Source organism: Enterobacter cloacae complex sp. 302F9, assembly GCF_050030335.1.
GTDB lineage: Bacteria > Pseudomonadota > Gammaproteobacteria > Enterobacterales > Enterobacteriaceae > Enterobacter > Enterobacter hormaechei_C.
Genome location: NZ_JBLGUC010000001.1, coordinates 1,145,071 through 1,606,443 on the forward strand (window position 1 = coordinate 1,145,071; position 461,373 = coordinate 1,606,443).

Sequence of the window (461,373 nt, forward strand, 5' to 3'; positions counted from 1 at the left end):
GGGAAATGAGCGAAAAGATGGGGAGGCGTTAAAACGGGAAGGCGATCAGTTCGACACCTTCCGGCGTAACTTTGACCATCGATCCTTCGCTGTGCCAGGCGCCTAAAACCACGCGATGGGCGGGCTCGCCGTTGGCGATAAGGGAATGCACATCGGGACGATGGGTATGGCCGTGGATCAGCCACTGAACGCGATGCTTCTCCATCACCTTCACCACCGCCTGCGGATTGACGTCCATGATGGTCATCGATTTGCTGCTGTTGGCGGCCTTGCTGCCCGCGCGCATTCTGGCGGCGATGCGGTTGCGGATAAACAGCGGCAGGGCGAGGAACACTTTCTGGATCCACGGGGTGTGAACTTTGGCGCGAAACGCCAGGTAGCCGGTATCGTCAGTGCAGAGCGTGTCGCCGTGCATGATCAGAATATTGCGGCCATAGAGGTTGAGCACCTGCTCTTCCGGCAGCAGCGTCATACCGCTCTCGCGGGCATAGCGCTGGCCGATCAGGAAATCACGGTTGCCGTGAATGAAATAGCAGGGGACGCCGGAATCCACCAGCACTTTAATGGCCGCAGCCATCTCACGGTGCAGCGGGTTCGGATCGTCGTCGCCTATCCAGGCCTCAAACAGGTCACCCAGAATGTATAGCGCATCGGCGCTTTTCGCTTCACCGCGTAAAAAACGCAGAAAACCGGCGGTTATCGCCGGTTCTTCTGTTTGCAGATGCAGATCCGCAATAAAGAGTGTCGCCACGAATTACTCGCTGACGGTCACGCTTGTGATCACAACGTCTTCTTTAGGAACGTCCTGGTGCATACCGCTGCGGCCAGTAGAAACGGCTTTGATCTTGTCGACCACGTCCATCCCTTCAACCACTTCTGCGAATACGCAGTAGCCCCAGCCTTGCAGACTTTCGCCAGAGAAGTTCAGGAAGTCGTTGTCCGCTACGTTGATGAAGAACTGTGCGGTCGCAGAGTGTGGCGCCTGAGTACGGGCCATTGCCAGCGTACCACGGGTGTTTTTCAGGCCGTTGTTCGCTTCGTTTTTGATCGCTTCTTTCGTCTCTTTCTGGCGCATGCCAGGCTCGAAACCGCCGCCCTGGATCATAAAGCCGTTGATCACACGGTGGAAAATGGTGTTGTTGTAGAAACCTTCGCGGCAGTAGTCCAGGAAGTTTTTAACTGTTTCAGGCGCTTTGTCATCAAAGGTTTTGATTACGATATCGCCATGATTAGTGTGGAAAGTAACCATTTTTGCATCCTGTTCCGTTATTGTGGTGCGTCGACCCGTGCTCGGGTCACATATAGGGGCTTGTTATAGCATAACCACAGGACACGATCACCTTGCATTGTGTGCTGACCGTACTCCGAATTATGGGTATTATAAGGAACAAACAATCCACACACGTGTTTACATGGAATCTTCGATGTTAAAAATCTTTAATACAATGACGCGCCAAAAAGAGGAATTTAAACCTATCCATGCCGGGGAAGTCGGCATGTACGTGTGTGGTATTACGGTTTACGATCTCTGTCATATCGGCCATGGCCGTACCTTTGTCGCGTTCGACGTGGTGTCACGCTACCTGCGCTTCCTGGGCTACAACCTGAAGTACGTGCGCAACATCACCGACATCGACGACAAAATCATTAAACGTGCTAATGAAAATGGCGAAAGCTTTGTCGCGCTGGTGGATCGCATGATCGCCGAAATGCACAAGGATTTTGATGCCTTAAATATTCTGCGCCCGGACAGCGAGCCGCGTGCGACCCACCATATCCATGAAATCATTGATATCACTCAAAAGCTGATCGAGCGCGGTCACGCCTATGTGGCGGACAACGGCGACGTGATGTTCTCGGTGCCAACGGACCCAACCTACGGTGCGCTTTCCCGCCAGGATCTGGACCAGCTCCAGGCCGGCGCGCGCGTGGACGTGGTGGACGTGAAGCGTAATCCGATGGACTTCGTGCTGTGGAAGATGTCCAAAGCGGGCGAACCGAGCTGGCCATCCCCGTGGGGCGAAGGGCGTCCGGGCTGGCACATTGAATGTTCCGCGATGAACTGCAAGCAGCTGGGCAACCATTTCGACATCCATGGCGGCGGTTCGGATCTGATGTTCCCGCACCATGAAAACGAAATCGCGCAGTCCACCTGTGCACACGGCGGCGAGTACGTGAACTACTGGATGCACTCCGGGATGGTGATGGTTGACCGCGAGAAGATGTCGAAATCGCTGGGTAACTTCTTCACCGTGCGCGACGTGCTGAAGTATTACGACGCGGAAACCGTGCGCTACTTCCTGATGTCTGGCCACTATCGCAGCCAGCTGAACTACAGCGAAGAGAACCTGAAGCAGGCGCGCGCTGCGCTGGAGCGTCTGTATACCGCCTTGCGCGGCACCGATAAATCTGTTCCGGCCGCAGGCGGTGAGGCGTTCGAGGCCCGCTTCGTTGAGGTCATGAACGACGACTTCAACACCCCGGAAGCCTACTCCGTGCTGTTCGACATGGCGCGTGAGGTGAACCGCCTGAAGTCAGAAGATATGGCGGCGGCCAATGCGCTGGCGTCTCATCTGCGTAAGCTCTCTTCCGTGCTCGGCCTGCTGGAGCAGGAGCCGGACCTGTTCCTGCAAAGCGGCGCGCAGGCGGACGACGGTGAAGTGGCGGAAATTGAAGCACTGATCAAAGCACGTCTCGAAGCGCGTCAGGCGAAAGACTGGGCGGCGGCGGATGCGGCGCGTAACCGTCTGACCGAGATGGGCATTATTCTGGAAGACGGCCCGCAGGGAACCACCTGGCGTCGTAAGTAGGTCCGTAACGCCCGGTGGCGCTAACGCTTACCGGGCCTACAAAATCACGACCGTAGGCCGGGTAAGGCGTAGCCGCCACCCGGCTTTTCTTTTACCTCCGCCTCCACCACAGCAACCCCATCAGCACCATCCCCGGCAGCCACACCCACAGCAGTTCCGAGATAATGACCTCATGCCCGTAGGGCGTGGCGTAGCGCGACAGCGCAAACGGCGCGACCTTGATCACCTGCCACGGCGCAAAGAAGCGCTCATCTGACCAGGGCCACAGCCAGCCGACGCCTTTCCCGCCTGTCGTTATTGAATCCAGCAGGCTGTGCGACAGCAATGATACGGTTAAAAACAGCCAGCACCGCGTCAGGCTGGCCCTGAACCAACATCGGCCTGCCAGCACGCAGAGTATCGGCACCACCAGGGCAAACAGTAGCGAATGAGTGAAACCGCGGTGGCCGAAAATATTCCCGTAGGCGACACCGAATTTAAACGCCAGTACGTCGGCATCGGGCAGCATGGCGAGGACGATCCCGGCAAACAGCAGGCGGGGTGGGATGACTTTGGTTCCGAGCCCTAAGCCCAGACACAGAGGTACGGCAGCGTGGGTGATAATGGTAGGCATTGCATTTATCCATGGCAAATCATGGGAATATAGCAGCAGATCCGCCGCAGCAAACCTGTGCTAAATTCTGATTTTACGCCGATTCCCGCGCGATAAGCTGCCCGGAGAGGGTAATGCGCTGCGTTTGCAGATCCGGCTCTTTCAGCCTGCGGATCATCAGCCCTGCCGCCTGGCGGCCGGTCTCTTCGCTGGCAGACGAAACGTAAGTCAGTGACGGCGACGTGAGATTAACGTGGAGCATATCTTCAAAACCAATCAGCGCCACCTGCTGGGTTAAAAACACGTCTTTACCCACCGTGCGCCCCACCTGGTGAATACCTGAGATTGAACCGATCATCGCGTCCGGTGAATGGCAGAGCAGGGCGGTAATCGTGTTGTTCTTCTCCAGCAGCTGACGAGTCGCCATGGCCGCCGCCTGCGTGTCATCGGTGCAGGCGGGAGAATATTCCTCACGCCAGACCAGGCCGCTCTGCGTCATCGCGCTGCGAAAACCAAGCAGGCGCTGCTCGCGGATACGGCACCCGTCGCGCCCGCCAATGTAGGCGATGTTACGGTGCCCGCGCTCGATAAGATAACGCGCGGCCAGGTTCGCCGCCTGGCGGTTATCGCGCATCACCAGGTTGCATTTCTCTTCCAGCAACGACTGCGAAACCGCCACAAGCGGCAGCGGGCAGTGACGAATGTGTTCCGGAAGAGAGGCGGCGCGGGTGTCCGACGCCAGGTAGATGACGCCCGCCACGCCCTGCTGCTTAAATGAGAGCAGGGTACGCTCAAGATGTTCGCCGTCGTTCAGCGGCTGACCGAGAAATACCATATAACCCTGTTTCTCCAGCTCCTGAACGATGCTCGCCATCACCTTGATGGAAAAGCTGTCGCTGAAGTCGCGCAGGATCAGGCCGATTAAGTTGGAGGTGTTGGCGCGAAGATTGGCAGCGGCGACGTTATGAACATAGCCCAGCGTTGTGATGGCGGCATTGACCTTCCCGATCGTCGCCTCTGAGATCTTCCCTTTCTGGCGCAGCACCAGCGAAACGGTAGAAACCGACACGCCCGCATGCTTTGCGACATCAATGATGCTGACTTTCTTCAAAACCGCTCCCTGAAATTTCCCGATTATCAGCCAGATAAGAGGCGTCCCCCAGCGTACAGGAGACGCCTCCTTCAGGCATCTTATTATTTGCCAATCATCGTGGACATGGTCTGGGCGATAAACTGTGCTCTGGCCCCGAAAATCACCTGTATTCCGTTATCGCCAACGAACACCACGCCGCGCGCGCCAAGCCCGTTCAGCCCGTCCCGGTCCACCGCTTCGCTCTTCGCCACTTCCAGACGCAGACGCGTGATGCAGGAGCCAACGGAATCAATGTTCTGCGCACCGCCCAGCAGGCCGATGATTTCGGTGGCAAGTTCGGAATCGGACTTGTCATTCGCGCTGGCGGTCACTTCGGTGCGGCCCGGCGTCTTCACGTCGAAGCGACGGATCACGAAGCGGAAGGTGAAGTAGTAGATCAATGCCATTGGAATGCCGATGATAATGGCGCTCAGGAAGTTGGTCTGATAGCCGTTAAACGACGGCAGGATCCCGAACGACAGGTAGTCGATAAAGCCCGCCGAGAACGACTTGGCGATGTGCGCATGCAGCAGGTACATGGTCATGTACGCCAGGCCCGCCATGATGGCGTTGAAGACGTAAAGGATCGGCGCCACGAAGATAAAGGTGAACTCTACCGGCTCGGTGATGCCCGTCAGGAAGCAGGTGAGGGCCGCAGAGAACAGAATACCGGCCGCGATTTTCTTATTCTTCGTGTGCGCTTCGTGGTACATCGCCAGACACGCCGCGGGCAGTGCGAACAGCATCAGCGGGAACTCGCCCTGCATGAATTTCCCGGCGTTCTGGTAGGTGTCGCTGCTGAAGGATTTCACTCCCTCTTCCAGCATCTTGAACCAGATGGTCTGGTCACCGTGGATCACCTGACCCGCCTGGGTAGTGTAATCCCCGAAGGAATACCAGAAGGATGGATACCAGATATGGTGCAGGCCGAGCGGGATCAACGCGCGCTCCACCAGCCCGAAGATAAAGGTCGAGGCCGCCTGGTTATCGCCGTTTACCACCACGGACAGGGCGTCGATCCCGGATTGAATATGCTGCCAGACGTACGGCAGCAGCAGGCCGAGCAGGAACGACAGAAACGCCGTCGCAATCGCCACAAAGCGCTTGCCGGAGAAGAAGCCGAGGAACTCCGGCAGCTGCATGGTGTGGAAGCGGTTGTAACACCAGGCCGCAAGAATACCGCAGATCAGGCCGCCAAAGACGCCCATCTGCAACGTCGGAATGCCAACGACCATGGCGTATTTGCCGCCCTGAGAGGCCATTTCCGGCGTGATGCTCAGCACGGTGCTGATGGTGATGTTGGTGACAAACACGGAGACCGCGGCAGAGAGTGCGGCAATGCCGGATTCCGAAGCCAGTCCGACGGCAGAGCCGATGGCGAACAGCATCGGCAGGTTATCAAAGATAACCCCGCCGGCGTTCATCATCAGCGGCAGATGGAACTTATCGCCGAAGGCCAGCAGCAGGCCCGCAGCGGGAAGCAGTGAAATTGGCAGCATTAAGGCGCGACCAATCATCGATAACTTAGACAGCGATTTAACAAACCCTGATATCAGGCTCATGCTGATTTCCCCCGAGTAGCGCTTTTTTCACGCTGTTATTGTAAGTAGAACGTTTTAGTAGAACGTTCTACTTATCGTGGGGAAAGTCTGAAAATCGCGCAACTTAATTTTCACATTTCGCCAGAGGGAATAGTGATTATTTGAAGTTGATCGATAATTAACCGTGATGGGTGTGAGGGGATTGTGAAAGAAATTGCCGGGTGGCGGCTTCGCCTTACCCGGCCTACAAACGGAGACAGTACGTAGGCCCGGTAAGCGTAGCGCCACCGGGCATCAGACAGCTCAGGCCGTCACGGTCACGCTTTGTCCTGCGAAGCTCACGGTCTGACCCGCGACAATTTTGCAGCGCTTGCGGGTTTCCACCGAGCCGTCTACTTTTACCTGCCCGTCGGCGATGACGATCTTTGCCTGCGCGCCGCTTTCGCTCCAGCCTTCCAGCTTCAGCAGATCGCACAGCTCAACGTGCGGGTGTTTACCTAAAGAAAAAGTTGCCATGATTACGCGTCCTCTACGTCGTGATACTCCTCGCACGCCTGCAAGGTATTCTGAATCAGTGTTGCTACCGTCATCGGGCCTACGCCGCCCGGGACCGGAGTAATATAGGATGCGCGCGCTGCGGCATCTTCATACACCACGTCGCCGACCACTTTGCCGTTTTCCAGACGGTTAATACCCACGTCCACGACGATTGCGCCCTCTTTGATCCACTCGCCCGGAATAAAGCCCGGCTTGCCGACCGCAACGATCAGCAGATCGGCGTTTTCGACGTGGTGACGCAGGTTTTTAGTGAAGCGGTGGGTAACGGTGGTGGTACAGCCCGCCAGCAGCAGCTCCATGCTCATCGGGCGGCCCACGATGTTGGAGGCGCCAATCACCACGGCGTTGAGGCCGTAGGTATCGATGTTATAACGCTCCAGCAGCGTCACGATGCCGCGCGGGGTGCACGGACGCAGGCGCGGCGCGCGCTGGCACAGTCGGCCTACGTTATACGGATGGAAACCGTCAACGTCTTTGTCCGGCGCGATGCGCTCCAGCACCTTCACGTTGTCAATGCCCGCAGGCAGCGGCAGCTGAACCAGGATGCCGTCGATCTCTTTATCGGCATTCAGAGTGTCGATCAGTTCCAGCAGTTCCGCTTCGCTGGTGGTTTCCGGCAGATCGTAAGAGCGGGAGACGAACCCCACCTCTTCACACGCTTTGCGTTTGCTGCCGACATAAATTTGCGAAGCCGGGTTGCTGCCAACCAGCACAACGGCCAGCCCGGGGGCGCGAAATCCGGCGGCTTTACGCGCCTTCACTTTTTCCGCAACCTCAGAGCGCACCTGCTGCGCAATCGTTTTACCGTCAATAATCTTTGCTGCCATCAGAGAGAAGATTCCGTCTGTAACGTTAGAAAGGAGGGATTGCCTGTATTTTGTCAGAAGCGAGCGCCGCTGTCAGTCACCCTTTACGAGATTTCATCGATGTCCCGCAAAATCCCTTCTCACGGCATGGTCAATTTCTTAGGGGTGATTAGGATGTGACCTGGCAAAATGGCAGCGTTTTGACATATTACAAAATAAATTCCTGAGCTACTTTGTCCTCTCCGAAATAAGCCTTCAATTTTTTAATTGATCGTATTTCTTATTCCCGAATATGCGCGGGAAGGGTTATTTACATTTTAAAGGAATAGACATGAAACTCAGCAACATTGCTTCTACTGTTATTGCAACTCTGGCCCTGGTCGCGGGTGCCGCTCACGCAGAAGATCCGGTAGCGCCTGTATCTGTAAACGGTGGTACGGTGCATTTTAAAGGTGAATTAGTGAATGCCGCGTGTTCAGTGAATACTGACTCTTCAGAGCAGACGGTTAATCTTGGCCAGTACCGTACCGCGAAATTCACTAAAGTAGGTGACACCACCTCCAATATTCCGTTCACCATCGAACTGAACGACTGCGATCCTGCGGTAGCGAAAACCGCTGCTGTCGCGTTTACCGGCCAGATCGACGCCACCGACAAAACGCTGCTGGCGGTAAGCTCCGGTAATAACGACAACTCCGCGAAGGGCGTGGGTATTGAGATCCTCGACAGCAAATCCTCCACGCTGACCCCGGACGGCGCCACCTTCTCTGCGGCGCAGAACCTGATTGAAGGGACTAACACCCTGAACTTCACCGCGCGCTATAAAGCCACGGCGGCGACCACCGAGCCAGGCCAGGCAAACGCGGACGCAACATTCGTAATGAAATACGAGTAATGCCTGAGTACAGGGATGTGGCTGGCCTCAGGGAAGAGGTCTTTTGATCGCCTATACCGGGAGCGAAGGATGACAAGGACTGGGATACTGCTGTGTGCCCTTGCGATTGCCTCAGCGGTAAACGCACATACCGTGGTCATAGACGGCGGCAAAGTACACCTCAGGGGAGAGCTGGTTAACGGCGGCTGCGCCGTGGCCCCGGACAGCCAGAATATGCGCGTGGATATGGGGCAATACCGCACAAACGCCTTTTCCGGCGTCGGCAGCTTTTCCACGGTTAATGTGCCTTTCACCGTACGTCTGCTGGATTGTAGCGTGGACGTCTCCCGCACCGTGGGGATCCAGTTCCAGGGAGTGACACCGGCAGAAGACCCGCAGGTTTTCCTGGCGACATCGCGGCCGGGGGAAAATGCGGTCAGCAGTGGTGTCGGGCTGGCGCTTTTTGACGAACAGCAACGTCAGATCATCCCGAACGCGACGGCGGTGAGCTGGTTACCCATTGACACCCGCGAGCTGGTATTTCATTTCAGCGCCCGCTACCGGGCAATTTCCGAACACCTTGTACCAGGCACTATTCAGTCGAATGTCTGGTTTACGTTGATTTATCCCTGACGCCTGCGAACTAATTATTAAAGGTACGGTTGTGATGAACACCCTGATTAAACCTGGACTGTTTTTATCTTTTATTTTGATGATGGTTTCTGCCAGCGCGAATGCGTCCGGCGGAATTGCGCTGGGCGCGACGCGCGTTATTTATCCGGCCGATGCCAAACAAACGTCGCTGGCGATCACCAACAGCAATAAACAAGAGCGCTATTTAATTAACGCGTGGATAGAAAATGCCAACGGGCAAAAGGAAAAAACCTTTGCCGTCACGCCGCCGCTGTTTGTCAGCGAGCCGGCCAGCGAAAACACCCTGCGCATTATCTACGCAGGCCCGGCGCTGCCTGCCGATCGCGAATCGCTCTTTTACATGAACGTCAAAGCGATTCCCTCCGTCAGCAAAAAACATCAGGACGGCAACAACGTCCTGCAACTGGCTATTCTGTCACGCATCAAGCTGTTTGTTCGCCCGGCTAACCTGGCGATGCCGCCGGAAGAGGCGCTCTCACAGCTGCGCTTTGAGCGCGTCGGCAACCATCTTAAGGTGAGCAATGCCTCGCCGTATTACGTCACGCTGGTCAATCTGAAGCTCGGCGGTCAGACGCTGGATAACCTGATGGTTGCCCCTAAAAGCTCGGCGCAGCAGGTGCTGCCTGCCGCTGCGAGCGGCACGCTCTCCTGGCAGAGTGTGAATGACTATGGCGCCATTACGCCGGCGCGTAGCGTCAGCCTGTGAGCAGAGACAGGGCGATGAACACTCAATGGCGTTACTGCCCGGTTGCGCTGGCACTGATGGCAACGCTCTGGCCACTCGCTGGCTGGGGCGAAAGCTACTTTAACCCGGCGTTTCTCTCCGATGACACGGCGAACGTGGCGGATTTGTCGCGTTTTGAAAAAGGCCACCAGCAGGCACCGGGCGTCTATCGCGTCGATATCTGGCGTAACGATGAGTTTATCGGCACGCAGGACGTGCGGTTTGAGCAAGCTGACAACACGCCGCCGGTCGCGGGCGGTTTGTCGCCGTGCATTACGCGCGCGATGCTCGATCGCTTTGGCGTCAATATCGCCGCCTTCCCGGAACTGAGCAACGTGCAGGGCGATACCTGCGTTCCGCTCACCACGGCTATTCCGGGCAGCGAAACGGCGTTCAACTTCGCCTCGTTGCGCCTGAACGTCAGCCTGCCTCAGGTGGCGATGCAAAACAGCGCCCGCGGGTATATTCCACCTGAACAGTGGGATGAAGGCATCCCCGCCGCGCTGCTGAACTACAGCTTTACCGGCAACCGGGGCAGCGACGACGACAGCTACTATCTGAACCTGCAAAGCGGGTTGAACTATGGCGCCTGGCGATTACGCAATAACGGCGCGTGGCGTTATACCGAAAGCAACGGCCAGCGGCACAGCAGCTGGCAAAATATTGGTACCTGGGCGCAGCGTACGATCATCCCGCTGAAAAGCGAGCTGGTGCTTGGCGACAGCAACACCGGTAACGATGTCTTCGACAGCGTTGGTTTTCGCGGTGGTCGCCTCTATTCGTCCGACAGTATGTACCCGGACAGCCTGCAAGGTTACGCGCCTACCGTGCGCGGAATCGCCCGCACCCCTGCCAAAGTGGTGATCCGCCAGAACGGATACGTGATTTACCAGAGCTATGTGCAGCCGGGGGCTTTTGCGATAACTGATCTTAACCCGACCTCCTCAAGCGGTGACCTGGAGGTGACGGTGGAAGAGAAGGACGGCAGCCAGCAGCGCTACACCGTCCCGTATTCCACCGTTCCGCTGCTCCAGCGTGAAGGACGCTGGAAATACGATCTGGTGGCAGGGGACTATCGCAGCGGCAACAGCGAGCAGGACACGCCGTTCTTTACTCAGGGTACGATGATTGCGGGTCTTGCCGACGGCTACACGCTATACGGCGGAACGCAGCTGGCCTCGCGCTATACCGCCATCGCCATTGGCGCGGGTAAAAACCTCGGTGACTGGGGAGCGGTTTCACTTGATCTCACCCATGCCCGCAGCCAGCTTGCCGATGACAGCCGCCATGAAGGGCAGTCCCTGCGGTTCCTGTACGCAAAATCCCTTAACGGATTCGGCACCAACTTCCAGCTGCTGGGCTATCGCTACTCGACCAAAGGCTTCTACACCCTCGACGATGTGGCCTGGCGCACAATGGAAGGCTACCAGTATGGCGACGATCAGGACGATGACGGCGTGCCGGACGTGCAGAGCTATCACAACCTGACGCTGAATAAAAAAGGGCGTTTCCAGCTCAATATCTCCCAGTCTCTCGGCGATTACGGCTCGGTGTACGTGTCGGGCAGCCAGCAGAGTTACTGGGGCACCAGCGAATCCAACGTCTGGTATCAGCTTGGCTACGCGGGCGGGGTGAAAGGGGTCAGCTACGCCTTATCCTGGTCGTGGAACAAGGCCGTCGGCATTGACGGAACCGACCGGATCGCCTCGTTCAACGTCTCCGTCCCGTTCAGCCTGTTCACCCGTCACGGCTACCGTCGCGATAACGCGATCGACCGGGCCTATGCCACAGCCTCTGCCAGCCGTAACAGCGACGGTGATACCAGCTGGCAGACCGGGATCAGCGGAACGCTGCTCCAGGATCGTAACCTGAACTACAGCGTCACGCAGGGTCACACCAGCAATAACGGTGCCAGCGGCAGCGCCAGCGCTAACTGGCAGGCGACGTACGGCACGCTGGGCGTGGGCTACAACTACGCCCGGGATCAGCACGACCTCAACTGGCAGCTCTCCGGCGGCGTGGTAGGGCATTCAGACGGCATCACATTCAGTCAGCCGCTGGGCGATACCAACGTCTTGATCAAAGCGCCGGGCGCGTCAGGCGTGAGCGTCGAAAACCAGACCGGCGTCAAAACAGACTGGCGTGGCTATGCGGTGATGCCGTACGCCACGGTGTACCGTTACAACCGCGTGGCGCTCGACACCAACACCATGAGCAACAACACCGACATTGAAAATAACGTTTCCAGCGTCGTGCCGACGAACGGTGCGCTGGTGCGCGCCAGTTTTGACACCCGCATCGGCGTGCGTGCGCTGCTCACCGTGAAGCGTGATAACCAGCCTGTACCGTTTGGGGCGGTGGTGCGTGAGACGCAGAGCGGCGTAACCAGCATGGTGGGAGATGACGGTCAGATTTACCTGAGCGGGCTGCCGCTGAGCGGAGAACTGCTGATTCAGTGGGGAGACGGGAAACAGTCCCAGTGTCGTGCGCCCTACAGCCTGCCAGAACAAAGCCTGCAACAGGCGATCACACTTAAGGGGATCCGCTGTGAATAAAATCCATTATCTGGGGCTATCCCTGCTGGCGTTTTTTCCGCTATCTGAGGCCTTCGCCACGGTCTGCGTCAATGAAAATGGCGTGCCGACGGAGGTGTATTACGACCTGACGGATAAATTTAACAGCTCCAATAACCAGGTGGGGCAGATTGTCACGCTCAGCGAGAAGTCCCAGTGGGTGGGCGTCAACGCCGTCTGCCCTAAGGGAACGTCCGGGAACACCACCAAGCGCAGCTATGTTACCGATTTCCCTGTTACGGGCACCAGCGATGGCTACCAGTATCTGAAGCTAAACGACTATCTGGACGGGGCGATGAAAATCACCGACAGCTACGCTGGCACGTTTTATCCGCCCAAAAGCTACATTCAGATGGGGAGCCACCCGAATGTGTCTAAAAACAAACCGTTTGGCGTACAGGATTCCAGCCTCGTCTTCCGGCTTAAAGTGACCCGACGCTTTATCAATATGGTGGTGATCCCCCGGGCGACCATGTTCCGGGTTTACGTCACCACGACCTCCTCGGATCCGCTCACCACGCCGGTTTATACCATCAGCTACAGCGGGACTATTCAGGTGCCTCAGAGCTGTGAAATTAATGCCGGGAATGTGGTGGAGTTCGATTTCGGAGACATCGGCGCCTCCCTGTTCAGTAAAGCAGGCATCGGGAATAAGCCGGAGGGGATCTCAGCGCAAAGCAAAACCATCGGCATCAAATGCACCAACGTCGAGGCGAACGCCATGCTCACGATGCGTGTTGAAGCGGAGAAGGTTTCAGGCAGTACGCTGGTTTCCGATAACGCGGATGTGGGTTTTGTGATTGCCAACAGTAATGGCGTGCCGCTGACGCCCAACAACCTGACCAGCAAAATCCCGTTCCGTCTGGACGACAGCGCTCAGGCGCAGGTGGGGATCCGCGCGTGGCCCGTCAGCGTAACCGGTAAAAAACCTGCCGAGGGGCGTTTTACCTCTCGCGGCTATTTACGCGTCGACTACGACTAAGGAGCAGGTATGCGAAACGGAATGCGGTATTTAGCCGTCGCGCTCTTTGCGCTTTGCTCCCCTGCACACGCAGAGACGGCGCTTGGGGAAATTAACATTCAGCTCTACGGCAATATCGTGGATTTTACCTGCGTGGCGGAGGGGGACGACAGCAATAAAACCGTCACGCTCGGCACCTGGCCCACGAAACAGCTTCGCACAACGGGGAGCCGGACGCAGCCTGTACCGTTCACCCTGAAGCTGACCGGATGTCCGCCGGGGGCGGCTTCGGTCACATTTACGGGGAAGATGGACGGGCATGATAATAGCCTGCTGGCGCTGAATGATGCCAGCGCGGCCAGCAACGTGGCCGTAGAGATCCTCGACCGGGATAAAACGCGCCTCGCGTTGCAGCAGACCAGCCAGACGGTGGCGGTAGATGCGCAGGGAAATGCCGAACTGTCGTTTTATGCCAATTATATCGCCACGGCGGATAACCCGCAGCCGGGACGGGCTGACGCCGATGCAACTTTCATGATTAATTATAATTAATCGTATCCACTCTCCCTGTAACGGTTATATGTTGCAGGGAGAGGGTAGGATTATAGTAATTCGTGCGCCTTCGCGTAATCAATTAATTCAACGATACTTTGCACGCCCAGCTTGGAAAAGATATTAGACTTATGGGCGCTAATTGTTTTGTTGCTAAGTAATAATTGATCCGCAATCTCCTTATTAGATAATCCGTTCGCCAGATATCGCAGAACCGTCACTTCACGATTCGATAATGGCATATCCACGGCGGCGCCCGTCCGCGAGCCCAGATGGTTTATAAAACTCAATGTTTCTGAGGGGAAGAAGGAATAGCCCGTCAGGATCATTTCCACCGCGTTATAAATTTCCCCCAGATCTTTTCGCTTACTGACAAAACCATTTGCCCCGGCGCGGATGGCGCGTCCTGCGTAGAAGGCTTCAGATTTCGAAGAGAGGAAAAGAACCTTAATGTCTTTATTTAAGTTCCTGATTCTTTTCAGTAATACGAACCCATCCGTGCCCGTCATTTCAATATCGAGAATGACCAGGTCAATGGGGTGGTTGCGTATACAGTCAAGCACCTCGTGGCTGTCGCCTGACTTCAGTTTGACCTGGATGTTTTTATTTTTCTGTAGCAGGACTTCTATCGACATTCTGACGATAGGGTGTTCGTCCATAATGATAACGGATGCCGGTTTCATTTTTTATGCCTCAGATTGTTAAAAGCGTTATGCTGAGTTTTGTTAAAACTCTCGAAAAGCCGGAAGGATAATTGCGCAGATCCTTGTACGGTAAATGTCCCTGGGAAGAGCGAAAGCATCCTTGTTTACGTAGTGGTGATATCAATGCCTCAGCGCAGTTATCTCATAAGGCTGGTTATGGCAAAATGATTTTTCTTATTCGCGTGTCAAACACGTCTTATTATACCGTTTAAGTATTGTCCGAAAAGCCTGTAAATTAATATCCATATATTGCTGATTATTATGTTCTGGATCTGAATCACTAACTTTTTAAAATTAGCAAAAATGTCCTGATATTGCATTTACCACACACTTTCATCTTTATGTAATAACAAAAAATAAACGATTTTACTGTATGTTAAATGAATGTTAACAGCGAGCAGGCTGTGACAACCAGCATCCCGCCTGCCTGCCATCCCTGAAATCCGCCATTTCGTGCGTCATCTCTCCGTTTCAAACGCCTCCTGGCAAATTGCCGTTCCCAACAACAGAACAGTACTATCTGCTGTTTTCTTCACCTCTCATCGCATTCTTTTACAGGTGAATCGCTTGTTTTTACACCATTATCATCCTGTTAACTGAAGCGCCAGAACCTTAACGCATGGATAAAATCACTCTCGTTGAGCGTACCGGCAGCATTTCGCATGGTTTAAGACCTGGAATTAGGAATAGTTATAAAATCGAAAGTTTTGTTAAAAAACACAAAAATTTAACATACATCCTAAGTAATTTCCTAAAGGTCTTTAGGAATTAAGAAGTTACTGAATACGTTAATACGTGAAATCTGAGAGGTTGTTGAGAAGATGTAGCAACTCATGACGATGATTCAGCCCAAGTTTCGCCAGGATGCAGCTGAGACGGTAAATAATGCGGCTGTAGGGGCGGTTCTGTAACTGCGCGATCTGCCGCAAGGAGCTCCCCTGCGACAGCGCCTGTAAGATCGGCCATTCATCCCGTGAAAACCACTCTTTGCGGTTGCCGGCCGGTGACGGTGCTTCCAGCAAGGTTTGTTGCATAGCCAGCGCCGTTAGCTGGCGTTCAAGCACATGAAAAGGGCCAGCCGCTTTACAAAACAGGCGAGCATCATAATCATCGGCGCGGACGAGCAGGTAGGGTGTCAGGTAGGGGGCGAACAGGTAGGGTGTCAGGTAGGGGGCGAACAGGCTGTGGCGGCGTAATCGGTCCAGCAGGTCGATGAGCGGCGAGGCGCGGCTCTCAATGTCTATTACCAGACGCGATGAAGGCCAGTGATTTAAATCACTGAGGGCGGCTTCCAGCGTGGAATAGTCGCAGCAATTGCTCAGGGGCGACTGCCCGCTCAGTAAACCGGAACGGAAAAAATTATCCTGTGTGACCAGAATGATAAAGGGAGCATCGGTTTTGCGGGTCTGGTTGATTGACTGGCTCAAATATTCGAGACGATCAAAAAATGGGAGAGCAAAAGGCGAGTGCGTAGAACCCAGTGAATCACTTCCTGTCCGACGACGCCGGTAACGGCGCACTGTCATTCGCATAGCTTCCCTCTTGGCGATGACCGTTCAGTCCTCCTGCCATCTCCAGGATGGCCAATAATATCCCTGACCGAAGCGCGCGCCAGCATGAAGCGCGCAAGTACGGTCCCGTTCTGTTTCAATGCCTTCAATAAGCACATTCGCAGCGATTTTTGAACAAAGGGTGACCAGCTGTGTCAGCGCCTGCGTTTCACGTAAACGCCAGAAAGCGATCTTATCGATTTTTATTCCGCTTAATGGCAGGCGGCAGGATAAAAATGCTTGTCCTGACGCTTCATCAATATCATCCAGCCAGATCCGGTGTCCTCGCGCGGTCAACTGCTGAAGCGCACAACTCACCCTCAGACGCGCCGGGTCTGAGAGTGTAAAGAACGAGGCAGGCTCCACGAGTTCAATGTTCAGCGGTGGGCTGTTAAGTTGCAGTAAACGCTGGAACATTTCCGGTATGGTCAGAACGGTTATCGGCAAATTTATGAAAAGGTTGTCACAGGGGCAGGGGTTTTTTAACGCGGCGATCTGTGCTTCCAGCAGCATAAGCGCCCGGGCGGCGGACCAGTCCTTGAAAAAGCTTTCGTTTTGCTGATGCGGCGACAGCACGCTGAGCACTTCGGCCCCCACCGTGCGCGAAGATGAGAGGGCGACAATGGGTTCAAGCTTAATGCCTGTAATATCGTGTGAGATGTGCTGCACGCACGAGGGAAAACCTGTCTGGTCTGGCGCTGTCACTCCGTCGTCCTGTTCACTTCCAGCCTCCAGGCGGCCGGGTTACCGCTGGACAGTGTGAAGGTGAAGTAAACAGGAAAACAGCAGGCGTTACTTAAAAGCGGCTAAGCCTTTTCGCAGCCCGTAAAAGAGGGATAAATGTTGAAAAAACAGCCGTATTTACAATCAGCTAGTCATTATCGCCAGAGAAGGCGGAAAAGGCATTGACTCACTACGCATTGACCGTATAATTCCAGGCGTTTCACCACCGCGAAGTACACTCTTCTCCGTGCGCCCTTAGCTCAGTTGGATAGAGCAACGGCCTTCTAAGCCGTAGGTCGTAGGTTCGAATCCTACAGGGCGTGCCATTTAAAAACAGGCAATTACGCCAGTTTCAAACCAGCCTGATTTTCTCCTTGTGTCGTATTTGTGTCATGGTTGCCAAAAATGGCATCAATTTTCCGTGCGTGTTCGCTTAAATGGTTCGGTGCCAGGTGAGCATAACGACGTACCATTTCGATCGACTCCCAACCACCCATTTCTTGAAGTACTGACAACGGAACGCCGGACTGAATTAACCAGCTCGCCCAGGTATGCCGGAGGTCATGAAAACGGAAGTCCTCTATACCCGCCCTTTCCAGTCCACTGCGCCAGGCGACGTTGTCATCCACTCGCATTTTCGGACAGCCGGAGTGACGGTTTTGTCAGGGCGCGTTGATGGCTTCGTCCACCTTGAGCTTTTCCCGATCTGCTCCCTTAACACCCTGCATGCGGTATCATTCAGAGCCACGCCGATAGCCTTGCCCGCCTTTGCGTTCTCCGGATTTACCCATGCAACTTTTCTCTGCATATCGACCTGCTGCCACTCCAGATCGATGATGTTGGAGCGTCGCAGTCCGATTGCCAGTGCAAATATTACCACTGGCTTTATTGACTCCGGCATGCAGGCGATAAGCCTTTCCGCCTCATCTCTGGTCAACCAGTGGATGCGTTTGCTGATCGGCTTTTTGGTTTTAAGCACGGGGGCTGTCTTTATCCACCCCCAGTCATTAGCCGCAGCCTTGAACAGAGAGCGCATAAAAGAAAGATGCTGGCTCTTTGTGGCCTGCCTAACCGGTTTCTCAATATACGGCGGCGGTTCCTTTCCCTGCCGGATTGCCGCGTCCCTGCGTGACTCCCAGACCTGAATATGCTTACAGTTGACCATCTTCGAAACAGCCTCGTAAGCCTGCTCGGCTGTGATGGTTGAAATATCCCGGCCGGAGAAATGCCGCAGGAAAAATTCGATTTTTGTCTTATTGTCATCAAGTGACCGCTTATGCTCCTTTTCGCGGATCCACCTGATGCAACATTCCTCAAATGTCCTCATCGGAAGCTCCCCAATTTTATCAACCCGCCACGCTTCAGCCTTCAGCTTGTCGTGCAGCTCCCGCGCTTGTTTCTTGTCCCACGCACCAAGAGATCGTCTAATTCTTTTCCCTGACGGCGTAACGAAATGACAGTGCCAGACGCCGCCTCTGAGGGTGATTGACATAAAATTTCTTCTTTATGTTCACCCGCGCTCGCGGAAACAGGATCGCGCGGGTCATGTAAATACGCAATACAGGCGATGTCGGTCGTGCGGTATTTGTTCCCGATCTTCTTCCCGGCCAGCAGGCCTGAGTCGATGAGCCGATATCCGGGACGGTAAGCACGCTGCTGGCCGACGGCCTGATTAGCTGTGAAGGCAAATACGGCCAGCGCTTGTACAGCCTGACCAGCTATGGCATGCGCTTCGCCCCTGACACGATACCTGGTATTAAGCAGGGAAAGTCGAAGTTAATTCAGCGGACGGGCACAAACGTGATCTGCGAGGAGTGCCGCAACAACGCGGCTATGAAGCGAGTAATGATGGTTTGGGGGAGGGTAGGGGTATGAGCAACATCGACAAACAGGCGCTGCGTCAATTAGCCGTGGACGCAAAAGAATTGGCAATCATCAAGCGGTACACGAAAGGTATCGAAGCGCAGAAGAAATTCATCGCTGTAATGACTCCGGACACAGGGCTGGCGCTGCTGGATGAGCTGGAAGCTAAAGACAGGCAGATTGCGTATCTTCAAGAGTACTAAAAAATTGGTGATAGTGAACCGGTTACGATGGTTAAAATGTACTGGAAATAATGATGTATAATCCCCCTTTAATAAAAAGGGGGATTTATGCCTGAATTGAATGCTCAAGAAAATGAACGACTTAACGTAGCGGATGAATTATCGGAATTGATGCGAGGTCGTCCTTTAGACACAATCCAATATGACAACTTATGCAGATTCATGATCTATTTCTCATTATCAGAATCGAAGATCTCCGAAATAGCCGCAGGATTTGGTAGAACTGATGACTTAGCGAGAAAACTGATCACCCATAACGGTTTTAATCAAGATGTTATAGATGATTGTTACGCTTACTTTATTGGGCGTTACAGAGATCAGCCTAACAGCGAAAACAGATTTAATAGGTTGGCACCAGCTCGACATGTTTTCGGTCCCCAAAGACAAAGGTTTGTCGAGTTACTCCAAAAACAGGAACCCTCTCTGGAAGAGAGAATTAGTTTTGTTTTTAAGGTGGTTTTCAGGTTAAGACATAATCTTTTTCATGGCGAAAAATGGTCATACAACTTGCAAGGTCAGGATGCTAATTTTTCTCATGCAGTAACAGTTCTCCTTTCGACGCTGACCCTTACTCGCGGCGAAATTTGGCATCCTTAATCTCGATGAAATCATCTTGTTAAGGTAGCTAGAGATTGGGAGCGCTATGTGCTTAGAAAGAAACAATAAGTTGGACTAAAAATGTCCAAATTCAACATAGCAGTTACATGCCAAGAAGATCGCGACAAGGTTAACGTAGTCCTCGCAGCTTCGGGTGTGGTGTACAGAGAGCGCCTGAACATGCCGGTTATCGCTGAAGTGGTGATGCGCGAGCAGCCTCACGAGTATCAGGAATTCTTACTCGAGAGGCTGTACCATTACCGCGAGCTCAGCTTGCAGTTGCCCAAGGTAAGCGACCCGCGTTATGTAGAGATGGCTGAGAAGAGTTCGAAGATATAATTCTATGTCCATTGATTTTGTGAGCGAGCCATGAATACAAAATATACCGATGATGTTTTGCTCTCGGCCCTTCGAAAATGTATTGCGTTACGTGATGAATTGAACTCTCTTGGTTTTACCGATAATGGTGGGGCCATTCACTCAGTGGAGCGAGTGCTGGAGTTATTGTGCGTAAGACGAAAATATTCCCTCACACATATTAATAGCCTTAAAAAATCACACATTGCTGAACGCACTCTAGGGGCTTCTATGGCCTTATCTGAAGGTAAAAGTGTACGAATAGAGCACGTTCACCCGATAAGGGAATGGACCAGAAGCGTCATTGATAAGGTTAATGCCAATTGCTCTGATGACGAACTACTGTCTTACATTGATGAGAATTACCGATTGGTTCTTGTTTCAAAAGACGAAGCTAGGTCTCTCGACAGAAAAAACAGAAGCAAGATAGAGGTAAACCGGCTGGAAAATGCAGGATTAGTTTTGGATCCAAAATACTCGCCTATGGGACAGAAATAAAGAATATCAATCTTTGATTTTCAGTAATCAACCCGCCAAAATTGAGTCATCGGAGCCTGAACAACTCCGGTGACTTCTGCGCATTTAAGGGGACTTAAATGCGACCACAATATGAACTCCTTACCTTATCACAGATGCAGAAATACACCTGCGATTTTCTGCATTCTGCGGTTTCCGTTAAGGGGGCCGTATGACTCTGTCTGTAGACGGCATCAAACTCTATCGCGGCAACTTTGCGGCCATCGGCCAGCAAATTCAGCCATTGCTGGATGCAGGCCAGTGCTTTCGCCTTCAGGTCAAGCCGTGGCGTGATAAGCGCAGCCTGTCGCAGATCGCGCTCAGCCACATGTGGTACACGGAAATCAGCGACTACCTCATCGCCCGGGGAAAGACCTTCGCTACGCCTGAGTAAGTCACCGCGCTGCTGGAGCGATTCTGGACGCTTGGGATTATCGACCCACCGACCAAAGGTGAGGTCACCATCTTGTGGAGCGACCTGCTTGCGGCAGGCGAGAAAGAGAAGATCGGGAACGCATCTAAGTTGGCCGATATCGTGCAGAAAACCACTGGCTTCTATGGCGGTGAGCCGCCTGTTACAGCCAATGAGATGCGCGAAGTTGTTGGGCTTGACCCGCTTCAGGAGCCAAAAGATCCACCGAAACCGGACGAGAAGGTGACTACCGATGATCCACTGGCCGATGACGCCAGAACAGACGGCAAAGGTGGGGCTGCCGATAGTTCCGCACAGCAAGGTTAACGCACATTTTTCACAGCACAATTGACTGTTATAACAGTATTTTTCTTACCCTATGGCAATTTTGCTATTCCTCTACCATGCTCATATCACCTCACTCTTACTCGTGGGGCTTTTCGTAGTTGCTGATTAATCTCAAGGAAAAAGGTTATGAAAAAAACGACTGCTATTTTGATGGGCGCTGCATTTCTGTTTACCACCAATACCTTTGCGGCTGAACTGCTGACGAAAAACGAGTTTGAGAAAGTGGAATCACAGTATGAAAAAATCGGTACGGTTAGCACTTCCAATGAAGTCTCGGTAGACGACGCGAAAAAAGAGCTGATCGAGAAAGCCGATAAAGAAGGTGCTGATGTTCTGGTGCTGACTTCCGGCAACACCAACAACAAAATTCACGGTACCGCCGATATTTTCAAGAAAAAATAATGCCTTAGCAACCACCCCTGTTTCGGGGTGGTTGCGCGCCATACCTCCCGCCAGCCTTGTTTCTTGTCTCTTCTCGCTCAGAGATGTCCGTTGACACTTGATTACGCATTCATAATGCGTATAGTTCTCATTTGCATTTCTTTTAATAACTTTTAAGGCCCGACAACGGGTCATTTTTGCGCGCACGTTAAGAGCTCATTATGAACAACACCACAATGCACAAAACGCTGCTGGCGATTGCCATCGGCGCGGTTACACACTCCGCTTTTGCGGCGGATGAGAAAAAAGAGGACACCATCGTGGTCCAGTCCACGGCGGGGAGTGATTTCAAACCCGGTGGTGACCAGCTGCTTCCAGCCTTCCTCGACGGCCAGGTGGCGAACGGCGGGCGCATGGGTATGCTCGGTCAGCAGAACGCCATGGACGTGCCGTTCAACATCATCAGCTACACCTCGAAGCTGGTGGAAGATCAGCAGGCAAAAACCATTGCTGACGTGGTTGCCAACGACGCGGGCGTACAATTTGTTCAGGGTTACGGCAACAGCGCGGAAACCTTCCGCATTCGCGGCCTGAAGTTTGACGGCGACGATATGACCTTTGGCGGATTGTCCGGGGTGCTGCCGCGTCAGGTGGTGGATGCCCAGATGGTCGACCGTATCGAGATCTTCAAAGGGGCCAACTCCCTGATGAACGGCGCCGCAAGCTCCGGCGTGGGCGGGATGATCAACCTTGAGCCCAAACACGCGGGCGACACCCCGCAGGCGAAAGTGGGCGTTGACTACACCTCGGATTCCCAGATTGGCACCACGCTGGATGCGGGTCGTCGCTTTGGCGATAACGACCAGTTTGGCGCGCGCGTGAACCTCGTGCATCGCGAAGGGGAAACCGGCGTGCCGAACGACCGCCGCCGCACCACGCTGCTCTCCACCGGCCTGGATTACAAAGGCGACCGCTTCCGCACCTCGCTGGACCTGGGCTACCAGAAAAAAACCTTCCACGGCAGCCCAACCAGCGTCAACATCTCGGCGGTGGACTTTGTGCCTGAACCGCCGAAGAACGATCGTAACTTCTCACAGAAGTGGGCCTACAGCGATATCGAAAACGAGTTCGGGATGTGGCGCAGCGAGTATGACATCACCGATAGCTGGACGGCATATACCGGTCTCGGCGCGCAGCACGCGCACGAAGAAGGGATCTACAGCGCGCCGAAGCTCCTCGATAAGAGCGGTAATGCGACGGTCAGCCGCCTTGATACCAACCGCATCAGCGATTCCGTCAGCGGCATGGCGGGCATTCGCGGTAACTTCACTACCGGCTTCGTCTCGCACAAGGTGAACGTCGGGTATTCGGCGATGACCAAAAACGAAAAAATCGCGTGGAAAATGTCGGCCGCGGCGGATAATCCGACCACCAACATCTACCACAACACCGGCGTGGCTATGCCGGACAGCAGCAACTTCAGCGGCTCTGGCGGCAAATACAGCGATCCGCTGACCAGCGGGCGCACCCGCACGCAGGGCTGGCTGCTGAGTGATACCCTGGGCGTGCTGGATGACAAGCTGCTGTTCACCGCAGGCGCACGTCATCAGAAAGTTGTCATCCGCGGGTACAACAAAATCACCGGCGCGGAAAACGACGCGGACGGTTTCGACGGCAGCCGCTGGATGCCAACCTACGGCGTAGTCTATAAACCGTGGGAGGAAATTTCCCTCTACGCCAACCACACCGAGGCGTTACAGCCCGGTGAAACTGCGCCGAACACTGCTACTAACTACGGCCAGAGCACCGGTATCGTGCACTCTAAGCAGAACGAAGTGGGCGTAAAGGCGGACTTTGGCCGCGTGGGCGGCTCCCTGGCGCTGTTTGAGATCAAAATGCCGTCGGCGATCCTTGACGACAGCGGTCACTACGGCCTGGATGCAGAACAACGTAACCGCGGCGTGGAGCTGAACGTCTTCGGCGAGCCAATGCTTGGGATGCGTCTGAATGCCAGCGCCACCTGGTTGCAGGCCGAGCTGACCAAAACCAAAAACGGCGTCAATCAGGGCAACGATGCGATCGGTATTCCGAGCTTCTACGCCGTGCTGGGCGCAGAGTACGATATCAAGCCGATTGAAGGCCTGACGGCGACCGCACGCGTTAACCACTCCGGCACGCAGTATGCCGATCTTGCGAACACCAAAAAGCTGGACAGCTACACCACGCTGGATCTGGGCATGCGCTATCGCTTCGCGGTGAACCACAATGAAAACCAGATGACCGTGCGGGCAGGCATCGACAACGTGACCAACGAGAACTACTGGTCAAGCGTGGACGATTCCGGTACTTACATCACTCAGGGCGAGCCGCGTACCTTTAAGGTCTCGGTTGGCTACGAGTTCTAAGCGTTCCACCTCGTTATCCGGGGCAGGGACGCCCCAATCCCTTCGTTGTCGTGTTATAAAATTGTAATAAAAGCTTCTTACACTGGTCGCCACATCCTTACCTCTTGGCCAATGACAGGAAGCCGCTATGGGCAGACCCCTCAAATCCGTATTTAAAAAAGAATATCGCGACGATATCAGTAACCGCAGCGCTAACCCGGTATTCTCCGAGGTTGCAGAGGTGTTCCTCTCCCGCCGCCGTTTTCTCCAGATGGGGGCCGTAGCGGGGGCCGCCGTATCATTCCCGTATCTGATCACACCCGAAAATGCCATTGCCGCGGTATCGAAGCCTTCCGCGCTGGCAAAAGCGGTTTCCCTGGGCTTTACCAGCATCGACGTCTCCACGGAAGACACGGTCAGGGTGCCAGAAGGCTATATTGCCCGCCCGTTCTATCGCTGGGGTGATCCGACGGGAATCAAAGACAACATGCCGGCATTTAAGCCGGACGCCAGTAATACCACAGACGAACAGGCTGTGCAGGCGGGCATGCACCACGACGGCATGGCGTGGTTTAGCCTGCCGCAGGGGGCGCAAAACCCGGAGCATGGCCTGCTGGCGCTGAACCATGAATACATCGATAACGGGATGCTGTTTACCGACGGTACGGCGAACTGGAGCCTCGATAAAGCCCGCAAGGGGCAGAACGCGATGGGCGTGTCGGTGGTGGAAGTGAAAAAAACGGGCAGCGGCTGGGAGGTGGTGCGTCCGTCTTCCTTCGCCCGGCGTATTACCGTCAATACGCCGATGCAGCTTACCGGCCCGGCGCGGCATCAGGATTTAATGAAAACCGCCGCCGATCCGCAGGGGGAACGCGTTCTGGGCACCATGCAGAACTGCGCCAACGGCCACACGCCTTGGGGCACCTATCTCACCTGCGAGGAGAACTGGTCGGACATTTTTGTGAAAAAAGCCGATCTCAATCCGCTGGAAAAACGCTACGGCATTAGCGACAGCGATGAGTCCTATCGCTGGAACGAGGTGGATGAGCGGTTCAGCGTCGATAAAACCCCTAACGAACCCAACCGTTTCGGCTGGGTGGTGGAGATCGATCCCTACAACCCGACCTCCACGCCGCGCAAGCACACCGCGCTGGGCCGCTTCAAGCATGAGGGGGCCGCCGTCACGCTCGCCGCCGATAATCGCGTGGTGGTCTACATGGGCGACGACCAGAAGTTTGAGTACATCTATAAGTTTGTCTCCGACAAAAAATACGATCCCGCGAACCGGGAAGCCAATATGCAGCTGCTGACGTCCGGCACGCTGTACGTCGCCAGGTTCAACCAGGACGGAAGCGGCGACTGGCTGCCGCTGATCTTCGGGCAAAATGGCCTGGATAAAAGCAACGGGTTTGAAAGCCAGGGCGATCTGCTGATCAAAACCCGCCTGGCGGCCGACGCGGTGGGGGCAACGAAAATGGATCGTCCCGAGTGGATTGCCGTCGATCCGCACGCCAGCGGCAACGTCTACTGTACGCTCACCAACAACAGCGATCGCGGTAAAGAGGGTAAGGCACCGGTCGATGCCGCTAACCCGCGCGCCAACAACGTGTTTGGTCACATCATGCACTGGCACGAAGAGGGTGCCGATCCTGCCGCCGCACGCTTTAAGTGGGATATTCTGGTTATGGCCGGGCGTACCGACGGCGACGATCCGAAGGCCAAAGGCTCCATGCAGGGCGCGGCATTCGGCAGCCCGGATGGGTTGTCGTTCGATCACCAGGGCGTCCTGTGGATCCAGACCGACGTCTCCTCCAGCACCATCAATAAGAAAGCGTACGAGGGGATGGGCAATAACCAGATGGTCGCCACCATTCCGGGCACCAACGAGTATCGCCGTTTTCTGACCGGGCCGCGCGGATGTGAAATCACCGGCATTGCGTTTACGCCGGACAACCGCACGCTGTTTATCAACATTCAGCATCCGGGGGAGGGCGGGGATGATATTACCGACCCGGCCAATCCGCGCGCTGTTTCCAACTGGCCAGACGCCAGCCCGAACGGGCGTCCGCGATCGTCAACGGTGGTGATTACCAAAGCGGACGGCGGGATCATCGGGTCGTGACGTTTATCCGCCGGGCGCATGCGCTGGCCCGGCGTTAAGCTTGCTACCACCAGCATGAAGTGTTAAAACGTGCCCCTTCTAAAAAAGAGACAGGGGTAGGGCGTGAAAGACGCGTCATCCGCTTCAGGCCATGGTAGCGCTGAAGCTTCGTCGGATCAGAGTCCGACGCTGCAACGTGGTTTGCAAAATCGACATATTCAGTTAATTGCCCTTGGCGGCGCGATCGGTACCGGGCTGTTTCTCGGCATCGGCCCCGCCATTCAAATGGCTGGCCCGGCGGTTCTGCTGGGTTACGCTATCGCCGGGATTATCGCCTTCTTGATCATGCGCCAGCTCGGCGAGATGGTCGTTGAAGAGCCGGTGTCCGGCTCCTTCGCACACTTTGCCTATAAATACTGGGGGCCGTTCGCAGGCTTCCTCTCCGGCTGGAACTACTGGGTGATGTTCGTGCTGGTGGGCATGGCAGAGCTGACCGCCGCCGGCATCTATATGCAGTACTGGCTCCCGGACGTGCCGACGTGGATTTGGGCCGCGGCCTTCTTCATCATCATTAACGCCGTTAACCTTGTGAACGTGCGCCTGTATGGCGAGACCGAGTTCTGGTTTGCGCTGATCAAGGTGCTGGCGATTATTGGCATGATCGGCTTTGGCCTGTGGCTGCTGTTCTCCGGTCACGGCGGCGAGCGTGCAAGCATCGACAACCTGTGGCAGCACGGCGGCTTTCTGGCGACCGGCTGGAAAGGGCTGATCCTGTCGCTGGCGGTCATTATGTTCTCCTTCGGCGGGCTGGAGCTGATTGGCATCACCGCGGCTGAAGCGCGCGATCCGCACAAAAGCATTCCGAAAGCGGTCAACCAGGTGGTGTACCGTATCCTGCTGTTCTATATCGGCTCGCTGGTGGTGCTGCTGGCGCTCTATCCGTGGGTAGAAGTGAAATCTGACAGTAGCCCGTTCGTGATGATCTTCCACGATTTGAACAGCAACGTGGTGGCTTCGGCGCTCAACTTCGTCATTCTCGTGGCGTCATTGTCGGTTTACAACAGCGGGGTTTACTCCAACAGCCGCATGCTGTTTGGCCTCTCCGTACAGGGCAACGCGCCGAAGTTCCTCACCCGCGTCAGCCGTCGCGGCGTGCCGATCAATTCGCTGTTCCTTTCTGGCGCTATCACCTCGCTGGTGGTGCTGATTAACTATCTGCTGCCGAAAGAAGCGTTTGGCCTGCTGATGGCGCTGGTTGTCGCCACGCTGCTGCTGAACTGGATCATGATCTGCCTGGCGCACCTTCGCTTCCGCGCGGCGATGCGACGCAAGGGGCGCGAGACGCAGTTTAAAGCGCTGCTCTATCCGGCGGGGAACTACCTCTGTATCGCCTTCCTCGGCCTGATTCTGGTGCTGATGTGCACCATGGATGAGATGCGCCTGTCAGCGATGCTGCTGCCGGTGTGGGTGGTGTTCCTGTTTATCGCGTTTAAGCTTTCACGAAGGTAAAAGCAAAACGGCAACCTGGTTGCCGTTTTTAGTGTTTGCACCCTCTCCCTGTGGGAGAGGGCCGGGGTGAGGGCACCAGACCGCACCACACTGCCCGCCTTCACGCCCGGTGGCGCTGCGCTTACCGGGCCTACATGTTCGGGGACGTTATTTAGTAGGCCGGGTAAGGCGCAGCCGTCACCCGGCACCTCCCCTTCACCTTTATCGTGACTCCCCTCCCAATTCTGTTTTGATCCACAGGATCTTTGTTTTGTAATCGATTACTTTTCATTTGAACGAATTTGTAATCGATTACTTTTTCCGGGTGAGGCTTATCATGGTGTCAACTGAGAGTAGTGAAAAGGCGATAACGCAGCACCGGCTGCTGGTGCCGCGTCTGTCGCTGATGATGTTTCTGCAATTTTTTATCTGGGGTAGCTGGTCGGTCACGCTTGGCCTGGTGATGACCCGGCACAACATGTCTTTGCTGATTGGCGACGCGTTCTCTGCCGGACCCATCGCTTCCATTCTTTCGCCGTTCGTGCTCGGGATGCTGGTGGACCGCTTCTTCGCCTCGCAGAAGGTGATGGCGGTGATGCACCTCGCGGGCGCGGCGATCCTCTGGTTCGTGCCGGGGGCGTTGATTGCTGAGAACGGCGCGCTGCTGATTGGCCTGCTGTTTGGCTACACGCTCTGCTATATGCCGACGCTGGCGCTGACCAACAACATTGCGTTTCACAGTCTGGCGAACGTGGATAAAACCTTCCCGGTAGTGCGCGTGTTCGGCACCATCGGCTGGATCGCGGCGGGCATTTTCATCGGCGTCACCGGCGTGGCGTCCAGCGTCACCATCTTCCAGGTGGCGGCGGTCAGCTCCGTGTTGCTGGCGATCTACAGCCTGACGCTGCCGCACACGCCCGCCCCGGCGAAAGGCCTGCCGGTAAAGGTGCGGGATCTCTTCTGCGCGGACGCCTTCGCGCTGCTCAAAACCCGCCACTTCTTCGTCTTCTCCGTCTGCGCGATGCTGATCTCCGTCCCGCTCGGCACCTATTACGCCTACACCGCCTCGTATCTGGCGGATGCCGGCATTGCCGACGTCAGCACCGCCATGTCCTTCGGGCAGATGTCTGAGATCGTCTTCATGCTGGTTATTCCTCTGCTGTTCCGCCGCCTGGGCGTGAAATATATGCTGCTGATCGGCATGCTGGCGTGGTTCGTGCGTTATGCCATGTTCGCGCTGGGCGTCAGCGAGGAGGGGCGCATTCTGCTGTATCTCGGCATTCTGCTCCACGGCGTCTGCTACGATTTCTTCTTTGTCGTTGGCTTTATCTACACCGACCGCGTGGCGGGCGAAAAGGTCAAAGGCCAGGCGCAGAGCATGATCGTGATGTTCACCTACGGCATCGGCATGCTGCTCGGCTCGCAGATTTCCGGCGCGCTCTACAACCGTCTGGTGGCAGGGCAGACCGTGCCGCAGGCGTGGGTCACATTCTGGTGGATCCCGGCGGTGGCTGCCGCGGCGATCGCGCTGATTTTCCTTCTCACGTTTAAGTATGACGATGACAAGGCGTAACGTTCAGGAGGTGGTATGAGGACAATGAAAGGACCGGGCATTTTTCTGTCGCAGTTTATTGGCGGGGAAGCGCCCTTCAACACGCTCGACGGGCTGGCAGGATGGGCGGCGGGGAAGGGTTACAAAGCGGTGCAGATCCCCTGCAACCATCCGCATATTTTTGATGTGGAGAAAGCCGCAGAGAGTCAGGCCTACTGCGACGACATCACCGCCAGGCTGGCCGCGCATGGGCTGGTCATCAGCGAGCTGTCGACCCATCTGGAAGGGCAGCTTGTTGCGGTAAACCCGGTTTACAGCGAGGCGTTTGACCACTTCGCCCCTGCTTCCGTGCGGGGTAACGAGGCGGCGCGTCAGGCGTGGGCGACGGAAAAGCTGAAGCAGGCGGCGGTCGCCTCGGCCCGATTAGGCCTCAAAGCACACGCCACCTTCTCCGGATCGCTGGCCTGGCCGTTTTTCTACCCGTGGCCGCCGCACAACGAGCAGCGTTTTCAGGATGCATTCGGGGAGCTGGCAGCCCGCTGGCGGCCGATTCTGGATACCTTCGACGAGCAGGGCGTGGACGTCTGCTTTGAGCTGCATCCGGGGGAAGATCTGCACGACGGCGTCACCTTCGAGCGTTTTCTGGCGCTGGTCGATAACCATCCGCGTTGTAATATTCTCTACGATCCAAGCCATATGCTGCTCCAGCAGATGGACTATCTGACCTTTATTGATATCTACCATGCGCGCATTAAAGCGTTCCACGTGAAGGACGCCGAGTTCCGCCCCAGCGGGCGCAGCGGCGTCTACGGCGGCTACCAGCCGTGGATCAACCGCGCCGGACGCTTCCGCTCGCCCGGCGACGGACAGATCGACTTTAAGGGCATTTTCAGCAAGCTGACCCAGTACGACTACGACGGCTGGGCGGTGCTGGAGTGGGAGTGCTGCCTGAAGGATGGCGATACCGGCGCGAGTGAGGGCAGTGAATTTATCCGCCGTCATATCATCCCGGTTTCCGGACGGGCGTTTGATGATTTCGCCGCAGGGGACAGCCATGATTAACGTCGGGATTATCGGCAGCGGGTTTATTGGCCCGGCACATATCGAGGCGCTCAGGCGTCTCGGGTTTGTGCAGGTGGTCGCGCTCTGTGACGGCTCGCTCGTTAAGGCGCAGGAAAAGGCGCACCAGCTCAATGTGCCGCACGCCTGTGCCAGCGTGGAGGAACTGCTCGCGCTCCCTAATCTGCACGCGGTGCACAACTGCACGCCGAACCACCTGCACGCGGAGATTAACCGCCAGATCCTGCGTGCGGGCAAGCACGTGTTTTCCGAAAAGCCGCTGTGCATGACGCCGGACGAGGCGCGCGAGCTGGTGGCGCTGGCGGAGCAGGCAGGCGTGGTGCATGGCGTGAGTTTTGTCTATCGCCAGTTTGCGATGGTGCGCCAGGCGGCGAGCATGATGCGTGCGGGCAGCCTCGGGCGGCTGTTTGCTTCGCACGGCAGCTATTTACAGGACTGGATGCTGCTGGAAACCGACTACAACTGGCGGGTGGATGCCGCGCTCGGTGGCGCGTCGCGGGCGGTGGCGGATATCGGCTCCCACTGGTGCGATACGGTACAGTATGTGACCGGCAGGCGCATTACCGGGGTGATGGCTGATTTATCCACCGTCTGGCCGACGCGCAAGGCCAGCGCGGGCGGTCATCAGACCTTCTCCCATGACGAGCAGGCGGAGTATGAAGACAAACCGGTCACCACCGAAGACTTTGGCTCGGTGCTGTTCCGCTTTGGCGACGGCAGCAAGGGCAGCTTTAGCGTCTCGCAGGTGAGCGCGGGGCGAAAAAATCGCCTGACCTTTGAAATTAACGGCAGCGAGCAGTCGGTGGCGTGGGATCAGGAAATCCCGCAGCAGCTGTGGGTCGGCCATCGCGCCAGGGCAAACCAGATACTCTGCGACGATCCGGGCCTTATGAACCGTGACGTGGCCGATAGCGCCCACTTCCCCGGCGGGCACATTGAAGGCTGGCCGGATGCCTTTAAAAATATGATGGCGCAGTTTTACCGCGCCGTGCAGGCGGGCGCGATGCCGGATAATCCGCAGTTTGCCACCTTCCACGATGGCGCCTGTGTGATGTATATCATTGATGCGATTATGAAAAGTCATCAGCAGCAGCGCTGGGTGCGCGTGGAATACTGACGCATTGCCCGGTTCGCCGGGCAATCAATTTATGGTAGCCTGCACAAAACGCTAACCGCAGGATGTATCGTCGCTATGTCAATTCAGAAAATCGCTCAACTGGCCGGGGTATCCGTAGCAACGGTCTCCCGCGTACTGAATAACAGCGATACCGTGAAGGCGAAAAACCGCGAGCGCGTTTTGCAGGCGATCCAGGAGAGTAACTATCAGCCTAATCTGCTGGCGCGTCAGCTGCGCACTGCCCGCAGCTATATGATCCTGGTGATGGTCTCGAACATCGCCAACCCGTTCTGCGCCGAAGTGGTGAAGGGCATTGAAGCCGAGGCAGAAAAGAACGGCTATCGCATTCTGCTGTGCAACTCCGGCTCGGATATTGAGCGCTCCCGCTCGGGCTTAAGCCTGCTCTCCGGCAAAATCGTCGACGGCATTATCACCATGGATGCATTCTCGAAACTGCCGGAGCTGGCCGCGCTGATTGGCAACGCGCCGTGGGTGCAGTGCGCTGAATACGCCGATGCGGGCGCGGTCTCCTGCGTGGGGATTAATGATGTTGATGCCTCCCAGCACGTTGTCAGCCAGCTTGCCGACGGGGGACGCAAACGCATTGCGCTCATCAACCACGACCTCAGCTACAAATATGCCCGTCTGCGCGAGCGCGGCTATAAGAGCGTCATACACCTGCGGGATCTGGACTATCAGGCGGTGGAGTACGCCAGTGAGCTCAGCTCTGGTGCGGGCATGGCGGCGATGCAAAATCTGTTAAAAGCAAACCCGCCGGATGCGGTGTTTGCCGTTTCCGATACGCTGGCGGCGGGGGCGCTGCGCGCCATTCAGCAGGCAGGGCTGCGGGTGCCAGAAGATATCGCGGTGGTCGGCTTTGACGGCACTGAGCTGGCGGAGATGATTTCACTCACCACTATTGAACAGCCGTCGCGGGATATCGGGCGCAAGGCGGTCAATCTGCTGTTAAATAAGATCGACAACCCGGATGCGCCCACGGAAAGGGTCATGATGGACTGGCGCTTTATTTCCCGCGCCAGCTCCTGATTATCTGGCGATGACGCCAGCCAGCGAGCGAATATCGTTTCCGGTTGGCGACTGGTGAATACGCAGGCCAAATTCATCTACCACCGCGAAAATATGATCGAAGATGTCGGCCTGAATATCTTCGTATTCCGCCCAGATCACCGTGTTGGTAAAGGCATATATTTCAATCGGCAGCCCGTTGGCATCCGGCGCGAGCTGGCGCACCATCAGCGTCATATCTTTGCGAATGCGCGGGTGGTTACGCAGATATTCATTCAGGTAGGCACGGAAGGTGCCGATATTGGTCATCTTGCGCAGGTTTAATACCGATTCCCCTTCGCCGTTCTGCTGATTCCACAGGTTAATTTCCTCATGACGCGCCGCCAGATACGGCTTCAGCAGTTTCGCCTGAATCAGTTTCTGCTGCTCCTGCTCGTCGAGGAAATGAATGCTGGTGGTATCGATATTCAGGCTACGCTTGATGCGGCGACCACCGGAGGCGGACATGCCGCTCCAGTTGATGAACGCATCGGACACCAGCGCCCAGGTCGGGATGGTGGTGATGGTGTTATCGAAGTTGCGCACTTTAACGGTGGTCAGGCCGATGTCGGTCACCGTGCCGTTGGCGCCGTACTTCGGCATCTCCAGCCAGTCGCCGAGCTTGAGCATGTCGTTGGCGGAGAGCTGAATGCCCGCCACTAAGCCCAGTATCGGGTCTTTAAAGACCAGCATCAGAACGGCGGCCATCGCACCCAGGCCGCTTATCAGAATGGCGGGTGACTGACCGATCAGCAGGGAGATAATCAGTATCCCCACCAGAATGGCACTCACCAGCTTAACGCCCTGGAATATCCCCTTCAGCGGCAGCTGCGAGGCGGTAGCCATTTTCTGCGACAGATTGAAAATCACGTCCAGCAACGAGAAGAAGGAGAGCAGGGCATAAACCATCACCCACAATTTCGCGCAGGTGGTGAGTAATTCCGCCGCTTCGCTGCCTTTTTGCAGCCACAGAACCGCCTGAACGTTGACGATTATCCCCTGGAGGGTAAACGCCAGACGGTGAAATAATTTGTTCTGCGTAATGATCTGCAACCATAAATGGCTGCTGGCCTGGGCGCGTTTCTCGAATGCGCGCAGCACCACTTTGTGCAGAATAAAATGAACGATAATGGCCGTAAGAAAAATAATACCAAAGATAATCACTAAAGAGGTGGTGTGATTAATTTCAATCCCTAACTCTTCAACCTGAGCAATTAATTCCTGCATAACGTCTCCTGTATTGATGCAGCCCCATAATGGCGGCTGCGGATCTATTATGCAAATTCAGGCAGTTTTATTTTGTCGCCGGACAGGCCTTGACGACCGGTAAACACAGACGATGACGCATACGCAGCGTGACCAGCGCCAGCACCACCATCATGGCCGTTTCCACCATCAGGAAGACGTTGACCGCCTGGGTATAATCTCCGTGATGATTTTGCAGCCCGTGCAGCAAAATCGCGCCGAAAATGGCCGGGCCAAGCCCCAGCGCAGCCTGTTGCAGCGTGCTTAAAATCGCGCTCGCGGCCCCCGCGTCGTCAGGCTGAATATCGCGCATCCCGATACGGTAGAAGCTGTTTACAATCAGCGCCTGCCCGTAACCCACCAGCCCGGTGGCCGGGGCCAGCGTCAGCGCGGTATTCTGCATTCCCCAGTGACGGAACGTGGCGATCAGCGCCACCAGGCCGACAAGCTGAATCGCAAGCCCGGTCAGCAGGATGGCGCTGGTGCTGTAGCGGGCAATCAGGCGTGGGGCGAACCAGGCAGAAATAAAATAGGTGACGCCAAGCGCGATAAAGCTGTTCCCGGACTGCCACGGCGCCATTCCCAGACCGCTTTGCATGGTCAGCGCCATGCAGAACATAAACCCGGACCAGACGCTGAAAAAGAGTATCCCAATCAGCACGCCAAAGCGGATGCTGCGCAGCTGTAACAGGCGCGGCGCGATGAGCGGATGGGCATTCTCACGCTCTTTTTTGCGCGCGTTCAGCACCATCAAACAGGCCAGTGGCACAATCGCCAGCAGGGCGGCCTTCAGCGGCCACGACCAGTGCCACTGCGGGCCGAGCGCCATCGGGAACAGCAGACAGCACAGTATCGCCGTCAGCAGGACGGTACCGATCCAGTCAATGCGCGACGGCGTGTCGCGGCGGGTTTCCGGCACGTAGCGACGGCTCAGCGCCAGCACCACCAGACAAATCGGCACGTTGATAAAGAAGGCGTTGCGCCAGCCCAGCCCGGCGATGTCCGCCGACACCAGCCAGCCGCCACCCATCTGGCCGACGATAAACGCAATTCCGCCGATACCCCCGAACAGACTGATCGCTCTGGCGTGTGCCGTTCCTTTTAACGTCACATGCAACGTCGCGAGAATTTGCGGCATGATCAGCGCGGCGCCCGCACCCTGCATAATGCGCGCGCCAAGCAACTGTTCGATATTGCCCGCCATGCCGCACAGCAGGGAGGCCAGGCCAAAACACGCCACGCCCCACATAAACAGGCGACGGCGGCCAAGGTTATCGCCCAGCTTGCTGCCGGGGGCCAGGCAGACGGCAAAGGCCACGCCGTAGAGGGCGACGATCAGCTCCAGTTCGGTGGCGGTGGCGTGTAACGAATGGGTGATGGAATCCAGCGCCACGTTGGTGATTGAGGTATCAATCAGCGGCAGCATCTGGCCGGTTAACAGCAATATCAGGCCCGCACGACCCGGTGAAACAACTGACGTATTCATGGTGACTCCATTGCGTCAAACAGCGTAGAGTCGTAGCATCAACCATCTGATAAACGGGTACCAGTTCTTGCTTATACTGGTACTGACACTACCATGCAGGAGATGTTATGGCGCTGATGTCTGAACCTGTCACCTCTCTCCAGGATGACACCCGCAAGCAGCTGGGCGCGTTTTTGCGTGCCCGGCGCGAAAGCCTCGATCCGCAGCGGCTCGGCTTACCGCGCAGCGGCCGCCGCCGCACGCCGGGCCTGCGCCGGGAGGAGGTGGCGATGCTCGCGGATGTCGGCGTGACCTGGTACACCTGGCTGGAACAGGGCCGGGACGTCAATCCGTCCAGCGCGGTGATGGCCGCCATCGCAAAAGCGCTGCAATGCACCCCGAACGAAGCCCGGCATCTTTTTGTGCTCGCCGGTTTGCCGCCGGGCGAAGCCCCGCAGGCGGTGTGCTGCGAGGGGATCAGCGAAGGCACGCGTCGCCTGCTGGATACCCTGATGCCGAAACCTGCCAGTATTCAGAAACCGAATTTCGATATCGTGGCGTGGAACGACAGCTTCGGCCACCTGATGGGCGTCGATTTCAACGCCATCCCGCCGGAAGATCGCAACTGTATTTACCTGTTCCTCACCCATCCGGCGTGGCGCGCGCGGCTCGGCAAACGTGACGACGTGCTGCCGATTTTCGTCTCCTACTTCCGCGCGGCCATGGCTGAGCACCGTGGCGACCCGCTCTGGGAAGCGAAGCTGGCGCGTTTTTTTGCGGTGTCCGAAGAGTTTAAAACCCTGTGGCACCAGCGTAACGACGTGCGCGGCGTGGAGAACCAGCTCAAGCTGTTCACCCATCCCGAGCTGGGGGATTTTCATCTCCAGCAGATGTACTGGTACTCTGCGCCGCGAAACGGATCGCGGCTGCTGGTCTATTTACCCGTGGATGAGGCAGGGGAGAGGGCGATGGCGTGGCTGGCGGAGCAGGGGAAATAAGTTTTTTCGAGGGGCTTTCAGGGAATCAACGCGTGACTTAGCCTTTAATGCAAATTGCCTTATATGCTAATATCAGGGAGCCTTTTTCTGCCTTCAGGAGTACAGGCGAAGCTGACCGCCAGCTTGATAAATTTCTCGCTAACCCGACGGCGATGGGGATATTTATCAAGAAGACGCAAAAAACGCCCTCTGCTGAACTCCGTCTGGCACTGAAACGACAAAGGAGATGTTGGATGAGCAAAAAGATTATTGACTGGGACGAACTCAGAGCTGAACTGTTAAGCGATTCAGAAGTTCAGGCTTCCTTTGATGCAGAAGAGCGCAAGGAACGCCTACGGGAGATGCTGGCGCAATGGCGCAATCATGCTGGTCTGACGCGCGCCCAGGTGGCGGAGCGGATGGGCGTCAGCGCACCGACGGTATCACGAATGGAAGCAAATATTACCCGGGCGAGTCTCGATACATTAACGCGTTATGCGCTGGTGTGCGGGGTAAAGCATCCGCAGATAACGCTTTACTGAAAACGGGCACGCCGATAGCTGGCGTGCCAGAAGCGCTTAGCATTCAGTCACAATCGTGCTCAGCGGCAGGCGAGATTTCGGCAGCGTGGCGTTGAAATCTTCCACGCTGTGATGCCCGACCGGGACCACCACCAGGCTGGTGAAGCCTTTCTCTTTCAGGCCAAACTCTTCGTCGAGGATCGCGGCGTCAAACCCTTCGATGGGTACCGCATCCAGGCCCATCGCGGCCACGCCCAGCAGGAAGTTGCCGACGTTCAGGTAAACCTGCTTCGCCATCCACTGGTCGTCATCTTTCAGATCCACGCGGTGCATGTCGGCAAAATAGCAGCGGCCTTTGTGGTTCGCGGCTTTTGCTTCTGGCGTGGCGAAACGGCCGTCAGCCTCTTCCTGATCGACAACGCGCTCAAGCCAGGCATCGTCCATCGCGGTTTTCGCGCAGAACACCACCACGTGAGAGGCATCCAGCATTTTGCGTTCGTTAAACACATAGGTGCCCGCCGCGGATTTTGCCACGCGCGCTTTACCCTCTTCAGTGCTGGCAACAATAAAGTGCCACGGCTGGGAGTTGGTGCTGGACGGGCTGTATTGCAGCAGCGTTTTGATTTTTTCCGCTTCTTCTGCGGTCAGTTTTTTGGCTGGGTCGAACGCCTTGGTAGAGTGGCGTTTCAGGGCGACAGAAATAATATCCATAACAACTCCTGGTGATGAAATTCGCCCGCGGGCGGGCGTGAAAGGAAAGCAGATTACCGCGCGAAGCGGGAAAAGATAAGTGCGATTCGAGCGCTTATTCTGTTCGTCTCAGACGAACAATCAGGCTGGCCGAATCCACTTCTGATCTTTTTTCGGCAGTTTATCAACGACCAGATTCCACGAATCCGTAATCAGGTCGGTGACCAGTTCAGGCGTGATGTCGTCCGTGCCATAAAGTGAGATCCAGTGTTTTTTATTCAGATGGTAACCGGGCTCCACGCCACGGTAGATCTGCTGATTGAGCAGCGATTTTTCCGGATCGGATTTCAGGCTGACGTGGGCCCGACCGTGTGCGGTCGCCATCAGCATAAAAATTTTCCCGCCCACCTTAAACACGTCATACTCCGGGCCAAACGGCCAGCAATGTTCGGTAAAAGGCATCTCCAGCGCGACGCGTCTGGCATGTTCCTGCAAGGATTTACTGTCCATGGTTATCTTCCTCAGCAAGCCCGCGCCACATGGCTTCAAAGCCCAGCGCTTTAAAATCGACGGCACGGGACGGATCGCGCGCGGCAAACTCCATGGTGGTTTCAGCCAGCGATAAGAACATTGCATCACCGAAGGTCTTAAACTCGTCAGACATAAACACCGGGCGGATCGAACGACGACACAGTTCATGCAGTTCCGGGAACATGTCTTTCACCGCCTGCTCGGTTTCGGCGTTCAGCTTTTCACTGACGCCAATCTGGCGGATAGCCGCATGCGCCAGGGGGTTACGAATGCCCCAGTCTACATAGCTGTTCCAGATATTGCGGGTATGCTCTTTTGGCTCGGTGATGGTGCGATCGAGATTCGCCAGCATGGTCTGGCAGAGATCCTGCTTCAGATGCAGGTAGAGGGCATTCAGCAGATCGTCTTTGGTAGCAAAGTAGCGAAACAGTGTCCCTTCAGCGACGCCCGCATTACGGGCAATTAACGCCGTTGAGGCGGCAATACCTGACTGCGCAAACGCAGCCGTTGCTGCTTCCAGTAAGGCCTGTTTTTTATCTTCACTCTTCGGACGTGCCACTAAATTTTTCCTCCCGTCAATTGTAAAAGCCCTGATTGAAACACGAGCCTTGATACGCTGCAACGCGGAATGTCAAAGAACGAAAACCTTCTTGACGGCGTAATCATCCTATCTATAATGAGTGCTTACTCACTCATAATCAAGTGTCACCCGCGCAAACCATCGGATGGGGCGCGTAGGCGGGTCAGGAAATGAAAAAGCCTCTATTCATCTGCGTGGTGTTAGTCATGATTATTGCTTCAGCTGCCAGTTTACCGTTTGTACTGAATGCCGGATTTGGTCAGCCACCGCAGGGTGCGCAGCTCTCTGAAGTGGAGGCCTCTCAGCACTATCGCGACGGGCAATTCCATAACACGCTCCCTACGCCGGGCTTTACCGGGCAACAAAATATGCTGGTGGCGTGGTGGCAGTTCCTTACCCGTAAAACCGAAAACGCCCGTCCTGCGCAGCCGCTGCCGCTGGTGAAAACCGATCTGGCGAGCCTGTCGCCTGAACAGGACACGCTGGTGTGGCTCGGCCACTCCTCCTGGTATATGCAGCTGGCGGGGAAACGCATCCTGATCGATCCGGTTCTGAGTAGCTACGCCGCACCGTTCTCCTTCCTCAATAAAGCGTTTGCGGGGGAGTACCCGTGGCGTGCGGAGAGCATGCCGGAGATCGACCTGCTGATTATCTCCCACGATCACTATGACCATCTGGATTACGCCACCATCAAGGCGCTGCTGCCGAAGGTTAAGCGCGTGGTCACCCCGCTGGGCGTGGGGTCGCATCTGCGCTACTGGGGGATGAACCCTGAGATTATCGACGAGCGGGACTGGAACCAGTCGGTGCATATCAGCGATACGCTGACGATTCACGTTCTGCCGGCGCGCCATTTTTCCGGGCGCGGCATTAAGCGTAACCAGACCCTGTGGGGCAGCTTTATGTTTGTCACCCCAGAGCGAAAGATCTACTACAGCGGAGACTCCGGTTACGGCCCGCACTTCAAAGCGATTGGCGAGCAGTTTGGCGGAGTTGACTTAGCCATCATGGAAAACGGCCAGTACGACCAGGACTGGAAGTACATCCATATGCATCCGGCGGAAACGGCGCAGGCCTCGGCAGATCTCAATGCCAAAGCGGTCGTACCGGGACATAACGGGCGTTTTGTGCTGGCGAAACATACCTGGAACGATCCACTGATCCAGCTGGCGAAAGCCAGTAAGGATAAAAACTACCGGCTGCTGACGCCGGAGCTGGGCGAGCCCGTGCGGGTAAGTGATACCACGCAACAATTTCGCGAGTGGTGGGAATAATGTTTAAGCGAGAAGCAGAGGGGGAGAGCAGTATGACGATTTCCGCTCAGGTCATTGATACGATTGTCGAATGGATTGATGACAATCTACACCAGCCGTTACGCATCGAAGAGATTGCCCGCCATGCGGGTTACTCAAAATGGCATTTACAGCGGCTATTTATGCAGTACAAAGGCGAAAGTCTGGGGCGCTACATCCGCGAACGCAAGCTGCTGATGGCGGCGCGCGATCTGCGTGAGTCAGACGAGCGCGTGTACGATATCTGCCTGCGCTACGGGTTTGACTCGCAGCAGACGTTTACCCGCATCTTTACCCGCACCTTCAACCAGCCGCCCGGGGCGTATCGCAAAGAAAACCACGGTCGGGCGCACTGAAAAACATCCCCTCACCCTAACCCTCTCCCCAAAGGGGAGAGGGGACGATTACACCCTCGCCCCTTTGAGGAGAGGGCCGGGGTGAGGGGATCAGACAGCACCATGCTTACCAGCTGTAATTCACCGTCGCCGTCACCGTCCGGCCAATCCCGTAGAAGCACGCCGTATCGCTTGCGCATGACGCCACATACTTCGTGTCTGCCACGTTATTGACGTTGAACTGCACGCTTGCCCCTTTCAGGCTGCGGTTCATCTCGCCCAGATCGTAGCGCAGCATCGCGTCATACAGATCCACCGATGGCACCTTGAAGGTGTTCTTCGCATCGCCGTAGCTGGTGCCGATGTAGCGCATCCCCACGCCAGCGGTCAGGCTCTTCAGCGCTCCGCCCGGAACGGTATAGCTGGCGAACGCCGATGCCATATGCGCTGGAATGCGCGCAGGCGTTTTGCCTTCAGTTCCCGCCACCGTGGTGCTTTCGGTTTTTGCATCGGTGTAAGTGTAGGAGCCAATCAGGTTGATGTTATCCATCAGCGTGGCGTGGATTTCCGCTTCAGCGCCTTTCGAACGCACCTTGCCCGCATTTTCGAACCAGCCTTCAGCGCTGTTATAGGTCGCTACGTTGTCCTGAGTCAAATCGTACAGCGCCAGGGTCATCAGCGTGGTGTCGACCGGCTGATATTTCACGCCAATCTCGGTCTGCTCCCCGGTAGTAGGCCTGAATGGCGCAACGCCCGGCGCACGGTTGGTTTGCAGGTTCGGTTCAAACGAGGTGCTGTAGCTGATGTACGGCGACAGGCCAGAATCAAACGCGTACAGCAGGCCAGTGCGCCAGGTAAATTTGCTGTCGTTCTGCTGGGTTAAGCTGTTATCGGTGAAGTCGTTGGTACGCACTTCGCTCCAGTCGTAGCGCCCGGAAACCAGCCACTCCCAGTTGTTCCAGCTCATCTGATCCTGAAGATACAGGCCCATCTGGTCGAGATTTTGCTGCTCGTCGGACGCCGTATTGAAGGTACTTTCATCCACGTTCACGCCGTAAACCGGGTTTGTCCAGTCGAGGTCATACTGTGAGCCGCTCCCGCGCACCAGCAGCTGTTTATCCTTACTGGTCTTGTAATCAAACCCGCCGAGCAGGGTGTGGTTGACGCTTCCGGTCTCCAGCAGATATTCCAGCTGGTTATCAAGGCCAAATTCGTTGGTCGTGCGCTCTTCACGCTGGGCGCGACGGGTCAACACCGTGCTGTTGGCCGCGCTGTTGGCGTAAACCAGATAACGATATTTCTGCTTGATGGTGGCGTAACGGGCGTTCTGGCGGAAGGTGAGGTTGTCGGCGAACTGGTGTTCCAGCTCGTAGCCAATCATCGTCTGCTCGCGCCAGGATTGATTGTAATTCGGATCGCTGACGTTAAAGTCGCGCGGGATGTACTTCCCGTCGGCACTTTTCACCGTGCCATACGCGGGCAGGAAGTTGCGGTATCCGGCATCCGGATCTTTCTGGTAGCTGGTCAGCAGCGTAAAGCGGGTCTGATCGTTCGGGTACCAGGTGATCGCCGGGGCGATCGCCATCCGCGTCTCTTTATAATCGTCCACCTGATTATGCTGCGTACGGGCGATACCGTTCACGCGATACAGCACGCGGCCGTCGTCGCTCAGCCTGCCGCCGAAATCAAACGCACCTTCGGCGAGATCGTTATTGCCGGTGCGGAACTGCACGTTGTGAATGGCCTCCGCCGTCGGGCGCTTGCTGGTCATGCTGATTAATCCGCCCGGATTCACCTGTCCAAACAACACCGACGCCGGGCCGCGCACCAGCTCCACGCGCTCCAGCAGCCACGGGTCAACTGTGCCCGTCTGTGAGGAAGCCGTTGCGCCAAAGCTTAAGCCGTCGAGGAATTTCGGCACGTAGCTAAAGCCGCGCACAAACACCTCGTCGTTACGGTTAGACGAGCCCCGGTACTCGGTAAACACGCCCGCCGAGTAGCGCAGCGCCTGCGAAACGGAGGTGACGTCCTGCATGTTCATCTGATCGCGGGTGATCACCGATACCGACTGCGGTGTCTTCACGATCTCCGCGCTGGTCTTGGTGGCGGAGAGCGTTTTCGTCGCCACAATGCCTTTTACGGGCGCAGTGGGCTCTTCACTCACGCCCTGCGTCACCGTAATCGTTTCTTCTTTCGTTTCTGCCTGAGCCGCGACGCTGGTCGTCGCCAGACTCAGCAGCCAGAGCTGCATTATCTTATTATTTTTAAACATTTTTATTGAACGTCCTTGGTTGCTATCGCCATAAAAACACCGGTAAAACGCCGTTGATGATATTGCAAATTATTACCATTTGCATTAGCGTTGTTAACAAATTTCGTTGGGGAACAAGCGGTAATGAAGAGGGTATGGAGTGGGTTGCTGTTGGGGATCGGCGCGCTGCCCGCCGTGGCGGCAACGTGCGAGCAGTCGTCCCGGCAGGGCGATGTTCAGGGAAAGTTTGATGCCAGCGGCGAAGTCTGCTTCTCCCTGCCCGAGCTGGATGAAAATTACGTTTCCGCCACGCTGCATGGCGTGACGGATGCGCGCCTGCTGGATGGGCAAAACCGCCGCATCCGTACGCTGATCGAAAACGGTCCTGCGGACGGGGAACACACGCTGCTGTTTGCCCTGCCGGTGAAACAGAACACCTCGCTGGTGCTACACGGCGAAGCCGGCAAGCCGTGGCGTTTTCAGTGGCGGATGAAAGAGACCTCTCCGTTACCACGCGTGCAGATGCTGGCGCCAGAAAGCCCGACGTTGAAGGCGCTGGCAAACGTCATTTCTGCCGGTGGAAGTACCGAGGCGTTCTGGCAGGCGCAGCGTCGACAGGGAACGCCGATGGTGGAGCCGGTAGATGCGAGCCATAAGCGGGTGACCTTTCTGTGGCGCGGCGCGCGGGATAACGTCTTCATTCTCGGCTCTCCGGCGGGGGATCACGATCCGCTGTTCCGTCTGGGCAACAGCGACGTCTGGTTCCGCAGCTACGTGGTCCCCGCTGATACGGTGATGCAGTACAAGCTCGCCCCCGATGTGCCGATCGTTGAAGGCTCTGCCCGCGATCAACGCCGCGCCATCCTGGTAAGCGCGCAGGCCGATCCGCTTAACCCGAATAGCTTTGGGGAGCAGAAGACCGATCGCTGGAATCGCTTTTCTCTGCTCGATCTCAGCCCGGCGCGCTACTGCTCCGTTCGGGCTACGGCACAGCCGCTGGTACACGGGACGCTGAGCCGCCAGAGGCTGAGCAGCAACATCCTCGGCAATGCCCGCGACGTGATGATCTACCAACCGCGCGGCACACAGCCCGCACGCTGGACGCTCATCCTCTTCGACGGACAGGTTTATCAGGACGAATACCATTTTGCCAACGTGCTGGACGGTCTGATTGCCCGGCATCACCTGCCACCGATTAACGTGGTGTTTATCGACAGCCTCGATCACGCCCGTCGCGGCAACGAGCTGCCGCCGAACCCGGATTTTGCTGACTTTATGGCGCACGAGCTGCTGCCGTGGCTGCGGGGGAAGGGCATCGGCATGCAGCGGCAGAAAACCGTACTGGCAGGATCAAGCTACGGGGGAATTGCCTCTTCATGGGTGGCGCTCCGCTATCCGCGCCTGTTTGGCAACGTGCTGAGCCTTTCCGGTTCTTACTGGTGGGCGCCAGAAGGTGACGCTCCCGGCTGGCTGACGCGTCAGTACCAACAGTCTCCACCGTATCCGGTGCGTTTCTGGTTACAGGCCGGGAAGTTTGAAACCACGGGGCCGGGCGGCGGCATCTATCGCACCACGCAGGATTTTGAACAGGTGCTGAGGAAAAAAGGCTATCGCGTCAGCTTTCATCCCTCATCCAGCGGCCACGACTACGCGGCCTGGTGTGAAGCGCTGATCCACGGGATGCGCGATCTCACTGGCTTACGACGCCAGTGAAAACCAGCGGCGCCAGATGAAACGCAGGATAAAGAATTCAATTGCGCCGAGCACCAAAAACCACAGACAGAACAGAATGGTGTACAGCTGATTCAGATCGACCATATGAAAGGTCTGAACCAGCTTCTGCGCCAGCACCAGACCCAGCGATGGCGCAGGTAACAGCAGGCAGGAGAGCAGGGCCATCAGCAAAATGCCCCCTGCGGTGAGCAGCGATTCTAACGGGTGTTTCATCGAAATGTTAATCGTCAGTTAAAAATGTCATTGTCCGGCATCCTGAAACGTAAAGCAATATCATGCCCGCTGGCAAAATTGGGTGAAAGGCCACCGTTATTCTGCGAATTAATAACAGAAAATAGATAATATTTCCGCAGCGATTAAATTAATATCGCGTTATGTAAATAAACGTCTTTCTCATGAAAATAATTTTACAAAGCTATAGGTGCTATATCCAATTAACGTCGCAATAACAATGGCTGCGACAATGTATAACGCCAGGCGCCGTCCGCGATAAATACCAAACATGCTTCCTCCTCGTTTAGTGTTGGTTTAGAAATATTTTGTAAAAATCAACGCGTCGAAATAATTTTAATCAGTTTTGAATAACCGGGTAGTCAATATATTGCGGTAGATCAATTTAACCCGCAACACTTAAAAATGAATTATTTAAAGCCAGAAAGGAATTCCGGCTTCCGTCCACCGGATATTGAAGGAAAAATACCATGACCAAAAAAAATTTCTCGCAGAATATGCCACCCGCAGGCGGGCAGGCGTACCAGCAGACCGTAGAGCAGGTGCTTGCTCAGGCGCAGAGCCAGGCTAATGGCCTGGACCGTGCCGAGGCGCAGGCGCGTTTACAGAAGCATGGCCCGAACGCGCTGCCGGAGAAAAAAGGCAAGCCGGGCTGGCTGCGTTTTCTCGCGCATTTTAACGATGTCCTGATTTACGTCCTGCTGGCAGCCGCCGTATTAACGGCAGTAATGGGACACTGGGTTGATACGCTGGTTATTCTGGGCGTGGCGGTAATCAATGCCTTAATTGGCCACATTCAGGAAAGTAACGCGGAAAAATCCCTGAAGAGTATTCGCAATATGCTCTCCAGCGAGGCGCGCGTTATTCGTAACGGCAACCATGAAACTATCCCGACGACGGAAATCGTCCCGGGCGATATTATTGTGTTGCGCGCAGGAGATCGTATACCGGCGGATATGCGCTTAATCGAAGCGCATAATTTACGCGTGGAAGAGGCAATTCTGACCGGTGAATCCACCGTGGTGGATAAACACACGAACCCGCTGAACGGCGAATTACCGCTGGGCGACCGCACGAACCTGGTCTTTTCCGGTACGACGGTAAGCGCGGGCGGCGGCGTTGGCGTGGTCATTGCCACGGGCCAGGAGACCGAACTCGGCCACATCAACCAGATGATGGCGGGCATTGAAAAACACCGCACCCCGCTGCTGGTGCAGATGGACAAGCTGGGCAAAGCGATCTTCGCCATCATTCTGGCGATGATGGCCGCGCTGTTTGTCTTCAGCCTGGTGTTCCGCGAGATCCCGATGGGCGAGCTGCTGCTCTCCCTGATTAGCCTGGCGGTAGCCTCCGTGCCGGAAGGTCTGCCAGCGATTATCTCCATTATCCTCTCCCTGGGCGTGCAGGCGATGGCGCGCAAGCGGGCGATTATCCGCAAGCTGCCGACGGTTGAAACCCTGGGCGCGATGACCGTGGTCTGCTCGGATAAAACCGGCACCCTGACCATGAACGAGATGACGGTGAAAGCCATCATCACCGCCGACACCTGCTATCGCGTGGACGGCAACAGCTACGAGCCGGTGGGCAACATCTACCTCGAAGGCAGCGACGAGCCGGTGCAGATCCAGCCGGGCACTGTGCTGGAGCAGTACCTGCGCACCATCGACCTGTGTAACGACAGCCAGCTGATTCAGGACGAGCGTGGCCTGTGGGGCATCACCGGCGGGCCAACCGAGGGCGCGCTGAAGGTGCTGGCGGCCAAGGCCCACCTCGAGCCGGTCGTGACCACGCTGGTTAACAAGATCCCGTTCGACTCTCAGTACAAGTACATGAGCACCCACTACCAGATTGGCAGTGAGGAGCAGATTTTGATTACCGGCGCGCCGGACGTGATTTTCGCCCTGTGTGAGCAGCAGCAGACCCGCAACGGTGCGCAAGCCTTTGACCGCGCGTACTGGGAAACGGAGATGGAGCGCTATGCGCGTCAGGGGCTGCGCATGGTCGCCGCGGCGTTCAAGCCAGCGAACGGCGAGCAGGCATTAACTCACGACGACCTGAGTCACGGCCTGATTTTCCTCGGCATTGCCGGGATGATGGATCCGCCGCGTCCGGAAGCGATTGAGGCGATTAACGCCTGCCAGCAGGCGGGGATCCGCGTGAAGATGATCACCGGGGATCACCCACAGACGGCAATGAGCATCGGCCAGATGCTGGGGATCACCAACAGCGAGCAGGCGGTTACCGGCTACCAGCTGGAGAAGATGGACGACGCCGAGCTGGCGGAAGCGGCGGTGAAGTATGACATCTTCGCCCGTACCAGCCCGGAGCATAAGCTGCGCCTGGTGAAAGCGTTGCAGGACAAAGGCGAAATCGTCGGCATGACCGGTGACGGCGTGAACGATGCCCCGGCGCTGCGCCAGGCGGACGTGGGTATCGCGATGGGCATCAAAGGCACGGAAGTGACCAAAGAGGCGGCGGACATGGTCCTGACGGACGATAACTTCGCCACCATCGCCAGCGCGGTAAAAGAGGGGCGTCGCGTTTACGACAACCTGAAGAAGACCATTCTGTTCATCATGCCGACCAACCTGGCGCAGGGGCTATTGATTGTGATTGCGCTGCTGGCGGGGAACATCATTCCGCTGACGCCAGTGCTGATCCTGTGGATGAACATGGCGACCTCCGCCACGCTCTCCTTCGGCCTGGCCTTCGAGGCCGCCGAGCGCAACATTATGCGCCGCCCGCCGCGTCAGACCGGGCAGCACGTGATGGACGCCTACGCCGTCTGGCGCGTGGCCTTCGTCGGCACCATGATTGCCATCGCCGCCTTTGCGCTGGAAGCCTGGCTGGCCCCGCGCGGCCACAGCGCGGAGTTCATCCGCACCGTGCTGTTGCAGATGCTGGTCTGCGCCCAGTGGGTATACATGATTAACTGCCGCAACACCGACGGGTTCTCCCTGAACCGCGGCCTGCTGGCGAACAAAGGGATCTGGCTGGTAACGGGCGTACTGTTCCTGCTCCAGGCGGCGATTATCTACCTGCCGTTTATGCAGATGCTGTTCGGCACCGAAGCGCTGCCGCTGCGCTACTGGTTCGTGACGCTGGCGGTGGCGGGCGTGATGTTCTTCGTCGTCGAAATCGAGAAGCGACTGACCCGCAGGTTCCGTAAGGCTGCATAACCTTTTGCCCTCACCCTAACCCTCTCCCACAGGGAGAGGGAACTCTGACCTCCCTCTCCCTGTGGGAGAGGGCCGGGGTGAGGGAAAACAACGCCGAGGTACTCCCATGAAATTCCCACTCCTGTTCGCGCTCCTCGCCTGCACCCTGCCACCCGCATTCGCCGCGGCCATTCCCGTGCGTGTCGCCACCGTGGAGCAGACTGCCCACGCCGCCGAGCGTCAGATCCCGGGTCGCATTGAAGCTATCCACACCGTTGAACTGCGCGCCCGCACGGAAGGCGTCATCACCAGAATCCACTTCCGCGACGGGCAGTACGTGAAAAAAGGCGACGTGCTGTTCGAGCTGGATGACGCCGAGCCGCGCGCCGCCCTGCGTCTGGCGCAGGGCGAAGTGAGAAGCGCCGAAGCCACGCTGCGTCAGGCGCAGCAGCAGCTTTCCCGCTTCGAAAGCCTGGGCAGCAGCAACGCCATCAGCCGCCACGACGTGGACAACGCCCGCATGCAGCGCGACGTAGCGAGCGCCGCGCTGGAGCAGGCGAAAGCCCGGCTCGACACCCGCAGCGTCACCCTCAACTACACGCGCATTACCTCACCGATTGACGGGCGCGTGGGGCACAGCAACTTTCACGTCGGCAGCCTGGTGAATCCTGCCAGCGGTGTGCTGGTGGAGGTGGTGCAGCTCGATCCCATCCGCATTGCCTTTGCGCTGGAAGAGGGCACGTTTGCCACTAAAGCCGGACAGCATGCGGATATCAGCGCCATGAAGCAGGCCTGGCAGGCGCTGATTGACAGCAACGGCCAGCGCATCAGCGGGGAACTCACCTCCGTGGACAACCGCATCGACCCGCGCACCGCCAGCGTGATGCTGCGCGCCGAGTTCGCCAACCCGCGCCATCAGCTGCTGCCCGGCGGCAACGTGAACGTCTACCTGCGTCCGTCAAGTGAGCAACCAGTGCTGACCCTGCCCGCCGCTGCCGTACAGCAGAATGGCCGCGGGTTCTTCGCATGGGTGGTTAACGCCGAGGATAAAGCCGAAATGCGTCCGCTGAAGGTCGCCGGACAGATCGGCCAGCAGTTCCAGATTGCCTCCGGCCTGAAGCCCGGTGAGCGAGCGATTACTGACGGTGCGCAGCGCGTGCAGCCAGGCGTTGCCGTCCAGATACTGAATTAAGGAGCCATCATGCTGACGTTTTTCATCAAACGCCCGCGCTTTGCGATGGTGATTGCGCTGGTCATCACCCTGCTGGGGGCCATCGCGCTGAGGATTATTCCGGTGGAGCAGTACCCGCAGATCACCCCGCCGGTCGTGAATGTGTCAGCGTCATGGCCGGGCGCCAGCTCGGCTGACGTGGCGGAGGCCATCGCCACGCCGCTGGAAACCCAGCTGAACGGGGTGGATCATATGCTCTATATGGAGTCCACCAGTTCGGACGAGGGTAGCTATAGCCTGAACATTACCTTTGCGGCGGGCACCGATCCGGACCTCGCCGCCATCGACGTGCAAAACCGCGTGGCGCAGGCCGTGGCGCAGCTGCCGACCGAGGCGCAGCAAAACGGCGTGCAGGTGCGCAAGCGCGCCACCAACCTGATGATGGGGGTAAGCCTTTACTCACCGAACAACACCCACACGCCGCTGTTCGTCAGCAACTACGCCAGCACCCAGGTGCGCGAGTCGCTGTCGCGTCTGCCGGGCGTCGGGCAGGTACAGATGTTTGGCGCACGGGACTACAGCATGCGCATCTGGCTGCGTCCGGACCGCATGAACGCCCTGAACGTGACCAGCGATGACGTGGCGCAGGCGCTGCGCGAGCAGAACGTGCAGGGGGCGGCAGGCCAGGTCGGCACGCCGCCGGTGTTTAACGGCCAGCAGCAGACCCTGACCATTAACGGGCTGGGGCGCTTAAATCAGGCCGACGACTTTGCCAACATCATTATCCGCGCCGGGGAGATGGGTCAGCTGGTGCGCCTGAAGGACGTCGCCACCATCGAGCTTGGCTCGCGCAGCTACAGCTCTGGCGCGCAGCTGAACGGGCACGACTCCGCCTACCTCGGCATCTACCCGACGCCGTCCGCTAACGCCCTGCGCGTGGCCGATGCGGTGCGCGCGGAGCTGGAACGGTTATCCACGCGCTTCCCGGACGATCTGGTCTATGAAGTCAAATTCGACACCACCTCGTTTGTGGCCGCCACCATCAAAGAGATTGGCGTCTCGCTGGCGCTGACGATGCTGGCGGTGGTGGTCGTGGTGTCCCTGTTCCTGCAAAGCTGGCGCGCGACGCTGATTGTTGCCCTTGCCATTCCGGTGTCGCTGGTGGGCACCTTCGCGGTGCTCTATACGCTCGGCTACTCCGCCAATACGCTGAGCCTGTTCGCTATCATTCTGGCGCTGACCATGGTGGTGGATGACGCCATCGTGGTGGTGGAGAGCGTCGAAACGCTGATGGCGGAAGGGCAGAGCCGTACGGCGGCGACCGCGCTGGCGCTGCGCCAGATTGCCGGGCCAGTGATTGCCACCACGCTGGTGCTGCTGGCGGTGTTTGTGCCGGTGGCGCTCCTGCCGGGGATTGTCGGCGAGCTGTACCGCCAGTTCGCGGTGACGCTCTCGACTGCCGTCACGCTCTCAAGCCTGGTGGCGTTGACTCTTACGCCCGCCCTGTGCGCGCTGTTGCTGCGCCCGCGACCGGAGAAACCTGCGGCACTCTATCGCGCCTTTAACCACGGGCTGGACGCCACGCGCGGTTTCTACACCCGCATCGTGAACGTTTTAAACCTGCGCCCGTGGCTGGCGCTGCTGGCCACCGCGGGTGCGGCGGCGGTGGTGGTATTCAGCTTCATGTCGATGCCAAAGGGCTTCCTGCCGCAGGAGGATCAGGGCTACTTCTTCGCCAGCGTCCAGCTGCCGGAGGCAGCCTCGCTGGAGCGCACCGAAGCGGTGATGACCACCGCGCGCGAGCTGATCGCTAACAACCCGGCGGTAGAAGACGTGATTCAGGTCTCCGGGTTTAACATCCTCAACGGCACCAGCGCATCGAACGGCGGGTTTATCTCCATCATGCTCAAAGACTGGAGCGAGCGTCCGCCGCTGGATGAGGTGATGGGCACCCTTCAGCGCCAGCTGCTGGCCCTGCCGGAAGCCACCATCATGACCTTTGCGCCGCCGACGCTGCCGGGGCTGGGCAACGCCTCCGGCTTCGACCTGCGCATTCAGGCGCAGGCGGGGCAAAGTCCGGCGGAGCTGGAGCGCGTGACGCGTGAGGTGCTGGCGAAAGCCAACCAGAACCCGCAGCTGAGCCGCGTGTTCACCACCTGGAGCAGCAACGTGCCGCAGATGACGCTCACCGTTGACCGTGAGCGCGCGGCCCGCCTCGACGTGCCGGTGTCACGCATCTTCAGCAGCCTGCAAACCGCCTTTGGCGGCACGCGCGCCGGGGATTTCAGCGTCAACAACCGCGTCTACCACGTAGTGATGCAGAACGAGATGCAGTGGCGCGAGCGCGCGGAGCAAATCAGCGAGCTGTTCGTGCGCAGCAACAGCGGCGAGCGGGTGCGTCTGAGCAACCTCATCACCATCACGCCGACCGTCGGCGCGCCATTTATACAGCAGTACAACCAGTTCCCGTCGGTATCGGTGAGCGGCTCGGCAGCGGAAGGGGTGAGCAGCAGCACCGCAATGGCGGCGATGGGCGAGATTCTGGCGGAAAACCTGCCAGCCGGGTACGACTACGCCTGGAGCGGCATGTCGTATCAGGAGCAGCAGACCGGCAATCAGGCGATATGGATCGTGCTGGCGGCGGTGGTGATGGCGTGGCTGTTCCTCGTCGCCCAGTACGAGAGCTGGACGCTGCCGGCGAGCGTGATGCTCTCGGTGCTGTTCGCCATCGGCGGGGCGCTGGTCTGGCTGTGGCTGGCGGGCTACGCCAACGACGTGTATGTGCAGATAGGTCTGGTGCTACTGATAGCCCTCGCCGCCAAGAACGCAATTCTTATCGTGGAGTTTGCCCGCGCCCGGCGCATGGATGGAATGGCGATTATCGATGCCGCACGGGAGGGGGCATCGCGCCGCTTCCGCGCGGTAATGATGACCGCCGTGTCGTTCATTATCGGCGTCCTGCCGATGATGCTGGCGACCGGGGCGGGTGCCCAGAGCCGCCGCATCATCGGCACTACGGTGTTCAGCGGCATGCTGGTGGCGACCGTGGTGGGGATAGTGTTCATCCCGGCGCTGTTCGTGCTGTTCCAGCGCCTGCGCGAGTGGGGCCACGGCCTTATGGACTCGTCGCCCACAGCTCACAGTGCTTCTGCACCAGAGAAATCAGCGAGCCGCCATCGGCGATAAAGTCCCGCATGCGCTGCGCCTCGCTCTTGCCCTGCTTTAACAGCAGGGCAATCTCATTGATTGCGCTTGTCGCGCCGAGCTTCTCGGCCGACGGCGCAACCTGCTCGAGCAGCCAGGCGATATCTTCCGCCACGGTTTTGTGCTCGCCGGTATGTACGTCCGTCAGAATGCCTTCCAGCCCGTAGCGACAGGCCTGAAAACGGTTAAAGCGATAGAGCAGAAAATCCCGTTCCTGATGCTTATACGGCCGCGCGGTCAGCAGCCAGTGCGACGTCGCCTGAATAAGCCCGGCGATGTTAATGGCGTGGCTGAGCGTCAGCGGCGTATCCATCACCCGCACCTCGACGGTGCCGAAGTGCGGGCTGGGGCGGATGTCCCAGTGCAGATCCTTAATGCTGTCGATCATGCTGGTGGAGCTCAGGCGGCGGAACAGCCCCTCGAACTCCTGCCAGCTGTTGACCCACGGCATCTGACCGTTATCCGGGAAGCCCGAGAAGATGTTGAGACGCGATGAGGCGAACTTCGTGTCCGTGCCCTGCATATACGGTGATGCGGCGGCCAGGGCGATAAAGTGCGGCACAAAGCGCGACAGGCCGTGCAGCAGGTAAATGGCGTCGTCCCCGGTCCGACAGCCGACGTGTACGTGCTGGCCGAACACCGTCGCCTGCAAAATCAGATAGCCAAAGCGCTCCAGCGTGACGTTATAGCGCTCGTCGTCGCACACTTCCTGCCGCTGCCATTTCTGGAACGGATGCGTCCCACCGCCGCAGATCTGGATATGCTGATCTTCCGCCGCGCGCAGGATGCTCTGCTGCATCACTGAAAACTGCGCCGCTGCCTGGTCGATGGTCTGGCACACGCCGGTGGCGATTTCGAGCATGCTTTCGGTGATGTCGTGTTTGACTTCCCCCCCTTTGATGTCGTCTTTGACGGCGGCGATGAGGGCAGAGGAGTCCTGGCTCAGATCGTAACCCGGCGGGTTAACCACCTGGAGTTCGAGCTCAATGCCGAGGGTATAAGGTTCAGAGGATTTGAAGTCGGGTAAAGGCATGGCGCACTCCGTTGTCTGTTATGAGTTGAGTATAGACAATGGGCGTGGCGCGCTCTTTTCAGGGTGGTATAACTGATAGCAGGCTTAGCAAAAGGGGAGTGATCCATGTCTGACTATCCAACCATTGCGCTGACAGGACCCGGTGCGATTGGGACCACCATCGCCGCGGTGCTGCATGAAGCGGGCCGCACGCCGCTGCTGTGTGGGCGCACCGCGCATCCGGAACTGCGCCTGCGTCATGATGAGGGTGAAATTGTGGTGCCCGGTCCGGTACTCACCGATCCCAGCGTCATTACGCGCCCCGTTGACCTTGTTTTTTTTGCGGTCAAAACGACGCAAAATGCCGACAGCGCCGGGTGGCTGCGCGCTCTGTGCGATGAAAACACCGTGGTCTGCGCGCTGCAAAACGGCGTGGAGCAGAAAGCCCAGCTTGCGCCTTTGGTCAATGGCGCAACGGTGCTGCCCTCGGTGGTCTGGTTCCCTGCCCAGCGCGAGCCGGATGCCTCCGTCTGGCTGCGCGCCAAACCGCGCCTTACGCTGCCGGACGTGCCGCAGGCGCAGCGGGTGGTGGAGGCGCTTCGCGGCACGCGCTGTGACGTTGAACTCTCGGCTGATTTCCCCACCGTCGCCTGGCGCAAGCTGCTGCAAAACGCGGTCGCCGGGCTGATGGTGCTGGCCAATCGCCGCGCCGGGATGTTCAGGCGCGAGGATATCAGCGAACTGGCGCTGGCCTACCTGCGCGAGGGGCTGGCCGTCGCCCGCGCCGAGGGGGCGAAGCTGGCCGATGACGTGGCGCAGGAGATTCTGGCGAACTTTCAGCGCGCGCCAGTGGATTTGGGCACGTCGATCCTCGCCGACCGTCAGGCGGATCGCCCGATGGAGTGGGATATCCGTAATGGCGTCATCCAGCGCTACGGCCGCAGGCACGGGATTGCGGTGCCCGTCAGCGATGTGGTGGTGCCGCTGCTGGCGGCGGGGAGCGAGGGGCCGGGGTGAGCCAGGGTCTGGCGAGAAGGAAGACCCGGCCGTTGTGCGCCGGGTAACTCTTACTTACCCTGACGGGCTTTCTCAGCGTTTAGCTCTTCCATTGTTGCTTCCAGGATCCAGAGGCACTGAGCACCCTCAACCGTATCCAGCAGCGCCCGGCGGGTGCGCTGATAGAACGCGTCGACTTCGGCGGGGGATTTCTCTAGAGGCGGCGTGCAGACGATATCGCTGCCAACCATGTGCGGCCACTTTCCCGCGTCAATGGTCTGGAGCGCTTTCAGTGTGGCGCTGGTGTTTGTTGTGAGCGCTGCGGCCAAAGCATCCTCCAGCAGTTGCGCCTGCCTGGCGTCAGCCGTGGCAGCCAGCGTTGGGGCTTGCTCAATCCAGTGTGTGTCACCTGAGGCGATTCCATGAAGTGCTGATGGCCAGTCAGTGCTGGCTGCAATGGCTGGGACAGTGAGCGCACAAAGCAGCAGAACGATTGGGTATTTCATCGCACTACCTCAAGCTCACCGCCGTCACGAAGGATTTTACGTCGCGTTGACAGTGAGAGAATGATGCACCCCTCCGAAGCAAATCCGGCTGGACCGTACTTATGGTCACCATGAATGCGGAACTCTGAACGACCAAAACTCTCTCCCGAAGTTTGCTCAAGGATAATGGTAATGGGTCCTTTAGAATTCGAATGTCCCGCAATTTTATATGTTCCGCGCGGCAATGGACCCAGACCCTTCACATGCTGACGGTCCGGATTATTTTTATTGGTAAGGGCACCGGAATATCCTGTCTCAATTAATTTGCCGTCTTTATACATCTTGCCAGTTGATTGCTCATACTTCCATCCCATAACGTTCTCCTTATGCCGTCTTACGGTCATTCCAGCTATCTGAATGCATGATGTTACCGTCCACGTAGCGCCAGGTAATTTTTTCATAGAGCAGCTCTACCAGCTCAAGATGGTTATGCTTCTCATAGTCAGGATCTTTCATATCAAGCATCATTGGACAGACGCTGGCGATCTTCACGCCTTCCAGAAGGGTGGAAAAATATTCCACTTCCTGACCAGCATCGTTGATACGGTAAAACTTTATCTCTGCGGATTTTAGCTTCTGGCCCGTGCTAACAGCCTTGTACAAATAGGGGCTGGAAGCGTCGATCTCTTTATCGAAAGAATAGGGGGAATGGATGCGAAGACTTGTCGCCTTGCCGTTATGCTTGTCCGTGGGCTGCATTATGGCGTGATTTAAGGCGATAATCTCGATGCTACCTTCACGTCCATATATATCGACAGAGCCTTTTATATCGGCGCCGCCGTCATCTTTAAGCCATAAATAAGCGGGAATAGCCATTTGTTTAAAACTCCATTTAAGGAAATCCTGAAAAGACCTTATGGTTTAGCTAGTTACGTAACTAGTGCAACGCTAGCGCGTACAAAATTGGCCGTCAATTTTGTACAGGGTGGATATAAAACGATCTGCGGTTTCGTTGATGTAAATTAAGAAAGTATGGGGGCTTATGGTTTGGATCTGGATAAATTGTTAATGATTAATACGGTGGTTTTGCTTAAATAATAATTAAGTGAATATTAATTGAAGATGTAATAAATACTTGAATGTTTATTGGGTATTCTGTCTATTTGACTCTTTATTAATTGTTTAAAAACTCATAACGGCTCGTCTGAATATCCACCTATCCGTAGCGACACACCTGAAAACGGTAAAGAGGTACCGCAGAAAATCCCGTTCCTGATGCTTATAAGGCCGCGTGGTCAGCAGCCAGTGTGACGTGGCCTGGATCAGCCAGGCGATATTAATCGCGTTGTTGAGCGTCAGCGGCTTATCCGTCGACCGCACCTGCATGGTGCTAATGTGCGGGCTGGGGCGAATGTCCCAGTGCAGATCTTTAATGCTGTCGATCCTGTCCGACCGTCAGGCGGATCGCCTGATGGAGTGGGACATACGCAACGGCGTGATCCAGCGCTATGGCCGCAGGCACGGGATTGCGGTGCCCGTCAGCGATGTGGTGGTGCCGCTGCTGGCGGCGGGGAGCGAGGGGCCGGGGTGAGAGAGATAGTGGTATTAACGTCTGGGGAATTGGTCTGGGTGAAAACCTCGCATCAGTTCCCTACAAACGCACTCACCGGCAAACCAAAACGCTTCGCCAGCGCGCATATGATCCAGCGTTAACGTGCCTGATCTATCTTGGTCTGAAATATTTGTTTAATTTGCGTAGCGTATTCAGGAATTGCTTGCTGAGAAGAAGTGCAGCGGAGATAGTTTTGCTAACCAGGTTATATAGAAACGTGTAAAAGATGCGTCCGCTATGTGTCAATAACAGGCATTGCGGGATATGTATGAGACTGGCCGCCATTCCCGATAGCACAGCTCTGATGCTACACTGTTTTCAGTCCTCATTACCTCATCAAATAAATTTATGACTACCGCTGATTTCAAACGCCCTAAACTAGAACTCCCAAACGGGGCTGATAAACTGCTGCTGCACTCCTGTTGCGCTCCGTGTTCTGGTGAGGTAATGGAGGCGATCCAGGCCTCAGGGATCGACTACACCATCTTCTTCTACAATCCGAACATTCATCCGCAGAAAGAGTATCTGATTCGTAAGGATGAGAATATTCGCTTTGCCGAACAGCACGGCGTACCGTTTATCGATGCGGATTACGATACAGATAACTGGTTTGAGCGCGCCAAAGGCATGGAATGGGAACCCGAGCGCGGCATTCGCTGCACCATGTGTTTTGACATGCGCTTTGAGCGGACTGCGCTTTACGCCGCTGAAAATGGCTTCAACGTGATTAGCAGCTCACTGGGCATCTCTCGCTGGAAAAATATGCAGCAAATCAACGACTGCGGTCAGCGAGCCGCCGCCCACTATCCGGGTATGGTCTATTGGGACTATAACTGGCGGAAACAGGGCGGTTCGTCGCGCATGATTGAAATCAGCAAGCGCGAGCAGTTCTACCAGCAGGAATACTGCGGCTGCGTTTATTCACTGCGTGACAGCAACCTGCACCGCAAATCCCAGGGCCGTCCTCTCATTCAGATCGGTAAGCTTTACTACGGTAAAGAAGACGACCAGGCCTGATTTTATGTCACGCCCTCTGTGGCGTGACCGCCTTCCTGTGCATTCCTCTAACAATTGCATGCCCCACCCGGCACGAACAGTAATTTTTAGTCATGAGATGGCTGAAAGTCGATCTGGCATCGAAGCCTGCTGAACGCTCTTAACAGTCATTCATCAAACAACGTTGTCCTTTGTGTAAGGCCGACTCAGTGAGCCGTTATATAAGGCTCCTTCACAAACTCCGCTAACAACCCAGCAGTTGCTTACAGAGCGTGGAAAATGTCACCGCATCGTCCGTTTCCACCAGTACGCTCACGTATGCCGCACAGGTGCCAGCCAGTTCAAAGAGATCCGCAGAATCGGGAAGTTGCAGGTGAAGAAGGGATGAAAAGGGATGCCCCTGAATTACATAAGGTTGCTTAAAAGTTTGCGAGGCGGCTTCCAAAGGGCATTGCCGGGTGGCGGCTGCGCCTTACCCGGCCTACAAAACCGCCAACAAGCCAACCAACCCGCGACACGAACCGTAGGCCCGCGCAAGCGCAGCGCCGCCGGGCACAGCCACACCGTAGCTACCCCTCGCTCATCATCGCCAGAAACCGCTTCACCGTCCGCGAACGCTCAAAACGCCGCCAGCAGAGCGCGATATCGGTATAAAGCTCCGGTGAGCGCAGCGCATGGTAGGTGACATTCGGCGGAGAAATAGCGGCCATGGATTTCGGCACCAGCGCGAACCCGCCGCCAGCGGAGACCATGCTCAGGGAAGAGGAAAGTTGTGAAGATTGCAGCGTGTGTTGCATATCGATCCCGGCCCGCTCGCAGCTGCCGTAAACGCGGTCATACAGCCCCGGTGCTACCTCCTGGGGGAACAGCACCACCGGCGTATCCCGCAGCTCATCCAGCGCCAGATCGCCACATGCCGCCAGAGGATGATCGCGATGCAGCGCCACCACCATCGGCTCCCGATCGAGGATTTTTAATTCGAACACCTTACTGCTTTCGCACGGCAGGCGCACAAAGGCGATATCCAGCTCACCCTCCGCCAGCATCGTCGTCAGCGACGACATATTGGCTTCCACCTGGTGAACCTGCACCGCCATGTTCTGCACCTGAAACTGGCGAATCAGGGCGAAGATTTTGGGATGAAAAGCATCTGAACTGGTGATGCCAATCGACAGGCTGCCGTTCAGCCCGCGCGCGATGCCCCGGGCTTTCTCCAGCGCGGCATCGCTCAGCGCCAGTATCTTACAGGCGTCCTCATAGAAGGCCTCTCCCGCTTCGGTCAGCTCCACGCCCCGTGTCAGGCGCCTGAACAGCGGCGTGCCCACTTCCTCTTCGAGCCGTTTGATCTGCTGACTCAGAGGAGGCTGTGAAATACCCAGCGCTTTGGCCGCCCTGGTGAAGTGTCGCTCGCGTGCTACCGCGACAAAATAGCGCAGATAACGAAGTTCCATATCAAAAACGTCTCAAACCAGCATGGATTCTATATTGGAACTCTCTGCTGAATCGGGTCAACATTTATTTAACCTTTATAAATAAAGTTGAAGAGGACGGGCATGATGATGCATTCATCTGCATGCGACTGTGAGGCGAGTTTATGCGAGACCCTGCGTGGGTTCTCGGCTCAGCATCCTGACAGCGTGATCTATCAGACATCGCTAATGAGCGCCCTGCTAAGCGGCGTCTACGAAGGGGAGACGACCATCGCCGACCTGCTGGCACACGGTGATTTTGGTCTCGGTACCTTTAACGAGCTGGACGGTGAAATGATTGCCTTTAGCAGCCAGGTGTACCAGCTGCGCGCCGACGGCAGCGCCCGCGCCGCGAAGCCGGAGCAAAAAACGCCGTTCGCGGTGATGACCTGGTTCCAGCCGCAGTACCGCAAAGCCTTCGACGGGCCGGTCAGCCGTCAGCAGATCCACGACGTGATCGACCAGCAAATCCCCTCCGATAACCTGTTCTGTGCGCTGCGCATCGACGGCAATTTCCGCCACGCGCACACCCGCACCGTACCGCGCCAGACACCGCCGTACCGGGCGATGACCGACGTGCTGGATGACCAGCCGGTGTTCCGCTTTAACCAGCGCGAGGGCGTGCTGGTCGGGTTCCGCACCCCACAGCATATGCAGGGCATTAACGTGGCGGGCTATCACGAACACTTTATCACCGACGACCGTCAGGGCGGGGGCCACCTGCTCGACTATCAGCTGGAGAACGGCGTGCTCACCTTCGGCGAAATCCACAAGCTGATGATTGACCTGCCCGCCGACAGCGCGTTTTTACAGGCCAACCTGCACCCCAGCAACCTTGATGCGGCTATCCGCGCCGTCGAAAACTAACAGGAGAACTACCGTGAACAGTGAGAAACAGTCACGTCAGTGGGCGCACGGCGCCGATATGGTTGTCGGCCAGCTGGAAGCGCAGGGTGTGAAGCAGGTGTTCGGCATACCGGGCGCAAAAATCGACAAGGTCTTTGACTCCCTGCTGGACTCCTCCATCGAGATTATCCCGGTGCGTCACGAGGCGAACGCGGCGTTTATGGCGGCAGCGGTAGGGCGGCTAACCGGCAAGGCCGGGGTCGCGCTGGTCACCTCCGGGCCGGGCTGCTCCAACCTGATCACCGGCATCGCCACCGCCAACAGCGAAGGTGACCCGGTGGTGGCGCTGGGCGGGGCGGTGAAGCGGGCAGATAAAGCGAAACTGGTGCACCAGAGCATGGATACCGTCGCCATGTTCAGCCCGGTCACCAAATACGCCGTCGAAGTTAATTCACCGGACGCGATTGCCGAGGTGGTGTCGAACGCGTTTCGCGCTGCCGAGCAGGGCAGGCCGGGCGGGGCGTTTGTCAGCCTGCCGCAGGATATTGTCGACCAGCCCACCACGGGGGCGATTTTACCCGCCAGCACCGCGGCGCTGATGGGCCCGGCGCCGGAGTCAGCCATCAACGACGTGGCGAAGCTTATCGCGAAGGCCAAAAACCCGGTCATCTTACTCGGCCTGATGGCCAGCCAGCCCGCCAACAGCGCCGCGCTGCATAAGCTGCTGGAGAGAAGCCGTATTCCGGTCACCAGCACCTATCAGGCCGCCGGGGCGGTGAATCAGGAACACTTCACCCGCTTCGCCGGACGCGTCGGCCTCTTTAACAACCAGGCGGGCGACCGGCTGCTGCATCTGGCGGACCTGATTATCTGCATCGGCTACAGCCCGGTGGAGTACGAGCCGTCCATGTGGAACAGCGGCGACGCCACGCTGGTGCACATTGACGTGCTGCCCGCCTATGAGGAGCGCAAGTATGTTCCCGATCTGGAACTGGTCGGGGATATTGCCGCCACGCTGAATCTGCTTGCCAGTCGAATCGAGCACAAACTTGAACTCAGCCAGCGCGCCTCGGAAATTCTTGTCGATCGCCAGCATCAGCGGGACCTCCTCGACCGTCGCGGCGCATCGCTTAACCAGTTTGCCCTGCATCCGCTGCGCATCGTGCGCGCCATGCAGGACATCGTGAACAACGACGTGACGCTCACCGTCGACATGGGCAGCTTCCACATCTGGATCGCCCGCTACCTCTACAGCTTCCGGGCGCGTCAGGTGATGATCTCCAACGGTCAGCAGACCATGGGCGTGGCGCTGCCGTGGGCGATTGGCGCGTGGCTGGTCAACCCGGGGCGCAAGGTGGTCTCGGTCTCCGGGGACGGCGGCTTTTTGCAGTCGAGCATGGAGCTGGAAACCGCCGTACGCCTCAACGCCAACGTGCTGCACATCATCTGGGTGGATAACGCCTACAACATGGTGGCCATCCAGGAAGAGAAAAAATACCAGAGGCTTTCCGGCGTCGAGTTCGGCCCGGTCGATTTCAAAGTCTATGCCGACGCGTTCGGTGCGAAAGGCTTTGCCGTCGAGAGCGCCGATGCGCTCGAACCGACGCTGCGTGCGGCAATGGATGTCGATGGCCCGGCCGTGGTGGCCATTCCCGTCGACTACAGCGATAACCCGCTGCTGATGGGCCAGCTCCATCTCAGCCAGATTTTGTGAATCAATATAAGGACAGAGAAATGCAAAAAGTGGCTCTCGTAACCGGCTCCGGCCAGGGGATTGGCAAAGCGATCGCGCTTCGCCTGGTGAAGGATGGTTTTGCCGTTGCTATTGCGGATTACAACGAAGAGACGGCGAAAGCGGTCGCGGATGAGATCAACCGTAACGGCGGGAAGGCCGTCGCCGTGAAGGTGGACGTCTCTGACCGCAAGCAGGTGTTCGCGGCGGTGGAAAAAGCCCGCACCGCGCTGGGCGGTTTTAACGTCATCGTCAATAACGCCGGGGTGGCGCCGTCCACGCCCATAGAATCCATCACGCCGGAGATTGTCGACAAGGTTTACAACATCAACGTGAAAGGGGTGATCTGGGGCATTCAGGCCGCAATTGACGCGTTTCGTAAAGAGGGGCACGGCGGCAAGATCATCAACGCCTGCTCCCAGGCGGGCCACACCGGTAACCCGGAGCTGGCCGTCTACAGTTCCAGTAAATTCGCGGTGCGCGGCTTAACCCAGACCGCCGCGCGGGATCTCGCGCCGCTAGGGATCACCGTTAACGCCTACTGCCCGGGGATCGTCAAAACGCCGATGTGGGCGGAAATCGACCGTCAGGTCTCCGAGGCGGCGGGTAAACCGCTTGGCTACGGGACGGAAACCTTTGCCAAACGCATCACGCTTGGCCGTTTGTCCGAGCCGGAAGACGTGGCCGCCTGCGTCTCTTACCTCGCCGGGCCGGATTCCGACTACATGACCGGTCAGTCGCTGCTGATTGATGGTGGGATGGTGTTCAACTAAATACACAATACTAAAAAGCTCTGACATGAACTTTCCCCTGCTCCCGTGCAGGGGCTTTTTTTTGTCTCGTCAGCCATTGTGCATTACACTGCGCGCTGCAAAACTTTAGTCTTAAGATCTGACAGGCGGTAACAGCGATGAACGGTACAATCACAACGTGGTTTAAAGATAAAGGCTTTGGATTTATCAAAGATGAAAACGGCGACAACCGCTATTTTCATGTGATTAAGGTCGCCAACCCTGATCTGATTAAAAAAGATGCGGCGGTGACCTTCGAGCCAACCAGCAACAGCAAAGGCCTTTCCGCGTATGCGGTGAAGGTGATCCCGGAGAGTAAGCATCTCTATATTGCGGGCGAGCGCGTGAAGCTCACTTCAATCAAATCCTTCGTGGTGTTCAGTGAGGAAGAGCCCGTTGAGACCAAAATCGACAAAGAGAATGCGGTGCTGTCGGTGGGGCTGCTGATGAACAGCATCAAACCAAAAACCGAGAAAAAGCCGGGCGAAATGCGCACGGTGAAGAAGCTGGCGATCACCACCTTCCAGAACACGACGATGATCTTCACTGAAGATGAGATCGACATTGATGCCACGGTGAAGCTGCTGAAGTAACGTTTTGCCGGGTGGCGGCTACGCCTTACCCGGCCTACGAAATGCGTGCGGCACTCGCCGCCGCACGGTTTACCCCATCCTGTGCTCCCCCCGCAACATTGCTTCACGGTCAAATACCCGCTGGATCTCCCCGTGCGCCATAAATGCCGCCCGGTCGGACATATGCGCAATCACGTCCGCATCGTGGCTCACCAGCAGGTAGGTCATGCCGTGCTGCGCCTTCAGGCGGTTGAGCAGGTTCAGTATCTCCGCCTGTACCGACATATCCAGCGCCGAGGTCGGTTCATCCAGCAGCAGAAGCTGCGGGCGCAGCAGCAGCGCGCGGGCAATGGCCACGCGCTGACGCTGTCCGCCGGAAAGCTGATGCGGGTAACGCCTGCCGGCGTCGGCAGCCAGACCCACCTGTTGCAGCGCATCCGCCACCTTTTCGGCAACCTGGGTTTCGCCGTGGATGTTTAACGGCTCCGACAGGGTGCGGGCAATGGTGTGGTTCGGGTGCAAAGACGCCCACGGATCCTGGAACACCATCTGCACGTTACGGCGAAGCGCGCCTTCAAAACGTCGTCCTGGCCGTAAATTTTCCCCGAGGACGGAAATGTGGCCATGCCACTCGCGCAGCAGCCCCGCCAGCACGCGCAGAAGAGTCGATTTGCCGCAGCCGGATTCACCGATCAGGCTGAAGGTTTCGCCTTTTTCGATCGCAAAACTGGCGGCGGAAACCGCCGTTTTTTCACCAAAACTCACCCGGAGCTGGTTAACCTCAACGAGTGCCATTGTCGGCCTCCTTCCACGGTTGCGAACGGTCGAGCGTCGGCAGCATCTGGCCAAAGGTCCCGGCGTTCGGGCGGCAGGTCCAGAGCGTGCGCGTGTAGGGATGGGTTGCCTGCGGCAACTGGCTCGCCGCCATTTCATCAACTTTCTCACCCTGATACATCACCAGCACGCGGTCACAGTGTTCCGCGACGAGCGGCAAGTCGTGGCTGATTAGCAGCATCGCCATCTGCCGCGCCTCGCACTGCTGTACCAGCAGCTCCAGGATCTGGTTGCGCAGGCGTGCGTCCAGCGCGGAAGTCGGTTCGTCGGCGATCAGCACCTGTGGGTTGTTGACGAGCGCAATGGCGATCATCACGCGCTGGCCCATGCCGCCGGAGAGTTCGCCGGGATAGCGCTGGAGCACGTGCTCGTTCAGCCCCACGGCGCGGATGATATCGTGAATGCGCGCCAGGCGTTCGGCGCGGGGCAGGCGCTGATGGAGGGTCAGCGCTTCATCAAGCTGGGCGGCGACGGTTTTCACCGGGTTTAGCGCGTAGCGCGGGTCCTGTAGAACCATCGCAATGCCGTTGCCGCGCAGCGCCTGCCAGCGGCGGCTGTTCAGGGTCAGCAGGTCGTTGCCAAGCACGTTAAGCCGCTTAGCGCTCACGATGCCGGGCTTGCGCACCAGCCCCATCAGGGCGCGGGCAGACATGGACTTGCCGGAGCCGGATTCTCCCACCAGCGCCAGCCGCTCGTTGCCTAACGTAAAGCTCAGGTTGTTGACCACGCGCGCGGCGGGGTAGTCGATATTTAGCGCATCGACGATGACGCGGTGTTCAGTCATGCTGTGGCTCCAGTACGTCGCGCAGGCCATCGCCCAGCAGGTTAAAGGCCAGGCTGGCAAACAGAATCGCCCCGCCTGGAATGGCGGCAATCCACCACTGGTCAAAAATGACCTGCATGCCGTCGGCTATCATCGCGCCCCATTCCGCCATCGGTGGACGTGCGCCCAGGCCAAGGAAGCCCAGCCCGGCGGCGGCCAGAATGATCCCGGCCAGATCCAGCGCCAGCCGTACAATCGCGGAGGGCTGGCACAGGGGCAGAATATGGCCGACCAGCAGGCGCGGGCCGCGAATGCCCATCATCTCCGCGGCGGCCAGATAATCGCTGTGGCGCAGACGCTGGATTTCACTGCGCGCCTGGCGCGCATAGGCAGGCCAGGTCGTTAAGGCCAGCGCCAGCGCGCCGTTCACCAGACCGGGGCCGAGCATCGCGACAAACGCGAAGGCGAGGATCAGGCGCGGCATCGACATCACCACGTCGGTAAAGCGCATCAGGATGCGCTCCATCCAGCCGCCGTAGTAGCCTGACAAAATCCCCACCAGCAGACCGGCGGGGAGGGTAATAACGGTGACTAAGGCCACCAGCCCCAGTGCCGGACGGGTGCCGTAGATTAATCGGGAGAGCAGATCCCGCCCATAGCTGTCGGTACCCAGCCAGTGCTGCGCGTTGGGCGGTTGCAGACGCGCGGCGGCGTCCTGCCAGTTGGGGTCATGCGGCGCAAGCCACGGTGCTAACAGGGCAATAAGCACCAGCAGCGCGATGGCGATCAGCCCGCAAAACGCGGCAGGGGAGCGGCGCAGGCGGCGTAAGAAGAGATAAAACGGCATTAGCGCACCCTGGGATCGGTCGCCCGCACAAGCAGGTCGGTAAGGTTATTGATCAGAACAAAGCAGACGCCAATCAGCAGCGTGCCGCCCATCACGGCGGTGGTGTCACCGGCGAACAGGGCCGTGGTGAGGTAGCGCCCGATGCCCGGCCATGAGAAGACGGTTTCGGTTAATACCGCGCCCTCCAGCATGCTGGTGTAGGCCAGCGCAATCACCGTCAATAGGGTGCTGCGAATGTTCGGCAGCACGTGACGCAGCAGGATGGTCATCTCTCCGGCGCCCTTGGCGCGGGCGAGCAATATGTACTCTTTGTTCATCTCGCTCAGACAGGCGGAGCGCGTCAGGCGGGTGATACTTGCCAGCGAGTAGTAGGCCAGCAGCAGCACCGGCAGCACCAGGTGGCTGATGGCGTTGCGGAACGCCTCGCGGTCGCCGGAAAGCCAGGTATCAACCAGCGCAAATCCGGTTCGTGGCTCGACGGTGAATTGCCAGATGTCGTCCAGCCTGCCGGGGCCAGCGCTCCACTGTAGTTTCGCGTAGAACAGAGCCAGCATCAGCAGTCCGAGCCAGAATATCGGCACCGAATTGCCAAGCAGGGTGAGCGTTCTGATCGCTAAGTCCAGTGGCGAACCGACGTAGCGGGCGCACAGTACACCCGCAATCACGCCGAGTACCGTGCCGATAATTAGCGCCAGCGTTGCCAGTTCCAGCGTGGCGGGAAAGGCGTGCAGCAGGTCCTGCAATACCGGCTGACCGGTAGCGCTGGCGGTGCCTAAATCCCCGTGAGCGAGGTTTTGCAGGTAGTGCCAGAACTGTACGGGAAGAGGCCGATCCAGCCCAAGCTGGTGGCGAACCTGATCGTAAGTGGACTGGCTGGCGTGATCGCCGACGATCTGCAATACGCGATCGACCGGGGAAAAGGCAGAGAGCGCAAACGTGACCAGCAGTAGCCCGAACAGCGTGAGCAGGAGAGTCAGCAGACCCTGAAGCATGCGGGTGGAAAGATGTGGCATGGGAAATCTCTTTATGCCGGGTGGCGGCTTCGCCTTACCCGGCCTGCAAAAACCAGGAACGTAGGCCGGGTAAGCGCAGCGCCACCCGGCAACAAGGGCTACTTCGTAACGCGATCGTACCAGACCATATCCGCGTTCAGCCCCTGCTGATACCCCTTCACGTTATCGCGCACCACGATCTGGGTTTTGCCCTGGTCAACGAACACATACGGCGAGTTATGCTGTAACTGTTCCTGCATCTTCTTATACAGATCCAGACGTTTTGCCGGATCCGGCTCGGCAACCGCCGCCAGCGTAGCGTTGTTCAGCTCCGGAATTTTCCAGCCGTTAAGCCCGGCCACGGTGCTGGATTTCCCGTCATTCCATGCGAAGGCGCTGGCGTTGGAGTGTGCATCGAAGTAGTCCGGGATCCACAGACGTATGGCCGCCTGATGCTGTTTCGCACGCACGCGGGCGTACACCTGGCTACCCGCCGCGGGCAGCAGATCCACCTTCACGCCGCCCTGAGCGAAGCTCGCCTGCATGGATTGCGCGATGGTGATGAACGGCGGTTTATTCTCTACGTCCAGCGTGAAATGCGCGTCTTTGATGCCCGCCCTGGCGAGGATCGCTTTTGCTTTTGCCGGGTCAAACGTGAACGGATTGTCCTCCAGCGCGCCCGGCAGGCCGACCGGCAGGAAGCTCTGATGAACAAAATACTGGCCTTTCAGCAGGTCCTTGGTGATGCCTTCATAATCCACCAGCCAGCGCGAGGCTTCCCAGAACGCTGGATTATTCAGCAGCGGGTTAGCGCTGTTGCCGGTGTTAAACACCAGATAGTTTTGCTCGGCAGAAGGGATGCTCAGCACCTTCACGCCCGGCTTGCCGCTGAGGGCGCTTATCTGGTCTGCACCCAGATCGCGCGCCACGTCCGCATCACCCTGCTGGATCAGCAGGCGGCGGGAAGCGGGATCGGGGACGTTTTTAATGATGATGCTTTTAAGCTTCGGCGCGCCGCCGGGCGCGGATTCGTTGGCTTCCAGCACGATGGCCTGATGCGGCTGGTAAACGCGCATTTTGAACGCGCCGCTGCCCGCAGAGTGCATTTTTAACCACGCGTTGCCGAAGTCGTTATCCTTCACGTTCGCCGCAACCTGCTTTTCATCGACGATGGAGGCAATCGGCGTGGAGAGTATATTCAGCGCTACCGACGGGCTGACGTCCGCCGTCCAGCGAAGCGTGAGGGTATGGTCGTCCACTTTCTTCAGCTGGCTGGCGATGTTGCTGGCGTCCCAGCCCAGTACGTTGAGGATAAACGCCGGGGATTTGTTCAGCGTCACGGCGCGGGTATATGAGAAGATCACATCTTCCGGGCGCAGCGGGTTGCCGGAGGCAAATTTTGCATCGGGCTTAAGTTTGATGGTCAGGGTTTTTGCTGCCGCGTCCGCTTCCCAGCTTTCGGCCAGAACCGGGGTGATTTTTTCCGGGTTATCGCGGTCCGGCTGTACCAGACGCTGATACAAACTCGGTACGGTCTGGATGCTGGAAAGTTCGTTGGCTTCGACCGGGTCAAGGCTCACGATATCATCCAGACCCTGGGCGACAACCAGCGTGTTGGGCGGGGTAGCGGCGTGAGCAGCGCTTGAGAGCGCAGCCAGCACCAGTAACGGCAGCAGTTTTTTATTCATAGCGATCCCTGAAGAAAATATATTGTGATTGTTTTATGCACCGTTACGGTAGGCTGGCTGAGGATTTCCTCAAAGTCGAAATTCTGCTTTGCTTATGCCCTCCGGGAATAACGCATTCGGTCTGGTTATGAGTCACCTCTCTTTTCGTTCGCTTTTTAACCTGCTATAACAAACTCCTTACCTTTCAGGGAGTCACCGCCGTGCCCGAAATCAATCAACATGGTCAAACCGTTAACGATATTGTCCCGGACTGGAAATGCGCCCGCGCGTTAACCCGTACCCTGCTCACCGGGCAGTATTGCCGCCTGGAGTCGCTGGATGCTGACCGCCATTCGGCTGATTTGTTTGAAGCCTATGCGCTGGGTGACGACAGCGACTGGACGTGGCTTGCCAGCACCCAGCCTGTGAGCGTTGAGGCCACTGCGCACTGGGTGCTGGGAAAGGTGCTGGATGACGACCTGGTGCCCTTTGCCGTTATCGATCTGCGCACCGAAAAGGCGGTAGGGCTGGTCAGCTATATGGCGATAGAACGCTTTCAGGGCTCGGTTGAGATCGGCCACGTCACCTGGTCGCGCAGAATGAAGGGCACCCGCGTGGGTACCGAAGCGGTGTGGCTGCTGCTGAAAAATGCCTTTGAGCATCAATATCGCCGGCTGGAGTGGAAGTGCGATTCGATGAACATCGCCTCACGCAACGCGGCGGAGCGGCTGGGGTTTGTCTGGGAAGGGCGCCTGCGCCAGAAGCTGGTGCGCAAAGGACGCAACCGCGACAGCGATATGCTTTCGATTATTGACGGCGAATGGCCGCAGCGCGATGCAGAGCTGCGCGCCTGGCTGGCGGCGGAGAATTTTGACGGGGAAGGACGGCAGGTTAAGCGGCTTGAAGCATTTCGGCAATAATTTCCCCTCACCCTAACCCTCTCCCAGAGGGAGAGGGGACGATGACACCCTCTCCCTTTAGTAGAGGGCCGGGGTGAGGGGAGAAGTTCGCACTCAGCGGCGAACCGGCGCCCCATCCGCCACATAATACGCCGCCGTGCTCTTCGCCAGCGGCTCGCGCCCGCGAATGGCGTCGGCAATCTTTTCGCCAATCATGATGGTGGTGGCGTTCAGGTTGCCGGTGATAATCTGCGGCATAATCGACGCATCCACTACGCGTAACCCTTCCAGCCCGTGAACCCGGCCTTCGCCGTCGACCACCGCCATCTCGTCGTAGCCCATTTTGCAGGTGCCGCACGGGTGGAAGGCGGTTTCGGCGTGGTTGCGCACGAACTCGTCCAGCTGTTCGTCGGTCTGGCATTCGACACCTGGGCTGATTTCACGACCGCGATACTTGTCCAGCGCAGGCTGGTGCATGATCTCGCGGGTGATGCGGATCGCGTCGCGGAACTCCTGCCAGTCCTGCTCGTGGGACATGTAGTTGAACAGGATCGCCGGATGCTGTTGCGGATCGCGCGACTTGATGCGCACGTGGCCGCGGCTCGGCGAGCGCATGGAGCCAACGTGGCACTGGAAGCCATGTTCTTTCACCGCGTTCGAGCCGTTGTAGTTAATCGCCACCGGCAGGAAGTGATACTGAATGTTCGGCCACTCGAACTCCTCGCGGCTGCGGATAAACCCGCCCGCTTCGAAGTGGTTGCTCGCGCCCACGCCTGTGCCGCCAAACAGCCACTCCGCGCCAATCTTCGGCTGGTTCCACCATTGCAGGGCAGGGTAGAGGGAGACCGGCTCCTTACATTCATACTGAAGGTACATCTCCAGGTGATCCTGCAAGTTTTCACCCACCCCGGGTAAATCATGCACCAGCGGGATATCAAACTGCTTCAGCAGTTCAGCGTTGCCCACGCCGGAGCGCTGGAGGATCTGCGGAGACGCGATGGCGCCCGCGCACAGCAGCACCTCTTTCTTCGCTGTCGCTTTTGACGGAATGGTGCTTTCGCCTTCCAGCCACTCGACGCCCACCGCGCGCTTGCCGTCAAAGATAATGTGATCGGTCATGGCGTGGGTGCGGATGGTCAGATTCGGGCGCGGTTTGGCCTGGTCCAGATAGCCGCGCGCGGTGCTGGCGCGTCGGCCCTGCGGCGTGACCGTACGGTCCATCGGGCCAAAGCCTTCCTGCTGATAGCCGTTAAGGTCGTCGGTGCGCGGGTAGCCCGCCTGCACGCCCGCCTCTACCATCGCTTCAAACAGCGGGTTCACGCCCGGCTTAGAGGTGGTGACGCTCACCGGACCGTCGCCGCCGTGGTAGTCGTTCGGCCCCACGTCGCGGGTCTCTGCCTTGCGGTAATAGGGCAGGCAGTTGAGGTAGCTCCAGTGCTCCAGACCCGATTGTTTCGCCCAGTTGTCCAGATCCATCGCGTTACCGCGCACGTAGCACATGCCGTTGATCAGCGACGAGCCGCCCAGCCCTTTACCCCGTCCGCATTCCATGCGGCGATTGTTCATGAAAGGCTCAGGCTCGGTTTCATACGCCCAGTTGTAGCGCTTGCCCTGCAACGGGAAGGCCAGCGCGGCAGGCATCTGGGTGCGGAAGTCAAAGCGGTAGTCCGGCCCGCCCGCCTCAAGCAGCAGGACGGTGGTGTTCGGATCTTCAGTCAGTCGTGTTGCCAGTACGTTGCCGGCAGAGCCGGCCCCGATAATGATGTAGTCAAATTGCAAATAAACCTCCCGGTTAAAATATGGACTGGAATTTACCCATCTCAACCTGGATGGACTTCACCTGGGTGTAACTCTGAAGCGTCATGACGCCGTTCTCACGGCCAATGCCGGAGTGTTTGTAGCCACCGACCGGCATCTCTGCGGCGGATTCACCCCAGGTGTTGATCCAGCAGATGCCCGCTTCGAGCTGATGAATAGCGCCGTGGGCGCGGTTCAGATCGGCGGTGACGATGCCCGCCGCCAGACCGTAGTCGGTATCATTGGCGCGGCAAATGGCCTCTTCGTCAGTGTCATAGGTAAGAATGGACATCACCGGGCCGAAGATCTCTTCGCGCACGATGGTCATTTCGTCGGTGCAGTCGGTGAACACGGTCGGGGCCACCCACGCGCCGTTGTCAAAGCCGTCACCCTTCAGCACGTCGCCGCCGCACAGCACGCGCGCGCCTTCCTCTTTGCCTTTGGCGATGTAGCGCAGCACGCTGTCGCGGTGCGGGAAGCTGACCATCGGGCCAAAGTTGGTGTTTTCATCGAACAGGTCGCCCGCGCGGATGCGGCCCACGCGCTCAACGATTTTTTGCTCAAACGCGGCTTTGACCTTCGCGGGTACGAACACGCGGGTGCCGTTGGTGCACACCTGGCCGGAGCTGAAGAAGTTCGCCATCATGGCGATATCTGCCGCGAGATCCAGATCCGCATCGTCAAACACTATCAGCGGCGATTTGCCGCCCAACTCCATTGTCACTTCTTTCAGGGACGAGGCCGCCGAGTTCGCCATCACCTTTTTGCCGCTGGCCACGCCACCGGTGAAGGAGACTTTGGCGATGCCCGGATGCTCGGTCAGGAACTGGCCGGTCTCTGCGCCCACGCCCGGCAGGACGTTAAACACGCCGTCCGGCACGCCTGCTTCGGTGTAGATCTCCGCCAGTTTCAGGGCGGTAAGCGGCGTCACTTCGCTCGGCTTGAAGATCATCGCGTTGCCCGCCGCCAGCGCCGGGGCAGATTTCCACAGGGCGATCTGGATCGGGTAGTTCCACGCGCCGATGCCCGCCACCACGCCCAGCGGCTCGCGGCGGGTGTAGACGAACGAGGTGTCGCGCAGCGGGATCTGACTGCCTTCCAGCGCCGGGATCAGTCCCGCGTAGTACTCCAGCACGTCCGCGCCGGTAACGATGTCGACGGTCGAGGTTTCGTAATACGCTTTACCGGTGTCGAGGGTTTCCAGCGTTGCCAGCTCGTCGTTTCGCTCGCGCAGGATATCGACGGCGCGGCGCAGGATGCGCGAGCGCTCCATGGCGGTCATCGCCGCCCAGATCTTCTGCCCGCGCTGTGCGCTTTCCACGGCGCGGTCCACGTCTTCGCGCCCGGCGGCCTGCACGGTTGCCAGAACTTCACCGTTCGCCGGGTTGATGGTCTCGAAGGTGCGACCGCTGGTGGCCGATGTGTAACCACCATTGATATAAAGCTGCTGTTCTGCCATTCGGGACATAAATTCTCCTCGGTTAATCGGTCGGTAAATGCTGGCTGATAAAGTGGCTGGTGAGCGACTGGGCCAGGGTTTTATCCAGCGGTTTGCCGCTGAGCGCAGCGCGCAGCCATAGCCCGTCAATCAGTGCGGCAAGCCCGTAGCCCGCCTCTTCAGCCTGTTCACGCGGCAGCTCGCGGCGGAACTCGTACACCAGGTTAGAGAGCAATCGGCGGCTACTGACCTGCTGCAAACGGTAGAGCATCGGCTGATGCATGCTGCTGGCCCAGAAGGCCAGCCAGGCCTTCATCGCCGCGCCGCTGATCTGGGTTTCATCAAAATTGCCGCCGACAATCGCCTGCAATCGCTGCTCTGCGCTGCCGTCCGGCAGGGCGCGTAAACGGCTTAATACCGCGTCGCGCAGCTGACCCGTGATGTCACGCATGGTCGCTTCCAGCAGACCGTTTTTATCTTTGAAATAGTGGCTGATGATCCCCGTGGATACGCCCGCCCGACGGGCGATTTGCGCGATGGTTGCGTCATGCATTCCCACTTCATTAATTGCTTCCAGCGTGGCATCGATTAGCTGCCTGCGCCGGATCGGCTGCATCCCCACTTTGGGCATTTTTGCCACTCCATTCATCAGCGTTGGTTAACTATTAAAGCGGTTTTTGATTGGACGTTCAATATAAAATGTGTCTTAATTGTTGCGGATTTGGATTTCAATAGTTACAAAAACAGTGGGGATACTGGATGACAGACCTTTCACAGGACAGAGAAAAAGACAAAATCAACCCGGTCGTTTTTTATACTTCCGCCGGGCTGATTTTGTTGTTTTCCCTGACGACCATTTTCTTTCGTGATTTTTCTGCCGAGTGGATTGGGCGCACCCTGAACTGGGTGTCGAAGACCTTCGGCTGGTACTATCTGCTGGCGGCGACGCTCTATATTGTCTTCGTGGTCTGCATTGCCTGCTCGCGCTTCGGTTCGGTGAAGCTCGGGCCAGAGCAGTCTAAGCCCGAATTCAGCCTGCTGAGCTGGGCCGCAATGCTGTTTGCCGCAGGCATCGGCATCGACCTGATGTTCTTCTCCGTGGCGGAACCGGTCACGCAGTATATGCAGCCGCCGGAAGGGGCAGGGCAGACGATGGAGGCCGCGCGCCAGGCGATGGTCTGGACGCTCTTCCACTACGGCCTGACGGGCTGGTCGATGTACGCCCTGATGGGCATGGCGCTCGGATACTTTAGCTATCGTTATAATTTGCCCCTCACTATCCGCTCCGCGCTCTACCCGATTTTCGGTAAAAAGATTAACGGCCCGATAGGCCACAGCGTCGACATCGCGGCGGTGATCGGCACCATCTTTGGTATCGCGACAACGCTCGGAATTGGCGTGGTGCAGCTTAACTACGGGCTGAGCGTGCTGTTTGACATCCCGGATTCGATGGCGGCGAAGGCGGCGCTGATTGCGCTGTCGGTGATTATCGCCACCATCTCGGTGACCTCCGGCGTGGATAAAGGGATTCGCGTGCTCTCCGAGCTGAACGTCGCGCTGGCGCTGGGGCTGATCCTGTTCGTACTGTTTATGGGCGACACCTCGTTCCTGCTCAATGCCTTAGTGCTGAATGTGGGTGATTACGTGAACCGCTTTATGGGAATGACGCTGAACAGCTTCGCCTTTGACCGTCCGACAGAGTGGATGAACAACTGGACGCTCTTCTTCTGGGCGTGGTGGGTGGCGTGGTCGCCGTTTGTCGGCCTGTTCCTGGCGCGTATTTCGCGTGGGCGCACCATCCGTCAGTTCGTGATGGGCACGCTGATCATCCCGTTCACCTTTACCCTGCTGTGGCTGTCGATTTTCGGCAACAGCGCGCTGCACGAGATCATCCACGGCAATGCGACTTTTGCCCAGGAAGCGATGGCGCACCCGGAGCGCGGCTTCTACAGCCTGCTGGCGCAGTATCCGGCGTTTACCTTTAGCGCGTCCGTAGCGACCATTACCGGCCTGCTGTTCTACGTCACCTCGGCGGACTCCGGCGCGCTGGTGCTGGGGAACTTCACCTCGAAGCTCAAGGACATTAACAGCGACGCGCCGAACTGGCTGCGCATCTTCTGGTCCGTCGCCATCGGCCTGCTGACGCTCGGCATGCTGATGACCAACGGTATCTCGGCGTTGCAGAACACCACGGTGATCATGGGCCTGCCGTTCAGCTTCGTGATCTTCTTCGTGATGGCCGGGCTGTATAAATCGCTTAAGGTGGAAGACTACCGCCGCGTCAGCGCCAGCCGCGACACCGCCCCGCGTCCGCTGGGCGCGCAGGACAGGCTGAGCTGGAAGAAACGCCTCTCGCGCCTGATGAACTACCCCGGCACGCGCTACACCAGCCAGATGATGGAGACGGTCTGTTTCCCGGCGATGGAAGAGGTGGCCCAGGAGCTGAAGCTGCGTGGCGCCTACGTTGAACTGAAAAACCTGCCGCCAGAGGAGGGCGAAAATCTGGGGCACCTGGATCTGCTGGTGCACATGGGCGACGAGCAGAACTTTGTCTATCAGATCTGGCCGCAGCAGTATTCGGTTCCCGGCTTTACCTACCGGGCGCGCAGCGGGAAGTCGACCTACTACCGGCTGGAGACCTTCCTGCTGGAAGGGAGCCAGGGGAATGATTTGATGGATTACAGCAAGGAGCAGGTGATCACGGACATTCTGGATCAGTATGAACGGCACCTGAACTTTATCCATCTGCACAGGGAAGCGCCGGGGAATAGCGTGATGTTCCCGGATGTTTGAGGCTTGATCTGAAGAACCTACAAAGGCAGCGCCGCTGCCCTCATGCCGGGTGGCGGCGATGCCTTACCCGGCCTACAAAACCGGTTTATCGTAGGCCTGATAAGCGAAGCGCCATCAGGCGTTTAATGAGCATTGGATCTGAAGGGCAATATTTCCTTTCTTTATATTCACCATTTTATTTTTCTTTATTTACTCGAGCCGCCTCGCATTTCCCTAATATTCGACCCCTGTACATTTATCCATGGCAGTATAATAGCGGCAGTTAAGCCAGCACTGAGATCTTGAAAGAATAGGTAAAAAGGTAAGAAAAGGAATCGCGGTACAAAGGTGTGCGACCACCTTCATACCGCTTACCACAAACAACTAAAAGGGAGTTGATTATGGCTGCGAAGAATTCTATGCCAGAGCGGGCTATTGCCCAAACAGAAAATGCAGATCTAGAGATTCAGCAAGAAAATCGCGAGAAGCTACGCAAAAAACGCATCCGGGCGTTGCATGACGAGCCGGTTCACTCTGCGTATCTTCATGAAAGAGGAGAGGCGGATTCCTCCTGTGTGGAACTTTATACTCGAATGGAGCGCAACTATCTGCCGTTAACCGGCGCGTGGTTAACCCGCGCAGGGTTTAAGGCAGGAATAGCCGTGAAGATCCGCGTGATGCCGGAATGTATTGTGATTACGCCGCAAAATTCCCGTGAGCTGTGGGGCTGTCTGGAAGGCGTCAGTGCAACGTATACCAACAAACTGAAGATGATGAAGTGGCTGGAGACGTTTCCGGGAGCGTTAATTGATACGGGGGATTTGCCCGTGAACGAAAGTGGAAAAGGGTAGCGCTTAAGATTAACCAGGCGATCCAGGGAATGCCAGGATCGCCGTTTCTGAGCAGCAGCATGCATTGATCTTGATGAGCCAGGTAAATTATGCGTTACTCTTCTCTTTCTGAGCTGGTTTCATCCATGCATCGGCATAAAGAATATTACCTTTCACATAATTCCACTGAATGCCCCGGAATCGAAGCCCAACAACTTCATGCATATTCGGGGCTGAGCTGCCTGGGTAATAAACATGCGTGAAATCCAGAGATGAGATCACTACGCTATCAAGCGTAATGGTGTAGATCTCCCTTTCTGCTCCCGCTTCAACAATTTCATAATATTTGATAATGGCTTTTTGCAGCCGTCTGCCCTCGCAGGCGGCAACGGCAAGATAAGGGCTCACTTTATCCAATTGCTTATGCAGAGTAACAGGGCCATGCTGCCGTGTTCCGGTCATATTCCCGGTATGGCTGTCCACTGCCTGTTTTATGCCGTAACTGCTGTTCATAATTTCGATAGCACCTTTCCGGCCTGGCATCATACAGTCGCCCTGAACCTGCATTCCGTTCTCATCGTAGAGAAATAGGTAAGCGGGTAATGACATTATAATTCTCCTAAATTAGTAAGCTGTCCGTCATTATCAATAAAGAATTCGTGATGATAATTTTTATTATTTAAACCATAGCTAATAACATATGTATAGCCATACTCCCAATTAACATCTATGCAACTGTTAGGATAAGACCAACTGATTTTATTCCTTCCCGAACTTGTGATGGTAGTAATGTCGGGGCCTTTGCTGGAATCAATGGTGTAATAGTTCACGACATCTTTTTTATTAATACTAAAGCAAACATGGTTACCCTCAATAAAAGTAGCTCTGGGATGAGACAACGGCGGGCAACCAGGGCACCCCGTCAGGAGAATACATAATGGTGAGATGAGCGTTATAGTTTTCATCCTGGGAATCCTTTCAGAATATTTTTATATTTTTGCAGCAGAGAATAAACGGGTTCATTCGAATTAATATCTCGATATTTTGGCAGGAATGTATATTTTTCAAACCCATAAAACTGTAATAACCAGTAGTCACTTACGATCGATGCTTGCTGTTCTAATCCGTAATGCAACAGATCTGCTTTATCAAAGCTATAGGTGTAGTCAGCAATACCAGAGAATAATCCCCTTGTTCTGACAAACATCCCTTTTTGGGCTTGCCAGACATGCATCATTTCATGCATGAATAGGTGTTTTTTATCTAACAATTTTTCTAATGAAAAATCCGGAGAATATGTGTCTTCTCTAAACCACATTTCCCCGTTGGGAGTCATAGCAACATTTACAGGTTGTAAATTAAAAGGAAGATAACTTTCCCTGTGTATCCACACCAGATGATAACGGATGCTGTAACCGTAAAGCGTCTTAGCAAGGGCGATTTCACCGATCGTGAGCTGTCGGACCCCGCCTGGATTAATTGGGGTTCCCGAAGTGGGGTGGATCCTTTCATTAACAGGCATAACAATTCCATGTTTTTTATGTGGGTATTGGTCTTCAATCATACGCCTGAACGGCAGAGGAAAAAGAACGCACTTTTCCTAAAACTTCCCCGTCACGCCCTTCATTGACACAACTTTAATGATAACTATTTTCATTTAAACATAGCCTATGCTATACCTTATAGCACAGGCTAATTTTGCTTTGAATTTAATCACCTCAGGAGACTTCTGCGATGCATCCACGGCAAGGATTGAAGCGTCTGTTGCTCGGCGCGCTGCTCATGACTGCGACCACGACCGGCGCGCTGGCGGCTGAAAAGTTCCAGGTCATCACCACTTTTACCGTTATTGCTGATATGGCGAAAAACGTGGCGGGGGATGCCGCAGAGGTCACCTCCATCACCAAACCGGGCGCGGAAATTCACGAATACCAGCCCACCCCGGGCGATATCAAACGCGCGCAGAAGGCACAGCTGATCCTGGCGAACGGCATGAATCTGGAGCTGTGGTTCCAGCGCTTTTATCAGCATCTGAACGGCGTGCCGGAGGTGATTGTCACCAAAGGCATCACCCCGATGGGCATCAGCGAAGGGCCCTATAACGGCAAGCCCAATCCGCACGCGTGGATGTCGCCGGACAACGCCCTGATTTACGTCGATAACATCCGCGACGCGCTGGTGAAGAACGATCCGGCCAACGCACAGACGTACCAGCGCAATGCGGAAGCCTACAAGCAGAAGATCACCGCCACTCTCGAACCGCTGCGCAAGCAGGTCACGGAGATACCTGAAGACAAACGCTGGATGGTGACCAGCGAAGGGGCGTTCTCCTATCTGGCGCGGGATTTGGGCCTGAAGGAGCTTTACCTGTGGCCGATCAACGCCGATCAGCAGGGTACGCCCCAGCAGGTGCGCAAGGTTATCGATCTGGTGAAAAAACATCACATTCCGGCGGTGTTTAGCGAAAGCACGGTCTCGGATAAGCCCGCCCGTCAGGTGGCGCGTGAAACCGGCGCCCACTATGGCGGCGTGCTGTACGTCGACTCTCTGAGCGCGGAAAACGGCCCGGTGCCGACCTATATCGATCTGCTGAACGTCACCACCCGCACGCTGGTGCAGGGCATCCGCGACGGGATGAAGGAGTAACCATGCAGAAAGGGATTGTTGTAACCGACGTGACCGTGACCTACCGCAACGGCCACACGGCGCTGCGCGACGCGTCGTTCAGCGTGCCGGGCGGATCGATTGCCGCCCTGGTGGGGGTGAACGGTTCCGGCAAGTCCACGCTGTTTAAGGCGGTGATGGGGTTTGTGCGGGCGGCGAGCGGCACTATCTCCATTCTGGGGTTGCCGCCTCACCGGGCGCTGCGTCAGAACCTGGTCGCCTACGTGCCGCAGTCGGAAGAGGTCGACTGGTCGTTTCCGGTGCTCGTCGAGGACGTGGTGATGATGGGCCGCTACGGGCATATGGGGTTTCTGCGTCGTCCCAAAGAATGCGATAAGCAGATCGTCACCGACGCCCTGAAGCGTGTAGATATGCTCGAGCTGCGCCATCGGCAGATTGGCGAGCTGTCCGGCGGGCAGAAGAAGCGCGTGTTTCTGGCGCGGGCGATTGCCCAGCAGGGCGAGGTGATCCTGCTCGACGAGCCGTTTACCGGCGTGGACGTCAAAACCGAAGCCAGGATCATCAGCCTGCTGCGGGAGCTGCGCGACGAGGGCAAAACGATGCTGGTCTCGACCCATAACCTGGGCTCGGTCACGGAATTCTGCGATTACACGGTGATGGTCAAAGGCACCGTGCTGGCGAGCGGCCCGACGGAAACCACCTTTACCGCCGAGAATCTCGAGCGCGCCTTTAGCGGCGTGCTGCGCCACGTGGTGCTCAGCGGCTCGGAAGATCGCATTATTACCGACGACGAACGCCCCTTCGTCACGCACCGTCAGGAGGCCAAATGAACGTGCTTCTCGAACCCTTCGGCTACGAGTACATGCTCAACGCGATGTGGGTCTCGGCGATGGTGGGCGGGCTGTGCGCGTTTCTCTCCTGCTATCTGATGCTCAAAGGCTGGTCGCTGATCGGCGATGCGCTGTCGCACTCCATCGTGCCGGGCGTAGCGGGGGCCTACATGCTCGGGCTGCCGTTCTCGCTGGGGGCGTTTTTATCGGGCGGGCTGGCGGCGGGCAGCATGCTGTTTCTCAACCAGCGCAGCCGCCTGAAGGAGGACGCCATTATCGGGCTGATCTTCTCCTCGTTTTTCGGGTTGGGGCTGTTTATGGTCTCGCTCAACCCGACCTCGGTGAACATTCAGACCATCGTCCTCGGCAATATTCTGGCTATCGCCCCGGAAGATATCGTCCAGCTGGCGATTATCGGCGTGGTGTCGATAGTTATCCTGCTGTTCAAATGGAAAGATCTGATGGTGACCTTTTTTGATGAGAACCACGCCCGCGCCATCGGCCTGCGTCCTGAACGCCTGAAAATTCTCTTCTTCACGCTGCTGGCGGTCTCTACCGTGGCGGCGCTGCAAACCGTCGGCGCATTTCTGGTGATCTGTCTGGTGGTCACGCCCGGCGCGACCGCGTGGCTGCTGACCGACCGCTTCCCGCGCCTGCTGATGATTGCCGTCGCCATTGGCAGCATCACCAGCTTCCTCGGCGCGTGGGCCAGCTATTACCTGGACGGCGCCACCGGCGGCATTATCGTGGTCGCCCAGACGCTGCTGTTCCTGATGGCGTTCGTCTTTGCGCCGAAGCACGGACTGCTTGCCAGCCGCCGTCGGGCGCGGGAGGAACACCCATGTTGACGCTGCTTCTCGAACCGTTCCAGTTTGCGTTTATGAACAACGCGCTGCTGATTTCACTCCTGGTGGCCGTGCCCTGCGCGCTGCTGTCGGTTTTTCTGGTGCTGAAAGGCTGGGCGCTGATGGGCGACGCCATGAGCCACGCGGTGTTTCCCGGCGTCGTGCTGGCCTGGATGATGGGCCTGCCGCTGGCGCTGGGCGCGTTCGTGGCCGGTCTTTTCTGCGCGGTCGCCACCGGATATCTGAAGGATAACAGTCGCATCAAACAGGATACGGTCATGGGGATCGTCTTTTCCGGCATGTTCGGCGCCGGGCTGATCCTCTATATCGCCGTCAAACCTGAGGTGCATCTCGACCACATTCTGTTCGGCGATATGTTGGGTATTAACGGGATGGACATTCTGCAAAGCGGTCTCGTCGCGGGGCTGATTGCGCTGGTGATTGGCCTGAAGTGGCGCGATTTTCTGCTGTTCTGCTTTGACTATCAGCAGGCGCAGGCGAGTGGCCTGCGCACCCGCTGGCTGCACTACGGCTTACTGTGCATGGTTTCGCTGACCATCGTTGCGACGCTGAAAGCGGTGGGGATCATTCTGTCGATTTCCCTGCTGATTGCGCCCGGCGCCGTGGCGGTGCTGATTACCCGACGCTTTCACATGGCGCTGCTGGTGGCGGTCGCCGTTTCAGCGCTGGTGTCGGTAAGCGGCGTTTATGCCTCGTTTTATCTCGACAGCGCGCCTGCGCCGACCATTGTGGTCCTGTTCGCGATGGTGTTTATCGTGACGTTTGTGGTGACCAGCGTGAAGGCTCGTCGCCAGGAGCGTGTGACAGCAGGGTGATGACCTGTTCGCCGTGCTGCTGCCAGTGCAGGGGGAAGGCGGTGCCTTCTTCAAAGCCTGCCAGTTGACGGGTCAACGCCAGCGTGAGCGTCTTGTCGTCGAGCCTGGTAACGCGGGCGCAGTCAAAACCCATCCAGGCCTGTACCTGCGGAAAGAGGGCCTTAAACAGGCTCTCTTTGGCGCTGAAGACCAGCGTCAGGGCGAGGGCGAACGGGTATCCCTGGCGGGAAAGCACAGGTTCTTCCTGCGTATCAATAATGCCGTCTTTGATTTCCCTGGCTTCGTTTTCGAAGAGGATCGTTTCACAATCGATGCCGATAAGCGCCGGGTATTGCGTGACGACGGCTATCGCCTGCGTGCCGCTGTGGGTGATGCTGCCGGAAATACCTTGCGGCCAGAGCGGTTCCCCGCTGGGGCCGATGGCGGGCATGGTGTGGTCAGGTAAGGCGTGCGCGGCGGCGATGCGGCCTGCCAGGTGGTCGGCCTTGCGTTTGCGTCCGGCGTCAGCGAGCTGGGCGTGATGGGGGAGCCAGAGGAGATCGGCGTCGGTAAAGGTGGCGGGGTCGAAAGTGATGCGGCGGAGGGTGTGGCCCGCGAGAGAAAATGTGCTGTGGGTGGTGTGCATGGTTTTTCCCCTCACCCTGACCCTCTCCCCGGAGGGGAGAGGGAAGGATTGACTTCAGTGCCTTAAAAACGCGTATTCACGCTCATATACCAGGTACGGCCCGGTTCATTATACGTATACGCGCCCGCACCGTACATATACGCACCCGTCGTGGTATTACCCGTGGTCTGGGCGTTACCGGCGCGCCACTGGCGCTTGTCGAAGACGTTGTCCACGCCGCCGGTCAGGCTGACGTTTTTGGTCACGTCCCAGGTCGCGCTCAGGCCCACGATGCTGTACGGGCTGACTTCGTCTTTTTCAGACCCGGTCACCGGCTGACCTTTGTAGTTGTACTTCTTCGGCTGCTGCTTGCCGTACCAGGTGAAGGTCGACTGGAGCGATACGTCCTGATGCACCTGCCAGCTCAGGGTTGAGTTCAGCGTGTACTCAGGAATGATCGACAGACGATCGCCGGTCTCCTTGTTCTTGCTTTGCAGCATGTAGGTGATGTTATTGGTCCAGTTGATGGTATCGCTGACCGGCACGTTCAGGGAGCCTTCCAGACCTTCTACTACCGCCTTCGGCACGTTTTCCCACTGGTAGATATCGGTGGTGACTTTGCCGGTGGACGTCTGGCCAATCGGCGCGTAGCCCGCTTCAATCTTGTTGCGGTAGTCGTTGCGGAACCAGGTCACGCCCGCCAGCCAGCCGTCGCGTTTCCACTCCAGGCCAATCTCTTTGTTGATGCTGGTTTCCGCTTTCAGATCGTCGTTACCCATCATGTAGCAGCCCACGCCGTCGGAACTTGCGTAGCAGCCCTGGCCTTTACTGTACAGCAGATAGTTCGGGTTGGTCTGGTACAGGCTTGGCGCTTTATAGGCGCGCGCGATGCCCATCTTCAGGGTGAAGTCATCCCCCAGACCCTGCGACAGGTTCAGGGACGGGCTCCAGTTATTACCCACAATGGTGTGGTGGTCGAAGCGCAGGGCAGGGGTCAGCATGGTGCTGTCGGTCAGCTCCATGTTGTTTTCGGCAAACAGGGAGAAGATCTCCGCTGAAGTGTACGGGCTACGGTCTTCGCTCATGCCCGGAATGGTGCCCCCCTGTTGGGTTTGCGTGAAGGAGGTCGAGTCCTTCATGCGCTGCTGGTTCCATTCGGTGCCGAGCGTCAGGTTCTGGTTCACAATGAAATCAATCGGCAGGTTGATTTCGCTGTGCAGCATCACGTCGGCCAGGTCGGTGTCGGTGAATTTATTGCTGTTGAACAATCCTTCCAGACCGCCCGCCAGCCCTTCGCCCAGACGGGAGTTGCGGGTGTGTTCGTACTGCGCCCAGTTGCTGGTGGTAATGCCGTTATCCCAGCCGCCGTTCCAGGTCACCGCGAAGTTCTGACGATAGATACGGTTAGTCTCTTTACCGTAGTTCTTCTTCACCAGCCCGCTTGAGCTGTTGTCGTTGTTGGTATTCTGGGTATCGCCCGCGTAAAGGTTGTTCTGGCGGCTGTATCCCGCCTCAAACTCCAGGGACTGCATAGGCGCAAAGTCCCAGCGCACCACGCCGTTGATGTCTTTATTCTCGACCCCTTCACGGCCTGCCGGCAGCGTGTCGGCATATGCGCCGGTACGGTCAGACTGATGGCCCTGGTTAATGTCCCAGGCGTCGGCCTGGGTTTTATCCAGGTTACCGTACATGCGGAAGCTGAAATCCCCGCCCAGCGGGCCGCTCAGGCTGAAGTTAGTGCGTTTGGTGGAACCTTCGTCTTTATGCTCTGGCGCATTCAGGTAGGTGTTCCAGGAGCCGTGCCACTGGTCGTCAAATTTTTTGGTGATGATGTTCACCACGCCGCCCGCCGCACCGTTACCGTAGCGGGCAGCAGCCGGGCCACGGATCACTTCGATGCGCTCGATCATCTCCGGCGGGACCCAGCCGGTATCGCCGCGGGTATCACGCTCGCCGCGCCAGCCCAGACGGATGGAGTTGCGGCTGGTGACCGGCTTGCCGTCGATCAGGATCAGGGTGTTTTCCGGGCCCATGCCGCGAATGTCAATCTGACGGTTGTTCCCGCGCTGGCCGCTGGTGGAGTTGCCGGTCAGGTTAACGCCCGGCATGGTGCGGATGATTTCCGCCACGTCGCGCGCGGGCGGGTTTTTGCGGATCTCGTCGGCGGTGATGGTCGACACGCCCGGCGCCTGCAAATTCTGCTCGGCGGCGGTGATCACCATGGTGTCTTCATGCTGCGCGGAGGCGGTGTTGTCGTCTGCCATGACAGGCAGCGCGACACCATAAATCCCTAAATTGACCAGCAAGGCCAGAGAGTGAATCTTCTTATTCATTGTACGTCCCGCTTTTATGGTTATTTAATGAGCGCGCTTCCCACAGCGCGGGCATTACGCTATTGCAAATGCAAATAGTTATCAATAATATTATCAATAAAATTTGCTCTGAAACAAAAAAGACTGTTAAACATGGGGTTATAAGGGTGACGGCGTTAACAACCGGAAGTGAAGCGTGGTGGCAGGCGAAAGACGGGCCGGAACGGGAACGTCATCAGGAAAACTATCGCGTGACATTCTGGTGGCGGGACCCGGCGGGAACGCAGAAAACGTCGACGGTTAAACGCGTCTGGCTCTACGTCACCGGTGTGACCGATCACCATCAAAATGCCCGTCCGCAGTCCCTTGAACGTATCCCGGATACCGACGTCTGGCAGTGGCAGGGCGAGTTCAGCCCGGAATGGCGCGGCAGCTACTGTTTTATCCCCTCCGACAATGAAAACGATTTTGCCAGCGCAGTGTTTGAAGGCGATCAGCCGGACCGCATGGCGCTGCGCGAAGGCTGGCGCAAACTATTGCCGCACGCGGTGTCCGACCCGCTGAATGCCCAGAGCTGGCGCGGCGGGCGCGGGCACGGCGTCTCGGCGCTGGAGATGCCGGAGGCGCCCGTACAGCCCGGCTGGAACCATCCCGATACCCCTTACAAAAAGCCTGTCTGCATTGAGTGGCACAGCGCGCGTCTGAAGAACCGTCGCCGCGTGTGGATTTTTACCACCGGGGATGAAAGCCCCGAGCGCCCGCTGGCGGTGCTGCTCGACGGGCAGTTCTGGGCCGAAAGCATGCCCGTCTGGCCTGCGCTGGCGTCGCTCACCCTTGAAGGCAAACTGCCGCCTGCGGTCTATGTCTTAATCGACGTGATTGACACCGCACACCGCAGCCGCGAGCTGCCGTGTAACCCTGATTTCTGGCTGGCGGTGCAGGACGAACTTCTCCCGCAGGTGAAAAGCATGGCCCCGTTCAGCGACCGCGCCGACCATACCGTGGTGGCGGGTCAGAGCTTCGGCGGGCTCTCTTCCCTCTATGCGGGCCTCAACTGGCCGCAGCGTTTTGGCTGCATCCTCAGCCAGTCCGGATCCTACTGGTGGCCGCACCGCGGCGCGCAGCAGGACGGGCTGCTCATCGAACAACTCAAAGCGGGTGACAAAACCGCTCGCGGGCTGCGCATCGTCCTTGAGGCCGGGCGCAACGAGCCGCTTATTTTGCGCGCAAACCAGGCGATCCTCGCCGAACTACACACTCAGCAACCGGTTTTCTGGCGTCAGGTTGACGGCGGACACGATGCGCTTTGCTGGCGCGGTGGGCTGACGCAGGGGCTGATGACCCTCTGGCAGCCGCTTATTCAATAACGGAGTCTGTATGGAATTCAGCAATCCTTTCGATAATCCGCAGGGACAGTTCGCCATTTTGCAAAATGACCAGGGGCAGTACAGCCTGTGGCCGCAGCAGTGCGAGTTGCCCGCGGGCTGGCGCGTGGTCTGCGAACCGCAATCTCAGGAGGCGTGCCAGCAGTGGCTGGCGGAACAGTGGCAGTCGCTTGAGCCGTCTTATTTTGCGGGGGAGCGCGCATGAACCGTCTCCCTCTTGTCGCCGCCCAGCCGGGGATCTGGATGGCAGAGCAGCTTTCCTCCCTGCCAAACGCCTGGAGCGTCGCGCACTACACCGAGCTGAACGGCGCTATCGATGCGCCATTGCTGGCAAAAGCCATCGCTGAAGGCATGATGCAGGCCGACACCCTGCGGATGCGTTTTGCCGAAGATAACGGTGAGGTGTGGCAGTGGATCGATGAGGCCATGCTCCTGCCGGAGCCGTCCATCGTGCGCGTTGACTCCCACGACGCCGCCGTGGCGCTGATGGAGGCCGATCTCAACCAGAACCTGCGCGTCGACAGCGGTCAGCCGCTGGCGTTTCACCAGCTGATCCAGGTGGGAGAAAGCCACTGGTACTGGTATCAGCGGTATCATCATCTGGTGGTAGATGGCTTCAGCTTCCCGGCTATTACCCGTCAGATCGCCGCCATTTACGCTGCGTGGCAGAAAGGTGAATCCACGCTGGCCTCGCCGTTCACCCCGTTCGCCGAGGTGGTGGAGGAGTATCAGCGCTATCGCGACAGCGAGGCGTATCAGCGCGACGGTGCTTTCTGGGCCGAACAACGCAAACAGCTTCCTTCTCCGGTCTCGCTCTCTTCCGCGCCGCTGCCGGGACGCGCCGCCACCACCGGTATCCTGCGCCTGAAAATTGCGATGGACGGCCGTGCGTTCAGCCAGCTTGCACAGAAGGCAGGCCAGGCGCAGCGTACCGATCTGGCCCTTGCGCTGGTGGCGCTGTGGCTGGGCCGCCTGACCGGACGGCTGGACTACGCCGCCGGGTTTATCTTTATGCGCCGTATGGGCTCCGCCGCGCTGACCGCGACCGGACCGGTGCTCAACGTCCTGCCGCTGGCGGTGAATATTCGCCCGCAGGAGAGCCTGCCGGAACTGGCGCTGCGCCTGGCGAACCAGCTGAAAAAGATGCGCCGCCATCAGCGTTACGACGCCGAGCAGATCGTGCGCGACAGCGGACGTGCCGCAGGCGATGAAGCCCTGTTTGGTCCGGTGCTGAACGTCAAGGTGTTCGATTATCAGCTGAATATCGACGGCGTGGAGGCCATTACCCACACGCTGGCAACCGGCCCGGTGAACGATCTGGAGCTGGCGCTGTTCCCGGACGAGCAGGGCGGACTGAGCATTGAGATCCTCGCCAACGGGCAGCGTTACGACGAGGCGACGCTGAAGGGGCACGCGGCGCGCCTGAACGCAATGCTGACGCAGTTTGCCGCCAATCCGGACCTGCGCTGTGGCGACGTGGAAACCGTTTCAGAGCAGGAGTACGCCCGGCTGGCGCGCATCAACGATACCGGGCTGGCGCTGCCGTCCACCACGCTGGCGGATCTTGTGGCGGAGCAGGCGAGCAAAACGCCGGACGCCCCCGCGCTGGCGGATGCCCATACTGAACTGAACTACCGCCAGATGCGCGAGCAGGTGGTCGCGCTGGCAAACCTGCTGCGCGCGCGCGGCGTGAAGCCGGGCGACAGCGTGGCGGTGGCGCTCCCGCGCTCGGTGTTCCTGACCCTGGCGCTGCACGGGATTGTTGAAGCTGGCGCCGCCTGGCTGCCGCTGGATACCGGTTACCCGGATGACCGTCTGCGGATGATGCTGGAGGACGCGAAGCCGTCGCTGCTCATTACCACCGACGAGCAGCTTCCGCGCTTTAACGATCTGCCGATCGCCACCTTTAGTTACAACACACTATTACCGGCCACCGATGCTGAACCTCTGCGCCTGGCGAAGCCGGAGCAGACCGCGTACATCATCTTTACCTCCGGTTCGACGGGGCGTCCAAAAGGGGTGATGGTCGGCCATACCGCCATCGTTAACCGCCTGAAGTGGATGCAGGATCATTATCCACTGGCGGCGCATGACGTGGTGGCGCAGAAAACGCCGTGCAGCTTTGACGTGTCGGTGTGGGAGTTCTGGTGGCCGTTTATCGCCGGGGCGAAGCTGGTGATGGCCGAGCCGGACGCGCACCGCGATCCGCAGGCAATGCAGAGTTTCTTCGCGCAGTACGGCGTGACCACCACCCACTTCGTGCCGTCGATGCTGGCGGCGTTCGTCGCCTCGCTGACGCCGGAAAACGTCGACTGTTGCAGGACGCTGAAGCAGGTGTTCTGTAGCGGCGAGGCGTTGCCGACTGCGCTGTGTCGCGAGTGGGAACAGCTCACCCATGCGCCGCTGCACAACCTCTATGGCCCGACCGAAGCGGCGGTGGATGTCAGCTGGTATCCGGCGTACGGCCCCGAGCTGGCGGCGGTGGAAGGCAACAGTGTGCCGATCGGCTTCCCGGTGTGGAACACGGGGCTGCGCATTCTGGACGCGATGATGCGCCCGGTGCCGTTCGGCGTGGCGGGGGATCTGTATCTCACCGGCATTCAGCTGGCGCAGGGGTATCTGGGACGCCCCGACCTTACCGCCAGCCGCTTTATCGCCGATCCGTTTGCCCCCGGCGAGCGAATGTACCGCACCGGGGACGTTGCCCGCTGGCTGGACAACGGCGCGGTGGAATATCTGGGCCGCAGCGACGATCAGCTGAAAATCCGCGGCCAGCGCATCGAGCTGGGCGAAATCGACCGGGCGATGCTCGCGCTGCCGGATGTGGCCCAGGCGGTGGCGCACGCCTGCGTGTTCAACCAGGCGGCTGCCACGGGCGGCGATGCCCGCCAGCTGGTGGGATACGTTGTCTCCGAATCCGGCTTACCGCTGGATCGCGACGCGCTGCTTGCATCACTCAAAGCCCAGCTGCCGCCGCATATGGTGCCGGTGGTGCTGCTGCAAATCAGCGCGCTGCCGTTAAGCGCCAACGGCAAGCTGGATCGCAAGGCGCTGCCGCTGCCGGAGCTGACCAGCAAAACTTCCGGTCGCGCGCCCGAGACGCAAACTGAAGTCACCGTGGCGCAGGCGTTTTCTGCCCTGCTGGGCTGCGCGGTGAACGATATCGAGGCCGATTTCTTTGCCCTCGGCGGCCACTCGCTGCTGGCGATGCGCCTTGCGGCTCAGCTCAGCCGTGCGTTCAGCCGCAAGGTCACGCCGGGGCAGATTATGGTCGCCTCGACGGTGAGCAAGCTTAGCGCCCTGCTGGACTCGCAGATGAGCGACGAGCAGGCGCAGCGTCTGGGGTATGAAACCGTTCTCCCGCTGCGTGAAAGCAACGGCCCCACGCTGTTCTGCTTCCATCCGGCGTCCGGCTTTGCCTGGCAGTTTAGCGTCCTGGCGCGCTACCTCAGCCCGCGCTGGTCAATCGTCGGCATTCAGTCTCCCCGGCCTGACGGGCCGATGCAGCAGTGTGCGGATCTCGATGCGGTGATCGAACATCATCTGAACACGTTGCGTAAGCAACAGCCGCAGGGGCCGTATTATCTGTTCGGCTATTCCCTCGGCGGCACGCTGGCGCAGGGCATTGCGGCGCGTCTGCGCGAGCAGGGTGAAGACGTAGCGTTCCTCGGCCTGCTGGATACCTGGCCGCCGGAAACCCAGAACTGGGCGGAGAAAGAGGCCAACGGTCTTGATCCGGAGGTGCTGGCGGAAATTGAGCGCGAACGTCAGGCGTTTATTGCCGCCCAGCAGGGGCAGGGCTCCAGCGAGTTGTTTAACGCCATTGAAGGCAACTATGCGGACGCGGTGCGGCTGCTCACCACGGCGCACAGCGCGCGGTTTGACGGTAAAGCGACGCTGTTTGTCGCCGAGCGAACGCGAACCCTGGATCCGCAGGCCGCGTGGGCGCCGTGGGTGGATGAGCTGGAGGTGTACAGCCAGGACTGCGCCCACGTGGATATCATTTCACCGCAGGCGTTTGAAAAGATTGGGCCGGTACTGAAGGAAATTTTTGGATAGTGCAAATGCCCGGTGGCGCTGCGCTTACCGGGCCTACGGGAGCTGAATGTAGGCCGGGTAAGGCGTAGCCGCCACCCGGCAATTACCGCCGACCCAACGGCACCACCAACGGCGTACCCTCCACCGGATCCTCAATAATCATGCAGCGCATGCCGTAGATCCGCGCGATCAGATCCGGCGTCACAATTTCCTTCGGCGCGCCCTGCGCCACAATCTCGCCGTCGCGCAGCGCAATCAAATGCGTAGCGTAGCGGCACGCCTGGTTTAAGTCGTGCAGCACTGCCGCCAGAGTGTACCCCTGCGTACGGTTCAGTTCGCTCAGCAGCTCCAGCAGGTCAATCTGATGGCTGATATCCAGCCAGGTCGTCGGCTCGTCCAGCAGCATGATGGAGGTCTCCTGCGCCAGCACCATCGCGATCCACGCGCGCTGGCGCTGTCCGCCGGAGAGGGTATCGACGCTTTGCTGGGCCAGATCGGTGATGCCCGTCGCCTGCATCGCGCGCTTCACGGCCTCGTCGTCCTCCTTGCGCCAGCGGGTAAACAGCGGCTGGTGCGGATAGCGCCCGCGGGAGACCAGCTCCTGCACGGTAATATCCCCCGGCGTGGTGGCGTTTTGCGCCAGCAGCCCAATTCGGCGCGCCACCTCTTTGCTGGCGAAGCGCTGGATCTGCTCCCCGTCGAGGAACACGCTGCCCTCAACCGGCGACATCAGGCGGCTCAGCGTGCGCAGCAATGTCGATTTGCCGCAGCCGTTTGGCCCGATGATGGCGGTGAAGTGGCCGTCCGGAATGGCAACGGATAAGTCCCGGGCAATGATTTTTTTACCGTAGCCGAGGGTCAAGTTTTCGCCGCGCAAGCGGGGTGTTGAATCTGTCATTTCTTGCGTGACTCCTGAACGAGCAAGACGATGAGGTAAATCCCGCCGAGGCTGACGGTCACCACGCCCACCGGCAGTTGATAAGGCGTAAACAGCTGCTGAGCGCAGAGATCGGCGGCCAGCAGTAATACTGCGCCGCACAGCGCTGCCTGGGTTAATCCCCAGCGCGCGGTGCCGCTAAGTCGCCGCGCGATATGCGGCGCGACAAGGGCAATAAACGAGATCGGCCCGGCGATGGCGGTAGACGCTGCGGTCAGCAAGACCGCCACCAGCATCAGCATCAGGCGCGAGCGCTCTACGCTCACGCCCAGCGCGCAGGCGCTGTCGTCGCCCATCTCCAGCAGGCGCATGCGCCTGACCAGCAGCAACGCGCCAATAAACATCAGGATAATCAGCGGCGCGGCGGGCCAGGTTTTTCCCCACGTCAGACCGTTGAGGGAACCGGCGTACCACAGCCCGGCGGAGAGTGCGGTTTCCAGCGACGCCTGTAGCAGAAGCCAGGTGTTAAACGCCATCAGCATCGCGCGGATGCCGATCCCGATGATGATCAGGCGGAAGGTGTCGATGCCGTTGCGCCAGGCCAGGGCCCAGATAAGCAGGGAGGTGAGAATGCCGCCCGCCATCGCCGTAAAGGTAATGGCCATGAGATGCTGCCCGAACAGCACCATCGCCACCAGCACGCCGCTCCACGCGCCGGTATTCAGGCCCATCACGTCCGGGCTGCCGAGGGGGTTACGCATCAGCGACTGGAATATTGCGCCGCTGACGCCGAGCGCCGCGCCAACCAGGATCGCCATCGCCACGCGCGGCAGTCGCCATTCGGTGACCACCATGGTGATGTTACGCGGCGCGCTGCCGGTGAGAGCATGAAAGACCTGCGCGAAATCAAGCGTTACGGCACCGCTTTGCAGGCTCCAGACCGCCAGCAGCAGACTGGCGACGACCAGCAGGGCGACGCTGGTGAGTAATCGACGGGACGGGGCCATCATGCGCCACCCCCGCGTCTGCGTCGTACCAGGAAGATCAGCACCGGCGCGCCGATAAAGGCGCTGACCACCGAGACGCGCAATTCACCCGGCACCAGCAGGCGGCCCAGTACGTCGGCAAACAGCAGCAGGGCAGGGGTCGCCAGCAGCGTGACCGGCAGTGACCAGCGGTGATCCGCCCCCACCAGCCAGCGCGCCATGTGCGGCATCATCAGGCCGATAAAGGCAATCGGCCCGACGACGGCGGTCGCGCTGCCGCACAGCACGGTGATGACAAGCAGGCCCGTCAGCTGCGTGCGCGCCACGCGGTTGCCGAGGGCGGTCGCGGTGTCGCTGCCGAGGCTCAGGCTGTTGAGCGCCCGGCTTAAACACAGCGCTACGGCGGCAGAGATAAACACCGGGAATGCCACCACTTTCAGGGTATCAAGGGTACGGATATCCAGCGAACCGGCCTGCCAGAAGCGCAGCTGGTCATACACGTCCGGGTTGAGCAGGGCGATGCCGTTCGATAAGCCTTCCAGCACCGCCGCGAGCGCCACGCCCGCCAGTGTCAGACGTACCGGGCTGAGCTGTCCGCCGCCCTGGCTGCCGGTAAAGGCCACCACCAGCGAGGCGGCCAGCGCGCCGCAGAAGGCCATCACCAGCTGTTCAGACGGAGAGGTGAAACCAAACAGCGCCGCGCCGAGCACAATGGCGAAACTGGCACCAGAGTTCACGCCGAGAATGCCAGGGTCCGCCAGCGGGTTGCGGGTGAGGGTTTGCATCAGGGCACCGGCAAGCCCGAGTGCGCCACCGGCCAGCAGGCCGGCAAGGGTGCGGGGCAGGCGGGCGTCGAGCACGATAATGCAGTCGGCGCTCTGGCAGGTACCGGAGAGCGCATCGACAATAACGGACGCGGGCAGCGGCTTCGCGCCAACCAGCAAACTGAGTGCAATCGCAAGGATCAACAGCAGCAATAAAACGGGCACGGCTACGGCGCGCACCGCGGAAGAGGAAAACGACATAGCAACGTCCATGATGTGATAATGATAGTAATTATCGTTATCTATCTTATTTGGCTATGTTAGCATGTGCGCCCATGGAAATGGTAGACCGATACCTCAAGGCCTTGTCATGAATCAAAAATCCTGGCTGCTCAACCTCAGCCTGCTGAAAACGCACCCGGCGTTTCGAGCGGTTTTTATCGCCCGCTTTATCTCCATTTTATCCCTCGGCCTGCTCGGGGTCGCCGTGCCGGTACAGATCCAGACCATGACCCACTCCAGCTGGCTGGTGGGGTTATCCGTCACCTTAACCGGCGGGGCGATGTTTATCGGCCTGATGGTGGGCGGCGTGCTGGCGGACCGCTACGAGCGTAAAAAACTGATCCTGCTGGCGCGCGGCACCTGCGGGGTGGGCTTTGTCGGGCTGTGTCTGAACGCAATGCTGCCGGAGCCGTCGCTGATGGCGATTTATGCCCTGGGCCTGTGGGACGGCTTTTTTGCCTCGTTAGGCGTGACGGCGCTGCTGGCGGCCACGCCCGCGCTGGTCGGGCGCGAGAACCTGATGCAGGCGGGGGCGATCACCATGCTCACCGTGCGTCTGGGATCGGTGAATTCGCCGATGGTCGGCGGCCTGCTGCTGGCGACCGGCAACGTGGCGTGGAACTACGGCCTTGCCGCGGCGGGAACCTTTATCACCACCCTGACGCTGCTGCGTCTGCCGCTCCTGCCACCGCCGCCGCAGCCGCGCGAGCATCCGCTGAAGTCCCTGATGGCCGCGATTCGTTTTCTGTTCAGCAACCCGCTGATTGGCGGCATTGCGCTGCTCGGCGGCCTGCTGACGATGGCGAGCGCCGTGCGCGTGTTGTACCCGGCGCTGGCGGGCGAGTGGCAGATGAGCGCCTCAGAGATTGGGGTGCTGTACGCCGCCATTCCGCTCGGCGCCGCGTGCGGGGCGCTGACCAGCGGAAATCTGGCGCAGAGCGCGAGACCGGGGTTAATCATGCTGGTGGCGACGCTGGCCTCGTTTATCGCGATTGGTTTCTTCAGCCTGATGCCGGTGTGGGCGCTGGGGGTGATGTGTCTGGTGATTTTTGGCTGGCTGAGCGCGGTCAGCTCTCTTTTACAGTACACCCTGATCCAGACCCAGACGCCGGAAGGGATGCTCGGGCGCATTAACGGCCTGTGGACGGCGCAGAACGTCACGGGCGATGCGATTGGCGCAGCGATCCTCGGCGGGCTGGGGGCGATAATGACCCCGGTGGCGTCGGCGAGCAGCAGCGGGTTTGTGTTAGCCGTGGTTGGCGTAATTTTATTGGCGGTTTTGGTGGAGTTGCGTCGGTTCAGGCAGAACCTGTAGGTCGGGTAAGGCGTAGCCGCCACCCGACAAAACGCCCGGTGGCGCTGCGCTTACCGGGCCTACGGGAAACGTGCCACTTATTTAAAAATTGAATTCAAACGCTGCAACACCAACAACGCGCTGTAATAATCCAGGCGGAACGTCTCCGTTCCCAGCGCCCAGACGCGCTTGTTCTTGACCGACGGCAGATGCGCCAGCAGCGGATTGGCGTAAATCGCGTCCACGTCTTTCTGGTCGCCGGCAAACACGAACAGCCCTTCGCCGTTCAGCCCCGTCGCCAGGTTTTCCCCGCCCAGCTGAATAATGTCGTGACGCTTGCCCTGGCTTTGCGAGGTGTGCAATCCATCAGGTAACGCCGCCAGCGTGAAGCCCAGCTGGTGCAGCAGCTTGCCCTGAGCCGAGTCTGTCGTCCACAGGTTCGCCGTGTGCGCCGCGGCGGTGTAGACGATGGCGTTCACCGGCTGCGGCGGCAGCTTCATCTGCTGCTTCACCTGGGCGAGCTGTTTATCGAAGGCAGCGATGCGCTCTGCGGCCTGTGTTTCCTGCCCGGTGATCGTCCCCAGCTGGGTCAGCAGTTCCTGCCAGCTTTTGTCGTCGTAGTTAATGATAAGCGTCGGGGCGATGGCGGAAAGCTGATCGTAGAGCGCCAGCGCGGAATCCCCGCCGGTGGCGCTGATCAAAATCAGGTCCGGCATCTGGGCCGCGACCGCTTCGGCGCTCGGCTCGCCGATGTACAGCCGGGCAACCTTACGCTGTTTCGCGATATCGCCCCACTGACGTAAAAAGCCCTGTGCATCCGCCACGCGGTTGTTTGGCGTGGTGGCTCCGCTGGCAATAACCGGGGCGTCAATGGCCAGCAGGGAGCCGGTTAGGGTCACGCTGGTGGAGACAATGCGCGTCGGTTTGCTCTCAAGCGTATGTACGCCGCGGCTGTCTGTGACCTGACGCGGCCAGTCGGCGGCCGTCGCTGAGGTTAGTCCTAAAACAAAAAGTCCTGTTAAAAGAAAGGCATTACGGCAAACGGCAGGGAGTTTCACAGAGCGGCATCCTGTTTTTGTTGAAGTTAATGCTTCTCATTTTCATGATTGCGGGGAAGGTATGCAAGCGTTAGTCGCACAAGTTGTTTGCTCTGCGGTTGACACCAGGGCGATGTGGGATTAGGTTAGCCGACGAAAATATAAATGATAATCATTATTACTGCTTTTATCATTTTAGGAGGATGATATGGATACGTCATTGGCTGAGGACCTTCAGCACACCGCGACCACGCTGCAATCAGACAGCTTTTTCTTTATGTCGCCCTATCGCAGTTTTACCACGTCAGGCTGTTTTGCCCGTTTTTCTGAACCCGCCGTCGGCGGTGACGATCCGGCGGGCCCCTTTCAGCAGAAATTAGCTCAGGCTTTCCAGAATGCGAAAAACAGCGGCATTGCCCATCCGGTGATGGTAGGGGCGATCCCCTTCGATACCCGCAAACCGTCATCGCTGTTTATTCCGCAACGCTGGCAAACCTTCTCTCGCCCGGCGCGTCAGCAGTCCGCACGCTACGCCTCCGGCGCGCAGACGCTGAATGTGCAACAACGCACCGAGATCCCGCCGCAGCCGGTTTTCGAGGAGATGGTCGCCCGCGCCGCGTCGCTCACCGCCACGCCGCAGGTGAATAAGGTGGTGCTGTCGCGCCTGATTGATATCGCCACCGACAAACAGATTGATAGCAGCGCGCTGATGGAGCGTCTTATCGCCCAGAACCCGGCGAGCTTTAACTTCCACGTACCGCTGGAAGACGGCGGCGTGCTGCTGGGCGCCAGCCCGGAACTGCTGCTGCGTAAAGAGGGCGCGCACTTTAGCTCGCTGCCGCTGGCGGGCTCTGCGCGCCGTCAGCCGGACGATGTGCTGGATCGCGAAGCGGGCACTAAGCTGCTGGCCTCCGAAAAAGACCGTCACGAGCACGACCTGGTAACGCAGGCGATGAAAACCATTCTGGAACCGCGCAGCCATCATCTGACCATGCCGGCTTCCCCGCAGCTCATCACCACCCCGACGCTGTGGCATCTGGCGACGCCGGTAGAAGGTGACGCGCGTGAAAACGAGAACGCCCTGACGCTGGCCTGTCTGCTGCACCCGACGCCAGCGCTGAGCGGCTTCCCGCATCAGGCGGCAAAAGAGCTGATTGCCGAGCTGGAGCCGTTCGATCGTGAGCTGTTCGGCGGCATCGTCGGCTGGTGCGACAGCGAAGGTAACGGCGAGTGGGTGGTAACTATCCGCTGCGCGCGGCTGCATCAAAATACCGTTCGCCTGTTTGCCGGCGCGGGTATTGTGCCTGCTTCCTCCCCGGTGGGCGAGTGGCGCGAGACGGGCGTGAAGCTCTCCACCATGCTCAACGTGTTTGGTTTGCACTAAGGAATACTCATGACCATCCCTTTTACCCGCTGGCCTGAGGATTTTGCCCGCCGCTACCGTGAAAAAGGCTACTGGCAGGATCTGCCGCTGACCCACATCCTGACGGACCATGCGGACAACGATGCGGTCGCGATAATTGACGGCGATCGCCGCATCACCTACCGCGCGTTTAATCAGGCGGTGACGAATCTGGCGTCTGTCCTTCAGGCGCAGGGGCTGCATCGCGGTGAGACAGCGCTGGTGCAGCTCGGCAACGTGGCCGAGTTCTACATCACCTTCTTCGCGCTGCTGCAAATCGGCGTCGCACCGGTCAACGCGCTCTTTAGCCATCAGCGCAGCGAACTCAACGCCTACGCGGAGCAGATCAAACCCGCCGTGCTGATTGCCGATCGCGACCACACGCTGTTCGCGGGTGATGATTTTCTCAATACCTTTGTGGATGCGCATCGCTCGGTACGCGTTGTGCTGCTACGCGGCGATAAGGGCGAACACGCGCTGGAGGCGGCGATTGCACGCCCGGCGGACAATTTCATCCCGAACCCGACGCCCGCCGACGAAGTGGCGTTCTTCCAGCTCTCCGGCGGCAGCACCGGCACGCCGAAGCTGATCCCGCGTACGCACAACGACTACGACTACAGCATCCGTCGCAGCAACGAAATCTGCGGTATCACTGCGCACACCCGCTATCTGAACGCGCTTCCCGCGGCGCATAACTACGCCATGAGCTCGCCGGGATCGTTAGGCGTTTTCACGGCGGGCGGCTGCGTGGTGCTGGCTAACGATCCGAGCGCCACGCTCTGCTTCCCGCTGATTGAGCAGCATCAGATAAACGTCACCTCACTGGTGCCGCCCGCGGTCAGCCTGTGGTTGCAGGCGATTGCCGACGGCGCGGGGAACGCCCAGCTGAAATCCCTCGAACTGCTCCAGGTAGGCGGCGCACGTCTCTCCGCCACGCTTGCGGCACGTATTCCGGCGGAAATTGGCTGCCAGCTTCAGCAGGTGTTTGGCATGGCGGAAGGGCTGGTGAACTACACCGCCCTCGACGATGCGCCGGAGCGCATCATCAATACCCAGGGCCGCCCGATGTGCCCGGACGATGAAGTGTGGGTGGCGGACGAGGACGGCAACCCGCTGCCGCGCGGGGAAGTCGGGCGTCTGATGACGCGCGGCCCTTACACCTTCCGCGGCTATTTCAATAGCCCGGAACACAACGCCAGCGCCTTTGATGCCAACGGTTTCTACTGCTCGGGCGATCTGATCGCCATCGATGAGCAGGGTTACATCACCGTGCAGGGGCGCGAGAAAGATCAGATCAACCGCGGTGGCGAGAAGATCGCCGCCGAAGAGATCGAAAACCTGCTGCTGCGCCACGACGCGGTGATCCACGCCGCGCTGGTGAGCATGGAGGACAGCCTGCTGGGCGAAAAAAGCTGCGCGTACCTGGTGGTGAAACAGCCCCTGCGCGCGGTGGAGGTGCGCCGCTTCCTGCGCGAGCAGGGCGTCGCCGAATTTAAGCTGCCGGACCGCGTGGAGAGCGTGGATGCGCTTCCGCTCACGCCGGTCGGCAAAGTTGATAAGAAACAGTTGCGCCTGTGGTTTGCTGAACGCGCCCGGGGCTGAGGAACAGAGAATGGCCATTCCAAAATTAACCGCATACGCGCTGCCAACCGCCGCCGAACTGCCGACCAGTAAAGTGAACTGGGCGTTTGAACCGGAGCGCGCCGCGCTGCTGATCCACGATATGCAGGAGTATTTCCTGAACTTCTGGGGCGAAAATAGCGACATGATGCAGCAGGTAGTGGCGAACATCGCTAAACTGCGCGCGTACTGCAAAGAGCACAATATTCCGGTGTACTACACCGCGCAGCCGAAAGATCAGAGCGACGAAGACCGCGCCCTGCTGAACGATATGTGGGGGCCGGGCCTGACTCGCTCGCCGGAGCAGCAGCGCATCGTCGCTGAGCTGACCCCGGACGAAGCGGACACCGTGCTGGTGAAGTGGCGCTACAGCGCGTTTCACCGCTCGCCGCTGGAGCAGATGCTTAAAGAGACCGGGCGCAACCAGCTTTTGATCACCGGCGTGTACGCCCACATCGGCTGCATGACCACCGCCACCGACGCCTTTATGCGCGACATCAAACCGTTCTTTATCGCCGACGCGCTGGCGGATTTCACCCGCGACGAGCACCTGATGTCGCTGAAATATGTGGCAGGACGTTCGGGCCGCGTGGTGATGACCGACGAACTGCTGCCGTCCGTTCCGACAACGAAAGCCGCGCTGCGTGAGCTGATCCTGCCGCTGCTGGACGAGTCCGACGAGCCGATGGATGACGAAAACCTGATCGACTACGGTCTGGATTCAGTGCGCATGATGGCGCTGGCCGCCCGCTGGCGCAAAGTGCACGGCGACATTGATTTCGTGATGCTGGCAAAAAATCCGACCCTCGATGCCTGGTGGGCGCTGCTCTCCCGCGAGGTGAAGTGATGGCTTTTGATTTCACCGGTAAAACGGTCTGGGTGACGGGCGCGGGTAAGGGCATTGGTTATGCGACCGCGCTGGCATTTGTGGAGGCCGGGGCGCAGGTGACCGGGTTCGATCTGGCTTTCCCTCACGGCGAATATCCGTTTGCCACCGAAACGCTGGACGTGGCGGATGCGGCGCAGGCGAGTGACGTCTGCGGGCGTTTGCTCAGCAGCCTTGAGCGGCTCGATGTGCTGGTTAACGCGGCGGGCATTCTGCGTATGGGCGCGACGGATCAGCTCTCGCAGGAGGACTGGCAGCAGACCTTTGCGGTCAACGTCGGCGGCGCGTTCAACCTGTTCCAGCAGACGATGGGCCAGTTCCGTCATCAGCAGGGGGGGGCGATTGTGACGGTGGCCTCTGACGCGGCGCACACGCCGCGCATCGGCATGAGCGCCTACGGCGCGTCGAAAGCGGCGCTGAAAAGCCTGGCGCTGACCGTCGGGCTGGAACTGGCGGGCAGCGGCGTACGCTGTAACCTGGTGTCGCCGGGTTCAACGGATACCGACATGCAGCGCACCCTGTGGACCAGCGATGATGCGGAACAGCGGCGCATTCGCGGCTTTGGTGAGCAGTTCAAGCTCGGCATTCCTCTCGGTAAAATTGCCCGTCCACAGGAGATTGCTGCGACCGTGCTGTTCCTGGCATCCGATGCCGCCAGCCATATCACCTTGCAGGATATCGTGGTGGACGGCGGTTCCACGCTGGGGGCGTAATGATCTGGAAACGTCATTTAACGCTCGAGGAGCTGAACGCCACCAGCCTGAATACGATGGTGGGGCACCTTGGCATCGTCTATACCCGCCTCGGGGACGATACGCTGGAAGCAGAGATGCCGGTGGATGCCCGCACCCACCAGCCGTTTGGCCTGCTGCATGGCGGCGCCTCGGCGGCGCTGGCGGAAACGCTGGGCTCAATGGCCGGTTTTCTGATGACCCGTGACGGGCAGAACGTGGTGGGCACGGAACTGAATGCCACGCACCACCGCGCGGTCTCTCACGGTAAGGTACGCGGCGTGTGTCAGCCGCTGCATCTGGGCCGTTCCAGCCAGAGCTGGGAGATCGTGGTGTTCGACGAGCAGGGGCGGCGGTGCTGTACCTGTCGGTTGAGTACGATGGTGTTGGGGTAAGTCATTCAGCTGAAAGTGATCGGCTTAACACTGTGGTGTAAATCTCTGGTTTGACCACGCATTATTGCGTTTCAAAGTTGTTAAATTTTATCCGTTGTTCTAGAAACAAAATGTAACATCTCACTGTTTCACAACAACGGACAACAACTATGAACAACTCAGGGAAATACCTTACGTGGGCGGTGCTCTCCGTGGTGGGAGCCTTTGCCCTGGGCTATATCGCCCTCAACCGGGGGGAGCAGATCAACGCGCTGTGGATCGTCGTCGCCTCCGTCTGCATTTATCTGATCGCATACCGTTTTTATGGCCGCTATATCGCTAAGACGGTACTGGGCGTAGACGGCACGCGCATGACGCCGGCCGTGCGTCATAACGACGGTCTGGACTACGTGCCGACCGATAAAAAAGTGCTGTTCGGTCACCATTTCGCGGCGATTGCCGGGGCAGGCCCGCTGGTGGGGCCGGTACTGGCCGCGCAGATGGGCTACCTGCCAGGGATGATCTGGATCCTCGCGGGGGTGGTGCTGGCGGGCGCGGTGCAGGACTTCATGGTGCTGTTCGTCTCCACCCGCCGCGACGGTCGTTCGCTGGGTGAGCTGGTGAAAGAGGAGATGGGCGCAACCGCCGGGGTGATTGCGCTGGTGGCGACCTTTATGATCATGGTGATCATCCTCGCGGTGCTGGCGATGATCGTGGTGAAAGCCTTGACCCACAGCCCGTGGGGAACCTATACCGTCGCCTTCACCATTCCGCTGGCGCTGTTTATGGGGATCTATATCCGCTATCTGCGTCCGGGGCGCATTGGTGAAGTTTCAGTTATTGGCCTGGTGTTCCTGGTGTTTGCCATTATCTCCGGCGGCTGGGTAGCGGAAAGCCCGACCTGGGCGCCGTTCTTCGACTTCACCGGCGTGCAACTGACCTGGATGCTGGTGGGCTATGGCTTCGTGGCGGCGGTGCTGCCGGTATGGCTGCTGCTGGCCCCGCGTGACTACCTCTCCACCTTCCTGAAAATCGGCACCATCGTCGGGCTGGCGATCGGCATTCTGATTATGCGCCCGACCCTGACCATGCCTGCGCTGACCAAATTTATTGACGGCACCGGCCCGGTCTGGACCGGCAACCTGTTCCCGTTCCTGTTTATCACCATCGCCTGCGGCGCGGTGTCGGGCTTCCACGCGCTGATCGCCTCCGGAACCACGCCGAAGATGCTGGCGAATGAAAATCAGGCCTGCCTGATTGGCTACGGCGGCATGCTGATGGAATCCTTCGTGGCGATTATGGCGCTGGTTTCGGCCTGTATTATTGACCCGGGCGTTTACTTTGCGATGAACAGCCCAATGGCGGTACTGGCCCCGGCCGGCACCGTTGACGTGGTTGCCTCTGCCGCGCAGGTGGTCAGCGGCTGGGGCTTTGCGATTACCCCTGAAACGTTGACGCATATCGCTAATGAGGTCGGCGAGCAGTCAATTATCTCCCGCGCAGGCGGGGCGCCAACGCTGGCGGTGGGCATGGCCTACATTCTGCACGGCGCGCTGGGCGGGCTGATGGATGTCTCGTTCTGGTATCACTTCGCCATTCTGTTCGAGGCGCTGTTTATTCTGACGGCGGTGGATGCCGGTACGCGTGCGGCGCGCTTTATGTTGCAGGATCTGCTGGGGGTGATCTCCCCGAACCTGAAGCGTACCGATTCACTCCCGGCTAACCTGCTGGCGACGGCGCTGTGCGTGCTGGCGTGGGGCTACTTCCTGCATCAGGGCGTGGTCGATCCGCTGGGCGGGATTAACACCCTGTGGCCGCTGTTCGGTATCGCCAACCAGATGCTGGCGGGCATGGCCCTGATGCTCTGTGCCGTAGTCCTGTTCAAGATGAAGCGCCAGCGTTACGCATGGGTGGCGCTGGTGCCAACGGCGTGGCTGCTGATCTGTACCCTGACCGCGGGCTGGCAGAAAGCCTTCAGCCCGGACAATAAGGTGGGCTTCCTGGCGATCGCCAACAAGTTCCAGGCGATGATCGACAGCGGTAAGATCCCGGCACAGTACACCGAATCTCAACTGTCGCAGCTGGTGTTTAACAACCGTCTGGACGCCGGGCTGACCATCTTCTTTATGGTGGTGGTTGTGGTGCTGGCGTTGTATTCTCTGAAAACCGCGCTGGCGGCGTTGAAAGTCGACAAACCGACGGCGAAAGAGACGCCGTATGAGCCAATGCCTGAGAACCTGGACGAGATTGTCACCCAGGCGAAAGGGGCGCATTAACCCGTGTGCCGGGTGGCGGCTTCGCCTTACCCGGCCTACATTTCCTGTGAGATCAGAACTATGTTCGACACCCTTTCCAAAGCAGGTAAATACCTGGGCCAGGCCGCTAAAATGATGATTGGCGTGCCGGATTACGACAACTACGTCGAGCATATGCGCGTCAACCACCCGGACCAGACGCCCATGACCTACGAAGAATTTTTCCGCGACCGTCAGGACGCCCGCTACGGCGGCAAGGGCGGGGCGAAGTGCTGTTAACCCTCTTTTGGTAAATAGAGGCTGATCTGCTCCTGTTTACAGCCGTAAATTGCCGCCAGCTTTTCGCGGGTGCGCTTTTGCGGTCGGGAGTCCAGCGCCTCAAGCTGTGATACGGCGGACTGGCTGATGTCAAGCTTCTCCGCCACCTCCTGCTGGGACATGCCGCGTAAAATGCGCCAGGCGGCCTGTAGGCTGACGTTCTCGCTATGCATGATGTCGCATACTTCACCAGGTAATCCTACGTCATCATAACAATCGTGTTCGACTTCAATATCCTCTAGATCATCATCGGTTTCGTCGTCAATTTCTGCCATCTGTAAGCACATACGAAAGTATTCATCATAGGGAATAACGACGTACTGCGCTTTTCCGTCATCGTCCTTAATTAGCTGAACAGCCATAGGGGGCTTTCTCCTCGTGAAGGTAGGTCGTTGATGTTCTGCGCTTGACGGCCAAAACATAACAATGGTTATCGGGATCGTCCCGAAGTGTAATCAGAATGCGGTAATCGCCAACGCGTAGCCGGAAATGATTTTCTGTTGCCGATATTTTTTTGATATCGGGCCGGGGAGCTGAGCGATCGTCCAGCTCAGCAAGTTTTGCTTTGATTCTTCGCTGATATCGGCCATCGATTTTGGAAAACTCTTTCTTTGCATTCTTTGACCAGACAATCTTCATCCGTACCTCCACTGTACGCCCACACAAATTATAAGGAAATAATAAGACTATTAGATAAATTCCGAATTTCTTATGGGGTACTGTAGAGCGGAGAAAAACCGCGAGAAAGCGGCAAAACGCGAATCGTCGAGGCGGCTCGAACAGGCCTCTGCCGGGCGACAGAGGCATACAGTAAATTTGCGATCAGGCGTTCAGACCGCCGTCGACATCCAGACCGGTGCCGGAAATTTGCCCCGCAGCCGGGCTGGCGAGGAAGGTGACCGCCGCTGCGATATCCTCCGGCTGGCCGTAATGGCCCAGGGCAATAAGCTGACGCTGAGAGTCAGCCTGTTCGCCGTCTTCCGGGTTCATATCGCTGTTGGTCGGGCCGGGGTGCACCAGGTTGACGGTAATGCCGCGCGGGCCTAAATCGCGGGCCAGACCTCGGGTGAGGGAATTAAGGGCAGACTTGGTCATCGAGTAGACGGCGATCCCCGGCTGTGCCACGCGGTTCGCCAGACAGCTACCGATGTTGATGATGCGACCGCCGTCAGACATGTGCACCAGCGCTTCCTGAATGGCGATCACCACGCCGCGGATGTTGACGTTCATCAGAGCGTCGATGTCCGCCAGGGTCATGGACTCCAGCGGGCCGCCGCGCGCAATCCCGGCGTTATTGACCAGAATATCCAGCCCGCCGAGGGAGCGCGCCGCCTGCGTGACCGCATCCTGAATCGCCTGCGCGCTGGCGCTGTCGGCCTGAATCGCCTCGCCGTGTCGCCCCAGCGCGTTGATCTCATCGACAACCTGCTGGGCTTTATCGACGGATTTTTCGTAGGTGATAACCACATCGGCACCGGCGCGTGCCAGCGACAGCGCAATCGCCCGACCCAGCCCACGACTGGCGCCGGTAACCAGCGCCTTTTTACCTGTTAAATCGATCTGCATGATGACCTCGTTACGAGAGTGGAGAGAATCATCATTAGGTATAGTCCGTCGGCGCGATTAACGGCTGAAGGATTCCACCTTCTCAAACGCGGCGCGCAGAACCTCAGGCGTTAACGTAACCGGCAGAAGATGAATCGACTCCACCGGGCGCAGGGTGTGGGCAATGACCTTATCCAGCTCGTCGCGGTTGTGAATATCGACGTCCAGCTCGCGAAGCGTGGTCGGCAGATTGAAGCGCTGGTACGCCGCCACCAGCTGCGCCAGCACGTCGTCCTGACCGAGCAGGGCGCTCTGCACCAGAATGCCGTAGGCCACCTTGGTGCCGTGCAGGTATTTTTCCGTCTGCGGCAGCACGGTTAAGCCGTTGTGCACCGCGTGCGCCGCCGCCACGCGGGTATAGCGCTCACCCAGACCGCCGACCATTCCGCCTCCGGCAATAATCGCATCCACCACGTCCCGGAACGCCTGCGTCTGTTCGCCGCGCTGCTGATCCGCAAGCGCCTCTTCGCTGCGTTCCAGCAGCACGTCACGGATCGCCAGCGCACCGTTCAGGCCAAGACGCACGGTCAGCGGCAGACTATCAGGTTGAGGGGCGAGCACCGCCGCTTCGTACCACTTCGCCAGCGTATCGCCGATGCCCGCCAGCAGATATTCCGCCGGGGCGTTAAGGATGATCTGCGGCTCCACCAGCACCAGAAAGTTGGCGTCGTCAAAAATCTCAAACTGTAGCGCCTGACCGGCATCGTTGTACCAGACGGAGAGCGGGGTCCACGCCGCGCAGGTGGCGGCGATAGTGGGAATGCCTACGAACGGCACGCCCAGACGACGCGCCACGGCCTTGACGGTATCCATTACCGCACCGCCGCCCACGCCAATCACCACGCTGGTTTCACTACCAGACTCGTTCACCAGATGGGTGACGTCACTCTCGCTGCAATGGCCCTTAAACAGCAGATGTTTTGCCCCCGTCGCGTTAAAACTCTGCGGCAGATAAGGGCGTGCGCCCTCGATTGCCCGCTCGCCGTAGATCCACACCGCGCGGGAAAGCTGTTCCGGAGTAAAGAAATCATCCAGGTGGGCAAGGCTTCCCGGATGAGAGAAGTAGTTCGCCGGGCCGGGCACGACGCGGATATCGGTGTTGCTCATGAAGTTGTCCTTTTTTAGCAAGCGCTAACCCGATGTTATGTCTGGACATCCGGATGGCTAATAATATTTTGCTTTAACTTATGCCTTTTACGTCGTTGTCAGTCAACAAGAGCTGTGAAAAATTCGCTAAATCAGAAGAGTAATGAAGGATTTACGCGGATGGTTTCCAGTCGCCTTGAGATGCGCGGTATCAGCCTGGCCTTTTCCGGCTTTCAGGCCCTGTCGCGCGTGGATTTCACCCTGAACGGCGGGTCGGTGCATGCGCTGACCGGCGCCAACGGCGCGGGGAAATCGACGCTGATGGCGGTGCTGTGCGGGACGCACGATCGTTATGAAGGCGAAATCTGCATTAACAACCAGCCGGTAAGTATCCGCGAGCCGCTGGACGCCAAACGGCTGGGTATCCACCTTGTGCAGCAGGAGGTGGATGTGGCGCTCATCCCCGGGTTAAGCATTGCCGAAAACATCATGCTCGACCAGCTGGCGCATCCGGGGCACCGCTACAGCTGGCGCGCGGTTCGTCAGCAGGCGCGGCAGGCACTGGCGCAGCTGGATGTTTCGCTCGACGTACGCCGCTCCATCGACAGTTGCACGCTGGCTGAAAAACAGCAGATTTTGCTGGCGCGGGCGCTCTCGCACCACTGCCGTTTTCTCATTCTTGATGAGCCCACCGCGCCGCTGGACGCGCACGAGAGTGAGCGTCTGTTTGCGGTAGTAAGACGTCTGCAACAGCAGGGTATCGGCGTGGTGTTTATCTCTCACCGCATTCACGAGCTGAAGGCCATCTGCGACACCCTGACGGTGCTGCGCGACGGCAGGCTGATTGAGTCCGGCCCGATGGCGGATCTGAGCGGCGAAGCGATTGTTGAGAAGATGCTCGGCCACGAGCTGAGCGATATCTATCCGCCCCCGCGCCCGCCGCACGGTGAGGAGACGCTGCTGCGGGTGGAAGGGCTGCACGACGATGCGCTGCTGAAAGATATCTCCCTGCACCTGCGCAAAGGTGAAATCCTTGGCATTGCCGGGCTGGCGGGGGCGGGGAAAACGGAACTCTGCAAGGCGCTGTTTGGCGCCAGCAAAAGCCGCGTCGCGCGCGGCGAGCTGAACCATCAGGCCTGGAAACCGCGCGATCCGGCAGACTCGGTACTGCGCGGTCTGGCGCTGGTGCCGGAGGAGCGGCGCAAAGAGGGCATTTTTATCGACGAGCCGGTGAGCATGAACCTTGCCGTGTGCGCCGATAACAGCTTCTCGCGCTGGAGCCTGTTTGGTCATCGTCAGGCGTGGCGCTGGGCAGAAGAGGTGATTGCCCGCGTCGGTGTGCGCACGCGCGGGCCGGGGCAGGTGCTGCGTCGGCTTTCCGGCGGTAACCAGCAGAAGGTCGCCATCGGCAAATGGCTGCGCAATGACGCCAGCGTGCTGATATTCGACGAGCCGACCAAAGGCGTGGACGTGAAGGCCAAAACCGATCTGTTTCAGCTGATCGACGGCCTGGCGCGCGAGGGCAAAGGGGTGATTTACGCCTCGGGCGAGTTCGCCGAGCTGGTCGGGCTGTGCGACCGCATCTGCGTACTGTGGGACGGGCGCATCGTGGCGGAAATCGCCGGGGCCGAGGCCCGGGAAGAGACACTACTTTATTATTCAACCGGAGGAACGGCGTCGTGAGCAAGGCCCTTTCAGTGAATGCGGCGGCGTCTGGCCGTCAGCAGATTTTCGATTTTCTCTACAGGTGGGGCATGCTGCTGACCGTCGTCGCGCTGGTGGCGGTGTTTGGCCTGGCGTCGGACAGCTTCCTCGATCCGAACAACATCATCAACATTCTGCGCTCGATTGCCATCGTGACGGTGATTGCCATCGGCGTCTCGATTTCGCTGACCGTCGGCGGGTTCGATCTCTCGGTGGGGTCAACCGCGTCGCTGGCGAACGCGCTGGTGATTTCGCTTTTCGTCTGGCACGGCTTCGGCACCACCGAGTCGATTCTGCTGACCCTTGCGCTCTGCACGCTGGTCGGTCTGTTTAACGCCTTTCTGATCGTCATCCTGCGCATTCCGGACATGCTCGCAACCCTTGCCAGCCTGTTTGTCATCCAGGGCGTGGCGATGACCTACAGCTACGGCGGGTCGATTACCGAGAACATGGTGCTGCCGAGCGGCGACATGGCGGAAGGGACCATTCCGGCGGCGTTCAGCCTGCTGGGGCAGGTGCCGACCATTGTGATCGTCATGCTGGTGGTGACGATTCTGGCGCAGCTTGGCCTGTCGCTGACCACCCACGGACGCCGGATGTACGCCATTGGCGGCAACCCGGAAGCCGCGCGTCTCTCCGGTATTCGCACCACGCGCTACAAGGTGGCGGCCTACGTGATCGCCTCGCTGCTGGCGGGACTGGGTGGAATTTTGCTGGCTTCGCGTATCGGTTCATCGCAGGTGAATGCGGGGGGCGGCTACCTGATGGATGCGGTGGCGGCGGCGTGGATCGGGTTCTCGCTGGCCGGGTCCGGCAAGCCGAACGCGCTGGGCACGCTGGTGGGGGCGGTGATCCTCGGCGTGCTGTCGAACGGGCTGGTGATGCTCTCCGTGCCGTATTACGCCATGGACATTATAAAAGGGCTGGTGCTCGCGATGGCACTGGCGATTACTTACATACAAAAACGCTGACAACACAACGGGATAATAAATGAAAAAGATTGCGCTCTCTTTGGTAGCTCTTGGATTACTCACTTCTTTGCCGGGCCTGGCGGCTACCCCCGCGCCGGTTCCGGCCGCCATTGCCAGCCATGACGGCCCCATTCGCATTGCGGTGATCCGCAACCTGGGCTCGGACGACAACACCACGCAGTTTGTTGCCGGGGCGATTCAGGAAGGGAAAAAGCTCGGCTTTAAGGTCAGCACGTTTTTAAGTAACGGGGACGACGCCAGATTCCAGGATTTCGTGAACCAGGCCATCAGCCAGAAATACGACGGGATTATTCTCTCTCAGGGGCGCGATCCGTACTCCACCGCGCTGGTAAAGAAGGCGGTGGATGCCGGGATTAAAGTTTCGGTGTTTGATACCGCCGTGAACGGCGAGATCCCGGGTGTAACCGTTACCCAGCAGGACGATGCCTCCCTGACCAACCTCTCTTTTGGTCAACTGGCGAAAGATTTCAACGGCAAGGCCAATATCGTCAAGCTGTGGGTCGCGGGCTTCCCGCCGATGGAGCGCCGTCAGGCGGCGTATAAAGAACTGCAAAAGCAGTATCCGGAGATTAAAGAGCTGGAGTCCATCGGCGCGGTCTCCTCTGACGTGCAGGGCGACACCGCCAACAAGGTGGGGGCGATCCTCGCGAAATACCCGAAAGGTAAAATCGACGCCATCTGGGGGACCTGGGATGCCTTCAGCCAGGGCGCGTATAAGGCGCTGAAAGAGAACGGCCGCACCGAGATCAAGCTCTACAGCATCGACATCTCCAACCAGGATCTCCAGCTGATGCGCGAGCCGGGTAGCCCGTGGAAGGTGAGCGTGGCGGTAGATCCGAAGCTGATTGGCGCGACCAACGTACGCCTGATCGCCAATAAGTTTGCCGGAGAAGCGACGCCTGCCACCTACGATTTCAAGGCGGCGGCTATTCCGCAGGCGCTGCTGACCGCCCAGCCGGGTGCGGTGAACGTGGCGTCTCTGGGGAAAATCATTCCGGGCTGGGGCCAGACGGAAGATTTTATCGCGCCGTGGTTTGCGACGCTGGAAGCCAGGTCAAAATAATGCCCGGTGGCGCTTCGCTTACCGGGCCTACGGTGTTGTAGGCCGGATAAGGCGCAGCCGCCATCCGGCGAAAGGACTTATACATGTCTGCATTACCTCAACCCGAATACAGCCGCAATATGCGGCTGATTGGCCATAGCGACCAGGGCGGTCGTCCGGACGGTGTACAGCTGATGGTGCACCGTGGTTTCGCCTATATCGGTCATATGGTGTCGCAGGGCTTTTCCATTGTCGACGTGCGCGATCCGAAAAAACCAAAAGCCGCAGGTTACGTGCCCGCGCCGCCGGGTACCTGGAACGTACACCTCCAGGCGCACGACGATTTGCTGCTGGTGATCAACGCCCGGGATCTGTTTGCCGATGCGCGTTTTGCCGATGAGAAGGTCTACTACACCCGCCAGGTGGGGGAGACCGTCAGCGACGTGCAGGATAAAGGCTGGAGCGCCGGGCTTCGCGTCTTTGATATCTCCACGCCGGACAGGCCACGCGAAATCGGCTTTCTGTCGCTGAGCGGCATCGGCATTCACCGCATCTGGTACGTCGGCGGCCGCTGGGCCTACGTTTCAGCGCTGATCGACGGCTTTACCGACTACATCTTTCTGACCATCGATCTTGCGGACCCGCGTAAGCCTGAAGTCGCGGGGCGCTGGTGGCTGCCCGGGATGAACCAGGCCGAAGGTGAGAAGCCGGACTGGCCGGAAGGAAAACGTTACGCCCTGCACCATGCGATTATTGCCGGCGACACCGCGTATGGCAGCTGGCGTGACGGCGGCCTGACGCTGCTGGACGTGAAGGACCGCGCGCAGCCGAAGCTGATTAGCCATCGCAACTGGAGCCCGCCGTTTGGCGGCGGAACGCACACCGCGCTGCCGCTGCCGGACCGCGACCTGCTGGTGGTACTGGACGAGGCGGTGCTGGATAACCAGCAGGACGGCGAAAAGCTGATCTGGCTGTTTGATATCCGCGAGCCGTCGAATCCGGTAAGTATTGCCACCTTCCCGCAGCCGGATGAAACCGACTACGTGGCGAAAGGGGCGCATTTCGGCCCGCACAACCTGCACGAGAACCGGCCGGGAAGCTTCGTCAGCTCAACGCTGATCTTCGCGACGTACCAGAACGCGGGCGTGCGCGCGTATGACATTTCCAATCCGTATCGCCCGGTGGAAACGGGGGCGCTGGTGCCCGCGGCGCCGGAGAGGATGATGGATACGCGGCCGAATCGCCCGCAGGTGATCCAGTCGTGCGACGTGTTTGTGGATGCGCAGGGGATTATTTACAGCACGGATTATAACGGCGGGTTGTCGGTGATTGAGTATTTGGGGTGAGTGCGGTTTGATGCCCTCACCCCGGCCCTCTCCCACAGGGAGAGGGAGAAAATCAGCTGTACTGCCGCACCCGTGCCACCAGCTCTTCCGCGCTGTCGATGCGGTCGGCAATGACAATCAGCGCTTTACCGAGGGATATTGCATGGCGGAGGCATTCGTGGCGCATGGCTTCATCCTGGATGGTATCGATATCCGCCACGTGTGAAAGCCCGACGCTGCGGCGAATCAGCTCGGTGCCGCAGAACCCGATGGCGTCATGCCAGACCTTTTTCAGGAACGCGGAGGCATAGCCCGGCGCGCTGAGTGCGGCGTCGCGGGCTTTCTCGTTTGCCAGCGCCTGGAAGCGCTCCGCGAAGGTGTTCCACAGTTCCTGAATATCGTTCAGGCGCTGCTCGCGCGCGGCGGCGGCATCGCGAATGCCGAGGTGCCCAGGCAGGCCGCAGAAGTTCAGCAGCAGGTTGCCGATGGCGGTGCCAACGTCAAAGCCAATCGGCCCAAAATAGCCGAACTCAGCGTCGATGGCCTTCAGGCTGCCGTCGGCCACAAAAATCGAACCGCTGTGAATGTCTCCGTGCAGCAGGGCTTCGGCGTGCGAGAAAAAGCGGTGCTTGAGGGAGGCCACGGCGATTTTAAGCTGGGCGTCGTCGCGCAGGGCGGCAACGTCGTTTTCCAGATCGGCCGGGTAGCTGTTGCGCGCGTGGATCTGGTACGGATCGTTAAAGAACAGATCTTCGGTGATCTCGCACATCTCCGGGTTGATGAATTTCGCTACCTGCGCTTTTTTATCGTGCGGATGCAGATAAAAATCGCTGGTGTGGAACAGGGTGTGAGCCAGATATTCCCCCAGCTGACGCGCCGCCTGGGGGTAGTAAATGTTGTTAATCAGCTCGCCGCGCCAGATGCGATGGCTGGAGAGATCTTCCATCACCATCACCGCCAGTTCCGGGTCAAAGTGGTGGATTTTCACCGTGTGCTGCGGGCTGTGCTGGTAATGCTCGACCAGGGTTTGCGCTTCAAGACGGGCACGATCCAGCGTCAGCGGCCAGGATTCGCCGACGCAGCGTACATAGGGCAGCGCCTGCTTAACGACGATGCGGCTCACGCCCGCGCGGTCGAAAATTTTAAAGACCAGGTTGAGGTTGCCGTCGCCGATTTCCTGCGCCTCTACCAGCGATGAAGGATCGTCAAGTCCGCCAAACTGCCTGGCATACTCCACGGCGTCCTGAGCGGTAAAGGTACGGTATTGCGACATGGCCTGCTCCTCAGTTTTGCTAATTAAGACATGTAGACGTCTATACATCTGGATTTCATCCTGACACAATGTGCTACAACAACGCAACAGGGAATTAACGACATGCAGACATTACAGACGACCAGCCTGCGGGTGGCGGATAATCAGCTCTTTATTCTCGACCAGCAGGCGCTTCCACAGGAGAAACGCTGGCTGGATGCCTCGACGGTCGAGGCGCTGGTCGGGCACATCCACGCCCTGCGGGTGCGCGGCGCGCCGCTGATTGGTCTCTCTGCAAGCCTGCTGCTGGCGCTGTTAGCGGAAAGCGGCAAAAGCCGCGACGAGCTGGCGGTGGCGCTGGAAACCCTGCGCGCCTCCCGCCCGACGGCGGTGAACCTGATGAATAACCTCGATCGCATGAAGATTGCGCTGTGGCAGGAAGATTATATTCCGGCGCTGGTGGCTGAAGCGCTGCGGCTGATTGACGAAGACAAACGGCTCTGTGACGCTATTGCCAGTGCGGGCAGCGCGCTGGTGAAGCGCGGCAGCCGTCTGCTGACCCACTGCAACACCGGCGGGCTGGCGACGGCGGGCGTCGGTACCGCGCTGGGGGTGATTGCCCGCGCGCATCAGGAAGGCAAGGTAAGCAACGTCTGGGTGGATGAAACCCGTCCGCTATTGCAGGGCGGCAGGCTGACCGCGTGGGAACTCGGCGAGCTGGGCGTACCGTATCAGCTGATTACCGACTCCATGGCCGCCAGCCTGATGGCAAAAGGGCAGGTGGACGCCGTGTGGGTGGGTGCAGACCGCATTGCCGCCAACGGCGACGTGGCGAACAAAATCGGCACCTATTCCCTGGCGGTGCTGGCGAAGTTTCACGGCATTCCGTTCTACGTCGCTGCCCCGCAAACGACCCTAGACCCGGACTGCCCGAACGGGGATGCGATCCCGATTGAGCAGCGCGCCGCCAGCGAAGTGACGGGCGTGGCGGGAAGCTTTGGCGCGGTGCAGTGGGCGCCGCAAGAGGCGCAGGTTTATAACCCGGCGTTTGACGTCACGCCTGCCTCGCTGATTAGCGGCTGGGTGCTGGATACTGGCGTGGTCACACCGGACGAGGTAGCGAAAGGGAAATTTGCCTGAGTCCGGCTATCCTTTAAGGGCGTTCCCTGAGAGGACAACATCGTGACGCTCGATCCTGACACAGACTTAAAACTGGAGCGCGTGGTGGATGCACCGCGCGACCTGCTGTGGCTCTGCTGGACCACGCCGGACCACATCAAAAACTTCTTCATCCCTGCACCGCATAAGGTGATCGACTGCGACCTCGATCTGCGCGTGGGTGGGCGGTTCAATACCATATTTGAGGTGGATGGGCAGCGGATGGATAACCGGGGCGTGTTTCTTGAAATCGACCCGGGGAACAAGCTGGTCTTTACCGACGGTTATACCGAGGGCTGGAAGCCTGCCGAAAAGCCGTTTATGACGGCGATCCTGCTGCTGGAGGACGTTGGGGAGGGCAAAACCCGCTACACAGCGATTGCGCGTCATCCGACGAAGGAAATCCGTGAGCAGCATGAGCAAATGGGCTTCCACGAGGGGTGGGGCGTGGTGCTGGATCAGCTGGTGGGGTATGTGAAGTCTCTTCAACCCCCTCTCCCTTGAGGGAGAGGGTTGGGGTGAGGGGGAGAAGGCGTTGATCATGTTGAAGACAGATTTCTCTTTTTTGTATTCCTCATCTGACGAAATACTGGCGCTCCCTTTTCATCAAAATATCTTTCCGGCCATATCACATCAGGCGGAATGTCTAGCGCCTGAGCGATAAGCAATTCACCTTTAGGCCATGGTCGGGTAAGCGCATTTGCCAGTGTGGATGATGAAAGCCCAGCCTTTCGAGACAAGGCTGCGAGGCTTGTTCCATGTTTCTTTAGTGCGGCGATAATATCGGCTGAGTGCCAGTTCTGCTGACGCATTTTGTCCTCCTTAGGTGTGTTTGTTACGCACTCAATTATCCTGTTTTGGGATAAAAACACAACGGGAGGATATTCGATTTCAGGATATTTGTATGGAATCGGAACAATGGCCTCAGTTTACTCGGATGAATACCAGCGTGTTATCAATGCGTTGAAGAAAGCTCGTAAAGAGAAGGGGATTACTCAGGCCCAGCTTGCGGAGGCTTTAGGGAAACCCCAATCGTTTATCGCTAAAGTGGAAAGTGGTGAACGCAGGTTAGACGTGGTGGAGTTTGTGCATCTGGCGAGATTACTTAGCTTAAGTAACGAAGAGGTCCTTACTATTTTACAATCTTTAATATGTTAAAATTATGGGCGCATTATATTTTTAGCGCCCTAACTCAAAAATTACTCAATCTATCTCGTCATCTCTATCATCTTTATTATAAATATCAGATATCGCAATTTTTATATCTAATGCTTTATGCAACATTTTATGTACTTTGATATGACTTGCCCTCTTTATTTCAGCTTTATTTACAGGACCACTATCTCTGAAAGACCATTTATATGGAGTTAAGGGGCTAACTTTGAATCCTATCGCACTAATATTGTATAAGCATAAAAATATCTCGTTAATGACATCAGATTCTCTTACTTCGCTATTGAGCATTTTAGAAGCGATGATTGCGCATGGGTCATTAGTATTTTGAATGGCGAGTTCCGATGCTACAGATTCTATGTTGTTTTTAGGAATAAGTGTTCGGGTGAATTTTTCTGGAACCTCTCTGAGGATTTCTATAGTTTCTTCGAAAGATGGATATATATCTCCCCATTCTTCTTTTAAAGAACGCAATCTTTTTTCTGAATAAACACTTTCAGCTTTATGAATGGAATCCCAGGAGATTCGTTCTCTGTTGAGTGCTATTTTAAAACATTCATTTACGAACTGTAAAACATCCCTTGGCCGATATAGTGTTCTCTCTATAATATACTCGATTGGCAACATTCCCTTACTCCCTCCTTTGGGGGATGGGAAAAGATCATTAATTTCGACGTTTTCTCTTGTATATTGTTTTTTGAAAACCTCTTGGATTCTCTTTGAAACTAACTCATTAAGTTGATTTGCGGTCCATTGAAGATCAAGAATATATGATTCGTACTTCTCCTCTTGAAATCCAGAGCCTCTTGTGATATTGAATACAGATTTAAGAAGGTCATGTCTTAAAGCAGCTATTATCTTGACGTTCTTGATACGTCTGAATACTTTTATCTCTTCAATTAATGCTCTTATGAATTTATATCGAGTGTTGTTTTCGGCCCAGTTTTCATCAAGCTGATCTATAACAATGTAATGTTTCTTTTGAAGATCTGAGAATGAATGTTCTGCAAGCATATCGAGAACTTCATTTAATTTTTGAATTTGCATTCCACTAACAACCTCAGAAGCTCTTTTCTTTATTTCATGCTTATCTTCCTCAGATATTCTCTTGGCTGCCTCAGCATTTAATTCAATGCCATGAAGTGCTGTTCCTATTTTGGCTTTAGTGTCATTCTCAAGTTTTTTTGTTATTTCTCTCAGGTGTGTGTCTGTGTCAATCCAAAATTTATCACCCCATTCTCTAAAATATTCTAATGCGCGTTTCCTGATTTCATCTTTTCTTAAAAAACTAGCTAAGCTGGTGAGGAAATTTCTTGTGTCACTCTCGCTGCTTATATCATGACGTATTTTTAAAAACTCCATTATAAGTATGTGTCGCCAGAGTATTTTATAGAATAAATCTAAATTTATGTCTAGCGCTTCAAAAAAAGAAATAATATCAGAGTGCTCAAGAAAACGGATTGATATATCGTTAGGATCAAGCTTCTTGTATCTATATGCTTTATTCATTACTTTGTGCAATAATGCGCTTTTCCCTGCTCCAGTTCTTCCTACAACAATAGACGATGTATCATTAGTATCTAGTAATTTTGATAGATATCCACTATCTACAAAGCATTCATCAAGTAATTGTGTATCGGATTCGGCATCGAGTTCGCCAATCCTCAAGTTTTGTCGTATTATTATTGGATTTTTGCCATGTTAATCTCTTTGGGAATAAGTAATAATCATTAACGATAATTTATTTTTATAGAATATTAGTTGTGTTTTTTATTGAATGAAGTAAAGTATTTGTGATTTGCTTCGCAAATTTAAGAATAAGATATAATTTATAAAAGTTCCTTCATCTTGAAGGAACTGTACTTGTTTATTTGGATATTATTTTAGGCGTGGGTATGCATCCGCAATCGCATCCCCGGTAAACTGCGCCACCCAACCCTCCGGGTTATCGAAAATACGAATCGCCGTAAAGTTCGGCTCTGAGCCCATATCAAACCAGTGCGGCGTGCCCGCGGGAACGGAAATCAGGTCGTTTTTCTCGCACAGCACCTGATACACTTCATCGCCGATGTGCAGGCAGAACAATCCCGCCCCTTCCACGAAAAAGCGCACTTCGTCTTCACCGTGAGTGTGTTCGTTCAGAAACTTCGCGCGCAGCGCCTCTTTCTGCGGATTGTCGGCGCGCAGGCTGATCACATCCCAGCTCTGGTAACCTTTCTCTGCCACCAGCTTGTCGATCGCATGCTGATAGGCCGCGATCACGGCTTCAGGCGCGGGATCGTGCCCTAAATCGCGATCCGCAGCCCAGCGTTCAAACCGCACGCCTTTGGCGTTGAGCTGTTGGGCAATCTCGGCGGCGTCGGTGCTGTGCCACTGGTGCTGACTGGCGTCTTTATCGGAATAAATGGTCAATGCGCTCATGAAGGGATTTGCTCCGGATTAATCTCGTCAAACTGGTGGATCTGATGATGATGGCTTGCGCCGTCATCTTCACCGCGAATCAGTTGCAGGGTGCGAAAACCCGCCTGCTCAGCTGCGTCCAGCTCCTGATGAATATCCGACAGAAACAGGATCTGCGACGGGGCAATGCCCGTTTGCGCCGCAATATTTTGATAAGACTGCATCTCGCGCTTGGCGCCAATGTGGGTATCAAAATAGCCGCTGAACAGATGAGTAATATCACCTTCGTCGCTGTAGCCAAATAACAGTTTCTGCGCGGTGACGGAGCCAGAGGAATAAACATAGAGATCAATCCCTTGCGCCTTCCATTTTTCCAGCGCGGGCAGTACGTCAGGATAGAGGTGTCCGGTAAAGTCACCGTTGACGTAACCGTCCTGCCAGATGATGCCTTGCAGGGCTTTGAGCGCCGTCGATTTGCGGTCTTCATCCATAAAGGTAAACAGTACGTTGATGAGATCGCTGACGCTGGCATGCGGAGCGCTGATTTCATCGCGCAGGTTGTCCAGAATCGATTTGACCGGCTCGGCGTACTGCTGCGCGGTCACGAAGGCCGCCAGCCGCTCACGCGCGTAGGGGAACAAAACATCATGGACAAAACGGATATCGCTGGTGGTCCCTTCAATATCCGTCACAATCGCGCGAATCATACTCTCTCCCATTGTCGTAAACGCATTTCGCATTCAAATAAGAATTCTAACCCTTCCAGATGACGGCGGGCTTCGGCCACGTCGCGTCCCCAGCAGGTTAAGCCATGACCGCGCAGAAGAAAACCATAATTAAGCGGGCGTTCCTGCGCGTAATGGGCGATGCGCGAGGCGAGGGCGTCGATGTCCTGGTCGTTATCAAACACCGGGATGGCCACCGTATCCTGGTGCGTGGTCTGCCCGGTAAGGGATTTTTGCATCTCGAAACCGGTGATCTTCAGCTCGGCCTCGTTGACCAGACGCGACAGCACCGTGGCATTGACGGTGTGAACGTGCAGGACGGCGTTAGCCTCGGGAAACAGGCGATAGATGAGGGTATGCAGCCCGGTCTCTGCCGACGGTTTACGGCCAGACGGCGCACGGTTGGTGGCGATTTCAACCTGTAGAAAATCGGCGGTGGTCAGGCTGCCTTTGTCTTTTCCGGATTCGCTCAGCCAGCACAGGTGTTCATCCTGACGCACGGACATATTGCCGCCGGTAGCGGGCGCCCAGCCTTTAGCGCCAATCCAGCGGCAGGCCTCGACCAGGTGTGTGAGTTGCAGGTTGTCTGTCATTTCCTTTTACCCTCTCGGTCAGGAATATTTATATCGTTTAGACGTCTAAGCGTCTTGATTGCCAAAGACTAACATCGTGTTATAGTGTCAGCAACATAAGTATTACAGGCAGGCACACTACAATGAGCAATAACCCGTTGATCCCGCAGAGTAAACTTCCAAATCTCGGCACGACGATTTTTACCCGGATGAGCGCTCTGGCGCAGCAGCATAACGCCATTAACCTCTCGCAGGGGTTCCCGGATTTTGACGGCCCGCGCTATTTGCAGGAGCGTCTGGCGTACCACGTGGCGCAGGGGGCAAACCAGTACGCGCCGATGACCGGCGTGCAGGCGTTGCGTGAAGCCATTGCGGATAAAACGGCTGAGCTGTATGGCTATAAACCTGATGCGAACAGCGATGTCACGGTAACCGCAGGGGCGACCGAAGCGCTGTATGCGGCGATAACCGCCCTGGTGCGTACCGGCGATGAGGTGATTTGTTTTGACCCAAGCTACGATAGCTACGCCCCGGCGATTGAACTGGCCGGCGGCGTAGTGAAACGCGTGGCGCTCCAGCCGCCGCATTTTCGTCCGGACTGGCAGGCGTTTGCCGCGCTGCTGAGCGATAAAACCCGGCTGGTGATCCTGAATACGCCGCACAACCCATCGGCGACGGTGTGGCAGAAGAGCGATTTTGCCGCCCTGTGGCAGGCCATCGCCGAACGTGAAATCTATGTTCTGAGCGACGAGGTGTATGAGCATATCTGCTTCGCCGAAGAGGGACATGCCAGCGTGCTGGCGCATCCGCAGCTTCGTGAGCGTGCAATCGCGGTATCGTCATTTGGCAAAACCTACCATATGACCGGCTGGAAGGTCGGGTACTGCGTGGCGCCCGCCGCCATCAGCGCTGAGCTGCGTAAAGTGCACCAGTATCTGACGTTTGCGGTGAACACACCCGCTCAGCTGGCGCTGGCGGATATGCTGCGCAGCGAACCCGGACACTACCGTGAGCTACCGGATTTCTACCGTGCGCGTCGGGATCGGTTTGTGGCTGCGTTGAGCAAAAGCCGTCTGGAGATTTTACCCTGTGAAGGGACCTATTTCCTGCTGGCCGACTACAGCGCGATTTCCGATCTGGACGACGTGAGTTTCTGCCAGTGGCTGACGAAAGAGGTGGGCATGGCGGCCATTCCGCTGTCGGTGTTCTGCGCCGATCCCTTCCCGCATAAGCTGATCCGACTTTGCTTTGCGAAGCAGGAATCGACGCTGCTGGCAGCGGCAGCGCGGTTAAACGCGCTCTGACTATTTCACCGTCCAGGCTTCAGAAAAACGACGGTCTGCGAAGAGTTCGAGCAGACCGTTGATCTGCTTCAGACGCAGTACTTCATCGCTGTCCATACCCAACTCCTGGCCAATTTTCTGCTCACTCCAGCCCATAAGCACCAGCTCGCGCACGATTTCTGACATGGCGTTGATCTGGTGGCGTCCGCGCGCGCGGTTGTGGCGAATGGTCGCAGCCATGCGGTCGAACTTTTCCTGCCGCGCTTTACGCAGGCAGGTGACAGGAAGGTAACCCTTAAGCTGGCGCTTCAGGGTCGCCCGGTTACTGCCGATATCATGGCGGTGAAAACCATCGACAATTTCGTAGTGCTGTGGCGCATTTTCCGTCACCACGATAGGCTGTGTGAATCCATCCAGCTCCAGTGACTTGCTGAGCAGCCGCTTTTCCGGTGGCGCGACGTTATTTGGGTTGTAATCGTTAGCGCTGATGTTTGTCTTTTTTATCCACAATACGCAATCGACGGGCTGATCGCGAAAAGGGCTGATTTCATGTAATGCCTGACGAAACGCATTAATAGCGGTTATTCGCTCTTCCTCAGAAAGTGCCTGAAGGTACGTTTCCATTTCGGTGATTATTCGTTGTTGCATAAAATCCCCCATTCCTTGCGTTTTGCTTTCACTCTGTCGCTGTAGCGCTGATAGTGTTTGGGCTTATTTGGGCTAAACGAAAGTGCCCGGCACCAATAGTCATTGTTGAGTAAAACCTTACAAATGCGTCGCCAGGAGGGGATATCTTTTGCACCAATGTCACCCTCCTGCGTATCGGGAATATCGTTCATGCCTCGCTTTTGATACCAGTGGAGATAAACCGCGATTTTATTGCGGTAATGTTCCGCCGTATTTTGCGGCATGCTGTCGAGTAGCAGCATGGCGTATTCGCGCCAGCCAAGATGGTCTGGTTTCAGGATCTTCCGGTGGCCATAAAAATGGTTATCGTGCCCGGCATAAATACCGCCGCTGCGCACCCCGCAGGCACGCTCACACATCGCCGCCCAGCGTTCGGGTTCAATGACATGATAGAGCCACAAGCCCTGACGCTGTTCCGGGCCAAACGGTTCGCAGATGCGCATATAACGCGGCGGCACCCCCGCCTTGTACATCAGGTCGTATAACGGGTTATAGCAACATTTCGATTTCGCTAACCACGTCCAGATGTCGGCGGTTTTCCAGTCGTACAGAGGGTAGATGTACCAGGTGTGCCCGCCCGGTGCGACGGTCGTCCAGGGTTTATCGTCAGAAAAGCGCTGCTTACGTGCCGACGCGATAGCCAGAAAGCGGTTGTAGGATTCATCGGCGCGGATCCCCACCATAACGGCGGCAGGACGTTTTTGCGCATACCATTCGGCAAACTCTCGCACGAAGACTTCAAACGTCATTCCCTGCTGATAAAAATCGAAATAGTGATAATCGGTAATGGCATCTTCCGGTGGCTGGCGAACCCAGTTTGTCCCGGGTTCCCAGCACTGCCATTCAGGTTGAAACTGTGACAGGGCGTTCTGGGTCGTGAGCGGAAGCGCTACCCACCAGAACTGATGGATAACATCCCGATACAGCGTTCTCATCGTGTCAACATGCTGAATGGTTGAGGAGAATTGCGCTTCCCAGTCCAGAAAGATGACATCTATTTTTCGCTTTAATTGCCGTGCTTGCTGGGCAACGAGATGCAGCATCACGGTAGAATCTTTTCCACCGGAAAAGGAAACGCATACCCTGGAGAAATTGTTTAGCGTCCAGTCTATGCGTTCCGCTGAAGCGTCTAAAACATTTTCCTGTAAAGGGATTTTATAGATCGACATGGTTAATCGCATCCTGCGTGTTAAATGTCTGGAAAAAATTAAGACGATATTATGAAATCATTTTTCATTATTTTCACGGGATCATTTTTTCAGTTTGCGATTTTTATATTCATCATATAAATGATTTTACGCAGATGGAGCGGAAAGACAGAGTTTATGCATTTTCTCAATGAACGTTGAAAAAACGCTGCTGTTCAGCGATGAACGGCTGTAAAGCATATAGACATGTATTTCGGGCAATTCAAATGGGGCGGCGATCCGTTTTAATTTTAACGTCTCTTTATAGGCTTCATAGATTGATACGGGTATAAAGCCTAACAGATCAGATGAACTGACCATGGAGATAAGCGAAATGATGGAGTCCGTGCGAAAAGCAATATCTCTTTCCGGGAAAAGGTCATTGGCGCGATTCTGGAACTCTTTAACGCCCGGGTGCGCACTCTGGTAAAAGGTGAATTTTTCCCGGTATAACGCTTCAAGACTGACCGTATCGGCGAGTCTTGGATGGTTTTCTCGGCAGATTAACGCTATTGGCACCGTGGCAAAGTGAGAACACACCACAGAGCGATTCTTAATTGGGGCAATAGTAAAGATCAGGTCGGCTTTACGGTAGGCGAGCAGGTCCTCTGCGGATTCCGGGGAGATAAGCATATCTCGTTGTTCTATCTCGTAATTTTCCTCTGACATTAGCAGCTTCATTGGTTCGAGCATATAGCCGGGCGACATCATTTGAGAGCAATAGATAACGAACTTTTTCTTGATGTCCGAGTGATGCATCATGTTGATCGTCTGCTCAATTTGGTTGAGATTCTGTTCAAGATGATGATGCAGGTTGGTGCCCACCGTGGTCGGCGTAATTCCCTTACCTGAGCGGATGAACAGGGGGTCATTGAGCTGGCCACGCAGACGTTGCAGCGACTGGCTCACGGCGGATGGCGTGATATAAAGTGTCTCGGCAGCCTTACTGATACTGAGATGTTGGTAAATGCATTCGAAGATGACTAACAGATTGAGATCGAATTTTTTTAGGTCGTAGAGGTTGGCCATGTTTCGTCCTGAGTGTGCTGTGTTTGCTGTCGTTATCACATCATGGAGTACGACAGAGGGAAGTTACCTTTAACAATCCGTGGGGGTAACTCGCTTAATTTAAAAATTAAGTGATCTTAATATATCACGGCTTTGGATTATTGAAACACAACTTCAAGATTTATTAAGATAATTTTATCTTTAAAGTGTGATTGAATTATTTGAATGACAACTGGCATTTATATATAGCGCGAAATTTATAATGAAATTAAATTTATAACGTTTCTGAGACCTGTTCGATTCTGCCTATCACAACCATAGGCAGGACTATCCCTCTTATGCATTGCTCAATGCGCGCACGGATGCTGTAATCAAACCGCTGTTACGGCCTTGATACAAGGTATGTAGAGCGCAACGCAACGCCAGCTTCGGCTGGCACTGAATGTACCTGCGGGGAATTCAGGTATCAGGGCCGCCCGTTGAGGCGGCCTTTTTACTTTCAGGCTTTCCTGTAAAAGGTTCACCTTGCTGTCTTGTTGCTGTTGTAAGGTTTGGCTGATTGATTTGATAAAGCATACGCATTAGCCCCGATGAACAAAGTTGGTTACCTTACATCTCAACGAAAACACGGAGGAAGTACAGATGTCCTTGATTAACACCAAAATTAAACCTTTCAAAAACCAGGCGTTCAAAAACGGTGAGTTCATCGAAGTAACTGAGAAAGATACCGAAGGCCGCTGGAGCGTGTTCTTCTTCTATCCGGCTGACTTCACCTTCGTTTGCCCGACCGAACTGGGCGACGTGGCAGACCACTACGAAGAACTGCAAAAGCTGGGCGTAGACGTTTACTCTGTTTCTACCGATACCCACTTCACCCACAAAGCGTGGCACAGCAGCTCTGAAACTATCGCGAAAATCAAATACGCGATGATCGGCGACCCGACTGGCGCCCTGACCCGTAACTTCGACAACATGCGTGAAGATGAAGGCCTGGCAGACCGCGCGACCTTCGTTGTTGACCCGCAGGGCATTATCCAGGCTATCGAAGTTACCGCTGAAGGTATCGGCCGTGATGCATCTGACCTGCTGCGCAAAGTGAAAGCTGCTCAGTACGTTGCTTCTCACCCAGGCGAAGTGTGCCCGGCGAAATGGAAAGAAGGCGAAGCGACGCTGGCTCCATCTCTGGACCTGGTCGGCAAGATCTAAGTCTGTAAAGCCTGGCGGCGCTACGCTTGCACAGGCCTACAGTATCGTAGGCCGGGTAAACGAAGTGCCACCCGGCAATCAATGGGCGCTCCCCGCGCCCATTTCATTCCAGCACCATGATGCAAGTTGCATTCAGGCAGCCCGTATAAGGCGGCTTGCATGATGACGTTTTAAGAGAGGGAAGAATAATGCTCGACGCTAACATGAAAACCCAGCTCAAGGCCTACCTTGAGAAACTGACCAAACCTGTTGAGCTGATTGCCACGCTGGACGACAGCGCGAAATCGGCAGAAATCAAAGCGCTGCTCACAGAGATTGCTGAGCTGTCGCCGAAGGTGACCTTCAAAGAAGACAACACGCTGGCAGTCCGTAAGCCTTCTTTCCTGATCGCCAACCCAGGGTCTGACCAGGGGCCGCGTTTCGCGGGCTCTCCGCTGGGGCACGAATTTACGTCCCTGGTGCTGGCGCTGCTGTGGACCGGTGGTCATCCGTCAAAAGAAGCGCAGGCGCTGCTGGAGCAGATCCGCGATATCGACGGTGATTTTGAGTTTGAAACCTATTACTCACTCTCCTGCCATAACTGTCCGGACGTGGTGCAGGCGCTGAACCTGATGTCAGTCCTCAACCCACGCATTAAGCACACGGCGATTGACGGCGGTACGTTCCAGAACGAAATCACCGAGCGCAACGTGATGGGCGTTCCGGCGGTTTACCTGAATGGTCAGGAGTTCGGCCAGGGGCGTATGACCTTGACCGAAATCGTCGCCAAAGTGGATACCGGCGCAGAAAAACGTGCGGCGGAAGAGTTGAACCAACGCGATGCGTACGACGTACTGATTGTTGGCTCCGGCCCGGCGGGCGCAGCGGCGGCGGTGTACTCCGCACGTAAAGGGATCCGTACCGGTCTGATGGGCGAGCGTTTCGGTGGTCAGGTTCTGGATACCGTTGACATTGAAAACTACATTTCCGTGCCGAAAACCGAAGGCCAGAAGCTGGCCGGGGCGTTGAAAGCGCACGTCAGCGACTACGACGTGGATGTCATTGACAGCCAGAGCGCCAGCAAACTGGTTCCGGCCGCGGTCGAGGGTGGTTTGCACCAGATTGAAACGGCGTCCGGCGCGGTGCTGAAGGCGCGCAGCGTGATCATTGCCACCGGCGCGAAATGGCGCAACATGAACGTCCCGGGCGAAGATCAGTATCGCACCAAAGGCGTGACCTATTGCCCGCACTGTGACGGCCCGCTGTTCAAAGGTAAACGCGTCGCGGTGATCGGCGGCGGTAACTCCGGCGTGGAAGCGGCTATCGATCTGGCGGGAATTGTTGAACACGTTACCCTACTGGAGTTCGCCCCGGAGATGAAAGCGGACCAGGTGTTGCAGGATAAGGTGCGTAGCCTGAATAACGTCGATATTGTGCTCAATGCCCAGACGACAGAAGTGAAAGGCGACGGCAGCAAAGTGACCGGTCTGGAATACCGTGACCGCGTGAGTGGCGATATCCACAGCGTGGCGCTGGCAGGGATCTTTGTTCAGATTGGCCTGCTGCCAAACACCACCTGGCTGGAAGGCGCGATTGAGCGCAACCGCATGGGCGAGATCATCATTGATGCGAAATGCGAAACCAGCGTGAAGGGCGTATTTGCGGCGGGCGACTGCACCACCGTGCCGTACAAACAGATCATCATCGCCACTGGCGAAGGTGCGAAAGCGTCGCTGAGCTCGTTTGATTATCTGATCCGCACCAAAACCGCATAATAAAAGAAAGCAAGACGACACCTGCAATGCCAGAGGCCACCAAAAGGTGGCCTCTTTTTTTATCTCACGACCATCACCGGAATGTGGGTGTGGCGGATCACGCTGGAGGCGTTCGACCCCAGCAGGTGAGTGGTGATGGAAGGGTTACGTGAACCAATCACTACCACGTCGGCATTTAATTCCCCCGCCAGCTCATTAACGGCGTCGCGCACGCTACCGAACCGGACGTGGGTTTTGATGCGGGAAGGATCGATGCTGAAGTGCCCGACCATGGTTTGCAGGCGTGTCTCGGCTTCATGCTGTAAATGCTCTTCAAAACGACGCACATCAGCAGCGAAACGATGCAGGCTCAGGCTGGCAGAGCCCGGTAAAACATGCAGAAGATGAATAACTCCGTCCTGCTGCGCGAGAAATTCCGCGTGACGTACAGCCTTATCACTCAGTTCCATTTCGAAAACATCAACCGGCATAATGATTGTTTGATACATAACCGTTTCTCCTTGTTTATAAACGCTGAAATCATTCAACCACAAAATATAAAAGGTTTCTGTAATCCCGACAGCACTTTTTTATCTCGCCAGGATAAATCTCAAAACAGCCGGATTCCGGGGCAGATCCCGAGAGGTAGCTACCCTTTTATAAGCTTACCCACACCCTTTCGGAGGTTGCATGAAAGCTCTCACCTATCACGGTCCACATCATGTTCGGGTCGATAATGTCCCCGATCCGGGCATCGAACAGCCTGACGATATCATCCTGCGCGTAACGGCCACGGCGATCTGTGGTTCTGATTTGCATCTTTATCGCGGAAAAATTCCCAAGGTCCAGCACGGCGATATCTTTGGTCATGAATTTATGGGCGAGGTGGTGGAGTGCGGGAGCGAAGTGAAAAACGTGCAGAAAGGTGACCGGGTGGTGATCCCGTTTGTGATTGCCTGCGGTGACTGCTTCTTTTGCCAGATGCAACAGTACGCGGCCTGCGAAAACACGAACCGCGGGCAGGGCGCGGCGCTGAACAAAAAGCAAATTCCCGCCCCTGCCGCGCTGTTTGGCTACAGCCATCTTTACGGCGGCGTGCCGGGCGGACAGGCGGAGTATGTGCGCGTCCCGAAAGGCAACGTGGGGCCGTTTAAAGTGCCCCAGCTGCTGTCTGACGACAAAGCGCTTTTCCTGTCAGATATTCTGCCTACCGCCTGGCAGGCGGCAAAAAATGCGCAGATCCAGAAAGGCTCCAGCGTCGCCGTATTCGGGGCCGGGCCGGTGGGGTTACTGACCATTGCCTGCGCGCGGCTTCTCGGCGCAGAGCAGATTTTCGTGGTTGACCATCATCCCTATCGACTGCGGTTTGCCCAGGAGCGCTACGGCGCGATCCCGATTAACTTTGATGACGATAACGACGCGGCGGAGAAAATCATTGAGCAAACGGCCGGACAGCGCGGGGTGGATGCGGTGATTGATGCCGTCGGGTTTGAGGCCAAAGGCAGCACCACGGAAACGATCCTCAGTAACCTGAAAATTGAAGGCAGCAGCGGCAAAGCCCTGCGCCAGTGCATTGCTGCGGTGCGACGCGGCGGCGTGGTCAGCGTGCCGGGCGTGTATGCCGGTTTTATTCACGGCTTCCTGTTTGGCGATGCCTTCGATAAAGGGCTGAGCTTTAAGATGGGGCAGACCCACGTTCATGCCTGGCTGGGAGAGCTGCTGCCGCTCATCGAAAAAGGGCTGCTTACCCCGGAAGATATTGTGACCCACTATCTTCCGCTGTCTGATGCGGAGCGCGCCTATAAGATCTTCGAAAAACGGGAGGAGGAGTGCCGCAAGGTGATCCTGGTGCCTGGCGCAGACACCCCGGAGGCAGCGCAGCAGAAAGTGAAGGGACTGGTGAATGCCTTCCCCGGCGGCGTTGTGTGAAGTTCCTCACTCACCAGTGGCGCTCAAGGTACAGCACCGCCACGACGAGGATCGCCAGGATGATGAGAAAAACCAGTGTGATAACAAGTATCTCACCCATGACCGTCCCCACGGCACCACAACAGAGTAAGCGTGGATTAAGCGGTTTTTGTCCGGTATAGCACAATTGGGTGAATTTGCGGAAAGAGGATGCGGGTGCATCCTCTGTGCAAAGCGGGGTCGCTTGTTCAGAAGGGATTAACGCAGGTAATCGCCAGCGGCTTCGGGCTGGTAGAGCAGCTCAAGCACTTCCAGGTGAGCGGAGGCGCCGCCCGGGAGTTCCCAGTGGATGGTATCGCCCGTGCGCAGTCCAAGCAGCGCTGCGCCCACGGGTGCCAGCACCGACAGTTGCGTGCTGCTGTCGGTCATCTGCGCCGGATAGACCAGCGTACGGGTGAGCTCCTCTCCGGTGGTCAGGTTGCGGAACTTCACCTGGCTGTTCATGGTGACCACATCATGCGGCATGGTCTCAGGCGTACACATCTGCGCCCGGTCGAGCTCTTCGTTCAGCGCATCGGCTACCGGCAGCGAGGCGAATTCTGGTTTCTCCAACAGTCGGTCAATACGTTCTGCGTCGAGTTCATTGATGATAATCGTAGGTCTGGACATTTTTACTCCATGTCGTTAATGCTGCGTGTAACGCAGAAACCAATCCAAAAGAAAACCCTCGCCGTCTGGCAGCGAGGGTTTAACTTATCTGATGATACTGTCTGAAACCGTAAGTTTGAAGTGATGAAGGTCACAATCATGCGCCATATGAATTTTTGGCAATAAACCCGGCGTCCCGATTCACGCTGAACGGAAATTTCGTTACGCTGGAAAGACTGAACCCGGGCAATGCGCGTTGCAGCCCCAGCGTAGAGAGAGCGATATGTACTTTTACCAACCGTCTCAGGGGCACGGCCTGCCGCACGACCCGCTGAACGCCATTATCGGTCCACGTCCGATTGGCTGGATCTCATCCTGTGATAAGGCCGGTCAACTGAACCTTGCCCCGTACAGCTTCTTTAACTGCTTTAACTATCGCCCACCGATCATTGGTTTTTCAAGCAACGGCTGGAAGGATAGCGTGCGGAATATTACCGAAACGGGGGAGTTTGTCTGGAACCTCGCAACGCGCGATCTGGCCGAGGCGATGAATGAAACCTCCGCCACGCTCCCTCATGGCGAGGATGAATTTACCTTTGCCGGCCTGACGCCCGTAGCCAGCCAGCTTGTGAGCTCGCCGCGCGTGGCGGAAAGCCCGGTGAATTTCGAGTGTCGATTGTCACAGTGCATTCAGCTTACCGGCGCGGATGGGACACCGATTGATACCTGGCTGGTGCTCGGCGAAGTCGTGGGCGTCCATATCGCCGAGAGTTTGCTGGAAGAGGGGATTTACCAGACCGCGAAAGCGCAGCCCATTCTGCGTGCGGGTGGACCTACAGCCTACTACGCCATCAGTGACAGCCATCGCTTCGATCTGGTACGCCCGGATGCGCGCAGGGGGTGATATGCGCGCAACCCTGTTGCCCGCCGATCAGCAGTTTTTTGCCGATCTGTTGAGCGGCCTGGTGCTCAACCCACAGCAGCTGGGGCGAGTCTGGTTTGCTCAACGTGGCGCGTCTGACGCTGTCGGAAGCGTGAGCCGCGACTGGCCACGGCTTGATGTCGTTCTTCGCGGGGAATATGGCAACAGACTGGTTACCGGGCAGCAGACCCTCTGCCAGGGGGAAATGCTGTTTCTTCCCGCCCAGGCCGCCAGCGTCCCGGTGTTTGAACGACCGGTCATGCTGCTGAGCATTCTTTTTGCGCCGTCGTGGCTGGGGCTGGTGTTTCATGATACCCGTCACGGGCGATCCGTGCCTGCGCAGCGACACGTTGAGCTTCCTCATCCTGAACGAGGCGAATGTGCTGCGATGCTGATGGCCCTGACGCACCTGAGCGCTTCCCCGCAGGATCAGGCCATTATTCAACCGCTGGTGCTGAGCCTGCTGCACTGGTGCCGGAAAGTGGTGTCGTCGCTGCCTGAACCGGGACTGTCGCGCGGGGATTTTCTCTATCAGAGCATTTGTAACTGGGTGCAGGAAAACTATGCTGAATCCCTGTCGCGGGACAGCGTCGCCGCGCTTTTTAATATTTCGGCTAACCATCTGTCACGCCTGTTCTCCCAACAGGGGACGATGAGTTTTGTGGATTACGTTCGTTGGGTGCGTATGGCGAAGGCGAGAACCATCCTGCAAAAATACCACCTGCCGGTGGGGGAAGTGGCGAAGCGCTGCGGCTATGCCGATAGCGACTATTTTAGCCGTCTGTTCCGGCGCCAGTTTGGCCTGACGCCGGGGGAGTATCGCGCACGCTTTCAGTGACAGTCAGAACGTGATTTCAGCGTTCAACAGATCCAGGATACTTTGCGGCGTCGTTGCTGCAAACAGCGACTCGCGAAACGTTTTATTGACCAGCTTCCGCGCCAGCTGGGAAAAGACCTTCACGTGATTAATCCCTTCCTGAGCGCCGAGCGTCAGCATGATCACCAGCTCGACGTCGCCCAAATCCGACTCCCAGTCAATCGCCTTGTCCAGGCGTGCAATGCTGATGCTGGAGTGGCGTATCCATTGCGATTTGGTGTGAGGGATCGCCACGCCAAACCCGACGGCGGTGGTGACAATCTCTTCGCGCTGCCAGAGATCTTCTTCAAGCTCCAGCGGGTTTTCGGTCCTGCCATGAATCGCAAGATTTCCGCATAAGAACTGAAGCACCTGCTCTTTTGAGGTCAGCGGCTCATTGACCACGATAGTCTCCAGCGCCAGCAAGGGACGCGGCGGCGTTTCCGGTGTGAAATCCGCCAGCAGGGCTTCAATCTCCTCTGCGCTGCGGCTGTCGCAGGCCTTATCTGCCAGCGCCCGGCAGGTTGCCATGTCCAGCTGACGCAGCTGGGTTTTTACCGCAGGGATGCGCGGCCCGCTCATGCTGAACTCATCTAAGCCCAGACCAAGCAGAAGAGGGAGGTAGCGCTGCTCTCCGCCAAGTTCCCCGCAAATGCCGACCCATTTCCCGTGACGATGCGCTGCGGCGACAATCTGGCGAACCATGCGTAAAAAAGACGGTGTGATGGGGTTATACAGCCCCGAAACGCGCGGGTTGTTGCGATCGACAGCGTAGAGATACTGAGTCATATCGTTCGAGCCGATACTGAAGAAATCCACCTCTTCGCAGAAGTGATCGATGATAAAGCAGACTGAAGGCACTTCAACCATGATCCCCAGCGGCAGGTGCGCGGTGTGACGTAACCCCTGTGAGGCCAGGGCTTCACGAACGTTTTGCAGCTCCTGTTTGATCCATAAAATCTGATCGAGACTGTGCACCATCGGGATCATCAACAGCGCATTGCCGCTGGCGCCTGCGCGTAAGATCGCGCGCAGTTGGGTGCGGAAGAGATCGGCAAATTCGGGATAAATACGAACGGCGCGATAGCCGAGGAACGGGTTTTCTTCCTGGGGAATGTTCAGGTAAGGGATCTGCTTATCGCCGCCGATGTCCATTGTGCGAAAGATGACCGGTTTGCCCTGCGCGGAGAGCAGCACCTGCTGATAGGCTTCGAATTGCTCCTGCTCGTCCGGCGCGGAGTCTCTGTCCATATACAGCATTTCAGTGCGAAACAGCCCGATACCCTGCGCGCCGCAGGTAAACGCCCCGGGCGCTTCCAGCGCGCTGCCGATGTTGGCGGCAATCTCTACCGGTACGTTGTCGCGGGTGAGTGCTGGAAGACCCGCATCTTTGATCTGCTGCTGGTGGCGTCGGTCGGCAAGGCGCTGCGCCACGCTATAGTAATCATTCACCGCGTCGTTGGGTTCAACGACCAGCACGCTACAGATGCCGTCCAGAATGACCTCTTTTCCCATCAACGGCGCCAGCGAGGCGACCGTTAAACCACTCAGCACAGGCACGGAGGCCGCGCGTGCCAGTATCAGCGTATGCGACGTCCGGCCTGTTTTTTCAAGCACCATTCCTTTCAGATACTGCGTGTCGAGGCTGAGAAACTGGCTGGGCGTCAGATCTTCCGCCACCAGAATAGTGGGAGCGCTGAGGGTTAATGCGGAGGTTTGCTGCAACTCCGGCCAGGTAATGTTAAGAAGCTGCTCGCTGATGTCTCGAATATCGCTGACGCGTTCACGCAGGTAGTCGCTGGCGGAGAGCGACAGCTTGTCGCAGATCAGCTCCATATTACGAATGATCGCCTCCGCAAGGCTTAGCCGCTCCTCGGCGATCAGTCGGCGTATGGTGCCGCCAAACTCCTCATCCTGGATCAGCGAAAGATGCGCGCTGAGAATGGTTTTACTCTCGCCGTCCAGCCCGCGCAGACGGTGGTTGAGCTGTTCAGCCAGCGTCGCCAGGCTGTGTTCCAGGCGGGTAATATCTTCCGGCGAGGCGGGGATCTGACAATAACGTTTGAGGTTATCGCTCTGCCAGCCTCGCAGAGTGCCAGCCCCGATGCCACTGGCGAGCGTAATGCCGTGCTGAAGGTGGGGAGCAAGCCTTACAAGCGAACGGGGCAGGGGATGCGCAACGTGCGGCGCGTCGCCGGAGGGAATACTGTCGCTGTCGATAAACGCGCCGGTGAGATACGCCTCCAGCACGCGTCGGGCCTGCTCCTCGTCGCTGCCGTTAATTTCCAGCACGCAGCTGTCATTAAACAGCGTACCGGTACTGATCAGCGCCAGCGAGCTTTTGGCATCCGCGTGGGTGTTAAGCCGTCTGTTGATAAAACGGATGTCGCTGCGCCATGCGCTGCACTGCTCTTTTAACGCCCAGGCCGGACGCGCATGCAGGCCGTTGGGCAGTGGGCAGAAAAATTCAATTGAAAGCATACTTCCTCCTGGCCGCGTGAGATCAGCATCTGAAGTCCGTCAGATGATCCACGGTCTCACGGTTCATGCATGCCACAAGCGCGACAAGCAGTTGTTGGGTGTGATGAATGTCTTTTTCGTCGGCAATGGATGCCGCGCAGTGCCCGTGTCGGGTCGGGGGACCAAGCACAAGAGTCGGCACGCCAGTGCCGGAGAGATGGATCGCCCCGCCGTCCGTTCCGCCGTTGCTGAACATGTCTTTTTGCAGCGGGCTCCCTTGCGAGCGCGCGATCGTCTCAGCCAGCGCAATCAGTTTGGCTGGGGCGATGAGCGTTTTGTCGTACAGCACCAGCATCGGGCCCGCACCGATCTGGCGATGGTTGGCGCTGCCATAATCGAAATTTTTTGACCAGCAGGCGGTATCCAGCACCAGCGCGATATCAGGATGAATGGCGCGCGTGGCGGTCTGGCCGCCGCGCAGGCCGACCTCTTCACTTGAGCTGGCCACCAGCCAAAGCTCGCAGTCGAGCGGCGTCTGGTGCAGCTCGTGCAGCAGCGCAATCAGCAGGTAACAGCCGAGACGATCGTCGAAGGCTTTACCCATCACCCGATTGTGGGGAAGGGTCTGAAAGGGTGTATCGAACGTCACGCGGTCGCCTGCGTCGATACCGGCGGCGAACACCTCCTCCGCCGACGTCGCGCCAATGTCGACACGCAAATTGTCAACGTTTTCTCCTTTCAAATCCCCATCCAGCAGTCCCGGTATTTTTTCCCCGTTACGCGTGGTGATGCGCACCGGCTGAAGGGTACGGGCCATCATGCGCACGTTGCCGATGGGCAGGACATCAATGGCCCCTTCGCGCGAGACGCTACGCACCATAAAACCGACTTCATCCATATGGGCGCAGACCATCACCTTCGGGCCCCGACTCTGGTTGACGCGGATAAGCACGGAACCCAGCCCATCAAACTGAACCTCTTTATGGTATTTTTGCGCCTCACTGAGCAGGATGTCGCGCACCTCTTGCTCTGAGGCCGCAATGGCGTCTGCTTCGCTCAGGGCGCGCAGTAAATCTCTGTCCACTCTTGTTCTCCCGTCAGCAATAGCCGTTTGTCGAGGGTATAAAGCACCTCGGCGCCCGTTTCCGTCACCAGCACCACATCTTCAATTCGTACCCCGCCCTGGTGTTCAAGGTAGATCCCCGGCTCAACGGTCAGCACCATGCCGGGCTGCAACGGGGTGCGGTCGGGAGGGGAAAAACGTGGATTTTCATGGACATCAATACCAATGGCATGACCGGTGTTATGCCCGAACTGCGGACCGTAACCTGCACGTTCAATCACGGAACGTGCGGCGCTATCGATCTGATGACAGGAAACGCCGGGGCGGATGGCATCAATGGCCGCCTGTTGTGCCGCCAGAACGATCTGGTACACCGCATAGAGAGGGTGCTCCTCCGGCGGCGTGTTTTGCCCGGCGACAAGAAAGGTCCTTGTCATATCCGAGCAATACCCCTGGTGTTGGGCGCCGAAATCAAGGGTGATCATCTCGCCAGGCATTATCACTTTGTCAGAGGCTTTGCCGTGGGGCAGCGCACCGCGCGGCCCGCTGGCGACAATGGTGTCGAAAGAGGGCTTGTCCGCGCCCTCCTGCTTCATAAACCACTCCAGCTCGGCAGCGACTTCACGCTCGCGCATACCGGGCTGAATGAAACGCCGGATGTGCTGTGCGGCGCGGTCGGCAATGCCGCATGCTGCACGGATACGGTCGATTTCGTCAGCGGTTTTTATCTGCCGCAGCGCGTCGAGCGAGGTGCTGCAAAGGGTGGTATTCAGCGTATCGCGCCACAGCACGCCTGTTTGCCAGCTCACGTATTCACCCTCAAAGCCAAGACGGGTAAGATCTTCCTTCGCAATAATCTGATTCACCGCCTGCGCAAACGGGTTCTCCGTGTTAAGCAGGTGCATTTCATAGCCCGCCGCTCGTGAAGCGATATCGCTGTAGTAACGGAAATCCACCAGGATATGTGCCGCGGTTTGTGTCACCAGCACATATCCCGAACCGGTTGAAATGCCCAGGTGCGGCTGTTTATTCTGGCGCGAAGAGATGAGCACGCCGTCCAGTTTTTCCGCAGCCAGCCAGGCACGAAGCCTTCTCAGTAATTCCATGGTTCACCCCGTTACAGCGTGTCGATAGCGAGTTTTCCGCGCTTGTGCAGACTGTTACGAATAATCACGACCAACAGCGCGGTGATCGCCGCCCCGACCACAATACTGAGCATGTACGCCCCCAGATTGGTGACCAGCGGCCACGCCCAGATCGCCGATTCAGGGAACCACTGCACGGCACCGAGCGCGGTGGCGGTCATCGCACCCGCGATCGCACCCGCCATATACGCCGGCAGCGTCGCAAGCGGATTTTCCAGCAGGAACGGGATGGCCCCTTCACTGATGCCCATAAAGGCGAGGAACATGGCCGTTTTGCCTTGCGGATAAAGCTGCGGACTAAACAGGCGTTTGCCGGTCAGACGATGGTCAATCAGCGTGGCCAGCCCCAGACCAATGGGCGGAATAACAATCGCCACGGCGCGGGAGGTGATGGGCAGGACATGATCGGTTGTCAGCCCAAGGCCAACAAATCCCGCCGCTTTGTTAATGGGGCCGCCAAGATCAATCGCCGTGGCCGCCGCCATCCCGATGGCATACATCATGGAGCCCGCCTGACCCGCCGCCAGCAGTACGGTCCGCATACCTGCATTCAGCCAGCCGCCAATCGGCGTGATGATGTAATACATCGCCAGCATCACAAACAGCGCCGAGAGGATTGGGATCAGAAAGGTGCTTTTAAAGGCCAGCAGATACTGCGGTACGTTAATACGGCTATTCAGCCATTTGACCAGATAGCCTGCGGCTATGGCGATAATCAGCGCGCCAATAAACGTGGAGGGCACGGGTTTGGTGGCAAGCCAGGTCAGTTTTTCCGCATCAAAGTTCAGCACCAGCGTCGGCTGCGTGGCGACAAGGCCACCGATAAACCCGGCCGGGAAGGCCAGCTTTCCGCCGATAGAGTTGGCGACAAAGGCGGCAAACATCGGGATGGCGAAGCTGAACAGCAGCCCGCCGAACGATTCGGTCAGATAGCCAAATTTCAATATCGAGAGATTGAAACCGGTGAATTTGCCAGAGTTAAGCGCGTCGAGAATACCGGTGTCAGGCGGGATCTCCAGCCAGACGTAGGCGATGAGCTGTGAAATGGCGAGGATAACCCCGCCCATGATAAGCGTTGGCACCATGCGGGATATCCCCGACATAATGTGCTGTGGAAGCTCTTTCCAGAAAGACGCACCGGCGGCAACCGGTGCGGATTTGATGGCAAGTGTGTCACCCTCGTGACTGTCCGGGCGAACCGCGCTGCGTTTTTTAATAGCCATGACGAAAACCCCTGGGTGTGAGGATTATTATTGTTCTGCTGCAATCATCTCTTCGATCTCTTTCAGGGTGCCTGCCGCGTTTTTAATAGCGTCCTGAAGCGTAATCTCATACACGTCGCGCGTTTCGAAGCGCTCATTGTCTTCCGGGGTGATCGCGATGGCGTGGATAATAATGTCAGCGTCGGCAATATCCTGCGGGGTCAGGCGATTCTGGATCCCGTCCGCGCCCTGGGTTTCAATTTTTACCTCATAACCGGCTTCCGTCGCCGCGTCTTCCAGCGCCTGGGCTGCCATGAAGGTATGTGCCAGGCCCATCGGGCAGGCGCACAGTGCAATCAGTTTTTTAGCCATGTGAAATGCCTCCTGTAGTTAACGCCATGATTATGGCGGGGAGGTTTCAGTGATGTTTACCGGATTAATAATGCTTTAGCTGGAAAAATGATGCGTGTGAGCGGAAGTGTGAGGTTAATCGTCATATCACGGAAATCAATGAAAAACCGGGCAAAAAGGTGCCCGGCGCAGCATCAGTAACCGGCTTTATCAATGACAAACTGTTTGCCGCAGTTGCCCGGATGCGGCTGTGGCGCAAAGGAGCCGGCAGAGAGCGGGTTGTTGATGGTGCTGGCGTTCAGCGAGATCTGCATCTCGGTCAGATAAGCCGGATTGCCGTGGCAGGTAAGCTTGAACGCTTTTACGCTCTGTTTCCCCCAGCTTTTGGCCACGGCTGCATCGAAGTCGCTGCGGCGGACGGTTTTGCCATAATTTTCCGCCAGAAATTTTCCTGCCGCGCTGTGCTTCACTTCCTGGTTCATGCGCACCATGGTGCCGAAGTAAGCGTCGGGATCAAAACCAAAGCAGACGCCGTGTTTCGCGTATTCATAACGTTCAAGGCAGGAGTTGCCGCCCGCGCCGGGCATCACGCTGTTCAGCTTCGCCGCGCCGGTTAGCGATAGTCCGGTCTCTGCGGCGTCACATTTGCGGCTGGCTTTTGCTTCCGGCATATTCGGAACCGGACGAGTGGCACAGCCGAAGCGCATCCAGCGGCGTTCATCCACTCCGCGAGCGGCAATAGATTTCGGCAGCGCGGGCCATAAGCCGTGGACGGTCAGAAAATCGGTTTTGTTGCTGCTCTCTTTTTGCAGGCGACACTCTTCCGGTTCGTCACGGTTACGTTCGACCATGCTCTGGCAAAATCCGGTTTGCCAGGAAAGGGCCAGAACGTAGCGATCGAAATCGCCGTACTGGGTTGGCTTAAGCGGATCTGCCTGAATTGAGAAGACACAGAGTGCAAGCGCTACTGCGCCAGACGGGATAACGATATCCTTCCTGAACATTTGCTTTCCTGATTGGTTGGGCGCGATTAATTTCTGGGGGTTATTAAAGCACAAAAAGCGCCCGCAGGCGCTTTTTGGAAATCAGGAATTTCGCTTAGGCAGCGCCGGGAACCAGCACTTCGGTGGCGATAATAACGATAATCAGGCCAACCAGCACCGGCACTGACGTGCGTTTCACCACTTCAAACGGAGAGATTTTCGCCATCCCCGCAACCGCAACCACCACGCCCGATACCGGAGAAATGGTACGGCCCAGGTTGGAGGCCTGAAGCATCGGAATGGACAGGTAAGCCGGGTTGATGCCGGAGGAGTGCGCCAGCTTCGGGATCATCTCAACAAAGGCGTAGAACGGCGCGTTACCGGAGCCGGTCGTCATCGCCGCCAGCATGGTCAGCACCACCAGCACCAGCATCAGGATAATACTGGCCGAGCCGAACGAGGTGGCGATAGAGATCAGGCTCTGAATAAAGCCGATGGTGCTCAGCCCCTGGGCAAACACCCCCGCGGCAACCAGCAGCATCACCACGCCCGCGAAGGCATCCGCCATACCGCGGAAGGCAACTTCCAGACCCGTGAACACTTTCTGGGTATTAAAACCACGAACGAACTCCAGGATGGCCGCCAGCAGCATACAGATCACCAGGATAGTGATGATGTGCAGCTGCGGGCCCCATTTGCCGTCGAAAATAAGCACGCCAATAATCGGCGTGAAGGGCAGGATGGAATAAAACGCCGGGGCGGTAGTGGTGATTTCGCTGACGTCCATCATTTCGTGGCTGACGTTCTCTTTCTTATCGAGATAGCGCTGCCAGAAGAAATGCGCCACGCCCATGCCGAGAATAGCGGTGATGGAGATCGGCAGTGTGGTTTTGAAGGCGAAGTCAATCAACGACATTTCCGCGGCTTTTGCGGCCAGCACTACGTCACCGGAAGTAGGGGAGAGAATAATCGCCGCCGGAGAGGCGCAAATAGCCGCCGCTGCGCCACGGCTGATCCCGACGTTAACCATTACCGGGAACAACGTTGCCATTAACAGCACGCCAAGGCCCGTTGCTGAGGAAACGGCTAATGACATCAGACAGGCCAGGAAATAGGCCGCGACCATCAGCAGATAGGGGGAATTAATATATTGCAGCGGCTTAGAAGCCAGCTTTACCACCATATCATTCGCGCCGATATGGGTCATATAGGCAGCAAATCCGCAGAGCATCATGATCATCATGCCCAGATCGCCGCCGCGGCTCATCAGCAGAATTTTTATATATTCCACAATATCGGTAGCGGTATATCCGGTGCTGGCTTCGCTGGCGGGTAAAACCTGATGACCCATTAGCGCGCTAATGATCAGCAGCGTCAGGCCGCCGACAAATAGCACGCCGGTGGCTGAGTAACCTTTAATGATGTAGCGTGCTACACCAACAATGACCACGACTCCAATGAGGAGTTCGAGAAAAGTAAGCATGATTTCCCCTGTATCCTTGCTGCCCGAGAGACAAATAATCAATAAAAAAGAAGCTGAAATGTGCCGAATAAATGTCCAGTCCTTGCTGATTAAAATCAAGAAAGAGACTACTAAAGGCACTGATGACGATATTTTTGCTAACCCTGCGTCATTTATATTAAGACGTTATTGACCTGATGAATAGATATTATATGTCATTAAAATGATGGTGAAGTGTTAAGGTTTTGAGTATTACTTGCCGACAATCGATTTAAAACGTAAATCTCTTTAAAACCACTTCTCTTTCATTCTTTTGCCTGCTTATACTCGGTTCACTTTTACCCTATCCGACGATCTGAATATGCACGCCAGCTGGACATATCGCCTGCGCTTTATCAAAAAACATCTGCTGATGTTTTTGCTGGCGTTTGGCTGGCTGTTGATCCAGAGTCAGGTGGCCGTCGCCTCCCATCAATGTTCAATGGATTTGCGCGGCGAGGTGGCCACCATCCAGCATATGGAGATGATGGCGCAACCGGGGCCGCATTATGCTGCCGGTGCTTCACCGCTGTGTGAAAAACATTGTGTGCCGGATCAGGTACAAAAAGATCCTGCCCAGCCGCATCTGGTGGCGCTGCCTGCCGCCATGACCCTGACCTTAACGACCCCAGAGTGCTCGTCTGCAAGCCATTCTGCGTGGTCCGTTACCCCTCCTGCTGTGGGGCCGCCGGCAACGATCCGCTACTGCCGGTTTCAGGAGCAAAAACCTGTTAATTCGTTGATTTTCATTTACTTAACGTTTAACAGGAGTTTTTTCATGCGTACTATATTCCTTTCCGCGCTGGTTGGCGCGTCCGTCTCTTTCGCTTCTTATACCGTTCAGGCAAACCAGACCTGGCAGGGCCACGGCGTGGTTCAGTCGATCTCTGACAGCGCCGTCATGCTCCGGCACGAGGCCATACCGGAACTAAAATGGCCAGCAATGACCATGCCGTTTACTTTATCTGCCGGCGCCACGCTGAATGACGCCAAACCAGGGGATGAAGTGACCTTCACGCTTGAGCGTGCGGGTGACGGTTTCCAGATTATCTCGCTGACGCCAGCACGCTAAGCGAGGTCACCATGAAACAACACACACTGAGCCTGTGGCTCGGTGGGGTGTTGTTCGGCCTGTTAACCTCCGCCGCGCAGGCGGAGCCGTGGACGCTCGAACACACCCTGACCGAAGCCCAGCGCTACTCGGCAGAACTCTCTGCCAGCCGTAACGAAGCGCAGGCGCTGGATGCGATGGCGGATTCCGCCACGCAATTACCTGACCCAAAACTGAAATTCGGTATCGAAAACGTGCCGGTACAGGGCAGCAACGATCGGCGGCTGACGCGCGAAGGGATGACCATGCAGAAGGTTGGCATCATGCAAAGCTACGTCAGCTCAGAGAAGCGGGAACGTAAAGCGCAGACCTTTCAGGCGCAGGCGCGAAGCGTGCTGGCAAAATCCGAGGCCGTCCGCGCCGCGCTTCAGCGTGATACCGCCCAGGCCTGGCTGGATCTGGCGCTGGCCCAGCAGGCGCTGAACACGGCCAGAACGCTGGTCCGCGAAACGGAACGCCAGCGGGGCGTGCAGAAGGCGAGCGTCGGGGCGGGAAGCGCCACGCCGGACAGCGTACTGGCCCTGCAAATGATCCTCAGCGCCATGCGCGACAAAGAGACGCTGGCGCAGCGGGATGTGCAGCTGGCGCAAAGCCGTCTGCTGGAGCTTACGGGGCACGCGATTACGGCGGTTCGCGGTCCGCTGCCGCGCTATCAGCGTCTTCCTGCCGATGAAAAAACGTTGCTGGAGGGGATCGTCAGGCACCCGGAAGTGGAGGCCGCACGACGTGAAGCCGAGACCGCGAAAGCGCGTTCAGCGCAATCTGCCGTGGCGGCGATACCCGATGTGGATGTGGAGGTCTATTACGCCCACCGCGCCGAAGGCTATGACGATATGGCTGGCGTGATGTTCAGCGTGGATCTGCCTTTGTTCCAGTCAAAACGTCAGGACAAGGATTACGCCGCCGATGTTTCCCGCTCAATGCAGGCGGTGGATCAACTGACGCTGCTCAAACGCGAACATATTGCCCAGGTGCAAACGCTGGTGGCGCAGTATCAGGCTGCGCAAACGGTGTGGCAGCGACAGCGGGACGAGGTACTACCGTTGCAGCGTCAACGGCTGGCGGTACTGACGGCGCAATATCGCTCTGGACAGTCGGCGCTTCCGGCCCTGCTGGAGGCGCGTCGTGGCGTACTGGATACGGAACTGGCGGTGAACCAGGCGGAGCGCGAAATGGCGCGAACCTGGGCTGCCGTGAACTGGCTGATCCCGCAGGAGCTGGCGCAATGAAAAAAACAACGTTAATGGCGATTGCCATCGCGATAGCTGCCGCTGGCGGCTATTTTGTCGGAAAGAAGCAGACGCATCAGCCGGCTGCGGCTGCACAACCCTCTGAACGTAAGGTGCTTTACTGGTACGACCCTATGGTGCCCGGTCAGCGCTTCGATAAGCCGGGTAAATCCCCCTTTATGGATATGGATCTGGTCCCGCGCTACGCCGATGAAGCACAGGCGGCGTCAGGCGTGGTCATCAGCACTCAACAGCAGCAAAACCTGGGGATGAAAACCGCCAACGTTGAGATGCGCCAGCTGGTTTCGCCGTTCTCGGCCTTTGCCACGGTTGCAACGGATGAACGTAACGTCTCGGTGGTGTCAGCCCCGGCCAATGGCGTGGTGTCAAAATTGTTTGTTAATGCGCCACAGCAGCAGGTGAAAGCCGGAGAGGCGCTGGCGCAACTGTGGATCCCGCAATGGACCACCGCCCAGCAGGAGTATCTCGCGGTTCGTCAGCTTGGCGATGCCGCATTGACCCGCGCCGCACGCGAGCGGCTGGCGTTGCAGTTTATGCCGGAAGAGGTCATTCGTTTGCTGGAGCGTAGCGGTAAGCCGCAGACCACGCTCACCCTGCGCGCTGACCGGGCGGGCTATGTGGTGAAGCTGGACGTGCGGGAAGGGGCGCAAATCACCGCAACGGCGCCGCTGTTTGAGATCGCCAGCCTCGATCCTGTCTGGCTGGTGGTCGACTACCCGCAAACGCAGGCGCAGGCTCTGGCAGTGGGCAGCAACGTGGTAGCAACGTCAGAAAGCTGGCCGGGGGAGCAATTCCACGGCACGGTCAGCGAATTGCTGCCGCAGATGGAGGCGACCACGCGAACCCTGAAAGCCCGTATCGTGCTGGAAAATACCGCACATAAGCTGAAGCCAGGCATGTACCTCTCCGTCAGGCGTGCGGAAGAGATGAAAGGCCCGCCGGTTCTGGCGGTGCCGGAAGAGGCGGTGATTAACAGCGGAGAGTCTGCGCGTCTGCTGCTGGCCACCGGGGACGGTTATTTCCAGCCTGTGACGGTGACAACCGGCCTGACGGCGCAGGGCTGGACGGCGATCCTGTCCGGGGTCAAAGAGGGCGATAAGGTGGTGACGTCCGGGCAATTCCTCATTGATTCCGAAGCCAGCCTGCGTAGCGTGATGCCGGAGGTGACGCCATGATTGCCGCTGTGATTCGCGCCTCGTTGCGTAACCGCCTGCTGGTGATCCTGGCCGCGCTGATGATGGCCGGCTGGGGCTGGTGGGCGGTGCAGCGCGCGCCGCTGGACGCGTTGCCCGATCTGTCTGATGTGCAGGTCATTATCAAAGCGAGTTACCCCGGAAAAGCGCCGCAGGTGATTGAAGATCAGGTGACCTGGCCCCTGACAACCTCCATGTTGTCTGTGCCGGGAGCTAAAACCGTGCGTGGTTTTTCAATGTTTGGTGACGCTTATGTGTATGTGCTGTTTGAGGATGGCACCGATCTCTACTGGGCGCGATCCCGGGTGCTGGAATATTTAAGCCAGGTACAGGCGCAGTTTCCGCCAGGCGTGAAGGTGTCGCTGGGGCCAGATGCGACGGGCGTGGGCTGGATCTACGAATATGCGCTGATCGACCGTAGTGGAAAACACAGCCTGGCAGATCTGCGGGCCCTTCAGGACTGGACGCTTAAGTTCGAGCTTAAGACGGTACCGAATGTATCTGAAGTGGCAAGTATTGGCGGAATGGTGCGTCAGTATCAGATCGTGGCGGACCCGGCGAAGATGCGCGCGCTGAATATTACCCACAGCCAGCTATCCGGCGCGGTGCAGGCCGCCAATAAAGAGAGCGGCGGCGCCCTGCTGGAGATGGGCGAAGCGGAGTATATGGTGCGGACAACGGGCTATTTGCGCTCGCTGGAGGATTTTCGCAATGTGGTGATCGCCACCCGCGATGGCGTACCTGTCCTGCTGAAAGATGTCGCCACCATTGGCATTGGCCCGGAGATCCGCCGGGGCGTGGCGGAGCTTAACGGTGAAGGGGAGGTCGCTGGCGGCGTGATCGTGATGCGCTACGGGCAGAACGCGCTGGAAACGCTTCGTGCGGTAAAAGCGAAACTGAGCGAGCTGCAAAAAACGCTGCCGCAGGGCGTCGAGATTGTTCCGGTCTACGATCGTTCCACGCTGATTGAGGAATCGGTCAAAACGCTGACGCACAAGCTGCTCGAAGAGTTTGCCGTGGTGGTACTGGTGTGCGCGCTGTTCCTGTTCCACCTGCGCTCCGCGCTGGTGGCGATGGTCTCTCTGCCGCTGGGGATCCTCGGTGCTTTTGTGGTGATGCACTATCAGGGCATTAACGCGAATATGATGTCGCTCGGCGGGATCGCCATTGCCATCGGGGCGATGGTGGATGCGGCAATTGTGATGATTGAAAACATGCACAAGGTGCTGGAGCAGTGGCGGCATGATAATCCGGGCAAGGAGCCCGCGCCGGGGGAATACTGGCGTCTGGCGGAAAAGGCGGCGGTTGAAGTGGGACCAGCGCTGTTTTGCAGCCTGTTAATCATCACGCTGTCATTTATACCGGTTTTTTCGCTGGAAGCGCAGGAGGGGCGAATGTTCTCGCCGCTGGCGTTCACCAAAACCTGGTCGATGGCCGTGGCCGCCGGGCTTGGGATCACCCTGGTGCCGGTGCTAATGGGCTTTTTCATTCGCGGGAAAATCCCGGATGAGAAGGCAAACCCGATCAACCGCCTCCTGATCCGCCTGTATGAGCCGCTGCTGGACAAGGTACTGACCTTCCCGAAAATGACGCTGGCACTGGCATGTCTGCTGCTGATCGCCACGCTCTGGCCGCTGAGCCGCCTGGGAAGCGAATTTATGCCGCCGCTGGATGAAGGGGATTTACTCTATATGCCCTCCACGCTGCCGGGGATCTCTGCTCGCGAGGCATCGCGGCTGCTTCAGCAGACGGACCGCTTGATCAAAAGCGTACCGGAGGTCGCGAGCGTGTTTGGCAAAGCCGGTCGCGCGGAGTCGGCAACCGATCCCGCGCCATTAACCATGCTGGAAACAACCATTCACTTTAAGCCCCGCGAGCAGTGGCGGCCAGGAATGACGCCGCAAAAGCTGGTGGAGGAGCTTGATAAAACCGTGTCGCTGCCGGGTATTGCCAATGTGTGGGTGCCGCCTGTCCGTAACCGCCTGGACATGCTGGCAACCGGGATCAAAAGCCCGGTCGGCATTAAGGTGAACGGCAATAATATTGCCGACATTGAGCGCGTGTCCCGGCAGATTGAGCAGGTGGTGAAGGACGTTCCTGGCGTCTCCTCTGCGCTGGCGGAGCGTCTGGAAGGCGGACGCTACGTGGATATTCGTATCGACCGGCAAAAAGCCGCGCGCTACGGCGTTTCCGTCGATGAACTGCAAAGCCTGGTCTCCACGCTGGTCGGGGGTGAAAACATTGGCGAGGTGATCCAGGGACGCGAGCGGTATCCCATCAACCTGCGTTATCCCCGCGATTTGCGTGATAACGTCGACACGTTGCGGGTGTTGCCGGTAGTGACCGCCAGCGGTAACCAGGTGGCGCTGGGGGAATTGGCCGATATCGTCGTGACGGAAGGCCCACCGATGCTCAAAAGTGAAAACGCGCGCCTTTCCAGCTGGATCTACGTGGACTTGCGCGGGCGCGATCTGAAGTCCGCCGTGGATGAAATGCAAAAACGGGTGGAGGAGAAGGTGGTATTGCCGCAGGGCGTGTCTCTCTCCTGGTCCGGGCAGTTTGAATATCTGGAACGGGCGATCGCGACGCTCAAAATAGTTTTACCTGTCACGCTGATGATTATATTCGTCCTTTTATGGTTAACCTTCAGGCGGATATCAAATGTCCTGATAATAATGGGGACATTGCCGTTCGCGCTTATTGGGGGCGTGTGGTTACTGTGGCTGCTTGAATATAATTTGTCAGTGGCGGGGGCCGTTGGCTTTATCGCCCTTTCCGGAGTGGCGGCAGAATTCGGCGTAATTATGGTTCTTTATTTGAATCATGCGCTCGATAAATATCACAGGCTGGAGCCAGAAGGGGGAAATACGGTGCTGATGCGGGCGATCCACGAAGGTGCCGTGCTGCGCGTGCGTCCGAAGGTGATGACGGTCGCCACTATTATGGCAGGACTGCTGCCCATCATGTGGGGGAGTGGGAGTGGCTCGGAGGTGATGCAACGTATTGCCGCGCCGATGATTGGTGGCATGGTAACGGCACCGTTATTGTCGATGTTAGTTATTCCCGCACTCTACAAATTGTTACATCAACGTTAAATATGTCAACTGCATGTGCTTATTGAGGCATGCAGTTTATGTATCCTCAGATTATTCCCAGGAACGGGATGGTAATTAGGAATAACACCCATGCTGTTAAGCGTTCATTCAAGTATTCTGTGTTAAGGTCTGCACCGAATACTAAATATGGTAATGGCATTGTGATTGTACGAATTAAATTTCCCCTGATTTTATTGTTTATTATTGGGCAGTTATCGTTTGCGTCTGCGGTTAATGCAGACAGCAATACAGCGGATAAAGGCTGGTTCACCACCTTCACGGATAACGTCGCGCAAACATGGAATGAGCCTGAGCATTACGATCTCTATATTCCGGCCATTACGTGGCATGCACGTTTTGCCTACGATAAAGAAAAAACTGACCGTTATAACGAGCGTCCGTGGGGGGCCGGCTTCGGTCAGTCTCGCTGGGATGAAAAAGGTAACTGGCATGGCCTGTACCTGATGGCGTTTAAGGACTCCTACAATAAATGGGAGCCTATTGGTGGCTACGGCTGGGAAAAAACCTGGCGTCCGTTATCAGACGACAACTTCTGTCTGGGGCTGGGCTATACGGCAGGGTTCACGGCGCGTGATAACTGGAAATACATTCCTGTTCCGGTACTGCTGCCGCTTGCCTCCATCGGCTATGGTCCGGCAACGTTTCAGATGACCTACATACCGGGTACCTATAACAACGGTAACGTTTACTTTGCCTGGATGCGGTTTCAGTTTTAACTGAATTTTTCTGCTAAATCGGCCAAAAAACGCACAGGCATTGAAATGTAAAGGATAAAAATCGAACAGCGAAAATTAACGCGACTTTTGTCACTTTTTATCAAAGATCCGCTGGACAAAACGCCTCACAATTGTTGTACTGATACCCGACACAGCATTTGTGTCGTTTTTTAATGTAAAGGTAATTTTGATGTCTAAGATTAAAGGTAACGTTAAGTGGTTTAATGAGTCCAAAGGATTCGGTTTCATTACTCCTGAAGATGGCAGCAAAGACGTGTTCGTACACTTCTCTGCAATCCAGTCTAATGGTTTCAAAACTCTGGCTGAAGGTCAGCGCGTAGAGTTCGAAATCACTAACGGTGCCAAAGGCCCTTCTGCTGCTAACGTAATCGCTCTGTAATTCAGACGCGTCAGCAAGAATTTCAAAACCCGCTCAATGAGCGGGTTTTTTTCGTTCTGAATCAACCAATAAGATAGATCTTCAGGAAGCTGGCGACGATCGCGACGCTTAGCAATACCATACCCACGCCTGACAGAGTTTCTTTCATGCTATCACCCTCGTTCAATATTGAGCCAAGAGTGACAGAGAAAAATTAAGCCAACATTAAGGTTGCCGTGCTTACTGTCCGCTGGCGGAGGAAAATAACCAGAATGCGATCGCAGTCATCGCAAACGAGCCAAGCATGTTAACGGCAATGTTCGTCAGCGCCCAGCCCATCCGGCCTTCCTGAAACAGAAACACCACCTCCGCAGAGAAGGTAGAAAACGTTGTTAAGCCGCCGCAGAAACCAGTTGTAATCAGAACCTTCCACATAGGGTCGATGTTGGTCATGCGATTAAACCAGGCCAGCCCCATCCCAATAATAAACGCCCCGATCAGATTTGCCGCCAGTGTCCCCATCGGAATAGCCTGATGCAGAGGGTTAAACCGCATGCTTAAGAGCCACCGCGCAACGCTACCCGTGCCTCCACCAATAAAAACGGCTATAAGTAGTTGTAACACTGTCCATACCTGCTATTTGCTGTGTAAGTGCGTCGAGTGTAACGCTGTTTTTAACCGGGAGACAATTATGTATGTTGCAGTAGGGCAGTTCGCGGTGACGCCGGACTGGAATGAAAACGCGGAAAAATGCGTCTCCCTGATGCATCAGGCGAAGCAAAAGGGGGCGTCGTTGCTGGTACTTCCCGAGGCGTTACTGGCCCGTGATGATGGCGATCCAGACCTGTCGGTAAAGTCTGCGCAAACGCTGGAAGGGGCGTTTCTGAAACGACTGCTGGCCGAAAGCGTTGGCAACACGCTCACCACCATCTTGACGGTCCATATTCCGTCCTCGCCGGGGCGCGCGGTAAACACGCTGGTGGCGATACGTGAGGGTGCCATCGTCGCGAGCTACGCCAAACTTCATCTGTATGATGCGTTCAGCGTTCAGGAGTCGCGCCTGGTCGATCCGGGGAGTGTAATTCCGCCGCTGATTGAGGTCGAGGGTTTTAAGATTGGCCTGATGACCTGCTACGATATCCGTTTTCCCGAGCTGGCGCTGAACCTGGCATTGCAGGGGGCCGAGGTGCTGGTTCTGCCTGCCGCGTGGGTCAAAGGACCGCTTAAGGAGCATCACTGGGCGACGCTGCTGGCAGCACGTGCGCTGGATACCACCTGTTACGTGGTAGCCGCGGGTGAATGTGGTAACAAAAATATCGGGCAGAGCAGGGTTGTCGATCCGCTGGGGGTGACGGTTGCGGCAGCAGCGGAGACGCCTGCGTTATTGCTGACGGAGATAATTTCCGCCCGAATAGCGCTTGCGCGTCAGCAATTACCTGTTCTGCGCAACCGCAGATTTGCGCCACCGCAATTAATGTGATGTTTTTTTCAACAATGCTTGATTCACCTTGTTACAGATTGCTATTGTGTGCACGCGCCAAATGACCGTTAATACGTTCAGGTTTTTTGGCGGAATGCAGCCTGTTTCATGTAAAGAAGGTATTTATGGGTGAGATTAGTATTACCAAACTGCTGGTGGTTGCCGCACTGGTCGTCCTGCTGTTCGGTACCAAGAAGTTACGCACGCTGGGTGGAGACCTGGGTGCTGCCATTAAGGGCTTTAAGAAAGCAATGAACGATGACGACGCGGCAGCAAAGAAAAGCGCCGAAGATGACATCACTGCACAGAAGCTTTCACACAAAGAGTAATGGCAATGCTGCAAGGCTTGCATAAAAAAACCGGCTCACGAGGCCGGTTTTTTGTTTTACTGTAAATAAATTTTACAGCTTTATTTCACTTCTTCGCCCTTCGCCTGCATATCGGCGTGATAAGAGGAGCGAACAAACGGACCGCACGCGGCATGGGTAAAGCCCATCGCCATCGCTTCGGCTTTCATTTCATCGAACTCATCCGGGCTCACGTAACGCTGTACAGGCAGGTGGTGACGGCTTGGCTGGAGGTACTGGCCCAGCGTCAGCATGGTGACGCCGTGGCGGCGCAGATCGCGCATCACTTCAATGATCTCAGCGTTGGTTTCACCCAGGCCGACCATCAGGCCGGACTTGGTTGGAATATGCGGATGGGCTTCTTTAAAGCGCTCCAGCAGCTTCAGCGACCAGTTGTAGTCTGCACCGGGACGTACCTGACGGTAGATACGCGGTACATTCTCCAGGTTGTGGTTGAACACATCTGGTGGCGTCGCGGTCAGGATATCGAGCGCGCGATCCATACGGCCACGGAAGTCTGGCACCAGCGTCTCAATCTTAATGTTCGGGCTTTTTTCGCGGATGGCGGTAATACAGTCAGCAAAATGCTGAGCACCGCCATCGCGCAGATCGTCACGGTCAACGGAGGTGATAACAACATAACGCAGCGCCATATCGGCAATCGTCTGCGCCAGTTTTTGCGGTTCGTTTGCGTCAGGCGCAACAGGACGGCCATGGGCAACGTCACAGAACGGACAGCGGCGGGTGCAGATGGCACCCAGAATCATAAATGTCGCGGTACCGTGATTGAAACATTCAGCAAGGTTAGGGCAGGAGGCCTCTTCACAGACAGAGTGAAGGCCATTTTTGCGCATCGCCGCTTTGATCCCCTGGATACGCGAAGAGTCGGCCGGAAGTTTGATTTTCATCCATTCCGGTTTTCTTAACAGCGCCTCGCGCTCTGTAGCCACGTTTTTAACCGGGATAAGGGCCATTTTATCGGCATCGCGGTATTTAACACCGCGTTCCATCACAATGGGTTTACTCATAGCGTGCGTGTTCCAGTTGCGAATATCGAAGGAAAGCGTTTCAATTCAAGGGAATGTTGTAATTATCAACTATTTTTGAACGAACGACAGGCAGTATATCATTTAAAGGGGCGATAAAGCAGCCTGCCATGTCGCCAATTTGTAAAATAGTTGTTGTTTTGTGCCTTTTGCCCCGCTTGCGGCAGGGGCTTGTGCTGAAAGGCGGGATCAGAACGCCTGGCGGATCACGTTAATGACGTTTTCCAGCACCGGATCGCGCAGGCTTAGCTTGTTGTAATGCAGTGAGATTTCAACAGATTCCGTCGTAAGTTGACTCAATGGAATGCTCTCCAGCGGCCAGCACTTTTGAAGCAGAGTGAAGAGACGCACAGGCATAATACAGAGCAAATCGCTGCTGCCAATCAGGGCCGCAAGGGTAAACATATTGTAACTGCTGAAGCTGATCAGACGGTCCGGGAACAGTTCGTCAATACGCTGGCGCAGCGGATCCGGACCCTGTCCCTCGGACATAAAGGTTGCATGTTCGTAATGACGCAAATTTTCAGGCGTCAAAGCTGCGCCCAATGCAGGATGATTCTGACGACACACGAGCGCCAGAGAGTCGGTATAGAGAACGTTATGCCCTAATGCCCTGGCCGCGAAGCTGTTGCTGTCGATGATCAGGTCCGTCTGGAATTGTGCCAGCTGAGTTTCCGGATCGTTAACGGGCACGTTGCGGATCAGCAGCTGTGGCGCATGCTGTTTAACAGCCTGGTAAATAGCGGGCATGACCAGAACGCCCACAGAGGGAGAGGTGCCTATGGTGATGGTTCGTTGCTTATCGTAACTGCCGGTGAGATCCAGCGCGCCCAGAATCGATTCCAGACCCTGGCTGATGTACTCATGCAGATGGGTGGCGTACGCGGTGGGGGTTACGCCCTGGCCTTTACGAATAAATAAGGGATCGGGAAATATCGCGCGCAATTTTTGAATTGACTGGCTAATAGCGGAGGGCGTGAGATTAAGAATTTTCGCAGCATTAACGATACCTTTGTGGACATATACCGCCTCAAAAATAGTCAATAAATTGAGATCAATATTACGTAAAGTCCGGAAAATTTGCGGCTTATCTTCGCCGCTGGTTTCATTCAGGCGTTTGGCTGGTAAATTAGTAGGCTCCACGCTCTTACTCCGTATCCATTCACAATATGAATGATAGTTGAATTTATTTATTATGCTTGCAGAGATTCGTAAAGTGTTTCGCAAGTTTCCCTTGTTTATCGAAAACAAGCAGTTGGGTGATTATCACGCACGTTACACGATACCCGGTGATGGTACTATTAAGGTTCTAATTAATATGGGACGCTAATATATGGGCGACTCGAAAATATAGAATATGCGGTTTATTGTAAAGCGTAAATGCGGCAATTAAGCAGTGGCTGGTCAAATAACCGAACCACTGCCGGAAGTGTGTTAGGCAGCAATATATTCGTAGTCAGGATTGTTAAGCAGCGCTAAAAACTTCTTCAGAAGCACGGGGCGGATATTCTCAGGGGTGGCGGTATCGACCCACTGGCGCATTTGCGTCATTTCCATACCGGCATACCCGCATGGGTTGATGCGCTGGAAAGGGGTCAGATCCATATTGATATTCAGCGCCAGCCCGTGGAACGAGCAGCCTTTACGGATACGCAGCCCCAGCGAACAGATCTTCATCTCTCCAACATAGACGCCCGGGGCATCGGCGCGAGGGTGAGCATCGATACCGTACTCAGCGAGCGTGTTCACCACGGTTTGTTCCAGTAAGGTCACGAGCTCACGCACGCCCAGCTTTCTGCGTTTCAGGTTAAGCAGGACATACATTACCTGCTGGCCCGGGCCGTGGTAGGTTACCTGTCCACCGCGATCGCTCTGGATCACCGGGATATCACCCGTCATCAATAAATGTTCGGCTTTTCCTGCCTGGCCTTGAGTAAACACCGGCAAGTGTTCAACCAGCCAGATTTCATCAGGGGTGGTGTCATCGCGCATATCGGTAAATTCATGCATAGCCTGAGAGACTGGCTCGTAAGGCTGTAGCCCAAGATGGCGGACAAGAATTTTATCCTGGTACAAAAGGACGTCTCCGAAGACAAGGGAGAATAGGTAACGGGGAGTATATCACAGCGGGGAAGTGGGTTACCCGGCAAACCGGGTAACCTCAGGGGGACTACAGCACCATACGAACAATTTCGATATTGCCGAGCTCTTCGTACAGCGTCTCAACCTGCTCAATGTGTGTCGCAGTGATGGTGATTGAGACCGAGTGGTAGTTACCTTTGCTGCTCGGTTTGACTGATGGAGAGTAGTCACCCGGCGCATGGCGCTGTACCACTTCAACCACCTGATCAACCAGCTCAGGTTTCGCCAGACCCATTACTTTGTAAGTAAAAGGGGTAGGGAATTCAAGCAGTTCGTTAAGTTTGGTTTTCATGTCAGCTCCGGCGTGTGTATAAAAAATAATAACTCCCGCCACGGGGCGGGAGTTTTACTGATACGTAGTATATGGGGATCAAAATCACACTTTCAAGTGTTCAATTTTTAACCAAACCAGTGATGGAACATCAGCTTAATGTAATCAATGATTTTGCCGAAGAAATTGCCTTCAGGAATTTCCTCCAGCACCACCAGCGGGCGCTGATCGATGGTTTTGCCATCCAGCTGGAAGTTAATCGTACCCACGACCTGATTCTTTTGCAGCGGGGCGTGCAGCTCGGTGGTATTCAGCACGTAGCTGGCTTTCAGATCTTTCATACGACCGCGTGGGATCGTCAGATAGAGATCTTTGTCCACGCCCAGGGAAGCGCGATCGTTATCGCCAAACCAGACAGGTTCAGAGGCAAATTCTTTACCAGCTTTCAGCGGGTTCACGGTTTCGAAGAAGCGGAAGCCCCAGGTCAGCAGCTTTTTGCTTTCCGTTTCGCGGCCTTTAAACGTACGCCCCCCCATCACGGCAGAGATCAGACGCATCTGGCCTTCAGTGGCGGAGGCCACCAGGTTATAGCCGGCTTTATCGGTGTGGCCAGTTTTGATGCCGTCGACGTTCAGGCTGTTGTCCCACAGCAGGCCGTTACGGTTGGTCTGACGAATGCCGTTGAAGGTGAACTCTTTCTCTTTGTAGATAGAGTACTCGTTTGGCACATCGCGGATCAGCGCCTGACCGATCAGCGCCATGTCACGCGCGGAGCTGTACTGACCCTCGGCGTCCAGGCCGTGAACGGTCTGGAAGTGGCTGTTTTTCAGGCCCAGGGCGGAGACGTAGCTGTTCATCAGGCCCACAAACGCGTCCTGGCTGCCCGCTGCAAAATCGGCCATGGCCACGCAGGCGTCGTTACCGGACTGCAAGTTGATGCCACGGATAAGCTGAGAGACCGGAACCTGCATGCCTGGCTTCAGGAACATCAGCGATGAACCTTTGAACACCGGGTTGCCGGTTGCCCACGCATCGTTACCGATGGTCACCAGGTCGGTTTCTTTGAATTTGCCTGCTTTCATGGCCTGGCCGATAACATAGCTGGTCATCATTTTGGTCAGGCTGGCTGGATCGCGGCGGGCATCGGCGTTCTGTTCTGCCAGAACTTTGCCGGAGTTGTAATCAATCAGGATGTAGGATTCCGCGTCGATCTGCGGAACGCCAGGGATCATGGTCTTGATGTTCAGGTCGTCCGCGTGAGCTGTGGAGAACGCAGCAGCGCAAAGGGCCGTGGTCAGCGCCATGCGCTGCACAAAACGAGCAGAAAAAGTGGTCTTCATGGTCAGAACTACGACATCCGTGATGGAATTAAAAAAAGTGCCTTACTATAGCAAATGCTATACGGGCAGGCATCCGACTTTCATCATGAGAGTGTTAACGTGCTTTACACAAACTGACATTTCGGATACCACCGAATAATTATTTTGCAACAGCGATAAACGACTGGAGCTGCGCCTCGCTCTGCAAACGCTGTTGCAGGGACGCTGCCTGCGATTTGCTGGCAAACGGACCCATCTGGATACGCCATACCGCACCGTTTTGCTCAACGCGGCCTGGCACGCCAAACTGCTTGCTTAAACGCTGCTGATATTGCTCTGCACGGGTCCGATCGCTGACGGCGCCAACCTGAACCACGTAGCTGCCGCTCGCCGTCGCAGGCGCCGCAGTCTGCGTAGCAGCAGGCGCGGCCACCGGGGCGGGTTGTGTAGCGGGTGCAGCAGCGACGGGCGCAGGCGCTGGGGCAGGTTCATTTGATTCAATCACGCCCGGCGCTAACGTGGTGGGTGCGCCAAGGAAACCACTGCTTTTCACCGGGGCGCCGGTCGCGTCTTCACTTTGCAGCGTATCGTTGCTGATAGCACGCACTTCACCCTGCGGCTGTGCGGGCTCTGCCGGCGTTGAAGCGCCCCCCATACCACCGCTCAGATCCGGGCGAGCGGGCAGGGCATAGGTCTGTTTCGCGACCGTGGTACAGGCCGTGCCCGGGCCAGACAGTGAACCATCCTGCGCCACGATAATCGGGTCGATACGCACTTTAGTATTGTTTGAGGTGTTCAGACGGTCGGCCGCCGCGCGGGACAGGGAGATCACGCGATCGGTGCCGTAAGGACCGCGATCGTTGATACGCACCACGATCATTCGGCCATTCGCCAGGTTAGTGATGCGTGCATAGCTCGGGACAGGCAACGTCGGGTGTGCCGCCGTGATCTGCATCGGATCGAAGGTTTCACCCGACGCGGTCAGATTGCTGCCGGGCTCAGCATCATAGATGGCAGCAAAGCCAGCCTGGCTGAAACGGGAAGGATCCTGAGCGATTTTATAGCTTTTACCGTCGCGCTGATAATCCTGATTCACGCTGGCGTTCAGCGGTTCATAAACGGGATCGGCACCGCTAATCTCAACAATCGGGCCATTACAGACCGCAGGCTGCGGCGGCGCGACGGTTGCCTGTTGCTGACCATCATCACTTGTACAGGCGGCAAGTAAACTTGCTGCGATGCAGATCCCCAGCCACTGCTTACGCATTGCGATCCCCTTATTTTTATACGCTTTTGGACAACATTTTCCTGTGGGTATGGATCGACATGACGATACCAAACCCGGCCATCAACACGATCAGTGCCGAGCCCCCGTAACTCACCAGCGGCAGCGGTACGCCAACAACCGGCAGAATACCACTCACCATACCAATATTTACGAAGACATAAACGAACAAAATCAACATTAATCCGCCTGCCATCACGCGACCAAAGGTGGTTTGCGCGCGCGCGGCAATCCACAAACCTCGCATGATCAGCAGCACGTAGAGTGCAAGCAGCACCAGGATGCCAACCAGCCCTAACTCCTCAGCCAGAACGGCAAAGATAAAGTCGGTGTGGCGTTCCGGTAAAAATTCGAGCTGCGACTGCGTACCGTGCAGCCAGCCTTTACCACGCAGGCCTCCGGAGCCAATCGCAATCTTCGACTGAATAATATGATAGCCTGCGCCCAGCGGATCGGTCTCGGGATCGAGCAGCATCATAACGCGCTGACGCTGGTAATCATGCATCAGGAAGAACCAGAGGATGGGGATAAACGCGGCAACCAGCACCACGGCGATACCAATCAGACGCCAGCTCAGGCCGGACAGGAACAGGACGAACAGGCCGGAGAGGGCGATAAGAATTGAAGTACCGAGGTCCGGCTGTGCGGCCACGAGCAGCGTCGGCAGGAAAATCAGCACCAGCGCAATGGCGGTATTTTTCAACGACGGCGGGCAGACGTCGCGGTTAATAAAGCGCGCCACCATCAGCGGGACGGCGATTTTGGCGATTTCCGACGGCTGGAAGCGGACAATCCCCAGATCCAGCCAGCGTTGCGCCCCTTTCGAGATGGCGCCGAAAGCATCTACTGCCACCAACAAAATGATACAGAAAATATAGAGATAGGGCGCCCAGCCCTCGTACACGCGCGGCGGTATTTGCGCCATCACCACCATAATGACCAGACCCATGGCGATCTGGCCGATTTTACGCTCCATCATGCCGATATCCTGGCCGCTGGCGCTCCAGATAACGAGGGCGCTGTAGACCAGCAGAGCCAGCAGGATCAGCAGCATGGCAGGGTCGATGTGGATCTTGTCCCACAGCGATTTTTTATTCGGATTATCCGTCATGATTATTGGTCCTCCGCCGCAGCGGCTGCCGGGTTTTCAGCTGGCAGTTCGGTGTTGTTGTCACCCAGCATGATGTGGTCGAGGATTTGACGCATGATGGTACCCACCGCCGGGCCTGCGCCGCCGTTCTCCAGAATCATCGCCACCGCAACCTGCGGGTTATCATAAGGGGCAAACGCCGTCATGAGCTTGTGGTCACGCAGACGTTCGGCAATTTTATGTGCGTTATAAGTTTCATTCGCTTTCAGACCGAAGACCTGAGCCGTACCTGATTTCGCGGCAACCTTATACGGTGCGCCGGCGAAATATTTGTGCGCCGTCCCGTTAGGACGGTTGGCTACACCGTACATGCCGTCTTTCGCGATTTCCCAGTAGCCGGAATGAATGTCACCCACCGGCGGCTCGTGCGGCTGTATCCACGGCACTTTTTTGCCGTCTTCAACGGTGCTTTGCAGCAGGTGCGGCACTTTCACAACGCCATCGTTAATGAGGATCATCATCGCCTTGTTCATTTGCAGCGGCGTTGCCGTCCAGTAGCCCTGGCCGATCCCTACCGGAATGGTGTCACCCTGATACCAGGGTTTTTTAAAGCGCTTCAGCTTCCATTCGCGGGTTGGCATGTTGCCGGAACGCTCTTCAGCCAAATCTATACCGGTGTAATGCCCGTAGCCGAATTTGCTCATCCATTCAGACAGACGGTCAATACCCATGTCGTAGGCGACCTGATAGAAGAAGGTATCCGCCGACTCCTCCAGTGATTTGGTCACGTTCAGATGGCCGTGGCCCCATTTTTTCCAGTCGCGGTAGCGTTTCTCAGAGCCAGGTAACTGCCACCAGCCGGGGTCAAACAGACTGGTATTGCGGGTGATGACGCCCGCGCTTAGCGCAGACACGGCGACATACGGTTTAACCGTTGAAGCTGGAGGATAAACCCCCTGCGTCGCGCGATTCACCAGCGGCGTGTTTGGATCGTTGAGCAGGCCGGAGTAATCCTTGCTGGAGATGCCATCCACGAACAGGTTCGGATCGTAGCTTGGCATGGAAACCATCGCCAGAATGCCGCCGGTACGCGGGTCGGTCACAATAACCGCAGCACGGCTACCCGCCAGCAGCGTCTCGATATACTGCTGTAGCTTCAGGTCGAGCGTCAGATAGACGTCATGCCCCGCCTGCGGGGGAACCTCTTTCAGCTGACGGATCACGCGGCCACGGTTGTTAACTTCAACCTCTTCATACCCGGTCTGACCGTGCAGCACGTCTTCGTAATAACGTTCGATCCCCAGCTTGCCAATATCATGGGTTGCGGCGTAGTTAGCCAGCTTGCCGTCTTTATCAAGGCGTTCGACGTCTTTATCGTTGATTTTGGAGACGTAACCAATGACGTGCGTCAGCGCGGAGCCGTAAGGATAGTAGCGGCGTTTATAGCCTTTGACTTCCACACCGGGGAAACGGTACTGGTTAACGGCAAAACGGGCGACCTGCACTTCCGTCAGGTTGGTTTTTACCGGAATGGAGGTGAAGCGGTGAGAACGTGCGCGCTCTTTTTTGAACGCAGCGATATCGTCATCAGTCAGGTCGACAACGCTTCTCAGCGCGTTCAGCGTATCCTGCACGTTATCCACTTTCTCGGGCATCATCTCTATCTGGTAGATGGTGCGATTAAGCGCCAGCGGCGTGCCGTTACGATCGTAGATAATGCCGCGGCTGGGCGCGATGGGCACCAGCTTGATACGGTTTTCGTTTGAGCGGGTCTGGTAATCGGTATAGCGGACAATTTGCAGATTATAGAGGTTGGCGATCAGCACGCCGGTAAGCAGCAAAATCCCCGTAAAGGCGACCAGCGCCCGGCGCACAAACAGCGCGGACTCAGCCGTATAGTCGCGAAAAGAATTCTGTAGTTTCATCCGCTGCTTAAATTACCCTGGTCAGTCATTACTCGCGGTGATAAGGGTGGTTGGTAGTGATGCTCCATGCGCGATACAAACTTTCTGCCACTAGAACCCGTACAAGCGGGTGGGGCAGCGTCAGCGCCGAGAGTGACCAACTTTGTTCTGCTGCCGCTTTGCAGGCGGGAGATAACCCCTCTGGTCCGCCAATCAACAGACTGACGTCCCGACCATCCTGCTTCCAGCGCTCCAGTTCGTGCGCCAGCTGCGGCGTATCCCAGGGTTTGCCCGGAATATCGAGGGTCACGATGCGGTTTTTGCCTGCGGCAGCCAGCATCAGTTCTCCCTCTTTATCGAGAATACGTTTGATATCTGCGTTCTTGCCGCGCTTTCCTGCTGGGATCTCCACCAGTTCGAACGGCATATCTTTTGGGAAACGACGCAGATACTCAGTAAAACCGGTTTGTACCCAGTCCGGCATTTTGGTGCCGACGGCGACCAGTTGCAACTTCACGCATTAACCCCAGAGTTTTTCCAGCTCATACAGGCGACGGCTCTCTTCCTGCATGACGTGGACAATCACATCGCCGAGATCGACAACCACCCAGTCAGCGGTCGCTTCACCCTCAACGCCCAGCGGAAGCAGCCCTGCCGCGCGCGATTCCTGAACAACATGGTCAGCAATCGAAACAACGTGACGAGTTGAGGTCCCGGTGCAGATGATCATGCAGTCGGTGATGCTGGATTTACCCTTAACGTCGATAGCGATGATGTCCTGACCTTTCAGGTCATCAATTTTGTCGATAACAAAATCCTGGAGTGCTTTACCCTGCAAGTTTTCCCCCTGGGTGAATGAGATTGTACAACTATGAATTCGTGGTCAGTCAGTATACCTGAACTGACGCCAGTCGCGGGACAAATGTCACCGCCCGGCTTTTGAAGGCGGGTATCATCCCACCCTCCGCCTGATATTGCATCGCCATTTTTGTAAAACAATTTCTGTAAAGCAGCGATCGGCGGGAAAGTCTGGCAGCGGAGGATATCAGTATGGCTTAGCCTGTCAAGGCAGGATAATCATTAACGGACAATTTCGCCGGCGATGCTCAGACATCTGTACTTTTCTGATACAGACCGTGTGCGTGGATATAGGCCAGCACGGGCGAGGGGAGGAGATCGTCACAGTCTAAACCCTGCTGGAGACGCTCGCGGATGAGGGTTGCGGAAATATCAAACCACGGCGTTTCAGCGAGATAAATTTTCCCGGCGGGGAGACTGTGCAGGTCTTCTATATTGTCCGTCAGATGCGCGTCAAGCCACTGCTGATGCTGTGCGTCGCGCATGGTCAGCGGGTAGCCCGGACGGCGGCAGACCAGCAGATGACTGTTTTCCAGAATGGTTTCGTACTGGTACCAGCTGGGAAAGTTGAGCAAGGAATCCTGGCCGATGATAAACGCCAGCGGTTTCATGGGCCCTTGCTCAGCGCGCCACTCCCGCAGCGTTTGCGATGTCCAGGAAGGGGTATCTCTGCGCAGTTCACGCTCATCCAGCGTGAAGAGAGGCTTATCGGCGATAGCCAGTGCGAGCATCGCTTTACGCTGCTCGCTGGTTGCTTCTGGCTGAGGACGGTGCGGCGGAACATTGTTGGGCATGATGATTACCCGCTGCAACCCAATCAAATTCGCGAGGATTTCTACCGGCTTAAGATGCCCATAGTGTACCGGGTCGAAGGTCCCGCCATACATTGCCTGTAAAGAATGCATATCACCCATCGATAAATACGTCTGCCAGCGCCTTATGGCAGAGCAGCAAAGAGAGGCTCTCCAGCTCCGCCCAGACAGACTGGCCGTAATCCTGTTTTAACGTCAGTTCGGCGCGCATCAGAAGTTGTACTGCCTGACGCAACTGCTCCTGGCTCAGGCGGTTTATCGCCTCCGTGGTCATCGCCCGACGGTTTTGCCAGACGCGATGTTTGTCGAATAAGGCGCGCAGGGGCGTGTGTGCTGACTGGCGTTTAAGGTTGTTCAGCAGCAGTAATTCGCGCTGGAGCGTACGGAGCAGAATGACCGGCTCACTCCCTTCCAGGCGCAGCTGTTGCAGGATGTGCAGAGCACGCTTACTTTTCGCCGACAGCAGCGCATCAACCCAGTGGAAGGGGGTAAAGTGCGCGGCATCATTCACCGCCTGTTCCACGCGCGGCAGCGTCAGCTTACCATCGGGCCACAGCAGGGCGAGCCTGTCCAGCGCCTGCGCCAGTGCCAGAAGGTTGCCTTCGTAGCAGTAGCACAGGAGCTGACTGGCGGCCTCATCCAGCTGCAAATTGTTCTGCTTTGCTCGCGCGGCAACCCATTTTGGCAGATGCGCCTGCTCTGGCGTCTGGCAGGTGACCAGCACCGCACTGGGGGCTAGCCGGGTAAACCAGGCCGCGTTTTCCTGCGCTTTTGTGAGTTTGTTGCCGCGTACGATAAGCAGCAGATCGCCGTGTAACAAACTCACCAGCATAGCCAGCTGTTCATTGATGGCAGCGTTAGGACCATTCTCCGGCAGCAGGATCTGGATTGTCTGACGAGAGGCAAACAGGCTCATGGCCTGACAAAGCGAGAAGATAGCGTTCCAGTCGGTACTGTTATCGATCTGGAACGTATGATGTTCATCGAAACCCTGCGCGGCTGCCGCATGGCGAACCGCATCAAGGCTTTCCTGAAGTAACAGGGGGTCATTGCCGAGTAGCAGATAGGCCGCGCGCAGCCCTTCGTTGAGCTGCGCGCGGAGTTGTTCAGGATACAACCTGATCATCAGTTACCCAGAGACGTTGGCATATCCGGCGTGCTGGCATCCGGTGTTTCGATGACGTCAGCGCCTTTTTTCGTCGACGCGGCAATGGCAGGCAGTCTGCGGATCAGCTGTTCCGCGGCCTTATCGTACATCTCTTTGATGATAATCTGCTGTTCGGCGTCTTTTGCCAGCGCCGTCTGCGGGTTATCGAAGAACGAGCGGTAGACTTTGGTATTGATAGGGTAAATATCTTTACCTGGCATCAAGACGGCCGCATCAACGGTAAGCACCATCTGATATTCCGCCGTCCGCCCATCCTGGAAGATCGAGGCCGTATCTTGTGACAGCGTTGATTTCAGGACGCGAAGCGAAGGAACATCCTGACGCAGGGTTCCCTTCTCGATCAGCTCAACATCGTTCAAACGCAGCTGGTTACGAATGGCCCGGCTCAGCGGTCCGTTCGGATCGGATGAGTCGAAGATCATTGTTTTCATCTGAGCAGGCACTGCCGTGGTGTTGCGCAGGTGCCAGCCACAGCCAGCGGTGACCAGCACCGCCAGAGATAAGAGTATTGTTGCCAGTTGTCGCACGTTTCCTCCCGCGCTTAGCCAACGACCAGATTCAGCAGTTTACCAGGTACGTAGATCACTTTACGTACGGTAACGCCCTCAAGGTATTTCGCGACCAGATGCTCCTGGCCTGCGCGCTCGCGAACCTGTTCTTCGGTTGCGTCGACCGCGACGGTAATTTTACCGCGCACTTTACCGTTAACCTGCACCACCACCAGCGTGGTGTTTTCCACCATAGCGGATTCATCCGCCACTGGCCACGGCGCGTTGTCGATATCGCCTTCGCCTTTCAGCTCCTGCCACAGGGTGAAGCTAACGTGCGGCGTGAACGGGTTAAGCATGCGAACGACCGCCAGCAGCGCTTCACGCATTAAGGCGCGATCCTGCTCGCCGTCCTGCGGGGCTTTCGCCAGCTTGTTCATCAGTTCCATAATAGCCGCAATTGCGGTATTGAAGGTCTGACGACGACCAATATCATCGGTGACTTTCGCAATGGTTTTATGTACATCACGACGCAGCGCCTGCTGATCTTCGCTCAGTGCAGCCACGTTCAGCGCTGGCGCATCACCCTGAGAGGTGTGCTCGTACACCAGTTTCCAGACGCGTTTCAGGAAGCGGTTTGCCCCTTCAACGCCGGATTCCTGCCATTCCAGCGTCATATCTGCCGGGGAGGCGAACATCATGAACAGACGCACGGTGTCAGCGCCGTAACGCTCAACCATTACCTGCGGGTCGATACCGTTATTTTTCGACTTGGACATCTTGCTCATGCCGGTATACACCAGTTCATGACCTTCGGCGTCTTTCGCCTTCACGATACGGCCTTTCTCGTCGCGCTCCACAATCGCATCAACCGGAGAAACCCAGTTACGCTCGCCGTTCGCGCCAACGTAGTAGAACGCATCTGCCAGCACCATACCCTGACACAGCAGCTGTTTTGCCGGCTCGTCGGAGTTGACGAGGCCTGCGTCACGCATCAGTTTGTGGAAGAAGCGGAAGTAGAGCAGGTGCATGATGGCGTGTTCAATGCCACCGATGTAGATGTCTACCGGCAGCCAGTAGTTTGCTGCATCGGAATCCAGCATGCCTTCTTTGTACTGCGGGCAGGTGTAGCGCGCATAGTACCAGGAGGATTCCATAAAGGTGTCGAAGGTGTCGGTTTCACGCAGCGCTGGCTGACCGTTGACGGTGGTTTTCGCCCACTCAGGATCGGCTTTGATCGGGCTGGTGATGCCGTCCATGACCACGTCTTCCGGCAGGATCACCGGCAGCTGATCTTCCGGCGTTGGCATCACGGTGCCATCTTCCAGAGTCACCATTGGGATTGGCGCACCCCAGTAACGCTGACGGGAAACGCCCCAGTCGCGCAGACGGTAGTTCACTTTACGCTCGCCCACGCCCAGGGAGGCCAGCTTGTCGGCGATTGCGTTGAAGCCTTCTTCGAAGCTAAGGCCGCTGAACTCACCGGAGTTAAACAGGGTGCCTTTTTCAGTCAGCGCTTGCTCAGAGAGATCGGGCTCAGAGCCGTCAGCGGCAAGAATAACAGGCTTGATGGTCAGGCCGTATTTGGTGGCAAATTCGTAGTCGCGCTGGTCGTGACCCGGCACGGCCATCACTGCGCCTGTGCCGTATTCCATCAGTACGAAGTTGGCTGCCCAGACAGGGATCGCTTCGCCCGTCAGCGGGTGAATGGCTTTAAAGCCGGTATCAACGCCTTTTTTCTCCATCGTCGCCATGTCGGCTTCGGCCACTTTAGTATTGCGGCATTCGTCGATGAAGGTCGCCAGTTCCGGATTGTTTTCTGCCGCTTTCTGCGCCAGCGGGTGACCTGCGGCCACGGCCAGGTAGGTCGCGCCCATGAAGGTGTCCGGACGGGTGGTATAGACGGTCAGGGTCTGGTCGTAGTTCTCAACGTTGAAGGTAATTTCCACACCTTCGGAACGGCCGATCCAGTTGCGCTGCATGGTCTTAACGGTATCTGGCCAGTGGTCCAGATTATCCAGATCGTTCAGCAGTTCGTCAGCGTAGGCGGTGATTTTGATAAACCACTGTGGGATCTCTTTACGCTCTACTTTGGTGTCGCAGCGCCAGCAGCAGCCGTCGATAACCTGCTCGTTCGCGAGAACGGTCTGGTCATTCGGACACCAGTTAACGGCAGAGGTCTTCTTGTACACCAGGCCTTTTTTATACAGCTCGGTGAAGAATTTCTGCTCCCAGCGGTAGTATTCCGGGGTACAGGTTGCCAGCTCGCGGCTCCAGTCATAGCCAAAGCCCAGCATTTTCAGCTGGTTTTTCATGTACGCAATGTTGTCGTACGTCCACGGAGCCGGTGCCGTGTTGTTTTTCACCGCCGCGCCTTCAGCAGGCAGGCCGAACGCATCCCAGCCGATAGGCTGAAGAACGTTTTTGCCCAGCATACGCTGGTAGCGCGCAATCACGTCACCGATGGTGTAGTTACGCACGTGGCCCATGTGTAGTCGACCAGAAGGATAGGGAAGCATCGACAGGCAGTAATACTTCTCTTTGCTCTCGTCTTCGGTTACTTCAAAGGTGCGCTTCTCGTCCCAGTGTTGCTGGACTTTTGATTCTATCTCTTCCGGGCGGTATTGCTCTTGCATGGCAGCCAGTGGTCCTGTGTTCAATACAGCTACAAATGTAGCCAATGGATGTGGTAATTCAGATCCGCATAGCATAGCCCAAACGCCCGCGTCAAAACAGCCTTTCACGCAAATGCACTTTGCAGGAATTTACCGGGTCTGTGCTTCACCTGACAAAGCGGCGGCGAAATAAGGTCTATTATTAGAGACAGTTACTTACCCGGGAGGCAAAATGATGAACAAGGTTGCTCAATTTTACCGTGAACTGGTAGCGACTCTGACGGAACGGCTGCGTAACGGCGAGCGTGATATCGACGCGCTGGTCGAACAGGCACGCGCACGCGTGACGCAAACGGGTGAGTTAACGCGAACCGAAGTGGAAGAGGTGACGCGCGCCGTGCGCCGTGACCTGGAGGAGTTCGCGCGAAGCTATGAAGAGAGCCAGGACGAGATCGCCGACAGCGTTTTTATGCGGGTCATCAAAGAGAGCCTGTGGCAGGAGCTGGCGGATATTACCGATAAAACTCAGCTGGAATGGCGTGAGGTGTTTCAGGATTTAAACCACCACGGTGTCTATCACAGCGGCGAAGTAGTGGGGTTGGGGAACCTGGTGTGTGAGAAGTGCCACCATCATATCGCCGTTTATACGCCGGAGGTGTTGTCGCTGTGTCCGAAGTGCGGGCACGACCAGTTCCAGCGTCGGCCATTTGAGCCGTAGGTAAAAGCAAAACTGTTTGCACCCTCTCCCTGTGGGAGAGGGGCGGGGTGAGGGCATCAGGCCGCAGAATAATAAGCCAGCCGCTCCGCCAGCAAATCCACAAACGCTTCCCGATCGATATCCACCATTACCGTGGTATTCGGCTTGTTTCCCGTCAGCGAGTAATAGTCCACCACCGTCATTCCCTGGGTATATTTCCCCTGTGTTTCCACACCAACCCAACGCTCGACCGTGGTAAACATTTCCGGCTTCAGCAGCCAGGCGATGGTGCATGGGTCATGCAGCGGGGCGCCGTAGAAGCCCCACTTCTCGGCTTTGTGATACTCCATAAAGAAGTCGAGCAGCTCGGCCACGGTCGTTGCAACCGGGTTGCCCACGGCGCGGAAGCGTTCAATATCGTCTGTCATAATCTGTGCCCGATGCGTCACGTCCAGCCCCGCCATCACAATCGGCAGGCCCGACTGGAAGACGATTTCCGCGGCTTCCGGGTCAACGAAGATGTTGAACTCTGCTGCTGGCGTCCAGTTCCCCAGCCCCATTGCCCCGCCCATGATGACGATACGGGCGATGTTGCTGTGCAGTTCAGGATGGCTGTTCAGCAGCAGCGCTACGTTGGTCTGCGGGCCGGTCGCCACCAGCGTCACGGGCTCTGCGCTCTCACGCAGCACCTTCGCCATGAGCTCGACGGCAGTGCAGTTTTGCGGTGCGAAATTCGGCTCCGGTAGCGCCGGGCCATCCAGCCCACTCTCACCGTGAACATTATCCGCAATGATCAGCTCGCGCATCAGTGGCTTAACGGCGCCACCTGCGACCGGAATATCGGTGCGTTTCAGCAGCGTCAACATCCGCAACACGTTTAGTAAGGTTTTATCCGGCGTCTGGTTCCCGGCGGAGGAGGTGACAGCTTTTACGTCCAGTTCAGGGGAAGCAAGAGCAAGGACGAGTGCGATCGCGTCATCATGACCCGGATCGCAGTCGAGAATAATTGGCTGTGCCATAGCGTTCTCCATTCTCAGCATTATTTGTGACAAGGTTAACGCTGCGATGTGACGCCGAATAGAAAAAGAGATCTAAAGCGTGAAGCAGTGCGCAATCCGCAGATTGCGCACTAAAAGGATTAATGCAGGATTTTGGCGAGGAAGTCTTTTGCACGTTCAGATTTAGGATTGGCGAAGAACTCTTCTTTCGGTGAGTCTTCAACAATTTTCCCTTCATCCATGAAGATTACGCGGTTGGCCACTTTACGGGCGAAGCCCATTTCGTGCGTCACCACCATCATGGTCATCCCTTCGTGCGCCAGCTCCACCATGACGTCCAGCACTTCGTTGATCATCTCAGGATCGAGCGCCGACGTCGGCTCATCAAACAGCATCGCCACCGGATCCATGCATAGCGCACGCGCGATTGCCACACGCTGCTGTTGCCCGCCCGAAAGCTGCGCCGGGAACTTATTCGCATGCGCAGACAGCCCGACGCGTTCCAGCAGCTTCAGCCCCTTTTCGCGCGCCGCTTTTTTGTCGCGCTTCAGCACTTTGACCTGCGCCAGCGTCAGGTTCTCAATGATGGACAGGTGAGGGAACAGCTCAAAATGCTGGAACACCATCCCTACGTGGGAGCGAAGCTGGGCAAGGTTGGTTTTGCGGTCATTTACTTTGGTGCCGTTAACGACAATCTCGCCCTGCTGGACAGGTTCCAGCCCATTAACGGTTTTGATAAGCGTGGACTTACCGGAACCGGACGGGCCGCATACCACTACCACATCGCCTTTTTTTACTTCTGTTGAGCAGTCGGTCAGCACCTGAAAGTGCCCATACCATTTAGAAACATTTTTCAGGGAAATCATTATACCGTCCTTTTCTTCAGCCAGCTGACCAACAGCGATGCGCTTAAACTAATCACAAAATAGACCCCGCCCGCGAAGAGGATCATCTCAACCTGCGTTCCGTCACGTTCGCCAATGGTGGAGGCGGTACGGAAGAAGTCTGCCAGACTCAGCACGTAGACCAGGGAGGTATCCTGGAACAGGACGATGCCCTGCGTCAGCAGCAGCGGAACCATGGCGCGAAACGCCTGCGGCAAAATAATGAGCTTCATGGACTGCCAGTGCGTCATACCGAGCGCCAGCGCAGCGCTGGACTGCCCGCGAGAGATACTCTGAATACCTGCGCGGATGATCTCTGAGTAGTAGGCGGCTTCAAACATGGAAAACGCCACCATGGCAGAGATCAGGCGGATATCGGTCTTTGGCGACAGTCCCAGTACGTTCTGTAAAAAGCCGGGAACAATCAGATAAAACCACAGCAGCACCATGACCAGTGGAATGGAGCGGAATACGTTAACGTAAGCCGTGGCAAACCAGGCGAGCGGCTTAAAGCTCGACAGGCGCATCACTGCCAGCAGGGTGCCCCAGACAATACCGACGATAATGGCGATAACGGTGATCTTTAAGGTGATTGCCAGTCCATCCAGCAGATAGGGCATGGAGGGAACAATGGAACTCCAGTCAAAATCGTACATTTATTTGCCCCCCAGATTGCCCGGCAGGCGTACTTTGCGTTCAACCAGGTTCATCACCAGCATGATGAAAGCGTTAATCAGAACATAGGCGAGCGTGATCGCCGTGAAGGATTCCCAGGCGTGAGCGGAGTAATCCAGCAGTTTGCCCGCCTGTGCCGCCATATCCACCAGACCGATGGTTGAGGCGATAGCCGAGTTTTTTACCAGGTTCATCATCTCGGACGTCATCGGCGGAACGATGACGCGGTAAGCGTTAGGCAGCAGTACGTAACGGTAGGCCTGGGGCAGAGTCAGGCCCATTGCCAGTGCCGCATTCTTTTGCCCGCGCGGCAGTGACTGTATGGCGGCACGTACCTGCTCGCAGACGCGCGCAGCGGTGAACAGCCCCAGACACAGCATAGAGGAGACAAAAAATTGTACGTTAGGATCCAGCTCGGCCTTAAACCACATGCCGAGATCTTCCGGCAGCAGTTCCGGGATCACCAGATACCAGGTAAAGAACTGCACGATCAGCGGAACGTTACGGAACAGTTCCACATAGAGCGTGCCAATCGAAGAGAGAAAACGGTTAGGGACGGTACGCAGAATACCGAACAGCGAACCGACAAGAAACGCGATAATCCACGCCGTTATCGATAACGCAACGGTAACCTGAAAGCCGCTCCACAGCCAGCCGAGATAGGTGGTGTTGCCGAACGGGGCTTGTTGCAGAAAGATGCCCCAGTTCCAGTCAATTGACATAGTAAACTCCAGAAAAAAAAGGGTAGCAGCGCTACCCTCGAAGATTGGTGAGAAGCTCAATTTTTGCGCTGAGTGGGGAACGACCACTCAACGTATAGTCTGTCCATGCTTCCCGACAATCGAGAGGGCAGGAGATCCCGCCCCTGTCGTTCTAATTAGTTAAGAGCTTTGTCGTTTGGTGATTTGAACAGCGCTTTCATGTCGTCAGACAGTTCAAAGTTCATGTTCAGGTTTTTTGGTGGAATTGGGTTCTTGAACCATTTGTCGAACCATTTTGCCGCTTCGCCGGAGGTTTGCGCCTGAGCGATGGTGTCATCGATCAGTTTCTTGAAGTCCTCGTCACCTTTACGCAGCATACAGCCGTAGGCTTCTTTCGACTGGGCGGTACCGACGATTTCCCAGTTGTCTGGTTTCTTCGCTTTCGCGCGTTCGCCCGCCAGCAGGGCGTCATCCATCATAAACGCGACAGCACGGCCGCTTTCCAGGGTACGGAAGGAGTCGCCATGGTCTTTCGCGCTGATGATGCGCATGTCCATTTTCTTCTCGTCGTTCAGCTTGTGCAGCAGCACTTCGGACGTGGTACCGGAGGTCACGACAACCGCTTTGCCTTTCAGGTCAGCAAAATCTTTGATGTCGCCGCCTTTCTTCGTCAGCAGGCGGGTGCCCACAACGAAGATGGTGTCCGAGAAAGCGGCCTGTTTCTGACGCTCAAGGTTGTTGGTGGTTGAGCCACATTCAAAATCAAATGTGCCGTTTTGCAGCAGAGGAATACGGTTTTGTGAAGTGATGGGGATCAGCTTCACTTGCAGGTCAGGTTTGTTCAGCTTTTTCTTCACGGCTTCAACGATGGCGTTGGAGTAATCCTGTGAATAGCCCACGACTTTTTGCGTGTTGTCGTAGTAAGAGAACGGGACAGAAGATTCACGGTGGCCGACCACGATCACGCCGTTTTTGGCAATCTTGTCGAGAGTGCTTCCTGCTGCCGGAGCGTCTTCAGCGTGGACAACCCCCGCAGACATTCCCATAACCAGCATTGCTGTGGCCAGTTTACGTAATTGCATACCCAACTCCTTTCTTATCAGCGCCAGTGACGCATAGATACCCATTGTGATGTTGTTATATCTCGCGCAATGCGAGTGCAGTGTTATGCAAGCTTGTTAACATTTAGTCTGGCTTAATGTAAAGATTTTGCTGCGTTATTGTTTATTTTTGCGAAGCGCGCCGCACCATTCAGAGGCAATGATCCCTCGTTGCACCGTTTCGGTGCTACCGATGATCTACGCTGGTGCGACAAAGTTGCACGTTAAGCCAGACAGCGTTGATGTGAATAAACAAAGCAACAGGCGTGCCAGAATTGAAGTTTGGGAGGAAATTGTCGGGTGGCGGCGCTGGAGAGTAGGCCGGGTAAGGCGTAGCCGCCACCCGGCAACAGAAGGTAAGGTTATTTACGACGCTGACGCAGGCTCATCAGTACTGCGCCAAAGCCGAACAGCAAGGTCAAAATCCACAGCGGCCAGTTCCCGGTGCGCGCGTAAGGCGTAAGCCCGGTAGTTGGCGTGACGTTAGTAGTCAGCACCTCACGGGTAAATTGCGGGATCATGGCCTGGATTTCACCCTGCGGACCAATCACGGCGGTAATGCCGTTATTGGTGCTGCGCAGCAACGGACGTGCCAGCTCCAGAGAGCGCATTCGCGCCATCTGGAAGTGCTGCCACGGGCCAATCGATTTACCGAACCACGCATCGTTTGAGATGGTCAGCAGATAGTCAGTGTCCGGGCGGAAATTATCGCGCACCTGCTCGCCGAGGATAATCTCGTAGCAAATGGCGGCCGTCAGGGCAAAACCGTGCGCATGCAGTTGCGGCTGAACGTAAGGGCCCCGGCTGAATGAGGACATCGGCAAATCAAAGAACGGTGCCAGTGGGCGCAGAATAGACTCCAGCGGAACAAATTCGCCAAACGGTACAAGGTGGTTTTTGTTGTAGCGATTGGTGGAGGTATAGCTGTATTCGCTGTCCTTACCGAGCGTAATGATCGTGTTGTACGTGTCATAGCGGTTCTGCTGATTGAGACGCGCATCCACAATTCCGGTGATCAGCGTACTGCCGCGCGCGCGCAGCAGATCGTCCATCATCTTCAGGAAGGGCTGCTGATTGATCTCCAGGTCCGGGATCGCAGACTCAGGCCAGATGATGAGCTGCGATTTGCCCATCACCTTTTCAGTGGCGTTGGCGTAGATTTTCAGCGTGTTCAGCAGCTGATTCTCATCCCATTTTAGGGACTGCGGGATATCGCCCTGTACCAGAGAAACCTGCGTGGCGCGCGCGGGCTCCAGCGTAAACCACTGGATATAACGCAGCGGGAAGGGCAGGGCAAACAGGATCAACGCGGCAACCAGCGGCTTCCAGTTACGTGTCACCAGAGCCAGCACCAGAAGGCCGCTGACGATCATCAACAGGAAATTGATGGCTTCCACGCCCATGACCGGGGCCAGGCCTTTCAGCGGGCCGTCTACCTGGCTATAGCCGAACTGCAACCACGGGAAACCGGTCAGTACCCAGCCGCGCAGAAATTCGGTGATTTGCCAGACAACGGGTGCCGCTATCGCCACGCGCAGCCAGGTCGTTTTTGGCCACAGGCGAGACAGGATGCCCGCGAACAGGCCGGTGTAGAGCGAGAGATAGGCGGCGAGCAGCACAACCAGGAAGACGTTAACCGGCCCCGGCATTCCGCCAAATTGCGCGATACTGACGTAGACCCAGTTGATACCAGAGCCGAACAGCCCCAGCCCCCAGAAGTAGCCAATGGCCGCGGCCTGTACCGGACGACGGTTCAGGGTAAGACCCTGTAGCCCCATCAGGGAGAGAATAGCGGCTGGCCAGATATCGTAAGGAGAAAAAGCCAGCGTACCGCTGGCTCCGAGTAACAGCGCCAGCAGCAAACGGACGCGCTGGCGTTCAAAGAGTGGGGCAAATGCCATTTACATTAATCTTCCAGTTTTGGCACCGGTGAGTCGTCCGGCATTCTGACGTGAACCTGAATAATACGTCGGCTGTCAGCCATTGCGACCTTGAACTGGTAACCATCGATGTCAACGGTTTCACCGCGGGCAGGAAGATGGCCGAAGGCCTGCATCACCAGACCACCAATGGTGTCCACTTCTTCATCGCTGAAGCTGGTGCCAAAGGTATCGTTGAAGTCTTCAATGGAGGCCAGCGCGCGCACGGTCCAGGTGTGGCGGCTCAGCTGACGGAAGTCGATATCCTCTTCTTCGTCATACTCATCTTCGATTTCGCCCACGATCAGCTCAAGGATGTCTTCGATTGTGACCAGACCGGAAACGCCACCAAATTCATCAATAACAATCGCCATGTGATAGCGCTGGGAGCGAAACTCCTTCAGCATCCGATCCACACGTTTACTTTCCGGCACAACCACGGCCGGGCGTAACACCTTTTCCATACTGAAGGCTTCGGCATCGCTGCGCATAAACGGCAGCAGATCTTTCGCCATCAAAATCCCTTCAATGTGATCTTTGTCTTCGCTGATGACCGGGAAACGTGAGTGAGCCGATTCGATAATCACATCGAGGCACTCGTCCAGCGTCTGGTTGCGTTTCAGGGTAATCATCTGCGAGCGGGGGATCATGATGTCGCGGACGCGCTGGTCGGCGATGTCCATCACCCCTTCGAGCATTTCGCGCGTATCTTCGTCGATAAGGTCGTTCTGCCCGGAATCACGAATCAGCTCCAGCAGTTCATCACGGTTTTTCGGTTCGCCGTGGAAAAGCTGGTTCAGAATGAGGGAGAAAAATCCCTTTTTAGTGGTTGTCGTGTCGCTACTGTGTGAATTGTCGTCGCTCATGGCGTTTGTTAAGGGTTCTCTTGTTAGTTCAATGTTAACCGCCGCGCTATGTCCCTGCGCGGCGGCATGGTAGTCAGTGACTGACTATTCTTTCTCGGCAATGTACGGATCCTCATAGCCCAGAGCAAGCATTATCTCTGTCTCGAGGGATTCCATCTCTTCCGCTTCGTCATCTTCAATATGGTCGTAACCCAGAAGATGCAGGCTACCGTGCACCACCATGTGTGCCCAGTGCGCTTCCAGCGGCTTTTGCTGCTCTTTGGCTTCCTGCTCAACCACCTGACGGCAGATGATCAGATCGCCCAGCAGCGGCATCTCAATGCCCGGAGGGGCTTCGAACGGGAAAGAGAGCACGTTGGTCGGCTTATCTTTCCCGCGGTAGGTCAGGTTGAGCTCATGGCTTTCTGCTTCATCCACCAGGCGAATCGTGACCTCTGATTCTTCCTGAAACTGGGGGATAACGGCATCCAGCCATTTCTGAAACTGTGCCTCTTCTGGCATGCCGGAATTATCATCACAGGCCAGCTGTAAATCGAGGATCACCTGACTCATTTCTGTTCATGCTCCTGCGCTTCGCGCTTACGTTCTGCGGCCAGTTCGGCCCTGCGCTTCTGATCTGCCTCTTCCCAGGCCTCATAAGCGTTAACGATACGCGCGACCACGGGATGGCGTACCACGTCTTCACTGTGGAAGAAGTTAAAGCTGATTTCCTCTACCTCGGCCAGGACTTCGATGGCGTGACGCAGACCCGATTTGGTGTTACGCGGCAGGTCAATCTGGGTGACGTCACCGGTGATAACCGCTTTCGAGTTAAAGCCAATACGCGTCAGGAACATCTTCATCTGTTCGATGGTGGTGTTCTGGCTCTCATCCAGAATGATGAACGCGTCGTTAAGCGTACGGCCACGCATGTAGGCCAGCGGAGCAACTTCAATCACGTTACGCTCGATGAGCTTTTCAACTTTCTCGAAGCCGAGCATTTCGAACAGCGCGTCATACAGCGGGCGCAGGTAGGGATCTACTTTCTGACTCAAATCGCCCGGCAGGAAGCCCAGTTTTTCACCGGCTTCAACAGCAGGGCGGGTCAGCAGGATACGGCGGATCTCCTGACGCTCGAGCGCATCGACCGCAGCGGCAACGGCCAGATAGGTTTTACCCGTACCCGCCGGGCCTACGCCGAAGGTGATGTCGTGGTCGAGAATGTTGGCGATGTACTGCGCCTGGTTCGGGGTACGAGGCTTAATCACGCCGCGTTTAGTTTTGATGTTGATGGCTTTGCCATAGTCCGGCACGCTTTCCGCGCTCTGCTCAAGCACGCGCGCCTCTTTAATGGCCAGGTGGATCTGTTCAGGTTCAATATCCTGGATCTCTCCGCGCATCGGGGCGGTATCAACATACAGGCTGCGGAGAATATCTGCCGCGGCGTTGACGCAGATTGGGCGTCCGGTGAGTTTGAAATGGTTATCGCGACGATTGATTTCGATACCCAGACGTCGCTCCAGTTGTTTGATGTTGTCATCAAACGGCCCGCACAGGCTCAGCAGGCGAGCGTTGTCTGCGGGCTCAAGGCTAATTTCACGCGTATCTATGTTCAAACTGTTCCTCTTTAATTGGTTAACTGACCTGTGGCCACACGGCGTAATAAAACGGTCATTACCGAAATTATTCACGCCACAGAATAAAGGCGCAAGCGTTGCGGTAGATATTGGGGGTGATGAGAGGAAATACAAGGCCTGCCGGACAGGCAGGCCAGAAGGATCAAGGCTGGTAAATACCTACGCCAGAGTCGTTGACTTTGCGGGTGCGAGAGATAACGGATTCCGGCGTCTCGGCAATACGCAGACCCATTTCGTCCTCAGTGCGTACCACCTTCCCGCGCAGCGAGTTCGTGAGTACTTCGACAATCTCGATGTCCACAAACTTACCGATCATGTCCGGGGTGCCTTCAAAATTCACCACGCGGTTATTTTCGGTTCGACCAGACAGTTCCATGACGCTCTTACGGGAGGTGCCTTCCACCAGAATACGCTGGACAGTACCGAGCATACGACGACTCCAGGCGTTGGCCTGCTGGTTGATACGCTCCTGTAGAATATACAGACGCTGCTTTTTCTCTTCTTCCGGCACATCGTCAACCATATCGGCCGCAGGGGTGCCCGGGCGCGCAGAGAAGATAAAGCTGTAGCTGACGTCGAAATTCACCTCGCCGATGAGCTTCATGGTGCGCTCAAAGTCATCAGCGGTTTCGCCAGGGAAGCCGACGATAAAGTCGGAGCTAATCTGGATATCCGGGCGCGCTTCACGCAGCTTGCGGATGGTGGACTTATACTCGAGCACCGTATGTGGACGACCCATCAGGTTCAGCACGCGATCAGAACCGCACTGGATCGGCAGGTGCAGGAAGCTCACCAGCTCTGGCGTATCGCGATAGACGTCAATAATGTCGTCGGTAAATTCCATCGGATGGCTGGTGGTAAAGCGAATGCGGTCGATGCCGTCAATCGCCGCCACCAGACGTAGCAGTTCAGCAAAGCTGCCGGGGGTACCGTCGTAGTTTTCCCCGCGCCAGGCGTTCACGTTCTGACCCAGCAGGTTCACTTCACGAACGCCCTGCGCGGCAAGCTGCGCGATTTCAAACAGGATATCGTCTGCCGGGCGGCTCACTTCTTCACCGCGGGTGTAAGGCACCACGCAGTAAGTACAGTATTTGTTGCAGCCTTCCATGATGGAGACGAAGGCGGTCGGGCCATCAGCGCGCGGCTCAGGCAGACGGTCAAATTTCTCGATCTCCGGGAAGCTCACGTCAACCACCGGGCTACGGCTGCCGCGAACCTGATTAATCATCTCTGGCAGGCGGTGCAGGGTCTGAGGGCCAAAAACGATATCCACATAGGGGGCTCTCTGGCGGATCAGCTTACCTTCCTGCGATGCGACGCAGCCACCCACACCAATAATCAGGTCCGGATTTTTCCGTTTGAGAAGCTTCCAGCGGCCTAACACATGAAAAACTTTTTCCTGTGCTTTTTCACGAATTGAACAGGTGTTCAGCAGCAGCACATCGGCTTCTTTCGCATTTTCAGTCAGCTGGTATCCGTGGGTGGTATCCAGCAGATCGGCCATCTTCGATGAATCGTATTCGTTCATCTGACAGCCCCAGGTTTTTATATGGAGTTTTTTAGTCATCGACTTGCTCAGCTCAGGATTGCAAGCCGCGTATTGTAATGCTTTGGTGCGGTTGTGACCAGTATGAAGGTTGTCAACCTCAGGGCCGCAAAAATCCGGTAAACTTAAGGTATTCTCCAATAAGGAATAGTGACCATGACACTCCTGAAAACCGAAGTTGCCGTTGTTGGCGGCGGTATGGTCGGCGGCGCACTGGCGCTGGGGCTGGCGCAGCAGGGATTTGACGTAACCGTTATTGAACAGGCGGCTCCGCCGGCATTCGATCCTGCCAGCCAACCGGACGTGCGTATTTCCGCCATCAGCGCGGCCTCTGTTGATCTGCTTCGCGGGCTGGGCGTCTGGGAGGCGGTGCTGGCGATGCGCGCGCACCCATACAGCCGTCTTGAAACCTGGGAGTGGGAAAATGCTCACGTGTCGTTTGATGCCGCCGAGCTGAAACTGCCGCGCCTGGGCTATATGGTGGAAAACAACGTGCTCCAGCAGGCACTCTGGCAGGCGCTGGAGGCGCACCCGAAGGTGACGCTGCGCGTTCCGGACTCGCTGAAAGGCCTGCATCGTCATGAGGGCGGGTATCTCCTGACGCTGGACAACGACGATGAGCTGGCCGTGAAGCTGGCGGTGGGGGCGGATGGCGCGAACTCGCAGGTCAGGCAGATGGCAGGCATTGGGATCCATGCCTGGCAGTACCAGCAGTCCTGCATGCTGATCACCGTGCAGTCAGAAAACGCGCCGGGCGAAAGCACCTGGCAGCATTTTACGCCGAACGGCCCGCATGCATTCTTACCGCTGTTTGATAACTGGGCCTCGCTGGTGTGGTACGACAAACCGGCGCGCATTCGACAGTTGCAGGGGCTGTCCATGGATCAGTTGCAGCGCGAAATTCGCCAGCACTTCCCGAGTCGTCTGGGTAACGTGACCCCGGTTGCCGCCGGCGCATTCCCGCTGATGCGACGCCATGCGTTACAGTATGCCCGTGAAGGACTGGTGCTGGTGGGGGACGCGGCGCACACCATTCATCCGCTGGCGGGGCAGGGGGTGAATCTGGGATACCGTGACGTCGATGCGTTACTGGATGTGCTGGGTAACGCTCGCGCCCACGCGGAAGCCTGGGCCAGCCATCAGGTACTGAAGCGCTACCAGACGCGCCGTATGGCGGATAACTTCATTATGCAGTCGGGGATGGATCTGTTCTATGCCGGGTTCAGCAATGATGTTGGTCCGGTGCGTATAGTGCGCAATATTGGATTGATGGCGGCGGAGCGTGCCGGTGGTCTGAAGCGTCAGGCCCTGAAATATGCCCTCGGACTCTGATCTTTATTCCCTCTCCCCGTGGGAGAGGGTTAGGGTGAGGGCATCAGGCCGCACTATTCTGAGCAACAAAAACAAAAAAGCCCGCAGAGCGGGCTTGTTTGTTTTAAGTGGCTGGGGTGCAGGGATTCGAACCCCGGAATGCTGGTATCAGAAACCAGAGCCTTACCGCTTGGCGACACCCCAATTGCGTTAAACAAACTGCTTAACGACTTTAAAGTGGCTGGGGTACGAGGATTCGAACCTCGGAATGCCGGAATCAGAATCCGGTGCCTTACCGCTTGGCGATACCCCAACAATGTTCAGTTTACCGAATCGTATTCGATAACATAAATATGGTGGCTACGACGGGATTCGAACCTGTGACCCCATCATTATGAGTGATGTGCTCTAACCAACTGAGCTACGTAGCCAGTACTGCAATCTTCGATGGCTGGGGTACCTGGATTCGAACCAGGGAATGCCGGTATCAAAAACCGGTGCCTTACCGCTTGGCGATACCCCAATACCGCGGAGAACCGCATAATCGAAGAAATATGGCTGGGGTACCTGGATTCGAACCAGGGAATGCCGGTATCAAAAACCGGTGCCTTACCGCTTGGCGATACCCCATCCGTGCAACGCTTACCTGGGAATGGTGCGGGAGGCGAGACTTGAACTCGCACACCTTGCGGCGCCAGAACCTAAATCTGGTGCGTCTACCAATTTCGCCACTCCCGCAAAAAAGATGGTGGCTACGACGGGATTCGAACCTGTGACCCCATCATTATGAGTGATGTGCTCTAACCAACTGAGCTACGTAGCCATCTTTTTTTCGCGTTACCTTATCGGCGTTGCGGGGCGCATTATGCGTATAGACCCTTGCAGCGTCAACACCTTTTTCAATGAAAATAGCCGGAATGTGACTGTTTGGTTAGGTTGCGAACAGCGAGGCCGAATATTCGACAATTATTGGTTATTAATCGATTTTATGCGGAGAAAAGAGAGACAAAAAAATCAGGCCCCGGAGGGCCTGATGATACTCTGAACATTATTTATAGGCAGACTGGTGAACGCCCACCGCGCGTCCTGACGGATCGTTCATCGCTTTGAATGATTCATCCCATTCAATGGCTTTAGCAGAAGAGCAGGCGACCGATGGGCCACCCGGTACGCACTCTGCTGCGCTTGGAACCGGGAACAGCTCCTCAAAGATCTCACGGTACAAATACGCTTCTTTCGAGGCTGGCGTGTTGTACGGGAAACGGAAGCTCGCAGTTTCCAGTTGTTGATCAGAAACCTGTTTCGCCGCCACCTCTTTCAGGGTGTCGATCCAGCTGTAACCCACGCCATCCGAGAACTGCTCTTTCTGACGCCACGCCACGCTCGCCGGCAGGTAGGATTCAAAACATTCTCGCAGGATATGTTTCTCCATTTTGCCGTTGCCGCACATTTTGTCCTGCGGGTTGATGCGCATCGCCACATCAAGGAATTTCTTATCGAGGAACGGCACGCGGGCTTCCACACCCCAGGCGGACATCGCTTTGTTGGCGCGCGCGCAGTCAAACATGTGCAGCGCCTGTAGCTTACGCACCGTTTCTTCATGCAGCTCTTTGGCGTTTGGCGCTTTGTGGAAATAGAGGTAACCGCCAAACACTTCGTCAGAACCCTCGCCGGAGAGCACCATCTTGATGCCCATCGCTTTGATCTTCCGCGACATCAAATACATCGGTGTGGAGGCGCGAATGGTGGTCACATCATAGGTTTCAATGTGATAGATCACATCGCGGATCGCATCCAGACCTTCCTGTACGGTGAAGTGAATTTCATGGTGCACCGTGCCGAGATGATTTGCCACTTCCTGGGCGGCTTTCAGGTCAGGTGCCCCTTCCAGACCCACGGCAAAGGAGTGCAGCTGCGGCCACCAGGCTTCAGAGCGCTCCTGATCTTCCACGCGACGTGCGGCGAATTTCTTGGTGATCGCGGAGATCACGGAGGAGTCCAGACCGCCGGAGAGCAGTACGCCGTAAGGTACGTCTGACATCAGGTGGCTTTTCACTGACTCTTCCAGGGCCTGACGCAGTTCGGCTTTGTCCGTCACGTTGTCTTTCACCGCCTCATAATCAAACCAGTCGCGCTGGTAGTACGGGCGGATCTCGCCGTCTTTACTCCACAGGTAGCTACCTGCCGGGAACTCTTTGATGGTGCGGCACACCGGCACCAGGGCTTTCATCTCTGAGGCAACGTAGAAGTTGCCGTGCTCATCGTGTCCCATGTACAGCGGGATAATACCGATATGGTCGCGGCCAATCAGATAAGCGTCTTTTTCGCTGTCGTACAGCGCGAAGGCGAACATACCTTGCAGATCGTCGAGGAACTCCGGGCCTTTCTCCTGATACAGCGCCAGGATCACTTCGCAGTCTGAGCCGGTCTGAAACGCGTAGCGATCGCCGTACTCGGCGCGCAGCGCCTGATGGTTGTAAATTTCACCGTTAACAGCCAGCGCGTGCGTTTTTTTCTCGTTATACAGCGGCTGTGCGCCAGCGTTGACATCAACAATGGAGAGACGTTCATGAGCCAGAATCGCTTTATCGCTGGCGTATACGCCTGACCAGTCCGGACCGCGATGGCGCATCAGGCGGGACAATTCGAGTGCTTTTTTACGCAGTTCGCCCGCGTCAGTTTTAATATCCAGTACGCCAAAAATAGAACACATAACCTTCTCCGTTAACCCTGTTGCGTTGTGATGTTGCTTGCTTATGAAAATGCCGCAAAAGGGGGAGGGGGCGCAAGCGTTTTACCGATGAAAACGTAAAAAGTGCAATGGCAATTGCCGAATCTTAAAAAAAGAGCATGTCTTAAGCAATTCTATTGATGATTTCTCAATGGAGGGCTGATTTCGTTAGATGAAGTGATGTTTTCAGACGGCAGAAATGAAAAACCACGCACTTAGGCGTGGTTCTGAATCAAATAACGTCGATTTCGTCGACAGAGGGGTAAATCCAGCTTGGCCGGAACGGCATCGTATCAATGTCATCAAGCTGTGAAACGCCAGATAGCACCAGGATGGTTTCAAGCCCCGCCTGGAAGCCAGCCAGAATATCGGTACGCAGGTTGTCGCCCACAATGACGGTTTCTTCTGAGTGTGCCTGCATCGTATTCAGTGCGGCGCGGATGATCCACGGGCTCGGTTTACCGACAACAAACGGCTTACGACCCGAGATTTTTTCGATACCGGCGCAAAGCGCACCGCAGGCGGGATAAAAACCACGACCGTGCGTGTCCGGGTTGGTGGCGATAAAACGCGCACCGTTGGCGACAAAGTAGGCTGCCTTATGCATCATCTCCCAGTTAAAGGAGCGCGTTTCGCCCACGATGACAAAGTCCGGGTTCACGTCGGTGATGGTGAAGCCCGCTTTATACAGCTCGTGGATCAGCGCACCTTCACCAACGACATAGGCTTTTTTGCCTTCCTGACGCTTCAGGAAATCCGCGGTCGCCATCGCAGAGGTATAGAACACGCTGTCCGGGACGTTGACGCCTGCGGTAGCAAAGCGGTTTGCCAGATCCTGACCAGTCTGTGAAGGGTAGTTCGTGAGAAGAACCAGTGGCATTCCTTTGTCGATGATGCGGTGAAGAAACTCCGCAGCACCCGGCACGGCAACGTTGTCGTGCATCAGCACGCCGTCGATATCACAAATTACATTCTTAATGGTCATGGACAATCCGACATCAAAAAAAGAAGGCGTTACTATAAGGTCCGATCAGGATTCCAGCAAATGTTGCAGCAGGATCCCGTTGAGCATGGCACGTTTTACCAGGGCGAATGCGCCAATTGCCGAGCGGTGATCGAGCGTAGATCGCACCACCGGCAAATTCTGGCGAAATGCCTTCAGCGCCTGGGTATTGATGCAGCCTTCAATGGCGGGCAGTAACACTTTTTCGGCTTCAACGATCTCGCCGGCAATCACCACTTTCTGCGGATTAAACAGGTTGATGGCAATGGCGATGGTCTTACCCAGGTGGCGTCCTACCTGTTCGATCACTTCGCAGGCCAGCGCATCGCCTTTGTTTGCCGCTTTGCAGATGGCGCCGATCTTACAATCGTCCAGCGTGACGCGGCTCTGGTAACCCTGCTCCAGCAGATGGCGAACGCGATGTTCAATGGCGGCATTGGCGGCAACGGTTTCAAGACAGCCAAAGTTACCGCAGTGGCAGCGCTCGCCAAGCGGTTCCACCTGGATATGACCAATCTCGCCTACGTTACCGTTACGGCCAATAAAAATGCGGCCATTCGAGATGATGCCCGCACCTGTACCACGGTGAACGCGCACCAGAATAGAGTCTTCGCAGTCCTGGCTCGCACCAAAGTAGTGCTCCGCCAGCGCCAGCGAGCGAATATCGTGACCAACAAAGCAGGTCAGCTTGAAGCGCTTTTCCAGCGCCTCAACCAGCCCCCAGTTCTCTACCTTAATATGCGGCATGTAGCGAATAACGCCGCTTTCCGGGTCAACCAGGCCGGGCAAAATCACCGAGATGGCGATGAGTTCACGGATCTTGCGCTGACAGCTTTCGATAAACTGCGCAATGGTATTCAGCAACGCGTGTTCAAGCGTCTCCTGCGTGCGCTCAGGAAGGGGGTAGTGTTCTTCGGCAATGGCCTTGCTGCTCAGATCGTAGAGCGTAAGCGTGGTGTCATGACGTCCTAAGCGAACGCCAATGGCCTGAAAATTGCGGGTTTCCGTGACGATGGAAATCGCGCGGCGGCCCCCGGTGGAGGCCTGCTGATCGACTTCTTTGATCAGGCCGCGCTCAATAAGCTGGCGTGTAATTTTTGTCACGCTGGCGGGAGCAAGCTGGCTTTGTTCGGCTATCTGAATGCGTGAGATTGGCCCGTGCTGGTCAATCAGGCGATAAACCGCCGCGCTGTTAAGTTGTTTAACGAGATCGACATTACCGATTTGAGCTTGTCCGCCTGGTGTCATACTTTTACTTACTCAGTGACGACCTCGTTACCATTAACGATGGTCTTAATAATTTTATAATCGTGTGTGAACGCCGTCAGGTTTGCAACCATACCTGGCGCAATACCGCCGAGCTGTTTATCGACGCCAATGGCGCGCGCCGGATAAAGCGTGGCCATGCGCAGCACTTCCTCAAGCGCGATGCCGCAATGTTCAACGAGGTTACGTACCCCTTCGATCATCGTCAGAGAAGAACCGCTCAGCGTGCCGTTCTCATCCACACACAGTCCATTCCGGTAGTATATTGTTTTACCAGCAAAAATGAACTGCTCAATATTCGCTCCTGCCGGAGCGGTAGCATCCGTTACCAGGCAGAGCTTGTCGCCTTTCAGACGCTTGGCGTTGCGGATGTTGGTGTAATCGACATGCAAGCCGTCGGCGATAATGCCGCAGTAGACGTCTGGTTCATCCAGAATGGCACCAACCAGTCCCGGTTCGCGGCCAGTAATATAGGGCATCGCGTTATAAAGGTGTGTGGCAAACGTAATGCCTGCGCGGAAACCGGCCTTCGCCTCTTTCAGCGTCGCGTTCGAATGGCCCGCAGACACCACAATCCCGGCGGCGGCCAGTTTGCTGATAACGTCCGTGCCGGTCATTTCCGGGGCCAGCGTTACTTTGGTGATCACATCGGCATTGGCGCACATGTAATCCACCAGCTCGGCATCCGGTTTGCGCACGTAGTTTGGGTTATGGGTGCCTTTCTTGACCATATTCAGCCATGGTCCTTCCAGGTGCAGGCCCAGCGCCTGATTCGGATGTTTTGCCAGGTATTCGCGCATGACGCGGATACCCTGTTTCATCAGGTCATCGCTGCTGGTGATCAGCGTTGGCAGATAGCTGGTGCAGCCCGATTTCTCGTTGGCTTTTTGCATGATTTCCAGCGTTTCAACCGATACCGCCTCTGCGGTATCGTTAAACTGGACACCGCCGCAGCCGTTGAGCTGTACGTCGATGAAACCGGGGGAGATTACTGCTCCATTGAGGGAACGCTGTTCGATCTCCGGCGGCAGTTCCGCCAGCGGGCAAACACGTTCAATCAGGCCATTGGCGATTACAATCGCATGGTCATCCAGAATTTCATGGCCGGTATAAATCCGACCGTGGGTTAAAGCGTACATATCGACCCCCGGTTAAAAAAGCGACCGCCCCGGATAAAAGAGGCGGTTATTCAATTACAGACCTTTGATGTTCTCAGCTTCCAGCTCGTTAAAGTATTTCAGCGTTTTCACCTTCAGCTCCATGGTGGACGGTTCGTCACACACGACAACCGCTTTTGGATGCAGCTGTAAGCAGCTGATCGTCCACATATGGTTCACGTTACCTTCAACGGCAGCCTGAAGCGCTTGCGCTTTCACCGCGCCCAGCACCAGAATCATCACTTCTTCGGCATCCAGCAGCGTGCCCACGCCCACGGTCAGCGCGTATTTAGGCACCTGATTGACGTCGCCGTCAAAGAAGCGGGAGTTAGCCACGCGCGTATCATGGGTCAGCGTTTTAATACGGGTACGGGAAGCCAGTGAAGATGCCGGTTCGTTGAACGCGATATGACCATCGTTGCCTACGCCGCCCATAAACAGGTGGATTTTACCGTAGGAACGGATTTTTTCTTCATACTGACGGCATTCTGCGTCAATATCAGGCGCGTTTCCATTCAGCAGGTTAATGTTTTCAGCCGGAATATCAACGTGATCGAAGAAATTACGGTGCATAAAGCTGTGGTAACTTTCCGGATGTTCCTTCGGCAGGCCGACATATTCGTCCATGTTGAAGGTCACAACGTGTTTAAAGCTAACCTGGCCCGCTTTGTGCATTTCAACCAGAGCTTTATACGCGGTCAGGGGCGTGCCACCGGTTGGAAGACCGAGAACGAAAGGACGATCGGCTGTTGGTTTGAACGCGTTGATGCGGTTAACGATATGACGAGCAGCCCATTTTCCGACTTGTTCAGCTGTTGCCAGGGGAATCAGTCTCATTATTCACCTCTAAAGTTTAAGTAAAAGTGGGCGGATGATTAGTGCAACCTGAACTAAGCGTAACCTGGAACCTTTCAGGCCGGATCAATCCGTCTTGATTTTTTGAATGATAAAATAAGTTTTCGTCGTTAGCCAGTGAAAGGGAGGGTTTAATACGATATTTGGTGACAATAATCACAAAAAATAGGTGTTTAATTTGCGATACGAATTAATTTTTCACACACTCACACTGCCAGTGAATCATCAACTGTATCTATCGTTCGTGACACAATAAAAACATAGTTTATGCGCGAGTCTTAACAAAGGGTCTCGTAGGGGGAATAGGATGAATATTTTAGGTTTTTTCCAGCGCCTCGGTAGGGCTTTGCAGCTCCCTATCGCCGTGCTACCGGTTGCAGCGTTGCTGCTGCGATTCGGGCAACCCGATCTTCTTAACGTGCCGTTTATCGCCCAGGCAGGCGGCGCAATTTTTGACAACCTGGCGCTGATTTTCGCCATCGGTGTGGCGTCAAGCTGGTCAAAAGACAGCGCTGGTGCCGCGGCACTGGCAGGGGCTGTCGGTTACTTCATCCTCACGAAAGCGATGGTAACCATCAACCCTGAAATCAATATGGGTGTGCTGGCAGGTATCATTACCGGCCTGGTGGGTGGCGCCGTGTACAACCGTTGGGCAGGTATCAAACTTCCTGACTTCCTGAGCTTCTTCGGCGGTAAACGTTTTGTGCCGATTGCGACGGGCTTTTTCTGTCTGATCCTCGCCGCCATCTTTGGCTACGTTTGGCCACCGGTGCAGCATGCTATCCATGCGGGTGGCGAATGGATCGTGTCTGCGGGCGCAATGGGCGCGGGCATCTTCGGTTTCATTAACCGTCTGCTGATCCCAACCGGTCTGCATCAGGTACTGAACACCATCGCCTGGTTCCAGATTGGTGAGTTCACCAACGCGGCCGGCGCGGTATTCCACGGTGATATCAACCGCTTCTACGCAGGCGACGGCACCGCGGGCATGTTCATGTCTGGCTTCTTCCCAATCATGATGTTTGGTCTGCCTGGCGCGGCGCTGGCAATGTACCTGGCTGCGCCGAAAGCGCGTCGCCCAATGGTTGGCGGGATGCTGCTGTCCGTTGCGATCACCGCCTTCCTGACCGGCGTGACCGAGCCACTGGAATTCCTGTTCATGTTCCTGGCTCCGCTGCTGTATCTGATGCACGCGATCCTGACCGGTATCAGCCTGTTCGTCGCCACCCTTCTGGGTATCCATGCTGGCTTCTCCTTCTCCGCAGGCGCCATCGACTATGTGTTGATGTACAACCTGCCGGCGGCAAGCAGCAACGTCTGGATCCTGATGGTGATGGGTCTGATCTTCTTCGTTATCTACTTCGTTCTGTTCAGCGCGGTTATTCGTATGTTTAACCTGAAGACGCCGGGCCGCGAAGATACGAAAGATGATGTTGTGACCAGTGAAGCCAACAGCAATACCGAAGAGGGTTTAACCCAGCTGGCAACCAGCTACATTGCCGCTGTGGGTGGCACCGACAACCTGAAAGCGATCGATGCCTGTATTACCCGTCTGCGTCTGACCGTAGGTGACTCCGCGCGCGTGAGCGATGCAATGTGCAAACGCCTGGGTGCGTCTGGTGTGGTGAAACTGAACAAACAAACCATCCAGGTTATCGTGGGTGCGAAAGCCGAATCTATCGGCGATGAAATGAAAAAAGTGGTTGCCCGTGGGCCGGTCGCTGCCGCCTCAACGGATAACGCGCCAGTGGCTGACGCGCCGGTTGCAAAACCGCAGGCTGTGCCAAACGCGGTGACCATCGCTGCGCTGGTTTCTCCGGTGACAGGTGACGTTGTTGCGCTTGAGCAGGTGCCTGACGAAGCGTTCGCCAGCAAAGCGGTCGGTGACGGCGTGGCGGTGAAACCAACGGACAAAACCGTGGTCTCTCCGGCTGCCGGTACTATCGTGAAAATCTTCAACACCAACCACGCGTTCTGCCTGGAAACGGAAAAAGGCGCGGAGATCGTTGTCCATATGGGTATCGATACCGTTGCGCTGAACGGTCAGGGCTTTACTCGTCTGGTGGAAGAGGGTGCTGAAGTGGCGGCAGGTCAGCCGATTCTGGAAATGGATCTGGACTTCCTGAACGCCAACGCGCGCTCCATGATAAGCCCGGTCGTGTGCAGCAACATCGACGACTTCAGCGGTCTGGTGATCCAGGCGCAGGGTCAGGTGGTTGCAGGCCAGACGCCACTGTATGAGATTAAAGGCAAGTAATCGCTCCTGAGTAGAGTTATGCCTTTAGCGGCGGGGGATATCCTCCGCCGCTTTTTTTTGCAGCAATTGCCCCCATTATTTTCTTCCGGGACGTTTTAAGGGTTGTCACTACGTCCGGCTTATAAGATCATATGCCGTTATACGTTGTTTACGCTTTGAGGAATCCACGATGAGTGAGGCAGAAGCCCGCCCGAGTAACTTTATTCGTCAGATCATCGATGAAGATCTGGCCAGTGGTAAGCACACCACAGTCCACACGCGTTTCCCGCCGGAGCCAAATGGCTACCTGCACATTGGTCACGCCAAATCGATCTGCCTGAACTTTGGTATTGCGCAAGATTACCAGGGGCAGTGCAACCTGCGTTTCGATGACACCAACCCAGTAAAAGAAGACATCGAATACGTTGAGTCGATTAAAAACGACGTGCAATGGCTGGGCTTCAACTGGTCTGGCGATATCTGCTACTCCTCAGACTACTTCGATCAGCTGTATGCCTATGCGGTTGAACTGATTAACAAAGGTCTGGCATACGTCGACGAATTGTCTGCTGACGAAATCCGTGAATACCGCGGTACGCTGACTCAGCCTGGTAAAAACAGTCCGTTCCGCGATCGTAGCGTGGCAGAGAACCTGGCGCTGTTTGAAAAAATGCGTGCCGGTGGCTTCGAAGAAGGTAAAGCGTGTCTGCGTGCCAAAATCGATATGGCGTCTCCGTTCATCGTGATGCGCGATCCGGTGCTGTACCGCATTAAGTTCGCTGAACACCACCAGACCGGTAACAAGTGGTGCATCTACCCGATGTACGACTTCACCCACTGCATCAGCGATGCGCTGGAAGGCATTACGCACTCTCTGTGCACGCTGGAATTCCAGGACAACCGTCGTCTGTACGACTGGGTGCTGGATAACATCACCATTCCTGTGCATCCGCGTCAGTACGAGTTCTCTCGTCTGAATCTGGAATACACCGTGATGTCCAAGCGTAAGCTGAATCTGCTGGTGACCGACAAGCACGTTGAAGGCTGGGACGACCCGCGCATGCCAACCATCTCCGGCCTGCGCCGTCGTGGTTACACTGCCGCCTCTATTCGTGAGTTCTGCAAACGCATCGGCGTGACCAAGCAGGACAACACCATTGAAATGGCGTCTCTGGAATCCTGCATTCGTGAAGACCTCAACGAAAACGCCCCGCGCGCAATGGCCGTTATCGATCCGGTTAAGCTGGTTATCGAAAACTACCCGCAGGGCGAAAGCGAACTGGTCTCCATGCCTAACCATCCGAACAAACCGGAAATGGGAAGCCGTGATGTGCCGTTCAGCGGTGAAATCTGGATCGATCGCGCCGACTTCCGTGAAGAAGCGAACAAGCAGTACAAGCGTCTGGTGCTGGGCAAAGAAGTGCGTCTGCGTAACGCCTATGTGATCAAAGCCGAGCGCGTAGAGAAAGATGCGGAAGGTAACATCACGACCATCTTCTGTACGTACGACGCAGAGACGCTGAGTAAAGATCCGGCGGATGGCCGTAAAGTGAAAGGTGTGATCCACTGGGTGAGTGCGCAGCATGCGCTGCCGGTTGAGATCCGTCTCTACGATCGTCTGTTCAGCGTACCTAACCCAGGCGCTGCGGAGGACTTCCTGGCGGTTATCAACCCTGAGTCGCTGATTATCAAGCAGGGTTATGCCGAGCCGTCTCTGAAAGCCGCTGAAGCCGGTAAAGCGTTCCAGTTTGAACGTGAGGGTTACTTCTGCCTGGACAGCCGTTACAGCACGGCAGAAAAACCGGTATTTAACCGTACCGTCGGTCTGCGTGATACCTGGACTAAGATCGGCGAATAATAACGCTGGCATGGTCAATGAGAAACAAACGCCGCGTAATGCGGCGTTTTTTTTGAGGGTTAATGGCGTTGCAAAAGTTCAGCTACTCGCTGCTGGCTGCGTTCCAGCGCGGGGGCAGTCTCCTGTTTTCCTACTGTCACCTGATTGACCATTTCACTGAGAATAGCGGAGCCGGTGACATCCCCCATCCCTGTGAAATTCTTCTCACCGACGGAACCAAAGACCTGCATATGCGGATACTGAGCAATCAGTTGAGTCGTCAGATCGCCAAAGGCTTTAATAGCCGGGTTATGTTTGTAAACGGTGTGTGCAGCAACGGCTTTTGTCACCGGCAGCATCGCCCCTGGCGACATTAATACCCATTCTGCGGTATTTTGCGCTTGCTCCATAAATGACACGAATTTTTCAGCGGCTTCCGTCTCTTCTTCCTTCTGCCCAGTAGTGATGGTTAATGAAGTGATTACGCCATACACCGCAGAGGTTTTTTCAGTCGGAACGACAAAGCCGATGTCGGCCAGCGAACCTTCCTGAGCGATAGCTGGCAGAATGTAGGTCGAATAGACCGCCATCGGTGCAGTCTCGTTCATAAAGGCGTCTTTGATCTCCATAACATTATTAGAGCCGGGCATCGTGTATCGGGAAAGATCGCGGTAATAATTCAGCGACGCGAGCATTTCCGGTGAGTTGACGGTGACCTTGCCGTCAGCATTAAATACGTTGGCATGATTTGAAAGCGCAAACTGGGAAAAGTTTGCTCGGTCATCACACTCTCTGCCGTCGGCAGAGCGATACCGTATTTTTTGTCACCGATTTTGGTCAGCTTGCGCGCCGCATCCAGCAATTGGGCCCAGTTTTTGGGCTCACTAATCCCTGCCTTAGCCAGTACGGATTTTCGATACCAGATCCCCTGTAACCAGGCGCTAATGGGTACGCCAGTGTATGCATTTCCGTCTTCGGTGCGGACAATACGCAACACGCCGTCATAGAAAGACGCTTCCCCTTGTTTCTCTATCAGGGCTTTTACCGCCTTGTGATCGATTAGCGACTCTTTGTCCATTACCCGGGCGTAGTCATGGCTAACTTCGATCACTTCCGGCAACGCGCCTGAACGGGCAAGCGTAATCATTTTGGTATTAAAGGCGTCCTCTTCCACCGGCACCTGCTTCACGGTAATAGTAGGGTTTTCTTTCTGAAAGCGGTCGATCAGGCCGCGTATAACGGCCTGGCGCTCTTGCTCTACGGAGGAGTGCATAAATTCAATTGTAACCTGCTGCGGTTTATCCTCTTTACATCCTGAGAGTAATGCCGCAACGACCAGGGCCAGGGCCCGTAGCCTGTTTGTTGTTTTCATTTTTTCATCCCTTGTTGTGATACCGTTTCATTGGCGCAGATATGGATAGCGTCGGTTGACAGCGCACCGGCGCATATCAATAACCCGATCCCACCATCGGCAAACGCTTCACGTTCGGTATCTTCCACGGAAAGGGTTTTTCCATCGACAGTGGCGGTAAGGGTGTTTCCCATAACAGCGATATCGAAAACGAGGGGCCGCTCATAAACGTCAGACAGGACGGTTTCTGCCAGAATACGGGTCACCGCGTCGCGGACGCGTATTATCTGTACCTTTCCGTCGCGCATTACGCGCGCTGCGTAGTAACGTCTCATCCCCTGTACCCGGAAGGCCAGACCACCGTAGTCACCCAAATGCAGCGTGATGTCACTTTGCACCCGATAGTTATTCCACTGGCGAGTGCCGTGAATGATTAAACCCTCATCGTATTCTTTTGAGATCCGAAAGCTGGTTGGATAATGGCGGGAAAAGAGATCCACTACGTTGACCCATGAGCGCCACCAGAAGTCGTTCTCTCCGGCGGGTTTGCGCAGGGTCAGTTTCGGGACGCCATCCCAGCACATGCTGTCGATAAGGAGTCGACCACGGGCAATACGGGCGTCGGTACTCAGCGTCACGCCAATTTCACCTATTGGTTGGCCTTTACAGTCAGGGATATCCAGCGAGAGCGTTATTTCTTCGCCTGGGGCAACGTGGTGCGTGTCACCATAGCAAGGGATCAGACAATTGTTATCGTCATAGACCCGATAGCACAGCCGCACGTTAAGCGACGAGATATTGTCCGATGGGGCAATAAGCGTAGCGTGCAAGCGTTGTCCAGGGTAGATCAGTGGCGTGGCCATGAGATCGTAACTGCGCATTTCCACGATTTCCGGCGGGGTAAAAGTTTGCGTGGTCACACTGGCCTGAAGACCCTGCGCGAGGTGATGATAATGAATGCTCAGCATCTGCTGCCCCTGCCAGGCTTCGTTTTTCACCTCAACCGGAGCGGTATTCTCTTCCTTCAGCCAGCGAAAACCCTGTACGCTTCCCGGCAGGGAGAAATGGTATTGAGCCCCACCTTTCTTCGGTTCAGGGCGCGGAAGCCCGGCAATCTGATGGCCTAAATCCACCAGATAATCCGTAATGCGTACTGCGTTGTTGATGGAAAAACCGCCGTCCGCGGAAGAGATTAGCATTCTGTCCGCCAACGGGCCGCGCCAGTCCGGGCCGGCGTCAATACCCTGTAACCCGAGCATAATTCCAGACAGGCAGCCAACGTTGCCCGCATTGCAGTCGGTATCCCATCCGGAGGTATTAACGATGCACTGGGACTGCTGGAAATCGTCCGGCGCGTAGAGCATCGCCATAATCATCAACGCGTGGTTGGGGATCACATGGCAGTTGCTGGGATATTTATGGTAGCCGTAGTGGTCTTCAATTTTCTGGCGCGTCGTCTGCCAGTCGTTATCCTCTTGGCGCCAGCGGCAGACATCGGCGACCAGTATGGCAATTTGCGAATCTGGGGGGATAACGGATAAGCCTGTGGCAATCAGTTTTTCGATGTCCTGGCAGATAAAAGCCTGTGACTCCATTGCCGCCCAAAGCATGGCGGCATAAACGGATTCCCCATCGTGACTCACGCTGGCGGCTGTTTTTGCCAGAGACGCCGACAGTTGCGGTTGGCCGGGAGCCACGAGCGCCCAGCTATCAATGAAAATTTGCGCGCCGATTTGCTCTGCGATGGTTTTGCCATTGGTGGCGATAGCGCCACTCAGCGGGGCAGGGATACCCTTTTTAAGATTCAGCCACGCCGTATGTTCTGTTGAATTACCATTACCCCCCCACCAGAGGATAGTGCGCTTATCAATGATGTAATTCAGCCAACAGTGCCCCATCTGTTCGGCTGTCAGGTCTGGCGGTAACGCGTAATCCTCAAGCGCGCGAATAAATGTGAATGTTCCGGCTACGTCGTCATCGGTAATCACCAGAGGGCGATTGAATTTTTCATTAACGTAATACCGTATTGGCCCGAGTTCCCGCATGATTTTTTGCCAGGTCCAGCCTTCAAAAGGGCGACCCAGATACACGCCGATCAATTTCCCTAATACCCCAGCGTAAACGCGCTGGTAATAATCTGAAGGTAATTCCATTTTTTCATCCTTTTCTCTGTAATTAATCGCCAGTCAGGCGGATTCCCTTTTTACCAGGCGGTAGGGCATTTCGGTTGTGCTTCCCGGTGAATCCTGTTCCCCGGACAGGTGATTCATCAGGATTTCACCGGCTTTTTGTCCGATTAGTTCCGGAAAGTGGGCGATAGTGGTCAGGGAAGGGGTGACCAGTCCGGCCGAGGGGATATCATCAAAACCGACCACGGCAAGCTGCCCGGGAATGGTTATTCCCGTCTCTCTTGCCGCCCGCATCACGCCGATAGCCATTACATCGTTGGCGGCAAAGATAGCGTCCGGGCGAGGAACATTGCGGAAAAGTGATAGTGCGGACTGATAGCTGGTAGGTTCTGAGAAATCTGCTTGCATAAGAATTTGTGGCGTAAGGCCAGCCTGCACCATCGCCTGCTGATAGCCTTTCACACGGGCACCAGCCGGGCCGCCAGCGCCTGCGATCATACAGATGTGTTTGTGCCCCTGAGCCAGCAGATATTCGACAGCGCGGCGGGCGGCAGCGGTGTTGTCGATAAAAATATTGTGTAACGGCAAATTCCCGGCGGTTTTATACTCCGCTTCAATCCGGACGATGGGAAAACCGGCCATGAGATAGGGTTCAAAATCATTAACGCCGGCATGAAAAAAAGTGCCAATTACGGCATCGACGCGCCCCTGAGCCGACCAGTTCAGAAAATGCAGTTCCCTTTCCCGCACAGCATCGGTACTGGCAACGATGACATCATAACGATGGGCATCCATCACCGATTGCACCCCGCGTATCAGCGAGGCATAAAACGGGTTGGCAATGTCCGGAATAATACAGGCCACGGACAGTGTTTTATTGGTTTTCAATGCCTGGGCGAAGCGGTTTGGTACATAGCCCAGTTGTTTCGCCGCGTTTTCCACTCTGGCAACTGTCTCCTGGGGATAGGCGTGTTTTCCCATGCCTAACACTACTGAGACCACCGCCTGAGAAACTCCCGCCAGTGCAGCGACATCGCGTTGCGTCATTCTTTTTGCCATATGTGCGCCAACTTATACGTATAACCTGACCACATAATTAATGAGGTCTTTTGGCAGCGTCAAGACGAGAAACAGTAAAAACAGACGGTTAATTTAGAAAAAGCGAGCAATCTCACATCCTTTAACGGGTACTGTCAGAGTAAGGGAGAACCCGCTTTGCGCAGCGAATTAATACCAATTCAAAATTTATTATTTTCATAAATGATTTCAATTAAAAAATAAACATCTCAAATGTTTAAACGATGAAACCGATTACATGTTTATGGAAATAAAAGGTTTTTTGTCAAACGCCCGCATTTTTGGAGTTATGAATGAAATGTAACAGAAAACGATGAAATATGTGCGGTTGCTCATATTCTTACATTCCCGTTACAGAAAGAGATTGATAATTCGCGTCGCGAAAAATAGTCTAACCATTGTAGTCAACGAGGTTTTTCTCAACGCTACTTTTTCATTTTATTTTTTCGCTGTTTGCCTTTGGTAACAGCAATTTATACGTCAAAGAGGATAAACATATGCGTACGTTCAGTGGCAAACGTAGTGCGCTGGCGCTGGCTATCGCCGGTGTGACAGCTATGTCGGGCCTGGTGGTTGCGCCAGAGGCAAAAGCAGCAGGTTTCATCGAAGATTCCACCCTCACGGGCGGTATTTATTACTGGCAGCGTGAGCGTGACCGTAAAGACGTCACTGAAGATAAATACAAAACCAACCTTTCTCACTCGACCTGGAACGCCAACCTTGATTTCCAGTCGGGATATGCCGCCGATATGTTCGGGATCGATATTGCAGCGTTCACCGCAATTGAAATGGCCGAAAATGGCGACAGCGGCCATCCGAACGAAATTGCGTTCTCCTCCAGCAATAAAGCCTACGACGAAGACTGGTCCGGCGATAAAAGCGGAATCAGCCTGTATAAAGCGGCTGCAAAATTCAAATATGGTCCGGTCTGGGCGCGTGGAGGTTATATCCAGCCAACCGGCCAGACGCTGTTAGCACCGCACTGGAGCTTTATGCCAGGTACCTATCAGGGTGCGGAAGCCGGTGCTAATTTTGACTACGGCGATGCGGGGGCGTTGAGCTTCTCCTATATGTGGACCAACGAGTACAAAGCGCCGTGGCACATTGAGATGGACAAGTTCTATCAGAATGATAAAAAAACCAAAGTTGATTATCTCCACTCGCTGGGGGCGAAGTACGACTTCAAAAACGATCTGGTGCTGGAAGCTGCTTTTGGTCAGGCTGAAGGCTATATCGATCAGTACTTTGCTAAAGCCAGCTACAAATTTGATATCGCGGGTAGCCCGCTGAGCACCAGCTATCAGTTCTACGGTACGCGCGACAAAGTCAGTGATGGCAGCGTAAATGATATCTATGACGGCACCGCGTGGTTACAGGCGCTGACCTTCGGCTACAAGGTAGGTCAGGTTGATTTACGTCTGGAGGGAACATGGGTCAAGGCAGAAGGGCAGCAGGGCTACTTCCTGCAACGTATGACGCCAACCTACGCCTCTTCCAATGGTCGTCTGGATATCTGGTGGGATAACCGCTCTGACTTTAACGCCGACGGCGAAAAGGCGGTCTTCTTCGGCGCAATGTATGACCTGAAGAACTGGAACCTGCCTGGCTGGGCGGTGGGTGCGTCCTACGCGTACGCCTGGGACGCGAAGCCAGCAGATATGGCTACGCCAGACGCCTACTACGATCCGAACTACCGTCTGAAAGAGTCTTCATACAGCCTGGATGCGATTTACACCCTTCAGGAGGGCCGTGCGAAAGGCACGATGTTCAAACTGCACTTCACCCAGTATGACAACCACTCCGATATCCCGAGCTACGCGGGCGGTTACGGCAACATCTTCCAGGATGAACGTGACGTGAAATTCATGGTCATTGCGCCATTCACAATCTTCTGATGAACACGCTGGCGGGCGAAATCCCGCCTGCATGGAGACTGCATATGATGAAAAAAATGGTAATCGTTGCGCTGCTGGCATCGGGGCTGGTGGCGTGTGCGCAGGATCAGGCGCAGAAAGAAGACTCCCGTCTGAAGGAGGCGTATAGCGCCTGCATCAATACAGCACAAGGATCGCCAGAGAAGATTGAAGCCTGCCAGAGCGTGCTGAATGTGCTGAAAAAAGAGAAGGCGCATGAGCAGTTTGCGACGCAGGAAAATGTTCGCGTGATGGATTACCAGGCCTGTATCCAGGCGCGGAAAACCGGTAACGATCAGGAAGTGGCGAAGCGTTGCGATAAGATCTGGGACGAGATTCGCAATAACAATAAATAAGTTGCTTTACGCCCGGGTGGCGCTGCGCTTACCGGGCCTACAACGGTGTCACAGCCCGTAGGCCCGGTAAGCGCAGCGCCACCGGGCTTTTTTCAGGCAAAAAAAAGCCAACCTTACGGCTGGCTCAGAGTATGAACACGATATTATTTCGCGTCGTGCGCGTGGTCGTCTTCGCGGCAATCGCCTTCAGCGCAGTGACCGTACAGGTACAGGCTGTGGTTGGTCAGGCGGATGCCATGACGGGCGGCGATTTCACGCTGGCGTGATTCAATGGAATCATCGCTAAATTCAATGACCTTGCCACAGTCGAGGCAGATCAGGTGATCGTGGTGATGCTGCTGAGTCAGCTCGAACACGGATTTACCGCCTTCGAAATTATGACGAGTAACAATGCCCGCGTCATCAAACTGGTTCAGCACACGATAGACGGTTGCCAGCCCAATCTCTTCACCCATATCGATAAGACGCTTATAAAGGTCTTCCGCACTGACATGGTGATTGTCTGGCCCCTGAAGCACTTCAAGGATTTTTAACCGAGGAAGCGTTACTTTCAGGCCAGCTTTCTTTAATGCGGTATTGTTGTCAGTCATGCGGAATCTGTCCTGTTGCTAAACGATTCACTTCAAAAGAAGAAGTGACAGAAAATGCACTTGGGATAATGCGTCTCATTATAGAACTGCCATGGCTAAATGAAAACTGCAAGTCTCAAGCAAAGTATGCTTATAAAAACGTGGTATCACCAACAAACTTGTTCGATGGCACCCACTTTTTACCAGGGGGATATTGTACAGGTCTGGGCGAAAAAGTTAAAAGTTTGTAGCAATTAATTTAATCGGTTTTACCTGGAAAACGGGCGCAACCGGAGTTGCGCCGCAGGGATATCAGGCGTTAAGGATATCGTCCAGGTTCAGCTCTTCACGAACCTGCTTAACCCATTTTTCTACACGCTCAGCGGTCAGCTCTGGCTGACGGTCTTCATCAATGGCCAGGCCAACGAAGTGATCGTCATCTGCCAGACCTTTGGACGCTTCGAAATGGTAACCCGCCGTTGGCCAGTGACCGACGATCGCCGCACCGCGTGGCTCAATGATGTCGCGAATAGTGCCCAGCGCATCACAGAAATACTCAGCATAGTCTTCCTGATCGCCACAGCCAAACAGGGCAACCAGCTTGCCGTTGAAGTCTACTTCTTCCAGCGTCGGGAAGAAATCGTCCCAGTCACACTGTGCTTCACCGTAGTACCAGGTCGGGATGCCCAGCAGCAGGATGTCATAGCCCTCGAGATCTTCTTTGCTGCTCTTGGCGATGTCATGCACATCAGCAACGTCTTTACCGAGCTGTTTTTGAATGTTTTTTGCGATATTTTCAGTATTGCCGGTATCACTGCCAAAGAAAATGCCGATGATTGCCATGAGTAAAATAACCTCTTGAAACTTAATGGTATGGTGGCGCAAATTGTCCACGGATAAGGGCAATAATAGCAGAACAGGCAACCCTGCGGAAACAGCTATCACGCAGGACTGCACTCTGTGCTACATGAAAAAGGTAATATTGGGGATTTTCTGACTCACGCCTTGCCGCGTAACGTCTCAAGCTGGGCGATCAGCATCTCTTCGATCAGTTCGCTGCGGCTGATGTTGCGTGCGTCAGCTAACTCGTTAAGCGCATCGACGGCATCGGCATTCAGCTTCAGTTCGACACGCTTAAGCCCACGATTTTTATCGCGTTTAAGCTGGTTGCGTTTATTGATACGCAGCTGTTCATCGCGCGAAAGCGGATTCGTTTTCGGTCGTCCCGGTCGACGCTCATTCGCGAACAGATCTAGTGTCGTACGGTCCGTTTGTTCTTTGGCCATGATTCTGAGACTTCGGGGGAAACACGCCGCCCTGCTAATGCCCGGGCGATAAGCGCGCCATCATACATCACCCAAATCCACACGCCAACGACTGGAAGCCCGTCGTCTTCCGGTCGCTGGCTTTTTAATCAATTCGCTGTATCAGTAAGATAGCGGCGAATGGCGCGCAGGACGGCATCCGGTTTTTCCGCGTGTACCCAGTGCCCGGCACCCGCAATAACGTGAGCGCGAGCCTGCGGGAATTGCGCCAGCAGCGTGTCACGGTACGCATCAGTGACGTAAGGGGAGTTGCCGCCGCGAATAAAAAAGGTAGGGTGCGGCCAGGCGGGGACGGTTTCCCAGCCCACAATATGCGAATACTGATCCCACAATACCGGGACGTTAAAGCGCCATTGTCCGTCAACAAACGATTTCAGCAGGAACTGAACTACGCCTTCCTCATCAAGATGCTCACGCATAACGGCAGCCGCCTGCTGGCGGGTTGCGACACCCGCTTCGGTGACCGCATTGATGGCGGTAAAAATCTCATCGTGACGGCGAACGTCGTAATTGACGGGCGCAACGTCGATGACCACCAGCCCGGAAATTCGCTCAGGGGCCAGCGCAGTGAGCGCCATCACCGCTTTGCCGCCCATTGAATGCCCGATAAGCGTCGCTTTCTGGATATTATTCGCATCGAGGGTGTCCCGCAGATCCTGCGCCATGGCTGCGTAGGTCATCTCCTCCGAGCGCCCAGAAAGACCGTGATTGCGCATATCAACCTGGAGAATCGCGTGATCGGTCACTAAATCGCGCGCCAGCACACCCAGATTATCCAGGCTACCAAACAGGCCGTGAACCAGTACGATGGGAGAATTATTGTTCGGCGATTGTGCAGTTTGCGCTCGGGTATTCAATTTCATGGCAAAGTTCTTTTTTTAGGTTTGTCAGGTTAGGGTATCATGTTGACCATTCTGCCGCCCGGGGGCAAGGATCCAGTTTAATCTGACTTTTGCCGCCAACCTGGTTTGACGCTATCCGCTGTTGGGATTTGACCTTATAATCTCAACGACTTGTATTCAGATAAGATATCGCACTGGATTAAGATGAAAACAATCGAAGTTGATGACGAACTCTATCAGTATATTGCCAGCCAGACGCGGCATATTGGGGAGAGCGCGTCCGACATTTTACGGCGCATGCTTAAAATTTCCGCCGCCTCACAGCCCACTCCTGTCACTAAAGATGTCGTGTCTCAGCCGAGCGTTGTTGCACAAGTAAAACCTGCCGTCATGCCGGCAAAAGACAAAGTGCGCGCGATGCGCGAGCTGCTGCTGTCCGATGAATATGCCGAGCAGAAAAAGGCGGTTAACCGCTTTATGCTGGTGCTGTCTACACTTTACTCACTGGATAACAACGCATTTGCAGAAGCGACAGAGTCGCTGCACGGTCGCACGCGCGTTTACTTCGCAGGCGACGAGCAGACCCTGCTGCAAAATGGCAACCAAACCAAGCCCAAACACGTTCCCGGTACACCATACTGGGTGATCACCAACACCAATACGGGCCGTAAGTGCAGCATGATCGAACATATCATGCAGTCCATGCAGTTCCCGGCGGAATTGATCGAAAAGGTTTGCGGTACAATTTAACCCTTGCATCAGAAGGACCAGGCAATGGCAAATCACAGCCGTGCAGGACAACCTGCACAACAAAGCGATTTGATTAACGTCGCTCAACTGACCGCGCAGTACTACGTGCTGAAGCCGGTGGTGGGCAACGCAGAACACGCAGTGAAGTTTGGTACATCTGGCCACCGCGGTAGTGCGGCGCGCCACAGCTTTAACGAACCGCACATTCTGGCCATTGCTCAGGCCATCGCGGAAGAGCGCGCCAAAAATGGCGTCACCGGTCCGTGCTATGTAGGGAAAGATACCCACGCCCTGTCTGAACCTGCTTTTATCTCCGTGCTGGAAGTGCTGGCGGCGAACGGCGTAGACGTGATTGTTCAGGAGAACAACGGTTTTACGCCAACGCCAGCGGTTTCTAACGCTATTCTGGTACACAACAAAAAAGGTGGCGCGCAGGCTGACGGCATTGTGATCACCCCGTCCCACAACCCACCGGAAGATGGCGGCATCAAGTACAACCCACCTAACGGTGGCCCGGCGGATACCAACGTCACGAAAGTGGTGGAAGATCGTGCCAACGCGTTACTGGCTAACGGTCTGAACGGTGTGAAACGCATCTCGCTGGATGAAGCCATGGCCTCCGGCCACGTGAAAGAGCAGGATCTGGTGCAGCCGTTCGTGGAAGGGCTGGCGGATATCGTCGATATGGCCGCTATCCAGAAAGCCGGTCTGAAGCTGGGCGTGGATCCACTGGGCGGCTCCGGTATTGAATACTGGAAACGCATTGCCGAGCACTACAAGCTGGATCTGACCATCGTGAACGATCACGTCGATCAGACCTTCCGCTTTATGCACCTGGACAAAGACGGCGCGATCCGTATGGACTGCTCCTCCGAATGCGCAATGGCTGGCCTGCTGGCGCTGCGCGACAAGTTCGATCTGGCGTTTGCCAACGACCCGGACTACGATCGCCACGGTATCGTCACCCCGGCAGGGCTGATGAACCCGAACCACTACCTGGCTGTTGCAATCAATTATCTCTTCCAGCACCGTCCGCAGTGGGGCAAAGAGGTCGCGGTGGGTAAAACGCTGGTCTCTTCCGCTATGATTGACCGTGTGGTCGACGCGCTGGGTCGCAAGCTGGTGGAAGTGCCGGTGGGCTTCAAGTGGTTTGTTGACGGTCTGCACGACGGCAGCTTCGGCTTTGGCGGTGAAGAGAGCGCGGGGGCATCCTTCCTGCGCTTCGACGGCACCCCATGGTCAACCGATAAAGACGGCATCATCATGTGCCTGCTGGCGGCGGAAATCACCGCGGTCACCGGTAAGAACCCGCAGGAACATTACAACGAGCTGGCGGAACGTTTTGGTGCGCCAAGCTATAACCGTATTCAGGCTGGCGCCACGTCTGCGCAAAAAGCAGCTCTGTCAAAACTCTCTCCGGAGATGGTCAGTGCCAGTACCCTGGCTGGTGACCCGATCACCGCGCGTCTGACGGCGGCGCCGGGTAACGGCGCATCGATCGGCGGCCTGAAAGTGATGACCGAAAACGGCTGGTTCGCCGCGCGTCCATCCGGTACGGAAGATGCGTACAAAATCTATTGTGAAAGCTTCCTCGGCGCTGAGCATCGTCAGCAGATTGAGAAAGAAGCGGTAGAGATTGTCAGCGAAGTGCTGAAAAACGCGTAAGTCGTGATCTGGTGCGGGCTGATGCCCTCACCCCGGCCCTCTCCCACTGGGAGAGGGAGAAAACATAAAAAACGGCAACCTCAGGGTTGCCGTTTTGCATTGACCTCGTAGGCCCGGTAAGCGCCAGCGCCACCGGGCTTCTTTTTTAACTATGTTTATTCTTCAGTTCAAACCGTGGTGAGACCAGACCGTACAGCGTCCAGCCCATGAATGTCACCATCGCCCCATACAGCATCGCCTCCTGACCGGACGAGTAGAGCGCATAGAAGCTGTAAATCGCCCCAATCAGCGCCACGATATTGGCCGCCCGGGCTTTGCGCGGATCCACCTTCGCCACCTTCTGAATAATCACCAGCGCCGCCATCGACAGAATGTACGGAATGATGTTCGTCACCACCGCCAGGTTGACCAGCACGTTAAACTGGCTGTTCAGTGACGGGCTGATGGTCATCAGCGACAATCCGCTCTGGAAGATGACAATCGCCAGCATGCCCTGCACCGGCGCATCCGCTTTGGTGACGCGGGAGAAGATTTTCGGGAAATAACCTTCGTCAGCGGAAGATTTGAATACCTGGGCGATGGTGAACTGCCAGCCCAGCAGCGAGCCGCAGCAGGACATCACCATCAGTCCCATGATCACTTTCCCTACCTCCGGCGTAAACATCTGCGCAAACGCCAGTCCGAACGGCGCCGTGGAGTTAGCCAGATCCATGTTGGGCACAATTCCCGCAATCACGTTGGTCGAGACGATATAGATCACCGCCGCCCCCAGCGTCCCGCCGAGTACCGCGATCGGCACATTTTTCTCCGGGTTTTCCACCACTTCCGCATTCGCACAGGCCGACTCCAGCCCGAGGAAGGCCCACAGCGTCATGGCGATGGACGATCCCACGGCGGTGAAGAACGGTACGTGATGCGGATTCCAGGAATTGGCGTACAGCGTCGGGCTGAACCAGAACCAGCCGATGATGCACAGGCCGACAACCGGGATGATGACGCCCCAGACGGTGATGCTGCTGAGCTGTCCGGTGATGCGCGCGCCGCCAAAGTTAGCGACGGTGCAGATCCAGAGCACGCCGATGGTCGCCAGCCCAATTTGCACCGGGGTCAGCGTCGCGCCAAACAGCTCTGTGCCGTAACCGACAGCGGAAATGGCAATCGCCACATTGGCGATCAGCAGCGACACGCCATAGGTATAGTTCGCCATAAAGTTACCGGACTTACCAAACGCATATTCGGCATAGCCGCCCATCCCGCCGGACTTGCGGCTGAACATGCCGCACTTGGCAAACGCCCACGCCAGCGCCATCGAACCCACGGCGGTAACAAGCCAGGAGATAATCGAAATCGTCCCCACTTCAGCGAGCTTGGTGGGGAGCATGATGATCCCCGAACCCATCATATTCACCATGGTGAGAATAGTGAGTTGCACCACGCCCATCTTGTTGGCCTTACTCATAATTTTTCTCCTTTCAGCAGCGATGGCTGAGCGGCAGGTTGTTTGATGACGTAGCAGCGCACCTGTTTGCGACCGTCACACTCCTCGACGTAAACCCCCTGTAACTCCGGCGCAAAACCCGGCAGCAGATTGATCCCGTCTTCCAGCGCGGCGAAATAGCGCAGCACGGAACCGCCCCAGACTTCTCCCGGCACCACGCACAACACCCCCGGTGGGTAAGGCAGCGCGCCTTCCGCGGCGATACGGCCTTCCGCGTCGCGCAGGGACACCAGCTCGACCTCACCGCGCAGATAGGCATAGTTCGCCTCCTGCGGGTTCATCATGACGCGTGGGAAGTGAGACTTGCGGAACATCTCTTTTTGCAGTTGCTTCACGTTATGGCGGGCGTAGAGGTCATGCATCTCCTGACAAATCTGACGCAGGGTATAATCCGCATAACGTTCCGGATGTTGCTTATAAAGAGAGGGCAGAACCTCTTTCAGCGGCACATCGCTCTGGAGCAGTTTTTCGAAGCGCACCAGCTGGGCGACGAGCTGCTGCAATTTGCCCATGTCCTCCGCCGGGGTGAGCAGGAACAGAATGGAATTGAGGTCGCATTTTTCCGGCACGATGCCGCTTTCACGCAGGAAGTTGGCGAGGATGGTCGCGGGCACGCCGAAATCATCGTACTCACCGGTGCGGGCGTTGATGCCCGGCGTAGTTAGCAGCAGTTTGCAGGGATCGATAAAATACTGATGCTCGGCGTATCCCTCAAAGGCGTGCCAGCGTTCGCCCGGAACGAAATGGAAGAAGCGCAGATCGGTCGCAATCTCTGCCGTATCCCAGCTTTCCCATGGACGGCCATCCACCGTCTCCGGCACGAACGGACGAATAAACTGACAGTTCTGAAGGATCAGTTTCCGCGCTTCGATACCCGTCACCACGCAGTCCATCCACATGTTGCGCCCACTTTGCCCCTCGTGCATGCGGGCGTTGATATCCAGGGCGGCAAACAGCGGATAAAACGGGCTGGTGGAGGCGTGCATCATAAAGGCGTTGTTGAGGCGTTTATGCGGGACATAGCGCGGCTGGCCTTTTATGTGGCTGTCCTTCTTATGGATTTGCGAGGTTTGCGAGAAGCCCGCCTGCTGCTTATGCACCGACTGGGTCACCAGAATGCCCGGATCGTTTTCGTTCAGCTCCAGCAGCAGCGGCGAGCAGTCGGCCATCATCGGGATAAACTGCTCGTAACCCACCCAGGCGGAGTCAAACAGAATGTAATCGCACAGGTGACCAATCTTATCCACCACCTGACGGGCGTTATAAATGGTACCGTCGTAGGTGCCCAGCTGGATCACCGCCAGACGGAACGGACGTTCATCCCGCGCACGGCCAGGCGCGACCTCTGATACCAGCTCCCGCAGGTAGCTCTCGTCGAAACAGTGTGCGTCGATACCGCCGATAAACCCGTACGGGTTGCGCGCCGTTTCCAGATACACCGGCGTCGCGCCCGCCTGTAACAGCGCCCCGTGGTGATTAGATTTATGGTTATTGCGATCGAACAGCACCAGATCGCCTGGCGTGAGCAGGGCATTGAGCACCACCTTGTTGGAAGAGGAGGTGCCGTTCAGCACGAAGTAGGTTTTATCCGCATTAAAGACTTTTGCCGCATGCTGCTGGGCGATGCATGGCGCGCCTTCGTGGATCAGCAGATCGCCCATTGCCACGTCGGCATTGCACAGATCGGCGCGGAAAAGCGTTTCGCCAAAGAAATCGACAAACTGGTTTCCGGCCGGATGGCGGCGGAAGAACTGGCCTCCCTGATGTCCGGGGCAGTCAAACGCGCTGTTCCCCTGCTGGACGTAATCGACCAGCGCGCGGAAGAACGGCGGGCGGAGCTGGGTTTCGTACTTCTGCGCAGCCGCTTCAAGCTGGCGTCCGTAGTACGCATTGCTGGTGTCGGAGTACTCAAAAACGCCGTGAATACGCGACAGAAATTCAGCCGGAACCCTTTCTTCTTTATGCGTGGCAATAAACACCGGGATACCGAATCCCGTGGCTTCTATTTCTTCTATGGCGCCATTGAAAATATCGCTGACGGCCAGAACCACGGCTGCCACATCAATATAATCTGATGCGGTGATATCCACGATGTCGCGCGAAGTGGTAAAGCATTCAGGGCAGGCACGGCTGACGGCAATTTTTAACGTTTTCATCTTTATCTCTTTATTTCAGGCAATATGGGGCCCTCGACTTCTTGCGGTAAAGAAATCGATTATTTCCGGAAAAAAAAGCAAAGCGTGTCCGCTGATACGAAATCAGTTAATTGCTTTTTTGCTGAGTAGAATTCAGTCCGCCCGGTTGCGGAGAATCTGAATCACAAGGAATGAGCGCAGGTGTTCACAGGCAACAGCCTGTAAAATAGCGTTTTTCAGGATAACCTGTAAGCAGATGCGCCAGAAGTCGAAGGACTACCGGGCGTTAAAGAGATGAAAGTCAAAACAGTTACGGTGGGCAAACATCATGATATGTGTTGTCCGCCTTATATGGGGCATTAAACGATTATTGTTTTCCATGTTCAGTTTCCTTTCAGTAATTGAAAGCATGGTCATTTTATCCAGGAAAAAGGGATTAACTGTGAAACAGATCACCAATAACCGATCATTTCAGAAATAATTAGTCGTTTTGAGTGAATAACGCAGATCAAAATGCTGTTTTGTTGGTTCGGTGTTAATTTGATGTTTTAATTGTGTTTAAAGAGGGCGGATATAGCTATGAAAATAAACTCATCGTTATTTTCATGGCTATATTAAGGCTGGTATGTTTTTTATTTAAAATTAAAGTGAATACTTATTCAGATCATAAACCGATATCCGATACCGGTTTCTGTTAATAAATGACGAGGACGCGCGGGATCGGCTTCAAGTTTCTGGCGAAGGTGTCCCATATAAATGCGTAAATAGTGACTATGCTCGACAGCATTCGGTCCCCAGACCTGGCTTAACAGCTGTCGCTGCGTTAACACTTTTCCGTGGTTATTGAGCAGCACGGCCAGCAGACGAAATTCGATAGGCGTAAGGTGGATCTCTTCTTCCCCTCGCACGATGCGGCGGGCGGCAAGATCGACGCGGATATCGCCAAAGGCGTACACCGGATCGGAAGAGGACGTGGCACTGTGTCGACGCAGCGCCACACGAAGCCGGGCCTGTAACTCGCCAATGCCAAACGGTTTGATCAGATAATCATCCGCTCCGGCATCCAGCGCGGCGATTTTATCCGTCTCTTCGGTGCGGGCAGAGAGCACCAGAATGGGCATCTGGCTCCACTGACGCACCTCACGAATAAAATCGATGCCGTCGCCATCCGGAAGTCCCAGATCCAGGATCACCAGATCTGGCTTGCGGGTGGCGGCTTCAATTAACCCCCGTTGAAGCGTACCGGCTTCATGCACGCGCAAGCCGTCGCCTTCCAGCGCGGTACGCAGAAATCGGCTGATAGCGAGCTCATCTTCAACAATCAGAACGTTAATCACAAATCCTCTGGTAATTCATCAAGTTCTGGTGGGGTTTCAAGAGGAAGTGTAACACAAAAGCGTGCCCCACCTTCCGGGCGGTTCTCTGCGGAAATGGTGCCACCATGCACGTCGACAATCGCCTGGCAGATCGCCAGACCCAGCCCAACGCCCGGAATGGCGGATTCCTTATTACCGCGCGCAAATTTTTCGAATATGGCGCGCTCCTGACCGGCCGGAATACCCGGCCCGTTATCCCAGACGTCGAGCCGCAGCACACGTTTATCCACCCTGGCAGCAATCCCCAGCCGGGCCTTTGTCCCGGCGTATTTAGCCGCGTTTTCCAGCAGATTAATCAGCACGCGCTCAAACAGCGGGCCATCCACATGGATTAACGTTAGGGGTTCCGGCATGTCCAGCTCAATATGGCGCCCGCCGAGACCCGGCTCCAGCATCTTCAGCGCACTGCCGACAACCTCCTCAAGGGTGAGCCACTCTTTTTTGAGGTTAAACCCGCCGGACTGAATGCGCGCCATGTCCAGCAGGTTGTTCACCAGGCGCGTGGTATTCAGCACGTGCTGGCGAATTTCGCTGGCCTGCATCGCGTGCTTTGATCCTTCCGCCGCCAGATCCAGCGTCAGAATTTCGGACTGGCCAAACAGCACGGTAAGCGGGGTGCGCAAATCGTGAGACAGCGCTGCCAGCAGCGAATTGCGAATACTTTCGCGCTCGCTTGCCAGCCGCGCCTGCTCTTCGCTGGCGGTGAGCGCCAGCCGTTCAAGGGCGCTGGCGACCAGCAGGGTGAAGGTTTCCAGCAGGCGCTGCTGCTCTGGGATCATCAGCTGACGCAGGTTAGACGGCTCGACGATGACCAGCCCGTGATTTTTATCCGCGCTGCGCAGCGGCAGGATCTGGTAAGGCACGCCGGGCAGAGTGTCGGTGCCGGCGCCGGCAGGTAACCCCTTATCGAAACTCCAGCGGGCAATCGCTTCATCCCAGGGCGTCATCCCCGAAGGGGAGGTCAGCGGGCGAAGGCGCCCCTGTTCGTCGGGGAGCAAAATCAGGTTACTGGCATGAAAGGTCGAACGAATAAACTGCTCGCTGGTCTGCACGATATCTCGCTGCGTGCGGCCAACCGCCAGCGATTTTGACATTTCATACAGATGGCGCGTGCGCTGCTCGCGATAGCGGGCAATGCGTGCCTGGTAGCGTACGCCTGCCGTCAGATTCCCGATCACCAGCCCGACGGTAAGCATCACGGCAAAGGTCAGAATGTACTGCACGTCCGAGACAGCAAGCGTCCCGCGCGGAGCGATAAAAAAAAGGTCGAAGCTGATGACGTTGATCACCGTTGCCAGCACCGACGGCCAGCGGCCATAAAAGAGCGCGACCACAACGACGCCGAGCAGATAAATCATGACCAGATTGGCGGCGTCGAAGGCGATGAGCCACTGGCTGGCAATCACCGTAATCAGGGCGCAAAGGACCACGGCCACCAGGCAACCCCGGATCTGAATGCGCCATTTATCGCCAAAGGTGCGAGCATCCGGCGTACGGTTGGGCAGAGGGGCGGGCTTGTCATCCAGCGCGACGATGACTAAATCAAGATCCGGCGCGCGGCGGGCCAGCCTGTCGGCAAAAGATTCGCGGCTAAACCAGCGGCGATGCTGTCGACGTCCAATGACAATCTTGCCCAGGTTGTGCTCGCGCGCGTAGCGCAGAATGGCTTTATCTTCCTGCGGTTCGGAAAGGGTGGCGGTTTCGGCACCCAGCTCCTGCGCCAGCCGCAGCGCGCTCAAAATGGCGCGACGCTGATTTTCTGGCAGGCCATGCAGCTGCGGCGTTTCGACGTAGACCGCGTGCCAGACGCTGCCAAATTTCGCTGCCAGCCGGGCGGCGGTGCGAACCAGTTTTTCGTTGCCGCTGCCGTGACCAATGCATAACAGAATGGCGTCCCGCGTGTGCCAGACGCGCTCTTGTCCCTGTAGGTCTCGCCAGGCGCGCATCTGGTCATCAACGCGATCGGCGGTGCGGCGCAGGGCCAGCTCGCGCAGGGCAATCAGGTTTCCTTTGCGGAAAAAATGTTCGATGGCGCGTTCGGCCTGGCCGGCAATATACACTTTGCCTTCGTGCAGGCGCTGGCGTAGATCGTCCGGCGGCAGGTCAACCAGTACGACTTCATCGGCAGAATCAAAAAACGGATCGGGGACGGTTTCCCGCACCTGGATACCGGTTACGCCGCTCACTACGTCGTTCAGGCTTTCCAGATGCTGAACATTCACCGTGGTGAAGACGTCAATGCCTGCCTCAAGCAGCTCCTCAACATCCTGCCAGCGCTTCGGATGGCGGGAGCCTGGCGCATTGCTGTGCGCCAGTTCGTCCATCAGGATCAGGGCAGGGCGGCGGGCGAGGGCGGCATCAAGATCAAACTCAGTGACCAGCCGCCCGCGATGGCTGATACGCTGGGGCGGCTGCGTCGCCAGCCCCGTCAGCAGCGCAGCCGTCTCTTTGCGACCGTGGGTTTCCACCACGCCGATGAGAATATCAAGCCCCTGCGCCCGAAGCCGCTGGGCTTCCGTCAGCATGGCGAAGGTTTTCCCGACGCCCGCGCAGGCGCCGAAGAAAATTTTTAGCTTGCCGCGGTGGGCTTCAGCCGTCTGTTCAAGCAGCCTGTCCGGATCCGGGCGCATGGGCTCGTCGGTCATTTAGTTCTTCCTTAGCGCGTCCAGCGCCAGATTCAGCTCAACAATGTTCACTACCGGCATGCCGATGAAGCTGACCAGCGGCTTTTGCGTATGCTCTGCGACCAGCTGGCTCACCTGCTCGACGGTCAGCTGACGGGCGGCTGCCACGCGTGGGATCTGCCACACCACCGCATCCGGCGTCAGGCTGTAATCCAGCCCGCTCGCGGAAGCGGTGATCAGCTCAACCGGCACCTCACGGCTGGCCTGCGGATTCGCGGCGCGCAGGGCGGCAACGCGTTCAGCAACGGCTTTGTCCAGGTCAGGATTACTGCCAGCCAGATTGCTGCCGCCGGAGGCCATTGGATTATACGGGCTTTCCGCAGTGGCGGAAGGGCGTCCCTGGAAGTAGCGCGGGTCCGTAAAGTTCTGCCCAATCAGACGCGAGCCGCGGTTTTCACCGTTCTGGATAATCAGCGAGCCGTTGGCCTGATCTTTAAACCACCACTGGCCCAGCGCGGTAGTCATCAGCGGGTAAAGCCCGCCGGTAATCAGAGACAGCAGAATAAACAACAGTATAGCGGGACGTAACATCGTCATTGGATCCACCTTTTAAACCAGCCCGAACAGCGTTAACAGCATGTCGATAACCTTGATCCCAATAAAGGGCACCACCAGCCCACCCAGACCGTAAATCCACAGGTTACGGCGCAGCATGGCGGCGGCCGTCAGCGGCTTATAGCTCACCCCTTTCAGCGCCAGCGGAATAAGAAAGACAATAATCAGCGCGTTGAAGATCACCGCGCTCAAAATGGCCGAGGCCGGAGAGTGCAGGTGCATCACGTTCAGGGCATTCAACTGCGGGTAGGTTGCCGCAAAAGCCGCCGGAATGATGGCGAAATACTTCGCCACGTCGTTGGCGATACTGAACGTGGTCAGCGAGCCGCGCGTCATCAGCATCTGCTTCCCGATATGTACCACTTCGATCAGCTTGGTCGGGTTCGAGTCGAGATCCACCATGTTGCCCGCCTCTTTTGCCGCCTGGGTACCGGAGTTCATCGCCACCGCCACGTCGGCCTGCGCCAGCGCCGGGGCGTCGTTGGTGCCGTCGCCGGTCATCGCCACCAGACGGCCTTCCGCCTGATACTGGCGAATGAGTGCCAGCTTCGCTTCCGGCGTCGCTTCGGAAAGGAAATCATCCACGCCCGCTTCGGCGGCAATGGCCGCCGCAGTCAGACGGTTATCCCCGGTGATCATCACTGTTTTAATGCCCATCTTACGCATCTGGGCGAAACGCTCTTTAATACCGCCTTTAACGATATCCTTCAGGGCGATAACCCCCAGAACGCTTGCACCTTCCGCCACCACCAGCGGGGTTGCCCCCTGACGCGCCACGCTTTCCACCAGATGGTCGACTTCCGGGGGGAAGTGTCCATTATTGGCTTCAATATGACGGCGAATGGCATCAACGGACCCTTTACGGATCATCCGGTCCTGAATGTTAATTCCGCTCATTCGGGTTTGCGCCGTAAAAGGCACGAACGTGGCGTGCAGGCTCTGAACGTCGCGCTGGCGCAGGTTAAAGCGCTGCTTGGCGAGGATCACGATACTGCGGCCTTCCGGCGTTTCATCGGCCAGCGAGGAAAGCTGCGCCGCGTCAGCCAGCGTTTTTTCATCCACGCCGGGAGCAGGTAGAAAGTCAGAGGCCTGACGATTGCCCAGGGTGATGGTCCCGGTTTTATCCAGCAGCAGCACGTCTACGTCACCCGCCGCTTCAACGGCGCGTCCGCTGGTGGCGATGACGTTCGCGCCCAGCATCCGGCTCATCCCCGCCACGCCAATCGCGGAAAGCAGGCCGCCGATAGTGGTGGGGATCAGACAGACGAGCAGGGCGATCAGTACGGTGATGCTAACCGCTGTACCGCCGTAGGCGGAGAAGGGCCACAGGGTCGCCGTTGCCAGCAGGAAGACAATGGTGAGCGCCACCAGCAGAATGGTCAGGGCGATCTCGTTCGGCGTTTTACGACGCTGTGCGCCTTCCACCATGGCGATCATCCGGTCGAGAAAGGTTTCGCCCGGGTTAACGCTGCACCGGATCACCAGCCAGTCGGAAAGAATGCGCGTTCCGCCGGTAACTGAGGCGAAATCTCCGCCCGACTCACGGATCACCGGTGCGGATTCCCCGGTAATGGCGCTTTCGTCTACCGACGCGCCGCCCTCGATCACCTCCCCGTCGCAGGGGATGATGTCGCCAGCTTCCACCAGCACCACGTCACCTTTACGCAGCTCATCCGCCGGAACGTGGTCCATCTGCGCGCCGTATTTAGGTTCGCGTAATTTGCGCGCAAAGGCGGTTTTTTTTACCCCTTTCAGGCTGTTGGCCTGCGCCTTACTGCGGCCTTCCGCCAGCGCTTCGGCAAAGTTGGCGAACAGCACGGTAAACCACAGCCACAGGCTGATGGCGGCGGTAAAGGTTGCATTCCCTGAAAGGTGTCCCGTTCCCATGGCAATCGCCAGTGCGGTGGTGAGTAAACTTCCAGTCCAGACAATAAACATCACCGGGTTGTGCCACTGCACGCGCGGGCTCAGTTTTTTTACCGCATCCATGAGGGCCTGACGAACTAACGTCGGTTCGAGCAGGGCCAGTTGTTTACGACTCATGACAAATTCTCCGCAAAATCAGCGTAAAGAGAGATATTCCGCAACCGGGCCTAACGCGAGGGCGGGGATAAAGGTCAGGGCACCCACCAGCAAAACGGTGCCAATCAGCAGGCCGACGAACAGCGCGCCGTGAGTCGGTAACGTACCGGTGGTGGTCGGCTGGATCTTCTTATTCACCAGTGTTCCAGCGATCGCCATGACGGGAATAATCACGCCGAAACGTCCGATGAACATGCAGAACGCCAGCAAACAGTTCCAGAACGGCGAGTTGGCGCTTAACCCTGCAAAGGCGCTGCCGTTGTTGTTGGCGGCAGACGAAACGGCGTAAAGCACTTCGCTAAAGCCGTGAATGCCCGGGTTAAAGATGCCGCTGCGCCCGGCGTCGGTCATCAGCGCCAGCGCGGTACCGAGCAGCACAAGGGTGGGGGTGACCAGAATTGCCAGCGCGGTTAATTTCATTTCGCGGACGTCGATTTTTTTGCCGAGATACTCCGGCGTGCGACCGATCATTAGCCCGGCGATAAACACGGCGAGCAGAACGAACAACAGCATGCCGTACAGCCCCGAACCGACCCCACCGAAAACTACCTCGCCAATCTGCATCAGCCACATCGGGATCATGCCGCCGAGCGCGGTAAAAGAGTCGTGCATGGCGTTCACTGCCCCGCAGGAGGCCGCCGTGGTGACCACCGCATAGAGGCTGCTGGCAAGAATGCCGAAGCGGCTCTCTTTGCCTTCCAGGTTGATATTGCTGTTAGCCCCCAGCTGCATGAAGTGGCTGTTGCCGTTCCATTCGGCCCACATCACCAGTGCTACGCAGACCACGAAGATCAACGACATCGCCCACAGCAGCGTACGTCCCTGGCGGCGATCGTTAACCACATCGCCAAAGGCGAAGCAGAGCGCGGCGGGGATCAGGAAGATCGCCAGCATCTGTACAAAATTGGTTAATGCCGTTGGGTTTTCAAACGGATGCGATGAGTTGGCGTTGAAGAAGCCGCCGCCGTTGGTGCCCAGCATCTTGATCGCTTCCTGCGACGCCACCGGCCCCATTGGAAGGAGTTCCCTGGCCCCTTCAAGCGAGGTGTAAGGGGTATAAGGCAGCAGGTTTTGCAGAGTGCCTTGCTGAATAAAGAACAGGGCAATAATCAGCGCAACAGGCACCAGGATCCAAAGGGTGATGCGCGTGACATCAACCCAGGCGTTGCCGAGGGTGCTGACATTCTGACGGGCAAACGCGCGCGTCAGGGCGAAGATCACCGCGATACCGCTGGCCGCAGAAAGAAAGTTTTGCACGGTTAACCCGGCCATCTGGCTGAAGTAGCTGAGCGTGGTTTCACCGGCGTAAGACTGCCAGTTGGTGTTGGTGACAAAGCTGACCGCCGTGTTCAGCGCCAGATGCCAGGATAAACCCGGTAACTGCTGCGGGTTCAACGGCAGACTGCCCTGGAGCATCAGCAGCGTAAAGAGGGCAATAAGCCCCAGGATATTCAGAAGCAGTATCGCCATCAGGTACTGGCGCCAGTTCATTTCCCGGTCGCTGATACCTGAAATGCGCCAGAGCACGTTTTCAATATTTCGCGTGCCAGGCAATGGCACGTTGTTTATCAGCCGCGCCAGCGCTGTTCCCAGCGGCCTGGCGAGCACAAACAGCACCAGTATAAAGCTGGCAATAAGCAAAAACGCCTGAGCAGCCATCAGAATGCCTCCGCATTAATCAGGGCATAAATCAGATAACCCAATAACAGGAACACCAGCACGATGCCGGCAATCAGACCTGCACTCACAATCCACCTCCGGGTGACTTTTGTTGTTGTACAAACGGTAGGATTTATGGCGCAAAGATTTCGCAAAAATCAGAAGGGCAGGTGTAAAAAAAGTATAAAAAGGGAAAGACCACAATTTAACTATTGGTAAGTAAATCGTTAACTTTTTTGTAACTTAATTACAGGCGGGAATGTAAATATTCACGAAATGGATGAAAATAAGTGGTCGGATGAGTAGTAAAATTACAAACAAAGCGGTATTATTTTAACCAGGTCACAGATTTCACATTTTCCGGAGACGGTTTCCGGCCAACTACAGGGGAGAAAATTATGGATCTTTATAAAGAGTTTCCGGCTCATATCATTTTCATGCGTCGCACTTTCGCCGTAGTGGCTGGCGTGTTGGCCCTGCCGGTGATGCTGTTCTGGAAAGATCGCGCACGTTTCTACAGTTACCTGCACCGCGTCTGGTCGAAAACCAGCGAGAAGCCGGTGTGGATGGATCAGGCCGAGAAAGCGACCTGCGATTTCTACTGATACGGTGTGACATCGTAGCCATAAAAAAACCGCCTACAGCAATGTGGCGGTTTTTTTGTCCCTCGGGATTCGCGGTCCGTTGGGTAATCTTGCAGCCCCTACCCGGGATTTTTATCATACCCTTCTTTAAAAAGTTCACAATCCACTTCACCTTTATAAATTCCTAATTTTACTGAAATAACTTACTTTTGGCGTTGGTGCTAATTATGATGCCACGTCCCTTTCCGCCATCTCGCAAATGGGCATCGGTCCTGGGAAAGGTGTATCCATAGCCGTAAAGCAGCCCACCTACCCGGGCTTGTGTCCACCGATTTATCACCGGTGGTGATAGGTGGAGCGGTTAGCAGCAGGGACCGCATAGTGAAACGCTATTTATGCATCGCGTTCATTGTCGCCAGCGCACTCGTTGTAAAGAGTGATAAACCGGATGTGTTTATTGCCTTTACCCTGATAGCGCAGGACAAGTAGCGTTAAGGCCGCCTCGGGCGGCCTTTTTTATTTCATCCCGTCTACACTTCATGGCAAAGTAGTTCAATGCGTGCCTTTTTCCTTTTACGGCATGCCCTTACGGACATAATGGACAATTGCCAGGAGTTTTATGCCCACCCATCTGGTTTGGTTTCGCGCGGATTTACGCATTCACGACAACTTCGCTCTCGCGGCGGCCTGCCGCGCTAAAGACGCGAATGTGCTGGCCCTGTTTATCGCCACGCCTGAACAGTGGCGGCAGCATGACATGGCGCCCCGGCAAGCGGCACTACTCCGCGCGTATCTGAATGACCTGCAACATTCACTGGCTGAAAAAGGCATTCCGCTGATCTATAAAGAGGCCCATGATTTTGCCGCGCAGCGCCAGACGGTGCAGGCAATCTGCCAGCAGCACGCAGTAACGCATCTTTATTACAACTATCAGTATGAATTCAACGAGCAACAGCGGGATCGTCAGCTGGAGAAAACCCTTGCGGGCGTGGTCTGTGAAGGCTTTGATGACAGCGTGATGCTCGCGCCGGGCAGCGTAATGACCGGTAGCCACGAGATGTATAAAGTTTTCACGCCGTTTAAAAATGCCTTTATCAAACGCCTGAAAGAGGGACTACCTGAGTGCGTTACCGCCCCGACCGTGAGAGGGGAAACGATAACGGATATGCCGGCGATCAGGCTGAATTATCCCCAGCAGTCGTTCGATGAAACGGTATTCCCCGCCAGTGAGAAAGCAGCTATTGACCGGTTGCGTCAGTTCTGCACGCAGGGGGCGGCAGAGTACGAGGCGCGTCGGGATTTTCCAGCGACTGAAGGCACCAGCCGCTTGTCGGCCTGTTTAGCGCTGGGCGCGCTCTCTCCGCGCCAGTGTTTACATCGCCTGCTGGCGGAACAGCCTCAGGGCTTAGACGGGGGGGCGGGCGCAGTGTGGCTGAACGAACTGATCTGGCGTGAGTTTTATCGCCATCTGATGACGTATCATCCTGATTTGTGTAAACATCGGCCCTTTATTCACTGGACCGAACAGGTACAGTGGCAGTCGAATGAGAAGCTGCTTAAAGCATGGCAGCGTGGGCTCACCGGCTTCCCGATTGTTGATGCGGCTATGCGGCAGCTCAATGAAACCGGGTGGATGCATAACCGTCTGCGTATGATTACCGCCAGCTTCCTGGTGAAGGATCTGCTTATCGACTGGCGAACCGGAGAGCGTTATTTTATCTCTCAGCTGATCGATGGCGATCTTGCGGCGAATAACGGCGGCTGGCAGTGGGCGGCCTCCACCGGAACGGATGCGGCTCCCTATTTTCGGATCTTCAATCCGACCACGCAGGGACAACGATTTGACGCCGACGGCGAGTTTATCCGTCGCTGGCTGCCTGAGCTAAAGGATGTCCCGGCCAAAGCCATTCATGAACCCTGGGTATGGGCGGATAAACAGCGTGTTACCCTGAACTATCCCCGTCCCATTGTCGACCATAAACAGGCGCGCGTCGCCACGCTGGCGGCGTACGAAGCCGCCCGAAAAGTTTGAGAGAATGATGATGAAAAACAGTGAACTGGAACGCCTGATTAACGAAAAACTCAACACGGCTTCGTTTAGCGACTACGGCCCGAATGGCTTGCAGGTGGAGGGGCGCGAGGCGGTGCAAAAAATCATCACCGGCGTGACGGCAAGCCAGGCGCTGCTGGATGAGGCGGTGCGTCAGGAAGCCGATGCGGTGATTGTCCACCACGGTTATTTCTGGAAAAACGAATCACCGATTATTCGCGGCATGAAGCGCAACCGACTCAAAACGCTGCTGGCGAATGACATCAATCTGTACGGCTATCACCTGCCGCTCGATGCGCATCCTGAACTGGGAAATAACGTTCAGCTTGCGCAGCTGCTGGGGATTACCGTGATGGGTGAAATTGAACCTCTGGTGCCGTGGGGCGAACTGTCGATGCCGGTTCCGGGTCTGGAGCTGGCTTCGTGGATCGAAGCGCGCCTGGGGCGTCGTCCGCTGTGGTGCGGCGACACCGGGCCGGATACCGTGAAGCGCGTGGCATGGTGCACCGGCGGCGGTCAGGGCTTTATTGACAGCGCGGCGCGTTTTGGTGTCGACGCCTTCATTACCGGCGAAGTCTCCGAGCAGACCATTCACTCAGCCCGTGAACAAGGCCTGCATTTTTACGCGGCGGGCCATCACGCCACCGAGCGTGGCGGCATCCGCGCCCTCAGCGAGTGGCTGACGGAAAATACCGATCTGGATGTGACGTTTATTGATATCCCTAATCCGGCCTGATGAGAGGTAGTTAAGTGCAGCGAGCGCGTTGTTATCTTCTGGGTGAAACCGCGGTAGTTCTGGAGCTTGAGCCTCCGGTGACGCTTGCCACGCAAAAGCGTATCTGGCGTCTGGCTCAGCGACTGCCCGAGCTACCCGGCGTGGTTGAAGCTATTCCGGGTATGAATAATATCACCGTGGTGCTGCGTGATCCGCACACGGGGGCGCTGGATGCCATTGAGCGTCTGCAACGCTGGTGGGAGGAGAGCGAGGCGCTGGAGCCGGAATCGCGGACGATTGAGATCCCGGTTGTCTATGGCGGCAAGGGAGGTCCCGACCTTGGCGTGGTGGCCGAACACTGTGGATTAACGGAGAAGCAGGTTGTGGAGCTGCATAGCTCAGTCGACTATGTTGTCTGGTTTTTGGGGTTTCAGCCGGGTTTCCCCTATCTGGGCGGGTTATCGCCCCAGCTGCATACGCCGCGCCGGGCTGAGCCGCGCCTGAGCGTACCGGCGGGCAGCGTGGCGATTGGTGGCGAGCAAACGGGAATTTATCCGCTCGCCTCACCGGGAGGCTGGCAGCTGATTGGGCACACGTCCACGCCGTTATTTGAACCAGGCCAGGACGCGCCCATACTCCTGCGTCCGGGGGATACCCTGCGCTTTATCCCGCAGAAGGAGGGGGTATGTTAACGCTTATTCGCGCAGGGCTTTACACCTCGGTACAGGATGCCGGGCGTTTTGGGCTGCGTCAGTCGGGCGTGAGCTACTGCGGTGCGCTCGATCGCCCTTCGCTGGAGATTGCCAACCTGCTGGTAGGTAACGCAGGCAGCACGGCGGCGTTAGAAATTACGCTGGGTCAGTGCGTGATTGAGTTTGGTCAGGAAACCTGGTTTGCCTTAACCGGCGCGGGCTGTGACGCGACGCTGGACGGCAAAGCGGTGTGGACCGGCTGGCGCCTGCGGGCGAAGGCCGGGCAGCGTCTGACGCTCAAGCGTCCTCTGCACGGCGTGCGCAGCTATCTTGCGGTGGCGGGGGGGATCGACGTGCCGGAGGTGTTGGGCTCATCCAGCACCGACCAGAAAGCGGGAATGGGCGGCCATGAAGGACGGCTGCTGCGTGACGGCGATCGTCTGCGAATAAAGACCTCAACGCGCCATTTCACCACCACGCAGGGCGTGAAACAGCTGCTGTGGGGGAACGTGATCCGCGCCTTACCAGGACCGGAATACCATGAGTTTGATGAAGCCGCGAAAGAGTCTTTCTGGCGCTCGCCGTGGAAGATCAGCCCGCAGAGTAACCGCATGGGTTACCGGCTTCAGGGCCAGCCGCTGACCCGCACGACTGACCGGGAGCTGCTTTCCCATGGTCTGTTGCCCGGGGTGATTCAGGTGCCGGGCAACGGGCAGCCCATCGTACTGATGAACGATGCGCAAACCACGGGGGGATATCCGCGTATTGCCTGCATTATCGAAGCGGATCGCTACCATCTGGCGCAAATTCCTCTAGGTCAGCCCATTCATTTTGTGCAGTGTTCGTTGGAGGAGGCGCTGAAAGCCCGGCAGGATCAGCAGCGTTATCTCGAACAGCTGGCGTGGAGGCTCGATGGTAAAGATTGATTTAAACGCCGATCTGGGGGAGGGCAGCAACGCCGATGCGGCGCTGATGACGCTGGTCTCCTCGGTGAATATCGCCTGCGGGTTTCATGCCGGCGATGCGCAGACCATGCTGGCAAGCGTGCGCAATGCCATGAAAAACGGCGTGGCGATTGGCGCTCACCCCAGCTTTCCCGACCGGGAAAACTTTGGTCGCACGGCGATGGATCTGCCCCCTGAGACGGTTTACGCGCAAATGCTCTACCAGATCGGCGCGCTGGAGGCGATAGTGCGCGCTGAGAATGGCGTGTTGCGCCACGTCAAGCCGCACGGCATGCTCTATAACCAGGCGGCGAAAGATCCGGTGTTGGCGGATGCCATTGCCCGTGCGGTGCGGGACTGTAATCCGCAACTGATTCTGGTAGGCCTGGCGGGCAGCGAACTTATTCGTGCCGGAGAACGGCTGGGGCTGACTACGCGGCAGGAAGTGTTTGCCGATCGGGGATACCTGCCGGACGGTAGCCTTGTTCCGCGTACGCAGGCCGGTGCGCTGATCACCGACGAAGGTAAAGCACTGGCGCAGACGCTGGAGATGGTGCGCTTCGGGCGAGTAACCTCAACGGAGGGGACAACGGCAAACGTTCAGGCTGATACGGTGTGCTTACACGGTGACGGCGAGCATGCGCTCCAGTTTGCGCGACGCCTGCGGGCGGCGTTCTCGGAAGAGGGCATTGTTGTCAGCGCAGAATAATCATGAAAGGACAATAACATGCCAGAAGGTCCGGAGATCCGCCGCGCGGCGGATAGCCTGGAGGCGGCAATAAAGGGCAAACCTCTGACACACGTCTGGTTTGCCTTTCCTCAACTCAAGCCGTTTGAATCGCAGCTGGTGGGGCAGACGGTGACCCACATTGAAACGCGCGGCAAGGCGTTACTCACCCACTTTTCCCATAACCTGACGTTATACAGCCATAATCAGCTTTACGGTGTCTGGCGGGTGGTGGAGGCGGACGAGCAGCCGCAAACGACCCGCGTGCTGCGCGTGCGGCTACAAACGGCGGATAAGGCGATCCTGCTTTACAGCGCCTCTGATATCGAAATGTTAACGCCGGAGCAGCTGCTGACGCATCCGTTCTTACAGCGGGTCGGGCCGGACGTGCTCGACATGCGTCTGACGGCAAGCGATGTGAAAGCCCGGTTGTTATCCCCCACATTCCGCAACCGGCAGTTTTCCGGGCTATTGCTCGATCAGGCATTTCTGGCGGGGCTGGGAAACTACCTGCGGGTGGAGATCCTCTGGGAAGTGGGGCTGGCGCCGCGTCACAAAGCGTCGCAGCTGAGCGATGAACAGCTGGAGGCGCTGTCGCACGCGTTACTGGATATTCCACGGCTGTCGTACAACACGCGCGGCGTGGTGGATGAGAACAAGCATCACGGGGCGCTGTTCCGCTTCAAGGTGTTTCATCGGGCAGGTAAAAAGTGTGAGCGGTGCGGCGGGGTGATTGAGAAGGCGACGATCTCTTCCAGGCCGTTTTACTGGTGTCCGAACTGTCAGAGATGACGTCATGGTGTAGCGTAGGTTTTGCGATACTGTAGGGGCGTTTTCCCCATATTTTTACGAAAGCAGGTAATAAACCAGGCGTATTCGGAGAAGCCAACCTGTGCGGCAATCTCCCGTACCGTAGCATTGCTGTGCAGTAATAATTCGCACGCCTGGCGGATGCGCCTCATCGTCAAATATTCCTGAATCGTCCCGCCGGTTTCATCGTGGAACCGGCGGGATGCATGTCCTCGGGAACAACCCATGGCTCTGGCGATCTCTTCCAGCGTACAGCGCTGATGAAAGCGGGTTTCGAGCCAGCGGATAATATTCGCCGAAAAGGTATTCTGCCCGGTGGCCTGCTCCTGCCAGGGTAACAGGCTGATCAACTGCATCACCAGAAATGCGCTGTCACTGATGCTGAATGTTTCACTTTTCATCAGGGCTTCAAAGCGATCCAGTACGTTCTCAATGACGGGTTGTACATCGTGCACATCAAAGACCCGGGCTTTTTCTCCGCGACCACACAACTGGCGAAGCAGTTTTTGCTGACGGGGGAAATCACGCAGATAGTGGTCAATCACTGAGCCGTTAAAGTGCAGCGTCGTGCGGTGGTAGATATTGCGTGCGTCCTGCTCGACGTAAACTTTGTGAAGTTTCCCCGGTGGGAAAATAAAGATCCGCCCGGGTTTAACGGTATATTGCTGATGCTCCATCAACGCGATCCCAACCCCCTGGGACACCGATAAAATTTCCACACATTGATGCCAATGATAGTAATTCGCTGGCATATCTTTCATGCGGTTAAAGTAGATCGACCTGTCTGTGAGATTGATATGTTCCAGATAACTGTTGTCTTCGGAACGCTGCATGGTAGCCCCTGGCTGCCTCGGAGAGGATGTGAACAAACTTAAACTTTTATCATCTTAACCAAATTTTACCGCCAAAATTCCAGCCAATATTGCTCTCAATAAACTGCGCTGTTTGAAAATACGACAATTATCACATTTGTCTGCGTCTCTGACTCCTTATGATGCCCCGAAATCATCAAATGAAACGAGGTTTCATTATGCAGGTAAGGAACGATTATTGCCAACTCGCAGAGGGTTGGATTGCCGCTGCTGTGCCCCATCTGACCCGGGAAAATACCCGTTTGCACATTGGGGAAACGGCAGCTCACTATACAGACGATATCGCGGGTATTGAGGGCTTTGCACGCCTGATGTGGGCGCTTGCGCCGCTGTTGAGCGGCGGCGAAGCGGAAGGGTATAGGGAAATATTTTTACAGGGCATCCGTAGTGGTTGCGACCCTCAGCATCCAGACTACTGGGGCGATCTGTCTGACAACGACCAACGCTGTGTCGAAATGGCGGCGTTTGGCCTGGCGCTGGCGCTACCTGACACCGGGATCTGGCAGGCGCTTTCGGCTACTGAACAGGACAATCTGGAACGCTGGCTGCGCCAGAGTGCCGAAATAACCATCCCCGATAATAACTGGCATTTTTTCCCGGTCCTGGTTCAGGTTGGACTGAAACGGGTAGGGCGCCATTACGATATGATGGTGATTGATAAGCATCTGAACGCGGTTGAACCCTTCTGGCTGGGTAACGGATGGTATTCCGACGGCGCCGGAAAGCCACGCGATTACTACATTTCCAGCGGTTTTCATTTTTACAGCCTGTTGTATAGCCACTTTATGCAGGATGTCGATCCGTCGCGTTGTCTCTGTTATCGCCAGCGGGCGCATCAGTTCGCGGGCGACTACCTCCACTATTTCACCTGCGACGGCAATGCCATCCCCTTTGGCCGTAGCTTGACCTACCGCTTTGTGCAGGCCGCATTCTGGAGCGCAGTGGCCTATACCGGGCTGGATGTTTTCTCGCCAGGGGTCGTCAAAGGCCTGATCCTTCGCCATCTTGACTGGTGGATGGCGCAGCCCTTTATGGATAATGACGGCTTATTTACCCTGGGTTATACCTATCCGAACCTGGTGATGACGGAAGATTACAATAGCCCGTGCTCACCCTGGTGGGCATGCAAAACATTATTGATTCTTGCATTACCGGATGATAGCCCGTTCTGGCAGGCTGAGGCCGCACCGCTGCCAGCGCGGGAAAATATTCATCAGATAAAAGAGGCCGGGCAAATCATCGTACATGCCGACGAAAACCGGCACGCATGGATGCTGATGTCGGGTCAGTACGATCGTAATAACTTCGTCAATTTCGAGGCGAAATACAGCAAGTTTGCCTATTCCAGCCATTTTGGATTCACGCTTACGCGGGGAAATGACGCCCTGAATCATGCGGCATGCGATTCGATGCTGATATTCAGTGAGCAGGACAACTACTGGCGCGGACGTCGCGAGTGCACCTCTGTCGACATGACTGACGCCTGGCTCCGCAGCACCTGGCAACCCTGGCCGGATGTATTTGTCACGACCTGGCTTATCCCGCATCAACAGGGGCACATCCGACTCCACCGGGTTGAAACCCAGCGCGCGCTCGACAGCGTCGAGGGTGGATTCGCCATCAATCGTCATTTACTCGCGGAAACAAGTAAAGCTTCTCATGAGGTAGCCCTGAACACCTTGTCCGGGTGTAGCCAGATTGTGGATCTGCTCTGCGAGCGTCACGCGCTGACCGTCACGACGGCTCCCAACAGCCACATTCTCCATGCTGCACCGGGCGAGATCCCCTGCCTGGGCGCCGTGCTTGAACCCGGTACGCACTGGCTGGCGTGTGCCGTAACGGCCACGATGGCCTCTGTCCTGCCGCCACCGATGACGCTGGCCTTCGATCGCCTGAGCCAGGTTCTCACGCTGAACACGAAAACCCTACACATACAATAGCTGGCGCACCTGGCGTGCGTGCGGAGAAAGATAACCATGAACCCTGTTCAATGAACACGTTCGGCTTATATCAAACTAAGCCTCTTCGTTTTTCTGTTTACCTTTACCTGGGCTGCAAGTTTTGGGCTTTATGCCATCTGGCTGGGGGATAAAGCCGGACTTGATGGCATAGAAATTGGCACCGTGTTCGCCGTTAACGGCGTTTTTGCTGTCATTTTTAAGCCTATTTATGGCTATATCATGGACAAAATGGGCATGAAAAAACATCTGCTTTACTTTGTCTGCGCCGTTTCAGCATTGATGGCTCCCTTTTTTATCTGGTGCTATCTGCCGCTGCTGGAGACTCATTTTGTCAGCGGCATGATCGTCGGCGCCTTGTTTTTCAGTCTTGGATGGTACGCAGGCGTTGCGGCCGAAGAGTCTTATGTCGATCGTTTCAGCCGTTTATACGATATGGAGTTTGGCCGTATCCGCATGTGGGCCGCACTGGGATGGGCGTCGGCCTCCTCATTTTCCGGTTACCTCTATAACATCTCGCCAAAAATTAACTTTGTTATCAGTAGCGCTTCCGCACTGTGCATGCTTGCGGTGCTGCTGACGCTCAAAGTCGATCATTTCGGTCAGGAAGAGAATAACGTTCTGTCGAAAGAAAAAATTGTGATTGGCGATGTATATAACCTGCTACGTAACAAAAAATTCTGGACCTTTGCGCTCTACATCGCCGGCGTGGCATGGATGATGTTTATCGCTGAACAACAGTTTTCACGCTACTTCGTCACCTTCTTCAGCACAAAAGAAGAGGGGAATGCCATGTTTGGTTATATGAGTACAACGCAATCTGCGACGGAGTTTTTCGGCATGATGTTAGTGCCTGCCCTCATAAATCGCATTGGAGCAAAACAGGGGTTATTGCTCACCGGACTGGTGATCAGCCTGCGATTAATTGTTTCCGGGCTGACAAACGATCCGGTCATTATCTGCCTTATCAAACCCCTGTACGGGATCGAAATCGCCCTGATTCTGGTCTCGGTCTTTAAGTACATTGCCGAACATTTTGATAAGCGTGTCAACGCCACGATGTATCTGCTGGGGTATCAGGCGATGATCTATGTGGGATCAATCGTTGTTGCGCCTCCGGCCGGCTATGCCTACCAGACAATTGGGTTTGAACACACCTATCTGGTTATGGGGCTGATAGCACTGGTGTTTACGGGGATTTCTGCTTTTACCCTCTCCGCGTGTTACCAGCATAAAAAGGTCCCGGACCTTCCGTCACCGGGTCAGGAAGCCCTTCACTGAAGCAACGAGAACGAGAGAATGATGTCTGAGAATATACGTAAGGAACCGATTGTCCCTGTTATGCTTCGCCATGGTGAGCGCGCGGCGATTGCAACGAAAATCCGTGATGCCATGCCGCTTATCGCCAGCGCGGTTGAACGGAACATGACCTGGTTCGGACAGCGCTTTCCCGATGCGGCCTGCCGTAACGGTCAGTATCCGGTGATTGATAATCAGGAATGGACGACCGGTTTCTGGACCGGGCAGCTGTGGCTCGCCTGGGAGTGGACCGGGGAAGCGAGCTATCGCACATTAGCCGAACAGCACGTCCGCTCATTTGGCGAGCGGATTGCCAAACGAGATTGTACTAACCACCACGATCTGGGGTTCTTATACAGTCTTTCCTGTATCGCAGGCAGCAAACTAACGGGCGATAGAGAGGCAAAATACATCGCCCTACAGGCTGCTGAATTGTTAATGGAGCGCTACCATCACCGCTGCGGCATTATTCAGGCGTGGGGAGAGCTGGATAACCCTGAGCAGCAGGGAAGAATGATCATCGACTGCAATATGAATTTGCCGCTGTTATATCAGGCCAGCCTTGCCACCGGGGAGCCACGCTATGCTGAAGCGGCGAAAAGGCATATTGAACAGGCCCGACGCTATATCGTTCGTGAAGATGGTTCTACATTCCATACGTACTATATGGATGTCAGAACCGGTGAGCCACGGTTTGGCAATACCCATCAGGGGTTCTCTGATGATTCCTGCTGGTCGCGCGGGCAGGCCTGGGGCGTGTATGGTTTTCTGCTTAATTATCTCTACACCGGTGATAAAAAGCTGCTGGCGCTGAGCCAGACCCTGGCAAACTACTTTATCAACCGGCTGCCGGACGATCTTATTTGCTATTGGGATTTGGCGTTAACCGACCCGAATAGTGAGCGAGACAGTTCTGCCAGCGCCATTCTCGCTTGTGCACTGCTGGAGCTGGTGAAACAGCTACCGGTGACCCATCCTGATCGTGAAAGCTATGAGGCGCTAGGGTTAAAAATCATTGAAAGCATGATCGATCGCTATTTCAATCTGACGCATCAGCAGGGGGAAGGACTTCTCAACCATTCTGTTTATCATTTTAAAGGTAACGTTGGCGTAAATGAATGCTGTGCCTGGGGAGATTATTTCCTGATGGAAGCCATCGCGCGGGCAACGTCGTCATGGAATAGTTACTGGTAATATCTCGCTCTCCCTGTTCTCTAAATTATGTCTTTAATCAGGCAGGGGAGCGCTTATCTCTGTAATGGCAAGGATAATATAATGAAAAGAAAAAGCGTAATTATATTCGCTGCAATAACGTTTTCTTCACTGGGTGTGTGTGCAGAAAATAATAATACTATTACTGCTGCGCAGGTAAAAGCGACACCGTATACTACGGTGTTCTTTGCCCCGCGTACGCAATACCGCACCGCCAGTGAAAGTTTTTTACAACGGTTGATGTTAACAGGCGTTGTTCAGGATCCTGACAGCATCCTGAAAAGCATGTACTGGAGTTTTGAAACCGATGCCGATTTAGGTAAGCACATGGATCAGTGGAAAAGCAGTTACCAGGAAGCGGAGTTCAATAAGCCCTTCTCGCTAGGTGCCAGCCAGTTCTGGCTGGAACCAGGAACCGTTTTTCATTGGGAATCGGCAGGGTCACGCATCGATCCCTACATTGGCATTGGTTACCATTTTGATCCAACGTTGGGGGCGGTACTGCGCTATCGCTACAATCATCAGAATCATGACAGTGAAACACGTCAGGGTGAGTGGGATGATTCGTCGGAGCATCGCGTGGATATTTATCTGACAAAATATTTTACTCCAGACTTTTGGGTGCAATATAACCCAACGTATTACAGTAAAACGCACTCTGATAAATTCGTGTATGCCAATGGTAAAAACCACACCTTACAGCACAACGTTGTTTTTAATTTCCATACTACGCCACGGTTTTATCCCTTCTTTGAACTTGGCTATCTTGATGAATATAAAGATGGCGATGATACAAAAAGTGAATATCAGCTGCGAGTGGGGTTCAAATACAATTTAAACTAAAAAAAACGCGCCCTTGGGCGCGTTTTTGCAGATGTAACGAATTAACGTTTAATATCTGATTTGAAATCACGCTGCTCGTAGCCGGTATACAGCTGACGAGGACGCGCGATTTTCATGCCTTCGCTGTGCATTTCGTTCCAGTGCGCAATCCAGCCCACGGTACGCGCCATGGCGAAGATTACGGTGAACATGGAAGACGGAATGCCCATCGCTTTCAGAATAATGCCAGAGTAGAAATCGACGTTCGGGTAGAGTTTCTTCTCGATGAAGTACGGGTCGTTCAGCGCGATGTGTTCCAGCTCCATCGCCACTTCCAGCAAATCATCTTTGGTGCCCAGCTCTTTCAGCACTTCGTGGCAGGTCTCACGCATGACGGTCGCGCGCGGGTCGTAGTTTTTGTAAACACGGTGACCGAAGCCCATCAGACGGAAGGAGTCATTCTTGTCTTTCGCGCGGCGCACGAACTCAGGAATGTGCTCAACGGAGCTGATTTCTTCCAGCATCTTCAGTGCCGCTTCGTTCGCGCCGCCGTGCGCCGGTCCCCACAGGGAGGCGATGCCCGCAGCGATACAGGCGAATGGGTTCGCGCCGGAAGAGCCCGCGGTACGGACGGTAGAGGTCGAGGCGTTCTGTTCGTGGTCAGCGTGCAGGATCAGAATACGGTCCATCGCGCGTTCCAGCACCGGGTTCACTTCGTACTCTTCGCACGGCGTGGAGAACATCATGCGCAGGAAGTTACCCGCGTAGGAGAGGTCGTTGCGTGGGTATACAAACGGCTGACCGATAGAGTATTTGTAACACATCGCCGCCATGGTAGGCATTTTAGACAGCAGACGGAACGCCGCGATATCACGGTGACGTGGGTTATTCACGTCCAGAGAATCGTGGTAGAACGCCGCCAGCGCACCGGTAATACCGCACATGACCGCCATCGGGTGAGAGTCACGACGGAACGCATGGAACAGACGGGTAATCTGCTCATGGATCATGGTGTGACGGGTCACGGTGGTTTTAAATTCATCGTACTGGGCCTGCGTCGGTTTTTCGCCGTTCAGCAGGATGTAGCACACTTCCAGATAGTTGGATTCGGTGGCTAACTGATCGATGGGGAAGCCGCGATGGAGCAGGATACCTTCGTCACCGTCAATGTAGGTGATTTTGGATTCGCAAGATGCGGTGGAGGTGAATCCAGGGTCAAAGGTGAATACCCCTTTGGAACCCAGCGTACGGATATCAATAACATCCTGACCGAGCGTGCCTTTTAGCACATCCAGTTCAATAGCATCATCACCATTTAGGGTGAGTTTTGCCTTTGTATCAGCCATTTACGGTCTCCTTAGCGCCTTATGCTTAAGACTGCGCTTTACCGGATTTGCTTTCAGCTGTTAATCATCGTTACCAGATTGTTATTTGGCTTACCGCTCAGCTCACGAGGAGAAACCAGGGTACAGAGCTATGGCGCCTTGCAGGTAAACGAATGAAATATCAGTGAAACAACAGCAAATCAGCGTTTTTGCAGTCCGAATTATTCAAACCTGTATATCACTAATAACTGTCCTGATAACTTCGGTCAATACCATCACACTGTTACATAACTATTTGTCAGGTGAAAGAGAGACCTCATAACTTTTGCGCATTATATGCCTTTTCTGCTGACGTTTGTAACAATATTGTTTAACATTTGTCAAATCAGATGATTAAAAATTAAAAAGATGTTGTTATCGTGACCCCGATCACTGTTCCAGAGAAAACCCAACAAACTGTATGTAGGTTAATTGTAATGATTTTGTGAACGGCCTATACTGCCGCCAGGTCTCCGGAACACCCTGCAATCCCGAGCCACCCAGCGTTGTAACGTGTCGTTTTAGCATTTGGAAGCAATGTTTTGCATGACGCGCAGTTATAGAAAAGGAACGCTGTCTGACCCGCATCGCAGTCCGGAGGAAGGAAACAATAAGAACAGCATGTGGGCGTTATTCATGATAAGAAATGTGAAAAAACAAAGACCTGTCAATCTGGATCTCAAAACGATCCGATTCCCTGTAACAGCAATAGCGTCCATTCTGCACCGTGTTTCTGGTGTGATTACGTTTGTGGCGGTCGGTATCTTGCTGTGGTTACTGGGAACCAGCCTCTCATCCCCTGAAGGATTCCTCCAGGCCTCAGCCATCATGAACAGCTTCTTCGTGAAATTTATCATGTGGGGCATTCTGACCGCGCTGGCCTATCACGTGGTTGGCGGCGTTCGCCATATGCTGATGGACTTTGGCTACCTGGAAGAGACGTTCGAGGCCGGTAAACGTACCGCTAACATTTCATTTGTGATCACTGTCGTGCTTTCACTTCTCGCAGGAGTTCTCGTATGGTAAGCAACGCCTCCGCATTAGGACGCAACGGCGTACATGACTTCATCCTGGTCCGTGCTACCGCCATCGTTCTCACCCTTTACATCATCTATATGATCGGTTTCTTCGCGACCAGCGGGACGCTGACGTGGGAAATCTGGAGTGGTTTCTTCGGATCGGCCTTCACCAAAGTGTTCACCCTGCTGGCCCTGTTCTCCATCCTTATTCATGCCTGGATTGGCATGTGGCAGGTGTTGACCGATTACGTTAAACCGCTGGCGATTCGCCTTCCGCTGCAACTGATTATTGTTGTTGCTCTGCTGGTTTACGTCATTTATGGATTTGTTGTGGTGTGGGGTGTGTAATGAAACTGCCAGTCAGAGAATTTGATGCTGTTGTGATTGGTGCGGGTGGCGCAGGTATGCGCGCCGCACTGCAAATTTCCCAGAGCGGCCAGACCTGTGCGCTGCTCTCTAAAGTATTCCCGACCCGTTCCCACACTGTGTCTGCGCAGGGCGGTATCACCGTTGCGCTGGGTAATTCCCATGAAGATAACTGGGAATGGCACATGTACGATACGGTAAAAGGTTCCGATTACATCGGTGACCAGGATGCCATCGAATATATGTGTAAAACCGGCCCGGAAGCGATTCTGGAGCTGGACCACATGGGTCTGCCGTTCTCCCGTCTGGAAAATGGCACCATCTATCAGCGTCCGTTTGGCGGCCAGTCGAAAAACTTCGGCGGCGAGCAGGCGGCACGTACCGCAGCGGCAGCTGACCGTACCGGCCACGCGCTGCTGCACACGCTGTATCAGCAGAACCTGAAAAACCACACCACCATCTTCTCCGAGTGGTATGCGCTGGATCTGGTGAAAAACGCCGATGGCGCCGTGGTGGGTTGTACCGCCCTGTGCATCGAAACCGGTGAGGTGGTCTACTTCAAAGCCCGCGCAACCGTGCTGGCGACCGGCGGCGCAGGCCGTATCTATCAGTCCACTACCAATGCCCATATCAACACCGGTGACGGCGTTGGGATGGCGATCCGCGCTGGCGTGCCGGTGCAGGACATGGAGATGTGGCAGTTCCACCCAACCGGTATCGCGGGTGCGGGCGTACTGGTGACAGAAGGCTGCCGTGGTGAAGGTGGTTACCTGCTGAACAAACATGGCGAGCGCTTCATGGAGCGTTATGCGCCAAACGCGAAAGACCTGGCGGGCCGTGATGTGGTGGCGCGTTCCATCATGATCGAAATCCGTGAAGGCCGCGGCTGTGACGGCCCTTGGGGTCCACACGCGAAGCTGAAACTCGACCATCTGGGTAAAGAAGTGCTGGAATCCCGTCTGCCGGGCATTCTGGAGCTGTCCCGCACCTTCGCGCACGTCGACCCGGTGAAAGAGCCAATTCCGGTTATCCCAACCTGTCACTACATGATGGGCGGTATTCCGACCAAAGTGACCGGTCAGGCGCTGACCGTGAACGAGCAGGGCGAAGACGTGGTCATCCCTGGCCTGTTCGCGGTAGGCGAAATTGCCTGCGTATCCGTGCACGGCGCAAACCGTCTGGGCGGCAACTCCCTGCTGGACCTGGTGGTATTTGGTCGTGCGGTGGGGCTGCATCTCCAGGAATCTATTGCCGAGCAGGGCGCGCTGCGTGATGCGACCGACGACGAAATAGATGCCTCTCTTGAGCGCCTCAATCGCTGGAACGGTAATCGTAACGGCGAAGATCCGGTGGAGATCCGTAAGGCGTTGCAGGAGTGTATGCAGCACAACTTCTCGGTATTCCGTGAAGGTGACGCGATGGCCAAAGGGCTTGAGCAGCTGAAAGCGATCCGCGAGCGTCTGAAGAATGCCCGTCTGGATGATACCTCCAGCGAGTTCAACACCCAGCGCGTTGAGTGCCTGGAGCTGGATAACCTGATGGAAACCGCGTTCGCCACTGCGATGTCGGCAAACTTCCGTACCGAAAGCCGTGGCGCCCATAGCCGCTTCGACTTCCCGGATCGTGATGACGAAAACTGGCTGTGCCATTCCCTGTATCTGCCAGAGTCGGAAACCATGACGCGTCGTAGCGTTAACATGGAACCGAAACTGCGTCCGGCGTTCCCGCCGAAGATTCGTACTTACTAATGCGGAGACAGGATAATGAAACTCGAATTCTCAGTTTATCGTTATAACCCGGATGTAGACGATGCTCCGCGTATGCAGGATTACACCCTCGAAGCGGAAGAAGGTCGTGACATGATGCTGCTGGATGCCTTAATCCAGCTGAAAGAGAAAGATCCTACGCTGTCGTTCCGCCGCTCTTGCCGTGAAGGGGTGTGTGGCTCTGACGGTGTAAACATGAACGGCAAAAACGGTCTGGCCTGTATCACGCCAATTTCAGCGCTACAGCGTCCTGGCCAGAAAATTGTGATCCGTCCTCTGCCTGGCCTGCCGGTCGTGCGTGATTTGGTGGTGGATATGGGGCAATTCTATGCACAATATGAGAAGATTAAGCCTTACTTATTGAATAATGGGCAAAATCCACCCGCTCGCGAGCACTTACAGTCTCCTGAGCAGCGTGAAAAACTCGATGGGTTGTACGAGTGTATTCTCTGTGCATGCTGTTCAACGTCATGCCCGTCATTCTGGTGGAACCCGGATAAATTTATCGGCCCTGCGGGTCTGCTGGCTGCCTATCGCTTCCTGATCGACAGCCGCGATACCGAAACCGAGAATCGTCTGGAAGGGCTAAGTGACGCTTTCAGCGTATTCCGCTGCCATAGCATCATGAACTGCGTCAGTGTGTGTCCTAAGGGGCTGAACCCGACGCGCGCCATCGGCCATATTAAGTCGATGTTGTTGCAGCGCAGTGCGTAAGTAACAACGCCGGATGGCGCTGCGCTTATCCGGCCTACGTAACAGTAGGCCCGGTAAGCGTAGCGCCACCGGGCAAATTGCAGAAACCTTTAAAAACTGCCAGATAAGTAAATAATCGAGACGTTCAGCGCGAGACAAGGCGCGGTTGAACGAATCCCCTGGAGCATAGTTGACTATGTGACTGGGGTGAGTGAAAGCCGCAACGCAGTCGCAGCCGGAACGACGAAGATTATTTAGACAGTTTCTAAAGGTTCCTTCGCGGGCCAAATGAAAAGAGCTCGCAGGTGAACCCCGGCACGTACACGTGGTGTGCGTGGTAGTTTCTACGGCGAAAGTAAGCATAAAAATGCTTAAGGGATCACGATGCAGAACGGCGCAATGAAAGCCTGGCTGGACTCTTCTTACCTCTCTGGTTCAAACCAGAGCTGGATAGAACAGCTCTATGAAGACTTCTTAACCGATCCTGACTCAGTGGACGCAAACTGGCGTTCCATGTTCCAGCAGTTGCCTGGTACAGGGGTCAAACCGGATCAATTCCATTCAAAAACACGTGATTATTTCCGTCGTCTGGCGAAGGATGCCTCACGTTACTCTTCTGCGATTTCCGACCCTGACACCAATGCGAAGCAGGTTAAAGTCCTGCAACTTATCAACGCTTATCGCTTCCGTGGTCACCAGCATGCGAATCTCGATCCGCTGGGACTGTGGCAGCAGGAACGTGTAGCGGATCTCGATCCGGCTTATCACGATCTGACCGAGGCCGATTTCCAGGAAAGCTTTAACGTAGGTTCCTTTGCCATCGGCAAAGACACGATGAAGCTGGGCGATCTGATTGACGCGCTCAAGCAAACCTACTGCGGCTCCATCGGCGCGGAATATATGCACATTACCTCCACCGAAGAGAAACGCTGGATCCAGCAGCGTATCGAATCCGTGGCAGGCCACGCGAATTTCTCAGCAGAAGAGAAAAAACGTTTCCTCAGCGAACTGACCGCCGCGGAAGGCCTTGAGCGCTATCTGGGCGCGAAATTCCCTGGCGCAAAACGCTTCTCACTGGAGGGCGGCGATGCGTTAGTCCCGATGCTGAAAGAGCTGATTCGTCATGCCGGTAAGAGCGGCACGCGCGAAGTGGTGCTGGGCATGGCGCACCGTGGTCGCCTGAACGTGCTGGTTAACGTGCTGGGTAAAAAGCCGCAGGATCTGTTCGACGAATTTGCGGGTAAACATAAAGAGCACCTCGGCACCGGTGACGTGAAGTACCACATGGGCTTCTCGTCCGATATCGAAACCGAGGGCGGTCAGGTTCACCTGGCGCTGGCGTTTAACCCGTCACACCTGGAAATCGTCAGCCCGGTGGTTATCGGTTCCGTGCGTGCGCGTCTGGATCGTCTGGACGAGCCGAGCAGCAATAAAGTGCTGCCAATCACCATTCACGGTGATGCGGCGGTCACAGGGCAGGGCGTGGTTCAGGAAACCCTGAACATGTCGAAAGCGCGTGGTTATGAAGTGGGCGGTACCGTTCGCATCGTAATCAACAACCAGGTGGGCTTCACCACCTCTAACCCGCTGGATGCGCGTTCCACCCCGTACTGCACCGACATCGGTAAAATGGTTCAGGCGCCCATCTTCCATGTTAACGCGGATGACCCGGAAGCCGTTGCTTTCGTGACCCGTCTGGCGCTGGACTTCCGTAACACCTTCAAGCGCGATGTGTTCATTGACCTCTTCTGCTACCGCCGTCACGGCCACAACGAAGCGGATGAGCCAAGTGCAACCCAGCCGCTGATGTACCAGAAAATCAAAAAACACCCGACGCCGCGTAAAATCTACGCTGACAAGCTGGAAAGCGAAAAAGTGGCGACGCTGGAAGATGCGACCGAAATGGTCAACCTCTACCGCGACGCGCTGGACGCGGGTGAATGCGTGGTCAAAGAGCTGCGCCCAATGAACATGCACTCCTTTACCTGGTCGCCGTATCTCAACCACGAGTGGGACGAGAGCTACCCGAACAAGGTTGAGATGAAGCGTTTGCAGGAGCTGGCTAAACGCATCAGCACCGTGCCGGAAGCGATCGAGATGCAGTCCCGCGTGGCCAAAATCTATGGCGACCGTCAGGCAATGGCGGCGGGTGAGAAGCTGTTCGACTGGGGCGGCGCGGAAACGCTGGCTTATGCGACGCTGGTTGACGAAGGTATTCCGGTTCGTCTGTCCGGTGAAGATGCGGGTCGTGGCACCTTCTTCCACCGTCACGCGGTGGTGCACAACCAGTCTAACGGTTCAACGTACACTCCGCTTCAGCACGTGCATAACGGTCAGGGCCAGTTCAAGGTCTGGGACTCCGTGCTGTCAGAAGAAGCGGTTCTGGCCTTCGAATACGGCTACGCCACCGCAGAACCCCGCACCCTGACCATCTGGGAAGCGCAGTTCGGTGACTTCGCCAACGGTGCGCAGGTCGTCATCGACCAGTTCATCTCCTCCGGTGAGCAGAAGTGGGGCCGTATGTGCGGTCTGGTGATGCTGCTGCCGCACGGCTATGAAGGACAAGGTCCGGAGCACTCCTCCGCGCGTCTGGAGCGTTATCTGCAACTCTGCGCCGAGCAGAACATGCAGGTTTGCGTGCCGTCCACCCCGGCTCAGGTTTACCACATGCTGCGTCGTCAGGCGCTGCGCGGTATGCGCCGTCCGCTGGTAGTCATGTCGCCAAAATCCCTGCTGCGCCATCCGCTGGCGGTCTCCAGCCTGGAAGAGCTGGCAAACGGCACCTTCCTGCCGGCCATCGGTGAAATTGACGAGCTGGATCCGCAGGCCGTTAAGCGTGTCGTAATGTGTTCTGGTAAGGTTTATTACGACCTGCTGGAACAGCGCCGTAAGAACGATCAGAAAGATGTCGCCATCGTGCGTATCGAACAGCTTTATCCGTTCCCGCATCAGGCGATGCAGGAAGTGCTGAAACAGTACGCTCACGTTCATGATTTTGTCTGGTGCCAGGAAGAGCCGCTCAACCAGGGCGCATGGTATTGCAGCCAGCATCATTTCCGTGAAGTGATTCCATTTGGGTCTGCTCTGCGTTATGCAGGTCGCCCGGCCTCCGCCTCTCCGGCGGTAGGGTATATGTCCGTTCACCAGAAGCAGCAACAAGATCTGGTCAATGACGCGCTGAACGTCGATTAATTAAAGGATACATAATGAGTAGCGTAGATATTCTTGTTCCCGACCTGCCTGAGTCCGTAGCAGATGCAACCGTCGCCACCTGGCACAAAAAACCAGGCGACGCGGTAACCCGTGACGAAGTGCTGGTAGAAATCGAAACTGACAAAGTGGTACTGGAAGTACCGGCTTCAGCGGATGGCATTCTGGATGCAGTCCTGGAAGATGAAGGTACAACCGTCACTTCTCGCCAGATCCTGGGTCGCCTGCGTGAAGGCAACAGCGCGGGCAAAGAGTCCAGCGCCAAATCTGAAGAGAAAGCGTCTACCCCGGCCCAGCGCCAGCAGGCGTCTCTGTCCGATCAGACCAACGACGCGCTCAGCCCGGCGATCCGTCGCCTGCTGGCTGAGCACAGCCTCGATCCGGCAGCCATCAAAGGCACCGGCGTGGGTGGACGTCTGACGCGTGAAGACATCGACAAGCATCTGGCAAAAGCGCCTTCTGAGGCGAAAGCGGAAGCGAAAGCCCCTGCGGCAGCACCAGCGGCACAGCCCGCTCTGGGCGCACGTAGCGAAAAACGCGTGCCGATGACCCGCCTGCGTAAGCGCGTGGCCGAGCGTCTGCTGGAAGCGAAAAACTCCACCGCGATGCTGACCACCTTTAACGAAGTCAACATGAAGCCAATCATGGATCTGCGCAAGCAGTACGGTGACGCGTTTGAAAAACGTCACGGTATCCGTCTGGGCTTCATGTCCTTCTACGTGAAAGCGGTAGTTGAAGCGCTGAAACGCTACCCGGAAGTGAACGCGTCTATCGATGGCGATGACGTGGTTTACCACAACTACTTCGACGTCAGCATGGCGGTTTCTACCCCACGCGGCCTGGTTACCCCAGTTCTGCGTGACGTAGACACCCTGGGTATGGCTGACATTGAGAAGAAAATCAAAGAGCTGGCCGTGAAAGGCCGCGACGGCAAGCTGACCGTTGAGGATCTGACCGGCGGTAACTTCACCATTACCAACGGTGGTGTGTTCGGCTCGCTGATGTCTACCCCGATCATCAACCCGCCGCAGAGCGCGATCCTGGGTATGCACGCCATTAAAGATCGTCCAATGGCGGTAGACGGTAAAGTGGAGATCCTGCCGATGATGTACCTGGCGCTCTCTTACGATCACCGCCTGATCGACGGCCGCGAGTCCGTAGGCTTCCTGGTTGCCATTAAAGAGCTGCTGGAAGATCCAACGCGTCTGCTGCTGGACGTCTAGTTTTTGCAGTCTTGCCCGGCGGCGCGTTGCTTGCCGGGCCTACAAAGCACTACCTAACGATTACCTGAAGGATGGATAGAACACATGAACTTACATGAATATCAGGCCAAACAGCTGTTTGCCCGGTATGGCTTACCGGCTCCGGTGGGTTATGCCTGTACTACCCCGCGTGAAGCAGAAGAAGCCGCGTCTAAAATCGGTTCCGGCCCGTGGGTAGTTAAATGTCAGGTTCACGCTGGTGGCCGTGGTAAAGCGGGCGGTGTGAAGGTTGTTAAGAGCAAAGAAGAGATCCGTGCGTTTGCTGAACATTGGCTCGGCAAGCGTCTGGTAACCTACCAGACAGATGCGAACGGCCAGCCGGTTAACCAGATCCTGGTTGAAGCGGCAACCGACATCGCGAAAGAACTGTACCTCGGCGCAGTCGTAGACCGTAGCTCCCGTCGCGTGGTGTTCATGGCGTCTACCGAAGGTGGCGTGGAAATTGAAAAAGTGGCGGAAGAGACTCCGCACCTGATCCACAAAGTGGCTATCGATCCGCTGGCGGGCCCAATGCCTTACCAGGGTCGTGAGCTGGCGTTCAAACTGGGTCTGGAAGGCAAGCTGGTTCAGCAGTTCACCAAGATCTTCATGGGTCTGGCGACCATCTTCCTGGAGCGCGATCTGGCGCTGATCGAGATCAACCCGCTGGTGATCACCACCCAGGGCGACCTGATCTGCCTCGACGGCAAGCTGGGCGCTGACGGCAACGCGCTGTTCCGCCAGTCCGATCTGCGCGAAATGCGCGACCAGTCTCAGGAAGATCCGCGTGAAGCGCAGGCTGCACAGTGGGAACTGAACTACGTGGCGCTGGATGGCAACATCGGCTGCATGGTTAACGGTGCGGGCCTGGCAATGGGCACCATGGACATCGTTAAGCTGCACGGCGGTGAGCCAGCGAACTTCCTCGACGTGGGCGGTGGCGCAACCAAAGAGCGCGTAACCGAAGCGTTCAAAATCATTCTCTCTGACAGCAACGTGAAAGCGGTTCTGGTGAACATCTTCGGCGGTATCGTACGTTGCGACCTGATCGCCGACGGTATCATCGGCGCGGTAGAAGAAGTGGGCGTTAACGTTCCGGTTGTTGTACGTCTGGAAGGGAACAACGCTGAACTCGGCGCGAAAAAACTGGCTGACAGCGGCCTGAATATTATTGCAGCGAAAAGTCTGACGGATGCAGCTCAGCAGGTTGTTGCCGCAGTGGAGGGGAAATAATGTCCGTTTTAATTAATAAAGATACCAAGGTTATCTGCCAGGGCTTCACCGGTAGCCAGGGGACTTTCCACTCCGAACAGGCGATTGCCTACGGTACGCAGATGGTTGGCGGCGTAACGCCAGGTAAAGGCGGCACCACGCATCTGGGCCTGCCGGTGTTCAACACCGTGCGTGAAGCGGTAGAAGCGACGGGCGCAACCGCGACCGTGATCTACGTTCCGGCGCCGTTCTGCAAAGACTCTATTCTGGAAGCGATCGACGCAGGCATTAAGCTGATCATCACCATCACCGAAGGTATCCCGACGCTGGATATGCTGACCGTGAAGGTGAAGCTGGACGAAGCAGGCGTGCGCATGATCGGCCCGAACTGCCCAGGCGTTATCACTCCGGGCGAATGCAAAATCGGCATCATGCCGGGGCACATTCACAAGCCGGGTAAAGTGGGCATCGTTTCCCGTTCCGGCACCCTGACCTATGAAGCGGTTAAGCAGACCACCGATTACGGTTTCGGCCAGTCCACCTGCGTGGGCATCGGCGGTGACCCGATCCCGGGCTCTAACTTCATCGACATCCTGAAGCTGTTCCAGGAAGATCCACAGACCGAAGCGATCGTGATGATCGGTGAGATCGGTGGTAGCGCGGAAGAAGAAGCGGCTGCTTACATCAAAGATCATGTGACCAAGCCAGTGGTGGGTTACATCGCAGGTGTGACCGCGCCGAAAGGCAAACGTATGGGTCACGCGGGCGCGATTATCGCTGGCGGTAAAGGTACGGCTGATGAGAAATTCGCAGCACTGGAAGCCGCAGGCGTGAAAACCGTTCGCAGCCTGGCGGATATCGGTGAAGCACTGAAATCCATCATTAAGTAAGTCCTCTCTGCTCCCCGAATGGGGCGCGTTGAAGTATAAAAAAATGTCCGTTTCGACATGGTTGGCCGCTGTAAAGCGGCCTTTTTTTATTGTCTGCGTTTAGCCACCAGAGTGAATTTATAGTCGTCGGTGTTAAACACGTTGCGACTGTATTCAAATACCCGGCCGTCTTTCAGAAAGCCGCGGGAGACTTTTTCCAGAATCGGTTTTGCCGGATCGAGCGCCAGGGCGGCAATCGCCTCATCCGATGGCATGACTGGCACCAGCTCCTGCTCGCTGCGATCGATAACCATCTTTTTGATCTGCTCAATGTAATGGTATTTCGACTGTTCCATCACTTCCCAGGTGAGGTCGGGGAACATCGCCAGCGGCATCCATGTCTCTTCCAGATTCACCGGCTTTTCCCTGATGAAGCGTACGCGCTTGACGTGCCAGACCTTATCATCCGGATTGAGCGCAAGTTTTGCCGCGAGCCGCTCATCGGCTTTCACCACTTCGAAGACGCTGACGTCGCTGTGCGTATCGACGTTACGATCCGCTAACTTTTCGTAAAAGCCGGTGAGCTGATAAATATCGTAATTCACCCGCTCCTCTTTTACATACGAGCCGCTGCCCTGAATACTTTCGATGATCTGCTCGTCGGCGAGCAGCTTCAAAGCCTGCCGCACGGTGACCCGGCTGACGCTAAACGCCTCCTGAAGGCTGGATTCCGTCGGCAGCGCGTCGCCAGGTTTTAACTCACCGGCATTAATTTTCTCGCGGAACGCATCGGCGATCTGCCGGTACATCGGTTTATTGCCCATTGTGTCGCGCCTTTTTAATACGTTTTCAGGGAATTATGCCTTCAGTGGTAAATTTGTAAATAATACAAATAAGATACAAATATCGGTGTTAGTGAAAATGATCACATAAATGTATTATCCGGTCTGCCACAATCCTCCCCAGACAATAACTTTGGATAGGTGAGGATCTTATGAACCTGACGACTCTGACCGACCCCCGTGCTGTCTGCGTGCAGGCGCAGTTTACCAGCCGTGATGAGGCAATCCGTCAGCTTGCGACGCGGCTGGTGGCGTTGGGCAAAATAGCCGACGCCGATACGTTTCTGGCAGACGTTTTCCATCGGGAATCGCTTGGCCCGACGGCGCTGGGCGAGGGGCTGGCCGTACCTCATGGTAAATCAGTGGCGGTAAACGAAGCGGCTTTTGCCGTGGCCACACTGCGTGAGCCGCTGGCCTGGGAAGGTGTGGACGGACCGGAGGAGGTCGAGCTAATTTTTCTGCTCGCCATTCCTCCCGCACAAGCGGGATCAACGCATATTCAGGTCCTGACGGAACTGACGTCTCGCCTGGCGGATGACGAGCTCAGGGCGCGCGTGATGACGGCGACCAGCGCGGAAGCGGTGCTTGCGGCGCTGGAAACGGCGCCTGACGCACAAGAAACCGCCGTGGCGGAGAATGCCCCGACGATCGTCTGCGTTACCGCCTGTCCGGCCGGGATCGCCCATACCTACATGGCAGCGGAGTATCTCGAAAAAGCGGGACGTAAGCTCGGCGTCAATGTGGTGGTCGAAAAGCAGGGGGCAAATGGTATTGAGGGGCGCATCACCGCGCAGCAGTTGCAGGAGGCAAAAGCGTGTATCTTCGCGGCGGAAGTGGCGATCAAAGAGCGTGAGCGTTTTCAGGGGATCCCCGCCATTTCCGTGCCCGTCGCGGAACCCTTACGCCATGCGGAAGCGCTCATTGAGCGTGCGCTGGCGCTACAGCCTGTATCCGATGCGCGTCCTGCGCACGTCGACACGGACGCGAAAAAGTGCGTTAAAACCGAACTCAAGCAGGCGCTGCTCAGCGGTATCTCCTTTGCGGTGCCGCTGATTGTCGCTGGCGGCACGGTGCTGGCGGTGTCGGTACTGCTGGCGCAAATCCTGGGCTTGCAGCATCTGTTCGATCAGGAAAATTCGTGGCTGTGGATGTACCGCAAACTGGGCGGCGGAATGCTCGGTATTCTGATGGTGCCTGTTCTGGCGGCCTATACCGCTTACTCGCTGGCGGATAAACCTGCGCTAACGCCGGGCTTTGCGGCGGGTCTTGCCGCCAATATGATCGGCTCTGGTTTTCTCGGGGCCATCGTCGGCGGGCTGATTGCGGGCTACCTGATGCGCTGGGTAAAAAACCACATCCGACTGAGTAGCCGCTACAACGGCTTTCTGACCTTTTATCTCTATCCGGTGATTGGCGTGCTGGGCGCAGGCAGCCTGATGCTGTTTGTGATCGGCGAACCGGTGGCCTGGATCAATAACGCCCTGACCGCCTGGCTTAACGGTCTGTCCGGCGCGAATGCGCTGCTGCTGGGGGCGATCCTGGGCTTTATGTGCTCGTTCGATCTGGGCGGTCCGGTCAACAAAGCCTCTTACGCGTTCTGTCTGGGAGCGATGGCCAATGGCGTATACGGGCCTTATGCGATTTTTGCCTCCGTCAAAATGGTATCGGCCTTTACCGTGACGGCATCAACGATGCTGGCTCCGAACCTGTTCAAACAGTTCGAAATTGAAACCGGGAAGTCCACCTGGCTGCTGGGGCTGGCGGGCATCACCGAAGGGGCAATTCCGATGGCTATCGAGGATCCGTTGCGGGTCATTGGCTCATTTGTTCTGGGGTCAATGGTGACCGGAGCGATTGTCGGGGCGATGGGGATTGGGCTATCCACCCCCGGCGCGGGCATTTTCTCGCTCTTCTTACTGCATGATGCCGGGCTGGGCGGCGTGATGGCCGCTGTCGGCTGGTTTGGCGCCGCGCTGATTGGCGCCGCAATCTCTACGCTCATTTTACTGCTCTGGCGACGCCAGGCCGTGAAGAGCGGCACCTACGTGACTGAAGACATACCCTCCTAAACACGCACTGACAGGAAACGAAGATGAAAGCTGTATCTCGCGTTCATATCACGCCACATATGCACTGGGACCGGGAGTGGTACTTCACCACCGAAGCATCACGTATTCTTCTGGTCAATAATATGGAAGAGATCCTCACTCGTCTTGAGCAGGACGCAGAGTATAAATACTACGTACTCGACGGCCAGACGGCGGTGCTGGAAGATTATTTTGCCGTGAAACCGGAAAACAGGCCACGCGTGAAGGCGCTGGTGGCGGCCGGGAAGCTGATTATCGGGCCGTGGTATACCCAGACGGACACCACCCTTGTTTCTGGCGAGTCGATTGTCCGAAATCTGATGTACGGCATTCGCGACTGTCTGGCCTTTGGCGAGCCGATGAAAATTGGCTATCTGCCGGACTCCTTCGGCATGTCCTCCCAACTGCCGCACATTTACAACGGTTTTGGCATCACGCGTACCATGTTCTGGCGCGGGTGTTCCGAGCGGCACGGTACCGATAAAACCGAATTTCTCTGGCAAAGCCAGGACGGCAGCGAAGTGACGGCACAGGTGCTACCGCTGGGCTACGCGATTGGTAAGTACTTACCGGAGGATGAGGCCGGGCTGCGCAAACGGCTCGACACGTACTTCGAGGTGCGTGAAAAAGCCTCCGTGACGAAAGAAATCTTACTGCCTAACGGCCATGATCAGATGCCGCTCCAGCAGAACATCTTTGCGGTGATGGATAAGCTGCGCGAAATCTATCCGCAGCGTCAGTTTGTGATGAGCCGCTTCGAGGAGGTGTTTGACCACATTGACGCGCACCGCGATGAACTGGCGACGCTGAAAGGAGAGTTTATTGACGGTAAATATATGCGCGTGCACCGGACGATAGGCTCCACGCGGATGGATATCAAAATCGCCCATGCCCGGATAGAGAATAAAATCGTCAACGTCCTTGAGCCGCTGGCCACGCTTGCCTGGACGCTGGGCTTCGAGTATCACCACGGCTTGCTGGAAAAAATGTGGAAAGAGATCCTCAAGAATCACGCCCATGACAGTATCGGCTGCTGCTGTAGTGACAAAGTGCATCGTGAGGTGATGTCCCGCTTCGAGCTGGCGGAAGACATGGCCGATAACCTGACGTGCTTCTATATGCGCAAGATTGTCGACAACATGCCGCAGAGCGAGGAAGACAAACTGGTGATGTTTAACCTCACGCCCTGGCCGCGTGAGGAAGTGATTAACACCACGATACGTCTGCGCGCCAGCCAGTTCCGCCTGCTGGAAGATAGGGGGAATGAAATCCCTTACTGCCTGCGCAGCGCGCGTGAAATCGACCCCGGCTTGATTGACCGGCAGATTGTGCATTACGGCAACTACGATCCCTTTATGGAGTTTGATATCCAGCTCAATCAGATCCTGCCATCAATGGGTTACCGCACGCTCTATATCGAGCCGCACGTGGCCGGCAAGCTGCTGGCGGCAGAAAAATCGTCGGAGGCGTTGCTGGAAAATGCTTTCTGGGAAATAACGTTAAACGACGACGGCACCCTGCGTCTGCTCGATAAAGCGTCCGGGCTTATCTATGACCGCGCGCTGGAAATAGAAGAGAGCTCGGATGATGGCGATGAGTACGACTACTCGCCTTCACGGGAAGAGTGGAGACTCACTTCCGCTCAGGGCGAGCATGAGGTTGAGGTGATCCACGAGGCCTGGCAGAGCAGGGCGGTGATCCGCCATCGCATGGCGGTGCCGGCGGATCTCGCCGAACGTTCTGCGCGTCAGCAGACGGGAACGCTTGAGGCAGAACTCACGGTCACGCTCAGCCATAACAGCCGACGTATCGACGTTGAGGCGCGTCTCGGAAATCACGCGGATGACCACCGTGTGCGGGTGCTGATCCCGACGCCATTTACCACAGACACGGTGTTAGCCGATACCCAGTTCGGTTCGCTGACGCGTCCTGTACAGGATGAAGCGATGGCGAACTGGCAGGAGGAGGGCTGGAAGGAAGCGCCGCTGCCGGTGTGGAATCTGCTTAACTACGCTGTGCTCCAGGAACGGCGTAACGGGATGGCGCTGTTTACCGAAGGGTTGCGCGAATTTGAAGTGACTGGCGAGCGTCAAAAAACGTTTGCCCTGACGTTGCTTCGCGGCGTGGGGGTGCTTGGGAAGGAAGATTTACTGCTGCGCCCCGGCAGACCGTCCGGGATCAAAATGCCGGTGCCTGATTCGCAGATGCGGGGCCAGTTAACCTGTCGCTTTAGCCTGTTCAGTTTTAATGGTACGCCCGTCAGTGCTGGCGTTGCGCAGCAGGCGAAGTCGTGGTTAACGCCAGTGCACTGCTATAACAAAATCCCGTGGGATGCGATGAAGCTTAACCGCGCCTCTTTCACCACCCCTTGTAGCTATAGCCTGTTAACGCTGGCGCCTAACGGATGCGTACTCAGTGCGCTGAAAAAAGCGGAGGATCGTGACGAGATGATTCTTCGTCTGTACAACCCTGCGGAGACCCGCTCCGGTGACGTGGCTTTGTCTGTGAACCGTGAGGTCCAGGCCTGTTGCGAAACGGACATGAATGAGGTGCGCAAGGCGCAAGGGGAGGAGGGTTCAGCCATTACGGGGTCGTTCCGGCCATGCCAGTCACGCACCTTTAGCATAAAAATTGAAAGGTAATCCTCCGAACAAAATAAAGGCCGCAGGAATGCGGCCTTTATTTCATCAAATAGTCACGAAAGGGTGTTAATTTTAAGATTATTAAAGGTGAATGAAATGTAATCGCTTCGGCGGGTAGCAAAGCGAAAGAAAAATACTGTGAAGCAGATAACATTATATGTTTATCTTCCGGCAAAATGCGTTTTTTCTTGCGCGTTAATAAAAATCACAACTGTTTATATTATCTTCTGGCTTTTATAACCAATAACGCCTTTAAATATACATATTGTTAACAAGGTTTTTACTATCCGCACCACAAAGAAACATCATTAACAGCTCTGACTGTTTTTGATTTAAATCAATGTTTAATACTTGGAAAAAGGCTCCGAAAGGCGTTAAATTGTTCCCGATCAAAATGGCCGAAAAGTGGTAATTTTGCTATAAATTGATCGCCGTCGAAAAACGTAAATCTGTTCGAATAAAAACCTGTTTATTGTAAGGGTTTTGCAGCGTATTATATTTACGGGATCAATTTGGTTTTTTCTTAACGTATTTGTAACCTTTCATCATTGCTTTTTCCTCCTGAAGAGAATAAGCAACGAAGAAGGGAAGCAGATAACTTTGTATTGGGGCATGCGTGTGGATCCTTATCTAACGGGGTTCACTCTCGGAGTCTTCATGCGATGAGCAAGGAGTCATAATGTTAGACGTAGTCGAACTGTCGCGCTTACAGTTTGCCTTGACCGCGATGTACCACTTCCTGTTTGTGCCGCTGACGCTCGGTATGGCGTTCCTGCTGGCCATCATGGAAACGGTTTACGTCCTCTCCGGCAAACAGATTTATAAAGATATGACCAAGTTCTGGGGCAAGTTGTTTGGTATCAACTTTGCGCTGGGCGTGGCAACCGGTCTGACCATGGAGTTCCAGTTCGGGACAAACTGGTCTTACTATTCCCACTATGTAGGGGATATTTTCGGTGCGCCGCTGGCCATTGAAGGTCTGATGGCCTTCTTCCTCGAATCCACCTTTGTAGGTCTGTTCTTCTTCGGTTGGGACCGTCTGGGTAAAGTCCAGCATATGGCGGTAACCTGGCTGGTGGCATTAGGCTCCAACTTGTCCGCACTGTGGATCCTGGTGGCGAACGGCTGGATGCAAAACCCAATCGCATCTGATTTCAACTTCGAAACCATGCGTATGGAGATGGTCAGCTTCGCTGAGCTGGTCCTGAACCCGGTTGCTCAGGTTAAATTCGTTCACACCGTGGCGTCTGGCTATGTGTGCGGCGCGATGTTCGTGCTGGGCATCAGCTCCTACTATATGCTGCGCGGCCGTGACTTCGCGTTCGCCAAGCGTTCTTTTGCTATCGCAGCAAGCTTCGGTATGGCCGCGATTCTGTCCGTTATTGTTCTGGGTGATGAATCCGGTTATGAAATGGGCGACGTGCAGAAAACCAAACTCGCCGCAATTGAAGCTGAATGGGAAACCCAGCCGGCACCGGCAGCGTTTACCCTGTTCGGCGTGCCTGACCAGGAAGCGCAGGAAAACCGCTTCGCCATTCAAATTCCTTACGCTCTGGGTATTATCGCCACGCGCTCCGTCGACAAACAGGTGACTGGCCTGAAAGATCTGATGGTGCAGCATGAAGAGCGTATCCGTAACGGGATGAAAGCCTACTCGCTGCTGGAACAGCTGCGCGCCGGCTCTACCGACCAGGCCGTTCGCGATCAATTTAACGACGTGAAGAAAGACCTCGGTTACGGTCTGCTGCTGAAACGCTATACCCCGAACGTCTCCGACGCGACGGAAGCGCAGATTCAGATGGCAACCAAAGACTCTATTCCACGCGTTGCGCCGCTGTACTTCGCGTTCCGCATCATGGTGGGTTGCGGCATTATCATGCTGCTGATCATCGCGGCCTCGTTCTGGTCAGTCATTCGTAACCGTATCGGTGAGAAAAAATGGCTGCTGCGCACCGCGCTGTACGGTATCCCACTGCCATGGATTGCTATCGAGTCCGGCTGGTTTGTTGCGGAATATGGCCGTCAGCCGTGGGCGATCGGTGAGGTGCTGCCAACAGCGGTAGCGAACTCCTCCCTGACCGCAGGCGACCTGATCTTCTCCATGCTGCTCATTTGCGGTCTGTACACCCTGTTCCTGGTGGCTGAACTGTTCCTGATGTTCAAGTTCGCGCGCCTTGGCCCAAGCAGCCTGAAAACCGGTCGCTACCACTACGAGCAGTCTGTTGCGACTACTCAGCCGGCACGCTAAGACAGGAGTCATCAAATGATCGATTATGAAGTATTGCGTTTTATCTGGTGGCTGCTGATCGGTGTTCTGCTGATTGGTTTCGCGGTCACCGATGGTTTCGACATGGGCGTGGGCATGCTCACCCGTTTCCTCGGTCGTAATGACACCGAGCGTCGAATCATGATCAACTCCATCGCCCCGCACTGGGACGGTAACCAGGTGTGGCTGATCACCGCAGGCGGCGCGCTGTTCGCTGCCTGGCCGATGGTCTACGCGGCTGCGTTCTCCGGCTTCTATGTGGCGATGATTCTGGTGCTGGCTTCTTTATTCTTCCGTCCGGTGGGTTTCGACTACCGTTCCAAGATTGAAGACACCCGCTGGCGTAACATGTGGGACTGGGGCATCTTCATCGGTAGCTTCGTTCCACCGCTGGTCATTGGTGTGGCGTTCGGTAACCTGTTGCAGGGCGTACCGTTCCACGTCGACGAATATATGCGTCTGTTCTACACCGGTAACTTCTTCCAGCTGCTGAATCCGTTTGGTCTGCTGGCGGGCGTGGTGAGCGTGGCGATGATCATCACCCAGGGGGCAACCTATCTCCAGATGCGTACCGTAGGTGAACTGCATCTGCGTTCCCGCGCTACCGCTCAGGTGGCGGCGCTGGTGACGCTGGTCTGCTTCGCGCTGGCAGGCGTGTGGGTGGTGTATGGTATTGATGGATACGTGGTGACGTCTGCTATCAACCATGCTGCGCCGTCTAACCCGCTGACCAAAGAGGTGGCGCGTCAGGCCGGTGCATGGCTGGTGAACTTCAACAATACCCCTGTGCTGTGGGCTATCCCGGCTCTGGGTGTGCTGCTGCCGCTGCTGACCGTGCTGACGTCTCGTCTGGAGAAAGGCGCTCTGGCGTTCGTATTCTCTTCCCTGACGCTGGCGTGCATCATCCTGACGGCCGGTATTGCGATGTTCCCGTTCGTGATGCCATCCAGCACCATGATGAATGCCAGTCTGACCATGTGGGATGCAACGTCCAGCCATATGACGCTGAACTTAATGACCTATGTGGCTTGCGTGTTCGTTCCGATTGTTCTGGCTTACACCATCTGGTGTTACTGGAAAATGTTCGGTCGTATCACTAAAGAACATATCGAAAGCAACACCCACTCTATGTACTAAGTAAGGAGCTGAATATGTGGTATTTCGCATGGATTTTAGGGACGCTTCTTGCCTGTGCGTTTGGTGTCATCACTGCCCTGGCGCTTGAGCATGTAGAAGCGACCAAAGCAGGTGAAGAAAAGCACTAATGAATATTATCGCAACGTTATATGCGGTAATGGATAAGCGCCCCTTGAGGGCGCTTTCCCTCATTATGGCATTACTGCTGGCAGGCTGTATCTTCTGGGACCCGTCGCGCTTCGCGGCGAAAACCAGCGAGCTTGAAATCTGGCACGGCTTCCTGATTATGTGGGCGGTGTGCGCAGGCGTGATTCACGGTGTCGGCTTTCGTCCGAAAGCGCTTCACTGGCAGGGCATCTTCTGCCCACTGATTGCCGATCTGGTTCTCCTCGCCGGTTTGATTTTCTTCTTCTTCTGAATAAGAAATGTCCGTTAACGTTATGGGCTTACCCTGGCCCATAAAAATTTACTCTCCGTTTACTTTCCCCCATTCCAAACCATCATTCCCGCGCGTATAGTAGCGAAGTTTGAAAGCTCCAACTTTTCTTGTATTACCGGGATGTAAAGTGAATACAACGCTGTTTCGATGGCCGGTACGTGTCTATTACGAAGATACTGATGCCGGTGGTGTGGTCTACCACGCCAGCTACGTTGCTTTTTATGAACGGGCACGCACAGAGATGCTGCGCCATCATCACTTTAGTCAACAGGTGCTGTTGGCTGAGCGAGTTGCCTTCGTGGTACGCAAGATGACGCTTGAGTATTTTGCGCCTGCCAGACTCGACGATATGCTCGAAGTTCAAACAGAAATTACATCAATGCGCGGAACTTCACTGGTTTTCACGCAGCGGATAGTCAATGCAGAGAATACGGTACTGAACTCAGCTGAAGTCCTGATTGTCTGTGTTGATCCAACCATAATGAAGCCTCGTGCGCTTCCTAAGTCTATTGTCGCGGAGTTTAAGCAGTGACTGACATGAATATCCTTGATTTGTTCCTGAAGGCAAGCCTTCTGGTTAAACTTATCATGTTGATTTTGATTGGTTTTTCAATCGCATCCTGGGCCATCATCATCCAGAGAACGCGTATCCTCAATGCCGCCGGCCGCGAAGCCGAAGCGTTTGAAGATAAGTTCTGGTCGGGTATTGAGCTTTCTCGTCTGTACCAGGAAAGCCAGGGACGCCGTGATAACCTTTCAGGCTCCGAACAAATTTTCTATAGCGGTTTCAAAGAGTTCGCTCGCTTACATCGCGCTAACAGCCATGCGCCGGAAGCCGTGGTAGAAGGAGCGTCGCGTGCGATGCGCATCTCCATGAACCGCGAACTGGAAAATCTTGAAACGCATATTCCTTTCCTCGGAACCGTTGGCTCCATCAGCCCGTATATCGGCCTGTTTGGAACGGTGTGGGGGATCATGCACGCCTTTATCGCCCTTGGGGCGGTGAAGCAGGCAACGTTGCAGATGGTTGCGCCGGGTATCGCAGAAGCACTGATCGCGACCGCAATCGGTCTGTTCGCCGCAATTCCGGCGGTAATGGCGTACAACCGTCTGAACCAGCGCGTGAACAAACTGGAACTGAACTACGACAACTTTATGGAAGAGTTCACCGCGATTCTGCATCGTCAGGCGTTTACCAGCACCGAGAGCAACAAGGGGTAAACCATGGCCAGATCGCGTGGACGAGGTCGTCGCGAGCTCAAGTCCGAAATCAATATCGTTCCGTTACTGGACGTGCTGCTGGTGCTGCTGCTGATCTTTATGGCGACGGCGCCCATCATCACCCAGAGCGTGGAAGTTGATCTGCCGGATGCGACAGAATCACAGGCGGTAAGCACCAATGACGATCCTCCGGTCATCATTGAGGTTTCCGGCGTAGGGCAGTACAGCGTGGTGGTAGAGAAAGATCGTATGGATCAGCTTCCGCCAGAGCAGGTTATTGCTGAAGCGCAACGACGCCTGGAGTCAAATCCGAAGACGGTCTTCTTAATCGGTGGTGCGAAAGACGTACCATATGATGAAATTATCAAAGCGCTGAACTTGCTACATAGCGCGGGCGTTAAGTCAGTTGGCTTAATGACTCAGCCTATTTGATCATCTGCGTAGTTTTTGGGAACCGATAGTGTCAAAGGCAACCGAACAGAACGACAAGCTTAAGCGAGCGATAATCGTCTCCGCAGTGCTGCACGTAATTCTTTTTGCAGCGCTGATCTGGAGTTCGTTCGATGAGCACCTTGATGCATCAGGCGGCGGTGGGGGCTCGTCCATCGACGCCGTCATGGTGGATCCCGGTGCGGTAGTGCAGAACTATAATCGCCAGCAACAGCAGCAGGCGAGCGCAAAACGCGCGGAAGAACAGCGTGAAAAACAGGCGCAACAGCAGGCGGAAGAGCTGCGTGAAAAGCAGGCCGCCGAGCAGGAACGTCTGAAGCAGCTTGAGAAAGAGCGTTTGCAGGCGCAGGAAGCCGCTAAAGAGCAGGCGGAGCAGCAGAAACAGGCTGAAGCCGCAGCGAAGAAAGCTCAGGAGCAGCAGAAGCAGGCGGAAGAGGCGGCAGCCAAAGCCGCAGCAGACGCGAAGGCGCAGGCAGATGCTCAGGCTAAGTTAGCCGCAGACGCGGCGAAGAAAGCGGCTGCTGATGCGCAGAAGAAAGCGGAAGCCGAAGCAGCGAAGAAAGCGGCGGCTGATGCGAAGAAGAAAGCAGAAGCCGAAGCGGCGAAAAAAGCGGCCGCTGACGCACAGAAGAAAGCCGAAGCGGAAGCCGCCAAAAAAGCTGCGCAGGAAGCAGAGAAGAAGGCGGCTGCCGATGCTGCGAAAAAAGCGGCCGCCGCCGAGAAAGCTGCGGCAGAAAAAGCCGCCGCTGCGGAAAAAGCCGCTGCTGATAAAAAAGCGGCAGCTGAGAAAGCCGCTGCTGATAAGAAAGCGGCTGCCGAAAAAGCCGCAGCTAAAAAGGCCGCTGCTGCGGAAAAAGCCGCTGCCGCAGGGGTTGACGATCTGCTGGGCGACCTGAGCTCCGGTAAGAATGCACCGAAAACGGGCGGTGGGGCGAAAGGAAGTAACGCAGCACCGGCAGGAAGTGGTAACACTAAGAACAACGGTGCTTCTGGCGCTGAGATCAACGACTATAAGAATCAGATTGCTGCGGCTATTGCCAGCAGACTTAACGATAAATCGCTCTATACCGGGAAAACCTGCCGACTGCATATTAAACTGGCTACGGATGGTATGGTGCTGAGCGTTGAGTCAGAAGGGGGAGATGAAGCGTTATGCCAGGCTGCACTTGTGGCAGTGAATCAGGCAAAACTGCCAAAACCTCCGTCACAGGCTGTCTATGAAGTGTTCAAAGACGCTTCGCTGAACTTTAAGCCATAAGCAGAGCTGCGGTTATCGGGTTCTGATAGTTTTGTGTATTTGAGTTTGTTAACCTTCTGCTAAATTATCCAGGACTTATTGTTCGGATAAGGGAGATATGATGAAGCAGGCATTACGATTAGCTTTTGGTTTTTTAGTACTGTTGACGTCAGCAGTGCATGCCACAGTAAGCATCGACATTACCGACTGGAACGACTCAGCGCGTCCAATCGGTGTCGTTCCGTTCCAGTGGGCAGGCCCGGGCGCTGCGCCTGAAGATATTGGCGGCATTGTTGCAGCTGACCTGCGTAACAGCGGTAAATTTAACCCCTTAGATCGTTCTCGTCTGCCGCAGCAGCCGGGTACCGCTCAGGAAGTTCAACCTGCTGCATGGTCTGCACTGGGTATTGATGCCGTGGTTGTCGGACAGGTTACTCCTGCGCCAGACGGCGGCTATAACGTCGCTTATCAGCTGGTGGATACCGGCGGTGCGCCGGGTACCGTTCTGGCTCAAAACACGTATAAGGTGAACAAGCAGTGGCTGCGTTACGCAGGCCATACGGCGAGTGACGAAGTGTTTGAGAAGCTGACCGGTATTAAAGGTGCGTTCCGTACTCGTATCGCGTACGTAGTACAGACCAACGGCGGCCAGTTCCCTTATGAGCTGCGCGTCTCTGATTACGATGGCTACAACCAGTTCACCGTACACCGTTCACCACAGCCGCTGATGTCTCCGGCATGGTCTCCGGACGGCTCTAAGCTGGCGTACGTGACCTTCGAAAGCGGCCGTTCCGCGCTGGTTATCCAGACGCTCTCTAACGGTGCTGTGCGTCAGGTTGCGTCATTCCCGCGTCACAACGGTGCGCCTGCGTTCTCTCCGGACGGTACCAAACTGGCGTTTGCCCTGTCTAAAACCGGTAGTCTGAACCTGTACGTGATGGATATTGGTTCTGGTCAGATCCGTCAGGTCACGGATGGTCGTAGCAACAACACTGAGCCAACCTGGTTCCCGGACAGCCAGAATCTGGCCTTTACGTCTGACCAGGCAGGTCGTCCACAAGTTTATAAAGTGAATATCAACGGCGGAGCAGCGCAGCGTATTACCTGGGAAGGTTCTCAGAACCAGGATGCTGACGTCAGTGCCGATGGTAAAACGATGGTAATGGTCAGTACTGCGGGTGGTCAGCAGCACATTGCCAAACAAGATCTGGTAACGGGGGGCGTACAAGTACTGTCGTCAACGTTCCTGGATGAAACGCCAAGTCTGGCACCTAACGGCACCATGGTAATCTACAGCTCTTCTCAGGGGATGGGATCCGTGCTGAATCTGGTTTCTACAGATGGGCGTTTCAAAGCGCGTCTTCCGGCAACTGATGGACAGGTAAAATCACCTGCCTGGTCGCCGTATCTGTAATAATAATTAATTGATTACTAAAGGAATCTTAGAAATGCAACTGAACAAAGTGCTGAAGGGGCTGATGATCGCTCTGCCTGTTATGGCAATCGCAGCGTGTTCTTCTAACAAGAATGCAAGCAATGACCAGAGCGGCGAAGGCATGATGGGTGCCGGCACCGGTATGGACGCTAACGGCAATGGCAATATGTCTTCTGAAGAGCAAGCGCGTCTTCAGATGCAGCAGTTACAGCAGAACAACATCGTTTACTTCGATCTGGATAAATACGACATCCGTTCTGACTTCGCTGCAATGCTGGATGCGCACGCAAACTTCCTGCGTAGCAACCCGTCTTACAAAGTCACCGTAGAAGGTCATGCGGACGAACGTGGTACTCCGGAGTACAACATCTCCCTGGGTGAACGTCGTGCAAACGCTGTTAAAATGTACCTCCAGGGTAAAGGCGTTTCTGCTGACCAGATCTCCATCGTTTCTTACGGTAAAGAAAAACCAGCAGTACTGGGTCACGACGAAGCGGCTTACTCCAAAAACCGTCGTGCCGTACTCGTTTACTAAGAGAATTGCATGAGCAGTAACTTCAGACATCATCTGATGAGTCTGTCGTTACTGGTTGGAATAGCGGCCCCCTGGGCCGCTTTTGCTCAGGCACCAATCAGTAGTGTCGGCTCAGGCTCGGTAGAAGACCGGGTCACTCAACTCGAGCGTATTTCTAACGCTCACAGCCAGCTTTTAACTCAACTCCAGCAGCAGCTTTCCGATAACCAGAATGATATTGATTCCCTTCGTGGTCAGATCCAGGAGAGTCAGTATCAGCTTAATCAGGTTGTGGAGCGCCAGAAGCAAATTTTGTTGCAGATGGATAGCCTGAACAGCGGCGGAGCAGCAGCACAGCCAGCAGCAGGCGATCAAAGCGGTGCGGCAACGCCTGCACCTGCGGCAGATGCCTCCGCGTCGTCTGGTGCGCCTGTACAGAGCGGTGACGCGAATACGGACTACAACGCGGCCATTGCCCTGGTGCAGGACAAATCGCGCCAGGACGATGCTATCGTTGCGTTTCAGAACTTCGTTAAGAAGTACCCTGATTCCACTTACCAGCCAAATGCGAACTACTGGCTGGGTCAGTTGAATTACAACAAGGGTAAAAAGGATGATGCGGCGTTTTATTTTGCCTCTGTGGTGAAAAATTACCCGAAATCACCGAAAGCGCCTGATGCGATGTATAAAGTCGGCGTGATCATGCAGGACAAAGGCGACACTGCAAAAGCCAAAGCGGTTTATCAGCAGGTGGTTGCAAAATTCCCGGGTACAGACGGCGCCAAACAAGCGCAAAAACGTTTGAGTTCGATGGGTTGATTATCGCATGACCAGAAATCGCGTCATTTCTGGTCGTGCAGCATGATTCCTAAGCAGTTAAGTGATCTTCATCGAAATTTTTGTTGCGCAGAATTCTTAAATCAGTAATATATGCCGCCGTTGCCACGGGATATCAAACAACGTGAAAGCAGCGCAAAAGTGGGTCGTTAGCTCAGTTGGTAGAGCAGTTGACTTTTAATCAATTGGTCGCAGGTTCGAATCCTGCACGACCCACCACTTAAAGCAGTTCTGGCAGTACAGAGTGGGTGATTAGCTCAGTTGGTAGAGCATCTCCTTTACACGGAGGGGGTCGGCGGTTCGAGCCCGTCATCACCCACCACTCGGGTCGTTAGCTCAGTTGGTAGAGCAGTTGACTTTTAATCAATTGGTCGCAGGTTCGAATCCTGCACGACCCACCAATTTTATTGGTTCCGAGTGATAATTCAGGCAACACCCGAATGGGTCGTTAGCTCAGTTGGTAGAGCAGTTGACTTTTAATCAATTGGTCGCAGGTTCGAATCCTGCACGACCCACCAGCCTGAATAGATTTGAAGTACATCCCGCAAGGGGTCGTTAGCTCAGTTGGTAGAGCAGTTGACTTTTAATCAATTGGTCGCAGGTTCGAATCCTGCACGACCCACCAATTTTAATGTTTTACTCAGATATTAAACGTGAAGGATAACGTTGCTTTAGCAACGGCCCGAAGGGCGAGGCGAAGCCGAGTCATCCTGCACGACCCACCAGTGTTGAAAGGCGCCCTAAAGGCGCCTTTTTGCTATCTGTCGTTCGCCAGTGCCTTGTAGGTCGGGTAAGGCGAAGCCGCCACCCGACAGATGCTACCGGCATCAATTCCCGATGACATTCCCCCTCAAATTCGCTATCTTGTTTAGTATACAAAACACCATTGCCTCATTTTTGTTATCTCATGCAAAACAAAGGCAATATTGTTAAGCTAGTAAAACGAGAAGCCATAATGAGTGTGATGTTTGATCCCGAAACCGCAATCTATCCCTTCCCGCCGAAGCCCGCTCCGCTAAGCAGGGATGAAAAACAGTTCTATCGTGAGAAAATCAAGCGCCTGCTTAAAGAGCGTGATGCGGTGATGGTGGCGCATTACTACACCGACCCGGAAATTCAGCAGCTGGCGGAAGAGACGGGCGGCTGTATCTCAGATTCCCTGGAAATGGCGCGTTTCGGTGCAAAACATCCTGCCTCCACGCTGCTGGTTGCAGGTGTGCGCTTCATGGGCGAAACGGCAAAAATTCTCAGCCCGGAAAAAACCATACTGATGCCGACGCTGAATGCCGAATGCTCCCTTGATCTCGGTTGCCCGATTGATGAGTTCACCGCCTTCTGTGATGCCCACCCTGATCGTACCGTGGTGGTCTATGCCAACACGTCTGCGGCGGTGAAAGCCCGGGCAGACTGGGTAGTGACCTCTAGTATCGCCGTTGAGCTGATTGAGCATCTGGACAGCCTGGGGGAGAAAATCATCTGGGCGCCCGATCGTCACCTGGGAAACTATGTACAAAAACAAACCGGTGCGGATGTGCTGTGCTGGCAGGGCGCCTGTATCGTTCACGACGAGTTTAAGACCCAGGCCCTGACGCGCATGAGAGGATTATACCCGGACGCCGCGATTCTGGTGCACCCGGAATCCCCGCAGTCCATCGTCGACATGGCGGATGCCGTCGGGTCAACCAGCCAGCTCATTCATGCTGCGAAAACCCTGTCACACAAGCAGCTCATTGTGGCGACCGATCGCGGTATCTTCTACAAGATGCAGCAGGCCGTGCCGGAAAAAACGTTGCTCGAAGCGCCGACCGCCGGAGAAGGGGCGACCTGCCGAAGCTGCGCGCATTGCCCGTGGATGGCGATGAATGGGCTCAAAGCGATTGCGGAGGGGCTGGAAAACGGTGGCGCAGCGCATGAGATCCACGTGGATGCCGCTCTGCGTGAAGGCGCGTTAATTCCACTTAACCGTATGCTGGATTTTGCGGCTACACTACGTACTTAACTTATTACGCCCCGGAGAAAAAATGGATTTTTTTAGCACACAGAACATCCTGGTTCATATCCCGATTGGTGCGGGCGGCTATGACCTGTCGTGGATTGAAGCGGTGGGTACGCTGGCCGGTTTACTCTGTATCTGGCTGGCCAGCCTTGAGAAGATCAGCAACTATGCGTTCGGGCTGATAAACGTCACGCTGTTTGCGATCATCTTTTTCCAGATCCAGCTCTACGCCAGCCTGCTTCTACAGCTGTTCTTCTTCGCAGCCAATATCTATGGCTGGTACGCCTGGTCTCGGCAAAACAGTCAGCAGGAGGCGGAACTGCAAATCCGCTGGCTGCCGTTGCCAAAAGCCATCACCTGGTTCGCGGCCTGCGTGGTAGCTATCGGCTTTATGACCGTCTTTATTGATCCGGTATTTGCCTTCCTGACGCGCGTGGCGGTCTCGGTCATGTCGGGTCTGGGATTAAACGTGACGATGCCTGAGCTTCAGCCGGATGCCTTCCCGTTCTGGGATTCCTGCATGATGGTACTGTCGATTGCCGCAATGATCCTGATGACCCGTAAATACGTTGAGAACTGGCTGCTGTGGGTGGTCATCAACGTCATTAGCGTGGTGATTTTTTCCCGCCAGGGTGTTTATGCCATGTCGCTGGAGTACATGCTGCTGACGGTCATTGCCCTGAACGGCAGTCGCATGTGGATTAACAGCGCGCGTGAGCGTGGCTCGCGCGCGCTTTCCCGTTAATGGTGATGGGCGTGTGAGTGGCCGGACTGCGCCTCGTTCAGGTGACAGTCTGGCCCGTTACATGGCTGATACTCCATCTGGATGGTGGTGTGCGCAATTTCGTAGTGATGCTCAAGGAAGTGCCGAATACGTTCAAGCAACGCATCGTGATCGTGGGGCGGAATAACCTGAACGTGCAGCGTCATAAGCGGTTTCTCACCCACCAGCCAGACGTGAACGTGGTGAACGTTACGGACTTCAGGAATGGAACGACACAGATTGCGTTTTAGCTCGCCAATATCCAGCGACGTGGGAGCGCCTTCCAGCAGCTCATTGACGCTCTCTTTCAACAACCGCCAGGCACTGCGTAATACAAGGCACGATACCAGCACGGAAAGAATCGGGTCGATAGGGGTCCAGCCCGTGCCCATAATGATCAGCGCGGCTACGATGGCACCTACGGAACCCAGCAGATCGCCCAGCACATGAAGCGCCGCGGCCCGTACGTTCAGATTTTTTTCACTGCTGCCGCGGTGCAATATCCAGAACGCCAGAATATTGGCGACCAACCCGGCAATGGCGATAACCATCATTGTCGTCCCGGCTATCGGTTGTGGATGCCGAAAGCGCTGAAAAGCCTCCCAGACGATAAGAATAGTAATGACCACCAGTGCAATCGCATTCACAAAGGCGGCAAGCGTGGTCAGTCTGAGCCAGCCAAAGGTGTGGCGGGTATTGGGAGGGCGACGGGCAAACTGCACGGCCAGCAGAGCAAACAGGAGCGCGGCAGCGTCGGTCAGCATATGCCCGGCATCGGCCAGCAGCGCCAGCGATCCGGATATCAGCCCGCCTATTACCTCAATTATCATAAAGGTGGCAGTGACGCCAAAAGCCAGCAGAAGCGGTTTGGCATTTTCATCGCCAGTGGAGTGGGAATGGGAGTGGGAGTGCGCCATGGTATCGTTCCTGATTTATTATTATTTTTAGTTTAGCGTTTTTAAGAGCTTAAATAAAAAAGGAGAGCATTCGCTCTCCCTGTTTTACCTTACGGAAGGTTACTGGGTAGTACCGTCCGTTTTGGTATTGGCATCGCTGCCTACTTTGTCATTCGGGTCCGGGCATTTCCCGTCTTTACACACAGAGTTTTTATGAACCTCGTCGGTGGTCATACCCTCATGGTTCATCGTGCCTGTGCTCGTCCCGCCGGTGTTGGTATTGCCCGTGTTGATATTACTGTTATCAACATTGTTTGGCGCAATATTCTGTTTTGCATCCGGCGCAACCTGGCCCGCTTCGGCAGCGGCATTAGCGTCGCCGTTGCTGCCGGATGAGCCTGCGTCAGCAGCCAGTACGCTACCGCTTGCCAGAGTAAGGGTTGCCGTCAGGAAAAGCGTAGTCAGTTTCGTCATTTTCATCATGGTGCTCCTGTTCTTATCGTTACGCTGGATAACATTCTCCAACAGTGCATCTTGTTCAGTGGCGAAAGATCCCAGTTTCCTGATTTATGTCAGGATGGAATCGCGTATAAATATTTAAAAACAGTCGTTACAAGTAAAAAGCTTAGGCCAGATCTCATTTTTCGCTATTTTGTTGTGTATTTTAGGCGAATTCCAGGAATTATCTGCGCGAAGTGTAAAAGCCCGTTTACACTTCGTGGCCGACAAGTTAGATTGAAAGGATTGCTTTCATTATTAAAGATATGGCAGAGCCGGAAAGAAGATGAATTATCAGAACGACGATTTACGCATTAAAGAGATCAATGAGTTATTACCTCCCGTAGCGCTCCTTGAAAAATTCCCCGCCACCGAAAATGCCGCCAACACGGTGTCTCATGCCCGCAAGGCGATCCACAAGATCCTGAAAGGTAGCGACGATCGTCTTCTGGTGGTCATTGGGCCGTGCTCCATTCACGATCCTGCTGCGGCCAAAGAGTATGCGTCCCGTCTGCTCGCCCTGCGTGAAGAGCTGAAAGGCGAACTGGAAATCGTGATGCGCGTTTATTTCGAAAAACCGCGTACCACCGTGGGCTGGAAAGGGTTGATCAACGATCCGCATATGGACAACAGTTTCCAGATCAACGACGGCCTGCGCATTGCGCGTAAGCTGCTGCTGGAGATCAACGACAGCGGGCTGCCTGCTGCCGGAGAATTCCTCGATATGATCACCCCGCAGTATCTGGCTGACCTGATGAGCTGGGGCGCTATTGGCGCGCGTACGACGGAATCTCAGGTTCACCGTGAGCTGGCGTCTGGCCTGTCATGCCCGGTGGGGTTCAAAAATGGCACTGATGGCACCATTAAAGTCGCTATTGACGCCATTAATGCGGCTGGCGCGCCGCACTGCTTCCTGTCGGTGACCAAGTGGGGCCACTCCGCTATCGTGAATACCAGCGGTAATGGCGATTGCCATATCATACTGCGCGGCGGTAAAGAGCCTAACTACAGTGCTAAACACGTAGCGGAGGTAAAAGCAGGGCTGGAGAAAGCGGGTCTGGCACCGCAGGTGATGATCGATTTCAGCCATGCCAACTCCAGCAAACAGTTTAAAAAGCAGATGGAAGTCGGCGCAGATGTGTGTCAGCAAATCGCCAGCGGTGAACGCGCAGTGATTGGGGTGATGATTGAGAGCCATCTGGTGGAAGGCAACCAGAACCTGGAGGGCAGCGAGCCGCTGGTCTACGGTAAGAGCGTGACGGATGCCTGCATTGGCTGGGACGATACCGATGCGATCCTGCGTCAGTTGGCGGATGCGGTTAAAGCGCGTCGCGGCTAAGTTTGTCCCGGGCAATAAAAAAGCGTGGATTGCTCCACGCTTTTTTTATGTCCGGCGAATATTACTTCGCTTTACCCTGGTTCGCCACGGCCGCCGCTTTTGCAGCGATTTCGTCGGCGTTACCCAGGTAGTAATGTTTAACTGGCTTGAAGTTTTCGTCGAACTCGTACACCAGCGGCACGCCGGTAGGGATATTCAGCTCGAGGATTTCATCTTCACCCATGTTGTCCAGGTATTTCACCAGCGCACGCAGGGAGTTACCGTGAGCAGCGATAATGACGCGCTCGCCGCTTTTCAGGCGTGGCAGAATGGTTTCGTTCCAGTAAGGCACAACGCGGTCGATGGTCAGCGCCAGGCTTTCGGTCTGCGGCAGTTCAGCCTCAGTCAGCTTCGCGTAACGCGGATCGTGGCCCGGGTAGCGCTCGTCATCTTTGCTCAGCTCTGGAGGCGTGACCGCAAAACCACGACGCCACTGCTTAACCTGCTCGTCACCGTATTTTTCTGCGGTTTCCGCTTTGTTCAGACCTTGCAGCGCACCGTAGTGACGCTCGTTCAGTTTCCAGGATTTCTCAACCGGCAGCCAGGCCTGATCCAGCTCGTCCAGAACGTTCCACAGGGTATGGATGGCACGTTTCAGCACAGAGGTGTAAGCAAAGTCAAAGGTGAAGCCTTCTTCTTTCAGCAGTTTACCTGCCGCTTTTGCTTCGCTCACGCCTTTCTCGGACAGATCAACGTCATACCAACCGGTGAAGCGGTTTTCGTTGTTCCACTGGCTTTCGCCGTGGCGCACCAGGACAAGCTTAGTATTAGCCATTTCTTACTCCTCAAGCATTTTGAATGATAACAATTCTCATTATATTGCCGTGACTGTGCCAGCAGCAACGCTTAACCCTAACCATAGCGAAAATAGTTCGAGAGTGTAAGATGCATGTGAATCCAGGGTTATGATTTTGTCTGCGATCGCCGCTATTTTCAGCAAGGCGGAGATAAAAAAGCCCTCGCGATGAGGGCCAGTCTTTTATGCCGGATGGCGCTTCGCTTATCAGGCCTATATTCGTAGGCCCGTGCGCCGCCGGACATTAAGCGCGCGGAATGAAATGATACTCGGTGACGCTAACGTACTCTTCACCCGGACGTAGCACGCAGTCCGGCTGCGGCCATTCAGGATGGTTAGGCGTGTCCGGAAGGAACTCGCTCTCCAGCGCCAGTCCTTGCCAGGCGCCGTAGGCGTCATGTTCACGCGCCGTGGTACCCTCCAGATAGTTACCGGAGTAGAACTGTAGGGCGGGGGCGGTGGTGTAGACCGTCATCTGTAACTTCTCATCAGCAGACCAGACCTGTGCGGCAGGTTGAGAAAGATCGCCTTTTGCCTGCAACAGGAACGCGTGGTCGTAGCCTTTCACCTTGCGCTGATCGTCATCACTCAGGAAATCCTGAGCAATGGTTTTCGGCTGACGGAAATCAAAGCTATTTCCGCTTACCGGTTTCAGCCCCTGATAAGGGATACCCATCTCATCGACCGGCAGATACTCATCCGCCAGGATCTGGAGTTTGTGGCTGCGGACATCGGTCTGATTACCGTCAAGGTTGAAATAGGCGTGGTTAGTCAGATTGACCGGGCACGGCTTATCGACGGTCGCGCGGTACTCAATGGCGATGCGATTATCTTCGGTCAGGGTGAAGCGCGCAGTTGCGGTGAGATTGCCCGGGAAGCCCTGGTCTCCATCGAGGGAGTCCAGAGAGAACCAGACCTCACCGTCATTTTGCTGCACAATCTTCCAGCGACGTTTATCAAACCCTTCCGGGCCGCCGTGTAGCTGATTTTCGCCCTGGCTGGCAAGCAGGGAATACGTTACGCCGTCCAGCGTAAACTGGCTTCTGGCGATGCGGTTAGCGTAGCGGCCTATGGATGCGCCCAGAAAAGCGGTCTGCTCGATATACTGCTCCGGCGATGCGCAGCCAAGCAGGGTTTCGCGCACGCTGCCGTCAGGCATCGGTACGCGGGCAGAAAGTAACGTTGCGCCCCAGTCCATCAGCGTAACCACCATCCCGGCACTGTTGCGCAGGGTTAACAGGCGATACGGCAGACCATCCGGTGCGAGTGTTGGTGTTTCGTTTAGCACTGTCCGGCTCCTTGTGATGCTTTGCAGACATAGAAAGTTTCTTTGATGCCCGTTTTGGCTTCGTACTGTTTAGCCACCGCGTCCTGAATGGCAGGGACCAGCTCTTCCGGCACCAGGGCGACGACGCACCCGCCAAATCCGCCGCCGGTCATACGCACGCCGCCTTTGTCGCCAATCGTGGCTTTCACAATTTCAACCAGGGTGTCGATTTGCGGCACGGTGATTTCGAAATCGTCACGCATGGAGGCATGCGATTCGGCCATCAGCTCGCCCATCCGCTTCAGGTCACCTTTTGCCAGCGCGGAGGCGGCTTCTACGGTACGGGCATTTTCCGTCAGTATATGACGCACGCGCTTCGTGACAACCGGGTCCAGCTCGTGGGCAACCTTGTTAAATTCATCAAGTGAGACATCACGCAGGGCTGGCTGCTGGAAGAAGCGCGCGCCGGTTTCGCACTGTTCGCGACGGGTGTTGTACTCGCTGCCCACCAGGGTGCGTTTGAAGTTGCTGTTGATGATCACCACAGCCGCCCCTTTAGGCAGTGGAACCGCTTTGGTCCCGAGGGAGCGGCAGTCAATCAGCAAAGCGTGTTCTTTATTGCCCAGCGCGGAAATCAGCTGATCCATAATGCCGCAGTTGCAGCCTACGAACTGGTTTTCCGCTTCCTGACCGTTGAGGGCGATTTGCGCCCCGTCCAGCGGCAGATGATAAAGCTGCTGGAACACGGTGCCGACCGCCACTTCCAGCGATGCGGAAGAGCTTAATCCCGCCCCCTGCGGCACGTTGCCGCTGATCACCAGATCGGCCCCGCCGAAATTCTTGTTACGCTTTTGCAGGTGCTTCACCACGCCGCGAACATAGTTCGACCACTGCTGGCTGTCGTGGGTCACGATCGGCGCATCGAGGGAAAATTCGTCAATTTCGTTGCCGTAATCCGCGGCGATCACTCGCACATGACGATCGTCGCGTTTCGCGCAGCTGATCACCGTCTGGTAGTCGATGGCACACGGCAGGACAAAACCGTCGTTATAGTCGGTGTGCTCGCCAATCAGATTAACGCGGCCAGGCGCCTGGATAACGTGGGTGGCAGGGTAGCCAAATTTCTCAGCAAACAGGGATTGTGTTTTATCTTTCAGACTCATTTTTTAGACTCCTGATTCGCGGTAATGGACGTCGCTAACGGCACGCAGACGTTCTGCCGCCTGTTCCGCCGTCAGGTCGCGCTGGGTTTCCGCCAGCATTTCATAGCCCACCATGAATTTACGTACCGTCGCAGAACGCAGCAGCGGCGGGTAGAAGTGTGCATGTAACTGCCAGTGTTGATTCTCTTCGCCGTTAAACGGCGCGCCGTGCCAGCCCATGGAGTAGGGGAAGGAGCACTGGAAGAGGTTGTCGTAGCGGCTGGTCAATTTTTTCAGCGCCAGCGCAAGGTCGTCTCGCTGGGCGTCGCTGAGTTCGGTAATGCGCTGAACATGGGCTTTAGGCAGCAGCAGCGTCTCAAACGGCCACGCCGCCCAGTAAGGGACCACCGCAAGCCAGTGCTCGGTTTCCACCACGGTACGGCTGCCATCCGCCAGCTCACGCTGGGTGTAATCCACCAGCATCGGCGAACCGTTCTGGGCGAAATATGCTTTTTGCAGTCGGTCCTCACGCTCGGCTTCATTTGGCAGGAAGCTGTTCGCCCAGATCTGACCGTGCGGATGCGGGTTGGAGCAGCCCATCGCCGCGCCTTTGTTTTCGAACACCTGCACCCAGGGATAGCTCTGCCCCAGCTCTGCGGTTTGCGCCTGCCAGGTGCTGACCACCTCTTTCAGCGCCTCCACGTTCAGCTCCGGCAGCGTTTTGCTGTGATCGGGCGAGAAGCAGATCACGCGGCTGGTGCCGCGGGCGCTTTCGCAGCGCATCAGCGGGTCATGGCTTTCCGGCGCGTCTGGCGTATCGGTCATCAGCGCGGCAAAGTCGTTAGTAAACACGAAGGTGCCTTGGTAGTCCGGGTTTTTATCGCCCGTCACGCGCGTATTGCCCGGGCAGAGGAAACAGTCCGGATCATGCTGCGGCAGCGTCTGTTTGGCAGGCGTCTCTTGCGCCCCCTGCCAGGGGCGCTTGGCGCGATGCGGTGAAACTAAAATCCATTGCCCGCTGAGCGGGTTAAAACGACGATGCGGGTGATCGACGGGATTGAATTGCGTCATGACAAATCCTTAATCTGGATAGCCTTGCGGATGGCGCGACTGCCAGTGCCAGGTATCCTGTGCCATTTCATCAAGCGTGCGGGTGACACGCCAGTTAAGCTCTTTATCCGCTTTGGTGGCATCGGCCCAGTAAGCCGGGAGGTCGCCATCCCGGCGGGGAGCGAAGTGATACTTCACCGGCTTGCCGCAGGCTTTACTGAAGGCATTCACCACGTCCAGCACGCTGCTGCCGATCCCGGCGCCGAGGTTGTAAATATGCACGCCCGGTTTATCAGCCAGCTGCTGCATCGCCGCCACGTGGCCGTCGGCCAGATCCATGACGTGAATGTAATCGCGCACGCCGGTGCCATCTTCGGTGGGATAATCGTTACCAAAAATCGCCAGGGAATCGCGGCGCCCTACGGCAACCTGCGCGATATACGGCATCAGGTTGTTAGGAATGCCCTGCGGATCTTCGCCCATATCACCTGACGGATGCGCGCCGACCGGGTTGAAGTAGCGCAGCAAGGCGATGCTCCACTCAGGCTGGGCTTTTTGCAGGTCGGCCAGGATCTGCTCTACCATCAGCTTGCTTTTGCCATACGGGCTTTGCGGCGTACCGGTCGGGAAGCTTTCAACGTAAGGGATTTTTGGCTGATCGCCGTAGACGGTGGCGGAGGAGCTGAAGATAAAATTTTTAACGTTGGCCGCACGCATGGCGGAGATCAGACGCAGGGTACCGTTGACGTTGTTGTCATAGTACTCAAGCGGTTTTGCCACCGATTCGCCAACCGCTTTCAGGCCAGCGAAGTGGATAACGGTTTCAATCGCGTGATCGTGAAGGATTTCAGTCATCAACGCTTCATTGCGGATGTCGCCTTCCACGAAAGTCGGCTGTTTACCCGAAAGACGTTCAATGACCGGCAGCACGCTGCGCTTACTGTTGCACAGGTTATCAAGAATGACGACATCGTGGCCGCTTTGCAGCAGTTGCACACAGGTATGACTTCCTATGTAACCGCTACCACCTGTTACCAGAACTCGCATATTTCGCTCCATTAGGCTTATGGTATGAATTAACCATAGCATATCAGAGACGCGAAAAGTGTGACATGGGATAAAATAGTGGTATCGTTTACACTGGTTTTCACACGCGCTTTTTCACAGACTGAGTGCATTGTAGATCAAAGAGATAGAGATGTATTGTTGCAGGTTGTCTGAAAAGCGGAGGGCAGCGCCCTCCACGCGTTAATCGATTTTGCTCAGCAGGTAGCGGTATTGCTCGCGGTCAGGGACAAATTCCAGCCGATGGGTGATGCAGGACGGGGCATCCTCAGCATGGTGAGACACAAACAGCAGCTGGGTTTCACCTTCGCTAATCAGGACATCCACAAAGCGGCGGATCAACTGACGGTTGAGCGGATCCAGCCCCTGCAACGGTTCATCCAGAATCAGCAGCGTAGGATGCTTGACCAGCGCGCGGACGATCAATGCCAGCCGCTGCTGCCCCCACGACAGGCTGTGGAATGGCGCATCGGCGACCCGGTTATCCATACCCAGAATATCCAGCCACTGCTGCGCCAGCTTGTGCTGCTTGTCGGATACCGCCTGATAAATACCAATGGAGTCGAAGAAGCCAGAGAGGATCACATTTCGCACCGTGGTGCTCACCCGGTAGTCCAGGTGCAGGCTGCTGCTGACATAGCCGATGTGCTTTTTGATATCCCAGATGGTTTCCCCGCTGCCGCGGCGACGGCCGAACAGGGTGAGATCGTTGCTGTATCCCTGCGGGTGATCCCCGGTGATCAGGCTCAGCAGCGTGGATTTACCCGCTCCGTTGGGGCCGACGATCTGCCAGTGCTCACCAGGATTAACCGTCCAGCTGAGGTGATTAAGAATAGGGCGATCGTCGTAAGCAACCAGCCCATCGCGCAGCACAATGCGCGGCTGGTCAGGGTCCAGCCCGTGGCGTGCTGAAGGCGCATCCGGCTCCGGCAGGGCAATACCGTCCAGTTTCTCGCTGTGCGCCAGCTGCGCAATCAGCGCCTGCCGAAGCAGTACGGCTTTCTCGCCGGTTTCGGTCAGGCTACAGTCCGCCAGCACGCCCGCATACTGTACGAAATCCGGGATCTCATCAAAGCGGTTAAGAACCAGCACAAGCGTGTATCCCTGCTGGTTAAGCGACGCCAGCAACGCTGCCAGCTGCGCGCGGGACTGCACATCCAGTCCGTCAAACGGTTCATCCAGGATCAGGAGTTCCGGCTCGCTCATCAGCGCCTGACACAGCAGCGTTTTGCGCGTTTCACCGGTTGAAAGGTATTTAAAGCGGCGATTAAGCAGGGCGGTAATGCCAAATTGCTCCGCCAGCTGCTGACAGCGGGCAGGATCTTTTATCTCATCCTGGATAATTTCCGCCGTCGTGCGGCCGGTATCCTCTTCGCCGGGGCTGAGCAAATCGGTATTGTTACGCTGCCACTCATCGCTGACCAGCTTTTGCAGCTGTTCGAAGGAAAGGCGCGTCAGCCGGGTAAAGGTGCACCGACGTTCACCCTTCAGTTGGGTTAATTCGCCTGCCAGAGCGCGGGCCAGCGCGGATTTTCCGCTGCCATTCGTGCCCACAAACGCCCAGCTTTCTCCGGCGCGAAGGGTTAACTCTGGCAGCGATAAGGTACGGGTATCACTAAGACGAAACGTGCCTTGCGAAATATGCAATGATGACATGTGTTATCCCATTTTTTGCAGCAACAGATGTCAGGGATACTCAGTGTAAGCAGGGTTGTCAATGCGCTTAGCACAATGTGGCGATAATTACCCTGTCTGCATTGAAATATGCGGTCACCACAGCACCTTCGTCTAATTCGGTCGCGTCGTTCACCGGAACGGTGGCGCAGAGCAACTGTCCATCCGGCAGGGTCATCAGCACTTCACATTGTTCTGCGCCGCGCTCGATGTGGCTGATACGCCCGCGTAGCTGGTTGTCGGCCTCTGCGGCCTGCTCAGGGTTGAGTGCGATGCTGATCCAGGGCGCTTTGAGTAATACCAGCACCTCCTGACCTTCGTTCAGCCCAAGGCGTTGACCACTTTGCGCGGTGATGGCGGCTTTCAGACGCGTCGTACCGTCCGCGAGCAGGATCTCTATATGCTCCTGCACCTGCGAATGATCGCGCCCCGTCACCGTACCAAACCACTGGTTGCGGGCGCTGGTCTGCAAAGAGAAACGGGAGATGGCGCCCAGCAGGCTGTCCAGCGGCAGGTTGTCGTCATCGCTCAGCACATCAAATGCTTTTTGCTGGATCTGCGCCAGTAAATCGTAGAGCTGGATCAGACGTTGCCCGTAACGCGTCAACACGGCGCCGCCGCCGCCTTTCCCGCCGGTGGCGCGCTCAACCAGCGTGTGTTCGCTCAGGGTGTTCATGTCGTTAATCGCATCCCAGGCGCTTTTATAGCTGATACCGGCGTTTTTGGCGCCCTGGCTAATCGAGCCAGTTTGTTCTATTTGTTTTAACAGGGCGATGCGTCGCGGATCGGCGAAAAGCTTCTGCTGAAGTCGTAGGGTGAGGAGAATTTCGGCCTGCATAACAGTGTCCCGGTAAAAAGGCTATTGTGACCCAAATGCCCGGGGGCGGAAAGCGCACCGCACAAAAGGGGATGTTTTTCTTACTTTTCAGGGTAGAATAAGCCGTTCACAAGATCTGGAGAAAACCATGTTAGAGTTGTTGAAAAGTCTGGTATTCGCGGTAATCATGGTGCCAGTAGTGATGGCTATCATCCTCGGTGCCATCTACGGCCTGGGTGAAGTGTTCAACGTCTTTTCGAACATTGGTCATCGTCGTGACCAGCCTAAAAAGCAGCAATGATTTCCTCCAAAACGCCCGGCCAGCCCGGGCGTTTTGCTCTCAAGTTTATTCCTTTCCCGCCGATATCTTTTACAACGTTCCTTGAGTTTACGCATTAATGGGTACGATTTAGCGCTAGGAACGCCTGCGATATGTCGTTATATTTATTTGTATATAACGACACGCACAGGAGCTTCAAATGGCACGTTCATGGGTACGCCTTTTCGCAGGGGCAACGCTGACTCTCTCACTCACCGCCCACGCACTGGCGGATGAAGGAAAAATCACGGTCTTTGCGGCGGCGTCGCTGACTAACGCGATGCAGGATATTGCTGCGGTATACAAAAAAGAGAAAAACGTCGAGGTGGTCTCGTCGTTTGCCTCCTCGTCCACGCTGGCCCGCCAGATTGAAGCGGGGGCACCCGCGGATCTGTTCATCTCTGCCGATCAGAAATGGATGGATTACGCGGTGGAGAAAAAATCTGTTGATACGGCTACCCGCGAAACGCTGCTGGGAAATAGCCTGGTGGTGGTCGCGCCCACAAACAGCAAGCAGGACGACATCGCCATCAACAAACAGACGGACTGGACCCGTCTGCTCAACGGTGGCCGTCTGGCGGTAGGCGATCCGGAGCATGTTCCTGCCGGGATTTATGCGAAAGAAGCGCTACAAAAACTGGGTGCATGGGAGACCTTATCGCCGAAGCTGGCTCCCGCAGAAGATGTGCGTGGCGCGCTGGCGCTGGTGGAGCGTAACGAAGCGCCACTCGGGATCGTTTACGGCTCCGATGCCGTCGCCAGTAAAGGTGTGAAGGTGGTGGGCACCTTCCCGGAAGACTCGCATAAGAAAGTAGAATATCCTGTTGCGATAGTTGATGGACATAAAAATGCGACCGTGACGGCCTTTGTTGACTACCTGAAGGGGCCGGAAGCGTCCGCGATCTTTAAACGTTACGGATTTACGACTCACGAATGATATTGACCGAACCTGAATGGCAGGCCGTGCTGCTGAGCCTGAAAGTCTCTTCCCTGGCGGTTGCGCTGAGTTTGCCCTTTGGGGTGTTCTTTGCCTGGTTACTGGTTCGCGTGAAGTTTCCAGGCAAAGCCCTGCTCGACAGTGTTCTCCATCTTCCGCTTGTCTTACCGCCTGTGGTGGTCGGATATCTGCTGCTGATCTCCATGGGGCGGCGCGGTTTTATTGGCGAATGGCTGTACGACTGGTTCGGACTGACCTTTGCTTTCAGCTGGCGCGGCGCGGTTCTGGCCGCGGCAGTAATGTCCTTCCCGCTGATGGTGCGCGCTATCCGCCTGGCGCTGGAAGGGGTAGATATCCGGTTAGAACAGGCCGCCCGCACGCTGGGCGCAGGCCGCTGGCGGGTATTCCTGACCATTACGCTTCCGCTCACGTTACCGGGCATTATTGTCGGTACGGTGTTAGCCTTCGCCCGCTCGTTGGGTGAGTTTGGCGCGACCATCACCTTTGTGTCGAACATTCCCGGCGAGACGCGGACCATCCCGTCGGCCATGTATACCCTGATTCAGACCCCGGGCGGCGAAGGTGCGGCGGCCCGGCTGTGTATTATTTCGATTGTGCTCGCTCTGGTCTCGCTGCTGGTGTCTGAGTGGCTGGCGCGCCTCAGCCGTGAACGGATGGGGAAATCGTGATGCTGGAACTCAACTTTACGCAAACCCTGGGCAGTCACACCCTGACGCTGAACGAAACGCTGCCTGCCAGCGGTATCACCGCCATTTTTGGCGTGTCCGGGGCGGGGAAAACGTCGCTGATTAATGCGATTAGCGGCCTGACGCGTCCCCAGTCTGGCCGTATTGTGTTAAATAACCGCGTCTTGAATGACGCGGAGAAGAAGGTCTGCCTGTCACCGGACAAACGCCGTATCGGCTATGTGTTTCAGGATGCGCGCCTGTTTCCGCACTACAGCGTTCGCGGGAACCTGCGTTACGGCATGGCAAAAAACATGGCCGGACAGTTCGATAAGCTAGTGGCGCTGCTGGGCATCGAACCGCTGCTGGATCGTCTGCCGTCGTCGCTGTCGGGTGGTGAAAAACAGCGCGTGGCGATTGGCCGCGCCCTGTTAACCGCGCCGGAACTGTTGCTGCTGGATGAGCCGCTGGCCTCGCTGGATATTCCGCGCAAGCGCGAGCTGCTGCCGTATCTGCAACGTCTGGCGCGGGAAATCAATGTGCCAATGCTCTACGTCAGCCATTCGCTGGATGAGATTTTACATCTGGCCGACAAAGTGCTGGTGCTGGAAGCGGGCAGGGTGAAGGCATTCGGCAATCTGGAGGAGGTGTGGGGCAGCAGCGTTATGCATCCATGGCTGCCAAAGGAGCAGCAGAGCAGCATTCTGAAGGTGAGCGTGCTGGAGCACCATCCGCACTACGCGATGACCGCGCTGGCGCTGGGCGATCAGCATTTGTGGGTGAATAAAATCGATACGCCGATTCAGTCCACGTTACGGATCCGCATTCAGGCGTCGGATGTCTCCCTGGTCCTGCAACCGCCGCTGCAAACCAGTATCCGCAATATTTTGCGCGCAAAAGTGGCGCAGTGTTTTGATGATAACGGCCAGGTGGAAGTGCAGCTGGAAGTAGGCAACAGAACGCTGTGGGCGCGCATCAGCCCGTGGGCCAGGGATGAGCTGGGCATCAAGCCTGGCCTGTGGCTTTACGCGCAAATCAAGAGCGTTTCCATAACCGCCTGATTACAGCAGGTGGGTATAAATATACTGCGCGATGCTGTCGGTGGTGTTATCGCCAATCACCACGTCAGCGCGCGCTTTCACCGCGTCATCGGCATTACCCATCGCCACGCCCGTTCCGGACGCTTCCAGCATGCTGATGTCGTTATAGTTATCGCCGAAGGCAATTACGTCCTGCATTGATCCGCCCTGCGATTCGACGAACTGGGTCAGACGCTTTCCTTTGCTGTTGCCTTTGCGGGCTATATCCACCTGATCGTGCCAGGACCATTCACATTCCAGACCCAGCGTATGCTCGACATGTTTTGCGAAAGTATTCAGTTTGGCGGTGTCTTCATCGGTCAGGGCAAATTTCCAGATTGCGTCGACGTCTTCCGCCGCCTGGCGCAGGGAGGAAACCTGAGTGAACACCGGACGCTGCGCTTCCGGCAGAGACAGAGCCCAGTTGCTGGTGCGGATCACATGGCCGGTAGGGCGTTCATACACCATGGCGTTGTCCACATACATCAGGCCGTGAATGGCATGCTCATCCAGTAAATCAATCAATTGCAGCGCCTGCGTAACGGGAAGCGGATCGGAGGCTAAAACCTTTTTTGCCTGATAATCATACAAATAGGTGCCATTACAACAAATTGCAGGTGTATCTAAGCCCAGTGCCTGATAAAAAGGATGAATGGCTACGTGATGTCGACCCGTTACGATGAGAAGTTGATACCCCGCTTCCTGGGCTCGTTTGAGGGCCTCAAGAGAAGAGGGGAGCAGGGTTTTCTGAGGGGTAAGCAGTGTTCCGTCTAAATCCAGGGCAATCACTCGCGAGGTCATTTTTTCTTCCGGGTTAATGTTGAATTTAAGGTCTGTCGGGATGGTACACCGAGAGCGGAACCCTGCAAAATCCCGGACTACAATTCAGCATTCACCGTTAAAAATAATCAGGAGTATTCATGAAACAAACCGTTTATACCGCCAGTCCTGAAAGTCAGCAGATCCATGTCTGGCGTTTGAATACAGAAGGTTCGCTTACGCTGGTTCAGGTTGTTGATGTGCCAGGCCAGGTGCAGCCGATGGTCGTCAGCCCGGATAAACGTTTTCTTTATGTCGGCGTACGCCCGGAATTCCGCGTACTGGCATACCGTATCTCCCCGGATGACGGCGCGCTGACCTATACCGCAGAAGCCCCGCTGCCGGGCAGCCCGACCCATATTTCCACTGACCATAAAGGCAACTTTATCTTCAGCGGCTCCTACAATGCAGGCTGCGTGAGCGTCACCCGCCTGGAAGACGGTATTCCCGTTGAAACCGTCGACGTGGTAGAAGGGCTCGAAGGTTGCCACTCCGCCAACATTTCGCCGGATAACCGCACGCTGTGGGTGCCAGCGCTTAAGCAGGATCGCATCTGCCTGTTCACCCTGAGCGATGACGGCCATCTGGTCGCGCAGAGCCCGGCGGAAGTCACCACCGTGGAAGGCGCAGGCCCGCGCCACATGGTCTTCCATCCGAATCAGCAGTATGCCTATGTCGTTAACGAGCTGAACAGCTCGGTAGACGTGTGGGAACTGAATGATCCTAACGGGCAGATCGAGTGCGTACAGACGCTGGACATGATGCCATCTGATTTCTCCGACACACGCTGGGCGGCAGACATTCACATTACGCCGGATGGCCGTCACCTGTATGCCTGTGACCGTACCTCCAGTCTGATCACCATCTTCAGCGTCTCTGAAGACGGCAGCGTTCTGGCAGTTGAAGGCTTCCAGCCGACAGAAACCCAGCCGCGCGGCTTTAATGTCGATCACAGCGGCAAATACCTGATTGCGGCGGGGCAGAAATCCCACCACATTGCGCTCTATGAAATCCAGGGCGTGCAGGGTCTACTGGAAGAGAAAGGACGCTATGCGGTCGGACAAGGGCCGATGTGGGTTGTGATTAACGCTCATTGATCCGTAGACGAAAAAAACCTCGCAAATGCGAGGTTTTTTTATGCGCGGTTAATGCATGAGGTAGGCCGGGTAAGGCGCAGCCGCCACCCGGCAGCAGGCATTTTACTGCTTCGGCTCAGCAACCACTTTACTACCCAGACCGCGGTTGTTGTATTCCCACATGCGGTTAAAGTTAGCGTCGTTCAGGTTACGCTGCACGTTGTCTTTATCATCCACCGTGCCGGTGTTGCCGGAGAAAGGACGTTTCGAGATCGCCGCATCCGCCCACGGTTTTGCCATGTTAAAGCCTTCGTTAATCACGCTGTCGCGGATCACGACCTGGCCGTTAGTGGCGGAGTCCACGTCCAGCGAGCGACCAAGCTGCGCCACGCCATCGCCAGCAGCAGTAAAGCGGCTATTCACGGCCAGGAAGCCATAGAACAGGTTAGACTGCGTGGCCGGGGCAAAGACGTAACCTTCCTGCTGCGTACGTGAATTCACCACGCGAAAGTCGGTGTTATCAAATACCACCGCGCCGCGGCCAGAGACCATATCCACGTCGCCTTCAATGTAGCTGTTGGTGACCAGAGTACGCGTCAGACGGTTGTTCTGAAGGGTATTCTGCACGCCGCTGTTGGTCACGAAGAAGGTGTTCTGGCGGCCCAGGATATTGACGTTGTTAATCTGTACCTTGTCGCCATCGCTACGCAGCGCCACGGCCTGATGATTACCTGCGTCAACGCTGTCGCCCAGGGTGTTCTGAATGGTCAGGTTCTGCAATTGCAGGCCATTGTTCTGTGACCAGAATACCGCCGAACACATCACGCCAATGGTGGCGGCACGCTTGCGCTGGCAGTTATCAAACATATACCACGCCGGTTTACCTGGCATGTATTTACCGGCCGGGTTCACCAGATGGCGCCAGGTGGTGCTGTCGATCTCTGAATCAATCGCCAGGCCAATTTTTACGTCGACCGCTTTTTCGCCCAGGCCGTAAAGCGTAATGCTTCCCGGTGCCGCCGGAACATAAACGGTTCCTTCGTATTCACCCGGCAGGATGGCAATGTACTGACGAGATGCGCTGTGTTTGGTAATTGCGGCATCAACGGCTGCCTGAATAGAGGTGTGTGTAACGCCCTCTGCCCCGGCCGGGCCGACAACGAAGTCTGGCTGTTTCGGCAGGTTAATAGAAGAAGGCGTCCACGGGGCTGCATTGGGATCCATCGCCGAGAAATAGTGCGCACGGGTGAAGTTCTTCGCTTCAGCCGCTGACAGGATCGGACGGGAAGCGGTGCCCGGAGCAACCTGCTCAGAAGGTTGCTGATCCGGTGGTGTTGAACTGCAAGCGGATAAAGTCACGCCAAAGGCGAGTGCCAACGCCAGACGGGAAATCCTGGAAATATTCAAGGTAATGCTCCTGGGTATGCAAGTCTTATCTGGATAGACGAAATAGCCTGCTTTTTTATACTAAGTTGAGCGAAACGGGAAGATAAAAACCGGAAAAGTTGCATTTTTGCCCGCAGGCGACGGGAAAGTCATCACAAATAAATAACATTTTCCCCCAATGCGGTTGACAGCAGGCGGCAGATGAAAATAAATGTCTATACAACCCATGACAAGTGGAAGGCACATGCAGCAGCTTCATCCCGATGATGTGATATGGCGAAATGCGCGACTGGCAACCCTGGCGACAGGTGAGGCGGAGCCCTACGGCCTGAGAGAACAACATGCCCTCGTTGTGCGCGGCCAGACGATTCTGGCCGTTATTCCTGAATCCGGGATCCCCTCCGGGCATCGTCAGTGTGTCGATCTCGACGGGCGTCTGGTTACCCCCGGCCTGATCGATTGCCACACCCATCTGGTGTTCGGCGGCGATCGCGCGGCGGAATGGGAGCAACGGCTTAACGGCGTGTCATATCAGACCATTAGCGCGCAGGGCGGCGGAATTAACGCCACGGTCACGGCCACCCGCAACAGTTCGCCGGAAACGCTCCTGAGGGTGGCGCAGCAGCGACTCCAGCGGCTGATGAATGAAGGCGTAACGACCGTTGAAATCAAATCGGGATACGGACTGAATGCCGAAGCCGAAGAGAAAATGCTGCTGGTTGCCCGCCAGCTCAGCCTGAATAATCTGGTCGATATCAGCCCGACGCTGCTGGCCGCGCACGCCGTTCCTGCCGAGTACCGACAGGATCCGGATGCCTATCTGGCGCTGGTCTGTGAGCAGATCATGCCCACGCTGTGGCAAAAAGAGTTATTTGAAGCGGTGGACGTGTTTTGTGAAAACGTCGGCTTTACCCCGGCGCAAACCGAGCGCCTGTTCCAGGCCGCCGCCGCGCTCGGGATCCCGGTAAAAGGGCATGTAGAGCAACTGTCGAATCTCGGCGGCGCGGCGCTGGTCAGCCAGTATAAAGGGCTGTCGGCCGATCATATTGAGTATCTCGATGATGCAGGTATTCAGGCGATGGCGCAAAGCGGCACGGTGGCGGTATTGCTCCCCGGCGCGTTCTATTTTCTTCAGGAGCGCCAGCGTCCACCGGTGGCGCAGCTCAGAGAGCAGGGCGTGCCGATGGCGGTGGCTACCGACTACAATCCGGGCACCAGCCCGTTTGCCAGCCTGCATCTGGCAATGAACATGGCCTGCGTCCAGTTTGGCCTCACGCCGGAAGAGGCCTGGGCTGGCGTGACGCGGCATGCGGCGCAGGCGCTAGGACGTGGTGCGACGCACGGGCAGTTAAAGCCAGGTTATGTGGCTGATTTCGTCGTCTGGGAGGCGAATCATCCGGTTGAGATGGTTTACGAGCCGGGGCGGAATCCTATGTATCAACGCGTGTTTCGGGGGCAGGTAGCATGAAACTGTGGCATCCCGTCTCTCCGCAGGTCTGGCAGGGTCGTGACGACAGCGCCGAGTCCAGCACCGCGAAACGTCTCTTCCAGACCATACAGCAGCGCGAACACTTTTCTCCCGCGCCGTCAGGCATCGCCCTGCTGGGCTTTGAATGTGATGAAGGGGTTAAGCGTAACCAGGGCAGGCCCGGTGCTGCACAGGCGCCCGATGTGTTGCGTGGCGCGCTGGCGAATATGGCGAGCCATCAGGGGCATGCGCGCCTCGTGGATATGGGCGCTATTTATGTTGAAGGCCACGCGCTGGAGGCGGCACAGCAGGCGCTGAGCGAGGCCATAACCGCGTGCCAGCAATCCGGGATGCGTACTCTGGTTTTCGGCGGTGGACATGAAACCGCCTGGGCGCACGGGCGCGGCGTGCTGGACGCCTTTCCGAACGATCGCCTTGCGGTGATCAACCTGGATGCGCACCTCGATTTACGCAAGGCCGAACGGGCAACGTCCGGCACGCCGTTCCGCCAGCTGGCGCACTACTGCGCGTCTCAGTCGCGGGTGTTTCACTACGCCTGCCTGGGGGTAAGCCGTGCGGCGAATACTCAGGCGTTGTGGGAGGAAGCTGAGCGGTTGAACGTGACGCTGGTTGAAGATCTCGATTTTCGCCGGGATGCGCTATCCGCGCTGGATAGCGTGCTTGCGCAGGCAGACCGGGTTTATCTCACCGTTGACCTTGATGTGTTGCCTGCCGCAGAAATGCCCGCCGTGTCCGCCCCTGCGGCGTTGGGGATCCCGGCGCTGGATCTGTTCCCGGTGATTGAGCGTATCTGCCGAAGCGGTAAACTACAGGCGGCGGATCTGGTGGAATTTAATCCGCACTACGATCGGGACGGACAGGGCGCTAAGCTCGCCGCCCGACTGGCCTGGCAAATTGCTCACTGGTGGGCATAACAACATTCAAGGAGTCATGATGTTTTCACGCTCGCCCCTGCCGCAGCCGAGCCCTCCCGCGCCTTTTTACGAAAAGGTGAAGCAGGCGATCAGCGAAAAAATCGCCGCCGGCGTCTGGCGCCCGCATGACCGCATTCCGTCCGAGGCCGAGCTGGTGGCGCAGTTTGGCTTTAGCCGAATGACCATCAACCGCGCACTGCGTGAACTGACCGATGAAGGGTTGCTGGTGCGTTTGCAGGGTGTCGGAACCTTTGTCGCCGAGCCAAAAGGACAGTCGGCGCTGTTTGAAATCCGCAGCATTGCCGATGAAATTGCCGCCCGCAACCATCAGCACCACTGCGAGGTGCTGGTGCTTGAAGAGACGCTGGCCAGCGCCGAACAGGCCATCGAGCTGAACGTTACCGAGGGCACCCGGATTTTCCATTCGGTGATGGTGCATTATGAGAACGACATTCCGGTCCAGATTGAAGACCGCTGCGTCAACGCGGAGCGGATACCGGACTACCTGAGCCAGGATTACACCCAAACCACACCGCATGCGTATCTCTCGCTCGTCGCCCCGCTGACGGAAGGGGAGCATATCGTGGAAGCCGTGCGCGCCACGCCGCAGGAGTGCGAGCTGTTGCGTATTAAAGAGCACGATCCCTGTCTGCTGATCCGCCGTCGTACCTGGTCGTCCTCGCAAATTGTGTCGCATGCGAAGCTGCTATTCCCGGGGAATCGCTACCGGTTGCAGGGCCACTTTATGTCATAAGTTTTATAAGCGTGATCGCTAACGCAATATAGCAAAATTGTATCTTTTTTGTTAAATCCGACCTTGTGTGTGCTTGTCTATACAAGTATATCTAAATGCATCACCTGTCCCTTATGAGGAACACACAATGTCGTCAGATAAATACCGCAAGCAGGATGTCCGCGCCGCGCGCGGCACCACGCTCACCGCAAAAAGCTGGCTCACCGAAGCACCGCTGCGCATGTTGATGAACAACCTTGATCCTGAGGTAGCAGAAAATCCCCAGGAGCTGGTGGTCTACGGCGGCATTGGCCGCGCCGCGCGCAACTGGGCGTGTTATGACGCGATTGTCGAGTCTTTGACGAATCTCGAAAACGACGAAACGCTGCTGGTGCAATCCGGCAAACCGGTGGGCGTATTCAAAACCCATAAAAATGCGCCCCGCGTGCTGATTGCCAACTCCAATCTGGTGCCGCACTGGGCGACGTGGGAACACTTCAACGAGCTGGACGCAAAAGGGCTGGCCATGTACGGCCAGATGACCGCGGGTAGCTGGATCTACATCGGCAGCCAGGGGATTGTGCAGGGCACGTATGAAACCTTCGTGGAAGCGGGCCGTCAGCACTATAACGGATCACTGAAAGGCCGCTGGGTGCTCACCGCCGGACTGGGCGGCATGGGCGGCGCGCAGCCGCTGGCCGCGACGCTGGCGGGCGCGTGCTCCCTGAACATTGAGTGCCAGCAGAGCCGCATCGATTTCCGTCTGCGTACCCGCTATGTCGATGAGCAGGCCGACAACCTCGATGACGCGCTGGCGCGCATCAAAAAGTACACCGCTGAAGGCAAAGCCGTGTCGGTTGCCCTGTGCGGCAACGCGGCGGATATTCTGCCGGAACTGGTGGCGCGCGGCGTGCGTCCGGACCTGGTCACCGACCAGACCAGCGCTCACGATCCGCTCCACGGCTATCTGCCAAAAGGCTGGACGTGGGAAGACTACCAGCAAAAAGCGGAAACCGATCCTGAGGGCACGGTACTGGCGGCCAAACGCGCCATGGCGGAACACGTCTCCGCGATGCTGGCCTTCAGTAAGATGGGTATTCCGACCTTTGATTACGGGAATAACATCCGCCAGATGGCGAAAGAGATGGGGGTGACTAACGCCTTTGACTTCCCCGGCTTCGTGCCCGCCTATATTCGTCCTCTGTTCTGCCGCGGCATTGGGCCATTCCGCTGGGTTGCCCTGTCCGGCGACCCGGAGGATATCTACAAAACCGACGCCAGAGTGAAAGAGATTGTCGCCGACGACGAACACCTGCATCGCTGGCTGGATATGGCGCGCGAGCGCATTAACTTCCAGGGCCTGCCGGCGCGTATCTGCTGGGTCGGGCTGGAGTGGCGGCAAAAACTCGGCCTCGCCTTTAACGAAATGGTGCGCAGCGGCGAAGTCTCCGCGCCGATCGTCATTGGCCGCGACCACCTGGACTCCGGCTCTGTCGCCAGTCCGAACCGTGAAACCGAAGCCATGCGCGACGGCTCGGATGCGGTCTCCGACTGGCCGCTGCTGAATGCCCTGCTGAACACCGCCAGCGGCGCGACCTGGGTATCGCTGCACCACGGCGGCGGCGTCGGGATGGGCTTCTCCCAGCACTCTGGGATGGTCATCGTCTGTGACGGAACTGATGAAGCGGCCGCGCGTATCGCTCGCGTGCTGCACAACGACCCGGCAACCGGCGTGATGCGTCACGCGGATGCGGGTTACGAGATTGCCATTGATTGTGCCAAAGAGCAGGGCCTGAACCTGCCGATGATCCCCGCCACACAAGGAAAGCCTGCATGAACGCGTTAACACTTACTCCCGGCTCGCTGACGCTCAAACAGCTGCGTCACGTCTGGCGTCATCCGGTGACACTCTCCCTTGATGAAAGCGCCCACCGTGCCATTAACGACAGCGTGGCCTGCGTGGAGGCGATTGTGGCGGAGGGGCGCACCGCCTACGGCATCAACACCGGGTTTGGCCTGCTGGCGCAGACCCGCATCGCCACGCACGATCTGGAGAATTTACAGCGTTCGCTGGTGCTGTCGCACGCGGCGGGGGTTGGCCAGCCGCTGGACGATGAGATCGTCCGCCTGATGATGGTGTTGAAAATCAACAGCCTGGCGCGTGGGTTTTCCGGCATTCGTCTGAGCGTGATCCAGGCGCTGATGGCGCTGGTCAATGCGGAAGTTTATCCGTGGATCCCGGCGAAGGGCTCCGTCGGCGCCTCCGGCGATCTGGCGCCGCTGGCGCATATGTCGCTGCTCCTGCTGGGTGAAGGCCAGGCGCGCTGGCAAGGGGAGTGGCTGCCTGCGAAAGAGGCGCTGAAAAAAGCTGGCTTAACGCCGATCACCCTCGCGGCAAAAGAGGGGCTGGCGCTGCTCAACGGCACGCAGGCGTCGACCGCTTTCGCGCTGCGCGGTCTGTTTGAAGCGGAAGATCTGTTCGCCTCGGCGGTGGTGTGCGGTGCACTGACCACTGAGGCGGTGCTCGGCTCGCGTCGTCCGTTTGATGCCCGCATCCACGAGGTGCGCGGCCAGCGCGGGCAGATTGATGCCGCTGCCATGTACCGCCACGTACTTACCGATACCAGCGACATTGCCGATTCGCATCACAACTGTGAGAAGGTGCAGGATCCGTATTCCCTGCGCTGCCAGCCGCAGGTGATGGGCGCCTGCCTGACGCAGCTGCGCCAGGCGGCAGAAGTGCTGCTGGTGGAGGCCAATGCGGTGTCCGATAACCCACTGGTATTTGCTCAGGAAAACGAGGTGGTTTCTGGCGGTAACTTCCACGCCGAGCCGGTGGCGATGGCCGCAGATAATATCGCCCTGGCGATTGCCGAAATCGGGGCGTTGTCTGAGCGTCGAATCGCGCTGATGATGGATAAGCACATGTCCCAGCTGCCGCCATTCCTGGTGCGTAACGGCGGGGTCAACTCGGGCTTTATGATCGCCCAGGTCACCGCCGCGGCACTGGCAAGCGAGAACAAAGCCCTGTCGCATCCGCACAGCGTGGACAGCCTGCCAACCTCAGCCAACCAGGAAGATCACGTTTCGATGGCCCCGGCTGCCGGGCGTCGCCTCTGGGAGATGGCCTCTAACACCCGCGGCGTGCTGGCGGTGGAGTGGCTGGCGGCGTGTCAGGGTATTGATTTGCGCGAAGGGCTAAAATCCAGCCCGCTGCTGGAGCAGGCGCGCCAGGAACTGCGCGAGCACGTTACGCACTACGATGACGACCGCTTCTTTGCGCCGGATATTGATAAGGCGATGCAGCTTCTGGAGGAAGGACGGCTGGTGGGGCTGTTACCTTCGGTGCTGTGATTTTTACCCTCACCCTAACCCTCTCCCACAGGGAGAGGGAATTGTTAGGTTTTCTCCCTCTCCCTGTGGGAGAGGGCCGGGGTGAGGGCATCAGCCCGCACGATTACGAATACATCGCCGTAATCGACGCGCTACCCAGCGAATGGAAATGCACGTTAAAGCCTACCATCGCGCCGCTCGCCCCTTCGTCGACCTCAATCTTGTCCACATCCAGCGCGTGCACGGTGAAGATATAGCGGTGCGTTTCCCCTTTTGGCGGCGCCGCGCCGCCGTAGCCCGCTTTGCCAAAGTCAGTGCGCGTCTGAATCGCACCGTCAGGCAGAGCAACCAGATCGGAACCGGAGCCCTGCGGCAGCACGCGCGTGTCGGCGGGCAGGTTTGCCACGATCCAGTGCCACCAGCCCGACCCGGTTGGCGCATCCGGATCGTAGCAGGTCACGACAAAACTTTTGGTTCCCGCTGGCACATCGTCCCACGCCAGATGGGGAGAGATATTATCCCCCTGATAACCCATCCCGTTAAACACGTGACGTTCCGGCAGCTTTTCGCCGTCGCGCAAATCTTTACTGATGATTTTCATCCGATTTCCCTCGTTACTCACTCATTCAGAAAGTGTAACGCATGGGGTTAAATCGCGAAATGCGCTGAAGTGTTAACGGCTTCAACCACTGCCCCGGTCAGCTTGCGGAGCTGATCCGCAGAAATGCTGTAAGGCGGCATGAGGTAAATCAGCTTACCGAAAGGTCGCACCCACACGCCCTGGTCAACGAAGAAGCGCTGCAACGCGGCCATGTTCACCGGATGCGTTGTCTCGATTACCCCGATGGCGCCCAGTACGCGGACGTCCGCGACGTATTCCGCCTCCGCCGCCGCGCTTAACTGCTGCTTCAGCTGCGCCTCAATCGCCGCCACCTGCGTCTGCCATGCGCCGCTTTCCAGAATGGCGAGGCTTTCGCTTGCCACGGCGCAGGCCAGCGGGTTGCCCATAAACGTCGGGCCGTGCATAAAGCAGCCCGCGTCGCCGTCGCTGATGGTATCGGCAACCTGGCGGGTGGTAAGCGTGGCGGAGAGAGTCATGGTGCCGCCGGTGAGCGCTTTCCCCAGGCACAGAATATCCGGCGCGATCCCCGCATGCTCACAGGCGAACAATTTCCCGGTGCGGCCAAAGCCGGTGGCGATCTCATCGGCAATCAACAGGATCCCTTCGCGGTCGCACATCTTCCGAATGCGCTTCAGCCACTCGGGATGGTACATCCGCATTCCGCCCGCGCCCTGCACAATCGGTTCGAGAATAACGGCGGCAATCTCGTGACGATGGGCCGCCATCAGCCGCGCGAAGCCCACCATGTCCATCTCGTTCCATTCGCCGTCGAAGCGGCTCTGCGGGGCTGGCGCAAACAGGTTTTCCGGCAGATAGCCTTTCCACAGGCTGTGCATGGAGTTGTCCGGATCACATACCGACATCGCGCCGAAAGTGTCGCCGTGATAGCCGTTGCGGAAGGTAAGGAACCGCTGGCGCGTTTCGCCCTTCGCATGCCAGTACTGCAACGCCATTTTCATCGCCACTTCCACGGCCACCGAGCCGGAGTCGGCCAGGAAAACGCACTCCAGCGATTCAGGCGTCATCGCTACCAGGCGACGGCATAAATCCACCGCGGGCTGATGCGTGATCCCGCCAAACATCACGTGTGACATCTGGTCAATCTGCGCTTTCATCGCCGCGTTTAGTCGCGGGTGGTTGTAGCCATGGATCGCCGCCCACCAGGAGGACATCCCGTCAACAAGCCGCTCGCCGCTGGCAAGATGCAGCTCGCAGCCGTGGGCCGAGGCTACCGGATAGACGGGAAGGGGGCGGGTCGTGGAGGTGTAAGGGTGCCAGATATGCTGCTTGTCGAAGGCGAGATCGTCCTGGGTCATAATCGACTTGTAAACCATTTTGAAAAGTTTTAGGTTTACAAGTATAAACCGAACCGACAATTAACAAAACCCTTTGGAGAAGCCCGATGGCTCACCACGCACGCTGGACGATGTCGCAAGTCACTGAATTATTCAACAAACCTTTCCTGGAGCTGATGTTTGAGGCGCAACAGGTGCACCGCCAGCACTTCGATCCGCGTCATGTTCAGGTCAGCACGCTGCTGTCGATCAAAACCGGGGCTTGCCCGGAAGACTGCAAATATTGCCCGCAAAGCGCGCGCTATAAAACCGGTCTCGAATCCGAGCGCCTGATGGAAGTCGAGCAGGTGCTCGACTCCGCGCGCAAGGCCAAAAACGCTGGCTCGACCCGCTTCTGCATGGGCGCGGCGTGGAAAAATCCGCATGACCGCGACATGCCCTATCTGGAGCAGATGGTGAAGGGGGTGAAGGCGATGGGGCTTGAAGCCTGCATGACCCTGGGCACGCTGAACGAGGAGCAGGCGCAGCGTCTCTCGGCGGCGGGGCTGGATTACTACAACCACAACCTCGATACTTCGCCGGAGTTTTACGGCAACATCATCACTACGCGCACCTATCAGGAGCGTCTGGACACGCTGGATAAAGTGCGTGATGCGGGGATCAAGGTCTGTTCCGGCGGGATCGTGGGACTGGGCGAGACGGTAAAAGATCGTGCCGGCCTGCTGTTACAGCTGGCAAACCTGCCGACCCCGCCGGAAAGCGTGCCCATCAACATGCTGGTGAAGGTAAAAGGGACGCCGCTGGCGGATAACGAGGACGTGGATGCCTTCGATTTCATCCGCACCATCGCGGTGGCGCGCATCATGATGCCGACCTCTTACGTTCGCCTCTCTGCCGGTCGCGAGCAGATGAGCGAGCAGACCCAGGCGATGTGCTTCATGGCCGGGGCCAACTCCATCTTCTACGGCTGCAAACTGCTGACCACGCCAAACCCGGAAGAGGACAAAGATGTCCAGCTGTTCCGCAAGCTGGGGTTGAACCCACACCAGACCGAGGTACAGGCGGGGGATAACGAGCAACAGCAGCAGCTGGAGCAGCAGATTTTTAACGCCGACACCGACCAGTTCTACAACGCGGCAGCCGTATGACCTGGCAGGCACGTATCAGGACCGCGCTCGACGAGCGGCGGGCGGCGGATGCGTTTCGGGTGCGCAGGGTAGTGGAAAACGGTGCAGGCCGTTTTCTCTCCCGGGAAGGAGAGCGGTTCTGTAATTTCTCCAGCAACGATTATCTGGGCCTGAGCCAGCACCCGCAGATCGTTCGCGCCTGGCAGCAGGGCGCGGATCGTTACGGCGTGGGCAGCGGTGGCTCCGGGCACGTCAGCGGCTACACCACGGCGCATCAGGCGCTGGAGGAAGAGCTGGCCGACTGGCTGGGCTACCCGCGGGCGCTGCTGTTTATCTCCGGTTTTGCCGCGAATCAGGCGGTGATTGCCGCCCTGATGGGCAAAGACGACCGCATCATCGCGGACCGCCTGAGCCACGCGTCCCTGCTTGAAGCGGCCAGTCTCAGCCCGGCGCAGCTGCGGCGTTTTGCCCATAACGATGCCTCTCAGCTGAACGTCCTGCTGGGTAAACCCTGTTCAGGGCTTCAGCTGGCGGTGACGGAAGGGGTATTCAGCATGGACGGCGACAGCGCGCCCCTTGCCACCTTGCATGACGTCGCAAAACAGCAGAACGCCTGGCTGCTGGTCGACGATGCCCACGGTATTGGCGTCACCGGCGAGGAGGGGCGCGGAAGCGCGCACCAGCAACGCGTCAGGCCGGAACTGCTGGTGGTCACTTTCGGCAAAGGCTTTGGCGTCAGCGGCGCCGCGGTGTTGTGCAGCGAGCCGGTGGCCGATTACCTGGTGCAGTTCGCCCGGCACCTGATCTACAGCACCAGCATGCCCCCGGCGCAGGCCGTGGCGCTCTCTGCGTCGCTTGCGGTGATCCGCGGCGAAGACGGCGCTGAACGCCGGGCGCGCCTGGCCGACCATATTCAGCGTTTTCGCCGGGGGGTAAGCGCACTGCCTTACCGGCTTACCGACTCGCACAGCGCCATTCAGCCCGTGATTGTGGGTGAAAACCATCGGGCGCTGATGCTGGCACAGGCGCTACGAGAGCGGGGGCAGTGGGTCACGGCGATCCGCCCACCCACCGTGCCGCCAGGCACCGCGCGCTTGCGTCTGACGCTCACGGCAGCGCACGAGCCGCAGGATATCGATACGCTTCTGGAGGCACTGTATGTCTCCTGTCAATAAACAGGCCGTTGCCGCCGCGTTTGGCCGGGCAGCGCAAAGCTATTCACAGCACGATGAGCTGCAACGCCTGAGCGCCCGCGGGCTGCTGGCCGCGCTCGGTGAGGGGCGTTTTGCGCAGGTGCTCGACGCTGGCTGCGGGCCTGGCGGCAATAGCCGCTACTGGCGCGCAACGGGTAGCCACGTCACGGCGCTGGATTTATCCGCGCAGATGCTGGATGAGGCCCGCCAGCAGCAGTCAGCAGACCGTTATCTGGTGGCCGATATCGAGGCCATCCCGCTGGAGGATGCGCTGTTTGACCTCGTCTGGAGCCATCTGGCGGTGCAGTGGTGCGCCAGCCTGCCGCAGGCCCTACGCGAGCTATACCGCGTGGCGCGGCCCGGCGGAGCGGTGGCCTTTACCACCCTGCTGGAAAGTTCGTTGCCAGAGCTGAATCAGGCGTGGAGGGCAGTGGATGCGCAGCCGCACGCCAACCGGTTTCTCTCGCACCAACAGGTCACTCAGGCGCTGGCAGGCTGGCGCTATCGCTGCATGGTCCAGACCGTCACCCTCGAATTTAGCGATGCGTTAAGCGCCATGCGATCGCTTAAGGGCATAGGCGCGACGCACCTGCACGCCGGACGGGAGAAGAAACCCCTTACCCGTGGCCAACTCCAGCGTCTCGAGCTGGCCTGGCCGCAGGAGCGGGGCCGGTTCCCGCTCTCTTATCATCTTTTTCATGGGATTATTGAACGTGACTGAACGTTATTTTGTTACCGGCACGGACACTGAAGTCGGTAAAACGGTTGCCAGCGCCGCGCTGTTGCAGGCGGCGCGTCTGCTGGGGAAAACTACGGCCGGGTATAAGCCCGTAGCCTCCGGCAGCGAGATGACGCCGGAAGGCTTACGTAATACCGATGCGCTGGCGCTACAGCGTAACAGCAGCCTTACGCTGGCCTATTCTGCGGTGAACCCCTATACCTTTGCTGAACCCACCTCGCCGCACATCGTCAGCGTCGATGAAGATCGTCCGATTGATTTTTCGGTGCTCTCTTCCGGGTTACGCGTCCTGGAAACGCAGGCCGACTGGGTGCTGGTGGAGGGGGCTGGCGGCTGGTTTACCCCGCTGTCCGACGAGCAGACATTTGCTGACTGGGTGCAGGCCGAGCAGCTTCCGGTCATTCTGGTGGTTGGCGTGAAGCTTGGCTGTATCAATCACGCCATGCTGACCGCCCAGGCCGTGCAGCAGGCCGGGTTGCGTCTGGCAGGGTGGATTGCCAATGACGTGGTAGCGCCGGGTAAACGTCATGCTGAGTATCTGGCGACGCTGAAGCGGGTGCTGCCCGCGCCGTTTCTCGGCGAGATCCCGTGGCTTGCCGACGGCGCAGAGCAGGCGGAAACCGGACGCTATCTCAACCTCAGCGCCTTATGTCCCGCGCCATCCAGTGCGCAATAAGGTCGTCATCCAGCTCGTTAACGTGGCCCTGTGCCACGTTACGCCCGCGATAGAGCATGCAGAAACGATCCGCTACCCGGCGGATAAACGACAGCTGTTGCTCCGCTAACAGCACCGTCATTCCCAGCTCCCGATTCAACCGCACCAGCAACTGCCCCAGCCTGCGCGCGAAACCGTGCCCTGCGCCATGCATGGGCTCATCCAGAATCAACACGCGCGGACGATTAACCAGCGCACTGGCGAGGGCCAGCTGATACTGGTCGTCAGGGCACAGCGCAGAGGCACGGCTTTGTCGCAGCGGATAGAGCTCCGGAAACAGGGCATACACGTCACTTTTTGATGCCGGGTCGGGTTTCCCCGTCGCCCGCATAGCGATATGCAGATTTTCATCGACGGTGAGCTGGGAAAATATTCGCCGATCCTGCGGGACGTAGCCTATCGTCGGCGGCGCCGGGAATGCTGACGCAGGGTTGAGCAAGTTATGCGGCGGCGCGCCAGCCTCATGCCAGATGATGGTGCCGCTCTCGACGGGCACCTTTCCGGTAATGCAGTTCATAAGCGTGGATTTGCCCATGCCAGGCAGGCCAACAATGCCCGTACAGATGCCTTGCGGGAAATCGATATTCACGTTCCATAGCGTATGTTGGCTTCCGTAAAACTGATTTACAGCACGCAGACTCAACATCTTTCTCTCCTTAAAAATGTGTGGGGTGATGCACAGAGTGATGTCTGCAAAACGCCTGCCAGGAACTTCATAATGATTAAAAAAAGGCCATTTTTAGGAATAACTCACTATCAAAAGCTGAACGTTTATACGAATTGCACACTCCCGGTGCTGCGTATGTCGAATTGTGGTGCAGGAGAAATGACAGAATTGTGATTAAGATCTCGCCAGTCGCTTATGAAAAAATGAACGTTTTCCAGGCAAAAAAGAGTGATAAAAATTTTTTACTGCCGCTTCGTGGGAAAAACCGGGAATTTGCTGGAGTGCATGCTGTACGGGCTGGAGGCAGTTATCCACTATTCCTGTGGATAACCTTGTGCATTAGAGTTAGAAAACCTGCGATAAGCGAGAGAATACGCGGGTTACAACCAAATTGATGCGAAACGCGGCTTAATAAATTAGTCTTTATTTTTTAACGAATTAGATAAAAGCAATTCCCTCAACGCCAGCGAGACCTGTTGCCATAAAACTTTCATAACCGCCCTTGACAAATGTTAAAAAAGTAATAGTTCTGGGGATAACCCCCTGAGGCTGGTGTTTTATTTTGTCACAGTCGAAATTTGGCTCGCGAACGCACTAATCCTCTCTGCGCTACGCTAAATATCCTGACACGCTACTGGTTTTTCATCCAGTGTTTTTTACTGGCAATCCTGGCCACAACGAGTAAAATTACTCACCTGCCGCTTATTCTGTCATCAGGTCGTCGCCCATGAGTAAACCGTTTAAACTGAATTCTGCTTTCCGTCCTTCCGGGGATCAGCCCGAGGCTATTCGTCGCCTGGAAGAGGGGCTGGAGGACGGGCTGGCGCACCAGACCCTGCTGGGGGTTACCGGTTCGGGCAAAACCTTCACCATTGCCAACGTCATTGCCGATCTCCAGCGTCCGACGATGGTTCTCGCGCCGAACAAAACGCTGGCGGCGCAGCTGTATGGTGAGATGAAAGAGTTCTTCCCGGAAAACGCGGTGGAGTATTTCGTCTCCTACTACGACTACTACCAGCCGGAAGCCTACGTTCCCAGCTCCGACACGTTTATCGAGAAAGATGCCTCGGTGAACGAACATATCGAGCAGATGCGTTTGTCGGCGACCAAGGCGCTGCTGGAGCGTCGTGATGTGGTGGTGGTGGCCTCGGTGTCGGCGATCTACGGCCTGGGCGATCCGGATCTCTATCTCAAGATGATGCTGCACCTGACGCAGGGGATGATCATCGATCAGCGTGCGATTTTGCGCCGTCTGGCGGAGTTGCAGTACACCCGTAACGATCAGGCGTTCCAGCGCGGGACCTTCCGCGTGCGCGGCGAGGTGATTGATATCTTCCCGGCGGAGTCGGACGATATGGCGCTGCGCGTGGAGCTGTTCGACGAAGAGGTTGAACGCCTGTCGCTGTTCGATCCGTTGACCGGTCACGTCGAGTCGGTGATCCAGCGCTTCACCATCTACCCGAAAACGCACTATGTAACGCCGCGCGAGCGTATTGTGCAGGCGATGGAAGAGATCAAAACCGAGCTGGCGGACCGCCGCAAAGTGCTGCTGGCGAACAATAAGCTGCTGGAAGAGCAGCGCCTGAGCCAGCGTACCCAGTTCGATCTGGAGATGATGAACGAGTTGGGCTACTGCTCCGGCATCGAAAACTACTCGCGCTACCTCTCCGGGCGCGGGCCGGGCGAAGCGCCGCCGACGCTGTTTGACTACCTTCCGGCGGACGGCCTGCTGGTGATCGACGAATCCCACGTTACGATCCCCCAGATCGGCGGGATGTACCGCGGTGACCGCGCGCGTAAAGAGACGCTGGTGGAGTACGGGTTCCGACTGCCGTCAGCGCTGGACAACCGTCCGATGAAGTTTGAAGAATTTGAGGCGCTTGCTCCGCAGACCATCTACGTATCGGCCACGCCGGGCAACTACGAGCTGGAAAAATCCGGTGATGACGTGGTGGACCAGGTGGTGCGTCCGACCGGGCTGCTGGATCCGATTATCGAGGTGCGTCCGGTGGCGACGCAGGTGGACGATCTGCTCTCGGAAATACGTGCCCGCTCCGCCATCAACGAGCGCGTGCTGGTTACCACGCTCACCAAACGTATGGCGGAAGATTTGACGGAGTATCTGGAAGAACACGGCGAGAAGGTGCGGTATCTGCACTCGGATATCGATACCGTGGAGCGTATGGAGATCATCCGCGATCTGCGTCTGGGCGAGTTCGACGTGCTGGTCGGCATTAACCTTCTGCGAGAAGGGCTGGATATGCCTGAGGTGTCGCTGGTGGCGATTCTGGACGCGGACAAAGAGGGCTTCCTGCGTTCCGAGCGCTCGCTGATCCAGACCATTGGCCGCGCCGCGCGTAACGTCAACGGGAAGGCGATCCTGTACGGGGATAAAATCACCCCGTCGATGGCCAAAGCGATTGGCGAAACGGAACGTCGTCGCGAGAAGCAGCAGCGCTACAACGAAGAGCACGGCATCACGCCGCAGGGGTTGAACAAGAAGGTGGTGGATATCCTGGCGCTGGGTCAGAACATTGCGAAGACCAAAGCGAAAGGCCGCGGCAAGGCCCGTTCAGTGGTGGAAGAGGATACCGTCGCGCTGACGCCGAAAGCGTTGCAGCAGAAGATCCACGAGCTGGAAGGGCAGATGATGCAGCACGCGCAGAACCTGGAGTTCGAAGAGGCCGCGCAAATCCGCGATCAGCTGCATCAGCTGCGGGATCTGTTTATTGCGGCATCGTAGTTTTTTGCCCGGTGGCGTTTTCTCCCTCTCCCTGTGGGAGAGGGCCGGGGTGAGGGCATCAGGCCGCACAAAACGAACCTAACCTAATGCCTGAATCGCCTTCTCCAGCGCCTCGCGCAGCAGATGGCGGTCGTGGCGATATTTAATATCGCTGGCTTCCAGCGGCTCCTGCACCACCACGCGATCGCCAATCCCCGATACATCCACTTTCGGCCCGACCACGACACCATCGATAATTTTCTTACCAACGTACTGTTCCATCAGGTCCAGCTTATCCGCCAGCGACAGGCTTGCCGCCGCCGGGCTGAGTTCGCGGCCTAAATTACCGATATAGACCATGGGCGCAGGCGTTCTGCGCAGCGCCTGCGCCAGCTCTTTCACCAGCAGGATCGGCATCAGGCTGGTATAAAAACTTCCCGGCCCAATCAGGATCAGATCGGCCTCGCCAATCGCTTCTACCGCTTCACGCGTTGCGGGTACGCTGGGGTAGGTCATTAGCTCTTTTGGCGGAAGAAGAAGCTGGTCGATATTCACTTCACCATACACTTCGTGATCGTCGGCATCGATCGCCATTAAATCCACCGGCTGTTCGGACATCGGGATCAGGAATGCATCCACCTTTAACAGGTTACGAATTAAATTGATCGCTTCCAGAGGGCGCACGCTCAGGTGATCCAGCGCCTTTAACATCAGATTTCCAAGGTTATGGCCTGAAAGTTCACCATTCCCGCCAAAACGGTACTCAAACATCGCCGAGGCCACGCTAGGCTCCGTGATAAGCTGGTTGAGGCAATTGCGCATGTCACCCCAGGCAATCCCGCCTTCAGCGCGTCGGATCCGCCCGGTTGAGCCGCCGTTGTCCGTTGTTGTCACGATGCCCGTCAGGCGCGAGCCCAGTGACGATAACGACGACATCACTCGTCCCAGACCGTGACCTCCGCCAAGAGCGACCACACGGTCCAGATCCGCAAAAGTGCGATTGCGCATACCTATTCCTTATCCTGTTAAGCTTGCGTCACAGTAACGCAACTACTCCTAAAAGACGATGCCTCTCACAAACCATAATGACGTATATCAATGCGAAAGCGCTGTTTTTGCGTATTCTGTAGTGAAAATGCACGATAACATCGTTATATATAAATTTATATAGCGAAAAGCGACAATGGCGAAGTGGCGATTTCCACGCTACTATCGCCATAACCACGTTTTCAAAACTGAAAACATACACTCTAGCCCTGGCGCCTGTGTCGAGAGATATGGCGCCCTGGCCGTGGCGGATTTGCCACCAGGGTACAGAAAGAAATGACTGTGCCTCCCGATCTGGAAAGGTGTACATGGCTTCACAACTTACTGATGCTTTCGCGCGTAAGTTTTTCTACTTACGTTTGTCGATTACCGACGTGTGTAACTTCCGTTGCACCTACTGCCTGCCCGATGGCTACAAGCCGGGCAGCGTCACCAATAATGGCTTTCTCTCCGTGGATGAAGTACGCCGCGTCACGCGCGCGTTCTCTGAACTTGGCACGGAAAAAGTGCGTCTTACCGGGGGAGAGCCCTCCCTGCGCCGTGATTTCCCTGACATCATTGCCGCCGTGCGTGAAAACGAACGTATCCGCCAGATCGCGGTGACCACCAACGGTTACCGCATGGCGCGTGACGTGGCGAACTGGCGCGATGCGGGGCTGACGGCGATCAACGTCAGCGTCGATAGCCTGGACGCCCGTCAGTTCCACGCCATTACCGGCCAGGATAAGTTCCAGCAGGTGATGGACGGCATCGATGCCGCGTTCACCGCCGGTTTCGACAAGGTCAAAGTCAATACCGTGTTGATGCGTGATGTGAACCACCATCAGCTGGACACTTTCCTGGCGTGGATCAAACCGCGCCGCATTCAACTGCGTTTTATTGAGCTGATGGAGACCGGGGAGGGCAGTGAGCTGTTCCGTCGCCATCATATCTCCGGCATGGTTCTGCGCGACGAACTGCTGAAACGCGGCTGGATCCACCAGATCCGCCAGCGCAGCGATGGCCCGGCGCAGGTCTTTTGTCATTCGGATTATGAAGGCGAAATCGGCCTGATCATGCCCTATGAAAAAGACTTCTGTGCCAGCTGCAACCGCCTGCGCGTCTCCTCCGTCGGCAAGCTCCATCTTTGCCTGTTCGGGGATGGCGGCGTCGATCTGCGCGATTTGCTGGAAGATGACGCCCAGCAGGACGCGCTTGAAGCACGTATTTCCGAGGCGCTGACGCACAAAAAGCAGACCCATTTCCTGCATCAGGGCAACACCGGCATTACTCAGAACCTGTCCTATATCGGCGGGTAATCAGGCTTTAGAAGGAACCAGAAGATGAGTCAGGTAAGCGCGGAATTTATCCCGACACGCATTGCTATTCTTACCGTTTCCGAACGTCGTGGTGAAGAGGATGATACCTCCGGCCACTGGCTGCGCGAGGCGGCACACGAAGCCGGACACCAGATTGTTGATAAAGCGATCGTCAAAGAAAACCGTTACGCCATTCGCGCTCAGGTCTCACAGTGGATTGCGGGTGATGACGTCCAGGTTGTGCTGATCACTGGCGGCACCGGCTTTACCGCAGGCGACCAGGCGCCGGAAGCGCTGCTCCCGCTGTTCGATCGCGAAGTGGAAGGCTTCGGCGAAGTGTTCCGCATGCTCTCCTTTGAAGAGATTGGCACCTCTACGCTTCAGTCCCGTGCCGTCGCGGGGATGGCGAATAAGACGCTGATCTTCGCCATGCCGGGGTCGACCAAAGCCTGCCGCACCGCGTGGGAAAACATTATTGCCCCGCAGCTGGATGCCCGTACCCGTCCGTGTAATTTCCATCCCCATTTAAAGAAATAAGCTATGTCACAACTGACCCACATAAACGCCGCTGGCGAAGCGCATATGGTGGATGTCTCCGCCAAAACCGAAACGGTGCGCGAGGCGCGTGCTGAAGCGTTCGTCACCATGCTGCCGGAGACGCTGGCGATGATTATCGACGGTAGCCATCACAAGGGTGATGTGTTTGCCACCGCCCGCATCGCCGGTATTCAGGCCGCTAAACGTACCTGGGACCTCATCCCGCTCTGCCATCCGCTGATGCTCAGCAAAGTGGAGGTAAATTTGCAGGCGCAGCCGGAGCATAACCGCGTGCGTATCGAGTCCCTGTGCCGCTTAACCGGCAAAACCGGCGTGGAGATGGAGGCGTTGACGGCGGCCTCCGTGGCGGCGCTGACCATCTACGACATGTGTAAAGCGGTGCAGAAAGATATGGTGATTGGCCCGGTGCGTCTGCTGGCAAAAAGCGGCGGCAAATCCGGTGATTTTAAGGTGGAAAGCCATGATTAAGGTGCTCTTTTTTGCCCAGGTCCGTGAGCTGGTCAATACCGACAGCCTGACGCTGGACGGCTCTTTCGAAAATGTCGCCGCCCTGCGTGCGCATCTGGCGGCGCAAGGCGACCGCTGGGCGCTGGCGCTGGACGAAGGCAAACTGCTGGCCGCCGTGAACCAGACGCTGGTGGAGTTGACCCACCCGCTGGCCGATGGGGACGAAGTGGCCTTCTTCCCGCCGGTCACAGGGGGTTAAGATGACGGAAACCCGAATTCTGGTCGGCCATGAGCGTTTTAACGTGGGCACGGAATATGACTGGCTGGCCGGGCGCGACGAAGACGGCGCGGTCGTGACGTTTACCGGGAAAGTGCGTAATCATAATCTCGGGGACAGCGTAAAAGCGCTGACGCTGGAGCACTATCCGGGAATGACCGAAAAATCGCTGGCGGCCATTGTGGAAGAGGCGCGAGGCCGCTGGCCGCTGGGGCGCGTTACGGTTATCCATCGCATCGGCGAAATGTGGCCCGGCGAAGAGATTGTGTTTGTCGGCGTCACCAGCGCCCATCGCGGGAGTGCTTTTGCGGCGGGGGAGTTCATCATGGATTACCTTAAAACCAAAGCGCCGTTCTGGAAGCGTGAAGCGACGCCGGAAGGTGAGCGCTGGGTGGAATCACGCGACAGCGATAAGCATGCCGCCAGCCGTTGGTAGTTGGTTTACGCGGATGTGTTACTCTTAACGTGTGTGTTTACTTAATCAGGAGTGAATCATGGACCGATTTCCGCGTTCCGATTCGATAGTTCAGCAGACCCGTAGCGGGCTGCAAACCTACATGGCTCAGGTGTATGGCTGGATGACGGTTGGCCTGCTGCTTACCGCGTTTATCGCGTGGTATGCGGCAAACACGCCTGAACTGATGATGTTTATCTTCTCAAGCAAAATCACCTTCTTTGGGCTGATTATTGCGCAACTGGCGCTGGTGTTCGTGCTCTCCGGGCTGGTGCACAAGCTCAGTGCGGGTATGGCGACCACGCTGTTTATGCTCTATTCGGCGCTGACCGGGCTGACGCTTTCCAGTATTTTCATCGTTTACACCTACTCTTCCATCGCCAGCACGTTTGTGGTGACCGGCGGGATGTTCGGTGTGATGAGCCTGTACGGTTACACCACCAAACGTGACCTGAGCGGCTTCGGCAACATGCTGTTTATGGGGCTGATTGGGATTGTGCTGGCGTCGCTGGTGAACCTGTGGCTGAAGAGTGACGCGCTGATGTGGGCGGTGACCTATATCGGGGTGGTGATCTTCGTGGGCTTAACCGCTTACGACACCCAGAAGCTGAAAAACATCGGTGAACAAATTGATGTTCGCGACAGTTCAAACCTGCGCAAATACTCGATTCTGGGCGCGCTGACGCTTTATCTGGACTTCATCAACCTGTTCCTGATGCTGCTGCGTATTTTCGGCAACCGTCGTTAAGCTTGTTTTGCCGGGTGGCAGCTTCGCCTTACCCGGCCTGCGGTTCTCAAAACGGCAACTTCGTTGCCGTTTTGCTTTTATTTTGCCATTGCCTTCTCGTTCTTCGCGCGCAGCTTCTTCGCCCGACTCTCCAGCACCAGATAACATACCGTTGCCAGCGCCAGCGGCAGGAAGTAGTAGATCATGCGGTACGCGAGCAGGGCGGCGATAATCGTCCCGTGAGACACATGCTCCCCCGCAAGCAGCGCGATAAACACCGCCTCCAGTACGCCAATACCCGCCGGAATATGCACAATCACCCCGGCAATACTGCTTACCAGCAGCACGCCCAGCACGAAGAAGTAGTTCACATCTTCGCCAATCAACAGCCAGATAATGGCCCCCATCGCCATCCAGTTAGCGCTGGAAACCACCATTTGCAGGACGGCAAACTTCCATGACGGCAGCACCAGCTTCTGGCCTTTAATGGTCATGTGACGACGTTTGGCAAAGGCGCAGGCCCACAGGTAGGCGGCGATGATCAGCAGCAGTACGATGCCCAGGATGCGCAGGGTAGCCTCATCGATGTACCAGTGCGCAGGCAGCTGCACCACGCCGATGGTGAAAATCACCCCGCCCAGCAGGATATACCCCAGCCAGTTGGTGGTGATGCTTAAGGAGAAAATACGCGTGATGGTGCCGCCCGGTAAGCCAAGGCGGGAGTACAGGCGATAGCGCATACCAATCCCGCCCACCCAGGTGCTCAGCGTCAGGTTAAAGGCATAGCAGATGAATGACACCAGCATAACCTGCCGTTTGGCAAGCTTATGTCCGCAGTAGGCACGTCCCAGCAGGTCATAGCAGCCGTACATCAGGTAGCTCACAATCACCAGCCCAACGGCCCCCAGCAGGACTGTCCGGTTGTAGTTGCGAATAACTTTCCACACCTCTTCCCAGTCCACCTTTTGGGCATACACCACCAGCAGGACCGCGACGGCAATGAAGAACAGCCAGGTCAGGATTTTTTTCGCCAGCCGCCAGCGAGGATGAGATTTCGACATCAGGTTTTCCCTCCATCTTCCGCCTCTACGCGGTCCTGGGTTTCCATTTCGGGTTGCACAGGCGGATCCACCAGCGCCAGTTTCGGCGTATGCGCGGGCAGCCAGCCCACCATGGCCGGGAAGTGGCGCAGGAAGTGGAACACCACCACGCCGATGCCCACGTTCCACCAGCTCCGTTTCGGCACCATGGACTCATCCACACGCACGCAGTCTTTATTGATAAGACCCTGAAGGTTATCGCGCAGGGTCTGATTAAACTGGCGATCGTGGATGATCAGGTTCGCTTCCAGATTGAGCGATAAGCTCAGCGGATCGAGGTTGCTGGAGCCAACGGTCGCCCAGTGGTCATCCATCACGGCGACTTTGCCGTGCAGCGGGCGGCGGCGATATTCATAGATCTGCACGCCGCTTTTGACCAGATAGCGATAGAGCAGACGCGCGCCGACCTTCACAATCGGCATATCGGGCTCACCCTGCACGATAAGCTTCACGCTCACGCCGCGTCGGGCCGCGTTGCGCATGGCGTGCAAAATCCGGTAACCGGGGAAGAAATAGGCGTTGGCGATAATCACCTCGCGCTTCGCGTTCGCCAGCATCTTCAGGTAATGACGCTCGATATCGTCCCGGTGCTCCTCGTTATCCCGCCAGACGAACAGCGCCTGCGCCTCGCCGGGCTTGCGGTTCTCTTCCGGGCGATGACGGCGTCGCCACCAGCGGCGAGCGGCCTCTTTGCCGGGTAAGTTTTCCAGCACGAACAGCTGGATGTCCTGAACCACCGGTCCTTCGATACGGATCGCGTAGTCCTGTTTAGCTTCGGGACCGTAATCCGACATATGCTCGGCGGAGTAGTTAATGCCGCCAACGAAGGCCACCGTTTCATCCACCACCACAATTTTGCGGTGCATTCGACGGAACAGGTTGGTGCGCATGCCGAACAGACGCGGGCCGGGATCGTAATAGCGGAACACCACCCCTGCGGCGGTGAGCTCGTTAACAAATTCGTCGCTGAGATCCGGCGAACCATATCCGTCGAGCAGAACCTCGATTTTTACACCGCGACGGGCGGCATGCAGCAGTGCGCTGTGCAACTGCCTGCCCACGTCGTCTTCAAACCAGATAAACGTTTCGAGAAAGACTTTCTGCTGTGCGTGGCTAATCGCCTCAAAAACCGCCGGATAAAAGTTATCGCCATTTTCCAGCAGCGTAATACGGTTACCTTCCTGCCATGTGCATTTCATAAGTGGATCTCCGCGCTGAGTGGGGCATGGTCGGAGAGATGTCGCCAGTTGAGTAAAGCCAGCGCCGTCGGGCTGCTGGCGTGGGCATTTTTTACGTAGATGCGGTCAAGGCGCAGCAGGGGAAAGCGCACCGGAAACGTCCGCGCGGGACGACCGCGTGAGCGGGTAAAGATCTCCTCCAGCCCCGCCTTCGCCTTCAGCGGATGGTTGGCCCGCTGTCGCCAGTCGTTGAAATCACCGGCCACCACTACGGGCTCGCCCTCCGGCAGCGCATTGGTCCAGTCTGCCAGCATCTGTAGCTGGGCCTGACGGTGGGCTTCACGCAGGCCAAGATGAACACAGCCCACATGAATGGGAAAATCGAGCGCCGGGGGGGTGATACGACAGTATAACAGCCCGCGTTTTTCGCTCTCGCCAACGGAGACGTCGCGGTTCTCATAATGCTCGATAGGAAAACGCGACAGCACCGCGTTACCGTGATGCCCCTCCGGGTAGACCGCATTGCGCCCATAGGCGTAATCGCTCCACATGGTATCCGCCAGAAACTCGTAGTGGGGCGTGTCGGGCCAGTTTTCGAAATGCATAGGGTGCACTTCGTGCGCGCCCATGACCTCCTGGAGGCAGACAATATCGGCGCTGACGGTGCGTACCGCGTCGCGCAGCTCCGGTAAAATGAAGCGGCGGTTAAATGCTGTGAAGCCCTTATGAATGTTTATCGTCAGCACCTTAAGCGAGAAATGCTGCGTTTTTTTGCTCATAAACACCTTCCTGGGTGACTATCCCGATGAAAATAAAGTGTAGTAGGCGTCACAAAAAGATGCGGCGTTACGGAATTTTCCGTAAAGTGCGGTAGTCTGAATTAGCAGAGAAAAATCCTTCAGGAGAGAAGCCATGAAGTGGCAACAACGCGTTCGTGTCGCAACCGGTTTGAGTTGCTGGCAGATAATGTTGCATTTACTGGTCGTGGCCGTACTGGTGATGGGCTGGATGAGCGGCACGCTGGTGCGTGTCGGCTTAGGGTTATGCGTGGTTTACGGCGTGACCGTGCTGTCGATGCTGTTTTTACAGCGTCACCACGACGCGCGCTGGCGTGAAGTGGGTGATGTGCTCGAAGAGCTCACCACCACCTGGTATTTTGGTGCGGCAATGATCGTCCTATGGCTGTTGTCACGCGTGCTGCAAAACAACCTGCTGCTGGCCCTGGCGGGTCTGGCTATCCTCGCAGGGCCTGCGGTGGTGTCATTGCTCACCAAAGAGAAAAAACTACGCGATGTTTCGTCTAAACATCGCATAGGCCACTGAGCCCGTTGTGGCCGCGATGACCAGTAGCGGCCACAAACTTCCCCATACAATATCCAGACTCGCATCCTTCAGATAGATTTGCTTGGTGATATCCGTGAAGTGACGAATCGGGTTTATCCACGTCAAATCCTGTAACCACACCGGCATGTTCTCCACTGGCGAAACGTACCCTGAAAGCAAGATCGCCGGCATCATAAAGACAAACACCCCGATAAACGCCTGCTGCTGCGTTGAGCAGAGCGCGGAAATCAGCAGCCCAAACCCCACCAGCGACAGGCCGTAAATTACCATCGTGAAGTAAAACAGCGCCAGCGATCCGGCAAACGGGATCTGGTACGCCCATATTCCCACTCCCAGCACGATGGTGGCCTGGAACGTCGCGACAATCAGTGCCGGCACCGCCTTGCCGACAAATATCTGCCAGGTGGCGAGCGGTGAGACCAGCAGCTGATCCAGCGTACCTTGCTCACGTTCGCGCGCCACGGACAGCGAGGTGACAATCATCACGCCAATGGTGGTGATCATGGCGATTAATGACGGCACCACAAACCATTTATAGTCCAGGTTCGGGTTGTACCAGTTGCGCACCACCAGCTCGCTGTTGTTGGGTTTGGGTTTGCCTGCCATCAGCTCCTGCTGGTAATCCTTCACCACCTGTTGCAAATAGTTCGCCGCAATCTGGGCGCTGTTGGAGTTACGTCCGTCGAGGATCAGCTGCATCGGCGCGGTCTGGAATGTGTCCAGGTTGCGGGAGAAGTCCGCCGGGAAGCGCACCAGCAATAATGCTTTCTGCGTGTCGATGGTGGGCTGGATCGCCTGCGGGCTTTCCAGAAGCAGGACATGGGTAAAGGCTTTGGCGCGGGCGAAACGCTGCGTCAACTCGACGGAATGCTTGCCGTTGTCTTCGTTGTAAATGGCGATGGTGGCGTTGGTGACCTCCAGCGTGGCGGCAAACGGAAACAGTACAACCTGAAGCAGCACCGGCAGCACCAGAATGGCGCGGGTCTGCGGCTCGCGCAGCAAGGATTGCAGCTCTTTGCGGATCAATGTCCATAAACGGTGAAACATCGCGTCGTCCTCCTGTCGGGTGGCGCTTGCGCTTACCCGACCTACAAAATCCGATGGCTAATCTAATCTTCTTTTCGTTTTCATCCACGTCAGCCCGATAAACATCACCGCCGACGCCAGCAAAAACAGGGTGTTGATAATCAGCACCACCGGAATATTTCCCGCCAGGAACAGGCTTTGCAGGGTGCTCACAAAGTAGCGCGCCGGAATGATGTACGTCACGGCGCGGATCACCGCCGGCATACTGTCTATCTGGAAGATAAAGCCGGAGAGCATAATCGACGGCAGGAAGGCGGCATTAAGCGCCACCTGCGCGGCGTTAAACTGGTTGCGGGTGATGGTGGAGATGAGTAGCCCCATCCCCAGCGTGCTGAGCAAAAACAGGCTGGTAATAAAGAACAGCAGCACCAGCGAGCCGCGGTACGGCACGCCAAGAATAAATACCGAGACCAGCATACAGAGCAGCATCGCCAGCATGCCGAGGAAGTAGTAGGGAATCAGCTTGCAGAGCAGCAGCTCGACGCGCGTCACTTCGGTCGAGAGCAGCGCCTCCATGGTGCCGCGCTCCCATTCGCGGGCGATCACCAGCGAGGTGAGGATCGCGCCAATCACCGTCATGATGATGGTGACCGCCCCCGGAATAATAAAATGCTGGCTGATGGCGGCGGGGTTAAACCAGTAGCGCGTCTGCACGTCAATCAGCGGTTCAAACTCCTCCCCCCGGTCTTCGGCGCGCTGCATCTGCCAGAGCTGCCAGATCCCCTCCGCATAGCCCTGCACGAAGTTGGCGGTGTTAGGCTCGCTGCCGTCGGTGATCACCTGAATTGGCGCATCGGCGCCCGGGCGTGCCATATTGGCGGCAAAATCGACCGGAATGACGATCAGACCGCGAATTTTTCCGGCCTGCATTTTCTGGATCAGTTCCTGCCGGTTGTCGCTGATGGTGGCATCGATGTAGGGCGAGCCGGTCATGGCGTGGGTGAAGTCCAGCGCCTCTTCGCTCTGCTGCTCCAGCAAAATCCCGACCCGCAGCTTGCTGGAGTCGAGGTTAATCCCGTAGCCGAAAATAAACAGCAGCAGCAGGGGGATCACCACCGCAATCAGCCAGCTGCTGGGGTCACGCACGATCTGGCGCGTCTCTTTAATGCATAGCGCGCGCACCCTGCGCCACGAAATCGCATTACTGTGCATGGGCATTCTCCTTATCCCAGTCGTGGATGAGGGTGATAAACGCCTGCTCCATGGTCGGGTCTGGCTGTGCGTCGTCGGCGGCCTGGTTTTTCAGGTCGTCCGGCGTGCCGTGGGCAATCAGCTTGCCGCGATACACCAGCCCGATGCGGTCGCAGTACTCCGCCTCGTCCATGAAGTGGGTGGTCACCATCACGGTCACCCCTTTTTCCACCATGCTGTTGATGTGCAGCCAGAACTCGCGGCGGGTAATGGGATCAACACCAGAAGTGGGTTCATCAAGAAATAGAATATCCGGCTCGTGCATCAGCGAGCAGGCCAGCGCCAGCCGCTGCTTAAAGCCGAGCGGCAGCTCGTCGGTGGCGTGGGACGCAATGTTGGTTAACGCGAAGGCGTCGCTCATACGGCGGATTTTTTCGTTCTGCGCCCGCCCGCGCAGGCCGTACACGCCGGAGAAAAAGCGCAGATTCTGCTCGACCGTCAGGTTGCCATACAGCGAAAACTTCTGCGCCATATACCCGAGGTGCTGGCGCGCCTTGCCGGAGCTGACTTTAAGATCCATGTTCAGCACCAGCGCTTTGCCGGAGGTTGGTACCAGCAGGCCGCACATCATTTTAAAGGTGGTGGATTTCCCCGCGCCGTTCGGCCCGAGCAGGCCAAATATCTCGCCGCGCTTCACGGCAAAATTGACGTTATCGGTGGCGGCGAAATCGCCGAATTTTTTGGTGAGCGATTTCGCTTCAATGACCGTTTCGCCCGGCGTGCCTTCCACCGTGTGCAGGATGGCGCCAAGCGGTGATTCTGAGGTTCCCGCCCCGCCCAGCAGATCGATAAACGCATCTTCAAAGCGCGGCGCGGTCTCTGTCATGTCGATCTCAGGCATACCCTGCGCACGGCGGATATCGTCGGCGGTAGTCTCTTTATTGAGGATCACGCGCACCGAACGGCCCTGAATCATCCCGTCGCTCACCTGCGGCAGCTTCAGTACCCGTTGCAGCAGCTTGCGGTTGGACTCCTGCGCGCTGTGCAGCAGAAAACTGCGCCCGGCCATGGTTTGCGTCAGCTCGGTGGGTTCGCCCTGATAGAGCAGTTCGCCTTCATTCATCAGCAGCACGTCGCGGCACTGCTCTGCTTCATCAAGGTAAGAGGTACTCCAGAGGATCAGCATGCCGTCACCCGCCAGCTCGTGCACCATCTGCCACAGCTCGCGGCGGGAAATCGGGTCCACGCCCACGCCGGGTTCATCCAGCAATAGCACCTTCGGTTCGCCCACCAGCGTGCAGGCCAGCCCCAGCTTCTGCTTCATCCCGCCGGAAAGTTTGCCCGCCAGCCGGTCGGTGAACGGGCCGAGGGAGGTAAACGCCAGCAGACGCTGGAAGGTTTTCTGCCGGGTTTCGCCGGTAACGCTGCGCAGATCGGCATACAGGTTGAGGTTTTCCATTACCGTCAGATCTTCGTACAGACCAAACTTCTGCGGCATATAGCCGAGCATGCCGTGGAGCGCCGCGTCGTCTTTGATCGGATCGAGGCCAAGCACGCTGGCACTGCCTTCATCCGGCTTCAGCAATCCCGCCAGCATCCGCATCAGCGTGGTTTTACCCGCGCCGTCCGGCCCCACCAGCCCGGTCACATAGCCTTTCTGAATCGTACAATTCAGCGGCGCGACCGCCGGTTTGGCCATTCCCGGGAAGCGTTTGACCAGATTGTTGAGCTGGATAACCGCATCATTCATGTCGTTCCCCGTCGTTTAAGGTCACGGTAACAGGCATGCCCTGACGCAGCGCGTCGTCCGCATCGGTGACGATGATGCGCAGGCGATACACCAGGTCGGTACGCAGGTCCGGGGTTTCAACGGTTTTTGGCGTGAACTCGGCGGTAGGGGAGACGAAGCCCACTTTGCCGTGATACGGCTTGTCCGGGCGACCGTCGGTATAGAGCAGCAGTTCGCGGCCCGGCTGCATCTGGCCAAGATTTGGCTCATCAATGTAAGCGCGCACCCACACCGGACGGGTTAAGGAGAGCGTTAACACGGTGCTGCCCGCGCTGAGCATGCTGCCCGGCTCCACGGCGCGGGTCATCAACGTGCCGTCAGACGGGGCGACTAACGTGGTGTCGTGCAGATCCAGCTCCGCCTGGGCTAACTGCGCCTGCGCCTGCTCAAGGCTGGCCTTCGCCTGGGCAATGTCCTGCGCACGGTTACCGGTGCGGTACTGGCTTAGCTTATCCTGGGCAGATTTCAGCGTCGCCTGTGCCTGGTCGCGGGATGAGCGCGCGTTTTCCAGGTCGTTGGCGGAAATAGTACGGCTTTTCCATAAGCCTTGCTGACGGTTATAGAAATTCTGCGCATAGTCATAGGCGGCTTTTGCCTGCTTAACGGCAGCGGCCGCCTGGGAGATCTCTTCGTCACGGTAGCCCGCCAGCATCAGGTCGTATTGCGCCTGTGCGACGGAGACGCCTGCTTTTGCCTGCATCAGCGCGTTCTCAAACGGGGCTTTGTCCAGCATTCCCAGCGTCTGCCCGGCTTTGATGGCATCGCCTTCGTCAACGTTCAGCGAGGCCAGCCGTCCGCCGACGCGGAAGCTCATGTTCACGGTGCGGATATCCACGTTGCCGTACAGCGTCAGGCCACGATCCTGCTGGCTCTGATACCACAGCCAGCCACCGATTCCCGCAGCAAGTAACACAACAACCACCAGAATGATGGCGACAGGTTTTTTCATGACTTCTGGCTCCTTTGCGTTAAGCCTTGCAGGATCAGATCAACGTGACAGGTAATGACCTGGCCAATTTGCGCGGCTTTATCCTCATCGAATTGTGTCCAGCCCGTACGTAACAGGATGGTCTCACGCCCCAGACGGAAGGCGAGCACTTCGCCCAGCAGGGCGTGGGTATGCAAAATGGTGTCGGTATCGCTGGCGTCCCGTCCGGTATAGGCGGCGATCAGCCGGGTCAGATGGCTGTGCATCGGGGCGATCACCTGATCGTGCACCAGCTGGTACGCGGCAGTGGGGGAGAGCTGCTCGCGCGAGATAAATTTGCTCAGGTTCAGCGTATCGTCGTGCGTCAGCAGGCGGATCATGTTGTGACAGGCGTTAAGGATCAGCTGGCGGATGGCAGCCCGGTCAGGCTCTGGCTGGCTGAACAGCGCGGTGGCTTCTTCCACGTGCGGGCGAAAGCTGGTGCCGATAAAATCCGCGATCCACTGGGCGCAGGCGAGGTATAAATCCTCTTTTGAGCCAAAATAGTAGGTGATGGCCGCAATATTCTGCCCGGCCTGAGCGGCGATATCCCGCGTGGTGGCATGCAGACCATACTCGCCAAACTGCGCCAGCGCGGCGGCGATAAGCTGACTTTTCGCCTGTTCGCCTTTGGTTGTCGTTGGGGTTGTATTCATAGCAGCATTAAAAATTAATCAATCGATTGATTAAGATTATGCCTGATTTGCGCAAACGTCGAGTCATCGCCGGGGATATTTTATGCGCCACGTCACAAAAGCTGCTACACTCCGCTCCTTCGCGACATTGTGGTTTTTGTCCTTCTATTCGTTATATCTCCCTGAAAACTACACCTGTGATGGTCGGGGCGGTTCGGAGTTTTTATGTCTTTTGATTCCCTTGGTCTGAACCCGGAAATTCTGCGCGCCATCGCAGAGCAGGGCTACGTTGAGCCAACCCCTATCCAGCAGCAGGCCATTCCGGCCGTTTTGCAGGGCCGTGACCTGATGGCAAGCGCGCAGACCGGTACCGGTAAGACCGCGGGCTTTACCCTGCCGCTGCTGGAGCTGTTGGTAAAAAACCAGCCGCACGCCAAAGGCCGTCGTCCGGTGCGTGCGCTGATCCTCACCCCAACCCGTGAACTGGCGGCCCAGATTGGCGAGAACGTGCGTGAATACAGCCGCTACCTCAACATTCGTTCGCTGGTGGTTTTCGGCGGGGTAAGCATTAACCCACAGATGATGAAGCTGCGCGGCGGCGTGGACGTGCTGGTGGCAACGCCGGGGCGTCTGCTGGATCTGGAACACCAGAACGCGGTGAAGCTCGATAACATCGAAATTCTGGTGCTGGACGAAGCCGACCGTATGCTGGATATGGGCTTCATCCACGACATTCGCCGCGTGCTGGCGAAGCTGCCGACGCGTCGTCAGAACCTGCTCTTCTCCGCGACTTTCTCCGACGAGATCAAGGCACTGGCGGAAAAGCTGCTGCATAACCCGCTGGAAGTGGAAGTCGCGCGCCGCAATACCGCCTCCGAGCAGGTGACGCAGCACGTGCACTTTGTGGATAAGAAGCGCAAGCGGGAACTGCTCTCCCAGATGATCGGCCAGGGCAACTGGCAGCAGGTACTGGTCTTTACCCGCACCAAGCACGGCGCTAACCACCTGGCGGAACAGCTGAATAAAGACGGTATTCGCAGCGCGGCGATCCACGGCAACAAGAGTCAGGGTGCGCGTACCCGCGCGCTGGCTGATTTTAAATCCGGCGACATACGTGTGCTGGTGGCAACCGACATCGCCGCCCGTGGCCTGGACATTGAAGAGCTGCCGCACGTGGTGAACTACGAGCTGCCAAACGTGCCGGAAGACTACGTGCACCGTATCGGCCGTACCGGCCGTGCGGCGGCAACCGGGGAAGCGCTTTCTCTGGTCTGCGTGGATGAACACAAGCTGCTGCGCGACATCGAACGTCTGCTGAAGAAAGAGATCCCGCGCATTGAAACCCCGGGTTATGAAGTGGACCCGTCGATCAAAGCTGAGCCAATTCAGAACGGTCGTCAGGGCGGCGGTCGCGGTCAGGGTGGCGGTGGTCGCGGTCAGCAGCCGCGTCGTGCCGAAGGTGGCGCGCCGAAATCTTCGGGCAAACCGCCGCGTCGTAATAACGACAGCAAACCAGCCGGTGAAAACCCGTGGCGTAGCGGCGAAGGGAAACCGGCAGGCGAGGGGCAGCGCCGACGCCGCCCGCGTAAACCTGCTAACCCGCAGTAATCTGGAAGCCCGGTCGTAAAGCCGGGCTTTTCTTTTTGCGGCAGCGGAGAGAAAGTGCCACAATAGTGGCTGTTTATACAGTATTTCAGGTTTTCCGATGGCTTTAACCGCTGCGCTCAAGGCGCAAATTGGCGCATGGTATAAGGCGCTACAACAGCAGATCCCCGATTTTATCCCCCGAGCCCCGCAGCGGCAGATGATTGCCGACGTGGCCAAAACGCTCGCCGGGGACGACGGACGACATCTGGCGATTGAAGCCCCGACCGGCGTCGGGAAAACCCTGTCGTATCTCATTCCCGGCATTGCCATCGCGCGGGAAGACGACAAAACGCTGGTGGTCAGTACCGCTAACGTGGCCTTGCAGGATCAGATCTTCAGCAAAGATTTGCCGCTGCTGCGCAAAATTATCCCCGATTTACGGTTCACCGCCGCCTTTGGTCGCGGGCGCTACGTCTGCCCGCGCAATCTGGCGGCGCTGGCCAGCAGTGAACCCTCCCAGCAGGATCTGCTCGCGTTTCTTGATGACGAGCTGACGCCAAACAACAAGGCGGAGCAGGAGCAGTGCGCAAAGCTAAAGGCCGATCTCGACGGCTACAGGTGGGACGGCCTGCGGGATCACACCAGCCAGGCGATCGGCGACGACCTGTGGCGCAGGCTCAGCACCGATAAAGCGAGCTGCCTGAACCGCAACTGTCACTACTATCGCGAGTGCCCGTTCTTTGTCGCCCGGCGTGAGATTCAGGAAGCGGAGGTGGTTGTCGCCAACCATGCGCTGGTGATGGCTGCCCTGGAGAGTGAAGCGGTCCTGCCGGAGCCCAAAAACCTGCTGCTGGTGCTGGATGAAGGTCATCATCTGCCCGACGTGGCGAGGGATGCGCTGGAGATGAGTGCGGAAATTACCGCCCCGTGGTTTCGCCTGCAACTCGATCTGTTCTGCAAGCTGGTGGCAACCTGCATGGAGCAGTTCCGCCCGAAAACCACGCCGCCGCTGGCGGTCCCGGAGCGGTTGAGCGAGCACTGTGAAGAGGTGTACGGCCTCATCGCCTCGCTGAATAACATTCTCAACCTGTATCTCCCCGCCACCCAGGAAGCGGAACACCGCTTTGCGATGGGGGAGTTGCCGCAGGAAGTGATGGAGATTTGCCAGCAGCTGGCGAAGCACCTTGAAAAGCTGCGCGGGCTGGCGGAGATGTTCTTAAACGATCTCAGCGAGAAAACCGGTACCCATGACGTGGTGCGCTTGCACCGCATTCTGCTGCAAATGAACCGCGCGCTGGGCATGTTTGAGGCGCAGAGCAAACTCTGGCGGCTGGCCTCGATGGCGCAGGCGTCCGGGGCGCCAGTGACAAAGTGGGCCACCCGCGAAGTGCGAGACGGGCAGGTACATCTGTTCTTCCACTGCGTGGGCATCCGCGTGGCCGATCAGCTGGAAAAGCTGATCTGGCGCAGCGTGCCGCACGTGGTAGTGACGTCGGCGACCCTGCGTTCACTGAACAGCTTCTCAAGGTTGCAGGAAATGAGCGGCCTGAAAGAGAAAGCGGGGGACCGTTTTGTGGCCCTGGACTCGCCGTTCAACCACTGTGAGCAGGGCAAGCTGGTGATCCCGCGCATGAACTATGAGCCGCTTATCGATAACGAAGAGCAGCATATTGCGGAAATGGCGGCCTACTTCCGCGAGCAGGTTGAGAGTAAAAAATACCCCGGTATGCTGGTGCTGTTTGCCAGCGGCCGCGCGATGCAACGCTTTCTGGAGCACGTCACCGATCTGCGCTTACTCCTGCTGGTGCAGGGCGATCAGCCGCGCTATCGGCTGGTGGAAACCCACCGTAAACGCATTGATAACGGCGAGCGTAGCGTGCTGGTGGGGCTACAGTCCTTTGCGGAAGGGCTGGATTTAAAAGGCGACTACCTGACGCAGGTGCATATCCATAAAATCGCTTTTCCGCCCATCGACAGCCCGGTGGTGATCACCGAAGGCGAATGGCTGAAAAGCCTTAACCGTTATCCGTTTGAAGTGCAAAGCCTGCCTGCGGCGTCGTTTAACCTGATCCAGCAGGTCGGGCGCTTGATCCGTAGCCACGGCTGCTGGGGCGAGGTGGTGATTTATGACAAACGCCTGCTTACCAAAAACTATGGCCAGCGGCTGCTGAATGCGCTGCCGATCTTCCCGATTGAGCAGCCGGACGTGCCGGAGGTAAAAAAACGCCCGGCAAAACCCTCTGCCGGGCGTACAAAAAGCATCCGTGCAAAGAGGCGCGGTCCTACTGGTAAGTGAATGTCACCTGAATCACGCTGCTGAACGTCCCGGCAGTGACGGGCATTGAGGTGGCGTAGTAGCGTGCGGACAGAGGAAAGGTTGCCGTGTGGTCGCTCGGATTGATGGCGGCGTTAAAGGCGGCCTGCGGGGCAATCAGTATTTTGTCCTGTCGGTCTGCCAGCTCCAGCGCCAGTCCCTTTGCGCTACCGATATTGGCAAATTTGGTCGGATGCACGCTGTCTGCCTGGCCATAGAAAAAGGCCGTGGCAAGCGCCAGCGTGGCTGGGCAGTGCGATACTGACAGGGAAAAGTCTTTCCACTCGCCGGTATCCCCCACGTCTCTAAAACTGCCCGACACCGCCTGGCCTAAGTCCACCGTCAGGTTGCGGCTGGCGCTGTCAATGACGCAGGTATTGGCGTAAATATTTCCCGTCATCTGGATCTGAATGTCGTCTGCGTGAGCCTGGGCCAGTAAGCCCACCGCCAGAAACGCGATTGTCTTTTTCATGTTTGTCACTTATAGGCGAGAGTGATGGTTGCTACGGTGTTGGCGGGGCCGGGCGTCACCACATCGCTGGTCTGCTCGTAGCGAACCTGAAAGGGGATATCCAGCGTTTCATTGGCAACGGCCTGGCTTTGGGTGTTGACGTAGGAGTCAAAGGTCGCGATATGGTCATCAAACAGCATTCTTACCCCGACGCCCCTTGCCATGCCCGTCTGCTTCGTCAGTTTGATCACTCCCTCAAATGCCGTTTCGTACCCGTTAGCACTGGTGATTTTTAGCTCAGGCTGAACGGTTGTGTCACAGTTAACGGTGATATTAAACGTCTGAGCGGGGCTGGATAAAAACCCCACGCTCATAAAATCACTGACGGGAAAATCGCCCAAATTAACGGTGAGATTTTTTGGCGAAACAGAGCAGGTGACCTGATGCAAAATGACGTTACCTGCATACGCAATATGATTAGGGCTGCCGATCCCTTCATGGCCAAAAACGCCAATGCCGAATTCGGTCTGAGACTGCACCAGCGTGCCGGATGTCACGGCGTCGCTTGTTTTCACTAGTTCAAGCGTGACGTCAAAGTTAAACGACTGTGTGCCATCGGTAGAAACATAGGCAACAGGCGTTCCGCGTGAATCGCACTGTACTCCGCCGGCTCCGCTGATTCGCTGACCCTGATCGTTCATTAGTGCGACCCCAATCCCCGGTACGCCGGAATCATAAACGCCCCTGAGCCCAGGAATTTCCGCGCCGGTGCCGTAGTAGCAGGAAACAATTTCCAGACCGCTGTCGATACTCTGATCGCAGTGCCCGGCAACATGAACGCTTTGCTCTGTACCCGGGATAGTTGCGCCAACGGCCAGCGTCGTGGGGACAGAGATGGAGGCCACGTTAATCATTTTGGGCAGATCCGGCGTGGTGCAGGTCGCCTTCGCATGCGGCATAAATAACGCGGCGGTTCCCAGAACCAGTAAGAAAAAGCACTGTTTAATCATTTGCATAATCGTTAGCCTGAACGGTAATCAATGACACTGCGCGGCAGCGTTAATGATGCTGGTTTTCTCTTTCTCATCCGTTAGCGCATAGTCAGCGACGCAGTGCTCGCTCGCCTCCTTTCCCCAGGAAACGTTGAGATGCCCTTGCTGTGGCAGACCCGAGAGGTAAGTCTGGCCGTCATTTCCGACAATAAATTCGCTGTCCTTATCCCCGGTGGTGACCGTTGCGCCGAAGGGCAGCGGTTTACCATTTTGTGTAAGCGTCATCAGGACGCGATTACCCACGCGGGTAGTAAAGCTGGCGCGCACCACGGCCCCTCGGGTCGGCGTCACAATTTGCGCCGCGTGGGTGACGTCGGCATCCTCCGGCAGCGTTTCGGTATCCAGTGCGATGGTGTTATGGCGATACGCGGTCACGAACGGCACGACGGTATAGCCGCGGAAGTCAGTCTCCACGCCTGTCTGGTTGGTGATATGGGTGCCGTGCGTACCTGGCGCTTTCACCAGCGCGATGGTTTCACCGAGCGGCTGGCTCAGGGTTATCCCGTTAGCGTGGGCCACCACGCCGCCCTGCAAACCGACGTTCAGGGTCTGCTGATACTTATCCTGACTGACGCCTGCGCTCACTTCGCCGTAGGTCGCTTTGTAATCGGTGTTGATGCTGGTGGAGTTACCGCTGCCGGTGCTGCTGAGCCCTTCCTGGATATTCCAGTTCAGGTTGTCTTCTTTCAGGGCCGTACCGTTAAGACCGATGTTCTGCGTGGTGCCATCTTTGGTGTTGTTCAGGTTGTACGTGGCCCAGGTATTATGCATCCAGCGATCCAGCGGAACCGAAACGCTCAGCGAGAACTGGTTGTCGTTTGTTACCTCATTACCGTCTTCATCGCTGTCGTGGGTGTTTTTGTTCATGCTGTAGCTGAGGCTGTAGCTCACGCCGTGCCAGCTGTTGTTGTAGCTGACGCTCAGGGAGGTCATGTTCTGGCTCTGGCTCCAGTAAGTTTCCTTCACCATGCTCAGCGTCACCGACCCCCAACCTTCTGGCAGCGTCTGGTCAATGGTGGCTTCTGTACGGGCGCGGCGCTGCTGGGGAGCAGACCAGTCGTCGGCGCGGGTATACGACTCCATAGTGTCGTCCAGGGTGTAAAACCCCTTGCTGTTATAGCGATAGCCCGCAAGCGAAAAGTTGGTGCCTGAACCGGCGAAATCTTTGCTGTAGCGTACGCGCCACGACTGGCCCTTGCTGGACTGCTGTTTTTTCAGCAGGGCTCTGGCGCGGGTCACGTCAATGGAGAACGCCCCGAGATCGCCCATGTTTTTCCCGGCGCCGAGCGCCTGGGACTGATAGTGGCTGCTCTGCTGCACGCCGCCGTAGGCCGTGAAGCAGTGAGGTAAACCGTAGATGGCGCTTCCCTGGGCAAACGGGGTCTTTTCAACGTCTTTGTCATAAGAGCGATAACGCCCGGCGGTTACGCTGTAGCGCAGGTTTTTTTCACGCTGCAATACCGGCACGGAGGCAAACGGCACCACGAAATGACTTTCGCTGCCGTCAGTTTCTTTCACCGTGACCTGGAGGTCGCCGCTGCTGCCGGTGGGGTAGAGGTCGTTAATTTCGAATGCGCCCGGCGCGACCGTGTTCTGATAAATCACGTACCCGTTCTGGCGGACCATCACCAGCGCGTTACTGTGGGCGGTGCCGCGAATAATAGGGGCATAGCCTTTTTCGCTGTCCGGCAGCATGTCGTTGTCGGATTTCAGCTCCACGCCGGTGTAAGGGACGCTGTCAAAAACGTCGGAAGGTGAGGTGCTTTGGCCCACCGTCACGTCACTTTTCATTGCCACCATATCGCGTTGCGCATAGGTATAAACGGAGGTGAATTTCTGTTCCTCCTCGTGGCCCGTGGTGCTGCGATTCCAGGTGGAGTAGTTACGAACGCGCCATGCCCCGAGGTTGAAGCCGGGACGCAGGTTAACGTACTGGCTGCTGCTATCCTCTTCACCCTGCTGGCGCGCATGGCTCTGGCTGGCGTTGACGCTGTAATTAAGCAGGCCCGCGTTGATCCCTTCGTCAAACTCTTTCGGGTCGATGTAACCGCGTGGCACCTGTCCGAGCGCCTTTTGCGGAATGCTCAGCAGCAGCTGCTGATTGCGCACGCGAAAGGTCGCGGATGCCGAAGGGATGGCGTGTAGATCGGCGCATTGACCTTCTGCCCTCAGCTGCGGATATTTTTGCGTTTTGATCCCGAGGCTCTTTAATTCGTCCAGTGTAAAACAGGGCTGAAGCGTGCTGGTGCCCTGCGGATCTTTAACTACGTTAAAGGTCACGTCACGGGTATCAATTTTATTGTTATTGATAAATACCGCGACCTGATATTTACCTGGCGCCTGACCGGGACCTTTTTCATAGACAGACAGATCGGTCTTTTCCTGCTGCGGGTTATCAATGTCCAGCAGGGCAGGGTTAAAATAATCATCAGCCAAAACCTGCTGCGCAAAGATCGCCATTGCCAGGCAACAAAAAGTCATCAGCAATGACGAAAATCGGCAGGTGAACGGCTTTTTATGGCTGTACATGATGATTTTATTACCGGGCAATATTATTAATGAACGGGTTTAGACCATGTCTGGCTGATGCTGCCGTAATCCGTAATAATGGAATACACGACGGTCGAGCCTCCGACATTGCCAGGTAAAGCAAAATGCGTTTCAGTTTTCGGCACAGCCCAGGTGGCTTTCGTGATTTTCTGACCATTCAGGGTGACGGCCTGAAAATTCATATAGAAAGGCGTGGGATTGTTCACCACTAAATCATTCCCTTCGCGATGCCATTCAAGTTTATCGGCCATATCTTCTGGTTTGCCTTTTACCGCTGACGGGCGATAGAGCAATTTAATTCGGGTGTTAATGGCAATTTGCAGCGTATTTACGCCTTCAACCTGCTTTGAGGAAGGGATCGCTTTAATATTCAGCCAGTACAGAGATTCCCTGTCTTCCGGTAAATTTCCTCCCGTACGCACCACGCGTAGTACGTTATCTTCTTTCGCATCCAGTCGGAAAAGCGGCGGGGTGATCAGGAACGGGGCTTTGGCCAGGTTTTTACCGCCGGAATCGACCCAGGACTGCACCAGATAATCCGTGGTATCTGGGTTTGAAAGACCAAGAGATGATTCCTTTTTATCTCCCTGATAGACCAGACGGGTGCCATTGATCACGACACCCGCCTGTGCCGAGGCTGCTACCAGTAAAAGAGTGCTCAGTAAATAACCGTGGCGCATAAAGATTTCTCAATAAAAAGATGAGATATTAATGCCCGCAAGAGCATTAATATCTCAGGATTGATAAGATCAGTTATAAATAACGGTGAAGGTCGATACAGAGTTAGCAGGGCCCGTAGTAACTGCCGCCTGAGTTTGAATATAACGCGCACCAAACTCCAGGTCGTTAACCTCCGTTCCGGAGGCTAAAGGATATTGCTTCGAAGGGGTATACAGAGTGACAGGCTGCCCGGAAGCATCCATTAGCTGAATAGCTACACCAGTAGCCGCATCGGTATCGGGCGTTAATGCCAGCGTGGCATTATTATCCGCATCCGGGGTACCACCGAAGTTAATCGCAGCCGAGGTTACGGTTTCCGGACAATTGGTTAACTTAATATCAAACTTCGTGAGTGTGCTGGTAGAGCCTGCGCCGGTAAATACCGTTTTAGATACTTTTCCTAACTGAACATCTAATGGATTACTTAATCCATTCACGACCTGGCAAGCAGAATCGATAATTTCTCCGGTGAAATTAATCTGCCCTTCGCCGTTGGTTTCCGCAAATGCGGATGCAGAACACCCCACCGTTGTGGCGATAAACAACCCTAATGCAACCTTGTTCATAGTAAATCCCAATGTGTTTCTGGCAAAAACGTTGCCTGGACGTTTTTACCGTTGACCCTTAATAACTTTCCGATGTTTATTTAATCAAAAAAAGGGCAGGTACGAATCTTTAGTTCCAATCACAAATAATGCAAATAGTGCTTGAGTTTATTTTTTTACCTGAAAACAGCAGGTTGATAATGATCACAAAACACTATCGGGTGCGTGTTCATCGGGCTATATTGTTAACAAGATGATGCTGTCAGGAGAAATGTCGTGGATTACCGCAAAATTATCAAAGAGGTAGGGCGTGGGAAAAACCATGCTCGCGATCTGGATCAGGAAACGGCCCGTGCGTTGTACACGCATATGCTGAATGGCGACGTGCCGGATCTGGAAATGGGCGGCATTCTGATTGCGCTGCGCATCAAAGGGGAAGGTGAGGCGGAGATGCGCGGTTTTTATGAGGCCATGCAGTCGCAGACGATGCGTTTAACCCCGCCCGTCACGAAGCCGATGCCGATGCCGATTGTGATCCCGACCTACAATGGCGCGCGTAAGCAGGCAAACCTCACGCCGCTGCTGGCTATTCTGTTGCAGAAACTCGGTTTCCCGGTGGTGGTGCATGGCGTGAGCGAAGATCCGACGCGCGTGCTGACAGAAACCATTCTGGAATTATTAGGCATCGAACCCACTCTCCATGCTGGCCAGGCGCAGGCAAAGCTGGAGGGGAACCAGCCGGTCTATATTCCCGTGCGCGCGCTCTGCCCGCCGCTGGAAAAGCAGCTGGACATGCGCTGGCGCATGGGGGTACGTAACAGCGCCCACACCCTGGCGAAGCTGGCGACGCCGTTTGCCGAAGACGCCGCGCTGCGTCTTTCCAGCGTCTCCCATCCGGAGTACGTGACGCGGGTCGGTCAATTCTTTGCCGAAATCGGCGGGCGAGCGCTGCTGATGCACGGGACTGAAGGGGAGGTTTACGCCAACCCGCAGCGTTGTCCACAGCTGATGCTGATTGAGCCTGCCGGGACGCGGGTCGTGCTGGAACGTGGGGAAGAGAACAGCGATGTGATCCTGCCTGAGTCGAAAGATCCGCAAGTCACCGCGCACTGGATCGTACAGTGTCTGGCCGGAAAGGTGCCGGTTCCGCAGTCTATCAAGCTGCAAATGGCCTGCTGTCTGCTGGCGGCAGGGGAAGTGGCGTCTGTGGACGCCGGGTTGCAGCGCGTGGCGCAGTCTTTTTAAGCAAAAAAAAGCCCGTCCAGTGGCGGACGGGCAAACAAGGGTAACAACAACAGGGTCAATGAGGGTTGGAGCATCTCACCAGAGGGTCTGGTGAGGGTGGAGCATAATTCGTTCGATTACTTGTAGATAACCGCAGTACCGCTCAGTTTGTTATTACCGTTAGTGGAGGTGATGGTGTATCCACTTGCGCCGGCAGCGGCAGCTTTTTCCGCCAGTTTGGCTTCCAGACCGTCCAGCGTGGTCGCGCCTTCAGCACTCACCACCCCGATTTTATTCAGATCCTGTGCCTGAGTAGAGGAGACTGGCTCTACGGCGAAAGCGCCGAAAGACAGAGCGGACAGGGCAACAGCGGCAACAGCATATTTGATGGTTTTCATAGGTCAATTCTCGCAGGTTATTCTGTTAAGGGGACGATGTTCCGTCGATGTGATAAGTATCACGGTTTTTAGTGGAAGATAAAATCGAAGAGAATTGACGTGGTTACTCAAAAAAATTGAATGACAAATAACTTATTGATTATTAATAAATTCAGAAGCGCAATTGACATTTCTTGGGGATGCGCTTTACAGAAGCCATCGGAAGGGCACGTTTTGCTACGCGTTTCGCTAAAAGTCGTGAGCGTAAAGTAAACGGCTGGCGCGGTTAACTTCGGTAAAGGAAAGTCAACGTAACTGGCTGTCTTTCGATCCTCTACGATTATATCCTGAATGTGCCTCATTTTTTGAATCTTTCTCCTGCTGACAGGTAATGCATAGCCGTACGCCAGGAATGGCTTTACGCCGTGCTTCAGGAATCGGATCCCCGCATTCTTCGCATTCCGTCAAACTTTCGCCGCGCGGAATTTCACCGCGAGCACGCGCGACCGCATCTTCAATGGTACTGTTGATCTGTTCGTTAACGGCGTCGTCATTCGCCCAGCCGGAAGCCATCATGTTCTCCTGATCTGTTTAAGCCATTCATCTTAATATGGGGTTAAAAAACGCACAGTCAAGGCGAAGGAAGGAAATGAGAACTGCATCTGCCTTGCAGATGCAGTGTGGGAAAAGAGGGCGTTATTTATAGATAGTCGCGGTGCCGTACATATGGTTATCACCACCGGCGGCGTTCACCACGAAGCCTTTAGCCCCTTCCTGACGCGCTTTTTCGGCCAGCTTGTCCTGAAGGTCATCAAGGTTGCTTGCCCGGCTGACAGAGACCGTCCCGGCCGCACGTAGCTGGCTGGTGTCGTTGCTGTCGGTCAGAGGTTGAACGGACCAGGCTGAGAACGATGCGCCTGCCAGCGCACCCGCAATAATAAAGGTCAGATACTTTTTCATAATCACATCCTCAGGGGAAACAACAGGTGATTCCTCTTAAGTTTAGAAGCCTGACGCGCGTGATTTAGCGCAAAAATTTGATGATGATCTGCTTATTTTTTGAACGATAAATTCTGACAATTTGCTGACAGATCATAGACATACAGGTTGCTGATTTTCGTCGGTTTTTTGTGCAGCGCAGACAGATATTTACCCCCGCGCCGTCACAGGGTATCTTACGCGGCTGTCTAAAGGAGAATGCCATGACTTCCCAAAAGCCGGGATTGCACCCGCGTAACCGCCATCGTAGCCGCTACGACATGAAAGCCCTGTGCCTGAGCTGCCCGGAATTGCAGGATTTTATTGTTCAGACACCAGCCGGTGAACTGTCGGTAAACTTTGCCGATCCGCTGGCGGTTAAGACGCTGAACAAAGCGCTGCTGGCCCATTTTTATGGCGTTACGCACTGGGACATCCCGGATGGCTTTCTCTGCCCACCGGTGCCAGGACGTGCGGATTATGTCCATCATCTTGCCGATCTGCTGGCAGATGATAATGGCGGCGTGGTGCCGAAACAGGCCACCGTGCTTGATATCGGTACGGGCGCGAACCTGATCTACCCCCTGATAGGCGCACATGAGTACCAGTGGCGGTTTACCGGCAGCGAGATCGGCGCCGAGGCCTTTGCCAGCGCACAGGCCATTATCAACGCTAACCCAGGGTTAAGCCGGGCCGTTCGTTTGCGTCGTCAAAAGGATCCCGCTGCTATTTTCAACGGCATTATTCACAAGAACGAACAATATGATGCCACCCTGTGCAACCCGCCCTTCCACGACTCCGCCGCCTCCGCACGTGCGGGAAGTGAACGCAAGCGGCGTAACCTGGGCCAGGCTGAAGACGGCGCGCTGAACTTTGGCGGCCAGCAGCAGGAGCTATGGTGCGAGGGCGGGGAAGTGGCATTTATTCTGCGCATGATTGCCGAGAGTAAGGGCTTCGGTCGTCAGGTGAAATGGTTTACCACGCTGGTCTCCCGCAGCGATAACCTGCCGCCGCTTTACCGCGCGCTGACCGACGTCGGCGCGGTGAAGGTAGTCAAAAAAGAGATGGCGCAGGGCCAGAAGCAGAGCCGCTTTATCGCCTGGACCTTTATGGACGATAACAAACGCCGCAAATAGCCCCCCATCGCAGGCCGGGTAAGGCGAAGCCGCCACCCGGCTCGGTTACAGCGTCGGCTCCTGCGGAGGCAGCGGCGAAGCGGGCGGCGACAATACCTGATACGTCTGCACCGGCGCTCTCACGTTCGCCAGATCGAAGTGTTTTTTCACCATGCTGTCGAGGGCGAAGCGCACCGTCCACTGCTTAAGGGGCTGGGTGGTGAACGACACGCGCAGGGTAAAGGCAGTGTTCGTCAGCCCGACGATACCCGCGAACGACGGTTCACCAATCACCAGCCCGCGAATATCCTCCATCTCCATCAGTTCGCTCACCGCATCCCGCAGCGCCTGCTTCGCCTTATCTGCATCCTCATGACGATCGACATCATAATTCGCCACCACCGAACCAATGCCGCGCACAAAGTTGGCAAAGGTGGTGATCGATGACCACGGAATAATGTGGTACGCGCCGGTATCCTGACGTACGCCGACGGAGCGAATGGACATTCGTTCCACCGTGCCGGTGAGCGGTCCGATGGTCACCAGATCCCCGGTGTTCATCCCGTTCTCAAACTGGATAAAAACGCCGGTGATAATATCCTTCACCAGCGTCTGCGAACCAAAGGAGATCGCCAGCCCCAGCGCACCGGCACCCGCCAGCAGCGGGGCGATATTCACGCCGATTTCCGACAGCACAATCATGATGGTGATGGTGCTGATGATCACCGCCAGCGCGTTGCGGCACAGAGTCAGCAGCGTGCGGGCGCGGGCGCTCGGCAGCGGCCTGCCGTGGACATCCGACACCAGACGGTTTTCGATAAGGCTTGCCAGCAGCGTCCAGCCGACGGCGGAGAAGAACAGGATCAGCGCGATACGAATAAGAATATCAACGGTCTTTTCCCCCGCGCCGTTATGCAGCCAGTTCCAGAAATCAAACAGCCCCCACGCGTTCAGCAGTAGCATAATTGCCACGCAGACCGTCAGAATACGCGCCACCTTCAGGGATACCGTCATCCAGCCATTTACCCGCTTTTGCAGTTCCGGGTAGTTACGCTGAACCTGCGGCGACAGGGTGATCGTTTTCGACAGCCAGCGGGAGAGCAGGCCAGAGACAAAGGCCGCAATGCCGATAATCGCCAGGCTTTTGAACGTCGCCCCCATCATAAATTTCAGGCTATTGCCCGGATCGAACAGGGAGAAGAAACAGAGCACAATAAAATAGGCGCTGGCCAGCCAGTGCCACACCAGCGCAAAGGCGCGAATAAAGAGGCTGAAAAAGGAGAGGGAGCGATCGGCCAGGTGCAGCAGGCTGTCGGTGATCGCTTTTTTATTGTGGAAGATGAGGTACAGCGCCCAGACGGTAATGCACAGCATGATCAGCACGTTCGCCAGCGCCCCGAACTGCACGTTAACCTGGTTGGAAATAATCGGCACGGCAACCAGCAGGCCATAACCAATCAACCCGCTCAGCACGCTGAGCCGCACCGCCCAGTATTTGGCGCTCTGATCCGAAATGGCGAAGGGGCGAAGGTCCGGCACGCGCGGGCAGAAGATCAGCCGCAGGAGGGCTTTAAAGAACTCAATCAGGGCAAATGCATTGAGGAACAGTCCCTGCTGAAACGCGATGGTTTTGTTTCCGGTATTAAGTCGGTCGGCCAGCATCTGGCCGACAAACAGCGTCAGGGCCAGCAGCAGCAAATCGATGACAAACGCCCCGGTAATCATTGCCGGAAGATGCAGCCAGCTGCTTTTATGCTGATTCTTTTTGCGTCCCCACTGGCCCATTTTCCGGTAAAGCGGCCAGACAGACAGGCGCAACAGCCAGTAAAAAATGAAGACGGCGCCAGCCAGAATAGCAAACTGGGTGGCGGCTGCGGAAAAGGTGTGAGGATTAAAAGGCTTATGTGAGGTGCCAACCAGGTTGCGATAGAGCTGGGCAAAACGCGACGACAGGGCTTCCCCGTAGCGGCGACTGATGTCGGTGACGTTTTCCAGCACCGTTTTTTCTTCTTCGGCTTCCGGCGGCGCAATAGCAGGAACCGGATCCTGAGGCGGCGTGGCAGCCACCTTCCTCAGCTGATCGATCAGCTCCTGTCGGGACGTGTCGTTCTCAAGCACGTCGGCCAGCGCGCCGTAGGCGGCTTTTTTCTTTTCTGCGTCTGGCTCTGGCGGCGCATTTTGCTGGGTGGCGGTGGCTCCGGTGGTGACGCCGGGAAGGGTTACAGCAAGTGATGGCGCGCTTAACAGGCTAAACAGTAGCAACAGGATCCACGGCACGGCGTCCTCCGACAAAAATATCGTGCAAAATGATAAGTATAGAGCGCGGGGGGCGGAGGGGATTTTTTGGGAACAATCCGGCGTAAAAAAGCCGGGCATGCCCGGCTCTGGGTGTGTCTATCAGGAGACGTGTTGCAGGAACTCCTGGAGGCGCTGGCTTGGTGGGTTCGCAATCAGCGCCTGCGGATTCCCGTCTTCCGCGATACGGCCCTTATCAATGAAGATCAGACGGGACGCCACCTTTTCGGCAAAGCCGATTTCGTGGGTAACGATCACCATCGTCATGCCTTCTTCCGCCAGATCCTGCATAACTTTCAGCACTTCGTGACGCAGCTCCGGGTCGAGTGCCGACGTTGGCTCATCGAACAGCATCATCTTTGGCTTCACCGCCAGCGCACGGGCAATGGCCACGCGCTGCTGCTGGCCGCCGGACAGCTCGGAAGGATAGTGGTGGGCACGCTCCGCCAGACCAACCTTCGCCAGCAGATCTCTTGCCAGCGCTTCCGCTGCCGCTTTGCTGGCCCCGCGCACGCGCAGAGGACCGAACATCACGTTTTCCAGCGCCGTGAGGTGCGGGAACAGGTAGAACTGCTGGAACACCATGCCCGCTTCCTGGCGGATCAGGCGCTCGTCCACTTTCGGATCGTTAACCTTCAGACCATCGACGATCAAATCGCCGCTGGTGATCTCCTCAAGCTTGTTAATGCAGCGCAGCAGGGTGGATTTACCGGAACCGGACGGCCCGATGATCACCACCACTTCGCCCTGCCTGATGTTCAAATCGATATTGTGCAGCACCTGGGTTGGGCCAAAGTGCTTGGAAACGTTTTTAAATTCAATCACAGGATTTTCATCCTTCTTTCAAGACGACGCAGAACAAAGCTCAGGACAAGCGTGATAATCAGATAGACAACGGCGACCGCACTCCAGATTTCCAGAGCGCGGAAGTTACCCGCGATGATCTCCTGGCCCTGACGGGTCAGTTCGGCCACGCCGATAACAATAAACAGCGAGGTGTCTTTAATGCTGATGATCCACTGGTTACCCAGCGGCGGCAGCATGCGGCGCAGCGCCAGCGGCAGGATCACGTGACGAATGGTTTCGCGACGGGAAAGACCTAACGCCAGGCCGGCTTCGCTGAAGCCTTTATGAATCGACAGCACCGCACCGCGGGTAATTTCCGCAATGTAGGCGCCGGAGTTGATCATGATGGTGACAACGGCGGCGCTGAACGGGTCGATGCGCAGGTCGGTGAAGGCCATCGGCAGGGCGAAGTAGATGAACATGACCTGCACCACAATGGGGGTGCCGCGGATCACTTCGATGAAAACCAGTGCGATGTGGTTTGCAATCCAGCCGCCGTAGGTGCGGGCGAAACCGGCCACCAGACCGATAATCAACCCGCCAACCAGACCGAGGACCGAAATCCACAGGGTCATTTTAGCGCCTTCAAGCAAGAGAGGAATGGCAGGCCAGATGGCGCTCCAGTCAAACTGCATGATGTATTCCTGTATACCGTGGTGAAAAACAAAAAACGTAGGCCCGGTAAGCGGAAGCGCCACCGGGCGTTACAAACCTGAAGTCAGGTGAAATTATTTAGGCTCGGTACCGAACCATTTTTTGTAGATTTCGTTATAGGTGCCGTTCTCTTTCAGGGTTTTCAGCGCGCCGTTAACTTTGTTACGCAGGTCGTCGCTGCCTTTCGGGAACGCAATACCGTACTGCTGAGCTTCCAGGGAATCACCTACCGCTTTGAACTTGCCATTACCGGCGGTTTTGATGAAGTAAAGGATGTTAGGCGTGTCGTGCAGCACCGCGTCAGCGCGGTTGGTGCCCAGTTCCATGTAAGCGTTGTCGATGTTCGGGAACTGACGCAGGTCTTTGGTTTTGATGTTGGCTTTCGCGTAATCAACGGAGCCGGTGCCGCTCTTCACGGCGACCACTTTACCGTCGAGATCTTTCACGCTTTTCACGTCGTTGTTATCCGCTTTCACCATCACCAGCAGGCCGCTTTTGTAGTAGCCGTCAGAGAAATCGATGGCTTTTTTACGTTCTTCGGTAATGGTGATGCCTGCCAGCGCCAGGTCAACGTTTTTGGTTTGCAGTGCCGGGATAATGCCGCTGAAATCCATTGGCTTCAGGGTGTAATCCAGTTTGAGTTCTTTTGCGACAGCGGCCCACAGATCCACGTCAAAACCAACGTATTTATCACCCTGTTTGAATTCAAACGGTACGAACGCCGTGTCAGTCGCCACAACCAGTTTGTCGGCGGCCTGCGAGGACACCGCAAACGCCAGGGTAAGTGCAGCCAGTGAAACTTTTAATACAGACTTCATAGCATTTCCTTTTATATCCACGGGGCGATCCCCTGCGAGAACCTCAGGCACAATGAAAAAATCGTGCCAATTTTACAAGCTGTTGTTTTGCAAAGGGGATGATGTCACGCATTGCACAAAAAGCGTGGCAATTCTGCCAGGTTGCACCAGAATGGAGCACCGTTTTGGTGCGCTTCGTTAAGGTCTTCTGACAGGGGGATATTTAGCGCAGAATCTGACGAAAAAACAATCTTCCGTTAACGGTTGTGTGAGGTGATTATTACATTTTATTCACTTTTGCGGCCGTTGCGGGCAAAAGTGCGCACCATAAATGTGCAAAACCCCCGCCAGGGGCGAGGGTTATTCGGACAATCCGCAGGGATTATTCGATGTTGGACTCGATGAACCACAGGAACTGATCCAGGTCGCGTGATGCGGCAGTGAAGATATCAGCGGTATCTTCATCTTTGGCTTCGCCAATCGCTTTACGAACATCATTCGCCACAATCGCATAACGATCCGCCAGCTCTTTCAGGTGATCCTGAACGGTATGGATATCCAGCGGATAGCTTTTCAATGGCGTTTTGCTGTTGATCACCTGTGTTGTACCCAGTGCCACGCCACCCAGCTGTACGGCGCGTTCGGCCATGGTATCCAGGTGAGTCACCAGTGCTGTGCGGAAGCCATCCAGCATTTCATGAACAGCAATAAAGTTTGCACCGCGCATATTCCAGTGGGCCTGTTTGGTGATCAGCGAAAGATCGATGAACTGGACCACCTGGCGATTCAGCAACTCGATGGTCGCTTTTTTATCGCTATCCGATACATCGTTACGGGTATAAAGCAGATTAGACGCTTTCGTTTTCACCAGTTTAGCGGTACTCATAATCTCATATCCTCTTGATGTTTGTGTCCCAGGTAATTACGGAACTAAGTATAGCACCGGATTTTTTCTCTGCGGTTTGGCTCTGCCTATCGGTTTAATAGCGAAAGGAAGGTTGTATTATCAACTATTTGAAAAGTAAGTGGTTTATTTAAATTGATACAGATCAATCTTAATTCGCTTTCCCGGAAGGCGAGCAGGTGAAATATTTTGGCAATATGAGAGAGTTTGTAAGAAATTATTTGAGCTACTGACGTGGCGTATATTCTGCATGGCGGGTTAGCCATGCAGAATTTAAGGCTTAGTTGAGGTCTATTTTTTCCACTTTAGGTTCCGGACGCATGGTCAGGGTGGAGCCCATAGACGCCGCGATAATGGAACAGAGCGCCAGCGTTTGTACCAGGGTCAGGGTTTCACCGAGGAAAATCATTCCTGAGATGGCGGCCAGCGCGGGCTCCATGCTCATGAGCGTACCAAAAATGCGTGTGGGCAGGCGCGTCAGGGCGATCATCTCCAGAGAGTAGGGCAGCGCCGTGGAGAGAATGGCAACCGCCAGCCCAACCGGGAGGATTGACCATTGCCATATTGAGTCTGTCGCTTGTGCCATTCCAATCGGGACAAAGATAACGGCGGCAATCAGCGAGCCTAAGGCGACCGTCGCGGGGCCGTGCTCTTCCCCCGCACGCTGGCCAGTGAGAATATACACCGCCCAGCATGCCCCCGCGCCCAGCGCCAGAGCTGCCCCTGTCAGATCGATTTGTGAAACGCTTTGCCCGAGCGGCAGCAGGAACCATAGCCCCAGCACGGCCAGTACGACCCAGATAAAGTCTACCGGACGACGAGAAGAGAAGAGGGCAACCGCCAGCGGGCCGGTAAATTCAAGCGCGACCGCGATCCCCAGCGGGATCGTCTGAATAGAGAGATAGAACATGTAGTTCATCCCTCCCAGCGCCAGCCCATAAAAAAGCAGTGGCAGTCGCTGCTCCTTTTTAAACCGTAGCCGCCAGGGTTTAAAAACAACCACGAGGATCAGGGTGCCTAATGCGATACGCAGCGCCGTGACGCCGGGCGCACCAACCAGCGGAAACAGCGATTTTGCCAGCGACGCGCCGCTTTGTATGGACATCATCGCGATAAGTATGACTGCCACCGGCATCCAGACCGACGATTTACGAGGTAAACCTGGCATCCTTTCTCCTGTCAATTTATGTCAAATGAGGTAAAAGTCGCAGTGTAATGGAAATAAGCTGCAACGGTTGAGCTACTGTTGAAAAAAATCCAGGGAAAATCCGTAAAATGAGAAAACGTTGATGATTTTATCGCCTGAAAGATTAGGAATAATCTGGATGAACTAAATGGCGATGACGCGCACTATTAGCATTTACAGGTGAAAATCTGGAGTTATTTGAACGAGATAGCTGGTGCTGGAAATGTTCTGTTACAGGAAAGGTCGCATTAGACATCGTGAATGACAAAGAGTTTCACAGAATTTTTTGATATATTTAAAACTTACGGACTTACTTGAAGCACATTTGAGGTGGTTATGAAAAAAATTGCATGTCTTTCAGCACTGGCAGCTGTTCTGGCTGTTTCCGCAGGTACCGCTGTAGCGGCAACTTCTACTGTAACCGGTGGTTACGCTCAGAGCGATATGCAGGGCGTGATGAACAAAACCAACGGTTTCAACCTGAAGTACCGTTACGAGCAAGACAACAACCCGCTGGGTGTGATCGGTTCTTTCACTTACACCGAGAAAGATCGTACTGAAAATGGCTCTTACAATAAAGGTCAGTACTACGGCATCACCGCGGGTCCTGCTTACCGCCTGAATGACTGGGCAAGCATCTACGGTGTTGTAGGTGTTGGCTACGGTAAATTCCAGCAGACCGAAAACCAGGGTCTGAACCGTACTGCAAGCAACAGCGACTATGGTTTCTCCTATGGCGCAGGTATGCAGTTCAACCCAATCGAAAACGTTGCTCTGGACTTCTCCTATGAGCAGAGCCGTATCCGCAACGTTGACGTTGGCACCTGGATCGCGGGCGTAGGTTACCGCTTCTAATCACTTCGGTGAGCCAGTAAAAAATCCGCCCAATGTGGCGGATTTTTTTTGTTTGTACCCTCTCCCCGTGGGAGAGGGCCAGGGTGAGGTCATCAGCCCGCACGAAACGGCAGAAATTACTTACTCTTAATATCGAAAATATCCGTCCCAAGATGGGTATAGTCGACTTTCTGTAACTTAAAGTTGGTAATGTAAACTGGCGGGCCCTTCTTCCCGGAGATAAACGGGTAATCATTTTTTATCTCTTTCGCCTTAATCCCCGTCCATTGTGAGAAGAATTTCAGGAAATCGTTCGCGGAACGGCGCGCTTTGATGATGCGATGCGTTTTGTCATCACTCGACAGCACCATAAACGGTACCTGGAAGTTTTGCTGGAACTTGTCATCGTGTGCCAGATACTGCACCTGTTTACCGCGCTCCTTAAATGCCAGACCGTGGTCAGAGAAATAGACCATCGAGAAGCTGTCGCCGCTGTTGCGCAGCTGTGCGTACAGCTTGCTGAGCAGATCGTCGGTTTGCGTCATGGTGTAGAGATAACACGAGGTCTCTTTGGATTGCACAAACTCCGCATATTTTCCCCCGGTACGATCGCATGCCTGCGGGTGTGACCCCATCAGGTGCAGGACAATCAGCTGCGGCTGGGTGCGCTGAGTAGCAAAGACCTGCGCCGTCATTTTTAGCAACGCTTCATCTTTTGTGTTTTTATCGGCTTCGAAATCACCGCTTTTCAGGAACTGTACCTCGTCGGCACGCTTCGCGATGCTGGCGATGGCGGTATCATACTCGCCGATCTGTCCCTGGTTAGAGAACCACCATGTCTGAAAACCTGCCCGGTTGGCCAGGGTGACAAAATTATCCTGAAACTGCGGTTTTCCATCCACCACGCGGTTGAGCGTCAGACCGAGTGATTTCTGCGTCGAGCCGCTGGCCGCCACGTAGTCGGTAAACAGCGTACCGTTAACGGCGCTGGCAAACGGCGTGTTATCCCAGTGACCGCCAAACGCGCCGAGCGCATCGCGACGCGCGCTTTCACCGATCACCACCACGTAAGTGTGATACTTCGGTTTCACCGCCAGCACGTTCCAGGTATCTTTCATGGTGGAAAGCTCGGCCATACGCGCCTGCTCGTCGAGCACTTCCTCGTTATTCACCACCACGTCTTTGACGAAGCGAAACACCGGATACCCGGTATCTTTAAGCTTAAACACGCCGCCCCAGGCCAGATTTTGTACCGGTGCAACAAAAAACGTCACCACGCTAAAGGCCAGGCACAGGCTTTCAATTTTACCCCATGCCTTTTTCCCGACGGGCTTACGACGAACCGCAATCACGCCGAGGGCAAAAATGAAAAGGCCAACCACGTAGTTGTACCATGGAAAGATCGTCAGGATCTCTGTGGACTCTTCCATATTGGTGGAGTGGAGCGCCAGCAGAGTATTAAAGTTCGGCGCGCCATAGGCCTGGCCAAACGGGAAATAGGCGGCAGCAATCAGACAACAGATCCCGATAAGCATTTTCTGCACGCGCGGTGCGCTTCGCCAGAGCAGGTGAAGAATACAGGTGAATCCGACGGCATAAAGCAGGCTAAAGGGGTAGCCAAGAGCAAAGTTAATCAACAGCGATTGCAAAAAATAGAATCCCGTCCACGGGCTTAAGGCCCGGCTGCGGGTAACAAGTGTATCAATCAGGGTTAGGTTCATAGATCACTATCACGAAAACGCCATGTGCTCACCCTGGCGTCAAGGGTCAAAGCCTGCCGGACAGTGCGTGGAAAGGGAATGAGAGGTCCGCTTCAGCGAGCCGCAAATTGTGCAGGGCTGCAAGAAGATAGTGCGAGCGTGAATTAAGGTCAACAGTTGCTAAACAGATGTTTTGCGAAGGGGGCTGCAAATCCGCAAAAATAATCGGGAACAGGCCAGTTTACAACGTAAGTGTGACGGGAAAATGAAGCGGCGTACCGCGACGCCGCTTAGTGGGAAGAATTGTCGTCCTGCTGCGGTTTGGCGTTAAACATATCGCACAGCATGTTCAACAGCATCAGGCGCACTTTAAAAGGAGAGTGGGTAAACACGTTCATACACCTCTTGAATTCATTCATAAGACCTCCTGATTCATGATCCCTTCGATCCGTGAAGGGTGACTGCATTACATACAGATATAGCACAGGCTATATTGTATAGCTATGGCTAATTCGTTAATTTTTTGTGCTTGTAGAGCTATGGTTTACAATGTGCGCTCCGTTACAGGGCGCTGGAAGCGTCAACCCCATTGAGGAAGCACAATGAACCGTCGCGCAGGTAAGCCAACAACAAAAAAAACGACGCAACTGGTGAACGTTGAAGAGCATGTGGAAGGCTTCCGCCAGGTGCGTGAGGCGCACCGCCGGGAGCTGATTGATGATTATGTCGAACTGATCTCTGATCTGATCCGTGAGGTTGGAGAAGCGCGCCAGGTGGATATGGCCGCACGCCTGGGGGTGTCGCAGCCAACCGTTGCCAAAATGTTAAAACGTCTGGCGTCGGTCGGGCTGATCGAAATGATCCCCTGGCGCGGGGTGTTTCTCACCGCTGAGGGCGAGAAGCTGGCGCAGGAGAGCCGCGAGCGACACCAGATCGTCGAGAATTTTTTACTGGTGCTGGGCGTCAGCCCGGAAATTGCCCGTCGGGATGCCGAAGGTATGGAACACCACGTCAGTGAAGAGACGCTGTTGAAGTTCCGCGAGTTTACGCTCAAATACGGTCCCTCCGCTGAATGAACATCCCCGGCTTGCAGGCCCTGAAACGCGATCGCTTTTTCCATCTTTTACTGATCACTGGCGTTGGGCTCAGCGTCTTTGTGCCCTTCACGCCGCACACCTGGCCGGCGGCCATAGACTGGCGCACCATTATTACTCTGAGCGGTTTGATGATGCTCACCAAAGGCGTGGAGCTGAGCGGCTATTTTGACGTGCTGGGGCGCAAAATGGTGCGCCGCTTCGCCACCGAGCGCAAGCTGGCCCTGTTTATGGTCTTTTCGGCGGCGCTGTTGTCGACGTTTCTCACTAATGACGTGGCGCTTTTTATCGTGGTGCCGCTTACGCTCACGCTGCGTAAGCTGTGCGAAATACCGGTTACCCGTCTGATTATCTTTGAAGCGCTGGCCGTCAATGCGGGCTCGCTGCTCACGCCTATCGGTAACCCGCAGAACATTCTGCTGTGGGGACGCTCCGGCCTGTCGTTTACCGCGTTTACCGGGCAGATGGCGCCGCTGGCGCTGGCGATCGTGGCGTCGCTGCTGGCGGTGGGCTGGTTTGCTTTCCCGAATAAATCGTTGCAGTACCACAGCGGTACAACCGGCCCCCAGTGGCAGCCGCGTCTCGTCTGGAGCTGCCTGGGGCTGTATATCGTTTTCCTTATCGCGCTGGAGTTAAACCAGGCGCTGGCGGGCGCGCTGCTGGTGGCGTGCGGCTTCCTGTTCCTCGCCCGGCGGGTGCTGGTGAGCGTTGACTGGACGCTGCTGCTGGTGTTTATGGCGATGTTTATTGACGTCCATCTCCTGATCCAGCTCCCTGTATTGCAGAACGTTCTCCATAGCGTCAGCGGTCTGTCACAGCCGGGATTATGGCTGACGGCGATTGGTCTCTCGCAAGTGATCAGTAACGTGCCGTCCACCATTTTGCTGCTTAACTATGTTCCCCCAACGGTACTGCTGGCGTGGGCGGTCAACGTCGGCGGCTTTGGGCTGCTGCCTGGCTCGCTGGCCAACCTCATCGCCCTGCGGATGGCCAACGATCGCCGCATCTGGTGGCGCTTCCATTTATGGTCAATCCCGATGCTGCTCTGGTCAGCGGCGGTCGGTTTCGGACTATTCCTTCTCATATAGTGCGCAATTTGTCAGTTTTTCCTGGCAAATGTATAGCAACGTCCTAGCTTTAGTGAACGGCATAGTGTGATGCCGCTCACTGACAGGACTGTTGCTGAACTATGGCAGAAGATCAAAACCCACCTGCTGACGAGCAGGATCAAAACAATAACGAGCGCAAGCGCCCGGGGAAAAAACCGTTAATTATCCTTGGCATCGTGGTCATCGTGATGGTGATTGTGGCGCTGGTCTGGTGGTTTTTAACCCGTAACGAAGAGACCACCGACGACGCCTTCACCGACGGCGACGTAGTGACCATTGCCCCAAAAACGGCAGGCTACGTCACCGAACTTCGCGTGCGGGATAACCAGCGCGTGAAGAAAGGGGATGTGCTGGTGGTGATCGATCCGCGTGATACCACCGCCCAGCGCGATCAGGCCCAGGCCCAGCTTGGGCTGGCGGTTGCGCAGTTGCACCAGGCGCAGGCGCAGCTGGCGCTCTCGAAGGTGCAATATCCCGCCCAGCGCGATGAAGCCAAAGCCCAGGTACTGAAAGCTCAGGCGGATATGGCCAACGCGCAGGCGGAGTACCGCCGTCAGCGCGGCGTTGACCCGCGCGCGACCACGCAACAAAGTATCGATGCCGCGAACGCTCAACTGCGGAGTGCCCAGGCGGGTCTGGCCAGCGCGCAGGCGCAGCTGGAAGTGGCGGAGCAGGTTCAGCTGCAAATCCGCCAGCAGGAGACCAACGTCGAAGCCCGCGAACGGCAGGTCGATCAGGCCAGAGCGCAGCTGGAAACCGCCAACCTGAACCTCTCTTATACCGAAGTCCGCGCCCCGTTCGACGGTTTTGTCACCAAACGCAACGTCCAGCCCGGTACGCTGGTGCAGGCAGGTACGGCGCTGTTCTCGCTGGTTTCCCCGAACGTGTGGGTGGTGGCGAACTTCAAGGAGTCGCAGCTTGAGCGCATGAAGCCGGGCGACAAAGTGACCGTGTCCGTCGATGCCTGGCCGGATATGGAGCTGGAAGGCCATATCGACAGCATCCAGCAGGGCAGCGGCTCGCGCTTCTCCGCCTTCCCGTCGGAAAACGCCACCGGTAACTTTGTGAAGATCGTTCAGCGCGTGCCGGTGAAAATCGTCATTGATAAAGGGCTGGATCCGAACAAGCCGCTGCCGCTGGGGCTGTCGGTTGAACCGAAGGTCACCGTGGAATGACGGATCACAGCCACGATAACTGGAAGCCCGCCAGTAACCCGTGGGCGGTGGCGATTGTGGTCACCCTGGCGGTGTTTATGGAAATTCTGGACACCACCATCGTCAACGTGGCGTTGCCCCACGTCGCGGGGTCGCTCTCGGCCAGCTATGACGAATCCACCTGGGTGCTCACCAGCTACCTGGTGGCGAACGGCATCGTGCTGCCGATTTCGGCCTTTCTGAGCCGCCTGTTTGGTCGCAAGCAGTTCTTCCTGATCTGCATTGTGATGTTCACCATCTGCTCGTTCCTGTGCGGCATCGCCACCGAGCTATGGCAAATCATCCTGTTCCGCGTGATGCAGGGGTTCTTTGGCGGCGGATTGCAGCCTACCCAGCAGTCGGTGCTACTCGACTACTTCAAGCCGGAGGACAGGGGCAAAGCCTTTGGCCTTTCATCCATTGCCATTATCGTCGCGCCGGTACTCGGTCCCACGCTGGGGGGCTGGATCACCGATAACTACTCCTGGCGCTGGGTGTTCTTTATCAATATCCCGGTAGGGATTGTGACGGTGCTGGCCATCTATCAGCTGCTGGAAGATCCGCCGTGGGAGAAAAAGTCGGAAGAGAAGCTCACCGTCGACTGGACGGGGATCGGCCTGATCGCCCTCGGCCTTGGCTGTTTGCAGGTGATGCTCGACCGGGGCGAAGATGATGACTGGTTCTATTCGAACTTTATCCGCACCTTCGCAGTACTGACGCTGGTCGGCATTATCGGCGCGATCTACTGGCTGATGTATGCCAGAAAGCCGGTGGTGGATCTGCACTGTATGAAGGACCGCAACTTTGCGATCTCCAGCCTGCTGATGGCGGGGATGGCGATGATCCTGTACGGCAGTTCGGTGGTTATTCCGCAGCTGGCGCAGCAGGATTTGGGCTATACCGCCACCTGGTCCGGGCTGGTGCTCTCGCCCGGCGCGGTGCTGATTGTGCTGACCATCCCGCTGGTGCTGAAGCTGATGCCGGTGGTGCAGACGCGCTGGATCATCGCCTTCGGCTTTACCTGCCTGGCGGTGTCGTTCTTCTGGTCCCGCACGCTGACGCCGGATATCGACTTCGAAACGCTGGTGCTGTTCCGCAGCGCGCAGTCGATTGGACTGGGGTTCCTGTTTGTGCCGCTGACCACCATCGCCTTTATCTCGATCCCGAGGCGGCTCAATGCCGACGCAGCGGCGCTGTTTACCATGTTCCGCAACGTGGCCGGCTCGATTGGGATTTCTCTCTCGACGGCGGCGATCACCGAGCGCTCGCAGGCGCACAGCGCGCATCTGGCTTACCACGCTTCGCCGTTTAACGAGCAGTTCCAGCTGGCGATTCGCGAAAGCGCCCAGGCGATCCAGAACTTCACCACTCAGGTGGGCGATCCGACCGGCATTGCCACCGGGCGGATGTACCAGACGATGATCGAGCAGTCGCGCTTTCTGGCCTACATCGACGTCTTCACCATTCTGAGCGCGGTGGCCCTATTACTGATTCCGTTTTGTTTGTTGCTCTCGCCGGTTAAGAGCGAGGGGAGTGCAGGAGCACACTGATGATACACAGACGTTTACACCCCCTGATGATAATGATGCTGCTGGTGGGCTGCGCCGTCGGGCCGGACTACCAACAGCCTGCACCGCCCGCCACCACGCACTGGAACGATAAGGGCGACAGCGCGGTGAAATCGCAAACTTCCTCCGCGGCCACTAACCCGCGCTGGTGGAAAACCTTCGGCTCGCCGCAGCTCGACAGCCTGATTGAACGCGCCATCGCCGGGAATCTGACGCTACAGCAAACGGTATTACGCATTGCCGGCGCGCGCGAACAGATTAACCAGGCCGGCGGGGCGTTTTTCCCGTCGGTGAATGGCAATGTGCAGGCGACGCGCCAGCAGCTTGGGCTGGAAGGTGAGCTGAAATCCCACGGCGTGTATGACCAGTTGAATAATGTCGATCCTGAACTGCGGGGCGCGTTAGGCCCGCTGACGCAGCCGATAAACCTCTATCAGGGCAGCTTCGACGCCCAGTGGGAAATCGACCTGTGGGGCAAGGTGCGCCGTCAGGTAGAAGCGGCTGAGGCGCAGCAGCGGGCGGCGATCGAGCAGCGTAACGATGCGCTGGTCTCGCTGGAAGCCGAAGTGGCGCGGGCGTGGCTACAGCTGCGTGGGGCGCAGAGCATCATTGCCACGCTTAATACGCAAATTGAAAGCGCACAGCAGACGCTGGATCTGACCGAAAGCCGCCAGCGGGGCGGGCTGTCGCCGCAGATGGACGTGGAGAACGCCCGGGCGCAGCTGGGCAATCTTGAAGCGCAGCTGCCGCAGTATCAGGCGCAGGAACGCCAGGCGATGAACGGGCTGGCGATCCTGCTCGGCAAACCTCCGGGCGCGCTGGATGCCGAACTGCAATCCGTGCAGCCGATGCCTGCCCTGCCAGATATTGTGCAGACCGGTATTCCGTCGACGCTGGCCCGCCGTCGCCCGGACGTGCGCGAAGCCGAGGCGAATCTCCATGCCGCCACGGCGCAGATTGGCGTCTCGGTGGCAGAACTGTTCCCGAGCTTTACCCTCTCCGGACAGTTTGGCCTGCGCAACAGTGAATCTAACTGGCTGACCGACTGGAGCAGCCACTTCTACAGCTTTGGCCCGCAGGTTTCCATACCGATTTTCCAGGGCGGTCGGCTGGTCTCCAGCGTCAAGGTGGCGCGCGCGCAGCAGGGGGCGGCAGTGCTGGACTATCGCCAGACGGTACTGACGGCGCTCGGCGACGTTGAAAACGCGCTGGTGAGCTATCGCACCGACCAGCAGCGTGAAGCGGGCCTGGCGAAAACCATCGACGCGCTGCAAAACGCCTTTGATCTCGCCAGCGACAGCTACCGGCAGGGGATCGCCAGCTTTATTGACGTGCTGGACGCCCAGCGTCAGCTCGCTCAGGCCGAACAGCAGCGGGCGCAGGCGCAGGTGCAGAGCGCGCTTGACCTGGTGGCGCTCTACAAAGCCCTCGGCGGCGGCTGGGAGCCGTATCAGCAGGTACGGCTGCCAGACTACAGCGTCTTTGGCGACGCCCCGCGCGGATAGATTCAGAGGATTGGGCAAGAAACGGACAGGAACGCCACATTCGCGATGGCTGGGGGGCGGGTATAACTAACAGACACCCAATCGACATGCGAGGAAAGCGTTATGCGTTATCAAAAACTGGGCAATACCGGACTGTTTGTTTCTGAACTCTGCCTCGGCACCATGACCTTCGGCGGTGAAGGCGGCATGTGGGGCAAAATTGGTCAGCTTCAGCAAAGCGACGCCGAGCAGCTGGTGGGCCGCGCGCTGGACGCCGGGATCAATTTTATCGACACGGCAGATGTCTACTCGGAAGGGCGTTCAGAGGAGATCACCGGGCAGGCGCTGAAGAACCTGAAAATTCCGCGCGAAAACGTGGTCGTTGCCACCAAGGTGTTCGGTGAAACCGGCACAGCGGGGGTGAACTCGCGCGGTAGCTCGCGCTATCACATCATCAGCGGCGTGAAGGAGAGCCTGCGTCGCTTGCAGCTGGATCATATCGATCTCTATCAGCTACACGGTTTCGACCCCGCGACCCCCATCGAGGAGACGCTTTACGCGCTGGATAATCTTGTGCAGCACGGTCACGTACGCTATATCGGCGTCTCGAACTGGGCGGCATGGCAGATTGCCAAAGCGCTCGGCATCTCTGAGCGTCTGGGGCTGGCGCGTTTTGCCTCATTGCAGGCGTACTACACCATCGCCGGGCGCGACCTTGAGCGCGAACTGGTGCCGATGATGCAGAGCGAAGGCGTCGGGTTGATGGTATGGAGCCCGCTGGCGGGTGGTCTGCTGAGCGGAAAATACGATCGCGACGGGCAGAGCGCGGCCGGTAGTCGTCGCCTGGCGTTCGACTTCCCGCCAGTGAATAAAGATCGCGCCTTCGACTGCGTGGACGTGATGCGTACCATCGCTGAAAGTAAAGGCGTTTCCGTGGCGCAAATCGCGCTGGCGTGGCTGCTGCACCAGAAGGCGGTGACCAGCGTCATCATCGGGGCGAAACGGGTCGATCAGTTGGATGACAACATTGCCGCAACCGGCATTCAGCTGAGCGATGATGAGCTGAAACAGCTGGATGCGGTCAGCGCGCTGCCGCGCGAGTATCCTGGCTGGATGCTGGAGCGCCAGGGCGAGTACCGTCGCAATCAGTTAGCGCAACAATAACCTTTCTTTCCCCGGTGGCGCTTGCGCTTACCGGGGCTGCGTTCCCTTGTAATGACATATTAACGTTATGTCACTACACGAAATACCAATGGGCTGTTCTCTTCTTCCGCTGTTTCAGTATGCCAGCTTTACGAACGCACAGGGCGGTACCCGGGAAGAATCACTCCGGGCCAATGCGTGCGTTTCATTAATGCGCGCATCCGTGTATTAAGGATTGCCTTAATCCTCTCCAAATGATATTAATTATCATTCTTATTATAAAAATAATGGCAGTTTAAAATATCTGGCAAGGATGTGAGCTTAACGATCGATCACTTTTACGTTAGGCATGTATTAGGGAATGGGTATGAGAATTATCAAGATCTTCTGGCCGCTCACTGCGCTCCTGGCAGGGTTGAACAGTCAGGTATCACTGGCAAAATCCTCCGATGATAACGACGAGACCCTGGTGGTGGAAGCCACCGCTGAGCAGGTACTCAAACAGCAGCCGGGCGTGTCGATTATTACCAGCGAAGATATTAAAAAGAACCCTCCGGTCAACGATCTCTCCGATATTATTCGCAAAATGCCCGGTGTCAATCTGACCGGCAACAGCGCCTCGGGTACACGTGGTAATAACCGCCAGATCGACATTCGCGGCATGGGGCCGGAGAACACCTTAATTTTAATTGATGGTGTGCCGGTGACGTCGCGCAACGCCGTGCGTTATAGCTGGCGTGGAGAGCGTGATACCCGCGGCGACACCAACTGGGTGCCACCGGAACAGGTTGAGCGTATTGAAGTGATCCGCGGCCCTGCGGCGGCACGCTACGGTTCGGGCGCAGCGGGCGGGGTGGTGAACATCATTACCAAACGCCCTACCAACGACTGGCACGGTTCGCTGTCGTTATACACCAACCAGCCGGAAAGCAGCGACGAAGGCGCTACGCGTCGCGCCAACTTCAGCCTTAGCGGGCCGCTGGCTGGCGATGCGCTGACCATGCGCCTGTACGGAAACCTGAATAAAACCGATGCCGACAGCTGGGATATTAACTCCTCGGCCGGTACGAAAAACGCGGCCGGGCATGAAGGGGTGCGCAACAAAGATATTAACGGCGTTGTCTCGTGGAAATTAAATCCGCAGCAAATTATCGATTTCGAAGCCGGATATAGCCGCCAGGGGAATATCTATGCGGGCGATACGCAAAACAGTTCTTCCAGTGCCGTCACTGAAAGCCTGGCGAAATCCGGCGAAGAGACGAACCGCCTGTACCGGCAGAATTATGGCATTACACATAATGGTATCTGGGACTGGGGTCAAAGCCGTTTTGGTGTCTATTACGAGAAAACCAATAACACCCGCATGAATGAAGGATTATCCGGAGGCGGTGAAGGGCGTATTTCGGCGGATGAAAAGTTCACGACCAATCGCCTGAGCTCCTGGCGAACCAGCGGCGAGCTTAATATTCCGCTGAATGCGCTGGTCGATCAAACGCTGACCGTGGGTGCGGAGTGGAGCCGCGATGAGCTCGACGATCCTTCCTCTACCAGCCTGACCGTGGATGACAGTGATATCGGCGGCATTTCTGGCTCGGCTGCGGATCGCAGCAGTAAAAACCATTCCCAAATCAGTGCGCTGTATATTGAAGATAATATTGAGCCGGTTCCCGGCACGAATATCATTCCCGGCCTGCGCTTTGATTATCTCAACGATTCCGGCGGTAACTTCAGCCCCAGCCTGAACCTCTCGCAGGAATTGGGGGATTACTTCAAAGTCAAAGCGGGGATTGCCCGAACCTTTAAAGCACCAAACCTGTATCAATCCAGCGAAGGTTATCTGCTCTACTCGAAAGGCAACGGTTGTCCAAAAGATATTACATCGGGCGGCTGCTACCTGATCGGTAATAAAGATCTCGATCCGGAAATTAGCATCAATAAAGAAATTGGGCTGGAGTTCGCCTGGGAAGATTACCATGCCAGCGTGACCTACTTCCGCAATGACTACCAGAATAAGATCGTGGCCGGCGATAATGTTATCGGGCAAACCGCTTCCGGCGCATATATTCTCCAGTGGCAGAACGGCGGGAAAGCGCTGGTGGACGGTATCGAAGCCAGCATGGCGTTCCCGCTGGTGAAAGATCGTCTGAACTGGAATACCAATGCCACCTGGATGATCACCTCGGAGCAAAAAGACACCGGTAATCCGCTGTCGATCATCCCGAAATACACCATTAATAACTCGCTTGACTGGACCATCACCCAGGCGTTCTCTGCCAGCGTCAACTGGACGTTATACGGCAGACAAAAACCGCGTACTCATTCGGAAACTCGTAGTGAAGATACTGGCGGTCTGTCAGGTAAAGAGCTGGGCGCTTATTCGCTGGTGGGGACGAACTTCAATTACGATATTAATAAAAATCTGCGTCTTAACGTTGGTGTCAGCAATATCTTAGATAAACAGATTTACCGATCTTCCGAAGGGGCGAATACCTATAACGAGCCTGGCCGGGCTTATTATGCCGGTGTTACCGCGTCATTTTGATCGTAGTGTTACAGGTGTACTGCCCGCGTCAAGGCGGGCAGTGTTTAGCGGCTTAATGAATGACAGCCAGCTGTGTTACCTGCGTTTTCACCACTGATATCTAACAGCGCTCCGCGGAAGGAGGCGTTGAACATCGGCCCGTGTCCCAGGTTTGGGAAATCCCAAAAGGCGGCATTGACGCCTTTATCTTCCAGCGTGGCGAGGGTGGCATGAATTTTCGTCAGCACTCCGGCAGCATGCGTTTCCCGGTTATCGCCCGGCGTCGCCGAACCTTCCATTATCATCAGGCGCCTGGCGCAGTATTGCGACGGCTCAACCGCCGTGATGCGGCTCAGTAGCGCATCATGGCCTCTGCCCAACGACGGGCTGGCGCTGTAATACGTCCGGAAATAAGGGGAAGACAGCCATGCATCCAGCACGAACAGGCCGCCGTAGGAGTGCCCCCACAGGCCGCGACGCTGCCGATCGATATTCAATCCCTGTTCCACCTTTGGCGCTATACGCGTTTCCAGTAACTGGCGAAAGTCGTTGCTACCCCCACTCTTACGGCTAAAACGCCCGTTGCGGGTATCCGTTTTGCCGCTTTCTGCTGCTGGCGTATAGTCGTAGGCCCTGCCGTTGAGATCGAAGGGGAGGTTGGTCTGATACCCGACAGCCACAATCACCGGCGGTGATTTTTCTGCCAGCTGTTTGAGCAGGTCGTCGTTCAGGCGGTCCATAACTGCGTTGCCGTCGAGCATATATAAAATCGGGTAGCCCGACGCCGGTGCGGCTTTATTTGGCACGGCCGTCCATACCCGATAATGGCGGCTGCCATCGGCGGAGTCGAACGAGTTGACGCTGAAATGGTAAAACGCAGAGCCTTTATCGGCGATATTCGGCCCCAGTGGCTGCATATCCGGCTTTGCGAAAGCGTGCGCATTCCAGATAAGGGTGAGACCAGAAAGAAGAGTGACAAGCGCCTTGCGTGAGCGTGTTGGGCGATACTCGCGGGCATACATCTGATGTTTATTCCTTTTCCGCAGGTGACATTTTCTTTATTCAGGAAGCCTGTACAGTTGCCTGAAAGTGTTCGCGGGTCAAGTCAACCCTGGAGTAAACCAAGCCCGTCAATCAGTGCGCCGCGCCACCATGCGTAATCGTGACCCCCGGTATACATTGCGCAATGGCTGTCGACGCCAGCGGTAAGCAACTGCTGATGCAGCCGCTGAACGTGGGGTACCGTCGAACCTTCCAGCGATCCCACGCACAGGCGGATGCGCACGCCCTGCGGCGGGGCAGAAAGCAGATGTTCGCTCACCCATGACGTATCGGTTTCGCTGAACACGTTTGGCCGGCTGGCACCCTCTGGCGTCCACCACATCGAAGGGGAGTGGCTGAGCGCCAGCCCGAACGTTTCCGGTGCGTAACGAGCGGCCATGAGCGCGCTGACCCCGCCGAGGCTCTGTCCGGCCAGCACGGTGCGCGAACGGTCTGCCCACCGCCGCTGCGGGTGTTCGGCGCGGATCGTCGGCAACAACTGGCCGGCGATATCCTTTATCAGCTCGCTGCGCCCGCCGAGTATCGCAGTTCGCTCGTGTTCATCGATATTGTCGATGCCAAGTACAGCCACAGGCACGATGCGTCCGTTGTTTATGGCGGCGTCAATTGCCGCGCATACGCCAAGGTGATCGAACCAGGTTTCACCATCGGGCAGTACCACCAGGCCGAGGGGCTGCGAAACATCAACGTCCGGCAGATAGAGCCGAACCCGGCGCGATTCCCCGGCGAGAGTGCGCGCCGAGGTAAGCAATTGCCCGCTGGGTGACCCGCCGCGCCATTCGGACTGGGCGGGGGCTTTATCAAGCGCCAGCACCGACTCCTGTGTGCTTCCCCGAACGTTGATCCCCGGCGTTTTGTTTAGCGGATCGGCGTGCCCGACGAGGGTAGCAAAGCGGCCTCCGGACTGTGCAATCGTCTCGGCCGGGGTGCCGGGGGGATTTCCACCAGCGAATAGGAGCCGCAGTAGCTTGCAGGTAAACGCAGTGTCAGAGTCCAGATATCCGTCGCGGGAAGGGCGGTCATCATCCCTTTCGCCACGTGCTCTTTATCCGTCACCCGATTCAGACGCAGATAAACGCCCTGTAGAGGGTGCCTGGCGCGCCATAGAAATGTCACATCACGCTCGTCTTTCGCTCCGTCGACTGGCGTCACCAGCGGTACATTTAGCGACTCAGCGTCTCGCCAGAAGTCAGAAAGGTTAGCAATGTGGCCTGCTGCCAGCTGGCTGCGCAGCCTGGCGATAGCAGAGGGATGTTGTTGCATGTTCAGCATTCACTCTCTTTGAATATGAAGGGTGTCAGTATAAATAGCTAAAGCGGCTATTCCGGGAACAGCCGCTTTAGCGCGTGTTTTGTAATGTCTTACGTGCGCAATTACTCTTCCACGATTTCCCCCGTGATGTCGTGCTGGCGATGGGGAACAGAGCTGCCGACGCTGTCATGCCACAAGCGGGTGTAGAGGCCGCCGGCCGCTAACAGCTGTTCGTGGGTGCCGTATTCCGCAAGCTGCCCCTTATCGATAACGGCAATCAGATCGCAGCGCTGCGCGGTGGTCAGACGGTGCGCCACAATCAGCGCCAGGTGCTTCCCGGCGTGCGCGACGTCTGTTAACGATGACATCAATCGCTCTTCGGATGTGCGATCCAGGCGTGACGTGGCTTCATCGAGCAGCAGGATGTGAGCATTCGCCAGTTGTGCGCGGGCCAGCGCAATCAGCTGGCGCTGACCTGCGGACAGATCGGCACCGCCGTTATTCACCGGTGTGCGGAATCCCTGCGGCAGATTGCGCACCGTCTCATACAGCCCTGCCTGTTGAGAGGCAATCTCAATGTCGTCATTGGTACTGGATGGCCGTGAATAACGAATGTTTTCCGCGATATCACCACTAAACAACGCCACATCCTGATCGACCAGCCCAATCTGGCGACGGTAATCGGCAAGCGAGGCATCATCAATTATCCGATCGCCAATGCTGATCCTGCCGTGGGTGGGGGAATACAATCCGGCGATCAGCTTAATCAGCGTTGACTTACCCGCACCGCTGCGACCAACGACCGCGACGACCCTTCCCTCAGGGATTGTCAGGGTAAGTTTGTTCAGCGCGGGTTCAGGGCTGTCGGGATAACTGAACGTGACCTCATCAAGATGCAGCGCGCCGGTGGCGGGCGGTGCGGAAGAGGGCTCGATGTTCTCTGTGCCTTCGGTCGCCAGCAGTTCATTGATATGTTTGCCGCTGGCCGTCGCCTGCTGCCAGGCGTCGACAATTCCTGATAACTGCTGCACTGGCCCATAGAATTGCCCCAGCAGCAGGAAGAAAGCCGCCAGCACCCCGGCGGTCATTTCGCCTTCGGCGACCCGCGATGCACCCACCAGAAGAACGGCGGCATAGGAGGCCTCGGTGCAGAAGGTCAGGAACGGGAAATAGACGGCAAGGTATTTTTGCGCACGTACGCGGGTCGCACGGAACCGATCCGATAACGCGCGCAGCCGGGCGGCTTCCTGTTCCTGCTGGCCATGCGATTGCACAACGCGCAAGCCGGAGACTTTCTCCTGCAGGGTGCTGTTGACTTTGCCTATTTCCAGCCGCGCCTGCGCATAAGCAGGGGAGCTGAGGCGGCGATAAATCCAGGTTGCCAGTGCGACCACTGGCACCGCGCTTAATGCCGTCAGCGCCAGGAGCGGGTCGAGCCAGAACATGGCGGCGGCGATGGCGAACATTGTCACCAGGCTGGTGGCTGCACCGGCAAGGCCGTTTTGCAGAAAGCGGGCGAGAGAGTCCACATCTACGGTCATGCGGGTCAGACGCGAATCGACATGCTTTTCATGCCAGGGGAGACCAAGACGCAGCATATGGCCGAAGCTGCGCAAGCGCACCGTATGCTGGACTGACTCTGCCGCTCTGGCGGCGAAGACAGTCTGTAGTGAATAACAGCACCAGCTCACGGCCACCAGGCACAGGGCGAATAGGGCACAGAGGCCGATAGTCGACATATCGCCTGTGGCAACGCCGGAGTCAATGCCGCGCTGCAGCAGTATCAGTACCCCGACGCCTGCCGCCGAATCGAGGGCGATCAGCAGGGCGGCGATGACGAACATCCACGCCACGGGCTTCAGCAGCGACGTAACTTTGCGGCCTTTACCGGCCAGCGCCTGCTGTACTGCATTTTCCGGCACGCGCGTCATACGGGCGACAAAGCCTTTATCCCCCGTCTGCGCCGCATCGTCTTGTGCCGCTGGTACGGTCGGCCACAATCCGTTAGGCCCACTGTGGGAAGGCGCGAGGAAATCGCCGTCGCCGGTCATCAGCGCGCGGAACGCCGGACAGCGCGCTTCAAGTTCTGCCTGGGTTCCGGTGTCCACCACCCGGCCCTTATCCAGCACCACAATCCGGCTGGCTAACTGAAGCGTCGAACGGCGTCGGGCAATCACCAGCAGCATATGCTTTTCGTCAGCATAGCGACTCAGCGCGGTGTTGATCTCCGCTTCAGTACCGGCATCGACCGCCGAGGTGGTGTCATCGAGGATCAACACTTCCGGCGCGGTAATGAGCGCCCGTGCCAGCGCGATTCGCTGCCTCTGTCCGCCGGAAAGATTCGTACCGCGTTCGGTTAATTGGGTATCGAAACCTTTCGGCAGGGCGTTGATAAAATCGCTGGCTCCTGCTGCCCTCGCCGCGAGGCGAATGTCGTCCGCCGTTGCCTGAGGGTGCCCGTAGGCGATATTTTCCGCCACCGTACCGGCAAACAGAAAAGCATCCTCAAACACAACGCCTACCCGACGACGAAGCGCCTCCAGCCTGAGATCGCGGAGGTTCTGTCGGCCTGCGCTGGTGTTGAGCCATATCTCTCCGGCGCTGGGATCGTAAAAACGCGCCAGCAGCATCAGCAGCGTGGATTTCCCGGAACCCGATGCGCCCACTACCGCCACCGTTTCACCGGCGTGCAGGGAAAAGGAGACATCGCTGAGGATGCGTCTGCCGCCACGGTACTCGAAGCTCATATTCTCCAGTTGCAGCCCGATAACCTGACCGTTAACCGCCTCCGTCCCGTCTTCCATCTGCGAACGGGTGTCGATCAGAGCAAACACGCGCTCCACGGACGCCTGGGTGCGCTGGGCGATAACCAGAAACGATGCCAGTACACGGGTTGGCCCGGTCAGCATCGCGAGGAAGCTGGCAAACGCCACGAAGGTGCCGAGATCGATGCGCCCGTGCATAACCGACCAGCCGCCGTAGCACAGCAGGACGATTTGCCCGAGCACCGGTAGCGCCAGCATGGTGGCACCTGGCATCGCCTGCGAGATGGCCGCGCCGATGCGTACCCGCACCATCTGCCGCGACTGGCGATCCAGCCAGCGCGTTTCACGCAGCTCCGCCACGCAGGATTTTACCACTGAGATCTGCGCCAGCACCTCGCGCATATGTTCGGTGAGATTTGCCAGTCGGTCCGAGGCCAGCCCGGTTTGCGCAAAGACCCGGCGACGCGCGCGCAGCGCAGTGATAGCCAGGCATGTCAGTACGCACACGACGATGAGCGTCATGGCGGGTGACATCCACAGCATCACGGCAATGCCGGCAATGTAATAAGTGAACACCGCCAGCGGCACCGGGCACATCTGTAGCAGGGTATGCACCTGCTGCAGATCGCTGTTGGTCCGTGAAATCACCTGCCCGGTGCGCAGTGCGTCCTGGCCTGCGCCGTCAAGTTTTTGAATACTGTCGAATGCCCGTCCTCGCAGGGTGTGCTGCACCCAGAGCGAGAGCTCCCCGGCATAACCGCGGCGCACGTAGTTACCGATGAAATCAAAAAAGGCAATCAGCAATAGCCCGCAGGCCAGCCACGGCAGACGAGTCGGATTGCCCGCCAGCGCGTCGTTCACCGCTTGCCTTGTCAGCAACGGCGTCAGCGCGGCCAGCAGAATGGTCGAGACCGACGCTACCACTACGATGATGCTAAGTTTCTTACGTTCCCAGCACACGCGTGCCAGGCGAACTATCCAGGACCGCGCAGGAGTGGGAGAGTGAGTCGCAGGCATTAAGCCTCCTCCGTCTGTAAACAATAGGATCCAAGTCGGATCGCTGTGCAAAAAAAAGCGCCAGCCCGATCCGGTCCCGCATTGTTACGGGCGTATCTCCTGGATGCGTGCTGGCGTATGATCGTCATGACGGCGTAGTGGCTACCCTTTCTGTACCCTCGCGATCAGGCTTTTCGCCACCTCGCTCGGACAGGGTTGCGCTGCCATTTCCGCCGCTACCTCTTCAGAGGCGTCGCGAAGCGCGCGATTGTCGAGGAAAGCATTGATCATGCTGCTCGACAGGCCGTCGTCGCCGGGGATGATCCCGCAGCCGCGTTCGACAACAGCGCGGGCATTTACCGGGCGATCGGCACCCTGGCCGAAGACGATCTGTGGAATACCGGCGTGCAGCGCCGTCAGGGTATTGCCCGCGCCACCATGATGAATGAAGCCATCTGCGCCGTTCAGGAAGGCTCCCATGGGTATCCAGTCGACCAGGCGAACATTTGAGGGCAGTGAGCGCAGATCCGACCGCGCATTGGCCGAAAGATGCAGGATGATCTCGGCATCGACTTCACTGGCGGAATCCATCACCCAGGCGATCAGGTCAAGGCCGTCGACCATCGGTTTGACGGTACCGAGACTCACCAGCAGACGTTTACGGTCGGGCGTCCTCTCCCACCACGGTTCCCACACCGCGCCGCCGTTGTACGGGACGTACTGCATGGGAATAATGGGTTCTCCGTCGTTTTCAAGAATGCTCATGCTCGGTGGTGTTACGTCGATCCAGGCCATATCGCGCGGTGCGGCCCCAACGCCGTGGCGATGATAGGCGTCCGCGAGCGAACGCGTTACGCCTTTGATATGCCAGGGCGTATGGCCGAAGCCGACGGTTTGCATTACGACCGGTATATCGTATTTGGCGGCAATCAGAGGCCCGATGACCCCGAGCGGCGGGTAGATGATGAGATCGGGCCGCCAGTGTCCGGCAAACTCCACCAGGTGGTCGGCCATCTCTTCGCTGAAGAATGAGAAGTTGCCCATTTGTGCCGATGTTGCTTTCTTTTCGCTGTGCCTCGCGGCGGCGATAGTCAGCTTCAGAATCAAAACCGGGTGCGGCGTCAAATACCACCAGCCCTGCTTCTGCCGCTTTTTGGGCGAATTTTCCTCCGCTGGCGATCAGCACTTCATGGCCGTTAACGCGAAACGCCTGTGCCAGAGACAGCACAGGATACAGCAGCCCATAGAGAGGCGGGCCTACAAACAAAATACGCATGAGAAAATCCCTCTCCGCTTGACGAACTAAATCAGGAAGTCGACGCAGTCATATGCCAGCAGCAGGACGTTAATTTTCGTTAAGCCTGCTTTGACAGACGCTGCGTCCTTTTTGAGTTTCATCAGCCTTACGAACGGTCCTGTCGCTGACTATTCCGTGACGTAGGCTGGTGAATCGGGAATTCCTTGTCCCGGCTTCCATTAACGCTTACGCGCCGTTGTCCTTTTGAACAGCCCAGGCGGCGTCGTGCTGCCACGCCGCGGTGTTCAGATGCATTTGTTGAGTGTGAGACCGTTCAACAAACCTGGAGAGGCTTGTTTCCTGATACCTCTGTATACCTTGCCAGATAAACCATCAGTGCAAATGCTAATGATAATAATTACTATTATCATATGTGAGTTGCAACTATAATTAAGCACTTAATGCACAATGAATCGATTATGGGAAAAATCGCAGGTGGGGCTCAGCAAAAGGGGACTCTGTGGATTTAGGCACAAAATCCCACGCTTGCGGCGGTTTACAGGCGGACCTGGTGATTCTGTGTAATTGATGGCGGGGGTCTACGATGACGCTACTTCACCAAATAGCGCGGGTTTACCTCCCGTAAATACTGGCGATGTTACTATGATGCCTGATTCACTGCTGTTTATCGTTATGGAAAACCTGCGTAATGTTAACAAAATTCCCTCCCCGACGCGTAATGACCTGTGCTGCGGCTCTGCTAATTATTTTTAGCATCGCCTTGTTCTTCTTCCTGAGAAGCCCCGAGGTTCCTGAGTATGTTACCGCTCCAGTACGCATCGGCGATATTGAAAACGCCGTACTTGCTACCGGTCGAATTGATGCGATTGAGCGGGTCAACGTTGGGGCACAGGTTTCTGGCCAGGTTAAGTCGCTGAAAGTGAAGTTAGGCGATCGTGTCACTAAAGGACAGCTCATCGCTGAAATTGATGACGTGCCGCAGCGGAATGATTTACGCAACGCAGAAGCTGCTCTCAACGTGGTAAAAGCGGACCTTCAGGCTAAGCAGGCGCAGTTGAAGCAAGCCTCATTGCGTTTTAAGCGCCAGCGCCAGATGTTAAATGAGGATGCCAGCTCGAGAGAAGATTTCGAAACGGCTGAAACCACGCTGGCCAGTACCCGCGCTGAGCTATCGGCACTGAATGCCAAACTCGTCCAGGCGCAAATTGATGTCGACAAGAAAAAGGTCGATTTGGGTTATACAAAAGTTGTTGCTCCCATGGACGGCATTGTTATTGCCGTTGTCACCCAACAGGGCCAAACGGTTAACTCCAGCCAAAGTGCGCCGACCATTATCAAACTCGCACGTCTGGACGTGATGACAATTAAAGCCCAGATCTCTGAGGCGGATATCACGCGAATTTCACCGGGACAGAAAGCCAGATTCACCATTTTCTCTGAGCCGGATAAGCATTATGACGCCACGTTACGTACCGTTGAACTGGCACCTGAGTCGGTTATGAAAGATGATAGCCTTGCCAGCAGTAGCTCAGCCTCAGGGTCAGGCACGTCAAATGCTTCGGTGTACTACAACGCGCTGCTGGATGTCCCCAATCCAGAAAATCGGCTGCGAATTGCCATGACAGCACAGGTGACCTTGCTGGCTGGAGAAGCTAAAAATACGTTACTGGTGCCGATTCAGGCTGTGCACAAGGTGAGTGGCAACAAACAGCAGGTGCAGATATTGACCAGTGATAACCGGCTGGAAACCCGTGAGGTCAAAACCGGCATTACTAACAGTGTGGATATCCAGATCCTGGACGGTGTAAAAGTCGGGGAACATGTTGTGTTATCGCAGCCGGGTGAAAAAGCGCCCGGGGAAGGGTTTGTATCTTGAGTAATATCATAGAACTCAAGGACATCAGCCGCACCTACAGGAACGGTGGACAGGATCTCACCGTGCTTAAAGGGATTGATTTGACTATCGCTGCTGGGGAGATGGTCGCGATCATCGGCGCCTCCGGTTCCGGTAAGTCAACCCTGATGAATATTATGGGCTGTCTCGATGTCCCTGATTGTGGCGATTACTTTATCAGCGGTCAAAATGCCGCCCAGCTTTCACCTGACGATCTGGCAAGGATCCGCCGTGAGCACATCGGTTTTATCTTCCAGCGTTATCATTTAATGCCCGACCTGAGCGCGTTAAGTAACGTTGAAATTCCGGCGATTTATGCCAACAGTGAGCGCGAAAAGCGCCGTCTGCGCGCGGCGACATTGCTTGGAAGACTCGGGCTGGAAGGTCGTGAACATCATAAGCCGGGAGAGCTTTCAGGCGGCCAGCAGCAGCGTGTGAGTATTGCCCGCTCGCTGATTAACGGCGGTGAAATCATTCTGGCGGATGAACCCACCGGCGCGCTGGATACGCAGTCCGGTCAGGAGGTACTGTCAATACTCAGTGAACTGAATCAGCGTGGCCATACCGTGGTTATGGTGACACATGATATGAAGGTAGCGCAGCATGCTAACCGTATTATTGAGCTGCGTGACGGTGAAATTATTTCTGATACCGGCAGTCGTGTTACCTCCGGGGTTGCCCTTAAACGACCTGACAGCGTTCAGCAAAGCTGGTGGCAAAGTATTGTTGACCGTACCCGTGAATCCCTGCACATGGCGTTAAAAGCGATGAATGCGCATCGCCTGCGCACGACGTTAACCATGACGGGCATTATTTTTGGTATCGCCGCGGTTGTTACGGTGGTGGCACTGGGAGAAGGCGCGAAACAGCGAACCCTTGATAATATCAAGGAGCTTGGAACCAACGTGGTGAGCATCTACCCGGGAAGGGATTTCTTTGACGACAGCACTGAAGCCATTCGTACACTGGTCCCGGCAGACGCCGAAGCATTAGCAAAGCAGGGGTTTGTTGACAGCGTCAGCCCCGAAGTTAACGCTTCCGACAACATTCGCTTTCTGGGTAAATCCGCTACCGCCACGATCAATGGCGTTGGGCGCGATCATTTTCGCGTAAACGGTATTGAACTGTTGCAGGGATCAACTTTCCAGGACGATCGAAATGCCTCGCAGGAAGTCATCATTGATGAAAACGCCCGCAAGGCGTTATTTGACGATGCGGGACTCAAGGCACTTGGGCAAATCGTTTTTCTGGGTTCCGTGCCTGCACGGGTTGTCGGCATCGCCAAAGGGAACAGCCGAAGCTATGCGCCTAATCGCATTAACGTCTGGATGCCTTACAGCACGGTGATGTATCGAATGACAGGAAAACCGGTGTTGACCAGCATCAGCGTAAGGCTTAAGGATGATGTTGCCAACGAGGCAGCGGTCAGCGCTATTTCTCAGCTTCTCACTCAACGCCACGGCGTGAAAGACTTCCAGCTTTATAATTTCGAGCAGATTCGACAATCAATCGAACGGACCTCAATGACCTTTAGCATCCTGATTCTGATGGTGGCCTGCATCTCGCTGATGATCGGCAGCATTGGGGTGATGAATATCATGCTAGTGTCGGTTACGGAACGGACCCATGAGATTGGCGTACGAATGGCGGTCGGTGCGCGTCAGGGCGATATCATGCAGCAGTTTATGATTGAGGCTGTGCTGGTATGTCTAATAGGCGGAGTGTTAGGTATTGCACTGTCGTATGCCGCCGGAGCGCTGTTCACCGCGCTGGCAGGGGGCATTTTCACCGCCATTTATTCGTGGCAGGCCGCTGCTGCCGCATTCTTCTGCTCAACTTTAATCGGCATGATCTTTGGTTATCTCCCTGCACGCAAGGCAGCAAGGATGGATCCGGTCGTTTCACTGGCCAGCGAGTAACCCATGAAAATATTATCCCCTTTAACGGTATGCCTTGCTGTCCTGCTTAGTGCTGGCTGCGCCGACTCTCTGAAAACCGACTATCAGCCTCCTGAGGTGAAATACCCTGCCAACTGGTATCAGGCGGATGCTGCGGAGGAGAGGATGCCGTTCGACTGGCAGGCCTTTAACGATCCAGACCTCGACGGCTGGCTGCGGCAGGTGATGGTGCGCAATAACGATGTCGCTGGAGCGGTATTGCGTGTTTATCGCGCCCGCCTGGAAGAAGAGCGGATTGGCATCACAAACGATCCGGGACTAAAAGGTTCGCTCGCGCTTGACGGTAAAAAACAGCTGAACAGCTCAGCCCACTGGAGCAGGGGCAGCGTTGCCAGTATTAATACCAGCTATGAGCTGGATCTGTGGGGCAAAATAGCGCGGCAGCGCGATGCGAAGGCGTGGGCACGTTTTGCCTCGGAAGAGGATCTGCGTTCTGCACGCCTGACGCTGCTTTCAAATGCCAGTAATAATTACTGGCGCTTAGGCTTTATTAACCAGCAGCTGTCTGTCCTGCAACAAAGCATCAACTATGCAAAAGAGACGCTGCGCCTGGCTAACGCGCGTTATGCCGCGGGCGGTGCCTCCTCTCTGGATGTTGTGGATGCTCAGCAGGGCGTGCTTTCGCAGGAAAACAGGCTGGCGGCGTTGAAGAATGAACGTTTACAGGCGCTCAATCAGCAAGCCGTTTTGCTTGGAACCGCGCCGGGCAGCGCGATAGTCGAACCGAAAGCGTTACCAATGGGACCACTGCCGCAGGTCAGTGGAAAGATCCCGGTCAACGTGCTGCGGCATCGACCCGATATCAGCGCTAAAGAGTGGCGGGTACGGGAAGCATTGGCCACCGTTGATGTCCAGCGTACTGCATTTTATCCAGCGTTTAGTCTGACCGGCTCGCTTGGCACCAGCAGCAGCAGCCTTATGGCCTTCCTGGAAAATCCTGTAGGCTCTGTTGGAGCAAACCTGACCCTGCCGTTCCTGGAATGGAGAGAAAGGGGCATGGACGTGAAGATTGCCCGAAACGACTACGAGCAACGGGTTCTGGAGTTTAAACAGGAACTTTACAAGGCGATGAGTAGCATAGAAGATGCGCTTGCTTTGCGTCATCAACTCCTGGAACAGGAGACGCTTCTACGTGAAGGCCTGGAACTGGCGAAAAAATCAGAGAGGCTAAACGAAGTTCGCTATCGCCAGGGCGCGGTGCGAATTTCTTTCTGGCTTGATGCTCAGGAGAAACGCCGTCAGGCCGAACTGGCACTGTATGAAAATCGCTTTAACCAGTTAAATAATCTGGCAAAAATCTATATGGAGTTCGGCGGTTCGGTATCTTTCCCCTGAATTGCGCAGACTCATTTACGTCTGGCAGCAATAGGACTTGCTGCCAGGGCGCAGTTCGCAAGACATCCCTCGTCATTATTCAAACCCATCTCACAAAAATCGTTCCTCCCCTTTGATCGAAATTTCATCTCCGGCTATATGACTAGTCATATCATTTAAATGACTAGTCATATAGGAGGCAACCATGAATCAATCACTGCCAGCCAACTTCTTATGGGGCAACTCGGTGTCGAGCATGCAGACGGAAGGGGCCTGGAATGAGGGCGGAAAGGGGATGTCGGTGTACGACATTCGCGAAGCCGGTGAAAATATCTCTGACTGGAAAGTGGCCACCGACTCCTACCACCGCTACCGGGAAGATTTCGACCTGATGCAGGATCTGGGCATGAACTGCTACCGCTTCCAGATCTCCTGGAGCCGCGTCTGCCCGCAGGGTGACGGCGAGTTCAACGCCGAAGGCATCGCGTTTTATGACCGTTTTATCGACGATCTGATCGCCCGCGGTATCGAGCCGATGGTCTGCCTCTACCACTTCGATATGCCGCTGGCGCTGGCGCAGGAGTACAACGGATTTAACGATCGTCGCGTCGTGGAGGCGTTTATCCGCTACGGCAAAAAGATGATCGACTGCTACGGTGACCGGGTGAAGTACTGGCTGACCTTTAACGAGCAGAATATTTTCCACATGCCGATAGCCTTCCGCATCTCCGGCTATATGAAGGGGGAGGAAACCCTGCGCGAGCTGTACGAAGTGCAGCATCACACCATGGTGGCGCACATGGCGCTGACCGAGTACCTGCACCAGACTAAGCCGGGCAAGCTGATGGGCGGCATGCTGGCGCACCAGCTGATTTATCCGGCCACCTGCAAACCGCGTGACATCTTCTGCGCCCAGCAGTACGACGAATTCCTCAACCAGAACCTGCTGCGCGTCTTCGCGGGCCAGGGCTACAGCCCGGCGGTGATGGCGGTGGTAGAGCAGGAAGGCTTCGGCGATATCTACCGCGCAGACGATCTCGCGCTGTTTGCGCGCACGAAGAACGACTTTATGGCCTTCAGCTACTACGCCAGCAAAACGCTGGACAGCGATGCCATCCCGGAAGGCACGCCGGTGAACTATTACCTGCTGCACGGCGAGAAAAACAATCCGTACCTGAAGGCCACCGAGTGGAACTGGCAGATCGATCCGCTGGGCTTTCGCACCATCATCACCCGCTATGCCAACGACTGGCGAATGCCAGTATTCCCGATTGAGAACGGCATTGGGGTGATTGAGTCCTGGGATGGCGTAAACCCCATAGAGGATACCTACCGCATTGACTACCACCGGGCGCATATCGAGGCCATGAAAGAGGCGATGTTCGAGGACGGGGCAGAGGTATTGGGCTATCTCGGCTGGGGGTTGATTGACATTCTCAGCTCCCAGGGTGACATGCGCAAGCGCTACGGCGTGGTCTACGTCAACCGTGAAAATCACGACCTGAAAGACCTGAAGCGCGTGCCGAAGAAGAGCTATGCGTGGTTAAAACAGGTAATCCATACCAACGGACGCGAGATGTAAGCCGTACGCTGCCGGGCCGTTTTTGTGACTGATTGATGGGAACTATCCGCTATGTCTGAAACAAAAATAACACCGCACATGCAGTCTTTTGTCGATAAATTTGTTGAGTTCTCGGCGCGCCTGGCAAATCAGGTGCACCTGCGATCCCTGCGCGATGCCTTCGCCACGGTAATGCCGATTTTCATCCTTGCCGGTCTGGCGGTGCTGGTGAACAACGTGGTGTTTCCCTGGATCTTAGAGGGCGACACGCTCACGCAGTTTAAGGTGTGGGGCGAGGCGATCATCAACGGCACGCTGAACATCGCCGCGCTGCTGCTGGCGCCGATGATCGCCTGGTCGCTGGCGCGCAACAAAGATTTCGACAATCCGGTCTCGGCAGTGGTTATCGCCGTCAGCAGTTTCATCATCATGATGCCGATGCGCTTACAGATTACCCCCGTCGGCAGCGACGCCACGGTAAACGTTACCCAGGTGCTGACGTTCGCCAATATCGGCTCCACCGGGATTTTCGCCGGGGTGCTGATTGGGCTGCTCTCAACCGAGCTGTTTATCGCCATTTCACGGCTGAAGGCGCTGCACATTTCGCTGGGGGAGAACGTACCGCCAGCGGTGAGCAAATCCTTTACCGCGCTGATCCCGACGATCCTCACGCTCTCCCTGTTTGCGGTGCTGGCGGCTATACTGGCGAACGTGCTGCACACGGATCTGATCCATCTCATTACGACATTTATTCAGCAGCCGCTGCGGCTGATCAACACCAGCCTGCCCGGGACGATCTTCATTTACAGCTTCGGTAACTTCCTGTTCACGCTCGGTATTCATCAGTCGGTGGTCAACAGCGTGGTGCTGGAGCCATTCCTGCTGATCAATACCAATGAGAATATGCTGGCCTTTGCCAACGGCCAGCCGATCCCGCACATCATCAACAACATCTTTGTGCCGACCTTTGGCATGGTGGGCGGGACGGGCAGCACTATCTCATTGCTGATTGCTATCTTCATCTTCTCAAGACAGAAATCAGCGAAGCAGGTGGCGCGTCTGTCGCTGGCGCCGGGTCTGTTTAACATCAACGAGCCGGTGATTTTCGGCCTGCCGATAGTCTTTAACCTGCCGCTGATGATCCCGTTCGTGCTGCTGCCCGCTATCGGAATTTACTTTGCGTGGCTCTGTACCACGCTGGGGCTCATGTCGCGCTGCGTGGTGATGATCCCGTGGACGACCCCGCCGATCCTCAGCGCCTGGCTGGCGACGGCGGGGGACTGGCGGGCGGTGGTGGTGCAGTTGGCAATCATCGTATTTGGTGTATTCTTCTACCTGCCTTTCCTCAAAGTTGCCGAGCGAGTGGCGTTGAAAAACAGCGGGACAGAACACTAATTTAAGGAAGGACGATGGCGGCGAAGTACATCACCATAGCGCGGGAAATTAAGAAACGCATTATCACCCAGCAGTACGCCGCCAATGAACCTCTGCCGGACCAGTTCGCGCTGGCGGCGGAGTTCAGCACCAGCCGGATGACCATTCAGCAGGCGATGCGTCAGCTGATCGTAGAAGGGCTGGTCTATACCCGACAGGGGCAGGGCACGTTCATCCGCAAAAATTTCCTCCAGCTTTCCCAGTGGGATCTCTCCGGCAGCGACTACTTCGGGGCGACCAAAACCTGGGAACATTTAGGCACGGTGACGAGTCAGGTGGTGCACTTCGAACTGCGCTTCCCGAACGAGAAAGAGCAGGCATCGCTGATGATAAATCCGGATACGCCGATCTATGACTTTATCCGTCTGCGTTTACTGAACGGTGAGCCGATGTCTCTGGACGCTACGGTAATGCCGCTCAATCTGGTGCCCGGTCTGAACAAAACCCATCTTGAAAGTTCGGTATTCCGGTATGTACAGGAGACGCTGGGGCTGAAGATCATGGGATCGTATCGGGTGGTGCGGGCGCTGAAGCCCAGTGCGCTGGATATGCAATACCTTGTCTGCGAGCCAACCGACCCGGTGCTGGAGGTAGAGCAGGTGATCTATCTTGAAGATGGTACGCCGCTGGAGTACGCACACTGTCACTATCGCTATGACCATGGCGGCATCGTTATCGTGAATAACGGATAAAAAAAAGCGGGCCCCGCGGCCCGCTTTTTTAATTCTCACGATTAGTTCAGACGCACCGGCATACCGGAACGGTTCTGAATCGCCTGGTCAACAATGGTCGTGTCAACATCCGCCTGAGAGGTGACGGACTGCACCGCGCTGGTCAGCTTAATCGGTACGATTTCGTTGTTGTTGATCTGATCTTCGCTGGTGGACAGCGGGTTATGCACTTCAATGTAACGGCTGCCGTCCGGCTCTGACGTCGCTTTCACCGGTTCGTTAATGAACTGCACGCGCGTACCGACCGGCACGTTATCGAACAGGAATTTGATGTCTTCATTACGCAGACGCACGCAGCCGTGGCTTACGCGCAGGCCGATACCGAAGTTGGCGTTAGTACCGTGGATGGCATACAGACGTCCAATGTACAGCGCGTACAGACCCATCGGGTTATCCGGGCCGGCAGGCACAACGGCTGGCAGCGGTTCGCCGGCAGCAATGTACTCAGCGTGCATTTTGGCGGTCGGCGTCCAGGTTGGGCCCGCTTTCTTACGCTCCACTTTGGTGGTCCAGTTCAGCGGAGTGTCTTTACCCAGCTGACCGATACCGATAGGCAGCACGATCACGGTGTTGGTGCCTTTCGGGTAGTAATACAGACGCATTTCGGCGCTGTTAATCACGATACCTTCGTGCACGGTATCCGGCAGGATCAGCTGCTGTGGAATGTTGAGTACGGTACCCGCTTTCGGCAGATACGGGTCAACGCCCGGGTTCGCCTCCAGCATGTTCGACAGACCGAGCTGATACTGCGCCGCGAAGTATTCCAGCGGCTGAGAGTTCCCTTCCGGCACCGTCACCACCTGGTTTTCACCCACCAGACGGCTTCCGTCTGTCGGCAGGGGATACGTCACCGCAGACGCGGTCTTACAAAAACCTACTACGGCTAACGCCGCCGCAAAAAGCGTTGTTAATTTCATGTTCATGTTATGCGAGGTATCTAAGCCATTCTGGCGATGAGTTGATAAGTCTGAATCGGTAATGGGAGCGCATTATATGTGCATTCCCGTTAACTGGGAATTCAGATGTGTACGAAATCACATTTTTTTCGATTTTGTTAAAGTTTAGTGGATTACCGCAACACGGGATCTCAATTCGGAATTGTGGCATAATGCCGCGTTTATCACACTTTTCGCAGGAATCTCTCCGTGTTAGTTACCAGCAACGTCACTATGCAGTTTGGCAGTAAGCCGCTGTTCGAAAACATTTCCGTCAAATTTGGCGGCGGCAACCGTTACGGCCTGATTGGTGCCAACGGTAGCGGAAAATCCACCTTTATGAAGATCCTCGGCGGTGACCTGGAGCCAACGCTCGGTAACGTGTCGCTCGACCCTAACGAGCGCATCGGTAAGCTGCGTCAGGATCAGTTCGCCTTCGAAGAGTTCACCGTGCTCGACACCGTGATCATGGGGCACGCGGAGCTGTGGGAAGTGAAGCAGGAGCGCGATCGTATCTACGGTCTCGCTGAGATGAGCGAAGAAGACGGTTACAAAGTGGCCGACCTGGAAACGCAATACGGCGAAATGGACGGCTACTCTGCGGAAGCGCGTGCGGGCGAACTGCTGCTGGGCGTCGGTATTCCGGTTGAACAGCATTACGGCCCGATGAGCGAAGTCGCGCCAGGCTGGAAGCTGCGTGTGCTGCTGGCGCAGGCGCTGTTCTCTAACCCGGACATCCTGCTGCTCGACGAACCGACGAACAACCTGGACATCGACACCATCCGCTGGCTGGAGCAGACGCTGAACGATCGCGACAGCACCATGATCATCATCTCGCACGACCGTCACTTCCTGAACATGGTGTGTACTCACATGGCGGATCTGGACTACGGCGAGCTGCGCGTTTATCCGGGCAACTACGATGAGTACATGACGGCGGCAACCCAGGCGCGCGAGCGTCTGCTGGCCGACAACGCCAAGAAGAAAGCGCAGATTGCTGACCTGCAATCCTTCGTCAGCCGCTTCAGCGCCAACGCCTCTAAATCGCGCCAGGCAACGTCGCGTGCACGTCAGATCGACAAAATCAAGCTGGAAGAGGTTAAAGCCTCCAGCCGTCAGAACCCGTTCATCCGCTTCGAGCAGGACAAGAAGCTGTTCCGTAACGCGCTGGAAGTGGAAGCCCTCACCAAAGGCTTCGATGAAGGCCCGCTGTTCAAAAACTTCAACCTGCTGCTGGAAGTGGGCGAGAAGATTGCCATCCTCGGCGCCAACGGCGTGGGTAAATCCACTATGCTGAAAACCCTGGTCGGTGAACTGCAACCGGATAACGGTACCGTGAAATGGTCTGAAAACGCGCAGATTGGTTACTACGCGCAGGACCATGAATATGAGTTTGAAAACGATCTGACCGTCTTCGACTGGATGAGCCAGTGGAAGCAGGAAGGCGACGACGAACAAGCGGTACGCAGCATTCTGGGGCGTCTGCTGTTCAGCCAGGACGACATCAAAAAGCCCGCCAAAGTGCTCTCCGGTGGTGAAAAGGGCCGTATGCTGTTCGGCAAGCTGATGATGGAAAAACCGAATATTCTGGTGATGGACGAACCGACTAACCACCTGGATATGGAATCTATTGAGTCGCTGAACATGGCGCTGGAGATGTATCAGGGCACACTGATCTTCGTCTCTCACGACCGGGAGTTCGTCAGCTCACTGGCGACCCGCGTGATCGAAATTACGCCAGAGCGCGTGGTGGACTTCACCGGTAACTACGAAGATTACCTGCGCAGTAAAGGTATCGAGAGTTAAAAAAATAGCCGGGTGGCGGCTTCGCCTTACCCGGCCTACGTTCTATCCCCTCTCCCTGTGGGAGAGGGTTAGGGTGAGGGCAACAGGCCGCGCTACACCACCCACTCGCCCCCTTCAACTCCGTTCACCCGCAGCGTACGTTTTTCCCCCGCCGGTAATGACACCTTCAGCGCCTTCCATGCCGGACGATAGTCGCCGCGCGCATTCACCTTCAGGTTGATACTTGCGCCGTCGCACACCATCTCCCATTCCACCCACAGCGCATTGCCGTTCTGGTAGCCCCAGCTTTCGCCGTCATCCTCAAACAGCAGCCCGGCGGTGGTGCCGACGCCTTTCACCGGGAACAGTTTCAGCTCACGGGTATCGTCTTTATCTGCGCTCACGTGACGGATGCGTTCGCTGAGTGGCAAACCGGCCCCGGCGCGTACCAGCAGCGGCAGCTTTTCCAGCGGCGCATCAAGGACGATCGATTGCCCGCCCGCATACCACGCGTGAGTGTAAAAATCGTACCAGCCGGTTTCGTTATCCGGCAGCCAGACGCGGCGCTCGCGCTGCCCGGCGTCGACGACGCTGGCCACCAGCAGGTCACGGCCCAGCAGGAAGTCGTCGCACTCTTCAAACGTCTGCGCATCGTGCTCATGATCGAGGAAGGTCGGGCGCAGCATCGGCTCGTCGTCGGCGTGCGCCTGCCAGAGCAGGGTGTAGAGATACGGCAGCAGGCGGTAGCGCAGTTCAATGGCGCTGCGAATCGCAGGCGTGACGCCCGGGTACATCCACGGCTCGTTCACCGTGTGATCATCGTTCCACGAATGAATGGTAAAGCGCGGGTGCATCACGCCGTTCTGTACCCAGCGCACGAACAGCTCGGCATCCGGCTTGTCGCCGGAGAAACCGCCGACGTCGTGACCGACGTTGAACAGTCCGGACAGGCTCATGCCCAGCCCCATGCGGATGTTATAACGCAGGGTGTCCCAGTTGGTGCGGTTGTCGCCGCTCCAGGTCTGAACGTAGCGCTGCATCCCTGCGCAGCCGGAGCGGGAGATCAGATACGGACGTTTCTCCGGCGCAAAGCGCTGCTGCGCTTCCAGCGAGGCGCGCATCATCAGCAGCGGCATCACCGGGCGAATGTGCTTGATGGCGATCTCCTGACCGAAGCCATAGCAGCGCGCTTCCCCGTCCCACACTTCATACTCGTTGTTGTCGTTCCAGGTGGAATCGATGCCCATCTCCAGCAGCTGCGTGGTCACGCCGTTCTGCCACCACTGCACCGTCTGCGGGTTGGTGAAGTCGAGATGCGATCCTTCGTCATCCCAGAAGCTGGAACGTTCAGGCGCATCGGTTTCTGAATCACGAATGAACAGGCCGCGTTCCGCCACTTCGCTGTAGCGGGGATGATCCTGCAACAGACACGGCTTGATGTTGGCCGCAAGCCGCAGCCCCGCGTCGTGGAACGCCTGGCTCATCACCTTCGGCTGCGGCACTTTGTCGTAGTTCCAGTTAAAGACGTAGCGCTTGCCGTTAATCGAGGTATAGCCGGAGGAGAGCTGGAACGAGTCGCACGGAATGGCATGCTCATCGCACAGGCGGATGAAGTTCATCAGCTGGTTTTGCGCGTCCGGCGCGTCGGTGTAGTGCATGGTCGAGCCGCTGTAGCCCAGGCTCCATTTCGGTCCGAACAGCGTTTTCCCCGTCAGGCGCACGAAGGCTTTGGTCACGTCCAGCACGCGCTTGCCGGTGAAGAGGTAGTAGTCAATATCGCCCGCTTCCGCCTGCCAGCGGCGGTAGGCAGTGTGATAGTTGTCGATCTCGTTACCCAGATCCAGCCAGCAGCTGCTCAGGTTATCGTAGAACAGACCGTAGCTCACGTCATCGCGACGGGTGAGGGTGAACGGGATGTGCTTGTAAAGCGGATCGGTGCTGGCCGCGTTATAGCCCATCGCGTCCAGGTTACGCATCTCATAGCGTTTGCCGTTGCGCTGTAAATCACCCGCTTTCTCACCCAGACCGTAAAAACGTTCATCCTTACGACGGCTAAGATAGTGCGCCACGCCGTCACCGTGGGCGTTCAGCAGGTAGGCGCTGGTCGGGCGGTCATTGACCAGCGGCTGCCACTCGCCCGCCTCATTGCGGTAGTGCCACTCCAGCCACAGCGGCTGGTGGACGGTGACGCGCAGCTGTTCAGTCGCTACGGTTAACGTGTCGTCCTGCTGTGTCAGCGTCCAGGCAGGGCAGGTGAAGCCGCTGACATCGTCACGACGGCGGCCTTCCCACGGCACATCTTGTTCCGGCGCGATGCTCCAGGTGCGGTTCAGCGCCAGCTCGCCTTTACGTTTGATCAGCACACGGAACAGATTCTCTTCCAGCACATACAGACACAGGCGGTGCTGATTATCGACCAGCAGTTCCAGATGGTTTGCTGACTGCTTATCTACGGTCCAGTTTTTCAGGGTTTTCATATGCAATACATCCACTATCAGGCGCGCTTGGCGCGACGTTCAGCAATAAATGCTACCAGGAAGACAGCGCCAATCAGGTCAAAGAAGCCCATGGCAATAAAAAGCGGGTTAAAGCCGATTTTGTCGGCGGTCACACCGATTAACAGTGAGAACAGGAAGCTGGCGATCCACGCCGCCGAGCCGCGCATGCCGTTGACGGTCGCCATCTGGCCTTTGTCGAACGACTCCACGACCAGGGCGCTCAGCATGCAGGAGATGATCTGGTGCCCGAAGCCGCCGATGGAGATCAGCACGATGGTGATATACGGGTCGCGGGTCACGGCCACGACGGCCAGAGAAATCATCAGAAACGCGCCGGTGACGGAGCTGGCTACCACCGAGTTGACGCGGGTGCAGCCAAACCAGCGGGTGTAGAGCCGGGTCAGGTAGCCGCTCGCGACGCTGCCGAGGTCGGCGGCCAGGAACGGCAGCCAGGCGAACATCGCGATCTGTTTCAAATCCATGCCGTGCTCTTTGGCGAGGTACAGCGGCACCCAGAAGCTCAGCACGGCCCAGGCCGGTTCCGCCATAAAGGCCGGGATGGCGATGCCGTAGAACCGTTTGTTCTTCGAGACGGTTTTCAGCGCGGTCAGGAAGGGCAGTTTGACCGGCGCAGGTTCGTTATCCTGCTTGATAAACGCCAGCTCATCGCGGCTCAGGTTTGGGTGCTGTTCCGGGTTGTGATAAAACGCCCACCACAGGATCACCCACAGCAGCGCCAGCACGCCGGTAAACATAAACGCACCCTGCCAGCCGAACGACGCGTGAGCAAAGTAGATGATAGGCGGGGCCAGCATGGCCCCAATGGAGAAGCCTACCCCCGCCCAGCCTGCGGCAACAGGGCGCTCTGATTTCGGGAACCATTCACCGATGGTTTTGGCGTTCGCTGGCGTGGCGGCGGCCTCAGAGGCACCCATAAAGAAGCGCAGAATCGCCAGGTGCAGCCAGCTTCCGGCACCCGCGTGGAAGATACACATCAGCGCCCAGATCCCGGCGCAGACCATAAAGCCGATTTTCAGGCCGATAACGTCAATCAGCCAGCCGCACAGGGGCTGGAAAATGGTGTAGGCGATCTGGAACGCGCCGACGATCCAGGAGTACTGCTCGGTGGTGATCCCGAGGCTCTCTTTCAGTTCAGGGGCGAGAATACCTAACGAATTACGGGTGATGTAGTTAACGGTCACGCCGAGAAGAAACAGCACCAGTACGTACCAGCGCAGGTTCCTGATGACGCGACGTGTTTTGCTTGTCGCTACGGTGTTATTGATGTCCTGACTCATTTTCTTCTCCACAAGACGGACGGTAAGGGGACAAAGGTTCAGGTGTCACACAGCGTCAGGCGTTTGAAAGTTATCTGTTTTAGAGCGCTAAGCTGCTATACAACTAGTATGGAAGTTGTGTGACAGGTTCACCTTAAGAAAGAAATTGGGCAGGGAATAGTGGATTTTGTGCAAACTTTCTCATAACCGAGGTTTAATTTTCGGCATTATGGCCTTCTCGCAAGTTATTACCTGATAAACAAGTTGTGAGAATTTTTTCATTTCACATCCGGAGCCAGATCACAAAATGGACAAAAGGCTTAAAATCACCGAAATCGCCGCCCGGACGCAGCTCTCCATCAGCACCGTTTCTCGCGTGCTGGCGGGGAAGGCAAACACCAGCGAAAAAGCACGGGCAAAGGTGCTGGCGTGCGCGCGGGAGCTGGGGGTAATGGACGGCATGGCGGCGGGGCGTCTGCTGCTTAACAGCCTGGTGGTGTTTGCCCCGCAGCGGGCGTTTGACGAGCGGTCCGACATCTTTTACTACCGCGTCATCCAGAGCGTGAGCAAAGGGCTGGCCTCGCACGAGGTTCGCCTGCGTTACTGTGCGCTGGAGGAGAACGACAGCGATGCCCAGCTGTTTCTGGCCCGCATGAACGAAGCGGACACTCAGGCGGCGATCCTCCTCGGTATCGACGATCCGCATATCCACGATCTGGCGGTAGACATGGGCAAACCCTGCATGCTGATTAACTGCCGGGACCGCCACATGCGCCTGCCCGCCGTCGCGCCGGATCATCGCGCGATTGGCGAGCGGGCGGCAGAGTACCTGTTCGAGATGGGGCACCGGGAGGTGATGAACGTGCTGTGCCTGCGTCGCTACACCATGGAGCTGCGCCTGTCCGGGATCCGCGACGCGTGGCACGGTCATAACCTCAGGTTCAGCGACAGGCGCGACCTGCTGATGGTGTCCAGCTTCAGCGCCAGAGAGACGGAGCAGCTGGTGAGCGAGTGGCTTCACCAGCAGAAAGGGAAGGACCTGCCGACGGCGTTCCTGGTTGGTGGTGATTTTATGGCGGCGGGGACCATCAGCGCGCTGCAAAAACACGGTCTGCGCGTGCCGCAGGATGTCTCGGTGATGAGCATTGACGGGTTTAATCTCGCCGCGATTCAGGATGTGCCCTTAACCGCGGTACATGTTCCGCGTGATGAGCTGGGAACGGAAGCGGTGCATATGCTCCAGCAGCGGCTGATGCGCCCGGACGCGCCGGTGGGAACATTGCTGCTAAACGGCACGCTGACCGTGCGGGAGTCGGTCCGGCGGATACGTCAGGGGAAACGACGTACCGCCGTAGAGCGGGAAGGGCTGTACGACGGTTAAGCCATGCCCAGCGCGCGCCTGCCGTGGATGTTGAGATCGGCCACGGTAAAGCGGCCCTGCCAGCTTTTCTCATAATCCTCGCGCGGGAAATCGCCCGGTGACGCGCCGGTTTCCAGCGCTTCCTTGACCTTTTTCGCATAGGCGAGATTCTTCTCGCACATTGGCGCGGCAGGAATATACATCACGTTGCCCCATCCCTGCTGATTTTCCACCGGCGCGACGGAGTGGATCACATCGCAGTGCCACCACACGGAATCACCGGCTTCCAGCGCCGGAATGCTGGTTAACGCTTCGATCAGCAGCGGATGCCACTTCTCAGAAATCGGCAGCACGCGCCCCGGCGCCACGCCGCACAGCTCGTCTTCCGGCACGTCGTCCAGCAGCGGACGCAGCAGAATATAGGCCATTGCCTCCGGGATCGGCACCACGTGCAGCAAGCCCTGTCCGGGGATCATGTCCGACAGCGCCGTCCAGCCCTGGAAGGTGCGGAACACCGAGCATTTGGTGGTGTTATCGACGGTGTACTCTTCCACTTCGGTACGATGCGCGGCATTCCACGGATCGTATTTCTCAACGTTGCCGTCAAACACGCGGGCGAACACCTGCTGATAAGCGGGCAGCAGCCAGCGCTCCAGCGCGCCAGAATCGGTGTGTGCGCCAAGTCCTTTCGAGGTGGTTCCGGGCGGGCGGCGGCGGATGCGGTCAGGGTAAATCACGCTCACGTCCGGGTCGAACCACTGTTTACCGTTGCTCTCAAATGTCCATAAACGGTTCAGGAATGACTGTACCTGCGCCATCTCTTCACTCTGGCGCGCCTGCATTTGCGCCTGAGACCAGTAGATCGGATAAATCTCCGGACGAGAGGCCGTTAAGGTGCCGAAGAAGTTATCGCCGGGTCCTTTGTACACCTCGTCAAATTTGTTCAGATCGAGGTAGTCGAGCATCGACTGATCCCACGCCAGCGCCTGCTCGCGCGGGAAGTGGCCTTTGATCACCGCGCAGCCGCGACGTTTAACGGCTTCGCGCTGTTCGGCGGTGATCGTGCCGTTTTTCACGTCGGCAAAAGGGATCACTGGCCAGACGGTTTCGCCTTTGTTTTTGAGAGCGTTGATTTCCGCCACGCGGGTGGCGATTTTATCGCTGAGCCGGTCGAACACCGCCTGCACGTCGCCGATCTGCGCGCGTAATTCACGTTTCATCTGACGGATTGCCGCTTTATGGTCCGCTGGCAACGTTTCGCTGGTAAAGGTCATAACTGCCTCGCATCTTTCATTCGAAAGTAAAAGTGTCTACAAGTGATACTTTAAGTTAAAAAAAAGTTAATGCAAGTTTAAAACCTTGACGGGTGCCACAGGATGGGAAAAGAGTGAGAGGCCGGAGCGAGGCTCCGGCAGGTAGGGGGATCAGGCGTCGAACGGGGAGTGCGCGTCGAGCACGGACTGAATCACATTCAGCGCGCCCTGATGGTTGTTATCGTCGGTAGTGTAACGGCTGACCTCTTTAATGCTGTCCGCCGCGTTGCCCATCGCAAAGGAGTATTTTACCAGCTTCAGCATTTCCGCATCGTTGCCGCTGTCGCCAATGCCGACGCACGCCTGAGGTGAGACTTTCCAGCGTTTAAGCAGGCGGCTGATGCCGTTGGCCTTGTGCAGGCCGGGGATAATCAAATCGACAAAACCGAAGCCGCTGGTGACCGGCTTCATGATGCCGTCCAGGGAGACATGCAGTTTATCAACCAGATTCGGGATATCGCTGTCCGGCAGGTTCAGGGAGAATTTAAACAGCACGTCGTCAATTTCGCGGTAATCGCTGATGGGTTTTAAGCGATGGTAGTGTTTCGACATCAGCTTCACGAACGCTTCTGGTGCTTTATCGCTGACGTACGCGCTCTCCAGCCCGCAGGCCACAAAGTTCAGCCCTTTGTCTTTCAGCAACTCGCCAATGACGATCTGCGACTCATGACGCGTCAGTTCGCCGTGGAAAATCTGTTCGCCGTGATCGAAGACCAGCGCGCCGTTTTCCGCGACGAAGGAGATCTGATCTTTCAGCTCCGGGAAGAAGGAGATGAGCTGGTAATACTGGTTGCCGCTGGCGACAACAAATTCAATGTCGCGGGCTTTAAGCTGCTCAAACTGTGCCTGGAAGCGGTCACGATCGTACTGCTTGGCATCATCAAGGAAAGTTCCGTCCATATCGGTGACGATAACTTTTACGGTCATACTGTGCTCCTGGGTCACTGCGTTTGAAACATTCTAATAACAAGGTGACGGAGAGCACAAATTTAATTTCATTCGAAAGTCAAAGCAAAACGGCAACCGAAGTTGCCGTTTTTAGTGTTTTCTCCCTCTCCCCGTGGGAGAGGGCCGGGGTGAGGGCATCAGCGTGCGCATTTCCCCCTCACCCTAACCCTCTCCCTCAAGGGAGAGGGGATAAACCGTTACAGCGTATGCTCAGTACGGGCGATAATATCGTCCTGCGCATCCGGCGACAGGGCGGTGAAGAACGCCGAGTAACCCGCGACGCGCACCACCAGGTCACGATACTGATCCGGGTGTTTCTTCGCTTCCAGCAGCGTTTCGCGGGAGACGATGTTGTACTGAATGTGCCAGCCTTTATGCACCTCGAAGAAGGTGCGCAGCAGCACCATCAGCTTCTGGCGATCGCTGTCGTTTTCCAGCGTCGACGGGTTCAGCTTCTGGTTTAGCAGCACGCCGCCGAGAATCGCTTCCGTCGGCAGTTTACCCACGGAGCCAATCACCGCCGTCGGGCCGAGGTGGTCGGTACCGGAGGCCGGGCTTGCCCCTTCCGCCAGCGGGGTGTGGGCTTTACGGCCGTCCGGCGTCGCCATGGTTGCTGCGCCAAACGGCACGTTTGCGGAGATAGACGACGTGCCCGCGTAGTAGTTACCCCCAATCGGGCCGCGGCCGTAGCGTGGGTTGTGATACTGCTTCAGCTCTTCAATGTAGGTCTGATAAGCACGGGTCAGCAGCAGGTCCACGCTGTCGTCGTCGTTGCCGTACTTCGGCGCGCCGTTGATCAGGCGCTGGCGCAGCTGCTCGTGGGTCAGCCCCTCGAAGTCATCCGCCAGCGCCGCCGCCAGCTGTTGCTGACCGATAACGCCCTGGTCAAACACCAGCTTCTTCACCGCTGCCAGGCTGTTGCCAAGGTTGGCGATCCCCACCTGTAGGCCGGAAACCCAGTCATACTTCGCGCCGCCCTGCTTAATGCTTTTCGCGCGTTCGATACAGTCGTCCACCAGCGCCGAGCAGAGAATATCGTGGACGTTCTCTTCCAGCATGGTGTCCACCACGTACTCGATCTCAATGGATTTGCGGGTGTAGTAGCGGATCTGGTTATCCCACGCCGCCATGACCTCATCAAAATTCCCGAAGTTACCGGCAGAAAGCGCTTTTTCCTGCGGCAGGAACACCTGGCCGCTGGTGGCGTCGCGACCGCCTTCCAGCGCCGCCAGCATCACGCGGGCGAAGTTGATAAAGCTCATGCCGGTGCAGCGATAGCCCCACTTGCCGCCGACGGCGGTTTCGATGCAGCCAATAGCCGCATAGTCATACGCGTCCTCTCGTTCCACGCCGAGCTTGATAAATTCCGGGATCACGATTTCATCGTTGTTAAACGCCGGCATCCCGAAGCCGCAGCGGATCACCTGCACGCAGGCGTCGAGGAAGTCGTTGCTCATCCCCGCGTGGTAGCGCACGCTCAGGTTTGGCTGGGTGGAGCGCAGGCGACCACAGGACTCCAGAATCGCGTAAGAGAGCGGGTTGACCGCGTCCATCGGCTCACCGTTGACCAGCTTCTGGCCGCCGATGGTGACGTTCTGATACAGCGGGCTGCCCGCAGAGGCTTTGGAGTGCGAGCCGGAGCGGATTTTGTTCACTTCCAGCAGCTTCAGCCAGCAGCTGTGCAGCAGCTCAATGGCGTGCTCGCGATCCAGACTCTGGTCCAGCTCCACGTCGCGGCGGTAGTACGGGTAAAGGTACTGGTCCATACGGGCAAAGGAGACGGAGTGACCGTTGGACTCAATTTGCAGGATCAGCTGAATGAAGTAGCACAGCTGTAGCGCCTGCCAGAAGGTTTTTGGCGGTTGGTGGGCGATGATGTCGCAGTTTTCCGCCATGGCCAGCAGCTCGTCGCGGCGGCTGTCGCGGGTTTCTGTCGCGGCCATTTTACGCGCCAGGTCGGCAAAGCGTTTGATGTGCAGGCTTACGGCTTCCAGCACGATATCAATGGCTTTCAGGAACTGATCGCCGTGCAGATCGTCCAGCACCGTCAGGTTGATGCGCGACCGGCGCTCGGCCACTTTCGCGCGCAGGCCGTCAAGCCCTTTCTCCAGCACCAGCGGGAAATTCACTGCCAGGTGTGCGTCACCGGAGGTCATATTGCCTTCCGCTTTGATAATGCCGGTTTCCAGCAGGCCTTTCTGCTCGTCGGTAAACATACCGTAGCAGCGATCCTGCACCGTCTGGCCGCGCCACCACGGGCAGATCGCATGCAGGACGTGCTTGTTCTCTTCGCTGACCGCGAAGCCCGCACCCGGACGGTCCGCCAGATCGTCAATCTCTTTCTCAATCCAGGAGACGGTATATTCCGGGAAGATCGGCGCGGCGCGCACTTCGCTGGCCTGGTTACCGATAATCAGCTCGTCATGCTTGATCCAGATGGTACGCTCGGCCAGGTGATGCGCCAGCGCCAGGGCGCGACGTACCGGGATCGGCTTGTCCATGTGCTGCTGATACATTTCGGTGTAATGCTGCGCGCGCTCGGTACAGACCGGCGGCTTAACGATATGCACCAGCGCCGTTTTGTGCGCCTTGATGCGCTCGCTGAGGGTGTTGAGATTCAGGGTGGTCATAAGTTTATCCTCGTAAGGTCGCGGTTAACCCTTTCTGGCAGGCATACTGCTGCGCGAAGTCCAGCAGGGCAGGGTTATCCAGCGGTTTGTCAGGGGCAGAGTAGGGTTGGCCGAGCAGGGTGTATTTGTTCATGCCCAGCGTGTGATACGGCAGAAAATGAATATCGTGAACGCCGAGTTCGTCGGCGGCGAAATTGGTAATGGCGGTAACCGACGCTTCATCGGCGTTAAAGCCCTGGATCAGCGGCACGCGAATGGTGATTTTTTTCCCGGCGGCGGCCAGGCGCTTCAGGTTGTCCAGGATCCGTTTGGCTGAGCCATCGGTCCACTGTTTAAATACGTCACTGTCCACATGTTTCAGGTCCGCCAGGAATAGATCGACATACGGCAGTGACGGCTCGATATAATGCCATGGTACGTGAAGGCAGGTTTCAACGGCGGTATGAATGCCTTGTTCATGGCTGGCTTTAAACAGGGCATGTGCCAGCGCCGGGTTCATGAACGGCTCGCCGCCGGAGAGGGTGATCCCGCCGCCGCTGCGGTCGTAGAAGGGCTTGTCGCGCAGCACGGCGGCCATAATCTCCTCCACCTGCTTCTCTTCACCGCAGACGGTAAGCGCCTGGGTCGGGCAGCAGTCGGTGAGGGCAGTGAGCGTCTCGTCGTTAAGCTTCTCACGATGAATGACCAGCCCGTTCAGCGCGCGTTCAACACACCCCGGCGCGGCCTGCTGACACAGGTCACAGCCGTCCAGGCACAGACGGGCATCAAACAGGACGTCCCGCGTGCGGGAGCGGCTTTCCGGGTTCTGACACCAGCGACAGCCCAGCGAGCAGCCTTTCAGGAATACCACGGTTCGAATACCGGGACCGTCGTGGGTGGAGTAACGCTGTATATTGAAGATCATTTTCTTGCCCTCGAATTACATATGAAGATTAAATTACTTTCGAATGAAAGTTATCTTGATATGGGTCAATTCCTGAGCAGGTTTTGCTGTGATAGGGTAAGTGCAGGCTAATTTTGAGGGTGACATCATGGAACTTTATCTCGACACATCTGACGTTGCGGCAGTCAAAAAGCTGGCGCGTATCTTCCCGCTGGCGGGCGTGACCACTAACCCAAGCATTGTGGCGGCGGGTAAAACGCCTCTGGAAGAGCTGCTGCCCGCGCTGCACGACGCGCTGGGCGGCAAGGGCCGGCTGTTCGCTCAGGTGATGGCGAAGACCGCCGAGGGAATGGTGGAAGACGCACGTAAGCTGCGCGCGATAATCAATGACCTGGTGGTGAAAGTGCCCGTGACCGCTGAAGGGCTGGCGGCGATCAAAATGCTGAAAGCAGAAGGGATCCCGACGCTGGGTACGGCGGTGTACGGCGCAGCACAGGGGATGCTCTCCGCACTGGCGGGGGCTGAGTATGTGGCTCCTTATGTGAACCGCGTGGACGCGCAGGGCGGGGATGGGATCCAGACGGTGGTCGAACTGCAACAGTTGCTGACCCTGCATGCCCCGCAGTCAAAAGTGCTGGCGGCGAGCTTTAAAACCCCGCGCCAGGCGCTGGACTGCCTGCTGGCAGGGTGCGAATCCATCACGCTGCCGCTGGACGTGGCGCAGCAGTTTATTACCTCTCCGGCCGTGGATGCGGCAATTGTGAAGTTTGAGCAGGACTGGCAGGGGGCGTTTGGACGGACGTCTGTCTGATGCGGTTGCCGGGTGGCGCTAACGCTTACCCGGCCTACGTTTGCATCGCTGTTGCCGGGTGGCGCCGTTCGAGCCGTTGTAGGTCGGGTAAGGCAAAGCCGCCACCCGACTTTTTTATTTGCTGCACACCTCACACCCCGGGTTACGCATCAGCTTCATCTCGCGGAACTGGCAGGTCATCGCGTCATACATCACGATTTTACCCGCTGCGGGCGTGCCGTAGTGCGCCAGCACTTTGATCGCCTCCATCGCCTGCAAGGAACCGATAACGCCAACCAGTGGCGCCATCACGCCCGCCTCGACGCAGGTCAGCGCATTCTCGCCAAACAGACGGCTCAGGCAGCGGTAGCAGGGCTCTCCTTCAGCGTAGGTGAAGACGCTGATTTGCCCCTCCATGCGGATGGCCGCGCCGGAAATCAGCGGCGTTTTACGGGCAAAGCAGCCCGCATTGAGCTGGTTGCGAATGGCGACGTTATCGGTGCAGTCCAGCACCAGGTCATGCCGTGCAATCTGCGCAAACAGCGCGTCGTCATCCAGCATCGCGTCAATCAGGGTGAACTGAACGTTGGGGTTAATGCGCGCCAGCGCCGTGCGTGCTGATTCCACTTTAGGCTGACCGACCGTCGCGTCGCTGTGCAGCGTCTGGCGTTGCAGGTTGGACACCGACACGGTATCGAAGTCCAGCAGCGTCATGCTGCCGACGCCCGCCGCAGCCAGATATTGCGCTGCCGCGCAGCCCAGCCCGCCAAGACCCACAACCAGCACGCTGGCCGCCTTGAGCGCTTCCTGGCCCTCGAAATCAAACCCGCGCAGCACGATCTGGCGGTTATAGCGCATCATCTCCGGGTCGCTCAGTTCCACCGTCATGTCAGCCTCCGAACAGGTGGTTAAAGCGTTCCACTTCAACCCATTCGCCCGCCTCAACGTGGCCGCGATCGCGCTCCAGCACGATAAAGCAGTTACCCTGACTGAAGGAGCTAAAGATGTGCGAACCCTGATGCCCGGTGGTGCTCACCTCCAGCTCGCCGTCGGCGTTGCGCGCCAGAATGCCGCGCTGGAAATCGAGACGGCCCGGTGATTTTTTGAGGCGCGTTGCCGCCCGCACGCGCACACGCTCCGGAAGCGGGCTGGCATTGTTGCCTGAAAGCTTCGCCAGCAGCGGGATCACCAGCTGGTAGAAGGTCAGCGCGGCAGAGACCGGGTTACCCGGCAGGCCACAGAACCAGCTGTGCGGAAGTTTGCCAAACGCGAACGGTTTGCCCGGTTTAATCGCCAGCTTCCAGAAGGCGATTTCGCCCAGCTCTTCAAGCAGGGTTTTGGTGTAATCCGCTTCGCCAACCGATACGCCGCCGGAGCTGATCACCACGTCGGCAGAGGCGTCAGCGTCGATAAACGCCGCGCGCAGTTTTTGCGGATCGTCAGGAATGATACCGAGGTTAATCACCTCACAGCCCAGCTGCTCAAGCATCAGGTGCACCGCCAGACGGTTGGTGTCGTAAATCTGCCCCTCGTTCAGCGGCTGACCCGGAAGCTGTAGCTCATCTCCCGTGGAGAACACCGCCACGCGCACTTTGCGGACCACGTCAATCTCCGCGATGCCAAGCGATGCCAGCACCGGCAGTTCGGCGACCGTCAGCTTTTGCCCGGCGGCAAAGACCGTTGCGCCCAGGGTAATGTCTTCCCCGATGTGGCGGATATTCTGTCCCGCTTTGACGCTGGCGGTAAAGCGCACGCCGTCGTCCGTTTGTTCGGTCTCTTCCTGCATCACCACGGCTTCACAGCCCTTTGGCACCGGTGCCCCGGTCATAATGCGCACGCAGGTGCCCGCTGGCCACTCACCGATAAACGGCTGCCCGGCAAACGCTTTACCTGCCACCGGCAGCGGCTGACCCGTTTGCAGATCCGCCAGACGTACGGCATAGCCGTCCATCGCCGCGTTATCAAACCCCGGCACGTTCAGCGGCGAGACGATATCGCGCGCGGCAATACGGCCAAAACAGCGCACAAGCGGCAGTGTCTCAACGTCGTGCAGTGGAGTAATACGATCAAGCATCTGCGAGAGTGCCGTCTCAAGCGGCATCAGTCCGGCGGTAAAATCCATGGTGGGCTCCTGCGGAGTAACAACGAAAGCGCTCATTATGGCAGAAAAGTGCGGCTAACTGTATGACCCGATGGGTGTACGCTTTACATCACAGTTGCGTCTTTCTATATTCAAAAATCATCTGAAGATTCGTCGACGATAATGATATTTATAGAAAAAGCAGCCAGCCAGGCTGATGGGTGATGCGAAATGAGTAAAGCGGTTATCGCAATTCATGGCGGTGCCGGGGCAATCACCCGTGCACAGCTCAGTCCCGAGCAGGAGAAGCGTTATATTGATGCGCTGAACGCCATTGTGGAAACAGGCCAGCGGATGCTGGAAGCGGGCGACAGCGCGCTGGACGTGGTGACCGAAGCAGTACGTCTGCTGGAGGAGTGCCCGCTGTTTAATGCCGGTATTGGCTCGGTCTTTACGCGCGATGAAACGCACGAGCTGGATGCCTGCGTGATGGACGGCGTCACCCTGAAGGCGGGCGCGGTAGCAGGCGTCAGCCGTCTGCGTAATCCGGTGCTGGCCGCGCGTCTGGTGATGGAACAAAGCCCGCATGTGCTGCTGGCCGGGGCGGGGGCGGAAAAATTTGCCGTCGAGCACGGGATGGACACGGTCTCGCCCGATCTTTTTTCCACCGAGGAGCGTTACCGGCAACTGCTGGAGGCCCGTACAGCGGGGATGACGCAGCTGGACCATGCCGCGCCGCTCGATGAACGCAGCAAAATGGGCACGGTAGGCGCGGTGGCGCTGGATAAAGCCGGTAATCTCGCCGCCGCGACGTCGACAGGCGGTATGACCAACAAACTTCCCGGTCGCGTCGGCGACAGCCCGCTGCCGGGGGCCGGGTGTTACGCCAATAACGCCACCGCGGCGGTGTCATGCACCGGCACCGGCGAAGTGTTTATCCGCGCGCTGGCGGCCTACGACATTACCGCGCTAATGGATTACGGCGGATTAAGCCTGAGTGAGGCCTGCGAGCGGGTAGTGATGGAGAAACTGCCGGCGCTGGGCGGGATTGGCGGCTTAATTGCGGTGGATCGGGAGGGCAACGTGGCTCTGCCGTTCAACAGTGAAGGGATGTACCGGGCGTGGGGGTATGCCGGCGATGCGCCCAGCACAGGCATTTATCGTGAATAAGGGGGCATTGCGTGCCGCACCGTGAAGAGCTGGACAACTGCGAAGTGCTGGCTGTCCACCAACTGAATATTGCGTTTCAGGAAGAGCGGCAGTTCATCCCCGCAGTACAGAATTTATCGTTTTCGCTCAGGCGCGGCGAGACGCTGGCGATTGTTGGCGAATCAGGTTCCGGTAAATCCGTTACCGCGCTGGCGCTGATGCGTCTGCTTGAGCAGACGGGCGGGCAGGTCACCAGCGAGCGGATGCTGTTGCGCCGTCGCAACCGTCAGGTTATCGATCTCAACGAGCTGAGTGCGTCCCAGATGCAGGGGGTGCGCGGGGCAGATATTGCGATGATTTTTCAGGAGCCGATGACCTCCCTGAACCCGGTTTTTCCGGTGGGCGAGCAGATTGCCGAATCTATCCGCCTGCATCAGGGACTGAGCGGTGATGAGGCGCTCAACGAAGCAAAACGGATGCTGGAGCTGGTGCGTATCCCTGAGGCGCACGCGATTTTGTCCCGCTATCCGCATCAGCTTTCCGGCGGCATGCGCCAGCGGGTGATGATTGCGATGGCGCTGTCGTGCCGTCCGGCGGTGCTCATTGCGGACGAACCCACCACGGCGCTGGATGTCACCATTCAGGCCCAGATCCTGCAACTGATTAAGGTGTTGCAGCAGGAGATGGAGATGGGGGTGATTTTCATCACCCACGATATGGGGGTGGTGGCGGATATTGCCGATCGGGTGCTGGTTATGCATCAGGGCAATGCCGTGGAAACCGGCACGGTGGAGCAGGTCTTTCATGCGCCGGTGCATCCTTATACCAAAGCGCTGCTGGCGGCGGTCCCGCGTCTGGGGGCCATGAATGGCAGTGATTTTCCGCGCCGTTTTCCGCTGTTCTCACAGACCGAACAGGGCCAGCAGGAAGACGAAACCGAGCAGGATACGGTGGTTCCCGGCAGGCCAATCCTCGAAGTGCGTGACCTGGTGACCCGTTTCCCGCTGCGTAGCGGGATCCTCAATCGCGTGAAGCGCGAAGTGCATGCGGTTGAAAACGTCAGTTTTGATCTCTGGCCGGGCGAAACGCTGGCGCTGGTGGGGGAGTCCGGCTGCGGTAAATCCACCACCGGGCGGGCGCTGCTCAGGCTGGTGGCGTCGCAGGAGGGGAGCATCACCTTCAACGGTGAGCGCATCGACACGCTCCCTAACAGTAAATTGCAGGCGGTGCGCCGGGATATTCAGTTTATATTCCAGGATCCTTATGCGTCGCTCGATCCGCGCCATACGGTGGGGTACTCGATTATGGAGCCGCTGCGGGTGCATAACCTGCTCGACGGTGAAGCCGCGCAGCGCCGCGTCGCATGGCTGCTGGAGCGCGTGGGCCTGAAGCCGGAGCATGCCTGGCGTTATCCGCACGAATTTTCTGGCGGTCAGCGACAGCGTATCTGCATTGCGCGGGCATTGGCCCTCAATCCGAAAGTGGTGATTGCGGATGAGTCCGTGTCAGCGCTGGATGTCTCTATCCGCGCGCAAATCATCAATCTCCTGCTCGATTTACAGCGGGATTTGGGCATTGCGTTTCTGTTTATCTCCCACGATATGGCGGTGGTGGAGCGGATCAGCCATCGCGTGGCGGTGATGTACATGGGGCAAATTGTTGAAATCGGCCCACGTCGGGCGGTGTTTGAAAACCCGCAGCACCCTTACACCCGCAAGCTGATGGCTGCCGTACCGGTTGCCGATCCTGAGCATCGTCACGCCCAGCGCGTGCTGTTGCAGGACGAAATGCCGAGCAATATTCGTAAACGGGGCGAAACCCTGGAGCGCGTGGCGCTGCGTGAGGTGGGACCCGGTCATTTTGTCGCACCACCGCGTCAGGGCAATGCATTCTCGCGGTTATAACTTACAACAGGCAGGAGAACACAATGGTTCCTTTTGTTGCTCGTAAATGGCTGCTGGCCGCGAGCGTGACGGCTGCGCTGGCCGCCGCCCCCGCGTTCGCGGCGAAAGATGTGGTGGTGGCTGTGGGGTCTAACTTCACGACCCTGGATCCGTATGATGCCAACGACACTCTTTCTCAGGCGGTGGCAAAATCCTTCTACCAGGGGCTGTTCGGCCTGGACCGCGAAATGAAGCTGAAAAACGTGCTGGCGGAAGGCTATACCGTGTCGGACGACGGGCTGGTCTATACCGTTAAGCTCCGTACCGGCGTGAAGTTCCAGGATGGCACCGACTTCAACGCCGAGGCGGTTAAGGTCAACCTGGATCGTGCCAGCAATCCGGAAAACGGTCTTAAACGCTACAACCTGTATAAAAATATCGCCCAAACCGAGGTGGTTGATCCGGCAACGGTGAAGATCACCCTCAAAGAGCCGTTCTCGGCGTTTATCAATATCCTGGCGCATCCCGCGACGGCGATGATTTCCCCCGCCGCCCTGAAAAAATACGGCAAAGAGATTGGATTCCACCCGGTGGGGACCGGACCGTACGAACTGCTCACCTGGAACCAGACCGATTTTGTGAAGGTTAAAAAATTCGCCGGATACTGGCAGCAGGGGCTGCCGAAGCTGGATACCATCACCTGGCGGCCGGTAGTGGACAACAACACCCGCGCCGCAATGCTGCAAACCGGCGAAGCGCAGTTTGCCTTCCCGATCCCGTACGAACAGGCTGCGCTGCTGGCGAAAAACAGCAAGCTGGAACTGGTGGCCAGCCCGTCGATTATGCAGCGCTACATCAGCATGAACGTCACGCAGAAACCGTTTGATAACCCGAAGGTGCGTGAAGCCATCAACTACGCCATTAACCGCCAGGCGCTGGTGAAGGTGGCCTTTGCCGGCTACGCCACCCCGGCGACGGGCGTGATGCCGCCAACCATTGAGTACGCGCAAAGCTATCAGCCGTGGCCTTACGATCCGGCGAAAGCGCGGGAACTGCTGAAAGAGGCGGGCTATCCGAACGGCTTTAGCACTACGCTGTGGTCGTCGCATAACCACAGTACCGCGCAGAAGGTGCTGCAATTTACCCAGCAGCAGCTGGCTCAGGTGGGCATTAAAGCCAGGGTTACGGCGATGGATGCCGGACAGCGAGCGGCGGAAGTGGAAGGCAAAGGACAGAAAGAGAGCGGCGTGCGGATGTTCTACACCGGCTGGACGGCTTCAACCGGAGAAGCGGACTGGTCCCTGTCGCCGCTTTTTGCTTCCCAGAACTGGCCGCCAACGCTGTTCAATACCGCGTTCTACAGTAATCCGCAGGTGGATAAAGATCTGGCCGATGCCCTAAAAACCACCAAACCGGAAGAGAAAGCACGCCTGTACAAAGAGGCGCAGGACATTATCTGGAAAGAGTCGCCGTGGGTGCCGCTGGTGGTGGAAAAACTGGTCTCAGCCCACAACAAAGCGCTGACCGGTTTTTACATCATGCCGGATACGGGCTTTAGCTTTGATGACGCGGATTTGAAATAAAACTCATGCTGAATTATGTGTGTAAACGCCTGCTGGGGCTTATCCCGACGCTGCTGATTGTGGCCGTGCTGGTGTTTTTGTTTGTCCATATGCTGCCCGGCGATCCGGCGCGTTTGATTGCCGGACCGGAAGCGGATGCGACGGTTATTGAACTGGTGCGTAAACAGCTCGGTCTTGATCAGCCGCTGTACAGGCAATTTCTGCGTTACATTGGCAATGTCCTTCAGGGCGATTTCGGCATCTCAATGGTGTCGCGTCGTCCGGTGTCGGAGGAGATTGCCAGCCGCTTTATGCCTACCTTCTGGTTAACGATTGCCAGTATGAGCTGGGCGGTTGTCTTTGGCCTGGGCGCGGGGATTGTCGCCGCCGTCTGGCGCAACCGCTGGCCGGATAAGCTCGGTATGGCGCTGGCGGTCACCGGCATCTCTTTCCCGGCGTTTGCGCTGGGCATGCTGCTGATGCAGATTTTCTCCGTCGAGCTGGGCTGGTTGCCGACCGTCGGGGCCGACACCTGGAAGCACTACATTCTGCCCTCTATGACGCTAGGCGCGGCCGTTGCGGCGGTTATGGCCCGGTTTACCCGCGCCTCGTTTGTCGACGTGCTGAGCGAAGATTACATTCGCACCGCGCGGGCAAAAGGGGTGAGTGAGAAATGGGTCATTCTGAAGCATGGTTTTCGTAATGCGATGATCCCGGTGGTCACGATGATGGGGCTACAGTTCGGCTTCCTGCTGGGGGGCTCTATCGTGGTTGAGAAGGTCTTTAACTGGCCGGGGCTGGGGCGCCTGCTGGTCGACTCGGTCGATATGCGTGACTATCCGGTTATTCAGGCTGAAGTCCTGCTTTTCTCGCTGGAGTTTATTCTTATCAACTTAGTGGTGGATGTGCTTTACGCCGCCATTAACCCGGCCATCAGGTATAAGTAAGATGCGATTACTGAACTGGCGTCGCCAGGCCATTTTAAACGCTATGCCGGGGATCAGGCCGGACCATATTCGCACCCCGTGGGTTGAGTTCTGGCGTCGATTCCGTCGTCAGCCCGTCGCTATGGTCGCGGGGTTGTTTGTGTTACTGCTGATCCTGGTGGCGATTATCGCCCCCTGGATAGCCCCGTTTGATGCGGAAAACTACTTCGACTACGACCGGCTGAACGATGGTCCGTCGATGATGCACTGGTTTGGCGTGGACTCGCTCGGGCGCGATATATTCAGCCGCGTGCTGGTAGGGGCGCAGATCTCACTGGCGGCCGGGGTCTTCGCGGTGCTGATGGGCGCAGCAATTGGCACCGTGCTGGGGCTGGTGGCCGGGTACTACGAAGGCTGGTGGGACCGCATCATCATGCGTATCTGCGACGTGCTGTTTGCCTTTCCCGGTATTCTGCTGGCGATTGCCGTGGTGGCGGTGATGGGCAGCGGCATGGCGAACGTCATTATCGCCGTGGCGGTATTCTCGATTCCCGCTTTCGCGCGTCTGGTACGTGGCAACACGCTGGTGCTGAAGCAGCAGACCTTTATCGAGTCGGCGCGCAGCATGGGAGCCAGCGATGCCACCATCCTGTTCAGCCATATTCTGCCGGGAACGGTCTCGTCTATCGTGGTCTATTTCACCATGCGCATAGGCGTGTCGATTATCTCGGCGGCCAGCCTGTCGTTTCTGGGGTTAGGGGCACAGCCGCCGACGCCGGAGTGGGGGGCGATGCTGAACGAGGCGCGGGCGGATATGGTGATTGCGCCACACGTGGCGATCTTCCCGAGCCTGGCGATTTTCCTGACCGTGCTGGCGTTTAACCTGCTGGGGGATGGGCTGCGCGACGCGCTGGATCCGAGGATTAAGGGGTAGTGCAGTGAAATGTGCCGGGTGGCGGCTACGCCTTACCCGGCCTACAAAAGGGAAGCAGGGTGTTTAAACCCGGCTACCCCACAGGTCATACTCATCCGCGTTTTCAACCTTCACGCGAATAATATCACCCGGCTTAACCTGTGTTTCGCCGTTCAGGTACACCGCGCCGTCGATTTCAGGCGCATCCGCCATGCTGCGGCCAATCGCGCCTTCTTCGTCCACTTCGTCGATAATCACCAGAATTTCGCGGCCCACTTTCTCCTGCAAGCGTTCAGCCGAGATCTGCTGTTGCAGCTGCATAAAGCGGTTCCAGCGCTCCTCTTTTACCTCTTCCGGCACCTGGTCCGCCAGCTCGTTGGCGGTTGCGCCTTCAACCGGGCTGTACTTGAAGCAGCCGACGCGATCCAGACGCGCCTCTTTCAGGAAGTCGAGCAGCATCTGGAAATCTTCTTCGGTTTCACCCGGGAAGCCGACAATAAAGGTGGAGCGCAGGGTCAGATCCGGGCAGATCTCACGCCACTGCTTGATGCGCGCCAGTTGGCGATCCACGGAGCCAGGACGTTTCATCAGCTTCAGAATACGCGGGCTGGCGTGCTGTAGCGGGATATCCAGATACGGCAGGATTTTGCCTTCCGCCATCAGCGGGATCACATCGTCAACGTGCGGGTAAGGATAGACGTAGTGCAGGCGCGTCCAGATCCCGAGCTTAGCCAGCTGCTCGCACAGGCCGACCATGCTGGTTTTCACCGGCTCGCCGTTGTGGAAACCGGAGCGGTGTTTGACGTCCACACCGTAGGCGGAGGTGTCCTGGGAGATGACCAGCAGCTCCTTCACGCCCGCGTCGGCCAGGCGTTTGGCTTCTGCCAGCACCTCGCCAATCGGACGGCTCACCAGATCGCCACGCATCGACGGTATGATGCAGAAGGTACAGCGGTGGTTGCAGCCTTCGGAAATTTTCAGGTAGGCGTAGTGGCGCGGCGTCAGCTTCACGCCCTGTTCCGGCACCAGGCTCAGGAACGGGTTGTGCTTTGGTTTGGGGACGTAGTGATGAACATGTTCCAGCACCTGCTCGTAGCTGTGCGGGCCGGTGATCTCCAGCACTTTCGGGTGCACTTCGCGGATCTGATCCACCTTCGCGCCCAGGCAGCCGGTGACAATCACTTTGCCGTTTTCCGTCAGTGCTTCACCAATGGCTTCCAGTGACTCCTGGACCGCGCTGTCGATGAACCCGCAGGTGTTGACGATCACCATGTCGGCGTTGTCGTAGCTTGGCACCACGTCATAGCCTTCAGTGCGAAGTTCAGTCAGGATGCGTTCGGAGTCCACCAGGTTCTTCGGGCAGCCGAGGGAGACAAAGCCGATTTTCGGCGGGTGCGTAACATTGCTCATAGGTTAAAAATTCATCAATTATGGAGTTATCAGGGCGGGATTTTACAGCGTATCGCGGGGGATTTATACACTCTTGATGGCGCAGTTGAGGCGGGCAATCGTTGTAACATTGTAAAGAATGTTAATCAGTTATCGTTTATTGATCTCAGGCATTACATTGTACAAAAAATGACCTTATCCTTAATAAGGTAACATGGCTGACAGGGGAGGAAATAGCATGTCCGTTGACAGACTGAAACGCGATCTGCTTAACAAGCTGATCAACGCCCGAATCGACCTGGCCGCATATCTGCAACTCCGCAAGGCGAAAGGGTATATGTCAGTCAGCGAAAGCGAAAATCTGCGTGATAACTTCTTTGAACTTTGCAATTTCATGCGTGAAAAAGCACCCATCCTGAAAGCGCACTACGCTGAAAGCGAATTAGTGGCGTTGCGCCGCGCCGCCGAGGTGCTCTCCATCGCCGGGGTCTGTTTGATGAACGGACGTCACGACTGCCCGAATTTTATTGCCGTTAACGCGGAGAAGCTTGAAAACTGCCTGACCACGCTCGCGCTTTGCATCATGTGTCTGAACAAGCCGGAAACGCTTGCCCGGCACTGAACCCGGGGGAGGCAACTCCCCCTTCTGATTAAGCTTTTGTAAAAGTGGTAACGCACCCGGGAACAGTGGCTAATCTTTAAGCCATATGTCGATAAAGGAGTGCGTTATGCCTCGATCCTCGCTGATTTTCCTTCCAGTCTTGTTATTCCCGCTTTCACTGCTTGCAGCACCTGAGACGGTTAAGGTCGACGTGCTACAGACAAAACTGGATCACCCCTGGTCGCTGGCGTTTTTGCCAGATAACAAGGGGCTGCTCATCACGCTCAAAGACGGGCAGCTTAAGCACTGGCAGGCAGGAAAAGGGCTCTCCGATCCGATTGTCGGCGTGCCGAAAGTGTGGGCGAGCGGCCAGGGCGGACTGCTGGACGTCGCGCTGGCCCCGGATTTTGCACAGTCACGGCGGGTCTGGCTCAGCTTCGCCGAGGCAGGTAATGATGGCAAAGCGGGTACCGCCGTGGGCTACGGGCGGTTGAGCGATGACATTTCGCGCATTGAGGGCTTCCAGGTGGTGTTCCGACAGATGCCGAAGCTCTCTACCGGCAACCACTTTGGCGGACGGCTGGTGTTCGACGGCAAAGGCTATCTCTTTATTGGCCTGGGTGAAAACAACCAGCGCCCGACGGCGCAGGAGCTGGACAAGCTTCAGGGCAAGGTGGTGCGCCTGACGGAGGACGGAAAAGTGCCGCCGGATAATCCGTTTGTGAACACCGCCGGTGCGCGCCCGGAAATCTGGTCCTATGGCATTCGCAACCCGCAGGGGATGGCGATGAATCCGTGGAGTGACACGCTGTGGCTCAACGAACACGGACCACGCGGTGGGGATGAGATTAACATTCCTGAGAAGGGCAAAAACTACGGCTGGCCCCTGGCGACGCACGGGATCAATTACAGCGGCCTGAAAATCCCGGAAGCGAAAGGCGAGCACGTTGAGGGCACCGAAAAGCCGTTGTTTGTCTGGAAAGTATCGCCCGCCGTCAGCGGCATGGCGTTCTACAACAGCGACGTCTTCCCACAGTGGAAAAACAAGCTGTTTATCGGCGCGCTGAAGGAGAAAGACGTCATCGTGCTGAGCGTGAAGGGCAATAGCGTGACGGAGGACGGACGCATTCTGGGCGATAAAGATCAGCGTATTCGCGATGTGCGCGTCGGGCCGGATGGCTATCTGTACGTGCTGACTGACGAGACGGACGGGCAACTGCTGAAAGTCAGCCCGTCCAGGTCGTAATCAGGTCACCGGGATCATCACCACGTTGCGATACGCCGGGCGCTCGCTAAGCTGCTGGATCCAGCGCTCCAGGTGAGGGCGCGGGCTCCAGCTAAGACCCATGTTAGTGAGGTTCCAGACGAAGGGGGCGACGGCGATATCGCCCACGCCGAAGGTGTCGCCGGAGAACCAGGCGTGCTTCGCCAGTTCGTCGTCCATCATCGCGAACAGGGATTCGCAGGCGTCCTGGGCGGCATGAATGGCGGGATAATCACGTTCGGCTTCCGGCGTGCGGATCAGCCCCATCAGGATCACCCGGTGCGTGGGGGAAAGCGTCTGGTTTGCCCAGTCCATCCATTTTTCGCCCTGCGCGCGCCGGGCCGGATTTTCCACCCACAGGCGACCCTGGCCGTACTGCGCGGCGAGATAACGCACGATGGTGTTGGACTCCCACAGCGTGGCGTCTGTCTCGTCATCGCGCAGCAACGGCACCAGTCCGTTTGGGTTCATCGCCAGATAGTCGGCGTCTTTATTCACCCCGAACGCCATGCCAGCCATGATTTGATTGAACGGTAAATCCAGCTCCTCCAGCGTCCAGAGCACTTTCTTCACGTTGGTCGAATTGTTCCTGCCCCACAGCGTAATCATATTTACTCCCGATGAGATGTGAATCCGAGTCAGCTTTTCGCCATGGTGAGATAAACCTAACAATTACGCAACAGATGCTAAAAAAAACGCCGCAATCAAAGCGTATCTGAATGTTATTGCATAAACTTTAAAAACTTTACCTGGAACAGGTTTCTTTGAACGCTGTAGTGCGCTATTACTCATCGCTTCTTGCGACACGGTGATTGTGACGTGATTTTTAGAATGGACACTCGGGTGGCATTTATGACGCAAAAAACTTCTTCTCTGCGCAGCCTGGCGGCAGGCTCGGCGCTGCTTTTCCTTTTTGCCCCAACGCTCCATGCGGCGGAACAGACGGCGCCCGAAGCGCCGCCTGTCGATGCGCGCGCCTGGATCCTGATGGATTACGCCAGCGGGAAAGTGCTGGCGGAAGGTAACGCCGACGAAAAACTCGACCCGGCGAGCCTGACGAAAATTATGACCAGCTATGTTGTCGGCCAGGCGTTGAAAGCGGGCAAGATCAAGCTGGATGACATGGTCACCGTCGGCAAAGATGCCTGGGCGACGGGTAACCCGGCGCTGCGCGGCTCGTCCGTCATGTTCCTGAAGCCCGGCGATCAGGTCTCCGTTTCCGATCTGAATAAAGGGGTCATTATTCAGTCGGGAAATGATGCCTGTATTGCGCTGGCCGATTACGTCGCAGGCAGTCAGGACTCATTCATTGGGTTGATGAATGGCTACGCGCAAAAACTGGGTCTGACCAACACCACCTTTAAAACCGTTCACGGCCTGGATGCGCCCGGTCAGTTCAGTACCGCGCGCGATATGGCGCTGCTGGGCAAAGCGCTGATCCATGACGTGCCGGATGAGTACGCCATCCATAAAGAGAAAGAGTTTACCTTCAACAATATCCGCCAGCCTAACCGTAATCGTCTGCTCTGGAGCAGTAACGTTAACGTGGACGGCATGAAAACGGGGACGACCGCCGGGGCCGGATACAACCTGGTGGCTTCTGCGACGCAGGGCGACATGCGCCTGATCTCGGTGGTGCTGGGGACGAAAACCGACCGCATTCGTTTTAATGAATCCGAAAAACTGCTGACCTGGGGTTTCCGCTTCTTTGAAACCGTCACGCCGATTAAGCCGGACGCCACCTTCGTCAGCCAGCGCGTCTGGTTTGGGGATAAAAGTGAAGTGAACCTGGGGGCAGGTGAAGCGGGGTCCGTCACCATTCCACGCGGTCAGCTGAAAAACCTGAAAGCCAGCTATACCCTGACCGAGCCACAGCTGACCGCGCCGTTGAAAAAAGGCCAGGTGGTCGGGACGATAGATTTCCAGCTTAACGGCAAATCCATTGAGCAGCGTCCGCTGGTGGTGATGGAAGCGGTGGAAGAGGGCGGCTTCTTCAGCCGGATGTGGGACTTTGTGTTAATGAAGTTCCACGGCTGGTTTGGCAGCTGGTTTAGCTAGGTTTTTGCCGGGTGGCGCTGCGCTTACCCGGCCTTCGTTTGAGCCGTTGTAGGCCGGGTAAGGCGAAGCCGCCACCCGGCACAACCTCAATACATCAACTTCACCTGCTGCGCCTTTGCATACGACACCAGCTCGTCATCCGGGCGGCAATCACTGACGATGGCGTCAAAGCGCGACAGTTCCCCCATCCTTGCCGGACGAACCTTGCCAAATTTACTGTGATCAACCACCAGCACATGCTGCTGTGCGGCGTTGAGCGCCCACTGTTTCACCGGTAACTCTTCAAGATTAAAACAGGTTGCCCCCTGTTTCACATTCACACCCGCCGCAGAGTAAAAGGCGATATCCGGACATACATTGCTCAGCGTGTCCTGAATATTCAGCGGTTTGAAGATGGCGTTGCTGGCATGAAACTCGCCGCCGCACAAAATCACCCGGCACGCCGGTTTCTCCTGCAAGGCCAGGAAGGTGTTTAGCGAATAACAGACGGCGGTAAAGGGAACGGTGCTGTCGATGGCCTCGATGATCCACGGGGTTGTCGTACCGCAGTCAAAAAACAGCGTTTGATGCGGCTGCACCAGCGAGGCGGCGAGCCGTGCGGCTTTGCGCTTCTCTTCCACCAGGCGTGTTTTTTGATCGCTTAACAGATAATGGCTGGCGCTACGCGGCTCCAGAACAATATACCCGCCAAGCAGCACAACGGGGGCGCTGTCGCTGTTCAGATCGCGACGAATGGTCATTTCAGACACGCCAAGCAGGGTAGCGGCTTCCTTAAGATGCAGCTTATCGCTGCGCTTCAGCGCCTGAAGCAGCTGAGCAATGCGGTCATCGCGACGTGTTTCCATAGATCCTCGGGCTAAAAAAGTGAGCCCCCGCAGGGCGGGGGCTCAAGTGTAACCTGACGGACCGGGGTTAGTCACGTATCCAGCCTTTGCGGATCGGAAGGGCAAACAGAACGCGATAGGCCTGTGATAATCCACGATAAAGCGCCGGACCAAAGAGGCTCCACAGGATGGCTGCGCTGACGCAGCCCATCAGCCCCACCAGGAAACCGCCGACCATATCCAGCGGCCAATGTACGCCCAGGTAGACGCGGGACCAGGCGATAGCGACCGCCACGCCCATCAGCACCATGCCGGACCACAGGCGATGCCAGAACAGGAAGGCCAGCGCAAAGGTGAAGATCACCGTGCCGTGATCGCTCGGGAACGAGTCATCCGGCGCATGGTGCAGGAAGTTGTAGCCGACGTGCTCGACAAACGGACGATCGTGCGGGAAGGCGTGGCCCAGCACGTAGCTTGCCAGCACGCTCACGCCGATCGCCATCGCCATTTTGATCACCAGATGGCGCTGGGCGGTGACCTGTGTACGAGGTCCCCATAACCAGAGGATCACCGCCAGCGCCGGTACAATGCTGATCACATCTTTCGCAATGAAGGTGGCGAGATCGATCATCCATTCCGGTGATGCTGGCGTGGCGTTGAGCAGGTAAAACAGTTCGTAGTTCAGATTTTCTAACATAATCTCGTTACTCTTTAGCAAACCAGGTGGAAACCAGCCCGTAAACCAGCACCTGGGAAAACCAGACCCACCACCCGGCCCACAGGTTGTGAGAGAAAAAATGCGCGCCGCGCATGACCTGCCCGAATCCCATCAGCAGCCCCATAACAACGCCTAACGCGATAAAGGTCCAGGCCAGGCGCGGACGTTCACGCCAGAAGGCAAAAAACAACCCCATCACCATAAACCCGCTTGAGGCGTGGCCGCCGGGAAAGCAGCGTCCTGGTCCGCTGTCTGCCGGAACGGCGCTGAACAGGGGATACGAGACGGCTTTGCCGCCATACTCAACCAGATCCCACGGACAGCTGTGGTGGCTTATGCTTTTCAGCACCCCAACTACCAGCGCCCCCAGCCCCATCAGAAGCGCGGCCGTCACCAGCCGGGCATTGCGTTTGTAAGCGCCGTAAATCAGCGATGCGGCAGCCAGCGCAATGGCCACATATTTCGCCAGCCGATGGTTCAGCAGATCCAGCAGCGGGTTTTGCTGTAGCGGGAAATGGTGCGTCGCCGCGTCATACCAGAAGCCGGTTATCCATCGGTCAAGCGATTCATCGCGCGAAAGCCAGGTAAAAAGCAGCGCAAGGACGATCAGCCCGAAAAGCTGATAACCATAAAAGCGGGCAGGCAAACGGTAAAGGCGTTTTGTCTTATTTGTCGGTAACTTAGATAATTCTGAAGGGCTGACGGCGTGTGTCATAGTTTCGGTCAATAACGTGAAATAGCACTATCATAGGGAGGGCAACTTAAGGAAACCTTAAACAACAACGATAAGTGCTTTATTTCTGTGTTTTCACGTGATTATGCTATCTCAGACAGCGGCAATTCATTACACTCATCGCGATTTTTTCATACTAAAGAGATTGCATGATAAACCGTTCTTCTTCCGGTAATCGTCTCGGTCGTCAGGCGTTACTTTTTCCTCTATGTCTGGTGCTTTACGAATTCTCTACCTACATCGGCAACGACATGATCCAGCCAGGCATGCTGGCTGTGGTTGAGCAGTACAACGCAGGTATTGAGTGGGTACCTACATCCATGACCGCCTATCTGGCGGGCGGCATGTTTTTACAGTGGCTTTTAGGGCCGCTGTCGGATCGTATTGGCCGCCGCCCGGTGATGCTGACGGGCGTGGTGTGGTTTATCGTCACCTGTCTCGCCACGCTGCTGGCGCAGAACATTGAGCAATTCACGCTGCTGCGTTTCCTTCAGGGCGTGAGCCTTTGCTTTATTGGCGCCGTGGGCTACGCCGCTATTCAGGAGTCGTTTGAGGAGGCGGTATGTATCAAAATAACCGCGCTGATGGCGAACGTGGCGCTGATTGCGCCGCTTCTGGGGCCGCTGGTGGGAGCCGCATGGGTCCACGTTGCGCCGTGGGAAGGGATGTTCGTCCTCTTTGCCGCGCTTGCGGCCATCTCTTTCTTTGGGCTGCACCGTGCGATGCCGGAGACCGCCACCCGCCTGGGCGAAAAGCTCTCGCTTAAAGAGCTGGGGCGTGACTATAAGGCGGTGCTGCAAAACGGCCGTTTTGTCGCGGGCGCGCTGGCGACGGGCTTTGTCAGCCTGCCGCTGCTGGCGTGGATTGCCCAGTCGCCGGTCATTATCATCAGCGGCGAACAGCTTAGCAGCTATGAGTATGGCCTGTTACAGGTGCCGATTTTTGGTGCGCTGATTATCGGTAACCTGGTGCTGGCGCGTCTGACGTCGCGCCGTACCGTGCGTTCGCTGATTATTATGGGTGGCTGGCCCATAGCGGCAGGGCTGATTATCGCGGCGGTGGCGACCATAGTCTCGTCTCATGCGTACCTGTGGATGACGGCGGGGCTGAGCGTTTATGCGTTTGGTATTGGCGTGGCGAATGCCGGCCTTGTGCGCCTGACGCTGTTCGCCAGTGAAATGAGTAAAGGCACGGTGTCTGCCGCGATGGGGATGCTGCAAATGCTGATTTTCACCGTCGGTATTGAGGTGAGCAAGCATGCCTATGCTTTCGGCGGTAACGGACTGTTCAGCCTGTTCAATCTCGCAAACGGTGTGCTGTGGGTAGGGCTGATGGTGGTGTTCCTGAAGGACAAACGCGTCGGAAACGCCCTGCAACCGTAATCCTTATTCCCTCTCCCCCGTGGGCGAGCTCGGGACAGTCCCCTCTCCCTGTGGGAGAGGGTTAGGGTGAGGGCACCAGAGCGCACGGAATCAATTAAACGGCGCCCTCCCATCCAGCACCCTATCAATTACGTCCAGCACCCCTTCGTCATTATTGTTCGGCGCTTCATAGCGGGCCACCGCTTTAATATGCGGTCTGGCATTGGCCATCGCGAAGCCAAACCCAGCCTGGCGCAACATCTCCACGTCGTTACCGCTGTCGCCAAAGGCCACCACTTCACTGTCCTCAATGCCCCAGCGCGCTTGCAGGATCCGCAGGCCGTTAGCTTTGTGTACGCCGGGGATAATCAGGTCGATACTGCCGTGTCCCGTGGTCACCGGCACCATGATGTCGCCAAGCTTCTCATGCAGCAGCGCCTGAATGCGCGGAATTTCGTCGTCAGAGACGTTTAGCCCGAATTTGAAGAAAATATCGTTGAGGTTGTCAAAGCTGCTGACGCTTTCAAGGCGGTGATAGTATTTCGCAGCAATCTCTTTGAAGAGGTCGTTATACGTTTTCAGCGTGTAGGCGCTGTTTTTTCCGCAGGCAATTATCTCAATGCCGGGCACGTCGTTTAACAGGGTGGCGACGGTCAGAAAATGCTCTTTCGACAGTTCGCCGTTAAACACGTCTTCGCCCGCATCCACCACCCAGCCGCCGTTTTCGGCAACGAAGGCAATTTCATGGGCGATCTCCGGGAAAAATGAGATCAGCTGGTAGTACTGGTTTCCGCTGGCGACCACAAAACGGATGCCTTGCGCTTTCATGCGCGCGTACTGCGCCAGAAAACGCGCGCGGTTATAGGTTTTCGCATCGCTCAGGAAGGAGCCATCCATGTCGACTGCAATCAGTTTAACGCTCATATCCCTTCTCCATTGACGTTGTTTCTGCTTCCGGTTTTGCCACCGCTCGCGCCACCAGGGCGGCAATAATGACTAACCCTAATACCACCAGCATCGCGCTGCGTAACCCGTAGTGCTCACCGAGGAATCCAAGCAGCGGCGGGCCCACCAGGAAAGCGAGGTAGCCCGTGGTCGCCACGACGCTCACGCGCGTCGGCGCGTCGGGGCCGGTATCGCTGGCAGCGGAAATGGTCAGCGGGAAGCCAAGGGAGGCGCCCAGTCCCCACAGGATCACCGACACGCCGGCAATCCAGTCCACATTCACAAAGATAATCATCGCGATGCCCAGCCCACCCAGCAGGGCGCTGGCACGGACGACAGCCACGCGGCTGTAACGGTCGATAAACCAGCCCCCGGTAAAGCGTCCGACGGTCATGCCGAGCGTGAACCCGGCGTAAATCAGCGAGCCGGAGGTGGGGCTAAATCCGTGCCCGTCTACCATCAGCAACGGTAGCCAGTCGTTGGCGGAGCCTTCAGCAAACGCCATCGCCAGTACCACCACGCCAATCAGCATCAGCTGGAAATCGCGATAGAAGGGCAACCCTTTTGCCGCAGACTTCTGTTCGTCCGAGGCATTTTGTCCTGTGCCAGCGGGAATAGCCCTGATGCCGGTGAGGATCGGGATAATACAGACCAGCGCCGCGAGTAAAATGTGCACATTGGCCGCAATGCCTAGCGCCGTCAGCGCCATCCCTATGCCCGCGCCCGCCAGCGTGCCGAGGCTGTAAAAGCCATGCATCATCGGCAGCACCGTTTTGTTCATCGCCTGTTCAACGGCGGCCCCCTCGACGTTAATGGCCACTTCCGCCGCACCAAAGCTGCCGCCAAATACCATCAGCCCAAGGGCAAACATCAGCGGCGAGGCGAACCACAGCGCCACGCTCAGACCGAGCATTCCCACCACGGCGCAGCACATGGTGGTGCGGATCACCGCGCGCGTGCCAAAGCGTTTCACCAGCCAGGCCGAGCAGAGGATGCCGCTCATCGAGCCAATCGACAGGCCAAACAGCACGATCCCCATCTCCGCCGTCGAAACGGATAGCGTATCGCGGATTGCCGGGGTGCGCGTTGCCCAGGAAGCCATCAGCAGCCCGGGGATGAAGAAGAACATAAATAACGCCCACATGCGCAGATGCAGGGCTTTGCGAGGAGAAGTTAGCGTCATTGGGATCAGCACCAGAAGTACAACAATAGCGACAACACTAGCAACTTTGTGTACATTTGTACATAAACCGGATGAGGATTTTATGAGCAGACCACCGAACGACCCTAACCGCCGCGAGAAGATACTCCAGGCGACGCTGGACACCATTGCTGAGCACGGTATTCATGCCGTCACGCACCGCAAAATTGCCACCTGCGCAGGCGTGCCGCTGGGGTCGATGACCTACTATTTCGACGGGATGGAGTCGCTTCTGGAGGAGGCATTCACGTGGTTTACGCAGCAGATGTCTCAGCAGTACCGGGATTTCTTCGCGGGGGTTACGGGGCGCGAGAGGGCGTGCGAGGCCATTACCACGCTGATCCACAGTTCAGCCGTGACCACGCCACACAATATGGCGCTGATGTATCAGCTGTACGCGTTTATGCACCGCAGCGCCGCGCTGAAAACGGTGATGCAGGACTGGATGAAGATGAGCCAGGCTACGCTGGAGCAGTGGTTTGATCCGGCCACCGCCCGCGCGCTGGATGCGTTTATCGAGGGGATGACGCTGCATTTTGTGACCGATCGGACGCCGTTAACCCGGGAGGAGATCCGGGTGATGGTGGGGCGGATTGCAGGCGAGGATACCGTCTGATAGCACTCGCCCCGGCTACGCTTATTGTCGGGAGATTTTTTTCCCGCTGGCGTCAACGACGACTTCGCCATCTTCCTTTGTAAATGCCCCTTTTTGCGCGTCCGGAAGGATGTCGAGAACGACTTCAGAAGGACGGCACAGACGGGTGCCCAGCGGTGTCACCACAATCGGACGGTTAATCAGGATGGGGTATTGCAGCATGAAATCGATAAGCTGGTCATCGGTGAAATTTCCCCCGGCAAGGCCCAGTTGCTCATAAGGCTCGACGTTTTTGCGCAGCAGATCGCACACGGAAATCCCCATGTCTGCAATCAGCCTGGTCAGTTGATCGCGTGACGGCGGGTTTTCCAGATAGAGGACAATCTCTGGTTCCGTACCGCTGTTGCGGATCATCTCCAGCGTATTGCGCGACGTGCCGCAGGCAGGGTTGTGATAAATGGTGATGTGGCTCATATCAGTGACTCATTATGGTGTGAAGGAGAGACGTAGCGCGAGTGCGGCGAGCGTCACAAAGAGAACCGGCAGGGTCATTATGATGCCCGTCCTGAAGTAGTAGCCCCAGGTAACAGTCATGTTTTTCTGTGCCAGCACATGGAGCCAGAGCAGGGTAGCCAGACTTCCTATGGGGGTAATTTTCGGCCCCAAATCGCAGCCAATCACGTTAGCGTAAATCATCGCCTCTTTAACCAACCCTGTTGCAGCACTACACTCAATGGAGAGCGCGCCAATCAGCACCGTTGGCATATTGTTCATTATGGATGACAGGAAGGCGGTGATAAATCCGGTTCCCAGCGTGGTGACCCAGAGTCCGTATCCGGCTAAGTGATCAAGAACGCCTGAAAGAGACTCCGTCAGCCCGGCGTTGCGCAGGCCATACACCACCAGATACATCCCCAGCGAGAAGATAACAATTTGCCACGGCGCGCCGCGCAGCACTTTTCCAGTGTTAATGGCGTGCCCGCGTTTAGCAACGGCAAACAAAATCAGCGCGCCAGTTGTTGCGATAGCGCTGACCGGGATACCCAGAGGTTCAAGCACAAAGAAACCGACAAGCAGTAGCAGCAGCACGATCCAGCCCGTTCTGAACGTTGGCAGGTCGTGAATGGCCCGTGCGGGCTCGCGGAGTTTTGCCTGGTCATATTCGGGGGGAATTTCTTTTCGGAAGAACAGATGCAGCATCACCAGCGTTGCGGCAATCGCAGCGATATCAACCGGGATCATCACCGAGGCGTATTCGCTGAAGCCCAGCTTAAAGAAGTCCGCCGACACAATGTTGACCAGGTTGGAGACAATCAGCGGCAGGCTGGCGGTATCGGCGATAAATCCCGCCGCCATCACGAACGCCAGCGTAGCCTGCTTGCTGAACCCCAGCGCCAGCAGCATAGCGATGACGATAGGGGTGAGGATCAGCGCCGCGCCGTCATTGGCAAACAGCGCCGCCACGGCTGCGCCCAGCAGCACGATCCAGGTAAACAGCAATCGCCCGCGACCGTTTCCCCAGCGGGCAACGTGCAGCGCGGCCCACTCGAAAAAGCCGGACTCATCCAGCAGCAGGCTGATAACGATAACCGCGATAAACGTTGCCGTCGCATTCCAGACGATATTCCACACCACAGGGATATCGTTAATGTGGATAACGCCGCTCATCAGCGCCAGCGCGGCGCCAATGGTCGCGCTCCAGCCGATGCTGAGCCCTCTGGGTTGCCAGATGACCAGCACCAGTGTGAATAAAAAAATCGCTCCTGCCAGAAACATCTTTTACTCCATTATATCTGTTATTGTGAATATGTTTTGGTCAGCACGAGCCCGGAAGTCGGTTTTTCAGCTTCATACGCGTCTCTTCCCGCAGGCAGTTCCAGCTGGTGTCGATAACGGTTGCCGCCCATGCAGGCATGTTGGGAGAGAGACGGTAGTAGATCCACTTACCCTCGCGACGGTCGATGGCCAGCCCGGCCTCGCGCAGTAAGGCCATGTGGCGGGAGACTTTCGGCTGCGGCTCGTTGGTAGCGGAGCAGAGATCGCAGACGCACAGCTCGCCCGCTTCACGCAGAAGCATGACGATGGAGAGGCGCGTTTCGTCGGAGAGGGTTTTGAAGAGCTGAACGGGGTGAAGCATCTGGCGATCCTGCGTGGTTTTTGTCATATACATTAAATCATATATGTTTGTGGCGAGTGAGGGAAGGGCAATAAGGGCAAATAAATGCCCTTAAAGAAGTACTTTTATTTTACGCCGTAGTGCGTTCGTTCCAGGCGTCACTGTGCTGGATGTTCCCATCAACAATGCGCCAGGTGATCTTCTCATACTGCAAGCTGACGCTTTCGACGTGGTTAATTTTATCGTTGGCCGCGATTTTCATATTAGGTACGCTACAGTTAACCCCAGTCACCTTCACGTTCTCCATGAAGACTGTGTAATAGCACACTTCCTGACCGGCATCGTTAATATGATAGAACTTAATTTCTGCGCTTTTTAGCGCCTGGCCAGTGGCGGCAGCTTTATAAAGATATGGGGTAGAACTATCCACCTCCTTTTCGATCCTCATAGAAGAGTGCTGTCGTGTACCGGTAATCGCTCCATTTGCGCTGTTAACCGGAAGATTGATACCGTGACTTAAACCGATTATCTCAATGCTTCCTTCGCGGTCCTGAACATCTACTGAGCCTTTGATATCTGCGCCGCCGTCGTCTTTGAGCCACATATAGGGAGGGATTGGCATATTATTTTTTCCTTATTTTATTGAATAACTTCATTGTTAAGAGATAGAAAACCGTTGTGAGAGTAAACAGGATTAAAATATCGGTGTTTATATATGTTTCGTACATTGTTTCCGCATTCACATCACCATAGATGAAGCCGCAAATAGCAGTTGCAACATTATGATTAATATAATCTGTTGAAGGACCCAGCGTGCGTCCTAGCGGAAAGCTAATTAACACAAACCAGACGGCCTTAAGCAGTCTTGATCCCCATTTACGGGCAAGTGTAGCTATATCCACCGTCAACAACCTCAATACAGCCGCGAGCCATAAGTGAACGCATACATGGAACCTGAATAAGCTCTGTGTTCATAAGAGCGTTACGGATTAATGCATAATCGGAGTTATGAGCGATTGTTATACACCCTTCTGACACTGTACCGGGATGGAGTCTGAACAGCCCGCGATAGACGTGATCAACCCATGCTCCATCGTCGATTCCCCAATCATCCTTATATAAAGCAAACCACTCATCACGGCCAAATTCCGCACCGGATCTTATTTTGTTCCATTGGTCCTGAACATGAGCTTTTAATGAGGATAAGAAACCTCCTGAGCCTCGATCAACAATCCAATATTTACCTGGGGGAATTGGGCCTGCACCTTGTATTGCGCCACAAGTTCCTTGATTACGGTAAGTTCCCTGACCGGAATGCGCCATAAAGATGCCAACCCCATATAAATTAAATGGGGCGTAGTCAGCACCATTTAGCGTCATTGTTCCATTTATAGCCATACATACCAACCCTTCTTGTCACCGTTGGATTTTATCTTCGGCATGGTCGTCATCTTTAATCCAAATACTGCTGCTGAAAAGTCCATCTCTGTTAATTCCATCATTTACATTTATTCGCCGTAGCATATGCCCGCAGATGAGATGAAAATTCAAACCTGATCATGTTAAACCCAATGAATCTGTTTTTAGGAAATTGACCAAGTAAATTTTAACCAAGTAATAGAAATGACTTACGAAAGTTCCCACACTGCCAGGACGATTTTATTAGCCATTAGCAATAACGGTTGAAATGAAACTGATGTTCTTGCGCATCCTTTCAGAAACATTTGATGTGCGACAGTTAACCTTATTTCCTGATCTTGATGGTTTTTGTAAAGCGTCCACTGAGCATGTTAAGAGGTGGGATAACGAAAGATGGTGATACATGTATTTTTTTGTCGCCATTTTGCCGCCACTGGGCTTGATGATGCAATATAACCTATTGATTTTAATGTTAATAAAATTCAGGCAACAAAAAACCCATCAACCTTGAACCAAAACGGCGGGGTTGATGGGCTCCACAAATTGGGGACATCAAAGAAAAGCAGTGGCACTAGTTATGACTGCACCCTGCGTAAAAAGTTCTGCGCGTAACGAAAATTTTTTCAGCCACACGCAAACTTGAGATTTATCCGAGTCCTGGCCAGATAATGATGATCAGCGTACCCGCCAGCGTCAGCAGCACGTTGGCGATTGCGTACGTGCCTGCATAGCCCAGCGCCGGGATATTGCTGCGCGCAGTGTCGCTGATGATCTCCATCGCCGGTGCGCAGGTGCGCGCGCCCATCATCGCGCCGAAGAGCAGGGCGCGGTTCATGCGCAGCACGTAGGCGCCGAACAGGAAACAGATCACCACCGGTACCAGGCTGACGATAAGCCCGGAAACCAACATTTGCCAGCCGACCGCGCCCAGGCCGTTGCCAATGCCGCTCCCGGCGCTTAAGCCGACACCCGCCATAAAGACCATCAGACCGAACTCTTTCACCATGTTCAGCGCCCCCTGAGGGATATAGCCGAAGGTGGGATGGTTCGCTCGCAGGAAGCCCAGCATGATCCCGGCGAACAGCAGACCGGCTGCGTTACCAATGCCGAAGCTAAAGTTGCTGAACTGGAAGGTTATCATCCCGATCATCAGGCCGACAATGAAGAAGGCGCAGAAGGCTAACAGGTCCGTCACCTGGCTGTGGATCGAGATAAAGCCGATACGGTCGGCAACGGTTTTAACACGTCGGGCATCGCCGCTGACCTGCAACACATCGCCTTTATTGAGCACCACGTTATCGTCGATAGGCATTTCAATCTGGCTGCGGATCACGCGGTTGAGGAAACAACCGTGGTCGGTCAGCTTCAGCTGTGCCAGACGGCGGCCCACGGCGTTGTGGTTTTTCACCACAATCTCTTCGGTGACGATACGCATATCCAGCAGGTCGCGGTCAAACACCTCTTTCCCGTTGCGGAAGCTCGGATCGAGACGCGCGTGGGCGTCCGGGTAGCCAACAAGGGCGATGTCATCGCCCATCTGGAGCACCGCGTCACCGTCCGGGTTTGCCAGAATGCCGTTACGACGGATACGTTCGATGTAGCAGCCGGTCTGACGGTAGATCCCCAGCTCGCGCAGGTTTTTCCCGTCGGTCCAGGCAACCAGCTCCGGCCCGACGCGGTAGGCGCGGATCACCGGCAGGTAAACTTTACGTTTGGAGTCCGTGTCCAGGCCGCGCTCGCGGGCGATGGTCTGGGCGCTGGTCTGGAGATCCTGATGCTGAAGTTTTGGCAGATAGCGCGCGCCAACAATCAGGCTCACCAGACCAATCAGATAGGTCAGGGCATAGCCCAGGCTCAGGTTGTCCAGCGCGGAGGAAAGCTGCGTGCCTGCCATGCCAGAATGACGAAGCGTATCCCCCGCGCCAACAAGCACCGGCGTGGAGGTCATCGAGCCTGCCAGCATACCGGCCGTTAAGCCGATGTCCCAGCCAAACAGTTTGCCCAGCCCTAACGCAATCAGCAGGGCGCTGCCGACCATCACCAGCGCCAGCATCAGGTAATTTTTGCCGTCTCGGAAGAAAATGGAAAAAAAGTTCGGACCGGCTTCCACGCCTACGCAAAAAATAAACAGCATGAAACCTAAGTTAAGCGCGTCCGTGTTAATACTGAAATGTTGTTGACCTAATAACAGGGAGACGACTAAAACGCCAATGGAATTACCAAGTTGAACTGAACCCAGGCGTAATTTACCCAGACAAAGGCCCAGCGCCAGTACCACAAATAATAACAGGATGTAATTCCCATTTAACAAGTCTGCGACGTTTATATTCACGGAGGCTAACTTCTTGTTTACCAGTAAGTTGTTGAATGAAAGGACTATTTGGGCTACTGTTTTCAGAGTCAGGGAATCACTTTGCATCTCCCTGCTTCCTGATAAATACCCTAAACACTAGCAGTCGGTTAGTTTAATCGTAATAGCTACCGACAGCCACCTATTATCGCACGACTTCTGTGCGTGCTTTGGCAAGGATTGCCGCATTGCTTTATCTGACTGGGCGTCCACCGGACGATTTTTGTATTTGATAGAGATAAGTCAGGAGGATAGTTTGAACTTTAAACGAAACTGGGCTGGCGTAATCAGCTGTTTTTTGCTGTTTACGGTCGTTTGCATGTCGCTCGCTTTTAACGTGAAAGGCGCCTTCAGAGCGTCCGGTCATCCCGAGCTGGGCCTGTTGTTCTTCATCCTGCCGGGGGTAGTCGCTGGTTTTCTCTCGCGTAAAGGCGAGGTGGTGATGCCGCTTATTGGGGCAATGCTTGCGGCCCCGCTCTGCCTGCTTCTGATGCGCGTGCTGTTTCTCTCGTCGAGAAGCGTCTGGCAGGAAGTGGCGTGGCTACTGAGTGGCGTTTTCTGGTGTGCGCTGGGCGCGCTCTGTTTCTTATTTACGCGCAGCCTGCTGCAACAGCGGAAGCACCGTAAATAAAAACGCCCTCAGGGTGAGGGCGTCTTCGCATTACTGAGCCGCAAACAGGCCCAGGTGTTCTTTGGCGTAGGCCTCAAAATCGGTGCAGCCGCCGATGTGTTTCTGATCGAGGAAGATCTGCGGCACGGTTTCAACCGGTTTACCCACGGTTTTTTCCAGATCGGCTTTAGTGATGCCTTCCGCGTGGATATCCACGTAACGGAAGTTGAAATCATCACGTTCTTCAGTCAGTTTCTCTGCCAGCTCTTTCGCGCGTACACAGTAAGGGCATCCTGGACGACCAAAAATTACTGCAAACATTTCTCTCTCCTCAAAAAACAAGCCTGACGGCGAATGGCGCCTATAGTGCACGATAACCTGCCGTCATGGAAAGAAGGTTTCACCTGTCACTTTGATACAGTCAGGCTATGTTTCGCCAATTACATCAGGTGGATCATTGCCTATACTGGCTGCCATACGTTTTACGCAACACAAAGAGAGACAAAATGACGCCAACCATTGACCTGCTTCGTTCCCACCGTTCCATTCGCCATTTCACCGATGAGCCGATTACCCAGGCGCAGCGGGAAGCGATCATCGACAGCGCAAGAGGCACCTCCAGCTCCAGCTTTTTGCAGTGCAGCTCCATTATCCGCATCACCGATCCGGCGATGCGTGAGCAGCTGGTAACGCTGACGGGCGGACAAAAGCACGTTGCCCAGGCGGCTGAGTTCTGGGTGTTCTGCGCCGATTTTAACCGTCATCTGCAAATCTGCCCCGAGGCCGAGCTGGGGCTGGCGGAACAGCTGCTGCTGGGCGTGGTGGATACGGCGCTGATGGCGCAAAACGCGTTCACGGCGGCGGAATCGCTGGGGCTTGGCGGCGTCTATATTGGCGGGCTGCGTAACAACATCGAAAGCGTGACGGAACTGCTGAAGCTGCCGAAACACGTGCTGCCGCTGTTTGGTCTGTGCCTCGGCTGGCCGGCGGATAACCCGGATCTGAAGCCGCGCATTCCTGCTGCGATGCTGGTGCATGAAAACCACTACCAGCCGGTCGACCAAGACGTTCTGCATCAATACGATGAAGAGCTGGCGAACTACTATCTGACGCGCGACAGCAACAACCGCCGCGACACCTGGAGCGACCATATTCGTCGCACCATCATCAAGGAGAACCGCCCGTTCATTCTTGATTACCTGCACAAACAGGGCTGGGCAACGCGGTAGTCCATTCCTCCTGCGCCTCGTGTATGATAGGCAGGCTTTTACCATGTCTTTAGAGAGGTGCAGGGTGAAAATTGCCATATTGTCCCGGGATGGAACGCTCTATTCATGTAAACGCCTGCGAGAAGCGGCGGCGAAACGCGGACATCAGATTGAGATCCTCGATCCGATGTCCTGCTATATGAACATCGACCCTGCGGCATCGTCGATTCATTACAAAGGCCGCAAACTCCCGCATTTTGATGCGGTAATTCCCCGCATTGGCTCCCAGATCACCTATTACGGTACGGCTGCGCTGCGCCAGTTTGAAATGCTGGGAAGCTATCCGCTCAACGAGTCCGTGGCGATCTCCCGCGCCCGCGATAAGCTGCGCTCGCTGCAACTGCTGGCGCGCCAGGGGATCGATCTGCCCGTCACCGGGATTGCCCACTCCCCGGACGACACCAGCGATTTAATCGACATGGTGGGCGGTGCGCCACTGGTCATTAAGCTGGTGGAAGGTACGCAGGGTATTGGGGTGGTACTGGCGGAGACGCGTCAGGCGGCGGAAAGCGTGATCGACGCGTTTCGCGGTCTGAATGCCCATATTCTGGTGCAGGAGTATATTAAAGAGGCCAACGGGTGCGACATCCGCTGCTTTGTGGTGGGCGATGAGGTGGTGGCCGCCATAGAGCGGCAGGCAAAAGAGGGCGACTTCCGCTCTAACCTGCACCGCGGCGGTATCGCGCGGGTGGCCCTTATTAGCGAGCGCGAGCGCGAGATTGCGGTGAAAGCAGCGCAGACGCTGGGCCTGGACGTGGCGGGGGTCGATCTGCTGCGTGCCGGGCGCGGGCCGCTGGTGATGGAAGTCAACGCCTCGCCGGGGCTGGAAGGGGTGGAAAAAACCACAGGCGTCGATATTGCAGGTAAAATGATCGCATGGATTGAACGCCATGCGACGCCGGGATTTTGCCTGAAAACGGGCGGTTAAATGGATCGGCGCGCGCTTTTTGCGTAATCTGGACAACGTTTTTATTTAAGAGGCTGCACAGCGATGGATTTACAGGTCGTACCTACACTGGATACGTTACGTCAATGGCTCGATGATGCCGGTATTACTTTCTTCGAATGCGACTCCTGCCAGGCGCTGCATCTGCCTCACATGCAAAATTTCGATGGCATTTTCGATGCCAAAATCGATCTGATTAACGACGTGATCCTGTTCTCGGCGCTGGCTGAAGTAAAGCCTTCTGCGCTGCTGGCGCTGGCGTCTGATCTGTCAGCGATCAACGCCAGTTCTTTGACGGTGAAAGCGTTTCTCGACATACAGGATGATAATCTGCCAAAGCTGGTGGTTTGCCAGTCTTTATTCTCCGGCGCGGGGCTCTCCTTCAAGCAGTTCGCCTGGTTTATGCGCCTGAGCGAAGAGCAAATTTCCATGGTAATGATGGAAGCCAACGCACATCACCTGCTGTATAGCGCGGAAGATGATGCCGAGAATAATGATGCATCTCCCAATTTTCTCCACTAAGCCTGTCTGACTTTTGCGCAGTCGCTGCCAGAGCGGCTGCATAACACCGTTTTTTCTGCTGCTTTTAACCTTTCTTTAAAGAGTTTTTCACCTCCTCTCCGGCCGTTTCGGCTTATCACGTAGACATAATCTGCATAAAAAATTGATAAAAGGCGTTTTTTCGTCTGGGCTATAGCCGGAGACACGGGCTACAGTTATTCTTGCGGTGCTTAGAAAAGCGAGCGGAACCTGCCGGGAAGAGGGGGGTATTTTATTTCGGGCAGAGCGACAAACTATGCATGATTATTGCATATCTTCAGGCTGCACAGTTTTGGTTCGTTTGTTAACGAACTTTCAGAAGGAATAACAATATGATCGCTTTGAATAAAAAATGGTTATCGGGTCTGGTTGCGGGTGCTCTGATGGCCGTCTCTGCCGGCACGCTCGCTGCGGAACAAAAAACGCTGCACGTCTATAACTGGTCTGACTATATTGCGCCGGACACCGTCGCGAATTTTGAAAAAGAGACCGGCATTAAGGTTGTCTACGACGTATTCGATTCCAACGAAGTGCTGGAAGGCAAACTGATGGCGGGCAGCACCGGTTTCGATCTGGTGGTGCCGTCGGCAAGCTTCCTGGAGCGTCAGCTGACCGCCGGTGTCTTCCAGCCGCTGGACAAGAGCAAATTACCGAACTGGAAGAACCTCGATCCGGACGTGCTGAAGCTGGTGGCGAAGCACGATCCGGAGAATAAATACGCGATGCCTTACCTGTGGGCGACAACCGGTATTGGCTATAACGTGGATAAAGTCAAAGCGGCGCTGGGCCCGGACGTCAAGCTGGACAGCTGGGACGTGGTGCTGAAGCCGGAAAACCTCGAGAAGCTGAAAAGCTGCGGCGTCTCTTTCCTCGATGCGCCGGAAGAGATTTTCGCCACCGTGCTTAACTATCTCGGCAAAGATCCTAACAGCAGCAAGGCCGACGACTACACCGGTCCGGCAACCGACCTGCTACTGAAGCTGCGTCCGAATATTCGCTACTTCCACTCCTCTCAGTACATCAACGACCTGGCTAACGGGGATATCTGCGTGGCCATCGGCTGGGCGGGCGATGTCTGGCAGGCGGCGAACCGCGCGAAAGAGGCCAAAAACGGCGTGAATGTTTCCTACTTCATTCCGAAGGAGGGGGCGCTGGCGTTCTTCGACGTCTTCGCGATGCCGGCTGATGCGAAAAATAAAGAGGAAGCGTATCAATTCCTCAACTACCTGATGCGTCCGGAGGTGATTGCCCACATCAGCGACCATGTCTACTACGCCAACGGTAACAAGGCCTCCGTGCCGCTGGTGAGCGAAGAAATCCGCAATAATCCGGCGATCTATCCGCCAGCCGATGTGTTTGCCAAGCTCTTCACCCTGAAAGTGCAGGAACCGAAAATTGACCGTGTGCGTACCCGCGCGTGGACCAAGGTGAAAAGCGGTAAGTAACGGCGTTTGATATCGTTGCCCGGTGGCGCTGTCGCTTACCGGGCCGACAAATCCCGTAGGCCGGGCAAGCGTTAGCGCCGCCCGGCGATGCGCACCCTGACGGTGCGTTTGCACCAGTGTTGATCTATGCCGGAGAACACCCCGTGAATGACGCGATCCCCCGCCCGCAGGCGAAAGTCCGTAAAGCGCTGACCCCGCTTCTTGAAATTCGTAACCTCACCAAATCCTTCGACGGCCAGCATGCCGTGGACGATGTCAGCCTGACGATCTACAAAGGTGAAATTTTTGCTTTACTCGGCGCATCGGGCTGCGGCAAATCCACACTGCTGCGTATGCTGGCAGGCTTTGAACAGCCTACCGCCGGGCAGATCGTGCTGGATGGGGTAGACCTCTCCAGCGTGCCGCCGTACCAGCGGCCCATAAACATGATGTTCCAGTCCTATGCCCTGTTCCCGCACATGACCGTTGAGCAGAACATCGCCTTCGGCCTGAAGCAGGACAAACTGCCGAAAGCCGAAATCACCGCGCGCGTGGCAGAGATGCTGAGCCTGGTGCATATGCAGGAGTTTGCGAAGCGTAAGCCGCATCAGCTTTCCGGCGGCCAGCGTCAGCGCGTGGCGCTGGCAAGAAGTCTGGCGAAGCGTCCAAAATTATTACTGCTCGACGAGCCGATGGGCGCGCTGGATAAAAAGCTGCGCGACCGGATGCAGCTGGAAGTGGTGGATATCCTCGAGCGCGTGGGGGTGACCTGCGTGATGGTGACTCATGACCAGGAAGAGGCGATGACCATGGCCGGGCGCATTGCGATCATGAATCGCGGTAAGTTCGTGCAGATCGGCGAGCCGGAAGAGATCTATGAACACCCGACAACCCGCTACAGCGCGGAGTTCATCGGCTCGGTAAACGTCTTCGAAGGGCTACTGAAGGAACGCCAGGACGACGGTCTGGTGATTGAATCGCCGGGGCTGGTGCACCCGCTGAAGGTTGATTCTGATAACTCCGTGGTGGACAACGTGCCGGTTTACGTTGCCCTGCGCCCGGAAAAAATCATGCTTTACGATGAGCCGCCCGCCGATGGCTATAACTTTGCCGTGGGCGAAGTGGTGCACATTGCCTATCTCGGCGATCTGTCGATTTACCATGTGCGCCTGAAAAGCGGCCAGATGCTCAGCGCCCAGTTACAGAACGAACACCGGTATCGCAAGGGGCAGCCAACCTGGGGCGACGAAGTGAGCCTCTGCTGGGATGCGGACAGTTGCGTAGTCCTGACGGTATAAGGAGCGGTCATGAGCACACTTGAACCTCCAGCCCGCGTCAAAAAACCGGGCGGTTTCGCGCTCTGGCTGGCGCGCATGCAGATGGCGCATGGCCGCAAGCTGGTCATCGCCATGCCCTATATCTGGCTGATCCTGCTGTTTCTGCTGCCGTTCCTGATCGTCTTTAAGATCAGCCTGGCGGAGATGGCGCGGGCGATCCCACCGTATACCGATCTGTGGGAGTGGGCCGACGGGCAGCTGACGCTGACCTTAAACCTCGGTAATTTCCTGCAACTGACCGACGATCCGCTCTATTTCGAAGCCTATTTGCAGTCGTTACAGGTTGCGGCTATTTCTACGATTTGCTGCTTGTTGATGGGCTACCCGCTGGCGTGGGCAGTGGCGCACAGCAAGCCGTCGACGCGAAATATTTTACTGCTGTTGGTCATTTTACCGTCGTGGACGTCGTTCCTGATCCGCGTGTACGCGTGGATGGGGATCCTGAAGAATAACGGCATACTGAATAACTTCCTGCTGTGGCTTGGGGTCATCGACCAGCCGCTGACGATCCTGCACACCAACCTTGCGGTGTATATCGGGATTGTCTATGCCTATCTGCCGTTTATGGTGCTGCCAATCTATACGGCGCTGACGCGAATCGATTACTCGCTGGTGGAAGCCTCGCTGGATCTCGGCGCACGCCCGTTGAAGACTTTCTTCAGCGTCATTGTGCCGCTCACCAAAGGCGGGATCATCGCCGGATCGATGCTGGTATTTATCCCGGCGGTCGGGGAGTTTGTGATCCCGGAACTGCTCGGTGGCCCGGACAGCATCATGATTGGCCGCGTGCTGTGGCAGGAGTTTTTCAATAACCGCGACTGGCCGGTGGCCTCGGCGGTGGCGATCGTCATGTTACTGCTGCTGATCGTGCCGATCATGTGGTTCCACAAACATCAGCAGAAACAGATGGGAGACCACGGATGAACAACTTACCGGTAGTACGCTCCCCGTGGCGAATTGCGATCCTGATTATCGGCTTTACCTTCCTGTATGCGCCGATGCTGATGCTGGTGATCTACTCGTTCAACAGCTCTAAGCTGGTCACCGTCTGGGCGGGCTGGTCCACGCGCTGGTACAGCGAGCTGTTCCACGATGATGCGATGATGAGCGCGGTGGGGCTGAGCCTGACCATTGCGGCGCTGGCGGCGACGATGGCCTGCGTGCTGGGCACTATCGCCGCGCTGGTGATGGTGCGCTTTGGCCGTTTCCGCGGGGCGAATGGTTTCGCGTTTATGATCACCGCCCCGCTGGTTATGCCGGACGTCATCACCGGCCTGTCGCTACTGCTGCTGTTTGTCGCGCTGGCGCACGCCATCGGCTGGCCAGCGGATCGCGGGATGCTCACCATCTGGCTGGCACATGTCACCTTCTGTACGGCGTATGTGGCGGTGGTGATCTCCTCGCGGCTGCGCGAGCTGGATCGCTCCATTGAAGAGGCGGCGATGGATCTCGGCGCAACGCCGCTGAAGGTCTTTTTCATCATCACGCTGCCGATGATTATGCCGGCGGTGATCTCCGGCTGGCTGCTGGCGTTCACGCTCTCGCTCGACGATCTGGTTATCGCCAGCTTTGTGTCGGGGCCGGGCGCGACGACGCTGCCGATGCTGGTCTTCTCCAGCGTGCGGATGGGGGTGAATCCGGAGATCAACGCCCTGGCGTCCATCATCCTTGGCGTGGTCGGAATTGTCGGATTTATCGCCTGGTATTTGATGGCGCGCGCGGAAAAACAGCGTGTGCGCGATATCCAGCGTGCAAGACGCGGCTGAAGGAATTACTATTTCCAGTGATGTGCCGCGTATGACGCGGCACTGTTTTTCAGGGAAGTAAAAACATTGGGATTCTTACAAAAAACACGTCATTCGCACGCTCGTCCGAACGTCCCTGCACTGGTGCAGGTGGCGGCGCTCGCCATTATTATGATCCGCTGCCTGGATGTGCTGATGATAATGAACACGCTGGGTCCGCGCGGAATGGGGGAATTTATTCACCGCAGCGCGCAGACGTGGAATCTGACGCTGGTGTTTCTCAGCAGCCTGATGCTGGTGTTTATTGAGATCTACTGTGCGTTCTCGCTGGTGAAAGGACGTAACTGGGCGCGCTGGGTGTATCTGCTTACGCAGATCACCGCCGCAGGCTACCTGTGGGCCGCCTCGCTGGGCTATGGCTATCCGGAGCTGTTCAGCATACCCGGTGAGTCGCGACGCGAGATTTTCCATTCACTGGTGATGCAAAAACTGCCGGATATGCTGGTGCTCTGCCTGCTTTATCTCCCGGCTTCCAGTCGGCGGTTCTTCCGCCTGCAATAATGTGTATAATCGCAGCCCTCGTGTTTCTTAAGGTTTTCATATGCAGTGCGCACTCTATGACGCCGGACGCTGCCGCTCCTGTCAGTGGATAGAACAGCCGGTCTCTCAACAACTCACCGCCAAAATGGCCGACCTGCAACAGCTGCTGACAGCACATGCGGTGGGCGAGTGGTGCGCACCCGTCAGTGGCCCGGAACAGGGCTTTCGCAATAAAGCCAAAATGGTGGTCAGCGGCAGCGTTGAAAAGCCGCTGCTGGGGATGCTGCACCGCGACGGCACGCCGGAAGATTTAACCGACTGCCCGCTATATCCCGCCTCGTTTGAGCCGGTGTTTAGCGCGCTGAAACCGTTTATCGCCCGGGCGGGGTTAACGCCCTATAACGTTGCCCGCAGGCGCGGCGAGCTGAAATACCTTTTGCTGACCGAAAGCCAGATCGACGGCGGGATGATGCTGCGCTTTGTGCTGCGTTCGGAAAACAAGCTGGAGCAGCTGCGCGCGGCGCTTCCGGGGTTGCAGGAACAGCTTCCGCAGCTCAAGGTTATCACCGCGAATATTCAGCCGGTGCATATGGCGATCATGGAAGGGGAGAAAGAGATTTTCTTCACCGAACAGCATGCGCTGGCTGAAAACTTCAACGGCGTGCCGCTGTGGATCCGTCCGCAAAGCTTCTTCCAGACTAACCCCACCGTCGCCAGCGCGCTGTACGCCACCGCGCGCGACTGGGTGCGTGCGTTACAGGTTCATCACATGTGGGATCTGTTCTGCGGCGTCGGCGGCTTTGGCCTGCACTGTGCCACGCCAGACATGCAGCTCACCGGAATTGAGATCTCCGCCGAAGCGATTGCCTGCGCGAAGCAGTCCGCCGCAGAGCTGGGGCTGACGAATCTGCACTTCCAGGCGCTGGACTCGACCCGGTTCGCCACCGGACAGGGCAACGTGCCGGAGCTGGTGCTGGTGAACCCGCCGCGCCGGGGTATCGGCCAGGCGCTCTGCGACTACCTGAGCCAGATGGCGCCGGAGTACATTGTCTACTCCAGCTGTAACGCGCAGACCATGGCGAAGGATATCGCCAGCCTGCCGGGCTACCGCATTGCGCGCGTTCAGCTTTTCGATATGTTCCCCCATACCGCCCATTATGAAGTGCTGACGTTGTTGGTGAAAACGCGCTAATCCTCAACATCGCCCGGTGGCGCTGCGCTTACCGGGCCTACGATCCGGAGTAGGCCGGGTAAGGCGTAGCCGCCACCCGGCTTTGTTTGCTCAACCCAGTAATGCGACTCCCGTCTCTGTTTTAAGCCAGCGTGGCGCTTTCAACTGGTCGGCAAAATAGCCTGTCAGCTCACGTTGTTAACCAAAGCGCAGGCCGGGTAAGGCGAAGCCGCCACCCGGCATAAACCCCGCACAATGTTCAACAAAATGTGAACTCTTCCCCCGCTCGAAATCAGGTAAGCTTACGTCATAACAAATGATTGAAGGCTTACCCATGAAGCAGATCCTGCTGGTAGAAGATGACCACGATATCGCGGCACTCCTGCGTCTTAATCTGGAAGATGAAGGCTACGCCATTACCCACGAGCCCGACGGGGGCAACGCCTTACAGCGTCTTGAAACACAGCCGTGGGACGCGGTGATCCTCGATCTGATGCTGCCGAATGTCGATGGTCTGGAGATTTGCCGCCGTATCCGCCAGATGACCCGCTACCTGCCCATTATCATCATTAGCGCCCGCAGCAGTGAAACTGACCGTATTACCGGCCTGGAAACCGGGGCGGATGATTATCTGGCAAAACCTTTCTCGGTGCAGGAGCTGATTGCCCGCATTAAGGCGCTGTTTCGCCGTCAGCAGGCGATGGGCCAGGCGCAGACGGACGGCATTATTCAGGCGCACGGACTGACTATCGATCCGCTGGCGCGCACCGTGCGCCTTAACGGCCAACACGTCGATCTCACCCCGCGCGAATTTGAACTGCTCTATTTCTTTGCCCGCCATCCCGGAGAGGTCTTTTCGCGGCTGGCACTGCTGGAGCAGGTATGGGGGTATCAGCACGAAGGCTACGAACACACCGTCAATACCCACATTAACCGCCTGCGCATTAAAATAGAGAAAGATGCCGCCGAGCCGGAGATCGTTCGCACCGTCTGGGGCAAAGGCTACAAATTTGCGGAGCAGAATCATGATGCGTCGCTTTAGCCTGAGCCAGCGCCTGACGCTGCTGTTTACGGCGTTACTGCTGCTCTGCGCCACCGTCGCCTGTGCGGTGCAGCTCTACAGTAGCATGCAGTACGGCAATGCGATGGTGCAGCGGCTCTCCGGCGGGCTGGCGCAGCAGATTGTGCAGCGGGAAGCGATTCTGGATGCGCAGGGCAGGGTGGATCGCAGCGCCTTAAAACCGCTGTTCGACCGGCTGATGACCTTTAATCCGAGCGTCGAGCTGTATGTTGTCTCGCCAGATGGCGATATCCTGGCCGATGCCGCCCCGCCGGGGCACATTCAGCGGCAAAAAATTGACCTCGCGCCGATACAGAATTTCCTCAGCGGGACGGTGATGCCGGTGTTTGGCGACGATCCCCGAAGCCAGAATAAGAAAGTCTTCAGCGCCACCCCGCTGCGGCAGGACGGTGAGCTGAAGGGGTATCTGTACATTATTTTGCAGGGGGAGGAGTCCAACGCGCTGGCGGAGATGGCCTGGCACAAAGCGCTCTGGAGTACGGCGCTGTGGTCGATGCTGCTGGTGGCGCTGTTTGGTCTGCTGGCGGGGGTGCTGCTCTGGTACTGGGTGACGCGCCCGGTTAAAGAGCTCACGCTGGACGTGGCCGGGCTGGAGCAGGACAGCATCAGCGCGATTAAGCAGCTGGCGGCCCAGCCGCTTGAGCCTGCCGGCCAGGATGAAGTGGCGATCCTGCGCAATACCTTTATCGAGCTGGCGCGCAAAATCACCTCTCAGTGGGATCGGCTGGCCGACAGCGACCGCCAGCGCCGGGAGTTTATCGCCAACATTTCGCACGACTTACGCACCCCGCTGACGTCGCTGCTGGGTTATCTGGAAACGCTGTCGCTGAAATCCGCAACGCTGTCGCCGCAGGAGCATCAGCAGTACCTCGCTACCGCGCTGCGTCAGGGGCAAAAGGTACGCCATCTGTCGCAGCAGCTGTTCGAGCTGGCGCGTCTTGAGCACGGCGGCATCAAGCCCCAGCGCGAGCGTTTTGCCATGGCTGAACTGATTTCCGACGTGGCGCAAAAGTTTGAACTCGCTGCCCGCACGCGTGAGTTAAATCTGCACATTGACGTCCCGGGTCCGCTGCCGCAGGTGTTGGCCGATGTTTCCATGATTGAACGGGTGGTGACGAATCTGCTGGATAATGCGATACGCCATACCCCAGCAGGTGGAGACATTCGTCTGGCGGTGTGGCAGGAGAACGACCGGTTACAGGTTGAAGTGGCCGACAGCGGAACGGGTGTTGATGCCGCATTACGGGACGATCTGTTCCAGCGTCCGTCAGCGTTAAATCCACAGGCCTCGCGGGAGCACCGGGGCGGGTTAGGGCTGTTAATCGTGAAAAGAATGCTGGAGCTGCACGGCGGGGGGATCAGGCTGATGGAGTCCGTGAGCGGGGCGCGGTTCAGGTTCTTTGTGCCGCTTTAAGAAATTGCCGGGTGGCGGCTTCGCCTTACCCGGCCTACAGACCACCCCCGTAGGCCAGGTCACCCGGCAAAAAAGGTTATTGCGGGAACCACTGCTCGCTGATTTTCTGGTATGTGCCGTCAGCTTTGATCGCTTTCAGCGCGCCGTTCAGTTTCTCAAGCAGAGCCTTGTTATCCGGACGCACGGCAATACCGAGGCCAGTGCCGAAATACTGCGGATCGGTCACTTTCTCCGTCGCTGTACCCAGCTGCGGGTTGGTTTTCAGCCACTCATTCACGACCGCGGTGTCGCCAAATACGCCATCAATACGGCCATTTTTCAGGTCGATAATGGCGTTCTGGTAGCTGTCGTAGGCCACGGTTTTCACTTCAGGATGCTTGTCCTGGAGGTATTTCTGGTGCGTGGTGCCGTTCTCCATGCCGATGCGTTTGCCTTTCAGCTCGTCGAAAGATTTATAAGCCCCTTTCTTCGCAATCACCACCGCAGAGTTCGCGTAGTACGGGTCGGTGAACGCGACCTGCTTGCTGCGCTCTGGCGTGATGTCCATGCCGGAGATCACCGCGTCGTACTTTTTAAATTTCAGGGACGGGATCAGGCTGTCAAATGCGTGGTTAGTAAAGGTGCAGTCGGCCTGCATCTGCTTGCACAGCGCTTTCGCCAGGTCGATGTCGAAGCCGACGATCTGGTTGCCGGCATCCAGCGATTCAAACGGCGGATAGGTGGCAGAAACGCCGAAATTGATTTTATCGGCGGCGGATGCGCCAGCGGCGAAGGTTGCGAGGAATGCGGCCAGAACTAACTTTTTCATTGTAATGCTCCCGTCTGTCAATCTTGTCATTATGCGCCGTGTCTGCGGCATGGATGTACAATGCCACTCAATGAATTTATATGCAATAAATATGATTAAATATTATTTAATGCATAAAAAAATGCGGGTAACCCATCAGGTTACCCGCACTACGAAAACAGCTTTATGCATTAAGTCGATTAATTTTTGCGCTCAAACGCCAGCGCCTTACGCTCGATAAGACGCATCATCAGGGTCAGCAGACCGTTGACCACCAGATAGACCAGACCCGCCGCACCGAACACCATCACGTCGTAGGTGCGTCCGTACAGCAGCTGTCCGTGGCCCATCACTTCCATCAGGGTGATGGTGTAGGCCAGAGAGGTACTTTTGAACACCAGCACGACTTCGTTGGAATAGGAAGAGAGGGCGCGCTTAAAGGCATAAGGCAGCAGGATCGCCAGCGTATCCTTCTTGCTCATGCCCAGCGCCCCGCAGGACTGCCACTGGCCTTCCGGGATCGCGCGAATGGCGCCGTAGAACAGCTGCGTGGTATAGGCCGCGCTGTTCAGGGAGAGGGCAATCAGGGCGCACAGCCATGGCTCAGAGAGCAGATGCCAGATAACCGGATATTCCTGTAACGACGGGAACTGGCCCGGGCCGTAGTAAATCAGGAAGATCTGCACCAGCAGCGGCGTTCCGGTGAAGAGCGTAATGTAGCCACGTACAATCCACACCAGCACCGGCGTTTTCAGCGTCAGGACGATGGTGAAGATCAGCGCCAGGATCAGCGCCACGATGATAGACGCGACGGTCAGCGTCAGGCTGGTGTGCAGCCCTTTCATCAGTTCGGGTAAATAATCCAGCATCAGCCTGGTCTCCGTTCAAAACGCGTTGCGCGCAGATCAATACGCTTCAGAACGTACTGGCTCAGCAACGTGATCACCAGGTAGATAGCCGCCGCGACGATGTACCAGGTAAACGGCTCCTGCGTACGGGTGGCGATACTTTTGGTTTGCAACATCAAATCGTTCACGCTGATCAGGCTCACCAGCGCGGTATCTTTCAGCAGTACCAGCCACTGGTTACCCAGCCCTGGCAGGGCATGACGCCACATCTGCGGCATCACCAGGCGGAAGAAGATCGCCGCTTTCGACAGACCCAGCGCCTGGCCGGATTCCCATTGACCCTGCGGTACCGCTTTCAGCGCGCCGCGCAGCGTTTGTGACGCATAGGCCGAATAGAGCAGGGAGAGCGCAATCACGCCGCACAGGAACGGGCTGACGTCGAAGTTCTCAATCTGCATCTGCACCGGGATCTGCGCAAAGCCGAGATTAATCGTGAAGCCGTCCGACAGCGTTAACAGCAGCTGTGAGGAGCCGAAATAGATAAACAGGACCACCAGAATTTCCGGCAGTCCACGCAGCACAGTCACCAGCGCTGAACCGAGCCATGCGACAGGGCGCCACTTAACGGACTCCCACACCGCAAAGAACATCGCCAGTACGAGGCCGATAATCAGTGCACAAACGGCAAGGCCGACGGTCATCCCGGCGGCGCTTGCTAAAGGAAAAATTTCATTCATCAGGAATTACTTCTGGAACCATTTTTTGTAGATGGTTTCGTAGGTGCCGTCTTTCTTCACTTTTTCCAGCGCAGCGTTGAATTTCTGCTGCAACTCGGTATTGCCCTGACGTACGGCAATACCCAGACCTGTACCGAAGTAGTCTTTATCGGTCACCTTGTCACCCACGGCGGCCAGCTTGTCGTTCGCTTTCAGCCAATCGGTCACGACAGCCGTGTCCCCGAACACCGCATCGATACGACCGTTTTGCAGGTCCAGCTTCGCATTCTGGTAGCTGTCATACGGCACGGTGGTGATTTCCGGATGCTTATCCATGATGAATTTCTGGTGCGTGGTGCCGTTCTGCACGCCGACTTTCTTGCCTTTCAGCAGGTCAACGGAGGCGTATTTACCTTTCTGACCGATGAACAGGGCCGAGTTGTCATAGTAAGGGGTGGTGAACAGAACCTGCTTTTCACGCTCCGGAGTGATGTCCATTCCGGCCATTACGGCGTCGATACGGCGGAACTTCAGGCTTGGGATCAGGCTGTCGAACGCCTGGTTGCTGAAGGTACAGGTCGCGTCGATCTCTTTACACAGGGCGTTTGCCAGGTCCACGTCGAAGCCAACAATCTTGTTGTTCGCATCAATGGATTCAAACGGAGGGTAGGACGCTTCAGTGGCGAAACGGATGGTCTGGGCTGCGGTAGCGGAAAGGCTGACGCTAGCAAGCAGCGCGGCAATCAATACTTTTTTCATTATAATTTCCCTAACACATCAGTGAGATAAATAGTTTTTGAAGGCATCGGTTTGCGGGTTAGTGAAGCAGCTCGCGTCACCCTGCTCAACGATATACCCGTTTTCCATATAAACCACGCGGCTGGCGGTTTTGCGCGCCACTTCCACCTCGTGGGTCACGATGACCTGGGTAATGTTGGTTTCCGCCAGCTCACGAATAATGCTCACGATCTGGGCGGTAATTTCCGGGTCCAGCGCCGCGGTTGGCTCGTCAAACAGCAGCACCGCCGGCTCCATCATCAGCGCACGGGCGATCGCCACACGCTGTTGCTGACCACCAGAGAGGTGTAAAGGATACCGGTCGCTGTACGGTTTCAGACGCAGACGTTCCAGCAGCTTTTCCGCACGCGCCATCGCCTGGTCTTTGCTTAAGCCAAGCACGCGGCACGGGGCTTCAATCAGGTTTTGCACCACCGTCAGATGCGGCCAGAGATTGTATTGCTGGAAAACCATGCCCACGTTTTGACGCAGTTCACGAATCGCTTTATCAGACGGGGTTTTCGCGAAGTCAAAATGGTTACCGGCGATGGCCAGCGTCCCCGAACGGGGCATTTCAAGCAGATTAAGAACACGCAGAAGGGAGCTTTTTCCCGCGCCGCTTGGGCCGAGCAAAACCAGCGTTTCGCCCTCCGGGCAACTCAGCGTAATGTCGAACAGCGCCTGGTGTGCGCCGTAGAAGCAGTTAATGCCGTTTAGTTTAATACTCATCGGGGCAGTCTTTACTCATCCAGGCAATCTATAGCAATTGAGGCCGCAGATAGTACCGTTGACAGAATAGTTATGCAATATTTCTGCGTTAAAAGTTAAATATAACCCGTGTTTCCTCTTAAACATAGCACAAAATAGCGACGGGAAAGGGGGGCGAGTATAAATGTCGGCATTCCGCAGGAAATGCCGGACATTTTACGGGGTTAACGTTTATTGAACGGAGGCGTTAGCGGTTCTCGATCGACTGGCGAAGGGTGCCCGCCGGGGCATGAACGCTGCCGCCAATGTAGCGCACATCGTCTATTGCCCAGCACTGGCCTTCACGGATCATCAGCACCTCATCCTGCCAGGTTTGCGTCCCCTGGGTGAGCTTCACGCGCAGGGGAATATTGCGTGCGTCGGTATTCGGTATGGTGGACGCGCTGGCGACGTCGGCGCTGTCCGGCAGCGTGGCGCGGCTGGAGAACGGATCGGATGACAGCAGGGCGTTGTGCTGCGGATCGCGCGAAGCGTCGGTGAGCAGTTTCGCCAGATTATCGCTCAGGTACGGGCGCAGGGCGGTCAGGTCATTACCGCGATGCTGAATACGGTAATCATAAAATTGTTGCGCCACGGCATCCGGGCCACCCTCAATACAAGGGCCGCTGCGGGTTCCGATATCCTTAAAGGCTGGCGTGACCGGCGTTGTGCAGGCGCTGAGCACCAGCGCGCATGGCACTAAAAGCGTTAAAGCAGAGTAGCGCATGTTGATTTCCTTATTTATTAACTATCCTTTCAATCATAGCGTAACGAACCGATAATGCTGTCGCTAACGCATTGAACGCTAAAGAAGGAGAGAAAGTATGCAATTTTCAACAACGCCAACCCTGGAAGGTCAACCGATTACCGAGTACTGCGGCGTGGTCACCGGTGAGGCGATTCTGGGCGCAAACATTTTCCGCGATTTCTTTGCCGGCATTCGGGATATCGTCGGGGGTCGTTCCGGCGCGTACGAGAAAGAGCTGCGTAAGGCGCGCGAGATTGCGTTTAAGGAGCTGGGCGAGCAGGCCAAAGCGCTGGGCGCGGATGCGGTGGTGGGCATTGATATCGACTACGAAACGGTCGGGAAAGATGCCAGCATGCTAATGGTGAGCATAAGCGGCACGGCGGTGAAGACCCGTCGATGAAGCGTTCGCTCTCAACCCTCCTGCTGGCGATGTTGCTGGCAGGATGCGCCTCGGAAGAGGGCATTGTTGATAAAGGCGCCTACGAGCTGGATACGCGCCATCAGGCGCAGGCGGCCTACCCGCGTATAAAGGTGCTGGTTATTCACTACACCGCCGATGATTTCGACACCTCGCTTGCGACCCTGACCGATAAAAACGTCAGCTCTCACTATCTCATCCCCGCAAAGCCGCCAGCTCCGCAGGGCAAACCGCGTATCTGGCAGCTGGTCCCGGAGAGCGAACTGGCCTGGCATGCGGGCATCAGCTTCTGGCGTGGCACCAACCGCATAAATGATACCTCCGTCGGCATTGAGCTGGAAAACCGCGGCTGGCGGAAAACCGGTGACGTGAAAACCTTTACCCCCTTCGAACCGGGGCAAATTGCGGCGCTGATCCCGCTTGCCAGAGACATCATCGCCCGCTACGACATTAAACCGCAGAACGTGGTGGCACACTCGGATATCGCCCCGCAGCGTAAAGACGATCCTGGGCCACTGTTTCCGTGGCGCGAACTGGCGCAGCAGGGTATCGGAGCCTGGCCTGATCCGGCGCGCGTAGATTTTTATATCAACGGGCGACCGCATTATCAGCAGGTTGATACCGCAGCACTGCTCGATTTGCTGGCGCGCTACGGTTACGAAGTGCCAGAAAACAGTACGCCCGAACAGCAAAAACGCATCATCATGGTTTTCCAGATGCATTTCCGTCCGCAGTTATGGAATGGCGTAGCGGATGTGGAAACCATGGCGATTGCCGAAGCACTTTTAGAGAAATACGGGCAGGGGTAAACCTTCGGACTACCCCCGAATGAGTATATTTTCGTAAGTTCCTATCAGATTAATCCTAAGTACAAACTCATTTCATTTTTAGTTAATTGACTTAAAATTATCCGGATTTAAGATGGACACATAGCGCGCTAAGTAATTTGGCGAATTAATAAAAAGCTTCACTCTTTTTTTGTTTATTCTTGACGTTTTCATCAGGAAAAATATTTATGGCTCGGTAACAACACCGTGGCCATTCTTTTTAAAAATCACATCTTAAATCGGGTATAACAATGTTAAGCATCTATGGAAAAAAATTACGTCCGCAACATGAAATGGAAAAGATCATTTCTGCAACCTCAGGCGTTGAAGAAAGAACGTTAAAAAAATGGCAGAAAATTTCCACTTCTGATTCCGGCTATATTCATATTATCGTTAGCGGTGAAGTCGAATTTCGACGTGAATCTGACGAACTGTGCATGTTCACCGTCACCGGGCAATGCATTTTCGGCCTGTCGTCAATGTATTACAACGCCACCCATATGTACGGCCTTGTTCGGACGAATACGGTTGTTCGCTCGATCAAGAAAGAGGTCTTCGCCCAGCTGATGTCCGAAAAAAATCTGTGGCCAGAACTGACCAAAGTCCTTTCCTGGTACATCTGCATGCTGAGCAAACGTGATGATGTTCTGGTTGCCCGCAGTGCGTATTCCGTTGTCCGCGAATTTTTATATGAGATTAACGACCTGATTGTTCAACAACAGCGTGATATTAACGTTTATGATTACATTCAGGAATACACTAACCTGGCACGTAGCACTATTATTAAAATCCTCTCCGATCTGAAAAAGGGTCAATATATTGTGGTGGAAAAAGGTCGACTGCTTAACCTTACCGCACTGCCTGAAAAATATTAATACCTGCTCCCGCCGTCTCCTTTTTCACTGAAAGGAGAACGGCTATTTCCACTGTTTTTTACACTGGCTTGTGAATTATCCTGCGTTTCGTCAACCGGCGGCGCGGGAATTTTTCCTTGAGAATAATCCTGCTCCTGCTCTTTTAGCGCCTGCTTAAATAATTCCGTTAATGATGACTCTTCACTGCCCGTGCTGGCGGGAGCGTTATCGTGCTCATGCGCTTCGGTCCCGGGTAAGGTATCCCGCGAGGCGTCGTGTGGCACCGCGCCGTCGGGCGCCTGCTGCCAGTCGCCATCATCACTGTTGATCGGCAGATCCTGCATCGATGGAACATCAACTGGCACTGGCGCAGCTTTAGGCTGCGGATGCGGGAACGGTTTACTCACGTACACGTAATGCATATCCGAAAGCTGCGTTTCCGGTTTCGCAACGCTGGCGTTGACCGGTTCAGGCGCCGGGTGGTGCAGGTTCCAGTAGACGTGCATATACAGGCCGACAACCAGCATGACGCAAAGCCCGACCAGCCATAACGCTGTTTTGCCGAATACGTTTTTCAGGCTGGGGAGACGGTACGAAAACCAGACCGCTTCCCCGGTTGTATAGCTGCGCTGGGCCGCAAGACAGATGGTCGACATTAGGCTTTCTTCTCCTGCATTTTCGCGTCCGGGGTGGTGCGGGTGGTCTGAATCAGTACGCCCGGCGTGCTGTTGGTCACGCGCATCAGCTGCATCAGCGTATCTTCACCGGGGATACCATCCACGTGCAGATGCATTTTTTGCTGGAACTCGCGGGTGCGTTTCATCATCTCTGTGGTCCAGATCCGGGCATGCGTTTCAGGCTGGCTCAGCGCCAGGCTTAATTGCTGATCCAGCCAGGCCATATCTTTGCTGTCGCTGGCCGCGCCGATCGCGTCTTTACCTTCCGGTGTCAGGCGGTGCAGCTGGGTGAAGTTGCCGGTCGCGTGCCGGTTAAACCAGCTGCGGCTCACCTGCCAGGTCCGGTTATTCATTAACAGGTCAATGGACGTGTCCCCGACCCTGGCGACCACCGCATAGTTAAGATGGCCGCTGGTTTTCAGTTCACTGACCCACGGATACCCTTCCTGCGCCAGCGTCTCCGGCGACGCGTTCCCCTGTTTACACATCAGGTTCACTTTGGCGGCGTTCTGGCACAGCGCATCTTCGGCCGAGGCGTCATACCCCCACATGAGATACAACTGATGCATCGCATCCGGCTGATTAACTATTTCGTTGTCGATAACCGGCACTACGGGCGCTTCGACTTTTAGCGATTGCTGTTTCCAGCTGACGGGCACCGGCAGCTGGATCGGCAGGCGTGCGCCGATCGATGAGGTCAAATACCAGCCGCAGGCGGCAAACAGCACGGACGCAAACAGCCCCACGGTCGCCAGGCGCTTACCGTGTTTTTGGGCGGGCAGGATCTCTCCCGCCGCCAGACGTAAATGACGTGGGCTGACCTGGGCCGCGCGTTCCGTCCAGGCGGCGAGCATTGACAGGTGCGCCAGCGCGTTCAGTTTGCTGATGTTGCCTTTGGTTAGCGTGTGCATTTTGCGCACGCGGGCAGGCGGCAACGGCGAGTTTTCGCAGCCGTGTTCTTCGCACTGGGCCTGTACATAGCTCAGGTATTCGCGGCAGGTCAGGGGGCGCAGGGCATGATGCGTGTGCGTATATTCGCGCAGTTCAGGTTGCTTTAGCAGGATCTCCTGATCCGCATTGCCCGTCAGTACCACGGCGAGCCGGAAGTTCAGCTCCTGGGCGCGCGTGAGCAGCGTTCCCAGGACTTCACGGCAGCTCTCCTTCATGGCTTCGGCATGGGCGATCGTCACTACTCTGGATTTCGCTTTCCCCTCCTGCCACTGGCGCAGGACGGCATCCACCGCCTGCATGCGATCTTTAATCGCTTTCGTTCCCGGGTTGAGTTTGTACAGCAGGCTACTGGCACTCAGTTTGGGAAACGCGTTGATGGCAAGAACGGTATGGTTGCTGGCTTTCAGCGCGTCGATGAACTGACCCAGAAGCGGAGCGTCGTCGCAAAAAAGCCCGATAATTCCCGCCAGCTGGGTTTTCTCTTTCAGCAGGTTGAACACGTCCTGATGATAAGGCACCAGAAAATCACCGGATAAACGGGTGATTGTCCTGAATGGCGGATTTTTAAAATTAAAGTGGCTCTGATACATAACGACTTACCGTCTCTGATTAGGAATAGCAACAGCAGCAGAAAGTAAGGTAATGCCCCTGAGCGGTCAATTTGCAGACAGAGTAAAAATATCCAGCCGGCTGCGCCTAACATCTGGAATTTATACGGTCAATATTTTTCTTTATGAAAGTTGGTGGCGAAGTCAGTGGTCGCGTTTGCAACAGCTTATTACTATTTTCCTCCATATTGGCGCAGTATGACGCTGCTTATTTTTGCTTTGCTATAGGCCGGATAAAAAATGAGGTTCTCATTTCTGTCACGGTGGATAACGCCTTGTATTATGTTTTTGCTGCTCATTTTTTGTGGCCAGCAAGGCTATCTCACCTTTAAAGATTATAAAAAAGTTATGAATAAGTTTGCTAATTCTGACCTACAGCCGCTGAAAAAAACGCGCGAAGACAAACCCTTCACGCTTTTTACGGCTGCCGTCCGTCAGGAGAATTTATCGGCTGCGGCAAAACCCCCGCTGGCGGCGGAGATTGAAGGCATTGTGCGCAGTGATGACGCCTGGCTCTCCTTCGTTGTCATCAAAACCCCGGGCGGCCAGCGAAGCTACCGCGAGGGTGAACCGCTCGCCGGGTTTAACGACGCATTTATTCAGGAAATAAACAAAGATAATGTGGTGGTTAATTATGAAGGTGCTACGCAGGTACTGGCGTTAAATAAACCGGACTATTTTAAGGGGGGCGTGGAGAGCGGCCCGGTTACAAAATCGACGAAAGATGCTGGCGCAGAGAGTGTGCATCTTGATGATTATCTGGTGTTAAAACCCATCATTGAAAAAGGCCGACTGGAAGGCTACAGGATAAACCCAAGGAATGCCTCCGCCTTTTACAGTCAGTCAGGTCTGGAAAAAGGCGATGTGGCGATTCAGGTTAACTCTGTCGATATGACCGATGAAGCAAAAGCGAAAAGCATTATTGCCAACTGGTCGAAAATGAAAGAAGCGGAGGTCATCGTACGACGTCACGCTCACCTTGAAAATATTCGGGTTAATGTTCTAAACAATTAATAAGTGTGCAGACATGAAAAAATTTCCCTGGGCGTGCGTGGCGCTGACCGCATTGTCGTTATATTCCAGTTCGCTGCTTGCAGCTAACTTTAGCGCAAGTTTTAAAAATACTGATATTCGCGAGTTTATCGATACGGTAGGTCGCAATCTCAACAAAACTATTCTGGTCGATCCGTCCGTCCAGGGAACCGTCTCGGTCAGAACCTACAACGTGCTGACGGAGGATGAGTATTACCAGTTCTTCCTGAGCGTGCTGGATCTCTACGGCCTGTCGGTGATCCCGATGGACAACGGCATGGTCAAAGTGGTGCGCTCAAGCGTAGCGCGTACCGCCGGTGCGCCGCTGGCAGACAGCAAGAACCCGGGCAAAGGTGACGAGATTATCACCCGCGTGGTGCGTATGGAAAACGTACCCGTTCGCGAGCTGGCCCCGCTGCTGCGTCAGCTCAACGATGCCACCGGCATCGGGAATGTGGTCCACTTTGAGCCGTCCAACGTCCTGCTGTTAACCGGTAAAGCCTCGGTGGTGAACCGCCTGGTGGATCTGGTTCAGCGCGTCGATAAAGACGGTATTCAGCGCCGCGAAATCATCCCGCTGCGCTTTGCCTCTGCCAAAGAGCTTTCGGATATGTTGAATAACCTCAACAACGAAGAGCAGAAGGGGCAGAATGCGCCGCAGCTGGCGACCAAGGTGGTGGCGGATGACGAAACCAATAGCCTGGTGATCAGCGGCTCGGAAGATGCGCGCGCGCGTACCCGTTCCCTTATCCATCAGCTGGATCGCGAGCAGAATAACGAGGGGAACACCCGCGTCTTCTACCTCAAATATGCCAGCGCCACCAAAGTGGTACCGGTGCTGACGGGGATTGGCGAGCAGCTGAAAGACAAGCCGGGCGCGGCCAAAGCGAAAACCGCGAGCGCCTCAACAGACCTGAACATTACCGCCGACGAGTCGACCAACTCCCTGGTGATCACCGCGCAGCCTAACGTGATGAACTCCCTGGAGAAGGTGATCGACAAGCTGGATATTCGCCGTCCGCAGGTGCTGGTGGAAGCGATCATTGCCGAAGTGCAGGACGGCAACGGCCTGGATCTTGGCGTGCAGTGGACGAGCAAGCACGGCGGCGTGCAGTTTGGCGCTACCGGCCTGCCAATCAGCCAGATTAAAAATGGCACCATGAAAGGGGCGAGCTTCACGGGCCTTGCGACCGGCTTCTTTAACGGTGATTTCGGTGCGCTGGTGACCGCGCTCTCCACCGACGGTAAAAACGACATCCTCTCCACGCCAAGCGTGGTCACACTGGATAATAAAGAAGCGTCGTTCAACGTCGGTCAGGATGTGCCGGTGCTTTCCGGTTCGCAAACCACCAGCGGCGACAACGTCTTTAACTCGGTTGAGCGTAAAACCGTGGGGACCAAGCTGAAGATTGTGCCGCAAATCAACGATGGCGACATGATCCACCTGAAGATTGAGCAGGAAGTATCCAGCGTCGACAACAGCGCAACGGAAGATTCCAGCCTCGGCCCAACCTTCAACACGCGCACGATCAATAACGAAGTGATGGTCCACAGTGGCCAGACGGTGGTGCTCGGCGGTCTGATGGAAAATGTGACCAAACAGTCGGTCTCCAAAGTGCCGCTGCTCGGCGATATCCCGCTGGTCGGGCAGCTGTTCCGCTACACCTCGCAGGATACTTCCAAACGCAACCTGATGGTGTTTATTCATACCACCGTCCTGCGTGACGACGACAACTACAGCGCAGCCTCGAAAGAGAAATACGACCAGATCCGGGTGCGCCAGATGCAGCGCGTGGAAGAGAAAAAGCTCGGTATTGTCGAGCCGAGCGACAACGCCGTACTGCCAGCGTTTCCTGCCGCCAGCACTGCACCCGTGAAAACCCACGCGGCACGCAATCCGTTTAAAGAGTAAGGCGGAGGGGAAACGTGGACGAACTGACTAAAACCCTGTGTAGCAGCAACTACGCAAAAGAAAACGGCGTTCTGCTTTACAACAATGACGTCTATATCCGTGAGGACACCCCGGCGTTAGCGCTGCTGGAGGTGCGTCGGGTGCTGGGACGCGCGTTTGTCCCGGTTACCCTGGCGCCGGAAGCGTTTGACGAGATGCTGGCCAAAATCTGGCAGCAGAGCAGCGGCGTGTCGCAGCAGCTGGTGGACGACATGGACGCGGATATCGATCTGATGGCGTTAACCGAGGAGATCCCGGATAACGAAGATCTGCTCGATAACGATGAAAACTCGCCGGTGATCCGCCTGATCAACGCCATTCTCGGCGAGGCGGTGAAGGACGGCGCGTCGGATATTCATATCGAAACCTTCGAGCGCACCCTGAGCATACGCTTTCGCGTTGACGGCGTGCTGCGCCCGGTGCTGCAACCGGCGCGTAAGCTCGCCCCGCTGCTGGTGTCGCGTATCAAGGTCATGTCGAAACTCGACATCGCCGAGAAACGCCTCCCGCAGGATGGCCGTATCTCCCTGCGCATCGGTCGCAAGGCCATCGACGTGCGCGTCTCGACCATTCCGTCCCAGTACGGCGAGCGCGTGGTGATGCGCCTGCTCGATAAAAGCAATCTCAAGCCCGACATCAACAAGCTGGGGCTGATTGATGAAGAGCTGGAGAAGCTGAAAGGGCTGATCGACCGCCCGCACGGGATCATCCTCGTTACCGGCCCGACGGGTTCCGGTAAAAGTACCACGCTGTACGCCATTCTTTCGGCGCTGAACGGCCACGAACGCAACATTCTGACCGTGGAAGACCCGATTGAGTACGAGCTGGAAGGGGTGGGGCAGACGCAGGTTAACCCGCGCGTGGACATGACCTTTGCCCGCGGGCTGCGCGCCATTCTGCGTCAGGACCCGGACGTGGTGATGATCGGGGAAATTCGCGACGGTGAGACCGCCCAGATTGCGGTGCAGGCGTCGCTGACCGGTCACCTGGTGATGTCGACGCTGCACACCAACAGTGCCGCAGGGGCGATAACCCGTCTGCGGGATATGGGGCTGGAGTCCTTCTTAATCGGTTCATCGCTGCTCGGTGTCATTGCCCAGCGTCTGGTGCGTCGGCTGTGTACGCACTGCCGGACCACCAGTCCGCTGGACGCCAATGAAAAAGCGCTGTTCAGCTTTATGGCCGCGCCGCCAGACGCGATTTACCGCGCGGTGGGGTGCGAACACTGCCGCCAGAGCGGCTATCAGGGCCGCGCCGGTATCCATGAATTCCTGGTGGTGGACAGCGCCATGCGCCGCGCCATCCATGAAGATAAGGACGAAATGTCCCTCGAAACGCAGCTTTTTAAGCATGCCTACAGCCTGCGTGAAAACGGGCTGCTGAAGGTGATCGGCGGCGTGACGTCTCTGGAAGAGGTCATGCGCGTCACCGCCGAACGTGGGGGGGATGCGTAATGGCTTTCTACGCCTGGACGGCAACGGATGCCGCGGGGAAAACCCAGCGCGGGACGTTACAGGCCGAGGGGCAGAAGCAGGTTCGCCAGTGGCTTCGCGAGCAAAAGCTGATGCCCGTCAGCATCACCGAAACCCGCGAGGCGGCGGGCGGGAAAGCGAAAACCGGGGCGAAGCTCTCCACCCCGGTGCTGTCGATGTTTACCCGTCAGCTTTCGACGCTGGTCAACGCCGCGCTGCCGCTGGAGAGCGCGCTGAAAGCGATCTCGAAGCAGACGGAAGACAAAAAGCTGGCGGCGATGGTGGTGGAGATCCGCGAGAAGGTGGTGGAAGGCCACACCCTGTTCGATGCCTTCAGCCAGTTTCCGCGCACCTTCGACAAGCTTTACTGCACGCTGGTGATGGCCGGGGAGAAAACCGGTCACCTGGGCGACGTGCTGGAAAAGCTGGCGGAGTACAACGAGCAGCGCCAGAAGATGAAAAGCAAGCTGACGCAGGCAATGGTCTACCCGATAACCCTCACCGTGGTCGCCATCGCGGTCATCAGCATCCTGCTGGTGGCGGTGGTGCCGCAGGTGATCGAGCAGTTTACCCACATGAAGCAGCAGCTGCCGATCACCACCCGGACGCTGATTGCGGTAAGTGATTTCCTGCAAGCCTGGGGCATTTATATTGTGGGCATTCTGGGCGGCGGCTTTATCGGCTTCAAAACCTGGCTGAGGAATGCCAAAAACCGTTTTCGCTGGCACAGCTGGCTGGTGAACGGCTCGCCGATTAAAAAGCTGGTCTGCGCCATCAACAGTGCCCGCTATATCCGTACCCTGAGCATTTTGCAGGCCAGTAGCGTGCCGCTGCTGGAGGGAATGTATATCGCGATGGACGGTATTGAAAACCGCTATGCCCGGCAGGTGCTGGAACAGGCCGCCGACACCGTGCGCCAGGGGGCGTCGCTGTATGCGGCGCTGGAACAGGCGAAATTATTCCCGCCCACCATGCTGTATATGATTGCCTCCGGTGAAGAGAGCGGGGAATTAGGTAATTTAATGGATCGCGCGGCGGAAAATCAGGAATCGGCCTTACAACATCGAATTACATTAACGCTGTCGGTCTTTGAACCGGCGCTGGTGGTATCCATGGCGACGATTGTTTTATTCATCGTTCTGTCAATATTACAACCGCTTCTGCAACTTAATAATATGGTAGGTTAAATCATGGCTTTAAAACGTAAAAACCTGGCTCGCCAGGCGGGCTTTACATTGCTCGAATTAATGGTGGTCATTGTTATTCTCGGCGTACTGGCGAGTATGGTGGTGCCAAATTTAATGGGCAATAAGGAAAAAGCCGATACGCAAAAAGCAACCAGCGATATTGTCGCGCTCGAAGGCTCGCTGGATATGTACAAGCTGGATAACCACCGCTACCCGACCACAGAGCAGGGTTTGCAGGCGCTGGTGACCAAACCTGAAATCGCGCCAATCCCGAACGGCTACCGCACGGACGGCTATATCCGTCGCCTGCCGCAGGACCCCTGGGGCAATGATTATCTTCTGGTGAGCCCGGGTGAACACGGCGCGGTGGACGTCTTCTCAGCCGGTCCGGACGGCGAAGCCAATACCGCCGATGACATTACCAACTGGTCTCTCGATAAGAAAGAGAAATAATGAAAAATCAACGCGGCTTTACGTTGCTGGAAATTATTCTGGCGCTGGTGATATTTGCCAGTTGCGCCATGATGGTGGTGTCCACCATTCCTTCGCGCAGCGGCGCGGATATATTTGGCCAGCAATTAAAAGCGCTCGTTGATTATGGTTCAGACCGTGCGGTGATGGACGGAAATATTGTTGGGCTGGTGATCGCCACCGATAAATATCAGCTGGTGACGATCGCCGATAAAAAAGGCGAGCGTCACTGGATGCCATTATCTGCCGGACGCATTAACACCAAAGGTGATTTTCCGGAAGAGATGCATGTGTCGCTTTCGCCGCAGCGTCTGGCCGCGACGGTGACCTCCGAGCCGCAGGTGATCTTTTTACCGGACGGTGAAATCAGCCGCTTTACGCTGACGCTGCAAAGTTACGACAAACAGCACCATTTCCGCGTGGTGTCGCACGGTGCGGCGCCGGTATCGGTAGAAAACGATGGCTAACGGCAACAAAAAGCAAAAGGGGATGACGCTGCTGGAGGTGATGGTCGCTCTGGTGATTTTCTCCACCGCCGCGCTGGCACTGATGAACTCGGTCTCCCTGAACGTGCGTTTTACCCATGGCCTGGCCGATACCTTGCAGGCCAGTTGGGTGGCGGAAAACCAGCTGGCGGAGGCACAGCTCACCAGAACTGACTTCCCGGATGCTGAACAGCAGGGGACGGAAATCATGGGCGGGCGCAGCTGGAACTGGCGTAAGCAGCGGGTGAAAACCGCCGACAACGTCTGGGCGAATACCCTACGCGTATATGCGGAAAGCGATGAGAGCCAGCCGGTTATCTCCCTGCGCATCATTCCGCCGGGAGAGAGCAAGTGAAGAAAACGCGACGCCAGCGCGGATTTACCCTGCTGGAGATCATGATTGCGCTGACTATCTTCGCGGTGATCAGCACCCTGGCCTGGCAAATTCTGGACGGCGCGATGCGTACCAGCTCGGCCACCGATGCCAGCGCCGCAAAGCTCAACCAGCTTCAGCGCGCCTGGAGTCTGATGGAGCGTGATTTTTTCCAGCTTCAGGCGCGCGCCCCGCGTAATGAGCCGGAGCTGTTTCGTCAGGAGGGCGATGCTCTTGAACTGACCACCCTGAATGGCGTGAGCGGAACGGTCCAGCTGGAGCGCGTGCGCTGGCGGCTGGAAGAGGGGCGTTTGTATCGCGACGTCTGGCCGGTCATTGACGGCCCGGCGGACGTTAAGCCTGACGAGGTGCCGATTGTCAGCGGCGTAAAATCATTGCAGTGGCGGTTTTATCGTCAGGGCTGGCTGACCGCCTGGCACGACGCCGCCCATCTGCCGGACGGCGTGGAGGTTACGTTGACGATGGAAAACGGGGATACCTGGCGCTGGGTGTTCACTACACCGGGTGATATGCCGGAGGTGGCCGCTGCCGCAGCGCCAGCGCCTTCGCCGGAGACCAGACCATGAAACGGATCCGTCAACAACAGGGCGTCGCCCTGCTGGTGGTGCTGATTTTGCTGGTGATGATGTCGGCGCTGGCCGCCAAAATCAGCCAGCAGTTCTGCCGTAATTTGCAGAAAACGCATTATCAGGTAAGCCAGCAGCAGCTGCGCTGGGCGATGCAAACCCAGGAAAAAGTGGTGAAGGACCGGTTACAGACCGACGCCAGCGGCGAGAGCAAGCCGCTGGCCCTGGACGGCGACTGGCATCAGCCGCTGGAGACGCAGGGTGAGGACTATACGGTCGTGAGCCAGGTGGAAGATGCGCAGGACTGCTTTAACGTCAATAACCTGTTGACCGCCGACATCGCACCCCAGGGGCAAAGCGCTCCCGGGGTGGCGGAAAAATCGCGTAAAGAGCGGATTGTTGAACAACTCCTGACGGAAAGCGGCCTCAGCCCGGGCACGGCGGAGGCGGTCTATTTCCAGCTGGTGGATTATCTCGATGGTGACAGCACCACGGCGAAGGAGGGGGCCGAAAGCGATGCGTGGGCTGGCGTCGTGCCCGCGCGGCAACCGGCAAATCAGATGATGCGCAGCATCGCAGAAATCAAACTGCTGCCGGCGTTCCCTGTTACGGCGTATCCGAAGGTGAGCAAGCTGCTATGCGCGCTGCCGGACACTGTCAGCAAGGTCGATGTCAACACTCTGCAACCGGAACAGGCCGCCGTGCTGGCGGCCATGTTCCCGGGAAAACTGACGCGGGATGACGCCGTTCGCCTGTTGGATGCGCGTCCGGAATCGGGCTGGGAAAATATGGAAGCGTTCAGCAAAGCGCTGGAGCAGGCCTTCCCGCAGTTAAAAGACGATCTCCCGCAGGTGGCGGATCAATTTTCTATAAACAGCCGGTACTTCCGCGTGAATTACACCGGCAATACCGATGAATTAACGCTTCGCGTGGTCAGCCAGCTTCAGGTGAATAACGAAGCCGGTGAGATCGTGACGTGGCAGCGTCGTTACCGAATGATTGAATAAGAAAAGTAGAACGTTATGAAACAGGTACTTTTTGTTCGTCCCGACAGCCGCGAGGGCGGGAAAATAATGTGGTGTGAGTCCGGCAGCGAGCGCGTTGAGGTGGTCGACAGCCTGGAGATGCTGGCCGAACACCCCCTGGCTACGCGCGTTTGTCTCCTGTTGCCCGCCAGCGACATGATTTTCCGCCATTTTACGCTGCCGAAAAAGGTGGCTTCTCAGGCGATGGCCTTCTCGTGGATGGCGGAAGAGACGCTGATTGGCGACGTGGACAACCTCCACTGGACGGTACTCCACAAAAAAGGCGCCGACGTCGACGCCGTGGCCATTGACGCCGACCGCCTGCGCGCGGCATTAACCCGCTGTCAGGAGGCCGGATTAAACGTGATTCAGGCCCTGCCTGATGCCTGGCTCTTGCCCGTGACGGCAGGGGGCAGCACGCTGGTCGCACAGGATGATAGCTACTGGCTGCGTTTATCGCCCCATGTGGCGGGTGAAATGGAGGCAACCCTGCTGCCGCTGTTAATGCAGAAAGCCGGGGTCGGGGAAGTGTGGTGTTACGGCGATGCGCCTGCGAAGGTGCACGTTGACGTGCAGCATGCCTGGCAGCATCCGCTGGCACTGATTCAGCCGCAGTGGCAAACCTGCCGCGTTAACCTGCTTCACGGTGAATTCAGCCTTAAGGCCGGTAATGGGCGGGCGGCGAAAAGTATGAAAGCCGCGATGGTGGCGGCGGGTGTGCTGTCTGTTGCTCTGCTGCTGGGGCCACGCATTGCAATGGCCTGGATGCTGGTGCAGCAGGAAAATCGGGTGCAGGAGGAGATCGTCCAGGTTTATCAGCACCATTTCCCCAGCATGCGCCAGCAGACCAATATCAAATATCACTTTGGTCAAAGCCTGAAAAAACAGAGCAAGGGATTCTTTCTTCAGCTTGATGAGCTGGAGAACGCCCGGCAGTCAGTCCTTGCGATGGAGATCGAGCTGCTGGAATACGATGCGCAGCAAAACACCCTGACGCTGAGCGTCAGCGCGCAAAACCAGCCCGCGTTGCAGGCGTTTGTTAACCAGACCAGTGAGAATTTTGATTTTACCTTACAGCCTGTTTCAACAACCGAACCGTATACCGCCATGATCGCAGGGAAACATAAATGAAAGAGCGAATCGCGCAGCTGAAGTCACGCTATCAGAATTATAGCACCCGGGAAAAAATTATTTTAAAAATATGTGCCGTTGCCATTGTGGGGGCAGTGGTGTATTACACGGGAGTGATCCCCCTGGATAATATGATTCAAAATAGTAAGTCGACGCTTAAAAGACAAAAAGAAACCCTTAACTGGATGCGCAGTGAAATTGATAAAAATCATCTTCAGGTCCAGATAGTCAAAACGAATAATCCGCGTACGGTGGTCGAGAACAGCGCCCATGAAATTAACCTTTCACTGACGGATATGCGCCAGGAGGGGCAAACTTTATCGTTCGTGTTGAATCGGGTGAATGTGTATGAATTAAGAAGCTGGCTGCGTGAAATTAATCAGACCTCCGGCGTGAGACTGCAAAAAATAAACCTCACGCCGGTGGACCACCTCAGCGACGTGAAAGCGCAGGTGCAGCTCACCTGGTCAAAAAACGCATGAATACCTTTTCGCTGATGCGGGACGCCTTTCCGGTAGGGTTCCCGATAATGAGTGCGATCCTGGGCGGCATTGTGGGCAGTTTTCTTGGCGTTGTCGCCGAACGCGTACCGGGGATGGTGATGGATGAGGAGGGGAGTGGCAATCTGCTCTTTCCGGCCTCGAACTGTCCGGTGTGCCAGCACGCACTTGCCGCGTGGGAAAACATCCCGCTGCTCAGCTGGCTGTTATTACGGGGACGCTGCCACCAGTGCGGCAGCGCGATCCCGCTGCGACTCTTTCTGGTCGAACTGATCTCCGCCTTGTTTTTTGGCATCACGGCCTGGTGCATGCCGGACGTTCAGGCGCTGTTCTCTTTGTGGTTACTGGCGGCTTTTTTACTGCCGCTGGCCATGATCGACTGGCAGCATCAGCTGCTTCCGGACTGCCTGACCCAGCCGCTGCTGTGGGCGGGGTTAGTGCTCCATGCGTTTGACCACACGTTGCCGCTACGCGATGCGCTGTTCGGCGCGGTGGCGGGCTATCTGTCGCTCTGGCTGCTCTACTGGGCTTTTCGTCTGATCACGGGACGAGAAGGTCTGGGTTACGGGGATTTTAAGCTACTGGCGGCGCTGGGCGCCTGGTGCGGCTGGCAGGTGTTGCCCTCCATTGAACTGGCGGCAGCGTTAAGCGGTATTGTCGGTTATTTCGCCGTAAATAATTTAAATAAAAATAACCTCACTATTTCTTTTGGTCCTTATCTCGCCTTTGCTGGAATAGGGGTATTTATGAGCCAGCAATTTGCTTTCACATTTTAAATATACAGGTCAAGATTTTTTATAAATCTTTTTGATGGAGGAAGGGAAGGACGACCCTTTACGCTCAGTGTATCGTAAGAGATATAAGCTACACGGAATTTCAGCTTGTATCTTTTAATGGAGGAATACAACGCAGCAACAATTTTTTGTTCACGGCACTCACGTTGGTTAAATACGCATTACGCGAAACGCATCCATGATCTCACGGAAGACATGGGTTATTACGTTACGAATAAATTTATCAGGAAATAAAAATGAAATTTATGAAGCCAAAATATCTGGCGCTCTTTATTGCGGCGGCAACCAGCTCCGCATTTGCAGCAGCGCCAGGGGCACCGACGATCGGCTATGGCAATGACAAATTTGCCCTGGTGGAAGTGGATCAGGCAGCCCAGGATTATAACAATCTTGTCAAAGTGCATAACGATGGCGTGGATGTAAAAGTTGAGTGGAACGTCTGGAGTGGTGATGCGCCAACTTCAGCGAAAGTTCTGCTGGACGGACAAACCGTATGGACCGGCGCAGCCGGCGCGACGGGCTCTGCAACGTTTAAAGTGAAAAAAGGCGGGCGTTATCAGGAGCAGGTTGAAGTCTGTAACGCCAGCGGCTGTGCGAAAAGCGCCAGCAAGCTGATTATTGTGGCAGACACCGACGGTAGCCACCTGCTGCCGCTGAATACGTCTCTCAAAGAGAATAACAAAGCGTTTGCGAAGCATACCGATAAAGTGGTTGCGGCCTACTTCCCGGAGTGGGGCGTTTATGACCGTAACTTCCCGGTTGATAAGATCCCTGCGGCAAACCTCAACCACATTCTTTACGGCTTCATTCCAATCTGTGGCGGTGACGGCATCAACGACGGCCTGAAAACCATTGAAGGCGGCAACAGCTTCCGCGTGCTCCAGAACGACTGTAAGGGCCGACCTGACTATACCGTGGCGATCCACGACCCATGGGCTGCGCTGCAAAAACCACAGGCTGGCGTCTCCGGCTGGGACGACCCGTATAAAGGTAACTTTGGCCAGCTGATGGCGCTGAAAAAAGCGCATCCGGACCTGAAAGTGCTGCCATCTATCGGCGGCTGGACGCTCTCCGATCCCTTCTTCCACATGGGTGACCCGGCTATCCGCGCACGCTTTGTCTCTTCTGTGAAAGAGTTCCTCCAGACCTGGAAATTCTTTGACGGCGTGGATATCGACTGGGAATTCCCTGGCGGCGGCGGTGTGAGCGAAAACCTGGGCAATCCGCAGCAGGATAAAGCGACCTATACCGCGCTGATGCATGACCTGCGCACCATGCTGAACGAGCTCTCTGCACAGACGGGCCGTACCTATGAACTGACCAGCGCCATCGGTGCAGGCCGCGATAAGATCGAAGACGTGGATTACACTGCCGCTCAGCAGTACCTCGACCACATCTTCCTGATGAGCTATGACTTCTACGGCGGCTGGAGCAACACCGTTCTCGGCCACCAGGCGGCGCTGCGCGCGCCAGCATGGCGTCCGGACACTGACTACACCACTGAAAATGGCGTTAACGCGCTGCTTTCCCAGGGCGTACAACCAGGCAAGATCGTGGTGGGTGCGGGAATGTATGGCCGCGGCTGGACCGGCGTGCATGGCTACACCGGTAACAATCCTTTCACCGGCACCGCTACAGGTATGGTGAAAGGGACCTGGGAACCCGGTGTGGTTGACTATCGTCAGATCGTTAACGAATACAAAGGCAAACCAGGCTGGGAATACGGCTACGACGCTGATGCGGAAGCCCCTTACGTCTTCAACAAAACTACCGGCGACCTGATCACGTATGAAGATGCGCGTTCAACCACGGCGAAAGGTAAGTATGTTCTGGCGAATAAACTGGGTGGCCTGTTCGCATGGTCTATCGACTCTGACACCGGTGACATCCTGAACGCGATGAACGAAAGCCTGCTGGGCGGCGACGCTACGCCGGTTGATCCGGAGGTCACCAACCACGCGCCAATCGCGTCCTCTGCCGATCAGAACGTGTCTGGCCCGGTAACCGTCACGCTCGATGGCTCTGCTTCAAGCGATCCTGATGGCGATGCGATTACCTACAAATGGACTCAGGTCTCTGGTCCGTCGGTCACCATCACCAACAGCACCAAAGCGAAAGCGACCTTTAACGTTGCCGCCGCGACGTCCGACCAGACCATGGTGTTCCGCCTGACGGTGACCGATGCAAAAGGCCTGAGCAACGCGATTGATGTCCAGGTGGTGAACAAGGCGCCGAAAGCTAACCAGGCACCGGTTTTAAACCCAATGGAAGCGATCACGCTTGAATCAGGTGAAACCTATGCGCTGCATGCCCAGGCCGCGGATCCAGACGGAGATGCGTTGACCTACGCCTGGAGTGTACCAGCAGATATGCACGCTACCGGGACTGACTCCGCGAACGTGAACATCACTGCGCCGGAAGTGAGCTCGACGTCTACCTACACCCTGAGCGTGGTGGTGAGCGACGGTAAGACCAGCGTGCAGTCTAACGTCCAGGTCACCGTGAATCCGAAAGCGGCGCCTGCACCTGTGCCAGATGACGAAGACACTAACCCGGCGGATGACGTTACCCCGCCGGCTGATGATGTGACTCCACCGTCTGACAAAGGGAGCTGCGATGCGCCTGTGGATGCTAACGCCAGCAAATATGCGGCATGGGAATCCAGCAAAATCTACAACGGTGGCGATACCGTAAGCTTCGACCATCTGGTGTGGAAAGCGAAGTACTGGACTCAGGGCAATCAGCCTGGCTTCGGTGTGGATGCATGGGAGCTGGTGAGCAACGTGAAGATGAACTGGCGTTCTGACCTGGTCTACAACGGCGGCGACACCACCACCTATGAAGGAAACGTTTACCGTGCGAAATGGTGGACCCGTGGTGATAATCCAGCCAACAGCGACGTATGGGTAAAAGAAGGCGCATCAACAGACTGCAAATAATCTAACCCATTAATGACTCCCCCTTTTAGAGGGGGAGTGATTCAAAATTCATTTTACAGGATGTTGGTAAGGAGAAATAACCGAAACTGTCAGCAGGTAAAAATGAAAAAGTTGATTTTGTTGTTATTGATAATAAGCCAAAGCGCTCTGGCAAACTGTTGGAATAAAGCGGCGCATTATTATCATGTCGACCCTTATTTACTGTACGCGATAGCGAATGTGGAATCCGGAATGAACCCGTATGCGGTTGGGCAAAACCGCGATGGCACGCGGGATGTCGGGCTGATGCAAATCAACAGTTCGCATTTTACCGCGCTGGAAAGCAGAGGAATCGACGAATACCGGTTAATCACGGAGCCATGTACTTCGATCATGGTCGGGGCTTATATCCTCGCCGGGATGATCAGGGTGTATGGCTATAACTGGGAAGCCGTTGGCGCGTATAACGCCGGACTGAAAAAAGAAAATTATCCGCAGAGGATGAAATATGCCCATAAGGTCTGGGCCAAATATCAGCAACTCAAATTAGCAGCACGTTATTAACGTTTTTTATTTTTGAAGAATTCCTGAAGGTGTTCTTCGAAAAGTGAAAACAGCTGAATGTGGTTTATGTATTAACGGAGTAATACCTAAGCCGGGATTATAACATTTAATTTTAAACGAACAGGAAAACTGAAATGAACAAAAGGACGTTACTGAGTGTACTCATTGCGGGAGCCTGCGTGGCGCCACTCATGGCTCAGGCTGCTAACCTGAAGGAGACCAGCAGTGAGCCGTACACCATCAAAGCCAGCGATCTGGCGAAGAAAGAGAAGGAACTGACGGACTTCCCGCTGATGGCTTCGGTTAAAGAGACCATCCAGACGCTGGATAACGCGCAGGTTGAATTGATTGAGCCAGGCCGGGCGGCGAACCCGGACAACGTTAAACGCGTTGAAGGGATTGTGAAAGCCAGCGACTGGGAATATCTCTTCCCGCTGCGCGCGCAGGCCTATACCTACAGCAACTTCCTGAAAGCCGTGGGTAAATTCCCGGCGCTGTGTAAGACCTACAATGACGGTCGTGACAGCGACGCCATCTGCCGCAAAGAGCTGGCCACCATGTTTGCCCACTTTGCCCAGGAGACCGGCGGCCACGAAAGCTGGCGTCCGGAAGCCGAATGGCGTCAGGCGCTGGTCCACGTACGTGAAATGGGCTGGAGCGAAGGGCAGAAGGGCGGTTATAACGGCGAATGTAACCCGGACGTCTGGCAGGGGCAGACCTGGCCTTGCGGTAAAGATAAAGACGGCGATTTCCTGAGCTACTTCGGTCGTGGTGCGAAACAGTTGTCCTACAATTACAACTACGGCCCATTCTCTGAAGCGATGTACGGCGACGTGCGTACGCTGCTCGACAAACCTGAGCTGGTGGCGGACACCTGGCTGAACCTGGCGAGTGCGATCTTCTTCTTCGCCTATCCGCAGCCGCCAAAACCAAGCATGTTGCAGGTGATCGACGGTACATGGCAGCCGAACGATCACGATAAAGCCAACGGTCTGGTTCCGGGCTTTGGTGTGACCACCCAGATCATCAACGGCGGCGTTGAGTGCGGCGGCCCGACTGAAATTGCGCAGTCTCAAAACCGTATCAAGTACTACAAAGAGTTCGCGAACTACCTGAAAGTGCCTGTTCCGGCGAACGAAGTGTTGGGTTGCGCCAACATGAAGCAGTTCGACGAAGGTGGCGCAGGCGCCCTGAAGATTTACTGGGAACAGGACTGGGGATGGAGCGCGGATACTCCGGACGGCAAAACCTACTCTTGCCAGCTGGTGGGTTACCAGACCCCGTTCAGCGCATTTAAAGACGGTGACTACAGCAAGTGCGTGCAGCACTTCTTTAACGTGAAAATTGTTAACGACGAGGGTTCTTCCGAGACCCCGGACGAAACGCCGGTCACGCCAACACCGACGCCATCCGACGATGAAACGCCGGCACCAACCCCAACGCCGGATGAAACGCCGGTTGTGGTGAACCACGCGCCGGTTGCGCAGATTGCCGGTCCGATCGGTGCAGTGGAAGCGGGTGCGCAGGTTTCTCTGAGCGCCGAAGGCTCTACCGATCCAGATGGTAACACGCTGACGTATACCTGGCGTTCCCAGGATGGTCAGACTGTTACCGGTCAGGACAAAGCGGTTGTGACCTTTACCGCGCCAGAGTCTGCGACGGCGCAGCAGTATGAAGTGAGCCTGACCGTCAGCGATGGCGAACTAAGCAGCACCACGTCTTACCTGCTGAACGTGAAAGCGAAAGCGGCAACGCCATCCGGAGAAGATACGTCTTACCCGGCATGGAGCGCGAACAGCAAGTACAACGCCGGTGATATCGTGAACAACCACGGTAAACTGTTCCAGTGCAAACCGTTCCCGTACAGCGGCTGGTGTAACAATGCGCCGACGTACTATGAACCTGGCGCAGGTCTGGCATGGGCTGAAGCCTGGACGGCATTATAAACAGCAAACGGCAACCCCCAGGGTTGCCGTTTTAGTGTCTGCACCCTCTCCCTGTGGGAGAGGGCCGGGGTGAGGGCATCAGTCCGCACTCTCTGTTTTTTGCCGGGTGGCGCTGCGCTTACCCGGCCTACATGAGGCTGGAACGCTTACCGGTGCAACTTCCCGTGATCCCGTAACCACGCCGCCGTACGCACTATCCCTTCATCCAGCGATACAATCGGTTTATACCCCAGCTCGTTCTCCGCCCGCGAAATATCCAGCGTAAAATCAAAGTTGAGCTTCGACACACCGTAATGCGTCAGTGCAGGCTCTTTCGCCGATTTACTGCCAAAACGCTCCATGCTGCGGGCAATCATGTCCAGCATCGGGTAGGGAACGGAACGGATCCGGCAGTCGATCTTTAACTCGTCAATCAGCCTTTGCACAATGCTGCGCAGGGTACAGGGTTCGCCGTTGGTGATGTTGTACGCGCGGCCCGACACCAGCTTATCGCATTCCGGCTGGCTCGCCAGCCACATGGCGTGAACGGCATTTTCGTAATAGGTCATGTCCACCAGCGCATCGCCGCCGCGCGGTAACAGCACGCTGCCGTAGTGGTGCATCATCTGGGCCAGTCGCGGGATAAAGACTTTGTCGTGCGGCCCAAACAGGCTCTGCGGACGCAGCACGGTAAAGCGGGTGTGCGGGTTTGACTGGGCCAGCAGGTCGATCACCTCTTCGCCCGCCGCTTTGCTGCGGGCAAACTCACAGGCGAAGCGCGCCGGGCGGAAATCTTCCTGAATATCACGATGGTGGTGATAGTCGAAATAGAGCGACGGGGAGGAGATATGAATAAAGTTACGCACGCCCCAGGCGACGGCCCATTCGCCCAGACGACGCGTGGCGCGCACGTTGGCGAGATCAAAGGCTTCCTGGGTACCCCACGGAGAGGTAAAACTGGAGCAGTGCCACAGCGTATCGATACCGGCGAGCATCACCTTGGCCTGAGAGGAGACCAGCTCCGTCAGATCGGCATGGACAAATTCAGCGCCCATTTTTTGCAGGAGCTTACCCATCGCCTCATTGCGACCGGTGGCCCTCACGCTGATGCCTTTGTTGCGCAGAAACTCGACCGCATTTCGGCCTAAGCCGCTGGTCGCCCCGGTAACCAGTACCTTCATAACAATCCACTGTGTTGAAAAGAATTTCGTGCGCATTCTTTCGTGAATTACGATGTGTTGCAATGGGAAAGGTGAAAGATTAAGAGTTTTATTTAGTTATTTTCCCGCTTTTCTTCTGCCAGTTGCGCAATCCGTTTCGCCATTCCGCGGAAGATAAACAGGTGTGCCGGGATCATCAGCAACCAGTAAAACAGACCCGGCATTCCGTGAGGATGCCACCATGCCCGAACGTCCAGTTCACGATGGTCGCCGTTGTCCTTGAGGGTGAAGCAGAGCCGCCCCAGCCCCGGCGCCTTCATGCCAAACAGCAGCGCCAGCTGTTTTTCCGGCTCAACAATAATCACTTTCCAGCTGTCGACGGTATCGCCCACCTTCAGCCAGGGATGGGCAGGGCGGCCTTTTGCCAGCCGGTGACCGACCAGCAGATCCAGCGCGCCGCGCGTTTGCCACAGAATATTGCCGAAGAAATAGCGCTCTTTGCCGCCGATCTGGTTCACAACTTCCCACAGCGCTGCCAGGCTGGCCGTGGTTTTTACCGTACAGCCCGCCTGTTTCGGATAATAGCCGTACTCGGGCCGCCAGCGGGCAAACGCCTGCGCGTCATAACCCCAGTCGCTGGAGTTCACCAGCTTCTCTTCCTCTTTCAGCGTGTTGCGCACCGCGTCGTCAAAGCGGATGAGTTCCTGGGGAATTAAGGCGCGCAGCGCGAGATCGTCCGCCAGCAGATCGTGCTTCAACCCCTGGATAAGCGCTTTGGCGGTCGTCGGCGGCACGGAGGTGATCACATTCAAAAACCACACCGATATCCAGCGGGTCGGGAAGGGGATGGGGATCAGCCAGCGGTGGCGGCCACTCACCCGCATAAAATGTTCGAACTGCGCCTGATAGCTCAGCACTTCCGGACCTGCCGCCTCCAGCACGCGATGCTGCTCCGCCGGGTGATCCAGCAATGCCACCAGATAGTGGAGTAAATTCTCCAGCGCAATGGGCGTGGTGCGCGAGCGTACCCAGCGCGGCGGCGTCAGCACGGGCAGGTTGTAGACCATATCGCGCATCACTTCGAACGCGGCGGACCCCGCGCCGACGATGATCCCTGCCCGCAGTTCGGTAACGGGGATACGGGCGCTCCGCAGCGTTTCTGCCGTCAGCTGTCGGGCGCGCAGATGGTCTGACTGCTCGTGCTCAGGCGCCTGGAGCGAGCTTAAAAAAATCACCTGCTTCACCGGCGTTTGCAGCAGCGCATCACGAACGTTCATCGCCACCTGACGCTCGTGGGCGATAAAATCGCCGCCTTCGCCCATGCTGTGGACAAGGTAGTAAAGCGTATCGACCCCTTCCAGCAGCGCAGGAAGCGCTTTCGGCCAGCTAAGGTCAACGTTGTGACACGTCACGCCAGGCAAATGTAGCTTTTGCAGGCGTTCCGTGTTACGTGCCGCTGCCAGCACCTGGTGCCCCTGCTGGCTTAACGCAGTGGTCAGATGCTGACCGATATACCCGCTGGCGCCGAGCACCAGAATACGTTGCGGCACGGTATGCTCCTTAACGCTGTAAAAATGCCTGCCAGTGTTCCACCACCTCGGTCAGCTGCTCGCGGTTAACGTCAAGGTGCATCACCAGCCGTACGACCGGGGAGGCGTTAATCAGCACGCCTCGGGCTTTCATAAAGTCGCCCAGCGCGGCAGCATGCTCATCGCCGACGCGGACAAACAGCATGTTAGTGTCGTGACGCATGACATCAGCGCCGATTTCACGCAGCTGCGCTGCCATCCACGCCGCATTGTCGTGATCGTCTTTCAGGCGTGACACGTTATTTTTCAGGGCGTACAGTCCGGCAGCCGCCAGAATACCCGCCTGACGCATCCCGCCGCCGGTCATTTTGCGCCAGCGGTTGGCGCGCCTGATGTAGTCCGCGCTGCCAACCAGCAGGGAACCTACCGGCGTACCCAGCCCTTTAGAGAGGCAAATGGTGAACGAGTCGCAATATTGGGTGATCGCTTTCAGCTCGCAGCCGTACTCCACCACGGCGTTGAAGATACGTGCGCCGTCAACGTGCAGGCCGAGCTTACGCTCGCGGGTAAAGTCCCATGCCGCTTTCAGGTATTCGCGCGGCAGGACTTTACCGTTATGGGTGTTTTCGAGGCTCAGCAGTTTAGTGCGGGCGAAGTGAATATCGTCGGCTTTGATTTTCGCCGCGACTTTGTCCAGCGGCAGCGTACCGTCGGGTGCGGCATCGATCGGCTGCGGCTGGATGCTGCCAAGCACCGCCGCACCGCCGGCTTCGTACAGGTAGTTATGCGCCCCCTGGCCGACGATATACTCCTCGCCGCGCTCGCAGTGGCTGAGCAGCGCCACCAGGTTAGCCTGCGTGCCGGTGGGCAGGAACAGGGCAGCCTCTTTACCGCTCAGCTCTGCCGCATAGCGCTGGAGTTCGTTGACCGTCGGGTCATCGCCGTAGACGTCGTCCCCGACCGGGGCGGCCATCATCTCTTCGAGCATGGCGCGGCCCGGACGGGTAACGGTATCACTACGTAAATCAATCATTTCACATCCCTTTAATTTAAGAGGTCTTGTGAAATGTTTTACCTGAGCCAGTTGGTTTTTGCTAGTTCGATCACTTCGTCACCGCGCCCGCTGATGATGGCGCGCAGCATGTAGAGGCTAAAACCTTTGGCCTGTTCCAGCTTGATTTGAGGCGGGATCGCCAGCTCTTCTTTGGCGACCACCACATCCACCAGCACCGGGCCGTCGATGGCGAAGGCGCGTTGCAGGGCGTCGTCCACCTCTGAGGCTTTCTCCACCCTAATACCGGTGATACCGCAGGCTTCGGCGATGCGGGCGAAGTTGGTGTCGTGCAGTTCGGTGCCGTCCGTGAGGTAGCCTCCGGCCTTCATCTCCATCGCCACGAAGCCCAGAACGCTGTTGTTAAAGACCACGATTTTGAGCGGAAGCTTCATCTGCGCCACCGACAGGAAATCCCCCATCAGCATACTGAACCCGCCGTCGCCGCACATCGCCACCACCTGACGTTCCGGTGCCGTCGCCTTTGCACCCAGCGCCTGCGGCATGGCGTTGGCCATTGAGCCATGGTTGAACGACCCAAGCAGGCGACGTTTGCCGTTCATTTTCAGATAGCGCGCGGCCCAGACGGTGGGCGTTCCTACGTCGCAGGTGAAGATGGCATCGTCGTCGGCGAAGTGGCTGATCTGCTGCGCCAGATACTGTGGATGAATGGCTTTTTCGCTCGGTTTGGCGAGATCGTCCAGCCCCTTGCGCGCATCGCGATAGTCGCTCAGGGCTTTATCGAGGAATTTGCGGTCTGTTTTTTCTTCCAGCAGCGGCAGCAGGGCGGCGAGAGTGGATTTGATATCGCCGATAAGCGCCATATCCACCTTGCTGTGCGCGCCGATGCTGCCGGGATTAATGTCGATCTGGATAATTTTGGCATCCGTCGGGTAGAACGCGCGGTACGGGAACTGGGTGCCGAGCAGGATCAGCGTATCGGCGTTCATCATGGTGTGGAAGCCGCTGGAAAAACCGATCAGCCCGGTCATGCCGACATCGTACGGGTTATCGTATTCAACGTGCTCTTTCCCGCGCAGGGCGTGCACCACTGGGGCCTTCAGCTTGCCGGCAAATTCCACCAGCTCTTTATGCGCGCCGGCGCAGCCGCTGCCGCACATCAGGGCGATATTGCTGGAGTATCGCAGCAGCTGTGCCAGCTTTTTCAGCTCTTCTTCGGCAGGGGTAATGGTTGGCTGTGGCGCAGAGTACCAGTGGGTGGTGGCGGTTTCAGGTGCGGCCTTCAGCGCCACGTCCCCCGGCAGCACAACCACCGAAACCCCGCGATTCAGGATCGCCTTACGCATGGCTATCGCCAGCACCTGTGGGATCTGCTCCGGCGATGAGACCAGCTCGCAATAGTGGCTGCATTCACGGAACAGCTCCTGCGGATGCGTCTCCTGAAAATAGCCGCTACCGATTTCAGATGACGGAATGTGAGCCGCAATCGCCAGCACCGGAACATGGTTGCGGTGACAGTCGAACAGACCGTTGATGAGGTGCAGGTTTCCCGGTCCGCAGGAACCTGCACAGACGGCGAGTTCACCCGTAAGCTGCGCTTCGGCACCGGCGGCAAAGGCGGCGACTTCTTCATGGCGGGTGGGCATCCACTCAATAGTTTTCATCTTGTTAAGGCTATCGCTGAGTCCGTTCAGAGAATCGCCAGTGACGCCCCAGATACGCTTTACGCCAGCCTGCTCAAGGGTTTTCGCTATGTATGCAGCCACAGTTTGTTTCATGGTTGTCCGTCTCCTTTTTGTGATATCGCTTACAAGCTTAGAAGAAAGTCGCTGTATTGCCTGCTCAGTATTCCTTAAGTACAGGTGGTTTTTCTGCGCGACGCGCCGCCAGCGGGCTGAGGTTGGGGCGGGAGGAAGCGGGTTTGCAGACCCTTTTTTCCTGATGGTGCATAAGTTGTTGATTTTATATGGTTAGGCTGAAGGGGAATAAAAAAGGGGTTGGAGGGAGTTTTTGAGGTATTGGTTTATCAGACAAAGGGATAGATGTAGATTGCTTCAGTTCACTGCCGGGCAGGCAGCTTAGAAATCTTGCCTGATTTGCTCATGCCTTTAGCCACGGTTCACTGCCGTACAGGCCGTAGGCACAATGTAGGCCGGGTAAACGTAGTGCCACCCGGCAAAAAGCCCGGTGGCGCTGACGCTTACCGGGCCTACAGAGGTTCCAAAGGCAAATGCGCTGGCCTGCATGGGCAAAAAGCCCGGTGGCGCTGACGCTTACCGGGCCTACAGGGTTCCAAAGGCAAATGCGCTGGCCTGCATGGGCAAAAAGCCCGGTGGCGTTGATGCTTACCGGGCCTACAGGTGAACCGCGAAAGATTATGCGAGCACAAGATCGCCTTGCGGATGGCACGAACATGCCAGCACATAGCCTTCTGCGATTTCTGCGTCGGTCAGCGTCATGGTGCTGGTGACCGTGTACTCACCGGAAACCACTTTGGTCTTGCAACATCCGCACACCCCGGCGCGACAGGCCGCCGCCACCGGTACGTTGTTGCTTTCCAGCGCTTCAAGCAGCGTGGTGCCCACGCGGCCAAAGAAGGTCTGCGCCGGTTGCAGCTTCGTGAACTTCATCCCGCTGGTCGCCGCTTCCGCTACAGGCGTGAAGAACTGCTCTTTGAAGAAGCGGGTCACGCCGAGCGCTTTCACTTCTTTCTCCACGATCTCCATGTACGGCGCCGGGCCGCAGGTCATCACGATGCGGTTCGCAATATCCGGCACGCTTTGCAGCAGCTCGCGGCTCAGGCGCCCCGCGACAAAACCGTGCGTCGCGTTGTGCTCAGCCACCAGCGTCACCGGATAGTTGCGCCATTCTTCGGCAAAAATCACATCTTCCGGGGAACGAACGCTGAAAATCACCTGCACGTCGGCCTGAGGTCGGTATTTCGCCAGCCAGCGACGCATCGACATAATCGGCGTCACGCCACAGCCCGCCGCCAGCAGCAGGAATTTATCTTCTGTCTTGTCGTCACAGGTAAACTCGCCCTGCGCATCAGACAGCCAGATGTAATCCCCGCGCTTCACGTCCCGGGTCAGCCACTCGGATCCTGCGCCGTCATCAATACGACGAACGGTGAGCGTAATGTACTCGCTCACGCCCGGCGTGGAGGAGATCGTGTAGGCGCGCAGAGTATCCGCCGAATTACGCACGCTCACCAGCGCATACTGGCCCGCGCGGTACGGATAATAGTCATGGCACAGCAGCGACAGCGTCCACACATCCGGCGTCTCCTGATGGATGTGATGAACCTGCATCCGCCACGGACATTGTGAGGTTGGCATGGTCATGAGTTACTCCTTACGCGCTCAGCAGTTGCTTCATATCATCTTCAACGTTGGTCACAGAACGTAGACCAAATTTCTCGTTCAGGATGGCCAGCAGGTCCGGCGTCAGGAAGCCTGGCGCGGTCGGCCCGGTGACGATGTTGGTCACGCCGAGAGAGAGCAGGGTCAACAGGATAACGATCGCTTTCTGCTCGAACCAGGAGAGCACCAGCGACAGCGGCAGATCGTTCACGCCGCAGCCCAGTTTCTCTGCCAACGTGACCGCCAGAATGATGGCTGAATATGCATCGTTACACTGACCCGCATCCACCAGGCGCGGCAGACCTTCGATGTTGCCGAAGTCCAGCTTGTTGAAACGGTACTTACCGCAGGCCAGGGTCAGGATCAGACAGTCTTCCGGTACGCGGGTGGCGAAATCGGTGAAGTAGTTACGTTCCCCGCGCGCGCCGTCACAGCCGCCGATCAGGAAGATGTGACGCAGTTTTTCACGGCTGACGAGGTCAATCAGGGAATCCGCCGCACCCAGCAGGGTTTCACGACCAAAACCGACGGTGATGAGGTGCGGAATTTCGCTGTACGGGAAGCCTGCCATCTGCTGCGCCTGAGCGATAACCGGACCGAAATCGTCGCCTTCAAGGTGGCTCACGCCCGGCCAGCCGACGATGCTGCGGGTCCAGATACGGTCGTCATACGCGCCGACGGTCGGGTCGATGATGCAGTTAGAGGTCATGACGATTGGGCCAGGGAAGCGGGCAAACTCCACCTGCTGGTTCTGCCAGCCGCTGCCGTAGTTACCGATCAGATGCTTAAATTTACGCAGCTCCGGGTAGCCGTGCGCGGGCAGCATTTCGCCGTGGGTATAAACGTTAACGCCGGTGCCTTCGGTCTGCTTCAGCAGGTTGTAGAGATCTTTCAGGTCATGACCGGAGATCAGGATGCATTTGCCTTCGGTCGCTTTGACGTTGACCTGCGTTGGCGTTGGGTGGCCGTAGGTGCTGGTTTCACCGGCATCCAGAATGCTCATCACTTTGAAGTTCATCTGGCCGATTTCCATCGAGCATTCCAGCAGGGCGTTCATATCGGAAGGCCAGGTGCCCAGCCAGGCCATGATTTTGTGGTACTGGGCGTAAATAGCGTTGTCGTACTGGCCGAGTACGTGCGCGTGTTCCATATAGGCCGCAGCACCTTTCAGACCGTACAGGCACAGCAGGCGCAGGCCGAGGATGTTTTCGCCAATCGCCGCTTTGTCTTTATTGGGAGTAAATTCTGCGGCCTGACGCTGTAGCTCGCCCAGGTCGTCGCTCACCAGCTGTAGCTCCGCCATCGGGTTGTCCACGCGGGCGCTGGCGTCGGCATTCAGGCACTGCGCTTTCAGGGCTTCACGCAGGGCAATAGCTTCGCGGGCATAGCCCACAATGCGTGGAGAATCGAAGTTAACGTTGGTCAGCGTGGAGAAAAATGCGCGCGGCGCAAAGCTGTCGACATAGTGATCAACAATGCCATATTCACGGGCTTTGAAAGCCCAGGCGGACAAGCCTTGCAGCGCCGCAATCAGCAGATCCTGGAGATCGGACGTTTCTGCGGTTTTGCCGCACATACCCTGCGCGTAAGAGCAGCCGTTGCCTGCCGGGGTACGGATGGTTTGTTCACATTGCACACAAAACATAATCACACCTGTTAAAGTTATATTTGAGATACATGTTTAAGGTTATGCCTGTGCCACAGCAGAGAAAAGTGCTTTCTTATACTAAGTGGAGGGTTATTGATTTAGCGCAATTTTGGCGGCAGGTTCACTACCGCCAAAGCAGTATCAGGCTGAGAAGAACGCCATCAGAATGGGGACCAGCAGGCTCAGAATAAAGCCGTGTACGATGGCGGCAGGAACCATCTCCAGTCCTCCCGAGCGCTGTAACACCGGCAGGGTAAAGTCCATTGAGGTGGCCCCGCACAGGCCCAGCGCGGTAGAGCGGCTGCGGCGTACCAGGCCGGGGATCAGCATGATGGCTATCAGCTCGCGCGCCAGATCGTTAAAGAAGGCGGCGCTGCCAATCACCGGACCAAACGATTCGGTCAGCAGAATACCGGAGAGCGAATACCAGCCGAAACCGGACGCCATCGCCAGGCTGGTTTTCAGCGGCAGATCGAGAATAAAGGCGTTAATCACTCCCCCCGCCAGTGAGCTGGCCACAACGATAACGGCAACCATCATGCCCCGGCGGTTAAGGACAATCTGTTTCAGCGTCATGCCATTATTTCGCAGCTGAATACCAATCAGGAAGAGCAGGAAAATAAGCGTATATTCGCTGGCTTCCGTTGCGTGCTGTAAAAATGCCCAGCCGGTCAGCCCCAGTAAAAAACCGAGAACCACCACGCCGCATAGTTTTAATGATTCCAGCGCCATCGCAATACGGGAGGGAAGCTTTTCCTGATGGTGGTGATTTTTCCAGGGAATAGTGCGTTCCAGCCAGAACAGCGCAGCAATATTGCACAGCAGAATAACCACTACCGTAACCGCAGAATAATGCAGGATGGAAAGCAAGTTCGTCGCCAGATTATCCAGGAAGGCCAGGCTGATCCCCATAAAGAACAGAATGACGTAAACAATCCAGCTGAGAAAACGATTAATAAGCTTTAAGGCCGATTCATGACGCAGCGGAATAAGGTAGCCCACAATCAGGGGCAGAAGAATGATGAGGAGTCCTGAGAACATGAACAGCCGGTCCTTTTGAGTATCAGTTAAGCGCCAGAGACACTACCCAATAAAGGCTGTGAGGTAAAGCTACAAAAAAAGCCGGGTGGCGGCTGCGCCTTACCCGGCCTACAAAGTGCACACTAACGTAGGTCGGGTAAGCTTTAGCGCCACCCGACATTACAGACCGCACTTAATTAATCGCGTTTTTCCAGCAGGGTGCGATACAGCACGCCGCCCAGAATACCGCCGATAATAGGCATCACCCAGAACAGCCACAGCTGTTCAAGCGCCCAGCCGCCCTGGAAAATAGCCACCGCGGTGCTGCGCGCCGGGTTAACGGAGGTGTTGGTCACCGGAATGGAGATGAGGTGGATCAGCGTCAACGCCAGACCAATAGCGATGGGGGCAAAGCCCGCAGGCGCGTATTTGTCCGTTGCGCCGTGGATCACCAACAGGAAGCCTGCGGTGAGCACAATTTCAATCACGATGGCAGACAGCATCGAGTAGCCGCCTGGAGAGTGTTCGCCGAAGCCGTTCGACGCAAATCCGCTGGCCGCGGCGTCAAACCCGGCTTTTCCGCTGGCAATTACGTACAGCACCGCCGCGGCAATAATACCGCCAATAACCTGGGCAATAATATAGCCAATAATATCTTTCGCCGGGAAACGTCCGCCCGCCCATAATCCTAATGTGACGGCCGGGTTGAAATGACCGCCGGAAATATGCCCCACGGCGAATGCCATGGTTAATACAGTTAAACCGAATGCCAGCGCGACGCCGACAAAGCCAATACCTAATTCCGGAAATGCGGCTGCCAGTACTGCGCTACCGCAGCCACCAAACACCAGCCAGAATGTACCAAAGCATTCTGCCGCTAATTTTCTGAACATAACCACCTCAATAATAAACGTCCGCGCCCATTCCTGCGCGCGGGTTATATCGCCATAAAGGGATGACGACTCAAAGAGCCAGTATTTTGAAACCATCAACATCCCTTCGCCACTCAAATAAATTCACTAAATTTGATTTAAGGCAATGTGATGTCAATCCTTGTTCAGATCGGAGGTAATAAGAGCATAGCCCAATAATTAAGGGGGCGTATATTCTGCTGTCGTGACCCACAGCCTGCCGCTATACTGCTGATAACTTGAAGGAAAAAGTGGCCGAATTGCGGGGGATGTATGCTACTCGAACGTGTGGAGATTGTCGGGTTTCGCGGGATTAACCGCCTGTCGCTGCAACTGGAACAGAACAACGTCCTGATAGGCGAAAATGCCTGGGGTAAATCCAGCCTGCTGGATGCCCTGACGCTGCTGCTTTCGCCCGAAGAGAACTTGTACCACTTCGTTCATGATGACTTCTGGTTTCCGCCAGGGGATGTCAACGGACGCGAGAAACACCTGCATATCATTCTGACCTTCCGCGAATCCGAGCCCGGTCGCCATCGCGTGCGTCGTTTTCGCCCTATGTCGCCCTGCTGGGTGCCCTGTGAAGATGGTTTCCAGCGTATTTTCTATCGCCTTGAGGGCGAAATGGCGCAAAACGACGGGGTGTTAACCCTGCGTGAATTTCTTGATGAGAAGGGAAATCCGATCCCGCTCGATAATATTGACGAGCTTGCCCGCCATCTTATCCGCCTCTCCCCCGTGCTGCGCTTACGAGACGCGCGCTTTATGCGGCGGATCCGTAACGGCACCGTGCCGAATATGCCCGAGGTGGAGGTGACCGCCCGCGAACTGGATTTCCTCGCCCGTGAACTGGTCTCACGGCCGCAGAACCTCACCGACGGCCAGATCCGTCAGGGACTGTCTGCCATGGTGCAACTGCTGGAGCACTATTTCTCCGAGCAGGGAACGGGGCAGGCGCGCCACCGTCTGATGCGTCGCCGCTCGCACGATGAACAACGAAGCTGGCGCTATCTCGATATTATCAACCGCATGATCGACCGCCCCGGCGGGCGCACGCATCGGGTGATCCTGCTGGGATTATTCTCCACGCTTTTACAGGCGAAAGGGACGGTGCGCCTGGATCGGGACGCGCGCCCGCTGCTGCTGGTGGAAGATCCGGAAACGCGGCTGCACCCGATTATGCTTTCCGTGGCGTGGCATCTTCTTAATTTGCTGCCGTTGCAGCGAGTCACCACCACGAATTCCGGAGAGCTGCTCTCTCTGACGCCGGTGGAGTATGTCTGCCGCCTGGTGCGTGAATCGTCGCGGGTCACCGCTTACCGGCTCGGGCCCGGCGGGTTAAATGCCGAAGATGGCCGACGAATTGCGTTTCATATCCGTTTTAACCGTGCCTCTTCCCTGTTTGCCCGCTGCTGGTTGCTGGTGGAAGGGGAAACGGAAACCTGGGTGATAAACGAGCTGGCTCGCCAGTGCGGACACCACTTTGACGCCGAAGGGATCAAAGTGATCGAATTTGCTCAGTCTGGCTTAAAACCGCTGATCAAATTTGCGCGCCGGATGGGGATAGAGTGGCACGTACTGGTGGATGGCGATGAGGCGGGTAAAAAATATGCGGCGACCGTGCGCAGCCTGCTCAATAACGATCGTGAAGAGGAGCGGGAACATCTGACCGCGCTGCCTGCGATGGACATGGAGCACTTTATGTACCGCCAGGGATTTGACGACGTCTTTCACCGTGTGGCGATGATCCCGGTAGATGTGCCCATGAATATGCGCCGGGTGATTGCCAAAGCTATCCATCGGTCGTCAAAACCGGATTTGGCCATTGAAGTTGCGACGGAAGCGGGCAGGCGAGGCGTGGAGTCGGTGCCCACGCTGCTGCGTAAAATGTTCTCCCGCGTCCTCTGGCTGGCTCGCGGGAGGGCCGATTAACGGGCAGTCGCCTGCGAAACCTGTTGGATCAGGCTATCAAGCAGGGCATAGCGGCGGCGGTATTCGGACCGTTTTTTACTCGCAATTTCTTCCATCGGTTTGCGTGGCATGGTCAGTGGCAGGGCAAAGTTGCCGTTATCCTGCTGCTGTCCGCCAAGGGAGCGCCAGAAGCTGTCATAGTCAGCCAGCAATTTTCCCTCTTTTTTCTTGCGATAGCGCCAGCTGCGGTAGATGTGGGTGGCGTTACTCACCGCGAGGATCTGCTCGACCGGGAAGGCGCCTGCCAGCGTCATGACCGCTTCAACCAGCAGACGTTTTGGGAACAGTCCGTGACAGGCTTTGGTCGCCAGCTGAATGTGCTCGTGCGGGACATGCGCTTTCGCCCCCTGCATTCCGCCGATGAAGAGCGTTGGCTTGCCCTGGTATGTGCACAGCGTAAAGGTCAGCTCGGCCAGCACCGTGTTCTGGTGGTCGCAAAAAGTGAGGGTCGCTTCCCCTTCTTTGTCCAGAAACGCATCCGCGCTCAGGCGAACGCTAAACTGCTGCTCCTCTTTGCCCGTTAACGTCACCAGCATAATGCCCTGGCTGGAGAGGTAACCGTTCAGCAGCGACGCCGGAAGATGGCGGCTCATCATCTCATAGTGATCGTTCAATGCGTCCAGCGTACTCTGACGGCCCATATTGACGGTCAGCCACGGCCGGTGCAGGCGGCACGGCAGGCCGGGCTGCACGCGCAGGATCTGCATCAGACGGGGCTGTTTTGCAAGGTTTCCGAGCAGGCGCGCAGTGGTGAACGGCGTTGCCAGCGAGCGCAACATAAACTTACGTCGATAGGCCGGATTTTGCCACGCCAGCCCCGGCGTGAGGGAACCCGATGCCAGGCTTTTAAACAGTTGCCAGCCCGATTTAGGCTGGGGCAGCGTTGAATAAGGTGTATCGACGATGGAAGACATGTTAGATCCTGCTTCTGGTGGAATATCGCTATTTCAGCAGGCGCTTTATCAACATCGGGTAAACAATTCCCGACGATTACGGGGATCGGGGGTTTCGTTGAGGAGTGGTTTAGATAAAATCAACGGTGATGATAGCCAGAACAATTATTTGGAATATTTATGAACCTGAAGGGAAAACGCAGAAAGCTGTTTCTGCTGCTGGCGGTAGTGGTGTTAGCGGGCGGATTCTGGTTATGGAAGGTACTGAACGCGCCGGTACCACAGTATCAAACGCTGATTGTTCGTCCGGGCGAGCTGCAACAAAACGTGCTGGCGACGGGGAAACTGGATGCCCTGCGTAAGGTTGACGTGGGCGCGCAGGTCAGCGGTCAGCTTAAAACCCTGTCAGTTGAGATTGGCGATAAGGTTAAAAAAGGCCAGCTGCTGGGCGTGATCGATCCTGAGCAGGCGCAAAACCAAATCCGCGAAGTGGAAGCGACGCTGATGGAGCTGCGCGCGCAGCGCGCGCAGGCTCAGGCGGAGCGTAATCTCGCTCAGGTCACCCTGACGCGCCAGCAGGCGCTGGCGAAAACGCAGGCTATCTCGAAACAGGATCTGGACACAGCCGCCACGGAGCTGGCGGTGAAGCAGGCGCAGATTGGCACCATCGATGCGCAAATCAAACGGAATCAGGCCTCGCTGGATACGGCGAAAACCAACCTCGATTACACGCAAATCGTTGCGCCAATGGCCGGGGAAGTGACGCAGATAACCACCCTGCAAGGCCAGACGGTCATCGCCGCGCAGCAGGCGCCGAACATCCTGACCCTGGCGGATATGAGCACCATGCTGGTGAAAGCCCAGGTATCCGAAGCGGACGTCATTCACCTTAAGCCGGGGCAGAAAGCCTGGTTTACGGTGCTGGGCGATCCGCAAACCCGCTATGAAGGGGTGCTGAAAGATATCCTGCCGACGCCGGAGAAGGTTAACGACGCCATCTTCTACTATGCGCGTTTCGAGGTGCCAAACCCGCAGGGCGTGCTGCGTCTGGACATGACCGCCCAGGTGCATATCCAGCTGACCGGCGTGAAAAACGTGCTGACGGTTCCGCTCTCCGCGCTGGGTGAATCCGCCGGGGACAATCGCTACAAGGTGAAAGTGCTGCGCAACGGCGAAACCCGCGAGCGGGAAGTGGTGATTGGCGCGCGTAACGACACCGATGTGGTGGTGGTAAAAGGGCTGGAAGAGGGTGAGGAAGTGGTCACCAGCGAAACCCTGCCCGGAGCCGCGCAATGACGGCGCTGCTTGAGCTGAATGACATTCGTCGCAGCTATCCGTCCGGCGACGGGCCGGTGGAGGTGCTGAAGGGCATCTCCCTGCGCGTTGAAGCCGGTGAAATGGTGGCGATTGTCGGGGCGTCGGGCTCGGGTAAATCAACGCTGATGAACATTCTTGGCTGTCTGGATAAGCCCACCAGCGGCACTTATCGCGTGGCCGGGACGGATGTTTCCACCCTGGACGGCGACGCGCTGGCGAAGCTGCGTCGCGAGCATTTTGGCTTTATTTTTCAGCGTTACCATCTGCTTTCACACCTGAGCGCGGCGCAGAATGTGGAGGTGCCGGCGGTGTATGCGGGCGTCGAGCGCAAAAAACGCCTTGAACGCGCGAAGGCGCTGTTAACGCGTCTTGGGCTGGCGGAGCGTGTTGATTATCAGCCTTCGCAGCTTTCAGGCGGTCAGCAGCAGCGCGTGAGTATTGCCCGCGCGCTGATGAACGGCGGACAGGTGATCCTCGCTGATGAGCCAACCGGTGCGCTCGACAGCCATTCCGGTGAAGAGGTGATGGCGATCCTGCATCAGCTGCGCGATCAGGGGCATACGGTGATTATTGTCACCCACGATCCGCAGGTGGCAGCGCAGGCGGAACGCATCATTGAGATCCACGACGGCGAGCTGGTCAGCAACCCGCCGCCACGTCAGTCCAGAGCGGCGGCGCCGAAAGAAGCCTTACCTGCGTCCACCGGCTGGGGACAGTTCTCCAGCGGCTTTCGTGAAGCGCTGACCATGGCCTGGCTGGCGATGGCGGCCAACAAAATGCGCACCCTGCTGACCATGCTCGGCATCATTATCGGTATTGCCTCGGTGGTGTCGATTGTGGTGGTGGGCGATGCGGCGAAACAGCTGGTGCTGGCGGATATTCGCGCCATCGGGACTAACACCATCGACGTTTACCCCGGCAAAGATTTTGGCGACGACGAGCCGCAGTATCAGCAGGCGCTGAAATACGACGATCTGGCGGCTATTCAGAAGCAGCCGTGGGTGAACTCCGCCACGCCTGCCGTGTCGCAAAACCTGCGTCTGCGCTACGGCAACATCGACGTGGCGGCCAGCGCTAACGGCGTCAGCGGAGATTACTTCAACGTCTACGGCATGACCTTCAGCGAAGGGGCGACCTTCAACGCGGAACAGCTGGCGGGCAGGGCGCAGGTGGTGGTGTTAGACGCTAACTCGCGCAGACAGCTTTTCCCCAATAAAACCCGTGTGGTGGGGGAAGTGATCCTGGTGGGTAACATGCCCGCCACGGTGATTGGTGTGGCGGAAGAGAAACAGTCCATGTTTGGCAGCAGCAAGATCCTGCGCGTCTGGCTGCCGTACAGCACCATTTCCGGGCGCATTATGGGACAGTCCTGGCTCAACTCCATTACCGTGCGAGTGAAAGAGGGCTACGACAGCGCGCTGGCGGAACAGCAGCTCGAGCGGCTGTTAACGTTGCGCCACGGGAAAAAGGATTTCTTCACCTGGAACATGGACGGCCTCTTGAAAACGGCCGAAAAGACCACACGTACTCTTCAGCTGTTCCTGACGCTGGTGGCGGTGATTTCGCTGGTCGTCGGCGGGATAGGGGTGATGAACATTATGCTGGTGTCGGTGACCGAACGTACGAGAGAGATCGGCATTCGCATGGCGGTCGGGGCCAGAGCCAGCGATGTGCTCCAGCAATTTTTGATTGAAGCGGTGCTGGTGTGTCTGGTGGGCGGCGCGATGGGCATTGCCCTTTCGATGATGATCGCCTTTGCGCTCCAGCTCTTTTTACCGGGGTGGGAGATTGGCTTCTCACCGATGGCGATCCTCACCGCGTTTTTGTGCTCCACCTTTACCGGCATTTTGTTTGGCTGGCTGCCGGCACGAAACGCGGCGCGGCTGGATCCGGTGGATGCGCTGGCGCGGGAATAACGCGGGAATAACCCGAAAATAAAAATGCCAGCCGATCGGGCTGGCATTTTGCCTGCGGGGTGTACACAATGAATCAGAGAGCTATGCAACCGTTTCTGCTTCAACGGGCACGATAAGACTGGCGTGATTGCCTTTTGGCCCCTGGTGTACATCGAACCGGACGGACTGCCCGGCTTTGAGCGTCCTGTAACCATCCATCTGAATGGTGGAATAGTGAGCGAAGATATCCTCGCCGCCGCCTTCGGGGCAAATGAAGCCAAACCCCTTGGCGTTGTTGAACCACTTAACAGTACCCATTTCCATGCTTCGACATCCTTCGTAAATCTTATAAATTAAGATGGAATGAACCGGTGGTGGAGTGGGGGCTGTTCAAAACCTCGCCAACTCACGCTTGTACAATTTAGAGAAACGGAAGAAGCCGTCAAGCGTTTGGCGCTGGAGTTGGGACAATAATCAACCAAAATTTGAGGCAGTTAACGCTATTGCAACAGTTTGTGACAGACATCGCGGATGACAGTAATAGATGATTGTTATCTAACATCTGAGGTAGATTCAAAGTGGTTATGCATAATGGGTAAGACCAACGATTGGCTGGATTTTGACCAGCTGGCGGAAGATAAAGTGCGCGACGCGCTAAAACCGCCATCTATGTATAAAGTTATGTTAATGAACGATGATTACACGCCGATGGAATTTGTTATTGACGTGCTACAAAAGTTCTTTTCTTATGATGTTGAACGTGCAACGCAACTGATGCTTACCGTTCATTATCGTGGCAAAGCGATCTGCGGCATCTTTACTGCCGAGGTTGCGGAAACCAAAGTAGCGATGGTGAACGACTATGCAAGGGAGAACGAGCATCCGTTGCTGTGTACGCTGGAAAAGGCCTGATAAGGCATAAAATTGGGGGAGGTGCCTATGCTCAATCAAGAACTGGAACTCAGTTTAAACATGGCTTTCGCCAGAGCGCGTGAGCACCGACATGAGTTTATGACCGTCGAGCACCTGCTGCTCGCACTGCTTAGCAACCCATCTGCCCGCGAAGCGCTGGAAGCCTGCTCCGTGGATCTGGTGGCGCTACGTCAGGAACTCGAAGCCTTCATCGAACAAACTACACCGGTGCTGCCAGCCAGTGAAGAAGAGCGCGACACGCAGCCGACGCTCAGCTTCCAGCGCGTGTTGCAGCGCGCGGTTTTCCACGTCCAGTCTTCCGGACGTAGCGAAGTGACTGGCGCCAATGTCCTGGTCGCCATCTTCAGCGAGCAGGAGTCCCAGGCGGCCTACCTGCTGCGTAAACACGAAGTCAGCCGGCTCGACGTGGTCAACTTCATCTCTCACGGAACGCGAAAAGACGAGCCTAACCAGGCATCGGATCCCAGCGGACAGATCAACAGCAATGAAGAGCAAGCAGGCGGGGAGGATCGTATGGAAAACTTCACCACCAACCTTAACCAGCTTGCTCGCGTTGGCGGTATCGACCCGCTGATTGGCCGCGACAAAGAGCTGGAGCGTGCCATCCAGGTGCTGTGCCGTCGCCGTAAGAACAACCCGCTGCTGGTGGGGGAATCTGGCGTGGGTAAAACCGCGATTGCCGAAGGGCTGGCCTGGCGCATTGTGCAGGGCGACGTGCCGGAAGTGATTGCCGACTGCACCATCTACTCGCTGGATATTGGCTCGCTGCTGGCGGGCACCAAATACCGCGGTGATTTCGAAAAACGTTTCAAAGCGCTGTTAAAACAGCTGGAGCAGGACACCAACAGCATCCTGTTTATCGATGAGATCCACACCATCATCGGCGCAGGTGCGGCCTCCGGTGGCCAGGTGGATGCCGCTAACCTGATCAAACCGCTGCTCTCCAGCGGCAAGATCCGCGTGATGGGCTCCACGACGTACCAGGAGTTCAGCAACATCTTTGAAAAGGATCGTGCGCTGGCGCGTCGTTTCCAGAAAATCGACGTTACCGAGCCGTCGGTTGACGAAACGGTGCAGATCATCAACGGCCTGAAAACCAAGTACGAAGCACACCACGACGTGCGTTACACCGCGAAAGCGGTCCGTGCGGCGGTGGAACTGGCGGTGAAATACATCAACGATCGTCATCTGCCGGATAAAGCGATCGACGTGATTGATGAGGCGGGTGCGCGTGCACGCCTGATGCCAGCCAGCAAGCGTAAGAAAACTGTGAACGTGGCGGATATCGAGTCCGTGGTGGCCCGCATCGCGCGTATTCCTGAGAAGAGCGTTTCTCAGAGCGACCGTGATACGCTGCGCACCCTCGGCAATCGCCTGAAAATGCTGGTCTTTGGTCAGGATAAAGCCATTGAGGCCTTAACCGAAGCGATCAAGATGGCCCGTGCTGGCCTGGGGCATGACCACAAGCCGGTTGGTTCCTTCCTGTTCGCCGGCCCGACCGGGGTGGGTAAAACCGAGGTGACGGTTCAGCTTTCCAAAGCGCTGGGCATTGAACTGCTGCGCTTTGATATGTCCGAGTATATGGAGCGTCACACCGTCAGCCGTTTGATTGGTGCGCCTCCGGGATACGTGGGCTTTGACCAGGGCGGCCTGCTTACGGACGCGGTTATCAAGCATCCGCACGCGGTACTGCTGCTCGATGAAATCGAGAAAGCGCATCCGGACGTGTTCAACATCCTGTTGCAGGTGATGGACAACGGGACGCTGACCGATAACAACGGGCGCAAGGCCGATTTCCGCAACGTGGTGCTGGTGATGACCACCAACGCGGGCGTGCGGGAAACCGAGCGTAAATCCATCGGCCTGATCCACCAGGATAACAGCACCGATGCGATGGAAGAGATCAAGAAGATCTTCACGCCGGAGTTCCGTAACCGTCTGGACAACATTATCTGGTTCGATCATCTGTCTACCGAGGTGATTCATCAGGTGGTGGACAAGTTCATCGTCGAGTTGCAGGTTCAGCTGGATCAGAAAGGCGTGTCGCTGGAAGTGAGCCAGGAGGCCCGCAACTGGCTGGCTGAGAAAGGCTACGACCGTGCGATGGGCGCCCGTCCGATGGCGCGCGTGATTCAGGACAACCTGAAGAAACCGCTGGCAAACGAGCTGCTGTTTGGCTCGCTGGTGGACGGCGGCCAGGTAACGGTGGGGCTGGATCAGGCGAAGAACGAACTGACGTACGATTTCCAGAGTGCGGCGAAGCACAAGCCGGAAGCGGCTCACTGATTTTCTTTAGTGTAAAAGCCGGGTTTTTAACCCGGCTTTTTTGTGTCCGCTTTTCTCCCTCTCCCTGTGGGAGAGGGTCAGGGTGAGGGCATCAGACCGCAACGAAATTTTGCGAGGCGCTTTCCAGTTTCTTTCGAGGCTTATTGCTGGATAAATTCACAGGCATAAAATGGCGGCGCACCTGCAAAATCAGGTGTCGGGATTGGCGTCCTGAAAGTGTGTGACCAGCAGTATTGCTGTAGGCTTCGTTCGCCCTAAGGAAAAGGGTATAATTCTGCATCTGGCGGGCGAATCGGAAGCTTCTTTTGAAGCGCCAGGTGCACACACTGGTACGCCAATTCCTTTTCGTCCGCCGCCAGCGAATCTGGCGTTTCCTGCGGTGGTAAATTCATGTGTGTGAAGGAATTACCCAATGAATACAGAAATCAATTTCTCCCAGTTCTATAGCGAACTTTCTCTCAATCCCGATCTCCCAACCCTCGTCGAGCGCTGTAATCTGCTCACGGAAATCCTGCTGGACTGTAATTCGCTCCCGCAAACGCAGCCCGTTTGCCGTTGTCTCGGTGCTTATCTGGACGTAGTCAAAACCGAACTCGCAGAATCAATGAGTGATTTCCGGGTGGTTGAATTTGACGACGAGACGGAACGGCTGAAGGAAAAAGAGTGGCTTCTGGAGGATACCGAAACCAAATGCGATTACTGCCGGGCATTAAACCACGTGCTGCTGGTGTCGCATTTTGACCGCGAGATGCTGCCCCATCTGACAGGATTGCTGCATGACATTACACATTCGATGGCGGCAGATGTGGCTGCACCTGAATGTGGAAAGCCTGTAGTTCATATCATTAATTAAGTTTAGTCTCGTGCGTCGGGGAAGGGACTCCGGCGCGGTATGGCGAAACCCTTTTTTCGAGTAGTTCTTTAAGTTATTGATTTTTATTGTGCGAATAAAGGCCGCAGAAAAAAGGGTTTGAGGTAGATATGTTGATTATTTTCTTTTCGAACAATAAGATGGCGAAGATTTCTTCCAGTTCACTGCCGTACAGGCAGCTTAGAAATTATGCCGAGATATTACAGGCGCTGGCCAATGGTTCACTGCCGTACAGGCAGCTTAGAAATGCAAAAGCTCCAGAACGCCATGCGAGAACTGGTTCACTGCCGTACAGGCAGCTTAGAAAACTGGATTCATCGTTCAACTGCTGGCGTGGGAGTTCACTGCCGTACAGGCAGCTTAGAAAGTTTTAACTTTTCCTGGCGCTTTGTGAGCTGGGTTCACTGCCGTGCAGGCAGCTTAGAAAAAGGGCATGAAGCTGCGTCAGGTCCGTATCGGGTTCACTGCCGTGCAGGCAGCTTAGAAATCGTCGTTACCAGGCAGCCTCTCTTTTCTCCCGTTCACTGCCGTGCAGGCAGCTTAGAAAATCGAAAATGTAGCAGCTCTGACTGATGAATTGTTCACTGCCGTGCAGGCAGCTTAGAAATCGAAAACGTAGCAGCTCTGACTGATGAATTTGTTCACTGCCGTGCAGGCAGCTTAGAAAGAAAACCATACTCGCCTGGCTGGATACGCGATGTTCACTGCCGTGCAGGCAGCTTAGATAGTTGGCCACGGCAACCTGACCGAAACCGGCATGTTCACTGCCGTACAGGCAGCTTAGAAAACGAACGCTTAACATGTTCCATGCCCGCTGGCGTTCACTGCCGTACAGGCAGCTTAGAAAATTTGTCTTGCTGGATGTTAGTTACTGAGCACGTTCACCGCCGTACAGGCTGCATACTCCCCAAACATTCACTCCAACTATTTTAAAATCCACAATCATCACCACAATCCTCGTTGTATTTTTAATAAACTCAATACTCATTCATCCGACAACCATATTCCCTCACATATATTATTCATAAAAATAATACATTAAATATGTCAGAGATTTTTTATCTCGACACTCCGATAATTATTATTCATTTGATACGCGTCACATTTGTCTTCATCTTATCTCCGCTAACATACCCCGCATTCAACACATTGAAATAAAAAGCACTTGCTATGCCAGCGAACAGCATTACCCCATCCGACTTAAAAACCATTCTTCATTCAAAACGTGCCAATATCTATTACCTGGAGAAATGTCGTATTCAGGTAAATGGTGGACGCGTTGAATATGTCACTCAGGAAGGTAAAGAGTCTTTTTACTGGAATATTCCCATCGCTAATACGACGGCGGTAATGTTGGGAATGGGAACATCCGTTACGCAAATGGCGATGCGGGAGTTCGCGCGAGCGGGAGTAATGGTCGGTTTTTGTGGCACGGATGGCACGCCACTTTATTCCGCGAATGAAGTGGATATTGATGTCTCCTGGCTATGCCCGCAGAGTGAATATCGCTCGACGGGATATTTACAGAACTGGGTCTCCTTCTGGTTTGACGAAGAAAAGCGCTTGCAGGCGGCAAAACACTTTCAGTTTATTCGATTACAACAAATTGAAAAACAGTGGTCAGGGTTGCGGATGCAGCGCGAAAGGGGATATTGGCGTTAGCTTCCCTGCGCACGGTATTAAGCCCGGCGCGGTGTTACGCCTGCACGGCGAACACCAGGCGTTAAGCGAACTCGAATCGCTGGCATGGCGAAAAGGTCTGAGCGATTACTGTCTGTGCTCGGCAATTAAAGCCGTGCCAGAGGTATATCACTGGCGATGCGTATCCCGTGTCCTGGTGAAAAGCAGCGCGCCGCGGCTTATGCGTCGTTCGGTAAAAAAAGGTTGGATAACCGAAGAAGAGGCGCAGCAAAGGATACGCACAATGGAGGAAGCGAGGACCGATTTACCCTGGCTCAATTTACGTAGCCTCTCGACGGGCCAGTCTTTCAGGCTTTTTATCCGTCATGGTGAGTTGCTTTCCGCACCGGTGGTTGGCATGTTTTCAACCTACGGACTCAGCGCGACAGCGACAGTTCCCTGGTTCTGATAAATCACAGCCGCATCAGCTTTCAGGGTGCGGTTTTTTCTGCGAGACGGGTATCAAAATTAAAAGGCATTAATTCAACAGAATTGAGTGCTTTGTGGAATGCCGGATGCAATGGATTAAGTATGGCGTTGTTTTCATAGGGAATGATGCAGGAGGGTAAGATGAGTGCGAGAGCGCTGTTAGCCTGCAACCAACCGGTACCCAGATCCATCGTTGATACGGGCGCCGGATTTTCCTGCCAGTCCTCGGGCAGCCACGCTTTATCCAGGTAATCAATCTGATCATCCGGGATATTAATGCTGAAAAGCTGGTACTGGTTCAGCACGGTGTCTTTTCTGACATGCACCAGAATTTCCAGTGAAGCCAGCGAGATGGAGGTGGAGACATACACGGCAGGATGGCCTTTATGATTCCAGCGTCCGCCATACTGGTTTGCACCACTTCCACTCCATGCTTCGCTGGCAAAACGTCCTGTCACCAGACGATAAAAAATCATGCGAACACTCCGTGCTCCAGTCGACCAATCAAATCGGTAACTTCCAGCGCACCGGTTTCCGTGGCAATCAGATCGACAGGTGCAACATTGCCAAGCCCACGTACCGGTAACTGCAGCCAGTTCCATGCCTCTTCTTTACTGCCGAAATAATCGACAGCCGCATCCAGTACCCGAACGAAACGCGCCACACGTTCGCTCTCGTCGGGCGTCAGCGTCCGGCCCGTACTTTTGCGGCGGGCAACGTTACGCTCGTTGATTCCCGTAACGCGTAAAATCTCCGCTTTCGACATGTCCGTCCACTCGTGAATATTGTCGAGGACGCTGACGGGTAATCCTTGATTGAGATATTCAATCAACCGCATGCCTCTACTTGCAGGTAAACCGGCGTAGCGCCACAGCGTGTTATCAGCCGGCCTTTGCGCAGGAACCCATGTTCTCATGATACCTCCTGGATGATGTCATTTGTCATGAGTAAGTATAGCCATTTGTCAGGGGTTATGGAACGGGTGTTTTTTGTTCAGGGTGGGGTAAAAGAAGGATGGGAGTTGACCCTAATTTTTGCCCAGAATGTAATGTATTGATTTTTCGGTTAAATATCCTGGAGCGCAAAAAAGGGTTTGAGCAGGGATTTTAGCTTTTTTTGTATGAAAATCATGATGGTGGAGAGGTATTATTTCAGTGTACTGCCGTACAGGCAGCTTAGAAAGTCAACAAGCCGTGTTATCTGGCTTTTTGCGAGTGTACTGCCGTACAGGCAGCTTAGAAAAGACGAACCGAGCCGTCGCGGTCCGACATATACGTGTACTGCCGTACAGGCAGCTTAGAAATGGTGAATCCAGCTATCTACCAATTCCCCAGCGTGTACTGCCGTACAGGCAGCTTAGAAATGACGCCAGAGGTTAAGGCGTCACTCCTGGCGGTGTACTGCCGTACAGGCAGCTTAGAAACCGCCCGTTGGCGGGTCGCTGAAGCTGAGGCGGTGTACTGCCGTACAGGCAGCTTAGAAAGCCACTATTGCGAACTCAATCACGCGGACGGTGTGTACTGCCGTACAGGCAGCTTAGAAACCAGACGCAGGAAGTCAGGCAGGTCAGCGAGGGTGTACTGCCGTACAGGCAGCTTAGAAAACAGGTGCGCGGTGTAGTTGAAGGTTTTTACGGTGTACTGCCGTACAGGCAGCTTAGAAATCAGGCATGGCTGAAGTACATCGCGCGCGTCAGTGTACTGCCGTACAGGCAGCTTAGAAATTGCCCGGCGAGCGGCCCAAGCGCTCTTTGATGTGTACTGCCGTACAGGCAGCTTAGAAAATCAGCAGGTTGCTCATTGCAAAGACGTCGATGTGTACTGCCGTACAGGCAGCTTAGAAACGCCTCGGCGGTGGCAGCTAACACCTGTGATAGTGTACTGCCGTACAGGCAGCTTAGAAATGATTGTTGCTGCCAGCATAGGGCTCGGTTACGTGTACTGCCGTACAGGCAGCTTAGAAAAAAGAGTCGTTCTCGTCGTCGAACGTGTAGTCGTGTACTGCCGTACAGGCAGCTTAGAAAGTCTCATGAAGTACAGGCAGCAGAGACTCACAGTGTACTGCCGTACAGGCAGCTTAGAAAGGTGAGAAGTTGGCACCTTGAGTTGATTGCTGGTGTACTGCCGTACAGGCAGCTTAGAAACCTATGTGATCCGCTGCCGCCATAATCTCAGCGTGTACTGCCGTACAGGCAGCTTAGAAAGTGAAGAGCCAGTGGGAAAGCGGATCGTATGAAGTGTACTGCCGTACAGGCAGCTTAGAAAATCAATGGTAATTGCAGAATTATCGGTGTTGCTGTGTACTGCCGTACAGGCAGCTTAGAAATTCAGCAGTCAGCAAAAATGATCACCCGCACGGTTCACTGCCGTACAGGCAGCTTAGAAAATATTCGGGAAGTGCTTTTTGGATGACGGCACGTTCACTGCCGTACAGGCAGCTTAGAAAGTTCGCCGGGTCATGCTCCGTCGCGCTTAATAGTTCACTGCCGTACAGGCAGCTTAGAAAATGCATTGGCGTAGGCTCGGGTGAAGTGCCAGGTGCACTGCCGCACAGGCAGCTTAGAAATGGCACCAGCCTGGCACGGTGTAAGTGGTTTCGTGCACTGCCGTACAGGTAGCTTAGAAATTCCGTGGATTACCAAAACGTTGACGGCTTTAGTGCACTGCCGTACAGGCAGCTTAGAAATCATCGAGTGTAAGGCTGTGTGATTTATTGTGTGCACCACCGTACTGACCTGCCCCCACGATTAGATACAACACTCAGTTAGTAACGTCGGAATCTTCATTCTCAGAATGACCCTTTCTCCAGCCCGCTGCAAATTCAGACGGTGTCTGATAATTCAGCGTGGAGTGCGGGCGGCATTCGTTATAATCCTGCCGCCAGTCATTAATAATTTTCCTGGCATGAACGATATCGCTGAACCAGTGCTCATTCAAACATTCATCGCGAAATCGTCCGTTAAAGCTCTCAATAAATCCGTTCTGCGTTGGCTTGCCCGGCTGGATTAAGCGCAACTCAACACCATGCTCAAAGGCCCATTGATCCAGTGCACGGCAAGTGAACTCCGGCCCCTGGTCAGTTCTTATCGTCGCCGGATAGCCTCGAAACAGTGCAATGCTGTCCAGAATACGCGTGACCTGAACGCCTGAAATCCCAAAGGCAACAGTGACCGTCAGGCATTCCTTTGTGAAATCATCGACGCAGGTAAGACACTTGATCCTGCGACCGGTGGAAAGTGCGTCCATGACGAAATCCATCGACCAGGTCAGATTGGGCGCCGCCGGACGGAGCAGCGGCAGACGTTCTGTTGCCAGCCCTTTACGACGTCTTCTGCGTTTTACGCCCAGGCCACTGAGGTGATAAAGCCGGTACACGCGCTTATGATTAACATGAAGCCCTTCACGGCGCAGCAACTGCCAAATACGACGGTAGCCAAAACGCCTGCGCTCCAGTGCCAGCTCAGTGATGCGCCCTGATAAATGCGCATCAGCAGCCGGACGGTGAGCCTCATAGCGGCAGGTCGACAGGGATAAACCTGTAAGCCTGCAGGCACGACGTTGCGACAGACCGGTCGCATCACACATCAACATCACGGCTTCCCGCTTCTGGTCTGTCGTCAGTACTTTCGCCCAAGAGCCACCTGAAGCGCCTCTTTATCCAGCATGGCTTCGGCAAGCAGCTTCTTGAGTCTGGCGTTCTCTTCCTCAAGCGACTTCAGGCGCTTAACTTCAGGCACCTCCATACCGCCATACTTCTTACGCCAGATGTAAAACGTGGCATCGGAAATGGCATGCTTGCGGCAGAGTTCACGGGCGGGTACCCCAGCTTCGGCTTCGCGGAGAATACTGATGATCTGTTCGTCGGAAAAACGCTTCTTCATGGGGATGTCCTCATGTGGCTTATGAAGACATTACTAACATCGGGGTGTACTAATCAACGGGGAGCAGGTCAGTACAACCAACACAAAACCCGAAACAAAACCCAACCAATCGTTCAAATAATCGACTGTACTAACAAAAAAATAAGGCCGGGAATATCCCGGCCTTATTTAATATTCATCTGCCATTACAGGCGAAAACAATTAGCGACTACGGAAGACAATGCGGCCTTTGCTCAGGTCGTACGGGGTCAGTTCAACAGTCACTTTGTCGCCCGTCAAAATGCGGATATAGTTTTTGCGCATTTTACCGGAGATGTGCGCAGTTACCACGTGACCGTTTTCCAGTTCTACGCGAAACATGGTATTAGGCAACGTATCAAGTACGGTACCCTGCATTTCAATATTGTCTTCTTTGGCCATCTAATCCTCTGGGGTATCACTACCAAGTTTTGAACCGGCAAGATAATGCCGAAATTCCTCAATTAAGTAAAGAATTGCGCGTTTAAAACGCAGCAAAACAGTCTCAGCGTATTGCCCAAGCGTCACGGTACAACCGAACAGAAAGCGCATTCGTAAAGGGGAGACGACAGGATAAACGTCAGGACGTTATCTGAAGCGAGGGTCCCAAACGGCGGCGGGGCAACAGGCAGAAGCTACTCTGCGGCATAATTATAACACCCTCATAAAAAATATGCGGAAAACATTTAGGCATTGGGCATAAAGAGCGCTCTGGGAACCCAAAAATCGCGTGGAAGGGTCTCTTTTCGGCACTGTTCAAGGTGTTCGATATAGTGTCGGCGGGTGATTTCAACGGCGCCGAGCGAGGCGGTGTGCTCATTCAGCACCTGACAATCCATCAGCCGTCCGCCACGTCGGGCAAATTCCTCGCTAAACACCAGCAGCGCGGTTTTTGATGCATTCGTGGCGCGGGAGAACATCGACTCGCCACAGAACAGCGTGCCCTGCGCCACGCCGTACATTCCGCCGACGAGGTTATCCTCTTTCCATACTTCGATAGAGTGGGCGTAGCCCAGCTCATGAAGCTGGTGGTAGGCGATAATGATATCGCGGGTTATCCAGGTGCCTTCATGACGATCTTCAGCGCAGCCTTCGATAACCTGGCCGAAGGCGTGATTAAGCGTGACGCGAAAGGGTGATTTTGCATGAAAACGCTTCATGCTGCGACTCAGGTGAAACTGCCCAGGCCACAGCACGGCTCGCGGGTCGGGAGACCACCATAAGATCGGGTCGCCAGGAGAAAACCACGGAAAGATGCCGCGCTGGTAAGCCATTAAGAGCCGTGCCGGGCTGAGATCGCCGCCCAGAGCCAGCAAGCCGTTAGGTTCACGCAGCGCCCCCTCCGGAGAAGGGAACGCAATATTATGGCGAGAAAGCTGCACCAGGCGCATGACAACAGAACTCCAGTACGCGAGAGAGGACGCTACAAATATAGTCTACAGGCGCTGTTTAAACTGGTAGTAGCGACCTTGTTTTGCCAGCAGCTCTGCGTGACTACCTTGCTCAATTATGTGTCCGTTGTCCATCACAATTATCTGATCGAAATTCACCAGCCCGCGCAGACGGTGCGTGACCATCAGCACGGTTTTACCTTTCATCACATCCGCCAGTAAATCAAGGATTTGGCTCTCTGTCGTGGCATCCAGTCCTTCTGTCGGTTCATCCAGCAGCATCAGCGGCGCATCGTGCAGCAGCGCACGCGCAATGGCCAGACGACGCAGTTCGCCGCCGGAAAGCTGTCGACCCCCTTCACCCAGCCAGCTGTTCAACCCGTCGTCTTCAAGCAGCTTGTGCAGCCCAACCTGCTCCAGCATTGCCCGCAGCGTATCGTCGGAGGCGTCTGGTGCCGCCAGAAGAAGATTATCGCGCAGCGTAGCGCTGAACAGATGCACCCGCTGGGGCACGACGCTGACCGTTTTACGCAAGGCCGCTTCGCTAAAACCAGACAGCGGAACGTCGTTAAACCGAATCTCGCCCTGCTGTGGGTCCCACGCGCGCGTGAGAAGTTGCAGAAGTGTCGATTTCCCACATCCCGTACGGCCAAGGATCGCAATGCGCTGCCCGGCATCAACAGAAAGGGTGATGTCTTCCAGCGCGTTTTGCGCCTGCTTGTCGTAGGCGAAAGTGACATTGCTGAGCGTCAGCGCGACCTGCTCTGGCACAGCGGTTTGACCCGCGCTGAACTTCACTTCCGGCTCCTGCTCGGCAATATCCGTAATGCGCAGCGCAGAGGCAATCACCTGGCCGAGATGCTGAAAGGCGCCCGTGACCGGGGCTAAGGCTTCAAAGGCTGCCAGGGCACAGAAAACAAACAGCGCAATCAGCGGGCCAGGCTGCGCGTTACCGCCCACGCCACCGGAGGTCATCCAGAGCATGGCGATAACGGCAATCCCACCAATTAACATCATCAGCGCCTGGGAGAACGCGGTCAGTTCAGACTGGCGCCGCTGGGCTTCATGCCAGTTCAGCTCCGTATTTTCCATGCGGGCGCGGTACCGTTTGCTGGCACCAAAAAGGGTGAGCTCGGCCTGTCCCTGCAACCAGGCGGTGAGCTGCTGGCGATATTCCCCTCGCAGGCGCGTCAGGTTTTCCCCGGTGGTTTTACCTGCACGATAAAACAGGGGCGGCAGAATAATCAGCGTCATCAGCATGATGCCGCCGAGCGTCAGTGCGATGGGAACATCCAGGAAACTCAACCCCAGCGTGACCACGACAATCACTACAAACGCGCCCACCATAGGTGAAATGACGCGCAGATAGAGGTGATCCAGCGTATCCACATCTGCGACCACGCGGTTGAGTAATTCGCCCTGTCGAAAACGTGCCAGCCCGGCAGGGGAGAGGGGCAGCAGTTTGCTGAAGGTGTAAATACGCAGGTGTTGCAGCACGCGGAAGGTCGCGTCGTGGCTGACCAGACGTTCGAAGTAGCGTCCGGCAGTTCGCGTAATCGCCGTGCCGCGCACCCCGGCGGCAGGCAGCATGTAGTTAAAGCTGTACAGCCCGGCAAAGCCTGCGGCCGCAGACGCGGAGAGGAACCAGCCGGAAAGCGTAAGCAGACCGATGCTGGCCAGCAGAGTAACGATCGCCAGCACGATCCCGAGCGTCAGCATCCATTTGTGGCGTTTATACAGTGCAAGATACGGAAGCAGGGCGCGCATCAGATATCCTCCTGACGGTTCGCCAGCAGGGTCGCAAACGGCCCCTGCGCGGCAACAAGCGCGGCGTAATCGCCTTGTTCAACAATGTGTCCGTTTTCCATCACCCAGATCTGATCCCAGTCGGCAATACCTTCCAGCTGGTGAGTCACCATCAGGGTGGTTTGCTGGCGTGAGGCTGCGTTAAGCGCATCCATCACGCGCTGCTCGCTGTGAGCGTCCAGGCTGGCCGCAGGTTCGTCCAGCAGCATTAGCGAAGAGGGATTCAGCAGCGCACGGGCGACCGCGACGCGCTGTGCCTGGCCAACTGACAGCCCGGCAGACTGATCGCCAATGACGGTATCGACACCCTGCGCAAGCAGCGGCAGAAACTCGCTGACCCAGGCGCGGTCGAGGACCGATTGCAGCTCATCTTCACGCGCATCCGGGCGTGCCAGCAGCACATTCTCGCGCAGCGTCGGAGCTGGCAGCTGAGGGTTTTGCCCCACCCAGCTCAGCTGTTTACGCCAGGCATCCGGATCGAGCTCGCGCAGCTCCGTTTTGTTGATACGCAGCGATCCGGTGTACGCCATAAAACCTGACAGCGCATTCAACAATGAGCTTTTACCTGAGCCGCTGGTACCCACCAGCACCACACGTTGCCCGGCAGGCAGGGTAAAGTTCAGCGGACCGGCCAGCACTTTGCCTTCAGGCGACAGAACAGAAAAATCCTGTGCTTCAATGGTCACCGGATCGTTCGTATTCAGCGTTACCTCACCACGCTCCGGATTCGCCAGCGGCGTTTCCATGAAGGTTTTCAGGCTGTCGGCAGCACCCACCGCCTGCGCTTTGGCATGGTAAAAGGTGCCGAGATCGCGAAGCGGCTGGAAAAATTCCGGGGCCAGGATCAGCGCCAGGAACCCGGCGGAAAGCGTGACCGCCGTACCGTAGTGGCCAAAGTCCAGCGCGCCGAGGTAGGAGAAGCCAAAGTAAACCGCCACCAGCGCAATCGACAGGGAGGTGAAAAATTCGAGCACGCCAGAAGAGAGAAAGGCCATGCGCAACACTTCCATGGTGCGCTGACGGAAATCCTGCGACGCCAGGCGAATGTTTTCGGTTTCCGCTTCACCACGACCGAAGATCCGCAGGGTTTCCATTCCGCGCAGACGGTCCAGGAAATGACCGCTCAACCGACCCAGCGCCAGGAAGTTACGACGGTTAGCATCTGCCGCGCCCATGCCGACCATCGCCATAAACAGCGGGATGAGCGGGGCGGTGCCTAGCAGGATCAACGCCGCCACCCAGTTAACAGGGAAGATGGCGATAACAATCATCAGGGGCACAAACACCGCCAGCGCCATCTGGGGAAGATAACGCGCGTAGTAATCGTGCATATCGTCGATTTGCTCAAGGATCAGCGTCGCCCAGCTGCCGGCTGGCTTACCCTGGATCCACGCAGGTCCGGCTTCCGAAAGCCGATCGAGTACCTTGCGGCGAATCTCATAGCGGATGTGCTGCCCGGCGTGGAACCCAACCCGCTCGCGCAGCCAGACCACCCACGCACGCAGAACGAAAACCAGCACCAGAACGATAAACGGCAACAGCAGCGCTTCGCGCGGGATGTTCTCCATGATCATATGGTTGAGAATGCGGGCCAGCAGCCATGCCTGGGCAACAATCAACAGACCGCTGATGAATCCCAAAACGCGGGAAATCATAAGCCAGCGGCGGGACAGAACGCTTTGCTGTTTCAGCCAGCGGGTTAACTCTTGTTGACGGGTTTTTTCCATTGCGTACTTTGCAGGTGACGTTATAAGAAATTAGACCTCTGCATGTTACACGCGAGCAAAAATAAAGGCGACCAGTGGCCGCCTTTATTTACGTTTGTTACTGACTTGTAAAGATTATTTGCCTTGTTCAGCCAGCCCGTCCAGGTAGCGTTCTGCGTCCAGCGCGGCCATACAACCGGTGCCCGCAGAGGTGATCGCCTGACGATAAATATGGTCCATCACGTCGCCAGCTGCGAAGACACCCGGAACGCTGGTCTGGGTGGCGTTGCCGTGAATGCCAGACTGCACTTTGATGTAGCCGTTCTCCAGCTCCAGCTGGCCTTCAAAGATAGCCGTGTTCGGGCTGTGACCGATTGCCACAAACAGGCCTGCCACTTCCAGCGTTTCGACGTTATCGGTGTTCTGGGTATCACGGATACGCAGTCCCGCCACGCCCATCTGATCGCCAGTCACTTCTTCCAGCGTACGGTTGGTATGCAGCACAATGTTGCCGCTCGCCACTTTGTCCATCAGGCGTTTAATCAGGATCTTCTCCGCGCGGAAGGTGTCGCGACGGTGAATCAGGTGTACTTCTGAGGCAATATTTGCCAGATACAGCGCTTCTTCCACAGCGGTGTTGCCGCCGCCGATAACCGCAACTTTCTGGTTGCGATAGAAGAAACCGTCGCAGGTCGCGCAGGCTGACACGCCGCGGCCTTTGAACGCTTCTTCAGACGGCAGGCCGAGATAGCGGGCAGAGGCGCCGGTGGCGATGATCAGCGCATCGCAGGTGTATTCGCCGCTGTCACCCGTCAGGCGGAACGGACGGTTCTGCAAATCCACTTTATTGATGTGGTCGAACAGGATTTCGGTTTCGAATTTGGCGGCATGCTCGTGCATGCGCTCCATCAGCAGCGGCCCGGTCAGGTCGTTCGGGTCGCCAGGCCAGTTTTCCACTTCCGTGGTGGTGGTCAGCTGACCGCCTTTTTCCATCCCGGTGATCAGTACCGGTTGCAGGTTAGCGCGTGCAGCATAGACCGCTGCGGTATATCCCGCAGGTCCAGAACCAAGGATTAGCAGCTTACTGTGTTTGGTCGTGCCCATGAGATCCCCATTGTTGTTGGCAGGCAATGGGCTGGATTGTAGGGAATTTGTTGCCGTAAAAAAAGAGCAGGAGAGTTTTGCTTCCGATATATGCAATAGACGCGCCCTATGGGTCAGAGGCGGTCACATCACTTCTGCTACTGAAAACCGCGCGTTTATAAGGCAATAAAATGAGGATTAATACCCCTCCGTAATGAATATCCGGCATGTTGTACTAAAAATCGATGTTTTGCTTTGACAATCCCCTGCGCTTTTGCGAAAACATTCAAGGAAGAAAAAAAGACGCACGAACTGCATGCCGCATAGACATGCACGGAAATGCCATTTTTACCGGGTCAGTGAAATCTACGCATGGTGTGGACAGACGCCATACGTGATGTCTGTGACTGCTTTCGGGCAACGGTCTTCTTACCGCAGAACCCGAATCTACATCGCGTCTAATACATAACCAGGCGATGTGATGAATAACGGGTCCAGGCTCTGAACAGTGATGTGCACAGGGTCCAGGCAGGAGTAGGGAAGGAATACAGAGAGACAATAATAATGGTAGATAGCAAGAAGCGCCCTGGCAAAGATCTCGACCGTATCGATCGTAACATTCTTAATGAATTGCAAAAGGATGGGCGTATTTCCAACGTCGAGCTTTCAAAACGTGTGGGACTTTCCCCGACGCCGTGCCTTGAGCGTGTGCGTCGACTGGAAAGACAGGGTTTTATTCAGGGCTATACGGCTCTGCTGAACCCGCATTATCTGGATGCCTCACTTCTGGTATTTGTTGAGATTACTCTGAATCGTGGTGCACCAGATGTGTTTGAGCAATTTAACGCCGCTGTACAAAAACTTGAAGAAATTCAAGAGTGTCATCTGGTTTCCGGTGATTTTGACTACCTGTTGAAAACCCGTGTGCCTGATATGTCCGCCTACCGTAAGCTGCTGGGGGAAACCCTGCTGCGTCTGCCAGGCGTGAACGACACCCGTACTTATGTGGTGATGGAAGAGGTCAAACAGAGCAATCGTCTGGTTATTAAGACGCGCTAACACGGAACAGGTGCAAAATCAGTGTAGTTTGATTACACTCCTGTTAATCCATACAGCAACAGTGCCGGGAAGTCCCGGCGCTGTTGTCCGTTTTAGCACACAGGCAGGACATGCCTGATACCTGGAGAGCCTTTCTTGAGCCAGGAATACACTGAAGACAAAGAAGTCACATTATCTAAGCTAAGCAGCGGACGTCGTCTCCTTGAGGCGTTACTGATTGTTATTGCCCTTTTTGCCGTCTGGCTGATGGCTGCCTTACTCAGTTTCAACCCCTCAGACCCCAGCTGGTCGCAAACCGCATGGCATGAGCCTATCCATAATTTAGGTGGTGTTCCCGGTGCCTGGCTTGCGGACACGCTCTTCTTCATTTTCGGTGTGATGGCCTATACCCTTCCCGTCATCATTATTGGCGGATGCTGGTTTGCCTGGCGTCATCGACAGAACGACGACTACATCGATTATTTTGCCGTTTCGCTGCGCCTGATTGGCGCCCTGGCGCTGATCCTCACCTCCTGCGGACTGGCGGCGATCAACGCCGATGACATCTGGTACTTCGCCTCCGGCGGGGTGATTGGCAGCCTGTTGAGCTCCGCGCTGCAACCGATGCTTCACAGCAGCGGCGGCACGCTGGCGCTGCTTTGTATCTGGGCAGCGGGCCTGACGCTGTTTACCGGCTGGTCCTGGGTGAGCATTGCCGAAAAAATCGGCAGCTTTATTCTGACTCTGCTGACGTTTGCCAGCAATCGCACCCGTCGTGATGATACGTGGGTCGATGAAGATGAATATGAAGATGAGTACGAAGAGGAAGACGAGGCATCCGTGCAGCGTCGTGAATCCCGCCGTGCCCGTATTCTGCGCGGTGCTCTGGCGCGCCGCCAGCGCGTTGCTGAAAAATTTGCTAACCCGTTAGGCCGTAAAACGGATGCCGCGCTTTTCTCCGGCAAACGTATGGATGAAGAGGAGCAGATTGAGTATCGCGGCGCGGCCGTCGATCCTGATGATGTGTTGTTCTCTGGTCATCGAGCTACGCCGGGTGAGTATGATGAATACGATCCGCTGTTGCATGGTCATTCCGTGACTGAACCGGTAGCCGCTGCTGCTGCCGCAACGACGGCTGCGCAGGCCCATGTTGCGCCTGTTGAAGCCGTGATGCCGTCCTCGCCTGTTCCGGCACCGGAGTCCGCGATCCAGCAACCGCAGGTGGACTGGCAGACTGCGCCAGGCGTCCATACGCCTGAACCGACCATTGCGCCGGAGCCTGAAAGCTATATTCCTGTGCAGCAGGAACAGTGGCAGCAACCGTATCAGCCGCCTGAGCCTGCCAGCGAGCCGCAACAGCCGTATCAGGCCTATACGCCCGAACCTGCTGAGCCTGAACAGCCATACGTTGCGCCGGTGTCTGAACCCGAAATGGTGGAGGAAGCGAAGCCATCCCGTCCGCCATTGTACTATTTTGAAGAGGTGGAAGAGCGCCGTGCCCGAGAGCGCGAGCAGCTTGCCGCCTGGTATCAGCCCGTGCCTGAGCCGGTGCAGGAGCCTGTTGTAAAAGCGCCTTCTGCGAGCGTTGCACCTGTAGACCCAGCGCCAGCCGTTGCGTCGAGAGCGGAAACCGTGAAGCAGGCAACGGCAGCCGCTGCCGCGTCCGCTCCGCTATTCAGCCCGGTAACCGATGGTGCGCCGCGTCCTCAGGTAAAAGAGGGCATTGGTCCACAATTGCCGCGTCCTAATCGCGTGCGCGTACCGACGCGCCGGGAGCTGGCCTCTTATGGCATTAAACTGCCTTCCCAGCGTATGGCGGAAGAGAAAGCCCGTGAGTCCGACTACGAAGATGATGCCGACGAACTGCATCAGGATGAGCTGGCGCGTCAGTTTGCCGCCCAGCAGACTCAACGCTACGGGAATGAGTACCAACACGATGTTCATTCTCAGCAGGATGAAGATGATGCTGCCGAAGCGGAATTAGCGCGTCAGTTTGCGGCCACGCAACAGCAACGTTATTCCGGTGAGCAGCCTTCGGGGGCAAACCCGTTCTCGCTCTCGGATTTTGAATTTTCACCGATGAAAGATCTGGTGGATGACGGTCCGAGCGAACCGCTGTTCACGCCGAGCGTGATGCCAGAAGCGGAACCGGTGCGTCAGGCGCCAGCGCCGCAGGTTAATGCGCAGCCACAACAGCCAGCGCCGCAGGCTTATGCGCAGCCGCATACACCGTCGGCCCAACCGCCGCAGCCGCAGTTCCAGCAGCCAGCACCACAGCCGCAGGAAAGCCTGATTCACCCGCTGCTGATGCGTAACGGAGACAGCCGTCCGCTGCAACGACCAAGTACGCCGTTGCCGTCGCTGGATCTGTTAACGCCGCCGCCAGCGGAAGTCGAACCGGTGGATACTTTTGCTCTTGAGCAGATGGCCCGTCTGGTGGAAGCGCGTCTGGCTGACTTCCGTATTAAAGCGGACGTGGTGAACTACTCACCTGGCCCGGTGATCACCCGTTTCGAACTGAATCTGGCGCCAGGCGTAAAAGCGGCGCGTATTTCTAACCTCTCCCGTGACCTGGCGCGTTCTCTGTCGACCGTGGCGGTACGCGTGGTGGAAGTGATCCCAGGTAAGCCTTACGTTGGCCTTGAGCTGCCAAACAAGAAACGCCAGACCGTTTATCTGCGTGAAGTTCTGGATAACACCAAATTCCGCGACAACCCGTCCCCTCTGACCGTGGTGTTGGGTAAAGATATCGCTGGCGATCCGGTGGTTGCCGATCTCGCGAAGATGCCGCACCTGCTGGTTGCGGGTACCACCGGCTCCGGTAAATCGGTCGGGGTGAACGCCATGATCCTCAGTATGCTCTACAAAGCGCAGCCTGAAGATGTGCGTTTCATCATGATCGACCCGAAAATGCTTGAACTGTCCGTCTACGAAGGCATTCCGCACCTGTTAACGGAAGTAGTGACCGACATGAAGGACGCCGCCAACGCATTGCGCTGGAGCGTCAATGAAATGGAGCGTCGCTACAAGCTGATGTCTGCGCTGGGCGTGCGTAACCTGGCCGGTTATAACGAGAAAATCGCTGAGGCGGCACGTATGGGCCGTCCGATTCCGGACCCATACTGGAAGCCGGGGGACAGCATGGATACCCAGCATCCGGTGCTGGAAAAACTGCCTTACATCGTGGTGCTGGTGGATGAGTTCGCCGACCTGATGATGACCGTTGGCAAGAAAGTGGAAGAGCTGATTGCGCGTCTGGCACAGAAAGCGCGTGCGGCGGGCATCCACCTGGTGCTGGCAACGCAGCGTCCGTCCGTAGACGTTATCACCGGACTTATTAAGGCAAACATCCCGACCCGTATCGCGTTTACCGTGTCGAGTAAAATTGACTCGCGTACTATCCTTGACCAGGGCGGTGCAGAGTCGCTGCTGGGTATGGGTGATATGCTCTATTCCGGCCCGAACTCCACCTCGCCGGTGCGCGTACACGGTGCGTTTGTTCGCGACCAGGAAGTGCATGCGGTGGTGCAGGACTGGAAAGCGCGCGGTCGGCCGCAATACGTTGACGGCATCACCTCCGACAGTGAAAGCGAAGGTGGCGGCGGTGGTTTTGACGGCGGCGAAGAGCTGGATCCGTTATTTGACCAGGCGGTTAATTTCGTTACCGAAAAACGTAAGGCGTCCATCTCCGGCGTCCAGCGCCAGTTCCGTATTGGCTACAACCGCGCGGCGCGTATTATCGAGCAGATGGAAGCCCAGGGTATTGTGAGCGAACAGGGGCATAACGGTAACCGTGAGGTGCTGGCGCCACCGCCGTTTGATTAACCTTCAGCGATTGCAAAGAAGGGTAAATCAGCAAAAATTAAGCATATTCTTCTGTCGCCTGCCTTCGGGCAGGTCCAGAATAGAAACGGAACCCCCATATCG

The 461,373-nt window shown here is 56.4% G+C and carries 409 protein-coding genes, 13 tRNA genes, 10 pseudogenes, 2 CRISPR repeat arrays and 1 riboswitch; of the genes and pseudogenes, 219 read left to right on the plus strand and 213 right to left on the minus strand.

Annotation, left to right across the window (positions count from 1 at the left end; all coding sequences use genetic code 11):
- Positions 1–28: 28 nt before the first annotated feature.
- On the minus strand, positions 29–751 hold the full coding sequence (gene lpxH, locus ACQG0T_RS05385; protein ID WP_047637546.1) for a UDP-2,3-diacylglucosamine diphosphatase: 723 nt from the start codon (positions 749–751) through the stop codon (positions 29–31).
- A gap of 3 nt (positions 752–754) precedes the next feature.
- The gene (ppiB, locus tag ACQG0T_RS05390) at positions 755–1,249 is read right to left on the minus strand and encodes a peptidylprolyl isomerase B (RefSeq protein ID WP_000256009.1); all 495 of its coding nucleotides are present in this window, start codon (positions 1,247–1,249) and stop codon (positions 755–757) included.
- Positions 1,250–1,424: 175 nt separating this feature from the next.
- Between ppiB and cysS the strand changes: the two genes are divergently transcribed.
- Positions 1,425–2,810, plus strand: a complete 1,386-nt coding sequence (cysS, locus tag ACQG0T_RS05395; protein WP_017383232.1) for a cysteine--tRNA ligase — start codon at positions 1,425–1,427, stop codon at positions 2,808–2,810.
- A 91-nt stretch (positions 2,811–2,901) separates the two neighbouring features.
- On the opposite strand, the gene ACQG0T_RS05400 is transcribed toward cysS, so the two are convergent.
- From ACQG0T_RS05400 to folD, 5 genes are all read right to left on the minus strand, one after another.
- Positions 2,902–3,423 (minus strand): metal-dependent hydrolase, encoded by a 522-nt coding sequence (locus ACQG0T_RS05400; RefSeq protein ID WP_023296050.1) that lies wholly within the window; start codon positions 3,421–3,423, stop codon positions 2,902–2,904.
- A gap of 73 nt (positions 3,424–3,496) precedes the next feature.
- On the minus strand, positions 3,497–4,513 hold the full coding sequence (gene malI, locus ACQG0T_RS05405) for a Mal regulon transcriptional regulator MalI (protein WP_023303216.1): 1,017 nt from the start codon (positions 4,511–4,513) through the stop codon (positions 3,497–3,499).
- Positions 4,514–4,596: 83 nt separating this feature from the next.
- Positions 4,597–6,096, minus strand: a complete 1,500-nt coding sequence (locus ACQG0T_RS05410; protein ID WP_003858916.1) for a PTS transporter subunit EIIC — start codon at positions 6,094–6,096, stop codon at positions 4,597–4,599.
- A gap of 282 nt (positions 6,097–6,378) precedes the next feature.
- Positions 6,379–6,591: a ribosome-associated protein YbcJ gene (gene ybcJ / locus ACQG0T_RS05415; RefSeq protein ID WP_015571224.1), complete on the minus strand. Its 213-nt coding sequence runs from the start codon at positions 6,589–6,591 to the stop codon at positions 6,379–6,381.
- A gap of 2 nt (positions 6,592–6,593) precedes the next feature.
- Positions 6,594–7,460, minus strand: a complete 867-nt coding sequence (folD, locus tag ACQG0T_RS05420) for a bifunctional methylenetetrahydrofolate dehydrogenase/methenyltetrahydrofolate cyclohydrolase FolD (protein WP_006809817.1) — start codon at positions 7,458–7,460, stop codon at positions 6,594–6,596.
- Positions 7,461–7,770: 310 nt separating this feature from the next.
- On the opposite strand from folD, the gene fimA reads away from it, so the two are divergent.
- The 6 genes from fimA (at position 7,771) to sfmF (ending at position 13,777) form a co-directional block, all read left to right on the plus strand.
- Positions 7,771–8,334: a type 1 fimbrial major subunit FimA gene (fimA, locus tag ACQG0T_RS05425; protein WP_003858911.1), complete on the plus strand. Its 564-nt coding sequence runs from the start codon at positions 7,771–7,773 to the stop codon at positions 8,332–8,334.
- Between the two features lie 69 nt (positions 8,335–8,403).
- Complete coding sequence (gene fimI / locus ACQG0T_RS05430) at positions 8,404–8,946, plus strand: type 1 fimbrial protein subunit FimI (RefSeq protein ID WP_017383235.1); 543 nt, start codon at positions 8,404–8,406, stop codon at positions 8,944–8,946.
- 34 nt (positions 8,947–8,980) lie between these two features.
- Entirely contained in the window at positions 8,981–9,673 is a 693-nt protein-coding gene (gene fimC, locus ACQG0T_RS05435; protein WP_017383236.1) for a type 1 fimbria chaperone FimC, read from the plus strand.
- A 14-nt stretch (positions 9,674–9,687) separates the two neighbouring features.
- Positions 9,688–12,246 carry a fimbrial biogenesis usher protein gene (locus tag ACQG0T_RS05440; protein ID WP_015571221.1) on the plus strand — a complete coding sequence of 853 codons (2,559 nt, stop codon included), beginning with the start codon at positions 9,688–9,690 and terminating at the stop codon, positions 12,244–12,246.
- Positions 12,239–13,246, plus strand: a complete 1,008-nt coding sequence (gene fimH / locus ACQG0T_RS05445; RefSeq protein ID WP_023296054.1) for a type 1 fimbria D-mannose specific adhesin FimH — start codon at positions 12,239–12,241, stop codon at positions 13,244–13,246. The genes ACQG0T_RS05440 and fimH overlap by 8 nt, the downstream gene beginning before the upstream one ends.
- Positions 13,247–13,255: 9 nt before the next feature.
- Positions 13,256–13,777, plus strand: a complete 522-nt coding sequence (sfmF, locus tag ACQG0T_RS05450) for a fimbria assembly protein (protein WP_017383239.1) — start codon at positions 13,256–13,258, stop codon at positions 13,775–13,777.
- A gap of 50 nt (positions 13,778–13,827) precedes the next feature.
- Here sfmF and fimZ read toward each other — a convergent pair whose 3' ends face one another.
- From fimZ to ACQG0T_RS05465, 3 genes are all read right to left on the minus strand, one after another.
- Positions 13,828–14,460 carry a fimbria biosynthesis transcriptional regulator FimZ gene (gene fimZ / locus ACQG0T_RS05455; protein ID WP_003858901.1) on the minus strand — a complete coding sequence of 211 codons (633 nt, stop codon included), beginning with the start codon at positions 14,458–14,460 and terminating at the stop codon, positions 13,828–13,830.
- 809 nt (positions 14,461–15,269) lie between these two features.
- Entirely contained in the window at positions 15,270–16,013 is a 744-nt protein-coding gene (locus tag ACQG0T_RS05460) for a DNA-binding response regulator (RefSeq protein WP_271040583.1), read from the minus strand.
- A 24-nt stretch (positions 16,014–16,037) separates the two neighbouring features.
- Entirely contained in the window at positions 16,038–16,700 is a 663-nt protein-coding gene (locus ACQG0T_RS05465) for an EAL domain-containing protein (RefSeq protein ID WP_039271435.1), read from the minus strand.
- Positions 16,701–17,003: 303 nt separating this feature from the next.
- On the opposite strand from ACQG0T_RS05465, the gene ACQG0T_RS05470 reads away from it, so the two are divergent.
- Positions 17,004–17,080, plus strand: a tRNA-Arg gene (locus tag ACQG0T_RS05470).
- 15 nt (positions 17,081–17,095) lie between these two features.
- Here ACQG0T_RS05470 and ACQG0T_RS05475 read toward each other — a convergent pair.
- Positions 17,096–18,246, minus strand: a pseudogene (locus tag ACQG0T_RS05475) (tyrosine-type recombinase/integrase).
- A 140-nt stretch (positions 18,247–18,386) separates the two neighbouring features.
- On the opposite strand from ACQG0T_RS05475, the gene ACQG0T_RS05480 reads away from it, so the two are divergent.
- The 15 genes and pseudogenes from ACQG0T_RS05480 (at position 18,387) to ACQG0T_RS05550 (ending at position 32,239) form a co-directional block, all read left to right on the plus strand.
- Positions 18,387–18,629, plus strand: coding sequence for a transcriptional regulator (locus ACQG0T_RS05480; protein ID WP_331252060.1), 243 nt, complete (start codon positions 18,387–18,389; stop codon positions 18,627–18,629).
- The gene (locus ACQG0T_RS05485) at positions 18,626–18,820 is read left to right on the plus strand and encodes an ead/Ea22-like family protein (RefSeq protein WP_059294840.1); all 195 of its coding nucleotides are present in this window, start codon (positions 18,626–18,628) and stop codon (positions 18,818–18,820) included. The genes ACQG0T_RS05480 and ACQG0T_RS05485 overlap by 4 nt, the downstream gene beginning before the upstream one ends.
- Before the next feature lie 87 nt (positions 18,821–18,907).
- Positions 18,908–19,456 (plus strand): hypothetical protein, encoded by a 549-nt coding sequence (locus tag ACQG0T_RS05490; RefSeq protein WP_059294841.1) that lies wholly within the window; start codon positions 18,908–18,910, stop codon positions 19,454–19,456.
- Between the two features lie 81 nt (positions 19,457–19,537).
- Entirely contained in the window at positions 19,538–19,795 is a 258-nt protein-coding gene (locus ACQG0T_RS05495; protein ID WP_059294842.1) for a DNA polymerase III subunit theta, read from the plus strand.
- Positions 19,796–19,825: 30 nt separating this feature from the next.
- The gene (locus ACQG0T_RS05500) at positions 19,826–20,311 is read left to right on the plus strand and encodes a hypothetical protein (protein ID WP_074172605.1); all 486 of its coding nucleotides are present in this window, start codon (positions 19,826–19,828) and stop codon (positions 20,309–20,311) included.
- Between the two features lie 190 nt (positions 20,312–20,501).
- A pseudogene (locus tag ACQG0T_RS05505) lies at positions 20,502–20,717 on the plus strand (hypothetical protein); the annotation flags it as partial.
- 6 nt (positions 20,718–20,723) lie between these two features.
- Positions 20,724–21,014, plus strand: a pseudogene (locus ACQG0T_RS05510) (DUF1073 domain-containing protein); the annotation flags it as partial.
- Between the two features lie 201 nt (positions 21,015–21,215).
- Positions 21,216–21,491: a DUF1471 family periplasmic protein YahO gene (gene yahO, locus ACQG0T_RS05515; RefSeq protein WP_015571217.1), complete on the plus strand. Its 276-nt coding sequence runs from the start codon at positions 21,216–21,218 to the stop codon at positions 21,489–21,491.
- A 200-nt stretch (positions 21,492–21,691) separates the two neighbouring features.
- Positions 21,692–23,875, plus strand: coding sequence for a TonB-dependent receptor (locus ACQG0T_RS05520; protein ID WP_023296057.1), 2,184 nt, complete (start codon positions 21,692–21,694; stop codon positions 23,873–23,875).
- A gap of 127 nt (positions 23,876–24,002) precedes the next feature.
- Positions 24,003–25,976, plus strand: coding sequence for a PhoX family protein (locus ACQG0T_RS05525; protein WP_271040584.1), 1,974 nt, complete (start codon positions 24,003–24,005; stop codon positions 25,974–25,976).
- Between the two features lie 102 nt (positions 25,977–26,078).
- A complete protein-coding gene (gene pheP, locus ACQG0T_RS05530; RefSeq protein ID WP_045334430.1) occupies positions 26,079–27,464 on the plus strand; it encodes a phenylalanine transporter in 1,386 nt (461 codons plus the stop codon).
- A gap of 316 nt (positions 27,465–27,780) precedes the next feature.
- Positions 27,781–29,016, plus strand: a complete 1,236-nt coding sequence (locus ACQG0T_RS05535) for an MFS transporter (RefSeq protein ID WP_015571216.1) — start codon at positions 27,781–27,783, stop codon at positions 29,014–29,016.
- A gap of 15 nt (positions 29,017–29,031) precedes the next feature.
- Entirely contained in the window at positions 29,032–30,057 is a 1,026-nt protein-coding gene (locus tag ACQG0T_RS05540; protein ID WP_426723748.1) for a sugar phosphate isomerase/epimerase family protein, read from the plus strand.
- Positions 30,050–31,192 (plus strand): Gfo/Idh/MocA family protein, encoded by a 1,143-nt coding sequence (locus ACQG0T_RS05545; protein WP_232960033.1) that lies wholly within the window; start codon positions 30,050–30,052, stop codon positions 31,190–31,192. Before ACQG0T_RS05540 ends, ACQG0T_RS05545 begins: the two co-directional genes overlap by 8 nt.
- A 75-nt stretch (positions 31,193–31,267) precedes the next feature.
- A complete protein-coding gene (locus ACQG0T_RS05550) occupies positions 31,268–32,239 on the plus strand; it encodes a LacI family DNA-binding transcriptional regulator (RefSeq protein WP_015571213.1) in 972 nt (323 codons plus the stop codon).
- Here the strand turns inward: ACQG0T_RS05550 and ACQG0T_RS05555 are convergent, their stop codons facing one another.
- Positions 32,240–33,484, minus strand: a complete 1,245-nt coding sequence (locus tag ACQG0T_RS05555) for a mechanosensitive ion channel family protein (protein ID WP_015571212.1) — start codon at positions 33,482–33,484, stop codon at positions 32,240–32,242.
- Positions 33,485–33,551: 67 nt separating this feature from the next.
- Entirely contained in the window at positions 33,552–34,988 is a 1,437-nt protein-coding gene (locus tag ACQG0T_RS05560) for an MFS transporter (RefSeq protein WP_063413633.1), read from the minus strand.
- A gap of 107 nt (positions 34,989–35,095) precedes the next feature.
- On the opposite strand from ACQG0T_RS05560, the gene ACQG0T_RS05565 reads away from it, so the two are divergent.
- Together ACQG0T_RS05565 and ACQG0T_RS05570 are read left to right on the plus strand one after the other, a co-directional pair.
- A complete protein-coding gene (locus ACQG0T_RS05565; RefSeq protein ID WP_271040586.1) occupies positions 35,096–35,965 on the plus strand; it encodes a helix-turn-helix transcriptional regulator in 870 nt (289 codons plus the stop codon).
- Between the two features lie 233 nt (positions 35,966–36,198).
- Positions 36,199–36,486 carry a helix-turn-helix domain-containing protein gene (locus tag ACQG0T_RS05570; protein WP_015571209.1) on the plus strand — a complete coding sequence of 96 codons (288 nt, stop codon included), beginning with the start codon at positions 36,199–36,201 and terminating at the stop codon, positions 36,484–36,486.
- Between the two features lie 36 nt (positions 36,487–36,522).
- Here the strand turns inward: ACQG0T_RS05570 and nfsB are convergent, their stop codons facing one another.
- From nfsB to ACQG0T_RS05585, 3 genes are all read right to left on the minus strand, one after another.
- Positions 36,523–37,176, minus strand: a complete 654-nt coding sequence (gene nfsB / locus ACQG0T_RS05575; RefSeq protein WP_003858884.1) for an oxygen-insensitive NAD(P)H nitroreductase — start codon at positions 37,174–37,176, stop codon at positions 36,523–36,525.
- Positions 37,177–37,296: 120 nt separating this feature from the next.
- Positions 37,297–37,665 carry an MmcQ/YjbR family DNA-binding protein gene (locus ACQG0T_RS05580; RefSeq protein WP_003858883.1) on the minus strand — a complete coding sequence of 123 codons (369 nt, stop codon included), beginning with the start codon at positions 37,663–37,665 and terminating at the stop codon, positions 37,297–37,299.
- Positions 37,655–38,245 carry a TetR/AcrR family transcriptional regulator gene (locus tag ACQG0T_RS05585; RefSeq protein ID WP_003858882.1) on the minus strand — a complete coding sequence of 197 codons (591 nt, stop codon included), beginning with the start codon at positions 38,243–38,245 and terminating at the stop codon, positions 37,655–37,657. Before ACQG0T_RS05585 ends, ACQG0T_RS05580 begins: the two co-directional genes overlap by 11 nt.
- A gap of 191 nt (positions 38,246–38,436) precedes the next feature.
- Between ACQG0T_RS05585 and ACQG0T_RS05590 the strand changes: the two genes are divergently transcribed.
- Entirely contained in the window at positions 38,437–39,540 is a 1,104-nt protein-coding gene (locus ACQG0T_RS05590) for a RomA family MBL fold metallo-hydrolase (RefSeq protein WP_058686173.1), read from the plus strand.
- A gap of 32 nt (positions 39,541–39,572) precedes the next feature.
- Positions 39,573–39,914 carry a RamA family antibiotic efflux transcriptional regulator gene (locus ACQG0T_RS05595; protein ID WP_003858880.1) on the plus strand — a complete coding sequence of 114 codons (342 nt, stop codon included), beginning with the start codon at positions 39,573–39,575 and terminating at the stop codon, positions 39,912–39,914.
- A gap of 106 nt (positions 39,915–40,020) precedes the next feature.
- On the opposite strand, the gene ACQG0T_RS05600 is transcribed toward ACQG0T_RS05595, so the two are convergent.
- A complete protein-coding gene (locus tag ACQG0T_RS05600; protein WP_058686172.1) occupies positions 40,021–42,165 on the minus strand; it encodes a TonB-dependent siderophore receptor in 2,145 nt (714 codons plus the stop codon).
- Between the two features lie 123 nt (positions 42,166–42,288).
- Here ACQG0T_RS05600 and ACQG0T_RS05605 point away from each other — a divergent pair, with 123 nt between their 5' ends.
- Complete coding sequence (locus ACQG0T_RS05605) at positions 42,289–43,857, plus strand: alpha/beta hydrolase-fold protein (protein WP_026094387.1); 1,569 nt, start codon at positions 42,289–42,291, stop codon at positions 43,855–43,857.
- Here ACQG0T_RS05605 and ACQG0T_RS05610 read toward each other — a convergent pair.
- The gene (locus ACQG0T_RS05610; protein WP_003858875.1) at positions 43,843–44,091 is read right to left on the minus strand and encodes a DUF1158 domain-containing protein; all 249 of its coding nucleotides are present in this window, start codon (positions 44,089–44,091) and stop codon (positions 43,843–43,845) included. The two genes, ACQG0T_RS05605 and ACQG0T_RS05610, sit on opposite strands and share 15 nt — an antisense overlap.
- A gap of 488 nt (positions 44,092–44,579) precedes the next feature.
- Between ACQG0T_RS05610 and ACQG0T_RS05615 the strand changes: the two genes are divergently transcribed.
- From ACQG0T_RS05615 to ACQG0T_RS05625, 3 genes are all read left to right on the plus strand, one after another.
- Positions 44,580–47,288 carry a cation-transporting P-type ATPase gene (locus ACQG0T_RS05615; protein ID WP_017382547.1) on the plus strand — a complete coding sequence of 903 codons (2,709 nt, stop codon included), beginning with the start codon at positions 44,580–44,582 and terminating at the stop codon, positions 47,286–47,288.
- Positions 47,289–47,394: 106 nt separating this feature from the next.
- Complete coding sequence (locus tag ACQG0T_RS05620; protein ID WP_062938672.1) at positions 47,395–48,459, plus strand: efflux RND transporter periplasmic adaptor subunit; 1,065 nt, start codon at positions 47,395–47,397, stop codon at positions 48,457–48,459.
- A gap of 9 nt (positions 48,460–48,468) precedes the next feature.
- Positions 48,469–51,624: an efflux RND transporter permease subunit gene (locus tag ACQG0T_RS05625; protein ID WP_062938671.1), complete on the plus strand. Its 3,156-nt coding sequence runs from the start codon at positions 48,469–48,471 to the stop codon at positions 51,622–51,624.
- On the opposite strand, the gene ACQG0T_RS05630 is transcribed toward ACQG0T_RS05625, so the two are convergent.
- Positions 51,554–52,675 (minus strand): YbdK family carboxylate-amine ligase, encoded by a 1,122-nt coding sequence (locus ACQG0T_RS05630; RefSeq protein ID WP_015571201.1) that lies wholly within the window; start codon positions 52,673–52,675, stop codon positions 51,554–51,556. The genes ACQG0T_RS05625 and ACQG0T_RS05630 overlap by 71 nt on opposite strands.
- Before the next feature lie 105 nt (positions 52,676–52,780).
- Between ACQG0T_RS05630 and ACQG0T_RS05635 the strand changes: the two genes are divergently transcribed.
- Positions 52,781–53,671 (plus strand): oxidoreductase, encoded by an 891-nt coding sequence (locus ACQG0T_RS05635; RefSeq protein ID WP_017694363.1) that lies wholly within the window; start codon positions 52,781–52,783, stop codon positions 53,669–53,671.
- A gap of 50 nt (positions 53,672–53,721) precedes the next feature.
- Here ACQG0T_RS05635 and ACQG0T_RS05640 read toward each other — a convergent pair whose 3' ends face one another.
- The 4 genes and pseudogenes from ACQG0T_RS05640 to ACQG0T_RS05655 form a co-directional block, all read right to left on the minus strand.
- Complete coding sequence (locus ACQG0T_RS05640; protein WP_017694362.1) at positions 53,722–54,156, minus strand: hypothetical protein; 435 nt, start codon at positions 54,154–54,156, stop codon at positions 53,722–53,724.
- On the minus strand, positions 54,153–54,509 hold the full coding sequence (locus ACQG0T_RS05645) for a tlde1 domain-containing protein (protein ID WP_006809708.1): 357 nt from the start codon (positions 54,507–54,509) through the stop codon (positions 54,153–54,155). The genes ACQG0T_RS05640 and ACQG0T_RS05645 overlap by 4 nt, the downstream gene beginning before the upstream one ends.
- A gap of 10 nt (positions 54,510–54,519) precedes the next feature.
- Complete coding sequence (locus ACQG0T_RS05650; protein WP_271040587.1) at positions 54,520–55,011, minus strand: Hcp family type VI secretion system effector; 492 nt, start codon at positions 55,009–55,011, stop codon at positions 54,520–54,522.
- A 343-nt stretch (positions 55,012–55,354) separates the two neighbouring features.
- A pseudogene (locus ACQG0T_RS05655) lies at positions 55,355–55,578 on the minus strand (glutamate-cysteine ligase family protein); the annotation flags it as partial.
- On the opposite strand from ACQG0T_RS05655, the pseudogene ACQG0T_RS05660 reads away from it, so the two are divergent.
- Together ACQG0T_RS05660 and ACQG0T_RS05665 are read left to right on the plus strand one after the other, a co-directional pair.
- A pseudogene (locus ACQG0T_RS05660) lies at positions 55,574–55,726 on the plus strand (ketopantoate reductase C-terminal domain-containing protein); the annotation flags it as partial. The pseudogenes ACQG0T_RS05655 and ACQG0T_RS05660 sit on opposite strands and share 5 nt — an antisense overlap.
- 369 nt (positions 55,727–56,095) lie before the next feature.
- Positions 56,096–56,764: an epoxyqueuosine reductase QueH gene (locus ACQG0T_RS05665; protein WP_023296073.1), complete on the plus strand. Its 669-nt coding sequence runs from the start codon at positions 56,096–56,098 to the stop codon at positions 56,762–56,764.
- A 548-nt stretch (positions 56,765–57,312) separates the two neighbouring features.
- Here ACQG0T_RS05665 and ACQG0T_RS05670 read toward each other — a convergent pair.
- The gene (locus ACQG0T_RS05670; protein WP_003858850.1) at positions 57,313–58,194 is read right to left on the minus strand and encodes a LysR family transcriptional regulator; all 882 of its coding nucleotides are present in this window, start codon (positions 58,192–58,194) and stop codon (positions 57,313–57,315) included.
- A 105-nt stretch (positions 58,195–58,299) separates the two neighbouring features.
- Between ACQG0T_RS05670 and budA the strand changes: the two genes are divergently transcribed.
- From budA to ACQG0T_RS05690, 4 genes are all read left to right on the plus strand, one after another.
- A complete protein-coding gene (gene budA, locus ACQG0T_RS05675; RefSeq protein ID WP_026080550.1) occupies positions 58,300–59,079 on the plus strand; it encodes an acetolactate decarboxylase in 780 nt (259 codons plus the stop codon).
- Complete coding sequence (gene alsS / locus ACQG0T_RS05680) at positions 59,051–60,772, plus strand: acetolactate synthase AlsS (protein ID WP_154123198.1); 1,722 nt, start codon at positions 59,051–59,053, stop codon at positions 60,770–60,772. Before budA ends, alsS begins: the two co-directional genes overlap by 29 nt.
- Positions 60,773–60,792: 20 nt before the next feature.
- Entirely contained in the window at positions 60,793–61,563 is a 771-nt protein-coding gene (locus ACQG0T_RS05685) for a (S)-acetoin forming diacetyl reductase (protein WP_045349884.1), read from the plus strand.
- Between the two features lie 137 nt (positions 61,564–61,700).
- Positions 61,701–62,174: a cold-shock protein gene (locus tag ACQG0T_RS05690; protein WP_252051310.1), complete on the plus strand. Its 474-nt coding sequence runs from the start codon at positions 61,701–61,703 to the stop codon at positions 62,172–62,174.
- Positions 62,175–62,243: 69 nt separating this feature from the next.
- Here ACQG0T_RS05690 and ACQG0T_RS05695 read toward each other — a convergent pair whose 3' ends face one another.
- The 5 genes from ACQG0T_RS05695 to ACQG0T_RS05715 form a co-directional block, all read right to left on the minus strand.
- The gene (locus tag ACQG0T_RS05695; protein ID WP_032670418.1) at positions 62,244–62,948 is read right to left on the minus strand and encodes an ABC transporter ATP-binding protein; all 705 of its coding nucleotides are present in this window, start codon (positions 62,946–62,948) and stop codon (positions 62,244–62,246) included.
- A complete protein-coding gene (locus ACQG0T_RS05700; protein ID WP_023296076.1) occupies positions 62,935–63,771 on the minus strand; it encodes an ABC transporter ATP-binding protein in 837 nt (278 codons plus the stop codon). The genes ACQG0T_RS05695 and ACQG0T_RS05700 overlap by 14 nt, the downstream gene beginning before the upstream one ends.
- A complete protein-coding gene (locus ACQG0T_RS05705; RefSeq protein WP_271040588.1) occupies positions 63,764–64,597 on the minus strand; it encodes an ABC transporter permease in 834 nt (277 codons plus the stop codon). Before ACQG0T_RS05705 ends, ACQG0T_RS05700 begins: the two co-directional genes overlap by 8 nt.
- Positions 64,597–65,610 (minus strand): ABC transporter permease, encoded by a 1,014-nt coding sequence (locus tag ACQG0T_RS05710; protein WP_017382536.1) that lies wholly within the window; start codon positions 65,608–65,610, stop codon positions 64,597–64,599. Before ACQG0T_RS05710 ends, ACQG0T_RS05705 begins: the two co-directional genes overlap by 1 nt.
- A gap of 98 nt (positions 65,611–65,708) precedes the next feature.
- Positions 65,709–67,277: an ABC transporter substrate-binding protein gene (locus ACQG0T_RS05715; protein WP_426723749.1), complete on the minus strand. Its 1,569-nt coding sequence runs from the start codon at positions 67,275–67,277 to the stop codon at positions 65,709–65,711.
- Between the two features lie 200 nt (positions 67,278–67,477).
- Between ACQG0T_RS05715 and ACQG0T_RS05720 the strand changes: the two genes are divergently transcribed.
- A complete protein-coding gene (locus tag ACQG0T_RS05720; protein WP_032647617.1) occupies positions 67,478–68,176 on the plus strand; it encodes a GNAT family N-acetyltransferase in 699 nt (232 codons plus the stop codon).
- A 93-nt stretch (positions 68,177–68,269) separates the two neighbouring features.
- Here the strand turns inward: ACQG0T_RS05720 and betA are convergent, their stop codons facing one another.
- The 3 genes from betA to betI are packed head-to-tail and all read right to left on the minus strand — an operon-like array spanning position 68,270 to position 72,021.
- A complete protein-coding gene (gene betA / locus ACQG0T_RS05725; protein ID WP_032647619.1) occupies positions 68,270–69,934 on the minus strand; it encodes a choline dehydrogenase in 1,665 nt (554 codons plus the stop codon).
- 13 nt (positions 69,935–69,947) lie between these two features.
- Complete coding sequence (betB, locus tag ACQG0T_RS05730; protein WP_252051306.1) at positions 69,948–71,420, minus strand: betaine-aldehyde dehydrogenase; 1,473 nt, start codon at positions 71,418–71,420, stop codon at positions 69,948–69,950.
- A gap of 13 nt (positions 71,421–71,433) precedes the next feature.
- On the minus strand, positions 71,434–72,021 hold the full coding sequence (gene betI / locus ACQG0T_RS05735) for a transcriptional regulator BetI (RefSeq protein ID WP_017382531.1): 588 nt from the start codon (positions 72,019–72,021) through the stop codon (positions 71,434–71,436).
- 128 nt (positions 72,022–72,149) lie between these two features.
- Between betI and betT the strand changes: the two genes are divergently transcribed.
- Both betT and ACQG0T_RS05745 read left to right on the plus strand, forming a co-directional pair.
- The gene (gene betT, locus ACQG0T_RS05740; RefSeq protein ID WP_023296083.1) at positions 72,150–74,183 is read left to right on the plus strand and encodes a choline BCCT transporter BetT; all 2,034 of its coding nucleotides are present in this window, start codon (positions 72,150–72,152) and stop codon (positions 74,181–74,183) included.
- 380 nt (positions 74,184–74,563) lie between these two features.
- Complete coding sequence (locus tag ACQG0T_RS05745; RefSeq protein WP_023296084.1) at positions 74,564–75,013, plus strand: SymE family type I addiction module toxin; 450 nt, start codon at positions 74,564–74,566, stop codon at positions 75,011–75,013.
- A gap of 87 nt (positions 75,014–75,100) precedes the next feature.
- On the opposite strand, the gene ACQG0T_RS05750 is transcribed toward ACQG0T_RS05745, so the two are convergent.
- The 3 genes from ACQG0T_RS05750 to ACQG0T_RS05760 are packed head-to-tail and all read right to left on the minus strand — an operon-like array spanning position 75,101 to position 76,514.
- Positions 75,101–75,601 (minus strand): Hcp family type VI secretion system effector, encoded by a 501-nt coding sequence (locus ACQG0T_RS05750; RefSeq protein ID WP_023296085.1) that lies wholly within the window; start codon positions 75,599–75,601, stop codon positions 75,101–75,103.
- Positions 75,601–75,957, minus strand: coding sequence for a putative T6SS immunity periplasmic lipoprotein (locus tag ACQG0T_RS05755; protein ID WP_023296086.1), 357 nt, complete (start codon positions 75,955–75,957; stop codon positions 75,601–75,603). Before ACQG0T_RS05755 ends, ACQG0T_RS05750 begins: the two co-directional genes overlap by 1 nt.
- On the minus strand, positions 75,954–76,514 hold the full coding sequence (locus ACQG0T_RS05760) for a hypothetical protein (RefSeq protein ID WP_023296087.1): 561 nt from the start codon (positions 76,512–76,514) through the stop codon (positions 75,954–75,956). Before ACQG0T_RS05760 ends, ACQG0T_RS05755 begins: the two co-directional genes overlap by 4 nt.
- Before the next feature lie 212 nt (positions 76,515–76,726).
- On the opposite strand from ACQG0T_RS05760, the gene ACQG0T_RS05765 reads away from it, so the two are divergent.
- From ACQG0T_RS05765 to ACQG0T_RS05780, 4 genes are read left to right on the plus strand one after another with little or no spacing between them, the layout of a single operon-like run.
- On the plus strand, positions 76,727–77,638 hold the full coding sequence (locus ACQG0T_RS05765) for a metal ABC transporter substrate-binding protein (protein ID WP_023296088.1): 912 nt from the start codon (positions 76,727–76,729) through the stop codon (positions 77,636–77,638).
- 2 nt (positions 77,639–77,640) lie between these two features.
- The gene (sitB, locus tag ACQG0T_RS05770) at positions 77,641–78,447 is read left to right on the plus strand and encodes an iron/manganese ABC transporter ATP-binding protein SitB (protein ID WP_032647626.1); all 807 of its coding nucleotides are present in this window, start codon (positions 77,641–77,643) and stop codon (positions 78,445–78,447) included.
- On the plus strand, positions 78,444–79,295 hold the full coding sequence (gene sitC, locus ACQG0T_RS05775) for an iron/manganese ABC transporter permease subunit SitC (RefSeq protein WP_060460119.1): 852 nt from the start codon (positions 78,444–78,446) through the stop codon (positions 79,293–79,295). The genes sitB and sitC overlap by 4 nt, the downstream gene beginning before the upstream one ends.
- Complete coding sequence (locus ACQG0T_RS05780) at positions 79,289–80,128, plus strand: metal ABC transporter permease (protein WP_017382522.1); 840 nt, start codon at positions 79,289–79,291, stop codon at positions 80,126–80,128. Before sitC ends, ACQG0T_RS05780 begins: the two co-directional genes overlap by 7 nt.
- Here the strand turns inward: ACQG0T_RS05780 and entD are convergent.
- Complete coding sequence (gene entD / locus ACQG0T_RS05785) at positions 80,064–80,753, minus strand: enterobactin synthase subunit EntD (protein ID WP_271040589.1); 690 nt, start codon at positions 80,751–80,753, stop codon at positions 80,064–80,066. The genes ACQG0T_RS05780 and entD overlap by 65 nt on opposite strands.
- Before the next feature lie 62 nt (positions 80,754–80,815).
- Positions 80,816–83,065: a TonB-dependent siderophore receptor gene (locus ACQG0T_RS05790; RefSeq protein WP_017382520.1), complete on the minus strand. Its 2,250-nt coding sequence runs from the start codon at positions 83,063–83,065 to the stop codon at positions 80,816–80,818.
- 146 nt (positions 83,066–83,211) lie between these two features.
- On the opposite strand from ACQG0T_RS05790, the gene fes reads away from it, so the two are divergent.
- The 3 genes from fes to entF are packed head-to-tail and all read left to right on the plus strand — an operon-like array spanning position 83,212 to position 88,488.
- Positions 83,212–84,411 carry an enterochelin esterase gene (fes, locus tag ACQG0T_RS05795; protein WP_047734281.1) on the plus strand — a complete coding sequence of 400 codons (1,200 nt, stop codon included), beginning with the start codon at positions 83,212–83,214 and terminating at the stop codon, positions 84,409–84,411.
- A 10-nt stretch (positions 84,412–84,421) separates the two neighbouring features.
- On the plus strand, positions 84,422–84,634 hold the full coding sequence (locus ACQG0T_RS05800) for an MbtH family protein (RefSeq protein WP_023303263.1): 213 nt from the start codon (positions 84,422–84,424) through the stop codon (positions 84,632–84,634).
- Positions 84,631–88,488, plus strand: a complete 3,858-nt coding sequence (entF, locus tag ACQG0T_RS05805) for an enterobactin non-ribosomal peptide synthetase EntF (protein ID WP_271040590.1) — start codon at positions 84,631–84,633, stop codon at positions 88,486–88,488. Before ACQG0T_RS05800 ends, entF begins: the two co-directional genes overlap by 4 nt.
- 82 nt (positions 88,489–88,570) lie before the next feature.
- On the opposite strand, the gene fepC is transcribed toward entF, so the two are convergent.
- Genes fepC through fepD form a run of 3 tightly spaced genes read right to left on the minus strand, consistent with a single transcriptional unit; the run spans position 88,571 to position 91,355 of the window.
- The gene (gene fepC / locus ACQG0T_RS05810; protein WP_271040591.1) at positions 88,571–89,365 is read right to left on the minus strand and encodes an iron-enterobactin ABC transporter ATP-binding protein; all 795 of its coding nucleotides are present in this window, start codon (positions 89,363–89,365) and stop codon (positions 88,571–88,573) included.
- Positions 89,362–90,351 (minus strand): iron-enterobactin ABC transporter permease, encoded by a 990-nt coding sequence (gene fepG / locus ACQG0T_RS05815; protein WP_072203935.1) that lies wholly within the window; start codon positions 90,349–90,351, stop codon positions 89,362–89,364. The genes fepC and fepG overlap by 4 nt, the downstream gene beginning before the upstream one ends.
- On the minus strand, positions 90,351–91,355 hold the full coding sequence (gene fepD, locus ACQG0T_RS05820; protein WP_017382515.1) for a Fe(3+)-siderophore ABC transporter permease: 1,005 nt from the start codon (positions 91,353–91,355) through the stop codon (positions 90,351–90,353). Before fepD ends, fepG begins: the two co-directional genes overlap by 1 nt.
- 109 nt (positions 91,356–91,464) lie before the next feature.
- On the opposite strand from fepD, the gene entS reads away from it, so the two are divergent.
- The gene (gene entS / locus ACQG0T_RS05825) at positions 91,465–92,691 is read left to right on the plus strand and encodes an enterobactin transporter EntS (protein WP_271040592.1); all 1,227 of its coding nucleotides are present in this window, start codon (positions 91,465–91,467) and stop codon (positions 92,689–92,691) included.
- A gap of 77 nt (positions 92,692–92,768) precedes the next feature.
- Here entS and fepB read toward each other — a convergent pair whose 3' ends face one another.
- Complete coding sequence (gene fepB, locus ACQG0T_RS05830) at positions 92,769–93,728, minus strand: Fe2+-enterobactin ABC transporter substrate-binding protein (protein WP_032103091.1); 960 nt, start codon at positions 93,726–93,728, stop codon at positions 92,769–92,771.
- 187 nt (positions 93,729–93,915) lie between these two features.
- Here fepB and entC point away from each other — a divergent pair, with 187 nt between their 5' ends.
- From entC to ACQG0T_RS05865, 7 genes are all read left to right on the plus strand, one after another.
- Positions 93,916–95,091 (plus strand): isochorismate synthase EntC, encoded by a 1,176-nt coding sequence (gene entC / locus ACQG0T_RS05835; RefSeq protein ID WP_017382512.1) that lies wholly within the window; start codon positions 93,916–93,918, stop codon positions 95,089–95,091.
- Between the two features lie 9 nt (positions 95,092–95,100).
- A complete protein-coding gene (gene entE, locus ACQG0T_RS05840) occupies positions 95,101–96,711 on the plus strand; it encodes a (2,3-dihydroxybenzoyl)adenylate synthase EntE (RefSeq protein WP_039271370.1) in 1,611 nt (536 codons plus the stop codon).
- 10 nt (positions 96,712–96,721) lie between these two features.
- On the plus strand, positions 96,722–97,576 hold the full coding sequence (locus tag ACQG0T_RS05845; RefSeq protein ID WP_015571175.1) for an isochorismatase: 855 nt from the start codon (positions 96,722–96,724) through the stop codon (positions 97,574–97,576).
- Entirely contained in the window at positions 97,576–98,328 is a 753-nt protein-coding gene (entA, locus tag ACQG0T_RS05850; RefSeq protein WP_015571174.1) for a 2,3-dihydro-2,3-dihydroxybenzoate dehydrogenase EntA, read from the plus strand. Before ACQG0T_RS05845 ends, entA begins: the two co-directional genes overlap by 1 nt.
- Positions 98,328–98,741 (plus strand): proofreading thioesterase EntH, encoded by a 414-nt coding sequence (gene entH / locus ACQG0T_RS05855; protein ID WP_015571173.1) that lies wholly within the window; start codon positions 98,328–98,330, stop codon positions 98,739–98,741. The genes entA and entH overlap by 1 nt, the downstream gene beginning before the upstream one ends.
- A gap of 149 nt (positions 98,742–98,890) precedes the next feature.
- Positions 98,891–100,996 (plus strand): pyruvate/proton symporter CstA, encoded by a 2,106-nt coding sequence (gene cstA / locus ACQG0T_RS05860; protein ID WP_015571172.1) that lies wholly within the window; start codon positions 98,891–98,893, stop codon positions 100,994–100,996.
- Between the two features lie 60 nt (positions 100,997–101,056).
- Complete coding sequence (locus ACQG0T_RS05865; protein WP_006809671.1) at positions 101,057–101,254, plus strand: YbdD/YjiX family protein; 198 nt, start codon at positions 101,057–101,059, stop codon at positions 101,252–101,254.
- Here ACQG0T_RS05865 and ACQG0T_RS05870 read toward each other — a convergent pair.
- From ACQG0T_RS05870 to ACQG0T_RS05885, 4 genes are all read right to left on the minus strand, one after another.
- A complete protein-coding gene (locus tag ACQG0T_RS05870) occupies positions 101,251–101,655 on the minus strand; it encodes a helix-turn-helix domain-containing protein (protein ID WP_023303271.1) in 405 nt (134 codons plus the stop codon). The two genes, ACQG0T_RS05865 and ACQG0T_RS05870, sit on opposite strands and share 4 nt — an antisense overlap.
- On the minus strand, positions 101,636–101,932 hold the full coding sequence (locus ACQG0T_RS05875) for a type II toxin-antitoxin system RelE family toxin (RefSeq protein ID WP_023303272.1): 297 nt from the start codon (positions 101,930–101,932) through the stop codon (positions 101,636–101,638). The genes ACQG0T_RS05870 and ACQG0T_RS05875 overlap by 20 nt, the downstream gene beginning before the upstream one ends.
- A gap of 183 nt (positions 101,933–102,115) precedes the next feature.
- A complete protein-coding gene (locus ACQG0T_RS05880) occupies positions 102,116–102,859 on the minus strand; it encodes an SDR family NAD(P)-dependent oxidoreductase (RefSeq protein WP_023303273.1) in 744 nt (247 codons plus the stop codon).
- Positions 102,860–102,916: 57 nt separating this feature from the next.
- Entirely contained in the window at positions 102,917–104,005 is a 1,089-nt protein-coding gene (locus tag ACQG0T_RS05885; RefSeq protein WP_045907138.1) for an oxidoreductase, read from the minus strand.
- Positions 104,006–104,164: 159 nt separating this feature from the next.
- Here ACQG0T_RS05885 and ACQG0T_RS05890 point away from each other — a divergent pair, with 159 nt between their 5' ends.
- From ACQG0T_RS05890 to ACQG0T_RS05905, 4 genes are all read left to right on the plus strand, one after another.
- On the plus strand, positions 104,165–105,667 hold the full coding sequence (locus ACQG0T_RS05890) for a sugar ABC transporter ATP-binding protein (RefSeq protein ID WP_023296101.1): 1,503 nt from the start codon (positions 104,165–104,167) through the stop codon (positions 105,665–105,667).
- Positions 105,664–106,659: an ABC transporter permease gene (locus ACQG0T_RS05895; RefSeq protein WP_032103096.1), complete on the plus strand. Its 996-nt coding sequence runs from the start codon at positions 105,664–105,666 to the stop codon at positions 106,657–106,659. The genes ACQG0T_RS05890 and ACQG0T_RS05895 overlap by 4 nt, the downstream gene beginning before the upstream one ends.
- Before the next feature lie 19 nt (positions 106,660–106,678).
- Positions 106,679–107,743, plus strand: a complete 1,065-nt coding sequence (locus ACQG0T_RS05900; protein WP_064489817.1) for a sugar ABC transporter substrate-binding protein — start codon at positions 106,679–106,681, stop codon at positions 107,741–107,743.
- An 83-nt stretch (positions 107,744–107,826) separates the two neighbouring features.
- The gene (locus ACQG0T_RS05905) at positions 107,827–109,068 is read left to right on the plus strand and encodes an LVIVD repeat-containing protein (RefSeq protein ID WP_271040594.1); all 1,242 of its coding nucleotides are present in this window, start codon (positions 107,827–107,829) and stop codon (positions 109,066–109,068) included.
- 52 nt (positions 109,069–109,120) lie between these two features.
- Here ACQG0T_RS05905 and mtnK read toward each other — a convergent pair whose 3' ends face one another.
- Positions 109,121–110,320 carry an S-methyl-5-thioribose kinase gene (gene mtnK / locus ACQG0T_RS05910; protein ID WP_045615068.1) on the minus strand — a complete coding sequence of 400 codons (1,200 nt, stop codon included), beginning with the start codon at positions 110,318–110,320 and terminating at the stop codon, positions 109,121–109,123.
- Between the two features lie 102 nt (positions 110,321–110,422).
- Between mtnK and mtnA the strand changes: the two genes are divergently transcribed.
- Positions 110,423–111,439 (plus strand): S-methyl-5-thioribose-1-phosphate isomerase, encoded by a 1,017-nt coding sequence (mtnA, locus tag ACQG0T_RS05915; RefSeq protein ID WP_214596060.1) that lies wholly within the window; start codon positions 110,423–110,425, stop codon positions 111,437–111,439.
- 42 nt (positions 111,440–111,481) lie between these two features.
- Positions 111,482–111,961, plus strand: coding sequence for an SRPBCC family protein (locus tag ACQG0T_RS05920; RefSeq protein ID WP_017382500.1), 480 nt, complete (start codon positions 111,482–111,484; stop codon positions 111,959–111,961).
- A 35-nt stretch (positions 111,962–111,996) separates the two neighbouring features.
- Here the strand turns inward: ACQG0T_RS05920 and ACQG0T_RS05925 are convergent, their stop codons facing one another.
- Positions 111,997–112,269 carry a helix-turn-helix domain-containing protein gene (locus ACQG0T_RS05925; RefSeq protein WP_017382499.1) on the minus strand — a complete coding sequence of 91 codons (273 nt, stop codon included), beginning with the start codon at positions 112,267–112,269 and terminating at the stop codon, positions 111,997–111,999.
- A 106-nt stretch (positions 112,270–112,375) separates the two neighbouring features.
- Between ACQG0T_RS05925 and ACQG0T_RS05930 the strand changes: the two genes are divergently transcribed.
- A complete protein-coding gene (locus ACQG0T_RS05930) occupies positions 112,376–112,615 on the plus strand; it encodes a helix-turn-helix domain-containing protein (RefSeq protein ID WP_017382498.1) in 240 nt (79 codons plus the stop codon).
- A 45-nt stretch (positions 112,616–112,660) separates the two neighbouring features.
- Here the strand turns inward: ACQG0T_RS05930 and ACQG0T_RS05935 are convergent, their stop codons facing one another.
- The 4 genes from ACQG0T_RS05935 to ACQG0T_RS05950 all read right to left on the minus strand — a co-directional run bounded on the left by ACQG0T_RS05935 (position 112,661) and on the right by ACQG0T_RS05950 (position 116,348).
- Positions 112,661–114,298 (minus strand): P-loop ATPase, Sll1717 family, encoded by a 1,638-nt coding sequence (locus ACQG0T_RS05935; RefSeq protein WP_271040595.1) that lies wholly within the window; start codon positions 114,296–114,298, stop codon positions 112,661–112,663.
- 210 nt (positions 114,299–114,508) lie between these two features.
- A complete protein-coding gene (locus ACQG0T_RS05940; RefSeq protein WP_047734263.1) occupies positions 114,509–115,051 on the minus strand; it encodes a 1,2-dihydroxy-3-keto-5-methylthiopentene dioxygenase in 543 nt (180 codons plus the stop codon).
- Entirely contained in the window at positions 115,048–115,737 is a 690-nt protein-coding gene (gene mtnC, locus ACQG0T_RS05945) for an acireductone synthase (RefSeq protein WP_017382495.1), read from the minus strand. Before mtnC ends, ACQG0T_RS05940 begins: the two co-directional genes overlap by 4 nt.
- Positions 115,734–116,348 (minus strand): methylthioribulose 1-phosphate dehydratase, encoded by a 615-nt coding sequence (locus tag ACQG0T_RS05950; RefSeq protein WP_017382494.1) that lies wholly within the window; start codon positions 116,346–116,348, stop codon positions 115,734–115,736. Before ACQG0T_RS05950 ends, mtnC begins: the two co-directional genes overlap by 4 nt.
- Positions 116,349–116,470: 122 nt before the next feature.
- Between ACQG0T_RS05950 and ACQG0T_RS05955 the strand changes: the two genes are divergently transcribed.
- Entirely contained in the window at positions 116,471–117,631 is a 1,161-nt protein-coding gene (locus ACQG0T_RS05955) for a pyridoxal phosphate-dependent aminotransferase (protein WP_271040596.1), read from the plus strand.
- Here the strand turns inward: ACQG0T_RS05955 and ACQG0T_RS05960 are convergent, their stop codons facing one another.
- From ACQG0T_RS05960 to citR, 3 genes are all read right to left on the minus strand, one after another.
- Positions 117,632–118,258 carry an IbrB-like domain-containing protein gene (locus tag ACQG0T_RS05960; RefSeq protein WP_047717946.1) on the minus strand — a complete coding sequence of 209 codons (627 nt, stop codon included), beginning with the start codon at positions 118,256–118,258 and terminating at the stop codon, positions 117,632–117,634.
- Positions 118,243–119,466, minus strand: coding sequence for a phosphoadenosine phosphosulfate reductase (locus ACQG0T_RS05965; protein WP_271040597.1), 1,224 nt, complete (start codon positions 119,464–119,466; stop codon positions 118,243–118,245). The genes ACQG0T_RS05960 and ACQG0T_RS05965 overlap by 16 nt, the downstream gene beginning before the upstream one ends.
- 126 nt (positions 119,467–119,592) lie before the next feature.
- A complete protein-coding gene (gene citR, locus ACQG0T_RS05970) occupies positions 119,593–120,513 on the minus strand; it encodes a DNA-binding transcriptional repressor CitR (RefSeq protein ID WP_017694326.1) in 921 nt (306 codons plus the stop codon).
- Between the two features lie 621 nt (positions 120,514–121,134).
- On the opposite strand from citR, the gene ahpC reads away from it, so the two are divergent.
- Positions 121,135–121,698, plus strand: a complete 564-nt coding sequence (gene ahpC / locus ACQG0T_RS05975; protein WP_014882974.1) for an alkyl hydroperoxide reductase subunit C — start codon at positions 121,135–121,137, stop codon at positions 121,696–121,698.
- 188 nt (positions 121,699–121,886) lie between these two features.
- Positions 121,887–123,452 (plus strand): alkyl hydroperoxide reductase subunit F, encoded by a 1,566-nt coding sequence (gene ahpF, locus ACQG0T_RS05980; RefSeq protein ID WP_017382489.1) that lies wholly within the window; start codon positions 121,887–121,889, stop codon positions 123,450–123,452.
- A 59-nt stretch (positions 123,453–123,511) separates the two neighbouring features.
- Here the strand turns inward: ahpF and uspG are convergent, their stop codons facing one another.
- Positions 123,512–123,940, minus strand: a complete 429-nt coding sequence (gene uspG, locus ACQG0T_RS05985) for a universal stress protein UspG (RefSeq protein ID WP_006809652.1) — start codon at positions 123,938–123,940, stop codon at positions 123,512–123,514.
- Between the two features lie 181 nt (positions 123,941–124,121).
- On the opposite strand from uspG, the gene ACQG0T_RS05990 reads away from it, so the two are divergent.
- Positions 124,122–125,360 (plus strand): zinc-dependent alcohol dehydrogenase, encoded by a 1,239-nt coding sequence (locus ACQG0T_RS05990; protein WP_047063341.1) that lies wholly within the window; start codon positions 124,122–124,124, stop codon positions 125,358–125,360.
- 10 nt (positions 125,361–125,370) lie between these two features.
- Here ACQG0T_RS05990 and yldA read toward each other — a convergent pair whose 3' ends face one another.
- Both yldA and rnk read right to left on the minus strand, forming a co-directional pair.
- Positions 125,371–125,460 (minus strand): small membrane protein YldA, encoded by a 90-nt coding sequence (yldA, locus tag ACQG0T_RS05995; RefSeq protein WP_015571155.1) that lies wholly within the window; start codon positions 125,458–125,460, stop codon positions 125,371–125,373.
- A gap of 137 nt (positions 125,461–125,597) precedes the next feature.
- Positions 125,598–126,008, minus strand: a complete 411-nt coding sequence (rnk, locus tag ACQG0T_RS06000; protein ID WP_006809650.1) for a nucleoside diphosphate kinase regulator — start codon at positions 126,006–126,008, stop codon at positions 125,598–125,600.
- Between the two features lie 262 nt (positions 126,009–126,270).
- Between rnk and ACQG0T_RS06005 the strand changes: the two genes are divergently transcribed.
- Together ACQG0T_RS06005 and ACQG0T_RS06010 are read left to right on the plus strand one after the other, a co-directional pair.
- Positions 126,271–126,891 carry a flavin reductase family protein gene (locus ACQG0T_RS06005; protein WP_003858756.1) on the plus strand — a complete coding sequence of 207 codons (621 nt, stop codon included), beginning with the start codon at positions 126,271–126,273 and terminating at the stop codon, positions 126,889–126,891.
- Position 126,892: 1 nt separating this feature from the next.
- Positions 126,893–127,747, plus strand: a complete 855-nt coding sequence (locus tag ACQG0T_RS06010; protein ID WP_026094381.1) for a helix-turn-helix domain-containing protein — start codon at positions 126,893–126,895, stop codon at positions 127,745–127,747.
- A gap of 3 nt (positions 127,748–127,750) precedes the next feature.
- On the opposite strand, the gene ptsP is transcribed toward ACQG0T_RS06010, so the two are convergent.
- From ptsP to dcuC, 7 genes are all read right to left on the minus strand, one after another.
- A complete protein-coding gene (gene ptsP, locus ACQG0T_RS06015; RefSeq protein WP_271040598.1) occupies positions 127,751–130,246 on the minus strand; it encodes a phosphoenolpyruvate--protein phosphotransferase in 2,496 nt (831 codons plus the stop codon).
- A gap of 22 nt (positions 130,247–130,268) precedes the next feature.
- Positions 130,269–131,309, minus strand: coding sequence for an aminopeptidase (gene ypdE, locus ACQG0T_RS06020; RefSeq protein WP_252051292.1), 1,041 nt, complete (start codon positions 131,307–131,309; stop codon positions 130,269–130,271).
- Positions 131,282–132,394, minus strand: a complete 1,113-nt coding sequence (gene ypdF / locus ACQG0T_RS06025; RefSeq protein ID WP_252051290.1) for an aminopeptidase — start codon at positions 132,392–132,394, stop codon at positions 131,282–131,284. The genes ypdE and ypdF overlap by 28 nt, the downstream gene beginning before the upstream one ends.
- An 11-nt stretch (positions 132,395–132,405) precedes the next feature.
- Positions 132,406–133,656: a PTS fructose transporter subunit IIC gene (locus ACQG0T_RS06030; protein WP_045337956.1), complete on the minus strand. Its 1,251-nt coding sequence runs from the start codon at positions 133,654–133,656 to the stop codon at positions 132,406–132,408.
- 27 nt (positions 133,657–133,683) lie between these two features.
- Complete coding sequence (locus ACQG0T_RS06035) at positions 133,684–134,007, minus strand: PTS fructose transporter subunit IIB (RefSeq protein ID WP_017382483.1); 324 nt, start codon at positions 134,005–134,007, stop codon at positions 133,684–133,686.
- 173 nt (positions 134,008–134,180) lie between these two features.
- Complete coding sequence (gene rna, locus ACQG0T_RS06040) at positions 134,181–134,990, minus strand: ribonuclease I (RefSeq protein WP_003858741.1); 810 nt, start codon at positions 134,988–134,990, stop codon at positions 134,181–134,183.
- Positions 134,991–135,084: 94 nt separating this feature from the next.
- Complete coding sequence (dcuC, locus tag ACQG0T_RS06045) at positions 135,085–136,452, minus strand: anaerobic C4-dicarboxylate transporter DcuC (protein WP_017382481.1); 1,368 nt, start codon at positions 136,450–136,452, stop codon at positions 135,085–135,087.
- A 340-nt stretch (positions 136,453–136,792) separates the two neighbouring features.
- On the opposite strand from dcuC, the pseudogene ACQG0T_RS06050 reads away from it, so the two are divergent.
- The 7 genes and pseudogenes from ACQG0T_RS06050 to cspE all read left to right on the plus strand — a co-directional run.
- Positions 136,793–137,191, plus strand: a pseudogene (locus ACQG0T_RS06050) (DUF2946 domain-containing protein); the annotation flags it as partial.
- A 57-nt stretch (positions 137,192–137,248) separates the two neighbouring features.
- Positions 137,249–137,542 (plus strand): copper-binding protein, encoded by a 294-nt coding sequence (locus tag ACQG0T_RS06055; RefSeq protein ID WP_017694319.1) that lies wholly within the window; start codon positions 137,249–137,251, stop codon positions 137,540–137,542.
- 11 nt (positions 137,543–137,553) lie between these two features.
- On the plus strand, positions 137,554–138,810 hold the full coding sequence (locus ACQG0T_RS06060; protein WP_032103116.1) for a TolC family protein: 1,257 nt from the start codon (positions 137,554–137,556) through the stop codon (positions 138,808–138,810).
- Positions 138,807–140,006, plus strand: a complete 1,200-nt coding sequence (locus ACQG0T_RS06065) for an efflux RND transporter periplasmic adaptor subunit (protein ID WP_252051288.1) — start codon at positions 138,807–138,809, stop codon at positions 140,004–140,006. Before ACQG0T_RS06060 ends, ACQG0T_RS06065 begins: the two co-directional genes overlap by 4 nt.
- Positions 140,003–143,119, plus strand: a complete 3,117-nt coding sequence (locus tag ACQG0T_RS06070) for an efflux RND transporter permease subunit (protein WP_032103119.1) — start codon at positions 140,003–140,005, stop codon at positions 143,117–143,119. The genes ACQG0T_RS06065 and ACQG0T_RS06070 overlap by 4 nt, the downstream gene beginning before the upstream one ends.
- A gap of 161 nt (positions 143,120–143,280) precedes the next feature.
- The gene (gene pagP, locus ACQG0T_RS06075) at positions 143,281–143,856 is read left to right on the plus strand and encodes a lipid IV(A) palmitoyltransferase PagP (RefSeq protein WP_426723750.1); all 576 of its coding nucleotides are present in this window, start codon (positions 143,281–143,283) and stop codon (positions 143,854–143,856) included.
- Positions 143,857–144,046: 190 nt separating this feature from the next.
- Positions 144,047–144,256 carry a transcription antiterminator/RNA stability regulator CspE gene (gene cspE / locus ACQG0T_RS06080; RefSeq protein WP_002439184.1) on the plus strand — a complete coding sequence of 70 codons (210 nt, stop codon included), beginning with the start codon at positions 144,047–144,049 and terminating at the stop codon, positions 144,254–144,256.
- A gap of 219 nt (positions 144,257–144,475) precedes the next feature.
- Here the strand turns inward: cspE and crcB are convergent, their stop codons facing one another.
- Complete coding sequence (crcB, locus tag ACQG0T_RS06085) at positions 144,476–144,859, minus strand: fluoride efflux transporter CrcB (RefSeq protein WP_032103121.1); 384 nt, start codon at positions 144,857–144,859, stop codon at positions 144,476–144,478.
- A 67-nt stretch (positions 144,860–144,926) separates the two neighbouring features.
- Between crcB and ACQG0T_RS06090 the strand changes: the two genes are divergently transcribed.
- Complete coding sequence (locus ACQG0T_RS06090) at positions 144,927–145,715, plus strand: deaminated glutathione amidase (RefSeq protein WP_032103123.1); 789 nt, start codon at positions 144,927–144,929, stop codon at positions 145,713–145,715.
- A 125-nt stretch (positions 145,716–145,840) separates the two neighbouring features.
- Positions 145,841–146,044, plus strand: a complete 204-nt coding sequence (tatE, locus tag ACQG0T_RS06095; RefSeq protein WP_003858723.1) for a twin-arginine translocase subunit TatE — start codon at positions 145,841–145,843, stop codon at positions 146,042–146,044.
- Positions 146,045–146,124: 80 nt separating this feature from the next.
- Here tatE and lipA read toward each other — a convergent pair whose 3' ends face one another.
- The 14 genes from lipA to leuS form a co-directional block, all read right to left on the minus strand.
- Entirely contained in the window at positions 146,125–147,090 is a 966-nt protein-coding gene (gene lipA, locus ACQG0T_RS06100; RefSeq protein ID WP_006809637.1) for a lipoyl synthase, read from the minus strand.
- A gap of 207 nt (positions 147,091–147,297) precedes the next feature.
- The gene (locus ACQG0T_RS06105; protein WP_017694314.1) at positions 147,298–148,251 is read right to left on the minus strand and encodes a YbeF family transcriptional regulator; all 954 of its coding nucleotides are present in this window, start codon (positions 148,249–148,251) and stop codon (positions 147,298–147,300) included.
- 291 nt (positions 148,252–148,542) lie between these two features.
- Positions 148,543–149,184 (minus strand): lipoyl(octanoyl) transferase LipB, encoded by a 642-nt coding sequence (lipB, locus tag ACQG0T_RS06110; RefSeq protein WP_017694313.1) that lies wholly within the window; start codon positions 149,182–149,184, stop codon positions 148,543–148,545.
- Positions 149,185–149,278: 94 nt separating this feature from the next.
- Positions 149,279–149,542, minus strand: coding sequence for a DUF493 family protein YbeD (ybeD, locus tag ACQG0T_RS06115; protein WP_003858718.1), 264 nt, complete (start codon positions 149,540–149,542; stop codon positions 149,279–149,281).
- Between the two features lie 107 nt (positions 149,543–149,649).
- Complete coding sequence (gene dacA, locus ACQG0T_RS06120; RefSeq protein WP_023296113.1) at positions 149,650–150,861, minus strand: D-alanyl-D-alanine carboxypeptidase DacA; 1,212 nt, start codon at positions 150,859–150,861, stop codon at positions 149,650–149,652.
- A 139-nt stretch (positions 150,862–151,000) separates the two neighbouring features.
- Entirely contained in the window at positions 151,001–152,107 is a 1,107-nt protein-coding gene (gene rlpA, locus ACQG0T_RS06125) for an endolytic peptidoglycan transglycosylase RlpA (protein ID WP_271040599.1), read from the minus strand.
- Positions 152,108–152,123: 16 nt separating this feature from the next.
- Positions 152,124–153,236, minus strand: coding sequence for a peptidoglycan glycosyltransferase MrdB (gene mrdB, locus ACQG0T_RS06130; protein WP_015571139.1), 1,113 nt, complete (start codon positions 153,234–153,236; stop codon positions 152,124–152,126).
- A gap of 2 nt (positions 153,237–153,238) precedes the next feature.
- Positions 153,239–155,140 (minus strand): peptidoglycan DD-transpeptidase MrdA, encoded by a 1,902-nt coding sequence (mrdA, locus tag ACQG0T_RS06135; protein ID WP_015571138.1) that lies wholly within the window; start codon positions 155,138–155,140, stop codon positions 153,239–153,241.
- 28 nt (positions 155,141–155,168) lie between these two features.
- A complete protein-coding gene (rlmH, locus tag ACQG0T_RS06140; RefSeq protein ID WP_003858701.1) occupies positions 155,169–155,636 on the minus strand; it encodes a 23S rRNA (pseudouridine(1915)-N(3))-methyltransferase RlmH in 468 nt (155 codons plus the stop codon).
- Positions 155,637–155,639: 3 nt separating this feature from the next.
- Positions 155,640–155,957 (minus strand): ribosome silencing factor, encoded by a 318-nt coding sequence (rsfS, locus tag ACQG0T_RS06145; protein WP_003858696.1) that lies wholly within the window; start codon positions 155,955–155,957, stop codon positions 155,640–155,642.
- Between the two features lie 268 nt (positions 155,958–156,225).
- Positions 156,226–156,891 (minus strand): nicotinate-nucleotide adenylyltransferase, encoded by a 666-nt coding sequence (gene nadD, locus ACQG0T_RS06150; protein ID WP_003858694.1) that lies wholly within the window; start codon positions 156,889–156,891, stop codon positions 156,226–156,228.
- Positions 156,884–157,915, minus strand: a complete 1,032-nt coding sequence (gene holA, locus ACQG0T_RS06155) for a DNA polymerase III subunit delta (protein WP_252051284.1) — start codon at positions 157,913–157,915, stop codon at positions 156,884–156,886. Before holA ends, nadD begins: the two co-directional genes overlap by 8 nt.
- Complete coding sequence (gene lptE, locus ACQG0T_RS06160; protein WP_006809628.1) at positions 157,915–158,484, minus strand: LPS assembly lipoprotein LptE; 570 nt, start codon at positions 158,482–158,484, stop codon at positions 157,915–157,917. Before lptE ends, holA begins: the two co-directional genes overlap by 1 nt.
- Positions 158,485–158,498: 14 nt before the next feature.
- Positions 158,499–161,081 (minus strand): leucine--tRNA ligase, encoded by a 2,583-nt coding sequence (leuS, locus tag ACQG0T_RS06165; RefSeq protein ID WP_015571136.1) that lies wholly within the window; start codon positions 161,079–161,081, stop codon positions 158,499–158,501.
- 214 nt (positions 161,082–161,295) lie between these two features.
- Between leuS and ACQG0T_RS06170 the strand changes: the two genes are divergently transcribed.
- The gene (locus ACQG0T_RS06170; RefSeq protein ID WP_003858689.1) at positions 161,296–161,778 is read left to right on the plus strand and encodes a zinc ribbon-containing protein; all 483 of its coding nucleotides are present in this window, start codon (positions 161,296–161,298) and stop codon (positions 161,776–161,778) included.
- 56 nt (positions 161,779–161,834) lie between these two features.
- Here ACQG0T_RS06170 and rihA read toward each other — a convergent pair whose 3' ends face one another.
- From rihA to miaB, 10 genes are all read right to left on the minus strand, one after another.
- Complete coding sequence (rihA, locus tag ACQG0T_RS06175; RefSeq protein WP_252051282.1) at positions 161,835–162,776, minus strand: pyrimidine-specific ribonucleoside hydrolase RihA; 942 nt, start codon at positions 162,774–162,776, stop codon at positions 161,835–161,837.
- A gap of 119 nt (positions 162,777–162,895) precedes the next feature.
- The gene (locus tag ACQG0T_RS06180) at positions 162,896–163,621 is read right to left on the minus strand and encodes an amino acid ABC transporter ATP-binding protein (protein ID WP_017382465.1); all 726 of its coding nucleotides are present in this window, start codon (positions 163,619–163,621) and stop codon (positions 162,896–162,898) included.
- Complete coding sequence (gene gltK, locus ACQG0T_RS06185) at positions 163,621–164,295, minus strand: glutamate/aspartate ABC transporter permease GltK (protein WP_003858686.1); 675 nt, start codon at positions 164,293–164,295, stop codon at positions 163,621–163,623. The genes ACQG0T_RS06180 and gltK overlap by 1 nt, the downstream gene beginning before the upstream one ends.
- Entirely contained in the window at positions 164,296–165,036 is a 741-nt protein-coding gene (gene gltJ / locus ACQG0T_RS06190) for a glutamate/aspartate ABC transporter permease GltJ (protein ID WP_015571133.1), read from the minus strand.
- Positions 165,037–165,191: 155 nt separating this feature from the next.
- Positions 165,192–166,097 carry an amino acid ABC transporter substrate-binding protein gene (locus tag ACQG0T_RS06195; RefSeq protein WP_003858681.1) on the minus strand — a complete coding sequence of 302 codons (906 nt, stop codon included), beginning with the start codon at positions 166,095–166,097 and terminating at the stop codon, positions 165,192–165,194.
- Between the two features lie 380 nt (positions 166,098–166,477).
- On the minus strand, positions 166,478–168,016 hold the full coding sequence (gene lnt / locus ACQG0T_RS06200; protein WP_032670351.1) for an apolipoprotein N-acyltransferase: 1,539 nt from the start codon (positions 168,014–168,016) through the stop codon (positions 166,478–166,480).
- Positions 168,017–168,021: 5 nt separating this feature from the next.
- The gene (gene corC / locus ACQG0T_RS06205) at positions 168,022–168,900 is read right to left on the minus strand and encodes a CNNM family magnesium/cobalt transport protein CorC (protein WP_003858679.1); all 879 of its coding nucleotides are present in this window, start codon (positions 168,898–168,900) and stop codon (positions 168,022–168,024) included.
- Between the two features lie 84 nt (positions 168,901–168,984).
- Entirely contained in the window at positions 168,985–169,452 is a 468-nt protein-coding gene (gene ybeY, locus ACQG0T_RS06210) for an rRNA maturation RNase YbeY (RefSeq protein ID WP_017694310.1), read from the minus strand.
- Positions 169,449–170,495: a PhoH family protein gene (locus tag ACQG0T_RS06215; RefSeq protein WP_003858674.1), complete on the minus strand. Its 1,047-nt coding sequence runs from the start codon at positions 170,493–170,495 to the stop codon at positions 169,449–169,451. The genes ybeY and ACQG0T_RS06215 overlap by 4 nt, the downstream gene beginning before the upstream one ends.
- Before the next feature lie 163 nt (positions 170,496–170,658).
- Positions 170,659–172,083 (minus strand): tRNA (N6-isopentenyl adenosine(37)-C2)-methylthiotransferase MiaB, encoded by a 1,425-nt coding sequence (miaB, locus tag ACQG0T_RS06220; protein ID WP_271040600.1) that lies wholly within the window; start codon positions 172,081–172,083, stop codon positions 170,659–170,661.
- Between the two features lie 135 nt (positions 172,084–172,218).
- Between miaB and ubiF the strand changes: the two genes are divergently transcribed.
- Complete coding sequence (gene ubiF / locus ACQG0T_RS06225) at positions 172,219–173,394, plus strand: 3-demethoxyubiquinol 3-hydroxylase (protein ID WP_252051276.1); 1,176 nt, start codon at positions 172,219–172,221, stop codon at positions 173,392–173,394.
- A gap of 108 nt (positions 173,395–173,502) precedes the next feature.
- On the opposite strand, the gene ACQG0T_RS06230 is transcribed toward ubiF, so the two are convergent.
- From ACQG0T_RS06230 to nagB, 12 genes are all read right to left on the minus strand, one after another.
- A tRNA-Gln gene (locus ACQG0T_RS06230) sits at positions 173,503–173,577 on the minus strand.
- Between the two features lie 34 nt (positions 173,578–173,611).
- Positions 173,612–173,686 (minus strand) — tRNA-Gln (locus ACQG0T_RS06235).
- 41 nt (positions 173,687–173,727) lie between these two features.
- Positions 173,728–173,804 (minus strand) — tRNA-Met (locus tag ACQG0T_RS06240).
- A 17-nt stretch (positions 173,805–173,821) separates the two neighbouring features.
- Positions 173,822–173,896: transfer RNA gene (locus tag ACQG0T_RS06245), tRNA-Gln, on the minus strand.
- Between the two features lie 32 nt (positions 173,897–173,928).
- Positions 173,929–174,003: transfer RNA gene (locus tag ACQG0T_RS06250), tRNA-Gln, on the minus strand.
- Between the two features lie 23 nt (positions 174,004–174,026).
- Positions 174,027–174,111, minus strand: a tRNA-Leu gene (locus tag ACQG0T_RS06255).
- A gap of 8 nt (positions 174,112–174,119) precedes the next feature.
- Positions 174,120–174,196: transfer RNA gene (locus tag ACQG0T_RS06260), tRNA-Met, on the minus strand.
- 225 nt (positions 174,197–174,421) lie between these two features.
- Entirely contained in the window at positions 174,422–176,086 is a 1,665-nt protein-coding gene (gene asnB, locus ACQG0T_RS06265; RefSeq protein ID WP_015571128.1) for an asparagine synthase B, read from the minus strand.
- A gap of 250 nt (positions 176,087–176,336) precedes the next feature.
- Positions 176,337–177,089, minus strand: coding sequence for a ribonucleotide monophosphatase NagD (nagD, locus tag ACQG0T_RS06270; RefSeq protein ID WP_003858667.1), 753 nt, complete (start codon positions 177,087–177,089; stop codon positions 176,337–176,339).
- A gap of 45 nt (positions 177,090–177,134) precedes the next feature.
- Complete coding sequence (gene nagC / locus ACQG0T_RS06275) at positions 177,135–178,355, minus strand: DNA-binding transcriptional regulator NagC (protein WP_017694286.1); 1,221 nt, start codon at positions 178,353–178,355, stop codon at positions 177,135–177,137.
- A gap of 8 nt (positions 178,356–178,363) precedes the next feature.
- Positions 178,364–179,512: an N-acetylglucosamine-6-phosphate deacetylase gene (gene nagA, locus ACQG0T_RS06280; protein WP_032670349.1), complete on the minus strand. Its 1,149-nt coding sequence runs from the start codon at positions 179,510–179,512 to the stop codon at positions 178,364–178,366.
- 54 nt (positions 179,513–179,566) lie between these two features.
- Positions 179,567–180,367 carry a glucosamine-6-phosphate deaminase gene (gene nagB / locus ACQG0T_RS06285; RefSeq protein WP_003858663.1) on the minus strand — a complete coding sequence of 267 codons (801 nt, stop codon included), beginning with the start codon at positions 180,365–180,367 and terminating at the stop codon, positions 179,567–179,569.
- Positions 180,368–180,692: 325 nt separating this feature from the next.
- Here nagB and nagE point away from each other — a divergent pair, with 325 nt between their 5' ends.
- Together nagE and glnS are read left to right on the plus strand one after the other, a co-directional pair.
- Positions 180,693–182,642 carry a PTS N-acetyl glucosamine transporter subunit IIABC gene (nagE, locus tag ACQG0T_RS06290; RefSeq protein WP_003858662.1) on the plus strand — a complete coding sequence of 650 codons (1,950 nt, stop codon included), beginning with the start codon at positions 180,693–180,695 and terminating at the stop codon, positions 182,640–182,642.
- Between the two features lie 169 nt (positions 182,643–182,811).
- Positions 182,812–184,479, plus strand: a complete 1,668-nt coding sequence (gene glnS / locus ACQG0T_RS06295; protein ID WP_064489808.1) for a glutamine--tRNA ligase — start codon at positions 182,812–182,814, stop codon at positions 184,477–184,479.
- A gap of 59 nt (positions 184,480–184,538) precedes the next feature.
- Here glnS and ACQG0T_RS06300 read toward each other — a convergent pair.
- The 3 genes and pseudogenes from ACQG0T_RS06300 to ACQG0T_RS06310 all read right to left on the minus strand — a co-directional run bounded on the left by ACQG0T_RS06300 (position 184,539) and on the right by ACQG0T_RS06310 (position 188,985).
- Positions 184,539–185,830: pseudogene (locus ACQG0T_RS06300) on the minus strand (ABC transporter substrate-binding protein).
- Positions 185,827–187,962 (minus strand): ADP-ribosylglycohydrolase family protein, encoded by a 2,136-nt coding sequence (locus ACQG0T_RS06305; RefSeq protein ID WP_271040601.1) that lies wholly within the window; start codon positions 187,960–187,962, stop codon positions 185,827–185,829. Before ACQG0T_RS06305 ends, ACQG0T_RS06300 begins: the two are co-directional and overlap by 4 nt.
- A gap of 33 nt (positions 187,963–187,995) precedes the next feature.
- Positions 187,996–188,985, minus strand: coding sequence for a LacI family DNA-binding transcriptional regulator (locus ACQG0T_RS06310; RefSeq protein WP_223259290.1), 990 nt, complete (start codon positions 188,983–188,985; stop codon positions 187,996–187,998).
- Between the two features lie 527 nt (positions 188,986–189,512).
- On the opposite strand from ACQG0T_RS06310, the gene chiP reads away from it, so the two are divergent.
- The gene (gene chiP / locus ACQG0T_RS06315) at positions 189,513–190,910 is read left to right on the plus strand and encodes a chitoporin ChiP (RefSeq protein WP_017694280.1); all 1,398 of its coding nucleotides are present in this window, start codon (positions 189,513–189,515) and stop codon (positions 190,908–190,910) included.
- 47 nt (positions 190,911–190,957) lie between these two features.
- The gene (gene chiQ / locus ACQG0T_RS06320; protein ID WP_045350017.1) at positions 190,958–191,284 is read left to right on the plus strand and encodes a ChiQ/YbfN family lipoprotein; all 327 of its coding nucleotides are present in this window, start codon (positions 190,958–190,960) and stop codon (positions 191,282–191,284) included.
- 143 nt (positions 191,285–191,427) lie between these two features.
- Here the strand turns inward: chiQ and fur are convergent, their stop codons facing one another.
- The 4 genes from fur to ybfF all read right to left on the minus strand — a co-directional run bounded on the left by fur (position 191,428) and on the right by ybfF (position 194,041).
- Complete coding sequence (gene fur, locus ACQG0T_RS06325; protein ID WP_010428651.1) at positions 191,428–191,874, minus strand: ferric iron uptake transcriptional regulator; 447 nt, start codon at positions 191,872–191,874, stop codon at positions 191,428–191,430.
- 291 nt (positions 191,875–192,165) lie between these two features.
- Complete coding sequence (gene fldA, locus ACQG0T_RS06330; RefSeq protein ID WP_003858653.1) at positions 192,166–192,696, minus strand: flavodoxin FldA; 531 nt, start codon at positions 192,694–192,696, stop codon at positions 192,166–192,168.
- A 155-nt stretch (positions 192,697–192,851) separates the two neighbouring features.
- Complete coding sequence (gene ybfE, locus ACQG0T_RS06335; protein ID WP_003858652.1) at positions 192,852–193,139, minus strand: LexA regulated protein; 288 nt, start codon at positions 193,137–193,139, stop codon at positions 192,852–192,854.
- Positions 193,140–193,267: 128 nt separating this feature from the next.
- The gene (gene ybfF / locus ACQG0T_RS06340) at positions 193,268–194,041 is read right to left on the minus strand and encodes an esterase (protein WP_271040602.1); all 774 of its coding nucleotides are present in this window, start codon (positions 194,039–194,041) and stop codon (positions 193,268–193,270) included.
- A 183-nt stretch (positions 194,042–194,224) separates the two neighbouring features.
- On the opposite strand from ybfF, the gene seqA reads away from it, so the two are divergent.
- Entirely contained in the window at positions 194,225–194,770 is a 546-nt protein-coding gene (seqA, locus tag ACQG0T_RS06345) for a replication initiation negative regulator SeqA (RefSeq protein ID WP_003858650.1), read from the plus strand.
- Between the two features lie 24 nt (positions 194,771–194,794).
- Entirely contained in the window at positions 194,795–196,435 is a 1,641-nt protein-coding gene (gene pgm, locus ACQG0T_RS06350) for a phosphoglucomutase (alpha-D-glucose-1,6-bisphosphate-dependent) (protein ID WP_015571122.1), read from the plus strand.
- Positions 196,436–196,580: 145 nt separating this feature from the next.
- On the opposite strand, the gene potE is transcribed toward pgm, so the two are convergent.
- From potE to kdpF, 9 genes are all read right to left on the minus strand, one after another.
- Positions 196,581–197,894: a putrescine-ornithine antiporter gene (potE, locus tag ACQG0T_RS06355; RefSeq protein ID WP_003858648.1), complete on the minus strand. Its 1,314-nt coding sequence runs from the start codon at positions 197,892–197,894 to the stop codon at positions 196,581–196,583.
- Entirely contained in the window at positions 197,891–200,089 is a 2,199-nt protein-coding gene (gene speF / locus ACQG0T_RS06360) for an ornithine decarboxylase SpeF (RefSeq protein ID WP_126290888.1), read from the minus strand. The genes potE and speF overlap by 4 nt, the downstream gene beginning before the upstream one ends.
- Positions 200,090–200,344: 255 nt before the next feature.
- Positions 200,345–200,449, minus strand: a complete 105-nt coding sequence (speFL, locus tag ACQG0T_RS06365) for a leader peptide SpeFL (protein WP_003858645.1) — start codon at positions 200,447–200,449, stop codon at positions 200,345–200,347.
- 278 nt (positions 200,450–200,727) lie between these two features.
- Positions 200,728–201,405: a two-component system response regulator KdpE gene (gene kdpE / locus ACQG0T_RS06370; protein WP_032670340.1), complete on the minus strand. Its 678-nt coding sequence runs from the start codon at positions 201,403–201,405 to the stop codon at positions 200,728–200,730.
- Positions 201,402–204,089, minus strand: a complete 2,688-nt coding sequence (gene kdpD, locus ACQG0T_RS06375; protein WP_015571120.1) for a two-component system sensor histidine kinase KdpD — start codon at positions 204,087–204,089, stop codon at positions 201,402–201,404. Before kdpD ends, kdpE begins: the two co-directional genes overlap by 4 nt.
- Positions 204,090–204,665, minus strand: a complete 576-nt coding sequence (kdpC, locus tag ACQG0T_RS06380) for a potassium-transporting ATPase subunit KdpC (protein ID WP_015571119.1) — start codon at positions 204,663–204,665, stop codon at positions 204,090–204,092.
- Positions 204,666–204,677: 12 nt separating this feature from the next.
- The gene (gene kdpB, locus ACQG0T_RS06385) at positions 204,678–206,726 is read right to left on the minus strand and encodes a potassium-transporting ATPase subunit KdpB (protein ID WP_015571118.1); all 2,049 of its coding nucleotides are present in this window, start codon (positions 206,724–206,726) and stop codon (positions 204,678–204,680) included.
- Positions 206,727–206,744: 18 nt separating this feature from the next.
- Entirely contained in the window at positions 206,745–208,424 is a 1,680-nt protein-coding gene (gene kdpA / locus ACQG0T_RS06390; protein ID WP_049134670.1) for a potassium-transporting ATPase subunit KdpA, read from the minus strand.
- On the minus strand, positions 208,424–208,513 hold the full coding sequence (kdpF, locus tag ACQG0T_RS06395) for a K(+)-transporting ATPase subunit F (RefSeq protein WP_003858638.1): 90 nt from the start codon (positions 208,511–208,513) through the stop codon (positions 208,424–208,426). The genes kdpA and kdpF overlap by 1 nt, the downstream gene beginning before the upstream one ends.
- A 309-nt stretch (positions 208,514–208,822) precedes the next feature.
- On the opposite strand from kdpF, the gene ACQG0T_RS06400 reads away from it, so the two are divergent.
- The 7 genes from ACQG0T_RS06400 to nei all read left to right on the plus strand — a co-directional run bounded on the left by ACQG0T_RS06400 (position 208,823) and on the right by nei (position 214,928).
- Positions 208,823–209,029, plus strand: a complete 207-nt coding sequence (locus tag ACQG0T_RS06400; protein ID WP_252051729.1) for a YbfA family protein — start codon at positions 208,823–208,825, stop codon at positions 209,027–209,029.
- A gap of 598 nt (positions 209,030–209,627) precedes the next feature.
- Positions 209,628–211,040, plus strand: a complete 1,413-nt coding sequence (gene phrB, locus ACQG0T_RS06405; protein ID WP_271040603.1) for a deoxyribodipyrimidine photo-lyase — start codon at positions 209,628–209,630, stop codon at positions 211,038–211,040.
- Positions 211,041–211,050: 10 nt separating this feature from the next.
- Complete coding sequence (locus ACQG0T_RS06410) at positions 211,051–211,794, plus strand: type 2 GTP cyclohydrolase I (RefSeq protein ID WP_026094364.1); 744 nt, start codon at positions 211,051–211,053, stop codon at positions 211,792–211,794.
- 14 nt (positions 211,795–211,808) lie between these two features.
- Entirely contained in the window at positions 211,809–212,465 is a 657-nt protein-coding gene (gene pxpB, locus ACQG0T_RS06415) for a 5-oxoprolinase subunit PxpB (RefSeq protein ID WP_003858633.1), read from the plus strand.
- Positions 212,459–213,391 carry a 5-oxoprolinase subunit PxpC gene (pxpC, locus tag ACQG0T_RS06420; protein ID WP_015571116.1) on the plus strand — a complete coding sequence of 311 codons (933 nt, stop codon included), beginning with the start codon at positions 212,459–212,461 and terminating at the stop codon, positions 213,389–213,391. The genes pxpB and pxpC overlap by 7 nt, the downstream gene beginning before the upstream one ends.
- On the plus strand, positions 213,378–214,118 hold the full coding sequence (gene pxpA, locus ACQG0T_RS06425) for a 5-oxoprolinase subunit PxpA (RefSeq protein ID WP_022650616.1): 741 nt from the start codon (positions 213,378–213,380) through the stop codon (positions 214,116–214,118). The genes pxpC and pxpA overlap by 14 nt, the downstream gene beginning before the upstream one ends.
- Positions 214,119–214,136: 18 nt before the next feature.
- The gene (gene nei / locus ACQG0T_RS06430; protein ID WP_032102599.1) at positions 214,137–214,928 is read left to right on the plus strand and encodes an endonuclease VIII; all 792 of its coding nucleotides are present in this window, start codon (positions 214,137–214,139) and stop codon (positions 214,926–214,928) included.
- Between the two features lie 2 nt (positions 214,929–214,930).
- Here the strand turns inward: nei and ACQG0T_RS06435 are convergent, their stop codons facing one another.
- Complete coding sequence (locus ACQG0T_RS06435; protein ID WP_023296132.1) at positions 214,931–215,779, minus strand: AraC family transcriptional regulator; 849 nt, start codon at positions 215,777–215,779, stop codon at positions 214,931–214,933.
- Between the two features lie 197 nt (positions 215,780–215,976).
- Here ACQG0T_RS06435 and ACQG0T_RS06440 point away from each other — a divergent pair, with 197 nt between their 5' ends.
- From ACQG0T_RS06440 to ACQG0T_RS06455, 4 genes are all read left to right on the plus strand, one after another.
- Positions 215,977–217,758, plus strand: coding sequence for a DUF2264 domain-containing protein (locus ACQG0T_RS06440; RefSeq protein ID WP_164722124.1), 1,782 nt, complete (start codon positions 215,977–215,979; stop codon positions 217,756–217,758).
- A 69-nt stretch (positions 217,759–217,827) separates the two neighbouring features.
- Positions 217,828–219,057 carry an oligosaccharide MFS transporter gene (locus ACQG0T_RS06445; RefSeq protein ID WP_271040811.1) on the plus strand — a complete coding sequence of 410 codons (1,230 nt, stop codon included), beginning with the start codon at positions 217,828–217,830 and terminating at the stop codon, positions 219,055–219,057.
- Positions 219,058–219,078: 21 nt separating this feature from the next.
- Entirely contained in the window at positions 219,079–220,269 is a 1,191-nt protein-coding gene (locus ACQG0T_RS06450) for a glycoside hydrolase family 88 protein (protein WP_032102685.1), read from the plus strand.
- An 81-nt stretch (positions 220,270–220,350) separates the two neighbouring features.
- Positions 220,351–221,130, plus strand: coding sequence for an oligogalacturonate-specific porin KdgM family protein (locus ACQG0T_RS06455; protein ID WP_032647731.1), 780 nt, complete (start codon positions 220,351–220,353; stop codon positions 221,128–221,130).
- A gap of 41 nt (positions 221,131–221,171) precedes the next feature.
- Here ACQG0T_RS06455 and ACQG0T_RS06460 read toward each other — a convergent pair whose 3' ends face one another.
- Complete coding sequence (locus ACQG0T_RS06460) at positions 221,172–222,455, minus strand: citrate synthase (protein WP_006809584.1); 1,284 nt, start codon at positions 222,453–222,455, stop codon at positions 221,172–221,174.
- A 639-nt stretch (positions 222,456–223,094) separates the two neighbouring features.
- On the opposite strand from ACQG0T_RS06460, the gene sdhC reads away from it, so the two are divergent.
- From sdhC to sucD, 8 genes are all read left to right on the plus strand, one after another.
- Positions 223,095–223,499 (plus strand): succinate dehydrogenase cytochrome b556 subunit, encoded by a 405-nt coding sequence (sdhC, locus tag ACQG0T_RS06465; protein ID WP_026080740.1) that lies wholly within the window; start codon positions 223,095–223,097, stop codon positions 223,497–223,499.
- A complete protein-coding gene (sdhD, locus tag ACQG0T_RS06470) occupies positions 223,493–223,840 on the plus strand; it encodes a succinate dehydrogenase membrane anchor subunit (RefSeq protein WP_003858621.1) in 348 nt (115 codons plus the stop codon). The genes sdhC and sdhD overlap by 7 nt, the downstream gene beginning before the upstream one ends.
- A complete protein-coding gene (gene sdhA / locus ACQG0T_RS06475) occupies positions 223,840–225,606 on the plus strand; it encodes a succinate dehydrogenase flavoprotein subunit (protein WP_003858619.1) in 1,767 nt (588 codons plus the stop codon). The genes sdhD and sdhA overlap by 1 nt, the downstream gene beginning before the upstream one ends.
- 15 nt (positions 225,607–225,621) lie before the next feature.
- Positions 225,622–226,338 carry a succinate dehydrogenase iron-sulfur subunit SdhB gene (sdhB, locus tag ACQG0T_RS06480; protein WP_017384969.1) on the plus strand — a complete coding sequence of 239 codons (717 nt, stop codon included), beginning with the start codon at positions 225,622–225,624 and terminating at the stop codon, positions 226,336–226,338.
- Positions 226,339–226,701: 363 nt separating this feature from the next.
- On the plus strand, positions 226,702–229,509 hold the full coding sequence (gene sucA, locus ACQG0T_RS06485) for a 2-oxoglutarate dehydrogenase E1 component (protein WP_003858615.1): 2,808 nt from the start codon (positions 226,702–226,704) through the stop codon (positions 229,507–229,509).
- A gap of 14 nt (positions 229,510–229,523) precedes the next feature.
- Entirely contained in the window at positions 229,524–230,750 is a 1,227-nt protein-coding gene (gene odhB, locus ACQG0T_RS06490) for a 2-oxoglutarate dehydrogenase complex dihydrolipoyllysine-residue succinyltransferase (protein WP_003858613.1), read from the plus strand.
- Between the two features lie 84 nt (positions 230,751–230,834).
- Positions 230,835–232,001, plus strand: coding sequence for an ADP-forming succinate--CoA ligase subunit beta (sucC, locus tag ACQG0T_RS06495; RefSeq protein ID WP_017384968.1), 1,167 nt, complete (start codon positions 230,835–230,837; stop codon positions 231,999–232,001).
- A complete protein-coding gene (sucD, locus tag ACQG0T_RS06500) occupies positions 232,001–232,870 on the plus strand; it encodes a succinate--CoA ligase subunit alpha (RefSeq protein ID WP_006809578.1) in 870 nt (289 codons plus the stop codon). Before sucC ends, sucD begins: the two co-directional genes overlap by 1 nt.
- An 86-nt stretch (positions 232,871–232,956) precedes the next feature.
- On the opposite strand, the gene ACQG0T_RS06505 is transcribed toward sucD, so the two are convergent.
- On the minus strand, positions 232,957–233,673 hold the full coding sequence (locus ACQG0T_RS06505) for a GntR family transcriptional regulator (protein WP_017384967.1): 717 nt from the start codon (positions 233,671–233,673) through the stop codon (positions 232,957–232,959).
- Positions 233,674–233,843: 170 nt separating this feature from the next.
- Here ACQG0T_RS06505 and mngA point away from each other — a divergent pair, with 170 nt between their 5' ends.
- The 20 genes from mngA to pnuC all read left to right on the plus strand — a co-directional run bounded on the left by mngA (position 233,844) and on the right by pnuC (position 250,697).
- The gene (mngA, locus tag ACQG0T_RS06510) at positions 233,844–235,760 is read left to right on the plus strand and encodes a PTS 2-O-a-mannosyl-D-glycerate transporter subunit IIABC (RefSeq protein WP_047063384.1); all 1,917 of its coding nucleotides are present in this window, start codon (positions 233,844–233,846) and stop codon (positions 235,758–235,760) included.
- A gap of 23 nt (positions 235,761–235,783) precedes the next feature.
- Positions 235,784–238,420: a mannosylglycerate hydrolase gene (gene mngB, locus ACQG0T_RS06515; protein ID WP_271040604.1), complete on the plus strand. Its 2,637-nt coding sequence runs from the start codon at positions 235,784–235,786 to the stop codon at positions 238,418–238,420.
- A 679-nt stretch (positions 238,421–239,099) separates the two neighbouring features.
- Entirely contained in the window at positions 239,100–240,668 is a 1,569-nt protein-coding gene (gene cydA, locus ACQG0T_RS06520) for a cytochrome ubiquinol oxidase subunit I (RefSeq protein WP_003858601.1), read from the plus strand.
- A 15-nt stretch (positions 240,669–240,683) separates the two neighbouring features.
- Positions 240,684–241,823, plus strand: a complete 1,140-nt coding sequence (gene cydB / locus ACQG0T_RS06525) for a cytochrome d ubiquinol oxidase subunit II (RefSeq protein ID WP_023303309.1) — start codon at positions 240,684–240,686, stop codon at positions 241,821–241,823.
- Between the two features lie 14 nt (positions 241,824–241,837).
- A complete protein-coding gene (gene cydX, locus ACQG0T_RS06530; RefSeq protein WP_003858598.1) occupies positions 241,838–241,951 on the plus strand; it encodes a cytochrome bd-I oxidase subunit CydX in 114 nt (37 codons plus the stop codon).
- On the plus strand, positions 241,951–242,241 hold the full coding sequence (ybgE, locus tag ACQG0T_RS06535) for a cyd operon protein YbgE (RefSeq protein WP_003858596.1): 291 nt from the start codon (positions 241,951–241,953) through the stop codon (positions 242,239–242,241). Before cydX ends, ybgE begins: the two co-directional genes overlap by 1 nt.
- Positions 242,242–242,389: 148 nt before the next feature.
- Positions 242,390–242,794 (plus strand): tol-pal system-associated acyl-CoA thioesterase, encoded by a 405-nt coding sequence (ybgC, locus tag ACQG0T_RS06540; protein ID WP_003858593.1) that lies wholly within the window; start codon positions 242,390–242,392, stop codon positions 242,792–242,794.
- Positions 242,791–243,483 (plus strand): Tol-Pal system protein TolQ, encoded by a 693-nt coding sequence (tolQ, locus tag ACQG0T_RS06545; protein WP_003858590.1) that lies wholly within the window; start codon positions 242,791–242,793, stop codon positions 243,481–243,483. Before ybgC ends, tolQ begins: the two co-directional genes overlap by 4 nt.
- 3 nt (positions 243,484–243,486) lie before the next feature.
- On the plus strand, positions 243,487–243,915 hold the full coding sequence (gene tolR / locus ACQG0T_RS06550) for a colicin uptake protein TolR (protein WP_003858589.1): 429 nt from the start codon (positions 243,487–243,489) through the stop codon (positions 243,913–243,915).
- 28 nt (positions 243,916–243,943) lie between these two features.
- The gene (tolA, locus tag ACQG0T_RS06555; RefSeq protein WP_026094363.1) at positions 243,944–245,191 is read left to right on the plus strand and encodes a cell envelope integrity protein TolA; all 1,248 of its coding nucleotides are present in this window, start codon (positions 243,944–243,946) and stop codon (positions 245,189–245,191) included.
- Between the two features lie 100 nt (positions 245,192–245,291).
- Complete coding sequence (gene tolB, locus ACQG0T_RS06560) at positions 245,292–246,584, plus strand: Tol-Pal system beta propeller repeat protein TolB (protein ID WP_017384962.1); 1,293 nt, start codon at positions 245,292–245,294, stop codon at positions 246,582–246,584.
- 34 nt (positions 246,585–246,618) lie between these two features.
- Positions 246,619–247,140 (plus strand): peptidoglycan-associated lipoprotein Pal, encoded by a 522-nt coding sequence (pal, locus tag ACQG0T_RS06565; protein WP_003858578.1) that lies wholly within the window; start codon positions 246,619–246,621, stop codon positions 247,138–247,140.
- 9 nt (positions 247,141–247,149) lie between these two features.
- Positions 247,150–247,938, plus strand: a complete 789-nt coding sequence (cpoB, locus tag ACQG0T_RS06570; RefSeq protein WP_003858574.1) for a cell division protein CpoB — start codon at positions 247,150–247,152, stop codon at positions 247,936–247,938.
- A gap of 161 nt (positions 247,939–248,099) precedes the next feature.
- Positions 248,100–248,175 (plus strand) — tRNA-Lys (locus tag ACQG0T_RS06575).
- 27 nt (positions 248,176–248,202) lie between these two features.
- Positions 248,203–248,278, plus strand: a tRNA-Val gene (locus tag ACQG0T_RS06580).
- Between the two features lie 3 nt (positions 248,279–248,281).
- Positions 248,282–248,357 (plus strand) — tRNA-Lys (locus tag ACQG0T_RS06585).
- Positions 248,358–248,398: 41 nt separating this feature from the next.
- Positions 248,399–248,474: transfer RNA gene (locus tag ACQG0T_RS06590), tRNA-Lys, on the plus strand.
- A 31-nt stretch (positions 248,475–248,505) separates the two neighbouring features.
- Positions 248,506–248,581 (plus strand) — tRNA-Lys (locus tag ACQG0T_RS06595).
- A 330-nt stretch (positions 248,582–248,911) separates the two neighbouring features.
- On the plus strand, positions 248,912–249,955 hold the full coding sequence (gene nadA / locus ACQG0T_RS06600) for a quinolinate synthase NadA (protein WP_017384960.1): 1,044 nt from the start codon (positions 248,912–248,914) through the stop codon (positions 249,953–249,955).
- Positions 249,956–249,977: 22 nt separating this feature from the next.
- Entirely contained in the window at positions 249,978–250,697 is a 720-nt protein-coding gene (pnuC, locus tag ACQG0T_RS06605) for a nicotinamide riboside transporter PnuC (RefSeq protein ID WP_271040605.1), read from the plus strand.
- On the opposite strand, the gene zitB is transcribed toward pnuC, so the two are convergent.
- Both zitB and ACQG0T_RS06615 read right to left on the minus strand, forming a co-directional pair.
- On the minus strand, positions 250,694–251,632 hold the full coding sequence (gene zitB, locus ACQG0T_RS06610; protein ID WP_271040606.1) for a CDF family zinc transporter ZitB: 939 nt from the start codon (positions 251,630–251,632) through the stop codon (positions 250,694–250,696). The two genes, pnuC and zitB, sit on opposite strands and share 4 nt — an antisense overlap.
- A 99-nt stretch (positions 251,633–251,731) precedes the next feature.
- Entirely contained in the window at positions 251,732–252,091 is a 360-nt protein-coding gene (locus tag ACQG0T_RS06615) for a protein YbgS (protein ID WP_017384957.1), read from the minus strand.
- A gap of 304 nt (positions 252,092–252,395) precedes the next feature.
- Here ACQG0T_RS06615 and aroG point away from each other — a divergent pair, with 304 nt between their 5' ends.
- On the plus strand, positions 252,396–253,448 hold the full coding sequence (gene aroG, locus ACQG0T_RS06620) for a 3-deoxy-7-phosphoheptulonate synthase AroG (RefSeq protein ID WP_003858564.1): 1,053 nt from the start codon (positions 252,396–252,398) through the stop codon (positions 253,446–253,448).
- Between the two features lie 61 nt (positions 253,449–253,509).
- Here the strand turns inward: aroG and gpmA are convergent, their stop codons facing one another.
- From gpmA to modE, 7 genes are all read right to left on the minus strand, one after another.
- Positions 253,510–254,262 (minus strand): 2,3-diphosphoglycerate-dependent phosphoglycerate mutase, encoded by a 753-nt coding sequence (gpmA, locus tag ACQG0T_RS06625; RefSeq protein ID WP_006809557.1) that lies wholly within the window; start codon positions 254,260–254,262, stop codon positions 253,510–253,512.
- Between the two features lie 265 nt (positions 254,263–254,527).
- Complete coding sequence (galM, locus tag ACQG0T_RS06630; protein ID WP_045328178.1) at positions 254,528–255,571, minus strand: galactose-1-epimerase; 1,044 nt, start codon at positions 255,569–255,571, stop codon at positions 254,528–254,530.
- The gene (gene galK, locus ACQG0T_RS06635) at positions 255,565–256,713 is read right to left on the minus strand and encodes a galactokinase (RefSeq protein WP_048220262.1); all 1,149 of its coding nucleotides are present in this window, start codon (positions 256,711–256,713) and stop codon (positions 255,565–255,567) included. Before galK ends, galM begins: the two co-directional genes overlap by 7 nt.
- Before the next feature lie 3 nt (positions 256,714–256,716).
- A complete protein-coding gene (gene galT / locus ACQG0T_RS06640; protein ID WP_048220261.1) occupies positions 256,717–257,763 on the minus strand; it encodes a galactose-1-phosphate uridylyltransferase in 1,047 nt (348 codons plus the stop codon).
- A gap of 9 nt (positions 257,764–257,772) precedes the next feature.
- Positions 257,773–258,789: a UDP-glucose 4-epimerase GalE gene (galE, locus tag ACQG0T_RS06645; RefSeq protein ID WP_048220260.1), complete on the minus strand. Its 1,017-nt coding sequence runs from the start codon at positions 258,787–258,789 to the stop codon at positions 257,773–257,775.
- Positions 258,790–258,990: 201 nt separating this feature from the next.
- Positions 258,991–260,463, minus strand: coding sequence for a molybdate ABC transporter ATP-binding protein ModF (modF, locus tag ACQG0T_RS06650; protein WP_271040607.1), 1,473 nt, complete (start codon positions 260,461–260,463; stop codon positions 258,991–258,993).
- A gap of 67 nt (positions 260,464–260,530) precedes the next feature.
- A complete protein-coding gene (gene modE / locus ACQG0T_RS06655; protein WP_015571099.1) occupies positions 260,531–261,319 on the minus strand; it encodes a molybdenum-dependent transcriptional regulator in 789 nt (262 codons plus the stop codon).
- Positions 261,320–261,446: 127 nt separating this feature from the next.
- On the opposite strand from modE, the gene ACQG0T_RS06660 reads away from it, so the two are divergent.
- From ACQG0T_RS06660 to modC, 4 genes are all read left to right on the plus strand, one after another.
- Positions 261,447–261,599, plus strand: coding sequence for an AcrZ family multidrug efflux pump-associated protein (locus ACQG0T_RS06660; RefSeq protein ID WP_003858549.1), 153 nt, complete (start codon positions 261,447–261,449; stop codon positions 261,597–261,599).
- 178 nt (positions 261,600–261,777) lie between these two features.
- Positions 261,778–262,554: a molybdate ABC transporter substrate-binding protein gene (modA, locus tag ACQG0T_RS06665; RefSeq protein WP_017384951.1), complete on the plus strand. Its 777-nt coding sequence runs from the start codon at positions 261,778–261,780 to the stop codon at positions 262,552–262,554.
- On the plus strand, positions 262,551–263,243 hold the full coding sequence (gene modB / locus ACQG0T_RS06670; protein WP_003858545.1) for a molybdate ABC transporter permease subunit: 693 nt from the start codon (positions 262,551–262,553) through the stop codon (positions 263,241–263,243). The genes modA and modB overlap by 4 nt, the downstream gene beginning before the upstream one ends.
- On the plus strand, positions 263,243–264,301 hold the full coding sequence (gene modC / locus ACQG0T_RS06675; protein ID WP_017694124.1) for a molybdenum ABC transporter ATP-binding protein ModC: 1,059 nt from the start codon (positions 263,243–263,245) through the stop codon (positions 264,299–264,301). The genes modB and modC overlap by 1 nt, the downstream gene beginning before the upstream one ends.
- Here modC and ACQG0T_RS06680 read toward each other — a convergent pair whose 3' ends face one another.
- Positions 264,302–265,120 carry a pyridoxal phosphatase gene (locus ACQG0T_RS06680; protein ID WP_017384949.1) on the minus strand — a complete coding sequence of 273 codons (819 nt, stop codon included), beginning with the start codon at positions 265,118–265,120 and terminating at the stop codon, positions 264,302–264,304.
- 119 nt (positions 265,121–265,239) lie between these two features.
- On the opposite strand from ACQG0T_RS06680, the gene pgl reads away from it, so the two are divergent.
- The gene (gene pgl / locus ACQG0T_RS06685; RefSeq protein WP_015571095.1) at positions 265,240–266,235 is read left to right on the plus strand and encodes a 6-phosphogluconolactonase; all 996 of its coding nucleotides are present in this window, start codon (positions 265,240–265,242) and stop codon (positions 266,233–266,235) included.
- Between the two features lie 102 nt (positions 266,236–266,337).
- Here pgl and ACQG0T_RS06690 read toward each other — a convergent pair whose 3' ends face one another.
- Positions 266,338–267,621, minus strand: coding sequence for a putative acyl-CoA thioester hydrolase (locus tag ACQG0T_RS06690; RefSeq protein WP_017384948.1), 1,284 nt, complete (start codon positions 267,619–267,621; stop codon positions 266,338–266,340).
- 223 nt (positions 267,622–267,844) lie between these two features.
- On the opposite strand from ACQG0T_RS06690, the gene hutI reads away from it, so the two are divergent.
- The 5 genes from hutI to hutH all read left to right on the plus strand — a co-directional run bounded on the left by hutI (position 267,845) and on the right by hutH (position 274,090).
- Positions 267,845–269,068 carry an imidazolonepropionase gene (gene hutI / locus ACQG0T_RS06695; protein WP_039271307.1) on the plus strand — a complete coding sequence of 408 codons (1,224 nt, stop codon included), beginning with the start codon at positions 267,845–267,847 and terminating at the stop codon, positions 269,066–269,068.
- Positions 269,065–270,003, plus strand: coding sequence for a formimidoylglutamase (hutG, locus tag ACQG0T_RS06700; RefSeq protein WP_015571092.1), 939 nt, complete (start codon positions 269,065–269,067; stop codon positions 270,001–270,003). The genes hutI and hutG overlap by 4 nt, the downstream gene beginning before the upstream one ends.
- 19 nt (positions 270,004–270,022) lie before the next feature.
- On the plus strand, positions 270,023–270,757 hold the full coding sequence (locus ACQG0T_RS06705) for a histidine utilization repressor (protein ID WP_032102635.1): 735 nt from the start codon (positions 270,023–270,025) through the stop codon (positions 270,755–270,757).
- Between the two features lie 127 nt (positions 270,758–270,884).
- Positions 270,885–272,573, plus strand: a complete 1,689-nt coding sequence (hutU, locus tag ACQG0T_RS06710) for a urocanate hydratase (RefSeq protein WP_271040608.1) — start codon at positions 270,885–270,887, stop codon at positions 272,571–272,573.
- Entirely contained in the window at positions 272,570–274,090 is a 1,521-nt protein-coding gene (gene hutH, locus ACQG0T_RS06715; protein WP_023303326.1) for a histidine ammonia-lyase, read from the plus strand. Before hutU ends, hutH begins: the two co-directional genes overlap by 4 nt.
- 103 nt (positions 274,091–274,193) lie before the next feature.
- Here hutH and ACQG0T_RS06720 read toward each other — a convergent pair whose 3' ends face one another.
- Both ACQG0T_RS06720 and bioA read right to left on the minus strand, forming a co-directional pair.
- The gene (locus ACQG0T_RS06720) at positions 274,194–274,670 is read right to left on the minus strand and encodes a kinase inhibitor (protein WP_003858531.1); all 477 of its coding nucleotides are present in this window, start codon (positions 274,668–274,670) and stop codon (positions 274,194–274,196) included.
- A 47-nt stretch (positions 274,671–274,717) separates the two neighbouring features.
- Positions 274,718–276,007, minus strand: coding sequence for an adenosylmethionine--8-amino-7-oxononanoate transaminase (gene bioA, locus ACQG0T_RS06725; RefSeq protein WP_017694117.1), 1,290 nt, complete (start codon positions 276,005–276,007; stop codon positions 274,718–274,720).
- An 86-nt stretch (positions 276,008–276,093) separates the two neighbouring features.
- Between bioA and bioB the strand changes: the two genes are divergently transcribed.
- Genes bioB through bioD form a run of 4 tightly spaced genes read left to right on the plus strand, consistent with a single transcriptional unit; the run spans position 276,094 to position 279,721 of the window.
- A complete protein-coding gene (bioB, locus tag ACQG0T_RS06730; protein ID WP_017694116.1) occupies positions 276,094–277,134 on the plus strand; it encodes a biotin synthase BioB in 1,041 nt (346 codons plus the stop codon).
- Complete coding sequence (bioF, locus tag ACQG0T_RS06735; protein ID WP_032102637.1) at positions 277,131–278,288, plus strand: 8-amino-7-oxononanoate synthase; 1,158 nt, start codon at positions 277,131–277,133, stop codon at positions 278,286–278,288. The genes bioB and bioF overlap by 4 nt, the downstream gene beginning before the upstream one ends.
- A complete protein-coding gene (bioC, locus tag ACQG0T_RS06740; RefSeq protein WP_032102638.1) occupies positions 278,272–279,027 on the plus strand; it encodes a malonyl-ACP O-methyltransferase BioC in 756 nt (251 codons plus the stop codon). Before bioF ends, bioC begins: the two co-directional genes overlap by 17 nt.
- The gene (gene bioD, locus ACQG0T_RS06745; RefSeq protein WP_072203934.1) at positions 279,020–279,721 is read left to right on the plus strand and encodes a dethiobiotin synthase; all 702 of its coding nucleotides are present in this window, start codon (positions 279,020–279,022) and stop codon (positions 279,719–279,721) included. The genes bioC and bioD overlap by 8 nt, the downstream gene beginning before the upstream one ends.
- Here bioD and ACQG0T_RS06750 read toward each other — a convergent pair.
- Positions 279,684–280,406, minus strand: coding sequence for an ABC transporter ATP-binding protein (locus ACQG0T_RS06750; protein ID WP_032102640.1), 723 nt, complete (start codon positions 280,404–280,406; stop codon positions 279,684–279,686). The genes bioD and ACQG0T_RS06750 overlap by 38 nt on opposite strands.
- Positions 280,407–281,154: 748 nt before the next feature.
- On the opposite strand from ACQG0T_RS06750, the gene uvrB reads away from it, so the two are divergent.
- Positions 281,155–283,170: an excinuclease ABC subunit UvrB gene (gene uvrB / locus ACQG0T_RS06755; protein ID WP_015571085.1), complete on the plus strand. Its 2,016-nt coding sequence runs from the start codon at positions 281,155–281,157 to the stop codon at positions 283,168–283,170.
- Between the two features lie 78 nt (positions 283,171–283,248).
- Here the strand turns inward: uvrB and yvcK are convergent, their stop codons facing one another.
- Complete coding sequence (gene yvcK / locus ACQG0T_RS06760) at positions 283,249–284,157, minus strand: uridine diphosphate-N-acetylglucosamine-binding protein YvcK (protein ID WP_023299636.1); 909 nt, start codon at positions 284,155–284,157, stop codon at positions 283,249–283,251.
- Positions 284,158–284,383: 226 nt separating this feature from the next.
- Positions 284,384–284,517, plus strand: a riboswitch (molybdenum cofactor riboswitch).
- On the opposite strand from yvcK, the gene moaA reads away from it, so the two are divergent.
- The 6 genes from moaA to ACQG0T_RS06790 all read left to right on the plus strand — a co-directional run bounded on the left by moaA (position 284,505) and on the right by ACQG0T_RS06790 (position 287,978).
- A complete protein-coding gene (gene moaA / locus ACQG0T_RS06765; protein ID WP_032102643.1) occupies positions 284,505–285,494 on the plus strand; it encodes a GTP 3',8-cyclase MoaA in 990 nt (329 codons plus the stop codon). It overlaps the preceding riboswitch by 13 nt.
- A gap of 24 nt (positions 285,495–285,518) precedes the next feature.
- Complete coding sequence (gene moaB, locus ACQG0T_RS06770) at positions 285,519–286,031, plus strand: molybdenum cofactor biosynthesis protein B (RefSeq protein ID WP_032102644.1); 513 nt, start codon at positions 285,519–285,521, stop codon at positions 286,029–286,031.
- A 3-nt stretch (positions 286,032–286,034) separates the two neighbouring features.
- A complete protein-coding gene (gene moaC / locus ACQG0T_RS06775) occupies positions 286,035–286,520 on the plus strand; it encodes a cyclic pyranopterin monophosphate synthase MoaC (protein WP_032102645.1) in 486 nt (161 codons plus the stop codon).
- A complete protein-coding gene (gene moaD / locus ACQG0T_RS06780; protein ID WP_003858510.1) occupies positions 286,513–286,758 on the plus strand; it encodes a molybdopterin synthase sulfur carrier subunit in 246 nt (81 codons plus the stop codon). The genes moaC and moaD overlap by 8 nt, the downstream gene beginning before the upstream one ends.
- A gap of 1 nt (position 286,759) precedes the next feature.
- Positions 286,760–287,212 carry a molybdopterin synthase catalytic subunit MoaE gene (gene moaE, locus ACQG0T_RS06785; protein ID WP_015571082.1) on the plus strand — a complete coding sequence of 151 codons (453 nt, stop codon included), beginning with the start codon at positions 286,760–286,762 and terminating at the stop codon, positions 287,210–287,212.
- Positions 287,213–287,270: 58 nt separating this feature from the next.
- Positions 287,271–287,978, plus strand: coding sequence for a Bax inhibitor-1/YccA family protein (locus tag ACQG0T_RS06790; RefSeq protein WP_015571081.1), 708 nt, complete (start codon positions 287,271–287,273; stop codon positions 287,976–287,978).
- Between the two features lie 77 nt (positions 287,979–288,055).
- On the opposite strand, the gene ACQG0T_RS06795 is transcribed toward ACQG0T_RS06790, so the two are convergent.
- Genes ACQG0T_RS06795 through ACQG0T_RS06805 form a run of 3 tightly spaced genes read right to left on the minus strand, consistent with a single transcriptional unit; the run spans position 288,056 to position 291,014 of the window.
- Complete coding sequence (locus tag ACQG0T_RS06795) at positions 288,056–289,018, minus strand: lysylphosphatidylglycerol synthase domain-containing protein (RefSeq protein ID WP_003858505.1); 963 nt, start codon at positions 289,016–289,018, stop codon at positions 288,056–288,058.
- A complete protein-coding gene (clsB, locus tag ACQG0T_RS06800; protein WP_015571079.1) occupies positions 289,018–290,256 on the minus strand; it encodes a cardiolipin synthase ClsB in 1,239 nt (412 codons plus the stop codon). The genes ACQG0T_RS06795 and clsB overlap by 1 nt, the downstream gene beginning before the upstream one ends.
- Positions 290,253–291,014 carry an endonuclease/exonuclease/phosphatase family protein gene (locus tag ACQG0T_RS06805; protein ID WP_023296149.1) on the minus strand — a complete coding sequence of 254 codons (762 nt, stop codon included), beginning with the start codon at positions 291,012–291,014 and terminating at the stop codon, positions 290,253–290,255. The genes clsB and ACQG0T_RS06805 overlap by 4 nt, the downstream gene beginning before the upstream one ends.
- A 133-nt stretch (positions 291,015–291,147) precedes the next feature.
- On the opposite strand from ACQG0T_RS06805, the gene ACQG0T_RS06810 reads away from it, so the two are divergent.
- Positions 291,148–291,558, plus strand: a complete 411-nt coding sequence (locus tag ACQG0T_RS06810; RefSeq protein WP_003858499.1) for a YbhQ family protein — start codon at positions 291,148–291,150, stop codon at positions 291,556–291,558.
- Here ACQG0T_RS06810 and ACQG0T_RS06815 read toward each other — a convergent pair.
- From ACQG0T_RS06815 to cecR, 5 genes are read right to left on the minus strand one after another with little or no spacing between them, the layout of a single operon-like run.
- Positions 291,520–292,626, minus strand: a complete 1,107-nt coding sequence (locus ACQG0T_RS06815; protein WP_017384932.1) for an ABC transporter permease — start codon at positions 292,624–292,626, stop codon at positions 291,520–291,522. The genes ACQG0T_RS06810 and ACQG0T_RS06815 overlap by 39 nt on opposite strands.
- Before the next feature lie 57 nt (positions 292,627–292,683).
- Positions 292,684–293,817 carry an ABC transporter permease gene (locus tag ACQG0T_RS06820; RefSeq protein WP_032671281.1) on the minus strand — a complete coding sequence of 378 codons (1,134 nt, stop codon included), beginning with the start codon at positions 293,815–293,817 and terminating at the stop codon, positions 292,684–292,686.
- Complete coding sequence (locus ACQG0T_RS06825) at positions 293,807–295,546, minus strand: ATP-binding cassette domain-containing protein (protein WP_252051710.1); 1,740 nt, start codon at positions 295,544–295,546, stop codon at positions 293,807–293,809. The genes ACQG0T_RS06820 and ACQG0T_RS06825 overlap by 11 nt, the downstream gene beginning before the upstream one ends.
- Complete coding sequence (gene hlyD / locus ACQG0T_RS06830) at positions 295,539–296,534, minus strand: secretion protein HlyD (protein ID WP_023296152.1); 996 nt, start codon at positions 296,532–296,534, stop codon at positions 295,539–295,541. The genes ACQG0T_RS06825 and hlyD overlap by 8 nt, the downstream gene beginning before the upstream one ends.
- Positions 296,531–297,208, minus strand: a complete 678-nt coding sequence (gene cecR / locus ACQG0T_RS06835; RefSeq protein ID WP_271040609.1) for a transcriptional regulator CecR — start codon at positions 297,206–297,208, stop codon at positions 296,531–296,533. The genes hlyD and cecR overlap by 4 nt, the downstream gene beginning before the upstream one ends.
- A gap of 204 nt (positions 297,209–297,412) precedes the next feature.
- On the opposite strand from cecR, the gene rhlE reads away from it, so the two are divergent.
- Both rhlE and dinG read left to right on the plus strand, forming a co-directional pair.
- Positions 297,413–298,795: an ATP-dependent RNA helicase RhlE gene (gene rhlE, locus ACQG0T_RS06840; protein ID WP_017693771.1), complete on the plus strand. Its 1,383-nt coding sequence runs from the start codon at positions 297,413–297,415 to the stop codon at positions 298,793–298,795.
- Between the two features lie 97 nt (positions 298,796–298,892).
- Complete coding sequence (dinG, locus tag ACQG0T_RS06845; protein ID WP_032647773.1) at positions 298,893–301,070, plus strand: ATP-dependent DNA helicase DinG; 2,178 nt, start codon at positions 298,893–298,895, stop codon at positions 301,068–301,070.
- Here the strand turns inward: dinG and ACQG0T_RS06850 are convergent.
- The 5 genes from ACQG0T_RS06850 to ACQG0T_RS06870 form a co-directional block, all read right to left on the minus strand.
- On the minus strand, positions 301,057–301,560 hold the full coding sequence (locus tag ACQG0T_RS06850; protein ID WP_015571072.1) for a fimbrial protein: 504 nt from the start codon (positions 301,558–301,560) through the stop codon (positions 301,057–301,059). The genes dinG and ACQG0T_RS06850 overlap by 14 nt on opposite strands.
- Positions 301,561–301,565: 5 nt before the next feature.
- Complete coding sequence (locus ACQG0T_RS06855) at positions 301,566–302,555, minus strand: fimbrial protein (protein WP_017384925.1); 990 nt, start codon at positions 302,553–302,555, stop codon at positions 301,566–301,568.
- A 21-nt stretch (positions 302,556–302,576) separates the two neighbouring features.
- A complete protein-coding gene (locus tag ACQG0T_RS06860; protein ID WP_139152977.1) occupies positions 302,577–305,120 on the minus strand; it encodes a fimbria/pilus outer membrane usher protein in 2,544 nt (847 codons plus the stop codon).
- A gap of 26 nt (positions 305,121–305,146) precedes the next feature.
- Positions 305,147–305,821, minus strand: a complete 675-nt coding sequence (locus ACQG0T_RS06865; RefSeq protein ID WP_017693767.1) for a fimbrial biogenesis chaperone — start codon at positions 305,819–305,821, stop codon at positions 305,147–305,149.
- Between the two features lie 69 nt (positions 305,822–305,890).
- Positions 305,891–306,427 (minus strand): fimbrial protein, encoded by a 537-nt coding sequence (locus ACQG0T_RS06870; RefSeq protein ID WP_426723751.1) that lies wholly within the window; start codon positions 306,425–306,427, stop codon positions 305,891–305,893.
- Positions 306,428–306,682: 255 nt separating this feature from the next.
- Between ACQG0T_RS06870 and ybiB the strand changes: the two genes are divergently transcribed.
- Positions 306,683–307,651 (plus strand): DNA-binding protein YbiB, encoded by a 969-nt coding sequence (gene ybiB, locus ACQG0T_RS06875; protein ID WP_047063401.1) that lies wholly within the window; start codon positions 306,683–306,685, stop codon positions 307,649–307,651.
- 116 nt (positions 307,652–307,767) lie between these two features.
- On the opposite strand, the gene ybiJ is transcribed toward ybiB, so the two are convergent.
- The 3 genes from ybiJ to mcbA form a co-directional block, all read right to left on the minus strand.
- On the minus strand, positions 307,768–308,028 hold the full coding sequence (ybiJ, locus tag ACQG0T_RS06880; RefSeq protein ID WP_003858474.1) for a DUF1471 family protein YbiJ: 261 nt from the start codon (positions 308,026–308,028) through the stop codon (positions 307,768–307,770).
- 285 nt (positions 308,029–308,313) lie between these two features.
- Positions 308,314–308,580: a DksA/TraR family C4-type zinc finger protein gene (locus ACQG0T_RS06885; RefSeq protein WP_252051733.1), complete on the minus strand. Its 267-nt coding sequence runs from the start codon at positions 308,578–308,580 to the stop codon at positions 308,314–308,316.
- Between the two features lie 123 nt (positions 308,581–308,703).
- Positions 308,704–308,967, minus strand: coding sequence for a DUF1471 family periplasmic protein McbA (gene mcbA / locus ACQG0T_RS06890; RefSeq protein ID WP_003858470.1), 264 nt, complete (start codon positions 308,965–308,967; stop codon positions 308,704–308,706).
- Between the two features lie 242 nt (positions 308,968–309,209).
- Here mcbA and rlmF point away from each other — a divergent pair, with 242 nt between their 5' ends.
- On the plus strand, positions 309,210–310,121 hold the full coding sequence (gene rlmF / locus ACQG0T_RS06895) for a 23S rRNA (adenine(1618)-N(6))-methyltransferase RlmF (RefSeq protein WP_271040610.1): 912 nt from the start codon (positions 309,210–309,212) through the stop codon (positions 310,119–310,121).
- Between the two features lie 45 nt (positions 310,122–310,166).
- Here rlmF and ybiO read toward each other — a convergent pair whose 3' ends face one another.
- From ybiO to rhtA, 6 genes are all read right to left on the minus strand, one after another.
- Entirely contained in the window at positions 310,167–312,377 is a 2,211-nt protein-coding gene (ybiO, locus tag ACQG0T_RS06900; protein WP_063157828.1) for a mechanosensitive channel protein, read from the minus strand.
- Positions 312,378–312,497: 120 nt separating this feature from the next.
- The gene (gene glnQ, locus ACQG0T_RS06905; RefSeq protein WP_023296158.1) at positions 312,498–313,220 is read right to left on the minus strand and encodes a glutamine ABC transporter ATP-binding protein GlnQ; all 723 of its coding nucleotides are present in this window, start codon (positions 313,218–313,220) and stop codon (positions 312,498–312,500) included.
- Entirely contained in the window at positions 313,217–313,876 is a 660-nt protein-coding gene (gene glnP / locus ACQG0T_RS06910) for a glutamine ABC transporter permease GlnP (RefSeq protein WP_003858462.1), read from the minus strand. The genes glnQ and glnP overlap by 4 nt, the downstream gene beginning before the upstream one ends.
- A gap of 93 nt (positions 313,877–313,969) precedes the next feature.
- On the minus strand, positions 313,970–314,713 hold the full coding sequence (glnH, locus tag ACQG0T_RS06915) for a glutamine ABC transporter substrate-binding protein GlnH (protein ID WP_003858455.1): 744 nt from the start codon (positions 314,711–314,713) through the stop codon (positions 313,970–313,972).
- Between the two features lie 361 nt (positions 314,714–315,074).
- Positions 315,075–315,578, minus strand: coding sequence for a DNA starvation/stationary phase protection protein Dps (dps, locus tag ACQG0T_RS06920; RefSeq protein ID WP_000100801.1), 504 nt, complete (start codon positions 315,576–315,578; stop codon positions 315,075–315,077).
- Between the two features lie 298 nt (positions 315,579–315,876).
- Positions 315,877–316,764 carry a threonine/homoserine exporter RhtA gene (gene rhtA / locus ACQG0T_RS06925; RefSeq protein ID WP_017384917.1) on the minus strand — a complete coding sequence of 296 codons (888 nt, stop codon included), beginning with the start codon at positions 316,762–316,764 and terminating at the stop codon, positions 315,877–315,879.
- Positions 316,765–317,118: 354 nt separating this feature from the next.
- On the opposite strand from rhtA, the gene ompX reads away from it, so the two are divergent.
- A complete protein-coding gene (ompX, locus tag ACQG0T_RS06930) occupies positions 317,119–317,637 on the plus strand; it encodes an outer membrane protein OmpX (protein WP_003858450.1) in 519 nt (172 codons plus the stop codon).
- A 116-nt stretch (positions 317,638–317,753) separates the two neighbouring features.
- Here ompX and ACQG0T_RS06935 read toward each other — a convergent pair whose 3' ends face one another.
- Both ACQG0T_RS06935 and mntS read right to left on the minus strand, forming a co-directional pair.
- Positions 317,754–319,337 (minus strand): phosphoethanolamine transferase, encoded by a 1,584-nt coding sequence (locus tag ACQG0T_RS06935; protein WP_271040611.1) that lies wholly within the window; start codon positions 319,335–319,337, stop codon positions 317,754–317,756.
- Positions 319,338–319,606: 269 nt separating this feature from the next.
- A complete protein-coding gene (gene mntS / locus ACQG0T_RS06940) occupies positions 319,607–319,735 on the minus strand; it encodes a manganase accumulation protein MntS (protein WP_017384915.1) in 129 nt (42 codons plus the stop codon).
- Between the two features lie 183 nt (positions 319,736–319,918).
- Here mntS and mntR point away from each other — a divergent pair, with 183 nt between their 5' ends.
- The 7 genes from mntR to iroN all read left to right on the plus strand — a co-directional run bounded on the left by mntR (position 319,919) and on the right by iroN (position 329,449).
- Positions 319,919–320,392, plus strand: coding sequence for a manganese-binding transcriptional regulator MntR (mntR, locus tag ACQG0T_RS06945; protein ID WP_015571059.1), 474 nt, complete (start codon positions 319,919–319,921; stop codon positions 320,390–320,392).
- Positions 320,389–321,498 carry an anion transporter gene (locus tag ACQG0T_RS06950; RefSeq protein ID WP_017384914.1) on the plus strand — a complete coding sequence of 370 codons (1,110 nt, stop codon included), beginning with the start codon at positions 320,389–320,391 and terminating at the stop codon, positions 321,496–321,498. Before mntR ends, ACQG0T_RS06950 begins: the two co-directional genes overlap by 4 nt.
- Positions 321,499–321,599: 101 nt before the next feature.
- Positions 321,600–322,694 carry an HlyD family secretion protein gene (locus tag ACQG0T_RS06955; protein ID WP_015571057.1) on the plus strand — a complete coding sequence of 365 codons (1,095 nt, stop codon included), beginning with the start codon at positions 321,600–321,602 and terminating at the stop codon, positions 322,692–322,694.
- Entirely contained in the window at positions 322,691–324,262 is a 1,572-nt protein-coding gene (locus ACQG0T_RS06960; protein WP_015571056.1) for a DHA2 family efflux MFS transporter permease subunit, read from the plus strand. The genes ACQG0T_RS06955 and ACQG0T_RS06960 overlap by 4 nt, the downstream gene beginning before the upstream one ends.
- A complete protein-coding gene (locus ACQG0T_RS06965) occupies positions 324,262–325,785 on the plus strand; it encodes an efflux transporter outer membrane subunit (RefSeq protein WP_017384913.1) in 1,524 nt (507 codons plus the stop codon). Before ACQG0T_RS06960 ends, ACQG0T_RS06965 begins: the two co-directional genes overlap by 1 nt.
- 102 nt (positions 325,786–325,887) lie before the next feature.
- On the plus strand, positions 325,888–326,928 hold the full coding sequence (locus ACQG0T_RS06970; protein ID WP_015571054.1) for an aldo/keto reductase: 1,041 nt from the start codon (positions 325,888–325,890) through the stop codon (positions 326,926–326,928).
- A 346-nt stretch (positions 326,929–327,274) separates the two neighbouring features.
- A complete protein-coding gene (iroN, locus tag ACQG0T_RS06975) occupies positions 327,275–329,449 on the plus strand; it encodes a siderophore salmochelin receptor IroN (protein ID WP_023296162.1) in 2,175 nt (724 codons plus the stop codon).
- A 44-nt stretch (positions 329,450–329,493) separates the two neighbouring features.
- Here iroN and ACQG0T_RS06980 read toward each other — a convergent pair whose 3' ends face one another.
- From ACQG0T_RS06980 to iroB, 4 genes and pseudogenes are all read right to left on the minus strand, one after another.
- Complete coding sequence (locus ACQG0T_RS06980; RefSeq protein WP_032647796.1) at positions 329,494–330,450, minus strand: alpha/beta hydrolase; 957 nt, start codon at positions 330,448–330,450, stop codon at positions 329,494–329,496.
- An 83-nt stretch (positions 330,451–330,533) separates the two neighbouring features.
- Positions 330,534–331,762 (minus strand): annotated as a pseudogene (locus ACQG0T_RS06985) (alpha/beta hydrolase-fold protein).
- A gap of 101 nt (positions 331,763–331,863) precedes the next feature.
- Positions 331,864–335,523 (minus strand): salmochelin/enterobactin export ABC transporter IroC, encoded by a 3,660-nt coding sequence (gene iroC / locus ACQG0T_RS06990; RefSeq protein ID WP_047735303.1) that lies wholly within the window; start codon positions 335,521–335,523, stop codon positions 331,864–331,866.
- 141 nt (positions 335,524–335,664) lie between these two features.
- A pseudogene (gene iroB / locus ACQG0T_RS06995) lies at positions 335,665–336,778 on the minus strand (salmochelin biosynthesis C-glycosyltransferase IroB).
- A 670-nt stretch (positions 336,779–337,448) separates the two neighbouring features.
- Here iroB and ACQG0T_RS07000 point away from each other — a divergent pair.
- The 6 genes from ACQG0T_RS07000 (at position 337,449) to ACQG0T_RS07025 (ending at position 345,613) form a co-directional block, all read left to right on the plus strand.
- Positions 337,449–338,636 (plus strand): efflux RND transporter periplasmic adaptor subunit, encoded by a 1,188-nt coding sequence (locus ACQG0T_RS07000; RefSeq protein WP_023303343.1) that lies wholly within the window; start codon positions 337,449–337,451, stop codon positions 338,634–338,636.
- Positions 338,633–340,573 carry a MacB family efflux pump subunit gene (locus ACQG0T_RS07005; RefSeq protein WP_060460217.1) on the plus strand — a complete coding sequence of 647 codons (1,941 nt, stop codon included), beginning with the start codon at positions 338,633–338,635 and terminating at the stop codon, positions 340,571–340,573. Before ACQG0T_RS07000 ends, ACQG0T_RS07005 begins: the two co-directional genes overlap by 4 nt.
- A 3-nt stretch (positions 340,574–340,576) precedes the next feature.
- Complete coding sequence (locus ACQG0T_RS07010; protein WP_271040640.1) at positions 340,577–341,947, plus strand: efflux transporter outer membrane subunit; 1,371 nt, start codon at positions 340,577–340,579, stop codon at positions 341,945–341,947.
- A gap of 184 nt (positions 341,948–342,131) precedes the next feature.
- Positions 342,132–343,508, plus strand: coding sequence for a glycoside hydrolase family 1 protein (locus ACQG0T_RS07015; protein ID WP_032671268.1), 1,377 nt, complete (start codon positions 342,132–342,134; stop codon positions 343,506–343,508).
- 51 nt (positions 343,509–343,559) lie between these two features.
- Positions 343,560–344,882: a PTS sugar transporter subunit IIC gene (locus ACQG0T_RS07020; RefSeq protein WP_023296170.1), complete on the plus strand. Its 1,323-nt coding sequence runs from the start codon at positions 343,560–343,562 to the stop codon at positions 344,880–344,882.
- 14 nt (positions 344,883–344,896) lie between these two features.
- Positions 344,897–345,613: a GntR family transcriptional regulator gene (locus ACQG0T_RS07025; protein WP_271040641.1), complete on the plus strand. Its 717-nt coding sequence runs from the start codon at positions 344,897–344,899 to the stop codon at positions 345,611–345,613.
- 41 nt (positions 345,614–345,654) lie between these two features.
- On the opposite strand, the gene ldtB is transcribed toward ACQG0T_RS07025, so the two are convergent.
- Positions 345,655–346,575 (minus strand): L,D-transpeptidase, encoded by a 921-nt coding sequence (gene ldtB / locus ACQG0T_RS07030; RefSeq protein WP_015571042.1) that lies wholly within the window; start codon positions 346,573–346,575, stop codon positions 345,655–345,657.
- A 222-nt stretch (positions 346,576–346,797) separates the two neighbouring features.
- On the opposite strand from ldtB, the gene ACQG0T_RS07035 reads away from it, so the two are divergent.
- On the plus strand, positions 346,798–348,393 hold the full coding sequence (locus ACQG0T_RS07035) for an ABC-F family ATPase (RefSeq protein WP_003858434.1): 1,596 nt from the start codon (positions 346,798–346,800) through the stop codon (positions 348,391–348,393).
- Positions 348,394–348,485: 92 nt separating this feature from the next.
- On the opposite strand, the gene ACQG0T_RS07040 is transcribed toward ACQG0T_RS07035, so the two are convergent.
- Together ACQG0T_RS07040 and ACQG0T_RS07045 are read right to left on the minus strand one after the other, a co-directional pair.
- Positions 348,486–350,849 carry a glycoside hydrolase family 31 protein gene (locus ACQG0T_RS07040; protein WP_203453277.1) on the minus strand — a complete coding sequence of 788 codons (2,364 nt, stop codon included), beginning with the start codon at positions 350,847–350,849 and terminating at the stop codon, positions 348,486–348,488.
- A 17-nt stretch (positions 350,850–350,866) separates the two neighbouring features.
- A complete protein-coding gene (locus ACQG0T_RS07045) occupies positions 350,867–352,168 on the minus strand; it encodes an MFS transporter (protein WP_015571039.1) in 1,302 nt (433 codons plus the stop codon).
- A gap of 286 nt (positions 352,169–352,454) precedes the next feature.
- Here ACQG0T_RS07045 and ACQG0T_RS07050 point away from each other — a divergent pair, with 286 nt between their 5' ends.
- The gene (locus tag ACQG0T_RS07050; protein WP_032647812.1) at positions 352,455–353,528 is read left to right on the plus strand and encodes a LacI family DNA-binding transcriptional regulator; all 1,074 of its coding nucleotides are present in this window, start codon (positions 352,455–352,457) and stop codon (positions 353,526–353,528) included.
- On the opposite strand, the gene ACQG0T_RS07055 is transcribed toward ACQG0T_RS07050, so the two are convergent.
- The 4 genes from ACQG0T_RS07055 to ACQG0T_RS07070 all read right to left on the minus strand — a co-directional run bounded on the left by ACQG0T_RS07055 (position 353,525) and on the right by ACQG0T_RS07070 (position 359,302).
- Complete coding sequence (locus tag ACQG0T_RS07055; protein ID WP_017384899.1) at positions 353,525–354,781, minus strand: DUF1479 domain-containing protein; 1,257 nt, start codon at positions 354,779–354,781, stop codon at positions 353,525–353,527. The genes ACQG0T_RS07050 and ACQG0T_RS07055 overlap by 4 nt on opposite strands.
- Positions 354,782–354,931: 150 nt before the next feature.
- Positions 354,932–355,747: a Cof-type HAD-IIB family hydrolase gene (locus tag ACQG0T_RS07060; RefSeq protein ID WP_032620018.1), complete on the minus strand. Its 816-nt coding sequence runs from the start codon at positions 355,745–355,747 to the stop codon at positions 354,932–354,934.
- Positions 355,748–355,965: 218 nt separating this feature from the next.
- Entirely contained in the window at positions 355,966–358,398 is a 2,433-nt protein-coding gene (locus ACQG0T_RS07065) for a formate C-acetyltransferase/glycerol dehydratase family glycyl radical enzyme (RefSeq protein ID WP_252051701.1), read from the minus strand.
- 4 nt (positions 358,399–358,402) lie between these two features.
- Positions 358,403–359,302, minus strand: a complete 900-nt coding sequence (locus ACQG0T_RS07070; RefSeq protein ID WP_023296177.1) for a glycyl-radical enzyme activating protein — start codon at positions 359,300–359,302, stop codon at positions 358,403–358,405.
- Between the two features lie 127 nt (positions 359,303–359,429).
- Here ACQG0T_RS07070 and fsa point away from each other — a divergent pair, with 127 nt between their 5' ends.
- Positions 359,430–360,092 (plus strand): fructose-6-phosphate aldolase, encoded by a 663-nt coding sequence (gene fsa, locus ACQG0T_RS07075; RefSeq protein WP_017693747.1) that lies wholly within the window; start codon positions 359,430–359,432, stop codon positions 360,090–360,092.
- 114 nt (positions 360,093–360,206) lie between these two features.
- Here fsa and moeB read toward each other — a convergent pair whose 3' ends face one another.
- Positions 360,207–360,959, minus strand: a complete 753-nt coding sequence (moeB, locus tag ACQG0T_RS07080) for a molybdopterin-synthase adenylyltransferase MoeB (protein ID WP_023296178.1) — start codon at positions 360,957–360,959, stop codon at positions 360,207–360,209.
- 1 nt (position 360,960) lies between these two features.
- The gene (gene moeA / locus ACQG0T_RS07085; protein WP_196063708.1) at positions 360,961–362,193 is read right to left on the minus strand and encodes a molybdopterin molybdotransferase MoeA; all 1,233 of its coding nucleotides are present in this window, start codon (positions 362,191–362,193) and stop codon (positions 360,961–360,963) included.
- Positions 362,194–362,382: 189 nt separating this feature from the next.
- On the opposite strand from moeA, the gene iaaA reads away from it, so the two are divergent.
- From iaaA to gsiD, 5 genes are read left to right on the plus strand one after another with little or no spacing between them, the layout of a single operon-like run.
- The gene (gene iaaA, locus ACQG0T_RS07090; RefSeq protein WP_015571030.1) at positions 362,383–363,321 is read left to right on the plus strand and encodes a beta-aspartyl-peptidase; all 939 of its coding nucleotides are present in this window, start codon (positions 362,383–362,385) and stop codon (positions 363,319–363,321) included.
- A gap of 11 nt (positions 363,322–363,332) precedes the next feature.
- The gene (gene gsiA, locus ACQG0T_RS07095) at positions 363,333–365,204 is read left to right on the plus strand and encodes a glutathione ABC transporter ATP-binding protein GsiA (RefSeq protein WP_023296179.1); all 1,872 of its coding nucleotides are present in this window, start codon (positions 363,333–363,335) and stop codon (positions 365,202–365,204) included.
- Between the two features lie 23 nt (positions 365,205–365,227).
- Complete coding sequence (gene gsiB, locus ACQG0T_RS07100) at positions 365,228–366,766, plus strand: glutathione ABC transporter substrate-binding protein GsiB (protein ID WP_015571028.1); 1,539 nt, start codon at positions 365,228–365,230, stop codon at positions 366,764–366,766.
- A gap of 5 nt (positions 366,767–366,771) precedes the next feature.
- On the plus strand, positions 366,772–367,692 hold the full coding sequence (gene gsiC / locus ACQG0T_RS07105; protein WP_006809475.1) for a glutathione ABC transporter permease GsiC: 921 nt from the start codon (positions 366,772–366,774) through the stop codon (positions 367,690–367,692).
- A 1-nt stretch (position 367,693) separates the two neighbouring features.
- Positions 367,694–368,605, plus strand: coding sequence for a glutathione ABC transporter permease GsiD (gene gsiD, locus ACQG0T_RS07110; protein WP_015571027.1), 912 nt, complete (start codon positions 367,694–367,696; stop codon positions 368,603–368,605).
- A 63-nt stretch (positions 368,606–368,668) separates the two neighbouring features.
- On the opposite strand, the gene rimO is transcribed toward gsiD, so the two are convergent.
- Positions 368,669–369,994 carry a 30S ribosomal protein S12 methylthiotransferase RimO gene (gene rimO / locus ACQG0T_RS07115; protein WP_017693743.1) on the minus strand — a complete coding sequence of 442 codons (1,326 nt, stop codon included), beginning with the start codon at positions 369,992–369,994 and terminating at the stop codon, positions 368,669–368,671.
- Between the two features lie 217 nt (positions 369,995–370,211).
- On the opposite strand from rimO, the gene bssR reads away from it, so the two are divergent.
- Both bssR and ACQG0T_RS07125 read left to right on the plus strand, forming a co-directional pair.
- A complete protein-coding gene (gene bssR, locus ACQG0T_RS07120; protein ID WP_003858412.1) occupies positions 370,212–370,595 on the plus strand; it encodes a biofilm formation regulator BssR in 384 nt (127 codons plus the stop codon).
- Between the two features lie 106 nt (positions 370,596–370,701).
- Positions 370,702–371,820, plus strand: a complete 1,119-nt coding sequence (locus ACQG0T_RS07125) for a PQQ-dependent sugar dehydrogenase (protein ID WP_023296182.1) — start codon at positions 370,702–370,704, stop codon at positions 371,818–371,820.
- Here ACQG0T_RS07125 and ACQG0T_RS07130 read toward each other — a convergent pair whose 3' ends face one another.
- On the minus strand, positions 371,821–372,447 hold the full coding sequence (locus ACQG0T_RS07130) for a glutathione S-transferase family protein (RefSeq protein ID WP_023296183.1): 627 nt from the start codon (positions 372,445–372,447) through the stop codon (positions 371,821–371,823).
- A 243-nt stretch (positions 372,448–372,690) separates the two neighbouring features.
- Here ACQG0T_RS07130 and dacC point away from each other — a divergent pair, with 243 nt between their 5' ends.
- Entirely contained in the window at positions 372,691–373,896 is a 1,206-nt protein-coding gene (dacC, locus tag ACQG0T_RS07135; RefSeq protein WP_023296184.1) for a serine-type D-Ala-D-Ala carboxypeptidase, read from the plus strand.
- An 86-nt stretch (positions 373,897–373,982) separates the two neighbouring features.
- Here the strand turns inward: dacC and deoR are convergent, their stop codons facing one another.
- From deoR to ACQG0T_RS07150, 3 genes are all read right to left on the minus strand, one after another.
- Positions 373,983–374,741, minus strand: a complete 759-nt coding sequence (deoR, locus tag ACQG0T_RS07140; RefSeq protein ID WP_017384886.1) for a DNA-binding transcriptional repressor DeoR — start codon at positions 374,739–374,741, stop codon at positions 373,983–373,985.
- 67 nt (positions 374,742–374,808) lie between these two features.
- A complete protein-coding gene (ybjG, locus tag ACQG0T_RS07145) occupies positions 374,809–375,417 on the minus strand; it encodes an undecaprenyl-diphosphate phosphatase (protein WP_023296185.1) in 609 nt (202 codons plus the stop codon).
- Positions 375,418–375,424: 7 nt separating this feature from the next.
- Complete coding sequence (locus tag ACQG0T_RS07150) at positions 375,425–376,153, minus strand: phosphatase PAP2 family protein (protein ID WP_023296186.1); 729 nt, start codon at positions 376,151–376,153, stop codon at positions 375,425–375,427.
- 167 nt (positions 376,154–376,320) lie between these two features.
- Here ACQG0T_RS07150 and ACQG0T_RS07155 point away from each other — a divergent pair, with 167 nt between their 5' ends.
- Entirely contained in the window at positions 376,321–377,553 is a 1,233-nt protein-coding gene (locus ACQG0T_RS07155) for an MFS transporter (RefSeq protein WP_023296187.1), read from the plus strand.
- Between the two features lie 90 nt (positions 377,554–377,643).
- Here the strand turns inward: ACQG0T_RS07155 and ACQG0T_RS07160 are convergent, their stop codons facing one another.
- Positions 377,644–378,456: a Cof-type HAD-IIB family hydrolase gene (locus ACQG0T_RS07160; RefSeq protein ID WP_015571023.1), complete on the minus strand. Its 813-nt coding sequence runs from the start codon at positions 378,454–378,456 to the stop codon at positions 377,644–377,646.
- Complete coding sequence (locus tag ACQG0T_RS07165) at positions 378,446–379,660, minus strand: MFS transporter (RefSeq protein WP_271040642.1); 1,215 nt, start codon at positions 379,658–379,660, stop codon at positions 378,446–378,448. The genes ACQG0T_RS07160 and ACQG0T_RS07165 overlap by 11 nt, the downstream gene beginning before the upstream one ends.
- An 82-nt stretch (positions 379,661–379,742) precedes the next feature.
- Here ACQG0T_RS07165 and ACQG0T_RS07170 point away from each other — a divergent pair, with 82 nt between their 5' ends.
- Positions 379,743–380,294 carry a TetR/AcrR family transcriptional regulator gene (locus ACQG0T_RS07170; RefSeq protein ID WP_271040643.1) on the plus strand — a complete coding sequence of 184 codons (552 nt, stop codon included), beginning with the start codon at positions 379,743–379,745 and terminating at the stop codon, positions 380,292–380,294.
- A 21-nt stretch (positions 380,295–380,315) separates the two neighbouring features.
- On the opposite strand, the gene arsC is transcribed toward ACQG0T_RS07170, so the two are convergent.
- From arsC to ACQG0T_RS07200, 6 genes are all read right to left on the minus strand, one after another.
- The gene (gene arsC / locus ACQG0T_RS07175) at positions 380,316–380,747 is read right to left on the minus strand and encodes a glutaredoxin-dependent arsenate reductase (protein WP_023296188.1); all 432 of its coding nucleotides are present in this window, start codon (positions 380,745–380,747) and stop codon (positions 380,316–380,318) included.
- 12 nt (positions 380,748–380,759) lie between these two features.
- Positions 380,760–382,049 (minus strand): arsenic transporter, encoded by a 1,290-nt coding sequence (locus tag ACQG0T_RS07180; RefSeq protein ID WP_271040644.1) that lies wholly within the window; start codon positions 382,047–382,049, stop codon positions 380,760–380,762.
- A 40-nt stretch (positions 382,050–382,089) separates the two neighbouring features.
- Complete coding sequence (locus ACQG0T_RS07185; protein ID WP_015571018.1) at positions 382,090–382,410, minus strand: metalloregulator ArsR/SmtB family transcription factor; 321 nt, start codon at positions 382,408–382,410, stop codon at positions 382,090–382,092.
- A 109-nt stretch (positions 382,411–382,519) separates the two neighbouring features.
- Positions 382,520–383,011: an Hcp family type VI secretion system effector gene (locus ACQG0T_RS07190; RefSeq protein ID WP_271040645.1), complete on the minus strand. Its 492-nt coding sequence runs from the start codon at positions 383,009–383,011 to the stop codon at positions 382,520–382,522.
- A gap of 254 nt (positions 383,012–383,265) precedes the next feature.
- Positions 383,266–383,787, minus strand: a complete 522-nt coding sequence (locus ACQG0T_RS07195; RefSeq protein WP_023296191.1) for a DUF2778 domain-containing protein — start codon at positions 383,785–383,787, stop codon at positions 383,266–383,268.
- 667 nt (positions 383,788–384,454) lie between these two features.
- The gene (locus tag ACQG0T_RS07200) at positions 384,455–386,140 is read right to left on the minus strand and encodes an aspartate:alanine antiporter (RefSeq protein ID WP_026080732.1); all 1,686 of its coding nucleotides are present in this window, start codon (positions 386,138–386,140) and stop codon (positions 384,455–384,457) included.
- A gap of 274 nt (positions 386,141–386,414) precedes the next feature.
- Here ACQG0T_RS07200 and ACQG0T_RS07205 point away from each other — a divergent pair, with 274 nt between their 5' ends.
- A complete protein-coding gene (locus ACQG0T_RS07205) occupies positions 386,415–386,789 on the plus strand; it encodes an inner membrane protein YbjM (protein WP_017384878.1) in 375 nt (124 codons plus the stop codon).
- Between the two features lie 30 nt (positions 386,790–386,819).
- Here ACQG0T_RS07205 and ACQG0T_RS07210 read toward each other — a convergent pair whose 3' ends face one another.
- Complete coding sequence (locus ACQG0T_RS07210; RefSeq protein ID WP_006809455.1) at positions 386,820–387,089, minus strand: GrxA family glutaredoxin; 270 nt, start codon at positions 387,087–387,089, stop codon at positions 386,820–386,822.
- Between the two features lie 185 nt (positions 387,090–387,274).
- Between ACQG0T_RS07210 and nfsA the strand changes: the two genes are divergently transcribed.
- The 11 genes from nfsA (at position 387,275) to ACQG0T_RS07265 (ending at position 398,234) form a co-directional block, all read left to right on the plus strand.
- Complete coding sequence (gene nfsA / locus ACQG0T_RS07215; RefSeq protein ID WP_015571015.1) at positions 387,275–387,997, plus strand: nitroreductase NfsA; 723 nt, start codon at positions 387,275–387,277, stop codon at positions 387,995–387,997.
- A gap of 64 nt (positions 387,998–388,061) precedes the next feature.
- The gene (gene rimK, locus ACQG0T_RS07220) at positions 388,062–388,964 is read left to right on the plus strand and encodes a 30S ribosomal protein S6--L-glutamate ligase (RefSeq protein ID WP_017693733.1); all 903 of its coding nucleotides are present in this window, start codon (positions 388,062–388,064) and stop codon (positions 388,962–388,964) included.
- Between the two features lie 63 nt (positions 388,965–389,027).
- Entirely contained in the window at positions 389,028–389,504 is a 477-nt protein-coding gene (locus ACQG0T_RS07225; RefSeq protein WP_003858385.1) for a YbjN domain-containing protein, read from the plus strand.
- Between the two features lie 350 nt (positions 389,505–389,854).
- Positions 389,855–390,967 carry a spermidine/putrescine ABC transporter substrate-binding protein PotF gene (gene potF, locus ACQG0T_RS07230; RefSeq protein ID WP_015571013.1) on the plus strand — a complete coding sequence of 371 codons (1,113 nt, stop codon included), beginning with the start codon at positions 389,855–389,857 and terminating at the stop codon, positions 390,965–390,967.
- A gap of 143 nt (positions 390,968–391,110) precedes the next feature.
- A complete protein-coding gene (gene potG / locus ACQG0T_RS07235) occupies positions 391,111–392,244 on the plus strand; it encodes a putrescine ABC transporter ATP-binding subunit PotG (RefSeq protein WP_271040646.1) in 1,134 nt (377 codons plus the stop codon).
- Between the two features lie 9 nt (positions 392,245–392,253).
- Positions 392,254–393,207 carry a putrescine ABC transporter permease PotH gene (gene potH / locus ACQG0T_RS07240; RefSeq protein WP_017693731.1) on the plus strand — a complete coding sequence of 318 codons (954 nt, stop codon included), beginning with the start codon at positions 392,254–392,256 and terminating at the stop codon, positions 393,205–393,207.
- Complete coding sequence (gene potI / locus ACQG0T_RS07245; RefSeq protein ID WP_003858378.1) at positions 393,204–394,049, plus strand: putrescine ABC transporter permease PotI; 846 nt, start codon at positions 393,204–393,206, stop codon at positions 394,047–394,049. The genes potH and potI overlap by 4 nt, the downstream gene beginning before the upstream one ends.
- A gap of 42 nt (positions 394,050–394,091) precedes the next feature.
- Positions 394,092–394,589 carry a YbjO family protein gene (locus tag ACQG0T_RS07250; RefSeq protein ID WP_085929694.1) on the plus strand — a complete coding sequence of 166 codons (498 nt, stop codon included), beginning with the start codon at positions 394,092–394,094 and terminating at the stop codon, positions 394,587–394,589.
- Between the two features lie 40 nt (positions 394,590–394,629).
- Positions 394,630–395,760, plus strand: a complete 1,131-nt coding sequence (gene rlmC, locus ACQG0T_RS07255; protein WP_049017655.1) for a 23S rRNA (uracil(747)-C(5))-methyltransferase RlmC — start codon at positions 394,630–394,632, stop codon at positions 395,758–395,760.
- 313 nt (positions 395,761–396,073) lie between these two features.
- A complete protein-coding gene (locus ACQG0T_RS07260) occupies positions 396,074–396,781 on the plus strand; it encodes a response regulator transcription factor (RefSeq protein ID WP_022650690.1) in 708 nt (235 codons plus the stop codon).
- Positions 396,765–398,234, plus strand: a complete 1,470-nt coding sequence (locus ACQG0T_RS07265) for a sensor histidine kinase (RefSeq protein ID WP_045349277.1) — start codon at positions 396,765–396,767, stop codon at positions 398,232–398,234. Before ACQG0T_RS07260 ends, ACQG0T_RS07265 begins: the two co-directional genes overlap by 17 nt.
- Before the next feature lie 76 nt (positions 398,235–398,310).
- Here ACQG0T_RS07265 and artJ read toward each other — a convergent pair whose 3' ends face one another.
- From artJ to ACQG0T_RS07295, 6 genes are all read right to left on the minus strand, one after another.
- Positions 398,311–399,042, minus strand: a complete 732-nt coding sequence (gene artJ, locus ACQG0T_RS07270; RefSeq protein ID WP_047637463.1) for an arginine ABC transporter substrate-binding protein ArtJ — start codon at positions 399,040–399,042, stop codon at positions 398,311–398,313.
- Positions 399,043–399,221: 179 nt separating this feature from the next.
- Positions 399,222–399,890 (minus strand): arginine ABC transporter permease ArtM, encoded by a 669-nt coding sequence (gene artM, locus ACQG0T_RS07275; RefSeq protein ID WP_199129803.1) that lies wholly within the window; start codon positions 399,888–399,890, stop codon positions 399,222–399,224.
- A complete protein-coding gene (gene artQ / locus ACQG0T_RS07280; protein WP_003858367.1) occupies positions 399,890–400,606 on the minus strand; it encodes an arginine ABC transporter permease ArtQ in 717 nt (238 codons plus the stop codon). The genes artM and artQ overlap by 1 nt, the downstream gene beginning before the upstream one ends.
- A 6-nt stretch (positions 400,607–400,612) precedes the next feature.
- Positions 400,613–401,344: an arginine ABC transporter substrate-binding protein ArtI gene (gene artI / locus ACQG0T_RS07285; RefSeq protein WP_047727441.1), complete on the minus strand. Its 732-nt coding sequence runs from the start codon at positions 401,342–401,344 to the stop codon at positions 400,613–400,615.
- Between the two features lie 18 nt (positions 401,345–401,362).
- Positions 401,363–402,091: an arginine ABC transporter ATP-binding protein ArtP gene (artP, locus tag ACQG0T_RS07290; RefSeq protein ID WP_006809439.1), complete on the minus strand. Its 729-nt coding sequence runs from the start codon at positions 402,089–402,091 to the stop codon at positions 401,363–401,365.
- A 226-nt stretch (positions 402,092–402,317) separates the two neighbouring features.
- On the minus strand, positions 402,318–402,836 hold the full coding sequence (locus tag ACQG0T_RS07295; RefSeq protein WP_015571007.1) for a lipoprotein: 519 nt from the start codon (positions 402,834–402,836) through the stop codon (positions 402,318–402,320).
- Between the two features lie 97 nt (positions 402,837–402,933).
- Here ACQG0T_RS07295 and ACQG0T_RS07300 point away from each other — a divergent pair, with 97 nt between their 5' ends.
- The 3 genes from ACQG0T_RS07300 to ACQG0T_RS07310 all read left to right on the plus strand — a co-directional run bounded on the left by ACQG0T_RS07300 (position 402,934) and on the right by ACQG0T_RS07310 (position 404,977).
- Positions 402,934–403,257, plus strand: a complete 324-nt coding sequence (locus tag ACQG0T_RS07300) for a heavy metal-binding domain-containing protein (RefSeq protein ID WP_259384552.1) — start codon at positions 402,934–402,936, stop codon at positions 403,255–403,257.
- Positions 403,254–404,084 carry an N-acetylmuramoyl-L-alanine amidase gene (locus ACQG0T_RS07305; RefSeq protein WP_040117433.1) on the plus strand — a complete coding sequence of 277 codons (831 nt, stop codon included), beginning with the start codon at positions 403,254–403,256 and terminating at the stop codon, positions 404,082–404,084. The genes ACQG0T_RS07300 and ACQG0T_RS07305 overlap by 4 nt, the downstream gene beginning before the upstream one ends.
- 269 nt (positions 404,085–404,353) lie before the next feature.
- Positions 404,354–404,977: a helix-turn-helix domain-containing protein gene (locus ACQG0T_RS07310; protein WP_271040647.1), complete on the plus strand. Its 624-nt coding sequence runs from the start codon at positions 404,354–404,356 to the stop codon at positions 404,975–404,977.
- Here ACQG0T_RS07310 and ACQG0T_RS07315 read toward each other — a convergent pair.
- Both ACQG0T_RS07315 and ACQG0T_RS07320 read right to left on the minus strand, forming a co-directional pair.
- A complete protein-coding gene (locus ACQG0T_RS07315) occupies positions 404,974–405,612 on the minus strand; it encodes a hypothetical protein (RefSeq protein ID WP_032653093.1) in 639 nt (212 codons plus the stop codon). The genes ACQG0T_RS07310 and ACQG0T_RS07315 overlap by 4 nt on opposite strands.
- A complete protein-coding gene (locus ACQG0T_RS07320; RefSeq protein ID WP_426723752.1) occupies positions 405,612–407,174 on the minus strand; it encodes an ExeA family protein in 1,563 nt (520 codons plus the stop codon). Before ACQG0T_RS07320 ends, ACQG0T_RS07315 begins: the two co-directional genes overlap by 1 nt.
- 300 nt (positions 407,175–407,474) lie before the next feature.
- Between ACQG0T_RS07320 and gspC the strand changes: the two genes are divergently transcribed.
- From gspC to ACQG0T_RS07395, 15 genes are all read left to right on the plus strand, one after another.
- Positions 407,475–408,206, plus strand: a complete 732-nt coding sequence (gene gspC / locus ACQG0T_RS07325) for a type II secretion system protein GspC (protein ID WP_203436189.1) — start codon at positions 407,475–407,477, stop codon at positions 408,204–408,206.
- Between the two features lie 13 nt (positions 408,207–408,219).
- Positions 408,220–410,136: a type II secretion system secretin GspD gene (gspD, locus tag ACQG0T_RS07330; RefSeq protein WP_015571003.1), complete on the plus strand. Its 1,917-nt coding sequence runs from the start codon at positions 408,220–408,222 to the stop codon at positions 410,134–410,136.
- A gap of 14 nt (positions 410,137–410,150) precedes the next feature.
- The gene (gene gspE / locus ACQG0T_RS07335) at positions 410,151–411,629 is read left to right on the plus strand and encodes a type II secretion system ATPase GspE (RefSeq protein ID WP_023296198.1); all 1,479 of its coding nucleotides are present in this window, start codon (positions 410,151–410,153) and stop codon (positions 411,627–411,629) included.
- Positions 411,629–412,834 carry a type II secretion system inner membrane protein GspF gene (gene gspF, locus ACQG0T_RS07340; protein WP_045339548.1) on the plus strand — a complete coding sequence of 402 codons (1,206 nt, stop codon included), beginning with the start codon at positions 411,629–411,631 and terminating at the stop codon, positions 412,832–412,834. The genes gspE and gspF overlap by 1 nt, the downstream gene beginning before the upstream one ends.
- Positions 412,835–412,837: 3 nt before the next feature.
- A complete protein-coding gene (gspG, locus tag ACQG0T_RS07345) occupies positions 412,838–413,287 on the plus strand; it encodes a type II secretion system major pseudopilin GspG (RefSeq protein ID WP_003858352.1) in 450 nt (149 codons plus the stop codon).
- The gene (gene gspH / locus ACQG0T_RS07350; protein ID WP_023303377.1) at positions 413,287–413,772 is read left to right on the plus strand and encodes a type II secretion system minor pseudopilin GspH; all 486 of its coding nucleotides are present in this window, start codon (positions 413,287–413,289) and stop codon (positions 413,770–413,772) included. The genes gspG and gspH overlap by 1 nt, the downstream gene beginning before the upstream one ends.
- Positions 413,765–414,145 carry a type II secretion system minor pseudopilin GspI gene (gspI, locus tag ACQG0T_RS07355; RefSeq protein ID WP_015571001.1) on the plus strand — a complete coding sequence of 127 codons (381 nt, stop codon included), beginning with the start codon at positions 413,765–413,767 and terminating at the stop codon, positions 414,143–414,145. The genes gspH and gspI overlap by 8 nt, the downstream gene beginning before the upstream one ends.
- On the plus strand, positions 414,142–414,750 hold the full coding sequence (gene gspJ, locus ACQG0T_RS07360; RefSeq protein ID WP_032670232.1) for a type II secretion system minor pseudopilin GspJ: 609 nt from the start codon (positions 414,142–414,144) through the stop codon (positions 414,748–414,750). The genes gspI and gspJ overlap by 4 nt, the downstream gene beginning before the upstream one ends.
- Positions 414,747–415,757: a type II secretion system minor pseudopilin GspK gene (gspK, locus tag ACQG0T_RS07365; RefSeq protein ID WP_032103417.1), complete on the plus strand. Its 1,011-nt coding sequence runs from the start codon at positions 414,747–414,749 to the stop codon at positions 415,755–415,757. Before gspJ ends, gspK begins: the two co-directional genes overlap by 4 nt.
- Before the next feature lie 15 nt (positions 415,758–415,772).
- Positions 415,773–416,906: a type II secretion system protein GspL gene (gene gspL, locus ACQG0T_RS07370; RefSeq protein ID WP_271040650.1), complete on the plus strand. Its 1,134-nt coding sequence runs from the start codon at positions 415,773–415,775 to the stop codon at positions 416,904–416,906.
- Entirely contained in the window at positions 416,903–417,388 is a 486-nt protein-coding gene (gspM, locus tag ACQG0T_RS07375) for a type II secretion system protein GspM (RefSeq protein WP_017384857.1), read from the plus strand. Before gspL ends, gspM begins: the two co-directional genes overlap by 4 nt.
- Positions 417,385–418,182: a prepilin peptidase gene (locus ACQG0T_RS07380; RefSeq protein ID WP_045348972.1), complete on the plus strand. Its 798-nt coding sequence runs from the start codon at positions 417,385–417,387 to the stop codon at positions 418,180–418,182. The genes gspM and ACQG0T_RS07380 overlap by 4 nt, the downstream gene beginning before the upstream one ends.
- A 254-nt stretch (positions 418,183–418,436) precedes the next feature.
- Positions 418,437–421,139: a glycosyl hydrolase family 18 protein gene (locus tag ACQG0T_RS07385; RefSeq protein ID WP_032670228.1), complete on the plus strand. Its 2,703-nt coding sequence runs from the start codon at positions 418,437–418,439 to the stop codon at positions 421,137–421,139.
- Positions 421,140–421,241: 102 nt separating this feature from the next.
- Positions 421,242–421,682, plus strand: a complete 441-nt coding sequence (iagB, locus tag ACQG0T_RS07390; RefSeq protein ID WP_252051694.1) for a type III secretion system invasion protein IagB — start codon at positions 421,242–421,244, stop codon at positions 421,680–421,682.
- Between the two features lie 134 nt (positions 421,683–421,816).
- Entirely contained in the window at positions 421,817–423,628 is a 1,812-nt protein-coding gene (locus ACQG0T_RS07395; RefSeq protein ID WP_017693713.1) for a glycoside hydrolase family 19 protein, read from the plus strand.
- 146 nt (positions 423,629–423,774) lie between these two features.
- On the opposite strand, the gene ACQG0T_RS07400 is transcribed toward ACQG0T_RS07395, so the two are convergent.
- The 9 genes from ACQG0T_RS07400 to aqpZ all read right to left on the minus strand — a co-directional run bounded on the left by ACQG0T_RS07400 (position 423,775) and on the right by aqpZ (position 434,231).
- The gene (locus ACQG0T_RS07400) at positions 423,775–424,788 is read right to left on the minus strand and encodes an NAD-dependent epimerase/dehydratase family protein (RefSeq protein WP_017384852.1); all 1,014 of its coding nucleotides are present in this window, start codon (positions 424,786–424,788) and stop codon (positions 423,775–423,777) included.
- Between the two features lie 92 nt (positions 424,789–424,880).
- Positions 424,881–426,317 carry an SDR family oxidoreductase gene (locus tag ACQG0T_RS07405; RefSeq protein WP_023303382.1) on the minus strand — a complete coding sequence of 479 codons (1,437 nt, stop codon included), beginning with the start codon at positions 426,315–426,317 and terminating at the stop codon, positions 424,881–424,883.
- 10 nt (positions 426,318–426,327) lie between these two features.
- Positions 426,328–427,329, minus strand: a complete 1,002-nt coding sequence (gene ltaE / locus ACQG0T_RS07410; protein WP_023296208.1) for a low-specificity L-threonine aldolase — start codon at positions 427,327–427,329, stop codon at positions 426,328–426,330.
- A 38-nt stretch (positions 427,330–427,367) separates the two neighbouring features.
- Positions 427,368–429,086, minus strand: a complete 1,719-nt coding sequence (gene poxB, locus ACQG0T_RS07415; protein ID WP_017693711.1) for a ubiquinone-dependent pyruvate dehydrogenase — start codon at positions 429,084–429,086, stop codon at positions 427,368–427,370.
- Between the two features lie 330 nt (positions 429,087–429,416).
- On the minus strand, positions 429,417–429,554 hold the full coding sequence (locus tag ACQG0T_RS07420; RefSeq protein ID WP_154294646.1) for a hypothetical protein: 138 nt from the start codon (positions 429,552–429,554) through the stop codon (positions 429,417–429,419).
- 129 nt (positions 429,555–429,683) lie between these two features.
- Positions 429,684–430,652 carry an NADH oxidoreductase gene (gene hcr, locus ACQG0T_RS07425; protein WP_017384848.1) on the minus strand — a complete coding sequence of 323 codons (969 nt, stop codon included), beginning with the start codon at positions 430,650–430,652 and terminating at the stop codon, positions 429,684–429,686.
- Between the two features lie 10 nt (positions 430,653–430,662).
- Positions 430,663–432,315 (minus strand): hydroxylamine reductase, encoded by a 1,653-nt coding sequence (hcp, locus tag ACQG0T_RS07430; RefSeq protein WP_017384847.1) that lies wholly within the window; start codon positions 432,313–432,315, stop codon positions 430,663–430,665.
- Between the two features lie 144 nt (positions 432,316–432,459).
- A complete protein-coding gene (locus tag ACQG0T_RS07435) occupies positions 432,460–433,359 on the minus strand; it encodes a lysine exporter LysO family protein (RefSeq protein WP_015570988.1) in 900 nt (299 codons plus the stop codon).
- A gap of 176 nt (positions 433,360–433,535) precedes the next feature.
- A complete protein-coding gene (aqpZ, locus tag ACQG0T_RS07440) occupies positions 433,536–434,231 on the minus strand; it encodes an aquaporin Z (protein ID WP_026080729.1) in 696 nt (231 codons plus the stop codon).
- 291 nt (positions 434,232–434,522) lie between these two features.
- On the opposite strand from aqpZ, the gene ACQG0T_RS07445 reads away from it, so the two are divergent.
- Positions 434,523–436,181, plus strand: coding sequence for an ATP-dependent endonuclease (locus ACQG0T_RS07445; RefSeq protein ID WP_017693708.1), 1,659 nt, complete (start codon positions 434,523–434,525; stop codon positions 436,179–436,181).
- Here ACQG0T_RS07445 and ACQG0T_RS07450 read toward each other — a convergent pair.
- A complete protein-coding gene (locus ACQG0T_RS07450) occupies positions 436,178–437,134 on the minus strand; it encodes a VirK/YbjX family protein (protein WP_032671228.1) in 957 nt (318 codons plus the stop codon). The genes ACQG0T_RS07445 and ACQG0T_RS07450 overlap by 4 nt on opposite strands.
- A gap of 159 nt (positions 437,135–437,293) precedes the next feature.
- Between ACQG0T_RS07450 and macA the strand changes: the two genes are divergently transcribed.
- Together macA and macB are read left to right on the plus strand one after the other, a co-directional pair.
- Positions 437,294–438,409: a macrolide transporter subunit MacA gene (gene macA / locus ACQG0T_RS07455; RefSeq protein ID WP_017384842.1), complete on the plus strand. Its 1,116-nt coding sequence runs from the start codon at positions 437,294–437,296 to the stop codon at positions 438,407–438,409.
- Positions 438,406–440,346: a macrolide ABC transporter ATP-binding protein/permease MacB gene (gene macB, locus ACQG0T_RS07460; RefSeq protein WP_015570984.1), complete on the plus strand. Its 1,941-nt coding sequence runs from the start codon at positions 438,406–438,408 to the stop codon at positions 440,344–440,346. Before macA ends, macB begins: the two co-directional genes overlap by 4 nt.
- An 81-nt stretch (positions 440,347–440,427) precedes the next feature.
- On the opposite strand, the gene cspD is transcribed toward macB, so the two are convergent.
- Positions 440,428–440,649: a cold shock-like protein CspD gene (cspD, locus tag ACQG0T_RS07465; protein ID WP_006809408.1), complete on the minus strand. Its 222-nt coding sequence runs from the start codon at positions 440,647–440,649 to the stop codon at positions 440,428–440,430.
- 267 nt (positions 440,650–440,916) lie between these two features.
- On the opposite strand from cspD, the gene clpS reads away from it, so the two are divergent.
- From clpS to cas6f, 5 genes and pseudogenes are all read left to right on the plus strand, one after another.
- The gene (gene clpS, locus ACQG0T_RS07470) at positions 440,917–441,237 is read left to right on the plus strand and encodes an ATP-dependent Clp protease adapter ClpS (RefSeq protein ID WP_006174393.1); all 321 of its coding nucleotides are present in this window, start codon (positions 440,917–440,919) and stop codon (positions 441,235–441,237) included.
- Positions 441,238–441,264: 27 nt separating this feature from the next.
- Positions 441,265–443,544, plus strand: a complete 2,280-nt coding sequence (gene clpA / locus ACQG0T_RS07475) for an ATP-dependent Clp protease ATP-binding subunit ClpA (protein ID WP_006809407.1) — start codon at positions 441,265–441,267, stop codon at positions 443,542–443,544.
- 412 nt (positions 443,545–443,956) lie between these two features.
- The gene (locus tag ACQG0T_RS07480; RefSeq protein ID WP_015570982.1) at positions 443,957–444,397 is read left to right on the plus strand and encodes a hypothetical protein; all 441 of its coding nucleotides are present in this window, start codon (positions 443,957–443,959) and stop codon (positions 444,395–444,397) included.
- A gap of 177 nt (positions 444,398–444,574) precedes the next feature.
- Positions 444,575–445,262: direct repeats of the CRISPR family, unit length 28 nt; unit sequence GTTCACTGCCGTACAGGCAGCTTAGAAA.
- A gap of 323 nt (positions 445,263–445,585) precedes the next feature.
- Positions 445,586–446,068, plus strand: a pseudogene (gene cas1f / locus ACQG0T_RS07485) (type I-F CRISPR-associated endonuclease Cas1f); the annotation flags it as partial.
- Positions 445,962–446,504 carry a type I-F CRISPR-associated endoribonuclease Cas6/Csy4 gene (cas6f, locus tag ACQG0T_RS07490; protein ID WP_416347460.1) on the plus strand — a complete coding sequence of 181 codons (543 nt, stop codon included), beginning with the start codon at positions 445,962–445,964 and terminating at the stop codon, positions 446,502–446,504. The pseudogene cas1f and the gene cas6f, both read left to right, overlap by 107 nt.
- Positions 446,505–446,526: 22 nt before the next feature.
- On the opposite strand, the gene ACQG0T_RS07495 is transcribed toward cas6f, so the two are convergent.
- From ACQG0T_RS07495 to trxB, 8 genes are all read right to left on the minus strand, one after another.
- Complete coding sequence (locus ACQG0T_RS07495; RefSeq protein WP_252051936.1) at positions 446,527–447,000, minus strand: RES family NAD+ phosphorylase; 474 nt, start codon at positions 446,998–447,000, stop codon at positions 446,527–446,529.
- The gene (gene parS / locus ACQG0T_RS07500) at positions 446,997–447,440 is read right to left on the minus strand and encodes a type II RES/Xre toxin-antitoxin system antitoxin (RefSeq protein ID WP_023296216.1); all 444 of its coding nucleotides are present in this window, start codon (positions 447,438–447,440) and stop codon (positions 446,997–446,999) included. Before parS ends, ACQG0T_RS07495 begins: the two co-directional genes overlap by 4 nt.
- A gap of 238 nt (positions 447,441–447,678) precedes the next feature.
- Positions 447,679–449,209: direct repeats of the CRISPR family, unit length 28 nt; unit sequence GTGTACTGCCGTACAGGCAGCTTAGAAA.
- A gap of 74 nt (positions 449,210–449,283) precedes the next feature.
- Positions 449,284–450,404 (minus strand): IS3-like element ISSen4 family transposase gene (locus ACQG0T_RS07505; protein WP_096147877.1). Its coding sequence is split into 2 segments (ribosomal slippage): positions 449,284–450,146 and positions 450,146–450,404, totalling 1,122 coding nucleotides; the frame shifts between segments, so codons are not numbered across the junction.
- 201 nt (positions 450,405–450,605) lie between these two features.
- On the minus strand, positions 450,606–450,824 hold the full coding sequence (infA, locus tag ACQG0T_RS07510; protein WP_002211347.1) for a translation initiation factor IF-1: 219 nt from the start codon (positions 450,822–450,824) through the stop codon (positions 450,606–450,608).
- 284 nt (positions 450,825–451,108) lie between these two features.
- The gene (aat, locus tag ACQG0T_RS07515) at positions 451,109–451,813 is read right to left on the minus strand and encodes a leucyl/phenylalanyl-tRNA--protein transferase (RefSeq protein ID WP_232959876.1); all 705 of its coding nucleotides are present in this window, start codon (positions 451,811–451,813) and stop codon (positions 451,109–451,111) included.
- 45 nt (positions 451,814–451,858) lie between these two features.
- Complete coding sequence (gene cydC, locus ACQG0T_RS07520) at positions 451,859–453,580, minus strand: heme ABC transporter ATP-binding protein/permease CydC (RefSeq protein WP_252051934.1); 1,722 nt, start codon at positions 453,578–453,580, stop codon at positions 451,859–451,861.
- Positions 453,580–455,346, minus strand: coding sequence for a heme ABC transporter permease/ATP-binding protein CydD (cydD, locus tag ACQG0T_RS07525; RefSeq protein ID WP_015570980.1), 1,767 nt, complete (start codon positions 455,344–455,346; stop codon positions 453,580–453,582). The genes cydC and cydD overlap by 1 nt, the downstream gene beginning before the upstream one ends.
- A gap of 114 nt (positions 455,347–455,460) precedes the next feature.
- Positions 455,461–456,429, minus strand: coding sequence for a thioredoxin-disulfide reductase (gene trxB, locus ACQG0T_RS07530; protein ID WP_003858303.1), 969 nt, complete (start codon positions 456,427–456,429; stop codon positions 455,461–455,463).
- 543 nt (positions 456,430–456,972) lie between these two features.
- Between trxB and lrp the strand changes: the two genes are divergently transcribed.
- Positions 456,973–457,467, plus strand: a complete 495-nt coding sequence (gene lrp / locus ACQG0T_RS07535) for a leucine-responsive transcriptional regulator Lrp (RefSeq protein ID WP_000228469.1) — start codon at positions 456,973–456,975, stop codon at positions 457,465–457,467.
- Positions 457,468–457,602: 135 nt separating this feature from the next.
- Positions 457,603–461,271 (plus strand): DNA translocase FtsK 4TM domain-containing protein, encoded by a 3,669-nt coding sequence (locus ACQG0T_RS07540; protein WP_271040652.1) that lies wholly within the window; start codon positions 457,603–457,605, stop codon positions 461,269–461,271.
- Positions 461,272–461,373: the final 102 nt, after the last annotated feature.

What these genes read in the sequence shown, in the direction of transcription:
- ppiB (WP_000256009.1), bottom strand. Translation starts at nt 1,249, where the DNA reads ATGGTTACTTTCCACACTAATCATGGCGATATCGTAATCAAAACCTTT.
- cysS (WP_017383232.1), top strand. Translation starts at nt 1,425, where the DNA reads ATGTTAAAAATCTTTAATACAATGACGCGCCAAAAAGAGGAATTTAAA.
- ACQG0T_RS05400 (WP_023296050.1), bottom strand. Translation starts at nt 3,423, where the DNA reads ATGCCTACCATTATCACCCACGCTGCCGTACCTCTGTGTCTGGGCTTA.
- ACQG0T_RS05410 (WP_003858916.1), bottom strand. Translation starts at nt 6,096, where the DNA reads ATGAGCCTGATATCAGGGTTTGTTAAATCGCTGTCTAAGTTATCGATG.
- ybcJ (WP_015571224.1), bottom strand. Translation starts at nt 6,591, where the DNA reads ATGGCAACTTTTTCTTTAGGTAAACACCCGCACGTTGAGCTGTGCGAT.
- folD (WP_006809817.1), bottom strand. Translation starts at nt 7,460, where the DNA reads ATGGCAGCAAAGATTATTGACGGTAAAACGATTGCGCAGCAGGTGCGC.
- fimA (WP_003858911.1), top strand. Translation starts at nt 7,771, where the DNA reads ATGAAACTCAGCAACATTGCTTCTACTGTTATTGCAACTCTGGCCCTG.
- fimI (WP_017383235.1), top strand. Translation starts at nt 8,404, where the DNA reads ATGACAAGGACTGGGATACTGCTGTGTGCCCTTGCGATTGCCTCAGCG.
- fimC (WP_017383236.1), top strand. Translation starts at nt 8,981, where the DNA reads ATGAACACCCTGATTAAACCTGGACTGTTTTTATCTTTTATTTTGATG.
- ACQG0T_RS05440 (WP_015571221.1), top strand. Translation starts at nt 9,688, where the DNA reads ATGAACACTCAATGGCGTTACTGCCCGGTTGCGCTGGCACTGATGGCA.
- sfmF (WP_017383239.1), top strand. Translation starts at nt 13,256, where the DNA reads ATGCGAAACGGAATGCGGTATTTAGCCGTCGCGCTCTTTGCGCTTTGC.
- fimZ (WP_003858901.1), bottom strand. Translation starts at nt 14,460, where the DNA reads ATGAAACCGGCATCCGTTATCATTATGGACGAACACCCTATCGTCAGA.
- ACQG0T_RS05460 (WP_271040583.1), bottom strand. Translation starts at nt 16,013, where the DNA reads ATGCGAATGACAGTGCGCCGTTACCGGCGTCGTCGGACAGGAAGTGAT.
- ACQG0T_RS05485 (WP_059294840.1), top strand. Translation starts at nt 18,626, where the DNA reads ATGAGCAACATCGACAAACAGGCGCTGCGTCAATTAGCCGTGGACGCA.
- ACQG0T_RS05490 (WP_059294841.1), top strand. Translation starts at nt 18,908, where the DNA reads ATGCCTGAATTGAATGCTCAAGAAAATGAACGACTTAACGTAGCGGAT.
- ACQG0T_RS05495 (WP_059294842.1), top strand. Translation starts at nt 19,538, where the DNA reads ATGTCCAAATTCAACATAGCAGTTACATGCCAAGAAGATCGCGACAAG.
- ACQG0T_RS05500 (WP_074172605.1), top strand. Translation starts at nt 19,826, where the DNA reads ATGAATACAAAATATACCGATGATGTTTTGCTCTCGGCCCTTCGAAAA.
- yahO (WP_015571217.1), top strand. Translation starts at nt 21,216, where the DNA reads ATGAAAAAAACGACTGCTATTTTGATGGGCGCTGCATTTCTGTTTACC.
- ACQG0T_RS05520 (WP_023296057.1), top strand. Translation starts at nt 21,692, where the DNA reads ATGAACAACACCACAATGCACAAAACGCTGCTGGCGATTGCCATCGGC.
- ACQG0T_RS05525 (WP_271040584.1), top strand. Translation starts at nt 24,003, where the DNA reads ATGGGCAGACCCCTCAAATCCGTATTTAAAAAAGAATATCGCGACGAT.
- ACQG0T_RS05535 (WP_015571216.1), top strand. Translation starts at nt 27,781, where the DNA reads ATGGTGTCAACTGAGAGTAGTGAAAAGGCGATAACGCAGCACCGGCTG.
- ACQG0T_RS05540 (WP_426723748.1), top strand. Translation starts at nt 29,032, where the DNA reads ATGAGGACAATGAAAGGACCGGGCATTTTTCTGTCGCAGTTTATTGGC.
- ACQG0T_RS05545 (WP_232960033.1), top strand. Translation starts at nt 30,050, where the DNA reads ATGATTAACGTCGGGATTATCGGCAGCGGGTTTATTGGCCCGGCACAT.
- ACQG0T_RS05550 (WP_015571213.1), top strand. Translation starts at nt 31,268, where the DNA reads ATGTCAATTCAGAAAATCGCTCAACTGGCCGGGGTATCCGTAGCAACG.
- ACQG0T_RS05555 (WP_015571212.1), bottom strand. Translation starts at nt 33,484, where the DNA reads ATGCAGGAATTAATTGCTCAGGTTGAAGAGTTAGGGATTGAAATTAAT.
- ACQG0T_RS05560 (WP_063413633.1), bottom strand. Translation starts at nt 34,988, where the DNA reads ATGAATACGTCAGTTGTTTCACCGGGTCGTGCGGGCCTGATATTGCTG.
- ACQG0T_RS05565 (WP_271040586.1), top strand. Translation starts at nt 35,096, where the DNA reads ATGGCGCTGATGTCTGAACCTGTCACCTCTCTCCAGGATGACACCCGC.
- ACQG0T_RS05570 (WP_015571209.1), top strand. Translation starts at nt 36,199, where the DNA reads ATGAGCAAAAAGATTATTGACTGGGACGAACTCAGAGCTGAACTGTTA.
- nfsB (WP_003858884.1), bottom strand. Translation starts at nt 37,176, where the DNA reads ATGGATATTATTTCTGTCGCCCTGAAACGCCACTCTACCAAGGCGTTC.
- ACQG0T_RS05580 (WP_003858883.1), bottom strand. Translation starts at nt 37,665, where the DNA reads ATGGACAGTAAATCCTTGCAGGAACATGCCAGACGCGTCGCGCTGGAG.
- ACQG0T_RS05590 (WP_058686173.1), top strand. Translation starts at nt 38,437, where the DNA reads ATGAAAAAGCCTCTATTCATCTGCGTGGTGTTAGTCATGATTATTGCT.
- ACQG0T_RS05595 (WP_003858880.1), top strand. Translation starts at nt 39,573, where the DNA reads ATGACGATTTCCGCTCAGGTCATTGATACGATTGTCGAATGGATTGAT.
- ACQG0T_RS05600 (WP_058686172.1), bottom strand. Translation starts at nt 42,165, where the DNA reads ATGTTTAAAAATAATAAGATAATGCAGCTCTGGCTGCTGAGTCTGGCG.
- ACQG0T_RS05605 (WP_026094387.1), top strand. Translation starts at nt 42,289, where the DNA reads ATGAAGAGGGTATGGAGTGGGTTGCTGTTGGGGATCGGCGCGCTGCCC.
- ACQG0T_RS05610 (WP_003858875.1), bottom strand. Translation starts at nt 44,091, where the DNA reads ATGAAACACCCGTTAGAATCGCTGCTCACCGCAGGGGGCATTTTGCTG.
- ACQG0T_RS05615 (WP_017382547.1), top strand. Translation starts at nt 44,580, where the DNA reads ATGACCAAAAAAAATTTCTCGCAGAATATGCCACCCGCAGGCGGGCAG.
- ACQG0T_RS05620 (WP_062938672.1), top strand. Translation starts at nt 47,395, where the DNA reads ATGAAATTCCCACTCCTGTTCGCGCTCCTCGCCTGCACCCTGCCACCC.
- ACQG0T_RS05625 (WP_062938671.1), top strand. Translation starts at nt 48,469, where the DNA reads ATGCTGACGTTTTTCATCAAACGCCCGCGCTTTGCGATGGTGATTGCG.
- ACQG0T_RS05630 (WP_015571201.1), bottom strand. Translation starts at nt 52,675, where the DNA reads ATGCCTTTACCCGACTTCAAATCCTCTGAACCTTATACCCTCGGCATT.
- ACQG0T_RS05635 (WP_017694363.1), top strand. Translation starts at nt 52,781, where the DNA reads ATGTCTGACTATCCAACCATTGCGCTGACAGGACCCGGTGCGATTGGG.
- ACQG0T_RS05640 (WP_017694362.1), bottom strand. Translation starts at nt 54,156, where the DNA reads ATGAAATACCCAATCGTTCTGCTGCTTTGTGCGCTCACTGTCCCAGCC.
- ACQG0T_RS05645 (WP_006809708.1), bottom strand. Translation starts at nt 54,509, where the DNA reads ATGGGATGGAAGTATGAGCAATCAACTGGCAAGATGTATAAAGACGGC.
- ACQG0T_RS05650 (WP_271040587.1), bottom strand. Translation starts at nt 55,011, where the DNA reads ATGGCTATTCCCGCTTATTTATGGCTTAAAGATGACGGCGGCGCCGAT.
- ACQG0T_RS05665 (WP_023296073.1), top strand. Translation starts at nt 56,096, where the DNA reads ATGACTACCGCTGATTTCAAACGCCCTAAACTAGAACTCCCAAACGGG.
- ACQG0T_RS05670 (WP_003858850.1), bottom strand. Translation starts at nt 58,194, where the DNA reads ATGGAACTTCGTTATCTGCGCTATTTTGTCGCGGTAGCACGCGAGCGA.
- budA (WP_026080550.1), top strand. Translation starts at nt 58,300, where the DNA reads ATGATGCATTCATCTGCATGCGACTGTGAGGCGAGTTTATGCGAGACC.
- alsS (WP_154123198.1), top strand. Translation starts at nt 59,051, where the DNA reads ATGCGGCTATCCGCGCCGTCGAAAACTAACAGGAGAACTACCGTGAAC.
- ACQG0T_RS05685 (WP_045349884.1), top strand. Translation starts at nt 60,793, where the DNA reads ATGCAAAAAGTGGCTCTCGTAACCGGCTCCGGCCAGGGGATTGGCAAA.
- ACQG0T_RS05690 (WP_252051310.1), top strand. Translation starts at nt 61,701, where the DNA reads ATGAACGGTACAATCACAACGTGGTTTAAAGATAAAGGCTTTGGATTT.
- ACQG0T_RS05695 (WP_032670418.1), bottom strand. Translation starts at nt 62,948, where the DNA reads ATGGCACTCGTTGAGGTTAACCAGCTCCGGGTGAGTTTTGGTGAAAAA.
- ACQG0T_RS05700 (WP_023296076.1), bottom strand. Translation starts at nt 63,771, where the DNA reads ATGACTGAACACCGCGTCATCGTCGATGCGCTAAATATCGACTACCCC.
- ACQG0T_RS05705 (WP_271040588.1), bottom strand. Translation starts at nt 64,597, where the DNA reads ATGCCGTTTTATCTCTTCTTACGCCGCCTGCGCCGCTCCCCTGCCGCG.
- ACQG0T_RS05710 (WP_017382536.1), bottom strand. Translation starts at nt 65,610, where the DNA reads ATGCCACATCTTTCCACCCGCATGCTTCAGGGTCTGCTGACTCTCCTG.
- ACQG0T_RS05715 (WP_426723749.1), bottom strand. Translation starts at nt 67,277, where the DNA reads ATGAATAAAAAACTGCTGCCGTTACTGGTGCTGGCTGCGCTCTCAAGC.
- betB (WP_252051306.1), bottom strand. Translation starts at nt 71,420, where the DNA reads ATGTCCCGAATGGCAGAACAGCAGCTTTATATCAATGGTGGTTACACA.
- betI (WP_017382531.1), bottom strand. Translation starts at nt 72,021, where the DNA reads ATGCCCAAAGTGGGGATGCAGCCGATCCGGCGCAGGCAGCTAATCGAT.
- betT (WP_023296083.1), top strand. Translation starts at nt 72,150, where the DNA reads ATGACAGACCTTTCACAGGACAGAGAAAAAGACAAAATCAACCCGGTC.
- ACQG0T_RS05745 (WP_023296084.1), top strand. Translation starts at nt 74,564, where the DNA reads ATGGCTGCGAAGAATTCTATGCCAGAGCGGGCTATTGCCCAAACAGAA.
- ACQG0T_RS05750 (WP_023296085.1), bottom strand. Translation starts at nt 75,601, where the DNA reads ATGTCATTACCCGCTTACCTATTTCTCTACGATGAGAACGGAATGCAG.
- ACQG0T_RS05755 (WP_023296086.1), bottom strand. Translation starts at nt 75,957, where the DNA reads ATGAAAACTATAACGCTCATCTCACCATTATGTATTCTCCTGACGGGG.
- ACQG0T_RS05760 (WP_023296087.1), bottom strand. Translation starts at nt 76,514, where the DNA reads ATGCCTGTTAATGAAAGGATCCACCCCACTTCGGGAACCCCAATTAAT.
- ACQG0T_RS05765 (WP_023296088.1), top strand. Translation starts at nt 76,727, where the DNA reads ATGCATCCACGGCAAGGATTGAAGCGTCTGTTGCTCGGCGCGCTGCTC.
- sitB (WP_032647626.1), top strand. Translation starts at nt 77,641, where the DNA reads ATGCAGAAAGGGATTGTTGTAACCGACGTGACCGTGACCTACCGCAAC.
- sitC (WP_060460119.1), top strand. Translation starts at nt 78,444, where the DNA reads ATGAACGTGCTTCTCGAACCCTTCGGCTACGAGTACATGCTCAACGCG.
- ACQG0T_RS05780 (WP_017382522.1), top strand. Translation starts at nt 79,289, where the DNA reads ATGTTGACGCTGCTTCTCGAACCGTTCCAGTTTGCGTTTATGAACAAC.
- entD (WP_271040589.1), bottom strand. Translation starts at nt 80,753, where the DNA reads ATGCACACCACCCACAGCACATTTTCTCTCGCGGGCCACACCCTCCGC.
- ACQG0T_RS05790 (WP_017382520.1), bottom strand. Translation starts at nt 83,065, where the DNA reads ATGAATAAGAAGATTCACTCTCTGGCCTTGCTGGTCAATTTAGGGATT.
- ACQG0T_RS05800 (WP_023303263.1), top strand. Translation starts at nt 84,422, where the DNA reads ATGGAATTCAGCAATCCTTTCGATAATCCGCAGGGACAGTTCGCCATT.
- entF (WP_271040590.1), top strand. Translation starts at nt 84,631, where the DNA reads ATGAACCGTCTCCCTCTTGTCGCCGCCCAGCCGGGGATCTGGATGGCA.
- fepC (WP_271040591.1), bottom strand. Translation starts at nt 89,365, where the DNA reads ATGACAGATTCAACACCCCGCTTGCGCGGCGAAAACTTGACCCTCGGC.
- fepG (WP_072203935.1), bottom strand. Translation starts at nt 90,351, where the DNA reads ATGGCCCCGTCCCGTCGATTACTCACCAGCGTCGCCCTGCTGGTCGTC.
- fepD (WP_017382515.1), bottom strand. Translation starts at nt 91,355, where the DNA reads ATGTCGTTTTCCTCTTCCGCGGTGCGCGCCGTAGCCGTGCCCGTTTTA.
- entS (WP_271040592.1), top strand. Translation starts at nt 91,465, where the DNA reads ATGAATCAAAAATCCTGGCTGCTCAACCTCAGCCTGCTGAAAACGCAC.
- entC (WP_017382512.1), top strand. Translation starts at nt 93,916, where the DNA reads ATGGATACGTCATTGGCTGAGGACCTTCAGCACACCGCGACCACGCTG.
- entE (WP_039271370.1), top strand. Translation starts at nt 95,101, where the DNA reads ATGACCATCCCTTTTACCCGCTGGCCTGAGGATTTTGCCCGCCGCTAC.
- ACQG0T_RS05845 (WP_015571175.1), top strand. Translation starts at nt 96,722, where the DNA reads ATGGCCATTCCAAAATTAACCGCATACGCGCTGCCAACCGCCGCCGAA.
- entA (WP_015571174.1), top strand. Translation starts at nt 97,576, where the DNA reads ATGGCTTTTGATTTCACCGGTAAAACGGTCTGGGTGACGGGCGCGGGT.
- entH (WP_015571173.1), top strand. Translation starts at nt 98,328, where the DNA reads ATGATCTGGAAACGTCATTTAACGCTCGAGGAGCTGAACGCCACCAGC.
- cstA (WP_015571172.1), top strand. Translation starts at nt 98,891, where the DNA reads ATGAACAACTCAGGGAAATACCTTACGTGGGCGGTGCTCTCCGTGGTG.
- ACQG0T_RS05865 (WP_006809671.1), top strand. Translation starts at nt 101,057, where the DNA reads ATGTTCGACACCCTTTCCAAAGCAGGTAAATACCTGGGCCAGGCCGCT.
- ACQG0T_RS05870 (WP_023303271.1), bottom strand. Translation starts at nt 101,655, where the DNA reads ATGGCTGTTCAGCTAATTAAGGACGATGACGGAAAAGCGCAGTACGTC.
- ACQG0T_RS05875 (WP_023303272.1), bottom strand. Translation starts at nt 101,932, where the DNA reads ATGAAGATTGTCTGGTCAAAGAATGCAAAGAAAGAGTTTTCCAAAATC.
- ACQG0T_RS05880 (WP_023303273.1), bottom strand. Translation starts at nt 102,859, where the DNA reads ATGCAGATCGATTTAACAGGTAAAAAGGCGCTGGTTACCGGCGCCAGT.
- ACQG0T_RS05885 (WP_045907138.1), bottom strand. Translation starts at nt 104,005, where the DNA reads ATGAGCAACACCGATATCCGCGTCGTGCCCGGCCCGGCGAACTACTTC.
- ACQG0T_RS05890 (WP_023296101.1), top strand. Translation starts at nt 104,165, where the DNA reads ATGGTTTCCAGTCGCCTTGAGATGCGCGGTATCAGCCTGGCCTTTTCC.
- ACQG0T_RS05900 (WP_064489817.1), top strand. Translation starts at nt 106,679, where the DNA reads ATGAAAAAGATTGCGCTCTCTTTGGTAGCTCTTGGATTACTCACTTCT.
- ACQG0T_RS05905 (WP_271040594.1), top strand. Translation starts at nt 107,827, where the DNA reads ATGTCTGCATTACCTCAACCCGAATACAGCCGCAATATGCGGCTGATT.
- mtnK (WP_045615068.1), bottom strand. Translation starts at nt 110,320, where the DNA reads ATGTCGCAATACCGTACCTTTACCGCTCAGGACGCCGTGGAGTATGCC.
- mtnA (WP_214596060.1), top strand. Translation starts at nt 110,423, where the DNA reads ATGCAGACATTACAGACGACCAGCCTGCGGGTGGCGGATAATCAGCTC.
- ACQG0T_RS05925 (WP_017382499.1), bottom strand. Translation starts at nt 112,269, where the DNA reads ATGCGTCAGCAGAACTGGCACTCAGCCGATATTATCGCCGCACTAAAG.
- ACQG0T_RS05930 (WP_017382498.1), top strand. Translation starts at nt 112,376, where the DNA reads ATGGCCTCAGTTTACTCGGATGAATACCAGCGTGTTATCAATGCGTTG.
- ACQG0T_RS05940 (WP_047734263.1), bottom strand. Translation starts at nt 115,051, where the DNA reads ATGAGCGCATTGACCATTTATTCCGATAAAGACGCCAGTCAGCACCAG.
- mtnC (WP_017382495.1), bottom strand. Translation starts at nt 115,737, where the DNA reads ATGATTCGCGCGATTGTGACGGATATTGAAGGGACCACCAGCGATATC.
- ACQG0T_RS05950 (WP_017382494.1), bottom strand. Translation starts at nt 116,348, where the DNA reads ATGACAGACAACCTGCAACTCACACACCTGGTCGAGGCCTGCCGCTGG.
- ACQG0T_RS05955 (WP_271040596.1), top strand. Translation starts at nt 116,471, where the DNA reads ATGAGCAATAACCCGTTGATCCCGCAGAGTAAACTTCCAAATCTCGGC.
- ACQG0T_RS05960 (WP_047717946.1), bottom strand. Translation starts at nt 118,258, where the DNA reads ATGCAACAACGAATAATCACCGAAATGGAAACGTACCTTCAGGCACTT.
- ACQG0T_RS05965 (WP_271040597.1), bottom strand. Translation starts at nt 119,466, where the DNA reads ATGTCGATCTATAAAATCCCTTTACAGGAAAATGTTTTAGACGCTTCA.
- citR (WP_017694326.1), bottom strand. Translation starts at nt 120,513, where the DNA reads ATGGCCAACCTCTACGACCTAAAAAAATTCGATCTCAATCTGTTAGTC.
- ahpC (WP_014882974.1), top strand. Translation starts at nt 121,135, where the DNA reads ATGTCCTTGATTAACACCAAAATTAAACCTTTCAAAAACCAGGCGTTC.
- ahpF (WP_017382489.1), top strand. Translation starts at nt 121,887, where the DNA reads ATGCTCGACGCTAACATGAAAACCCAGCTCAAGGCCTACCTTGAGAAA.
- uspG (WP_006809652.1), bottom strand. Translation starts at nt 123,940, where the DNA reads ATGTATCAAACAATCATTATGCCGGTTGATGTTTTCGAAATGGAACTG.
- ACQG0T_RS05990 (WP_047063341.1), top strand. Translation starts at nt 124,122, where the DNA reads ATGAAAGCTCTCACCTATCACGGTCCACATCATGTTCGGGTCGATAAT.
- yldA (WP_015571155.1), bottom strand. Translation starts at nt 125,460, where the DNA reads ATGGGTGAGATACTTGTTATCACACTGGTTTTTCTCATCATCCTGGCG.
- rnk (WP_006809650.1), bottom strand. Translation starts at nt 126,008, where the DNA reads ATGTCCAGACCTACGATTATCATCAATGAACTCGACGCAGAACGTATT.
- ACQG0T_RS06005 (WP_003858756.1), top strand. Translation starts at nt 126,271, where the DNA reads ATGTACTTTTACCAACCGTCTCAGGGGCACGGCCTGCCGCACGACCCG.
- ACQG0T_RS06010 (WP_026094381.1), top strand. Translation starts at nt 126,893, where the DNA reads ATGCGCGCAACCCTGTTGCCCGCCGATCAGCAGTTTTTTGCCGATCTG.
- ptsP (WP_271040598.1), bottom strand. Translation starts at nt 130,246, where the DNA reads ATGCTTTCAATTGAATTTTTCTGCCCACTGCCCAACGGCCTGCATGCG.
- ypdF (WP_252051290.1), bottom strand. Translation starts at nt 132,394, where the DNA reads ATGGAATTACTGAGAAGGCTTCGTGCCTGGCTGGCTGCGGAAAAACTG.
- ACQG0T_RS06030 (WP_045337956.1), bottom strand. Translation starts at nt 133,656, where the DNA reads ATGGCTATTAAAAAACGCAGCGCGGTTCGCCCGGACAGTCACGAGGGT.
- ACQG0T_RS06035 (WP_017382483.1), bottom strand. Translation starts at nt 134,007, where the DNA reads ATGGCTAAAAAACTGATTGCACTGTGCGCCTGCCCGATGGGCCTGGCA.
- rna (WP_003858741.1), bottom strand. Translation starts at nt 134,990, where the DNA reads ATGTTCAGGAAGGATATCGTTATCCCGTCTGGCGCAGTAGCGCTTGCA.
- dcuC (WP_017382481.1), bottom strand. Translation starts at nt 136,452, where the DNA reads ATGCTTACTTTTCTCGAACTCCTCATTGGAGTCGTGGTCATTGTTGGT.
- ACQG0T_RS06055 (WP_017694319.1), top strand. Translation starts at nt 137,249, where the DNA reads ATGCGTACTATATTCCTTTCCGCGCTGGTTGGCGCGTCCGTCTCTTTC.
- ACQG0T_RS06060 (WP_032103116.1), top strand. Translation starts at nt 137,554, where the DNA reads ATGAAACAACACACACTGAGCCTGTGGCTCGGTGGGGTGTTGTTCGGC.
- ACQG0T_RS06065 (WP_252051288.1), top strand. Translation starts at nt 138,807, where the DNA reads ATGAAAAAAACAACGTTAATGGCGATTGCCATCGCGATAGCTGCCGCT.
- ACQG0T_RS06070 (WP_032103119.1), top strand. Translation starts at nt 140,003, where the DNA reads ATGATTGCCGCTGTGATTCGCGCCTCGTTGCGTAACCGCCTGCTGGTG.
- cspE (WP_002439184.1), top strand. Translation starts at nt 144,047, where the DNA reads ATGTCTAAGATTAAAGGTAACGTTAAGTGGTTTAATGAGTCCAAAGGA.
- ACQG0T_RS06090 (WP_032103123.1), top strand. Translation starts at nt 144,927, where the DNA reads ATGTATGTTGCAGTAGGGCAGTTCGCGGTGACGCCGGACTGGAATGAA.
- tatE (WP_003858723.1), top strand. Translation starts at nt 145,841, where the DNA reads ATGGGTGAGATTAGTATTACCAAACTGCTGGTGGTTGCCGCACTGGTC.
- lipA (WP_006809637.1), bottom strand. Translation starts at nt 147,090, where the DNA reads ATGAGTAAACCCATTGTGATGGAACGCGGTGTTAAATACCGCGATGCC.
- ybeD (WP_003858718.1), bottom strand. Translation starts at nt 149,542, where the DNA reads ATGAAAACCAAACTTAACGAACTGCTTGAATTCCCTACCCCTTTTACT.
- dacA (WP_023296113.1), bottom strand. Translation starts at nt 150,861, where the DNA reads ATGAAGACCACTTTTTCTGCTCGTTTTGTGCAGCGCATGGCGCTGACC.
- rlpA (WP_271040599.1), bottom strand. Translation starts at nt 152,107, where the DNA reads ATGCGTAAGCAGTGGCTGGGGATCTGCATCGCAGCAAGTTTACTTGCC.
- mrdB (WP_015571139.1), bottom strand. Translation starts at nt 153,236, where the DNA reads ATGACGGATAATCCGAATAAAAAATCGCTGTGGGACAAGATCCACATC.
- mrdA (WP_015571138.1), bottom strand. Translation starts at nt 155,140, where the DNA reads ATGAAACTACAGAATTCTTTTCGCGACTATACGGCTGAGTCCGCGCTG.
- nadD (WP_003858694.1), bottom strand. Translation starts at nt 156,891, where the DNA reads ATGGGTGATATGCATTCTTTACAGGCAATGTATGGCGGGACCTTCGAC.
- holA (WP_252051284.1), bottom strand. Translation starts at nt 157,915, where the DNA reads ATGATCAGGTTGTATCCTGAACAACTCCGCGCGCAGCTCAACGAAGGG.
- leuS (WP_015571136.1), bottom strand. Translation starts at nt 161,081, where the DNA reads ATGCAAGAGCAATACCGCCCGGAAGAGATAGAATCAAAAGTCCAGCAA.
- ACQG0T_RS06170 (WP_003858689.1), top strand. Translation starts at nt 161,296, where the DNA reads ATGAACAAGGTTGCTCAATTTTACCGTGAACTGGTAGCGACTCTGACG.
- rihA (WP_252051282.1), bottom strand. Translation starts at nt 162,776, where the DNA reads ATGGCACAGCCAATTATTCTCGACTGCGATCCGGGTCATGATGACGCG.
- ACQG0T_RS06180 (WP_017382465.1), bottom strand. Translation starts at nt 163,621, where the DNA reads ATGATTTCCCTGAAAAATGTTTCTAAATGGTATGGGCACTTTCAGGTG.
- gltK (WP_003858686.1), bottom strand. Translation starts at nt 164,295, where the DNA reads ATGTACGATTTTGACTGGAGTTCCATTGTTCCCTCCATGCCCTATCTG.
- gltJ (WP_015571133.1), bottom strand. Translation starts at nt 165,036, where the DNA reads ATGTCAATTGACTGGAACTGGGGCATCTTTCTGCAACAAGCCCCGTTC.
- ACQG0T_RS06195 (WP_003858681.1), bottom strand. Translation starts at nt 166,097, where the DNA reads ATGCAATTACGTAAACTGGCCACAGCAATGCTGGTTATGGGAATGTCT.
- lnt (WP_032670351.1), bottom strand. Translation starts at nt 168,016, where the DNA reads ATGGCATTTGCCCCACTCTTTGAACGCCAGCGCGTCCGTTTGCTGCTG.
- corC (WP_003858679.1), bottom strand. Translation starts at nt 168,900, where the DNA reads ATGAGCGACGACAATTCACACAGTAGCGACACGACAACCACTAAAAAG.
- ybeY (WP_017694310.1), bottom strand. Translation starts at nt 169,452, where the DNA reads ATGAGTCAGGTGATCCTCGATTTACAGCTGGCCTGTGATGATAATTCC.
- miaB (WP_271040600.1), bottom strand. Translation starts at nt 172,083, where the DNA reads ATGACTAAAAAACTCCATATAAAAACCTGGGGCTGTCAGATGAACGAA.
- ubiF (WP_252051276.1), top strand. Translation starts at nt 172,219, where the DNA reads ATGACACTCCTGAAAACCGAAGTTGCCGTTGTTGGCGGCGGTATGGTC.
- asnB (WP_015571128.1), bottom strand. Translation starts at nt 176,086, where the DNA reads ATGTGTTCTATTTTTGGCGTACTGGATATTAAAACTGACGCGGGCGAA.
- nagD (WP_003858667.1), bottom strand. Translation starts at nt 177,089, where the DNA reads ATGACCATTAAGAATGTAATTTGTGATATCGACGGCGTGCTGATGCAC.
- nagC (WP_017694286.1), bottom strand. Translation starts at nt 178,355, where the DNA reads ATGACACCAGGCGGACAAGCTCAAATCGGTAATGTCGATCTCGTTAAA.
- nagA (WP_032670349.1), bottom strand. Translation starts at nt 179,512, where the DNA reads ATGTACGCTTTAACCCACGGTCGGATTTATACCGGCCATGAAATTCTG.
- nagB (WP_003858663.1), bottom strand. Translation starts at nt 180,367, where the DNA reads ATGAGACTGATTCCCCTGGCAACAGCTGAACAAGTCGGAAAATGGGCT.
- nagE (WP_003858662.1), top strand. Translation starts at nt 180,693, where the DNA reads ATGAATATTTTAGGTTTTTTCCAGCGCCTCGGTAGGGCTTTGCAGCTC.
- glnS (WP_064489808.1), top strand. Translation starts at nt 182,812, where the DNA reads ATGAGTGAGGCAGAAGCCCGCCCGAGTAACTTTATTCGTCAGATCATC.
- ACQG0T_RS06305 (WP_271040601.1), bottom strand. Translation starts at nt 187,962, where the DNA reads ATGGAATTACCTTCAGATTATTACCAGCGCGTTTACGCTGGGGTATTA.
- ACQG0T_RS06310 (WP_223259290.1), bottom strand. Translation starts at nt 188,985, where the DNA reads ATGACGCAACGCGATGTCGCTGCACTGGCGGGAGTTTCTCAGGCGGTG.
- chiP (WP_017694280.1), top strand. Translation starts at nt 189,513, where the DNA reads ATGCGTACGTTCAGTGGCAAACGTAGTGCGCTGGCGCTGGCTATCGCC.
- chiQ (WP_045350017.1), top strand. Translation starts at nt 190,958, where the DNA reads ATGAAAAAAATGGTAATCGTTGCGCTGCTGGCATCGGGGCTGGTGGCG.
- fur (WP_010428651.1), bottom strand. Translation starts at nt 191,874, where the DNA reads ATGACTGACAACAATACCGCATTAAAGAAAGCTGGCCTGAAAGTAACG.
- fldA (WP_003858653.1), bottom strand. Translation starts at nt 192,696, where the DNA reads ATGGCAATCATCGGCATTTTCTTTGGCAGTGATACCGGCAATACTGAA.
- ybfE (WP_003858652.1), bottom strand. Translation starts at nt 193,139, where the DNA reads ATGGCCAAAGAACAAACGGACCGTACGACACTAGATCTGTTCGCGAAT.
- ybfF (WP_271040602.1), bottom strand. Translation starts at nt 194,041, where the DNA reads ATGAAATTGAATACCCGAGCGCAAACTGCACAATCGCCGAACAATAAT.
- seqA (WP_003858650.1), top strand. Translation starts at nt 194,225, where the DNA reads ATGAAAACAATCGAAGTTGATGACGAACTCTATCAGTATATTGCCAGC.
- pgm (WP_015571122.1), top strand. Translation starts at nt 194,795, where the DNA reads ATGGCAAATCACAGCCGTGCAGGACAACCTGCACAACAAAGCGATTTG.
- potE (WP_003858648.1), bottom strand. Translation starts at nt 197,894, where the DNA reads ATGAGTAAGGCCAACAAGATGGGCGTGGTGCAACTCACTATTCTCACC.
- speF (WP_126290888.1), bottom strand. Translation starts at nt 200,089, where the DNA reads ATGAAAACGTTAAAAATTGCCGTCAGCCGTGCCTGCCCTGAATGCTTT.
- speFL (WP_003858645.1), bottom strand. Translation starts at nt 200,449, where the DNA reads ATGGAAAACAATAATCGTTTAATGCCCCATATAAGGCGGACAACACAT.
- kdpD (WP_015571120.1), bottom strand. Translation starts at nt 204,089, where the DNA reads ATGACCGACGAGCCCATGCGCCCGGATCCGGACAGGCTGCTTGAACAG.
- kdpC (WP_015571119.1), bottom strand. Translation starts at nt 204,665, where the DNA reads ATGACGATGTTACGTCCCGCTATACTGTTGTTTATTCTGCTGTCTCTG.
- kdpB (WP_015571118.1), bottom strand. Translation starts at nt 206,726, where the DNA reads ATGAGTCGTAAACAACTGGCCCTGCTCGAACCGACGTTAGTTCGTCAG.
- kdpA (WP_049134670.1), bottom strand. Translation starts at nt 208,424, where the DNA reads ATGGCTGCTCAGGCGTTTTTGCTTATTGCCAGCTTTATACTGGTGCTG.
- ACQG0T_RS06400 (WP_252051729.1), top strand. Translation starts at nt 208,823, where the DNA reads ATGGATCTTTATAAAGAGTTTCCGGCTCATATCATTTTCATGCGTCGC.
- phrB (WP_271040603.1), top strand. Translation starts at nt 209,628, where the DNA reads ATGCCCACCCATCTGGTTTGGTTTCGCGCGGATTTACGCATTCACGAC.
- ACQG0T_RS06410 (WP_026094364.1), top strand. Translation starts at nt 211,051, where the DNA reads ATGAAAAACAGTGAACTGGAACGCCTGATTAACGAAAAACTCAACACG.
- pxpC (WP_015571116.1), top strand. Translation starts at nt 212,459, where the DNA reads ATGTTAACGCTTATTCGCGCAGGGCTTTACACCTCGGTACAGGATGCC.
- pxpA (WP_022650616.1), top strand. Translation starts at nt 213,378, where the DNA reads ATGGTAAAGATTGATTTAAACGCCGATCTGGGGGAGGGCAGCAACGCC.
- nei (WP_032102599.1), top strand. Translation starts at nt 214,137, where the DNA reads ATGCCAGAAGGTCCGGAGATCCGCCGCGCGGCGGATAGCCTGGAGGCG.
- ACQG0T_RS06435 (WP_023296132.1), bottom strand. Translation starts at nt 215,779, where the DNA reads ATGCAGCGTTCCGAAGACAACAGTTATCTGGAACATATCAATCTCACA.
- ACQG0T_RS06440 (WP_164722124.1), top strand. Translation starts at nt 215,977, where the DNA reads ATGCAGGTAAGGAACGATTATTGCCAACTCGCAGAGGGTTGGATTGCC.
- ACQG0T_RS06450 (WP_032102685.1), top strand. Translation starts at nt 219,079, where the DNA reads ATGTCTGAGAATATACGTAAGGAACCGATTGTCCCTGTTATGCTTCGC.
- ACQG0T_RS06455 (WP_032647731.1), top strand. Translation starts at nt 220,351, where the DNA reads ATGAAAAGAAAAAGCGTAATTATATTCGCTGCAATAACGTTTTCTTCA.
- ACQG0T_RS06460 (WP_006809584.1), bottom strand. Translation starts at nt 222,455, where the DNA reads ATGGCTGATACAAAGGCAAAACTCACCCTAAATGGTGATGATGCTATT.
- sdhC (WP_026080740.1), top strand. Translation starts at nt 223,095, where the DNA reads ATGTGGGCGTTATTCATGATAAGAAATGTGAAAAAACAAAGACCTGTC.
- sdhD (WP_003858621.1), top strand. Translation starts at nt 223,493, where the DNA reads ATGGTAAGCAACGCCTCCGCATTAGGACGCAACGGCGTACATGACTTC.
- sdhA (WP_003858619.1), top strand. Translation starts at nt 223,840, where the DNA reads ATGAAACTGCCAGTCAGAGAATTTGATGCTGTTGTGATTGGTGCGGGT.
- sdhB (WP_017384969.1), top strand. Translation starts at nt 225,622, where the DNA reads ATGAAACTCGAATTCTCAGTTTATCGTTATAACCCGGATGTAGACGAT.
- sucA (WP_003858615.1), top strand. Translation starts at nt 226,702, where the DNA reads ATGCAGAACGGCGCAATGAAAGCCTGGCTGGACTCTTCTTACCTCTCT.
- odhB (WP_003858613.1), top strand. Translation starts at nt 229,524, where the DNA reads ATGAGTAGCGTAGATATTCTTGTTCCCGACCTGCCTGAGTCCGTAGCA.
- sucC (WP_017384968.1), top strand. Translation starts at nt 230,835, where the DNA reads ATGAACTTACATGAATATCAGGCCAAACAGCTGTTTGCCCGGTATGGC.
- sucD (WP_006809578.1), top strand. Translation starts at nt 232,001, where the DNA reads ATGTCCGTTTTAATTAATAAAGATACCAAGGTTATCTGCCAGGGCTTC.
- ACQG0T_RS06505 (WP_017384967.1), bottom strand. Translation starts at nt 233,673, where the DNA reads ATGGGCAATAAACCGATGTACCGGCAGATCGCCGATGCGTTCCGCGAG.
- mngA (WP_047063384.1), top strand. Translation starts at nt 233,844, where the DNA reads ATGAACCTGACGACTCTGACCGACCCCCGTGCTGTCTGCGTGCAGGCG.
- mngB (WP_271040604.1), top strand. Translation starts at nt 235,784, where the DNA reads ATGAAAGCTGTATCTCGCGTTCATATCACGCCACATATGCACTGGGAC.
- cydA (WP_003858601.1), top strand. Translation starts at nt 239,100, where the DNA reads ATGTTAGACGTAGTCGAACTGTCGCGCTTACAGTTTGCCTTGACCGCG.
- cydB (WP_023303309.1), top strand. Translation starts at nt 240,684, where the DNA reads ATGATCGATTATGAAGTATTGCGTTTTATCTGGTGGCTGCTGATCGGT.
- cydX (WP_003858598.1), top strand. Translation starts at nt 241,838, where the DNA reads ATGTGGTATTTCGCATGGATTTTAGGGACGCTTCTTGCCTGTGCGTTT.
- ybgE (WP_003858596.1), top strand. Translation starts at nt 241,951, where the DNA reads ATGAATATTATCGCAACGTTATATGCGGTAATGGATAAGCGCCCCTTG.
- tolR (WP_003858589.1), top strand. Translation starts at nt 243,487, where the DNA reads ATGGCCAGATCGCGTGGACGAGGTCGTCGCGAGCTCAAGTCCGAAATC.
- tolB (WP_017384962.1), top strand. Translation starts at nt 245,292, where the DNA reads ATGAAGCAGGCATTACGATTAGCTTTTGGTTTTTTAGTACTGTTGACG.
- pal (WP_003858578.1), top strand. Translation starts at nt 246,619, where the DNA reads ATGCAACTGAACAAAGTGCTGAAGGGGCTGATGATCGCTCTGCCTGTT.
- cpoB (WP_003858574.1), top strand. Translation starts at nt 247,150, where the DNA reads ATGAGCAGTAACTTCAGACATCATCTGATGAGTCTGTCGTTACTGGTT.
- nadA (WP_017384960.1), top strand. Translation starts at nt 248,912, where the DNA reads ATGAGTGTGATGTTTGATCCCGAAACCGCAATCTATCCCTTCCCGCCG.
- pnuC (WP_271040605.1), top strand. Translation starts at nt 249,978, where the DNA reads ATGGATTTTTTTAGCACACAGAACATCCTGGTTCATATCCCGATTGGT.
- zitB (WP_271040606.1), bottom strand. Translation starts at nt 251,632, where the DNA reads ATGGCGCACTCCCACTCCCATTCCCACTCCACTGGCGATGAAAATGCC.
- ACQG0T_RS06615 (WP_017384957.1), bottom strand. Translation starts at nt 252,091, where the DNA reads ATGAAAATGACGAAACTGACTACGCTTTTCCTGACGGCAACCCTTACT.
- aroG (WP_003858564.1), top strand. Translation starts at nt 252,396, where the DNA reads ATGAATTATCAGAACGACGATTTACGCATTAAAGAGATCAATGAGTTA.
- gpmA (WP_006809557.1), bottom strand. Translation starts at nt 254,262, where the DNA reads ATGGCTAATACTAAGCTTGTCCTGGTGCGCCACGGCGAAAGCCAGTGG.
- galK (WP_048220262.1), bottom strand. Translation starts at nt 256,713, where the DNA reads ATGAGTCTGAAAGATAAAACACAATCCCTGTTTGCTGAGAAATTTGGC.
- galT (WP_048220261.1), bottom strand. Translation starts at nt 257,763, where the DNA reads ATGACGCAATTCAATCCCGTCGATCACCCGCATCGTCGTTTTAACCCG.
- galE (WP_048220260.1), bottom strand. Translation starts at nt 258,789, where the DNA reads ATGCGAGTTCTGGTAACAGGTGGTAGCGGTTACATAGGAAGTCATACC.
- modF (WP_271040607.1), bottom strand. Translation starts at nt 260,463, where the DNA reads ATGTCATCATTGCATATTTCGCAAGGCACGTTTCGTCTTAGTGATACC.
- modE (WP_015571099.1), bottom strand. Translation starts at nt 261,319, where the DNA reads ATGCAGGCCGAAATTCTCCTCACCCTACGACTTCAGCAGAAGCTTTTC.
- ACQG0T_RS06660 (WP_003858549.1), top strand. Translation starts at nt 261,447, where the DNA reads ATGTTAGAGTTGTTGAAAAGTCTGGTATTCGCGGTAATCATGGTGCCA.
- modA (WP_017384951.1), top strand. Translation starts at nt 261,778, where the DNA reads ATGGCACGTTCATGGGTACGCCTTTTCGCAGGGGCAACGCTGACTCTC.
- modB (WP_003858545.1), top strand. Translation starts at nt 262,551, where the DNA reads ATGATATTGACCGAACCTGAATGGCAGGCCGTGCTGCTGAGCCTGAAA.
- modC (WP_017694124.1), top strand. Translation starts at nt 263,243, where the DNA reads ATGCTGGAACTCAACTTTACGCAAACCCTGGGCAGTCACACCCTGACG.
- ACQG0T_RS06680 (WP_017384949.1), bottom strand. Translation starts at nt 265,120, where the DNA reads ATGACCTCGCGAGTGATTGCCCTGGATTTAGACGGAACACTGCTTACC.
- pgl (WP_015571095.1), top strand. Translation starts at nt 265,240, where the DNA reads ATGAAACAAACCGTTTATACCGCCAGTCCTGAAAGTCAGCAGATCCAT.
- hutI (WP_039271307.1), top strand. Translation starts at nt 267,845, where the DNA reads ATGCAGCAGCTTCATCCCGATGATGTGATATGGCGAAATGCGCGACTG.
- hutG (WP_015571092.1), top strand. Translation starts at nt 269,065, where the DNA reads ATGAAACTGTGGCATCCCGTCTCTCCGCAGGTCTGGCAGGGTCGTGAC.
- ACQG0T_RS06705 (WP_032102635.1), top strand. Translation starts at nt 270,023, where the DNA reads ATGTTTTCACGCTCGCCCCTGCCGCAGCCGAGCCCTCCCGCGCCTTTT.
- hutU (WP_271040608.1), top strand. Translation starts at nt 270,885, where the DNA reads ATGTCGTCAGATAAATACCGCAAGCAGGATGTCCGCGCCGCGCGCGGC.
- hutH (WP_023303326.1), top strand. Translation starts at nt 272,570, where the DNA reads ATGAACGCGTTAACACTTACTCCCGGCTCGCTGACGCTCAAACAGCTG.
- ACQG0T_RS06720 (WP_003858531.1), bottom strand. Translation starts at nt 274,670, where the DNA reads ATGAAAATCATCAGTAAAGATTTGCGCGACGGCGAAAAGCTGCCGGAA.
- bioA (WP_017694117.1), bottom strand. Translation starts at nt 276,007, where the DNA reads ATGACCCAGGACGATCTCGCCTTCGACAAGCAGCATATCTGGCACCCT.
- bioB (WP_017694116.1), top strand. Translation starts at nt 276,094, where the DNA reads ATGGCTCACCACGCACGCTGGACGATGTCGCAAGTCACTGAATTATTC.
- bioF (WP_032102637.1), top strand. Translation starts at nt 277,131, where the DNA reads ATGACCTGGCAGGCACGTATCAGGACCGCGCTCGACGAGCGGCGGGCG.
- bioC (WP_032102638.1), top strand. Translation starts at nt 278,272, where the DNA reads ATGTCTCCTGTCAATAAACAGGCCGTTGCCGCCGCGTTTGGCCGGGCA.
- ACQG0T_RS06750 (WP_032102640.1), bottom strand. Translation starts at nt 280,406, where the DNA reads ATGTTGAGTCTGCGTGCTGTAAATCAGTTTTACGGAAGCCAACATACG.
- uvrB (WP_015571085.1), top strand. Translation starts at nt 281,155, where the DNA reads ATGAGTAAACCGTTTAAACTGAATTCTGCTTTCCGTCCTTCCGGGGAT.
- yvcK (WP_023299636.1), bottom strand. Translation starts at nt 284,157, where the DNA reads ATGCGCAATCGCACTTTTGCGGATCTGGACCGTGTGGTCGCTCTTGGC.
- moaA (WP_032102643.1), top strand. Translation starts at nt 284,505, where the DNA reads ATGGCTTCACAACTTACTGATGCTTTCGCGCGTAAGTTTTTCTACTTA.
- moaB (WP_032102644.1), top strand. Translation starts at nt 285,519, where the DNA reads ATGAGTCAGGTAAGCGCGGAATTTATCCCGACACGCATTGCTATTCTT.
- moaC (WP_032102645.1), top strand. Translation starts at nt 286,035, where the DNA reads ATGTCACAACTGACCCACATAAACGCCGCTGGCGAAGCGCATATGGTG.
- moaD (WP_003858510.1), top strand. Translation starts at nt 286,513, where the DNA reads ATGATTAAGGTGCTCTTTTTTGCCCAGGTCCGTGAGCTGGTCAATACC.
- moaE (WP_015571082.1), top strand. Translation starts at nt 286,760, where the DNA reads ATGACGGAAACCCGAATTCTGGTCGGCCATGAGCGTTTTAACGTGGGC.
- ACQG0T_RS06790 (WP_015571081.1), top strand. Translation starts at nt 287,271, where the DNA reads ATGGACCGATTTCCGCGTTCCGATTCGATAGTTCAGCAGACCCGTAGC.
- ACQG0T_RS06795 (WP_003858505.1), bottom strand. Translation starts at nt 289,018, where the DNA reads ATGTCGAAATCTCATCCTCGCTGGCGGCTGGCGAAAAAAATCCTGACC.
- clsB (WP_015571079.1), bottom strand. Translation starts at nt 290,256, where the DNA reads ATGAAATGCACATGGCAGGAAGGTAACCGTATTACGCTGCTGGAAAAT.
- ACQG0T_RS06805 (WP_023296149.1), bottom strand. Translation starts at nt 291,014, where the DNA reads ATGAGCAAAAAAACGCAGCATTTCTCGCTTAAGGTGCTGACGATAAAC.
- ACQG0T_RS06810 (WP_003858499.1), top strand. Translation starts at nt 291,148, where the DNA reads ATGAAGTGGCAACAACGCGTTCGTGTCGCAACCGGTTTGAGTTGCTGG.
- ACQG0T_RS06815 (WP_017384932.1), bottom strand. Translation starts at nt 292,626, where the DNA reads ATGTTTCACCGTTTATGGACATTGATCCGCAAAGAGCTGCAATCCTTG.
- ACQG0T_RS06820 (WP_032671281.1), bottom strand. Translation starts at nt 293,817, where the DNA reads ATGCACAGTAATGCGATTTCGTGGCGCAGGGTGCGCGCGCTATGCATT.
- ACQG0T_RS06825 (WP_252051710.1), bottom strand. Translation starts at nt 295,546, where the DNA reads ATGAATGATGCGGTTATCCAGCTCAACAATCTGGTCAAACGCTTCCCG.
- hlyD (WP_023296152.1), bottom strand. Translation starts at nt 296,534, where the DNA reads ATGAAAAAACCTGTCGCCATCATTCTGGTGGTTGTTGTGTTACTTGCT.
- cecR (WP_271040609.1), bottom strand. Translation starts at nt 297,208, where the DNA reads ATGAATACAACCCCAACGACAACCAAAGGCGAACAGGCGAAAAGTCAG.
- rhlE (WP_017693771.1), top strand. Translation starts at nt 297,413, where the DNA reads ATGTCTTTTGATTCCCTTGGTCTGAACCCGGAAATTCTGCGCGCCATC.
- dinG (WP_032647773.1), top strand. Translation starts at nt 298,893, where the DNA reads ATGGCTTTAACCGCTGCGCTCAAGGCGCAAATTGGCGCATGGTATAAG.
- ACQG0T_RS06850 (WP_015571072.1), bottom strand. Translation starts at nt 301,560, where the DNA reads ATGAAAAAGACAATCGCGTTTCTGGCGGTGGGCTTACTGGCCCAGGCT.
- ACQG0T_RS06855 (WP_017384925.1), bottom strand. Translation starts at nt 302,555, where the DNA reads ATGCAAATGATTAAACAGTGCTTTTTCTTACTGGTTCTGGGAACCGCC.
- ACQG0T_RS06860 (WP_139152977.1), bottom strand. Translation starts at nt 305,120, where the DNA reads ATGTACAGCCATAAAAAGCCGTTCACCTGCCGATTTTCGTCATTGCTG.
- ACQG0T_RS06865 (WP_017693767.1), bottom strand. Translation starts at nt 305,821, where the DNA reads ATGCGCCACGGTTATTTACTGAGCACTCTTTTACTGGTAGCAGCCTCG.
- ACQG0T_RS06870 (WP_426723751.1), bottom strand. Translation starts at nt 306,427, where the DNA reads ATGAACAAGGTTGCATTAGGGTTGTTTATCGCCACAACGGTGGGGTGT.
- ybiJ (WP_003858474.1), bottom strand. Translation starts at nt 308,028, where the DNA reads ATGAAAACCATCAAATATGCTGTTGCCGCTGTTGCCCTGTCCGCTCTG.
- ACQG0T_RS06885 (WP_252051733.1), bottom strand. Translation starts at nt 308,580, where the DNA reads ATGGCTTCCGGCTGGGCGAATGACGACGCCGTTAACGAACAGATCAAC.
- mcbA (WP_003858470.1), bottom strand. Translation starts at nt 308,967, where the DNA reads ATGAAAAAGTATCTGACCTTTATTATTGCGGGTGCGCTGGCAGGCGCA.
- rlmF (WP_271040610.1), top strand. Translation starts at nt 309,210, where the DNA reads ATGACTTCCCAAAAGCCGGGATTGCACCCGCGTAACCGCCATCGTAGC.
- glnP (WP_003858462.1), bottom strand. Translation starts at nt 313,876, where the DNA reads ATGCAGTTTGACTGGAGCGCCATCTGGCCTGCCATTCCTCTCTTGCTT.
- glnH (WP_003858455.1), bottom strand. Translation starts at nt 314,713, where the DNA reads ATGAAGTCTGTATTAAAAGTTTCACTGGCTGCACTTACCCTGGCGTTT.
- dps (WP_000100801.1), bottom strand. Translation starts at nt 315,578, where the DNA reads ATGAGTACCGCTAAACTGGTGAAAACGAAAGCGTCTAATCTGCTTTAT.
- rhtA (WP_017384917.1), bottom strand. Translation starts at nt 316,764, where the DNA reads ATGCCAGGTTTACCTCGTAAATCGTCGGTCTGGATGCCGGTGGCAGTC.
- ompX (WP_003858450.1), top strand. Translation starts at nt 317,119, where the DNA reads ATGAAAAAAATTGCATGTCTTTCAGCACTGGCAGCTGTTCTGGCTGTT.
- ACQG0T_RS06935 (WP_271040611.1), bottom strand. Translation starts at nt 319,337, where the DNA reads ATGAACCTAACCCTGATTGATACACTTGTTACCCGCAGCCGGGCCTTA.
- mntS (WP_017384915.1), bottom strand. Translation starts at nt 319,735, where the DNA reads ATGAATGAATTCAAGAGGTGTATGAACGTGTTTACCCACTCTCCTTTT.
- mntR (WP_015571059.1), top strand. Translation starts at nt 319,919, where the DNA reads ATGAACCGTCGCGCAGGTAAGCCAACAACAAAAAAAACGACGCAACTG.
- ACQG0T_RS06950 (WP_017384914.1), top strand. Translation starts at nt 320,389, where the DNA reads ATGAACATCCCCGGCTTGCAGGCCCTGAAACGCGATCGCTTTTTCCAT.
- ACQG0T_RS06955 (WP_015571057.1), top strand. Translation starts at nt 321,600, where the DNA reads ATGGCAGAAGATCAAAACCCACCTGCTGACGAGCAGGATCAAAACAAT.
- ACQG0T_RS06960 (WP_015571056.1), top strand. Translation starts at nt 322,691, where the DNA reads ATGACGGATCACAGCCACGATAACTGGAAGCCCGCCAGTAACCCGTGG.
- ACQG0T_RS06965 (WP_017384913.1), top strand. Translation starts at nt 324,262, where the DNA reads ATGATACACAGACGTTTACACCCCCTGATGATAATGATGCTGCTGGTG.
- ACQG0T_RS06970 (WP_015571054.1), top strand. Translation starts at nt 325,888, where the DNA reads ATGCGTTATCAAAAACTGGGCAATACCGGACTGTTTGTTTCTGAACTC.
- iroN (WP_023296162.1), top strand. Translation starts at nt 327,275, where the DNA reads ATGAGAATTATCAAGATCTTCTGGCCGCTCACTGCGCTCCTGGCAGGG.
- ACQG0T_RS06980 (WP_032647796.1), bottom strand. Translation starts at nt 330,450, where the DNA reads ATGTATGCCCGCGAGTATCGCCCAACACGCTCACGCAAGGCGCTTGTC.
- iroC (WP_047735303.1), bottom strand. Translation starts at nt 335,523, where the DNA reads ATGCCTGCGACTCACTCTCCCACTCCTGCGCGGTCCTGGATAGTTCGC.
- ACQG0T_RS07000 (WP_023303343.1), top strand. Translation starts at nt 337,449, where the DNA reads ATGTTAACAAAATTCCCTCCCCGACGCGTAATGACCTGTGCTGCGGCT.
- ACQG0T_RS07010 (WP_271040640.1), top strand. Translation starts at nt 340,577, where the DNA reads ATGAAAATATTATCCCCTTTAACGGTATGCCTTGCTGTCCTGCTTAGT.
- ACQG0T_RS07015 (WP_032671268.1), top strand. Translation starts at nt 342,132, where the DNA reads ATGAATCAATCACTGCCAGCCAACTTCTTATGGGGCAACTCGGTGTCG.
- ACQG0T_RS07020 (WP_023296170.1), top strand. Translation starts at nt 343,560, where the DNA reads ATGTCTGAAACAAAAATAACACCGCACATGCAGTCTTTTGTCGATAAA.
- ACQG0T_RS07025 (WP_271040641.1), top strand. Translation starts at nt 344,897, where the DNA reads ATGGCGGCGAAGTACATCACCATAGCGCGGGAAATTAAGAAACGCATT.
- ldtB (WP_015571042.1), bottom strand. Translation starts at nt 346,575, where the DNA reads ATGAACATGAAATTAACAACGCTTTTTGCGGCGGCGTTAGCCGTAGTA.
- ACQG0T_RS07040 (WP_203453277.1), bottom strand. Translation starts at nt 350,849, where the DNA reads ATGAAAACCCTGAAAAACTGGACCGTAGATAAGCAGTCAGCAAACCAT.
- ACQG0T_RS07045 (WP_015571039.1), bottom strand. Translation starts at nt 352,168, where the DNA reads ATGAGTCAGGACATCAATAACACCGTAGCGACAAGCAAAACACGTCGC.
- ACQG0T_RS07050 (WP_032647812.1), top strand. Translation starts at nt 352,455, where the DNA reads ATGGACAAAAGGCTTAAAATCACCGAAATCGCCGCCCGGACGCAGCTC.
- ACQG0T_RS07055 (WP_017384899.1), bottom strand. Translation starts at nt 354,781, where the DNA reads ATGACCTTTACCAGCGAAACGTTGCCAGCGGACCATAAAGCGGCAATC.
- ACQG0T_RS07060 (WP_032620018.1), bottom strand. Translation starts at nt 355,747, where the DNA reads ATGACCGTAAAAGTTATCGTCACCGATATGGACGGAACTTTCCTTGAT.
- ACQG0T_RS07065 (WP_252051701.1), bottom strand. Translation starts at nt 358,398, where the DNA reads ATGACCACCCTGAATCTCAACACCCTCAGCGAGCGCATCAAGGCGCAC.
- ACQG0T_RS07070 (WP_023296177.1), bottom strand. Translation starts at nt 359,302, where the DNA reads ATGATCTTCAATATACAGCGTTACTCCACCCACGACGGTCCCGGTATT.
- fsa (WP_017693747.1), top strand. Translation starts at nt 359,430, where the DNA reads ATGGAACTTTATCTCGACACATCTGACGTTGCGGCAGTCAAAAAGCTG.
- moeB (WP_023296178.1), bottom strand. Translation starts at nt 360,959, where the DNA reads ATGACGGTGGAACTGAGCGACCCGGAGATGATGCGCTATAACCGCCAG.
- moeA (WP_196063708.1), bottom strand. Translation starts at nt 362,193, where the DNA reads ATGGATTTTACCGCCGGACTGATGCCGCTTGAGACGGCACTCTCGCAG.
- iaaA (WP_015571030.1), top strand. Translation starts at nt 362,383, where the DNA reads ATGAGTAAAGCGGTTATCGCAATTCATGGCGGTGCCGGGGCAATCACC.
- gsiB (WP_015571028.1), top strand. Translation starts at nt 365,228, where the DNA reads ATGGTTCCTTTTGTTGCTCGTAAATGGCTGCTGGCCGCGAGCGTGACG.
- gsiC (WP_006809475.1), top strand. Translation starts at nt 366,772, where the DNA reads ATGCTGAATTATGTGTGTAAACGCCTGCTGGGGCTTATCCCGACGCTG.
- gsiD (WP_015571027.1), top strand. Translation starts at nt 367,694, where the DNA reads ATGCGATTACTGAACTGGCGTCGCCAGGCCATTTTAAACGCTATGCCG.
- rimO (WP_017693743.1), bottom strand. Translation starts at nt 369,994, where the DNA reads ATGAGCAATGTTACGCACCCGCCGAAAATCGGCTTTGTCTCCCTCGGC.
- bssR (WP_003858412.1), top strand. Translation starts at nt 370,212, where the DNA reads ATGTCCGTTGACAGACTGAAACGCGATCTGCTTAACAAGCTGATCAAC.
- ACQG0T_RS07125 (WP_023296182.1), top strand. Translation starts at nt 370,702, where the DNA reads ATGCCTCGATCCTCGCTGATTTTCCTTCCAGTCTTGTTATTCCCGCTT.
- ACQG0T_RS07130 (WP_023296183.1), bottom strand. Translation starts at nt 372,447, where the DNA reads ATGATTACGCTGTGGGGCAGGAACAATTCGACCAACGTGAAGAAAGTG.
- dacC (WP_023296184.1), top strand. Translation starts at nt 372,691, where the DNA reads ATGACGCAAAAAACTTCTTCTCTGCGCAGCCTGGCGGCAGGCTCGGCG.
- deoR (WP_017384886.1), bottom strand. Translation starts at nt 374,741, where the DNA reads ATGGAAACACGTCGCGATGACCGCATTGCTCAGCTGCTTCAGGCGCTG.
- ybjG (WP_023296185.1), bottom strand. Translation starts at nt 375,417, where the DNA reads ATGTTAGAAAATCTGAACTACGAACTGTTTTACCTGCTCAACGCCACG.
- ACQG0T_RS07150 (WP_023296186.1), bottom strand. Translation starts at nt 376,153, where the DNA reads ATGACACACGCCGTCAGCCCTTCAGAATTATCTAAGTTACCGACAAAT.
- ACQG0T_RS07155 (WP_023296187.1), top strand. Translation starts at nt 376,321, where the DNA reads ATGATAAACCGTTCTTCTTCCGGTAATCGTCTCGGTCGTCAGGCGTTA.
- ACQG0T_RS07160 (WP_015571023.1), bottom strand. Translation starts at nt 378,456, where the DNA reads ATGAGCGTTAAACTGATTGCAGTCGACATGGATGGCTCCTTCCTGAGC.
- ACQG0T_RS07165 (WP_271040642.1), bottom strand. Translation starts at nt 379,660, where the DNA reads ATGACGCTAACTTCTCCTCGCAAAGCCCTGCATCTGCGCATGTGGGCG.
- ACQG0T_RS07170 (WP_271040643.1), top strand. Translation starts at nt 379,743, where the DNA reads ATGAGCAGACCACCGAACGACCCTAACCGCCGCGAGAAGATACTCCAG.
- arsC (WP_023296188.1), bottom strand. Translation starts at nt 380,747, where the DNA reads ATGAGCCACATCACCATTTATCACAACCCTGCCTGCGGCACGTCGCGC.
- ACQG0T_RS07180 (WP_271040644.1), bottom strand. Translation starts at nt 382,049, where the DNA reads ATGTTTCTGGCAGGAGCGATTTTTTTATTCACACTGGTGCTGGTCATC.
- ACQG0T_RS07185 (WP_015571018.1), bottom strand. Translation starts at nt 382,410, where the DNA reads ATGCTTCACCCCGTTCAGCTCTTCAAAACCCTCTCCGACGAAACGCGC.
- ACQG0T_RS07190 (WP_271040645.1), bottom strand. Translation starts at nt 383,011, where the DNA reads ATGCCAATCCCTCCCTATATGTGGCTCAAAGACGACGGCGGCGCAGAT.
- ACQG0T_RS07195 (WP_023296191.1), bottom strand. Translation starts at nt 383,787, where the DNA reads ATGGCTATAAATGGAACAATGACGCTAAATGGTGCTGACTACGCCCCA.
- ACQG0T_RS07210 (WP_006809455.1), bottom strand. Translation starts at nt 387,089, where the DNA reads ATGTTTGCAGTAATTTTTGGTCGTCCAGGATGCCCTTACTGTGTACGC.
- nfsA (WP_015571015.1), top strand. Translation starts at nt 387,275, where the DNA reads ATGACGCCAACCATTGACCTGCTTCGTTCCCACCGTTCCATTCGCCAT.
- ACQG0T_RS07225 (WP_003858385.1), top strand. Translation starts at nt 389,028, where the DNA reads ATGGATTTACAGGTCGTACCTACACTGGATACGTTACGTCAATGGCTC.
- potF (WP_015571013.1), top strand. Translation starts at nt 389,855, where the DNA reads ATGATCGCTTTGAATAAAAAATGGTTATCGGGTCTGGTTGCGGGTGCT.
- potH (WP_017693731.1), top strand. Translation starts at nt 392,254, where the DNA reads ATGAGCACACTTGAACCTCCAGCCCGCGTCAAAAAACCGGGCGGTTTC.
- potI (WP_003858378.1), top strand. Translation starts at nt 393,204, where the DNA reads ATGAACAACTTACCGGTAGTACGCTCCCCGTGGCGAATTGCGATCCTG.
- rlmC (WP_049017655.1), top strand. Translation starts at nt 394,630, where the DNA reads ATGCAGTGCGCACTCTATGACGCCGGACGCTGCCGCTCCTGTCAGTGG.
- ACQG0T_RS07260 (WP_022650690.1), top strand. Translation starts at nt 396,074, where the DNA reads ATGAAGCAGATCCTGCTGGTAGAAGATGACCACGATATCGCGGCACTC.
- ACQG0T_RS07265 (WP_045349277.1), top strand. Translation starts at nt 396,765, where the DNA reads ATGATGCGTCGCTTTAGCCTGAGCCAGCGCCTGACGCTGCTGTTTACG.
- artJ (WP_047637463.1), bottom strand. Translation starts at nt 399,042, where the DNA reads ATGAAAAAGTTAGTTCTGGCCGCATTCCTCGCAACCTTCGCCGCTGGC.
- artM (WP_199129803.1), bottom strand. Translation starts at nt 399,890, where the DNA reads ATGCTGGATTATTTACCCGAACTGATGAAAGGGCTGCACACCAGCCTG.
- artQ (WP_003858367.1), bottom strand. Translation starts at nt 400,606, where the DNA reads ATGAATGAAATTTTTCCTTTAGCAAGCGCCGCCGGGATGACCGTCGGC.
- artI (WP_047727441.1), bottom strand. Translation starts at nt 401,344, where the DNA reads ATGAAAAAAGTATTGATTGCCGCGCTGCTTGCTAGCGTCAGCCTTTCC.
- artP (WP_006809439.1), bottom strand. Translation starts at nt 402,091, where the DNA reads ATGAGTATTAAACTAAACGGCATTAACTGCTTCTACGGCGCACACCAG.
- ACQG0T_RS07295 (WP_015571007.1), bottom strand. Translation starts at nt 402,836, where the DNA reads ATGCGCTACTCTGCTTTAACGCTTTTAGTGCCATGCGCGCTGGTGCTC.
- ACQG0T_RS07300 (WP_259384552.1), top strand. Translation starts at nt 402,934, where the DNA reads ATGCAATTTTCAACAACGCCAACCCTGGAAGGTCAACCGATTACCGAG.
- ACQG0T_RS07305 (WP_040117433.1), top strand. Translation starts at nt 403,254, where the DNA reads ATGAAGCGTTCGCTCTCAACCCTCCTGCTGGCGATGTTGCTGGCAGGA.
- ACQG0T_RS07310 (WP_271040647.1), top strand. Translation starts at nt 404,354, where the DNA reads ATGTTAAGCATCTATGGAAAAAAATTACGTCCGCAACATGAAATGGAA.
- ACQG0T_RS07315 (WP_032653093.1), bottom strand. Translation starts at nt 405,612, where the DNA reads ATGTCGACCATCTGTCTTGCGGCCCAGCGCAGCTATACAACCGGGGAA.
- ACQG0T_RS07320 (WP_426723752.1), bottom strand. Translation starts at nt 407,174, where the DNA reads ATGTATCAGAGCCACTTTAATTTTAAAAATCCGCCATTCAGGACAATC.
- gspC (WP_203436189.1), top strand. Translation starts at nt 407,475, where the DNA reads ATGTTTTTGCTGCTCATTTTTTGTGGCCAGCAAGGCTATCTCACCTTT.
- gspD (WP_015571003.1), top strand. Translation starts at nt 408,220, where the DNA reads ATGAAAAAATTTCCCTGGGCGTGCGTGGCGCTGACCGCATTGTCGTTA.
- gspF (WP_045339548.1), top strand. Translation starts at nt 411,629, where the DNA reads ATGGCTTTCTACGCCTGGACGGCAACGGATGCCGCGGGGAAAACCCAG.
- gspG (WP_003858352.1), top strand. Translation starts at nt 412,838, where the DNA reads ATGGCTTTAAAACGTAAAAACCTGGCTCGCCAGGCGGGCTTTACATTG.
- gspH (WP_023303377.1), top strand. Translation starts at nt 413,287, where the DNA reads ATGAAAAATCAACGCGGCTTTACGTTGCTGGAAATTATTCTGGCGCTG.
- gspI (WP_015571001.1), top strand. Translation starts at nt 413,765, where the DNA reads ATGGCTAACGGCAACAAAAAGCAAAAGGGGATGACGCTGCTGGAGGTG.
- gspK (WP_032103417.1), top strand. Translation starts at nt 414,747, where the DNA reads ATGAAACGGATCCGTCAACAACAGGGCGTCGCCCTGCTGGTGGTGCTG.
- gspL (WP_271040650.1), top strand. Translation starts at nt 415,773, where the DNA reads ATGAAACAGGTACTTTTTGTTCGTCCCGACAGCCGCGAGGGCGGGAAA.
- gspM (WP_017384857.1), top strand. Translation starts at nt 416,903, where the DNA reads ATGAAAGAGCGAATCGCGCAGCTGAAGTCACGCTATCAGAATTATAGC.
- ACQG0T_RS07380 (WP_045348972.1), top strand. Translation starts at nt 417,385, where the DNA reads ATGAATACCTTTTCGCTGATGCGGGACGCCTTTCCGGTAGGGTTCCCG.
- ACQG0T_RS07385 (WP_032670228.1), top strand. Translation starts at nt 418,437, where the DNA reads ATGAAATTTATGAAGCCAAAATATCTGGCGCTCTTTATTGCGGCGGCA.
- iagB (WP_252051694.1), top strand. Translation starts at nt 421,242, where the DNA reads ATGAAAAAGTTGATTTTGTTGTTATTGATAATAAGCCAAAGCGCTCTG.
- ACQG0T_RS07395 (WP_017693713.1), top strand. Translation starts at nt 421,817, where the DNA reads ATGAACAAAAGGACGTTACTGAGTGTACTCATTGCGGGAGCCTGCGTG.
- ACQG0T_RS07400 (WP_017384852.1), bottom strand. Translation starts at nt 424,788, where the DNA reads ATGAAGGTACTGGTTACCGGGGCGACCAGCGGCTTAGGCCGAAATGCG.
- ltaE (WP_023296208.1), bottom strand. Translation starts at nt 427,329, where the DNA reads ATGATTGATTTACGTAGTGATACCGTTACCCGTCCGGGCCGCGCCATG.
- poxB (WP_017693711.1), bottom strand. Translation starts at nt 429,086, where the DNA reads ATGAAACAAACTGTGGCTGCATACATAGCGAAAACCCTTGAGCAGGCT.
- ACQG0T_RS07420 (WP_154294646.1), bottom strand. Translation starts at nt 429,554, where the DNA reads ATGCAGGCCAGCGCATTTGCCTTTGGAACCTCTGTAGGCCCGGTAAGC.
- hcr (WP_017384848.1), bottom strand. Translation starts at nt 430,652, where the DNA reads ATGACCATGCCAACCTCACAATGTCCGTGGCGGATGCAGGTTCATCAC.
- hcp (WP_017384847.1), bottom strand. Translation starts at nt 432,315, where the DNA reads ATGTTTTGTGTGCAATGTGAACAAACCATCCGTACCCCGGCAGGCAAC.
- ACQG0T_RS07435 (WP_015570988.1), bottom strand. Translation starts at nt 433,359, where the DNA reads ATGTTCTCAGGACTCCTCATCATTCTTCTGCCCCTGATTGTGGGCTAC.
- aqpZ (WP_026080729.1), bottom strand. Translation starts at nt 434,231, where the DNA reads ATGTTCAGAAAATTAGCGGCAGAATGCTTTGGTACATTCTGGCTGGTG.
- ACQG0T_RS07445 (WP_017693708.1), top strand. Translation starts at nt 434,523, where the DNA reads ATGCTACTCGAACGTGTGGAGATTGTCGGGTTTCGCGGGATTAACCGC.
- ACQG0T_RS07450 (WP_032671228.1), bottom strand. Translation starts at nt 437,134, where the DNA reads ATGTCTTCCATCGTCGATACACCTTATTCAACGCTGCCCCAGCCTAAA.
- macA (WP_017384842.1), top strand. Translation starts at nt 437,294, where the DNA reads ATGAACCTGAAGGGAAAACGCAGAAAGCTGTTTCTGCTGCTGGCGGTA.
- macB (WP_015570984.1), top strand. Translation starts at nt 438,406, where the DNA reads ATGACGGCGCTGCTTGAGCTGAATGACATTCGTCGCAGCTATCCGTCC.
- cspD (WP_006809408.1), bottom strand. Translation starts at nt 440,649, where the DNA reads ATGGAAATGGGTACTGTTAAGTGGTTCAACAACGCCAAGGGGTTTGGC.
- clpS (WP_006174393.1), top strand. Translation starts at nt 440,917, where the DNA reads ATGGGTAAGACCAACGATTGGCTGGATTTTGACCAGCTGGCGGAAGAT.
- clpA (WP_006809407.1), top strand. Translation starts at nt 441,265, where the DNA reads ATGCTCAATCAAGAACTGGAACTCAGTTTAAACATGGCTTTCGCCAGA.
- ACQG0T_RS07480 (WP_015570982.1), top strand. Translation starts at nt 443,957, where the DNA reads ATGAATACAGAAATCAATTTCTCCCAGTTCTATAGCGAACTTTCTCTC.
- ACQG0T_RS07495 (WP_252051936.1), bottom strand. Translation starts at nt 447,000, where the DNA reads ATGATTTTTTATCGTCTGGTGACAGGACGTTTTGCCAGCGAAGCATGG.
- parS (WP_023296216.1), bottom strand. Translation starts at nt 447,440, where the DNA reads ATGAGAACATGGGTTCCTGCGCAAAGGCCGGCTGATAACACGCTGTGG.
- infA (WP_002211347.1), bottom strand. Translation starts at nt 450,824, where the DNA reads ATGGCCAAAGAAGACAATATTGAAATGCAGGGTACCGTACTTGATACG.
- aat (WP_232959876.1), bottom strand. Translation starts at nt 451,813, where the DNA reads ATGCGCCTGGTGCAGCTTTCTCGCCATAATATTGCGTTCCCTTCTCCG.
- cydC (WP_252051934.1), bottom strand. Translation starts at nt 453,580, where the DNA reads ATGCGCGCCCTGCTTCCGTATCTTGCACTGTATAAACGCCACAAATGG.
- cydD (WP_015570980.1), bottom strand. Translation starts at nt 455,346, where the DNA reads ATGGAAAAAACCCGTCAACAAGAGTTAACCCGCTGGCTGAAACAGCAA.
- trxB (WP_003858303.1), bottom strand. Translation starts at nt 456,429, where the DNA reads ATGGGCACGACCAAACACAGTAAGCTGCTAATCCTTGGTTCTGGACCT.
- lrp (WP_000228469.1), top strand. Translation starts at nt 456,973, where the DNA reads ATGGTAGATAGCAAGAAGCGCCCTGGCAAAGATCTCGACCGTATCGAT.